This is a genomic window from Streptomyces sp. M92, assembly GCF_028473745.1.
Taxonomy (GTDB): Bacteria; Actinomycetota; Actinomycetes; order Streptomycetales; family Streptomycetaceae; genus Streptomyces.
In genome coordinates this window covers 6827501-7288873 of the sequence record NZ_CP101137.1, presented here as the reverse complement: position 1 = coordinate 7288873, position 461373 = coordinate 6827501, and the positions used below count along the sequence as shown (strand labels likewise).

The following is a 461373-nucleotide window of genomic DNA, read 5'->3' as shown; positions in this document are numbered from 1 at the left end:
GAGGTCGCTGTCGCTGTTCATGGGTGGGTGGGTCCTCGGCGGGAGAGTCAGGAGGAGAACAGGGGAGAGGGGCGTCGCGGGACGGCTCGGTGCGCCCTGGTGGGGCGCGGAGAGACGGGCACGGGTCGCGTGGACCCGCGCGACGGCCGGAGCGCGGTGGGGCTCAACAGCCGGAACAGCAACAACAGCTGCGGCGAGCGTGGGCAGCACCGTGGGACCCGGCGGTGCGGGTCGAGGTGGTTGCCAAGTTCGCGAGCATGCCCACAAGGACAGCGGCTCACACCGGCACTGTCAACTCGATGCCCGTTACGTGGGACATGTTTCACCTCATCCGGTTCATCTGGCCGGTGAAAGGTTTGCTCAGGCGGCTTCCAGGACACATGGCGCACAAGCCGGGCGCACAACCCCCGTTGCGATCCCGTGATCCGAATGTGATCAGCTTCGCTTCGGCGCGTGTATCGGAACGGGATCGAACGCCCGGGCGTCCTCCCTGGTGCGGACTCCGCTCGGGGCGGGTGCCCCGGTGGGCCTCGTCGGTATGTCGAGGTTTATGGCGATTTGAACACTTTCCGCATGGCCTTGGTTCCGCAGAGTGAATAAGGGGCCCAATAGCAGATCCCGGCTTGACTCGCCCGGAGCAGCACACTTGTAATTTCACTCGTGTCGTTCAGCCGGAATCGATAACGGCTGGATCACGGGGACGCGAAAGACAGACGAGGGGCGCACATGACCGAGCTGGTGCAGCAACTGCTGGTCGACGACGCGGACGAGGAGCTCGGCTGGCAGGAGCGCGCACTGTGCGCCCAGACCGACCCCGAGTCCTTCTTCCCCGAGAAGGGCGGCTCCACCAGAGAGGCCAAGAAGGTCTGCCTCGCCTGCGAGGTCCGCTCCGAGTGCCTCGAGTACGCCCTCGCCAACGACGAGCGTTTCGGTATCTGGGGCGGTCTCAGCGAGCGCGAGCGCCGCCGGCTGAAGAAGGCCGCCGTCTGACGCGACGGCGGGAGGCTGCGGCAACGGCCCCTCGCAGATGGGTTGTCCACAGGCGGCGGGCCGTCGTTCTGCCCAGCCGATAGTGTGGGCGCTCGTCCGAGACGCCCCGCCACCCCCAACAGGCACGGGCGTCCACCGCAGTCCACCGAACCGGGGCCCGTACCTCGATGTCCGTGCACAGCCACACGGCAGCCCAGCAAGACCTCGCTGCCACACCTGAGTTCCCGCGTCACGTCGTGACCGCGGTCCTCGTCGCCCACGACGGAGCCCGCTGGCTGCCCGACGCGCTCGCCGGGCTGCTCGGCCAGGAGCGCCCCGTCCAGTACGCCGTCGCCGCCGACACCGGCAGCGCCGACGACTCCGCCCGGCTGGTCACCGAAGCCCTCGGCGACGACCGCGTGCTCCACCTCGCCCGGCGCACCGGCTTCGGCCAGGCCGTCGAGGAGGCCGCCCGCGTCGCGCCCGTCCTCACCCCGGAGGACCTGCCGTACCTGAGGCGGCCGAGCGGCTGGGACCCGGTCACCCGCACCTGGCGCGACGACGCCTACGACCTGCCGGAGCTTCCCCACGGAGAACCGGTCCAGTGGCTGTGGCTGCTGCACGACGACTGCGCCCCCGAGCCCGACGCCCTGGCCCAGCTGCTGCGCGTCGTGGACAACGAGTACGAACTCGGCCGCGACGACGTGGCCGTGGTCGGCCCCAAACTCCGCGGCTGGTACGACCGCAGGCAGCTGCTGGAGGTCGGCGTCTCCATCGCCAACTCCGGCCGCCGCTGGACCGGCCTGGACCGCCGCGAGCAGGACCAGGGCCAGCACGACCACGTACGGCCCGTCCTGTCGGTGTCCTCCGCGGGCATGCTGATCCGGCGTGACGTCTTCGAACGGCTCGGCGGGTTCGACCGCCGGCTGCCCCTGATGCGCGACGACGTCGACCTGTGCTGGCGCGCCAACGCGGCCGGACTCCGCGTCCTCGTCGCCCCCGAGGCGGTCGTGCGCCACGCTGAGGCGGCCTCCCGCGAGCGCCGCACCGTCGACTGCGCGGGCCGCACCACCGCCTCCCCGCACAAGGTGGACAAGGCGGGCGCCGTCCACACCCTCCTCGTCAACGCCCGCACCGCCGTCCTGCCCTGGGTACTGCTCCGTCTCGTCCTCGGCACCCTGCTGCGCACCCTCGCCTACCTCGTCGGCAAGGTCCCCGGCCAGGCCCTCGACGAGATCCGCGGTCTGCTCGGCGTCCTGCTGCGACCCGAGCGCATCCTCGCCGGACGGCGCGAACGCGGTCGCCCGCAGGTCGAGAAGGACGAGCTGCGCCCGCTCTTCCCGCCGCCCGGCGCGACCATCCGCGTCACCGTCGAACAGGTCGCCGGCAACCTCGTCGGTGCCTCCGACGCCGAGGCGGCCGCGGGCGCCGGACGGCACGGCGGCGCCATCGAGTCCGGACCCGGCGGCGACGACGCCGACTTCCTCGAGGTCGAGCAGTTCTCCCGGCTCAAGCGCATCGCCCGCAAGCCCGGCCCGGTGCTCTTCCTGATCCTGCTGCTCGTCTCCCTGGCCGCCTGCCGGGCCCTGCTCGGCGGCGGCGCACTGGCGGGCGGCGCCCTGCTGCCCGCCCCGGCCGGCGCCGGCGAGCTGTGGTCGCGGTACGCGGACGCCTGGCACACCGTGGGCACCGGCGGCACCGCCTCCGCACCGCCCTACCTCGCGATCGTCGCCACGCTCGCCTCCCTGCTGCTCGGCTCGACCGGGCTCGCGGTCACCCTGCTGCTGGTCTGCTCCGTGCCCCTGGCCGGCGCCACCGCGTACTTCGCCTCCCGCCCGCTGGTCCCCTCCCGGCTGCTGCGCGCGTGGGCGGCCGTCGCCTACGCCTTCCTGCCCGCCGCCACCGGCGCCCTGGCAGGAGGCCGCATCGGCACCGCCGTCCTCGCCGTGCTCCTGCCGCTCATCGCCCGCGCGGGCGCCGCCGCGGCCGGCCTGACGGGCTCCTCCGGCACCCGCGGCAGCTGGCGCGCCACCTGGGCGTACGCCCTGCTGCTGACGGTCACCACCGCCTTCACGCCCGTCGTGTGGCCCATCGCGCTGCTCCTCGGGGCCGGTGTCCTGGTGCTGCGCCGCGGTGACATCACGGCGTACGGCCTGCGCTTCCTCGCCCAGCTCGGCACCCCGCTGCTGCTCCTCGCCCCCTGGTCCCTGTCGCTGCTGCCGTTCGGCTTCTTCGACGAGGCGGGACTCGAGTACGGCGCCTCGGCCGCCTCCGCCCTCGACCTGCTCGGCGCCAGCCCTGGCGGCCCCGGAACGGTCGGCGGACTGGTCCTCATCGGCATCGTGCTGGCCGCGCTCGCCGCCCTGCTGCGCTCGGAGCGGCAGCCGGCCGTCCGCGCGGCCTGGGCCGTCGCCCTGGTCGCCCTGGTCTTCGCGGTCCTGTCCAACCGCTCCGCCTGGGCCGGCCCCGCCACCCTCGTCTACGGCATCGCCCTCCTGGCCGCCGCGACCCTCGGCGCCGACGGAGCCCGCTTCCGCGTGGCCGAGCAGAGCTTCGGCTGGCGCCAGCCGGTCGCCGCCCTGATCGCCCTCGCCTCGGCCGTCGGCCCGCTGATCGCCGCCGCCGGCTGGATGATCGGGGGCGCCGACGGACCTCTGGAGCGACGCGACCCCGTCCAGGTGCCGGCGTTCGTCGCCGAGGAGAGCCGCACCCGCGACCAGGCCCGCACCCTCGTCCTCGACAGCGACTCCGCGGCCCACGTGAGCTACATGCTGGTCCGCGGCTCCGGTGCCCGCCTCGGCGACGGCGAAGTGGCCGCCGGCGACGGCGGCAACAGCCACCTCGACAAGGTCGTCGCCAACCTGGTGGCCGGTTCCGGCGCCGACCAGGCCGACCAGCTCGGCGGCTTCGCCGTCCGCTACGTCCTCGTCCACAAGGGCGCGCCCCGGGAGGTCACCCGCGTCCTGGACGCCACGCCCGGCCTGAGCCGGCTCAGCCAGCAGGACGGCAGCGGACTGTGGCGGGTGGACCAGGAGGTGGCGCGCGCGACCATCGTCTCCGGCGCGGGCGACGAGGACGGCTCCGGCGACGGTGACCGTGCCGGTGAGCCGCAGCCCGTCGCGGCCGGTCCGGTCGAGATCCACACCGAGGTCCCGTCCGGCCCCGAGGGCCGCGTGCTGCGCCTCGCCGACACCGCCGCCGACGGCTGGACGGCCACCCTGGACGGCAAGCCGCTCACCCGCACCACGGTCGACGGCTGGGCGCAGGGCTTCGAACTGCCCGCCTCCGCCGGAAAGCTGGACGTCACCTACGACGGCCCCCTCACCCACACCCTCTGGCTGTGGGCCCAGGGCCTCCTCGCCGTCGTCCTGGTCGTCCTCGCGCTGCCCGGCAGGCGCCGCGACGTCGACGACGACCTGCCCGACGAGCCGCTCGTCCCGGCCCAGGCCGTCGAGGGCGAAGGGCGCCGGGCCCGGCGGCTGCGGGCCCAGGCCGAGGCGGAGGCGGCGGCCGAGCCGGCGGACGGTGACGGAGCCGTGCCGCCCGTCGATGCCCCGGTGCCCGTTCCGCGGCAGCAGAACCACGGCGACTGGGACCAGGCGGCGTACGCCCCCGCCGAGTACGACTCCTACGGCGCGTACGACGGCGAGCAGCACCCGGGTGCCCAGGAGCAGTACGACGCGGGCGTCTACGGACAGCAGCCGTACCAGGGGGACCCCTATCAGGCGGGCGCCTACCAGAGCGGTCAGGGCGGCGAGTACGGGACGGGGCAGTACGACCCGTACGCCTACGGCGACCCCGCCGACCCGTCACAGGCCGGCGCGTACGACCCCGCCCACGGTCAGGCCTACGGGCACAACGGCTACGACACGCCGTACGACCCCACCCGGCCGCACCACCCCACCCGGCCGCACCACCCCCACGGCACCGGCAATGAGCGCCCCGACGGGAGCCAGCAGTGAAGCGCACCACCCTGTCCCTGTTCGCGGGCACCGCGGCGCTCGCCGCCGTCACCGGGTTCGCGGCCGTCTCCGCACCGGGCGACCCCGGCGCGGACACCGCCGAGCCGGCCGCCGTACTGCCGGTGGAGCGCAGCAGCCTGCTGTGCCCGGCGCCCAGCAACTCCGACCTCGCCGAGACGTCGTACACCTCCTTCACGCCCGTCACCAAGGGCGCCGACGAGAAGGGCACGGCCGCGCTCGAGGCGGCGACGGCCGAGTCGGAGGACGCGAAGGACGGCGACAAGGGGGAGCAGAAGGAGGGCCAGGACGAGAAGTCCGGCGACAAGGCGGGCAAGCCCGTCGTGCAGCCCGAGAAGCCCGGCACGCCCGCCACCGGCAAGGCCTCCGGCGCCGACACACCCGCGCTGATCGGCACCGCCGAGGGAAGCCACGCCCCCGGCTGGACCGTTCAGCAGACCACCGAGGTCGCCGTCGGGACGGGCCGCGGACTGCTGGGCCTCGACTGCACGGCGCCGGACACGGAGTTCTGGTTCCCGGGCGCCAGCACGTCGACCGGCCGTACCGACTACGTGCACCTCACGAATCCCGACGACTCCGCGGCCGTCGTCGACATCGAGCTCTACGGCAAGGACGGCGCCCTGAAGTCCACGGTGGGGGAGGGCATCACCGTCCCGCCGAACTCCAGCGAGTCCCTCCTGCTGTCCACGCTCAGCGACGAGAAGCAGACCGACGTGACCGTGCACGTCGGTGTGCGCAGCGGCCGGCTCGGCGCCGCGGTGCAGGCCCTGGACGACAAGACCGGCGGCGACTGGCTGACCGCCGCCGCGGACCCGGCGGGCGAGCTGGTGGTGCCGGGCATCCCCGAGGACGCCGCAGCCGTCCGCCTGGTGCTGTTCACGCCCGGTGGCAGCGACGCGGACCTGAAGGTGCGGCTCGCCTCCCCGTCCGGGACGATCACGCCCGCCGGGCACGAGACCGTGCACGTCAAGGCGGGCATGACGACCGGTGTCGACCTCGGCGAGGTCACGCGCGGCGAGGCCGGTTCGCTGGTGCTGACGCCGACGAGCGGGTCCGTGCCGGTCGTGGCCGCGGTCCGGGTCGTGCGCGGCGAGGGCGGCGAGCAGGAGTCGGCGTTCATCCCGGCCTCCGACCCGGTCGGGGCACGCGCGACGGCCGCGGACAACCGGGCCGAGAGGACGACCCTGTCCATCACCGCGCCGGACCAGGCCGCGAAGGTCAAAGTCACGGCATCGGCGGGCTCCGAGGACGGCACGACGGCGAGCAAGACGTTCACGATCAAGGGCGGCACGACCCAGAAGGTCGAGGCGCCGGTCCCGGCCGGACTCGAGGGCGCCTACGCCCTGACGGTGGAGACGGTCTCGGGCGGCCCGGCGTACGCCTCACGCACCCTGACCGGCGAGGACGACGACGTGGCGTCCTTCACGGTGCAGACGCTCCCGGACGACCGGGGCATGGTCTCGGTACCGAAGGCGGAGGAGGACCTGAGCGTCCTGCAGCAGTGACGCGCCCGTCCCGTTCAGTCCTCTCCGTACCGCGGGTCGACCGTCTCCGGCGTCAGCCCCAGCAGCTCCGCCACCTGCTCCACGACGACCTCGTGCACCAGCGCCGCCCGCTCGTCCCGCCCCTTGGTGCGGATCTCGACCGGCCGCCGGTACACGACCACCCGCCCCCGCCGCCCGTCCCGCGAGGGCACCGTCCCGCCGAGCGGCACGGCCTCGTCGCTCCACGCCTCCCCGGCCCCGCCGCCGTCCAGCCGCGGCACGTCGAGGACGAGGAAGTCGATGTCGGCGAGCTGTGGCCACCGCCGTTCCAGGCGTTCCACGGAGTCCTGCACGAGGTCCGCGAACACCTCGCCGCGGCTCGCGGCGAGCGGTACCTGAGGGGGCGCGATCGGGCCGCGCATGCCCCGGCCGTGGCGATCACGGCTGCGGGGCCCTGGCCGGCCGGCGTCACGGGGCGTCACGGGGTTGTCCATCACTGGTGAAGGGTAGTCCTCGGCGGTTCCGCGCGCCGGACCGCACACGCGGCCCGGGGGCGCGCCGCGGCCTTCCGTACGCATGTCGCCGAATGACCGTTCCAGCCAAGCTCGGGCTCGATTCCGTATCTCTCCGCGACCGCCGATCTCAAGGGAAATGTCACTGTTCGCATCGTTTCGCGACCGCTCACCGACCCGTCCGACATCCCGGACCGGGTCGTCCGCGCAGGTCAACGAGGGGTGTCCGGGAGGCGGTGTGTCCCGTTTCACACCGCGACACGGTGGTGTGACCTGGTGGGGAGTCGTCGCGGCCCGCTCAAGAGTGCGGTACCGTCCAACATCGTGAGCCCTGTACGTCGCTGTTCGCGCACCGCCTGCGGCCGTCCCGCCGTCGCGACGCTGACGTACGTCTACGCCGACTCGACCGCGGTCCTCGGCCCGCTCGCCACCTACGCCGAACCCCACTGCTACGACCTGTGTGCCGAGCACTCCGAGCGCCTCACCGCCCCGCGTGGCTGGGAGGTCGTCCGCCTCCTCGACGGCTCGGCCCCGGCCCGCCCCAGCGGTGACGACCTGGAAGCGCTCGCCAACGCGGTCCGTGAGGCGGCCCGCCCCCAGGAGCGGGCGGCGGAGGCCGGTGGCGGTCCCCGCGCGGCCGACCCGATGGAGGTCGCGCGCCGCGGCCACCTGCGCGTGCTGCGCTCGCCGGACAACTGACGCCACTCCACTCCCTCCCGCGCCGAACCGTTGCTGCAGATCCGTTTACCGCACACCCATTGACGCAGCGTTGTCGCGGACACGACCATTCCGGGAGTCGCGAGAAACCGCTTTCGCATGGCGGAATCCGGGGAGGCGCCCGTGTACGTCCAGGAACTGGAACCCGTCGCCGGCTCGCTCGGCCTGTCCGCGCTGGTGGCGGCCCTGCCCCTGGTGATCGTCCTCGTCCTGCTGGGCGGCGTCCGCATGAAGGCGCACCTGGCGGGCCTCACCGGCCTCCTGGCGGCCGTACTCGTCGCCTGGCTCGCCTACGGCATGCCACTGGACCAGACGGCCTCCAGCGCCGCACAGGGCGCCGTGTTCGGCGTCTTCCCCATCCTGTGGATCGTCGTGAACGCCCTGTGGGTGTACCGCATGACCGTCCGCACCCGGCACTTCGACATCCTCCGCCGCTCCTTCGGGCGGCTGTCCGACGACCCGCGCATCCAGGCCCTGGTCGTCGCCTTCTGCTTCGGCGCGCTGCTGGAGGCGCTCGCCGGGTTCGGGGCGCCCGTCGCGATCTGCTCGGTCATGCTCGTCGCCCTCGGCTTCGACCCGGTGCGCGCCGCCGTCGTCTCGCTCGTCGCCAACACCGCCCCGGTCGCCTTCGGCGCGATGGGCACCCCCGTGGTGACGCTGGCCCAGGTCACCGGGCTGCCGCTGGACGACGTCGCCTCCGTGGTGGGCCGTCAGACGCCCCTGCTGGCCCTCGTCGTGCCGCTGCTGCTGGTCGCCCTGGTGGACGGGCGGCGCGGGCTGCGCGAAACGTGGGTGCCAGCGCTGGCCTGCGGCGTCGCCTTCGCCGTCGCCCAGTTCGTCGCCTCCAACTACGTCTCCGCCCAGCTCGCCGACATCGGCGCCGCCCTCCTCGGCGCCGGCGCCCTGGTCGCCGTGCCGCGGGCCCGCAGGCCCGCCGCCGAGCCCGTACGCACCGCCGTCCTCACCGGCGTACGCAGCGAGGAACTGGACGAGCGGGACCCGCACCGGGAGGTCGTACGGGCCTACGCGCCCTACGCCCTGATCGTCGCCGTCTTCTCCGTCGCGCAGATCCCGGCGGTCAAGGACTGGCTGGCGCGGGCGACCCAGACGTACGACTGGCCGTTCCTGGACGTCGTCGACCCGGAGGGCAACCCCGTCGGCGGCAACGCCTTCTCCCTGCCGATCGTGTCCACCGGCGGCACGCTCGTGCTGCTCGCCGGTCTCGCCACGGCCGCCGTCCTCGGCGTGCACGCGCGCGTGGCGGTCAGGGAATGGCTCGCGACGGTGCGCGAGCTGCGGTTCGCGATCCTCACCGTGACCTCCGTCCTCGCCCTCGCCTATGTCATGAACCTCTCCGGGCAGGCCGCCACCATCGGCCACTTCGTCGCGGCGGCCGGGGCCGGGCTCGCCTTCCTGTCGCCGGTGCTGGGCTGGTTCGGCGTCGCCGTCTCCGGCTCCGACACCTCCGCCAACGCGCTCTTCGGCGCCCTCCAGGTGACCGCCGCGCGGGAGTCGGGTCTGTCGCCGGAGCTGCTCGCCGCCGCGAACAGTTCGGGCGGCGTACTCGGCAAGATGATCTCCCCGCAGAACCTCACCATCGCCTGCGCGGCCGTCGGCCTCGCGGGCCGCGAGGGAGACCTGCTGCGCAAGGTGCTGCCCTGGAGCCTGGGCCTGCTGCTGGTGATGTGCCTGATCGTGGTCGGCCAGTCGACGCCGGTCCTGGGCTGGATGCTGCCCTGACCTTCCACGACCCCGCGACGCCCGGCCGGCGGTTGCGGGTAGTTTGTGGGCTCCGACAGGACTTTCAGGAAGGTTGGCCGTGGCTGCTGATCTGTCGCAGATCGTGAAGGCGTACGACGTACGCGGTGTGGTCCCGGACCAGTGGGACGAGTCGCTGGCCGAGCTGTTCGGCGCGGCCTTCGTCGAGCTGACCGGCGCGAGCGCCGTCGTGGTCGGCCACGACATGCGACCCTCCTCGCCCGGCCTGTCCGGCGCCTTCGCGCGCGGGGCGGCGGCTCGCGGCGCCGACGTCACCGAGATCGGCCTGTGCTCCACGGACCAGCTGTACTACGCCTCCGGTGCCCTGGGTCTGCCGGGCGCCATGTTCACGGCCTCGCACAACCCGGCCCAGTACAACGGCATCAAGCTGTGCCGCGCGGGAGCGGCCCCCGTCGGCCAGGACACGGGCCTCGCGCAGATCCGCGCGCTCGTGGAGCGCTGGAGCGAGACCGGCGCCCCCGAACCGGCCGCACGCCCCGGCACGGTCACCCGCCGCGACACCCTCGCCGACTACGCGGCCCACCTGCGCTCCCTCGTCGACCTCACCACCATCCGCCCCCTGAAGGTGGTCGTCGACGCGGGCAACGGCATGGGCGGCCACACCGTCCCCTCGGTCTTCACCGGCCTGCCCCTCGACCTCGTGCCGATGTACTTCGAACTCGACGGCACCTTCCCCAACCACGAGGCCAACCCCCTCGACCCGGCCAACCTCGTCGACCTCCAGCAGCGCGTCCGCGAGGAGGGCGCCGACCTCGGCCTCGCCTTCGACGGCGACGCCGACCGCTGCTTCGTCGTCGACCAGAACGGCGACCCGGTCTCCCCGTCCGCCGTGACCGCCCTGGTGGCCGCTCGCGAGCTCGCCCGCAACGGCGGCCAGGGCACCGTCATCCACAACCTGATCACCTCCTGGTCCGTCCCGGAGGTGGTGCGGGAGAACGGCGGCACGCCCGAACGCACCCGTGTGGGCCACTCCTTCATCAAGGCCGAGATGGCCAGGACCGGCGCCATCTTCGGCGGCGAGCACTCCGCGCACTACTACTTCCGCGACTTCTGGAACGCCGACACGGGCATGCTGGCCGCCCTCCACGTCCTCGCCGCCCTCGGCGGCCAGCCGGGCACCCTGTCCGCCCTGGTCGCCCAGTACGACCGCTACGCGGGCTCCGGCGAGATCAACTCCACCGTCGCCGACCAGGCCGACCGCCTCGCCGCGATCAGGGCCGCCTACGAGGGCCGCGACGACGTCACCCTGGACGACCTCGACGGCCTCACCGTGTCGTCGGCCGACTGGTGGTTCAACGTCCGCCCCTCCAACACCGAGCCCCTGCTCCGCCTGAACGCGGAGGCCCGCGACGAGGCGACGATGACGAAGATCCGCGACGAGGCCCTGACCATCATCCGCGCCTGACGCCGCCCCCCAGCTGCGGGCAGTCGTGCCGCTGGGGCGGCACGGGTGGGCGCAGCGGCACCCCGCCGCGCCGGGCAGCGCGACCCACCCCCGGCCCGCACCAACGCCGGGCAACCGGCCTGCGTGGGGCCGCGCACCCACCCCCGACGCCCACACCCCCGCCGGGCACCCCCCACCTGCCCCGTACCCACGCACCCGCCCCCACACCGGCGGTACCCTGACCAGCACATCCACACAAACCCAACCGCCCCCGAAGGGAACCCCCATGCCGCTCGAAGCCGGCCTCCTGGAGATCCTCGCCTGCCCGGCCTGCCACGCCCCCCTCAAGGAGCAGGACGCCGAGCTGATCTGCACCGGCCAGGACTGCGGCCTGGCGTACCCGGTGCGCGACGGCATCCCCGTCCTCCTCGTCGACGAGGCCCGCCGCCCCGAGTAACCGACGGCCCGCCGCCACCCGCCGCGCACCCCGACGAACGCTCCCGGCGATCGGAGACAGCCGCCATGCTCGACGAAACGCTCCTCGACTCCCCGGAGCGCCTCACGGACGCCGACCGCCGCGGGCTCCTGCGCGGCGCCGCCGAGGCCGGTGCCCGCGTCCGCACCGCCGCCCGGCACGCCGCCGAGGCCGGCGTCGGCAACCTCAAGCCCGACGGCCGCCCCCGCGCCGTCCTCATCGCCGGCCCCGGCGCCGCCGCCACCCACGCCGCCGACCTCCTCGGCACCCTGGCAGGCGCAGGCAGCCCCGTCACCCGCCTCGCCCCCACCGGCGTCGCCCCCGCCGCCGGCGCCCTGCGCTGGGAACTGCCCGGCTGGGCTGGCTCCGTCGACCTCCTGCTGATCGCCACCCCCGACGGCACCGAGCCGGGCCTCGCCCTGCTCTCCGAACAGGCCTACCGCCGGGGCTGCACGGTCGTCGCCGTCGCCCCCGCCCGCTCCCCGCTCAGCGAGTCGGTGAACGCCTCGCACGGCCTGTTCATCCCCATGGCGACCGCGCCCTACGACCACGACGAACCCCTCGCCGGCGCCGCCCCCGGCGTGCTGTGGGCGCTGCTCACCCCGCTCCTCGCGCTCCTCGACCGCACCGGCCTGCTCGAAGCACCCCCCGAGGCCGTCGAGAAGGTCGCCGACCGCCTCGACCGCATCGCCGAGCGCTGCGGGCCCGCGATCGCGACCTACAGCAACCCCGCCAAGACCCTGGCGGCCGAGCTCGCCGACTCCCTCCCCGCCATCTGGACCGAGGGCACCTCCGCCGGACCGGCGGGCCGCCGCTTCGCCGCCGCCCTCGCCGAACTGTCCGGCACCCCGGCCGTCGTCGCCGAACTCCCCGAGGCCCTGGACGCGCACAACGCCCTGCTCGCCGGCCGGCTCGCCGCCGCAGCCGACCCCGACGACTTCTTCCGCGACCGCGTCGAGGACACACCGACCCTGCACGCGCGCGTGGTGCTCCTGCGCGACCGCCCCATCGGAGGCCTCACCGCCGCCCCCGGCGCCCGTGACCTCGCCCTCGGCCACAACACGCCGATCAGCGAGCTGGAACCCGAAGCGGGCGGCGAGCTGGAGACCCTCGCCGAACTGATCGCCATCACGGATTTCGCCGCCGTTTACCTGGCCCTCGCCTCGGGCGCCTGATCTCGTACGCACCACCGCGTACACCTCCGTACGCCAAGGACACGCACCGGCAGAGAGAGCCCATGGACCGCCTCGACAACACCGTCCGCCCCTACGCCTGGGGTTCCACCACCGCGATCCCGGCCCTGCTCGGGACCGAGCCGACCGGCGAACCGCAGGCGGAGATGTGGATGGGCGCCCACCCCGGCGCCCCCTCCCGCACCGGCCGGGGCACCCTCGCCGACGTCGTCGACGCCGACCCCGAGAAGGAACTGGGCGCCGCCTCCGTGGCCAGGTTCGGCCCCCGGCTGCCCTTCCTCCTCAAGCTCCTCGCCGCCGGCGCCCCGCTCTCCCTCCAGGTCCACCCCGACCTCGCGCAGGCCGGGGCCGGCTACGAGGACGAAGAGCGCCGCGGCGTCCCCCTCGACGCCCCGCACCGCAACTACAAGGACGCCAACCACAAGCCCGAACTGATCTGCGCCCTCACCGAGTTCGACGGCCTGTGCGGCTTCCGCCCGCCCACCGAGACCGCCGACCTCATCGACGGGCTCGGCATCGCCTCCCTCAAGCCCTACGCCGACCTGCTGCGCGCCCAGCCCGAGGACGCCGCCCTGCGCGAGGTCCTCACCGCGATCCTCACCGCCGACCCCGAGGACATGTCCCGCACGGTCACCGAGACCGCGGCCGCCTGCGACCGCCTCGGCGGCCCCTACGCGCCCTACGCCGACATCGCCCACCACTACCCGGGCGACCCCGGCGTGCTCGCCGCCCTGCTCCTCAACCACGTCCGGCTCCAGCCCGGCGAGGCCCTGTACCTCGGCGCCGGCATCCCGCACGCCTACCTCGACGGCCTCGGCGTCGAGATCATGGCCAACTCCGACAACGTCCTGCGGTGCGGCCTCACCCCCAAGCACGTCGACGTCCCCGAACTCCTGCGCGTCGTCCGCTTCGAGGCCGGCGACCCCGGCGTCCTGCGCCCGGAGGCGTCCCCCGACGGCGAGGAGGCCTACGACACCCCGACCGACGAGTTCCGCCTGTCCCGGTACGTCCTGCCCGAGGGCGCCGCCGCCCACGACCTCACCCTGCCCGCCCCGCAGATCCTGCTCTGCACGGCCGGCACCGTACGAACGGGCGAACACGAACTGACCCCCGGCCGCTCCGTCTTCGTCCCGGCCGGCGAGCAGGCCGACGTGTCCGGAAGCGGCACGCTCTTCCGGGCCACCGTGCGCCTCTGACGGCGACCGACGCCGGACTGAGAGGCACCCGACGGGGCATCCGGCGCTTTGGGACCCGCGCGGGCTGCAACAATGGCGCACCGCTAGCAGACCAGGCAGACGAAGGCGAAGGGACAACGCGACACATGAGCGCGTCAGGCGGAACCAAGGCGATCGTGGCGGCACTGCTCGCCAACCTCTCGATCGCGGTAGCGAAATTCGTGGCGTTCCTCTTCAGCGGATCGTCGTCGATGCTCGCCGAGTCCGTGCACTCCCTCGCCGACTCCGGCAACCAGGGACTCCTGCTCCTCGGCGGCAAGCGCGCCCAGCGCGCCGCCACCCCGCAACACCCCTTCGGCTACGGCCGGGAACGCTACATCTACGCATTCCTGGTCTCCATCGTCCTCTTCTCGGTCGGCGGCATGTTCGCCCTCTACGAGGGCTACGAGAAGATCAAGCACCCGCACGAGATCGAGCACTGGTACTGGCCGGTGGGCGTCCTGGTCTTCGCGATCATCGCCGAGGCCTTCTCCTTCCGGACCGCCATCAAGGAGTCCAACGCCCTGCGCGGGAAGAAGTCCTGGAAGGAGTTCGTCCGCCACGCCAAGGCCCCCGAGTTGCCGGTCGTCCTCCTGGAGGACCTCGGGGCCCTGGTCGGCCTGATCCTCGCCCTCGGCGGCGTCGGAATGGCCCTGCTCACCGGTGACGGCGTCTGGGACGGCATCGGCACCCTCTGCATCGGCGTGCTGCTCATCCTCATCGCGCTGGTCCTGGCCGTCGAGACCAAGTCCCTGCTCCTCGGCGAGGCCGCGGGCACCGAGGCCGTCGAGCAGATCGAGGCCGCGATCGTCGCGGGCGACACCGTCACCGGCGTCATCCACATGCGCACGCTCCACCTCGGCCCCGAGGAACTGCTCGTCGCCGCCAAGATCGCCGTCCGCCACGACGGCACGGCCACCGAGATCGCCTCCGCCATCGACGCCGCCGAGACCCGTATCCGCGAGGCCGTCCCGATCGCCCGCGTCATCTACCTGGAACCGGACATCTACAGCGAGACCGAGGCCGCCAAGGGCCCGGACCGCGAGGCCACCCCCGGCGGCCCCAGCACGCCCCCCGCCGCCCACTGACCTCGCTCCTTTCGCACCACCGGGCCCGTCGATCCACTCGGCGGGCCCATCGGCTTCTCCCCCCGGGGCCGCTCGTCACGCTTCGTGAACGTCCGGAAGTCTTCGGAGGCGGACTGGGGACGGCGGGCTCCACCGGTGTAGCTTGGGACGGAGCCAGACGTCGCTGCTGATGGCGGTCGGGCGGTCCAGACGGACCGACCGAGGGAGAGAGGGCCTCCGACGGACTGCGCTGCGCGTACGCGGGCATGCCTGTGTCCTCTTCTGGGCACCCCTGTGTCCGCCGCCGCGCAGGTCAGCCGTACCCACCTCGCCCCAACCCCGAGGAGCAGCTCGCAATGACGACTGTCGACAACCGACAGGACTTCAAGGTCGCCGACCTCTCCCTGGCCGCCTTCGGCCGCAAGGAGATCACCCTCGCCGAGCACGAGATGCCCGGCCTGATGGCGATCCGCAAGGAGTACGCCGAGGCGCGGCCTCTCGCCGGCGCCCGCGTCACCGGCTCCCTGCACATGACCGTGCAGACCGCCGTCCTCATCGAGACCCTGGTCGCCCTCGGCGCCGAGGTCCGCTGGGCGTCCTGCAACATCTTCTCCACCCAGGACCACGCCGCGGCCGCCATCGCCGTCGGCCCGAACGGCACGCCCGACAACCCGCAGGGCGTCCCGGTCTTCGCCTGGAAGGGCGAGACCCTTCAGGAGTACTGGTGGTGCACGGAGCAGGCCCTCACCTGGCCGAACACCCCCACCGGCGGCCCGAACATGATCCTGGACGACGGTGGTGACGCCACCCTCCTCGTCCACAAGGGCGTCGAGTACGAGAAGGACGGAAAGGTCCCCTCGCCCGACACCGCCGAGTCCGACGAGCACCGCGTCATCCTCGAACTCCTCACCCGCACGGTGAGCGAGAGCCCGCAGAAGTGGACCCAGCTGGCGTCCGAGATCCGCGGTGTGACCGAGGAGACGACGACGGGCGTCCACCGCCTGTACGAGATGCACCGCGACGGCACCCTGCTGTTCCCGGCGATCAACGTGAACGACGCGGTGACGAAGTCGAAGTTCGACAACAAGTACGGCTGCCGCCACTCCCTGGTCGACGGCATCAACCGCGCCACCGACGTCCTGATCGGCGGCAAGACCGCCGTCGTCTGCGGCTACGGCGACGTCGGCAAGGGCTGCGCCGAGTCCCTGCGCGGCCAGGGCGCCCGCGTGATCATCACGGAGATCGACCCGATCTGCGCGCTGCAGGCGGCGATGGACGGCTACCAGGTCACGACGCTGGACGAGGTCGTCGACAAGGCCGACATCTTCGTCACCACGACGGGCAACAAGGACATCATCATGGCCTCGGACATGGCCAAGATGAAGCACCAGGCGATCATCGGCAACATCGGTCACTTCGACAACGAGATCGACATGGCCGGCCTGGCGAAGACCCCCGGCATCGTCAAGGACGAGGTCAAGCCGCAGGTCCACACCTGGACCTACCCCGACGGCAAGGTCCTGATCGTGCTGTCCGAGGGCCGCCTGCTGAACCTGGGCAACGCCACCGGCCACCCGTCGTTCGTGATGTCCAACTCGTTCGCGGACCAGACGCTGGCCCAGATCGAGCTGTTCACCAAGCCCGACGAGTACCCGACCGACGTGTACGTGCTGCCCAAGCACCTGGACGAGAAGGTCGCCCGTCTCCACCTCGACTCCCTCGGCGTCAAGCTGACCACGCTCCGTCCGGAGCAGGCCGAGTACATCGGCGTCAAGGTCGAGGGCCCGTACAAGGCGGACCACTACCGCTACTGAGCCCACCGAGCCCAGCCGGCTCCTTCGAGACAGGCCCCCGCACCCCCGTGTCGGGGGCCTGCCCCGTTGAAGCCTCAGCGGCCGGACCAGCAGCCCGTCACCACCCAGGACCCTCCATGCCCCGCGGCCGGTATTCGCTCCACGATCCGCATGACCACACCCCCCTCGCCGAAGAACACTTCCAGTGCGCCCCCGGCCCCTCCGGCTGGCGCTACGTCTCCCGGCTGACCACACCCGCCGGAGACCAGCACGGCTCCGTCGACCTCGCCCTCGACGAACTCGGCCGTCCCATCCGCCTCGAACTCCACCTCGCGAGCTGGCAGGTCCGCGGCGCGGCCGTCGACGGTGTCACCTGGGTCCGTACCGACCCCACCGGAGTCCACGCCACCGAAGGCAACGCGCGCGCCCACGCCTTCACCGGCACCTCCCCGGCCTTCCTCGTCGCCACCACCCGTCTCCTGCGCCTCACCCCCTCCGCCGCGGCCACCCGCGTACGCCTCGTCGCCCTCACGGATCCGGTCCTCGCCCCCCGCACCCTGGACCAGTCCTGGGCCTTGGTGAACAGAGAAGCACACGCCACTGACAACGGCCCCCTGACCGTGGACGAATACCAGGTCACAGCCCTGGACACGGGCGAGCAGCATCCCGTGCACATCGCAGGGGACGTCGTACTCGCGGCCCCCGGAATCGAGTTGGAGGACCTCGCTTCGCCGCCGTCCGTGTTCGCGTGAGGCCACGGCCGGCGCCGCGGCCGCGCCCCCGCCCGAAGGCGGCCGGCACGTCCTACGCCGGCGGCACGAATCCCGTACCGGGCCGGCCGTCCGAAGACGAGGTCGGCGGCACCGCGGGAGGTGCTGCCGACGGTGGAACCGGCGGCGTCGTCGGATGGACCGGCGTGGGAGGAGCCACGGCCTCCGGCGCCGACGGCACTGCGGCAGAGGGCGCACCTCCGCCGGCGGGCGCACTCCCGAACGCCCGCCGGGCCTCCCGGGCCTGCCGCTCGTGCATCATCGCCGCCAGGTACGCGGCGGGCGGTACCTCCCGGGGCGCCGGAGCCCCCGTCCGGGCAGCCACGTCCGCGGCGAGCCGCTCCGCCATCGCCCAGCCGACCCGGGGATCCAGTTGCCCCATCCGCGTGAGGTACTGGCGTACGGCAAGCCACAGGTCGTCGGGCACCGCTGACAGGTCCAGCTCGGAGAACCGCCCGGCCAGCCAGGGCGGAGGGGGCGGCATGAAGCCCGTCGCCGGAACCGGCACCCGCTCCCGCACGACCAAGGTCCCCGCGAACACGTCACCGAGCCGCCGGCCCCGCGCCGACACCAGCGAGGCGATACAGGCGACGACACCGAACGTCATCAGGATCTCGATCACCCCGATCAGGCCCCGCACCAGCGAGTGCCGGAACCGGATCGGCCCGCCGTCGTCCCGCACCACCCGCAGCCCGCAGGCCATCTTGCCGAGCGACCGCCCGTGGCTGAGCGTCTCCACCGCGATCGGCCCGCCCACCAGGACGAGGACGAAGGCCGCGATCGACAGCGCGGTCTGCGCCGCCACGTCCAGGGAGGCGGTGGAGGCCACCAGCACGATGGTCACCGCCACGTAGACGGCCACCGCCACCGCCAGATCGAGCAGGACGGCCAGCGCCCTGCTGGGCAGCCTGGCGGGGCGCAGCTCCAGCGCCACGGCCTCGCCCGTCACCAGCTCGCTCACGCCTGCCACCCTTCCCCTCACTGCCCCCGCCCCGCCAGTCTGCCAAGCTGAGGACGCACCGCGCCGCAGTACGACAAGCTGATCCACGACGAGCCGCCGACGATAGCCGAGGAGCAGGCACACCGATGGACCTCGACGTCTTCGTCTCCGCCCACCGCGCGGAGTGGGACCGCCTCGACGCCCTGCTCCGGCGCCGGAGCCGACTGACCGGCGCCGAGACCGACGAACTCGTCACCCTCTACCAGCGCACGGCCACCCACCTCTCCCTGATCCAGTCCAGCGCACCCGACCCGCAGCTGTCCGGACGGCTCAGCCAACTGGTGGCACGCGCGCGCAGTGCCGTGACAGGCACCCGCCGGGCCTCCTGGCGCGACGTCACCCGCTTCCTGACCCAGCAGTTTCCCGCCGCCGTCTACCGGGCCCGCCACTGGTGGGTCCCCACAGCCCTTCTGTCGACCGCCGTCGCGGCACTCCTGGGCTGGTGGATCGGCACGCACCCGGAAGTCCAGGCCACCATCGCGGCCCCCAGCGAACTGCGCGAGCTCACCCGTCCCGGCGGCCAGTACGAGACGTACTACTCGAGCCACCCCGCGGCGTCCTTCGCCGCGCAGGTATGGACGAACAACGCCTGGGCTGCCGCGCTCTGCTTGATCCTGGGTGTCTTCCTGGGCCTGCCGGTCATCTGGATCCTGTTCCAGAACATGCTCAACCTCGGCGTCGGCTTCGGCCTGATGTCGTCGGCCGGCCGCCTCGACACCTTCCTGGGTCTCGTACTGCCGCACGGTCTGCTCGAACTGACCGCGGTCTTCGTGGCCGCCGGCACCGGCCTCCGTCTCGGCTGGACACTCATCGACCCCGGCCCGCGCACCCGTCGCGCAGCCCTCGCGGAAGAAGGCCGGGCCGCCATCGGCATGGCGATCGGCCTCGCCCTGGTCCTGTTCGTCTCCGGAGCGATCGAAGGCTTCGTCACTCCCTCCGGCCTGCCCACCTGGGCCCGCATCGCCATCGGAGTCGTCGCCGAGCTGGCCTTCCTCGCCTACGTCTACGTCGTGGGCGGGCGTGCCGCGCGGGCCGGCGACACGGGCGACGTCGAGGCGTCCGAACGCAGCGCCACGGTGCCCACGGCCGCCTGATGTGCGTCAGCCCCCGTCGAGCTGCTACTGTCCTCTTCGTTCCCGCAAGAGCCGTTGACACGGACCGAGCGGGGAGGTAGATTCGAACAGTTGCCTGGAGAGGGGTTCACCCCCGGAGGGCGACGGTGAGAAACTATCGGCTTCCACCGGATCACAGAATTCGGCGAAGCACCTCCCGATGAATCGGAAATGAGCGGCCGGTCAGACCGGCTCAGAACTTCTGATAAAGTCGGAACCGCCGGAAAGGGAAACGCGAAAGCGGGAACCTGGAAAGCACCGAGGAAATCGGATCGGAAAGATCTGATAGAGTCGGAAACGCAAGACCGAAGGGAAGCGCCCGGAGGAAAGCCCGAGAGGGTGAGTACAAAGGAAGCGACCGTTCCTTGAGAACTCAACAGCGTGCCAAAAGTCAACGCCAGATATGTTGATACCCCGACCTGATCGGTTCGATCGGGTTGAGGTTCCTTTGAAATAACACAGCGAGGACGCTGTGAACGGTCGGACTATTCCTCCGACTGTTCCGCTCTCGTGGTGTCACCCGATTACGGGTAAACATTCACGGAGAGTTTGATCCTGGCTCAGGACGAACGCTGGCGGCGTGCTTAACACATGCAAGTCGAACGATGAACCACCTTCGGGTGGGGATTAGTGGCGAACGGGTGAGTAACACGTGGGCAATCTGCCCTGCACTCTGGGACAAGCCCTGGAAACGGGGTCTAATACCGGATACTGATCCTCGCGGGCATCCGTGAGGTTCGAAAGCTCCGGCGGTGCAGGATGAGCCCGCGGCCTATCAGCTTGTTGGTGAGGTAATGGCTCACCAAGGCGACGACGGGTAGCCGGCCTGAGAGGGCGACCGGCCACACTGGGACTGAGACACGGCCCAGACTCCTACGGGAGGCAGCAGTGGGGAATATTGCACAATGGGCGAAAGCCTGATGCAGCGACGCCGCGTGAGGGATGACGGCCTTCGGGTTGTAAACCTCTTTCAGCAGGGAAGAAGCGAAAGTGACGGTACCTGCAGAAGAAGCGCCGGCTAACTACGTGCCAGCAGCCGCGGTAATACGTAGGGCGCAAGCGTTGTCCGGAATTATTGGGCGTAAAGAGCTCGTAGGCGGCTTGTCACGTCGGTTGTGAAAGCCCGGGGCTTAACCCCGGGTCTGCAGTCGATACGGGCAGGCTAGAGTTCGGTAGGGGAGATCGGAATTCCTGGTGTAGCGGTGAAATGCGCAGATATCAGGAGGAACACCGGTGGCGAAGGCGGATCTCTGGGCCGATACTGACGCTGAGGAGCGAAAGCGTGGGGAGCGAACAGGATTAGATACCCTGGTAGTCCACGCCGTAAACGGTGGGCACTAGGTGTGGGCAACATTCCACGTTGTCCGTGCCGCAGCTAACGCATTAAGTGCCCCGCCTGGGGAGTACGGCCGCAAGGCTAAAACTCAAAGGAATTGACGGGGGCCCGCACAAGCGGCGGAGCATGTGGCTTAATTCGACGCAACGCGAAGAACCTTACCAAGGCTTGACATACACCGGAAAACCCTGGAGACAGGGTCCCCCTTGTGGTCGGTGTACAGGTGGTGCATGGCTGTCGTCAGCTCGTGTCGTGAGATGTTGGGTTAAGTCCCGCAACGAGCGCAACCCTTGTCCCGTGTTGCCAGCAAGCCCCTTCGGGGGTGTTGGGGACTCACGGGAGACCGCCGGGGTCAACTCGGAGGAAGGTGGGGACGACGTCAAGTCATCATGCCCCTTATGTCTTGGGCTGCACACGTGCTACAATGGCCGGTACAATGAGCTGCGATACCGCGAGGTGGAGCGAATCTCAAAAAGCCGGTCTCAGTTCGGATTGGGGTCTGCAACTCGACCCCATGAAGTCGGAGTCGCTAGTAATCGCAGATCAGCATTGCTGCGGTGAATACGTTCCCGGGCCTTGTACACACCGCCCGTCACGTCACGAAAGTCGGTAACACCCGAAGCCGGTGGCCCAACCCCTTGTGGGAGGGAGCTGTCGAAGGTGGGACTGGCGATTGGGACGAAGTCGTAACAAGGTAGCCGTACCGGAAGGTGCGGCTGGATCACCTCCTTTCTAAGGAGCACTTCTTATCCAGGCTTTGCTTGGTTCAGAGGCCAGCATGCGAGCGAACGTCTCGCACTGGTTGCTCATGGGTGGAACGTTGACTACTCGGTTCAGACCACGGGTCGGTGGCTGCTAGTACTGCTCTTCGGAGCGTGGAACGCATGATCACCGGGCGGGACTGGGCCGGGCACGCTGTTGGGTGTCTGAGGGAATGATCTTCCTTCAGTGCCGGCCCCAGTGCACTCGGGATGTGGTCCCGGGGTGATGGGTGGTTGGTCGTTGTTTGAGAACTGCACAGTGGACGCGAGCATCTGTGGCCAAGTTTTTAAGGGCGCACGGTGGATGCCTTGGCACCAGGAACCGATGAAGGACGTGGGAGGCCACGATAGGCCCCGGGGAGTCGTCAACCAGGCTTTGATCCGGGGGTGTCCGAATGGGGAAACCCGGCAGTCGTCATGGGCTGTCACCCGCTGCTGAACACATAGGCAGTGTGGAGGGAACGCGGGGAAGTGAAACATCTCAGTACCCGCAGGAAGAGAAAACAACCGTGATTCCGGGAGTAGTGGCGAGCGAAACTGGATGAGGCCAAACCGTATACGTGTGAGACCCGGCAGGGGTTGCGTGTGCGGGGTTGTGGGATCTCTCTTCTACGGTCTGCCGGCCGTAGGGCGAGTCAGAAACCGTTGATGTAGGCGAAGGACATGCGAAAGGTCCGGCGTAGAGGGTAAGACCCCCGTAGTCGAAACGTCAGCGGCTTGCTTGAGAGACACCCAAGTAGCACGGGGCCCGAGAAATCCCGTGTGAATCTGGCGGGACCACCCGCTAAGCCTAAATATTCCCTGGTGACCGATAGCGGATAGTACCGTGAGGGAATGGTGAAAAGTACCGCGGGAGCGGAGTGAAATAGTACCTGAAACCGTGTGCCTACAAGCCGTGGGAGCGTCGCGCAGGGACTTGTCCTTGCGTCGTGACTGCGTGCCTTTTGAAGAATGAGCCTGCGAGTTTGCGGTGTGTTGCGAGGTTAACCCGTTGTGGGGTAGCCGTAGCGAAAGCGAGTCCGAACAGGGCGGTTGAGTAGCACGCTCAAGACCCGAAGCGGAGTGATCTAGCCATGGGCAGGTTGAAGCGGAGGTAAGACTTCGTGGAGGACCGAACCCACCAGGGTTGAAAACCTGGGGGATGACCTGTGGTTAGGGGTGAAAGGCCAATCAAACTCCGTGATAGCTGGTTCTCCCCGAAATGCATTTAGGTGCAGCGTCGTGTGTTTCTTGCCGGAGGTAGAGCACTGGATAGGCGATGGGCCCTACCGGGTTACTGACCTTAGCCAAACTCCGAATGCCGGTAAGTGAGAGCGCGGCAGTGAGACTGTGGGGGATAAGCTCCATGGTCGAGAGGGAAACAGCCCAGAGCATCGACTAAGGCCCCTAAGCGTACGCTAAGTGGGAAAGGATGTGGAGTCGCACAGACAACCAGGAGGTTGGCTTAGAAGCAGCCACCCTTGAAAGAGTGCGTAATAGCTCACTGGTCTAGTGATTCCGCGCCGACAATGTAGCGGGGCTCAAGCGTACCGCCGAAGTCGTGTCATTGCAGCATGACGGCTAACGCCGGCTGTGATGGGTAGGGGAGCGTCGTGTGCCGGGTGAAGCAGCCGCGTAAGCGAGTTGTGGACGGTTCACGAGTGAGAATGCAGGCATGAGTAGCGATACAAACGTGAGAAACGTTTGCGCCGATTGACTAAGGGTTCCTGGGTCAAGCTGATCTGCCCAGGGTAAGTCGGGACCTAAGGCGAGGCCGACAGGCGTAGTCGATGGATAACCGGTTGATATTCCGGTACCCGCTGTGAAGCGTCAAACATCGAGCATCGTGATGCTAAGGCCGTGAAGCCGCCCTGGATCCTTCGGGTGAAGGGGAGTGGTGGAGCCGCTGAACCAAGCGGTTAGTAGGTGAGTGATGGGGTGACGCAGGAAGGTAGTCCATCCCGGGCGGTGGTTGTCCCGGGGTAAGGGTGTAGGCCGTGCGGTAGGTAAATCCGTCGCACACAAGGCTGAGACCTGATGCCGAGCCGATTGTGGTGAAGTGGATGATCCTATGCTGTCGAGAAAAGCCTCTAGCGAGTTTCATGGCGGCCCGTACCCTAAACCGACTCAGGTGGTCAGGTAGAGAATACCGAGGCGTTCGGGTGAACTATGGTTAAGGAACTCGGCAAAATGCCCCCGTAACTTCGGGAGAAGGGGGGCCACACCTGGTGATGATCTTTACGGTCTGAGCTGGGGGTGGCCGCAGAGACCAGCGAGAAGCGACTGTTTACTAAAAACACAGGTCCGTGCGAAGCCGTAAGGCGATGTATACGGACTGACGCCTGCCCGGTGCTGGAACGTTAAGGGGACCGGTTAGCTTGGATTCGTCCAGGCGAAGCTGAGAACTTAAGCGCCAGTAAACGGCGGTGGTAACTATAACCATCCTAAGGTAGCGAAATTCCTTGTCGGGTAAGTTCCGACCTGCACGAATGGCGTAACGACTTCTCGACTGTCTCAACCATAGGCCCGGTGAAATTGCACTACGAGTAAAGATGCTCGTTTCGCGCAGCAGGACGGAAAGACCCCGGGACCTTTACTACAGTTTGATATTGGTGTTCGGTTCGGCTTGTGTAGGATAGCTGGGAGACTTTGAAGCTCGCACGCCAGTGTGGGTGGAGTCGTCGTTGAAATACCAGTCTGGTCGTGCTGGATGTCTAACCTGGGTCCGTGATCCGGATCAGGGACAGTGTCTGATGGGTAGTTTAACTGGGGCGGTTGCCTCCTAAAGAGTAACGGAGGCGCCCAAAGGTTCCCTCAGCCTGGTTGGCAATCAGGTGTTGAGTGTAAGTGCACAAGGGAGCTTGACTGTGAGACCGACGGGTCGAGCAGGGACGAAAGTCGGGACTAGTGATCCGGCGGTGGCTTGTGGAAGCGCCGTCGCTCAACGGATAAAAGGTACCCCGGGGATAACAGGCTGATCTTCCCCAAGAGTCCATATCGACGGGATGGTTTGGCACCTCGATGTCGGCTCGTCGCATCCTGGGGCTGGAGTCGGTCCCAAGGGTTGGGCTGTTCGCCCATTAAAGCGGTACGCGAGCTGGGTTTAGAACGTCGTGAGACAGTTCGGTCCCTATCCGCTGTGCGCGTAGGAGTCTTGAGAAGGGCTGTCCCTAGTACGAGAGGACCGGGACGGACGAACCTCTGGTGTGCCAGTTGTTCTGCCAAGGGCATGGCTGGTTGGCTACGTTCGGGAGGGATAACCGCTGAAAGCATCTAAGCGGGAAGCCTGCTTCGAGATGAGGACTCCCACCCACTTGATGGGGTAAGGCTCCCAGTAGACGACTGGGTTGATAGGCCAGATATGGAAGCGCCGTAAGGTGTGGAGTTGACTGGTACTAATAGGCCGAGGGCTTGTCCTCAGTTGCTCGCGTCCACTGTGTTAGTTCTGAGGCAACGAACAGTTGCCGGCTTTCGAGCTGAACAGAACAATTGAAGAGTGTGCTTGTTCGCTCGAAACCATTAGGGTTTCGGTGGTCATAGCGTAGGGGAAACGCCCGGTTACATTCCGAACCCGGAAGCTAAGCCTTACAGCGCCGATGGTACTGCAGGGGGGACCCTGTGGGAGAGTAGGACGCCGCCGAACAATCTTTGGAAAGGACCCTTGGTCCCCAGCGTTCAGCTGGGGACCAAGGGTCCTTTCGTTTTTCCAGGGCGCGCCGGGTACCCGGCTGCGCGAGAATGACCTGCGGTACCGAAGACAGGAGTCACCCATGTCCACCAACTCTCCCGACGACCGACCGGAGCGCGATCAGCGGCGACGGGACAGTGGTGGCCGTGGTGACCGTTCCGGTCAGCGCGGGGACCGCGGCGGTTTCCGTCGCGACAACGACCGTGGTCGCGGTCCTGATCGCGGTGGGTTCCGACGGGACGACCGTCGAGGCGATGACCGTCGAGGTGACGACCGAGGGGGCCAGCGCGGCTTCCGTCGTGACGACCGTCGTGATGACCGGCGTGACGACAACCGTGGTGGCGGGTACGGGCGTCGCGATGACCGGGACCGTGGGCCGCGACGTGATGACCGGGACCGTGGCGGGGACCGTGGGTTCCGTCGTGACGACCGTGGTGGTGACCGCCCCTCCTTCCGCCGTGACGACCGTGGTGGTGACCGCCCATCCTTCCGCCGTGACGACCGTGGTGGTGACCGCCCCTCCTTCCGCCGCGATGACCGTGGTGATGACCGCCCCTCGTACCGCCGCGACGACCGTGGTGGCTTCGGCCGGCGCGACGACAGCCGTGGGGGCGACCGTGGCGGGTTCCGCGGCAGGGACGACCGCGGGGGGTTCCGAGGCCGCGACGACCGCGGCGGACGTGGTCCCCGGCGTGACGACCGAGGCGGGCGACCCGGTGGCTTCCGTGGGCGGGACGACCGGCAGGGCGGCGGTGGCCGCTTCCGCGAGGAGCGGGACCGGGACCGGGATCGCGAGCCCATCAAGCGTCTGCCGATCCCCGAGGAGGTCACGGGCGACGAGATCGACAAGGACGTACGGCAGGAGCTGCAGAGCCTGCCCAAGACGCTCGCGGAGGACGTCGCCAGGAACCTCGTGATGGTCGCCCGGCTCCTCGACGAGGACCCGGAGGCGGCGTACGGCTACTCGAGGGTGGCCCTGCGTCTGGCGTCCCGTGTCGCCGCCGTACGCGAGGCGGCCGGGTTCGCGGCGTACGCCAACCAGAAGTACAGCGAGGCCCTGGCGGAGTTCCGGGCCGCGCGCCGGATGACCGGCTCCGTGGAGCTGTGGCCGGTGATGGCGGACTGCGAGCGTGGACTCGGTCGGCCGGAGAAGGCGCTGGACATGGCCGGTGCCTCCGAGGTGCACAAGCTCGACAAGGCCGGTCAGGTCGAGATGCGCCTCGTGGCGGCCGGCGCCCGGCGCGACATGGGCCAGCTGGACGCGGCCATCGTGACGTTGCAGAGCCCGGAGCTGGCCTCCAACTCCGTACAGCCCTGGACGGCGCGGCTGCGGTACGCCTACGCCGACGCGCTGCTGGCCGCCGGCCGGGAGCGGGAGGCGCGGGAGTGGTTCGCGAAGGCCGTCGAGTCCGACCGGGACGGCAGCACGGACGCCTCCGACCGGCTGGCCGAGCTGGACGGAGTGGAGTTCATGGACGCCCTCGACGAGGGCGAGAGCGACGCGGGGAGCCAGTCCGTGGAAGACGCGGACGGCGACAAGGACTGACGTCCGCCAAGTGACGACGAAGGGGCGGGACCGGTACCGGTCCCGCCCCTTCGTCGTCACGGCTCGCGGCCCGTCACAGGTCCAGCGCGCGCAGCACCAGGCCCGAGGCAGGCTTGGGGCCGAAGGACGTCGACTTCCGGGGCATCGTCACGCCCTGCTGGGCCAGCTCGCGTACGACCTCCTCGCGGACGGGGTGCATCAGTACCGCCGTACCGCCGTCGCGTTCCGCCTTCTCCGCGGTGGCCGCCGTGTCGTGGATGTAGGAGACGTGGGCGGCGGAGTCGTCCGGGATGCGCCAGACGTGGGCCAGGAGCGTGGCGTGCAGGACGGTGGCGTCCAGGGTGCGCCACGCCTGAGGGCGGTCGGTGGGGACCGTGCGGTCCAGCAGGGCGGGGTCCGGCCGGTCGACGAGGTGGAAGGAGCCGTCACCGGCGAGCAGGAAGGCGTTGCCCGACTCGGCCGTCTTCGCCAGGTCCTCCATGGCCCGGGTCAGGGGGCCGTCGAGGCGGCGGACGCGGAAGTGGCCGTCCAGGGCGGCGACGGCGTCGTCCACCGGAAAGCCGTGCAGCAGGCGGTGGATGGCGCGGACCCGCAGCGGGTAGCGGGCCGTGTCGACCAGGAGGACGAGGCCGTGGTCCCAGGGGCTCGGGGAGGGGTGATCCGCGCGGAGCGTGCGGTAGGTGGCCCAGCGGTGGTGGCCGTCGGCGATGAGGGCCTGGTGCCGCGCCAGCTCCGAGCGGACACGGGCCAGGTCCTCGGCGTCGGTGAGCGACCACAGGCGGTGGCAGTAGCCGTCCTCCGTGGTCGTCGACAGCAGCGGCGGCCGTTCGGCGGTGCGTTCCACGACGGTCGTCGTGGCTGCCGTGGCGCCGTCGCCGCGGTAGGTGAGGAGCAGGGGTTCGAGGTTCGCCGAGGTGGCCCGCATGAGGGCCGCGCGGTCGGCGACGACGTGCGGCATGACGTCCTCGTGCGGGAGCACGACCTGCTCGGCGGGGTCGGACACGCGCAGAGCACCGATGATGCCGCGTTGCAGCATGCCTTCGCCGTCGCGCTGCTCGTAGACGTACAGGCCGGGCTCGGGGTCGGCGGTCAGTACGCCCTCCGACCTCCAGCGCCGCAGGGTCTCGGCGGCCTGTTCGTTGCGGGCCTCGGGCGTGGCGGCCTGGGGGAGGATCAGGCGGACGATGTTGTGCGGGTCGGCGGACTCGAGGTGGAGCAGGCCGTCGGGACGGACCACGACGTCGTAGGGCGGGGACGTCACGGCGGCCAGGCTGCCGACCCGGTCTGGGTCGTATCGGAGGCCTCGGAACGGGGTGAGTTCCAGGCCCCGGCGCGCCGTTGCTTCCGGGTGACCTGCTGTGTTCATCCCGGCATCGTACGTGTGTCAGTGGCATGGGGGATGATCGGGGGAAAGGCGTCGAACGAGGAGCGATGTGCAATGAGCCGGAGCGTCAGGACGAGGCCCGAGGGCTGTGGGCGGAGCCTGGGCGAGGCGTACGACACGGCGCTGCTCGACCTGGACGGGGTGGTGTACGCGGGGGGTGAGGCCATCGCCCACGCGGTCGAGTCGCTGTCCACGGCCCGCGCGGGCGGCATGCGCCTGGCGTACGTCACGAACAACGCGCTCCGGACTCCCGACGCGGTGGCCGCGCACCTGACCGAGCTGGGCATACCGACGGGCGCCGCCGACGTCATCACGTCGGCGCAGGCGGTGGCCCGGCTGATCGCCGAGCAGGTGCCGTCGGGCTCACGGGTGCTGGTGATCGGCGGTGAGGGGCTGCGGGTCGCCCTGCGGGAGCGGGGCCTGGAGCCGGTGGATTCGGCGGAGGACGATCCGGCGGCCGTCGTGCAGGGCTTCGGCGGGCCCGAGCTGCCGTGGGGGCGGTTCGCGGAGGCCTGCTACGCGATCGCGCGGGGGGTGCCCTGGTACGCCTCCAACACGGACCTGACGATCCCGGGCGCCCGGGGCATCGCACCGGGCAACGGCGCGGCGGTGGAGGTCGTCCGGATCGCCACCGGCGCCGAGCCGCGGGTCGCGGGCAAGCCGTTGCCGCCCATGCACCGGGAGACGATCCTGCGCACCGGCGCGCAGCGGCCGTTGGTGGTGGGGGACCGGCTGGACACGGACATCGAGGGCGCGTTCAACGGCGAGGTCGACTCGCTGCTCGTCCTGACCGGGGTGACCGACGGGGCGCGGCTGCTGGCGGCGCCGCCGCACCACCGGCCGACGTACGTCGACGCCGATCTGCGCGGGCTGCTCGGCGGGCAGCCGGAGGTCACGGAGGACGGGAGTGAGGGCTTCCGGTGCGGCGGCTGGACGGCGACGGCCGGCGCCGAGCGACTGGAGCTCGAGGGCGACGGCGCGGTGCTGGACGGGCTGCGTGCGCTGTGCGCGGCGGCCTGGACGGCGGGCGGGGAGGAGGGGTGTGCGCTGGATTCCGGGAAGCCGCTGGCGCGACTGGGGTTGTGAGCCGCCGTACGGGGCAGGAGCCCGGCTGCGAACGGAGACGTTCCGGGCGGCATCGGCGTCCTCGGGATCGTGATCGATTGGCAGGGTAGGCTAACCTAACCGCGTGTTGGTCGACAGTCCCCCCGAACAGCGCGCGGAGACCGCCCCCGCGCCGCCCCCGAAGCGCCGTGTCGTACGTGCCGTCGGGCTGCCCGTCTCGGCAGCGGTCCTGGTGTTCATCGCGTTGGCGAGCCTCGCGGTCGGCGCGAAGGACCTGTCCCTGGCGCAGGTCTGGCACGGCCTGTTCCACGACACGGGCACCTACAGCGACGTGGTCGTCGGCGAACGGCAGTCGCGGACCGTGCTCGGTCTGCTCGCGGGGGCCGCGCTCGGGCTCGCCGGAGCCGTCCTCCAGGCGCTCACCCGCAACCCGCTGGCCGACCCCGGCCTGCTCGGCATCAACGCGGGCGCCTCCGCGGCGGTCGTCACGGCCATCACCTTCTTCGGCGTCACCTCCCTGACCGGGTACGTGTGGTTCGCGTTCGCCGGGGCGGCGGGTGTGGGCGCGCTGGTCTGGTTCCTCGGCGGCAGCAGGGGGGCCACGCCGGTGCGGCTCGTCCTGGCCGGCACCGCGATCAGCGCCGCGCTCTTCGGCTACCTCCAAGCCGTGATGATCATGGACGACGCTGCGCTGGGCCGGATGCGTTTCTGGACGGTCGGGTCGCTGTCCTCGGCGACCGACGACACCATCATGGAAGTGCTGCCGTTCTTCGTGGTGGGCACGATCCTCGCCCTCGCCCTCTCCCGGCCCCTCAACGCCATGGAGATGGGCGACGACACCGCCAAGGCGCTCGGCGCCAACCTCAACCGCACCCGGGCGCTGTCCATGCTGGCCGCGACCGTGCTGTGCGGGGCGGCGACCGCCGCCTGCGGGCCGATCGTGTTCGTCGGTCTGATGGTCCCGCACATCGTCCGTTCCTTCACCGGGCCCGACATGCGCTGGATCCTGCCGTACGCCGCGATCCTGTCGCCCGTGCTGCTGCTGGGCGCCGACGTCCTCGGCCGGATCGTCGCCCGGCCCTCCGAGCTTCAGGTCGGCATCGTCACCGCCGTCCTGGGCGGCCCGGTCTTCATCTATCTCGTACGACGGCGGAGGACGGCCCAGCTGTGACCACGAAAGCCGTGAGGAAGAACCGTGCCGTGCGCAGTCCCGGCGGGCTGTCCTTCCGCCTCGACGTGCGGGCCACCGTCGTCGTCGCCCTGCTGCTGCTTCTCGCGCTGGCCGCGAGCGTCCTGCTGATCGGCACCGGCGACTTCGAGATACCGGCCGCCGATGTGCTCAGGACCCTGGTCGGCGGCGGCAACGCGAGCCAGGAGTTCATCGTCAACGAACTGCGGCTGCCGCGGGTCCTGGTCGGGCTTCTGGTCGGCGCCGCGCTGGGGATGGGCGGCGCGCTGTTCCAGGCCATCTCCCGCAACCCGCTCGGCAGCCCGGACGTGCTCGGCCTCGGGCAGGGCGCGACGGCCGGCGCCCTGACCATGATCGTGCTGTTCTCCGGGACCTCGGCGCAGGTGACCGGCGGCGCGCTCGTCGGCGGCCTGGTGACCGGCCTCGCCATCTATCTGCTCGCCTGGAAGCGGGGCGTGCACGGCTACCGGCTGGTTCTGGTCGGCATCGGCGTCTCCGCGATCGTCACGGCCGTCAACGGCTACCTGCTCACCCGGGCCGACATCGTCGACGCCTCCCGCGCGGTGGTCTGGATGACCGGCTCCCTCAACGGCCGCGACTGGGACCAGGTCTGGCCCCTGCTCGTGCTGTGCGCCGTGCTCGTCCCGCTGGTCCTCACCAACGGTCGCGCGCTGCGGATGATGGAGATGGGCGACGACGTCTCGTACGCCCTCGGAGTGCGCGTCGAGCGCGTGCGGGCCCTGCTGATGGTGGCGGCCGTGCTGCTCACCGCCGCCGCCACCGCCGCGGCGGGACCGGTCAGCTTCGTGGCGCTCACCGCGCCGCAGCTCGCCCGGCGCCTGACCCGCTCGCCCGGCCCCAACCTGCTGCCGTCCGTGTGCATGGGCGCCGCCCTGCTGGTCTCGGCCGACTTCGTCTCGCAGCGGGCCTTCGGCGCCGACCAGCTGCCCGTGGGCGTCGTCACCGGCGTGCTCGGCGGCGTCTACCTGCTGTGGCTGCTGGTCACCGAGCGCAAGGCGGGCCGGATATGAGCGCCGGCACCGGCGACCGCAGCGGGCTGAACAACCAAAGGAGCAACGTGAACCGCCTGACCGCCGAGAACGTCACCCTCGCCTACGACCAGCGGGTCATCGCGGAGAAGCTGTCGGTGGAGATACCCGACAACTCCTTCACGGTGATCGTCGGCCCGAACGCCTGCGGCAAGTCGACCCTGCTGCGCGCCCTGTCGCGGATGCTGAAGCCCACCCAGGGCCGGGTGCTGCTCGACGGTTCCGTCATCCAGTCGATGCCCGCCAAGCAGGTCGCCCGCACCCTCGGTCTGCTGCCCCAGTCGTCCATCGCCCCCGACGGCATCACCGTCGGCGACCTCGTCGGCCGCGGCCGCTACCCGCACCAGGGCATCCTGCGCCAGTGGTCGACCGAGGACGAGCGCGTCGTCCAGGAGTCGATGGCCCAGACCGGCATCGCGGAGCTGGCCGACCGCTACGTCGACGAACTCTCCGGCGGACAGCGCCAGCGCGTGTGGATCGCCATGGCCCTCGCCCAGCAGACCCCGCTGCTCCTGCTCGACGAGCCGACGACGTACCTCGACATCCAGCACCAGATCGACGTCCTCGACCTGTGCGCGGAGCTCCACGAGGAGCAGGGCCGCACCCTCGTCGCCGTGCTGCACGACCTCAACCACGCCGCCCGGTACGCCACCCACCTCATCGCCCTGCGCGGCGGGGAGATCATCGCCGAGGGCGCGCCGAAGGACATCGTCACCGCCGACCTGGTGGAGCGGGTCTTCGGGCTGCGCTGCCAGGTCATCGACGACCCCGAGACGGGTACGCCGCTGGTGGTGCCGGCCGCGCGCAAGGCACGGGGCGGCGGTCGAGCGGAGCTGGAGAAGGTGGCGGCTACAGAAGCTTCCTGAGGCGGAACAGGTCGCGCAGGCCCGCCTCCAGCTTCACCCGGCCCGAACCCCAGGCCCTGGCGAAGTTCAGCTCGCCGGCGACCAGGGCGACCAGGTCGTCCCCGGTCATCGCCAGCCTGATCTCGGCCTTCTCGCGCGGCGGGCCCTCCAGGGTCTCGCGCACGTCGATCCGGCCGTCCGCCATGCGTCCCGCGAAGGTGACGTCCAGGTCGGTGATGTGGCAGCTCACCGTGCGGTCCAGCTCGGCGGCGGACCGCACGTCCCCTTCGGCGTCGCCCATGTTGTCCGAGAGCTTCTCGAGTGCGGCGCGGCACTCCTCAGTCGTCGCCATCGGGACCGACGGTACCCCAGCGGTACGCGGTAGCGTCGGGGCATGAACGACGCAGTACCGGAACCGGAGGCACAGGAGGCCGGCGGGGCGGCGGCCGAGGCGCACGCGCCGGAGCATGCCCCCGCCGCCCCCGCCCCCCTGGACGTCCCGTGCACTCCCACCGGGAACGCCGAGGTGGACGCCCGGCTGTCCCGGCTGGCCGACGCCGACCACCTGACCACGGACGGACATGTCGAGGTGTACGAGGATGTACACCGGGGGCTGCGTGACGCGCTGACCGCGCTCGACGCCCGCCCGGGACCTGCGGTCCCGCCATCGCCGTACGAAAACAGGAGCTGAACCGAACGTGGCAGGAGTCGCACGCCGCCGTCTCGACGCGGAGCTGGTCCGCCGCAAGCTGGCGCGCTCGCGCGAGCACGCGAGCCAGCTGATCGCCGCCGGCCGGGTCTCCGTCGGCAAGACCGTCGCGACCAAGCCGGCCACGCAGGTGGAGACCGCCGCCGCGATCGTGGTGAGCGCCGACGACAGCGATCCCGACTACGTCTCGCGCGGCGGCCACAAGCTGGCCGGCGCCCTCGCGGCCTTCGTGCCGCAGGGGCTCGTCGTCGAGGGCCGGCGGGCGCTGGACGCCGGCGCGTCCACCGGCGGCTTCACCGACGTACTGCTGCGTGCGGGCGCCGCGCACGTCGTCGCCGTCGACGTCGGCTACGGGCAACTCGCCTGGTCCCTCCGGCAGGATGAACGCGTCACCGTCAAGGACCGTACGAACGTACGCGAGTTGACGCCGGAAGCGATCGATGGGGAGCCCGTGGACCTTGTCGTGGGGGATCTGTCCTTCATCCCGCTCGGACTGGTACTGCCCGCCCTGGTGCGGTGCACCCGGCCGGACGCCGACCTGGTGATGATGGTGAAGCCTCAGTTCGAGGTGGGCAAGGAGCGCCTCGGCAGCGGGGGAGTGGTGCGCAGTGCGCAGCTGCGCGCCGAGGCCGTGACGGGGGTCGCCCGCAGGGCCTGGGAGCTGGGGCTCGGTGTGAAGGGGGTCACCGCCAGTCCGCTGCCCGGACCCTCCGGGAACGTCGAGTACTTTCTGTGGCTCCGGGCCGGTGCCGGTGAACTGGACCCGGCCGACGTTGACCGTGCAGTGGCGGAGGGGCCGAGTTGACACAGAACCGAGCGCGTACTGTTTTCCTGCTCGCCCACACCGGGCGTCCCGCGGCCATCCGCAGCGCGGAGCTCGTGGTCAAGGGGCTGCTGCACGCCGGGCTCGGTGTGCGCGTCCTGGAGGCCGAGGCGTGCGACCTGCCGCTGCCGGAGGAGGTGGAGCTGGTCGGGGAGGCCACCCCGCAGTGCCTCGACGGGTGCGAGCTGCTCATCGTGCTCGGCGGTGACGGGACGCTGCTGCGCGGCGCCGAGTTCGCCCGTGCCTCCGGGGTGCCGATGCTCGGCGTCAACCTGGGCCGGGTCGGGTTCCTCGCGGAGGCCGAGCGCGACGATCTCGACAAGGTCGTCGACCGGGTGGTGAACCGGGCGTACGAGGTCGAGGAGCGGATGACCGTCGACGTCGTCGTGCACCGCAACGGCGACATCGTGCACACGGACTGGGCGCTGAACGAGGCGGCCGTGCAGAAGGCCGGTGCCGAGAAGCTGCTGGAAGTCGTGCTGGAGATCGACGGACGGCCGGTGACCGGGTTCGGCTGCGACGGCATCGTGCTGTCGACGCCGACCGGGTCTACGGCGTACGCCTTCTCGGCCGGGGGGCCGGTGGTCTGGCCCGAGGTGGAGGCGCTGCTGATGGTGCCGATCAGCGCGCACGCGCTGTTCGCGAAGCCGTTGGTGACGTCGCCGGATTCCGTGCTGGCGGTGGAGGTGCTGCCCCATATCCCGCCGGGTGTGCTGTGGTGTGACGGGCGGCGGACGGTGGAGTTGCCGCCGGGGGCGCGGGTGGAGGTCCGGCGGGGGGCGGTGCCGGTGCGGTTGGCCCGGTTGCACCATGCGTCTTTCACCGACCGGTTGGTGGCGAAGTTCGCTTTGCCGGTTTCCGGATGGCGTGGCGCTCCGCACTAGCGGACTCGATGGGGTGGTTCGGCACGTCGCGGAGGGCGGGCGCGTCGCGGCCGGTCGCGCAGTTCCCCGCGCCCTTGGGGCGGCATGCACTCGCGGGGGTGACATGAGTGGCCTGTGTGCGCTTCCTGCCCTGGACCTCGTATGGTCGTGTCCGTGCTTGAGGAGATGCGGATACGGTCGCTGGGAGTCATCGACGACGCCGTGGTCGAGCTGTCGCCCGGGTTCACCGCTGTCACCGGTGAGACGGGTGCGGGCAAGACCATGGTGGTCACCAGCCTCGGGCTGCTCCTGGGCGGCCGCGCGGACGCGGCGCTGGTACGGATCGGGGCCAAGAACGCGGTCGTCGAGGGGCGCATCGCCGTGCCCGACGACGCGGCGGCGGCGGTGCGGGCCGAGGAGGCCGGGGCCGAGCTGGACGACGGGGCGCTGCTGATCAGCCGTACCGTTTCCGCCGAGGGCCGCTCGCGCGCGCACCTGGGCGGACGGTCGGTGCCGGTGGGGATGCTCGCCGAGCTGGCCGACGAACTGGTGGCGGTGCACGGGCAGACCGACCAGCAGGGGCTGCTCAAGCTGACCCGGCAGCGGCAGGCGCTGGACCGGTACGCGGGTGACGCGGTCGCCGGGCCGCTCGCCAAGTACGCCGAGGCCTACCGGCGGCTGCGGGCCGTCGCCCGTGAGCTGGAGGAGATCACCACGCGCGCGCGTGAGCGCGCCCAGGAGGCCGATCTCCTGCGCTACGGCCTCGACGAGGTCGCTGCGGTCGAGCCGCGCGCCGGCGAGGACGCGGAGCTGGCGGAGGAGGCGGAGCGGCTCGGCCATGCCGAGGCGCTCGCGTCGGCCGCCACCGCCGCGCACGCCGCGCTGGCCGGCAATCCGGAGGACCCCGAGGGCGTCGACGCCTCCACGCTGGTCGCGGGCGCGCAGCGGGCCCTGGACGCCGTACGGGCGCACGACCCGGCGCTGGCCGCGCTCGCCGAGCGGATCGGCGAGGTGGGCATCCTGCTGCGGGACGTGGCCGGGGAGCTCGCCGGGTACGCCGACGACCTGGACGCCGACCCGCTGCGGCTGGCGGCGGTCGAGGAGCGGCGGGCCGCGCTCACCGCGCTGACCCGGAAGTACGGCGAGGACGTGGCCGCCGTGCTGACCTGGGCCGAGCAGGGCGCCGCGCGGCTGACCGAGCTGGACGGCGACGACGAGCGGATCGGTGAGCTGACCGCCGAACGGGACGCGCTCAGAACGGAGCTGGGCGGGCTGGCGCAGGCACTGACGGACGCGCGGACGGAGGCCGCCGAACGGTTCGCCGCCGCGGTCACCGCCGAGCTGGCCTCGCTCGCCATGCCGCACGCGCGCGTGTCCTTCGCGATCCGGCAGACGGAGGACCCGGAGGGCGTCGAGGTCGGTGGGCGCACGGTCGCCTACGGGCCCTCGGGCGCCGACGAGGTCGAGCTGCTGCTCGCCCCGCACCCGGGCGCGCCGCCCCGGCCGATCGCCAAGGGGGCGTCCGGCGGTGAGCTGTCGCGCGTGATGCTGGCGGTGGAGGTCGTGTTCGCGGGCACGGACCCGGTGCCGACGTACCTCTTCGACGAGGTGGACGCCGGTGTCGGCGGCAAGGCGGCGGTCGAGATCGGGCGGCGCCTGGCACGGCTCGCGAAGAACGCGCAGGTCGTGGTCGTCACGCACCTGCCGCAGGTGGCGGCGTTCGCCGACCGGCAGCTGCTGGTGGAGAAGACGAACGACGGGTCGGTGACCCGCTCGGGCGTCAAGGTCCTGGAGGGCGAGGAGCGGATCCGCGAGCTGTCCCGCATGCTGGCGGGCCAGGAGGACTCGGAGACGGCCCGCGCGCACGCGGAGGAACTGCTGGAGACGGCGCGGTCGGACGCGTAGGCGGGTCCGGGCGGCCGTGCGGTCGCGGCCGCGGTCGTGGCGGTGAGGGGCCGGCAGACCGTCGGCCACCGGGCGGGCGCCCGAAACGCCGCGTCCGGCGTCGGGACGCATGTCCCGGCGGGGCCCGGCGGCGCGTGCGCACGGCGCGGCCGGACGCACAGGTGGTCCGGGCGGGCTTCCGCGGCGGTAGGTCCCGGTCTCCGGCCGCGCGGGCGGGGCGACCTGCCCGGCGGGTTCGGCGGCACCGCTGCCGTCCTGGAGCGGGCTGACGTCCGGCGGAGGGGCGGAGGACGGGTCCCGTAGGGTGGCCCGATGATCGACCGTGTCCCCCAAAACGGCTCCTCCCTCGTCCTCGCCGCCGCCCTCGCGCGGACCGGCCTGACCGCGCTGCGTGCCGTGGCGCCGGGCGGCCGGGCGCGGTGGGAGCGGAGGAACCACGCCGGGCGGACCGTGGACCTGTACGCCGGGCCCGCGTGCGCGCTGGCGGCTGCCGTGGGGACGGCGCGGGTGCGGTCCGGTGTCGGACTCGCGGTACTCGCCGCGGGGGCCTGCGGGGCCTACGACGATGTGGCGGGCGCCGGTGACTCCCGGCGGGGTTTGCGGGCGCATCTGGCGGCGCTGCGGGACGGTGAGGTCACCAGTGGGACGGTGAAGCTCTTCGGGATCTCCGCGGCCGGGCTCGCCACCGGCGCGGTGCTGAAGGAACGGCCGCTGGACAAGGTGCTCGCGGGCGTCGTCGTGGCGGGGGCCGCGCACTTCGTCAACCTCGTGGACGTACGCCCGGGACGGGCCGCGGCGGCGGTGCTCGCGCTCGGGGCGCCGGGGCTGCTGCGGGAGGGGCCCGGGGCGGAGACGGCCGCCGTCGCCATGGGCGCCGCCGCGGCCGTACTGCCCGACGACCTCGCCGAGCGCACCATGCTCGGTGACACGGGGGCACACGCGCTGGGCGCGGCCCTGGGCGCCGCGGTGGTGGCCGGCAACGGCCGCGCGGGGCTCGCCGCGCACGCCGTCGCGCTCGTGGCCGCGGCCGCGTGCGGGGAGCGGGTGAGCGAGGCGGCACGTTCACTCGGGTGAGTGAACCGGCCCCGTCCCGTTGCCCGGACGGTCGCCCACGCGCGGCGGCCGTCGTTCCCGGAACACCCGTACGGCCTGGCATCCTTGACGGAGTGACGCCCGGGCCAGCACGCGGCGCACCCTCCCCGACCCATCGTTCTGTACGTTCTTCGTGACCGTCCCCGCCGAACCAGGAGCCCCGGCCAGGTGACCCCCGTGAGCAGCCTCGCACCGCACGGCCAGTCGCAGTTGCGCACCGTGCAGGTGCTGGGCGGCGGCAACGCCGGCAGCAGCGCGCACGTGCGCTCCCTGGCCGCGGGGCTCGTCGCACGGGGCGTGAACGTGACGGTGTGCGCCCCCGACGATGCGGAACGCACCTACGACTTCACCGGCACCGGAGCCGACCACGTGCACGTCCCGCGCAGCAGCGACCCGGTCTCCGTCGCCGCGCTGCGGGCGGTGTGCGCGGACGCCGACCTGGTGCACGCGCACGGGCTGCACGCCTCCTTCCGTGCCGCGCTCGCCCTCGGCGGGCGGCGGGTCCGCACGCCGTTCGTCGTGACCTGGCACGACCGCGTCCGTGCCGAAGGAGCCCGCGCCCACCTGCTGCGCGTACTGGAACGGCGGGTGATGAAGTCCGCCACCGTGGTGCTCGGCGCCACCTCGGAACTGGTCGACGGCGCCCGCCGGACGGGCGCGCGGGACGCCCGGCTCGCCCCCGTCGCGCTCCCCGCCCGGCCCTGCGGCACCGGCGAGTCCGACGACCCGGACGGGAGACGTCCGAAGATCCGTGCCGAACTCGGCGCTGTCGACCGTCCGTTGCTCATCGCCGTCGGCTCCCTGGAGCCGCACCGGGGCTACGACGTCCTGCTCGACGCCGCGCGTGCGTGGCGCGGCCTCGACCCGGCCCCGCTGGTCGTCGTCGCCGGGGAGGGCCCGCTGCGCGCCGAGTTGCAGCGCAGGATCGAGACCGAGAGGCTGCCGGTGCTGCTCATCGGCAGCCGCGACGACGTCACCGACCTGCTGGCCGCGGCCGACCTCGCGCTGCTGCCGAGCCGCCGCGAGGCACGCTCCGTCCTCGCCCAGGAGGCCCTGCACGCGCGCGTGCCGCTGGTCGCCGGCGCCGTGGGCGGCGTCCCCGAACTCGTCGGCGAGGCCGCCGAACTCGTCCCGGACGGGGACGCGGAAGCGCTGGCCGAAGCCGTCGTGCGCCTGCTCGGCGATCCCGGGCGGTGCGAGGAACTGCGCGACGAGGGAGTGCGGCAGGCGGCCACCTGGCCGACGGAGGACGAGACCGTCGCCCAGGTGCTCAGTGTCTACGACGAGTTGACCCGGCCCACGCCGCTGCTGTGAGGAGTCCGAGGCTCCCGGTCACGGCACGTGCCGGCGGGCGCGCAGGGCCAGGCTCAGCGCCAGGACGGTCTGCGGGTCGTCGAGGTCCGTGCCGAGCAACTCCCCGATCCGCGCCAGCCGGTTGTAGAGCGTCTGCCGGTTGAGGTGCAGCTCGCGCGCCGTCTCCGCCTTGCGGCCCGCGTGCGCCAGGTACGTCTGGAGCGTGGGCAGCAGGGGCGGCTTGGAACGGTCGTCGTGGTCGCGCAGCGGACCGATCGCCCGGTCCACGAACGCCGCGAGGTCCGGATGGTCGCGCAGCCGCCACAGCAGCAGGTCGATGTCGAGGCGCCGGGCGTCGTACCAGGGCCGGTCGGTGAGCCCTTGCGCGGCGGTCGCCGTCTCCGCCGCGTGCCTGAGCCCCGCCGACGCCGCCGCCCAGCCGCCGGCCACACCGACGACCACGACGGGCGGCTGCGCTCCCGGCCGCTGCATCCCGGCCCGCTCCGCGCCCGCCCGCAGCGCCGCCGCGACCCGGTCCGCGACCGCCGCCCGCTCCGACTCCGAGCGCAGGCCCAGCAGCAGTGGGACCCGGCCCTCCACCGGACGCACGCCCAGCAGCACCGGCACCCCGACCGACGCCAGTTCCTCGGCGACCGCCCGCGCCAGCACCGCCCAGCCGCCGCCGGCGGGGGACAGGGCGTCGCCGAGCCGCATCACCACGGGGAGCAGCGGGCCGGCCCCGGGCTTGAAGCCGAGGACGCGGGCCTGCGCCGGGGCGTCCTCAGCGGTGATCCGGCCCTCGGCGAGGTCGGTGAGGAAGTCGCCTCGCCCGCGCGCCGCCAGCTCCTCCTCCTGCCGTGCCTGCATCAGCACCACGGCGAGGATGCCGGCCGCCCGCTCCGCCGCCATCCGGTGCACCTGCGCCAGCGGGGACCGTACGGGGAGCATCACGAGCCGGGCGCGCACCGAACCGGGGCCGGGGCCCGCGCCGGTGCCCGGGCCGGGCGCGGTGCCCGCACCGGGGCCGCCGCCGGGCACGTCGACCAGGACCGAGCCCGCCGGGGGAGGGGCGTCCTTGTGCGGGCCGCGCAGGCCCTCCCACACCTGGAGCGGGTCGGCGCCCTCCGGGCCGGAGCCGGCGGCGTACAGCAGGCGGCCGTCGGTGGTCTCCAGGAAGACCGGGTTGTCGCCGAAGCCGGCGAGGATGCCGAGCACCTGGGGGACTCCGCCGCCGCCCAGCAGGGCGTCCGTGCAGCGGCGGTGGACCTCCTCGGCGCGCTGGAGGAGTGCGTAGTGGCCGTTGACGATCTCGGTGTGGATCTCCTCGGTGACCGTCACGAACGGCACCTCCCGGTGCAGCTGCACCAGCGGCAGGCCCGCCGTGCGGGCGGTGTCCACGAGAGCGGCGGGGAGGCGGGCGAAGCGCGGGCCGAGTTCCACGACGAGGGCGGCGATGCCGCGTTCCGCGAGGGTGCGGACGAAGGCGCGCTGCTCGGCGGGGCGGGTGCCGAGGCCGTAGCCGGTGGTGAGGAGGAGCTCGCCGCCCTTGAGGAGGGAGGCGATGTTGGGCACCTCGCCGGCGTGCACCCAGCGGACGGTGCGGTGCAGGCGGTCGGCGCCGGCGAGGATCTCCGGGAGGCCGCTGCGGAGGCCGGGGAGTTCCAGGGCGCGCTGCACGGTGATGCCCGTGGGCGGGGGTGCGGCGGCGGTGTTCATGGAGCGGACGGTACCCGGGGGTGTGCGCCGGGCACACCTCGCGTAAGCGATGGCTGAGGGCGGGACGGTGCCGACGGGGCGCGCAGGTCAGCCGGGCGGGACGGCGGCTGCCCGCGGCCAGGGCGGCGCGGGCAGCCGTTCGTCGGCCTCTGTGCGGCCCGCTAGCCCCCGTACGCCCCGCTCGCCGTCAGCCTCAGGGCCGTGTCGATCAAGGGGACGTGGCTGAAGGCCTGGGGGAAGTTGCCGACCTGGCGCTGGAGGCGGGGGTCCCACTCCTCGGCCAGGAGGCCCAGGTCGTTGCGGAGCGAGAGGAGCTTCTCGAAGAGCTTGCGCGCCTCGTCCACGCGGCCGATCATCGCCAGGTCGTCGGCCATCCAGAACGAGCAGGCCAGGAAGGCCCCCTCGTCGCCGGGCAGACCGTCCACGCCCTCGTCGCCGCCCTCCGTGGGGTAGCGCAGGATGAAGCCGTCCGAGGTGGACAGCTCCCGCTGGATGGCCTCGATGGTGCCGATGACCCGCTTGTCGTCCGGTGGCAGGAAGCCCATCTGCGGGATCAGCAGCAGCGAGGCGTCCAGCTCCTGGGAGCCGTAGGACTGCGTGAAGGTGTTGCGTTCCTTGTCGTAGCCCTTCTCGCAGACGTCCCGGTGGATGTCGTCGCGCAGCTGCTTCCAGCGCTCCAGCGGACCGTCGGCGTCGCCGGACTCGATCAGCTTGATGGTGCGGTCGACGGCGACCCAGGCCATCACCTTGGAGTGCACGAAGTGGCGGCGCGGGCCGCGCACCTCCCAGATGCCCTCGTCCGGCTCCTGCCAGTGGTCCTCCAGGTAGCGGATCAGCTTGAGCTGGAGCACCGAGGCGTAGTCGTTGCGGGCCAGGCCCGTCATGTGGCCCAGGTGCAGGGCCTCGGTGACCTCGCCGTAGACGTCGAGCTGGAGCTGGTGCGCGGCGCCGTTGCCGACCCGGACCGGGGTGGAGTCCTCGTAGCCCGGCAGCCAGTCCAGCTCCGCCTCGCCGAGTTCGCGCTCGCCGGCGATGCCGTACATGATCTGCAGGTTCTCCGGGTCGCCGGCGACCGCGCGCAGCAGCCACTCGCGCCAGGCGCGGGCCTCCTCGCGGTAGCCGGTGCGCAGCAGCGAGGACAGGGTGATCGCCGCGTCGCGCAGCCAGGTGTAGCGGTAGTCCCAGTTGCGGACGCCGCCGATGTCCTCCGGCAGGGAGGTGGTGGGCGCGGCGACGATGCCGCCGGTGGGGGCGTACGTCAGGGCCTTCAGCGTGATCAGGGAGCGGACCACGGCCTCCCGGTAGGGCCCGTGGTACGTGCAGTGCTCGACCCAGTCGCGCCAGAAGTCCTCGGTGGCCTCCAGGGACTGCTCCGGCTCCGGCAGCGGCGGGGGCTCCTTGTGCGAGGGCTCCCACGAGATGGTGAACGCGATCCGCTCACCCGGAGCGACCGTGAAGTCCGCGTACGTGGTGAGCGCCTTGCCGTAGGTCTCGGCCTCCGTGTCGAACCACACGGAGTCCGGGCCCGCGACGGCCACCGTGCGGCCCTCGTGCTTGCGCACCCACGGGACCACCCGGCCGTAGCTGAACCGCATCCTGAGCTCCGAGCGCATCGGCACCCGGCCGGAGACGCCCTCCACGATCCGGATCAGCTGCGGCGCGCCGTCGCGCGGCGGCATGAAATCGGTCACCCGGACCGTGCCGCGCGGGGTGTCCCACTCGGACTCCAGGATCAGGGAGTCGCCCCGGTAGGTCCGCCGGGCCGCGGTGGGCGGCTCGGCGCCGGGCGCGTAGGCGGGGCCCATCCGCCAGAAGCCGTGTTCCCCGGTTCCCAGCAGGCCCGCGAAGATGGCATGCGAGTCGAAGCGGGGCAGGCACAGCCAGTCGACTGTGCCGTCCCGGCAGACCAGCGCGGCGGTCTGCATGTCTCCGATGAGTGCGTAGTCTTCGATGCGCCCGGCCACGTGCAACTCCAGTCGAACGGCCACGTCACCCCCGCATGGGGGCGGTCGCTAGTGCGGTCAAGGGGGGTCAGGGGTGAGTCATGTGTCGTTGAGCCATGAAGCAAAGCAGCCGTCCGGCCGTGAAGCCAAACGCTGTGCCGCAAAAGACAATTGTTGCTCAACGGACTGACGAGCTCTCGTTGTTCCGGTGCTGACGGGCGGGGGGTGGTGCCGTGTCGCCGGGCGGGCTCGGCAGCGAACGTCCGAGCAGGATACGACGCACGTAGATGATCTGTGTGCCGCTCCGGACAACGCGCATCCGCCGAACGGGTGACCGCCGGGTGAGGAAACGGTGAGCCGCGTGCCAGGGTGACGGCATGTGCGCGGAGGGTGGCCGGAAGCCGTCGCCCCGCGGCGCTGATACGCTGGTAGCCCGTGGACCGGTGGGAGAAAAACCCCGGAACCGCAGCGACGGCGCCGCCGACGGCAACCCGGCTCGACCGGGTCGGACGACGGACGCACCGCACCCCAGACCGCGACCACGGGAGCCCCCTCTTGGCCATGCCGCCCAAATCTTCGACGACCAAGCACATCTTCGTCACCGGGGGTGTCGCCTCCTCGCTCGGCAAGGGGCTGACCGCCTCCAGCCTCGGCATGCTGCTCAAGGCGCGGGGTCTTCGCGTGGTGATGCAGAAGCTCGACCCTTACCTCAATGTCGACCCTGGCACGATGAACCCGTTCCAGCACGGTGAGGTCTTCGTCACCAACGACGGAGCCGAGACCGACCTGGACATCGGCCACTACGAGCGCTTCCTCGACCGCGACCTCGACGGCTCGGCGAACGTCACCACCGGCCAGGTGTACTCCACGGTGATCGCCAAGGAACGGCGCGGCGAGTACCTGGGCGACACGGTCCAGGTCATCCCGCACATCACCAACGAGATCAAGCACCGCATCCGTCGCATGGCGACCGACGAGGTCGACGTCGTGATCACCGAGGTCGGCGGCACGGTCGGCGACATCGAGTCGCTGCCGTTCCTGGAGACCGTCCGCCAGGTCCGGCACGAGGTCGGCCGCGACAACGTGTTCGTGGTGCACATCTCCCTCCTGCCCTACATCGGTCCCTCGGGCGAGCTGAAGACCAAGCCCACCCAGCACAGCGTCGCCGCGCTGCGCAACATCGGCATCCAGCCGGACGCCATCGTCCTGCGCTGCGACCGTGAGGTACCCACGGCGATCAAGCGCAAGATCTCCCTGATGTGCGACGTCGACGAGGCCGCCGTGGTGGCCTGCCCCGACGCCCGCTCGATCTACGACATCCCGAAGGTCGTGCACGCCGAGGGCCTGGACGCCTACGTGGTCCGCAAGATGGACCTGCCGTTCCGCGACGTGGACTGGACGACCTGGGACGACCTGCTCGACCGCGTCCACAAGCCCGAGCACGAGATCACCATGGCGCTGGTCGGCAAGTACATCGACCTGCCCGACGCCTACCTCTCGGTCACCGAGGCCCTGCGCGCCGGCGGCTTCGCCAACCGGGCCCGCGTGAAGATCAAGTGGGTCACGTCCGACGACTGCAAGACCCCGGCCGGTGCCAAGGCCCAGCTCGGCGACGTCGACGCGATCTGCATCCCGGGCGGCTTCGGCGAGCGCGGAGTGACCGGCAAGGTCGGCGCGATCAAGTACGCCCGTGAGAACAAGATCCCGCTGCTGGGGCTCTGCCTGGGCCTGCAGTGCATCGTGGTCGAGGCCGCGCGCAACCTGGCCGGTGTCGAGGACGCGAACTCCACCGAGTTCGACCCCGCCACCGCCCACCCGGTCGTCTCGACCATGGCCGAGCAGCTGGACATCGTGGCCGGTGAGGGCGACATGGGCGGCACCATGCGGCTCGGCATGTACCCGGCCAAGCTGGCCGAGGGCTCGATCGTCCGCGAGGTGTACGACGGCAAGGAGTACGTCGAGGAGCGGCACCGCCACCGCTACGAGGTGAACAACGCCTACCGCGCGGAGCTGGAGAAGAAGGCCGGCATCCTCTTCTCGGGCACCTCCCCGGACGGCAAGCTCGTCGAGTACGTCGAGTACCCGCGTGACGTCCACCCCTACCTGGTCGCCACGCAGGCGCACCCGGAACTGCGCTCGCGCCCGACCCGCCCGCACCCGCTCTTCGCCGGGCTGGTCAAGGCCGCGGTCGAGCGGAAGACGTCGAAGTAACACACCAGTTGTACGGTGGCCGGGGAACGCGCATTCAAACGCGCGGGCCCCGGCTTTTCGCGTACGTCTGGAAGGGCAGGTCAGGCATGACGGGCAGCACGATCAAGGATGTCCCCGAGGAGTGGGAGGTCCGGGGCAGCGAGACCCCCTTCCGGGGCAAGAAGACCTCCGTGCGCACGGACGAGGTCGTCATGCCCGACGGCTCCGTCGCCTCCCGCGACTACCAGGTCCACCCCGGCTCCGTCGCCGTCCTCGCCCTGGACGACGAGGGACGGGTCATCGTCATCCGGCAGTACCGGCACCCCGTGCGCGAGAAACTGTGGGAGATCCCGGCCGGCCTGCTCGACGTCCCCGGCGAGAACCCGCTGCACGCCGCCCAGCGCGAGCTGTACGAGGAGGCGCACGTCAAGGCCGAGGACTGGCGGGTGCTGACCGACGTCTACACCACCCCCGGCGGCTGCGACGAGGCCGTACGGATCTTCCTCGCCCGCGACCTCTCCGAGGCGGAGGGCGAGCGTTTCGAGGTCGAGGACGAAGAGGCCGACATGGAGCTGGCCCGGGTGCCCGTCGCGGACCTGGTCCGGGGCGTGCTCGCGGGCGACCTGCACAACAACTGCCTGGTCGTGGGCGTGCTCTCGTTGGTCGCCGCGGAGCAGGGCGACGGCCTCGACGTGCTCCGTCCCGCCGAGGCGCCGTGGCCGGCGCGTCCGTTCGAGGCCTGAGCGCTCCTCGGGAGCCGCGTCGGTGTGACCATAGGCTGATCCGATCGGGGGATGTGCCCGCGCTGCTCCACCGGGAACGTCGCAGACCGTGAACTAGGCTCGGGAAACGCCCGAACCGGGGTTCCGGCGGGCGCCGGTGCGCGGTGGGATCGGGAGTGTGGCCCGTGACGGATCAGGCGGTGGACACGGACGGCGTACGGCTGTCGCAGGACCCTGCTGAGCAGAATCGGTTCCTGGGCCGCACCCGGGAGTTGAAGGAGCTGCGCGCCGACATCGAGCGCGCGGGCCTGGACACCCTCTCCGGCCGCAAGGCCCCCCGCGCGCGCGTGCTGCTCATCGCGGGCCGCCCCGGCTCCGGCCGCACCGCGCTCGCCGAGGAACTGGCCGCCAAGGTCGCCGACTCCTACCCCGACGGTGTGCTGCGCGCCCGGCTGAGCGAGCCGGACGGCACCCGCGTGCCGGTGGGACGCCTGGCCAGGGAACTGCTCACCGAGCTGGAGTGCGCCGCCCCGCCCGGGGCCGACGAGGACGACCTCACCGAGGCCCTGCGCACCGCCCTCGCCGACCGCAAGGTGCTGCTCCTGCTCGACGACGCCGCCGACGCCGAGCAGGTCGACGCCCTGCTGCCGGACACCCCGGACTGCCTGGCCGTCGCCGTCGCCCAGGGCCCGCTCACCGGCATCGCGGACGTCCGCCCGTGCACGCTGGGCGGCCTGGACACCAAGTCGGCGGTGGAGCTGCTGTCCCGGCACACCGGGTCGGTGCGCATCACCGTCGATCCCCGGGCCGCCGAGCAGCTGGTCGAGGCGTGCCAGGCGCAGCCCGCCGCGCTCACCCTGGCCGGCGGCTGGCTCGCCGCCCGGCCTCAGGCGGCCGTCGCCGACCTCGCCAAGCACGTGCGCGCGGAGGACGGCGAGGGCACACCGCTCAGCCGCGTGTTCCGCGTCGCCTACACGTCGCTGCCGGCCCCGGCCGCCCGGATACTGCGCCTGCTCTCCCTCGCCCCCGCCGGGATGGTCGACCCGCACACCGCCTCCGCGCTCGCCGGCTGCTCGGTGAACGGCGCCCGCACCACCCTCGACGACTTCGTGGCCCTCGGCCTGCTGACCGCGGTCGACTCGCCGCTGCCCGAGTACGAGGTGCCCGGGTGCCTGCACGACCGGCTGCGGGCCCTCGCCGAGAGCCACGACCGGCCCGCCGAGCTCCAGCTCGCCCGCGCCCGCATGCTGGAGCGGACGGTGCGGCTGCTCCAGTCCTGCCGGGCGGTCACCGAGACCGACAGCCCGCAGGCCCGCGAGAAGCTCGTCGGCATGCCCCGGGCCCTGCGCTTCCCCACCCCCAGGGCCGCCGCCGACTGGCTGCGCGCCCGCCGCCCCGCCCTGCTGGCCGCGGCCCGGCTCGCGGTCGCCGACGGGGAGCTGGACACCCTCGCCCGGCGGCTGATGTCCCAGCTGGTGCGCGCCATGGTCGCCCACTTCGGCACCCAGGCCGCAGCCCCCGACCTGTACGGCATCCACCGCCTCGTCCTCGACGTGGCCGAGCGCCGGGAGCTGCCCCGTGAGAAGGCCGCGGCCCTGCTCAACCTGGCCGACCTGGACGCCCGCACCGGCCGCACCGCCGAGGCCCTGGTCCGCTACCGGGCCGCGCTGGACGCCGGACGTGAGGCGAACGACCCGTACGCGACCGCCCGCGCGATGGAATCCGTAGGCGGCGCCCACCTGGAACTGGGTGACTACGACCGGGCCGCCGACTGGTTCGGCCGGGCCCTCGCCCAGCGGCTCGCCCGGGACGAGCGCGCCGACGCCGCCCGCGTCTACGGCCGCCTCGCCACCGCCCACACCTACGCGGGCCGCTACGGCGAGGCACTGCGCGGCTGGCGCGCCGCGGTCGCGGGGTACCGCCGGACCGGCGATGTGGCCGCACAGGCGCGGGCCTTGAGCGAACTGGCCCGCGTCCAGGAGTACGCCGGACGCCCGGAGGAGTCGCTGCGCACCTGTCAGGAGGCCGTCGAGTTGGCCCGCCGGGCCGACGACGTCCGGCTCCAGGCGGCGCTGCACCTGCGGCTGGCCGACACCCTCGACCGGCTCGGCGACCCGGCGGCGGCCGGGCTGCAGCGGGGCGCAGCAGACCGGATGCTGAGGGAAGATCTCGAAGAAGCCTGCGAAATCCGCAGCGCTTCGACTGAAGATTGATGCTTTGAAAGGCTAGACAGCGGGAACACCTTCATTAGACTGGCTCTGCCGCACGTTCTTGCGGTCTCTCCCGTTGTGCCCACGTGTGCGCGGGTATGTGTAGTAATAGCCCCATCCTCTGAGCCAAGGACCGTGATCGACGTGAAGGTCGGTATCCCCCGCGAGGTCAAGAACAACGAGTTCCGGGTGGCCATCACCCCCGCCGGCGTGCACGAGCTGGTGCGCCACGGTCACCAGGTCGTCATCGAGCGTGACGCCGGTGTGGGCTCCTCGATCCCCAACGACGAGTACGTCGCCGCCGGCGCGCGGATACTCGACACCGCCGACGAGGTCTGGGCCACCGCCGACCTGGTGCTCAAGGTCAAGGAGCCCATCGCGGAGGAGTACCACCGCCTCCGCAAGGACCAGACGCTCTTCACCTACCTGCACCTGGCCGCCTCCAAGGAGTGCACGGACGCCCTCGTCGAGTCCGGCACCACCGCCATCGCCTACGAGACGGTCGAGCTGGCGAACCGCGCGCTGCCGCTGCTCGCCCCGATGTCCGAGGTCGCGGGCCGGATCGCCCCGCAGGTCGGCGCCTACCACCTGATGGCCCCCAACGGCGGGCGCGGCGTGCTGCCCGGCGGCGTGCCCGGCGTGACCCCCGCCAAGGCCGTCGTCATCGGCGGCGGCGTCTCCGGCTGGAACGCCACCCAGATCGCCGTCGGCATGGGCTTCGACGTGACCCTGCTCGACCGCGACATCAGCAAGCTGCGCGAGGCCGACAAGATCTTCGGCACCAAGGTCAAGGCCGTCATGTCCAACTCCTTCGAGCTGGAGAAGGCCGTCCTCGAAGCCGACCTGGTCATCGGCGCGGTGCTCATCCCGGGTGCCAAGGCCCCGAAGCTGGTCACCAACGAGCTGGTCTCCCGGATGAAGCCGGGAAGTGTTCTTGTCGACATCGCGATCGACCAGGGCGGCTGCTTCGAGGACTCCCACCCGACCACGCACGCCGAGCCGACCTTCAAGGTCCACAACTCGGTCTTCTACTGCGTCGCCAACATGCCGGGCGCGGTGCCCAACACCTCCACCAACGCCCTCACCAACGCCACGCTGCCGTACATCGTGGAGCTGGCGAACCGCGGCTGGGCCGAGGCGCTGCGCCGCGACCCCGCACTGGCCAAGGGCCTCAACACGCACGACGGAAAGGTGACTTACCGCGAGGTCGCCGAGGCGCACGGCCTGGAGTACGTCGACCCGGCCACCCTGCTCGCCTGAGGCCTGTCCTAAGTCACCAAACGGCAAAGGCGATACGTCAACAGTCGCCGTCAACCGCGCACACCCGGCCGGACCTTGCCCGACAAGGTCCGGCCAGGTGTGTGTATGGTCACTTTGCGATTCTCGGTCAACTCGCCTCGAACGTAACGCTTCAACCGATTCGCGCACCGGTGAAACCTGCTGTGCGACGGCCGTACGCCCTTGACAGGGGGTTGTTTCATTGCCGACACATCGGGCCGGGTCCGGCGGATTGTGTTGCTGCGGACGCCCGACACGCCATAGAGTCGCCGAACGTCGGCATGGTGCCACGCTGACCTGTCTAGAAGTTCCCTGGTCACCAAGGAGGTAAGACGACTTGTGAATGAGTCGACATTTACTCCCGGGGGTGGTCAACCAGGAATGCCTGCACGGGCCGAGAGCCCCGGGCGTCTCGAGGCTGTCGGCTCCGTCGCTGTACGCACCTTCGCAGCCGCCCACCAGAGTCCGCAGGCAACTCAGACAGCACACATGAGTATGGATGGCCAACACGTGAACGCCATGGCCGGCGACGGAAGTGGCGCGCCCCGCAACCACTTCGCCGACTACGACGAACTGCCCGAGGGGCACTTCTACGATCCGGACGCGGAGTACGAGCCCGATCCCGAGTACGCGGCGACGCTCGCGCCCGACGCGGCCCGCCAGCGCCGGGAGCGCATCGGCCCGACGGGCCGCCCGCTGCCGTACTTCCCGATCCCGGGCCCGCTGACCGATCACGGCCCCGCGAAGATCATCGCGATGTGCAACCAGAAGGGCGGCGTGGGCAAGACCACGTCGACCATCAACCTGGGTGCCGCGCTCGCCGAGTACGGGCGCCGGGTGCTGCTCGTCGACTTCGACCCGCAGGGCGCGCTGTCGGTCGGTCTCGGCGTCAACCCGATGGAGCTCGACCTCACCGTCTACAACCTGCTCATGGAGCGGGGCATGGCGGCCGACGAGGTGCTGCTGAAGACGGCGGTCCCCAACATGGACCTGCTGCCCAGCAACATCGACCTGTCGGCGGCCGAGGTGCAGCTCGTCAGCGAGGTCGCGCGCGAGTCGACGCTCCAGCGCGCCCTGAAGCCGCTGATGGACGACTACGACTTCATCGTCATCGACTGCCAGCCCTCGCTCGGCCTGCTCACGGTCAACGCGCTGACCGCCGCGCACAAGGTGATCGTGCCGCTGGAGTGCGAGTTCTTCGCGCTGCGCGGTGTGGCGCTGCTGACCGAGACGATCGAGAAGGTCCAGGAGCGGCTCAACCCCGACCTGGAGCTCGACGGCATCCTCGCCACCATGTACGACTCACGCACGGTGCACAGCCGTGAGGTGCTCGCGCGCGTGGTCGAGGCGTTCGACGATCACGTCTACCACACGGTCATCGGGCGCACGGTCCGCTTCCCGGAGACCACGGTCGCCGGTGAGCCGATCACCACCTACGCCTCCAACTCCGTCGGTGCCGCCGCCTACCGCCAGCTCGCCAGGGAGGTGCTCGCCCGGTGTCACGCCGAGTGAGTCTGCCGGGGGCCGACGAACTCTTCCGTACGACAGGGGGAACGGCGCTGCAGGCGTCCTCCCCGCGGCGACCGGCCAACGGGGAAGCCCGGGTGCCGGCGCCGGCGGGGGAGAGCGACCAGGCCGCGGCCGAGGACGCACCGCAGTCGGTGCCCGCGCAGGGCGGTGACGGCGCGGGCGCGGAGCACGCCGCGGCGGACGCGGAACAGGGCTCGGCGGGCGAGTCCCGCAGCCGCGGCGCGGAGCGGCCGCGCGGGGGCGCGGCGCCGGGCGCGGCCACGCAGGAAGGTTCTGCCGCCCAGGCCCAGCCCCAGTCCCGCAAGCGCGGCCGGGCCGCCGCACGCCGGCCCAGCGGCCGCGAGCGCCACGACGAGAAGATCACCGTGTACGTCTCCGCCGAGGAGCTGATGGACCTCGAGCACGCCCGTCTGGTGCTCCGGGGCGAGCACGGACTGGCCGTCGACCGCGGCCGCATCGTCCGCGAGGCCGTCGCGGTCGTCCTCGCCGACCTGGAGACCCGCGGGGACGCCAGCATCCTCGTACGACGGCTGCGCGGGCGGTAGCGGTAGCCTGCGGGGGCCATGACCTCGTACGACGCCTCCCGCCCCGGCCCTCGCGCCGGCCGTCGGCGCGCACTGGGCCCGGGGCCCGGCGAACGGGCGGCTCCGCCGGTGGCGCGGGAGCCGGACGCTTCCGGTGCCTCTGGTGCCTCCGGTGCGTCTGAGACGGCCGAGGCCGCCGACGCGCCCGAGGCACCCGCCGGGCCCGGGTCGTCCGGGCTCACCGTCCCGGAGGCGGGTTCCGGCGCGGCCGGCCCCGAGAGCGGTCACCCGTCGTCCGGTCCGCCGGGGCCCCGGACCGGTCCCGGCCTGTCCGGGGCCGCCGGTCGCGAAGCCGGTCCTGCCGGTCCTGCCGGTCCTGCCGGTCCGGAGGATGGTCCGCGATCGTCCCGGCCGGCGTGGGCCGAGAGCGGTCCCGAGTGGTTCGGGTCCGTCGCTTCGGGCCCCGTCCCCGCTGCTGACTCCGGCCGGTCCGGGGCCGAGGGCTCCGAGGGCCGTCCCGCACCGTCCTCGGCGGTCGGTGCCGGAACGGACACCGAAGCGTCCGGCCATGCCGATGCCGATGCCGATGCCGATGCCGATGCCGATGCCGGTCACCGGTCCGTCGGCGCCGAGTCGGAGGAGGCCGCCGCATCCGGCGCCGCAGAGGCGTCGCCGCGCGGCACGGTGACGCCCCCATGGGCTCCTCTCCCGGCGTCCGAGCCCCGGCCAGAGGGTGCCGAACGCCGCCAGAGGCCGCCGCGGGACGCTGCGGCGCCCGGGGGCGCGGAGACGCCGGAACGGCCGCCTCCGGGGCCGGTGGACGTCCCCGGCACGCCACCGGCCGACGCCGACGCGCCGGCCGCCCTCCCGCAGGGCGTGCCCGGCGAGGGCGAAGGCGTCTTCAAGGTGCGGCTCGCCAACTTCGAGGGGCCCTTCGACCTGCTCCTCCAGTTGATCTCCCGGCACAAGATGGACGTCACGGAGGTCGCGCTGTCCAAGGTGACCGACGAGTTCATGGCGCACATCCGCGCGATGGGCCCGGACTGGGACCTGGACGAGACGACCGAGTTCCTGGTGGTCGCGGCCACCCTGCTCGACCTGAAGGCGGCCCGGCTGCTGCCCGCCGCCGAGGTCGAGGACGAGGGCGACCTCGCCCTGCTGGAGGCCCGCGACCTGCTCTTCGCCCGGCTGCTCCAGTACCGCGCGTACAAGCAGATCGCGGAGATCTTCAACGACCGGCTGGAGGCCGAGGCCCGCCGCCACCCCCGCACCGTCGGCCTGGAACCCCACCACGCCGAGCTGCTGCCCGAGGTCGTCATCAGCATCGGCCCCGAGGGCTTCGCCCAGCTCGCCGTGAAGGCGATGCAGCCCAAGCCCAAACCGCAGGTGTACGTCGAGCACATCCACGCCCCGCTGGTGAGCGTGCGGGAGCAGGCGGGGATCGTCGTCGCCCGGCTCAAGGAGCTGGGGGAGACCAGTTTCGGAGTCCTGGTCGAGGACACCGACGACACTCTGACCGTCGTGGCCCGCTTCCTCGCGCTGCTGGAGCTGTACCGGGAGAAGGCCGTCGCCCTGGACCAGGAGACCGCCCTCGGCGACCTGCTGGTGCGCTGGACCGGCGGGGACGGGGACACCGAACCGGTGGTGACCGACGAGTTCGACCGGCCGCCCGAGGCGCCGAAGGAGGAGCAGAAGGCGTGAGTGAAGAGACCACCGAGGCCGGCGAGGTTCCGGCCGGGCCCGCCGCCGTCGCCGACCTCGCCCTCAAGCCCGCCCTCGAAGCCGTCCTCATGGTCGTCGACGAGCCCGCCACCGAGGAGCACCTCGCGAAGATCCTCCAGCGGCCCCGGCGGCAGGTCGCGGACGCCCTGCGCGAGCTGGCCGACGAGTACACCGTGCAGCGGCGCGGCTTCGAGCTGCGCCTGATCGCGGGCGGCTGGCGCTTCTACAGCCGCCCCGAGTACGCGGCGGCCGTCGAGGGCTTCGTCCTGGACGGCCAGCACGCCCGCCTCACCCAGGCCGCCCTGGAGACCCTGGCCGTCGTCGCCTACCGCCAGCCGGTCAGCCGCAGCCGCGTCTCCGCCGTGCGCGGTGTGAACTGCGACGGTGTGATGCGCACCCTCCTCCAGCGGGGCCTGGTGGAGGAGGCGGGCACGGAACCCGAAACAGGTGCGATCCTGTACGTGACGACGAACTACTTCCTGGAGCGGATGGGCCTGCGCGGCCTGGACGAGCTCCCGGAGCTCGCGCCCTTCCTCCCGGAGGCGGCGGCGATCGAGGCCGAGACACTGGAAGCGGTCCCGTCGTTCGATCCGGACGCCCCGGATTCCGAGGACGCAGACGACAAGACGGAACTTTGATGCGAAGCAGCAGCGGCAGGAACAGCAGCGGAAACAACGGCGGGAGCCGTGGTGGCAACAGCGGCGGCCGCGGCGGGAGCAGCGGGGGCCGCGGCAACTACCGCGGCGCCGGCAACAACCGCGACGACAGGCAGGGCGGTCGTCCGAAGAAGCCGCGCCCGGAGGAGCGGCGTTACGACGTGGGCCCCGGTGCCACCAAGGACGGCCCGAAGTCGGGCCGCGGCCCCTCGGCCCGGGGCGGCGCCAAGGGCGGCCCGAAGCGGCCCCAGCAGCGCGGGCGCAGCGCCCCGGCCACGTCCCGCGAGTACGAGACGCGGGCCGAGGAGCGCAACCGCGAGCGGTACGCGGGCAAGAAGGACGTCAAGCTGCCCAAGACCTTCCCGGGCGCCGAGCAGGAGGGCGAGCGGCTGCAGAAGGTCCTCGCCCGCGCGGGCTACGGCTCCCGGCGCGCCTGCGAGGAGCTGATCGAGCAGGCGCGCGTCGAGATCAACGGCGAGATCGTGCTGGAGCAGGGCCGCCGAGTCGACCCCGAGAAGGACGAGGTCAAGGTCGACGGCCTGACCGTCGCCACGCAGTCGTACCAGTTCTTCTCGCTGAACAAGCCCGCCGGTGTCGTCTCCACCATGGAGGACCCGGAGGGCCGCCAGTGCCTCGGTGACTACGTCACCAACCGCGAGACCCGTCTCTTCCACGTCGGCCGGCTCGACACCGAGACAGAGGGCGTCATCCTGCTCACCAACCACGGTGAGCTGGCGCACCGCCTGACCCACCCCCGGTACGGCGTGAAGAAGACCTACCTCGCGCACATCGTGGGTCCCATCCCGCGCGACCTGGGCAAGCGCCTGAAGGACGGCATCCAGCTGGAGGACGGTTACGCGCGCGCGGACCACTTCCGGGTCGTCGAGCAGACCGGCAAGAACTACCTGGTCGAGGTCACCCTCCACGAGGGCCGCAAGCACATCGTCCGCCGGATGCTGGCCGAGGCCGGCTTTCCGGTCGACAAGCTGGTGCGCACCGCCTTCGGCCCGATCACCCTGGGCGACCAGAAGTCGGGCTGGCTGCGCCGGCTGTCCAACACGGAGGTCGGGATGCTGATGCAGGAGGTCGACCTGTAGGCCTCCTTCCTGGTTCTCCCAGGTCTCCAAGGGTTGTTCCGAGCACCCGCCTTCTTTATAGTCCTAGTGACTATTAAGGGGGTGGGTGCTCGTGCACGGCTACGACAAGCACGCCTACGAGCCGTTCGCCGTCACCGTCGACCTCGCCGTCCTCACGCTCCGCGCGGGCGCGCTGCACGTGCTGCTGGTGGAACGGGGGCAGGAGCCGTACGCCGGCCGCTGGGCGCTGCCCGGCGGCTTCCTGCTGCCCGAGGAGTCGGCGGAGGAGGCGGCCCGGCGCGAGCTGGCCGAGGAGACCGGCCTCGCCGACGTGACCGGGCCGCACCTGGAGCAGTTGCGCACCTACAGCGACCCCGGCCGCGACCCCCGCATGCGGGTCGTTTCCGTGGCCTTCGCCGCGCTGCTGCCGGATCCTCCCCCAGACTCGGGGGACCCCCACCTCGCTTCGCTCGAACCGCACGGCGGCGGTGACGCCGCCGAGGCCCGCTGGATGCCGTACGACACGGCCCGCGACCTCGCCTTCGACCACGACCGGATCCTGGCCGACGCCCGGGACCGCGTCGGCGCCAAGCTGGAGTACACCTGCCTGGCCACTGCCTTCTGCCCGGCCGAGTTCACCCTCGGCGAGCTGCAACAGGTCTACGAGACGGTGTGGGGCACGGCCCTGGACCGGCCCAACTTCCGCCGCAAGGTGCTAGCCACCCCGGGCTTCGTGGAGGCCGTCCCCGGCGCCGCCCGCCTCACCGGCGGCCGCGGCAAACCGGCCGCGCTCTACCGCGCGGGCCCCGCCACCACCCTGCACCCGCCCCTGCTCCGCGCCCCTCGGGAAGGACGCCCCGCATGACCACGACCACCGTCACCAAGCGCGCCGCCACCGGGGCGCTCACCGGACTCGCCCTCGGCGACGCGCTGGGCTTCCCGACCGAGTTCAACGACGTCCCGTCGATCCTCGCCAAGTGCGGCCCGTGGCGGGAGATGGACCTGCCCCGGCCCGCGATCGTCACCGACGACACGCAGATGACGCTGGCGCTGGGGAAGGGGCTGCGGACGGCGATGGAGCGGGGGCTTCTCGGCCCGAAGCGCATGGAACGGCCGGTGCGCGAGGAGTTCGTCGACTGGTACCAGTCGCCGGAGAACAACCGGGCGCCGGGCAACACCTGCCTCCGCGCCTGCGACCTGCTGAAGACGCCCGACCGCCCCTGGCAGGACGCCTCCCAGATCCACTCCAAGGGCTGCGGCGCCAACATGCGCGTCGCGCCGGTCGGTCTGGCGCCCGGTCTCAGCGACGAGCAGCGCGCGGGCGCCGCCCAGCTGCAGTCCGCGCTCACCCACGGTCACCCCACCGCCCTCGCCGCCTCCGACCTGACCGCGCACGCCGTACGGCTGCTCGCCGAGGGAGCCGAGCCGACCGGGCTGGTCGGGCTGCTGCGCTCGTACGCCTACGACAACCGCACCCGCTACCACGAGCGCTGGCTCGGCGACCTGTGGACCCGAGCCCAGGACCCGACGCCCGAGCACTTCATCGCCCGCGGCTGGGACGACTGCCTGGCGATACTCGACCGGCTCCAGCACGCCGTGCGCACCGTGTCGCCGGAGACCGACCCGTGCCTGGCGGTGGGGGAGGGCTGGATCGCCGAGGAGGCCATGGCGGCCGGGCTGCTCTGCTTCCTGCTCTTCGTCGACGAGCCGCTGACCGTTCTGCGCCGCGGCGCCTGCACCTCCGGTGACTCCGACTCCATCGCCTGCCTCGCGGGCGCCTTCGCCGGCGCGTACCTGGGCGCCGACGCGTGGCCGGCCGAGTGGGCCGACCGCATCGAGTACCGGGCCGACCTGCTGGCCCTCGGAGCGCTCTGGGACGCTTGAGCGCGTGATCGACGCCCTCGACATCGACCTGGCCCTGCCTGGTCGGGCTGCGCGAGCCGGAGGAGACCCTTGCCCATAGCCTGAACGACACGGGGACCCATGCGGAAATGGGACCGGGACGGCGTCGAGATGGATCTCGTCACGCACGATCTGCGCAAGTTCCTATGGCTGATGCTCCGGCGCAACGGTTACGTGCTGGAGCAGCTGCTGTCCCCGCTGGTCGTGCACACCACCGAGGCGCACCGCGAGCTGGCCGCCCTCGCGCCGGGTGTCCTCACCGGTCACCACGCCCACCACTACCGCGGCTTCCCCTCCCGCGACTCCGACGTGGGCCTGCGCGGCGTGCACCTGATGCGCGCGGCCGAGGCGCAGCCCCATCTGCCCACACTCCTCGGAGAGGTCGACGCGGCACCTGACCACCTTCCCGAGCTGATCGCCGCCAAGGCCGAGCGTGAGCACGGGGAGGCGGGCGTCGACCACGCGCGCGTGCGTGCCGACGTGGAGCGGCTGCACGGTGTACTGGACGAGGCGCGGGCGGCGTCAGCGCTGCCCGACGCCCCCACCGCGTACGACGCCCTGCACGACCTCGTCGTACGGATACGGCTGGAACGCTGAGGCCCGGCGGACGCGGACGAGGAAGTCCTCGACGCGGCGACGGTCCGGTCCGGCGGGCAGCGGGCTGCGCGCGGCGGCCTCCTCGCCCTCCGCCACCAGGCGGTTCATCCGTGACTCCACCTCCGGCCAGGGCACCTCGCCGCGCTTCACGGCGAGCAGCGGCTCGCGGCGGTCGCCGACGTCGATGGTCAGGACACCTGTGCGCAGCAGGTCGCGGGCGGACGTCAGCAGCCGGAGCAAGTGCATCGCGTGCTTCCAGCGCGGGGCGCCGTGGGTGCGCACGTCGGCGTCCAGTTTGCGGCGCTGGCCGTGGGCGTAGCGGGTGAAGGTCTCGTGGACGCGGCGGGAGAGGAACGCCTCGCGCAGGGAGAGCAGTTCGCGGCCGGTGTCGTCCACGGACTCCACGAGGGGGGAGTGCAGGCACTCCAGGATGTTCGGGTTGGCACGCAGGGCAAGCTCGCAGAAGCGCTCCAGCTCCCAGCTGAACTGCTCCGGAGCCGGGCCCTCCACGTGCGTCGGCGGCTTCTCGAAGCGCCAGAACAAGGGCGTCGGGGCGAGGAAGACGCCCCGGCGGTCCGTGTCGCTGTCCTCGGTCGCCAGGCCGAAGGCGCGTGAACCCATGACACAGGCGTAGATCGTGTGGTCGCGCACCAGGGTCCCGGGTTCCATGCCCGGAGCGTACGCGGGCGGCTCACGCCAGGCGGACCGAATTTCCGTCCACGGCGATCCGCTCCGCGGGCAGCGGCCTGGTCGCCGGGCCCTGTTCCACCGAGCCGTCGGCGACGCTGAACCTGCTGCCGTGGCAGGCGCAGTCGATGGTGCCGTCCCGCACGTCCGACACCAGGCAGTTCTGGTGGGTGCAGACCGCCGAGAACGCCTTGAACGTGCCTTGTTGCGGCTGGGTCACGACGATCTTCCGGTCGGCGAGGATCTTGCCGCCGCCGACCGGGACGTCACTCGTGCGCACCAGCTCCTGTCCCGGCGAGGCGGCCGAGGAGTCGCCGTCGCCCCCGCCGCCGCAGCCGACGGACAGCGCCGCCGCGCCCGTGCAGAGGAGGACCGTACGGCGGGTCGGAATGTGGGTCATGTCGCAGCTCCGGGGGAGGGGAGGTTCCGGCCGGGGCCAGCGTCTCAGGAGACGGGCGCCCCGGGCCGGTACGCGGCGGGCTGACTAGGCTGGACGGACCAACAACCGATACGCACGTCAGCAAGGAGCATCGCCGTGGCGGTACGAGCGGTCCGGGGCGCCGTCCAACTGGAGCGGGACGAGGCCGGGCACATGGACGAGCAGGTCGCGGCCCTGCTGACGGCGGTCCTGGAACGCAACGGGCTGACCGGTGACGACCTGATCAGCATCTGGTTCACCGCCACCCCCGACCTGCGCAGCGACTTCCCGGCGGCCGCCGCCCGCAAGCTCGGCATCACCGACGTCCCGCTGATCTGCGCACAGGAGCTGGACATCGAGGGCGCCATGCCGCGCGTCGTCCGCGTCCTCGCCCACATCGAGTCCGACCGGCCCCGCGCCGAGATCTCCCACGTCTACCTCGGCGCCGCCGCGGCCCTGCGCAAGGACATCGCCCAGTGAGAACCGCACTCGTCATCGGCACCGGCCTCATCGGCACCTCCGCCGCCCTCGCGCTGACCCAGCGCGGCGTCACCGTCCACCTCGTCGACCACGACCCCGAGCAGGCCCGTACGGCCGCCGCGCTGGGCGCCGGCACCGACGAGGCGCCGGACGGGCCCGTCGACCTCGCGATCGTCGCCGCCCCGCCCGCCCTGGTCGCCGACGTGCTCGCCGACGCCATGGGGCGCGGTGCCGCCCGCGGCTACATCGACGTCGCCAGCGTCAAGGGCGGCCCCCGGCGCGAGCTGGAGGCGCGGGGCCTGGACCTCTGCGCCTACATCGGCACGCACCCCATGTCCGGCCGCGAGAAGTCCGGGCCGCTGGCCGCAACCAGCGACCTCTTCGAAGGCCGCCCGTGGGTGCTGACCCCGACCCGGGACACCGACACCGAGGTGCTGAACCTCGCGCTGGAGCTGGTCTCGCACTGCCGCGCGGTGCCGGTGGTGATGGACGCGGACGCCCACGACCGTGCCGTGGCCCTCGTCTCCCACATGCCCCACCTGGTCTCCAGCATGGTCGCCGCCCGCCTGGAGCACGCCGAGGAGGCCGCCGTACGGCTGTGCGGGCAGGGCATCCGCGACGTGACGCGGATCGCGGCCTCCGACCCGCGGATGTGGATCGACATCCTCTCCGCCAACCCCGGCCCGGTCGCCGACCTGCTCGGGGACGTCGCCGCCGACCTCGACGAGACCGTGCGGGCCCTGCGCGCCCTGCAGTCCGCCGACGACGTCGAGCGCCGCGAGGGCGGCGCCGGCATCGAGGCGGTGCTGCGGCGCGGCAACGCGGGGCAGGTGCGCGTGCCCGGCAAGCACGGCAGCGCGCCCCGCGTCTACGAGACCGTGGCCGTCCTCATCGACGACCAGCCCGGCCAGCTGGCCCGCATCTTCGCCGACGCGGGACGGGTGGGGGTCAACATCGAGGACGTGCGGATCGAGCACGCGACCGGGCAGCAGGCCGGTCTGGTGCAGCTCATGGTCGAGCCGAGGGCCGCCGCCGTGCTGACGGCGGCACTCAAGGAGCGGGGCTGGGCGATCCGGCAGTGACCGCGGGCTCCGGACGGCTGCAAGAGGGGTCCTGCGCGCCCGGTAACCTAGGGAGTGTCTGATGATTCCCGCCTGCCCGGCGACGCCTGGCACGCACGCTCGTCGCGTTGCCGAAACGCCCGCGTGGCTCCTCCCCCACTGCCTGAACGGCGTGGGAGGGACCCCCACCGAGGGCGCTCCGGCGCCTTGCGATCGCACGCACCGGACGCCGCCGGGCCCGCCCTCCGGGCGGACGACGGGAATCATCAGACACGCCCTGTGCGGGACGCCTTCGCGTCCCGCACACCACCCACCGCACCGCACCAGGAAGGTGTCCCCCCGTGGAAAACGGCGCCGCCCCGACCGCCCCGGCCGTGATTGTCGCCATCGACGGCCCCTCCGGCACGGGCAAGTCGAGCACGTCGAAGGCCGTCGCCGCCCAGCTCGGCCTGAGCTACCTGGACACCGGCGCCCAGTACCGGGCGATCACCTGGTGGATGGTGACCAACGGCATCGACACCGACGACCCGCACGCGATCGCCGCAGCGGCCGGCAAGCCCGAGATCGTCTCCGGCACCGACCCGGCCGCCCCGACCATCACCGTCGACGGCACGGACGTGGCCGGCCCGATCCGCACCCAGGAGGTCACCTCCAAGGTCAGCGCGGTCAGTGCCGTACCCGAGGTGCGGACCCGGATCACCGAGCTGCAGCGCACCATCGCCGCCGCCGCTCCGCTCGGCATCGTCGTCGAGGGCCGGGACATCGGTACGACCGTGCTGCCGGACGCCGACCTGAAGATCTTCCTCACCGCCTCCGCCGAGGCCCGCGCCGCCCGGCGCAGCGGCGAGCTCAAGGGCGCCGACGTCAACGTCACCCGCGAGGCCCTGATCAAGCGGGACGCGGCCGACTCCAGCCGCAAGACCTCCCCGCTGGCCAAGGCCGCCGACGCGGTCGAGGTGGACACCACCGAGCTCACCCTCCAGCAGGTCATCGAGTGCGTCGTCACCCTCGTCGAGGAGAAGCGGGCGGGGAAGTGACCGAGGTTCCGTCGGCGCGGGGCGCCGAGGTCGGCCGGCGCATCGGCGTCGGCCTGATGTACGGGCTGTGGAAGCCCCGCGTGCTCGGTGCCTGGCGGGTGCCCGCCACCGGCCCGGTGATCTACGCCGTCAACCACGCGCACAACATCGACGGCCCGATGGTCATGGGGGTGGCACCCCGGCCGACGCACTTCCTGATCAAGAAGGAGGCGTTCGTCGGCCCGCTCGGACGTTTCCTGACCGGCATCGGCCAGGTCGAGGTGGACCGCCACTCCACCGACCGTACGGCCATCGCCCGCGCGCTCGGCGTGCTGGACGACGGCGGCGTGCTGGGCATCTTCCCGGAGGGCACCCGGGGCGAGGGCGACTTCGCCTCGCTGCGTGCCGGGCTCGCCTACTTCGCGGTGCGCAGCGGCGCGCCGATCGTCCCGGTCGCGGTGCTGGGAAGCACGGACCGCCCCGGACGGTTGATAAAGGCGCTGCCTCCCCTGCGCTCCCGGGTCGACGTCGTCTTCGGTGACCCCTTCGACGCGGGGGACGGCAGCGGACGGCGCACCCGAAAGGTCCTGGACGAGGCCACCGAACGCATTCAGAAACAGCTCACCGCCCACCTGGAAAACGCCAGGCGCCTCACCGGGCGCTGAGTGACACTTGAGTAGTGGATCACCCGTGAACAGGGGTTTCCACCGATCACCACGATGAACGAGGTACGGACTTCATGAACGACCACATCCACCCCGAGGGCTCGGGCGAGGAGCACGACCACGGGGCGCTCGGTGACGCCGAGTACGCGCAGTTCATGGAGCTGGCCGCCGAAGAGGGCTTCGACATCGAGGAGGTCGAGGGCGCGATCGAGGAGGCCGGACACGGCCCGCTGCCCGTCCTCGCCGTCGTCGGCCGTCCCAATGTCGGCAAGTCGACCCTGGTGAACCGGATCATCGGCCGCCGCGAGGCCGTCGTCGAGGACAAGCCCGGCGTCACCCGCGACCGCGTCACCTACGAGGCCGAGTGGGCCGGCCGCCGCTTCAAGGTCGTCGACACCGGCGGCTGGGAGCAGGACGTCCTCGGCATCGACGCCTCCGTCGCCGCGCAGGCCGAGTACGCCATCGAGGCCGCCGACGCGGTCGTCTTCGTCGTGGACGCCAAGGTCGGCGCCACCGACACCGACGAGGCCGTCGTACGGCTGCTGCGCAAGGCCGGCAAGCCCGTCGTGCTGTGCGCCAACAAGGTCGACGGCCCCAGCGGCGAGGCCGACGCGGCCTACCTGTGGTCGCTGGGCCTCGGCGAGCCGCACCCGGTCTCCGCGCTGCACGGCCGCGGCACCGGCGACATGCTGGACCAGGTGCTGGAGGCGCTGCCCGAGGCCCCGGCGCAGACCTTCGGCGCCGGTGTCGGCGGCCCGCGCCGCATCGCCCTGATCGGCCGCCCCAACGTCGGCAAGTCCTCGCTGCTCAACAAGGTGGCCGGCGAGGAGCGCGTCGTCGTCAACGAGCTGGCCGGCACCACCCGCGACCCGGTCGACGAGCTGATCGAACTGGGCGGCGTCACCTGGAAGTTCGTCGACACGGCGGGCATCCGCAAGCGCGTCCACCTCCAGCAGGGCGCCGACTACTACGCCTCGCTGCGCACCGCCGCAGCCGTCGAGAAGGCGGAGGTCGCCGTCGTCCTCATCGACGCCTCCGAGTCGATCTCGGTGCAGGACCAGCGGATCGTCACCATGGCCGTCGAGGCGGGACGCGCGATCGTCGTCGCCTACAACAAGTGGGACACCCTCGACGAGGAGCGCCGCTACTACCTGGAGCGGGAGATCGAGACCGAGCTCGGCCAGGTGGCCTGGGCCCCGCGGGTCAACGTCTCCGCGCAGACCGGCCGGCACATGGAGAAGCTGGTCCCGGCGATCGAGACGGCCCTGGCCGGCTGGGAGACCCGGGTCCCGACGGGCCGGCTCAACGCCTTCCTCGGCGAACTGGTCGCCGCCCACCCGCACCCCGTGCGGGGCGGCAAGCAGCCGCGCATCCTCTTCGGCACCCAGGCGGGCACCAAGCCGCCGCGGTTCGTGCTCTTCGCCTCCGGCTTCATCGAGGCGGGCTACCGGCGCTTCATCGAGCGCCGGCTGCGCGAGGAGTTCGGCTTCGAGGGGACGCCGATCCACATCTCCGTGCGGGTGCGCGAGAAGCGCGGCGCCAAGAAGAAGTAGCCGCGTCGTCACCGACGAGGACGACAGCGACGAGAGAGGGCGCCCCCGGCCGGGGGCGCCCTCTCTCGTCGCTGCGGCGACGGCCGTCAGGCACCCGCGCGCGGGGCCGGCGGCAGCGCGGCCGGGACGTGGTGCGTGCCGACCCGCTGCCACACCGACTGCTGGCCGACGCGGGCGCTCTGCGCCCCCGCGCTGTAGGCGCTGTAGGAGCTCCTGCCGCGCGGGATGCTTCTGAAGGACGTGAACCCCAGTTCCTCCTCGCCGCTGCGGTCACCCGGGAGCGAGCGGAAGGACCTGACGTACTCGGCGTACAGCGCGTCGTAGATCGGCGTGGCCGAGGGGCCGCCCTGGCGGTGGAAGGCGTCGTATGCGTACACGTATGTCCAAACGACACCGGGCTGGAAGGGATGCGGCCGGACGGTGACCGCCTGGCGCCACCCTCGCGGACGGGGGTCAGGTCCCCGCCAGCGGCAGGGCCGCCGCGACCAGCTGGCCGTTCGCCGCCGCCTTGTCCAGCGCGTCCCGCAGCAGGTCCTCGCGCGGCTGCCGTCCGATCGCACCGACGGGCGCCGCGAACATCAGCACCTGCTGGTGCTTGTTGGCCGCCGTGCGCCAGCCCTCGGTGACCTGGAGGGGCTGGTGCGCCTGCCACCAGGCCACCGGCCGGCCGCCGTTCGTGTCCGGCTGGAGCACCGCGTGCAGCTGGCCCATCGCGAGCAGCACCGACCAGCCGTGCAGCACGGTCGGCGTGGTGGACAGCTCGGTGACCGGCAGGAAGCCCTGCTCGATGAGGAGCGGCAGGAAGTCGTCGCCGGCGCCGGCCGTGCCGGGGCGGGCGATGGGGGCGGTCGGTTCCACCACGAGGGCCGGGTGCAGCTCCCCGGCGATCAGGATCAGCCCGCTGGTCACGCCGAGCACCGCCTGCTCGGGGGCGACCTTGTCGGGGGCCGCCTGCTCGGGCCGGTGACCGCCCTGCTCCGGCTGGGGGCGTGCCTGGTCGGCGTTGATGGACCGTACGGCCCCCTGGAGCTGCTCCTCGGTGACCTTGACGACCTGCGAGGGCAGGCAGCCGGCGTGGGCGAAGGCGAGGACGGCCGTCTCCTCGCCGATGAAGAGAACGGTGCTGGTGCGCTCCTGTTCGCAGTCGCCCGGGGTGCGGCAGGACGTGCAGTCGTAGCTGCCCGGGGCCGACTCCCCGGCGAGCAGGCGGTCGGCTTCTTCGTCGCCGATCTCGGCGCGTACGTCGTCGCTGACGTCGAGCATGCGCGGCACGGGTGGCTCCCTCGGGATGCGGTGCGTGGCCGGTCCGGGTGGCTCCCGGGCCGTGGTCCGGGCGGTCCCCGGCTCATGCAGAAGACAACGGGCGACCTGTGGCGGGAGTCACGCCCCGTGGCCAACGGAATCGGAGCGAGTGACACGCGTGTCCGTCCGCCGGCCCGAGACGCCGGGCAGCGCCCAAGTCGCCTGGCCCGTATCGGTGTTGGGGCGGCCGCAAGGGGCCCGGTTGCCGTGTTCGACAGTCGACAAATCGGGAAATCAGCGAATGAACCGGGTGACTGAAAAGCGCGTCGGTCGTGACCACATCGCAATCGGACACGGACAACCAGAAGGCGGGGTTCCGGGTCTAACCGGACGACGGGACGCCAGGGAGGAAGCTCACCGCATGACGCCGCAGACCCCACCGGCCGCCCCGCTGCGCGCCGACTGCGTCGGCGACTCCGCGGGCGGTCTGACCTTCGACGTCGCCGCGCACGGGGACGTCGGGACGCCTCTTCTGATCCTGCGCCGCCGCGACGCCGAGGCCGAGGACACGGTGAGCCTTCCGCTCGCCCCGGCCGCCGAGGGCCGGCTGCGCGCCGCGCTGCCCAGCAGCGTCGCCCTGCCCGAGGGCCGCTGGGACGCCTACGCGCGGGTCTTCGGCCACGAGGAGCCGCGTCGCCTGGTGCCCGGCGTCACCGACCTGCGCTCCCTGGCCGACCGCACCCCCAGCGGACTGCTCGGCCACGTCGCCGTCCGCATCCCGTACGCCACCCGGCAGGGCAACCTCACCGTCCGCAGCTGGCTGCGCGCCCCGCACGCCGAGTCCGGGGAACTGCGCCTCGCGGACGACGGGCTGACCGTGCGCGGGCGGCTCTACGGCACTCAGCTCGCCCACGGAGCCCACGCCGAGGCACGGGCCCGGCCCGGCACCGGTAAGGGCGGCGTACGCCGGCTGGAGCTCACGGCCGACCGGACGGAGTTCGGCTTCACCGTCCCCTACGGCGCGCTCGTACCGGGCGAGTGGGACCTGTGGCTGCGGCCCGCCGGCGCCCTCGGCCCCGCCGTCCGGGTCGCGCGGCTGCTGGACGACGTCGCCGACAAGCACCCCGTCCTCACCTATCCACGCACGCGCGTGCGGACGCGGTGCGGTCCCGCGGAAGCGGGGCCGTACTACACCCGGGACAACGACCTCTCGGTGTCCGTCACCGCGCTGGGGTCCTGAACCTGTGAGCGGGCGATGTGTCCGCTGTACGGATGCCTGATATCCGCAAGCCAGTTCGGCGAGGCTGAACGCGGTTTACGCAGAGTCCTCCGGGGGGTCTCGCGTACCTTTTCCGACCCTCCATTCGAAGGGGCGACGCGTGCGCGACAATTCATCTGGCATGCCCACGGAAATCACAGAAATCCGCCCGTCCGTGTGACTGAGTCCAACCAAAACGCGGCCCGTGATCCTGTGACAGAAATGTGACCGGACGGCATCCGTGAGTCCGGTTACCGGCCTGGGCTTCCCCGCTCGGGGAGCAGGGCATAGCGTGACGGCATGGCACCGATTCCGACACCCCCGGCCGAACCCCAGGACAGCCCGGACACCTACGTGGGCCTCGAATCAGGGGCGGCCGAACGGCTCGCCCGGGAGCGCGGCTGGTCGACGGTGCGGTCACTGGCGCCGGGAACGGTCATCACCATGGAGTACCGCGTGGGACGTCTCAACTTCGAGGTGAAGGACGGCCGCGTCGCCCGCGCCTGGAAGGGCTGAACCCGGTCAGCTCCCCGACAGGGGCCGCGCGGCCGGGGCGGTGCTGCGCGGGTGGCGGTCGGCGTGCGGTGGCCGGCGGCTGCCGGCCGGCGTCACCGGCGTACGGTCCGAGCGGGCGGTGTGCGGGCCCGGGGCCAGGTGCACGGGCGTCCGGGGCCGGTGGACGGCGACCGGCTCGCGCACCGGGACCTCCTCCGCCGCGGAGGCGGCCGGCGTGGGGGTCACGGGCACACTGACCGGCTTCTTCGCCGGTACCGGGCGGCGGAGGCGGGCGTACCAGCGGTCGCGCAGGCCGAGGATCCAGGCCTCGGCACGGGTGATCAGCGGCTCGAACCACGGCAGCGCCAGCAGGATCAGCAGCCCCGCCGCCCAGCCGAGGAGCACGTCGCTGAGCCAGTGCGTGCCGAGGTAGACGGTGGACATGCCCACCCCGAGGGAGACGACCGCCGACAGGGCCGACAGCCATCGCCGTGCCCTCGGCGTCGAGGCCAGGTAGGCCAGGATGCCCCAGGTCACGACGGCGTTCGCGGTGTGACCGCTCGGAAATATATCGCCGCCGAGCCACATCTCGTTCGAGCCGATCGTGGTCGCGTAGTGCGGCCCGAGCCGGCCCATGCCGATCTTCGCGGCACCGACCGTGACGTTCAGCAGGAGCAGGGACACCCCGAGCGCCAGCAGGGGACGCAGGGTGTGCTGCCGCCAGGAGCGCCAGCCGAGCCAGGCCGTCACCATCACCGCGGTGGGGCCGCGCTGGCCCAGGACCACGTAGTAGTCGACGAACGCGTGGATCTCCGGCCACTGCTGGTAGGGCCGGAAGAACATGACCTGCCAGTCGAGCCGGACCAGCCACGAGGTGATGAGCACCGCCCACACGATCGCGAGGTAGAACGCGAGGGTTCCGGCGAACAGCGCAATCCGGTGCCGGCTCATCTCGGGCGCGGCAAGGAGGACCGGCCGTTCCTGCTCCCGGTCCAGTCTCGCGAACACCCGGTCCAGACGGGTGTGGCTCCGTTCGATACGCACCCAATCGACGTTACAGCGAGTGAGGAGTGATCCCCGCCGAATCAACGGCTTTGTGATGACGATGTGATGTGGGATTCCTCTCAGGCGGCGGTTTATTTCCGAGGAATCCGTAATGCGGCCCGACTCCGGACTTCAATTCCTTTGATCGGCCCGACCGACGGTTTTATCGTGCTTATGAATTCGTTCACCGAATGCTGGTGCGGAATTGTCCTGCTGGTCACCGCACGTTTCAGCAGGTCAGGGCGGTCCGGAGCCGTTCAGCCAGAATGCCCCGTACACCGCGGACGCCACCGCCGCACCGCCCACGACCAGCGCCGACCTGGAGGTTCGCAGCCGGGCCAGGGCCAGGGCGGGCGGCAGCAGCAGCGGGAAGGCGGGCAGCAGCAGCCGCGGCTTCGAGCCGAAGTAGCTCGACGCGCACAGGGCGAGGGCGACGACGATCCCCGCGTACACCAGCAGCGGGAGCGGCTGGCGCTGCCGTACGCAGACGACGTACAGCCAGATCAGGAGCGCGACCCCGGCCACCAGGGCGACGCCCGCCAGGGCCGCCGGGAACGAGGCGAACCGGCCGGCGACGAAGCGGGCGAAGGCCACGCCTCCGTCGAAGCCGTTGCGCCAGCCGGCCTGGACGTCGAGATAGCCGAGGGGGCCCTGGCCGGTGCGGTGGCCGACCCACAGCACGTAACCGGCGGCGCCCAGGGGCGCGAGGATCATGCCGAGCACGCGCCGCGCGCCGTCGCCCAGGGCGCGTCCCGTACCGCGTGCGCCGCCCGGGACGCCGTCGCTCCGGCTCCGTGCGAACGCCACGACCGCGGCCGCCCACACCGCCGCCGCCACCGCGAGCCCCACCGGCCGGGTCAGCCCGGCCAGCGAGGCCAGCAGCCCCGCCGTCACCCAGCGCCCGGTCAGCACCGCGTACAGCGACCAGGCGGCCAGCGCCGTGAACAGCGACTCGCTGTACGCCATCGACTGCACGACCCCGACCGGCAGCACGGCCCACAGCAGCGCCGCGCACACCCCGGCCCGGGGGCCGTACACGTGCTCCGCGACCGCGAATATCCCCCAGGCCGCCGCCAGCGAGGCGAGCAGGCTCACCACGAAGCCGGCGTCCGCGTACGACAGCGGCGAGACCGCCGCGCCGAGCCGCTCCAGCCAGGGCAGGAGCGGGAAGAACGCCAGGTTGGAGTGCACGTCGCCGTTGGGCAGGCGTACCTCGTACCCGTAGCCGAGCTCGGCGACCCTGGTGTACCAGAGGGAGTCCCAGCGGGCGGTCAGCAGCGTGTACGCGCTCTTGTCGCGCGCGGCGCTCCACAGGGCCAGGACGAGCAGGCCCAGGGCGCGTACGGCCGCGTAGCCGAGGAGCGCCGGGGCGGCCCGGCGCAGGGCACCCGGGCGGCCCGTCGTGCGCGTTTCAAGATCGATCACGGGCTCGATTATCCGCCGGGCGGAGGTGCGGCCGGACGACCGGGGCGGACGGGGCCGTGGACGCAGTGGCGCATGCCACACGGGTCGCGCGGGATGTGTGAGGCCCACCACGTGTGCGGCGCTCGCTCTCGCGTACCCTGACGAGTCACTCGCGTTCCGTCGCGCGGCCCGGAGACCCCGCTCCTCTCCGGGCGAGCCGCCGGGGAGTCCCCACCCCGCAGCCCGCCGGACGCGAGGGAACATCTTGGAGGTACGTACATGTCCGGGACGACCACGGCTGCCGCCGAGCTGCGCCGTCGGGCGGCCGGGGCCGGTGCCAACCGCTGGGTGGTCCTGGTCGTCCTCTGCGTCAGCCTGCTGCTCGTCGCCGTCGACGCCACCGTGCTCCACGTGGCGGTCCCCGCCGTCACCGAGGACCTCAGGCCCGGCGCGATCGAACTGCTCTGGATCGTCGACGTCTACCCGCTCGTCTGCGCCGCGCTGCTGATCCTCTTCGGCACGCTGGGCGACCGGGTGGGCCGCAGACGGGTCCTGCTCCTCGGCTACGCGCTCTTCGGCGTCGCCTCCGCGCTCGCCGCCCTCGCGGACAACGCCCAGGTCCTCATCCTGGCCCGTGCGCTGCTCGGCGTCGGCGGCGCGATGATCATGCCGGCGACGCTGTCGATCCTGCGGCAGGTCTTCCCCGACCGGCGGGAGCGGGCGCTGGCCATCGGCGTCTGGAGCGCCGTGGCCGCGGTCGGCGCGGCGGTCGGACCGCTGCTCGGCGGCTTCCTGCTGGAGCACTTCTGGTGGGGCTCGGTCTTCCTCGTCAACATCCCGCTGATGCTGGTCAGCCTTCCGGTGGGGCGGCTGCTGCTGCCCGAGTCGATGGGCGACGGCGCCGGCCCCTGGGACGTGGTCGGCGCGCTGATGGCGGCGGCCGGGCTCTTCGGGCTGGTCCTGGGCGTGAAACGGCTGGGCGGCGGCGAGCCGGTGGCCAGCGCGTTCACCGTGCTGCCGCTGGTGGCGGGCGTGGGCCTGCTGGCCGCGTTCGTACGGCGGCAGCGGCGGCGTGCGCATCCGCTGGTGGACCTCGCGATGTTCCGGCGGCCGGCGTTCAGCACGTCGGTGGGGTGCATCGTGCTGGCGATGCTGGCGCTGGTGGGTCTGGAACTGATCGCGGCGCAGTACCTGCAACTGGTGCTCGGGCTGTCCCCGCTCCAGACGGGGCTGCGGCTGCTGCCGCTGACCTTCGCGGCGATGGCGGCGGGGCTGGCGGGCGCGCGGATGCTGCGGCGGTTCGGGCCCCGGCGGATGGTGTGCGCGGGGTTCTGCCTGACGGCCTTCGCGGTGCTGCTGCTGACCGCGATGGGCCGGGCCGACAACTGCGCGCTGCTGGTCTTGGGGTTCGTGCTGCTGGGTTTCGGGCTGGAGACCACTCTCTTCGGGGCGTACGAGTCGATGCTGAGCGAGTCGCCGCCGGAGCAGGCCGGCGGGGCGGCGGCGATCGGCGAGACGTCGTACCAGCTGGGCGCCGGGATCGGGATCGCGCTGCTGGGCAGCGTGATGAACGCGGCGTACGCGCCCGGGCTGACCGGGGGTGTGCCCGGGGTGCCGGCGTCGGCGTCGGTGTCCGCGGGGCATTCGCTGGGGGAGGCGTACGAGGTTGCCGCGCAGCTCGGCGGGCCTGCGGGGGTTGCGCTGCGGCGGGCCGCGGGGGACGCGTTCGTGCACGGGCTGCATGTGACGTTGGTGGTGAGTGCGGGGTTGTTGTTGCTGGGGGCGGTGATGGCGTTGCGGTTGCCGCGGGTGATGCAGTGCGAGGCGGTTGCCGTGCCGGCGCCGCGGGACGCGGTGGAGTCACGCGTGTCGGTGTGACCGCGGGGGGTCTCCCACCCACGCACCACCCGTTCACCGCCGACCGGGAGGTGGACGTCGCTCGTGGGCGGCCGGGCGCCGTCGGTGGCTGCGGGTGGTGTGCCGTTGTTTTGGGTGCGGTCGGTTGTTCGTCGCCGGCGGGTGGTGGGCGTTGCCCGTGGGCGGTGGGGCGCCGTCGGTGGCTGCGGGTGGTGTGCCGTTGTTCTGGGTGCGGTCGGTGTGTTCATCGCCGGCGGGTGGTGGGCGATGACCGTGGGCGGTGGGGCGCCGTCGGTGGCTGCGGGTGGTGTGCCGTTGTTCTGGGTGCGGTCGGTGTGTTCATCGCCGGCGGGTGGTGGGCGATGACCGTGGGTGGTCGGGCGTTGCCAGCGGCTGTGGCGCCGGGCCGGGTGCGGTCGGTGTGTTCATCGCCGGCCGGGAGGTGGCGTCGCCCCTGGGCGGTCGGCCATCGGCTCGGGCCGAGGCATCCTCGGCCCGCCACTCACCGCACGCCGCCGGCGGTGGATCATCCCCACTGGCGACGTCCACCTCGCTCCTGACGGTGAACGGGTGGTGCGTGGGCGGGAGACGGGCATGGTGGACGTGCGGCACCGCGCATCGTAACGTCGGCACCAGAACCTGCGACTAGCACCGCTAGTTTTCACAGCCAGCCCCGGAGGGTGTTCCATGGCCGCGTCCCCCAAGTTGCCCGCCTTCGACCCCGCCGACCCCCTCGGCGTCGACGACCTCCTGGAGCCGGAGGACCTGGCCGTCCGGGACACCGTGCGGGACTGGGCCGCCGACCGCGTGCTGCCGCACATCGCGGACTGGTACGAGAAGGGCGAGCTGCCCGGGATCAGGGAGCTCGCCCGCGAACTCGGCTCCATCGGCGCGCTCGGCATGTCGCTCGACGGCTACGGCTGCGCCGGCGCGAGTGCCGTGCAGTACGGACTGGCCTGCCTGGAACTGGAGGCGGCCGACTCCGGCATCCGCTCCCTCGTCTCCGTGCAGGGCTCCCTCGCCATGTACGCCGTCCACCGCTTCGGCAGCGAGGAGCAGAAGCAGACGTGGCTGCCGCGCATGGCCGCCGGCGAGGTCATCGGCTGCTTCGGGCTCACCGAGCCCGACCACGGCTCCGACCCCGCCAACATGCGCACCCGCGCCAAGCGCGACGCCGGCGGGGACTGGGTGCTCAACGGGCGCAAGATGTGGATCACCAACGGGTCGGTCGCCGGGGTCGCCGTCGTCTGGGCGCAGACGGACGAAGGGGTCCGCGGCTTCGTCGTGCCCACCGACCGCCCCGGTTTCTCCGCCCCCGAGATCAAGCACAAGTGGTCGCTGAGGGCCAGCGTCACCAGCGAGCTGGTCCTGGACGACGTACGGCTGCCCGCCGACGCCGTACTGCCGGAGGTCACCGGACTGCGCGGACCGCTCAGCTGCCTCACCCACGCCCGCTACGGCATCGTGTGGGGGTCCATGGGCGCGGCCCGCAGCTCCTTCGAGGCGGCCGTCGAGTACGCGAAGTCGCGGGAGCAGTTCGGGCGGCCCATCGGCGGCTTCCAGCTCACCCAGGCCAAGCTCGCCGACATGGCGGTCGAACTGCACAAGGGGATTCTGCTCGCCCACCACCTGGGGCGGCGCATGGACGCCGGCCGCCTGCGTCCCGAGCAGGTCAGCTTCGGCAAGCTCAACAACGTGCGCGAGGCCATCGACATCTGCCGGACGGCGCGGACGATCCTCGGCGCCAACGGGATCTCCCTGGAGTACCCGGTGATGCGGCACGCGACGAACCTGGAGTCGGTGCTCACCTACGAGGGCACCGTCGAGATGCACCAGCTGGTGCTGGGCAAGGCGCTCACCGGACTCGACGCCTTCCGCTGAGAGTCCGGCCGGGAGGGCGGGGCCGTGGTGTGCGGCCCCGCCTCAGCTCTGGTTGAAGAAACCGTCGGAACGGTGCGCGGCGGGCTCGCCGCTGATGACCTGCGTGTCGGCCGGGCTCAGCAGGAACACCCGGGTGGAGACCCGCTCGATCGAACCGCGCAGGCCGAAGATCAGCCCGGCCGCGAAGTCGACCACGCGCTTGGCGTCGGTCCCCTCCATGGCCGTCAGGTTCATGATGACCGGGACCCCGTCCCGGAACAGCTCGCCGATCGACCGCGCGTCCCGGAAGCTGTCCGGGGTGACGGTCGCGATGCGGCGGCCCCTCTCCTCGGCCACGTCCGAGGCCACCTTGACGCGCGGGTCGGTGACCCAGGCGTCGCCGGGCTCGTTGCCCTCGGAGTAGTCGTCGTCGTAGTAGCGCTCGTCATCGTTGTCGTCGACGAGGCCGAGCCACGCACTCGCCTTGCGTACCGATCCCATGGACGCCTCCTCTCACAGCGGTCTTTCGTGCTTCCGCATCCCTATGGTCATCCATGATGCGGACGTCGCGCCAAGTGGATAGACGCCGCGCGGGGGGTTTGTGACGGTACTGGTGCACAGCGATTCCGTCGAGAGTCCTTGTGTCCCAAGGGTCGTTTCCCAAACGGATGCTGACTGTGAGTGAAATATGATTCTTCTCGGCGGACGGGTGAGAGGGGGTGCGTACGGGTGAACGCGGCAGTCGGTACGATGCCGCAGCTCAGCGTCGTACGCACCACGGGGGAATGTCGTGTTCGGAATCGTCAGGCCGTGCAGGCACCGGCTCGGAGAGCGCCTCACGAGTCAGTGGATGGCGCATTTGTGCGGGTTGTGTCTCGCTCTGCGCAAGGACCACGGACAGTTCGCGCGGATAGTGACGAACTATGACGGGCTGCTCATATCGGTTTTGACGGAGGCTCAGGCCGGACGGGGCGGCGCGGGCACCGGGCGGCGTACGGCGGGCCCCTGCCCGTTGCGCGGGATGCGGACCGCTTCCGTCGCGCACGGCGAGGGCGCCCGGCTCGCGGCGGCCGTCTCGCTGGTGCTGGCCTCCGCCAAGGTCCGCGACCACGTCGCCGACCGGGACGGCCTGCTGGCGCGGCGGCCGGTGGCCCTCGCCGCCCGCCGGATCGCCACCGGCTGGGACGCGGCCGGAGCACGCGGCGGCAGCGCCGTCGGGTTCGACACCGCCGTACTGGTCGACGCCGTGGACCGGCAGGGCGGCATCGAGGCGCTCGCCGGGCCCGGCACACCGCTGCTCACCGTCACCGAGCCGACCGAGACCGCGACCGCCGCCGCCTTCGCGCACACCGCGCACCTCGCCGGACGCCCGTACAACGCCGAACCGCTCGCCGAGGCCGGGCGCCTCTTCGGCCGGCTAGCCCACCTCCTGGACGCCGTGGAGGACGAGGAGGCCGACGCCGCGTCGGGTGCCTGGAACCCGCTCACCGCCACCGGCACCCCGCTCACCGAGGCCCGGCGGCTCGCGGACGACGCCGTGCACGGCGTGCGGCTCGCGCTGCGCGAGGCCGAGTTCACCGACGGGCGGCTGGTGCACCGGCTGCTCGTGCACGAGCTGGGCAACTCCGTCGACCGCGCCTTCGGCACCGCCTCCTGCGCGCACGGCGGTCACCCGTACGCCCCTCCCGGGACTCCGGGCGCCCCCCAGGGCCCCGGTGCGCCGCCGCCACCGGAGCCGCCGCGCGGCAACCGGCGCGGGCTGCTCGCCGGGTGCGCGGTGTGGGCGGGGCTGGCCTGTACGTGCCAGCTGTGCTGCGGCACGTACCACGACCCCTGGAGCGGGGAGCGCAAGGAAGGCACGTGCGCCAACTGCGACTGCGGCGGGTGCGGCGACTGCTGCAGTTGCTGCGAGTGCTGCGGCAACTGCTGCGGAGACGACGGGTGCGGCTGCGACGGCTGCGACTGCGGGTGCAGTTGCTGAGGCGGCCGGGAGACCGAGGTTCGTTCAAAGATTGACGGCCGAAAGTGCACTCTTGCGCCGACCGGTCGTTCGGCCGAATACTCCAACCTCAGCGCTTGTCAGGAGCACGACGCGTTCGGAACCCGGACGTCCGTCCCTGACTGCGCCTCACGGGCCCCAACCCCACAAGAGGGCCCCCGACTTCCTTTGTGGAGGAACGAAAAGTGAGGATCAAGCGCACCACCCCCCGCAGCGGCATCACGAGACGGACTCGGCTGATCGCCGTATCCACCGGCATCGTGGCCGCAGCCGCGATCGCGATCCCCAGCGCGAACGCGTCCGAGGCTCCCGTCGCCTTCAGTGCCGCCGAGCTGAGCAGCGCCAGCGCCGCGGTGCTCGAGGCCGACGTCCCGGGCACCGCCTGGGCCGTCGACAGCAAGACCGGCCAGGTGCTGCTCACGATCGACAGCACGGTCTCCCAGGCCGAGCTCGCGAAGATCAAGAAGGAGGCCGGCGACAAGGCCGGCGCCCTCAAGGTCGAGCGCACCCCCGGCACGTTCAACAAGCTCATCCAGGGCGGCGACGCCATCTACGCGAGCAGCTGGCGCTGTTCCCTCGGCTTCAACGTCCGCAGCAGCAGCGGCGCCGAGTACTTCCTGACCGCCGGTCACTGCACCGACGGTGCCGGCACCTGGTACGCCAACTCCGGGCGCTCCACGGTCCTCGGCTCGACGGCCGGGTCCAGCTTCCCGGGCAACGACTACGGCATCGTCCGGTACACCAACAGCTCCGTCAGCAAGCCCGGTACCGCGAACGGCGTGGACATCACCCGCGCGGCCACCCCGAGCGTGGGTACCACCGTCATCCGCGACGGTTCCACCACCGGCACCCACAGCGGCCGGGTCACCGCCCTGAACGCCACCGTCAACTACGGCGGCGGCGACATCGTCCGCGGGCTGATCCAGACCACGGTCTGCGCCGAGCCCGGCGACTCCGGCGGCCCGCTCTACGGCAGCAACGGCACCGCGTACGGTCTGACGTCCGGCGGCAGCGGCAACTGCCGCACCGGCGGAACGACGTTCTTCCAGCCGGTCACGGAGGCCCTGAACGCCTACGGCGTCAGCGTCTACTAGGCCGTCGGTCCAGACCGTCGGTCCGTCCGCAGAAACGCAGCCAGCAGCACGACGAGTCCCCGCACACCGGCCGGTGTGCGGGGACTCGGCCTGTACGCAAGAGGTGAATTCCGGCCAGGCGTCCGCCGGTTCGGCCGGCCTCCGGTTATTGGCTCGTAGCGTTTGCTGGAGCGTTCGCCGCGCGAATCCTGCTGGGAAGGACATGAATGGTGAAGGACGTGTGTGCGCGCTGAACTTGTCGTGCGCACGTCCTGAAGTCGACCTTGTGTGCCCCCTGCGGGGTTGGAAGAGTTGGCGCTCGTCAACCAGCCTTCCGGCCCGTGAGGTCCCCACAACCTCCCGGGCCGACCCCCCACAGGAGGACGTGAGTTGAAGCACCGACGCATACCCAGGCGGCGGGCCGCCGTGGTTGGTGCGGGTATCACCGCACTGGTCGCCGCGGGAGTCACCTTCCAGAGTGCGAACGCCAGCGAGGCCCCGAAGGCTTCCGCGCCCGAGACCCTGTCGGTCACGGCGGCCGGAAAGCTCGCCTCCACGCTGCTCGGCGACCTCGGCACCGACGCGGCGGGCACGTACTACGACGCGCAGGCCAGGAGTCTCGTCGTCAACGTGCTCGACGAGGGCGCCGCGCAGACCGTCGAGGAGGCCGGCGCCGAGGCGAGAATCGTCGAGAACTCGCTCGCCGAACTGAAGAGCGCGCGCACCACCCTTGCCGAGGACGCCGCCATCCCGGGCACCTCCTGGGCGACCGACCCGACCACCAACAAGGTCGTCGTCACCGCCGACCGCACGGTCTCGAAGGCCGAGTGGGCCAAGCTGGCCAAGGTGGTCGAGGGGCTGGGCGCCAAGGCGGAGCTCAAGCGGACGAAGGGCGAGTACAAGCCCTTCGTCGCGGGCGGCGACGCCATCACCGGCAACGGCGGGCGCTGCTCCCTCGGCTTCAACGTGACCAAGGGCGGGGAGCCGTACTTCCTCACCGCGGGTCACTGCACCGAGTCCATCACCACCTGGTCGGACTCCTCCGGGAACGTCATCGGCGAGAACGCGGCCTCCAGCTTCCCGGACGACGACTACGGCCTGGTCAAGTACACCGCCGAGGTGGACCACCCGAGCGAGGTGAACCTCTACGACGGCTCCTCCCAGGTCATCTCCGGCGCCGCCGAGGCCACCGTCGGCATGGAGGTGACCCGCAGCGGCTCCACCACCCAGGTGCACTCCGGCACGGTCACCGGCCTGGACGCCACCGTGAACTACGGCAACGGCGACATCGTCAACGGCCTGATCCAGACCGACGTCTGCGCCGAGCCCGGCGACAGCGGCGGCTCGCTCTTCTCGGGCGACCAGGCCATCGGCCTCACCTCCGGCGGCAGCGGCGACTGCGCCTCGGGCGGCGAGACCTTCTTCCAGCCGGTGACGGAGGCCCTGTCGGCCACCGGCACGCAGATCGGCTGAGCACCACCCGCACCTGAGAAGTACCTCCGAGGTACCGCCGAAGTCCCGTCCCGCGCGCGAGGGGCGGGACTTCCGCGTGCGTACGTGCGGTCAGCCGGCCTGCGTGGGCAGCTCCGGCTCCTGTCGCCGGACGCGCAGCACGGCGGCCAGCAGCGTGATCAGCGTCCCCGCGACCGCCCACGCCCACAGCACCAGCAGGGGGACGGTCTCGGCGTTGCCCTTGAAGTAGGCGATCGAGCGGGCCGTCCAGGTGCCCGCGCCCGGCGGCAGCCAGGGGCCGATCTCCTTCCAGAACGGCGGCAGCATCGGCAGCGGGAAGGCGCCGCCCGCGCTCGGGTTGCCCGCGATCACCACCAGCAGGATCGCCAGCCCGATGCCGACGATCCCGAAGACGCCCTGGAGGGCGAGGGTGGCGGCGCCCACCGCGAAGGTGATCAGCGCGCCGAGCCCCCACAGGTCCACCACGCTGCCGGGCAGCGCGCCCAGGATCGGCCCCACGATCACCGCGCCGCCCAGCCCGCCGACGATCGCGACCAGCGCCATCACGATCAGCCGGATCGCCGCGCGGAGCGGGTTGGCCGGCCGGGCCCCGGTGCTGATCGCCAGGATCGAGGCGCACAGGTAGCCGCCGACGCACCAGCCCACGACCAGGTAGAAGGACGACAGTCCGTCGAAGTCCCGGGGCGAGGCCGGGGCCACGTCGACGGTCCGCACCGTGCGGCCCTGTGCCCGCTCCACCTCGGAGACCAGTCCCTCCAGGGCGGAGGCGAGGACGGTGCCCCCGCCGGAGGCGACCAGCAGGGTGTCCCTGGTGCCGTCCGGGTTCACGATCAGGGCGCCGTCGATCTCCCGCTCCGTGATCTGCCGCCGGGCGCTCTCCTCGCCGGCCACCGTGCGCGGGTCCAGCGGCGATCCGGGCAGTCGTTCCAGCCTGTCCACCGTCCGCTCGGCCACCGTCGGCGGCGCGACCACCCCGAAGGGCACGTCCTTCGGCTTCGGGTCGTGCAGCGCCCCCACGTAGGAGGCGATGAACAGCAGCTGGAGCGCGAGCACGCCGAGCACGAGCAGGGTGGCCCGCGGGGTGACGGCGTCCTTCACCTCGCCCAGGAAGGAGCCTTTGCGGCGGTCGGTGACCGGGGTGTGCGACATGTCCCCACGGTCCGGGCGGACGGACGTTTGCGCAGGTGGGGCGGGGCCGAACGGATGTCGCACACGTATTCGAAATTTGGTCTATGGTGGGGGTGAGGTAGTTGGGAACAGATGTTCGACATGTTCGGCAGGGCATCGGTTCATGAGTTCGGGAGGTGCGTGTGCCGGGTTTCACGCATCTGCACACCGTCTCCGGATTCTCCGCCCGCTACGGCGCCTCCCACCCGGAGCGGCTGGCCGAGCGCGCCTTCGAACGGGGCATGGACGCCCTCGCCCTCACCGATCGCGACACCCTCGCGGGCACCGTCCGCTTCGCCAAGGCCTGCGCGAAGGCGGGCGTCCGTCCGCTGTTCGGCGCGGAGCTGGCGGTGGCCGCCCCCGAGTCCGGGACCGCCGACCGCACGGAGACCTCCGTACGCCGGGACCGGCGCCGCGCCCCCGTGCGCGGAGGTGCCTTCGTCGACGAGTCGGCCCCGCGGGTGACCTTCCTCGCCCGCGACGGCGCCCGCGGCTGGGCCGGCCTGTGCCGCCTGGTCTCCGCCGCCCACACGGCCGAGGACATCCCCCTGCTCTCCTGGCCCGACAACCACGCCGACGGACTGACCGTGCTGCTCGGTCCCGACTCCGACGTCGGCCGCGCCCTCGCCGCCGGCCGCCCCGACCGCGCGGCGAGGCTCCTCGCCCCCTGGCGGGAGGTGTACGGCGACGCCCTGCGTCTGGAGGCCGTCTGGCACGGCCGCGAAGGGACCGGCCCCGGCTCCCTGCGCCTGGCCGCCCGCACCGTCGGCTTCGCCGCCGAACAGGGCGTCCGCCCGGTGCTCTCCAACGCCGTCCGCTACGCCGACCCCGGCCAGGGCCAGGTCGCCGACGTCCTGGACGCCGCCCGCCGCCTGGTCCCCATCGACGCCACCGGGGAACTGGACTCCGGCGAGGCCTGGCTCAAGGACGCCGGCGCCATGCGGCACGCCGCCGAGCGGATCGTCGAGGCGGCCGGCTTCCGGCGCGAGGCCGCCCACCGCCTGCTGGAGCAGACGCAGGCCACGGCCGCCGAGTGCCTGGTCGACCCCGAGGACGACCTCGGCATGGGCGCCGTCCACTTCCCCGAACCGCACCTCGTGGGCGCCGGCCGCCGCACCGCCCAGCGGGCGCTCGCCTCCCGGGCGGCGGCGGGCATGGTGCTGCGCGGCTACGACCGGCGGCGCGATCACCGGACCTACTGGGAGCGGATGCACCACGAGCTGGACATCATCGCCCACCACGGCTTCGCCTCGTACTTCCTCACCGTCGCCCAGGTCGTGGACGACGTGCGGGACATGGGCATCCGGGTCGCCGCGCGCGGCTCCGGCGCGGGCTCGCTCGTCAACCACCTCCTCGGCATCGCGCACGCCGACCCGGTCGAGCACGGGCTGCTGATGGAGCGCTTCCTGTCCAGGGAGCGGGTGGTGCTGCCCGACATCGACATCGACGTGGAGTCCGCCCGCCGCCTGGAGGTCTACCGCGCGATCATCGGCCGGTTCGGCACCGAGCGGGTCGCCACGGTCGCCATGCCGGAGACGTACCGGGTGCGCCACGCCATCCGCGACGTGGGCGCCGCGCTGTCCATGGACCCGGCCGAGATCGACCGCGTCGCCAAGTCCTTCCCGCACATCCGCGCCCGCGACGCCCGCGCGGCGCTGGAGGAACTGCCCGAGCTGAAGGAGCTGGCGGGGGAGCGGGAGCGCTACGGCAGGCTCTGGGAGCTGGTCGAGGGGCTGGACGCCCTCCCGCGCGGTGTCGCCATGCACCCCTGCGGTGTCCTCCTGTCCGACGCCTCCCTGCTCTCCCGTACGCCGGTCATGCCGACCAGCGGCGAGGGCTTCCCCATGGCGCAGTTCGACAAGGACGACGTGGAGGACCTCGGGCTGCTCAAGCTGGACGTGCTCGGCGTGCGGATGCAGTCGGCGATGGCGCACGCGGTCGCCGAGGTGAAGCGGGCGACCGGCACCGAGGTCGACCTGGACGCCGTACCCGAGGGCGATCCGGCGACGTACCGGATGATCCGGTCCGCCGAGACGCTGGGCTGCTTCCAGATCGAGTCGCCGGGCCAGCGGGACCTGGTCGGACGGCTCCAGCCGTCGACCTTCCACGACCTCGTGGTCGACATCTCGCTCTTCCGGCCGGGGCCGGTCGCCGCCGACATGGTGCGGCCGTTCATCGAGGCCCGGCACGGGCGGGCGCCGGTGCGCTACCCGCACGAGGATCTGGCGGAGCCGCTGGAGGGCACCTACGGGGTCGTCGTCTTCCACGAGCAGATCATCGACATCGTCGACATCATGACCGGCTGCGGACGCGGCGAGGCGGACCGGGTGCGGCGCGGGCTGTCCGACCCGGAGTCGCAGGGGCGGATCAAGGTGTGGTTCGCCCAGCACGCGGCGGCGAACGGCTACGACGCGGAAACGATCCAGCGGACCTGGGAGATCGTCGAGGCCTTCGGGTCGTACGGCTTCTGCAAGGCGCACGCGGTCGCGTTCGCCGTGCCGACGTACCAGTCGGCGTGGCTGAAGGCGCATCACCCGGCCGCTTTTTACGCCGGGTTGCTCACGCACGACCCCGGCATGTACCCGAAGCGGCTGCTGCTGGCGGACGCGCGGCGGCGCGGGGTGCCGATCCTGCCGTTGGACGTGAACAAGTCGGGGGTCGCACACAGGATCGAACTGGTGTCTGAATCCCGGTGTTCCGAGGGGACCGTCTGGGGTCTGCGTCTCGCCCTCTCCGACGTGCACGGCATCAGCGAGGCCGAGGCGGAGCGGATCGCCGAGGGGCAGCCCTACGCCTCCCTGCTCGACTTCTGGGAACGGGCCCGCCCCAGCAGGCCGCTGGCCGGACGGCTCGCCCAGGTCGGCGCGCTGGACGCGTTCGGCGCCAACCGCCGCGACCTGCAACTGCACCTGACCGAACTGCACCGCGGCGCCCGCGCCGGACGCGGCGACCAGCTCCCCCTGTCCGGCGGCCGGAAGACCGCCTCCGCCGGACTGCCCGACCTCACCTCCGCGGAGAAGCTCAGCGCCGAACTGGGTGTGCTCTCCATGGACGCCTCGCGCAACCTGATGGACGACCACCGCACCTTCCTGCGCGAGCTGGGCGTGGTGTCGGCCAAGCGGCTGCGCGAGGCCCGGCACGGGGAGACGGTGCTGGTCGCGGGCGCCAAGGCGGCCACCCAGACCCCGCCGGTCCGCTCCGGCCGCCGGGTCATCTTCTCCACTCTCGACGACGGCTCCGGCCTGGTCGACCTCGCCTTCTTCGACGACTCGCACGACGCCTGCGCGCACACCGTCTTCCACTCCTGGCTGCTGCTGGTGCGCGGGGTGGTGCAGCGGCGCGGCCCGCGCAGCCTCAGCGTGGTCGGCTCCGCCGCCTGGAACCTCGCCGACCTGCTGGAGATCCGCCGGGAGGAGGGCCTGGAGGGCGTCGCGGCCCGGCTGGCCGGAGCGGGCGGAAGCCAGGAGGGCGACGACCTCGGGGGCGGCCCGGCGCGCCGTCGTCTCGCCGGTTCGGACGGACGGCCCGCGCCGGCCGGCTCCGCGGCCCAGGACCCGATGGAGCGGCGGAGGATCCGCATGTCCACCGGGTACGAGATGCACCCCTGGGCCGATCTGCGCCCCGCGGGCGAAGGGCCCGCGGTCGGAAGGAAGTTGTGGCACCAGAGTCCGGGGAGTGCGGGATGACCATCCTCTGCGTACGTTTCCAGCTGCCGCCCATGTACGAGGCGGCCCTGCCCCAGCTGCTCGGGTTGCTGGAGGAGTTCACGCCGGTCGTCGAGGCGCTGCCCCCCGACGGCGCGCTGGCCGACCTGCGGGGCGCCGAGCGGTACTTCGGGCGGGACGCCGTGGAACTGGCCTCGGTGATCCGCGTCCGCGCCCTCGCGCTGTACGGCGTCGACTGCGTGACCGGCGCCGGTCCGGGCCCGATGCTGGCCCGGATGGCCCTGCGGGACGCCCGGCCGGGGCTGACCCGCGCGGTGGCCGAGGGCGAGGAGCGGGAGTTCCTCGCCGGGAAGCCGGTCGCCGCACTGCCCGGCGTCGGCACCGCGACCGCCCGCACCCTGTGCGAGTACGGCCTCGACACCCTCGGCCGGGTCGCCGCCGCACCCCTGTCCACGCTCCAGCGGCTGGTCGGCGCGAGGGCCGGCCGCGAGCTGCACGAGAAGGCGCAGGGCGTCGACCGCGGCCGGGTCGTCCCCAACGGCGTCTCCCGGTCGCTGGCCGCGGACCGCCCCTTCGACCGCGACGAACTCGACCCCGGCCGCCACCGCCGCGCCCTGCTGTCGGCCGCCGAGGAACTGGGCACCAGGCTGCGCGCCGTGGGCAAGGTCTGCCGCACCCTGACCCTCACCGTGCGCTACGCCGACAGGTCGGCCACCACCCGCAGCCGCACCCTGTCCGAACCGACCGCGCACTCGGCGGCCCTGACCCGGACCGCGTACGACATGTACGAGGCGCTCGGCCTCCAGCGGGCCCGGGTCCGCTCGATCGCCCTGCGCGCCGAGGGGCTGGCCCCCGCCGAACAGGCCTCCCACCAGCTCACCTTCGACCCCGTGGACGAGAAGGTCCGCCGGATCGAGGAGGTCGCGGACCGCGCGCGGGCCAAGTTCGGGCCGCGGGCGGTGATGCCGGGGTCGCTGGCGGCATGAGGCGGCCGGTGCGGGTCAGTTGGCCCACGGGGGAGTGAGCACCGTGCCGTCGGCCAGCTCCGCCGTCAGGCCGACGGAGGTGGTGACCCAGGAGGTCGCGGTCCGGTCGGTGGGGTTCTCGACGGCGAATTCGGTACCGGCGTTGACGATCACCGTGTCCCCCGCGGTGACGCGCTCGGTGCGGCCGTCGAGGGTGACCAGCAGCTCGCCGGTGAGCAGGTGGAAGACCTCCTCCCGGCTGACGGTGTGCGCGGGGGCCTTCGTCCCCGCCGGGATCTCACCCCGCCAGGCGCAGAGCTCCTCGCCGCCGGTGCGGGGAGCGGCGTACGAGACGAAACGGGTGCCGTGGATCTCGTGGGTGGCGCCTTCGGACGAGCGGACTACGGGCATGACTGTCCCCCAATACCTATGGTCAAGCAGCTTGACTAAGTTCCGGAACCAATGGTCAAGCTGCTTGACCAAAACGTCAAGGGTGTTTCAATGCCACCGTGCAGAACTCCGACGCCATGGCCCTGACCGCCGGCCTGCTCGCCGCGGCCGGCGGTCTCACGCAGCGCATCCACGAGGGTGTCGTCGCCCGCGGCTTCGAGGGGGTGCGCCCCGCGCACGGTTTCGCCTTCGCCCGGCTCGCCCCGGACGGTGCGACGGTCACCGACCTCGCCGCGCACCTGGGGATGACCAAGCAGGCCGCGAGCCAGCTGATCGAGGAGCTGGACCGCAGGGGGTTCGTCGAGCGCCGGCCGCACCCCGCCGACGCGCGCGCCCGGCTGGTCGTGCTGACCGAGGCGGGGTGGGCCTGTACGCGGGCCGCGGAGGAGGCGGCGGCGGAGGCCGTGGGTGCCTGGGTTGACGTGCTCGGTGAGGACGGGGTGCGTGCGCTGGCCGACGGTCTGCTGCGGGTGGCGCCGGGCGGACCGGTCCGGCCCGCCTGGTGACGCCGGCCGGACCGGTTAGCGCTGCAAGTTTTTACCGACGCGTAACTTCACACTTGTGCTACTCGCCCGTAACTTGACGAGTGAACAGCATCCCGTGATCCGGATCACAGGGCGTCCTGCCATCGAAACTCCCCTGCCCCGCAAGGAGATCACCCGATGCTGCCCTGGAGACGCGCGCTACGACCCCTGACCGCCCTGCTGCTGACCGCCGCGGTGGCCCTGGTCCCCGCCACCACCGCCCACGCCGCCGACGCACGCCCCAGCTCCGGCTGGAACGACTACTCCTGCAAGCCCTCCGCCGCGCACCCCCGCCCCGTCGTCCTGGTCCACGGCACCTTCGGGAACTCCGTCGACAACTGGCTGGGTCTCGCCCCCTACCTGAAGAACCGCGGCTACTGCGTCTTCTCCCTCGACTACGGCCAACTGCCCGGCGTCCCGTTCTTCCACGGGCTCGGCCCGGTCGACGAGTCGGCGCAGCAGCTCGCCGCCCACGTCGACGAGGTGCTCGCCGCCACCGGCGCGGCCGAGACCGACATCGTCGGCCACTCGCAGGGCGGCATGATGCCCCGGTACTACCTCAAGTTCCTCGGCGGCGCCGCCGAGGTGAACGCCCTGGTGGGGATCGCGCCCAGCAACCACGGCACCACACTGTCCGGCCTCACCAACCTGCTGCCGTACTTCCCCGGCGTCGGGGACCTGCTGAACGAGCACACCCCGGCCCTCGCCGACCAGGTCGCCGGCTCCGACCTCCTCGCCAAGCTCAACGAGGGCGGCGACACCGTCCCCGGCGTCCTCTACACCGTTCTCGCCACCCGGTACGACCAGGTGGTCACGCCGTACCGCAGCCAGTTCCTGGAGGGGCCCGGGGTGCGCAACGTCCTGCTGCAGGACCTGTGCCCCGTCGACCTGTCCGAGCACCTGGCGATCGGACTCTTCGACCGGATCGCCTTCCACGAAGTGGCGAACGCCCTGGACCCTGCGCACGCCACGCCCACCACCTGTGCCTCGGTCTTCGACTGACGGCTCACCCGGCCCACGCCGAACACCACGCGGGGCTCGTCCGGCCTGAGCCGCCGGACGAGCCCCGCGTCCCCCGTCGACCGGGGTCAGCCGCTGTGCCTGCCGCCGGCGGCCCGCCGGCGCACGGACGCGAACATCACGGCCGCGCCGACGGCCAGGGCGGCGGCGCCACCGACCGCGATGTAGGGGGTGGTGCTGTCCCCACCGGTCTCGGCGAGGTTCTCGGTGCCCGCGCCGGCGGCCTTGACCTCGTTGGGCCCACCGGCCGCGGCGGACTCGGAAGCCGCGTCCGAGGCCTCGTCCCCGGGGGCCGGGGAGGCAGGGTCGGTCGGGTCCGCCGTCGTCTCGGCGTCCTGGTCGCCGTGGCCGTGGTGCTCGATCGTCGACTTGTCGGCGGCGGCCGCGATCTGCTCCTCGGACGGAGCGGACGCCTCGGGGGCCGGAGCGGCGGCGTCCGCGGAGTCACCGGCCGCCGTGCCGTTGCCGCCGCTCCCGCCCGCTCCGCCGAAGGAGATGTCGGAGCAGGAGTAGAACGCCTCCGGGCTGTCCGAGCGCTGCCACACCGCGTACAGCAGGTGCTTGCCGGAACGCTCGGGCAGCTTGCCGGCGAAGGTGTAGAAACCGCCCGAGGCCGCCGGGTCGGTGGCCGTCGCCACCGGGGCGGACAGGTCCAGGTCGCCCCAGCCCAGCGGCTTGGACGGGTCGTAGCCGGGCTTGGTGACGTACACCTTGAAGGTGCCCTTGTGGGGGGCCGTCACGCGGTACTTGAAGGTGTACGAGCCGCTGCTCACGCTGGTCGCGGGCCAGTCGGCGCGGGCCAGGTCCATGCCCTTGAACGCCGGGTCGTTGGCGCTGCACAGCTTGCCGTCCGGGATCAGTTCCCGGTGCTTGCCGGCGGCGTTGCCGATGCGGATGCCGTTCCAGTCGTACAGCGCCTGGGTGCCGCCGGCCGCGACGGCAGCCTTGCACGCGGCCGACTTCGGGTTCTCGGGCCCCTCGGCGTGGCACTGCGACACCCGGCTGACCGGGTCGCCCATCGAACCGTGCGCCGACGCGGGAGCGGCGGCCAGGGTGGTCAGGGCGAGCGGGGCGAGGCCGGCGACGGCGACGGCGGCGACCCTGCGGGGCGCGGACGGTGCGGGCATGGGGAACTCCTCGAAACGGTCACTGGGGATGTGGAACTCGGGCCGGAACCCGTGGGGTTGATCAGCAAGCTAGCCCCAAGAAACCGTGAAATCGCCTGCTGGAGGCGGGTGATGGAGATCCTTATGGTCGCGTTAAGGGAGTGCTCAGGCTGGGCTGAGGTAGCTACCGTTCGCGGCATGGGAGAAGAGCGGATCCGGCAGGCGGTCACCGCGGACGTACCGGTGGTGAAGGCCGTCACCGACGCCGCCTACCGCCCCTACATCGAGCGCATCGGCGTGGTGCCGCAGCCCATGGAGGCGGACCACGCGGCGAACGTGGCCGCGGGCAAGGTGTTCGTCACCGGCGGACCCGGCACGGGCGTCGCGGGCCTCGTCGTCGTGGAGACGTACGCGGACCACCTGTTCCTCGACAGCATCGCCGTCCACCCCGACGCGCACGGCACGGGCGTGGGGCGGCGGCTGCTGCGGTTCGTGGACGCGCACGCGCGTGCGCTGGGCCTGCCCGAGGTCAGGCTCTACACCAACGCCATGATGTGGGAGAACCAGCGGATCTACCCGAAGTACGGGTACGAGGCCGTGGAGCGCCGGGTGGACGGGCCCTACGACCGCGTCCACTACCGCAAGCGGCTGCTCTGACGCGTCTCATCGCGACCGGTCCGGTCAGCTGTCCGGCCACCAGGTGCGCGCGATGTCCTCGCGGACCTCCGGGCGTCCCGAGGGACGCGTGTCCGCCTCCTCGCGGACACGGCGGGCGTCGGTCTTCTTCAGGGGCTTCTGCACGGTCAGACGGCGCATGGCTGCCTCCTTACGGATCCACCGGGTTCCGCGTTCTCACGGAGGTAGACCCTTTCCCCGAGACTTGCCCATCGATGCGTCCCTGTCAGTGGCGGTTGTCACGTTCCCGCGCCCCGACCGCGTTGTCAGTGCCGGGTGTCACCCTGGGCACATGGACAACGACGGTGACGGAGCGAGCGCGTTGAGTAGCACATGGGGCATCGACTGGGACGCACGGGCCGCCGACTTCGACGACGAGCCGGACCACGGCCTGCGGGACCCCGGCGTGCGCCGGGCCTGGGCCGCGCGGTTGAGATCCTGGCTGCCCGAGCGGCCCGGCGAACTCCTCGACCTGGGCTGCGGGACCGGCAGCCTGTCGCTCCTCGCGGCCGAGCAGGGACACCGCGTCACCGGTGTCGACCTGTCACCGGCCATGGTGGAGCGGGCCAGGACCAAACTCGCCGGTCGTGACGCGGTGTTTCTGACCGGTGACGCCGAGGCGCCCCCGGTGGGCGAGCAGCGCTTCGACGCCGTGCTCGTCCGGCACGTGCTGTGGACGCTGCCCGACCCCGGCCGGGCCCTGCGGCACTGGCGGGAGTTGCTGCGTCCGGGAGGCCGGCTGGTCCTCGTGGAGGGAGTGTGGGGGGCCGTCACCCCGGTCGGCATACCCGCCGACCGGCTCACCGCCCTCCTGGCCCCGCTCGCCGGGCGGATCCGCCTGGAGCGGCTGTCGGACGCCCCGGCACTGTGGGGCAGGGCGGTGGCGGACGAGCGGTACGCGGTGGTGGTGACACCCGGGTGAGCCGACAGAGGTCACGCCAGCAGGTCGGTGAAGTCCTCCCCGCGGGCCAGCCGCTCCAGTTCGTCCAGTGCGGCCACGGCGGCGGCGGCGGACTCGGGGTCGCGCTCCAGCAGGCCGCTCCGGGCGAACTCGTCCTCGTCGAGGCGCCGTACGTCCGTGCCGTCCGCGGAGCGCCACAGGTCGAGGTCGAGGTCCTCGACGACCAGCTCGATGCCGTCGAACACGGCGGGGCGGGCGATGTCGCAGTACCAGCCCTTCAGCGCCCCGGCCGCCGTCCGGACCTCCTTCACCGAGTACCACCGGTCACGCCAGTAGTGTTCGGTGAAGACGTCGCCGGCCTCGAAGCGCACGAAGCCGAAGTCGCGGACGCCCGCACCGGCCCAGGGGCAGCGGACGGCGAGACGGGTGCCGTCGTCGTGCAGCAGCACGCCCGTGTACCGGATCTTCGTACGGCCCGCCTTGACCAGGACGACGTCCACCTCCGCCACTGCCTCAGCCGAGTTCGCGGACATGGCGCACCTCCGTCCCGCAGACCTCGTACCCGAGCCACTTGTTGACGGCGAGCATCGGGCCGTTGTCCGTGTCGTTGCCGGTGAACGCCTCCGTGTACCCGGCGGCGCGGGCGCGGCGCAGCGAGTCGGTCTTGGTGAGCTTGGCCAGGCCCCGGCCGCGGTGCGCCCGGACCGTGCCGGTCATGGCGGTCGAATAGCGGGTGCCGCCGTCCGTGTGGGCCACGCTGAAGGCGGCGGGGCGGCCGTCGACGACCGCGACCGTGGTCAGCTCGCGGTTCAGCAGCGGGTGCCGCCAGGTCTCCGCGAGCCACGCTTCGTAGTCCGTGAACTCGACGGCGACGTCGCTCGGTTCGTCCGCCACCAGCTCCGCGTCCAGTTCGAACAAGGGGCGGGGATCGTCGGCGAAGTCGGCGGCGGTGCCGAGTTCGACGCCGGGTGGTGCGGCCGGTGGGTCCGGCAGGGCGGCGTTGGCCAGGTCCAGCCGGAGGAAGTGGGCGGCGCGTCGCCCCTGGTAGCCGTGCCGTTGGGCGAAGGCGAGGTTCGCGGGCTCGTCCAGCACCCACGCGAACAGCTTCGTCGCCCCCTCCGTGCCGAGGTACTCCTCGGACGTGCGCACCAGCAGCCCGCCGGCACCGCGGCGGACCCTGTCCGGACGGACGTAGACGTTGAGGTACGCCTGACCCGGCTCCGGACTGTCGTGGACCAGCCCGAGCTGCGCCGTGCCGATCGTCTCCCCGTCCTCCTCCACGACGAGGGACCGGCTCCGGGTCTGCGGGCGGGCGCGGACGAGATGGTGGACGACGGCCTCGGGCGTCCACAGGAGGTACGGCAGGGCGAGGTGCCGGACATGCGCGAAGGCGGCGACGTCGGCCGGATCGTCGGGACGCAGGTCGCGTACGAGTACGGTCATGTGGGCGCACGCTACGGCGGGAGGGCCGCCGGGTGCCTCCCATTTTCCGGGCCCCCGGGGGTACGGGACAATCGCCGGGTGACCTTGCAGATCCACATCGATGACGGCACCCCGCCCTACGAGCAGGTGCGGGCGCAGATCTCCGAACAGGCGCGGTCGGGGGCGCTGCCGGTCGGCTACCGGCTGCCGACCGTGCGCGGCCTGGCCGAGTCCCTCGGGCTCGCCGCGAACACGGTCGCCAAGGCGTACCGGGCGCTGGAAGGGGACGGGGTGATCGAGACGCGGGGGCGCAACGGGACGTTCGTCGCTGCCGCGGGGGCGGCGGCGGAGCGGGAGCTGGCCTCCGCGGCCCAGGGGTATGCCGAGCGGGCTCGGCGGCTCGGGGCGGGGGAGGAGGACGCGGTGGCCGCGGTGCGGGACGCGGTGCGGGCGGTCTATCGGGGGTGAGCGCCGTTGTGGTTTCGGCCGGTCGCCGGCTGTGGGTGCGTTGGGGCTGGTCGCGCGCACGCGGCGGAGCCGCACATGTCTCAGCCCCGTGCCCCTCAGGGCGTTCGGGTGACCGTCAGGTTTGACGCGCGGGCCAGTCTCGCGAAGAGCTGTGCGTCCCGGATCGCCGCACCGTTCGGGTCGTTGTTGAAGTACGCGTAGACGTCCTGCCGGGGCCAGGTGTCCCCGATACGCCGTACCCAGGTCGCCAGTGACCGGCGGCCGTAGCGCGGCCAGGCCGCCGCCCGGCCCTGGTGGAAGCGGACGTAGCCCCAGTCGGTGGTGCGCCACAGCGGGGTCACCGGGCGGGACAGGACGTCCGCCCAGCACAGGGCCGCGCCCCGGGAGAGCAGGACCTCCCGGACCTCGGGCGTCCACCAGGACTCGTGCCGGGGTTCCACCGCGACCCGCGTGCCGGGCGGGAAGCAGGCCAGGCAGGTGTCCAGGAGGGCCGGGTCGGCCCGCAGGGTCGGGGGCAGTTGCAGCAGGACCGGACCGAGGCGGTCGCCGAGGCCCGCCGCGTGGGTCATCAGGCGGTCGACGGGCTCCTCGGGTTCCCGCAGGCGCTTGATGTGGGTGAGGTAGCGGCTGGCCTTGACCGCGACCGTGAAGTCCGCCGGCAGCCGGTCCCGCCACGCCTCGAACGTCTCCCGGGACGGCAGCCGGTAGAAGGCGTTGTTGATCTCGACCGTGGCGAAGGCCGCCGCGTACCGCTCCAGCCACAGCCGTACGGGCAGACCGGGCGGGTAGAGCACGTCCCGCCAGTCCCGGTACTGCCAGCCCGACGTGCCGACGAACAGGGGCATATCCCCATCAAAGCAGCTACCGGATCGAGGCAGCTACAGGTAGAGCCCGGCCTCCGCGCCGTCCCGCGGTTCCGGCAGCGTCGTCGGTGAGGTGCCCCGGCGCAGCGCGTACAGCTCCGCCAGCGTGGCGCCCTCGCGGCCGATCCCCTCCTCGGTGCCGAGCCAGTTCACCGCCTCCCGTCGGGTCAGCGGTCCGACCTCGATGCGGGCCAGGCAGCGGCCGGGACGGACGACGGCGGGGTGCAGGCGTTCCAGGTCCTCGTTGGTCGTGACGCCGACCAGGACGTTGCGGCCCTGGCCCAGGAGTCCGTCCGTCAGGTTCAGCAGCCGGGAGAGGGCCTGCCCGGCGGTGTGCCTGGCCTCGCCGCGGATCAGCTCGTCGCAGTCCTCCAGCAGCAGCAGCCGCCAGCGGCCCTTGCCGGACGAGTCGTCCTCGCCGATCGCGATGTCCATCAGGTAGCCGACGTCGGAGAAGAGCCGCTCCGGGTCCAGGACGCAGTCGACCTGGCACCAGTCCCGCCAGGAGCGGGCGAGGGTGCGCAGCGCCGAGGTCTTGCCGGTGCCCGGCGGCCCGTGCAGGAGCAGCAGGCGGCCCGCGATGTCCTCGGGCGTCGTCTTCATCAGGCCGTCCATCGCGTCCGCGACCGGCGCCGTGTAGTTGGCCCGGACCTCCTCCCAGGTGCCCGCGGAGATCTGCCGGGTGGTGCGGTGCGGGCCGCGGCGCGGGGAGACGTACCAGAAGCCCATCGTCACGTTCTCCGGCTGGGGCTCGGGTTCGTCCGCCGCGCCGTCGGTCGCGTCGGCGAGTACCTGCTCGGCCAGGCCGGCGGAGGTCGCCGTCACCGTGACGTCGGCGCCCCGGTTCCAGCGCGAGACCAGCAGCGTCCAGCCGTCGCCCTCGGCCAGGATCGCGCTGCGGTCGTCGTCGCGGGCGGTCCGCAGCACGCGCGCGCCGGGCGGCAGCAGGGTCGCCCCGGACCGCACGCGGTCGATGTTCGCCGCGTGCGCGAAGGGCTGCTCGCCCGTCGCGAAACGGCCGAGGAACAGCGCGTCGACGACATCGGACGGGGAGTCGCTGTCGTCGACGTTGAGCCGGATCGGCAGGGCGTCGTGCGGGTTCACGGACATGCCGCCATGATCCGGCACCCGGCCGCCGCGTGCACCCGGTTTCCCGGGCGCACCCGGCCGCCGCGTGCACCCGGTTTCCCGGGCGCACCCGGCACGGGTGCGGTGCGCGAGGGCCGGTCGGCCGGCGGTTCAGGCGCCGGCCCCCGGCATCCGCTCGCGCAGCCGCCCCTGCACCCGCCGCGCCCGGCGGAGTACGGCGTACCCCTTGGTCAGGGCCCGGTCCCGCGCGAACGTGCGGGCGATCGCGCGGCCGTCGAGCAGCCGGGCGAACTCCTCCGTCCCCGTCGAGCGGCGCACGGTGACCCGGCGCAGGGCGTACGGCCCCTGCGCCCGGCGCGCCAGGCCGTTGCCGACGGCGAGCGCCTGCGCGTACCCCGTCTCGCGCACCGCCCGCCGCACCCGGCGGTCGGAGTAGCCGTACGGGTAGGCGAAGGAGGCGGGCACGGTGCCCAGCTGGTCGGCGACGATCTCCTTGCAGTGGATCAGCTCGAAGCGCAGCCGTTCCTCGTCGAGCTGGTCGAGCTGCGGGTGGGTGTGGCTGTGCCCGCCGATCTCCACGCCGGCGGCGGCCAGTTCACGTACCTGGCCCCAGTCGAGCATGGTGTCCAGGGCGCCCCCGGTGTCGTACGGACCGCGCAGCCAGCCGGTGGAGACGAACAGCGTGGCCGGGAAGCCGTGCTCGGCGAGGGCGGGCAGGGCGTGCCGGTGCACGCCCTCGTAGCCGTCGTCGAAGGTGATGAGGACCGGCCGCTTCGGCAGCGGACCTCCCAGGCGCCAGGCGGCGGCCAGCTCCGCCGTGCCGACCGGGGTGAGGCCCCGGTCGGCGATCGCCGCCATCTGCTCGGCGAACGCCCGCGGGGTCACCGACAGGGCGCGGGTCGCCTCGTCCGGGTCGTCCGCGACCGCGTGGTACATCAGGACCGGCACCCGCGCGTCCGTCCCGTACGTCTCAGCCACGCGCGGCCCCCTCGGCCGGCCCGACCGGCGCCACGGAGAAGGCGACCCCGCCCCGCCGCGCCCGTACGCTCCCCACCGCGTAGCCGCCCGCCGCGGTGAGCACCCCGGCGACGATCGCGCCCGCCCGGCCCGCGCCGCCCGGCCGGGCCAGCACGGCGTCGCGCAGCCCGCGCACCACACCGGCGGGCAGCACCCGGGTGGCGTACCGGCGTTCGGACTCCAGGCCCTTGTCCGCGCCGACACTGCGGGCCACCAGGGCCTTGGACAGACCCTCGGCGTAGGCGCGGGTGCGGAAGTAGGCGAAGTGCTCGCGGACCTCGGGCACCCGGTGGTGGATCACCGCGCGGTCGTCGATCAGCAGCACGGCGTCGGGACGGGCGCGGGTGAGCCGGATGCACAGCTCGGTCTCCTCGCAGCCCAGCGGGCGTTTGTCGCCGTCGCGTCCGATGCCGGTGGCGAAGCCGCCCGCCGCGTCGAACGCCTCCCGTCGGAAGGAGGCGTTGCCGCCGAGCACGTTGCGCACCCGGACCCGGCCGGGCGGCAGCCCCCGGTACGTGCAGCCCACCACCCAGTCGAACTCCTCCGGGAACCAGACCGGCCGGCGCCCCGACGCCCAGACCGGCACCGTGCGCCCGCCGACGGCGACCACCGCCGGATCGGCGTATCCCTCGGCGAAATGCCGCAGCCAGTCCCGTTCGGCCACGGCGTCGTCGTCGAGGAAGGCGATCACCTCGCCGCGCGAGGCGGCGATCCCGGTGTTGCGGCCGGCGGACAGCCCGCGGGGGCCCGCGTTGGCGAGCACCCGCACGTCCTGCCCGTCCGGGCTCTCCCCGTACTCCTTCAGCAGCCGTTCCCGCAGCGTCTCGTTGTGGTCGACGACCAGCAGCGTCTCGAGCGCCGGGTGGGACTGCGCCCGCACCGAGGAGACCGCCGCGAGGATGTCCTCCCAGCGGTCCTCGGTGTAGACGCAGATCACGACGGAGATCGTGAGAGGGGCGTCGGTACCACTCAAGACGCCTTCCTCCGGACCGGGACGACCGGGGCGACGGGGGCCGCGGGGGTGGCGGGACCGGCCGAGGCGAGCGTCGGCGCGTGCGTACGGCCGCGCAGCGCACGCCGGTTGGACCGCTCGTCGAGGATCACCCTGAGCACCCGCAGCCCGTCCCGCACGGCGCGCAGGTTGCTGACGCCGTGGATGCGCAGGTACTCGTGGCTGGGTATCTCCTGCACCTTGAGCCCCGCCTTGACGACCCGGATGTTCATCAGGGTCTCCACCTCGAAGCCGGTGCAGTCGAGGTCGATCTTGTCCAGGCAGTGCCGCCAGAACGCGTTGTAGCCGTAGCAGAGGTCGGTGTAGCGGGCGCCGAACTTCCGGTTGACGACCGCGCACAGGGCGCGGTTGCCGAGCTTGCGGATGAAGGTCATGTCGTCGGTGCCGCCACCGTTGGCGAAGCGGGAGCCCTTGGCGAAGTCGGCGCCGGAGACCAGCGCGGAGACGTACGACACGATCTCCTGGCCGTCGGCCGAGCCGTCGGCGTCGACCATCACGATGATGTCGCCGGTGCACGCCTCGAAGCCGGTGATCAGCGCGTCCCCCTTGCCCTTGCCGCGCTGCTCGACCACCTTGACGTCCGGCCACAGCTCCCGGGCGACCCGCACGGTGTCGTCGGTGGAGTTGCCGTCCACGAGGACCACCTCGTGGATCCAGTCGGGCAGCGTCTTGAAGACGTAGGGAAGGTTCTCCGCCTCGTTCATCGCGGGTATCACGACGCTCACCGGCGGCGCTATCGCCAGGTGCGAGGAGACGGGCCGGTACTTCTCGGCGGGAGACGGGTCGGACGACGGGTCGTTGCCCGTCGACGCCGGCTGCAGAACTGAGCTCATGAGTCTGGTCCCTCTCGTCCGGCGGACCGCCCGCCCCAGGGGCGGTCCGGCTCTGTATCCGGTTCGAAAGGGGGGTTCTCACCCACGGCGCGACGGGACGGATCTCCGTGCGTGCCAGGTGAGCTGGCAAAGCCTGTCGGCGCCGCGAGAAAAACGACGGCCGACCGCGCGGCACGGCCCGGTCACCGGTGCGGTCACCGAGCACGGCACCCCCCTACCGCGCGTCCCGCCCCGGTCCGCCGCGGCCTCGAGCCCTCCCCTGAGCCGCTTGCCGACGTACCGACGCGGGAGATGTATGACGGTATTGACGATTGAACCCGTATGGCAAGACCTGGAACCAGGTCTCACGTTTTTGTTGGTTTGCCGTCATCCGTTCTTCTTGCGGGGCGTTTTCCCGCGGCCCGGGTCTCCCTGACCGTTCCGCTTTGCCCCCCGAAGCCCAAGATGCCGGGCCTCAATGTGACCCAGCTCTCGGGAGGCCGTCAAGACGGCACTGGTGTTCCCGCCGGTTCTCGTCCGATTTTGAACGACCGTCAGCCATTTTTTGGCATGGACACTTCCTGTCAACACGCGTAGCTGCTACCACGGTTGACGGCAGAGACCCTGCTAAAGGAGGTTCCATGAGACGTTCCCGACTTGTCGGCATCCTGAGTTCACTCCTCCTCGCCGCCGGTACCGCCCTCACCGGGGCCGCGACCGCCGAGGCCGCCCAACACGCCGCCGCCGAGGGCTATGTGGCGCTCGGCGACTCCTACGCCTCCGGTGTGGGAGCGGGCAGCTACATCGGCTCCAGCGGCGACTGCAAGCGCAGCACCAAGGCCCACCCCTACCTCTGGGCGGCCGCCAACACACCCTCCAGCTTCGACTTCACCGCCTGCTCCGGCGCCCGAACGGGTGATGTCCTCGCCGGACAGCTCGGCCCGCTCAGCACCACCACCGGCCTGGTCTCGATCAGCGTCGGCGGCAACGACGCCGGCTTCGGTGACGTCATGACGGCCTGCGTCCTCCAGTCCGACAGCTCCTGCCTGTCCCGGATCGCCACCGCGAAGGCGTACGTCGACTCGACGCTCCCCGGCAACCTCGACAACGTCTACTCCGCGATCCGCGACCGGGCCCCCAACGCCCACGTGGTCGTCATCGGCTACCCGCGCTTCTACCGGCTCGGCACCTCCTGCATCGGCCTCTCCGAGACCAAGCGGAAGGCGATCAACGACGCCGCGGACCACCTCAACACCGCGATCGCCAAGCGTGCCGCCGACCACGGCTTCACCTTCGGCGACGTACGGCCCACCTTCACCGGCCACGAGATCTGCTCCGGCAGCTCCTGGCTGCACAGCGTGAACTGGCTCAACATCGGCGAGTCCTACCACCCGACCGCGGCCGGTCAGTCCGGCGGCTACCTGCCGGTCCTCAACGGCGCCGCCTGATCCGGCGGCCCCTCACGGGCCGCCCCGAGCGGAAGCAGACGGAGAAGAGGAGGAAGAGGAAGAGGGGGAGGCCCCGCCCGTCGGGGTCTCCGTCCCGGGCTCCGTCTCCGCCGCGCACGTCACGGAGAACGCCACCGCGTTCGACGTCGCCTCCACCGGTTCCCGCACCTCCACCCGGACCGCGCCCTCGAACGCGCCGCTCGCCCCGTCCGTCGTCACGACGACCGTGTCCTGCCGCGAGCGTTCACCGCCCGCCGGGAACGACAGCGTCCGCCAGCCGGGATCGGAGACCGACCCGTCCTCGGTCACCCAGCGGTAGCCCACCTGTGCGGGCAGCCGCTCCACCGTGAACGTCGCCGTGAAGGCGGGCGCCCGGTCGTGCGGCGGCGGACAGCTCCCCTCGTACTCGGTGTGCGCGCCGGCCACGGACACCCGCACCGACTGGGGCGGCGGACTGCTGCGCCGGCTGTGACTCGCGGAGGAGGCCGGCGCAGTCGGCTCCGTACCGCTCTCGGCCGGGCTCGGCGCGAGCGTGCTCGCCCCCGGTCCCGGGCTCCCGCCCGACCCCTCGGTTCCGCCACCGCCGCCGGACCGGTCGAGCAGCGCGTACGTCAGTCCGGCCAGTGCCAGCACCAGCACGGCCAGCCCCAGGACCAGCACGGCCCGCGCCCGCCGGTCCCGGCCGCCCGGCCCGGCGGGCGCGGTCCCCGCCGTGTCCGGCGTCGTCGAAGGCAGGGGCGCCCGGGGGGTCGACGCCGCCCCCGGTTCCGGGAAGGCCGCGACCGTCGGGGCGTACGCGCCGGCCGGCACCGCGCCCGTCCGGGTGTCGCCCGCCCCGCCGACGGCGCCTCCGGCGGCCACCGTCCGCAGGTCCCGTTCGGCCCGTTCGGCGGGGAGCCGCTCGGCCGGGTCCTTGCGCAGCAGGCCCTCGATGACGGGCGTGAGCGGACCGGCCCGGTGCGGCGGCGGCAACTCCTCGTCGACGACGGCCCGCAGGGTGCTCAGCGGGGTGTCCTGGCGGAACGGCGAGGCGCCCTCGACCGCCGCGTACAGCAGCACGCCCAGTGACCAGAGGTCGGACTCCGGGCCGGGCGTGCGCCCCAGGGCCCGTTCGGGTGCCAGGAACTCGGGCGAGCCGACGACCTCGCCGGTCATGGTCAGCGCGGAGCTGCCCTCGACCATGGCGATCCCGAAGTCGGTGAGCACCACCCGGCCGTCGTTCGCCAGCAGCACGTTGGCCGGCTTCACGTCCCGGTGCAGCACCCCCGCCGCGTGCGCGGTCCGCAGCGCGGCCAGCACCTCGGCCCCGACGGCCGCCGCGCGGTGCGGCTCCAGCGGGCCCTGGGCCTCCAGCCGGTCGGCCAGGGACAGCCCGCGCACCAGCTCCATCACGATCCAGGGACGGCCGCCGTCGGTGGCCACGTCGTACACCGTGACCACGTTGTGGTGGGCCACCCGGGCGGCGGCCCACGCCTCCCGCTCCAGCCGGGCGTACATCCGCCGCACGTCGGACTCCGGCAGCCCGGCCGGGGCCCGCACCTCCTTGACGGCGACCTCGCGGTGCAGCACCTCGTCGCGGGCGCGCCACACCGTGCCCATCCCGCCCTCGCCGAGGGGGGACAGGAGGCGGTAGCGACCGGCGATCACGCGCTCACTGCCGGGTTCCTGGGACACCGGCGCCCCCTCGAAGTCTCGCGCGGACATTCCGGGAACGGGCCCGTCGTTCTCCCGTATTCACCCCAAAAGTAGCTCAGTCGAGGGTCGATGCGGTCCCCTGAACACCGATCCGGTCCCGAGGACGAGGACGTACCGCTCCGAGTGCGCGGCCGACCCGCGTTTTCGGCCCGCCGATCCGTAACTCCAGCCGGAGGGCGCGCCGTCGCGCGCCCGGCGGTGACGTCGACGGGCCGGTGCGGCCCGCGGAGAGGGGGACGCCGGTGGAGGCGGACGAGCTGCTGACGCTCGTGGCGGACGGCGACCAGAAGGCCTTCGAGGACCTGTACGGGCTGGTCTCCGGCCCGGTGTTCGGACTCGTACGGCGCGTGGTGCGCGACCCCGCCCAGTCCGAGGAGGTGGCGCAGGAGGTGCTGCTGGAACTGTGGCGGTCCGCCGCGCGGTTCGACCCGCGCCGGGGGAGCGCCCTGTCCTGGATCCTCACCGTCGCCCACCGCCGCGCCGTCGACCGGGTGCGCAGCGCCCGCGCGGCCGGCGAACGCGAGCGGCGCGAGGCCCGGCGCGCCCACCACCCCGCCTTCGACCAGGTCGCGGAGGAGGTCGAGGCGGGCCTCGAACGCGAGTGGGTACGCCGCTGCCTGGACCGCCTGACCGCCCTCCAGCGCCAGTCCGTCACCCTCGCCTACTACGACGGCTACACCTACCGGGAGGTCGCCGAGCGCCTCTCCCTGCCCCTGGGCACGGTGAAGACCCGGATGAGAGACGGACTGGGCCGCCTGCGCGACTGCCTGGGGGGTGCCGCATGAACCGCTTCGGCCGGCGGCCGCGCCGCGGCGGCCTCCACTCGCTCGCCGCCCCCTACGCCCTGGACGCCCTGGAAGGCGCCGAACGGGTCCGGTTCGAGAGGCACCTGGAGGCCTGCGACCGCTGCGCCGCCGAGGTCAGGGCGTTGTCCGAGGACGCCGTCCGGCTGGCCTGGTCCACGGCCGTACCGGCCCCGGCCGCCCTGCGCGACCGCGTCCTGGCCGCCGTACGCACCACCGCGCAGGAGCCCGCGCCCGGACGCGGGCCCGTCCGCCGGCCGCCGTCCCACGTCCGGGGAGGCGGGTCGGCGCCGGAGCGTTCCCGTCCGCCCCGGCCGCGTCCCCTGTCGGTGCCCTTCGCCACGGTGACGGCCGCCGCGGCGCTCGTGGTCGCCGCGCTCTTCGCCGTGCAGGCGGACCGGACGCGGGGCGAACTGGACACCGCGCGGGACCGGGCACGTGAGATCGCCCACGTTCTCGCCGCTCCGGACGCCCGCGCGACCGGCGGGGAGGACGACCGCGGGCGCAGTGTCGGAGTGGTGGCTTCCGCATCCGAGGGGCGCGCGGTCGTCACCCTGAGCGGATACGGCGAGCCGTCCGGTGGCCGCGTGCACCAGCTCTGGCTCGTGCGCCCCGGCGCACAGCCGCGCTCCCTGGGGCTCCCCGACGACGACACGCCCCTGGTCGCCTCCGGCCTGGACCGGTCGGCCACATCACTCGCGGTGACCGTCGAACCCGGCGGGGGCTCGGACCGGCCGACGAGCAGGCCGGTCGCCCAACTCACCCTGGAATCTGTCGGATTCGGAGAGTAATCGTCAACCCCCTTACGGGGAAGGTGAATCCTGTGACCGCGATACACGCATGCCGTACCGGGGCGATAGGGTTACCCTGCCCGGGCCGGGTGGACTCGTACGGGTGGGGAGTGACATGGATCAGATAACAGTGCGCAGCAGGGCCAGGGTCCCTGCGATCACCTGCGGCAGCAGCGCGACCAGCTCGCGCCTCGACCGCCATCTCGCGGTGCTCGGAGGGCCTGCCCTCCCGCAGCGGGAGACGGTGGAGGCGACGTCGCTGATGCGTGAGCTGACCGCGCGTGAGCCCGCGCACAAGCGCAGCAACCGCGGCGCCAGGGTGCGCCGGGTCTCGCTGTTCGCGCCACTGCGCCGACTGCGCCGTTCGCTGTTCGGCGGCAGCTGAGGCCCCGCGCTCCGGCGGTCACACCGTCCCGGCGCGGCGCCGCGCACACGCCCGTCATCCCCACGGCACGCAGCGGCCCCTCGGTGTGACCCCGGCGCGGGTGCCACCCGTACGTCCGGCTCCTCTTCGTCACGCCCGTCCGTACGTTCGTCTCCTCCGTACGTCAGCGTTTCCGCGGCGTCCCCACGCCGGCCGCTCCCGCACGCCCGTCCCGCCGTGTCCCCGCCCGGCGGTGACGACGCCCACCGGCCCGCTCAGCCCTCCCCGCGCGCGTAGCGGCGTACGGCGAGCGGGACGAACACCGCCAGCAGGACCGCGCACCAGGCCAGCGACCCGGCGACGGGATGGGCCACCGGCCAGGCGGCCCCCTCCGGCACCGGCGCGTTGCCGAACAGGTCCCGCAACGCCGTGGTCACGGCGCTGATCGGATTCCACTCGGCGACCGTGCGCAGCCAGCCCGGCAGGCCCTCGGCCGGAATGTACGCGTTGGACAGCAGCGGCAGGATGAAGGTCGCGCCGCCCAGTTGGCCGGCGGCCTCCTCGTCGCGGGTGAGCAGGCCCAGGAAGACGCCGATCCACGTCGTCGCGAACCGGAACAGCAGCAACAGCCCCACGGCGCCCGCCGCGCCGAGCGCGCTGCCCTCCATCCGCCAGCCCACGGCCAGCCCGGCCAGCAGGAAGGGCACCATGCCGGCGGCGGTGACGAGCAGATCGGCGACCGCCTGTCCCAGCGGCACCGCCGCCCGGCTCACGGGGAGCGTCCGCAGCCGGTCCGTCACGCCCCGGTGGGTGTCCTGGGCGGCCTGGAACATGCCCGTCATCAGGCCGTTCGCGGCCGTCGCGACCAGCAGGCCGGGCACCAGGAAGGCCCGGTACTCCTCGCCCGGCATCGCCAGCGCGCTGCCGAAGACGTAGCCGAAGAACAGCAGCATCGTCACCGGCATGGTCTGGGTGAGGATCAGCAGGCCCGGGTTGTTCCGCAGCCGCCTCAGCTGCCGGCCCAGCATCGCGGTGCCGTCGTGGGCCAGGTCGTACGCCACGGTGCTCATGCCGCAAGCTCCTCGTTCTGGCCGGTCAGGCGGAGGAAGACGTCGTCGAGGGTCGGCGGGCGCAGACTCGCGTCCAGCAGGGGGACGCCCGCCGCGTCCAGCTCGCGCACCAGACGCGGCAGGGTCAGCGTCGGGTCGGTGCTGACCGCGCCCACCGTGCGCCGGTCGGGGTCGAGCGCCGGCTCCGCTCCCGTGAGCCAGTCGAGGACCGCCGCCGCCCGCGCCATGGAGGCCGCGTCCGCGACGACGGCCTCCGCGTACGCCCCCACCAGCGCCTTGAGCTCGGCCGGGGAGCCGGTGTGGGCGACCCGGCCCCGGTCCACCAGGGCGATGTCGTCGGCGAGACGGTCGGCCTCCTCCAGGTACTGCGTGGTGAGCAGCACGGTCGTGCCCTCCTCCTTCAGGGCGCGCACGGCGTCCCAGATCTGATTGCGGCTGGCCGGATCGAGCCCCGTCGTCGGCTCGTCCAGGAACAGCACCTCAGGGCGGCGCACCAGGCTCGCGGCCAGGTCGAGACGGCGTCGCATGCCGCCGGAGAGGGTGGCGGCGGGACGGTCGGCGGCCTGTGCCAGCCCGAAGCGGCCGAGCAGCTCCTCCACCCGCGCCGACGCGTCCCGCAACCGGTGCAGCCGGGCGAACAGCCGCAGGTTCTGGCGGCCGGTGAGGTCCCCGTCGACCGACGCGTACTGCCCGGTGACGCCGATCCGGCGCCGGACGGCGGCGGCCTCGCGCACCAGGTCCTGGCCGGCGATCCGCGCACTGCCCGCGTCCGGCCGCAGCAGCGTGGTCAGCAGGCGCACCGCCGTCGTCTTGCCCGCCCCGTTCGGCCCGAGCAGCCCGCACACGGTCCCCTCGGCCACCGCCAGATCCAGGCCCCGCAACGCGCGCACTTCACCGAAGCGCTTCTCCAGACCCTCACTAAGTACAGCGTACGTAGTAGTCATGAGGTGACCATAACGCACTACGTACGCCGTACGTAACTAGGATGGTGGCCGAGGTGATGATCCATGGCGGGCCGAGCGGCCGTACCCGAAGTGATCTGGGCGCGCCCCGAGCGCACCGGCCGGGGGCCGAGACCGGCGTACACCCGCGCCGACATCGCCGCCGCCGCGGTGCGGATCGCCGACGCGGAGGGGCTCGACGCGGTCTCGATGCGCCGCGTCGCCGCCGAGCTGGGCTGCGGCACCATGTCGCTCTACAACTACGTCCCCCGCAAGGAGGACCTGTACGAGCTGATGATGGACGCCGCCAGCGCCGAGCACGAGCTGTGGGAGCCGAGCGGCGACTGGCGCGCCGACATGCTGCGGATGGCCCACCAGACCCGGGCTCTGATGCACCGCCACACCTGGCTGACCCGCCTGATGTCGCCCGTCTACGGCTTCAGCCCCCACGCCCTGCGCTACCTGGAGCACTGCCTCGCCTGCCTCGACCCCTTCGACGCGCCCTACGGGACGAAGATGGAGCTGGTCGCGATGGTGAACGGCGTCGTGACGACATACGTCACCAACGAGCTCGCCACCGCCGAGCGCACCCGCTCGCTGCCGTGGTCCGAGGAGCAGGAGAACGCGGTGCGCATCGCCTACCTGGGCGCCCAGCTGGCCGGCGGCGCCTACCCGCGGCTGGCGGCGTCCTTCGCCGAGGACGCCGGGCCCATCGACCTGGAGGCGGTCTTCGAGCGGGCGCTGACGCGGGTGCTGGACGGGTTCGCCTGAGCGGGGCGGCCCGTGGGCCACGGCGGGCCTGAGCGACCGGGGGCCGGGGGCGTCCGAGCGCCGGGGCCGGGGTCGCCCAGGCGTCGGAGCACCGGGGGCCGCCCGGGTGTCGGCGCGCCTGCGTGTCCGGTGAGCGCCGGGGGCGGGGCGTTCGGCCGCCGGAGGGCCGGGGCGTCCGAGCGTCAGGGGTGCCGCGGGGTGTTGGGCGGTCTACAGCAGCGCCAACTGGCCCTCCGGCCCCTCCTCCTGCCCGTCCAGCACGGACGCGGGCCGGCGGGCCGCCGCGGGGACCGGCAGGACGCCCGCCTCACGCAGCTCGGACGCGGTGATGCGGGCCGTAACCTCCAGCTCTCCGCAGCGCGGGCGCACCTCGGCGAGCAGCGCGAGGACCGTGACCAGCTCCAGCAGCTCCGACGTCCAGGTCTGCGGCCAGGCCGCCGGGCGGACCGCCTCCAGCGTGCCCGGCTCGCCCTCCGCGGTGCGGGCCGCGAACCACTGCTCCAGCACCCGGACCCCGCCCGCCTCGAAGTCCCAGGCGCCGGGCGGCACGGGGGAGACGCGGCCCTCGTCCAGGTACAGGGCCTCCGCGTCCCGGTCGTAGCGCAGCGTCCGCGGGCGCGCGGGCAGCGGGGCGCGGACGTAGGGGCGGCGGCCGCCGGGCAGCTTGGGGCGTTCGCCGTCGCGGCGCATCAGCCACAGGACGCGCCGGCCCAGCTCCACCCCGCGCTCCCACAGCGCCGGGTCCGCGGTGAGCGGAACGCGGGAGTCCGCCCGTACCGTCGCCACCGCCCACGCCAGGACGTCCGGCGGCTCGGGACGCCGGCCGAGGCGGGCGCCCAGGTGGTCGAGGAGGCCGGGCGCCAGGTTCGGCTCCGTCCCGCCGGGGCGGCGGAACAGCGGGCGGACGCGGGCGGGGCCGAACAGCGGCAGCCGGGAGGTCGCGAGGAGCGGCGGGGGGCCCGGGGTGCCGGGGGTGCCGGAGGGGTCTGGGGCGCCGGGGGTCGCCACGACGAACACCTGCCGCTCGTCCGCCACCCGCCACAGCTCCGGGCGGGCCGCGTCGATCAGCCGCTGGTCCGGGATCAGCCACTGCTCGTCGAAGGGCGCGCGCAGCACCCGGACCGGTTCCGGACACGGTCCCGAGGCGCGCAGCAGCTTCTCCGTGCCGCCGGACGTGCCCGGCAGCCGCCCGACCGCCGTGTGCAGCGTGCGGGAGCGCGTCGGTTCGAACAGGGCCTCGCGGCCGGGGCCCCGGGCCTTCACCAGGGCCTCCCAGCGGGCCTTCAGGGATGCCGCGTCGGGGGCCGCCGGCCACCCCCGGCCGAGTCGCGGCGGTGCGACGGACCACGGCATGAGGTCCGCCAGCGGCGGGGCGTCGTCGTGCGTCACGCCGGGCATCGTACGACGGGGCGCCACACCCTCACGTGGCGTCCAGGGTGACCGTGAAGGAGAAGCGGTCGCCCCGGTAGTGGATGACCGCCACGTCCAGCACCCGGCCCGCCGTGTCGTACGTGATGCCGGTGTAGTGCAGGATCGGGCTGAGCAGCGGCACTTCGAGCAGCCGGGCCGTCTCCGGGTCGGCGAGCCGGGCCTGGACGGTGTCCGTGATCCGGCTGATGTCCACGCCCAGCACGTCCCGCAGCACCTTGGTCATCGGCCGGCGGACGAGGTCGTCGGGGTCGATGCGGGCGGCCAGTTCGGGCCGGACGTAGTTGCGGGCGTGGTTGGTGGGCTCGCCGGTCTGCTCGTCGCAGCGCAGCCGGTGGTACGTCCCCACCCGGGGCGACTCCGGGAAGTACTCGGCGACTTCGGGCGGCACGGGACCGGTGCCGTGGTCCAGCAGCTCGGCCTTCATGCCGGACTGCTGGGCCACGATCGCGTCCACCGATCCCAGCAGCCGCACCGGCGCGCCCCGCCTGACGTCCGGCTCGATGAACGTGCCGCGCCGCCGGTGGCGGGTGATCAGTCCCTCGTCCTCCAGCTCCTTCAGCGCCTGCCGCATGGTCAGCACGCTCACCCCGTAGTGTCCGGCCAGCTGCTCCTCCGTGGGCAGGCGCAGCGGGTCCCGGGGCGAGCGGCCCAGTATCGAGGCGCGCAGCGACTGCGACACCTGATACCAGAGCGGCAGCTTGCGGTTCAGGACGATGGAGTCCGGGGCGAAGGAGGTCACGGGCCATCCGTACCGGTAGTGAATCCTCAGTGCAAGGGGCGGAAGTGACGCTCCAGGCCCTGCCAGACGTCGTCGTAGCGCCGCTGCAGGTGCTCGGCGCGGGCCGCCTGGGGCGTGAGCGTCACCGGCCAGCGCGTCTCGAACATGAACGCCAGCCCGTCGTCGATCCGCTGCGGCTTCAGCTCGGCGGCGCTCGCCCGGTCGAAGGTCTCCCGGTCCGGGCCGTGCGCCGACATCATGTTGTGCAGCGAGCCGCCGCCCGGCACAAAGCCACCTGAACCGGCAGCCTTCGCGTCGTAGGCGCCCTCGATCAGGCCCATGTACTCGCTCATCACGTTCCGGTGGAAGTACGGCGGCCGGAAGGTGTCCTCGCCCACCAGCCAGCGCGGCGCGAACACCACGAAGTCGACGCCCGCGAGGCCCGGGGTGTCCGAGGGGGAGGTGAGCACCGTGAAGATCGACGGGTCCGGGTGGTCGTACGAGATGGTGCCGATGACGTTGAAACGGCGCAGGTCGTAGACGTACGGCACGTGGTTGCCGTGCCAGGCGACCACGTCGAGCGGGGAGTGGCCGTAGGTGGCGGTCCAGAGGTTGCCGCAGAACTTGTTGACCACCTCCACCGGCCCCTCGACGTCCTCGTAGGCGGCGACCGGCGCCATGAAGTCCCGGGCGTTGGCGAGCCCGTTGGCGCCGATCGGGCCGAGGTCGGGGAGCTGGAAGGGGGCGCCGTAGTTCTCGCAGACGTAGCCGCGGGCGTCGGCGTCGAGCAGCTCCACGCGGAAACGGACCCCGCGCGGGACCAGCGCCACATGACCGGGCTCGGCGTGCAGCAGCCCGAACTCGGTGCGCAGCAGCAGGCCGCCGCGCTCCGGGACGATCAGCAGCTCGCCGTCGGCGTCGCTGAAGACCCGCTCCATGGACGACGTGGCGTGGTAGAGGTGCACGGCCATGCCGGTGCGCTGCGTCGCGTCGCCGTTGCCGCCCAGCGTCCACAGGCCCGCGAGGAAGTCGGTGCCGGCCTCGGGCTCGGGCAGCGGGTCCCACCGCAGCCGGTTCGGGTCCGGCACCGCCTGGTTGAAGGGGGCGGTGCGGACCGCGCCGTTGCCCGCGCGGGTGAACGCCGGGTGGGCGGCCGACGGGCGGATCCGGTACAGCCACGAGCGGCGGTTGTGCGCCCTCGGCTCGGTGAACGCCGTGCCGCTCAGCTGCTCCGCGTACAGCCCGAGCGGGGCCCGCTGCGGCGAGTTCCGGCCTTCGGGCAGCGCGCCCGGAACCGCCTCCGAGCTGTGCTCGTTGCCGAAGCCGGACAGGTAGGCCAGCCCCTCCGCGGTCTTCCGCGCGTCCCCACTCATCGATCGCTCCCTCGCAACCCGTGTCCCACCCGATTCCTATGGGACACCGTAGGATTGCGGTTTCCCGGGCGCAAGAGGTCGTACGGGCTTCCCGGCGCACACCCGTCCCCGTGCCCGTCATACCTGTCCCTCCGCGGGATGATGACCTGAACCAGACCTCCGGGCGATCCGCGCGGTCGGACCGGTGTTCTAGTCTCTCGTTATGTCGTGGACGCGGAGAGTGCTCGCCGTGCTCGCGGTCTGTGTCCTGCTTCTGACCGGATCCGTGGGCTGCGGCTCCAGTGACGTGGGTGAACCGGAGGGCGGTGATGCGGCCACGCCGGTGGGCAGGCTGCTCGACGCCACCGACGAGGAGGGCCGGCGCTACCGCGAGGTGGACGCCGAGCACGCGCCCGAGGTCGGTATCGAGGTGCAGCCGGCCGGCGACGACAGCTGGGACGTACGCCTGACCGTGCGCGACTTCAGATTCTCGCCGGCGGGCACGGAGAGCGGGGCGGTACCCGGCCGCGGCATCGCCCACCTCTTCCTCGACGGTGACCTCGTCGCCCGCCTGCGCGGCCCGGACCACCGGCTCGACGCGGCCCTCGTCCCGCGCGGCACGCACCAGCTCACGGTCCGTCTCTACGCCGACGACGGCACCGTCTGGGCCGTCGACGGCAAGCCCGTCGAGAGCACGGCGGACATCACGGCGTCGGACGCGCAGCCGACCGAGGCGACGCGGCCGGAGGAGATACCGGAGGGCGCGGCGGGCCGGACGCCGGCCGACCCCGTGGCGGCCCGATGAGTACGGACACCGCTCCCTTCCGTACCGGAGGTCGCAGTTCACCCGAACGCGGCGGGAGGGCATCATGAAGACCGTGTCCCAAGCGACCCCGCTCCGCCGTGCCCCCGTGCAGCGGCGCAGCGCCGAACGGCTGACCAGGATCCTCGACGCCTGCGCCGACCTCCTCGACGAGGTCGGCTACGACGCGCTGAGCACCCGGGCCGTGGCACTGCGCGCGGACGTGCCCATCGGCTCGGTGTACCGCTTCTTCGGCAACAAGCGGCAGATGGCCGACGCGCTGGCCCAGCGCAACCTGGAGCGCTACGCGGAGCGCGTGACCGAACGGCTGACGGAGTCGGCCGACGACGGCTGGCGCGGGGCGCTCGACGCGGTGCTCGACGAGTACCTGGCGATGAAGCGGACCGCGCCCGGCTTCTCCCTGGTCGACTTCGGCAACCAGATCCCGGTCGGCGACCGCCACACCGTCCCCAACCACCGCGTCGCCGACCGGCTCACCGAGCTGCTCTCCGGCTACGTCGGCCGCAGCCCCGACGAGGATCTGCGGCGGGTCTTCCTCGTCGCCGTGGAGACCGCCGACACCCTCGTGCAGCTCGCCTTCCGGGTCGCGCCGGACGGGGACGAGAAGATCATCGAGGAGGCCAGGGAACTGCTCCGGGCGTATCTCGGGCGGGTTCTGGACTGACGGTCCGGCGTCCGCGGACTCGCGGCTGTTCACTCGGTGGTCGGTTGAAGACCTCCCCAACATGCCTACCGGTCGGTATGCTCACGCCGAGAGGTCAACGCCGCCGCCCTCCCGGGAGGACCCGTGTCCCGCACCGCCCTGCGTATCTGCCCCCTGTGCGAGGCCACCTGCGGCCTGGCCCTCACCGTCGACGGCACCACCGTCACCGCCGCCCGCGGCGACCGCGACGACGTCTTCAGCCGCGGTTTCATCTGCCCCAAGGGAGCCTCCTTCGGGGCCGTCGACTCCGATCCCGACCGGCTGCGCGCGCCCCTGGTGCGCCGGGACGGCGAACTGCGCGAGGCCACCTGGGAGGAGGCGTTCGACGCGGTCGCCGCCGGTGTCCGGCCCGTCGTCGAGCGGTACGGACCGCACTCCGTCGGCGTGGTCCTCGGCAACCCCAACGTGCACACCATGGCCGGAGCCCTCTACCCGAACCTCCTGCTCGGCGCCCTCGGCACCCGCAGCCTGTTCACCGCCTCCACGCTGGACCAGATGCCCAAGCACGTCTCCAGCGGACTGCTCTTCGGTGACGCGAACGCCATCCCGGTCCCCGACCTCGACCGCACCGACCACCTGCTCCTCATCGGCGCCAACCCGCTGGAGTCCAACGGCAGTCTGTGCACCGCGCCCGACTTCCCCGGCCGGCTCAAGGCGCTCAGGGCCCGCGGCGGCACCCTCACCGTCATCGACCCGCGCCGCACCCGCACCGCCAAGCTCGCCGACCGTCACGTGGCGATCCGCCCCGGCACCGACGCGCTGCTCCTCGCGGCCATGGCGCACGTGCTCTTCGAGGAGGGTCTGGTCGACCTCGGCGCCCTTGGCCCGCACGTCGAGGGGGCCGACGAAGTCGGGGCCGCCGTGAGCGAGTTCACCCCGGAGTCCGTCGCCGCCGCCTGCGACGTGGACGCCGGCGTGACCCGCGCCCTCGCCCGCGAACTCGCCGCCGCCCCCACCGCCGCCGTCTACGGCCGCATCGGCAGCTGCACCGTCCCGCACGGCACGCTCGCCAGCTGGCTCGTGGACGTCCTCAACACCCTCACCGGGAACCTCGACCGCCCCGGCGGCGCGCTCTTCCCGCAGGCGGCCACCGACCGGACACCCCGCCCCGCCGGGCCCGGCCGCGGTTTCGCGCTCGGCCGCTGGCACTCCCGGGTGAGCGCTCACCCCGAGGCCAAGGGCGAGCTTCCGCTGTCCGCCCTCGCCGAGGAGATCGACACCGCCACCGACGAGGGCGAGCCGGTCCGCGCGCTGCTGACCGTCGCCGCCAACCCCGTCCTGTCCGCACCCGACGGCGACCGCCTCGACAAGGCGCTGGCCTCGCTCGACTTCATGGTGAGCGTCGACCCGTACCTGAACGAGACCTCGCGCCACGCCCACGTCGTCCTGCCGCCGCCCCCGCCGGCCCAGAGCCCGCACCACGACTTCGCCCTCAACACCCTCGCCGTGCGCAACCAGGTCCGCTACACCCGCCCCGCCGTCCCGCTGGAGCCGGGCCGGATGGCCGAGACCGAGATCCTGGCCCGCCTCACCCTGGCCGTCACCGGCGGGCACGGCACCGACCCGGCCGCCGTCGACGCCATGGTCGTCCGGCAGACCCTCGACAAGGCCGTACGCGACCCGCACTCACCCGTCCACGGCCGCGACCCCGGCGAGCTGGCCGGCCGGCTCACCGGTGAGAACGGCCCCGAGCGGCGCCTCGACCTGATGCTGCGCCTCGGCCCGTACGGCGACGGTTTCGGCGCCCGCCCGGACGGGCTGACCCTGGACCGGCTGCTCGCCCACCCCCACGGCATCGACCTCGGTCCGCTGCGCCCGCGCCTCCCGCAGCCGCTGAAGACCCGCAGCGGCAAGGTGGAACTGCTGCCGGAACCGATCGCCGCCGACCTGCCGCGCCTCGGGCGGGCCCTGGCCGAGCGCCCCGCCGGGCTCGTCCTCGTCGGCCGCCGCCACCTGAGGTCCAACAACAGCTGGATGCACAACGTCCCCGCCCTCACCGGCGGCTCCAACCGCTGCACGCTGCACCTGCACCCCGACGACGCCGAACGCCTCGGGGTGCGCGACGGTCATCCCGTCCGCGTCAAGAGCGCCGGCGGAGAGGTGACCGCGCCCGCCGAGGTCACCGACACCGTCCGGCCCGGCGTGGTCAGCCTTCCGCACGGCTGGGGCCACGACCGCCCCGGCACCCGCCTCACCCACGCGGCCACCGTCCCCGGCGTCAACGTCAACCAGCTCCTCGACGGCAGCCTGCTCGACCCGCTCTCCGGCAACGCGGTCCTCAACGGCGTCCCCGTAACGCTCACACCGCTGACCGGCGCAAAGCTGTGACCTGGAGTTTTGCGCTTATTGCTCGCGTGTCAACGTCTTGTTAACGCGGCTTCACGGCACCTAACGTCGCTCGCACCGCCTGCCCCGGTGGGATGTTCAAGGGCGAACGTTAGGTACTCACTCATGCTGACCATCCTCGGCTTCGCCATGATCGCGACCTTCCTGGTCCTGATCATGATGAAGAAGATGTCGCCGATCGCGGCGCTCGTGCTGATCCCCGCGCTGTTCTGCGTGTTCGTCGGCAAGGGCGCCCACCTCGGTGACTACGTCATCGACGGCGTGTCCAGCCTCGCCCCCACCGCGGCGATGCTCATGTTCGCGATCGTCTACTTCGGGGTGATGATCGACGTCGGGCTCTTCGATCCGATCGTCCGGGCCATCCTGAGGTTCTGCAAGGCCGACCCGATGCGGATCGTCGTCGGGACCGCCCTGCTCGCCGCCATCGTCTCGCTGGACGGCGACGGCTCCACCACCTTCATGATCACGGTCTCGGCGATGTACCCGCTGTACAAGCGGCTGAAGATGAGCCTGGTCGTGATGACCGGTGTCGCCGCGATGGCCAACGGCGTGATGAACACCCTGCCGTGGGGCGGCCCCACCGCCCGCGCCGCCACCGCGCTGAAGGTCGACGCCACCGACATCTTCGTCCCGATGATCCCGGCCCTCGCCGTCGGTCTGCTCGCGGTGGTCGTCCTGGCGTACGTGCTCGGTCTGCGTGAACGCAGGCGGCTGGGCACGCTGACGCTGGACGAGGCGCTGGTGCGGGAGCCGGAGAGCGAGACGGTGCTGGTCGCGGCGGGCTCGGGCACGAAGTCCGGGGCCGGTGCGGGTACGGGCGCGGGTGCCGCGGCCGCCGGCCACGACGGTTGCGAAGGCGCCGCCGCCCCGGACGCCGAGCCGGACGACGACTTCCAGGGCCTCGACCCCAACCGCGCCACCCTGCGCCCCAAGCTGTACTGGTTCAACGCGCTGCTCACGGTCGCGCTGCTCACCGCCATGATCATGGAGCTGCTGCCGATCCCGGTGCTGTTCCTCATCGGCGCCGCGCTCGCGCTCACCGTCAACTTCCCGCACATCCCGGACCAGAAGGCCCGGATCGCGGCCCACGCCGACAACGTCCTCAACGTCTCCGGCATGGTCTTCGCCGCCGCCGTCTTCACCGGCGTCCTCACCGGCACCGGCATGGTCGACCACATGGCCAACTGGCTCGTGGACACCATCCCCGACGGCATGGGCCCGCACATGGGCCTGGTCACCGGCCTGCTCAGCCTGCCGCTGACGTACTTCATGTCGAACGACGGCTTCTACTTCGGCATCCTCCCGGTGCTCGCCGAGGCCGGTCAGGCGCACGGCGTGTCGACGATCGAGATCGCCCGCGCCTCGATCGTCGGCCAGCCGCTGCACATGTCCAGCCCGCTCGTCCCGGCCGTCTACGTCCTGGTCGGCATGGCCAAGGTCGAGTTCGGCGACCACACCAGGTTCGTCGTGAAGTGGGCGGTCCTGACGAGCCTGATCATTCTCGCGGCGGGCATCCTGTTCGGCATCATCTGATCAATCGCCTCATCCGGTGATCTGATCGCCGTCAACCGGTGACCTGTCCTGTTCCCCGGCCCGCTCCTCGACGGAGCCGTCCGGGGAACCGGCGGTTCGGAAAGGAATCAATCATGGTGCCCGGTGGGAACCGAGGCTGGCTGCTCCGCCTCGTCATCGCCTTCGGCTTCGCCCAGGGTGCGGTGTCGATGGCCCGGCCCGCCGTCTCCTACCGGGCCCTCGCGCTGGGCGCCGACGAGCGGGCGGTCGGCGTCATCGCCGGTGTCTACGCGCTGCTGCCCCTGTTCGCCGCCGTCCCGCTCGGCCGCCGCACCGACCACGGCCGCTGCGCGCCGCTGCTGCCCGTCGGCGTGGTCCTCATCGCCGGCGGCTGCGCGCTGAGCGGTGTCGCCGGCTCCCTGTGGGCGATGGCCCTGTGGAGCGGCGTGATGGGCCTAGGCCACTTGTGCTTCGTCATCGGCGCCCAGTCACTGGTCGCCCGCCAGTCCGCGCCGCACGAACAGGACCGCAACTTCGGCCACTTCACCATCGGCGCCTCGCTCGGCCAGCTGGCCGGCCCCATCGCCGCGGGCGCGCTGATCGGCGGCCCCGACATGGCCGGCGGCAGCGCGCTGGCCCTGGTGGTGGCGGGCGCGGGCGCGGCGGTCGCGTTCACGTCGCTGTGGCGCATTGAGCACCCCGGGGCCGCCAAGTCCCGTACGGAAGCGGGCGCGCGCGTGCCCGTGGGGAGCATCCTGCGCGCCCGGGGCGTACCCGCGGGCATCCTGATCAGCCTGTCCGTGCTGTCCGCCACCGACATCCTCACCGCCTACCTGCCGGTGGTAGGCGAGCACCGGGGCATCTCCCCGGCCGTGATCGGCGTCCTGCTCAGCCTCCGCGCGGCCGCCACCATCGCCTGCCGGCTGGTGCTGACGCCCCTGCTGCGGCTGCTCGGCCGCACGGCGCTGCTCACCGTCACCTGTCTGCTGGCCGCCCTGCTGTGCGCGGGCGTCGCCCTGCCGGTGCCGGTGTGGGCACTCGCGCTGCTGCTGGTCGTCCTCGGCTTCTGCCTCGGCGTCGGTCAGCCGCTGTCCATGACGACCGTCGTCCAGGCGGCCCCCGACGGCGCCCGCTCCACCGCCCTCGCCCTGCGTCTGACCGGCAACCGCCTCGGCCAGGTCGCCGCGCCCGCCGCGGCCGGCCTCGTCGCGGGCGTCGCGGGCGTCGCCGCGCCGTTCGTGATGCTGGGCGCCCTGCTGCTGCTGTCCTCGGGCGTCGCCCTGCGCTCCCCGTCCGGCGAGCCGGCCGCCGACGCCGACGTCCGGCGGCGGACTGGCAGGATGAAGCGGACCGCGTCGGAGAGCAGGGAGCGAGCATGATCCTGGTCCTCTTGTCCGCAGTACTCCTCCTGGCCGTGGGCGGCTGCGTCTGCGTGGTGTGGGCGGCCCGGGGCGGCCCCCGCTGGACGCGGGTGGTGGCCAGGGGGACGCTCCTGGCGGGCGAACTGGTACGCACGCCGGGCCGCGGCGGCAACAGCCGGAGCAACGGCGGCCGCTCGGACGACTGAGGCGCTGCCGCCCGCCGCGTGCTGAATCCCGGAGTCCGCTTTCTCACCAGATGGACACCCCCACCGAGATTGGGTCCGGTGTCTTCCCCCGGCCGCGCACATTCCGTTAACTTCCGTGACTCACACGCCCCGTACGACCCGCACGAGGGCGTCCGACCGCGGAGCACCAGCGCTCAGTGAGCCCCCGGGGGACCTCTCATGACACGCGCCATCTCCCTGCACGACGTGAGCAAGACCTACGCGCGAGGCGTCCGCGTGGTGGACCGGCTGTCGCTGGACATCGCGCCCGGCGAGTTCCTCGTCCTGCTCGGCCCCTCCGGCTGCGGCAAGTCCACCGTGCTGCGCATGATCGCGGGTCTGGAGGAGATCACCGAGGGCAGGCTGATGCTGGACGGGGCGTACGCCAACGACCTGCTCCCCTCCGAGCGGAGCATGGCGATGGTCTTCCAGAACTTCGCCCTCTACCCCAACATGACGACCCGCGGGAACATCGGCTTCCCGCTGCGCGTCGAGGACCCGCAGGCCGACCACGGCCCGCGCGTGGACGCCACCGCCCGGATGCTGGGCATCGAGGACCTCCTCGACCGCTTCCCCGCCGAACTCTCCGGCGGGGAGCGCCAACGCGTCGCCATGGGCCGCGCCATCTCCCGCCACCCCACCGCCTTCCTGATGGACGAGCCCCTGTCCAACCTCGACGCCAAGCTCCGCAACCACCTGCGCGCCGAGATCACCAAGCTGACCCGCGAGCTGGGCGTCACCACCGTCTACGTCACCCACGACCAGTCCGAGGCGATGTCCCTCGGCGACCGCGTCGCCGTCCTGCGCGGGGGCGTGCTGCAACAGGTGGACAGTCCCCGCGCCGTGTACGCGCTGCCGCGCAACGTCTTCGTCGCCGCCTTCATCGGTACCCCGCGCATCAACCTGCTGCGCGGCCTGGTCCGGGCCCCGCTGGACGGCGCGATGACCATCAGCCTCGGCAAGCAGTACCTGCGCCTGCCCGAACCGCTCTCCCTGGACCACCAGTTGCTCCGGGTGCAGCAGGGCCGCGAGGTCATCGTCGGCCTGCGCTCGGAGGCCGTGCGGATAGCCAAGCCCTCCTCCGCCCGCCCCGGCGAGGTGCTGCTCACCGGCCTCGTGGAGCACGTCGAGTTCCAGGGCCACGAGGTCCTCGTCCACTTCGACACCGGTTCGCACCCGGCCGTCGTCCCCGACCTGGAGGCCCCCCGCCCCGCCACCCGTCCGGCCCGGCGCCGCCGCGGCGACGGCACGGTCCTGGACCGGCTGCGGGAACGGGCCGGTGCCCTGCGCGCCGGACCGGTCGTCGTCATGGACGAGCCCCTGCCGGACCCCGGCTCCGAACCCACGGTCGCCGCCCCGGACGGCCGCCTCCCCGGCGACCTGATCGTCCGCACCACCCCCGACATCGACCTGCGCCACGGCATGCAGGTCCCCCTCCTGGTCGACCTCGCCCACCTGTTCGTCTTCGACCAGCACGGCGACCGGATCTGCCCCGCCCCGGCCCGGCTGCCCGACCTGGAGGAGTGACACCGCCGGGATACCGGCTCTCCGGGAGGGTGACCCGCGCCACCATGGTGGCCGCCCCTGGTGCCGTAAAACTATCGGCGCTAGTTTGGAGCGCGGACGACGACGCCCGCCCGGAAGGAACCCGATGAAGGCACACGACGGCATGTACATCGACGGCGCCTGGCGAGACGCCGACGGACGGGACGCGATCGACGTCGTGAACCCGGCCGACGGGCAGGTCATCGGCCGGGTCCCGGCCGGCACCGCCCTGGACGTCGACACCGCCGTACGGGCCGCCCGCGCCGCCCTGCCGGCCTGGTCCGCCACCCCGCCCGCCGAGCGCGCCGCACGCCTGGCCGCGCTGCGGGACGTGCTGGTGGCCCGCAAGGACGAGATCGCCGGGACCGTCACCGCCGAGCTGGGCTCGCCGCTGAAGTTCTCGCAGGCCGTGCACGCCGCCGCCCCCATCGCGGTGGCCGGTTCCTACGCCGAGCTGGCGGCGACGTACGCCTTCGAGGAGAAGGTCGGCAACTCCGTCGTCCACCACGAGCCGATCGGCGTCGTCGGCGCCATCACGCCCTGGAACTACCCCCTCCACCAGATCGTCGCCAAGGTCGCCCCGGCGCTCGCGGCCGGCTGCACGATCGTGCTCAAGCCCGCCGAGGACACCCCGCTCACCGCCCAGCTCTTCGCCGAGGCGGTGCACGAGGCCGGCGTCCCCGCCGGCGTCTTCAACCTGGTCACCGGCCTCGGCCCGGTCGCCGGACAGGCCCTCGCCGAACACCCCGGCGTCGACCTGGTCTCCTTCACCGGCTCCACCGCCGTGGGCCGCCGGATCGGCGCCACCGCGGGCGCCGCGGTCAAGCGGGTCGCCCTGGAACTCGGCGGCAAGTCCGCCAACGTCATCCTCCCCAGCGCCGACCTCGCCAAGGCCGTGAACGTCGGCGTCGCCAACGTCATGTCCAACTCCGGACAGACGTGCAGCGCCTGGACCCGGATGCTGGTCCACCGCGACCAGTACGACCAGGCCGTGGAGCTGGCCGCCGAGGCCGCCGCCAAGTACGCCGACCGGATCGGCCCCCTGGTCAACGCCAAGCAGCGGGAACGCGTGCTCGGCTACATCGAGAAGGGCATCGCCGAGGGCGCGCGCCTGGTCGCCGGCGGCCCCCAAGCACCGGTCCAGGAGGGCTGCTTCGTCAGCCCGACGGTCTTCGCCGACGTGACCGAGGACATGACCATCGCCCAGGAGGAGATCTTCGGGCCGGTCCTGTCCGTCCTCCGCTACGACGACGAGGACGACGCCCTGCGCATCGCCAACGGCACGGTCTACGGACTCGCCGGCGCCGTCTGGGCCGGCGACGAGGCCGAGGCGGTGGCCTTCGCCCGCCGCATGGACACCGGCCAGGTCGACATCAACGGCGGCCGCTTCAACCCGCTGGCCCCCTTCGGCGGCTACAAGCAGTCCGGCGTCGGCCGCGAGCTGGGCCTGCACGGCCTGACCGAGTACCTCCAGACCAAGTCCCTCCAGTTCTAGCCACGGGAGCACTCCACGTCATGGCCGTCCGTACCGCTGTCCGTGCCGCCGTCGTCCCCGCCGTGGGCGCCCCGCTGGAGGTCACCGGGATAGAGCTGCCCGACCCCGGCCCGGGGCAGATCCGGGTGAAGCTCGCCGCCGCCGGCGTCTGCCACTCCGACCTGTCCCTGTCCGACGGCACCATGCGCGTGCCGCTGCCCGCCGTCCTCGGCCACGAGGGCGCCGGCACGGTCCTTACCGTCGGCGAGGGCGTCACCCACGTCGCCCCCGGCGACGACGTGGTCCTCAACTGGGCCCCGTCCTGCGGCGCCTGCCACGCCTGCTCCCTCGGCGAGGTCTGGCTCTGCGCCAACGCCCTGACCGGCGCCGCGAACACGCACGCCCGCCGCGCCGACGACGGCACCGGCCTCCACCCCGGCCTCAACGTCGCCGCGTTCGCCGAGGAGACCGTGGTGGACGCCGGGTGCGTGCTGCCCTGCCCCGACGGCATCCCGCTCACCGACGCCGCGCTGCTCGGCTGCGCCGTCCTCACCGGCTACGGCGCCGTCCACCACTCGGCGAAGGTCCGCGAGGGCGAGACGGTCGCCGTGTTCGGCGTCGGGGGAGTGGGCCTCGCCACCCTTCAGGCGGCCCGGATCGCGGGCGCGTCGAAGATCGTCGCGGTCGACGTCTCCCCCGAGAAGGAGGAACTGGCCCGCGCCGCCGGAGCCACCGACTACCTCCTCGCCTGTGACACCACCGCCCGCGAGATCCGCGCCCTCACCGGCAAGCAGGGCGTGGACGTCGCCGTCGAGTGCGTCGGCCGCGCGGTCACCATCCGCACCGCCTGGGAGTCCACCCGGCGCGGCGGCCGCACCACGGTCGTCGGCATCGGCGGCAAGGACCAGCAGGTCGCCTTCAACGCCCTGGAGATCTTCCACTGGGGCCGCACCCTCTCCGGCTGCGTCTACGGCAACGCCGACCCCGCCCGCGACCTCCCGGTACTGGCCGAACACGTCCGCGCCGGCCGCCTGGACCTCGGCGCCCTGGTGACCGAGCGCATCGCCCTGGACGACATCCCGGCCGCCTTCGAGAACATGCTGGCGGGCAAGGGCGGGCGGGCGCTGGTGGTGTTCTAGCCGCCCGAGTCGAGAGCACGCGGGCACGAGAGGGCGCCGACCCCGCCCGGCGCCCCGTCCCCGCGAGCCTCCGCCCCCGCCCCTCACACCGCCACGGCCAGCCTCCGGCAGAAGCATGCGGCACGACCGTTGACCACACACCGTCCGGTCAGTGCGTTCCCGTCATCGCCCTTCGGTGATCGCCCTGGCGTCCGTCAGGGTGCCGGCCGACCGGCCGACCGGGCGCGTTCACGCCGACCGCGAGGCGCTCTCGGGCCGCGACTTAGGGGCTTCGGCCGAAGTCGCGGCCCGCGCCCGCGCCCGCTTCCGGGACCGCGACACCGCCACGCCCGCCAGGCACAGCGCGCCGCCGGCCAGGGTGAGCAGCCCCGGCACCTCGCCGAGGGCCAGCCAAGACATCAGGACGACGAGGGCGGGCACGGCGTACGTGGTCGCGCCCATGCGGCCGGCGGTCGTACGGGCCAGGGCGTACGCCCACGTCGTGAACGCCAGCGCGGTCGGGAACACGCCCAGGTAGACCATGTTCAGCGTCGCGGAGAGCGGCGCGTCGGCCGCCTCCGACACCAGCTGCCCGGCGAACGGCAGGCAGAGCACCGCGCCGACCAGGCATCCGTACGTCGTCACCTGGAGCGCGCTCGCGTGGCCCAGCGCGGGCTTCTGGGCCACCACCCCGCCCGCGTACGCCACGGCGGCCAGCAGGCACAGCACCACCCCGAACAGCGAGGAACCGCCCTCGCCGGACATCGACAGCCCCACGGTCACCGCACCGGCGAACGACACCGCCATCCCCGCCAGCAGCCTCGGCGGCAGCGCGTCCCCGAGCAGCCGGGCGCCGAGCAGGGCGATGAGGATCGGTCCGACGTTCACCACCAGGGCGGCCGTACCGGCGTCCACCTGCTGCTCGCCCCAGTTGAGGACGACCATGTAGAAGCCGAACCAGAGCAGGCCCGATATCGCGATCCCGCGCCAGGCGGGGCGCGGCGGCAGCCCTTCCCGGCGCAGCAGGCAGATCACGCCGAGCGTCAGGGCACCCGACAGCAGTCGGCCGAGCGCCAGCGCGCCCGGCGAGTACGCCCCGCCCGCGCTGCGGATCGAGACGAAGGCCGAGGCCCACAGGACGACGGTGACCGCGGCCGCGCAGGCGGCGAGCAGGTCCGGACGGCGGGGCGGGGTGGTGCTCATCATGCTCCCGAGGCTAGGTGGGAAGGGAGGGGGCGACCGGCGGACTTCGGACGGGGCACGCGTGGCTCAGCGCAGCGAGACCGGGTCGATGCCCAGCAACCCGGACAGCGCCTCCTCGCCCGCCGGCGTCACCTTCACCGCCCGCTCGGAGCCGATGCGCACGCACCAGCCCGACTCCAGGGCGTGCCGGCACAGGGCCGCGCCCGCGACGCCCGCGAGGTGGGGGCGGCGTTCGGTCCAGTCGAGGCAGGCCCGGGCCAGCGGCCGGCGACCGGTGCGCTTCAGGACGATCCCGGCGGTCCCGAACCAGCCGAGCCCCGCGTCCGTGAGCGCGAAGCCGGTGTCCTGGCGCAGCAGTCCGCGCCCGGTCAGCGCGTCGGTGACCGCGATCCCGAGCCGCCCGGCGAGATGGTCGTAGCAGGTGCGGCCCCGGGCCATCGCCGACCCGGCGCTCGCCGCCCGCAGGGTGCGCGGACGCCGAGCCCCGGGCGCCACCTGCGCGGCCAGGTCCTCCACCAGTTGGGCGACCCGCTCGTCGGCCAGCCGCACGTACCGGTGCCGCCCCTGCCGCTCCTCGGCCAGCAGCCCGCCCGCGACGAGCTTGCCCAGGTGCTCGCTGAGCGTGGAGGCGGCCACTCCGGCGTGCCGGGCCAGCTCACCGGCGGTCCACGCCCGCCCGTCGAGCAGGGCCAGCAGGCAGGCGGCCCTGGTCTCGTCGGCGATCAGAGCGGCCAGCCGCGCGAGTCCGGGGGCCCCGGCGTCCTTCACGGTCATGCGTCCAAGGATGCGGTAGGCACGGTTCGGCGGTCGCCGAAGTGTCCTCAGATACCCCGAGCCACCTGCGCGTACTGCTGCGCCAGCCCGTCCAGCAGCGCCGTCAGCCCGGTCTCGAAGGCCCGCTCGTCGATCTTCTCCTGCTGCTCGGCCAGGAGGTGGGCCTTTCCCAGGTGCGGATAGTCGGCCGGATCGTAGGCGCTCGCGTCGTCGGGGAAGCCCCGGGCGAAGGAGCCGAGCGCGGACCCCATGACGAAGTACCGCATCAGCGCGCCGATGGAGGTGGCCTGGGCCGGCGGCCAGCCCGCACGGACCATCGCGCCGTAGACGGCGTCCGCGAGGTGCAGCGCGGCCGGCCGGCGGCCGGGGCCGTGGGCCAGGACCGGGACGACGTTCGGGTGGTCGCGCAGGGCCGCCCGGTAGGAGACGGCCCAGTCGTGCAGCGCGGTCCGCCAGTCCCGGCCGTCCTCGAACATCGACAGGTCGACCTGGGCGCTCACCGAGTCGGCGACGGCCTCCAGGATCTCGTCCTTGGTGCGGAAATGGTTGTAGAGCGAGGGGCCGCTGACCCCCAGCTCCGCCGCGAGCCGGCGGGTGGAGACGGCCGCGAGGCCCTCCGCGTCCACCAGCGCGCGGGCCGTCTCGACGATCCGGTCGGTGCTGAGCAGGGGCTTGCGCGGTCGGGCCATGGCGCACATAGTAGGGCTGCGACTGGAAACTAGCAGTGCTAATTTAAATGTACGGCTTTCAAGTGGAGGGGTGGATGCGGTGAACCTGGAGCTCAGCGAGGAGCAGACCGCCGTACGGCAGCTCGCCCGGGACTTCGTGGAGCGCGAGATCGCCCCCCACGTGGTCGCCTGGGACCGGGCCGAGGAGGTCGACCGGGCGATCGTGAAGAAGCTCGGCGAGGTCGGCTTCCTCGGGCTGACCGTCGACGAGGAGTACGGCGGCTCCGGCGGCGACCACCTCGCCTACTGCCTGGTGACGGAGGAGCTGGGCCGGGGCGACAGTTCCGTGCGCGGCATCGTCTCCGTCTCCCTCGGCCTGGTCGCCAAGACCGTCGCCGCCTGGGGCGACGAGGAGCAGAAGCGGCGCTGGCTGCCGGGGCTCACCAGCGGCGAGTACGTCGGCTGCTTCGGGCTGACCGAGCCCGGCACGGGGTCGGACGCCGGGAACCTGGCCACCCGCGCGGTGCGCGACGGCGACGACTACGTCATCAACGGCACCAAGATGTTCATCACCAACGGCACCTGGGCCGACGTGGTGCTGCTCTTCGCCCGGTCCACCGACGCCCCCGGCCACAAGGGTGTCTCCGCCTTCCTGGTGCCCACCGACACGCCCGGCCTGACCCGCCGCACCGTCCACGGCAAACTCGGGCTGCGCGGCCAGGCCACCGCCGAACTCGTCCTGGAGGACGTCCGCGTCCCCGCCTCCGCGATGCTCGCCCCCGAGGGCAAGGGCTTCTCGGTCGCCATGTCGGCCCTCGCCAAGGGGCGGATGTCGGTCGCGGCGGGCTGCGTCGGCATAGCCCAGGCCGCGCTGGACGCGGCCGTGAAGTACGCGGGGGAGCGCGAGCAGTTCGGGAAGACCATCGCCCACCACCAGCTCGTCCAGGAACTGATCAGCGACATCGCCCTCGACGTGGACGCGGCCCGGCTGCTGACCTGGCGCGTCGCCGACCTGATCGACCGGGGCCGGCCCTTCACCGTCGAGTCCTCCAAGGCCAAGCTCTTCGCCTCGGAGGCCGCCGTCCGCGCCGCCAACAACGCCCTCCAGGTCTTCGGCGGGTACGGCTACATCGACGAGTACCCGGCCGGCAAGCTGCTGCGCGACGCGCGCGTGATGACCCTCTACGAGGGCACCAGCCAGATCCAGAAACTCGTCATCGGGCGGGCGCTGACCGGGGTTTCGGCCTTCTGAGCGCCCGGTAGGGGACTCCTGAGTACGAGAACTGAGTACGTCGGCGGATGTGGCCCGGACCACATCCGCCGATCCTTTTCCCATGAGTGACACACCGGTCAAGCAGCAGAGCACGGCGGCCTTCTACGGGCAGGCCGTCGCGTCGTTCGCGGTCGCCATGGCCGCCACCGCCATCGGCATCTACCAGCTCGAGGCGGACCCGTGGGTGCGCGCGTTCCTCGCCATCGCCGTCCTGTACCTGGTCACCTCGGCCTTCACCCTCGCCAAGATCATCCGGGACCGCCAGGAGGTCGGCCAGATCGTCAGCCGGGTGGACCAGGCGCGACTGGACAAGATCCTCGTCGAGCACGACCCCTTCCACAAGCCGGGCGGTGCCCCGGCGCAGCAGCGCCCCTAAGCGACCGCTCATACTCGACGGTATGGTGGTGCTCCTGTCACCGAGAGGGGCGAACAAGCGATGAGTACGGCGGCCGAGACGACGGGCGGCGACATCGAGCCGTGGGAAGAGGTCACCCCGGACGCGGCCCGGCGGCTCCTGGTCGCCGCGGTGGAGGCCTTCGCCGAGCGCGGGTACCACGCGACCACGACCCGCGACATCGCCGGGCGGGCCGGCATGAGCCCGGCCGCGCTCTACATCCACTACAAGACCAAGGAAGAGCTGCTCCACCGCATCAGCAGGATCGGTCACGACCGGGCGGTCGCCATCCTGCGGACCGCGGCCCAGGGCGAGGGCGGCGCCACCGAGCGGCTCGCCGACGCCGTGAGCTCCTTCGTGCGCTGGCACGCCGGGCGGCGCACGACCGCGCGGGTGGTGCAGTACGAGCTGGACGCGCTCGGCCCCGAGGCCCGCGACGAGATCCTCGCCCTGCGCCGGCAGTGCGACGCCGCCGTGCGCGGCATCATCGAGGACGGCGTGGCGACGGGCGAGTTCGACGTGCCGGACGTCAAGGGCACGACGCTGGCCGTGCTGTCGCTCTGCATCGACGTCGCCCGCTGGTTCAACGTGAACGGTCCGCGCACGCCCGACGAGGTCGGCGCCCTCTACGCCGACCTCGTACTGCGCATGGTGGGCGCCGAACCGTCCGGCGCCGCTCAGGGGCGGTAGCTCAGAGGTAGTACCGGGAGACGGACTCGGCGACGCACACCGGCTTGTCGCCGCCCTCGCGCTCCACGGTGAAGGCGACGGCCACCTGGATGCCGCCCTTGACGTCCTCGACCCCGGTGATCGTCGCCGTGGCGCGCAGGCGCGAGCCGACGGGGACGGGGGAGGGGAAGCGGACCTTGTTGGTGCCGTAGTTGACGCCCATCTTCACGCCCTCGACGCTGATCAGCTGCGGCCCGAAGAGCGGGAGCAGGGACAGCGTCAGGTAGCCGTGGGCGATGGTGGTGCCGAACGGTCCGGCGGCGGCCTTCTCCGGGTCCACGTGGATCCACTGGTGGTCGCCGGTCGCCTCGGCGAACAGGTCGATCCGCTTCTGGTCGACGTCCAGCCAGTCGGTGTACCCCAGCTGCTCGCCCACCGCCGCCTTCACCTCGTCGGCGGATGTGAAGATCCTCGGCTCTGCCATGTCCCGGCCTCTCTGCTCGCTCGACCTCTGTGCCCGACTCTAAGCAACTGCTTAGCATGGTCGCCTGCGAGGTCCCTGTCAACGGACCGGAGGTGTCCGGGCGGGTGAGCGGGTCGGTAGGGTCTGAGGAGTGCCTCAGATTCCCGAGAAGATCCACGAGCTCACGGTCGGCCAGCTCGCCGCGCGCAGCGGCGCCGCCGTCTCGGCCCTGCACTTCTACGAGTCCAAGGGCCTGATCACCAGTCGCCGCACCTCCGGCAACCAGCGCCGCTTCAGCCGGGACGCGCTGCGCCGGGTCGCCTTCGTGCGCGCGGCCCAGCGCGTGGGCATCCCGCTCGCCACGATCCGCGAGGCGCTCGCCGAACTGCCGGAGGAGCGCACGCCCACCGAGGAGGACTGGGCCCGGCTCTCCGCGTCCTGGCGCTCCGAACTGGACGAACGCATCAAGCAGCTGAACCGTCTGCGCGACCACCTCACCGACTGCATCGGCTGCGGCTGCCTGTCCCTCGACACCTGCGTCCTGTCCAACCCCGACGACGTCTTCGGCGAACGCCTCACCGGTTCCCGTCTGCTGGTGGAGCGCCGCGACACCGCGGCCCCCAAGTCCGCGAGCCGCGCCCGGGAGCCGGAGACGGAGTGCTGCGACTGACCGCGCGGTGACATCCGTACGGCCACGACGCGTGCCGTCGGGGGTGCGGCATCCCCAGCGCACCCCCGGGCCGGCTACGCCGACATCAGCAACCGTCCCCGCCGGGCGTCCGCCAGCGCGTCGGGGGTGAGGACGGGCCGCGGAACGAGGATTCCGCAGTCCGTGCAGACGGGGCCCGTGGAGGGCTCGTGGTCGAGGTCGTACTTCCAGACGAGGCGCTCCCCGTCGCAGACCGGGCACACCGAGCCCGGCTCACGCTCCAGCGCGGAGATGAGCCCGCGCAGCACCTCCGCCAGCGGCCCGTCGGGGTGGACCCGGGGGTCGTCGCACCAGGCGACCCCGAAACCGCCCCAGGTCAGCCGGTGCCAGTCGTCCACGCTGCCCGGCCTGCGCAGCCCGTGGTGCTTCTCCTTCCTGCGCCGCTCGGCGAACTCGACCTCGTAGGCCAGCCACACCGACCGCGCCTCCTCCAGTTCCTCCAGTGCGGCCACGAGCCGCGCCGGGTCCGGGGAGCGGTCCTCCGGGCCGAACCCGGCCCGCGAGCACAGATGGTCCCAGGTCGCCCTGTGCCCGTAAGGGGCGAACCGTTCAAGGCACTTGCGCAGCGAGTAGCGCCGCAGCGCCAGGTCGCACCGTGGATCTCGGACCTGTCTCGCGAGACTCCGGAAACCGGCCATCGCCCTGCACCTCCGTCACACCTGCACCTGTACTTCGGTCACTTCGGCGTCGTCCAGCGGACGTCGCCGAATAGACGTATCGACAGGCGATTCGGCTCCATCCGTTTTCCGATGCCCCTCATAAGCCGATCCACCCGCTCCGAAAAGTGACGCATGTTCATCTTCCAACTCGGGGATACCGGCGGTAACGTCCGGCCAACCCCCAGTCGGGAGGAGCTGCCATGCCACGGCGCACCCCACGCAACGCCCTCGACAGACTGAGAACTCCCCGCGGCTTCCACGGGTTCCTGAAGGGCGCGTCCATATGCGCCCTCGTCGCCGGCCTTTTGTCACCGCTTTCCCCGGCGATGGCCGCCGACACGGAAACCCCGGCCGCACCCGCCGCACCCGCGGCGGTGAACGACCACTGCGGCGGCCAGTGTTCGGACATCCTGCCGCCCGGCCAGAACGGCAACGCCACCCTCGCCCAGATCCTCCTCAACCAGGCGTTCGGCACCCAGCCCGCGCACGCCGAGGACCAGCTCGGGCCCTACGCGAACCTCGCCACCGGCTACCCCGGCCTGACCAACGACAAGATCAACACCTTCTTCAACGACGCCTCCTTCGGCGTCCCCGAGGGCCAGGTCGCCTCCACCGTCCGCCCCGCCGGACGCGACGACGTGACCATCGTCCGCGACAAGAAGACCGGTGTGCCGCACATCACCGGCACCACCCGCTACGGCACCGAGTTCGGCGCCGGCTACGCCGCCGCCCAGGACCGGCTGTGGCTGATGGACCTCTTCCGGCACGTCGGACGCGGCCAGTTGACCCCCTTCGCCGGCGGCGCCCCCGCCAACCAGGGCCTGGAGCAGCAGTTCTGGCGCAACGCCCCGTACACCGAGGCCGACCTGGAGGCGCAGATCGAGAGCGCCGCCGACAAGGCCGGGGAACGCGGCAAGCTGGCCCTCGCGGACGTGGACGCCTACATCGACGGCATCAACGCCTACATCGACGCCTCCGACAAGGGCCGCTACTTCCCCGGCGAGTACGTCCTGACCGGCCACAAGAACGCCATCACCAACGCCGGCACCATCGAGCACTTCGAGCGCGCCGACCTGATCGCGCTCGCGTCCGTCATCGGCTCCCTCTTCGGCTCCGGAGGCGGCGGCGAGGTCACCAACGCGCTCTCCCTGCTCGCCGCCCAGGAGAAGTACGGCGTCGAAGAGGGCACCGAGGTCTGGGAGTCCTTCCGCCAGCGCAACGACCCCGAGGCGGTCCTCACCCAGCAGGACGGCAGCTTCCCGTACCTGACCCCGCCCGAGAACCCGCGGGGCCGCGCCCTGCCCGATCCCGGTTCGGTCGAGGCGGAACCCCTGGTGCACGACCGCACCGGCAGCGCCGCCGCGTCGAGCGCGGCCGGCGCCTCCGCCACCGCCGCGGACGCCGCCCTCTCCTCGGCCCGGCGCGGCATGTCCAACGCCCTGGTCGTCAGCGGCGAGCACACCGCGAGCGGCCACCCGGTCGCCGTCTTCGGCCCGCAGACCGGATACTTCGCGCCCCAGCTCCTCATGCTCCAGGAGATCCAGGGCCCCGGCATCAGCGCCCGCGGCGCCTCCTTCGCGGGCCTGAGCATGTACGTCGAACTCGGCCGCGGCCAGGACTACGCGTGGAGCGCGACCACCTCCGGCCAGGACATCATCGACACCTACGCGGTCGAGCTGTGCCAGGACGACCACCACTACCTCTACCGCGGCACCTGCACGCCGATGGAGAAGGTCGAGCGCAAGAACGCCTGGAAGCCCACCGTCGCCGACGGCACCGAGGCCGGCTCCTACACGATGCGGGTGTGGCGCACCAAGTACGGCCCCGTCCAGTACCGCGCCACCGTCGACGGCAAGAAGGTCGCCTACACCTCCCTGCGCTCGTCGTACCTGCACGAGGCCGACTCGATCATCGGCTTCCAGATGCTCAACGACCCGGAGTACCTGAACAGCCCCGAGCGCTTCCAGAGCGCGGTGCGGCACATCAACTACACCTTCAACTGGTTCTACGCCGACTCCGAGCACACCGCGTACTACAACAGCGGCGACAACCCGGTACGGGCGGACGGCGTCGACGCCGACTTCCCGGTCCTGGCCGAGCCGGCGTACGAGTGGCGGGACTGGGACCCGGCCGCCAACACGGCCCGCTACACCCCGTCCTCCGCCCACCCGCAGTCCCTGGACCAGGACTACTACGTCTCCTGGAACAACAAGCAGGCCAGGGACTACACCACCGCCCCCTGGGGCAACGGCTCCGTGCACCGGGGCAACCTGCTCGACGACCGGGTGAAGAAGCTGGTCGCCGAGGGCGGCGTCACCCGGGCCGCGCTGGTGAAGGCGATGGCCGAGGCGGGCCTCGCCGACCTGCGGGCCGAGGACGTGGTGCCCGACCTGCTGAGGGTGATCGAGTCGGCGCCGGTCACCGACCCCGCGGCGAAGACGGCCGTGGACCGGCTCAAGGCGTGGCTCGCGGCGGGTTCGCTGCGCACGGAGACGTCGGCCGGCTCGAAGAAGTACGCGCACACCGACGCCATCCGCACCCTGGACGCCTGGTGGCCGCTGCTGGTGAAGGCCGAGTTCGAGCCGGGCCTCGGCACCGACCTGTACACGGCTTTCACCCGCAACCTGCCCGTCGACGAGTCCCCGTCCGCCGCCCACGGCCCGACCGGCGCCCACGCCGGCAGCGCCTTCCAGTACGGCTGGTGGAGCTATGTCGACAAGGACATCCGGTCCGTGCTCGGCGAACCCGTCAAGGGTCCCCTGGCGCGCGAGTACTGCGGCGGCGGCGACCTGGCCGCCTGCCGGGACACCCTGGTCGCCACCCTGAAGGAGGCGGCCGGCCGGACGCCCGCCCAGGTCTATCCCGGCGACGAGAACTGTTCGGCGGGCGACCAGTGGTGCGCCGACTCGGTGATCCACCGCACCCTCGGCGGCATCAAGCACGGCGGCATCAGCTGGCAGAACCGGCCGACTTACCAGCAGGTCGTGGAGTTCACGTCCCACCGGTAGGGGCGGTACGCCTACTTGTAGAGCAGGTACTGGCGGCGCGTCCTGCGGAACGCCGCCAGTTCCCGCTCCCAGCCGCCCACCACCTCGTCGGTGTCCGCCCCCGCGTCGATCATCGTGCGCACCTGGGTGGAGCCGGTGAGCTTGTCGATCCAGTTGTCCGGCCGCCAGGCGAAGCCGTCCCAGCTCCGCCTGGCGGTCACCAGGAGTGCGATCCCGGTGCGCACCGGGTCGAAGGCGGCCCGGTCGTGCACGTGCAGCTGCACGCCGCCGACGGTCTTCCCCTGGAACTTGGAGAAGGTGGGCGCGAAGTACGCCTCCCGGAGGCGCACACCGGGCAGGCCGAGCTCGTTCGCGGCGGCGGCCCAGCTCCCGTCGAGCCCCTCCGCGCCGAGCAGTTCGAAGGGGCGGGTGGTGCCGCGCCCCTCCGACAGGTTCGTGCCCTCGAACAGGCAGGTCCCCGAGTACACCAGCGCGCACTCCGGCGTCGGCATGTTCGGGCTCGGCGGCACCCAGGGCAGCCCGGAGGCGTCGTAGAACTCCGAGCGCTTCCAGCCGGACATCGTCACCGTCTCCAGCGGCACCGGCGACCGGAGGAACTCGCCGTTGAAGAGCCGGGCCAGCTCGGCGACCGTCATGCCGTGCGCCTGCGCGATGGGCTTGCGGCCGACGAAGGTGGCGAACTCCTCGTGCAGGACGGGTCCGAGGGCCGCCCGCCCGGTCACCGGGTTCGGCCGGTCCAGGACCACGAACCGCTTGCCCGCGAGCCGGGCCGCCTCCATGCAGTCGAACAGCGTCCAGATGTACGTGTAGAAGCGCGCGCCCACGTCCTGGATGTCGAAGACGACGGTGTCCACGCCGGACGCCGTGAAGATGTCCGCGAGCGGCTGTCCGCTCTTCAGGTACGTGTCGTAGACCGGCAGCCCGGTCGCCGGGTCGTCGTACCGCCCTTCGGACCCGCCCGCCTGTGCGGTGCCCCGGAAACCGTGCTCGGGGCCGAAGACGGCGATCAGGTCCACGCGGTCGTCGGCGTGCATGACGTCGACGATGTGGCGTACGTCCCTGGTGATGCCGGTGGGGTTGGTCACGACGCCGACCCGCTGCCCGTCGAGCGGGGCGTAGCCGTCGTCGGCGAGGCGCTCGAAGCCGGTGCGCAGCCGGCGGCCGCCGTGGCCCTCCGGCGCCGCCTGTGCCGTGCCGGTCGCGGCGGCCGTGGTGGCCGCGGTGCCGGCCGCGACCGCGGCCGTGGTGGCGAGCAGGGACCGTCTGGACAGCGTCATGCGGTGACCTCCGTGATCGCGGCGGGTGTCATGCGGACGCACGCTAACCCGCACTCCCGGCCGTACGGAATGGAGTAGACCGCGTTTCGCCCCTTCCGTCGTACATACCGACTGGTTAGTCTGACGCTGCACCGGGCCCACGCAGGTGGCGCCGCAGCCGTGTCGAAGGAGACCGATGGTGGAAGCCGTGCAGGATGCCTCAGTCGTGGTCACCGGAGCGGGAGGCGGCATAGGCGCCGCCCTGGCCCGCCGCTTCGCCGCCGAGGGGGCGCGCGTCGTCGTCAACGACCTGGACGCGGGCCGGGCGAAGGCCGTCGCCGACGAGATCGGCGGCATCGCGGTCCCGGGCGACGCCTCCGCGGTCATCGGTGAGGCCCGCGAGGCGCTGGGCGGCACCGTCGACGTGTACTGCGCCAACGCGGGCGTCGGCTCCGGGGGGTCACAGGCGGCGGACGAGGCGGTCTGGGCGCTCGCCTGGGACGTCAACGTCATGGCCCACGTCCGCGCGGCCCACGAACTGATCCCCGACTGGCTGGAGCGCGGCAGCGGCCGCTTCGTCTCCACCGTCTCCGCCGCCGGCCTGCTCACCATGATCGGCGCCGCCCCCTACAGCGTCACCAAGCACGGCGCCTACGCCTTCGCCGAGTGGCTGTCCCTGACGTACCGCCACCGCGGGGTCAAGGTGCACGCCATCTGCCCGCAGGGCGTGCGCACCGACATGCTCACCGCGAGCGGCAGCGCGGGCGAACTGGTCCTGAAGCCCACCGCGATCGAACCCCGGGACGTCGCGGACGCCCTCTTCAAGGGCATCGAGGAGGACCGCTTCCTGATCCTTCCGCACCCCGAGGTCGCCGAGTACTACCGGGCCCGCGCCGCCGAGCCCGACCGCTGGCTGCACGGCATGAACCGGCTCCAGCGGCAGTGGGAGGAGGCGACGGCCCGATGACCGGCTCCCCCTACGCGGCCAAGCCCTGGCTGGAGCTGCTGACCGACGCCCAGAAGGCGCCCCTCGACCCCGACGCCTCCCTGGTGCACGCCCTGCGCCGGGCCGCCGCCGAGGCACCCGACCGCGCCTTCCTCGCCTACTTCGACGGCCGCCTCACCTACCGCGAGGTGGACGGACTGAGCGACTCCGTCGCCGGGCACCTCGCCGCGCGGGGACTGGAGCGCGGGGACCGGGTGGCGGTCCTGCTGCAGAACTCGCCGCACTTCGTGCTCGCGGTGCTGGGGGCCTGGAAGGCGGGCGCGGTGGTCGTGCCGGTCAACCCGATGTACAAGGCGGGGGAGGTCGGCCACGTCCTGCGGGACGGCGAGGTCGCCGCGCTCATCTGCTCCGACCGGGCCTGGGAGTCGTACCTGCGCGACACGGCGGCCGAGTCGCCGGTGCGGATCGTGCTCACCGGGTGCGAGCTGGACTTCCAGAGCCGCCGGGACGCGCGCGTGCTCACCTTCGAGCGGCTGCCGGCCGCCCCCGACGCCGACGACCTCACCGAGGCGGCCCGTGCCGGGCACGAGGCCCCGGCCGGACGCGACCCGGAGCCGGGCGACACCGCCCTCATCAGCTACACCTCCGGCACCAGCGGCACCCCCAAGGGCGCCACCAACACGCACCGCAACATCATGTACAACGCCGAACGCCAGCGCACCGGCCTCGGCCTGCCCGAGGCACCGGTCTACTTCGCGCTGGCGCCGCTCTTCCACATCACCGGCATGGTCTGCGAGCTGGGCGCCTGCCTGAACAGCGCGGGCACGCTCGTCCTGGCGTACCGCTTCGAGGCCGGCGTGGTGCTGGACGCGTTCGCCGAGCACCGGCCGCACTACACGGTCGGCCCGTCCACCGCCTTCATGGCGCTGGCCGCCCACCCGTCCGTCACCCGCGAGCACTTCGCCTCCTTCGCGAACATCTCCTCGGGCGGTGCCCCGCTGCCGCCCGCCCTGGTGGAGAAGTTCCGCGCGGGTTTCGGGCCGTACATCCGCAACGGCTACGGACTCACCGAGTGCACGGCGCCCTGCGCCTCGGTCCCGCCGCACCTGGAGGCGCCCGTCGACCCGGTCTCCGGGACCCTCGCCGTCGGCGTGCCCGGCCCCGACACGGTCGTCCGCGTCGTCGACGACCAGGGCGCGGAGGTGCCCTTCGGGGAGCAGGGCGAGATCGTCGTCGGCGGCCCGCAGGTCGTCCCCGGCTACTGGCGCCGCCCCGGCGCCACCGCCGAGACCTTCCCCGGCGGCGAGCTGCGCACCGGGGACATCGGCTTCATGGACGACCGGGGGTGGCTCTACGTCGTCGACCGCAAGAAGGACATGATCAACGCCTCCGGCTTCAAGGTCTGGCCCCGCGAGGTCGAGGACGTCCTCTACACCCACCCGGCCGTGCGCGAGGCGGCGGTCGTCGGGGTGCCCGACGGGTACCGCGGGGAGACCGTCAAGGCGTACATCAGCCTCCGTCCGGGCGCCGACACGGACCCGGACGCCCTCACCGCGTACTGCGAGGAGAGACTGGCCGCCTACAAATACCCGCGTCAGGTGGAGATCCTGCCCGAACTGCCGAAGACGGCGAGTGGGAAGATCCTCCGTCGGGAACTGCGTTCCCGTACCCGACAGGACGAACAGGAACGGCCGCTGAACGGCCGCTGAACAGGAAAGGCAGGTGACGGCAGTGCCCAGGACCACGGACGGGGACGGCACTCCGGTGCCGCAGCGGCTCCTGGCCGCCGCCACCCGGCTCTTCGCGGAGCAGGGCTACGACCGCACCTCGGTCCAGGAGATCGTGGAGGCGGCCGGTGTCACCAAGGGCGCCCTCTACCACTACTTCGGCTCCAAGGACGACCTCCTGCACGAGGTCTACGCGCGCGTGCTGCGCCTCCAGCAGGAACGCCTGGACGCCTACGCGGACTCCGACGAGCCGGTCGAGAAGCGGGTGCGCGAGGCGGCGGCCGACGTCGTCGTCACCACCATCGACAACCTAGACGACGCGTCGATCTTCTTCCGCTCCATGCACCAGCTGAGCCCGGAGAAGAACAAGCAGGTGCGCGCCGAGCGCCGGCGCTACCACGAACGCTTCCGCGCGCTCATCGAGGAGGGCCAGCGGGCCGGTGTCTTCACCAAGGAGACCCCGGCCGACCTGGTGGTGGACTACCACTTCGGCTCCGTGCACCACCTGTCCACCTGGTACCGCCCCGACGGCCCGCTCAGCCCGCAGGAGGTCGCCGACCACCTGGCCGACCTGCTGCTGCGGGCGCTGCGCCCGTGAGGGACCCGTGGGGCGTCCCGTGAGGTGATCGGCGAGGGCCGCCGCCGCGGGGTTGCGCGGCCGCGGCCCGCGCCCGGCCAGGACGACGGTCCGGCCCGGCTCCGGCTGCCGGATCTCCACGCACGGCACCCCGGCCCGCTCACCGATCCGGCGCGGCACGAACGCCACACCGATCCCGGCCCGCACCAGGTCGACCAGCAGCCCGATCTGGGCCTCCTGCGCGCCGGCCCGCGGTAGCAGGGCCCGGCCGGCCTCGGTGAGGACGCCTCGGCGGCCCGTACGGGTCGAACAGGTCGGCGCCCAGCTCTCGTTCCAGGTTGCGGACGGAGGTGCTGAGCGCCGACTGCACGATCAGCTCGCGGCGGACCGCGGCGGTACCGCATCCCCCGGGGGACCACCCCCGGGACCCCGGCCGGAGGTGCCAGGCCGGCACACGGACGGGGAACACAGGCTTCAGTGTCCCCCGCACGGCGCCCCTGCTGTGGGGAGTGCAGCTCAGAGGTACTTCTTGATCTCCCGGCGCGCCAGCGAGCGCTGGTGGACCTCGTCCGGCCCGTCGGCGATCATCAGCGTCCGCGCGCCCGCGTACAGCTCGGCCAGCGGGAAGTCCTGGCTCACGCCGCCCGCGCCGTGCAGCTGGATCGCCCGGTCGATGATGTCGACCACCGCGCGGGGCGTGGCGATCTTGATGGCCTGGATCTCGGTGTGGGCGCCCTTGTTGCCGACGGTGTCCATCAGCCAGGCGGTCTTCAGCACGAGGAGCCGCAGCTGCTCGACGGTGACCCGCGCGTCCGCGATCCAGTTGTGCACCACGCCCTGCTGGGCCAGCGTCTTGCCGAAGGCCTCGCGGGACACCGCGCGGCGGCACATCAGCTCGATCGCGCGCTCGGCCATGCCGATCAGCCGCATGCAGTGGTGGATGCGGCCCGGACCGAGACGCGCCTGGGCGATGGCGAAACCGCCGCCCTCCTCGCCGATCAGGTTCGACACCGGCACGCGCGCGTGGTCGAAGGTGACCTCGGCGTGGCCGCCGTGGTAGTGGTCCTCGTAGCCGAAGACCTGCATCGCCCGGTCGACGGTCACGCCGGGCGTGTCGCGCGGAACGAGCACCATGGACTGCTGGCGGCGGATGTCCGCGCCGTCCGGGTCGGTCTTGCCCATCACGATGAAGATCTTGCAGTCCGGGTTCATCGCCCCGGAGATGTACCACTTGCGGCCGGTGACGACGTACTCGTCGCCGTCGCGTTCGATGTGCGTGGTGATGTTCGTGGCGTCGGAGGAGGCCACCTCCGGCTCGGTCATCGCGAACGCCGAGCGGATCTCGCCGGCGAGCAGCGGCTCCAGCCACTGCTTCCGCTGTGCCTCGTCGGCGAACTGGGCCAGCACCTCCATGTTCCCGGTGTCCGGGGCGGCGCAGTTCGTCGCCGTCGGCGCCAGCTGCGGGCTGCGGCCGGTGATCTCGGCGAGCGGGGCGTACTGGAGGTTGGTGAGGCCGGCGCCGTGCTCGGCGTCGGGGAGGAAGAGGTTCCACAGGCCCTGGCGGCGGGCCTCGGCCTTGAGGTCCTCGACGACCTGCGGGGTGTCCCAGGGGGAGGCGAGCCGGGCGCGCTGCTCGTGGGCGACCCGCTCGGCCGGGTAGACGTACTCGTCCATGAAGGCGAGCAGCCTGGCGCGGAGTTCCTCGGTGCGTGCGTCGTACGCGAAGTCCATGGCGGGTCAGCCCTCCTGAAGGGTGGTCAGGCCGTGCTCGATGAAGACGGGGACGAGGTCGCCGATGCGGTCGAAGCCGCGGCCGACCGTCTGGCCCAGCGTGTAGCGGTAGTGGATGCCCTCCAGGATCACGGCGAGCTTGAACCAGGCGAACGCCGTGTACCAGGCGACGGCGGACACGTCGCGCCCCGAGCGCGCGGCGTACCGCTCGATCAGCTCGGCGGGGGCGGGGTGGCCGGGGGCCTGCGCCGTGGTGGAGACGGGGGAGTCGGGCATGCCGAGCGGGCTGCTGTACATCGCCAGCAGGCCGAGGTCGGTGAGCGGGTCGCCGAGGGTGGACATCTCCCAGTCGAGGATCGCCCGGATCTCGTCGTTCTCCCCGCCGATCAGAACGTTGTCGAGGCGGTAGTCGCCGTGCACGACGGTGGGGGCGGGGGAGCGGGGGAGTTCCCGGCCGAGGGTGGCGTGCAGTTCGTCGATGCCGGCCAGGTCGCGGTTGCGGGAGGCGTCCAGCTGCTTGGCCCAGCGGCGCAACTGGCGGTCCAGGAAGCCGTCGGGGCGGCCGAAGTCGGCGAGGCCCGCCCCGGCTGGGTCCACCGCGTGCAGGCCGACGAGCGTGTCGACGAGGTTCAGCACGGCGGCCCGGGTGCGCTCGGGGCCGAGCGGGGCGATCTGTTCCGCGGTGCGGTACGGGGTGCCGTCCACGAACTCCATGACGTAGAACGGCGCTCCGAGGACCTCATCGTCCTCGCAGAGCAGGACCGGGCGGGGCACCGGTACGTCGGTGGGGTGCAGGGCGCTGATCACGCGGTGCTCGCGCTTCATGTCGTGGGCGGTGGCCAGGACATGACCCAGTGGGGGTCGTCTCACGACCCAGCGCGCGGTACCGTCCGTGACCGCGTACGTGAGGTTCGACCGTCCGCCCTCGATCAGCCGGCCGGACAGCGGGCCGGTCACCAGCCCGGGGCGCTCGCGATCGAGCAGGCCGCGCAACCGGTCGAGATCGAGTCCGGGCGGGTGGTCGGGGCTCATGCGTCGCTCCTACGGGCAGGTGACAGTACCCGACTCATGATGCCGACCGGTCGGTATGGCGTCCAGAGGGGGAGCGGAACGTGATCGGGGCCACGGGGCCCCGATGCGCGAGCGCCGGTGCCGCTAGTGGTCGTCCCAGTGGCCCTCGTGGGCGGCGTGACGGTGGCCGTCGTGGAGGTAGTCGACGTGATCGCCGTGGGTCACGCGCGCGTGCCCGCAGTTCTCACCGTGCCGGTGCTCGTGGCTCCCGTGCGCGGTGTGGCCGGCGGGCTCGCACTCGTCCCAGTGGCCGCCGTGTGCGCGGTGCAGGTGCCCGTCGTGGGCGTAGTCGACGTGGTCGCCGTGCGGGACCTCGGTGTGCCCGCAGTCCGGGCCGTGGGCGTGGTCGTGTGCGGTGTGTTCCTGGTGGAGAGTGGTCATGGACTCACCTTAAGGGTTGATATCCGGACATTCTGCTCGTGGTCGGTGTCCAGGTACCCCGGGCCGGAGGAACTAGAGGAACTAGAGGAACTAGAGGAACTAGAGGAGCTGGAGGAACTAGAGGACGAGGAGTGCGCCGCACAGTGCGAGCGCCAGCGTGCACAGGGCTGCCGCCGTGGCGTGCGGCGGGGGCAGGGGGCGCGGTCTGGGCGATGCGGTGAGGGTGCGGATGCGGGCGTGGGCGATGCGCAGGAAGGCCAGCCAGAGGGCGGCGCACAGGGCGGTGGCTACGACCGAGACGGGGGTCACGCCGCCGTGCAGCGCGGTCTTCGCGGCGAGTACGGCGACGACGGTGCCGGAGAGGGTGGTGCGGCGCCAGGCGAGGCGGGTGCGTTCGGGCTGGAGACCGGGGTCGCGGTCCACGCTCACGGTCAGCCTTCCCAGCCGAAGAGGACCACGACGACCATCGCGACCGCGACGACGGCGACGGCCAGGCTGAGGAGGGCCGGGAAGCGGGAGACGGGGAGGTCCTCGCCGCGGCGCATGGCGCGTTCGCAGCGCACCCAGTGGTTCACGGCGCGCAGCGAGCACAGGACGCCGGCGGCGAGCAGGGCGAGGGCGAGACCCACGCGCCAGCCCCAGCGCAGGTCGGGCAGGAACTGGTCGACGGCGAACCCGCCGCCGATGAGGGCGAGGGCGGTGCGCAACCAGGCCAGGAAAGTGCGTTCGTTGGCGAGCGAGAACCGGTAGTCGGGGGTGCCGCCGTCCTGCCGGACCTCCTCGGGCGCGAACCAGAGCCGGATGTTCCGCACGAAATCGATCACGCGGGGACCCTATCGGGAGGGTGGCCTCCGGCGGTGGGTTGGGTGGGGTGCCTGCGGCGGCCTGTGCGGGTTCGGTGGGGGTGCGGGTGCCTGCGGCGCTGCTGCGGGTTCGGTGGGGGTGCGGGTTGTGCGGTGGGTTCGGTGGGTGCGGTGGTGGGTCGGGGACGCGCCGGGGGGGTCCGTCCTCGGAACGGCGCGGAATCGGTCGGCTACGGGGGTGGGCGGCGCGGACGCGCCAACCGCTGCGGGCGGACCCCCCGGCACGTCCCCTTCCCGCCGTACGCGGCCTAACCGCCCGCGCGGGGCGCCCAGCCACCGGGCGGGCGCCACGCCGGGCGTGCGCGGCTGCGGGCGGTGGGGCCACGCCGCCGGGCTGCGGGCCGCCGTCCCGCCCAGCTGTCCCAGCTGCGGGCAGTCGTGCCTCCCCCCCCCCCCCGCTCGAGCGAAGCCGAGAGTGGGGGGAGGGCGGGCGGTGGGGGCACCTGCCGCTCATGGGGCCTCTCCCGCGCGAGCGAAGCCGAGCGTGGGGGAGAAGCCGAGAGCGGGGGAGGCACCCCAGCAGCGCCGGGCCGCGACACCCCACCCCCGACGCCCACACCCACGCCGGGTGACGAGGAAACGCCGGGCCGCGTCCCCCCGGCTCACCTCGCCCGCAGCCGCGAATACGCCGCCAACCCGTCCGGCACCCACTCCCACTCCCCGAGCCGCTCCTCCACCTCCGCCTCCGTGAGGAACCCGTGCCACGCCACCTCCTCCACCTGCGGAGCGACCGGCCCCTCGCAGCGCACCTCGTACACCGCCGACCACCAGGTCCGCCCGGCGCCGTCGTCGTACAGGAACTTGAAGAGGAACGTCGGACGCGGCAGCCCGGCCACCCCCAGTTCCTCCTGCGCCTCCCGCAGCGCCGCGTCGTCGTAGGACTCGCCGGCGCCGACCACCCCGCCGACGAACATGTCGTACAGCGAGGGGAAGACCAGCTTCGTCGCCGTGCGGCGGTGGACGAAGACGCGGCCCTCGGGGTCGCGGGCCAGTACGAAGGCGCAGCGGTGGCGCAGTCCCCGTGCGTACACGTCGCCCCGGCGGGCCTGTCCCACGATCCGGTCGTTCTCGTCGACGACGTCCAGGATCTCGTCAGCAGCGCTCATGGCGCCCATCCAAGCAGGACCGGCCGTCAGCGCCGCTGGAGAGCCCGTTCACGGCCGCTCTCGCCCGTGCCCTGCGGCATCGCGGGGTGGAGGCCGAGCAGGACGATGCCCGTCACCACCGCCGTGAGGCCGCCCGCCTCCCAGGCCAGCGCCGCGGTGTCGGTGCGCAGCCGGTCGCCGAGGAAACCGACGCCGCAGACGATGCCCGCGAGTGGCTGGGACGCCGTCAGGGCCGGCAGCGACCTGCGCAGCGGTGCCGTCTCGAAGGCGCTCTGGACCAGGACCAGGCCGGTGATGCCGAGCACCACGACCGCGTACGGCTGCCAGCCGGTCAGCAGTTCCGCCGGGCCGCCCGAGGTGAAGCGCCGGCCGCTGACCCGGGTCAGCGCGTCCTGCACCCCGTAGACCAGGCCGGCGGCCAGTGCGAGCAGGGTCGGGCCCCAGGTCAGGCGGGCGCGTCCGGCGCATGCCGTCAGGAGGACCGCCAGGCCCAGCATCACGCCGATGAGCAGCCAGTGCCGCAGGGGCGAGACCACCGCGCCGCCGCCCCGCGGCTCGCCCGCGACGAGGAACGCCGTGACCCCGCCGGCCAGCAGAATGAGGCCGGCCCAGCCCTGGCGGCCCAGCGGCCGGCGGGTCTGGGCGCGGGAGAGGGCGAGCGCGAAGAGCAGGTTCGTCGCCAGCAGGGGTTCGACGAGGGTCAGCTCGCCGCCGCCGAGCGCGACCGCGCCCAGCGCCATACCGGCCACCATCAGGCCCATGCCGGCCAGCCAGCGGGGAACGCGCACCAGGTCCAGCAGGAGGCGGGGGGAGAGGAAGTCGCCCAGTGGGGCGCGCTGGGCCGCGTTCTGCTGGAGGACGAAACCGAATCCCAGGCAGCAGGCGGCGCTCACGGCGAGGACGAGAACCAGAACCGACACGCTGCGTACCTCGGTCGTCGTCGGGTCACGGGTGCGTCGGGGCCGACTCTAATGCCGGGGACCGGGGTGCGCCGCGTGGGTGCCGCATACGGGGGGCGCGTCGATCAAGTTGCGTATTCTACAAGTGAGTTGACGCGTGTAACGCGGAATCCGGCCTTGACGTCAACCCTTGGCTGCCGGTTTGCTGTGCGTGATCAGTTCATGGCAATCCGGCTACGACGACCCAGCGCGTCGCGTGAGGAAGAACCCGCGGTGTCCCCACCTCCGCCTCCCCTCGGCCGCGGCCGCAGACGCGCCGCCCAGGCCTTCGACGAGGCCCTCGACGACGCCGAACTCGTCGCCGCCCGCGCGGCCCTGGCCCAGGGCCGGTGGCAGTCCGCCCGGTCCCTCCTGGTCCACACCGGCGACGACTGGGACCGGCGGGGGCACCGGGCGACGGTCCTCGCCAAGGAGCCCTACTGCGCCGCCTGGGCCCGCGAGTGGCTGCTCGCCGAACCCGACTCCGCCGACGCCTCGGTACTGCTCGCCCTGGCCCTCGTCCACCGCGTCCTGCGCGGCAAGGAGAAGCCGGCCCGGGGGCGGGAGGCCTGCCAGGACGCCGCACGGCTGCTGCCGGACGATCCCACGCCCTGGCTCGGGCTCCTCATGCTGGAGCGGTCGCTCGGCGCCGACGACGACGTCGTCCGGGTGTTCGACGCGGTGCGCGGGCGGTATGCGGACCACCACCACGCCCACCACCTGGTCGTGGCCCGGCTCGCCGAGCGGGACGGTGGCCGGGGGGCCGATCCGCTGCACGAGGTGTACGACTTCGCCGCCTGGGCGGCGGAACAGGCGCCCGCCGACTCCCCGCTCGCCATCCTCCCGGTGGTCGCGCACGCCGAGCGCTACCGCGTGCTGGCCGCGACCGGGCACGAGTCCGCCGATCCGAACGCCTCCGGGCACTGGGTCGGCCGCCGGGCCCGGCTGGTGATGAAGGCCGCCTTCGACTGGTGGCTGGAGTGGGAGCAGGACGGCCATCCGCGGCGGCTGATCGACCTCAACTTCCTCGCCCACGCCAAGTCCTGCGAGGGCCGCGGAGCCGAGGCCGCCGCCCTGTTCCACCGCATCGGCGAGCACGCCACGCCCGCCCCCTGGTCCTACCCGGACCGCGATCCGCACTCCGCCTTCCGTGCCGCCCGCGCGCACGCGCTCGGCACGGTCTGACCATCCGCCACGAAGACGAGAGAAGGTCGGCCCCGATGACCACGGGCAGTTCGAGGACCACGGGCAGTTCGAGCACGAGCGGCGCCGGCGCCATCAGCACCTTCAAGGGGCAGGAGCGGGCGCTGCGCGCCGACCGGCTGGGCACGGGCGGCCTGCTGCTCTCCGTACTGGCCTCCACCGCGCCGCTGATGGTGGTCGCCGGGGTGATGCCCACGACGTTCGCCGTGATGGGCATCGTCGGGCAGCCGCTGCTCTTCGTGGTGCTGGGCGTGGTGCTCGTCCTCTTCAGCGTCGGGTACGCCGAGATGAGCCGGCACGTGCACAACGCCGGTGCCTTCTACGCGTACATCTCCCGCGGGCTCGGCGGCACCGCGGGCGCGGGTGCCGCCCTGGTCGCGCTGGTCGCCTACAACGCGCTCCAGGTCGGCATCTACGGCATCTTCGGCTTCGAGGTCTCCACGCTCCTCGCCACCTACGCCGACCTGGACGTCGCCTGGTGGACACCGGCGCTGCTGGCCCTGCTCGCGGTGGGCACGCTGGGCTGGCTGAAGATCGACGTCAACGCGCGCGTGCTGGGCGTGCTGCTGCTCATCGAGGTCGTACTGGTCGTCGTCTTCGACATCGCCGCCGTCGCCGACCCCGGCGCCCAGGGGCTGTCGTTGCACGCCTTCGACCCGGCCACCCTGACGGGGGCGGGCGTGGGGACCGCGCTGTGCTTCTGCATCGCCGCCTTCCTCGGCTTCGAGCAGGCGCCCGTGTACGCCGAGGAGACCAGCCGGCCCCACGTGCTCGTTCCGCGTGTCATGTTCCTGGCGGTTGGCGGGGTCGCGGTCTTCTTCGCGCTCAGCAGCTGGGCGCTGACCGTCGCCACCGGTCCGGACAAGATCGTCGGAACCGCTCAGGAGCAGAGCGCCGGGCTGCTGTTCTTCCTCACCGAGTCGCGGCTCGGCGGTGCCTTCACCGACGTACTGCACGTGCTGTTCGTGACCGGCATGTTCGCCGCGCTGCTCAGCTTCCACAACGTCGTCGCCCGGTACGCCTTCGCCATGGGGCGCGAAGGGCTGCTGCCCGCCGCCTTCGGGCGGACCAGCGGCTCCAGCGGCGCCCCGGGCACCGGGTCGCTGCTCCAGACCGCCGTGTCCGTCGTCGTCGTCATCGGCTTCGCCGTCGCCGACGACAAGCCGAACGGCGACCCGACCCAGCCCGTGCTGCGCCTGTTCACCTGGGGCGGCAACATCGGGGCCCTCGGCGTGATCGTGCTCATGGCCGCCGCCTCGTTCTCCGTCGTCGCCTTCTTCGTCCGGCGCGGCGCCGCCGGCGCGCAGGGCGTGCGGATCGCGACCTCCGCCGTCGCGGGCGTCGCCCTGCTGGTCATCGCCGGCTACACGGTCAAGGACTTCGACGTCCTCGTCGGCGCCGGCCCCGGCTCCGCGCTGAGCTGGGCGCTGCCCGGCGTCATCGCGCTCGCCGCGGCCGGCGGGCTGGTGCAAGGCCTGCTGCTGCGCGCGCGGGCGCCCGAGCGGCACGCCCGCATCGGCCAGGGCAACGAGGCGTTCCAGCTGGACAAGGCGGCTTCCTCCTGAGCCTCACCTCCGGTCTTCGCCAGGCCCCGGGGCCGGCGCCGGCCCCGGGGCCCCGGCTGGAACCGGTCGCCAGGGCGGTGCGCCCGCCGATGCCGAAGAGAGGGTGAGCCGTCGTCGTCGTACCCCTAAATGACCAGTGAGAGGAGCAGGACCAGGGCGCCGGCGACCACCGAGATGATCGTCTCCATGACGGACCAGGTCTTGATGGTCTGGCCGACGTTCAGGCCGAAGTACTCCTTCACCAGCCAGAAGCCGGCGTCGTTGACGTGACTGAAGAAGAGCGAACCGGCGCCGATCGCCAGGACCAGCAGGGCCGCGTGGGTCGTCGACATGTCGGCCGCCAGCGGCGCCACCAGACCGGCCGCCGAGACGGTCGCCACGGTCGCCGAACCGGTCGCCAGCCGGATCGCCACCGCGATCAGCCAGGCCAGCAACAGCGCCGGGATCGACCAGTCCTCGGAGATCTCCAGGATCATCCGGCCGACGCCCGAGTCGATCAGCGTCTGCTTGAAGCCGCCGCCCGCGCCGACGATCAGCAGGATGCCCGCGATGGGCGCCAGGCCCTTCTCGACCAGGCCCGAGAGGCGGTCCTTGCCGAAGCCGGCCGGACGCAGCAGCGTGAAGATGCCGACGATCACGGCGGCGAGCAGGGCGATCAGCGGGTTGCCGATGACGTCGAAGGTGCGCTGCACCACGTTGTCCGGGTCGTCGACGACGATGTCGACGAGCGCCTTGGCCAGCATCAGCACGACCGGCAGCAGGATCGTCGCCAGGGTGGCCCCGAAACCGGGACGCTTCTCCAGCTCCTCGGAGGCGCGCTGCGGGATCATGCGGTCGGGGGCGGGGACGTCCACCCAGCGGGCCGCGTACTTCGAGAACAGCGGACCGGCGATGATCACCGTCGGGATGGCGATCAGGACGCCCAGCGCGAGCGTCACACCGAGGTTGGCGCCGACCGCGTCGATCGCGACCAGCGGACCGGGGTGCGGCGGGACCAGACCGTGCATCACGGACAGACCCGCGAGGGCCGGGATGCCGATGCGCATCAGGGAGTAGTTGCCGCGCTTGGCGACCATCAGGACGACCGGGATCAGCAGCACGATGCCGACCTCGAAGAAGAGCGGCAGACCGATCACGGAGGCGATCAGCACCATCGTCCACGGCATCGACCGGGGGGTCGCCTTTGCGAGAAGGGTGTCCACGATCTGGTCGGCGCCGCCGGAGTCGGCGAGCATCTTGCCGAGGATCGCACCGAGGGCGATCAGGACGCCGACGCCGGCGACGGTGGAGCCGAGCCCGGCGGTGAAGCTGGTGATGACCTTGTCCAGCGGCGCCCCGGCGAACGCGCCGAGCGCCAGTGACCCGATGGTCAGCGACAGGAAGGCATGCAGCTTGAACTTGGTGATGAGCAGAACGATGACGGCGATGCCCAGGAGGACGGCGATGCCCAGCTGGGCGTGGCCGGCCGAGGTGATGGGCTCGACGGTGTCCGCTGCCAGCATCTCGACGCTGAGTCTGGTCACGGTGGTTCCCTTGCGGTGATGGGGATTCGGGGGAAGGCACCGGGGCCGTGACCGCGGGTGGCGGCACGACCCCGGGGGGGGGTTACGGACTAACGGAGCACGGGGGTGCCGGACTACGGGAGTACGGGACTTCGGAAGTACCGGATCACCGGGGCGGCTCGGGGAGGTCCTTCAGGGCGGCGGCCGCTCGTTCGGCGATCTCCTCCGGGGTGCCGGCGACGTCCACGGCGACTCCCGCCTCGTCCGGCTCCAGGGGCTGGAGCGTGGCGAACTGGGAGTCGAGCAGCGCCGTCGGCATGAAGTGCCCCTGCCGGTGCGACATCCGGTCCTCGATCAGCTCGCGGCTGCCCGTGAGGTGCACGAAGACGACACCGGGAGCGGCCGCACGCAGCCGGTCGCGGTACGACCGCTTCAGCGCCGAGCTGCTCACCACCCCGCCGAGGCCCGCCCGCCCGTGCGCCCAGCCGCCGATGGCGTCCAGCCATGGCCACCGGTCCTCGTCGGCGAGCGGGGTGCCGGCCGTCATCTTGGCGATGTTGGCCGGCGGGTGGAAGTCGTCGCCCTCGGCGTAGGGAACGCCGAGCCGGGCCGCGAGCAGGGGACCGATGGTGGTCTTCCCGGTGCCCGCCACGCCCATGACCACGACTACGTGGGGGGTGTGCAGTTGCTGCATCGCACTCTCGCTGTCTGCTGTCTTCGTCGACACGTGATGTCGACGTAACTGAAACCCATTACGTACGACGAATTCAAGAGTCTGTGACATATAAGTCTGACTTTTTGTTCCCGTGACCTGCCCCGTACTCTGAGTGCATGAGCACACCGGGCCGGGGGCTGCACGGCCGCGTACTGGACACCCTCGGCCCCGCGATCACAGCGGGCGAGTACCCTGCGGGCAGCGTTCTGCGCACCGACGAACTCGCACAGCGTTTCGAGGTGTCGCGCTCGGTGATGCGCGAGGCCGTGCGGGTGCTGGAGTCCATGCACCTGGTCGAGTCCCGCCGCCGGGTGGGTGTGACCGTCCTGCCCGAGTGCGAGTGGAACGTCTACGACCCGCAGGTCATCCGCTGGCGCCTGGCCGGCTCCGAGCGCCCTCGGCAGCTGCGCTCCCTGACCGTGCTGCGGTCGGCGGTCGAACCGGTGGCCGCGGGCCTCGCGGCACGGCTCGCCACACCTGAGCAGTGCGCCGAGCTGACCGAGTGCGCGCTGGGCATGGTGGCCAACTCACGAGGTCACCGACTGGAGGGGTACCTCTTCCACGACGTGGCCTTCCACCGCGTCATCCTGACCGCCTCCGGCAACGAGATGTTCGCCCGCCTCGGCGGCGTCGTCGCCGAGGTGCTGGCCGGCCGCACGCACCACGACGTGATGTTCGAGGACCCCGACCCGGCCGCCGTCACCCTGCACGTCCAGGTCGCCGAGGCGGTCCGCGCCCGGGACGCCGAGCGCGCCGAGCGGCTGACCCGGGAGATCACGGTGGGGGCGCTGCACGAGCTGGACATCCTGGCGCCCTGACCCGCGAGCCGGTCAGTCGAGGAACTCCCCGTCGACGTACACCCACGCTCCGTCGACGCGCTCGAAGCGGCTCCGCTCGTGCAGCGAGCCGCCGCGGTAGGAGGCGCGGAAGGTGACCGTCCCGGTGGCGTGGAAGGCGGATCCGCCGGTCGCCTCCCGGATCTCCAGCCCGGTCCAGCGCATCCCCGGGTCCAGGTCCAGGCGGGCCGGTCGGGTCCTCGGGTGCCAGGTCCGCAGGAGGTAGCCCGCGTCGCCCTTCACGAAGGCGCTGTAGCGGGAGCGCATCAGGGCCTCGGCGGTCGGCGCGGACGCCGTCCCCGCGTGGAAGCGGCCGCAGCACTTCGCGTAGGGCTCGGACAGGCCGCACGGGCAGGAAGGCGTGGTCATGGCGGCCATTGTGCCCGCTGCGCGCACCGCTCGGAAAAAGCAGAAGACCCCTGCTCGGCAGGGGTCTCAACTGGTGTCCGAGGGGGGACTTGAACCCCCACGCCCGATAAAGGGCACTAGCACCTCAAGCTAGCGCGTCTGCCATTCCGCCACCCGGACAAGGTGTCTGTCGTGCGGTTCGTTTCCCGCGGCGACGACGTAAACATTACCAGGCTTTCCGGGGTGGCCGATCACCCCCTCCTTGGGCGCGGACGGCGGGAGGGGGAGGATGAGGGGGACCGACCAGCACTGACACCAGCAGTGACTTCAGCAGCGACCGCGGGAGGAAGCACGTGAGCGACTCGGGCACGGCCAGGAGCGTCACCGGCGAGGACGAGGTCGTCGACCTCTGCCGCGAGCTGATCCGGATCGACACCAGCAACTACGGCGACCACTCGGGTCCCGGCGAGCGCAAGGCGGCCGAGTACGTCGCCGAGAAGCTCGCCGAGGTGGGGCTCGAACCGCAGATCTTCGAATCGCACCCCGGACGCGCCTCCACGGTGGCCCGCATCGAGGGCGAGGACCCCTCCCGGCCCGCGCTGCTCATCCACGGCCACACCGACGTCGTGCCGGCCAACGCGGACGACTGGACCCACCACCCCTTCTCCGGCGAGATCGCCGACGGGTGCGTGTGGGGGCGCGGGGCCGTCGACATGAAGGACATGGACGCGATGACCCTCGCGGTCGTCCGCGACCGGCTGCGCACCGGACGCAAGCCCCCGCGCGACATCGTGCTCGCCTTCCTCGCCGACGAGGAGGCGGGCGGGACCTACGGCGCCAAGCACCTGGTGCGCAAGCACCCGGAGCTGTTCGAGGGCGTCAGCGAGGCGATCGGCGAGGTCGGCGGCTTCTCGTTCACCGTCAACGAGAAGCTGCGGCTGTACCTCGTCGAGACCGCCGAGAAGGGCATGCACTGGATGCGGCTCACCGTCGACGGCACGGCCGGCCACGGCTCGATGACCAACGACGACAACGCGATCACCGAGCTGTGCGAGGCCGTGGCGCGGCTCGGCCGGCACAAGTGGCCGGTCCGGGTCACCAAGACCGTCCGGGCCTTCCTCGACGAACTGTCCGACGCGCTCGGCACCGAGCTCGACCCCGAGAACATGGAGGAGACCCTCGCCAAGCTCGGCGGCATCGCCCGGATGATCGGCACGACCCTGCGCAACTCGGCGGCGCCCACCCAGCTCGGCGCCGGCTACAAGGTCAACGTCATCCCCGGCCAGGCCACCGCGCACGTCGACGGCCGCTTCCTGCCCGGCTACGAGGAGGAGTTCCTCGCCGACCTCGACCGCATCCTCGGCCCGCGCGTGCGGCGCGAGGACGTGCACGCCGACAAGGCGCTGGAGACCGACTTCGACGGCCGGCTCGTCGACGCCATGCAGACCGCCCTGCGCGCCGAGGACCCGATCGCGCGCGCGGTGCCCTACATGCTCTCCGGCGGCACCGACGCCAAGTCCTTCGACGACCTCGGCATCCGCTGCTTCGGCTTCGCGCCGCTCAAGCTGCCGCCCGAGCTGGACTTCGCCGGCATGTTCCACGGGGTGGACGAGCGGGTGCCGGTGGAGGGACTGCAGTTCGGCGTGCGGGTGCTCGACCGTTTCATCGACGCGTCCTGATCGATGGGCGCGAATGTTCGGGGGCTATTCGGTCGCGCGTGCGGGGTGGGACCGGGAAGGGTGAATACGCTCATAGGCTCGTAGCCTCATTACTCCCTCCTCGTTACAGGTGATGCGATCAGCAACCTGGATCGCTTTTGCCAACTAGGAGGAATAATGCTCAAGAAGGTCGTCGCCGCCGCTGCCGCCACCGGTGGTCTGGTTCTCGCGGGTGCCGGCATGGCCGTCGCCGACTCCGGTGCCCAGGGTGCCGCCGTGCACTCGCCCGGCGTCCTCTCCGGCAACGTCGTTCAGGTGCCCGTTCACGTCCCGGTGAACGTCTGCGGCAACACGGTCTCCGTGATCGGCCTGCTGAACCCCGCCTTCGGCAACGTCTGCATCAACAAGTGACGTCGCGCCTCGCCCCGTGAGGGTCTGAGTCCGTCGGCCCCGGAACGCGCGCCATGCGCTCCGGGGCCGACGGTCTTTCAGAGAATCTCGGGGACGGGAGCACGGCAACGGCGGAATTCTCGGCATTCTCGGTGCCGCGGGACTAGGGCAAGGCAGGGATTCAGGAAATGCGACAGGTCACCCGCAAGGGTCTGATGACGATGGCGGCGGCCACCGGTGTGATCGCCGCCGCGGGCGGCGCCGCCCACGCGGACTCGGGGGCGCACGGCTCCAGTTCGGGTTCGCCCGGCGTGCTGTCCGGCAACACGGTGCAGGCTCCGGTGCACGTGCCGGTGAACGTCTGCGGCAACACGGTCGACGTCGTCGGCATCCTCAACCCGGCGATGGGCAACTCGTGCGCCAACCAGGGCGGCGGGGCGGCCTCCGGCGGATACGGGGACTCCAAGGGCCAGTCGGGCACACACGGGGGCTCGCACGCCGACGGGCACGCCAGTGACTCGCCGGGCGTCGGCTCCGGCAACACCGTGCAGGTGCCGGTCCACGTGCCGGTGAACGTGTGCGGCAACAGCGTCGACGTCGTCGGTGCCCTCAACCCGACCACCGGCAACGACTGCGGCAACGGGGGTGGCGGAGATCACTCCACGCCGCCTGGGGAGGGCGATGAGACACCGCCCGGGGAGCCGGGTGACCCCGGCGATCCGGGTAACCCTGGAGACCCGGGTGATCCCGGTGACCCCGGGGACCCGAGTGCCCCCGAGGACCCGAGCAACCCCGGGGACCCGAGCAACCCCGGGGACCCGAGCAACCCCGGTGACCCGGGCGAAGACACTCCCGGCGGTTCCTCGGACGGAAACCAGCCGGACACCCAGACCGTCACCCAGCCGCAGGGTGACGCGCAGCTCGCCGAGACCGGCAGTGACCTGCCGTTGGGTCTCGCCCTCCCGGTGGGCGCGGGCGCGCTGCTCGCGGGCACGGTGCTGTACCGCAAGGCGCGCGCCTCGGCGTGACGCTGACCGTGGCCGCGGGGCCGGGTGGCCCGCACGCGCGGCGGGCCCCGCACGGCGGGGCCCGCTCCGTCTCCGTCACCCGTGCCCGGCCGAGCCCGGTCACCGGGCTCACCAGGTGGCGCGTACCTGGCGGATGATCCGGCGCCGCAGCCGCACCCTGCGGCTGCCGTCGCGCAGCAGGCTCAGGCGGTACAACTCCCAGTGTCCGTACTCGGCGTGGTCGGTCAGCAGACGCGCTGTCTCCTTGCGGGAAACCCCGCGCGGCACGTACACGTCGACAAATTCGTATTCCGGCATCGAATCTATTGTGCGGGCTGGGGCCCGGTACGGATAGCGTCTGCACTATGTCTGATGCTGCGCAGCCCACCGCTGCCGAGGTACGCGCCGCCGCCGAGGCGGTCAAGACCGCGCTCGACCGCCACCTGGCCGCGGTCGAACGCCGGTCGGGGGAGGACGACCCGGCCGTCTACGACGCGTTCAACCAACTGGCCGCGGCCGCGGAGGCGTACGACGAACTGCTCTACGACCGTTACGACGAGGTCACCCCCTTCGAGATTCCCGGCGCCGACGACTCCCTGCCGCCGTACGACGGACCCGAGGAACCGAGCGCGCTGAGCGTCCTGATCCGCCGGGACTACGCCGTGGCCGAGCCGCAGCGGCTGATGGCCCAGGCACGCCGGGTCGAGGCGGCGGACGATGAGGGCGAGGCATTGGCGGCCTCCGGCACGGTGCACGGGGCGCTGGGTCTCCTGTTCGGCGAGTTCGAGCCGGACGAGATCGCCTCCCGGCACAAGGAGTTCGGCCTGGAGGAAGGCGACTCCACGCTCTGGGTGACGGCCTCGGACGAGCCGGCGGAGCCGGGGGAGTGGCTGGAAGCCCCCTTCGAACAGGTCGATCCGCAACGCGTGGTGTGCCGGTTCGACGTCAGCGCGGTCTTCGACGACGAGTTCGACGACGACCTCGGGGACGAAGAGGAAGAAGACGAAGAGGAAGAACTCGACGCCGATCTGGACGGGGACGTCGACGGCGACCTCGACACGGAGGAGGACGACGAGAGCGGGCGGCTGGGGGCGGATCGCCGAAGGTCGTGAGCCGCGAGCAGGCGGCCCGGGACGGCGGCGGCGGTCGGACGGGGATGCCCGTCGACCGTCGCCGCCGCCCTGCTCGACCGGTCAGCCGGTCACCGGGACCTGCGGCGCGAGGAGCACCGGCAGCCGGGTCGTGCGCGGCTTGGCCGGAATCTCGGCCACGGCGCGGGGCAACGCCTGCTCCACGCCCTGCACCACGGACAGATGACGGGCGGCCCGGCCGAACGCCGTGTAGATCCAGGGGCGGCTGAGCGCCCGCACGGCGTCGCCCGGCAGGACCACGACCACCGCTGGCCACCGCCCGCCGACCGCCTGGTGCGCGGTCAGCGCCCATCCGTGCCGCACGGACCGCTCCACCCGCTCCTGCGGTACGACCACGGACTCACCCGCGCACGACAGGTGCAGCCCGTCGGCGTCGGCCTTCACGACCCGGCCCGGCAGCGTACGGCCCGGCACGGGGGAGTAGACGACGCGGTCGCCGGGATCGAAGCCGCCGAAGCGGCCGGGGCCGGGATTCAGCCGTTGCTTCAGTGCCGCGTTGAGCGCCCGGGTGCCCGCAGCCCCGCCGTGGCCCGGGGTGATCACCTGCGTGTCCTCGGCGGGCACGCCGATCGCACGCGGTACGGAGTCCGCGACGAGCTGAACGGTGCGGTGCACGGCCTCGCCCGCGTCCCGCACCGGCACGATCACGACCTCCTTGCCGGGCGCTTCCACCTGGCCGAGTTCACCGATGCCGATGCCGGAGACCAGTTCGCCGAGCGGGCCGGGGTCCGGGCGCCGGGAGGCGATCTGCGGGCAGGCCCGCGCCGCCAGCAGGTCCGCGAAGATCCGTCCCGGTCCCACGGAACACAGCACCGCCGGATCGCCGGCCAGTACCAGCCGCGCCCCGTCCGGCAGGGACTCCACCAGCAGGGCGCCGGCCTCGACGTCCAGCTGCGGTGCGTCCAGCACGACGAGCAGATCGAGGTCCAGCGCGCCGTCGGCGTCCCGCCCCGGCCCCTCGGTGCCGGCCAGCAGCCCGGCCACCGTGACGGCGGGGGCGGGGCCGGTGGGGCCGGAGCCCTCCGGGGCGGGCGCGGCCGGTTCCGGGCCGTGGGGTGCGGACGGGGTGCCGTCGCCCAGGTGAGCGGCGAAGCGGTCGCGGCCCAGCGGACCGGGCGCGGCGGCCCAGGCCCGCAGGCCGAGCGCGTGGGCGGCGCGCAGGAGGGCGGCCGGCTCGGCCATGGACGCCTCGCCGCCGGTGTGCAGGACCAGTCCGTGCCCCGCGACGGCGCGGATCAGGTCGGCGGCGGCACCCGGCGCCGAGTCGGCGGCCCGCTCCCAGTCCGCGGCGGAGCCGTCCTCCTTGGGTGCGGAATTGACCAGCCGCGCCAGGCCGTCCGCGAGGCTCTCCTCTGCGAGCGCGAACCGTTCGAGACCGATCAGCACCCTGACCGGCCTCTCCTCGTCCTCGTCCGGCGCGTCCGCCCCACCGGGCCCGTCGGCCTCGGCCCCGCCCGGTGCGGTCCCCGGGCGGGCGCCGGGCTCGTCCAGCGGGTCCTGGAAGGCCAGCGCCTCGCCCTCGGCGAGCGTGCTCTGTACGGCGGCGTCCGGGTCCGGCACGCCGCGCTGGGCCAGCGTGGCCGTCAGTCGCGGCAACTCCAGGGCCGTGTGCCCGGCCAGGGCCGCCTGCTCCAGCAGCCACACGGTGACCGCACGGCCGCGGCGCTCGTCGTCCGGGCCGCACGCCGCGCCGAGCAGCGACCGGGCGAAACCGTCGGCCTGCTCCGGCCGCACCCCGCCGACCCGCAGCAACAGCCAGGGGTCCGCGCGCAGCGCGTCCCCCGCGCCCTCGCCGAGCAGTGCCGCGGTCTGCGGTGCGAGCGCCTCGGGGGCGCCGCCCTCCGCCAGTACCCGCCGCACGGCCTGGACGGCCTCCGGCGCGGGGGCAGCGGGCCCGGTAACCTGCTCGGCCCGTACCGGTCGGGGCCGTGGCGCCGGCTCGGGGGCGGACCGGCGCGGCGCGGGAGCGGGCTCGCCGAAGACCGTGGCCGCGGGCTTCTCGCCGCTCTCCACGGCCCGTACGGCGGCGAGCAGGTCGGCCGCCGTGCCGCTGAGCTTGGCCCCGGCGTCGATCGGAGCCTGCTTCTCGGCCCTCCGCCGCGCGATCCGTTCCCGCTCGATCCGCTGGGCCGCCAGCTCGGCCTCGGCCTCGGAGGGCCGAGCGGCCTCTCCGTCGACGGCCACCGCTCCGTCCACGGCTCCGTCCGGCGCCCCGGAGGCGTCCGCGCCACCGGCGTCGTCGCCGGCGGCCTCGTCCGGGTCACCCGAACCGGCGTCGCCCGCGCTCTCGCCGCCGGGCCGCCCCGCCCGGTCCGTCGTGCCCGGCGTCTCCGGCCCGGCGTCCACGGTGGCCGTGGGATCCTCGGAGGTGGGCTCGGGCTCCGTGCTCACAGCGTGCTCCAGTCGTGATCGGGATAGCGGTGCACGGGCGCCGACACGTCGTCGAGCGCCCGGCAGATCTCGTCAGGAAGACTAAGGGCCTCCACTGACAACGCCGCCGTGAGTTGCTGCGCGTTGCGCGCGCCGACGATCGGGGCGACCACGCCGGGCCGGTCCCGCACCCACGCCAGCGCCACCTGGAGCGGCGTCACCGCGAGCCCGTCCGCCGCCGTCGCCACCGCGTCCACGATGTGGCCGGCCGTGTCGTCGAGGTAGGGGGCGACGAAGGGGGCCAGGTGCTCCGAGGCGCCCCGCGAGTCGGTCGGCGTCGCGTCCTTGCGGTACTTGCCCGTGAGGACCCCGCGGCCCAGCGGCGAGGAGGGGAGCAGCCCGATGCCCAGGTCCAGGGCGGCCGGCAGCACCTCGCGCTCGATGCCGCGCTGGAGCAGCGAGTACTCCATCTGCGTGCTCGCCAACCGGTTCCGCACGCCCGGCGCCGCCACCTGCCAGGTCGCCGCCTTGGCCAGCTGCCAGCCGCAGAAGTTCGAAACGCCCGCGTACCGGGCGCGGCCGCTGCTCACCGCCACGTCGAGGGCGTGCAGCGTCTCCTCCAGCGGAGTGTCCGGGTCGAAGGCGTGCAGGTGCCACACGTCGACGTGGTCCGTGCCCAGGCGGGCCAGCGAGGCGTCCAGTGCCGAGAGGAGGTGGGCGCGCGAACCGTCGAAGCGGCGGTCGGGGTCCGGCACGCTGCCCGCCTTGGTCGAGATGACCAGGTCCCGGCGCGGCACCAGGCCCTCCATGAGCCGGCCGAGCAGGTACTCGGCCTCGCCGTCCCCGTACACGTCCGCCGTGTCGACGAGGGTCCCGCCCGCTTCCCAGAAGGTCTTCAAGAGGTCCGCGGCGTCGTGCTCGTCCGTGTCCCGGCCCCAGGTCAGGGTGCCGAGACCGATGCGGGACACGCGCAGGCCGGTGCGGCCGAGATGCCTCTGCTCCATGAACGCCGACATTACTGGCCACGGCTTGCGCTGTGGGGGCCTGTGGACAACCGAATTCCCGCGCTAAGGTCGGGGCACAGAACACGTTACTGATCGGTAAGGGGAATCGGCCATGCAGCTCGGGATCAACCTCGGCTACTGGGGTGCCGGAATGGACGCGGACAACCTGGCCGTCGCCCAGGAGGCCGACCGGCTCGGGTACGCCGTCTGCTGGGCCGCCGAGGCCTACGGCTCCGACGCCGCCACCGTGCTCACCTGGGTCGCCGCCCAGACCGAGCGCATCGACGTGGGCTCGGCCATCTTCCAGATCCCGGCCCGCCAGCCCGCGATGACCGCGATGACGGCCGCCACCCTGGACTCCCTCTCCAAGGGCCGCTTCCGGCTCGGCCTCGGCGTCTCCGGCCCGCAGGTCTCCGAGGGCTGGTACGGCGTCAAGTTCGACAAGCCGCTCGCCCGCACCCGCGAGTACGTCGAGATCGTGCGCAAGGCGATGACCAGGGAACGGCTCTCCTACGAGGGACAGCACTGGACGCTGCCGCTGCCCGGCGGTCCCGGCAAGCCGATCAAGCTCACCGTGCACCCGCAGCGCGAGCACATCCCCCTGTACATCGCCGCGATCGGCCCGAAGAACCTGGAGCAGACCGGCGAGATCGCCGACGGCGCCCTGCTGATCTTCCCCTCCGCCGACCACCTCGAGGAGACCGCGGTCAAGCACCTGCGCGCCGGACGCGGGAAGGCCGGCAAGACCCTCGACGGCTTCGACATCTGCCCGACGCTGCCGCTCGCCCTGGGCGACGACAAGGACGTCACCACGCTCGCCGACACCTTCCGGCCCTACACCGCGCTCTACGTCGGCGGCATGGGCAGCCGCAAGCAGAACTTCTACAACCAGCTCGCCCAGCGCATGGGCTACGAGGCCGAGGCCGCCGAGATCCAGGACAAGTACCTGTCCGGCGACAAGGAGGGCGCCGCCGCGGCCGTACCGCACGAGCTGATCGACCAGACCACCCTGCTCGGCTCCGTCGACCGCATCGCGGACCGGATGAAGGCCTACGCCGCCGCCGGTGTCACCACCCTGACGCTCGCCCCCGCGGGCTTCACCCTGGACGAGCGGATCGCCGCGCTCCGCGCCGGCACGGAGGCCCTGGAGCGGGCCGGACTGGCGTAGGTCCGCCGGTAGGTTCTGCGGCCGTGGTGGGGGCTCGGGGGTCTTCCCCGCCACGGCCGTCACGGAGCACAACGCGCCCGTGCGCGTGTGGTTACGCCTCCTCGCGTTCCTGGCCGTCCTTCTTTTGGCTGAGTTGCCCGCCGCACCTGTTGCCGCGCCTCACCTCCCGCACTTGACTCGGTCTTTGCGGAGTCTGCGGAATCTGCGCCACCTTGCAGAGGCAGAGAGGTGCCATCGATGCTTTCGGCCAAGAGCCTGTTCCAGGAGATCCTCGACAACGACGAGTCGTTCCGTCTCTTCTGCTCCATCGCGGCCAGCGGTGAGTCGCAGGGCGGCTGGGAGAACGCGCGCATCGCGGCGCTCGTGCCGGAGAGCGAGCGCGCCCTCGCACCCAAGATCACCCGGCACGGCGCGGACGAGGACAAGCACGGGCGGATCTTCAACGCCCTGCTGAAGAAGCGCGGCCTCGAGCCCGTCGAGGTGCCGCCCGAGACCGACTACACCATGCTCCTGGAACGGCACGGCATCGGCCTCGCCCACGAGAAGCTCAAGGCCGACCAGCCGCTGACCGTCCGCGACATCATCACCTACCTGGCGCACAGCAGGGTCACCGAACAGCGCGCGGCCGAGCAGATGGCGATGCTCCTCAAGCACTTCGGGGACCACCCGGACCTGGGCCGGGCCGTCCGGATGATCTCCGCCGACGAGGACAACCACCTCGCCTACTCCCACGAGGAACTGCTGCGCTACGCCGCCGCCGGACACGGCCGCCACATCCACGCGACGCTGCGCGAGTGCGCACTCGCCGAGATCCGCGTCCACCGGGACGTCAGCCTCGGCGTCATGGCCCGCATGGGGCGCCTCCTCGGCTGGTCCCGCGCCAGGTCCGCGCTGCTCGCGGCGGGCATCCACGCGGTGTACGCCTTCGAGCGGCTGGCCGGCTGGCGCCGCATGGTGACCCTGCGGGCGCCCGAGCGGCGCGACGCGCTCGGCGGACCGGCCACCGCCGCCCCCGAGGTCGCCTGAGCGGCACGGCTCCCTCAGAGCCAGCCCCGCCGCTTGAACAGCCGGAAGAGCAGCACCTCCAGCCCGGCCATCAGCACGATCACCGCCGGATATCCCCACTCCCAGCGCAGCTCCGGCATGTGCTCGAAGTTCATGCCGTAGACCCCCGCGACCATCGTGGGGACCGCCGCCATGGCCGCCCACGCGGAGATCTTCCGCATGTCGTCGTTCTGCCGGACGCTCGTCTGCGCCAGGTGCGCCGACAGGATGTCGGAGACCAGCCGGTCCAGGCCCTCCACCGACTCGTTGACGCGCGAGAGGTGGTCGCTGACGTCCCGGAAGAAGGGCCGCGCCTTCTCGTTCACGTACGGCACCCCGGCGCCGAACGCCCCCGTCCCGGCCAGCCGGGCCAGCGGCGGAGCCAGCGGACCCGTCGCCCGGCGGAACTCCAGGATCTGCCGCTTGAAGGTGTAGATCCGCGACGCGGTGTGCCGCGAGCCGCCGCCGTCCGGCGAGAACACCTCCGCCTCCAGCTCCTCCAGGTCGTTCTGCAGTTCCACCGCCACGTCCAGGTAGTGGTCGACGGCGGCGTCCGCTATCGCGTACAGCACCGAGGTGGGGCCCTTGCCGAGCAGCTCGGGCTCGTGCTCCAGGCGCTGCCGCACGTCCTTCAGCGGGGAGCCCTCGCCGTGCCGGACGACGACCACGAACGCGTCGCCCAGGAAGATCATGAGCTCGCCGGTGGACACCGCGTCGCTCTCCGGCTCGTACACCACCGGCTTCAGGACCGCGAAGAGCGAGTCCTCGTAGACCTCCAGCTTCGGCCGCTGGTGCGCCTTGAGGGCGTCCTCCACCGCCAGCGGATGCAGCGCGAACTCCTCGGTGACCAGGTCGAACTCCTCCTCGGACGGCTCGTGCAGCCCGATCCAGACGAAGCCGCCCCCGGAGCGCGCCTCACCGAGCGCGTCGGAGAAGTCCTCGGGCCCGTCCGTTCGGTGCCCGTCCCGGTAGATGGCGCAGTCGACGATCACCGAACGCATTCTCCCTCCGCCCCGGCGCCCGCGCACCGGGTCGTATGCCTACCCTGTCCGCATGCCCACGCTGATCCTGGTCAGGCACGGACGTTCCACCGCCAACACCGAGGGGCTGCTCGCCGGCTGGACGCCCGGCGTCGCCCTCGACGAACGCGGGGCCGCGCAGGCCGCCGCGCTGCCCGGCCGCCTCGCCGGCCTGCCCCTGTCCGAGATCGTCTCCAGCCCCCTGCAGCGCTGCCAGGAGACGATCCGGCCGCTCCTCGACGCCCGGCCCGGGCTGCGGGCGCACACCGACGAGCGGATCGGGGAGTGCCACTACGGCGACTGGTCCGGCCGCAAGCTCGCCGAGCTCAAGGACGAGCCGCTGATGGAGGTGGTCCAGGCGCACCCCTCCGCCGCCGCGTTCCCCGGCGGCGAGTCGATGCGCGCCATGCAGACCCGCGCCGCCGAGGCGGTCCGCGAGTGGAACGCGCGCGTGGAACGCGACCACGGCGCCGACGCCGTCTACCTCATGTGCTCCCACGGCGACATCATCAAGTCCCTCGTCGCGGAGGCGCTGGGCCTGCACCTCGACCTCTTCCAGCGGATCTCCGTCGAGCCCTGCTCCGTCACCGCGATCCGCTACACCAGGCTGCGCCCGTTCCTCGTCCGCCTCGGCGACACCGGCGACTTCGCCTCGCTGGCCCCGCGCGAGGAGCCGCCCGGCGACGAGGCCACCGTCGGTGGCGGTGCGGGCGCACCGTGATCGTCGGCCGCAGTAGGGTGAAGCGACCGCAGCAGTGACCCACCCCGCCCTTCCCGCTCTTACGACTTCTCATGGAGACAGGACGTGTCCCGTCAGGTGTTCCTCTACGACCAACCGGAACGTTTCGTGGCCGGCACGGTCGGACTGCCCGGGCGCCGTACCTTCTTCCTCCAGGCTTCCGCCGGCTCCCGGGTGACCAGCGTGGCCCTGGAGAAGACCCAGGTGGCCGCTCTCGCCGAGCGCATGGACGAACTCCTCGACGAGGTCGTACGGCGCAGCGGCGGCAGCACCGAGGTCCCCGCCATGGCCCCCACCGGCCCCGCCGACACGGCGCCGCTGGACACCCCCGTCGAGGAGGAGTTCCGGGTCGGCACCATGGCGCTCGCCTGGGACGGCGAGGACCAGCGCATGATCGTCGAGGCCCAGGCACTCGTGGAGCTGGACGCCGAGTCCGAGGAGGACCTGGCGGAGGCCGAGGAGCGGCTCCTCCAGGACGAGGAGAACGGCCCCCCGATGCTGAGGGTCCGCCTCACCGGCGCGCAGGCCAGGGCCTTCGCCAAGCGCGCCCTCGACGTCGTCAACGCCGGGCGGCCGCCGTGCCCGCTGTGCAGCCTCCCGCTCGACCCGGAAGGACACGTATGTCCGCGCCAGAACGGATACCGCCGCGGAGCGTGACCACCGACACGGCGGCCGCCGAGCTGCTCGCCCTGGGCGAGCTGACCGTGCGCGGACGCATCCGTGACGCCTCCAACGCGGCGCTGTACTGCACGGTCACGCACGAGGGACGCGAGGCGGCCTGCGTCTACAAGCCGGTCGCCGGGGAGCGGCCCCTGTGGGACTTCCCCGACGGCACCCTCGCCCAGCGCGAGGTCGCCGCGTACGAGGTCTCCGAGGCGACCGGCTGGGGCCTGGTCCCGCCGACCGTGCTGCGCGACGGGCCCTACGGCGAGGGCATGGTCCAGCTGTGGATCGAGTCGGTTCCGGAGACGGAACTGCTCGCCCTGGTGGACACCGAGCAGCCCGGCCCCGGCTGGAAGGCGGTCGCCCTGGCCGAGGTGGGGGAGGGGCGCACCGCCCTCCTCGTGCACGCCGACGACGAGCGGCTGCGCCGGCTCGCCGTCCTGGACGCCGTGATCAACAACGCCGACCGCAAGGGCGGCCACCTGCTGCCCGCCGCCGGGGAGCGGCTGTACGGCATCGACCACGGCGTCACCTTCCACGCCGAGGACAAGCTGCGCACCCTGCTGTGGGGCTGGGCGGGCGAGACCCTCACCGGGGAGGCCCTGGCCGCCCTCGACGGTCTCAGGGAGGCCCTCGGGGACGGCGGAACGCTGGCGACCCGTCTCGGCGCCCTCATCACCCCCGCCGAACTCACCGCCACCCGCGCGCGGGTCGACGCCCTGCTGACGTCCGGCAAGCACCCGGAACCGGGCGGTGAGTGGCCGGCCATCCCGTGGCCACCCGTGTAGGACCGACACCGACACCCGTCGGCCACCGCCGCCCCGGCACCGTGGCCACCGCGCCTCGGCACCGCGGCCACCGCGCCTCGGCACCGCGGTCGGCACGGCTCCGGCACTGCGGCCACTGCGCCTCGGCACCGTGGTCGGCACGGCTCCGGCACTGCGGCCACTGCGCCTCGGCACCGTGGTCGGCACGGCTCCGGCACTGCGGCCACCGCGCCTCGGCACCGTGGTCGGCACGGCTCCGGCACCGTGGCCACCGCGTCTCGGCACCGTGGTCGGCACGGCTCCGGCACCGTGGCCACCGCGCCTCGGCACCGTGGTCGGCACGGCTCCGGCACCGTGGCCACCGCGTCTCGGCACCGTGGTCGGCACGGCTCCGGCACCGTGGCCACCGCGTCTCGGCACCGTGGTCGGCACGGCTCCGGCACTGCGGCCACCGCGTCTCGGCACCGTGGTCGGCACGGCTCCGGCACCGTGGCCACCGCGCCTCGGCACCGCGGCCGGCACGGCCCCGGCGTCTCGGCCGGTGCGGTCCCCCGCAGGTCCGTCGGTGCGGGGCGTCGTACGTCGGCTGTCACGCTCCCGCGCGAGTGCCGGTCGCGCCGCGGCGCGTCGGCCGGTGTGCCCCGGTGCTTCGTCGGTGCGGTTCTCCGCGCGGCGCCCGGTGCGGGTCTGCGTGCGGCGCCCGGTGCGGGCGCCTGTGCGCCTGTGGTCGAAGTCGTGCTTCCACCGGTGCGGGCCCCGGACGTCCGCCGGTGAGGCCGTGGCACACCGGCCGGTGTCGCGCAAGAGTGCCCTACCGGCCATCCGGCCGGTCCGGTTCGTGTACGGAACATCCGTCCGGTTAGGCTCATGACATGCATGCCTGGCCCGCTTCCGAGGTCCCCGCCCTGCCTGGTCAGGGCCGCGACCTGAGGATCCACGACACCGCGACCGGAGGCCTGGTCACCCTCGACCCCGGTCCCGTCGCCCGCATCTACGTCTGCGGCATCACACCGTACGACGCCACCCACATGGGGCACGCGGCGACCTACAACGCGTTCGACCTCGTGCAGCGCGTGTGGCTCGACACCAAGCGGCAGGTCCACTACGTCCAGAACGTCACCGACGTCGACGATCCGCTGCTGGAGCGGGCCGTGCGCGACGGCGTCGACTGGACCGCCCTCGCCGAGAAGGAGACCGCCCTCTTCCGCGAGGACATGACGGCGCTGCGGATGCTGCCGCCCCGGCACTACATAGGCGCCGTCGAGGCCATACCCGGGATCGTGCCGCTCGTCGAGCGGCTGCGGGAGTCGGGCGCGGCCTACGAGCTCGAGGGCGACACCTACTTCTCGGTCGAGGCCGACCCGCACTTCGGCCAGGTCTCCCACCTGGACGCCGCCGCCATGCGGCTGCTCTCCGCCGAGCGGGGCGGCGACCCGGACCGGCCGGGCAAGAAGAACCCGCTCGACCCGATGCTGTGGATGGCGGCCCGCGAGGGCGAGCCCAGCTGGGACGGCGGCTCGCTCGGCCGCGGGCGCCCCGGCTGGCACATCGAGTGCGTGGCCATCGCACTCGACCACCTCGGCATGGGCTTCGACGTCCAGGGCGGCGGCTCCGACCTCGCCTTCCCGCACCACGAGATGGGCGCCTCGCACGCCCAGGCGCTCACCGGCGAGTTCCCCATGGCCAAGGCGTACGTCCACGCCGGCATGGTCGGGCTGGACGGCGAGAAGATGTCCAAGTCCAGGGGCAACCTGGTCTTCGTGTCGCAGCTGCGCCGCGAGGGCGTCGACCCCGCCGCCATCCGGCTCACGCTGCTCGCCCACCACTACCGCTCCGACTGGGAGTGGACCGATCAGGTCCTCCAGGACGCCCTGGCCCGGCTGGACCGCTGGCGCGCCGCCGTCTCCCGGCCCGACGGTCCGCCCGCCGAGGCGCTGGTCGAGGAGATCCGCGCGGCTCTCGCGAACGACCTGGACTCCCCGGCGGCGCTCGACGCCGTCGACCGCTGGGCCGCCCGCCAGCAGGAGAGCGGCGGCACGGACACCGGCGCACCCGGCGTGGTGTCCCGCGCCGTCGACGCGCTGCTCGGCGTCGCCCTGTAGGCACCGGCCGTACACGCGAAGGGGGCGCTTCCCACCGGGAGGCGCCCCCTGTCACGTCGGTTCAGTCCTCCGACGACTCCTCGTCGTCCCCGCTCGCCTTCGGCGGCCGCGGCGGGCGGGTCCGCCCGCTCGGGTTGTCCCGCAGATACGGCGCCCCGGGGGACGGATCCCCGTCCGCCGTGGCGTGCCCGCCCGGCTGGCCCGGTCCCGAGCCGTCCCGGCGGCGCAGATAACGCTCGAACTCGCGGGCGATCGCCTCGCCCGACGCCTCCGGCAGCTCCGCGGTGTCCCGGGCCTCCTCCAGCGACTGGACGTACTCGGCGACCTCGCTGTCCTCGGCGGCCAGCTGGTCCACACCCACCTGCCAGGCACGCGCGTCCTCGGGCAGCTCGCCCAGCGGGATGCGTACGTCGATCAGGTCCTCCAGCCGGTTCAGCAGGGCCAGCGTGGCCTTCGGGTTGGGCGGCTGCGACACGTAGTGCGGCACCGCCGCCCACAGCGACACGGCCGGTACGCCCGCGTGCGTGCACGCCTCCTGGAGGATGCCGACGATGCCCGTGGGCCCCTCGTACTTGGTCTCCTCCAGGTCCATGCGCCGCGCCAGATCGGCGTCGGACGTGGTCCCGCTGACCGGCACCGGACGGGTGTGCGGGGTGTCGCCCAGCAGCGCGCCCAGGACGACCACCAGCTCGACGCCCAGCTCGTGGGCGAAGCCCAGCAGTTCGTTGCAGAACGAGCGCCAGCGCATGGACGGTTCGATGCCGCGGACCAGGACCAGGTCGCGCGGTTTGTCGCCGCCGACCCGGACCACCGACAGCCTGGTCGTCGGCCAGGTGACCTTGCGGACGCCGTCCTCGATGAACACCGTGGGCCGGTTGACCTGGAAGTCGTAGTAGTCCTCCGCGTCCAGTGCCGCGAACACCTCGCCCTTCCACTCCCGGTCGAGATGCGCGACCGCGGTGGAGGCGGCGTCGCCGGCGTCGTTCCAGCCCTCGAACGCGGCCACCATGACCGGGTCGACCAGCTCGGGAACCCCCTCGAGCTCGATCACCCAGCGCCTCCTTCCGACGTGCCCTCGCGTACCCCCCAACCTTACGGCGTGCCGAGGGGCCGCCCGCAGCCCCCGTGCACGGGGGAGTGAACGGATCACTGCCCCGTTCCGGCGGCTCGGAACCCCCGGCCGACCGCGCCCCCGCCATGTCCCGTTCGCGGCCGTCCGGACACCTCACCGGCGTCACGCAACGGCCGCGCCCGGCCCCGGGACGGCCGGGACCGGGCGCGAACGGCGCGACGGGGCCTACTTCTTGTCGAGCAGGTCCTGCACCTTCGCCCGCACGTCGTCCGTGGCGAGGCCGCGGATCGTCAGCGTGGTGCGGCGGCGCAGCACGTCGTCGGGCGTCTCGGCCCACTCGTGGTCCCGCGCCCACACGACCTGCGCCCAGATCTCCGGGGCGTCCGGGTGGACGCGCTCCGCCAGCTCCGGGGACTCGTTGGCGAGCCGGGCGATGTCGAAGGCCAGCGAACCGTAGTGGGTGGCCAGGTGCCGCGCGGTGTCCGCCGCCATCCGCGGGCCGGGTGCCGGGCCGTCCACCAGCAGCCGGTGGGCGACCGCGCGCGGGTTGGCGACGCCGGGCAGCGGCAGCTTCTTCGGCAGCGTGGAGACCGGCTCGAAGTCGTCGCCGAGGGGGTGGCCCGGCAGCGCCTCCAGCTTCTTCATCACCGTACGGCCGATGTGGCGGAAGGTGGTCCACTTGCCGCCCGCGACGGACAGCATGCCGCCCCGGCCCTCGCTGACGACCGTCTCGCGCTTGGCCTTCGCGGTGTCACCGGGGCCGCCCGGCAGCACCCGCAGACCCGCGAAGGAGTACGTGATCAGGTCCCGGTCGAGCTGCTGGTCGCGGATGGAGAACGCGGCCTCGTCGAGGATCTGCGCGGTGTCCTTCTCGTTGACCGCGACGTCCGCCGGGTCGCCCTCGAACTCCTCGTCGGTCGTGCCGAGCAGCAGCATGTCCTCCCAGGGGAGGGCGAAGGTGATGCGGTACTTGTCGATGGGGGTCGCCAGCGCCGCCCTCCAGGGCGCCGTGCGCTTGAGCACCAGGTGCGCGCCCTTGGACAGGCGGATGGACGGCGCCGCGTTCGGGTCCTCCATGCGGCGCAGGTGGTCGACCCAGGGGCCGGTGGCGTTGAGCACCAGGCGCGCGTTCACGCCGAACTCGTCGCCGGTCAGCCGGTCCTTCAGCTCGGCGCCGGTCACCCGGCCCTTGGTGAAGCGCAGACCGGTGACCTCGGCGTGGTTGAGGACGACCGCGCCCGAGTCGACCGCCGCGCGGACGGTCATCAGCGCCATGCGGGCGTCGTTCATCTGGTCGTCGCCGTACACGGCCACGGCCTTCAGGTTGTCGGTGCGCAGCTCCGGCACGTCCTGCGCGGCCTTGGCCGGGGAGAGCAGGTGGCCGACGCCGTCGCCGAAGGCGGACAGCGCCGAGTACGCGAAGACACCCGCGCCCAGCTTCGCCGCGCCGTGCGGCCCGCCCTTGTACACGGGGAGGTAGAAGGTGAGCGGGTTCGCCAGGTGGGGGGCCACCTGGCGGGAGACCGCACGGCGCTCGAAGTGGTTCTCCGCCACCAGCTTCACCGCGCCGGTCTGCAGGTAGCGCAGACCGCCGTGGAGCAGCTTGGAGGAGGCGGAGGAGGTGGCGCCGGCGAAGTCGCCGGCGTCGACCACGGCCACCCTGAGGCCGGACTGCGCGGCGTGCCAGGCGGTGGAGATGCCCAGGATGCCGCCGCCGATCACGAGGAGGTCGTACGACGCCTTGGAGAGCTGTTCCCGGGTCTCGGCCCGGCCCGGGTTCGAGCCGGAGGCCGGGTGCGTCCCCAGGGCAGGCACGGACTGCAGGGTGGACTGCGTGGTCATGGTGGTTCTTACTCCTCGTCCTCGAGCCAGCCCATGGTCCGCTCGACGGCCTTGAGCCAGCTCTTGTACTCACGGTCGCGGGTCTCCGCGTCCATGCGGGGGGTCCACTCGGCGGCCCGGCGCCAGTTGGCGCGCAGGTCGTCGGTGCTGTTCCAGAAGCCGACGGCGAGGCCGGCGGCGTAGGCGGCGCCGAGGCAGGTGGTCTCGGCGACCATCGGGCGCACCACGGGGGCGTCCACGAAGTCGGCGAGGGTCTGCATCAGCAGGTTGTTGGAGGTCATGCCGCCGTCGACCTTGAGGGCGGTCAGCTCCACGCCGGAGTCTTTCGTCATGGCGTCCGCGATCTCCCGCGTCTGCCAGGCGGTGGCCTCCAGGACGGCGCGCGCGAGGTGCGCCTTGGTGACGTACCGGGTCAGGCCGGCGATCACGCCGCGGGCGTCGGAGCGCCAGTACGGGGCGAACAGACCGGAGAAGGCCGGCACGAAGTAGGCGCCGCCGTTGTCCTCGACCTGCATCGCCAGGGTCTCGATCTCGGCGGCGGTGGAGATCAGGCCCATCTGGTCGCGCATCCACTGCACCAGCGAACCGGTGACGGCGATCGAGCCCTCCAGGGCGTAGACCGTGTCCTGGTCGCCGATCTTGTAGCCGACCGTGGTCAGCAGGCCCGAGTAGGAGTTGATGAGCTTGTCACCGGTGTTCATCACCATGAAGGTGCCGGTGCCGTACGTCGACTTCGTCTCGCCCTCGGAGAAACAGGTCTGGCCGAACAGGGCCGCCTGCTGGTCGCCGAGCGCGGAGGCGACGGGGATGCCGCCGAGCAGCTCGCCGAGCCTGCCGCCCGTGATCTCGCCGTAGACCTCGGCGGAGGAGCGGATCTCGGGCAGCATCCGCGTCGGCACGCCGATGGACTCGGCGATCCTCTCGTCCCACTGCATGGTGTGCAGGTTCATCAGCATGGTGCGGGAGGCGTTGGTGACGTCGGTGACGTGCTTGCCGCCGTTCACCCCGCCGGTCAGGTTCCAGATGACCCAGGTGTCCATGGTGCCGAAGAGCAGGTCGCCCGCCTCGGCGCGCTCGCGCAGACCGTCGACGTTGTCGAGCAGCCAGCGGGCCTTGGGGCCGGCGAAGTAGGAGGCGAGGGGCAGGCCGGTCTCGCGGCGGAAGCGGTCCTGGCCGACGTTGCGGCCGAGTTCCCTGCACAGGGCGTCGGTGCGGGTGTCCTGCCAGACGATGGCGTTGTGGACGGGCTCACCGGTGTTCTTGTCCCACACGAGGGTCGTCTCGCGCTGGTTGGTGATGCCGATGGCCTTGATGTCGTCACGGGTGATGCCGGCCTTCTCGACCGCTGAGGCGACGACCTCCTGGACGTTGGTCCAGATCTCGGTCGCGTCGTGCTCGACCCAGCCCGGCTTCGGGAAGATCTGCTCGTGCTCCTTCTGGTCGACGGAGACGATCCGCCCGTCGCGGTCGAAGACGATGCAGCGGGAGGAGGTCGTGCCCTGGTCGATGGCGGCGATGAAGGGGCCTGCGGTGTGGGCGTCGGTCACTGTGTGCTCCTGGGTTTCCGTGGTGTGGCGGCCGGTGCGTACGGCGCGTGTGCTGCGGCTCGATGATGGCCGAGCGGAGGCCCGCTCAGGCGAACGCGACGTTGTAGACACCTCCGGCGAGCGCACCGCCGATCAGCGGACCGGCGACCGGGATCCAGGCGTAGGCCCAGTCGGAGCCGCCCTTGTTGGGCAGCGGCAGCAGCGCGTGCACGATGCGCGGGCCGAGGTCGCGGACCGGGTTGATCGCGTAGCCCGTCGGGCCACCGAGCGACAGACCGATCGACACCACGACGAGCGCGGTGATCAGGGCGCCCAGGACGCCGAGGCCGTTGCCCGCGTCGTTCAGGCCCTGGGTCAGGATGGCGAGCAGCAGGACGAAGGTGCCGATGATCTCGGTGGCGAGGTTCTGGACCGTGTGCCGGATCTCCGGGCCGGTGGAGAAGACGCCCAGGACCGGGCCGGCGCCCTTCTCCTGCGCCTCGACGGCCTTGGCCGCCGTGTCCTGCGCGCCGGGGCCGCCGACGATCTCGCGGTCGGTGAGGTGGACCTGGAACTGGCCGTAGTAGGCGATCCAGACCAGGACCGCGCCGATCATGGCGCCGAGGAGCTGACCCGCGAAATAGGTCGGCGTGTTGCTCCAGTCGCCGTCCTTGACCGCGATGCCGACCGTCACGGCGGGGTTGAGGTGGGCGCCGGAGAGCGGACCCGATATGTACGCCGCCGTCATGACCGCGAAGCCCCACCCGAAGGCGATGGCGAGCCAGCCGGCGTTGCGGGCCTTGGAGGCCTTGAGCGTCACGGCGGCACAGACGCCGCCGCCGAGCAGGATGAGTATGGCGGTACCGATGGTCTCGCCGATGAAGATGTCGGAGCTGGACACCCGCGACTCCTTTGTCCTTCGTCCAGGGGAAGCCGAACCCCGGGTCCCTCCGGGTGTTCCGGCGCCCTCGGTGTGAGAGCGATGGCGGCCCTTGGCGTTGTCACACTCTAACGCGTATTGCCGGTAGGTGTTCGACAATGCCGACCGATGGACGCGAGTCTCGCCGTGGCGTCACGGATGCGTCAAGAGCTGTGTTATCGAAAGCACGATCGTTATTGATCGTCGCGGGCTATCGATCGCGCCGCGGGACGGTCACCCGGGAAACGCCAGGGGCCGGAACGCCCTCTGGCGTCCCGGCCCCTGCCAGTACCCTCCTAGAACCGCCCGGCACCCAGGTCCCGCGACACCGCGCGGGCACAGTCCCGTACCGCCGCGACCAGCTCGGGACGCAGCTCGCCCTCCCGGCACAGCCGTTCCACGGCACCCGTGATGCCGACCGCGCCGACCGGCATGCGCCTGCGGTCGTGGATGGGGGCGGCGATGGACGCGACGCCCTCCCAGGTCTCCTCCACGTCCGCCGCGTAGCCCCGCGCGCGCGTGATGTCGAGGATGTGCTCGAACCCGTCCGGCTCGCACACGGTCCGGTCGGTGTACGCCTTGCGGTCGGCCTCCAGCGCCTCGCTGTGCGCGACCGGGTCGTACGCCGAGAGCACCTTGCCCAGCGCCGTGGAGTGCAGCGGCTGCATGGCGCCGATCTCCAGCACCTGCCGGCTGTCGTCGGGACGGAAGACGTGGTGCACGATCAGTACGCCCTGCTGGTGCAGGACCCCCAGGTGGACGCTCTCCCCGCTGGAGCGCGCCAGGTCGTCCGTCCACACCAGGGCGCGGGCCCGCAGTTCGTGCACGTCGAGGTAGGTCGTCCCCAGGCGCAGCAGCTCGGCGCCCAGCTGATAGCGCCCGGAAGCCCCGTCCTGCTCCACGAAACCCTCCTGCTGGAGGGTGCGCAGGATGCCGTGCGCGGTGCCCTTGGCCAGACCCAGCGACGAGGCGATGTCCGACAGGCCGAGCCTTCGCTCACCGCCCGCGAGCAGGCGCAGCATCGCGGCCGCCCGTTCGAGCGACTGGATGTTCCGTGCCATCGACGTACTGCCTCCGTCCCCTTCGACTGCCGACCTCGGCGTCGCTGACGTCGTTCGGCAATGCCGAACACTACCGGTCCATGCCGACCTCCCGCTAATGGTCGGCGGGCAACTGTTGCACTCCGGCCGGATTCGATCGCCCGGGACCACCAGCCCGACGGCCGTTCCGGGACGGCCGCCGGCCGTTCACCGGCACATCCCCCGGGACCGGGAAGTCACCCCTTCGGCGGGCCCCCGACCCGCCATCCTCGTCCGTCACGTGGACTCCTCGACCACCGGCCTCGGGTCCCGGCTACCCTGGCGGCGTGCGTTCTCTCCCGGGGGCGTCCCCCATGGACGGAACCGGGCAGCGCAAAGCCGACAGCCGTCGCATCCTAGGGAGCCCTTTCATGGCCTCGTCGCCATCCACCCCGCCCGCCGACACCCGGACCCGCGTGTCCGCCCTCCGAGAGGCCCTCGCCACCCGCGTGGTGGTCGCCGACGGCGCGATGGGCACCATGCTCCAGGCGCAGAACCCGACGCTGGACGACTTCCAGCAGCTGGAGGGCTGCAACGAGGTCCTCAACGTCACCCGCCCGGACATCGTGCGCTCGGTGCACGAGGAGTACTTCGCCGCCGGCGTGGACTGCGTGGGCACCAACACCTTCGGCGCGAACCACTCCGCCCTCGGCGAGTACGACATCCCCGAGCGCGTCCACGAGCTGTCCGAGGCCGGTGCCCGGGTGGCCCGCGAGACCGCCGACGCGTTCGCCGCCCGCGACGGACGGCAGCGCTGGGTCCTCGGCTCGATCGGCCCAGGCACCAAGCTGCCCACCCTCGGCCACGCCCCGTACACCGTCCTGCGCGACGCCTACCAGCGCAACGCCGAGGGCCTGGTCGCGGGCGGCGCCGACGCGCTGCTGGTGGAGACCACGCAGGACCTCCTGCAGACCAAGGCCTCCGTGCTCGGCGCCCGGCGCGCCCTGGACGCCCTCGGTCTCGACCTGCCCGTCATCGTGTCCGTGACCGTCGAGACCACCGGCACCATGCTGCTGGGCTCGGAGATCGGCGCCGCGCTCACCGCGCTGGAGCCGCTCGGCATCGACATGATCGGCATGAACTGCGCGACCGGCCCGGCCGAGATGAGCGAGCACCTGCGCTACCTCGCCCGCCACTCCCGCATCCCGCTGTCCTGCATGCCCAACGCCGGTCTGCCCGTCCTCGGCAAGGACGGCGCGCACTACCCGCTGACCGCGCCGGAGCTGGCGGACGCGCAGGAGACGTTCGTGCGGGAGTACGGGCTGTCCCTGGTGGGCGGCTGCTGCGGCACCACCCCCGAGCACCTGCGCCAGGTCGTGGAGCGGGTCCGGGGCACCGCCCCCACCGACCGGCACCCGCGTCCCGAGCCCGGCGCCGCCTCGCTGTACCAGACCGTGCCGTTCCGGCAGGACACGTCCTACCTCGCGATCGGTGAGCGGACGAACGCGAACGGGTCGAAGAAGTTCCGTGAGGCGATGCTGGAGGGCCGCTGGGACGACTGTGTGGAGATGGCCCGGGACCAGATCCGCGAGGGCGCGCACATGCTGGACCTGTGCGTGGACTACGTGGGCCGGGACGGCGTGGCCGACATGGAGGAGCTGGCGGGGCGTTTCGCCACCGCGTCCACGCTGCCGATCGTGCTGGACTCCACCGAGGTCGACGTCATCCAGGCCGGCCTGGAGAAGCTCGGCGGCCGTGCGGTGATCAACTCGGTGAACTACGAGGACGGTGCGGGTCCGGAGTCCCGGTTCGCCCGTGTCACCACGCTGGCCCGGGAGCACGGGGCGGCGCTGATCGCGCTGACCATCGACGAGGAGGGCCAGGCCCGTACGGCGGAGAAGAAGGTCGAGATCGCCGAGCGGCTGATCGACGACCTGACCGGGAACTGGGGCATCCACGAGTCGGACATCCTGGTCGACTGCCTGACCTTCACGATCTGCACCGGGCAGGAGGAGTCCCGCAAGGACGGTGTGGCCACGATCGAGGGCATCCGGGAGCTGAAGAAGCGGCACCCGGACGTGCAGACCACGCTGGGTCTGTCGAACATCTCCTTCGGCCTGAACCCGGCCGCCCGCATCCTGCTCAACAGTGTGTTCCTGGACGAGTGCGTGAAGGCCGGCCTGGACTCGGCGATCGTGCACGCGAGCAAGATCCTGCCGATCGCCCGGTTCGACGAGGAGCAGGTGACCACGGCCCTGGACCTGATCTACGACCGCCGCCGCGAGGGCTACGACCCCCTCCAGAAGCTGATGCAGCTCTTCGAGGGCGCCACCGCCAAGTCGCTGAAGGCGTCCAAGGCCGAGGAACTGGCCGCCCTCCCGCTGGAGGAGCGTCTCAAGCGCCGCATCATCGACGGCGAGAAGAACGGCCTGGAGGCCGACCTGGACGAAGCCCTCACCGGGCGTCCGGCCCTGGACATCGTCAACGACACGCTGCTGGAAGGCATGAAGGTCGTCGGTGAGCTGTTCGGCTCGGGGCAGATGCAGCTGCCGTTCGTGCTCCAGTCCGCCGAGGTGATGAAGAGCGCGGTGGCCCATCTGGAGCCGCACATGGAGAAGACCGACGACGACGGCAAGGGCACGATCGTGCTGGCCACCGTCCGCGGCGACGTCCACGACATCGGCAAGAACCTCGTCGACATCATCCTGTCCAACAACGGCTACAACGTCGTCAACCTCGGCATCAAGCAGCCGGTCTCCGCGATCCTGGAGGCGGCCGGCGAGCACAAGGCCGACGTCATCGGCATGTCCGGGCTCCTGGTCAAGTCCACGGTGATCATGAAGGAGAACCTGGAGGAGCTCAACCAGCGCGGCCTGGCCGCCGACTACCCGGTCATCCTCGGCGGCGCCGCCCTCACCCGCGCCTACGTCGAACAGGACCTCCACGAGGTCTACGACGGCGAGGTCCGCTACGCCCGCGACGCCTTCGAGGGCCTGCGCCTGATGGACGCCCTGATCGGCATCAAGCGCGGCGTGCCCGGCGCCAAGCTGCCCGAGCTGAAGCAGCGCCGGGTCAAGGCGGCCACCGTCGAGATCGAGGAGCGGCCCGAGGAAGGACACGTCCGCTCGGACGTCGCCACCGACAACCCCGTCCCCGCCCCGCCCTTCTGGGGCACGCGCGTGATCAAGGGCATCCAGCTCAAGGAGTACGCCTCCTGGCTCGACGAAGGCGCCCTCTTCAAGGGCCAGTGGGGCCTCAAGCAGGCCCGCACCGGCGAGGGCCCCACCTACGAGGAACTGGTCGAGACCGAGGGACGGCCGCGGCTGCGCGGACTCCTGGACCGCCTCCAGACGGAGAACCTCCTGGAGGCGGCCGTGGTCCACGGCTACTTCCCCTGCGTCTCCAAGGACGACGACCTCATCGTCCTCGACGACGACGGCAACGAGCGCACCCGGTTCACCTTCCCGCGCCAGCGCCGAGGCCGGCGCCTGTGCCTGGCCGACTTCTTCCGCCCGGAGGAGTCCGGCGAGAGGGACGTCGTCGGCTTCCAGGTCGTCACCGTCGGCTCCCGCATCGGCGAGGAGACCGCCCGCATGTTCGAGGCCAACGCCTACCGCGACTACCTCGAACTGCACGGCCTGTCCGTCCAGCTCGCCGAAGCCCTCGCCGAGTACTGGCACGCCCGCGTCCGCGCCGAACTCGGCTTCGGGGGTGAGGACCCGGCCCAGATGGAGGACATGTTCGCCCTGAAGTACCGGGGCGCCCGCTTCTCCCTCGGCTACGGTGCCTGCCCGGACCTGGAGGACCGCGCCAAGATCGCCGACCTGCTCCAGCCGGAGCGCATCGGCGTCCACCTGTCCGAGGAGTTCCAGCTCCACCCCGAGCAGTCCACCGACGCCATCGTGATCCACCACCCGGAGGCCAAGTACTTCAACGCCCGCTAGCGTCCGCGGCCTGATCCGGCGACAGGCCCTGGGAGCCCGGCGCAGTCTCAGTTCAGCTCCACGGGCCACACCAGGCGTTCCCGTCCCGCACGACGTATACTGGTCGGTCCACTGCAGGCCGGTTCCCCTTGTGGGAACCGGCCTGATCGTCCCTTCAAGGAGGTACGTGGATGACCAGTACGGTCCCCGCGCTCGGAACCCGTACGGCCGAAGGCTCCGCCCTGCAGGCCGTGCTCCTCGACATGGACGGCACCCTGGTGGACACCGAGGGCTTCTGGTGGGACGTCGAGGTCGAGGTCTTCGCCGCCCTCGGCCACACCCTCGACGACTCCTGGCGCCACGTGGTCGTCGGCGGCCCCATGAGCCGCAGCGCCGGATTCCTGATCGAGGCCACCGGGGCCGACATCACACTCGCCGAACTCAGCGTGCTGCTCAACGACGGCTTCGAGGAACGCATCGGCCGCACCCTGCCGCTCATGCCGGGAGCCGCCCGGCTGCTCGGGGAGCTGTCCGCGCACGAGATTCCCACGGCCCTGGTCTCCGCCTCCCACCGGCGCATCATCGACCGTGTGCTGGCCTCGCTGGGCCCCCAGCACTTCGGCCTGACCGTGGCCGGCGACGAGGTACCGCGGACCAAGCCCCACCCGGACCCCTACCTGGCCGCCGCGGTCGGCCTCGGCGTGGACCCGGCGCGGTGCGCCGTCGTCGAGGACACCACGACGGGCGTCGCCGCCGCGGAGGCCGCGGGCTGCCACGTCGTGGCCGTGCCCTCGGTGGCCCCCATTACCCCGGGCGCCCGGCGCACGGTGGTCGGCTCGTTGGAAGAGGTCGACCTGACATTTCTGCGCGGTCTGATGACGCAAATGCGCTAGGCGTTCACGGGGAAATGCCATCGCTCCGAATGGCCGAATCACGGCCCCGTCAGTCAACCCGCTTCTGTGACGTTCGCCACGCTGTCAAGGGTCGACAGAAGGGGTTGACTGTGCTGTCCGACGCTTGGCGAACGTTGTCGAGGCGCCCTTGTGTCCCGATTGATGAAACCCTGCACTAATCCTTCCACTGTCGGGTTTTCGGTGCGTCCACACCCGGTTTCGCTCCGTGATGAGCCCTCAACTCCGGTGGCTGCGAACCCCCCTGCGGGCGCGGACTAACCTCGTCGCGAGAACATCGGCCACTACCCCCGTGATCCGCCGCGACACCCCTGCATGCCGGATACACGGACCGACAGCTCTGGAGAAACTCGAGCATGAACCGCAAGACTTTGGTGCTGCCGGCCGCCGTCGGCCTGCTCGCGCCGGTACTCGCCGCCTGTGGCGGGTCCGACAGCGGCAGCGGCGGCGGGGACGCGATCGTCGTCGGCACCACGGACCGGTTCACCGCCTCGAAGGACGCGCCCGCGCCCCTCGACCCGGCGTTCGCCTACGATGTCGGCACCTGGAACATCCTGCGTCAGACCACGCAGACCCTGATGATCCAGCCCCGGGGCGACGGCGAACCCGTGCCCGAGGCCGCCGAGAAGTGCGGATTCACCGACACCGGCAACGAGCGCTACGCCTGCACCCTGCGTGACGGCCTGAAGTTCGCCAACGGCGACGCCATCACCGCTCAGGACGTGAAGTACTCCATCGAGCGCGCCCTGTCCATCAAGGCCGACAGCCAGGTGTACGGCCTGCTGTCGACCGTCGACACCGTCGAGACACAGGGCGACCGCGAGGTCATCTTCCACCTCAACACCGCGGACGCCACCTTCCCGTACAAGCTGTCGACCCCGGTCGCCGGCATCGTCAACAAGGACGTCTACGAGAAGGACAAGCTGCGCGAGGGCTTCGAACTGGACGGCTCCGGGCCGTACACGATGAAGGCCGAGGTCGACGGCGACGTGATGACGAAGGCCGTGTTCACCAAGAACCCCAATTACAAGGGGAGCCTCGAGGTGAACAACGAGAAGGTCGAGATCGCCTCCTTCGAGGACGCCGAGACCATGAGCACCGCGATCGACAAGGGCGACATCGACGTGATGGCCCGCACGATGACGCCGGACCAGATCCGGAAGCTCTCCGCCTCCACGGACAGCAAGGTCGACCTGATCGAGGTCGCCGGTCTGGAGATCCGCTACCTGGGCTTCAACACCGACGCGCCGACGGTCAAGGACAAGGCCGTCCGCCAGGCGATGGCCCAGCTCGTCGACCGCAGCGCCCTCGTCTCGCAGGTCTACGGCTCGCAGGCCGAACCGCTGTACTCGATGGTCCCGGCCACCATCACCGGCCACTCCAACTCGTTCTTCAACAAGTACGGCGACCCCAGCGTGCCCAAGGCGAAGGCGATACTCGAGGACGCGGGCATCGAGACGCCGGTGAAGCTGACGATGCACTACACGACGGACCACTACGGAGCCGCGACCAAGCAGGAGTTCGAGGTCCTGCAGAAGCAGTTCAACGACAGCGGTCTCTTCGACGTCGACATCAAGGGCACGGCCTGGGACAAGTTCCGCCCGGCCGAGCTGAAGGGCGAGTACGACGTCTTCGGCATGGGTTGGTTCCCCGACTTCCCGGACGCCGACAACTTCATCGCGCCGTTCCTCGACAAGGACAACATCCTCAACTCGCCGTACACGAACCCGGAGATCCGCAACACGCTGATCCCGGAGACCCGTCGTGAGGCCGACCGGCTCTCCGCCGCGGACAGCCTCAACGAGATCCAGGAGATCACCGCGATCGACGCCCCTGTGATCCCCCTGTGGCAGGGCAAGCAGTACGTTGCCGCCCGGGACGACATCACGGGCACGGCCTACCTCCTCAACTCCTCCTCCACGCTGCAGGTGTGGGAGCTGGGCCGGGGTGTGAGCGGCTGACCCCGCCGGACCGAACACGAAGGGCGCCCCTCCGGCGAGGAGGGGCGCCCTTCGTGGATCCCGCGGTTCTCGTGGTTCTCGTCGTGAGCGCGGGCCCGTGACCCCGCGCCGCGAGCGCGCGGCGGGCTACTGCGCGCCGGGGCGCACCAGGCCGCTCTCGTAGGCGTACACGGCGGCCTGCACCCGGTCGCGCAGGCCCAGCTTGGTCAGCACATGACCCACGTGCGTCTTGACGGTGGTCTCGCTGACGAAGAGGTCGGCGGCGATCTCCGCGTTGGACAGGCCGCGGGCCACCAGCTTCAGCACCTCCACCTCACGCTCGGTCAGCGTGTGCAGGGTGTTCGGAACCGGCTCCTCCCCGGAGGGCAGATGCGTGGCGTACTTGTCGAGCAGCCGCCTGGTGATGCTCGGCGCGAGCATCGCCTCGCCGTTCGCCACCACACGGATCGCCTGCACCAGTTCGCCCGCCGGGGCGTCCTTCAACAGGAACCCGCTGGCGCCCGCCTTCAACGCCTCCACCACATACTCGTCGAGGTCGAAGGTGGTCAGCACCAGCACCTTCGCCGGACCGTCCCGCTCGGGGCCGGTGATCTGCCGGGTCGCCTCCACACCGTCCATCCGCGGCATGCGGATGTCCATCAGCACGACATCGGGCTGCAGCGCCCGCACCTGGTCGAGTGCCTGGAGGCCGTCTCCGGCCTCGCCGACGACCGCGAGGTCCTGCTCCGCCTCCAGAATCATGCGGAAGCCCGTGCGCAGCAGCGGCTGGTCGTCGACCAGTAGGACGCGGATGGCCACGTAAGTCTCCTTCGCTAGTCCGGCCCCATTCTGCCCTGCTCGGTGCCGCCGGACTCGGCCGCCCTCACCGGCAGCGGGTAGGGCGGGGGAGTGCCGCCGAACTCCGGGCAGTGGGCCTGGTGGTCGCACCAGCCGCACAGCTTGGTCGGACGCGGACGCCAGTCGCCGGTCTCGGTCGCCAGCCGGATGGCCTCCCACAGCGCCAGCAGCTTGCGCTCGACCCGCTCCAGGTCGGCCGGGACCGGGTCGTAGGTGAGCACGTCACCGCTGCCGAGGTAGACGAGCTGCAACCGCCGCGGGACGACCTTCTTCAACCGCCAGACGACCAGCGCGTAGAACTTCATCTGGAACAGGGCGCCCTCGGCGTACTGGGGGCGGGGCGCCTTGCCCGTCTTGTAGTCGACGATGCGCACCTCGCCGGTGGGGGCGACGTCGACCCGGTCGATGATGCCGCGCAGCCGCAGCCCGGAGTCCAGCTCGGTCTCGACGAACAGCTCCCGCTCCGCGGGCTCCAGCCGGCTCGGGTCCTCAAGGGTGAACCAGCGCTCGACGAGCCGCTCCGCCTCGCTCAGCCACTGCGCCAGCCGCTCGCCCTCCGGGTCGTCCGCGAACAGCTCACCGAGCTCCGGCCTGCTCTCCCGCAGCCGGTCCCACTGGCCCGGGACCAGCGACTTCGCCCGCGGCGCGGTCCGCTCGAGAGCCGGGGCGTCGAAGAGCCGCTCCAGTACGGCGTGCACCAGCGTGCCCCGCGTCGCCGCCTCGCTCGGCTTCTCCGGGAGCCGGTCGATGACCCGGAACCGGTACAGCAGCGGGCACTGCATGAAGTCGCCGGCCCGGGAAGGGGAGAGCGAGGCGGGCGCCGTGGGCACGCGCGCAGGGGCAGTGGCCGGCGCCGCCGTGTCCGTCACCGCGTCCACGTGTGCCGCCACTGCCGCCGTCACCGCCGGTCGGGCGGGCGCGCCGGTGTCCTCGGCGACATCCTCGATGCTCGTCTCCATGCCCACAGACCTTACGGCCCGCCACCGACAGTGACCCACCCCGCGGTCGTGACCCGTGTGACGGAAGGGAACCAGAGGGGTGCCGGGGCGGAACGGGCCGCGGCGGACGCATACCATCGACACGAGTACCCTCCCGCCCGGCAGGCGCGGGAGACGCTTCGAACGAGGGGACACCGTGGACGTGAGCGGCGGGAGCGGGCAGCCGCGCCCCGGCAACGACGAGTCGGCCGAGCCCCAGGCAGGTCCCACTGCCCCGGCCACCGGCTCCGCCCGGCCGGAGTCCGCGGATTCCGGCCCGCCCGGGGACCGGCCCGCGGACGGACCCCGGACGGCTGGGGAGGCCCACGGCGACCCCGCCCGAACGCCCGCCGACCGCTCACCGACGGCGGGCACGGACGACACCCCCGCTACGCCGACTGCGAACACACCGGGCTCCAGCACCCCGGGCCCCGAGACGCCTGCCTCCGAGAGGCACGACCAGGGCGCCGACACCGAGACGTCAGGGCCCGAGCTGTCCTCTGCGAAGGCGCCGAGCCCGGAGTCGTCACGCGGTGCCACCGGTCCGGCTCCGGAGCCCGCGGGCACCGGAACGCCGGCTCGCGGAGCCACAACTCCCGATACGCCTGCTCGCGGAACGCCTCCTCACGAAACGCCGCTCCGGAAGGCGCCGAGCCCGGGGGCCCAGGGGGAGACCTCCGAAGGTTCCGCCCCCGCAGCCCACGGCGAGCCCGGGCGAGAGACCTCTGACGGCATCACCCCGGAACAGACGCCGGAACCGAACCCGGCCCCTGCCCCCGACCCGAGCCCGGCCCCGGGCCCCCGGACCCCGCAGCCTCCCGCCGACGACCGCCCCGCCCACGAGCCTGCGCCCGCGCACCACGGTCACGGTGACCGCGACACCCATCCCGGCCATCCCCGCGCCCATTCCCACCCCGGCCACGGCCACACCACCGCCCAGCCACCCGCCCAGCCACCCCGTCCCGACGGCGGCACCGGCCCGGCCAAGCCCCCGCAGCGCAAGCCCGAACCCGGCGGCGGCCTGCTCATGGGCCGACCCTTCGGCGTACCCGTGTACGTCGCGCCCAGCTGGTTCCTGGTCGCCGCCCTGATCACCTGGGTCTTCGGCGGACAGCTCGACCGCGTACTGCCCGAACTCGGCGCCGCCCGCTACCTGGTCTCCCTCTTCTTCGCCGTCGCGTTCTACGCCTCCGTCCTCGTCCACGAGCTCGCCCACACCGTCGCCGCCCTCCGCTTCAAGCTCCCGGTGCGCCGCATCCAGCTCCAGTTCTTCGGCGGCGTCTCCGAGATCGAGAAGGAGGCCGAGACCCCCGGCCGCGAGTTCGTGCTGGCCTTCGTCGGCCCCCTGCTCTCCCTCGTCCTCGCCGGCGTCTTCTACGCCGCCCTCCTGCCCGTCGAGCCCGACTCGGTCCCCGGCGTCCTCCTGGCCGGCCTGATGATCTCCAACCTCCTCGTGGCCGCCTTCAACCTGCTGCCCGGCCTCCCGCTCGACGGCGGCCGGATGCTCCGCGCGGTCGTCTGGAAGATCACCGGCAAGCCCATGAACGGCACCATCGCCGCCGCCTGGGTCGGCCGGGCGCTCGCCATCGCCGTCCTGATCGGCCTGCCCCTGCTCACCCAGTCCCTCGGCTCCGACGCCGCCGACGACATCGGCATGGACACCGTCATGGACGCCCTACTCGCTGCGATCCTCGCCGCGATCATCTGGACCGGCGCCGGAAACAGCCTCCGCATGGCCCGCCTGCGCGAGCACCTGCCCGAACTGCGCGCCCGCGCCCTCACCCGGCGCGCCGTCCCCGTCCCCGGCGACACCCCGCTCTCCGAGGCGCTGCGCCGCGCCAACGCCTCCGGAGCCCGCGCCCTGGTCGTCGTCGACACCGACGGCGCCCCCGTCTCATTGGTCCGCGAGGCCGCCATCGTCGGCGTACCCGAGCACCGCCGGCCCTGGGTCCCGGTGAGCACCCTCGCCCAGGACCTCACCGACGGCATGCGCGTCTCGGCCGAGCTGTCCGGCGAAGAGCTCCTGGACGCCCTGCGCGCCAACCCGGCGACCGAGTACCTGGTGGTCGAGGAGACCGGCGAGATCTACGGTGTCCTCTCCGCCGCCGACGTCGAGCGCGCCTTCGTCAAGGCGATGGCCCGCCCGTCCTGAGAACCGCTCTCCCCAAGCAGTGGTCGGCGGCCCCGCCGGGGACCGGTAGGCTGGTCACATGTCCGAACCGACCGGTGCCGCCCGCAGGCGCGGGCCCTTCAAGGTCGGGGACCAGGTTCAGCTGACCGACCCCAAGGGCCGCCACTACACGTTCACGCTCGAGGCAGGGAAGAACTTCCACACCCACAAGGGTTCCTTCCCCCACGACGAACTGATCGGTGCTCCCGAGGGCAGCGTTGTCCGCACCACCGGGAACGTCGCCTACCTCGCGCTGCGCCCCCTGCTCCCCGACTACGTCCTGTCCATGCCCCGCGGGGCAGCCGTCGTCTACCCGAAGGACGCGGGGCAGATCCTCGCCTTCGCCGACATCTTCCCCGGCGCACGCGTCGTGGAGGCCGGCGTCGGCTCCGGCTCCCTCAGCAGCTTCCTGCTGCGCGCCATCGGCGACCAGGGCATGCTGCACTCCTACGAGCGCCGCGAGGACTTCGCCGACATCGCGAAGCAGAACGTCGAACGCTACTTCGGCGGCCCGCACCCCGCCTGGCAGCTCACCGTCGGCGACCTCCAGGACAACCTGTCCGACACCGACGTCGACCGCGTCATCCTCGACATGCTCGCCCCCTGGGAGTGCCTGGACGTCGTCAAGAAGGCGCTCGTGCCCGGCGGCATCCTGTGCTGCTACGTGGCCACCACCACCCAGCTCGCCCGGACCGTCGAGTCCATCCGCGAGATCGGCTGCTTCAACGAGCCGACCTCCTGGGAGACCATGATCCGCAACTGGCACGTGGAAGGCCTCGCCGTCCGCCCCGACCACCGCATGATCGGCCACACCGGCTTCCTGCTCACCGCCCGCCGCCTCGCCGACGGCGTCGAGCCGCCCATGCGCCGCCGCCGGCCCGCCAAGGGCGCCTACGGCGAGGACTACGACGGCCCCAACGCCGGCGGAGGCTCCGGCCGCTGACACGGCCCGCGCCCCGTACAACGCACCGACGCCGTATTGACCCACACGGCGGCAGCAGCCCAAGGCACGGGGCCACGGAAAACACCCCGGTACCCACCCCGCCGTTCCCCCGCACTGTGACGTGTGGCACGATGCTGGCCACCCCCCGCCGGCACAGCCCTCACAGGAGACACTCCTCGTGCAGCACCCCGCCGTTCCGGACCTGTCCCACACGCACACCCGCCCGATCCACTGGGTCGCCACCGCCACGGCCCTCGCCGCGGTCGTCGCCCTCTCCTCGGTCCTGCAGCCCGACGCCGCGACCGCGGCGCAGACCCCCGGCACCGAACCGAGGAACGCCCCCGCCCACGTCGCGCCGCCCGACCCGGCCGCCGTGGCCTTCCCCCTGGAATGCGGCCCGGTCAAGGCCGTGGTGCAGAAGAAGGCGACCGGCGACCTCGACGGCGACGGCCGTCCCGAGACGGTGGCGGTGGTGCACTGCGACGCCCCCATGGGCACCCCGCCCGACGGCGTCTACGTCCTCACCCGCGGCACCGACACCAAGCCCCGCGTCGTGGCCACCCTCGTGGACCCGGCGGACCGCCGCACGGCCTCCGACCTCGCCGTACGCGGCGGCGAGGTCCACGCCACGCTGCTCGGCTACTCGTCGGCCGACGTGCCCAGTTGCTGCCCCGACGTCACCGACGACGTGAAGTGGCAGTGGAAGAACGGCGCGTTCGTCCGCGACACGCCGTCCCAGGCGCGCACCGTATGACCGACGGCCCCGGCAGTCCCGGGGCAGATGAGGTGACCCGACACGCAACGGTCACTCAGCGTACGGATTGAGTTACATTTTGGTCACTCTGCGTCCGGGCCGTAGACCTCGGCCCTGTCCGAAACGCGACGCACATGGATGCACTCACCCGGACACTCCTTCGCGGAGTCGACCACGTCCGTGAGGAGCGGCAACGGCACGGGCGTTGCCGCCCCCGGAGTCTGCAGCAGCTCGTCGCCGACACCCTTCACATAGGCCAGACCATCGATGTCCAGCTCGAACACCTCGGGCGCGTACTGCGCGCAGATGCCGTCACCGGTACACAGGTCCTGGTCGATCCAGACCTCCAAGGCCTCGCCGTCGACTCCGGCCTCCTGCTGCACGCTCATCTCTCCTGCCGTTTCCTGCGCCCGAGTCGACCGGGAATCCGGCCAGCTCTGACGGGTGTTGAACGCTTCGAGCCTACCTCCGCCTGGGTTCCATCCACGTTCCGTGGGTATTCCCCTGGCGTGAGGGAGAGCGCAAGGGTGAAGATCGGACACACCCCTACAGTCTTTGTGATCTAGGGGTTTCAATCGACACCCACCCAGGTAGGGTCTGGAAGCGTCCAGCTCCCCTTGGAGGAGGTGAGGACCGTGGCAGCCCACGACGACGACATGAACCGCGGCATCCGCCCGGGACGCGGGTCCGAGGACCCGGCCGGGCAGGTGGCCTACCTTGAGCAGGAGATCGCCGTCCTGCGACGCAAGCTCGCCGAATCTCCGCGACACACGAGAATTCTCGAAGAGCGGATCGTCGAACTGCAGACCAACCTGGCCGGCGTGTCCGCCCAGAACGAGCGACTCGCCAGCACCCTCCGTGAGGCCCGCGACCAGATCGTGGCCCTCAAGGAGGAGGTCGACCGGCTGGCCCAGCCACCGGCAGGCTTCGGCGTCTTCCTGCAAGCCAACGACGACGACACCGCCGACATCTTCACCGGCGGCCGCAAACTCCGGGTGAACGTCAGCCCGAGCGTCGAGCTCGACGAGCTACGGCGCGGCCAGGAAGTGATGCTCAACGAAGCACTCAACGTGGTCGAGGCCATGGAGTACGAGAGCGTCGGTGACATCGTCACCCTCAAGGAGATCCTCGAGGACGGCGAGCGGGCCCTCGTGCTCGGACACACCGACGAGGAGCGCGTGGTGCGGCTCGCCGAGCCGCTGCGGGGCGTCACCATCCGCCCCGGCGACGCCCTCCTGCTCGAACCCCGCTCCGGCTACGTCTACGAGGTCGTCCCCAAGAGCGAGGTCGAAGAACTCGTCCTCGAAGAGGTCCCCGACATCGGCTACGAGCAGATCGGCGGCCTCGGCGGACAGATCGAGATGATCCGCGACGCGGTCGAGCTCCCCTATCTCTACCCCGACCTCTTCAAGGAGCACGAGCTCCGTCCCCCCAAGGGCGTCCTGCTCTACGGGCCCCCCGGATGCGGCAAGACACTCATCGCCAAGGCGGTCGCCAACTCACTGGCCAAGAAGGTCGCCGAAGTGACCGGCCAGGCCGCCGGCAAGAGTTTCTTCCTCAACATCAAGGGCCCCGAGCTCCTCAACAAGTACGTCGGCGAAACCGAGCGGCAGATCCGCCTCGTCTTCCAGCGAGCCCGTGAGAAGGCCAGCGAGGGCACCCCAGTCATCGTCTTCTTCGACGAGATGGAATCCCTTTTCCGCACCCGCGGCTCCGGCGTCAGCTCGGACGTGGAGAACACCATCGTCCCGCAGCTGCTCGCCGAGATCGACGGCGTGGAAGGCTTGCAGAACGTGGTCGTCATCGGCGCCTCCAACCGCGAGGACATGATCGACCCCGCCATCCTGCGGCCCGGCCGGCTCGACGTGAAGATCAAGATCGAGCGTCCGGACGCCGAAGCGGCCAAGGACATCTTCGGCAAGTACCTCACCGAACGCCTCCCGCTCCACGTCGACGACCTCGCCGAACACGAGAAGGACAAGGCGGCCACCGTCCAGAGCATGATCCAGACGGCGGTGGAACAGATGTACGCCGAATCCGAGGAGAACCGCTTCCTCGAGGTCACCTACGCCAACGGCGACAAGGAAGTCCTCTACTTCAAGGACTTCAACTCCGGCGCCATGATCGAGAACATCGTGGGCCGCGCCAAGAAAATGGCGATCAAGGACTTCCTGGAAAAGAACCAGAAGGGTCTCCGCGTCTCCCACCTCCTCCAGGCCTGCGTGGACGAGTTCAAGGAGAACGAGGACCTGCCCAACACCACCAACCCGGACGACTGGGCCCGCATCTCCGGAAAGAAGGGCGAACGGATCGTGTACATCCGTACGCTCGTCACCGGAAAGCAGGGCGCCGACACCGGACGCTCCATCGACACGGTGGCAAACACCGGTCAGTACCTGTAAAAGGCGGGGCGGCTGCGGGTCCCCACAGCGGGTACCCGCAGCCGACTGTTTTCCAGAGCCCCGACTGGAGCAAGGCAATGCCGCAAATGATCTCCCCACCAGCGCAAAGGCGTTCTAGGCTCTTCCATACCGCCGAGTCGCGCAGTGCGGGGACGGGCACCGCACACGCATCGGAGCGCCAGCGGTACTTGAGCGGCGCCCACCACGGGCACCGCCGGGCAAGGAGGGCCGCATGACCGTACGGCGAGTAATGGGCATCGAGACGGAGTACGGAATCTCCGTCCCCGGCCACCCCAACGCCAATGCCATGCTCACCTCGTCCCAGATCGTCAACGCCTACGCGGCGGCGATGCACCGGGCCCGCCGGGCCCGCTGGGACTTCGAGGAGGAGAACCCGCTGCGGGACGCGCGAGGCTTCGACCTCGCCCGGGAGGCCGCCGACTCCAGCCAGCTCACCGACGAGGACATCGGCCTCGCCAACGTGATCCTCACCAACGGAGCACGGCTCTACGTCGACCACGCCCACCCCGAGTACAGCGCCCCGGAGGTCACCAACCCCCGCGACGCGGTCCTGTGGGACAAGGCCGGCGAACGGATCATGGCCGAGGCCGCCGAGCGGGCCGCCCAGCTGCCCGGCGCCCAGCCCATCCACCTCTACAAGAACAACACCGACAACAAGGGCGCCTCCTACGGCACGCACGAGAACTACCTGATGAAGCGGGAGACCGCCTTCTCCGACATCGTGCGCCACCTGACGCCCTTCTTCGTCTCCCGCCAGGTCTTCACCGGCGCCGGCCGCGTCGGCATCGGCCAGGACGGCCACGAACACGGTTTCCAGATCAGCCAGCGCGCCGACTACTTCGAGGTCGAGGTCGGCCTGGAGACGACGCTCAAGCGGCCCATCATCAACACCCGCGACGAACCGCACGCGGACGCCGAGAAGTACCGGCGCCTCCACGTGATCATCGGCGACGCGAACCTCTCCGAGATCTCGACCTACCTGAAACTGGGCACGACCGCCCTGGTCCTGTCCATGATCGAGGACGGCTTCATCGCCGTCGACCTGGCCGTGGACCAGCCCGTCCGCACCCTGCACCAGGTCTCGCACGACCCGTCCCTGAAGCGCCTGGTCACCCTCCGCAGCGGCCGCACACTCACCGCGGTCCAGCTCCAGATGGAGTACTACGAGCTGGCCCGCAAGTACGTGGAGGAACGCTACGGCGCGGACGCCGACGACCAGACCAAGGACGTCCTCGGCCGCTGGGAGGACACCCTCAACCGGCTCGAGAACGACCCGATGAGCCTGGCCGGCGAACTGGACTGGGTCGCCAAGCGGGAACTCATGGAGGGCTACCGGCGCCGCGACGACCTCGACTGGGACGCCGCCCGGCTCCACCTCGTCGACCTCCAGTACGCCGACGTACGGCCCGACAAGGGCCTCTACAACCGCCTGGTCGACCGCGGCCGCATCAAGCGGCTCCTGGACGAGAACGAGATCGAGCGGGCCCGCACGAAGCCGCCGGAGGACACCCGCGCCTACTTCCGCGGACGCTGCCTGGAGCAGTACGCGGACGACGTCGCGGCGGCCTCCTGGGACTCCGTGATCTTCGATCTGCCGGGACGCGACTCCCTCCAGCGGGTGCCAACCCTGGAACCGCTTCGCGGAACGCGTAATCACGTCAAGGAGCTCCTGGACCGCTGCCGTACCGCGGAGGACCTGGTCAGGGTCCTCACCGGCGGGTGAGCGGACGGAACGGGTACACGAACGAGACCGCCGGACGGGGTGGAAACCCACCCCGGCCGGGAACCATCGAGATGGCCCCCGTTCGTTGGAGAAACGCGGGGCCGATGTCGGACCCGGCTTGTAGGGTCTGATCTTGACCGAGCAACTGTGTCGGGCGAACCGAGCGGGGTGAGGGTTATGGCGACCAAGGACACCGGCGGCGGACAGCAGAAGGCCACCCGGTCCAACGAGGAGGTCGAGGAGCAGGCGCAGGACGCGCAGGCCTCCGAGGACCTCAAGGAACGCCAGGAGAAGCTGAACGACGACGTGGACTCCGTCCTGGACGAGATCGACGATGTGCTCGAGGAGAACGCAGAGGATTTCGTACGCTCGTTCGTTCAGAAGGGCGGCGAGTAGCCTTCGGAATGAAGGCTACAACGGGGGTTCACTTGTCGATCGAAGAATCTGGTAGGCGTTGCTCGCGGTGCAAGGACCATAAGCCGCGGGCAGCGTTCGCACGGAACAAGGCGATGCGTGACGGGCTGCAGGCCTACTGCCGGGAATGTGCTGCGGCCTGTCACCAAGAACGCCAGGTGACCAAAGGGCGCAACGTCCGCCCGCGAGTGGAGGTGCCCGAGGGGCATAAGCTCTGCCGGACGTGCGGGGACATCAAACCCCACAGCGAGTGGACCCGGAACCGCACAGCTTCAGACGGTCTGGCGACGCTCTGCAAGTCCTGCAAAGCGGCGCAGGGGCGAGCAGGCCATCTGAAGCGTCAGTACGGCATCACCGAAGCAGAACGCGATGCCCTGATCGCAAGTCAAGGCGGCGTCTGCTGCATATGTCTTGCCGCTCCCGCCGCACATGTGGATCACTGCCACGAGACGGGTAGGGTCCGTGGCGTACTGTGCTTCAGCTGTAACGCAGCCCTGGGGCAGTTCAAGGATCGGCCCGATGCCATAAGGCGGGCTGCAGCTTACGTGGAAGGAAACGCGTGGAAGCCAACACTCGTAGCACCGGGCGTCTACCAGCTGCCTTCCTGACGCCTGGGTCCTCCTCCTTCATGGACTTCCTCGGCGAGCACCAGCCGGAGATGCTCCCGGGCAACCGGCAGCTGCCCCCGGTGCAGGGTGTCGTCGAGGCGCCGCACGGCACGACGATCGTGGCGGTGACGTTCCCCGGCGGCGTGGTCCTCGCCGGTGACCGGCGGGCCACGATGGGCAACATGATCGCCCAGCGGGACATCGAGAAGGTCTTCCCGGCCGACGAGTACTCGGCGGTGGGCATCGCCGGTACGGCGGGTCTGGCCGTGGAGATGGTGAAGCTGTTCCAGCTGGAGCTGGAGCACTTCGAGAAGGTCGAGGGCGCGCAGCTGTCCCTGGAGGGCAAGGCGAACCGCCTGTCGACGATGATCCGGTCCAACCTGGGCATGGCGATGCAGGGCCTGGCCGTGGTGCCGCTCTTCGCCGGGTACGACGTGGATCGCGGCCGTGGGCGGATCTTCTCGTACGACGTGACGGGCGGGCGGTCGGAGGAGCAGAGCTACGCGACCACGGGGTCGGGGTCGATCTTCGCCCGTGGTGCGATGAAGAAGCTCTTCCGTGAGGACCTGACCGAGGAGCAGGCCACGACGCTCGTGGTGCAGGCGCTCTACGACGCGGCGGACGACGACTCGGCGACCGGTGGTCCCGATGTCGCGCGCCGGATCTACCCGATCATCACTGTGATCACCGAGGACGGCTTCCGCCGGCTGGGTGAGGACGAGGCTTCGGCGCTCGCCCGCTCGGTGCTGGAGCGGCGGCTGGAGCAGCCCGACGGTCCGCGGGCCGCGTTGCTGTAGCGGGCGCGGTCGGTCGTGTTGTCAGGTGGTTCAGTGACTTCTCCAGAAAGGGACGGATAACCGGTGTCGACGCCGTTCTATGTCTCACCCCAGCAGGCGATGGCGGACCGGGCGGAGTACGCCCGCAAGGGCATCGCGCGTGGCCGCAGCCTGGTCGTGCTGCAGTATGCCGACGGCATCGTGTTCGTCGGTGAGAACCCGTCCCGTGCGCTGCACAAGTTCAGCGAGATCTACGACCGGATCGGCTTCGCGGCCGCCGGCAAGTACAACGAGTACGAGAATCTGCGGATCGGCGGGGTGCGCTACGCCGACCTGCGTGGTTACACCTATGACCGGGACGACGTGACGGCTCGCGGTCTGGCCAACGTCTACGCGCAGACGCTGGGCACGATCTTCTCCAGTCAGGCGGAGAAGCCGTACGAGGTGGAGCTGGTCGTCGCCGAGGTCGGTGAGAGTGCCGACGGGGACCAGATCTACCGGTTGCCGCACGACGGCTCGATCGTGGACGAGCACGGTTCGGTCGCGGTCGGGGGCAACGCCGAGCAGATCAGCGGGTTCCTGGATCAGCGGCACCGTGACGACATGACGCTGGCCGAGGCGCTGAAGCTGGCGGTGCAGGCCCTGTCCCGGGACACCAACGGCAGTGAACGGGAGATTCCGGCGGAGCGGCTGGAGGTCGCGGTGCTGGACCGTACGCGGCCGCAGAAGCGGAAGTTCAAGCGGATCGTGGGGGCTCAGCTGTCGCGCCTGCTGGACTCGGGCGCGGGAGCCGGGGCCGGGGCCGGCGGCGATGCTGAAGACCTGGCCCTGCCGGACGAGGACGAGGGCGACAAGTAGCGGGGAGCCGCTGCGCGAGAGCCTTCGAGCGGCGCCGGGTGCCATGTGCCCCGGCGCCGCTCAGGTTTGTGCAGGCGGTGCCGTGGAGCCACGTACGACCAGGTGCACCGGGATGTCGCCCTCCTCGGGGATCTGTCCCTCCATGACGGCGAGCAGGGCCCGCATCCCGCGTTCGCCGAAGAGTTCGGCGTCGAGACGTACGGTCGTCAGCTCGGGGTCGATGGCGGTGGCGAGGCCGAGGTCGTCGAGGCCGGTGACGGACAGGTCGTCCGGGACGCGCAGCCCTGCCCGCCTCGCCGCCTTGTATGCGCCGGCCGCGAGTTTGTCGTCGTCGCAGACGAGTGCGGTGGGCCGGGGTCCGGGAGCGGCGAGGGCGGCCTCGGTGGCGGTCAGGGCGCCTTCGATGGAGATGGGGGCGCGGGCGGTGCGCAGGTCGGTGCCGGGCGTGTTCGCCAGGCGTGCGGCCAGTTCGCGGGCGCGGATCTCGAAGGTCCACGACGGTACGTCGGCGGCGAGGTGCAGGAAGCGGCGGTGGCCGAGGTCCAGGAGGTGTTCGGCGACCTGGCGGATGCCGTCGGTGATGTCGAGGTTGACGGTGGCGGCGCCGAGGCTGCCTTCGGGGTCGCTGTCGAGCATGACGAGGGGGAGCTGGTCGCCCCGGATGGCGGTGAGTGCGTCGGCGGCCATGGAGGAGGCGATGACGCCGTCGAGGGCGGCCTGGGCGGAGGCGAAGGGGTCTCTGGCGGGGCCGACGCCTTCGGGGGAGGGGTAGAGGACGACTCCGAAGCCGTGTTCGGCGGCGACTCGTGCGGCGCCGGTGTAGACCTCCGCGAAGAATTCCGTGGTGAGTGCGGGGACGACCAGCAGGACCGTGCGGGTGCGGCCGAGGCGGAGGTTGCGGGCGGCTAGGTTGGGGCGGTAGCCGAGCCGGTGTGCGGCGTCGCGGACGCGCTGTGCGGTGGGTTCCGAGACCCGGCCGCGCCATTTGCCGCCGAGGACGAGGGAGACGGCGGCCTGGGAGACGCCCGCGGCCTGGGCGACGTCGCGGCTGGTGGGACGGGTGCTGCCTGGTGCCACCGTTCGGCCTGCGCTTTCGTCTGGTCGTCTGGACTCGCGAACAGCCGCCATGGTACGTATGACCGGACACGTTATACGTAAAACCTCGTGGGGCTCGTTCGGAAGGGGCTGTCGTGGTCGCCGGGTACCTGGACATTCTTCGGGCGCGGCACGCCGTCCGGCTGCTCGTCGGCACGCTCGTGGGGCGGCTGCCCAACGCGACGGCGGCGATCGCGGTCGTGCTCTTCGTGCGCGCGGAGGGCGGTTCTTACAGCCTCGCGGGCGCGCTGGCCGCGGTGTACGGCGTCGCCAACGCGGTGGGCCAGCCCGTGCTGGGGCGGCTGGTGGACCTGCACGGGCAGCCGCGGGTGCAGTTGCCGGCCGCGCTGCTGTCGGCGCTGGCCATGGGCGTCTTCGCCTTCGCCGGTACCGGGCAGGTCGCCGTCGCGTACCTCGCCGTGGGGGCGGCCGGGCTGTTCACGCCGCCGCTGGAGGGCGGTCTGCGGGCGTTGTGGCCCAGCGTGCTGCGCAAGGAGGACCAGGTGCACACGGCGTACGCGATGGACGCCGTGGCCCAGGAGGTCATGTTCACGGTCGGGCCGTTGCTGGTGACGGTGTGCGTGTCGCTGTGGTCGCCGCAGGTGGCGCTGCTCGTGCTGAACGCGGTGGGTGTGCTCGGGGCGCTGTCCGTGGTGGTGTCGCCGCCTTCGCGGGCGTGGCGGTCGGCGCCGCGCGAGGCGCACTGGCTGGGTGCCCTGCGTTCGTCGGGGCTGCTGGCGCTGCTGGGTGCCTTCCTGTTCATCGGGATGGCGCTCGGGTCGATCACGGTGGCGTCCGTGCCGTACGCGGATGAGCACGGGGGTGACGCCGTCTACGGCTGGCTGATGGCCGCGCTGGGGTTCGGCGCGCTGGTGGGCGGGGCCGTGTACGGGGCGCGGCGGTGGAGCGGTGATCCGGCGCTGCGGCTGCGGCTGCTGGTGGCTCTGCTGGCGGTGTGTTACCTGCCGTTGACGCTGATGCCGGGTGTGGTGGCCATGGTGCTGCTCACGGTGGTCGCGGGTGTGTTCCTGGCGCCGTGCATCGCCTGTGCGTTCGTCCTCGTCGACGTGCACGCGCCGCGGGGCACGGTGACGGAGGCGTTCTCGTGGCTGGTGACGACCTTCACGGTGGGTGCCTCGGTGGGGACGGGCCTGGCGGGACCGGTGGTGGAGCACGGCGGGGCGCTTTGGGGGTTCGCGGTGCCCGCGGCGGCCGGCGGTGTGTCGCTGCTCGTGCTCCTGTGCACCGGGCGGGTCCTCGCAGCTCCCGTGCGGGCGGCGGTGGTTGCGGCTTCATCGGAAAATGATCCAAACCGTGCCGTCGAACCCCGTTTCAGTTCGGGTCATCAGGCGTAATGTTCAGTCATGGACCGCCGCATTTTCGGGCTGGAGAACGAGTACGGCGTCACGTGCACGTTCAGGGGACAGCGCCGCCTGTCGCCTGACGAGGTGGCGCGGTACCTCTTCCGCCGTGTCGTGTCATGGGGCCGCAGCAGCAATGTCTTTCTGCGCAACGGGGCCCGCCTCTATCTCGACGTGGGATCGCATCCGGAATACGCCACACCCGAATGCGACAACGTGATCGAGCTCGTCACCCACGACAAGGCGGGCGAGCGCATTCTCGAGGGACTCCTGGTGGACGCCGAACGACGCCTGCACGAGGAGGGAATCGCGGGCGACGTCTACCTCTTCAAGAACAACACCGACTCCGCGGGCAACTCCTACGGCTGTCACGAGAATTACCTCGTGGCCCGGCACGGGGAGTTCTCGCGGCTCGCGGACATCCTCATCCCGTTCCTGGTGACGAGGCAGTTGCTGTGCGGCGCGGGCAAGGTGCTGCAGACGCCGCGTGGTGCCGTGTACTGCGTCAGCCAGCGGGCCGAGCACATCTGGGAGGGCGTCTCCTCGGCGACGACGCGGTCCCGGCCCATCATCAACACCCGCGACGAGCCGCACGCCGACGCCGAGCGCTACCGGCGCCTGCACGTCATCGTCGGCGACTCCAACATGTCCGAGACGACGATGCTGCTGAAGGTCGGCGCCACCGACCTGGTGCTGCGCATGATCGAGGCGGGCACCGTGATGCGCGACCTCACCCTGGAGAACCCGATCCGGGCGATCCGCGAGGTCAGCCACGACATCACCGGACGCCGCAAGGTGCGCCTGGCCAGCGGCCGGGAGGCGTCCGCCCTGGAGGTGCAGCGGGAGTACTACGAGAAGGCCGTGGACTTCTGCGAGCGCCGAGGCATCCGCACGGGCACGGTGGAGCGGGTGCTGGAGCTGTGGGGCCGCACCCTGGAGGCGATCGAGACCGAGGACCTCGACCGCATCGACACCGAGATCGACTGGGTCATGAAGTACAAGCTGCTGGAGCGGTACCGGGCCAAGCACAACATGACCATGTCGCATCCGCGGGTCGCGCAGATAGACCTCGCCTACCACGACATCCACCGCCGTCGTGGTCTCTACTACCTGCTGGAGAAGAAGGGCCAGGCCGCCCGGGTCGCCAACGACCTGAAGATCTTCGAGGGCAAGTCGGTGCCGCCGCAGACCACTCGGGCGCGGCTGCGCGGTGACTTCATCCGGCGTGCTCAGGAGCAGCGCCGGGACTTCACCGTCGACTGGGTCCACCTGAAGCTCAACGACCAGGCGCAGCGCACGGTGTTGTGCAAGGACCCGTTCCGTTCGGTGGACGACCGGGTGGAGAAGCTGATCGCCGGGATGTGAGCCCGGCGGAAGGGTGAGACGGATGTTTCCCCCGTGAAAGGGCGGAACGTCACAGGGGCACCGTACGTTAGCCGTACGGTGCCCTTCTCACGCCGTAGAGTTGCGCGCACGCCATTCATGACATGAACACCGACCGACACCGATACGAGGCCCCCACCGTGCGCCGACGCTCACTCCTCATCGCCGTCCCCGCAGGACTGGTCACGCTCGCCGCCTGCGGCGACGAAGACTCCGGATCGAGCAGCGCGGGCGACAGCGCGACGCCGGAGGCGTCGGGCACGTCGGCGCCGCCGGCCCCGAAGATCGTCGACGGCCCGCTGCCGCCGATCACCGCGGGGACGAAGTTCGACGAGAAGCCGACCGTCGCCAAGGGCAGCGGGGATCCCTCCAAGGACCTCGCGGTGAAGACGGTCATCGCCGGCGGCGGCAAGGCCGTCGCGGAGAACGACTTCGTGTCGGCGAACTACCTGGGCCAGGTGTGGACGAGCGCCAAGGTCTTCGACAACTCCTACGACCGCAAGACCCCCCTGATCATCCAGCTCTCCCAGGGCAGCATCATCGACGGCTGGCGGTACGCGCTGGCCGGCAAGAAGACCGGCAGCCGCGTCCAGTTCTCCGTGCCCCCGGCCTACGGGTACGGCGAGCAGGGCAACGAGCAGGCGGGCATCAAGGGCGACGACACGCTGGTCTTCGTCGTGGACGTGCAGGACACGTTCAACGCCAAGAGCTCCGCAAAGGGCAAGGAGGCCGCCCAGGACGACGCCGCACTGCCCAAGGTCGGCACCAACACCGACGGCAAGGCGCCCTCCATCGAGGTGCCGAAGGCCGACGCGCCGAAGAAGCTCGTCGCCGAGTACGTCCTGGAGGGCGACGGCGCGGAGGTGGGCGCCCAGGACAGCGTGCTCGTGCAGTACAAGGGCGTGGTCTGGGACGGCGGCAAGGAGTTCGACTCGACGTACGGCCGGAAGGAGCTGACGTCGTTCTCGCTCCAGCAGGTCGTCAAGGGCTGGGCGCAGGGCCTGACCGGCAAGAAGGTCGGCAGCCGCGTCCTCGTCGTCATCCCGCCGGACCTGGGCTACGGCGACAACCCGCCGCAGGGCAGCGGCATCGAGAAGGACTCCACGCTGGTGTTCTCCGTGGACATCCTCGCGAAGATGTGACGCCCGGGGATGTAAGACTTGGGGACGTTGCCTTTCCGCAGACAAGCAGGAGCTGAACACGTGAGCATCGACAAGCCCGAGGTCGACTTCCCGGGCGGCGAGCCCCCGGCGGACCTCGAGATCAAGGACATCTGGGAGGGCGACGGCCCGGTTGCCGAGGCCGGTCAGACCGTGACCGTCCACTACGTGGGCGTGACCTTCAGCACGGGCGAGGAGTTCGACGCCAGCTGGAACCGCGGTGCGCCGTTCCGCTTCCCGCTCGGTGGCGGCCGTGTCATCAAGGGCTGGGACCAGGGTGTGCAGGGCATGAAGGTCGGCGGCCGTCGCCAGCTGACCATCCCGGCCCACCTCGCCTACGGGAACCAGAGCCCGACCCCGGCGATCCCGCCCGGCTCCACGCTGATCTTCGTGGTCGATCTGCTCGGAGTCTGACCGAAGTCCGAGCGGACAACGATCAGAGCCGGTCACCTGGGGTCCATGCCTGTCCGGGCATGGGCCCTCGGCTTTTGCGGGGCCGCCGCGGGGCGGTACGGTCATCCGTCGTAAGCACCATAGGGAGAAGGGCGTCGATGGCCATTGCCAAGGCCGAGCGGCTGATGAACCTGGCGCTGTGTCTGCTGGGGACGCGGCGGCCACTCAGCAAGCGTGAGCTGCGCCAGTCCATCGAGGCCTACCTGGAGGCGGGCTCCGACGACTCCTTCAACCGCATGTTCGAGCGGGACAAGGACGATCTCAGGGAGCTCGGCCTGGTCATCGAGACCGTGGAGAGCCTCGACGGAGAGGTCGGCTACCTGGCCCGCCGCGACAGCAACCGTCTGCCGCCCATCACCCTGGACGCCGAGGAGGCCGCCGCGCTGGGACTCGCCGCCAAGGTGTGGCAGCAGGCCCGGCTCGCCGGTGCCGCCAGCGGCGCCCTGCAGAAGCTGCGCGCGGCCGGACTGCCCGAGGACGTCGACCCGTACGAGGCGCACAGCGCGCTGGAGCCCCGTATCCCGGTGCACGAGGCGGCCTTCGAGCCGCTGATGCTGGCCTGCCGCGACCGCCGGCCGGTCGTCTTCGACTACCGCAAGGCCAACGCCGCCCAGCCCGAGGCCCGGCACGTGGAGCCGTGGGCGCTGGAGTGCTGGCGCGGCCACTGGTACCTGGCCGGCTTCGACCGGGACCGCGGGGCGGAGCGGGTCTTCAGGCTGTCCCGGATCACGGGCAAGGTGCGCTCGCGCGGGGCGCGGTTCACCGCGCCCGTGCCCGACGTCGTCACCGTCCGCGAGACGGTCGCGAGCTGGGCGGGGGAGACCGCGGACCGTTCCGCGCTGATCCGGCTGCGCACGGGCGCCGGCTACCCCCTTCGGGCGAAGGCGACCGTGGTGCGGGAACTCGGTGACGGCTGGGACGAGTTGCAGATTCCGTACGGGCACGGTCTGGACGCCTGGCTGGTGGAGTTCGGGCCGGACGTGGTGGTGCTGGAGCCGGCGGAGCTGCGCGCGGACGTGGTGGACCGGCTGCGTGCCGTGGCCAAGGGCTGAGGGGGAGCGGACAACACAGTGGCAGGCAAACCGGTCAGGCCCGTGAACGCCATCGACCAGACCCGGCGGATGCTGTCCTTGGTGACGTATCTGCGCGAGCGCCCCGGCGCCAGGGTCGAGGACGTGGCGCGCGCCTTCGGCATCACCGAGGACGAGCTGGTCTCCGACCTCGACGTGCTGCCGATGTGCGGCACCAGCTTCCGGGGCGGCGACCTCCTCGACATCGACACCGACGGCGAGCGCATCTGGTGGCACAATCCGGCCGCCCTGGGCGCGGACGCCGCCGAGCCGCTGCGGCTGGCCGCCGACGAGGCGACCGCGCTGCTGGTGGCCGCCCGGGCCGTGGCGACCCTGCCGGGGCTGCGGGAGAGCGACCGGCAGGCGCTGCTGCGGGCCACCGCCAAGGTGGAGACCTCGGCCGGCGAGGCCGCGGGCGCCAGCTCGCGGCTGTCCGTCACCTTCGAGTCCGAGGGCGGTGTCTTCGCCGACGTCGACCGGGCGATCTCCGAGCGCCGCCGCCTGTGGATCCGCTACTACTCGCCGGCCCGCGACGAGGTCACCGAACGCGAGATCGACCCCATCCGCCTGGTCAGCGTCGGCCACACCTACGTGGAGGCCTGGTGCCGCCGCTCCGAGGCGCGGCGCACCTTCCGGCTCGACCGGGTCGCCGAGATCCGCATCCTGGACGAGCCGTCCGCGCCGCCCGAGGTGGAGCTGCGGGACCTGTCGGAGGGGCTGGTGCAGCCCGCCGCCGAGGACCCCGAGGTCGTGATCGAGGTCGGCCCCGGCGGACGCTGGGTCGCCGAGTACTACCCGCACGACAGCGCCGATGAACTCCCCGACGGCGGACTGCGTATCACCCTGCGCACGCCCGACCCGGCCTCGCTGCGGCGGCTGGCACTGCGGCTGGGACGCGACGGCCGGATCGTCTCGCCGCCGGAGCTCGCCGGCAGCGCCCGGCAGGCGGCCCGCGAGGCGCTGGCGGCGTACGACGGGATCGAGGCGGCCGGGATGCCCGGCGGCACGGGCGAGGGACGGCACGAGCGCGAGGGGCGGGAGCGAGAACTGTGAGCGACTCCGTGGGGCCGGGTGCGGCGGGCATGACGGCGGCGACCGCGTTCGCCGGCATGAGACGCGTCCCGCCGGTCGTGTTCAAGGCCGGCTGCCCGGACTGCCGCGGCCGGTTCGAACTCGCCGCGAGCGCCCTGCGCCTGGCGATCGGCGCCACGAGCCGCACCACGTTCTACTCGTTCACGTGCCCCGAGTGCGGCTCCGCCGTTCGCAAGCCGGCGGGGGAGCGGGTCGTGGAGCTGCTCACGGGCGGCGGGGTCAGGACCCTCCGGCTGCACTCCACGGTCTAGGCTCGACGTCATGTTCTGGCCGATGTTCGCGGTTGCCGTGGGTTTTGTGTCTCTCGCCGTCCTCGCGGTGCTCGCCGTGAAGGTGTTCGTGGAGGCCCAGCGCCTGGGGCGGCAGGTGACGGACTCGGCCCACCGCATCAGCCGGGCCGCGGAGGACCTGGAACGCGCGACCGAGAGCGCCACCCGCGCCGTGGACGCGCTGTGACCCGCGTCCCGGGGCACTTCGCCCTGTCACGTCACAGGTCGCTGAAGGTACGCTGCTCGTCGCGGACCGGAAAACGAGGCCCGGCCGCGGACGGGAGTACGCACGGGGATTGCCTCACGTTCACCCCTGAGCGTTACGATCGCTGCACAAGACGATCGATCGGACGTGTGTCCGACCGGTCGGACAGCACCCCCACCCAGCCGCCTCGGTGAGAAGGTAAAGACTTATGTTCGGAAGGCTCGGCGCCCCCGAGATCATTCTCATCCTCGTCGTCATCATCCTGCTGTTCGGCGCGAAGAAGCTTCCGGACATGGCGCGCTCGCTGGGCAAGTCCGCCCGCATCCTCAAGAGCGAGGCCAAGGCGATGAAGAGCGAGAGCAAGTCCGACGACTCCGCTCCGGCCGATCCGCCGGGCCCCGAGCAGTCCGCGGCGAAGCGCACCATCCAGGCCGCCCCCGGCGACGTGACCAGCTCCCGGCCGGTCACCGAGCCGACGGACACGACCAAGCGCTGACGCAGGGCCGGTGACCTCCGGCCCGCCGCACGAGATGGGAACGTGGGTTGCTGAAGTCTGCCCGCAACAAGGAGAGGGACCCCGAGGGGCGGATGCCTCTCGCGGAGCACCTTCGTGAGCTCCGCAACCGGCTCGCGAAGTCCCTGCTGGCCATCGTCGCCGTCACGATCGTCGCCGCCTTCTTCTACGAGGAGATCATCAACGTCCTCACGGAGCCGATCCTCGAGTCGATCGGCTGCGAGAAGTCGTTCGCGGAGCTGGCCCGGTCGGAGGCCGGCTCGGAGCCGTGCGCGCAGATCACCCTCAACGGTCTGCTCGGTCCCTTCACCCTGGCCCTGAAGGTGTCCCTGACGGCCGGCATCGTGCTGGCCTCCCCGGTCTGGCTCTACCAGCTGTGGGCGTTCGTCGCCCCGGGCCTGCACAAGAGCGAGAAGAAGTACGCCTACGCGTTCGTCGCCACCGGCGCGCCGCTCTTCCTCATCGGTGCCTACTTCGCCTACGCGGTGCTGCCCACCTCGGCGAAGGTGCTGATCGAGTTCACGCCGAGCAACGTCGACAACCTGCTGCCGCTGGACGAGCTGCTCGACCTCGTCACCCGCATGGTGATCGTCTTCGGCCTCTCCTTCGAACTGCCCCTGCTGCTGGTCATGCTCAACCTCACCGGAGTGCTGACCGGCAAGCGGATGCTCGGCTGGTGGCGTGCCATGATCATGGGCATCACGCTGTTCGCGGCGATCGCCACGCCGAGCACCGACCCCTTGACGATGGTCATGCTGGCCGGGCCGATCTGGGTGCTGTACTTCGCCGCGGTCTCCATCTCCCTGCTGAACGACCGCCGCAGGAGCCGTCGCGAGGCCCTCGAGCCCGACGACGACGAGGCGTCCGAGCTGGACCTCACGCCCGAGGACATCGGCGAGATCGAGCCCGTGACCACCGCCCGCGCCCTGCCCGAGCAGGCCACGAAGGACCGGGTCAACGGCTACGACGACGTGACCTGAGGCACACCGGGGCGGTGACGGCACACGCGTCGCCGCCCCCGGGAGGGGCCGCACGGAGCCGATCCCGATAATGATCGTCCTGTTGTCAGTGCGGCCCGGTACGCTCGAAAGCACGATGACAGAGGATCTCTCCCCGGCCGAGCGGTATGCGGCAGCGCGGCGACGCGCTGTCGAGCAGGCCACCGCGCTCGCCTCGTTCCGCGAGATGTACGACTTCGGCCTCGACCCCTTCCAGATCGAGGCCTGCCAGGCACTCGAGACCGGCAAGGGCGTGCTGGTGGCCGCGCCCACCGGTTCGGGCAAGACGATCGTCGGCGAGTTCGCCGTCCACCTCGCCCTCCAGCAGGGCAAGAAGTGCTTCTACACGACGCCCATCAAGGCGCTGTCGAACCAGAAGTACGCCGACCTGTGCCGCCGCTACGGCGCGGACAAGGTGGGCCTGCTCACCGGCGACAACAGCGTGAACTCCGACGCCCCGGTGGTCGTGATGACCACCGAGGTGCTGCGGAACATGCTGTACGCGGGCTCGCAGACCCTCCTGGGCCTCGGGTACGTGGTCATGGACGAGGTGCACTACCTCTCCGACCGCTTCCGCGGCGCCGTCTGGGAGGAAGTGATCATCCACCTCCCCGAGTCCGTGACCCTGGTGTCACTCTCGGCCACCGTGTCCAACGCGGAGGAGTTCGGCGACTGGCTCGACACCGTGCGCGGCGACACCCAGGTGATCGTCTCCGAGCACCGGCCCGTGCCGCTGTTCCAGCACGTGCTGGCCGGGCGCCGGATGTACGACCTGTTCGAGGAGGGCGAGGGTCACAAGAGGGCCGTCAACCCGGACCTGACGCGCATGGCCCGCCTGGAGGCCAGCCGCCCCTCGTACCAGGACCGGCGGCGCGGCCGGCACATGCGGGAGGCCGACCGCGAGCGGGAGCGCAGACAGCGCTCGCGCATGTGGACGCCCGGCCGGCCCGAGGTCATAGAGCGGCTCGACGCCGAGGGACTGCTGCCCGCGATCACCTTCATCTTCAGCCGGGCCGCCTGCGAGGCCGCCGTGCAGCAGTGCCTGTACGCCGGGCTGCGGCTCAACGACGAGGAGGCGCGGCACAAGGTCCGCGCCCTGGTCGAGGAGCGCACCGCCTCCATCCCCACCGAGGACCTGCACGTCCTCGGGTACTACGAGTGGCTGGAGGGCCTGGAGCGGGGCATCGCCGCCCACCACGCGGGCATGCTGCCGACCTTCAAGGAGGTCGTCGAGGAGCTCTTCGTCCGCGGGCTGGTCAAGGCCGTCTTCGCCACCGAGACCCTCGCCCTCGGCATCAACATGCCCGCCCGCTCGGTGGTGCTGGAGAAGCTCGTCAAGTGGAACGGCGAGCAGCACGCCGACATCACCCCCGGCGAGTACACCCAGCTCACCGGCCGGGCCGGCCGGCGCGGCATCGACGTCGAGGGCCACGCGGTGGTGCTGTGGCAGCGCGGCATGAACCCCGAACACCTCGCGGGGCTCGCCGGCACCCGGACGTACCCGCTGCGCTCCAGCTTCCGGCCGTCGTACAACATGGCGGTCAACCTGGTCGAGCAGTTCGGCCGGCACCGCTCGCGGGAGCTGCTGGAGACCTCCTTCGCGCAGTTCCAGGCGGACAAGTCGGTCGTCGGCATCTCCCGGCAGGTGCAGCGCAACGAGGAGGGGCTGGAGGGCTACAAGGCCTCCATGACCTGCCACCTCGGGGACTTCGAGGAGTACGCGCGGCTGCGCCGCGAGCTGAAGGACCGGGAGAACGAACTGGCCCGGCAGGGCGCCAACCAGCGGCGCGCCGAGGCCGCCGTGGCGCTGGAGAAGCTGAAGCCGGGCGACGTCATCCACGTGCCGACCGGCAAGTACGCGGGCCTCGCCCTGGTGCTGGACCCGGGCCTGCCCGCCGGGCGGTCCAACGGCCACCGCGGCTTCGAGCACCACGACGGGCCCCGCCCGCTGGTGCTCACCGCCGAGCGGCAGGTCAAGCGGCTCGCGTCGATGGACTTCCCGGTGCCGGTCGAGGCCCTGGAGCGGATGCGCATCCCGAAGTCCTTCAACCCGCGCTCGCCCCAGTCCCGCCGCGACCTCGCCTCCGCGCTGCGGACCAAGGCCGGGCACATCCCGCCGGAGCGGGCCCGCAAGAAGCGCGCCCAGGCCGCCGACGACCGGGAGATCGCCCGGCTGCGCAAGGCGCTGCGCGCGCACCCCTGCCACGGCTGCGAGGACCGCGAGGACCACGCCCGCTGGGCCGAGCGCTACCACCGGCTGCTGCGCGACACCTCGCAGCTGGAGCGGCGCATCGAGGGCCGGACGAACACCATCGCCCGCACCTTCGACCGGATCGTGGCGCTGCTGACGGAGATGGACTACCTGCGCGGCGACGAGGTCACCGAGCACGGCAAGCGCCTCGCGCGGCTCTACGGCGAGCTGGACCTGCTGGCCAGCGAGTGCCTGCGCGAGGGCGTCTGGGAGGGCCTGTCCCCGGCCGAGCTCGCCGCCTGCGTCTCGGCGCTGGTCTACGAGTCCCGGGTCGCCGACGACGCGATGGCCCCCAAGGTGCCCTCGGGCAAGGCCAAGGCCGCGCTCGGCGAGACCGTCCGCATCTGGGGCCGGCTCGACGCCCTGGAGGAGGAGTTCCGGATCCGCCAGACCGAGGGCGTCGGCCAGCGCGAGCCCGACCTCGGCTTCGCCTGGGCCGCGTACATGTGGGCCTCCGGCAAGGGCCTCGACGAGGTGCTGCGCGAGGCGGAGATGCCGGCCGGCGACTTCGTGCGCTGGTGCAAGCAGGTCATCGACGTCCTCGGCCAGGTCGCGGCCGCCGCGCCGGGGGAGGGGTCGACGGTCCCGAAGAACGCGCGCAAGGCGGTCGACGGGCTGCTGCGCGGAGTGGTCGCCTACTCGTCGGTGGGCTAGCCCACGCGGTCAGGAAGGCCCGGCGGTTCCACCGCCGGGCCTTCCTGCTGCGTGGGTTTCGAACGCCCGCATGCAATTACCGCTTGTGTTCGAACGATTCCACTGCGTGCAAATGTGTCCGAGGTTACTCCAGCCCCCGCGCCCGTTTCAGGCGCTTGCTGAATATGACACGGCGATGATCCGCTCGGACTAAGCTCGCCCGCAGCGCACCGAGTTGAGGTGAAATCGCGCGTTTGTTCCTAACGCGCCGAAGATCCCGACAACTCCCAGAGATACCCCACCGCAAGCTCCCCCATCCCCGCCGATTCGTTTTCAGAGGGCCTACATGGTGAGTGTTGATTCCCCTCCAGGGCGCCGCGAACTTCCCTACGCGCGCACGCTGTTGCTGCCGGCCATACTGATGGCCGCGGCCACCGGGGCCGCCGTCGCCCTCGTGACGGAACCGGCCCGGCTCGCCGTCGGCCTGTGCGGCGCCCTCGCCACCCTGCTGGTGAGCCTCGCGGGCGCCGAAGTGGTGCGCCGCGGCCGTGAGATGCGGGTGATGCGCGAAGAGCACGCCCGCAGCAGCGCGTATCTGGAACGCCGGGCCGCGAGCCACTACGACGAGATGGTCCGGCTCGGCGGCGAAGTCATCCCCAACGCGCTGGACTTCATGCGCCGGGGCCACACGCCCGCCGAGGTGATGCGCCGCATCGGTGAGCTGGACCCCTCCTACGCCGAACTCGGCGAGCCCCAGCGCAAGCTGATCCGCATGGTCTGCCAGATGGTCGACCACGAGGACTCCATGCGGGAGTCCGCCGAGCGCTCCTTCGTCGACATCGCCCGCCGCGTCCAGGCCATCGTCCACCAGCAGAACAAGGAACTCCGCGAGATGGAGGAGGACCACGGGCGCAACCCCGAGGTCTTCGACGACCTGCTGCGCATCGACCACGGCACCGCGCTGATCGGCCGCCTCGCCGACTCGATCTCCGTCATCGGTGGCGGCCGCCCCGGACGGCAGTGGCCCGAACCGGTCGCCCTCTACAGCGTGCTGCGCGGCGCGATGTCCCGCATCCTGCAGTACGGCCGGATCAACCTGGCCTCCATCGCCAAGGTCAACATCAAGGGAACCGCCGTCGAGCCGGTCATCCACGCCGCGGCGGAACTCCTCGACAACGCCACCCGCTACTCGCCGCCCGGCGCCAAGGTGCACGTCACCGCGACCGAGGTGCAGAGCGGCGTCTGCATCGAGATCGAGGACGCCGGCGTCAGCCTCAGCGAGGAGTCCCGCGCCCGCATCGAGGGCCTGCTGGAGGACGCCAAGCGCGGCACCGACGTGCAGGACCTCGCCCAGCACCCGCGCCTGGGCCTGTCCGTGGTCGGCCGGCTGTGCACCCAGTTCGGCATGGACGTCGCGCTGCGCGCCTCGGCGTACGGCGGGGTCCGGGCCATCCTCATCGTGCCCAGCAAGATGATGACCACCGAGCCCGGCGTCGGCCTCGCCCACGGCATCGGCGCCACCTCCATCCCCACCCCGGGCCCGGACGCCCTCCCCGGCCCCGAGCGCAAGCCCAAGAAGCGCCGCCCCACCAGCCCCCGCATCCCGGCGGGCGTCTCCTTCGAGGACGACGTGCCGGAGGTCACCGAGTGGACGGCGGGCGGCCTCCCGCAGCGCCGCAGCCGGGTCAAGATGCCGCTCAGCCAGCGCCTGGCCGAACAGGCGAAGTGGGAGCGGGAGGACGCCGAGCGCGAGGCCCGCCTCGCCGCCGAGCGGGCCCGCAACGGCGTCCCGGCGCCCGCCCCGGAACCCGAACCGGAGAAGACCGAGGAACTCCCGCCGGGCCACTGGATCGGCGCCTTCTGGGAGGGCCTCAAGCAGTACCCGGGCATCACCCAGGCCCACCAGCAGACCAGCAGCAGTGAGCCGGCCCACGCCCCGGCCGACGACGAGGGGAACCTCAAGTGATCGAGCAGCAAGGCAAGTTCGACTGGATGCTCAAGGATCTCTACGACGGTGTTCCGGGCATCGAGATGATCGTGGTGCTGTCCGCCGACGGCCTGCGCATCGCCCGCTACTCCGGTGACCCGGACGCCGCCGACCGGGTCGCCGCCGCCTGCGCGGGCCTGCAGAGCCTGGCGGGCGCGGTCGCCCAGGAGATCCCGACCAGCGACGGCGACATGAAGATGGTCCTGATCGAGATGAACGGCGGCTACTTCTACCTGATGGCCGCCGGCCCCAACGCCTACCTCGCCGTCCTCTCCGACGTCCGCTGCGAGCCCGGCCGGATGGGCCTGAGCATGGCCGACCTGGTCGCCCGGATCGGACCCCACCTGACGAGTCCCGCCAGGCGCAACGGGCAGACCGTATGACTCCTCCCCAGCGCCAGCGGCGATCCCCCGGGCAGCGGCCCCCCGCCCCGTTACCCGCCTTGGGCCCGGCCAAGGAGGGCGAGAGCCACAACCCCGAGCGGCTGTTCGTCATCGGCGGCGACGACGCCGGTGAGCGGGCCGACATCGACCTGGTGACGCTGATCGTGGCCCGCGCCGAGCCGCCGGTGTCCGCCACCCCGGAACAGGCGGCCGTGCTGCGGCTGTGCGTCGCGCCCCTGTCCGCGGCCGAGCTGTCGGCCTACCTGAGCCTGCCGTTCAGCGTGCTGACCGTGCTGCTCACCGACCTGCTGGCGAAGGAACTGGTGCAGGCCCGCGCCCCGATCGTCCGCCAGAAGGTCGCCGACCGAAACCTCCTCGAAGCGGTGATGCATGGACTTCAACGACTCTGACACGATCCCGGGCCCACGGACGGAGGACCGGCTGCCGCACACGGCCGAGGCCGCCGTGAAGATCGTCATCGTGGGCGGCTTCGGGGTGGGCAAGACCACCATGGTCGGCTCGGTCAGCGAGATCAGACCGCTGACCACCGAGGAGACGATGACCCAGGCCGGCATCGGCGTCGACGACAACTACGGCTCCGCCTCCAAGACCGCCACCACGGTGGCCATGGACTTCGGCCGCATCAGCATCACCGACGAACTGGTGCTGTACCTCTTCGGCACGCCCGGACAGGAGCGCTTCTGGTTCCTGTGGAACGGGCTGTTCGAGGGGGCCCTCGGCGCGGTCGTCCTCGTCGACACCCGGCGCCTGGAGGTCAGCTTCGACGTCATGGGCCGGCTGGAGGAGCGCGGCGTGCCCTTCGTGGTCGCCGTCAACTCCTTCCCGGACGCGCCCCGCTACCCCATGGCGGAGCTGCGGACCGCGCTCGACCTGTCCGAGGAGATCCCCATCCTCGACTGCGACGTACGGCGCCGCGCCTCCAGCCGGGACGTCCTGCTGACCCTGATGCGCTTCCTGCACTCCCTCGCCATGAAGGGCGCGCTCACCTGACCCGTCGAGGCCGGACGACCCCCGGCCCGCACCCCCCTTTCTTGCGGAGCGACACTGTGACGCCTGAACGCCACGCCCCCACCTCCACGGGCGACCCCCTGCTCGAACCACCGCCCGGCTGCCCCGCGCACGGCCTCGTACCGGGCAGCCCCGGGCCGGGCAGCCTCGGACCGGGCGGACTGCACCGGCTGCACGAGGCGGAGGACCTGGAGGAGCTGTACGAGAGGCTGCGCGAGCAGCACGGGCCGGTGGCCCCGGCGCTGCTCCACGACGACGTACCGGTGTGGGTGGTCCTCGGGCACGCCGAGAACCTGCACATGGTGAGCACGCCCGCCCAGTTCTGCCGTGACAGCCGCATCTGGACCCCGCTCAACGAGGGCATGGTCAAGCCCGACCACCCGCTCATGCCGCACATCGCCTGGCAGCCCATCTGCTCGCACGCCGAGGGCGAGGAGCACAAGCGGCTGCGCGGCGCGGTCACCAGCGCCATGTCCGACATCAACTACCGGGAGCTGCGCCGCCACATCAAGCGGTACACCCAGCGCCTCGTCAACAGGTTCTGCGAGGAGGGCCGCGCCGACCTGGTCGGCCAGTTCGCCGAGCACCTGCCGATGGGTGTGATGTGCCACCTCCTCGGCATGCCGGAGGCGTACAACGACCGGATGGTCGAGGCGGCGCGGGACGCCCTCAAGGGCACCGAGACCGCGCTCGCCAGCCACGCCCACCTCATGGACGTCCTGGGCCGGCTCGCCGCCGAGCGCCGGGCCCGCCCCGGGGACGACATCGCCGGCCGGCTCGTCAGCCACCCGGCGGGGCTCACCGACGACGAGGTGAGGGAGCACCTGCGGCTGGTGCTCCTCGCGGCGTACGAGGCGACCGTCAACCTCATCAGCAACGTACTGCGCGTGGTTCTCACCCACCCGGGCTTCCGCGCCCAGCTCAGCGGTGGGCAGATGCCGGTGTTCGAGGCGGTCGAGCAGTCCCTGTGGGACGAGCCGCCGTTCAGCACCGTCTTCGCCTACTTCGCCAAGCAGGACACCGAGCTGGGCGGGCAGCGCATCCGCGCGGGCGACGGACTGCTGCTGGGCATCGCGCCCGGCAACGTCGACCCGCGCATCCGCCCCGACCTGGAGGCGAGCATGCAGGGCAACCGCGCCCACCTCGCCTTCGGCGGCGGACCGCACGAATGCCCCGGCCAGGACATCGGGCGGGCCATCGCCGACGCCGGCATCGACGCGCTGCTCATGCGGCTGCCCGACGTCCAGCTCGCCTGCGACGAGGACGACCTGACATGGCGGTCGTCCATCGCGTCACGGCACCTGGTGGAGCTGCCGGTGCGGTTCGAGCCCAAGGCACAGCAGGACATCAGGTCGCAGCCGAGTCACGCCCCGGGCGCCGGGGAGCGGACCGACTGGCACATCGGCATGCCCCGCCGGGAGGAGCGCCCCGAACCCGAGGCCCCCGCGCGGCCGCCGGAGCCCGTCTCGTTCACGGCCGCGCAGCCCCAGCCGGGACCGGCGCCACAACCGCCCCGTCCGCGCGGTGCCTGGCAGCGCTTCCTGCTCTGGTGGCGCGGCTACTGACGCCCTGGCCCGGCGTCGTACGCCGCCCAGTCGTCGTACGCCGTCCAGGCGCCCAGGGACCGGGCGCTGCGGAACACGTGCTCCCGCCCGGTGACCGGATCGGTGAACGCCAGCTCCCGTGCCAGCAGTTGCAGCGGGCGCCGGAAGTCGCCGGCCGGCACGGGCGGCGCGACCTCGGGGTAGAGGGGGTCGCCGAGGATCGGCAGGCCGAGCGCGTTCATGTGGACGCGCAGCTGGTGGGTCTGACCGGTGCGGGGCACCAGCCGGTACCGGCCCAGCCCGGGGCCGCCGGCCGGGCGGTGGTCGATCAGCTCCACGCGGCTCACCGCGTTCGGCTCGCCCTCGACCTCCCGGGCGGCCAGGACACCGCGTTCCTTCACGATCCGGCTGCGTACGGTCCGGGGCAGGGCGAGCGCGGGGTCGTACGGGGCGACGGCCTCGTACGCCTTGCGCACCAGCCGGTCGCGGAACAGGCCCTGGTACGCGCCGCGCTCCTCGGGGCGCACCGTGAACAGGACCAGTCCCGCGGTGAGCCGGTCCAGGCGGTGCGCGGCGCCGAGGGACGGGACCTCCAGCTCGCGGCGGAGCCGGGCGAGCGCGGTCTCGGCGACGTGGCCGCCGCGCGGGGTGGTGGCCAGGAAGTGCGGCTTGTCGACGACGACGATGTGCTCGTCGCGGTACACGGTCTCCAGCGGGAACGGCACCGGCACCTCGGCGGGCAGCTCCCGGTGGAACCACACGTACATCCCGCCCTCGTAGGGGGCGTCGCCCGGCACCGGCCGCCCGTCCGCGCCCACGATCAGCCCGCTCTCGAACATGCCGTCGACCATCCCCGGCCCGGCGCCGGACAGCCGCTCCGTCAGGTGTTCCCGCACCGTGGCCCACGCCCCGCCCGCGGGCAGCCGCACCCGCACCGCGTCGACCCCGTCGCGCTGGGCAAGGGGTGAGGGCGGGGGAGCGGTGCGGCGTCTCATCGCCTGCCAGCCTACGAAATCCGCTGGGCCGCCGGCCGCACCCGTTGGCAGGATGCGGGCATGCCCTACCTGACGAGCCCGGTCCTGCCCCCGGGCACCCTCTCCCGCACCCCGCAGCCCACGCTCCCCACCGGCGACGGGCTGCTGCTGCGCCCGTGGCGCACGGCGGACGCACCCGCCGTCCACGCCGCCTTCCAGGACCCGGTGATGCACCGGTGGCACATCCGCGCCGCCGACTCCGAGGAGGAGGTGCGCGGCTGGATCGCCGAGTGGCAGCGGGGCTGGGAGCAGGAGCGGAACGTCCAGTGGGCCGTCGTCGACGCGGCCGGCGACCGCCTCCTCGGCCGGGTGGCGCTGCGGCAGGTGGAGCTGGGCGACGGGGTCGCCGAGGTCGCCTACTGGACCACGGCGGCGGCCCGCGGCCGGGGCGTCGCCGCCCGTGCCACGCGGACGCTGGCCCGCTGGGCCCTGGACGACATCGGCTTCCAGCGTCTGGAACTGTCCCACGCGGTCGCCAACGAGGCCTCCTGCCGGGTCGCCGCCAAGGCGGGCTTCGCCCTGGAGGGCACCAAGCGCAGCGCCCTGCTGCACGCCGACGGCTGGCACGACATGCACCTGCACGCGCGGATACGCGGCGACTGAGCGGGGCCCCGGAGCCCCGCGGACTCCAGGCCCGTAGTCGTAGCCGTAGCCCTGGTCTGGAGTGCTACGCCGCCGACGCGGTGCCCTCCTGCTCGGCCTCGATGCGGGCGTTCCACTCCGGCTTCGACGCCTGCCAGCCGTCCTCGTTGTGGCCGAGGCGCCAGTATCCGGAGATGGAGAGGTCCTCGCGGGGAATCCCGCGCTCCACCCGCAGCAGCTTGCGCAGTTCCTTCACGCAGGCCGCCTCGCCGTGCACGAAGGCGTGCACCCGGCCCTCGGGGAAGTCCAGGCCGCGCACGGCCTCGACCAGGGCCCGGCCCACCGGGCGGCCGTCGCGGTGCAGCCAGACCACCTCCACGTCGGAGTCGATCTTCTGCTCCTCCTGGGGGCCGTCGACCTCGACGAAGGCGAAGGCGCGGGCACCGTCGGGCAGCGCCTCCAGCGACCGGGCGATCGCGGGCAGGGCGCTCTCGTCACCGGCGAGCAGGTGCCAGTCGGCGGCGGGATCGGGGGCGTAGGCACCGCCGGGACCCAGGAACCGCACGGTCTCGCCCGGCTGGACGCGCCGGGCCCAGGGCCCGGCCAGTCCCTCGTCGCCGTGGACCACGAAGTCCAGCGTCAGCTCGCGGTGCTCGGCGTCCCAATGGCGCACCGTGTAGGTCCGGGTCACCGGCCAGTGCTCGCGCGGGAACTCCTCGCGGATGCGTTCCATGTCGAAGGGCTCGGGGTAGGTCACGCCCTCGGCCGGGAACAGCAGCTTCACGTAGTGGTCGGTGCAGGTGTCCGCCGAGAAGGCGGACAGTTCCCCGACGCCGAGCACCACGCGCTGCATGTGCGGGGTGAGCCGCTCGGTGCGCACCACCTGCGCGGTGTGCGGCTTGCGCGGCTTGCGTCCCGGACGGTCTGCCATGACGGCCTCCCTGCTCCCTGCGTGGGGGTTCCCTGAGTTAGGTTTACCTAAGTTAGCATCCCCGCCTCGCTTGCCGCGTCATGGACGAAGAACTCCACGACGCCCCCTCCGGCGCGCAGGTTACGGCTTCCCCTCCGTGGCACTCCGATTCACCGGGCGAGCCCTGCCCGCCCGGTGGGCACGGCTCAGGCGGAGAGCGTCGCCAGCAACCGCTGCAGCGAGCCGCCCAGCCCCCAGCGCGCCGCCAGTCCGTCCAGTGCCGCGGCGTCCCGGGGCGTGCGCGGCAGCGCGGTGCCGACGTCCGGCAGCGGCACGTCGTCGGCGACCCGGACGACCTTCGGGGCGACGGCGAGATACGGCTTCGCCTCGGTCAGGCGCTTGCGCTGCGAGGGCGTGAGCTTGGCCCGGGGGTCGTCGACCGCCGCCTGGATCCCGGCCAGGTCCCCGAACTCGGCGAGCAGCTTGGCCGCCGTCTTCTCGCCGATGCCCGCCACGCCCGGCAGGCCGTCGCTCGGGTCGCCCCGCAGCAGCGCCAGATCGGCGTAGCCGCGCCCGTCTACGCCGTACTTCTCCCGCAGCGCGGCCTCGTCGGTGAGCGCGAGGGTGCCGACGCCCTTGAGGGGGTACAGCACGCGCACGCCCCGCGCGTCGTCCACGAGCTGGTAGAGGTCCCGGTCGCCGGTGACGATGTCGACCGGTCCCGTCGCCCGCGCGGTGTAGGTGCCGATGACGTCGTCCGCCTCGTACTCCGCCACGCCGACGCGGGCGATGCCGAGCGCGTCGAGGACGGCCTCGATGACCGGGACCTGCGGCGAGAGGGTGTCGGGGACCTCCTCGATGTCGGGGCCCGATGCCTGCTCCCCGGCGACGCGGTGCGCCTTGTAGGTGGGGATCAGATCCACCCGCCACGCCGGTCGCCAGTCGGCGTCCATGCAGGCGACCAGGTGGTCGGGCCGGTGGTCCTTCACCAGGCGGTCGATGAAGTCGAGGAGTCCGCGCACGGCGTTCACGGGGGTGCCGTCGGGTGCCTTCACGGAGTCCGGCACGCCGAAGTAGGCGCGGAAGTAGAGGGAGGCGGTGTCGAGGAGCATCAGTCGTCCGGTCACGCCTCGCATCATGCCGCAGGTCATGCGGACGGGCGGTGGAGGGTCTGTGAACTGAGTCACTCGCATGTTTGGCCGATAAAGATCGGGGCAGGCGCGCAGCCGGGCCAAATCTGGTTGATGCATTCAACTGTTTGCGGCCCGTGCCCCCGCCCCCGATCCAAGAGGTAAGCGTGTCAGCCAGGCTAGAGGCCGAGAACCTGTACAAGGTCTTCGGCAGAAAACCGGACCAGGCAGTCGAGCGACTGCGCAAGGGGGCAGCAGACCGGGAGGAACTGCGCGCCGACGGAACCACGGCCGCCGTCATCGACGCGTCCTTCACCGTGGAACCCGGCGAGATCTTCGTGGTCATGGGCCTGTCCGGGTCCGGCAAGTCCACGCTGCTGCGCATGCTCAACGGTCTGTCGGAGCCGACCGCCGGTCATGTCCGCTACGGCGGCCAGGACCTCACCGAGCTCAGCGACCGCGAGCTGCGCGAGGTCCGCTCCAAGAAGATCAGCATGGTCTTCCAGCACTTCGCGCTCTTCCCGCACCGCAGCGTCCGTGACAACGCTGCCTACGGTCTTGAAGTGCAGGGCGTGCCCCGCGCCGAGCGCGAACGCCGCGCCGACGAGGCGCTCGCCCTGTGCGGCCTGGCCGGCTGGGAGAAGTCCTGGCCGGACGAGCTGTCCGGCGGCATGCAGCAGCGTGTGGGTCTGGCCCGCGCGCTCGCCACCGACGCCGACCTGCTGCTGATGGACGAGTCCTTCAGCGCCCTCGACCCGCTGATCCGCCGCGACATGCAGGACCAGCTGCTCGACCTGCAGAAGACCCTGAAGAAGACCATCGTCTTCATCACCCACGACCTCAACGAGGCCATGCGCCTGGGCGACCGCATCGCCGTCATGCGCGACGGCGAGATCGTGCAGATAGGCACCGCGCAGGACATCCTGATACGTCCCGCCAGCGACTACGTCGCCTCCTTCACCCAGGACGTCGACCGCTCCCGCGTGCTCACCGCGGGCGCCGTCATGGAGACGGAACTGCGCGGCGACGAGGCAGACTGCGGCTGCGAGACCGCCACGCCCGACACCTCGTTCGCGGACCTGTGCGCGATCAGCGCCCGCGTGCCCCACTCGGTGGCCGTACTCGACGGTGACCGCCGGCTGGTGGGCGTCGTCCCGGCCCGGCGTCTCGTCGGCTTCCTCGGTGACGAGGACACGGCTCCCGGCGTCTGCGACACCCCGCGCGACAAGGGCGGCGAGAAGGTGATGACCCGTGCCTAGGATTGCTCTCGGTGACTGGGTCAACAGCACCGTCGACTGGCTCCTCGACAACGTCTCCTGGCTCTTCAACTTCCTCAAGAGCATCTTCACCGGCGCCTACGACGGCATCAACGCCGTCCTCCAGGCCCCCGAGCCGCTGCTGCTCGCCGGTATCTTCGCCGTGATCGCCTTCTGGCTGCGCGGCACCTTCGCCGGTGTCCTCTCCTTCGTCGGATTCGCCTTCATCGACTCCCTCGAACTGTGGGAGCACGCGATGATGACCCTGGCGCTCCTGCTGGTCGCCACGATCATCGCCCTGGTCGTGGCGGTGCCGGTGGGTATCTGGGCCGCCCGCTCGGACCGGGTGAGCGCGGTCGTGCGGCCGGTCCTGGACTTCATGCAGACGCTGCCCGCGATGGTCTACCTGATCCCGGCGATCCTGTTCTTCGGGACCGGCTCCGCCCCGGGCATCGTGGCCACCTTGATCTTCGCGCTCGCCCCTGGTGTCCGCATGACCGAGCTGGGCATCCGTCAGGTCGACAAGGACCTGGTCGAGGCGGCCGAGGCGTTCGGCACCACGCCCCGCAACACCCTGCTGCGCGTCCAGCTCCCGCTGGCGCTGCCCACGGTGATGGCGGGCGTCAACCAGGTCATCATGCTCGGCCTGTCCATGGCCGCGATCGCCGGCATGGTCGGCACCGGCGGTCTCGGCGGCGACGTCATGGCGGGCATTGGTCAGCTCGACGTCGGCCTCGGCGCCGAGGCCGGTATCGCCATCGTGATCCTCGCGATCTACCTGGACCGCATGACCAGCGCGCTGGGCACGCACGTCTCGCCGCTGGGCCGCCGCGCCGCCGCCAAGGCCCGCGCCGCCAACGGCCTGAAGATCTGGTCCTACCGCCCCCAGCCGCAGGTCGCCGTGATCGGCATCGTCATCCTCGGCCTGGTGGCCGGCGGCATGGGTGTCTTCGGCGGCAGCGGCGAGAAGTCCGAGACGGTGGCCGGCGGCAAGAACGTCGGCGAGGGCAAGAAGATCTCCATCGGCTACATCCCCTGGGACGAGGGCGTCGCCTCCACCTACCTGTGGAAGGAGATCCTGGAACAGCGCGGCTTCGAGGTCGAGGCCAAGCAGTTCGAGGCCGGCCCGCTCTACACCGCGCTCGCGCAGGGCAACATCGACTTCCAGACCGACTCCTGGCTGCCGACGACCCACGAGCAGTACTGGAAGAAGTACGGCAAGCAGCTCGAGGACCTCGGCTCCTGGTACGACGAGACGTCGCTGGAGCTGACCGTCCCGGCGTACATGAAGGACATCAACTCCCTCGAGGACCTCAAGGGCAAGGCCGACCTCTTCGGCGGGAAGATCACCGGCATCGAGCCCAGCGCCGGTGAGATGAACCTGCTCAAGAGCAAGGTGCTCAAGGAGTACGGCCTCGACCAGGAGTACAAGGTCGTCGACAGCTCCACGCCGGCGATGCTGGCCGAGCTGAAGCGGGCCTACAGCAAGAAGGAACCGATCGTCGTCACGCTCTGGTCGCCGCACTGGGCGTACAACGACTACGACCTGAAGAAGCTCAAGGACCCGAAGGGCTCCTGGGGCAAGGGCGACGGCGTGCACACGCTGTCCCGCAAGGGCTTCTCGGACGACAACCCGGTCGTCACCGAGTGGCTCAAGAACTTCTCCATGACGGAGAAGGAACTCACCAGCCTCGAGGCCGAGATCAACAAGGCCGGCAAGGGCAACCAGCAGGACGCCGTCCGCACCTGGCTGAAGTCCAACCCGGGCGTCGTCGACAAGCTCGCCCCGGTCCAGGGCGGCTCAGGCGCCACCCCGGCCGAGGCCAAGCGTCCGCTGGACGTCGCCTGGTTCCCGTGGGAAGAGGACGTCGCCGTCACCTACCTGTGGAAGAACGTCCTGGAGCGGCGCGGATACAAGCTGAACCTGAAGCAGATGGACGTCGGCCCGGTCTACAGCGGCCTGGCCACCGGCGACCTGGACCTCAACTTCGACGCCTGGCTGCCCTATGCCCAGAAGAACTACTGGGACAAGCACAAGGACAACCTCAACGACCTGGGCACCTGGTACGAGCCGACCTCACTGGAGATCGCCGTCCCTTCGTACGTGAAGGACGTCAAGTCCCTCGCGGACCTCAAGGGCAAGGCCGACCTCTTCGACGGGCGGATCATCGGCATCGAGCCGGGCACCGGTGAGATGCAGCTGCTCAAGAACGAGGTCCTGCCGGGCTACGGTCTGGAGGACGAGTACAAGGTCGTCGACGGCTCCACCCCGGCGATGCTGGCCGAGCTCAAGCGCGCGTACGCCAAGAAGGAGCCGGTCGCGGTCACGCTCTGGTCCCCGCACTGGGCGTACAGCGACTACGAGCTGACCAAGCTGAAGGACCCGAAGAAGGCCTTCGGCGAGGGCAACACGATCCGCACCATCTCCAGCAAGGCGTTCCCCGAGCAGTACCCGCAGCTCACCGAGTGGATCAAGAACTTCCACATGAGCGAGGACGAGCTCGGCACCCTGGAGGCGGAGATCAAGAACCGTGGCCAGGGGCAGGAGGAGGAAGCCGTGGCCGCGTGGCTCGAGGAGCACCCGGACATGGTCGGCCGGATGACCCCGCAGTAGGACGACCGGCGCCCCGAGGGGTGGGTCCGGGACGCGCTTCGCCTCGAAGCAGCGTCCCGGACCCACCCCTTTGACGTGTGCGGTCGGCACACGGTAAGGATTCGGTCAACCACGGAGCGCCAACCCACCGCCCGAGCCTCGCTCGACCGGGACGGTGAGGGACTGGCGGGAACACGCGGGACCGTCCGGACCTTGAACCGGTAAGGCGTCCGGCACCGCGGACGGGAGACCCTGGGATGGCGAGAAACGTGAGGTCGCGGTCACCGCACCGTGACGTCGATATGACGGCCGCGTGAAACGGTTTGCCGAACATGCGTAGGGTGCAGAGAACTCATCAGGGACACGGCGACGAGTGAAGGAGGGAGCCGGAGCGATGGGCGACCACAAAGAGCAGCAGCTCCGGGTGGGCGCGGCCGTACGGCGGCGGCGCCGGAGCCTCGAACTCACCCTCGCCGTCGTCTCCGAGCGCAGCGGCCTGTCCGTTCCCTTCCTGAGCCAGATCGAGAACGACCGGGCCCGGCCGTCCCAGAGCTCCCTGGAGAAGGTGGCCGACGCCCTGCGCACCACCGCCGTCGAACTGCTCGCCGCCGCCGACCCGGCGTGCAGCGTGGACGTGGTCCGCGCCGAGGACCCCGACCCCGAGCTGGCACCCAGGGTGCGCTCCCTGGTGCGCGGGCACCACCAGATGCACGCCTCGGAGTTCACCGGCGACCATGACGCGGGCCGGGAACTGCAGTACCGCAACGACCAGTTGATGTTCGTCGCCGAGGGCGCCGTGGAGATCGAGGCCGAGGGCCGCGCCTACCGGCTCGGGCGCGGCGACACGCTGTACCTGACCGGCGGGGTGCGGCACCGCTGGCGGGCCACGGTGCCCGACACCCGGCTGATCGTGGTCGCCGTCGCCGAGCACATCGAGGCGGTGCGGGAAGGGCCCCGCCGGTGAGGGTGGTCTCGCTGGTGCCGTCGCTGACCGAGGCGGTGGCCCGTACGGTGCCGGGCGCCCTGGCCGGAGCCACCGACTGGTGCACCCACCCGGCCGGTCTCGACGTCGTCCGCGTCGGCGGCACCAAGAACCCGCAGACGGACCGCGTCCTCTCCCTCGCCCCCGACCTGGTGATCGCCAACGAGGAGGAGAACCGCGCCCCCGACCTGGACGCCCTGCGCGCGGCGGGCGTAGAGGTGCTGGTGACCGAGGTGCGCACGCTGCCGCAGGCCTTCACCGAACTGGCCCGGGTGCTGACCGCCTGCGGGGCGCCGTCCCGCCCCCGGTGGCTGGACGAGGCGGAGGCCGCCTGGACCGCCCCGCCCCGCCCCGAGCGGCGCACCACGGCCGTCGTGCCGATCTGGCGCAGGCCCTGGATGGTGCTGGGCAGCGACACCTTCGCGGGCGACGTACTGGCCCGCCTCGGCGTCGACCACCTCTACGCCTGCCACCCCGAGCGCTACCCGAAGGTCCCGGTCGAGGAACTGCGGGCGGCCCGCCCGGACCTGGTGGTCCTGCCGGACGAGCCCTACCGCTTCACCGCCGACGACGGCCCGGAGGCCTTCCCCGGGCTGCCCTGCGCCCTCGTCGACGGGCGGTACCTCACGTGGTACGGGCCGTCGCTGGCGAAGGCGCCCCGGGTGCTGGACGCGGCCCTGCGAGCAGCACGCCGCTGAACAGGCCCCGCGCGGTGTGCACGGCCGCGACGGCCCAGGCGGTGACGAGGACGCCGTACAGGAGGACGGCGAGCACGTCGTAGGCGGCGAGCCCCGTGTGCCGGGCCAGCGCCTCGGCGCCGGTGACGCAGGTGCCCACCGGGAAGGTGAAGGACCACCAGGTCATCGAGAACCCCATGCCCTCCCGCCGGGCCCGCACGACGTGGGCGACGGCGAGACACAGCCACATCAGCGCGAAGCCCATCACCGGCACGCCGTACAGGACGGCGAGCACCCCGAACCCCTCGGCGTACGGTGCCGGCAGGACCCCGGGGGCCACGTCCGCGAACTTCCCGGCGGCGGTGGTCGACTGCCCGAGCGGGCCGAGCACCAGGAACAGCGACGGGGTGAGGGCGAGCGGCAGCGGGCCGCCGGTGAGCAGCCGGCCGAAGATCACCGGCAGGGTCACCAGGGTCGCGAGCAGACTCACCCCGAACATCGCCACGCAGGCGAGCAGCAGCGTCTCGCGGGGCTGTCCCGGCGGGAGGTGCGGCACCAGCAGCGGTCCCATGGCCGCGGACACCATCGGCGCGACCAGCGGCAGCAGCCACACCGGGCTGGCCTGCCCCGGTTCTGTCCGGTGCCGTACGGCCATCAGGTAGGGCACGGCGACCGCCGCCGTCAGCCCGACGACCGTACCGGCGGTGAACAGCACGGTGTCCAGCGCCACCGCGGCCGGGGTTCCGATCCAGTCCCGGCCGACGGTCACGGCGCCGCCGCCGACGGCCAGCAGGGCCATCGACAGACAGCCGTAGAAGGGGGCGGCCGCCGGGTCGAGCAGATGGGCGCGGGCCTGGTCGCGGTGGTGCAGCCAGTGCAGGGACCGGGCCACCAGCAGGACCGCCAGCAGCGCGAGCGACAGGGCCCACACGGCGGTGCATGTCGCCCGCAGCCCGGGCACCTGCCAGGGGAGCGCGGCCCCCGCGGTACCGACGACGGCGGTGCCCATGACGCAGGCGTACCAGTTGGGCCCGAGATGACGGACGGCCGGGACCCGCCGGGGCGGGGCGGGGGCGGGTGACAAGGGCTGGGCTGCGGTGACCATGCGTCCACGGTCCCGGCCGCAGAGGTCGCCGACCAGGGACCATGTCCCTATGAGGACATAAGCTGGGGTTATGGGCAGCGCTACGGACGGTACGAACGGTACGGGCGACGCGGAGGGCGGGCACGACGTACGGGGGCGGCACGGGACGGGCTCACTGGCGCACCGGGTGCCGGACCTCGGGGCGCTGGAGCTGCTCCTGGCCGTGGCGCGGCTCGGCAGTCTCGGTGGGGCGGCGCGCGAGCTGGGCATCACCCAGCCGGCCGCCAGCAGCCGTGTCCGCTCGATGGAACGGCAGCTGGGCGTCGCCCTGGTGGACCGCTCGCCCCGCGGCTCCCGGCTCACCGACGCCGGCGCGCTGGTCACGGACTGGGCGCGCCGGATCGTGGAGGCGGCCGAGGCGTTCGACGCGGGCGCGCAGGCCCTGCGGGACCGGCGGGACTCGCGGCTGCGGGTGGCGGCGAGCATGACGATCGCCGAGTACCTGCTGCCGGGCTGGCTGGTCGCGCTGCGCACCCAGCTGCCGGACACCGCGGTGTCGCTGCTCGCCGGCAACTCGACGGCGGTGGCGGAGCGGCTGCTGGCCGGCGAGGCCGACCTGGGCTTCGTGGAGGGGGTGAGCGTCCCGGCGGGCCTCGACTCCGCGGTCATCGCCCACGACCGGCTGATCGTCGTGGCGGCACCGGGCCACCCGTGGACCCGGCGCAGGCGTCCGCTCCAGGCGGCGGAACTGGCGGCGGCCCCGCTGATCCTGCGGGAGAAGGGGTCGGGTACCCGGCAGGTCCTGGACGCGGCTCTGGGCGGCCTGGCCCGTCCCCTGATCGAACTCTCGTCGACCACCGCGGTGAAGGCCGCCGCCGTGAGCGGCGCCGGCCCCTCCGTCCTGAGCGAACTCGCCGTCGGCGAGGAGCTGTCCAACCGGCGCCTGGTGAGCGTCCCGGTCGCGGATGTCGCCCTGGCCCGCGACCTGCGCGCGGTATGGCCCACGGGCCACCGCCCGACCGGCCCGGCCCGACAGCTCCTGTCCCTGACGCGGGGGTAGGGGGCGCGGGGCTGCGGGCGGTGACGGGCCGGGGGCTGAGCGGGGGCCCTCACGCCGTCGTGCCTGCCGCGCCTGCCGTGCCGTCGTGTCCGTTGTGCCTGCCGTGCCGTCGTGTCCGTTGTGCCTGCCGTGCCCGTCGTGCCGTCGTGTCCGTTGTGCCTGCCGTGCCGTCGTGTCCGTTGTGCCTGCCGTGCCCGTCGTGCCGTCGTGCCTGCCGTGCCGTCGTGCCCGTCGTGCCCGTCGTGACGCCGTGCCCGTCGTGTCCACCGGGCGGCCGCGCCGCCGCGCCGTCGTGCCGTCGTGCCGTCGTGCCGTCGTGCCCGCCGGGCCGACTGGCGTGGGACGGGGCGGCGGACGGGTTGCGTGCGCTGGGCCGGGGGCCGGCCGGCCCGGTACGCCAGGTACGTGGTCGTATCGCTCGGTCTTCGCCCGGCCGGCCTGACGGCTCTTGTCACGGGCGTGCGAACTCGGCCTGCGGGCGGTGATGGATCGAGACTCCCCTTTCGTGCCGCCTCGTCGGCTGGCGGGGGAGGGGGGACGGGGCGCGTGCGCTGCGTCGGGGGTCGGCCGGCCCGGTATGCCCGGCGTCGGCCGACGCGACGGGTCCGGAGTCGCGGCCGCCGAGAGGGGGCGGCCGGCCGCGCGTGCGGGGGCACGGGGCAGGGTCGGCCGGCTTGCTCGGCGTGCGTGTGGCGTGCGTGCCGGCGTGTGTCAGGCACGAGTGCCGGGGGCTGTCGGCGTACGGATGCCTGCCGCCCGGAGGTGGCGGCGCGTCGCCCGTCCGGGCGGTCCGGCTCACCCACGGGCCGAGTGGGGCACCGACGCGAGTGCCCGGACGGCGCGAGCCCGGCGCCTCAGGGCCCGCGCCGGTCAGTCCGCCCCCGCCGCCTCCACCAGGGCCCGCATCACCCGTACGTCCCCGCCCATCTCCGGATGCCACTGCACCCCGAGGACCCAGCCGGGGGCCGACGGCAGCTCCAGGGCCTCCACCGTGCCGTCCGCCGCGTGGGCCGAGGGGACCAGGCCCGCGCCCAGGCGGTCCACCGCCTGGTGGTGGTAGGTCGGGACGAACGTCTCCTCGGGCACCACATCCGCGTACAGCGTCCCCGGCACCGGCTTGACCGGGTGGCCGCCGAAGACGCCCACCACCTCCGCGTGGCCCTCGATGTGCTGGACGAGGGTGCCGCCGAGCGCGACGTTGAGCAGCTGCATGCCCCGGCAGACGCCCAGCAGCGGGACGCGCGCGGCCAGAGCCGCCTCGATGAGCGCCAGTTCCCAGGTGTCCCGGGCCCGGGCGGGAGGGCCGGTGCGCGGGCCGGGCTCGGCGCCGTAGCGGGCCGGCTCCACGTCCGGGCCGCCCGCGATCACCAGTCCGTCCAGGCGGGCGACGGCTGCGGCGGCGTGCTCCGGCGCGTCCGGCGGGAGCATCGCGGCCAGTGCGCCCGCCCGCTGCACGAGCCGCGGATACCCGGCCGGCAGCAGCGCCGCCTCCAGCTCCCACACGCCCCAGCGCGCCGCGTGCTCCAGATACGTGCTGACGCCGATCAGCGGCCTGCCCGCCATCGTCCGACCTCCCGCGGCCTACCCGCAATGGACCGTACGCACACCTTTGCCGGGACGGGCTTCCAAGGCAAGACGCCCGCCCGCGCTCACGCCAGGAACCCCCGTAGCAGCGCCGCCGTCCCCGCGCAGTGCTCCCGCGCGATCTCCCGCGCCCCCTCCGCGTCCCCGTCGAGCACCGCCTCCACCAGCGCGGTGTGCTGGCGCTGGGAGTGCTCCAGGTTGCGCACCAGCAGCGGGATGCAGTCCAGCAGGTCGTTGAGGGTGGCCCGGACGGCCGCGTGCTGGGCGGCGACGGAGGGCGAGCCGCACAGTTCCGCCACGGTGAGGTGGAGCATCGTGTCCAGCCGCCGGTACTCCGCGAGCGGCGCCTCCCGCGTGCCTGCCAGCGCCGCCCGAAGCCGCGCCGCCCGCGCGTCGGTCAATCCGTGCGCCGCACACAGCCCGGCCGCGCCCACCTCCAGCACCTCCCGGAAGCGCAGCACGTCCTCGAGGTCGACCCCGGCGACCCGGCGCCGCAGTTCGTCCTCGCCGCCCGCGTCCACCCGCGCCAGCACGAACGTTCCGCCGTACCGCCCCCGCCGCGCCTCCACCAGCCCTTGGTCCTGGAGCACCCGCAGCACCTCGCGCAGCGTCACCCGGCTGATTCCCAGCCGCTCCGCCAGCTCCCGCTCGGCCGGCAGCCGCTCACCACCGGACACCAGGCCCAGCCTGACGACCTGGAGGATCTGCTCCAGCGCCTCCTCGAACCCGTTGCCGGCCCGCACCGGCCGCAGCACCGGCGCGAGCCGGTCCGTCACGCTCCCCGGGGTTGCCTCGGACATGCGGCCGCGCCCCCTTTCCAAGCAATGGTCCCCGGCAATACCTTATGGCTCCCGGCCGAAGGAGGCTCCCCTCGTGGCAGCGGACCGCACACCCCCGCTCGGGGTCGAGGAACTGCGCGCCCTCGTCGCCGCCGGCGACCTCGACACCGTCGTCCTGGCCTTCCCCGACATGCAGGGACGCCTCCAGGGCAAGCGTTTCGCCGCCCGCTTCTTCCTCGACGAGGTCCTGCGGCACGGCACCGAGGGCTGCAACTATCTCCTCGCCGTCGACGCCGACATGAACACCGTCGACGGCTACGCGATGTCCTCCTGGGACCGCGGCTACGGCGACTTCGCCATGCACGCCGACCTGGCCACCCTGCGCCGCCTGCCATGGCACGAGGGCACCGCGCTGGCCGTCGCCGACCTGGCCTGGGAGGACGGCTCCCCGGTGCTCGCCGCGCCCCGCCAGATCCTGCGCCGCCAGCTCGAACGCCTCGCCGGGCAAGGTCTCACCGCGCAGGCCGGCACCGAGCTGGAGTTCATCGTCTTCCGCGACACCTACGAACAGGCCTGGGACGCCGGCTACCGCGGCCTGACCCCGGCCAACCAGTACAACGTCGACTACTCGGTCCTCGGCACCGGCCGCGTGGAACCCCTGCTGCGCCGCATCCGCAACGAGATGGCCGGCGCCGGCCTGACCGTCGAGTCCGCCAAGGGCGAGTGCAATCCCGGCCAGCACGAGATCGCCTTCCGCTACGACGAGGCCCTGGTCACCTGCGACCAGCACGCGGTCTACAAGACCGGCGCCAAGGAGATCGCCGCCCAGGAGGGCATGTCCCTCACCTTCATGGCCAAGTACAACGAACGCGAGGGCAACTCCTGCCACATCCACCTCTCACTCGCCGACGCCGACGGCCGCAGCGTCATGGCCGGTGGCCACAAGGGCGGCATGTCGAAGCTCATGCGGCACTTCCTCGCCGGACAGCTCGTGGCGCTGCGCGAGTTCTCCCTCCTGTACGCCCCGCACATCAACTCCTACAAACGCTTCCAGCCCGGCTCCTTCGCCCCCACCACCGTCGCCTGGGGCCACGACAACCGCACCTGCGCCCTGCGCGTCGTCGGTCACGGTCGCTCCCTGCGCTTCGAGAACCGGCTCCCCGGCGGCGACGTCAACCCGTACCTCGCGGTGGCGGGCATGGTGGCGGCCGGCCTGCACGGTGTCGAACAGCGGCTGGAGCTGCCCGAACCCTGCCTGGGCAACGCCTACGCCGCCGACTTCGAACACGTCCCGACGACCCTGCGCGAGGCCGCCGAGCTGTGGGAGAACAGCACCCTCGCCAAGGCCGCCTTCGGTGACGAGGTCGTCGCCCACTACCGCAACATGGCGCGCGTCGAACTCGACGCCTACGACGCCGCCGTCACGGACTGGGAACTGCGCCGCTCCTTCGAACGCATGTGAGGCACCGATTGTCCGAGGCACAGCCGCTCTCCGACGAGCTACGCGTCCTGAACCCGGCGACCGAAGAGGTCGTCGCCACCGTCCCCGCCGCATCGGCGTCCGACGTCGACGCCGCCGTCGTACGGGCCGCCCGGGCGCAGACCGGCTGGGCCGCCCTCGCCCCCGGCGACCGTGCCCGGCTGCTGCGCCGCTTCGCCGCCGTCGTCGACGGCCACCTGGAGGAACTGGCCCGGCTGGAGGTCATGGAGGCCGGGCACACCGTCGGCAACGCCCGCTGGGAGGCCGGCAACGTCCGCGACCTGCTCGACTACGCCGCAGGGGGAGTGGAGCGGCTCACCGGACGGCAGATCCCGGTCGCCGGCGGACTCGACGTGACGATCCTCGAACCGCTGGGCGTGGTCGGCGTCATCGCCCCCTGGAACTTCCCGATGCCCATCGCCGCCTGGGGGACCGCACCGGCGCTGGCCGCGGGCAACGCGGTGCTCCTCAAGCCCGCCGAGACCACCCCGCTGACCGCGCTCCGCCTGGCCGAACTCGCCCTGGAGGCGGGCCTTCCCGAGGGACTCTTCCAGGTCCTGCCGGGGCACGGGCCGGTCGCGGGCGACGCCCTTGTCCGTCACCCGGGCGTCGCGAAGATCGTCTTCACCGGCTCGACGGCCGTGGGCCGGCGGGTGGCCGCCGAGGGCGCCGCCCGCCTCAAGCCCGTCACCCTCGAACTCGGCGGCAAGAGCCCCAACATCGTCTTCGCCGACGCCGACCTGGAGGCCGCCGCGGCCGCCACCCCCATGTCCTTCCTGGACAACTCCGGCCAGGACTGCTGCGCCCGCACCCGCATCCTCGTGCAGCGCACCGTGTACGACCGCTTCCTCGCCCTCCTGGCCCCCGCGATCGAGTCCGTCCGCGTCGGCGACCCGGCCGACGAGGGCACCGACATGGGCCCGCTGATCTCCCGCGCCCAACTGGACCGCGTCCGCTCCTACGTCCCCGACGACGCCGACGCCATCCGCGGCAAGACCCCCGGGGACGGGCCCGGCTTCTGGTTCCCGCCCACCGTCCTCACCGGCGTGGACGCGCACGCGCGCGTGGCCGTCGAGGAGGTCTTCGGCCCCGTCGCCGTGGTCCTGCCCTTCGAGGACGAGGCCGACGCGGTCCGCCTGGCCAACGCCACCGACTACGGCCTCTCCGGCTCGCTGTGGACCCGGGACGTCGGGCGCGCCCTGCGGGTGTCGAGCGCGGTGCGGGCCGGGAACCTGTCGGTCAACTCCCACTCCAGCGTGCGCTACTGGACCCCGTTCGGCGGCTTCAAGCAGTCCGGTCTCGGCCGCGAACTCGGCCCCGACGCGCTCACCGCCTTCACCGAGACCAAGAACGTCTTCATCAGCACGGAGGCATAGCCACTCATGACCGAGGACATCATCTGCCGCCGCCTGGCCGGCCGCACCGCCGTCGTCACCGGGGCCGGCAGCGGCATCGGCCTCGCGTCCGCCCGCCGGCTCGCCTCCGAGGGCGCCCACGTCGTCTGCGCCGACGTGGACGAGACCCGGGGCGAGGCGGCGGCCGAGGAGACCGGCGGCACCTTCGTCAGGGCCGACGTGACCGACCCGGAGCAGGTGGAGGCGCTGTTCGCGACGGCGTACGACACCTACGGCAGCGTCGACGTCGCGTTCAACAACGCCGGCATCTCGCCGCCCGACGACGACTCCATCCTGGAGACGGGACTGGAGGCCTGGAAGCGCGTCCAGGACGTCAACCTCACCTCCGTCTACCTGTGCTGCAAGGCCGCCATCCCCTACATGCGGCGCCAGGGCAGGGGCTCCGTCATCAACACCGCGTCGTTCGTCGCGCGGATGGGCGCCGCCACCAGCCAGATCTCGTACACCGCGTCCAAGGGCGGCGTCCTCGCCATGTCCCGGGAGCTGGGCGTGCAGTTCGCCCGCGAGGGCATCCGGGTCAACGCCCTGTGCCCCGGCCCGGTCAACACCCCGCTGCTGCGGGAGCTGTTCGCCAAGGACCCGGAGCGGGCCGCGCGCCGCCTCGTCCACATCCCGCTCGGGCGGTTCGCCGAGGCCGAGGAGATCGCCGCCGCCGTCGCCTTCCTGGCCAGCGACGACTCCTCCTTCGTCAACGCCACCGACTTCCTGGTGGACGGCGGGATCTCCGGGGCGTACGTCACACCGCTGTAGACCGGGGCGGGCGGCGTCCTACAGTGCCGGAATGAGCATGACGCCGCCGCCCGGCTGGTACCCCGATCCGTCGGCCCCGCACCAGGAACGCTGGTGGGACGGCACGGCCTGGACGGAGCACCGTCGCGTGCCCGGGGGCCCCGCCGGGTACGGGCCCCCCACCGGGTACGGGCCCCCAGAGCCGCCGCCCTCGCAGACCGTGCCGCTGTTCACCGGTGGCGGCCCCGGACAGCGCGGGCCGGCGGGCGGCGGCGGGCGGGCCAGGGCGATCGCCCTCACCACCGCCGCGGCGGTCCTGGTCGCGGCGGTCGTGACCGGTGTGTTCCTCCTCGGTGAGGACGACGGTGGCGCACCCGAGGCGCGGACCCCGCAGGTCACGGCCACCACCGACGTCCCGGCGCCGACGAGTACGCCACCGTCCCCCGCACCGGCCGCTTCCGAATCCGCCGCCGACGACCCGGCCGTGGTCGAGGACCCGCTCAACGGCATCACCTTCCCGCTGCCGGACGGCTGGGTGCGTCCCCGGTACATCGCCGAGGACGACGTCATGATGACCACGGACGGCACCTACGACTGCCCCGGCGACGGCGGCGTCTGCCGGCACGGCCTGGTCATCTCGCGCACCGTCACCGGCAGCACCGAGTCCTCCCCGAAGGCCCTCGCCGAACAGGACATCGAGGACGCGGCCGAGGACGCCTACGACCGCGATCCGGTCGGCGGCAAACCCTTCGGCGGCATCGAGTCCCACGAGCAGGTCGGGGCCGGGCCGGTCGCGGTCGCCGGACGCGCCGGGTACTACGTGCGCTGGCGGGTGACGACGGCCAAGGGCCCCGGCGGCCACGTGCAGTCGCTGGTCTTCCCCTCCACCGTCGGCACCGAGTCCCCGATCCTCGTCCGCTACGTCTTCGACGCGGGCGAGGAGGGACCGCCGCTCGACCTGATGGACGAGATCACCGACGGCATCCGACCCGTCGGCGACGCGGACACGGGCGGCGGCGTGGGCAGCGGCATCGGCCCGTCCGACTGAACCGCTGAACCGCCGAGCGGCTGTTCAGAGGAAGGTGTGCCCCTCGCCCCGGTACGTCGGCACCGTCGCCGTCACCGCGTCCCCCTCCACCAGGTGCAGGGTGTCGAACCGTTCGCACAGCTCGCCGGCCTTGGCATGCCGGAACCACACCTTGTCGCCGATGAGCAGATCGTCGGCGGGCGTGCCGAGCAGTGGCGTCTGCACCTCGCCGGCGCCCTCCTGGGGGTCGTAGCGCAGCCCCTCGGGGAGGTACGGCACCGGCAGCCGGTCCTTCCCGGCCGCACCGGAGGCGGGGTAGCCCCCGCCGAGCACGGTAACGACCCCGACCCCCGGGCGCCGCACGACGGGCTGGGCGAACAGGGCCGCCGGGCGGCCCCGGAACGACGTGTAGTTGTCGAACAGCCGCGGCACGTACAGCCCCGACCCGGCGGCGATCTCGGTGACCGCGTCCTCCGCGGCGGTGTGCTGCACGCTGCCCGTGCCGCCGCCGTTGACGAACTCCAGGCCGGGCACCACGGCCCGGACCGCGCGCACCACCGCCGCGCGCCGCTCGGCCAGTTCCCGGCGGGCGGCGGCCTGCATCAGCCGCACGGCACGCGACCGCAGCGGCCGCCCCGCCACCGCGTCCCCGACACCGGCCACATGCCCCTCGTACGCCATGACGCCGACGACCTCGAAGCCGGGCCGGCGAGTCACCGAACGGGCCACGTCGGCGACCTCGGCGGGGGAGTGCAGCGGGGAGCGCCGGGCCCCGACCCGCACCCGCCCGCCGAACAGCTTCAGCGAGGTGTCCAACTCCAGGCAGACCCGGACGACTTCCCGGCCACCGCCGCGCGCCGCATCGATCAGGTCGAGCTGCGCCGGGTCGTCGATCATCACGGTCACGGCTGCGGCGAGCTTGGGATCGGCGGTCAGCTCGGCGTACCGGGCGCGGTCCGCCGACGGGTAGGCGAGCAGCACGTCCTCGAAACCGGAGCGCGCCAGCCACAGGGACTCGGCCAGCGTGAACGACATGACGCCCGCGAAGCCGTCCCGGACCAGGACCCGTTCCAGCAGCGCACGGCAGCGTACGGACTTGCTGGCGACCCGGACCGGCTTCCCGCCGGCCCGGCGCAGCAGGTCGTCGGCGTTCGCGTCGAAGGCCTCCAGGTCCACGATCGCCACGGGGGCGTCCAGATGGGCGGTGGCCCGGTCGTAGCGGGCCCGGTCGGCGGCGCGTGCGGTCATGACCGCAGCCTGCCAGACAGGATTACCGCAGGGTAGGGGGACGTTCCGGGCCAATGCCACGGGCGCGCGGACTGGTTCCCCGCCGGACGGGGTCACGCCGTAGAGTGACGCGCACGCACGGCGGGGCGGCCCCGGCGGCCGGGCCCGCGGGACTCCGGCCGGGATGGCGGTCCTCCCGTGCGGGTATGCGTGCCCGGGACGGAACGCTCCGCACCGGGCCGGGGCAGGAGACGACATCACCGGCCCGCGCCGGAGAAACGGCTCGGGCCCGAGGAACGGGGGGTGCATGAGCACGGAAGCGCGCCGCGCCTCCCTCCCCCCGCGCCCCGACGACCCACCCGGCCCGACGACTCCACCAGCCCTTACGGCTCCACCCGGTCCTGCGGCTCCGTCAGGCCCTACGACTCCGCCCCGCCCGGCCGCTCCGCCCTGCCCCGGGACGCCGTCTTCGGCGAGGGCGGTCGCGCCCTCCGGGGACGAACGCCTGCGTTCCGGCGGTGAGCTGGGTGCGGAGGCCTTGCCCCGCCTGGACGCTTCGCCGCGTCCCGGGGCGCCGTCTTCGGCGAGGGCGGTCGCGCCCTCCGGGGACGAACGCCTGCGTTCCGGCGGTGAGCTGGGTGCGGAGGCCTTGCCCCGCCTGGACGCTTCGCCGCGTCCCGGGGTGCCGTCTTCGGCGAGGGCGGTCGCGCCCTCCGGGGACGAACGCCTGCGTTCCGGCGGTGAGCTGGGTGCGGAGGCCTCGCCCCGCCTGGACGCTTCCCCGCGTCCCGGGGTGCCGTCTTCGGCGAGGGCGGTCGCGCCCTCCGGGGACGAACGCCTGCGTTCCGGCGGTGAGCTGGGGGCGGACGCCTCGCCCCGGCCGGGCACGCCGTCTTCGCCGGGCGGTCTGTCCGCTACGGGTGAGCGCTGCGGGGACGTAAGCCGCCCGGACGCTCCGCCGCGCCCCGCGGCGCCGCCGTCCACGGGAGTCCCGCCCCGCCCGGCGACTCCGCGCCGGACGGACGAATCGACCCCACGCCGTGAGGCCGGCCCGATCGTGCCGCGCGGGGAGGGAGAGCGCGCACAGACGCGTCGGGACGGTGCCCCCGACACCCCGGGCAGCGCCCGGCACCACTTCCCGCGCCTTCGGCCAGGCGGCTCCCGGGACACCGATCCCGCGCCACCGCCCCGGGCGTCCGCCCGCTTCCCGGACACCCCGCCGACCGTCCGCCGGGAGATGGCGGAGGCAAGCGGCACGCCGCAGGCACAGCACCCGACGACACCCGCGTCCCCGTCCGTCGGCCCCGGCGTTCCTGCCGAGGCCCCCCGGGCGGGCGCCGCGCCCGACTCGTCGCCCCACCGGCCCGCCACCGCGCCTGCGGCGAGCACCTCCGCACCGCCGCCCCGCAGCCCTGCCGTGCCCGCGGAGCACCCGTCCGAGACGACCAGGCGTCTCTGCCCCGTCCCGGCGGAACCGGAGCCGGACCGGGGGCCCGCACCGGAGCCCGCAGCCGCGTCACGCCCCGCCGCCCGCCCGGCGGACGCGCCCACCGCCCCCGACCCCGCGCTGTCCTGGAGCGCCCCGGCGGCCCCGGGCGACGGGCGGCCCTGGGTGTCGTTCGGGGAGCCCGAGGGGTACGACGGACTCGCCCGGCCGCGTTCGCTCGGCGGGCGCGGCAGGCCCCAGGCCGTCGCCGCGGCCGTCTGCCTCGTACTCGGGCTGGGACTGGTCACCGGCGCCGTCACCGGCAGCTGGCTCGCCGGTGACTCCGGGAACGGCGGCGCGCGCGACGCGTTCACCGCGGCCGGGGACCTGTGGCACAGCGTGCCGGTCGACCAGCTCTTCCCGCCCACCGTCCAGGGGCGGGGCGCCGGCCCCGGCGGCGCCGACCGCACCTGGACCCGGGTCGCAGTCGCCCCGGACGGCGACTGCGCCGGCGCCTTCGACCCGCTGCTGGCCAGGGTGCTCGACCCGGTCGGCTGTACGCGCCTGCTGCGCGCCACCTACACCGACGCCACCCAGAGCCACGTCACCACCGTCGGCCTGCTCTTCACCGAGGCCGACGCCGCCGCCATGACCGCGCTGGCCGGCCGGTTCGAGAAGGAGGGCCTGGGCCGCCGCACCGACCTCATGCCGCTGCCGTACGCCGCCGAGGGCACCGTCGCCGCCGGGTTCGGCGCGCCGCAACGGGCCTCGTGGACCGTCTCCGTCCTCACCGACGCCCCCGTGGTCGTCTACGCAGTCTCCGGCTGGGCCGACGACCGCACCGTCGACGAGCCCGAGCCCGCCGAACAGGCCATGGAGTCCGGCGCCACCTCCGCCCCCGCCCAGGCCGGCCTCGGTCATGAGGCGCAGGGCCTCGCCGACCGCGTCGAACGCGCCCTGCGGGGGAACGTCGGCGCGCCCACGGAGCGCCCCTCGTGAACACGAACGGAACCCGTACGACGGGAGCCCTCAGCCTCCTCCTCGCCGCCGCCCTCGTCCTGGTCCCGGCACCGGCCGCGCACGCCGACGGCATCCGCGCCCAGCAGTGGTCCCTGGACGCCATGCACACCGCGAAGGCGTGGCAGACCACCAAGGGCGCCGGCGTCACCGTCGCCGTCCTGGACACCGGCGTCGAGGCCGACCACCCGGACCTGGCCGGCAACGTTCTCACCGGCAAGGATCTGGTCGGCTTCGGCGCGAGCGAGGGCGACCGCGCCTGGGCCCGGCACGGCACCGCCATGGCCGGGATCATCGCCGGTCACGGCCACGGGCCCGGCAACTCCGAGGGCGTCATGGGCATCGCCCCGGAGGCGAAGATCCTGCCCCTGCGGGTGATCCTGGAGGACGGCGACCCCTCCCGCGCCAAGGCACGCAAGACCCGCGGCAACGCCCTCGCCGAAGGCATCCGCTGGGCCGCCGACCACGGCGCCGACATCATCAACCTCTCCCTGGGCGACGACTCGGCCTCCGCCCACCCCGAGCCCGCCGAGGACGAGGCCATCCAGTACGCCCTGAAGAAGGGCGTGGTCGTCGTCGCCTCGGCCGGCAACGGCGGCGAGAAGGGCGACCACATCTCCTACCCGGCGGCCTACCCGGGCGTCATCGCCGCCACCGCCGTCGACCGCTACGGCACCCGCGCCTCCTTCTCCACCCGCCGCTGGTACGCCACGGTCAGCGCCCCCGGCGTCGACGTGATCATCGCCGACCCCGACCACCGCTACTACGAGGGCTGGGGAACCAGTGCCGCCTCCGCCTTCGTCTCCGGCGCCGCCGCCCTGGTGAAGTCGGCCCACCCGGACCTCACCCCGGCCCAGGTCAAGAGCCTCCTGGAGGACACGGCCCGCAACGCCCCGGCCGGGGGCCGCGACGACTCCCGCGGCTACGGCTTCGTCGACCCCGCCGCCGCCATCGAGGCGGCCGGACGGCTGAAACCGCAGGGCCTGAGGTCGGCGGCGTACGGCGACAAGTACTTCGGCGCGGGGCCGGACGCCCCCGCCTCCGACGACGACACCTCGGCCTGGGCGGCCCCGCTGGCGGGCGGCGCGGGCGGCGTCATGATCGTCGCGGCCGTCGTCCTGTGGCGCGGCCGCCGCGAACGCTACGACGACTTCTGACCCTGGTCGGCGCTGCCCGCCGAGGCGAACACGGACACCGCCGCCTTCGCCGCCTCCTCGGTGAGCGAGACCCCCTCCGCCATGGTCGCGCTGCCCCGCGACACCACCGCGACCAGGAGGTCATGGCCACCGGACGTGACCCGGCCGATGCTGTTGACCACCCACAGCCCGCTGGTGGTGCGCCGCAGCCAGCCGTTCTTCAGCGCCCACCCCGAACCGTCGGCCGCCGCCGACACCCCCCAGCGCTGCCCAGGGGCTATCCGCTCCATCAGCCCCCGCACATACGCCCGCGACGCCTCGCTCAGCTGCGAACCGTCCGCCACGAACACCTGCCGCAGCAGGGCGACCTGGTCGGCGGGCGTCGTCTGCGTCATCCCCCACACCGGGCCCTCCCCGCCCTCGGTCGCGGTGAGCCCGAAGCGCTCGTTGGCCGCGTCGAGCCCGTCCGCCTTCCCGATCGACTCCCAGAGCGCGGACGTCGACTCGTTGTCGCTCTTCTCGATCATCGCGACGGCGTACGCCTTCTCCGCGGCGGTCAGCGTCCGCCCCGCGTCCTGTGCCTGGAGAAGCAGCGTGGCCAAGATGTCGACCTTGACGATGCTCGCCGTGGTGAAGGGACCCGTGCCGTACGAGGCACCATGACCGGTCTCCGGGTCGAGCACCGCCACCGCCACCTCGACGCCGTCCGCCACGGCCACCGACGACATGGCCGAGGCCAACCGCGGGTCTCGGTCCCGGACCGGTTCGAGCGCCTCCACGGACGCCTCCGGCGATGCCTTCACCGATGCCTTCACCGATGCCTCCCCTCCTGCGGGCACCGAGGCCGACGACGGCGCGGCGCCGCCCGCACCGGAGCGCGCGTGCCCCGGCCAGTACACCGTCCAGGCTGCCGTGCCGCCTGCGACACCGAACGTGACCAGGGCACACCACATCAGGGCGCGTCGCCGCCGTGCTCGTCGGGCTCTCCGGGCTCGCCGTCTTCGCTGGACTCTGGAAGGCTCCATGGCTGCGATCTTAGGCAGTGGCTTCACGCTCGGTGACGCGGAGGGCGGAGTGGCCCAGCAGCCCGTGAGAGGCCGGTGAGGGTGGCCGTCCGCTCCCCGATAGGCTCAGGGACCGTGGCGAACAAGAACATCCCCGACTCCGCCTTCTCCGACGACGACGGCTCCGCCGACCCCCGGCTGAGCGCGGCGCTCGCCGCCTGGGCCGAGGACCGCACCGCCCTGGCGCCCGTGCTGGAGGCGCTGAAGAGCGCCCGGCTGCTCGTGCCCGTGGTGGCCGTCCTGGGTGAGGTGGAGGAGGACGATCAAGAGGGGCGCGAAGCTCCTCGGAAGGGCGGTGGTGGGCGACGGGAGGGCGGGCTGCGCCGCGAGAAGACCAGCGACATGGCCGTACCGACGCTGAAGGCCGGCGGCCGGACCGCCCTGCCCGCCTTCACGTCCACCGAGTCGCTCGCCCGCTGGGACCCGAAGGCCCGCCCCGTCGCCGTGCCGGTGCCCCAGGCGCTCCAGGCCGCCGCGCACGAGAAGGCGGACACCGTCGTACTGGACCTGGCCGGACCGGTGCCGTTCGAGCTGACCGGACGGGTGCTGCTCGCGCTGGCCGAGGGACGTACGACGATCGACCCGCTCGCCGACCCGGCCGTCGCCGACGCCGTGCGCGCCGCCCTGGCGGCCGAGCCCGCCGTGCTGCGGGCACACCTCGGGCCGGGGCAGGCCGACGGCACCCTCGCGCTGCTCCTGGACCCCGGGGCCGAACCGGCGCGGGCCGCCCGCGCCGTCGCCGAGCGGCTGGCCGCCGACGAGACGCTGAGGGCCCGCCTGGTGCGCGGCCTCGACCTGGCACTGCTGCCGGCCGGGGCGACGCCGCCCGGCGAGCCCTTGTACGTGCGCGGGTAGCTCGGCTCGGGGCCGGCCGGAGCCGTTTCAGCTGTAGACCGGGCCCGTGTACTTCTCGCCCGGACCCTGGCCCGGCTCGTCCGGGACCAGCGACGCCTCGCGGAAGGCCAGCTGGAGCGACTTCAGACCGTCGCGCAGCGGCGCCGCGTGGAACGAGCTGATCTCGGTCGCCGTCGCGTCCAGCAGACCGGCCAGCGCGTGCACCAGCTTGCGGGCCTCGTCCAGGTCCTTGTGCGCCTCGCCCTCCTCGGTCAGTCCGAGCTTCACGGCGGCGGCGCTCATCAGGTTGACGGCGACCGTCACGATCACCTCGACCGCCGGTACCTCGGCGATGTCGCGGGCCATGGCGTCGAAGTCGGGGTTCGCCGAGGATTCGGCAGGGGTCTCACTCATGCCGCTCACGATAGGCGCAGGGCGGCCCGCCGCCCCACTCGGTCTCGGTTAGCCGTTCCCCCGCCGAGCTGCTAACCTTGTGTAACGACCGGTCGGACACGCGCGCCCCACGGCAGCGAGCCCGGCCCACAAGTGGAGGCTCCGATCTCCCACCTGGCCGTCCTCAGGGCGGCGGGTCACCGGTCAGGCGGTCCCGTCCCAGCGGCGGCGACCAGCCCGAAATCGCGCCCCGCGATCACATCGCGGCGGTGCTCCGGTAGTAATGAGGAGCCCCGCCTGTGATCGTCCGGGGCATTTTTGTTGCGCCGGCGCGGTTAGGTCTATCGAACACAGACGTTACGCGGCTGTCCGCCAGACCGTCGCGTGGTGCTACCGAGGAGGATCCATCAGCGCCGAGCCCCGCATCAACGACCGGATTCGCGTTCCCGAGGTGCGACTTGTCGGTCCCAGCGGCGAGCAGGTCGGGATTGTCCCGCTTGCCAAGGCCCTGGAGCTTGCGCAGGAGTACGACCTCGACCTCGTCGAGGTCGCGGCGAACGCCCGTCCGCCCGTGTGCAAGCTCATGGACTACGGGAAGTTCAAGTACGAGTCGGCCATGAAGGCCCGTGAGGCGCGCAAGAACCAGGCGCACACGGTCATCAAGGAGATGAAGCTCCGGCCGAAGATCGACCCGCACGACTATGACACCAAGAAGGGTCACGTCGTCCGGTTCCTCAAGCAGGGCGACAAGGTCAAGATCACGATCATGTTCCGTGGTCGCGAGCAGTCCCGGCCGGAGCTCGGCTACCGGCTGCTGCAGCGTCTCGCGGAGGACGTGGCCGACCTCGGGTTCGTGGAGTCGAACCCGAAGCAGGACGGCCGCAACATGATCATGGTCCTCGGTCCGCACAAGAAGAAGACCGAGGCGATGGCCGAGGCTCGCCAGGCGCAGGAAGCCCGCAAGGCGGAGGCGAAGGCCAACCCCGGCAAGTCGCAGAACGCCGCGGACACCGACGCCGTGGACGCCGAGGCCCCGGCCGAGGCTCCCGCCGAGGCGTGACCCCGGGGGGCTCCGGCCCCCAGGACGTAACCGATACAAGAGCGACGCTCCACCGTGCCCGGTTTCACGACCGGGCATCGGAGCGCCACCGACGAGGAGAGAACGGCGCTATGCCGAAGAACAAGTCGCACAGCGGTGCCAGCAAGCGCTTCAAGATCACCGGCTCCGGCAAGGTGCTCCGTGAGCGCGCCGGCAAGCGCCACCTGCTCGAGCACAAGTCGTCCCGCGTGACGCGTCGCCTCACCGGCAACGCCGAGATGGCCCCGGGCGACGCCGCGAAGATCAAGAAGCTTCTCGGCAAGTGACGTACGGGCGCCACTGAGCGCCGTACGGCAGGACCGGGACCCATTCGACACCGGGCCGCGTGAGCACCACCGCGGCCCCGCTACAAGGAGTTAAAAAGTGGCACGCGTCAAGCGGGCAGTCAACGCCCACAAGAAGCGCCGGGCGATCCTCGAGCAGGCCTCCGGCTACCGCGGTCAGCGTTCGCGCCTGTACCGCAAGGCCAAGGAGCAGGTCACCCACTCGCTGGTCTACAACTACAACGACCGCAAGAAGCGCAAGGGTGACTTCCGCCAGCTGTGGATCCAGCGCATCAACGCCGCTGCCCGCGCCAACGGCATCACCTACAACCGCTTCATCCAGGGTCTGAAGGCCGCCAACATCGAGGTGGACCGCAAGATCCTGGCCGAGCTGGCCGTCAACGACGCCAACGCGTTCGCCGCGCTGGTCGAGGTCGCGCAGAAGGCGCTGCCGAGCGACGTGAACGCGCCGAAGGCGGCGTGACGCTGCGCCGGCTTGAGCCGTAGTCGAAGGGACCCGCAGGCTTGAAGCCTGCGGGTCCCTTCGATTGCCGTTGTTCGGTTCGTTGTCTGCCGCGGGTCCGTTGGGGCTGGTCGCGCAGTTCCCCGCGCCCCCTGAAGGGGCGCGCCTCAGCCCGTCGATTTACTTGTGAAGGTGAGTAGAGTGCGCCCCGCCGCCCCCGAGCTGATCTCCCCCCGTTCCCCCCGGGTCCTCGCCGCGCGGCGGCTGGCCAAGCGGAACTTCCGGGGGAAGGAGCGGCTGTTCCTGGCCGAGGGGCCGCAGGCCGTGCGGGAGGCCGCCGGGTACGCGGAGACGCTGGTCGAACTGTTCGCCACCGTCGAGGCGGCCGATCGGTACGCCGACATCGTCGGTGCCGCACGGGACGCCGGGGCCCGGGTCCACCTCGCCGCCGAGGCGGTGATCGAGGACATCTCCACCACCGTCACCCCGCAGGGGCTGGTCGGGGTCTGCCGGTTCCTGGACACACCGTTCGAGGAGATCCTCGCCGCCCGGCCCAAGCTGGTCGCCGTCCTCGCCCACGTCCGCGACCCCGGCAACGCCGGCACCGTGCTGCGCTGTGCCGACGCCGCGGGCGCCGAGGCCGTCGTGCTCACCGACGCCTCCGTCGACCTGTACAACCCGAAGGCCGTACGCGCCTCCGTCGGCTCCCTGTTCCACCTGCCCGTCGCCGTCGGCGTCCCCGTCGAGCAGGCCGTGGCCGGGCTCAGGGACGCCGGGGTGCGTGTCCTGGCCGCCGACGGGGCTGGCGAGGACGACATCGACGCCGAGCTGGACGCGGGCACCATGGGCGGCCCCACCGCCTGGGTCTTCGGCAACGAGGCCTGGGGCCTGCCGGAGGAGACCCGCGCCCTCACCGACGCCGTCCTGCGCGTCCCGATCCACGGCAAGGCCGAGAGTCTGAACCTCGCCACCGCCGCCGCCGTATGTCTCTACGCGTCGGCGCGTGCACAGCGCGCCGCCGGAGGGTGCCGCTCCGTCACCGAGGCCTAGTAGGGTGACCAGCTCAGGGCCCCCGCACGGCTGAGAGGTGGGGTACGGGGATGAGCGTCGGCACGAGCAGCGCACCGGGAGCACGTCAGGCGCCGCGTCCGCCCGCGCCGCGCACCCCCGGTGGTCCCGCCGGCCTCGGCGTCGACCCGGACCAGCTGCCCGACGGGCTCGTCGTCGCGGACGAGCACGGCCGCGTCATCTGCTTCAACTCCGCCGCCGCGCGCATCACCGCCACCCCCGCCGCCCAGGCCCTCGGACAGCGGCTGGAGACGGCGCTGCCCCTGGAGGACCTGGAGGGCGGGCGCTGGTGGCGGCTGACCGACCCCTACGGCGGCCTCGCCATCCGCGTCCGCCAGCCCGAGCGCAACCTCCTGCTGCCCGGCGGCCGGGAGGTCCTCGTCTCCGCCCGCTACGTCCGCGCCCAGCGCCTCGGCCCCGTCCACCGCGTCGTCGTCACCCTCCGCGACACCGAGGCCCGGCGCCGCACCGAACGCAGCCACGCCGAGCTGATCGCCACCGTCGCCCACGAGCTGCGCTCCCCGCTGACCTCCGTCAAGGGCTTCACGGCCACCCTGCTGGCCAAGTGGGAGCGGTTCACCGACGACCAGAAGCGGCTGATGCTGGAGACCGTCGACGCCGACGCCGACCGCGTCACCCGCCTCATCGCCGAGCTGCTCGACATCTCCCGGATCGACTCGGGCCGCCTCGAGGTGCGCCGCCAGCCCGTCGACATCGGCGCCGCCGTCGGCCGCCACATCCAGGCGTACGTCGCCGCCGGCCAGGAGGCCGACCGGTTCCTGCTCCGCCTCGCGCAGCCGCTGCCCGACCTGTGGGCCGACCCGGACAAGATCGACCAGGTGCTCAGCAACCTGCTGGAAAATGCCGTGCGGCACGGCGAGGGAACCGTCACCATTGACGTCACGCCCACGGCGTCACCCCGCGAGGGGGAGGACACCGGCACGTCGGTCACGGTGAGCGACGAGGGGGCGGGCATCCCGGAGGAGTCCATGAACCGCGTCTTCACCCGCTTCTGGCGGGGCAGCAAGCGCGGCGGCACCGGCCTCGGGCTGTACATCGTCAAGGGCATCGTCGAGGCCCACGGCGGCACCATCACGGTCGGACGAGCCGCCGGCGGCGGCGCGGAGTTCCGATTTACGTTGCCCGTGGCGGCACCGGCGTACCTCACCTGAGCAGCACCAGAGGCGGCCCACGACCCCCGCGGGCGTAATCAGCGTTCCACAGCCCCGTTAGACTCGGTCTTTGGCACCTTTGCGTCCAGATCCGCAGACGAAGCGTCGACGAGCGTCTCCGCCGCGTCCGTGGACCGTAGACGGGGCGTCCCAGCCAGCCAATCGGAAGCACGGGAAGAGATGTCGGCACCGAATAAGTCGTACGACCCTGTCGAGGTCGAGGCGTTGAAACCGGAAGAGATCGAGCGCATGCGGGACGAGGCGCTCGCCGCCTTCGCCGCCGCGGACTCCCTCGACGCGCTCCAGGAGGCCAAGGTCGCCCACACCGGCGGCACCTCCCCGCTGTCGCTGGCCAACCGCGAGATCGGCGCCCTGCCGCCGCACGCCAAGGCCGAGGCCGGCAAGCGCGTCGGCCAGGCCCGCGGCGCCGTGAACAAGGGTCTCGCCGCCCGCCAGGCCGAGCTGGAGGCCGAGCGCGACGCGCGGGTCCTGGTCGAGGAGGCCGTGGACGTCACGCTGCCGCACGACCGGGTCCCGGCCGGCGCCCGCCACCCGCTCACCACGCTCTCCGAGCGCATCGAGGACGTCTTCGTGGCCATGGGCTACGAGGTCGCCGAGGGCCCCGAGGCCGAGGCCGAGTGGTTCAACTTCGACGCCCTCAACATCGGCCCGGACCACCCGGCCCGCGGCGAGGCCGACACGTTCTTCGTGCGGGGCGAGCAGGGCGTCTCCGAGTCCGGCGTCGTGCTGCGCACCCACACCTCGCCCGTGCAGATCCGCTCCGCGCTCTCCCGCGAGCTGCCGGTCTACGTGATCTGCCCCGGCCGCGTGTACCGCACCGACGAGCTGGACGCCACGCACACCCCCGTCTTCCACCAGGTCGAGCTGCTCGCCATCGACGAGGGCCTGACCATGGCGGACCTCAAGGGCACCCTGGACCACATGGTCCAGTCGCTGTTCGGCGCGGAGATGAAGACCAGGCTGCGGCCGAACTTCTTCCCCTTCACCGAGCCGTCCGCCGAGATGGACATGCTCTGCTACGTCTGCAAGGGCGCGTCCGTCGGCAACCCCGACCGGCCCTGCCGCACCTGCTCCAGCGAGGGCTGGATCGAGCTGGGCGGCTGCGGCATGGTCAACCCGCGGGTGCTCACCGCCTGCGGCGTCGACCCCGAGAAGTACAGCGGCTTCGCCTTCGGGTTCGGCATCGAGCGGATGCTGATGTTCCGCCACAACGTCGAGGACATGCGAGACATGGTCGAGGGTGACGTCCGGTTCACCCGGCCGTTCGGGATGGAGATCTGATGCGGATCCCGCTTTCTTGGCTGCGGGAGTACGTCGACCTGCCGGCGACGGAGACCGGCCGTGACGTACAGGCCAAGCTCATTTCGGCCGGGCTGGAGGTCGAGACCGTCGAGCACCTCGGCGCCGACCTCAAGGGCCCCCTCGTCGTCGGCCAGGTGCTGACCATCGAGGAGCTGGAGGGCTTCAAGAAGCCGATCCGCTTCTGCACGGTCGACGTCGGCCAGGCCAACGGCACCGGTGAGCCCCAGGAGATCGTCTGCGGCGCCCGCAACTTCGCCGTCGGCGACAAGGTCGTCGTGGTCCTGCCCGGCGCCACCCTGCCCGGCGGCTTCTCCATCAGCGCCCGCAAGACCTATGGCAAGACGTCCCACGGCATGATCTGCTCCAGCGACGAGCTGGGCATGGGCGACGACGGCACCCACGGCATCATCGTGCTGCCGCCGGAGACCGAGGTCGGCAGGGACGCCATCGAGCTGCTGGAACTGGTCGACGAGGTCCTGGACATCGCCGTCACCGCCAACCGCGGCGACTGCCTGTCCATCCGCGGCGTCGCCCGTGAGGCGGCCATCGCCTACGGCCTGCCGCTGCGCGACCCGGCCCTGCTGGATGTGCCCGCGCCGAACGCCTACGGCTACCCGGTGAAGATCGCCGACCCGAGCGGCTGCGACCGCTTCACCGCCCGCACGGTGACCGGCCTCAGCGCCGAGGCGCGCTCCCCGATCTGGCTCCAGCGCCGGCTGCAGAAGGTCGGCATGCGCCCGATCTCGCTCGCCGTCGACGTCACGAACTACGTGATGATGGAGCTGGGCCAGCCCCTGCACGCCTACGACCGTTCCCTGGTCCAGGGCACGATCGGCGTGCGCCGCGCCGAGGAGGGCGAGACGATCGTCACCCTCGACGGCGTCGAGCGGAAGCTGCACGCCGAGGACCTGGTCATCACCGACGACCGCGGCCCGATCGGGCTCGCCGGTGTCATGGGCGGCGCCAACACGGAGATCGCCGACCACGACGCCGCCGGGAACGGCGGGAACGCGACGAGCGACGTGGTCATCGAGGCCGCCCACTTCGACCAGGTGGCCATCGCGCGCACCGCCCGCCGGCACAAGCTGTCCTCCGAGGCGTCCCGCCGCTTCGAGCGCGGCGTCGACCCGCAGGCCGCGGCCGCCGCCGCGCAGCGCACCGTCGACCTGCTGGTGCTGCTCGCGGGCGGCACCGCCGAGGCCGGCGTCACCGAGATCAGCGCCCCGCCCGTGCCGCACACCATCACCGTGGCGGCCGACCACCCGGACAAGGTCGCGGGCGTGGCGTACGGCCGCGAGACCGTCGTACGCCGCCTCCAGCAGGTGGGCTGCGACGTGTACGGGCAGGACGAGCTGATCGTCACCGTCCCGTCCTGGCGGCCCGACCTCGACGACATCAACGACCTGGCCGAAGAGGTCATCCGGCTGGAGGGCTACGAGAACCTGCCCTCCACGCTGCCCCGGCCCCCGGCGGGCCGCGGCCTGACCGCCCGCCAGCGGCTGCACCGCCGGGTCGGGCGTGCCCTGGCCGGTGCCGGTTACGTCGAGGCGCCGAACTACCCGTTCGTGAGCGAGCAGGTCTTCGACCAGCTCGGCCTGGACGCCGACGACCCGGCCCGCCGCGTCGTCAAGCTGGTCAACCCGCTCAGCGACGAGGAGCCCGCGCTGCGGACCTCGCTGCTGCCGGGCCTGCTCGGCGCCCTGCGCCGCAACGACGGCCGCGGCTCGCACGACCTGGCCCTCTTCGAGACCGGCCTGGTCTTCCACCCGCGCGACGAGCAGCGCGTCGCGGCCAACCTGCCCGTCGACCGGCGCCCCAGCGGAGAGGACCTCGCCGCGCTGGACGCCGCGCTGCCCGACCAGCCGCGGCACGTCGCGGTCGTCCTGGCCGGCGCCCGCGAGCAGGCCGGCTGGTGGGGCAAGGGCCGCCCGGCCGACTGGGCCGACGCGGTCGAGTCCGCCCGGGCCGTCGCCCGCGAGGCCGGTGCCGAACTGGGCATCCGCAAGGGCCAGTACGGGCCGTGGCACCCGGGCCGCTGCGCCGAGCTGTTCATCACGGTGGACGGCGAGGACCGCGTCGTCGGACACGCCGGTGAGCTGCACCCGCGCGTCCTGAAGACGCTGGGCCTGCCCGCGCGCACCTGTGCGATGGAGCTGGACCTCGACGCGGTGGCGGGCGTCGGCCACGACACCCCGCAGGCGCCGGGCATCTCCACCTTCCCGGTAGCGACGCAGGACGTCGCCCTGGTCGTCGAGGAGTTCGTCCCGGCGTCGGAGGTCGAGGCCGCGCTGCGCGAGGGCGCGGGTGAACTGCTGGAGTCCATCCGGCTGTTCGACGTCTACACCAACGCGGAGCAGCTGGGTGAGGGGCGCAAGTCCCTCGCGTACGCGCTGCGCTTCCGGGCGGGGGACCGGACGCTGACGGTCGACGAGGCGTCGGCCGCGCGGGACGCGGCGGTCGCCCTCGCGGGCGAGCGGGTCGGAGCGGTGCTGCGTAGTTAGCGGTTCGCACGAGGGGTGTGGGGTTCTGCCGGTTCGGCGGCCGCGGGTGCGTCGTGGTCGCTCGCGCAGTTCCCCGCGCCCCCGAGCGGCGTACGGGTGACGTCCCTCAGGGGCGCGGGGCTGTGACATTCGCGGCTCCGCCGCGTGGGCGCGACCAGCCACAGTGCGCCCGCAGCCGACAACGCACCGCACACCGAACGGAGTTCACTCGCCCCGCACGACCGGCGGAGCCGTCCGCCCCGCCACGGAGTGTCGGGCAGGCAGCTGGGCGGACGGCGTGCACTCGGGCCGCCGCACTGTACGAGGGGGAGCCGGCGGCCCGGCCGGCCTCTTTCGAGGCCCTTCAGTCAACCGGCCCGGAACTCTCCGCGACAGCGCACACACGCTGCGGATGCGCGTACTCCGTTCACACCCCGTGTGAAGCCCGACGCACTACGCTGTCGGGCACCGAGTCACCGGGGGGCACCCATGCAGCCCAACACCCTGCTCGACGCGATCCTCGACGAGGCCGGGATCTCGCACGCGGGACTGGCCGCGCACGTCAACCAGGCGGGCCGGTCCCGGGGGCTCGCACTGAGATACGAACACACCGCCGTCGCGCGGTGGTTGAAGGGGCAGCGGCCGCGCGGCCAGGTGCCCGACCTGATCTGCGAGGTCCTCGCGGCCCGGCTGCACCGGCCCGTCACCCTCGACGACATCGGCCTCGGTGTCCCCGGCGAACCGGCCGCACCGCACACCGGTTCACTGTCCGGGTTCGTGGAGCGGGCCACCGCCCTGTGGCGCTCCGACCAGCAGCGGCGCCCGCACATCCTCGGCGCCCCCGCGCTCACCGGCACGCCCGCCGTGATGCCGGTGTGGGAGTGGGAGAACCCGCCCGAGGACGTCGACGTCTCACGCGGCGGACGGCACCGGGTCACCCCGGCCGACCTGGAGCTGCTGCGCTGCGCCCGCGCCCACTACGAGCAGATGTACCGCAAGGCCGGCGGCATGGCGACCCGCTCCCGCATCGTCGGGTTCCTCAACTCCGAGGCCGCCCCGCTGCTGCGCGGCGGCTACACCGACGCCACCGGCCGCCAGCTCCACCGCGCCACCGGGGGCCTGGTCGCGGTCGCCGGCATCTGCGCGTACGACTCCGACGCGCACGGCCTCGCGCAGCGCTACTTCCACCAGGCCCTGCGGCTGGCGAAGGCCAGCGGCGACCGGGGCCTCGGCGCCTACGTCATCGCGCTGCTGGTCAACCAGGCGCTGTTCCTGCGGGAGCACCGGCAGGCCGTCGCCTTCGCCGAGGCCGCGCTGCGGACCGCCGGCCGGCACATCACCCCGGCGCTCGCCTCCGACCTGTACGCGATGCAGGCGAAGGCGTACGCGCACCTCGGCGACGGCGCGAGCGCGCTGTCCTGCATCCGGCGGGCCGAGCGGGCCGCCGAACGCATCCGGCGCGGCTACGAACCCGACGAGACCGGCTATGTCCAGCCCGGACTGGTCAACGTACAGGTGGCGGAGGCGCTGCTGAGCCTCGGCGAGCTGACGGCGGCGGCCGAGCACGCCGCCGCGGCCGTCGACAACCCGGCGCACGACCGCGGCCGGGTGCACCGCCTCGCCATGCTCAGCACCATCGAACTGCGCCAGGGCAACGCCGACAAGGCGGTGGCCACCGCGGTGGAGATGACCGAACAGGCCCGGGGAATGGAGTCCCAGCGCCTGCGCGACCGGCTCCGCGCGGTGCGCGAGCACCTGGTGCGCAGCGGCTGCGCCGGTACGGCCGAGGCCGCCGAACTCATCGACGGGGCGCTGCGCGTGCCGCTCTGACGTCCCGGCCCGTGTCCCCCTGCGCCAACGCTGCGTCCTGAGCGGTCACCGTGCGCCTGCTGCGGGGCCGCTCCGGCTGCGATATTGCCACCTACCTCAGGAAAGGTGGCAGAACCGTGCAGTGGACGAAGCAGAACGAACAAACTGTGTACTCAAACCGCTGGTTCAGCGTCAATCTGGCCGATGTGGGGCTGCCGGACGGCCGGCACCTCGACCACTTCCTCATACGCATGCGCCCCGTGGCCGTGGCCACGGTCGTGAACGAGGCCGACGAGGTCCTCCTGCTGTGGCGGCACCGCTTCATCACCGACAGCTGGGGCTGGGAACTCGCGGCCGGCGTCGTCGAGGACGACGAGGACGTCGCGGCGGCGGCGGCCAGGGAGCTGGAGGAGGAGACCGGCTGGCGGCCGGGACCGCTGCACCACCTGATGAGCGTGGAGCCGTCCAACGGGCTCACCGACGCCCGGCACCACGTCTACTGGGCCGAGGAGGGTACGTACGTCGGACACCCCGTGGACGACTTCGAGTCGGACCGCCGGGAATGGGTCCCCCTCAAGGTCGTTCCCGACCTGGTCGCCCGCGGGGAGGTCCCGGCCGCCAACATGGCGGCCGCGTTACTCCTGCTGCACCACCTCAGGGCGCAGGACGGGGCCTAGTGCCCGAGGGCCTGCCACACGGCCACGGCCAGCGCGCCCAGTGCCGTGACGACCGCGACCGAGGGCAGTGGCCAGCGGGCGTGTTCCAGGGCGGTCAGCCGGGTGCTCAGGTCCTCCAGCTCCTTGGCGCCCTCCTCGGTACGGTGCGAGAGCAGGGCCAGTCCGCCCTCGACACGGGCGTGGGCCACATCGAGCCGGCGCCGTAACTCTGCGAGTTCTCCCAGGTGGGCGGAACGCTCGGGATCGGCGGTCACGAAACCGCTCCTTTCCGTTGTCGTCTCACGTCCCTTGCATGCGCATGGTGAGTCAACCCGCCTGGTCGGCGCGTGGGGAGAGTGTGCGGTCGGCATATGCGGGCCCGGAGTTCACACGCCGTGCGAATGCCGCGGGCCCGGCACCTCGAAAGGCGCCGGGCCCGCAGGACGGTCACTGTGCGTGTCAGCCGTGCTGGTCAGCCGTAGGTGTAGAACCCCGAGCCGCTCTTGCGGCCCAGCCGGCCCGCGTCGACCATGCGCTGGAGCAGCGGGGGAGCGGCGTACAGCGGCTCCTTGTACTCCTCGTACATCGAGTACGCGACCGAGGCGACCGTGTCCAGGCCGATCAGGTCGGACAGCTTCAGCGGGCCCATCGGGTGGGCGCAGCCCATCTCCATGCCGTTGTCGATGTCCTCGCGGCTGGCGATCCCCGACTCGAACATCCGGATCGCCGAGAGGAGGTAGGGGATCAGCAGCGCGTTGACCACGAAGCCGGAGCGGTCCTGGGCGCGGATGGCGTGCTTGCCGAGCACCTTCTCGGTGAACAGCTGAGCCCGGCTGAGCGTGCCCTCGGAGGTGGTGAGCGCCGGGATCAGCTCGACCAGCTGCTGCACGGGCGCCGGGTTGAAGAAGTGGATGCCGATGACGTGGTCGGGCCGCGAGGTGGCGACGGCCAGCTTCACCAGCGGGATCGAGGAGGTGTTGGAGGCCAGGATGGCGTCCGGCCGGGTCACGACCTGGTCCAGCACCTGAAAGATCTCGGTCTTGACCTGCTCGTTCTCGACGACGGCCTCGATCACCAGATCACGGTCGGCGAACTCGCCGAGGTCGGTGGTGAAGCTCAGCCGCGCCTGCGTCGCGTCCCGCTCCTCCTCGGTGATCTTCCCGCGCTCGGCGGCCTTGGTGAGCGAGTTGTACAGCCGCGTCCGGCCGATCTCCAGCGCCTCGCCGGTGGTCTCGGCGACCATCACGTCCAGACCGGAGCGGGCGCACACCTCGGCGATGCCCGCTCCCATCTGACCGCAGCCCACCACGCCGACGCGTGCGATATCTCCCGAGATGCCGGTCACATCGTCCCTTTCGCTGACTTCACGGCTGTGGCAGCACGCACGCCGGGGTCCCCGGTGCCTGCTCCGATCGAGCACGTTACCCCCGAATGGTCACGGATCCGTCTCCCGGGTCGGGCATGCTGAGTGCCCGTACACGATCCGTGACCGTGCGGATCCACAGCGTTCAGGAGGTCTCCCCATGGGCGGTGTCTCGCGTCGTGCCTTCGCGGTGGCGGCGTTGTCGGCGTTCACGATGGCGCCCCGGGCGTCCGCGGCGCCGGTCCCCTCGGCCCCGGCGGGCCCCGCCAGGGGGTCCCGCGCGGGCGGCGCGGCCACCGCCGGGATGCGAGGCATGTGGCTGGCCACGGTGGCAGGCCGCGACTGGCCCAGCCGCGCGGGGCTGCGCGCGGCCGAGCAGCGCGCGGAGCTGGTCGAACACCTCGACACGGCGGTCCGGCACGGCCTCAACACGGTGATCTTCCAGGTGCGGCCCACGGCCGACGCGCTGTGGCCCTCGGCGTACGAGCCCTGGTCGGAGTACCTGTCCGGCAGCCAGGGCCGGGACCCGGGCTGGGACCCGCTGGGCACGGCCGTCGCGGAGGCGCACGCCCGTGGCCTGGAACTGCACGCCTGGTTCAACCCGTACCGCGTCGCCACGCACGACGTCCCCAGCCGCCTGGTGCCGTCCCACCCGGCACGCAAGCACCCCGAGTGGGTGGTGCCGTACGGCGGGAAGCTCTACTACGACCCGGGGCTGCCCGAGGTCCGGGCCTTCGTCCAGGACGCGATGATGGACGCCGTCGAGAAGTACGCCGTGGACGGCGTCCACTTCGACGACTACTTCTACCCGTATCCGGTGGCGGGCCAGAGCTTCGACGACGCCGGGACGTTCGGCACGTACGGCGGCGGCTTCGCGGCCAGGGCCGCCTGGCGGCGGAACAACATCGACCTGCTGGTGCGCGAGACCGCGGAGCGGGTGAAGAAGATCCGGCCCGCCGCCCGCTTCGGCGTCAGCCCCTTCGGGGTGTGGCGCAACGCCGCCACCGACGCCGCGGGCTCGGACACCAAGGCCGGCGTGCAGACCTACGACGACCTGCACGCGGACACCCGCAAGTGGGTGCGCGAGGGCTGGATCGACTACATCGTGCCGCAGCTGTACTGGCACATCGGCCTGGAGGCCGCCGACTACGCCAAGCTCGTGCCGTGGTGGGCCCAGGTGGCCAAGGGGAGCCGGACCGAGCTGTACGTCGGCGAGGCGCTGTACAAGGCCGGTGACCCGGCGCAGGGCGCGGCCTGGCAGGACCCGGCGGAACTCTCCCGGCACCTCACCCTCGCCCAGCGGCACCCCGAGGTGCGCGGGCACGTCTACTTCTCGGCGAAGGACGTGGCCGACGACCGGATCGGCGCGATGGCACGGGTGAACGCCGACCACTACGCGCGGCCGGCCCGCGCCCCGCGCCCGTGACGAGTACGGCTACAGCCGGATCTCCCGGTGCCGGATCTCCGAGTCGGGGCCGGGTGAGCACACCGCCTCGTGCCCGTCCTCGAACCGGACCCGGTACGGGGGTTCGCCCTTCTCGCCCATCACTTCGACGATCTCCGCGACCTTGTCGTGCTCACCCACCACCCGGCCGTGCTGGATCAGCTGGTCGCCCTTGGTTGCGTGCATCTGTGAGGCCTCCTCACGTGTGTGCCGCTCAGCCCCGGGCCCGCTGGGTGACCGCGATGCACACCAGTACCGCCGCGGCCGTCAGCGGAGCGGCCACCGTCAGGTGCTCGCCCAGGAGAAGTACCGACCACACCAGTGTGAGCAGCGGCTGGGCCAGCTGCAACTGGCTGGCCTTCGGTATCCCGATCGCGGCCATGCCCCGGTACCAGACGACCAGCCCGAGGAACTGCGAGCCCACCGCCACCCACAGCAGCCCGGCCACCCCGTGCCCCGTCAGGTGCACCGGCTCGAACGACAGGGCCACGGCCGCCATCGGCACCGTCACCGGCAGGCACAGCACCAGCGCCCAGCCGATGACCTGCCAGCCCGGCATCACCCGGGCCAGTCGCCCGCCCTCGGTGTAACCGGCCGCGCACACCAGCAGCGCCCCGAAGAGGTAGGCGTCGGCCGTCGTCAGGGCGCCGCCGCTCTGCTGCACCGTGAAGGCGATGACCGCCGCCGCGCCCGCCAGCGCCGCGATCCAGAAGGTGCGCGAGGGGCGGGTGCCGATGCGCAGCGCGGACAGCAGCGCGGTGGTCAGCGGAAGCAGCCCGACCACGACGGCGGCGTGCGCGGTCGTCGAGGTCTGCAGGGCGAGCGTGGTCAGCAGGGGGAAGCCGAGGACGACGCCCGCGCCCACCACGGCCAGCCCGAACCAGTGCCGCCGCTCGGGAAGGGGCACGCGCAGTGCCAGCAGACAGCCCCCGGCGATCACCGCGGCGAGGATCGAGCGCACGGCGATCAGGGACCAGGGGCCGAAGCCCTCCAGCCCCCAGGCGGTGGCGGGGAAGGTGAGCGAGAAGGCGACGACGCCCAGGGCCGCCTGGAGGGTGCCGAGGGGGCGGACGCCGGACGCGGTGTCCGGGCCGTCCACTGCTATCGCCGAAGGGCTGGTAGCGCTACTCTGTGCTCTCATGCAAGAGCGTAGCAGCGTCGCTGACCTGGCGAACCGGCTGCGAAGTGAGCTCGACCGCTACTCACCCGGCGGAAAGCTCCCCTCCAGTCGAGCCCTCGTCGACCGGTTCCGGGTGAGCCCCGTGACCGTCTCCCGCGCCCTGGCGCAGCTGGCCGCCGAGGGACTGGTGGTCACCCGGCCCGGCGCCGGTGCCTTCCGCGCCCGGCCGCGCTCGTCCGCGACGTCCGGTGGCGACACCTCCTGGCAGGAGGTCGCGCTCAGCGCCGACGGCGCCGCCGACCTCGTACCGCGCTCGGTGGACGCCTCCGGGGTCCTGGTCTCGCTGGCCGCCCCGCCGCCCGGCGTCGTGGAGTTCAACGGCGGCTACCTGCACCCCTCGCTGCAGCCGGAGCGGGCGATGGCGGCGGCCCTGTCCCGGGCCGGGCGGCGGCCCGGTGCGTGGGGCCGGCCGCCGATGGAGGGACTGCCGGAGCTGCGGGAGTGGTTCGCGCGCGGCATCGGCGGGGCCATCACGGCGGCCGAGGTGCTGATCACCTCGGGCGGCCAGTCCGCGCTGACCACCGCCCTGCGCGCCCTCGCCCCGCCCGGCACCGCCGTCCTCGTCGAGTCCCCGACGTACCCCGGCATGCTGGCCATCGCCCGGGCGGCCGGCCTGCGCCCCGTGCCGGTTCCCGTGGACGCGGACGGTGTGCGCCCGGCGCTGCTCGCCGACGCCTTCCGGGCGACCGGTGCCCGCGTCTTCGTCTGCCAGCCCCTGTTCCAGAACCCGACCGGCGCCGTGCTCGCCCCCGAGCGGCGCGGTGAGGTGCTGCGCATCGCCCGCGCGGCCGGCGCCTTCGTCGTCGAGGACGACTTCGTGCGGCGGCTGGTGCACGAGGACGCGGGCCCGCTGCCCGCCCCGCTCGCCGCCGACGACCCGGACGGCGTCGTCGTGCACGTCTGCTCGCTCACCAAGGCGACCTCACCGAGTTTCCGGGTGAGCGCCCTGGCCGCGCGTGGACCGGTGCTGGAGCGACTGCGGGCCATCCAGGTCGTCGACACCTTCTTCGTGCCCCGGCCCCTCCAGGAGGCGGCGCTGGAGCTGGTCGGCTCGCCCGCCTGGCCCCGCCACCTGCGCGCGGTCTCGGCGGAGCTGAAGGCCCGCCGGGACGCTATGACGTCCGCCCTGCGCCTGCACCTCCCCGAGGTCTTGCTGGCGCACATCCCCTCCGGGGGCTACCACCTGTGGCCCCGGCTGCCCGAGGGCACGGACGAGACCGCCCTCACCACGGCCGCTCTGCGCACGGGCGTCGCGGTCACCCCGGGCCGCCCGTACTTCAGCGCCGAGCCCCCGGCCCCCCACCTGAGGCTGAGCTTCGCGGCGGTGGCGGGCGCCGGCGAGATCGCGGAGGGCGTACGGCGCCTGCGCACGGCCTGCGCGGAGGTGTGGGGACGGCGTCCGTGAACCCGGGGCTCGACGCGGCCCCGCCACCCTGCGAGCATCGCGGCATGATCCCCACGCCGAGCCTGCCCGAGGGCTACGAGATCTCCACCGACCCGCACCGCATCGACGCCGTGCGCGTGCACCGATGGCTGTCCACCGACGCCTACTGGGCGCTCGGTCGCTCCCGGGAGAAGCAGGACCGCGCCATCGAGGGATCGCTCAACTTCGGCGTCCACGAGGAGCTGACCGCACAGCAGGTGGCGTACGCGCGGGTGATCACCGACCGGGCCACCTTCGCCTGGCTGTGCGACGTGTACGTCGACCCCTCGGTGCGCGGCAAGGGCATCGGCACGGCCCTGGTCGCGGCGGTGCGCGAACACCTGCGGCCCTACGGGCTGCGGCGGATCCTGCTGGCCACGCACGACGCGCACGGCGTCTACGAGAAGCTCGGCTTCACGGCGCTGGACCGGCCGGACCAGTGGATGGCGCACACCTTCGGCCCGTGAACCCGGGCGCACCCTCGGTAACCCACAAGTAACGCCCCTTGACCTGCGGACCCCCGCGCAGCACCATCACCGCATGGCGCTTCGGGTCACGTTCGTCGCGGCCGCACGCAGCTCCCCGCTGCTCGCGGAGCGCTTCGACGACGACCGGCCGCTGGACCAGGCCGGCTGGGACGAGGTACTGCGTGTGGCGGGCGACCTGCTGCCGCTCGCGGCGGCCGAGCTGCGCTACTGCTCGCCGACGCCCCGCAGCCGCGCCACCGGTGACGCGATCGGCTGCTGTCCCTTGGTGCAACTCGCGCTCAGGGACTGCGACATGGGCCGCTGGCGCGGACTGACCCTCGGCGAGGCGATGGCCCGGGAGCCCGGGGCCGTCGACGCCTGGCTCGCCGACCCGCGGACCGCACCGCACGGCGGGGAGTCGCTGCTGGGCTTCATCACCCGCGTCGGCGGGTGGCTCGACACGCGCCCCGGCGAGGACGGCGACCGCATCGTCGCCGTGGCCGAGCCGTCCGTGATCCGGGCCGCTCTCGTCTACGTGCTCAAGGCGCCGCCCGCGACGTACTGGAACCTGGACGTGCGCCCTCTGTCGACCACGACCGTCACGGGCCGCGCGGGCCGCTGGAACCTCCGTTTCGAGGGTGCGCCCGCTCAGGGGCCTTCGCGGGTGTAGTCCGTGACGAGCAGCAGGTCCTTGGCCGGGCCGCCGACCCGCCACACGGTCCGCCAGTGGTCCGCGTCCCGGACGGTGAACTCGCCGCGGTAGAGGTCGGCGGCGCAGGGATGGTCGGCCACGTGCCGCCCCGACGTCAGGTCCAGGCCGTGGAAGGGCCGCCCGTCCGCGAAACGCACGTCGGCGGTGCCGGGCCGGGTGCCCGGTGCGTAGCGCAGCGTCCGTTCGGCGGGGCGGGACACGCCCTGCCAGGTGAAGGCCCCGGACTCCCGGCTCAGCAGCCCGCCGTCCGCGAGCGCGTCGAACGCCGTCGCGCCCTCGAAGCGGCCCTCCGCCCCGCTCGCCAGGTCCCGCACCGTCCGCTCGGTGCGCCACCGGCCCGCGAGAAACGCCAGCACGTCCGGCACCGGCCACAACTCGCCCATTTCCACCCGCTTTCCGCCTCCGGCCCCCTGGTTGCCGCGCGACCCATTGACGCGCCTCCACCCCCTCCCTATCTTGCCGTTCGAAGTGCTGACCAATGTCCGATATTTCGAACGACAGAGAGCCGCGGAGTATCCATGTCATCCCTGTCACGCACCCGCTGGAGAGCCGGTCTCGGCGCGACCGCCCTCCTGACGGCGTCCGCCCTGCTGCCGTCCCCCGCGCACGCGGAGGCCGCCGCCCCCGACTACACGATCACCGTCGATCCGTCCGCCGAGGGCGCCGCGATCGACGACACGATGTACGGCGTCTTCTACGAGGACATCAACCGGGCCGCCGACGGCGGCCTGTACGCCGAGCTGGTGCAGAACCGGTCCTTCGAGTACTCGACCGCCGACAACGCCTCGTACACGCCGCTCACCTCCTGGACGGCCGACGGCACCGCCGAGGTCCGCGACGACGCCGGCCGCCTCAACGAGCGCAACCGCAACTACCTCTCCCTGGGAGCCGGCTCCTCCGTCGCCAACAGCGGCTACAACACCGGAATCCACGTGGAGAAGGGCAAGAAGTACGACTTCTCCGTGTGGGTGCGCGCCGAGAGCGGCACGACCCTCACCGTCACCCTCCAGGACGCGGCGGGCACCCTCGCGAAGCCGCGCACGGTGGCGGCCGAGGGGGAGTGGCGCAAGTACACCGCCACCTTCACCGCGACCCGCACCAGCAACCGCGGCCGCCTCGCCGTCACCACCACCGCCCCCGCGGCCCTCGACATGGTGTCCCTCTTCCCCCGCGACACCTACAAGGGACAGTCCAACGGCCTGCGCAAGGACCTCGCCGAGAAGATCGAGGCACTGAACCCCGGCTTCCTGCGCTTCCCGGGCGGTTGCCTGGTCAACACCGGCTCCATGGAGGACTACAGCGCCGCCTCCGGCTGGGAGCGTGAACGGTCCTACCAGTGGAAGGACACCATCGGACCCGTCGAGGAGCGCGCCACCAACGCCAACTTCTGGGGCTACAACCAGAGCTACGGCCTCGGCTACTACGAGTACTTCCGCTTCGCCGAGGACATCGGCGCCATGCCGCTGCCCGTCGTACCCGCCCTGGTCACCGGCTGCGGCCAGAACAAGGCCACCGACGACGACGCGCTGCTGAAGCGGCACATCCAGGACACCCTGGACCTGATCGAGTTCGCCAACGGCCCCCGTACCAGCCGATGGGGCGCCAAGCGCGCCGAGATGGGCCACCCGAAGCCCTTCGGCCTCACCCACATCGGCGTCGGCAACGAGGAGAACCTCCCCCGGGAGTTCATGGCCCGCTTCAAGGAGTTCCGCGCCGCGATACAGGCGAAGTACCCGGACATCACCGTCGTCTCCAACTCCGGCCCGGACGACTCCGGCACCACCTTCGACACCGCCTGGCAGCTGAACCGCGAGGCCGGCGTCGACATGGTCGACGAGCACTACTACAACAGCCCGCAGTGGTTCCTCCAGAACAACGACCGCTACGACTCCTACGACAGGAACGGCCCCGAGGTCTTCCTCGGCGAGTACGCCTCCCAGGGCAACGCCTGGAAGAACGCGCTGTCCGAGGCAGCCTTCATGACCGGCCTGGAGCGCAACGCGGACATCGTCAAGCTCGCCTCCTACGCCCCGCTGCTCGCCAACGAGGACTACGTGCAGTGGAGCCCGGACATGATCTGGTTCAACAACCACGCGTCCTGGGGCTCGGCCAACTACGAGGTCCAGAAGCTCTTCATGAACAACACCGGTGACCGGGTCGTCCCCTCCACGGCGACCGGCACACCGGACGTCAGCGGCCCCATCACCGGCGCGGTCGGCCTGTCGACCTGGGCGACCAGCGCGGCCTACGACGACGTGCGGGTGACGTCGGCGGACGGGGAGACCCTGCTCTCCGACGACTTCTCCGGCGACGCGTCGCAGTGGACCCACGCGGGTGCCGGTTCCTGGACCGTCCAGGACGGCGCGTACGTCCAGACCGACACCGCGGCCGAGAACACCATGGTCACGGCCGGTGACCCGGCCTGGCAGAACTACGACCTGCACGTGCGGGCCACCAAGAAGTCCGGCAACGAGGGCTTCCTGATCGCCTTCGGCGTCAAGGACACCGGCAACTACTACTGGTGGAACCTGGGCGGCTGGAACAACACCCAGTCCGCCGTCGAACAGGCCTCGGACGGCGGCAAGTCGACGCTCCTGTCCAAGGCGGGCTCGATCGAGACGGGCCGCGCCTACGACATCGACGTCAAGGTGCGGGGCCGCCAGGTGACCCTCTACCTCGACGGCGAGGAGTGGGGCAGCTTCACCGACGACAAGCCCGCCGAGCCGTTCCGCCAGATCGTCACCGAGGACGACCGGACCGGCGAGCTGATCGTCAAGGTCGTCAACGCCCAGGACACGGCGGCCCGCACCGCCGTCGACCTCGGCGGCGCGAAGGTCGCCCGCAAGGCCCGCGTCACCACGCTGGCCGCCGACCAGGATGCCGTGAACACCGAGACGGACACCCCCGTCACTCCGGTACGGTCCACCTTCTCCGGGGTGGCGAGCGAGTTCACCTACACCTTCCCGGCGAACTCGGTGACCTTCCTGCGGATCAGGCAGCGGTAGCCGTTCGTACGGTCCTGGGGCGGCCTCACCAGTACGCGCGGCCGTCCCAGGCCTCGGACCGGGCGAACTCCAGCGGATCGTCCTCCGTGTCCAGGCCGGCCAGGGGTGAAGCCGGCCGGATCGACTGCCGCACGGTCCTCCGGCGCGCTGCGGTGATCGGCTGCGAAGCCCGCCGATCCTCCCCCACGGTCACCGGTGGCAGAAGACGCACCCCTCCCAGTACGGCAGTCCGCTCAGTACCCGGTGCCGTACGCAGCAGGCGACGAGGGGGGCGTCCGGAAACCCGGCGCCGTCGCCGGGGTCGGCGTCGGCGGGATCGAACGACGCGACGATCTCCCGGAACCGCCGCACGTACCGCTCGGCGAACCGCGGCTCGTAATCCAGCTCCTCCCACCGGTGGTGCCGCGCGGCCAGGTCCAGCACGTTCAGCACGAACGCCTTCGCCGACGCCCGTTCCCCGCCCGTGGTGCCCCAGTCGAGGTCGGCCAGGTCGAACCCGACGGCCCCGCGTCCCATCAGCCCCTGGTCCTGCAGCGCCACCAGCGCCGCGAAACGGCGCTCCCAGTGCCCCGCGGCCAGTGACGACACGGCGAGGGCCAGCACGTCGACGAAGACCGCGGTACCGCCGTTGGACAGGTACAGGTCGTCGTCGCCGGCGCCGAACACATTGCCCATGACTGGCGGGCTACCGTCCGTGAGTGCCGGGAAGAGGCGGTCCGGCATCCGCGGCCGGTCCCGGGCCGGTGCGCCGGCCGGCGTTGAAGCGTGCCTTCTTCTGGCGGTTCCCGCACGTGTTCATGTCGCACCACCTGCGGGTGCGGCTGCGGCTGGTGTCGAAGAAGGCGGCCCGGCAGGTCGGTGACGCGCACAGGGCCAGCCTTCCGTCCCGCTCGCCCGAGATGACGCCGATCGCGTCGGCGGCGATCACGCCGAGGGCGTCTTCCACGCGGGAAGCCGGCCCGAGCCGCCAGTGCCGCTTGCCCTCGGGCGTCAGTACGGCCGCGGCCCGCCCCTGGGTGCTGCGGTCGTTGATCACGCGGACGGCGGCCGCGGGGAGGGTGTCCTGGAGCGCGGCCGCCGTCGCGACGGCGTGGATCGACTCCCTCAGTTCCCGGGCGAGGTCGAGCTGGGCGGTGGTGCAGGAGTCCACGGCGAGGCCGTACACGGCCAGCCAGTCGACGAGCCGGTGCGGCACGGGAATCCGCTCCACGGCGTCGCCGTGACGCTCCGACAGGGTCCCCGTGAAGCTGGTCGCCAGCACCGAACCGAGGCGGAAATCAGGGAAGTCGGCACGCATGGAACCACCATAGCCGGTTGCGGCCTGACTCGGGCGACTGCTAGAACCGTCTTAGCCGGTTCCGCGAACCAGGAGGTCTCATGTCCGCTCCAGTCAGTGACGTGCAAGCATTCGAAGCCCGTGCAACCGACGCCGACCTCGACGATCTGCGTGCGCGGCTGGCCGCGGCGCGGCTGCCGGAGGCCGAGACGGTCCTGGGTGCCGGGCCCGGCACCCGCCGATGGGAGCAGGGGGTTCCGCTCGCCGACCTCGTCGACGTCGTGAACTACTGGCGCACCGGGTACGACTGGCGTTCGTTCGAAGCGCGCCTCGACCGGATCGGTCAGTTCCGCACGACCGTCGACGGCCTGGGTATCCACTTCCTGCACCGCCGGTCCGCGCGCGCGGACGCCACTCCCCTGATCATGACGCACGGCTGGCCGGGCAGTGTCGCCGAGTTCACCGACGTGGTGGAGGAACTGGCGGATCCGAAGGAGGCGGACGCGCCGGCGTTCCACGTCGTGGCGCCGTCGCTGCCGGGCTTCGGGTACAGCGACAAGCCCGCCGTCACCGGCTGGGGGACCGAGAAGATCGCGGCCGCGTGGGTCGAATTGATGGGAAGGCTCGGCTACGGCAGGTTCCTGGCCCACGGCGGCGACTGGGGAGGCAACATCACCACGGTCCTCGGCGGCAGGTTCCCGGCGCACGTGCTCGGCATCCATACGACGTTCGCCGAGGCGCCGCCCGGGCTGACGACGGACGGGCTGACGGCGGTCGAGCGCCGGTGGGCCGAGGAGACCCGTCACTTCTGGCAGCACCGCGCGGCGTACGCCAAGCAGCAGGCGACCCGTCCGCAGACCATCGGCTACTCACTCGTCGACTCACCGGTCGGGCTTCTCGCCTGGATCCTCGACAAGTTCGCCGACTGGTCGGACACGGGGGACAGTCCGTTCGAGAGGATCTCCAGGGACCGTGTTCTGGACGACGTCACCCTGTACTGGCTGACGCGGACCGGTGCGTCGGCGGCCCGCATCTACTACGAGAGCCACAACTCGCTCGACCCCGGTCTCCGGGTGGACGTCCCCTCGGCCGTCACGATGTACCCGCGCGACATCGAGAAGAGTCCCCGTCCCTGGGCGCAGGAGAGGTACCGCCGGATCGTCCGCTGGAGGTCACCGGAGGCCGGGGGACACTTCCCGTCGCTGGAGGTCCCGCGGTACTTCGTCGAAGACCTGCGAGAGGGCCTCGCGGCGGTGCTGGCCGCTCAGGCAATTGCATAAACGTGCATGGCTACGTATAGTCATGCCATCACGGATGGAGGATGTCATGGCGGTACGTGCGGCGGTGGCCGGAGCGAGTGGGTACGCGGGCGGTGAGCTGCTGCGTCTGCTGCTCGCGCACCCGGAGGTCGAGATCGGCGCGCTGACCGGCAACTCCAACGCGGGACAGAGGCTCGGCGCCCTGCAGCCGCACCTGCCGCCGCTGGCCGGCCGGGTGCTGGAGCCGACGACGCCCGAGGTGCTCGCCGGGCACGACGTGGTGTTCCTCGCGCTGCCGCACGGGCAGTCGGCCGCCGTCGCCGAGCAGCTCGGGCCGGACGTGCTGGTGATCGACATGGGCGCCGACTTCCGGCTGAAGGACGCCGTCGACTGGGAGAGGTTCTACGGCTCCCCGCACGCCGGCACCTGGCCCTACGGCCTCCCCGAACTGCCGGGTGCCCGCGCCGCGCTGGAGGGGTCCAAGCGTGTCGCGGTGCCCGGTTGCTACCCGACCGCCGTGTCCCTGGCGCTCTTCCCGGCCTACGCCGCCGCGCTCGCCGAGCCCGAGGCGGTGATCGTCGCCGCCTCCGGCACCTCCGGCGCGGGCAAGGCGGCCAAGCCGCACCTGCTGGGCAGCGAGGTCATGGGCTCCATGTCGCCCTACGGCGTCGGGGGCCTGCACCGGCACACCCCCGAGATGATCCAGAACCTCGGCGCGGTGGCGGGAGAGCCGGTCACCGTCTCCTTCACCCCGACCCTCGCGCCGATGCCCCGCGGCATCCTCGCCACCTGCACCGCCAAGGCCAAGCCCGGCGTCACCGCCGAGTCCGTCCGCGCCGCCTACGAGAAGGCCTTCGCCGACGAACCCTTCGTGCACCTGCTGCCCGAGGGCCAGTGGCCCGCGACCGCGTCCGTCTACGGTTCCAACGCCGTTCAGATCCAGGTCGCGTACGACGCCGCCGCGGGCCGCATCATCGCGATCAGCGCCATCGACAACCTGGCCAAGGGCACCGCGGGCGGTGCCGTCCAGAGCATGAACCTCGCCCTCGGTCTCGACGAGACCACCGGACTGACGACGATCGGAGTCGCGCCGTGAGTGTGACGGCAGCAAAGGGATTCACGGCGGCGGGCATCGCCGCCGGGATCAAGGACAGCGGGAACCCCGACCTGGCCCTCGTGGTCAACAACGGCCCCCGACGCGCCGCCGCCGGTGTCTTCACCTCCAACCGCGTCAAGGCCGCGCCGGTGCTGTGGTCCGAGCAGGTGCTCAAGAGCGGGCAGCTGTCCGCGGTCGTCCTCAACTCCGGTGGCGCCAACGCCTGCACCGGCCCCAAGGGCTTCCAGGACACCCACGCCACCGCCGAGAAGGCCGCCGAGGTGCTCGGGACGGGAGCGGGCGAGGTCGCCGTCTGCTCGACGGGACTCATCGGCGTACTGCTGCCCATGGACAAGCTGCTCCCCGGCGTCGAGACCGCCGCCGGCCAGCTCTCCGAGCACGGCGGCGAGAAGGCCGCCATCGCCATCAAGACCACCGACACCGTGCACAAGACGTCCGTCGTGACCAAGGACGGCTGGACCGTCGGCGGCATGGCCAAGGGCGCCGGCATGCTCGCCCCCGGCCTGGCCACCATGCTCGTCGTGATCACCACCGACGCCGACCTGGAGACCGAGGTGCTCGACCGCGCCCTGCGCGACGCCACCCGGGTCACCTTCGACCGCGTCGACTCCGACGGCTGCATGTCCACCAACGACACGGTGCTGCTCCTCGCCTCCGGCGCCTCCGGCCGCACCCCGGAGCACGCCGAGTTCGCCGAGGCCGTCCGCACCGTCTGCGACGACCTCGGGCAGCAGCTCATCCGGGACGCCGAGGGCGCCAGCAAGGACATCAAGGTCGAGGTCGTGAACGCCGCGACCGAGGACGACGCCGTCCAGGTGGGCCGCACCATCGCCCGCAACAACCTGCTCAAGTGCGCCATCCACGGCGAGGACCCCAACTGGGGCCGGGTGCTCTCCGCGATCGGCACCACCTCCGCCGCCTTCGAGCCCGACCGCCTCAACGTCGCCATCAACGGCGTGTGGGTCTGCAAGAACGGCGGCGTCGGCGAGGACCGCGAGCTGGTCGACATGCGCTACCGCGAGGTCCACATCGTCGCCGACCTCGCCGCCGGCGACGCCACGGCCACGATCTGGACCAACGACCTCACCGCCGACTACGTCCACGAGAACAGCGCGTACAGCTCATGAGCACGACCAGGAAGCACACCGCGCTCCCCAAGGCCCAGATCCTCATCGAGGCGCTGCCCTGGCTGACCCGGCACCACGGCAAGACCGTCGTCATCAAGTTCGGCGGCAACGCCATGGTGGACGAGGACCTCAAGGCCGCCTTCGCCCAGGACGTCGTCTTCCTGCGCCACGCCGGCCTCAAGCCCGTCGTCGTGCACGGCGGCGGCCCGCAGATCAGCGCCGCCCTGGACAAGGCCGGCATCGTCAGCGAGTTCAAGGCCGGCCTGCGGGTCACCACCGAGGACGCCATGGACGTCGTACGGATGGTGCTGGCCGGGCAGGTGCAGCGCGAGCTGGTCGGACTGCTCAACCAGCACGGACCGCTCGCCGTCGGTCTCACCGGCGAGGACGCGCACACCATCACCGCCACCAAGCACCGGCCCGAGATCGACGGCGAGTCCGTCGACATCGGACGGGTCGGCGAGATCACCGAGATCGACACCGGCGCCATCGAGGCGCTGCTGGCCGACGGCCGCATCCCGGTGGTCTCCTCGATCGCCCGCTCCCAGGACGACGGACATGTCTACAACGTCAATGCTGATACGGCGGCTGCGGCACTCGCTGCGGCGCTCGGTGCCGAGACGCTCATGGTCCTCACCGACGTCGAGGGCCTGTACGAGGACTGGCCGGACTCCGACGAGGTGATCAGCCGCCTCACCGCCGCCCAGCTCGAGAAGCTGTTGCCCGAGCTGTCCAGCGGCATGGTGCCGAAGATGGAGGGCTGCCTGCACGCCGTACGCAACGGCGTCACCACCGCCCGCGTCATCGACGGCCGGGTCCAGCACTCGATCCTGCTGGAGATCTTCACCGACGAGGGGATCGGCACGATGGTCGTGCCGGACGGACAGGGGGAATCATGAGCAACGCGGAGCTGACCGAGCGGTGGCAGGGCACGCTCATGAACAACTACGGCACGCCGCGCCTGCCGCTCGTGCGCGGCGACGGCGCCCGGCTCTGGGACGCCGACGGCAAGGAGTACCTGGACTTCGTCGGCGGCATCGCGGTCAACGCGCTCGGCCACGCCCACCCGGCGGTGGTCGACGCGGTGAGCCGGCAGATCGCCTCCCTCGGCCACGTCTCCAACCTCTTCATCGCCGAGCCGCCCGTCGCGCTCGCCGAACGGCTGCTCCAGCGCTTCGGCCGCGACGGCAAGGTCTACTTCTGCAACTCCGGCGCCGAGGCCAACGAGGGCGCCTTCAAGATCGGCCGGCTGACCGGGCGGCCGCACATGGTCGCCACCGACGGCGGCTTCCACGGCCGCACGATGGGCGCCCTCGCCCTCACCGGCCAGCCCGGCAAGCAGGCGCCCTTCCGGCCGCTGCCCGGCGACGTCACGCATGTGCCCTACGGCGACGCGCAGGCGCTGGCCGCCGCGGTCACCGAGGAGACGGCCCTGGTGATCATCGAGCCGATCCAGGGCGAGAACGGCGTCGTGGTCCCGCCTCCGGGCTACCTCAAGGCGGCCCGGGCCATCACCGCCGCCACCGGCGCGCTGCTCGTCCTGGACGAGGTGCAGACCGGCGTCGGCCGGACCGGGCACTGGTTCGAGTACCAGGCCCACGAAGGCGTCCTGCCGGACGTCGTCACCCTCGCCAAGGGCCTTGGCGGCGGACTCCCGCTCGGCGCGACGGTCGCCTTCGGCCGCGCCGCCGAACTCCTCCAGCCCGGCCAGCACGGCACCACCTTCGGCGGCAACCCCGTCGCCTGCGCCGCCGGACTCGCCGTCCTCGACACCATCGCGGACGAGGGGCTGCTGGAGAACGTCAAGCGGCAGGGGGAGAAGATCCGCGGCGGCGTCGAAGGGCTGGGCCACCCGCTCGCAGCCCATGTCCGGGGGGCCGGCCTCCTCCTGGGTATCGTGCTCACCGGGCCGCTCGCACCCCAGGTGCAGCAGGCGGCTCAGGACGCCGGAATCCTGGTGAACGCGCCCGCACCCGATGTCGTACGGCTGATGCCGCCGCTGAACCTCGGCGACGACGCGGTGGACGCGTTCCTCGGGGCCCTGCCCGGCATCCTTGACCAGGCCGCCGACGCGGCCCACGGGGACGGACGATCCGGAGAATGAGACGACGATGAGCCAGGCGCAGGAGCACGAGCAGACCGGTGGGCCTGCCGTACCGCAGACCCGCACCGCACGCCACCGCCGGATCGTGGACATCCTCAACCGGCAGGCGGTGCGCTCGCAGAGCCAGCTCGCGAAGCTGCTCGCCGACGACGGGCTGACCGTCACGCAGGCGACGCTCTCCCGGGACCTGGACGAGCTGAACGCGGTCAAGATCCGCAACAACGACGGCGACCTCATCTACGCGGTGCCCAGCGAGGGCGGTTTCCGCACCCCGCGGGCGCCGCTCGGGGAGTCGGCGAAGGAGGAGCGGATGCGGCGGCTCTCCGCGGAGCTGCTGATCTCCGCGGAGGCTTCGGCCAACCTCGTGGTCCTTCGGACCCCGCCGGGGGCCGCGCAGTTCCTCGCGTCGGCGATCGACCAGGCGGAACTGCACGACATCCTGGGCACGATCGCGGGTGACGACACGCTGCTGCTGATCAGCAGGGAGCCGACGGGTGGGCAGGCGTTGGCGGACCATTTGCTGCGGTTGGCCCAGAACGGGGGGTGAGCGCGGCGGGGGCCGGGTGCGGGTGGTCGGTGGCTGGTCGCGCAGTTCGCCGCGCCCCTGGGGGTGCAGTCACCCCAACCACCCCGCCAGACCCCCCGTGCACCGCACCCCGCCCCCCGCCGCCACCAACAGCCCCTCCACCCCGTCCAGCGACTCCAGCCACCGGAACCCCTCCCGCGCCCCCATCGCGAACGCCGCCGTCGCCCAGCAGTCCGCCCACGTCAGCCGTGCCGCCACCACCGTCACCGACACCAGGTCGGTCACCGCGGGGCGCCCCGTGCGCGGGTCGACGATGTGCGCGCCCCGCTCCGCCGTGCCGGACGTCGCCACGGCCAGCTCGGCCGCCCCGGCCGCCGACACGACCGCCGCCAGCCCGCCCGTGCGCAACGGGTCCGACACGCCCACCCGCCACGGCCGTCCCGCCCCCGGCGTCCCGAGCAACTGCACGTCCCCGCCGCCGTTGACGCTCACCCCGACCGCGCCGGCCGCCGCGACCCCACGGGCGGCGCGCTCCACGGCCCAGCCCTTGACGATCCCCGTCGGATCGAGCCGCCCCCGGTACACGGAGCTGAACCAGCCGTCGCTCACCCGCTCGGCCTCCGCGGCCAGCTCCAGCACCTCGGCGACCTCGGGCACGCACGCGTCGACGGTCAGCTCGCCGCGCGCCAGCCGGGAGACCTCGCTCTCCTCCCGGTAGGTGCTGAACACCTCGTCGGCCCGGCGCAGTTCCGCCACCGCCTCGTCCAGCGCCGCCCGTACCGCCGTGGGTTCCCCGCCGCGGACGTCGAAGGAGAAGACGGTCCCCATCGTCTCCTCCACCCGGCGTACCGCGGCGGGAGCCTGTGCGGCCCCGGCCACCTGATCAACCACCGGCCTGGTCCAGGGCCGACTGGAGCGACTGCTTGTATCCGGCGCTGGTGTAGGTGGCGCCGGAGACGGTGTCGATGTCGGCGTTGCCGGTGGTGATGGCGGCTTGGTTGAGTCTGGGTACGGCGTCGGCGGTGATCTGGTCGCTCCGTCCGCCCTTGGGCGCCTGTACCGCCTCGGCGCCGGTGATCTTCCCGCCGCTGACGGTGACCCGGACCTGCACGGGCCCGTACTGGGTCCGGGCGACGGCACCGGTGAGCGTCCGGGTGTCCGGGCCGCCGTCCGCCCCGGCCTTCACCTTGTCCAGCGCGGATTGCAGCGACTGCTTGTATCCGGCGCTGGTGTAGGTGGCGCCGGAGACGGTGTCGATGTCGGCGTTGCCGGTGGTGATGGCGGCTTGGTTGAGTCTGGGTACGGCGTCGGCGGTGATCTGGTCGCTCCGTCCGCCCTTGGGCGCCTGTACCGCCTCGGCGCCGGTGATCTTCCCGCCGCTGACGGTGACCCGGACCTGCACGGGCCCGTACTGGGTACTGGCCGCGTCACCCGTCACCGTGCCGGCACCGGCACCGCGCCCGCCCTGCGGCGACTGCGCCGCCACCGGCGGGGCCGCGCCGCCCGCCGCGGAAGCGGAGCCCGGGTCGGACGCCGGTTTCAGCGACAGCAGCAGCACGATCCCGGACACGGTGGCGGCACCGGCGAGCACGGCACGCCGGACGGGGTGGCTTTTCCTCATCTGTCCTGGACTCCTGATGTCCGTCGCTCACATCTCGAACGACTCGTGATGGATACGGCGGGCGGGGACCCCCGCGCCGCGCAGTGCCTCGTACACCGACTGGGCGAAGCCGGGCGGCCCGCACAGGAAGACGTCGTGACGCTCGACGTCCGGGATCTTGCGGCTCAGGGTCTCCGCGGAGATGTCCGGGCGCTCCCCGTCCGGGCTGTTCACCGCGTACATCAGCCGGGCCCCGCGCTCGTCGGCGATCCCGGCGAGCTCGTCCCACAGGGCCAGGTCCTGGGTGCTGTTGGCCCGGTAGAGCAGCGTGATGTCGCCGGACGCGCCGGGCAGCGTCTCGAAGAGCGCCCGCATCGGCGTGATGCCGACCCCGCCCGCCACCAGCAGTACCTTGCCGCGGCTGCGGCGCTGGGCGGTCAGCGCGCCGTACGGCCCCTCCGCCCACACCCGGGTGCCGGGCTCCAGCTCGCGCAGCCGGGCGCTGTGGTCGCCGATCGCCTTCACGGTGATCCGCAGCATGTCCGGGCGCGGCGCCGCCGACAGCGAGTACGGGTGGGAGCTGAACCGCATCCCGGGCGCCAGGAACCGCCAGCGGAAGAACTGCCCGGCCTCCGCGCCCATCCGGTGCAGCCGGCGCCCGCCGATCAGCACCGACACGATGCCGGGCGTCTCCTCGATCACCGCCTCGACCCGCAGCCGGTGCCGCAGGTTGAGGCGCAGGGGGGTCAGGATCCGGTACCAGAGGACGAGCGCGGTCACCGTCCCGTACAGCGCGTACCAGACGGTCCTGGCGAACGGCTCGACGGCGAAGTCGTTGCCGGTGGTCAGCTGGTGCCAGAAGGTCAGGAACACCGCCGCGTAGGTGAGCAGGTGCACGTGGTACCAGGCGTCGTACGGGATGCGGCGGCGCACCGGGCCGGCGGACAGCAGGCCGATGAGGACCAGCAGGCCGGTGCCGACGGCGGCCTTGCCCATGTCCGGCAGCTGGTTCACCGAGTCGACCGTCTGCTGGACGACGCCGCCCAGGCCCTTGCCCGCCTGGGCGGCGTAGCCCCACATGATCAGGAAGACGTGGGCGAGGACCAGACAGAGGGTGTAGCGGCCGGTCATGGCGTGCCAGCGGGCGACCCGGTCCGAGCCCACCCGCCGTTCCAGGGCGGGCACGCGCGCCATCTGGAGCACGACCAGCGCCATCAGGTACCCGGCGAGCAGTCCGGTGATCCGGCCCGCGTTCAGGATCATGTCGGTCCGGTCGGAGATGGCGGGCGTGTTGCGCCACCACAGCCACAACACGCCCGCCGCGCCCGCCCATACGGCGAGCAGCAGGGGGACGGCGGGGGAGCGGCGCGGGCGGATGCGCCGCATCGTCTGACGGCGGGCGGCACGGCCGCCGGCGAGCGTGGTGGTCACGGTTCCTCCGTGGGACTCGGCCCTTGGCCCACAGATACGCGCCGGGCCGGCCGAGCGTTCAGCGTCCGCCGGTCCCGTCGCCGCCGTTCGGCACCGCTCAGTACCGCGTGATCGCCGTGGCCCCGTCCCGGGTGCCGATGGCGATGTGCGGCCGCTGGTCCGGCTCGGCCCACCGCAGGATCCGCCGCATCGCCTCGCGCGGCACCGACACGCAGCCCGCCGTCGCCCCGCGCCCGTCGACGTGCAGGAAGATGCCCGCGCCGCGGCCGCGCACCGGGCGGTGGTAGTTGAAGCCGACGACCAGGGCGTGCGCGTACTGCGCCGTGTAGGTGATCAGGTGCTCGGCCTCGGTGGCGCGGCAGTCGGCGGGGCGGGGCTCGGTCCAGCGGTTGTAGGCGCGGGAGGCGTTGTCCTGGCACCACCAGGAGTCCTGGCGCACCGGGCGGTACCGGTACTCCGTCCCGCGCGGCGCGGGCTCGATGCCGAAGGCGTACGGGAGGTCGTACAGACCGGTCGGGGTGGTGCTCGTGCCCTGCTCGCGCGTCGCCCCGTCGGTGAGACCGCCCGCACCGAAGCGGGCGGGTGCCGAACCGGCCGCCACCCACCGGCCGTCCGTGCCGCCCCTGCGGTCCCACCAGGTGACCCGGCCCTCGGTCGAACCGGTGCCGGGCGCCACGGCGGTGATCAGCTGGGTACCGCCGCCGGTGTCCGCCATGCGCGCCGGCAGGGGCCGTGGACCGGACCCGTCGGGGGGCGCGGCACCGAGCACGAGGAGGGTGGCGGACAGGAGGACGGCGACGACACCGGGGCGCATGGCTCAGACGCTAGACGGGGGCAGCGGCAACGGCAGCCCGGGAAGGCCGTCCATGCTCGTCGCGATGTGCTCCTTCTTGGTGAAGTACGCGCTGAGCGAGGCGTCGTCCTCGCGTGCGAAACGCTTGCCGTGCAGATCCCGGTCCGACTCGTACGCCATGAAGGGGACGCCGTAGCCGCAGGTGTCCCGGACCAGTTCGGCGGTCACGACGATGACGGCGCGCAGCCCGTGCTCACTCGGGTCGATGTCCGGGAAGTGGGTGAGCAGTTCCGGGAAGCGGGGGTCGTCGCGGAAGACCGGTTCGCCGCGGCCGTGCACCCGGACGATGTTCGGCGGCCCCTGGAAGGCGCACCACATCAGGGTGATCCGTCCGTTCTCGCGCAGGTGGGCGATGGTCTCGGCGTTGGAGCCGGCGAAGTCGAGGTAGGCCACGGTGAGTTCGTCGAGCACGGCGAAGCTGCCCGTGAGGCCCTTGGGGGAGAGGTTGACCGTGCCGTCGCCGGCCAGCGGCGCGGTGGCGGTGAAGAAGACGGGCTGTGCCTCTATGAAGGTGCGGAGTCTGCCGTCGATGCGTTCGTAAGTCTTTCCCATGTCTAACGATTATGAGGGCGCGGGACGCGGTCCGTGTCACCTACCTGCGAAATTGACGAACCATGCAGAGTTCTGCATACTCATGCATGACACTGACCGTACGGTGAGGAGCGACCCAAGTGAGCAGCAACAGCGGTGACGTCCGGCTCTGGGGCGGCCGTTTCGCCGACGGTCCCGCCGAGGCGCTGGCGAAGCTGTCCGCGTCCGTCCACTTCGACTGGCGGCTCGCGCCCTACGACATCGCCGGCTCGCGTGCCCACGCGCGCGTGCTGCACAAGGCGGGGCTGCTCACCGAGGACGAGCTGACCCGGATGATCGCCGGGCTCGACCGGCTGGAGTCCGACGTCGCCGACGGGTCCTTCACCGGGACCATCGCCGACGAGGACGTCCACACCGCCCTGGAGCGCGGGCTGCTGGAGCGGCTCGGCCCCGACCTCGGCGGCAAGCTGCGTGCCGGCCGGTCCCGCAACGACCAGGTGGCCACCCTCTTCCGCATGTACCTGCGGGACCACGCCCGCACCGTCGGCGGCCTGATCGCGGACCTCCAGGACGCCCTGATCGGCCTCGCCGAGGCCCACCCGGACGTGGCGATGCCCGGCCGCACCCACCTCCAGCACGCCCAGCCGGTGCTCTTCGCCCACCACGTCCTCGCCCACGCCCAGGCGCTCGGCCGGGACGCGGAGCGGCTGCGGCAGTGGGACGAGCGCACGGCCGTGTCGCCGTACGGCTCGGGGGCGCTCGCGGGCAGCAGCCTCGGCCTGGACCCGCAGGCCGTCGCCCAGGACCTGGGCTTCGAGCACGGCAGCGCGGGCAACTCCATCGACGGCACGGCCTCCCGCGACTTCGTCGCCGAGTTCGCCTTCATCACCGCGATGATCGGCGTCAACGTCTCCCGGATCGCCGAGGAGATCATCATCTGGAACACGAAGGAGTTCTCCTTCGTCACGCTGCACGACGCGTTCTCCACCGGCTCGTCGATCATGCCGCAGAAGAAGAACCCGGACATCGCCGAGCTGGCCCGCGGCAAGTCCGGCCGCCTCATCGGCAACCTCACCGGCCTGATGGCCACCCTCAAGGCCCTCCCCCTCGCGTACAACCGCGACCTCCAGGAGGACAAGGAGCCGGTCTTCGACTCCATCGACCAGCTGGAGATCCTGCTCCCGGCCTTCACCGGCATGATGGCCACCCTCACCGTGCACCGCGAACGGATGGCGGAGCTGGCCCCGGCCGGCTTCTCGCTCGCCACCGACATCGCCGAGTGGCTGGTGCGGCAGGGCGTGCCGTTCCGCGTCGCGCACGAGGTGGCCGGCGAGTGCGTGAAGGTCGCCGAGGCCGAGGACAAGGAGCTGGACGAGCTCACCGACGAGCAGTTCGCCAAGATCTCCGAACACCTCACCCCGGAGGTCCGGGGCGTCCTCAACGTGCCCGGCGCCCTCGCCTCCCGCGACGGACGCGGCGGTACGGCGCCCAGCGCGGTCGCCGTCCAGCTCGCCGAGGTGAAGGCGGACGTGGCGGCCCAGCACGCGTGGGCGGACGCCAAGAAGTAGCAGCCGGTGTGCGCGAAGGGCATCGCGGTTACGTTGGTCAACAGCTCAGCAGCTTCCACAGCCTCAGCAGCCGACCGAACGGAGCCCGCGATGCCCTTCGCCCGCCTGGCCGCGGCGACCACCCCCACCTGCCACATCGGACTGGGTCTCGCCGCCGTCGGCCGCCCCGGCTACATCAACCTCGGCCGCGACCGGGACCTGCCGGCCGACCGCACCGTCGAGGCGATGCGCGAGCGCACCCACGACCTCCTCGACGCCGCCTACGCCCAGGGTGTCCGCTACTTCGACGCCGCCCGCTCCTACGGCCGCTCGGAGGAGTTCCTGGCCGGCTGGCTGAGGGACCGCCCCGACATCGACGACGTCGTCGTCGGCAGCAAGTGGGGCTACACCTACACGGCCGACTGGTCCGCCGACGCCGACCGGCACGAGGTCAAGGACCACGGCGCCGCCACGTACGAGCGTCAGCGCGCCGAGACCGACGCCCTGCTCGGGGACCGGCTCGACCTCTACCAGATCCACTCGCTCACCCCCGACAGCCCGGCCCTCACCGACAAGGACCTGCACGCGAAGCTGGCCGAGGCCGCCGCGCGGGGCGTCACCGTCGGGTTCTCCACCAGCGGTCCCGCCCAGGCCGACGCCATCCGCTCGGCGCTCGCCGTGACCGTCGACGGCGAACCCCTCTTCCGCACCGTGCAGTCGACGTACAACATCCTCGAGACCTCCGCCGGGCCCGCGCTCGCCGAGGCGCACGACGCGGGGCTCACCGTGATCGTCAAGGAGGGCATGGCCAACGGCCGTCTCGCGGAGCCGCACGCGCCCCACGCACTGAAGGCCGTGGCCGAGGAGACGACCCTGGGCTGCGACGCGGTCGCCCTCGCGCTGGTCCTGCGCCGGCCCTGGGCCGGCGTCGTCCTCTCCGGTGCCGCGACGGTCAACCAGCTCGGCTCCAACCTGCACGCCGCCGTGGTCGACCTCGACGACGACCAGGTGGCCCGACTCGACGCGCTCGTCGAGGACCCGCGAGCCTACTGGGAGCGGCGCGGGCAGCTGCCCTGGCACTGAGCCCTCTCCGACCGTGTGACTGACCCTGAGAGGTGAGTCACGCATGCCTAACATGAGACATGAATGTCTCATGTGGGTTATCGTTGTCTCATGGCCGTCGATCGTGAACAGGTACTGCGCAGCGCCGCGGCCCTGCTGACCCGGAAATCCACCGCGACCATGGACGAGGTCGCGCGGGCCGCCGGGCTCAGCCGGGCCACGCTGCACCGGCACTTCGCCGGACGCGACGCCCTCGTCCGGGCGCTGGAGGAACTCGGCATCGCCGAGTGCGAGGCGGCCCTGGAAGCGGCCCGTCCGGCCGACGGGCCGGCGGCCGACGCGGTGCGCCGGCTCGTGCGCGGGATCGAGCCCTCCGCCGCTCTGCTCGCCTTCCTCTACACCGAGAACCAGCTGTTCGAGGGCGAGGAGCAGAACGAGGGCTGGGCGCGCATCGACGCCCGGCTCACCGACCTGTTCCGCCGGGGCCAGGAGAGCGGTGAGTTCCGCATCGACCTCACCCCGGCCTGGCTCACCGAGGCCCTGTACGGCCTGCTGGGCGCCGCCGCCTGGGCGGTGGCCGAGGGCCGCGTGGCCCGCAACGACTTCAACCACATGATCGTCGAGCTGCTGCTCGGCGGCGCACTTCGGAGAGAGTGAACCATGACCCGCACCTCGCAGTCGGCGCGGACGACCGAGGCGGTGAAGCGCCCCGGCCGCTGGCTGGCGCTGTCCGTCCTCGTGCTGGCCGTACTGCTGGTGGCCGTCGACGCGACCGTACTCGGTCTCGCGACCCCCTACATCAGTGAGGACCTCGCCCCCTCCAGCACCCAGCTGCTGTGGATCGGCGACGTCTACTCCTTCGTCATCGCCGGTCTGCTGGTCTCCATGGGCAGCCTCGGCGACCGGATCGGCCGCAAGCGGATCCTGCTCATCGGCGCCACGGCGTTCGGCCTGATCTCCGTCCTCAACGCCTACGCGCACACCCCCGAGCTGATGATCGTCGCCCGGGCCCTGCTCGGCGTCGCGGGCGCCACCCTGATGCCCGCCACCCTCGCGCTGATCCGCAACCTCTTCCACGACCCGCGCGAGCGCTCTCTCGCCGTCGGCATCTGGGGCGCCGCGGCCTCGGCGGGCGCGGCGGTCGGTCCGGTCGTCGGAGGCTTCCTGCTGGAGCACTTCTGGTGGGGCTCGGTCTTCCTGATCAACCTGCCCGTCATGGCCGTCCTCGTCCTCGTCGGCGTCAAGCTGCTGCCGGAGTCGCGCAATCCGAACCCCGGCCCGTGGGACCTGCTCAGCGTCGTCCTCTCCCTCGTCGGCATGGTCGGTGTCGTGTACGCCGTCAAGGAGTCCGCCGCGCACGGGTTCGCGTGGGCCACGCTCACCGCGGGCCTGCTGGGCGCCGCCGCGCTCTACGGCTTCGTCCGCCGTCAGCTGACCATGCCGACCCCGCTGCTCGACATGCGGCTGTTCCGCAGCCGCGGCTTCAGCGGCGCGGTCCTGGCCGACCTGCTGACCATCCTCGGCCTGTCCGGGCTGGTGTTCTTCCTCTCCCAGTACCTGCAACTCGTCCAGGGCAGGCGCCCCTTCGAGGCGGGCCTGGCCGAACTGCCCGCCGCGATCGGCGCGGTGGTGGCGGGTCTGCTCGCCGGTCGCGCGGCCCGCCGCTTCTCGGTCCGCGCGGTCGTCTCCGGCGGACTGGCCGCCGTCGGCCTGGCGCTGGCCGCGCTGACCGTCATCGGCCAGCACACCGGGTACCCGCTGCTCGGTGCCGCCCTGCTGGTGGTCGGCGTCGGCGCCGGACTCTCCTTCACCGTCACCGCCGACGTGATCCTCTCCAGCGTGCCCAAGGAGCAGGCGGGCGCGGCCTCCGCGGTCTCCGAGACGGCCTACGAACTCGGCGCCGCTCTCGGCATCGCCGTGCTCGGCTCCATCGTGACCGGCGTCTACCGCGACTTCACCGGCCCGGCCGGCACCCCGGCCGCGGCCCACGAGTCACTGGGCGGCGCGGTGGAGGTCGCCGCCCATCTGCCGGCCCCGTCGGCCGGGGCGCTGCTGGACGCCGCCCGTCAGGCCTTCGTCGACGGCCTGACGCTCGCGGCGGGCGTCGGCGCGGCGGTGCTGCTGGCCGCCGCGGGAGCCGCCTGGTTCCTGCTGCGGGGCCAGCGCCTGGAGGACGGGGTGGAACACCCGTAACCGTACGGCGGGCCTCAGGGCCGCACACACGACGGCGGGCCGCTCACCGAGCGACCCGCCGTCCACGTGTCTGTGCGTCCCTCGTGCGTCGGAGGCCCTACGCCGCCTTCGCCTTGCTCGCGTACATGTCCACGTACTCCTGGCCGGACAGCCGCATGACCTCGGTCATCACGGAGTCCGTCACGGCCCGCAGGACGTAGCGGTCGCGGTCCATGCCCTCGTAGCGGGAGAACTCCATCGCCTCGCCGAAGCGGACGGTCACCTTGCCCGGCCGGGGCAGGCCGGCGCCGCCCGGCTGGAGCTTGTCGGTGCCGATCATGGCGAACGGGACGACGGGGGCCCCGGTCATCAGGGTCAGCCGCGCGATGCCGGTGCGGCCCCGGTAGAGGCGGCCGTCGGGGGAGCGGGTGCCCTCCGGGTAGATGCCGAAGATCCTGCCCTCCTCCAGCACCCGGCGGCCGGTCATCAGCGCCGCGACCCCGCCCCGGCCGCCGTCCCGGTCGACCGGGATCATGCCGACGCCGGTGAAGAACCAGGCCATCAGCCGGCCCTTGAGGCCCTTGCCGGTGACGTACTCGTCCTTGCCGATGAAGACGACCTGCCGGTCGCAGACCAGCGGCAGGATCATCGAGTCGATGAAGGTGAGGTGGTTGCCGGCCAGGATCACCGGGCCGTCGCCCGGGATGTTCTCCACGCCTTCCACCCGTGGGCGGAACATCAGGCGCATGATCGGACCGAGCACTGCCTTGATGAGCGCGAAGCGGGACAACGGGTCCTCCGGTGTCGGGGATGCGGTATGAGTCTGTGCAGGTGAGGACATTACTCGCGGCGCGGGGGGTCGCGCACGTCGGGTCACCCGGACCTTACGCGGTGTTGACATGCGTTCACCTGCGGTGCAGGCGTGTTTCGCGGAGGTGACGGCGGCCCGGGACGTGAGCCGGCTCGCGTCCACGGGACCGGTGAGGCACCGCCACGGCGAGACCCGTGCCACCGACCGCGTACCCCGGCCCGTCGCTCCGAAGCCGACGGCCCGTCACCCCTCGCGCCCCACCGGCCACTCCACGCCCGTACGACATCCCGACGCACCCGCGTGTTTCCACCGCGGTCTCCCACTCGTCATGTACGCGCCCCTACGATCGGCCCGCACCGACGGTCAACGACAGGAGGCCCTGATGGGAACGCAGGAGTCGGACGAGCAGACGGGCGGCACCGGACGGCGGGCGCTCCTCGGGGCGGCGGTGCTCGGCGCGGGCGGAGCCGTACTCGGCCTGTCCGGCACGGCGAGAGCCGCCGACGCCCGGCACGGCGGCGGACGCGGCGGGGGCGTGAAGAGCCTGCCCGTCCCGACGGTCATCGGCCACCGCGGCGCCAGCGGCTACCGCCCCGAGCACACCTTCGGCGCCTACGAACTCGCCCTCGACATGGGCGCCGACATCGTCGAGGCCGGCGACCTGGTCCCCACCAGGGACGGTCATCTGGTCTGCCGGCACGAGCCGGAGATCGGCGGCACCACGGACGTCGCCGACCACCCCGAGTTCGCCGACCGCAAGCGCACCAAGTCGCTCGACGGCGTCTCCGTCACCGGCTGGTTCACCGAGGACTTCACACTCGCCGAGCTGAAGACCCTCCGCGCCACCGAGCGCATCCCGGCCAACCGCCCGCACAACACCCTCTACGACGGCCGCTGGGAGATCCCCACCTTCGAAGAGGTACTGCGCTGGCAGAACGAGCAGACCCGCAAGCGCGGCAAGCAGGTCTGGATCTACCCCGAACTCAAGCACCCCACCTACTTCCGCAAGCTGGGTCTCGGTACGGAGGAGCGCCTGGCGCGGCTGCTGCGCAAGTACGGCAAGGACCGGAAGAACTCGCCCGTCATCATCCAGTCCTTCGAACCCACCAGCATCCAGCGGATGAACAGGCTCGTCGGCAACCCGCTGGCCGTCCTGCTCTCCGGTGCCAGGAGCCGCCCCTGGGACTTCGTGGAGAGCGGCGACCCGCGCACCACCGCCGACCTCATCACGCCCGAGGGCCTGAGGGAGATCGCCTCCTACGCCCAGGGCATCGGCCCGACCCTGGACCTGATCATCCCCAAGGACTCCGCCGGGCGGCTCACCGAGCCGACCACCCTGGTCCGCGACGCGCACCGCGCGGGCCTGATCCTGCACCCGTACACGATGCGCAACGAGAACCCCTTCCTGCCCGCCGACTTCCGCAGGGGCAGCGACCCCGACGCCTACGGCGACGTGTTCGGCGCGTTCCGCGCCTACTTCGCCACCGGCATCGACGGAGTCTTCACCGACCACCCCGACACCGGCGTACTGGCCCGCGAGGACTTCCTCGACGACTGACCGGTCGACGGCGGGCCCGTCGACCGCGGGCCCGTCAACAACTGAGGGTCCGACCCCGGTCCGGGTGACCTTCGGCCGCCCGGGCAACCCACCGCCCGGGCGGCCGCGTCGATCCGCATATGACACCCGACCTGGTCGCCGCCCTGCACCCTCTGCTCACCGCCGAGGCCGCGGCCGAGGCATATGCGTCCGGAGCCGAGCCCGGCGACCTGGAACAGGCCGTCTGGCTGCGCCTCCTCGAGCGGCTGGCGGCCGAGGGGCCGCCCCGCGACCCCCACGAGTGGCTGCGCGGCGCCGTCCGCACCGAGGCCCGCCGCACCCGCCGGACCGGTCGCGACGAGCGGCCGTACGACACCGAACCCGCCGACGCCGCCGAGGACGAGCCGGAACAGCTCGTCCTCGCCGCCGACCGCCGCCGGGCCTTGCGCGACGCCGTGCGCCGGCTGCCCGGCCGCTGCCCCCGGCTGATCGAGGCCCTGCTGTCGCCGAAAGACCTCACATACCGGGAGATCGCGGGGGAGTTGGGTATCTCACAGGGCAGTCTAGGCCCGGAACGTTCCCGATGTCTGGGATGTCTGCGGCGACTGCTGGCGCCGGAGGTTGCGGTCCGCCGACGACGGGGATAGGAGTGGGGGACCACAGCGGATCAGGTGAGCGGGAGGCATGCACACATGGGCATGAGCGTGACCATCTCGGCGGCGACCGAGCAGGATGCCGAGCAGATCTTCCGGCTGCAGTACCTCTGCTTCCAGAGCGAGGCGGCGCTGTACGGCAACTACCGCATCGACCCGCTCGTCCAGACCCTCGACTCGGTGCGCGAGGAGGTCGCCGGTGACTGCGTCTTCGTCGCGCGGCTCGGCGACGAGGTCGTCGGTTCGGTGCGCGGGCGGGTGGCCGGGGACGGGGCCGCGTCCATCGGCAAGCTCTGCGTCCACCCCCGCCTCCAGGGGCACGGCATCGGCGCCCGGCTGCTGCGCGCGGCGGAGTCGGCGCTCGCCGGGGAGCGCGGCGCCAAGCGCTTCCGCCTGCACACCGGCCACCGCAGCGACAGCAACCTGCGGCTCTACCGGCGAGTCGGCTACGAGACGGTCGGGACGGCACAGGGCGCCGACGGCGTGCCCATGATCGTCCTGGAGAAGGCCGCCGGGGAGTACGCCGCCACGGCCTGAGCGCACCCCTACTCGGTGCGGGCCCGGCGCAGCCAGTACAGGGCCGACAGCGGCAGCAGGACCGGGATGAAGAGGTAGCCCATCCCGAAGTCCGACCACACGGTCGCGTCGGGGAAGGCGGACGGTTCCGCCAGGGTCCAGGTGCCGACCGCGAGGACGCCCACCAGCTCGGCGGCGCAGCACACCAGCGCCGCCTTGCGGGCCGTCTCGCCGCCGCGCACCAGGGTGTAGGTGATGAAGCCGTAGACGATGCCCGCGAGCGCCGAGAGCGTGTAGGCGAGCGGCGCCCGGTCGAACTCGGTCGCGATCTGGTACGCCGAGCGCGACACCGCGCCGACGACCATCACCCCGTACAGCCACACCAGCAGGATGCCCGGGCCGCTGATCAGTCGCTCGCGGTCCGGCCGCTGCTCCGTCGCCGCCATCTCAGCCTCCCCAGATGTCGAAGAGCCGCACTTCGAGGACGGCGAGGACGACGCCGCCGGCGGCGACCGTCACCGAACCCCAGCGGGTGCGCTCGGCCAGCGACATGAAGCCCGCCGCCGGTACACAGGCGAAGGCGCCCAGCAGGTACGCCACGAAGATCGTGGTGCCCTGCTCCGGCTTCTCGCCCCGCGCCAGCAGCACGATCCCCGCGATCAGCTGGATCAGTGCCAGCGCCGAGACCACGGCCATGCCGATGAAGTGCCAGTCCTTCGTCGGCTGGTCACGGTAGGCCGCCCAGCCGCACCAGGCGGCGAGCAGCAGCGCGGCGACCCCGGTCACCAGCGTCAGGACGTCAAGCATGGCAGCGACCCTATTACGCCCCAAAAGCCCCGCCGTCCCCGGCCCCGCCCCCACCGGGCCACCGTGGCGTTGACCACAGCCCGCACGTCCGCCGGACGCGCCCGCGGGCTGTGGCCGGGACGGGGTGACGGCCTCGTCGGCACTGGTCACCGGAGCCCGGGCCGGGGCCTCCGCCCCTGGCCGCCGTCGCGCCGGTGTCCGGTCACCGCCCACGGCTGTCCAGCATCCGGACAGTCGTGGCCGGTCAGGACCGTATGTCTGCTTTACTGATCGCATGAGCACGACGAGCGACCGCACCCCTGCGACCGAGGCGACGATGACGCCCGGTGCTCGTTGTATGTGCCGAATGTGCGCCTTCTAGAGGGCCCCTGCACCACCTGAGCCTCGCGCCCCGAAGCGAGCGCCCGCCCGAGTCCGCCCATGCGCCCCGCGCCCGCGACCGGGCCACGCCCCGCGCACACGTTTCTCCCCGGTTCACCGCCACCGCGCATCGCCACCGCGAGAACCGTGCCGCGTTCCGAAGGTCCCCAGTACCCCGAAGAACAACGCCCCCGTGCCCGGCGCACACCAGAGCGCCGCGCACTCGACAGTGACGGAAACCCACGTGATCACCACATCGGGCCTGACCAAGGTCTACCGCTCCCGCGGCCGCGAGGTCACCGCCCTGGACGGCGTCGACCTGCACGTCCGCGAGGGCGAGGTGTACGGCGTCATCGGCCAGTCCGGCGCCGGCAAGTCCTCGCTCATCCGCTGCGTCAACCTCCTGGAGCGCCCCACCGCGGGCACGGTCACCGTCGCCGGCCAGGACCTCACCGCGCTGGCGGGCCGCGGTCCCCGCGCCGGCAGGGAGCTGCGTCAGGCGCGCAGCCGTATCGGCATGGTCTTCCAGCACTTCAACCTGCTCTCCTCCCGGACCGTGCAGGACAACGTCGAACTGCCGCTGGAGATCCTCGGCAAGACCGGGAAGGAACGTTCCCGCAAGGCGCTAGAACTGCTCGACCTGGTCGGTCTCGCCGACAAGGCGAGGGCGTACCCCGCCCAGCTCTCCGGCGGCCAGAAGCAGCGCGTCGGCATCGCCCGCGCCCTGGCCGGCGACCCCAAGGTGCTGCTCTCCGACGAGGCCACCAGCGCCCTCGACCCGGAGACCACCCGCTCCATCCTCCAGCTGCTGCGCGACCTCAACCGGCAGCTCGGACTGACCGTCCTGCTCATCACCCACGAGATGGACGTCGTCAAGAGCGTCTGCGACTCGGCCGCCCTCATGGAGAAGGGGCGCGTCGTCGAGTCCGGCACCGTGAGCGACCTGCTCGCGACGCCCGGCTCCGAACTGGCCGCCGCCCTCTTCCCGGTCGGCGGCGAGGCGTCCGGGGACGACCGCACCGTCCTCGACGTCACCTTCCACGGCGAGGCCGCCACCCAGCCGGTCATCTCCCAGCTGTCCCGCACCTACAACATCGACATATCGATCCTGGGTGCCGCCATCGACACCGTCGGCGGGCTCCAGGTCGGCCGCATGCGCATCGAACTGCCCGGCCGCTACGAGGACAACGTCGTGCCCGTCGGCTTCCTGCGCGAGCAGGGCCTCCAGATCGACGTGATCGACCAAGGCCCCGCCGAGGGCCCCGCCCAGGAACCCGCGCAGGGCTCCGTGCTGGTGAAGGAAGGTGCCAAGTGACCTGGTCCGAGATGCAGCCCCTGCTGGAGCAGGCCTGTCAGGAGACCCTGATCATGGTCGGCTGGTCGACCCTGATCGCGATCGTGGGCGGACTCCCGCTCGGCATCCTGCTCGTCCTCACCGACAAGGGCGGGCTGCTCCAGAACACCGTGGTGAACAAGGTCATCGGCCAGATCGTGAACATCGGCCGCTCACTGCCGTTCATCATCCTCATGGTCGCCCTCATGAGCTTCACCCGCTGGGTCACCGGCACCACCATCGGCAGCGAGGCCGCGATCGTGCCGCTCGCCATCGGCGGCATCCCGTTCTTCGCGCGGCTGGTCGAGACGGCCGTCCGCGAGGTCGACGGAGGTCTGGTCGAGGCCGTCCAGGCCATGGGCGGCAACACCTGGACCGTGGTCCGCAAGGTCCTGGTGCCCGAGGCGCTGCCCTCGCTGATCGCCTCCACCACGACCACGGTCATCGCCCTCATCGGCTACTCCGCCATGGCCGGCACCGTCGGCGGCGGCGGCCTCGGCGACCTCGCCGTCCGCTACGGCTACAACCGTTTCGAGTCCGGCCTGATGTGGGTGACCGTCGCGGTCCTCGCCGTCGCCATCTCGCTCATCCAGTTCGCCGGCGACGCCGCCGCCCGCGCCCTGCACCGCCGCGGCGGACGTTCCGCAGCCGCACCCCGGCTGCGGCTGCTCAGGGCCAAGGAGCCCGCCGCGGCCGACGTCGGCAAGGTCGCGTAGCGCACCCGGCCCCCAAGACTCCCCGCCGCACACAGGGCGGGGTCGCACCACCCGAAGGAAAGGCACTTTTCGTGCGTAACACCGCCAAGATCACCACCGCCGTCCTCGCCACCGGAGCCCTCACCCTCGGGCTGGCCGCCTGCGGCTCCGACAAGGACACCGCGACCGACACCTCCGGACCGCTGGTCGTCGCCGCCAGCCCCGTGCCGCACGCCGAGATCCTCGACTACGTCAAGGACAACCTGGCGCAGAAGGCGGGCCTCGAACTGGAGGTCAAGGAGGTCACCGACTACGTCACCCCGAACACCTCCACGGAGGACGGCTCGGTGGACGCCAACTTCTTCCAGACCACCCCGTACCTCGACGACTTCAACAAGAAGCGCGGCACCCACATCGTGTCCGTCGTCGACGTGCACCTGGAGCCCCTCGGCCTGTACTCCAACAAGGTCGACAAGGCCGCGGACCTGAAGAGCGGTGCGACCGTCGCCGTCCCCAACGACACCGTCAACGAAGGCCGCGCCCTGCAGCTGCTGGCCGCGAACGGGCTCATCACCCTCAAGGACGGCGTCGGCACCACGGCGACCCCGGCGGACATCACCGACAACCCGAAGAACCTCAAGTTCAAGGAGCTGGAGGCGGCCACCACGCCCCGCTCCCTGAACGACGTCGACGCCGCGGTGGTCAACGGCAACTACGCCATCGAGGCCGACCTCAAGCCGGCGGAGGACGCCCTCGTCCTGGAGTCCGCCAAGGACAACCCGAACAACAACCTCCTCGCCGTCAAGGAGGGCAACGAGAACGACCCGCGGGTGAAGAAGCTCGCGAAGCTCCTCACCTCGCCCGAGGTGAAGAAGTTCATCGAGGACAGGTACGACGGCGCCGTGCTGCCCTCGTTCTGATCCCCCTCCGCACCCGCCACGGGGTCCGCTCCGCCGGAGCGGACCCCGTGGTGCGGTCGCGTGCTCACATGCTGCATGCTGGGCAGCTCGAGCAGGCCCTGACGGTTACACAGGTTACGGAGCGGCGCATGACGAGCACCTTCCCCAACATCTCCATCAGCACGGAGCGGTTGGTGCTGCGTCCCCTCGACGAGGACGACGTCCCCGCCCTCACCGCCATGATGAACGACGAGCAGGTCGGCGCCTGGACCCACGTCCCGCAGCCCTTCACCGAGCGGCACGCCGGTACCTGGATCGGCGAGCACGCCCCCGCCGAACGCACGGCGGGCCGGGGACTCGACCTGGCCGTCACCGAGTTCCTCACCCAGCGGCTGGTCGGCGTCATCCAGCTCACCAGGACCAACTGGCACGTACGGTCCACCGAGCTGTCGTACATCGTCGCCCCCTGGGCCCGCGGCGAGGGTTACGCGTCCGAGGCGGCGCTCGCCACCGCCCAGTGGCTCTTCGGCGACCAGAAGTTCGAGCGCCTGGAACTGCGCACGGCCGCCGACAACACCGCCTCCCAGCAGGTCGCCCAGAAGATCGGCTGCATCAGCGAGGGCGTCCTGCGCAACGCCTGCATAGCCCGCGTCCGCACCGACGACGAGGTGTGGACGGACGTACGCACCGACTTCATCGTGTGGAGCCTGCTGCCGGAGGACCTCGAGGGCGCGTCCGGGCCGCTGACCGACGACGGCGGTTTCGGCACCTTCACCGACTGGAACTGATCCCCGGACCGGCGCAGCGGCGCACCGGCGCCGCCGACACCCCGCCCGGGGGCCGCACCGGGGTACCCTCACGGGGCACACCCGCGAACGGTTCCGCGACACGACCTGCAACACCCCTGGAGACTGACGACGATGGCCGACCGGGTCACGGTGATCGGCTGGGACGGTTCGCCGCTGACCGCCGCGGCACGCTCCGCTCTGGGCGCGGCCACCCTCGTGGCCGGTGCCGCACACCACCTGGCACTTCCCGAGGTACCCGCCGCCGCCGAACGCGTCCGCCTCGGCAGCGTCGCCCTCGCCGCCCGCCGCATCGCCGCCCACCGGGGCACCGCGGTCGTACTCGCCGACGGCGACCCCGGCTTCTTCGGCGTCGTACGCACCCTGCGGGCCCCCGAGTTCGGCCTCGAGGTCGAAGTCGTCCCGGCCGTCTCCTCCGTCGCCGCCGCCTTCGCCCGCGCCGGCATGCCCTGGGACGACGCCCATGTGGTCGTCGCCCACCCCCGCACCCTGCGACGCGCGGTGAACGTATGCCGGGCCCACACCAAGGTCGCCGTCCTCACCTCCCCCGGCGCCGGTCCCGCCGAACTCGGCCTGCTCATGGAGGGCGTCCACCGCACCTTCGTCATCTGCGAGGAGCTCGGCACGGCGCGCGAACAGGTCACCGTCGTCACCTCTGAGAAGGCCGCCGACCACACCTGGCGCGACCCGAACGTCGTCATCGTCGTCGGCGGGAGCACCGGCCCGGGGGCGACGGGCGACGGCGCCGGATGGATCGCCGGCCGCGGCCCCGCCGCCGGACCGCGCGGTTGGTCGCTGCCCGCCGAGGCGTACGGCGGTGACCTCGGCGAGGGCGAGACCGAACTGCTGCGCACGGCCCAACTCGCCCGGCTCGGACCCCGCCCCGGTGACCTCGTGTGGGACATCGGCTGCGGCGGCGGAGCCTTCGCCACCGAGGCCGCCCGCGCCGGCGCCGCCGTCATCGCCGTCGACCGGGATCCGGACGCCTGCGCCCGCACCGAGGCCACGGCCCGCCACTTCGGCGTCCAGCTCCAGATCGCGCACGGCACCGCCCCGCACGTCCTGGAAGACCTTCCCGAACCCGACGTCGTGCGCGTCGGCGGCGGGGGAGCGGCCGTGGTCTCAGCGGTCGCCGACCGCCGTCCGCAGCGCATCGTCGCGCACGCCGCGACCCGCGACGCGGCCGAACTCGTGGGCAGGGACCTGACGGAGCACGGCTACCGGGTCGAGTGCGCCCTGCTGCAGTCCGTGGGGCTCGACACCCGGGCCTGGACGGAGACGGAGCGGAGCGTTGCGTTCCTGCTCAGCGGGGTACTTCCGGACCGCGCCCCGTGATCGGCTAGTCGTACCGCGCGGGGTAGGCTGGCGGATTGTTGTACCGCGCTCGGACACCTGGCACTTCGCCGGTCAATGTCCGCAAAAACCGCCCTCTTACGGGCTGGGTGTGGTACGGCAAGAACCGGAGGACGCGCAACGTGGCGCAGTCCACAGCGGGCCGTCGCGGATCAAGCTGTCGTGACGGGGGAACGACCGCGACAATGCCACTCAATGGCTTTGTCGTCATTCTCGACGGGTCGTTCGTGCCGCTGGGCACGCACGCTCGTTCTCACTACGGGGCGGTCGGTGCGCCGTCCCGGGCGAGCTGGTCGTAGAAGCACTAACCGATGGGCGAGGGGTTACGCATGACCGACACCGGCCAGATCCCGGGCGAGGGGCTGCCGGAGAACGCAGGCATGGTGGAGCAGCCGGGCGTCCCCGCTCCCGGCGCGTACACCTACCTCTCCGAGACCACCGCCGAGGACGAGGACCTGCTGTTGCTGCCGGGAGCCCAGAGTGCCTGGGGCAACGAGGTCGCGCCGCCCGCGCCGGAGCCGGTCGTCGAGACCGTGCACCAGCCGGGTCCGCACGAGATGTCCGGCCGTGACAGCGGTTCGGTCGATCTCAGCGGCGTCCGTCCGTCCGAGCCGTCGCCGCAGCCCGCCTCCGTCCCCGCTCCGCCGCGCAGGCCCCTGCACCTCGGTCCGCCGATCCCCGACACCTCCGCCAGCCCGGTCCGCTCGCTCGCCGACCGCGGCCCGGCCGACGCGCCGGTGCGTCACGCCGGTCCGCCGGCCGCCGGTCCGGAGTACCTCGACGCCGCGCAGACCGCCGCGACGCCTCCGCAGGGGGCGGCGCCCTGGGGTCCCGCGCAGGCGGCTCCGCAGGCCCAGCAGCCGGCGGAGGTGCCGGTGGGCGCCGGGGCAGTGCGTGCGGAAACGGTTATTCCGGTAGCGGACCAGGCCGCCCAGCCGGTGGGCGCCGCGGAGGCACTGGTGACCCGCGTGGCCACGGAGGCCGTGGCGGCGACGGGCGGGGAGCCCGGGGAGAGCGGGCAGAGCGGCGGACCGGGCGAGCCCGAGGTCCCGGCCGCGGACACCCACGCCGGCGTCCCGGACCCGGCATTGAGCGCGCCGGGCGACGCGGACGGCGCCGGTTCCGCACCGGGCGCCGAGGCGGCGCACGTCCAGGGAACGCCCGAGGGCGGCGACGGGACGCGGAAGGCCGTGGCCGAGCCGGCGGCGGAGGAAGAGACCGCTCCCGAGGCCGTGGCAGCGCCCCGGGCCGAGGAGGCGCCCGAACCCGATGCGGTGACCGAGCGGCCGGCGGACGAAGCGCCCGCACCCGGCGCCGTTCCGGGGCACGAGGCCGAGCAGATGACCCAGGCGGCACTCCCGGAGACGGGCGCGGGGGAGGCCGTTGAGCCGGCCCCTACCCCGCAGGCGGGCCCCGAGGAGCCCGTGGCCGTGCCCGCCCAGCCCGTGGCGGAGGCCGCCGGGCAGCCGGTGGCGGCGGTGGCCCAGGACGTCAGCACCCCGGAGGGAGTCGCGCCCGAGGCCGTGCCGGTGGCGGAGCCGGCCGTCGATCCCGAGGCTGTGCAGGACGATGAGCCGGGGGAGGCTGCCGACGCCGCGCAGACGGTCGAGTCGGCTGACGCCCAGGAGCCCGCGCAGACGGTCGAGCCAGCGGACGGTCAGGGGCCCGCGCAGACGGTCGAGTCGGCCGACGCCCAGGACCCGGCGCAGGCGGTGGAGCCGACCGGGGCCCCCGAAGCCGCGCAGGAAGGCGAGCCGACACGGGTACCGGGCGCCGAGCAGGCGGCCGGTGCGGATCAGGCTCCCGAGCCCGTGCAGACGGTCACCGAGCCGTCGGAGGCTGTTCAGCTCGTGCCGTCGGCCGAGCCGTCGGAGGCTGTTCAGCCCGTGCCTTTGGCCGAGCCGTCGGAGGCTGTTCAGCCCGTGCCGTCGGCCGAGCCGTCGGAGGCTGCCCAGCCCGTGCCGTCGGCCGAGCCCACCGAGGCCGCCCAGCCCGCGCCGCCGACCCGGCCCAGCGAGGTTGCCGAGCCCGCAGCGCAGCCGGCCGAACCCGTCGAGGTGCCCGAACCGCAGGACGTCCCGCCCGCCGAGGCGCGAGTGACCGGGGCCGCCCGCACCGGCGCCCTCACCGAGGCCGACCTGGCGCCCGGCGAACCCGCCGGACACGAGCCGTCCCCGGAGACCGCGGCGGCCGACGGGCAGCCCGCACCGGCGCCGGAGGCGACCGCACCGTCGGAGAGCTCGCCGCAGCCCGTTCCGGTGGCCGGAGACCGTCCGCACGCGGACGTGCGGGCCGCCGCAGCCCAGGACGGCGCCGTCGCGCAACCCGCCGCGCGGGAACCGGACCACCCTGCCGCCGACGCGCAGCCCGCTCAGGGCCCCCAGTCCGTCGCCGGCACCTACGCAGCACCGGGAACCGACGTAGCGCTGGAAGCGGAAGCTCCGCAGACCGCGCCCGAACCCGCAGTGGCCGCCGCGGCGTCGGCGGGTGGCGTCCAGCCGCACCCCGACCAGCCCGTGGGCCAGTTCGTGCCGGTCGACGGCGGCCAGGTCCCGACCACCCCGCACCTCGCACCGACGCCCCCCGAGGCACTCGTCGTACCGCCGGAGACGTGGGACACTCCAGCGACTCAGGAGGCCCCGGAGCCCGTCGCCCCGGTTCCCGCCCCTCGTGAGGCGGACCCCGAGGTCGCCCAGAACGCCGAGGACCTGGACACCCGGGCCGACCAGGAAGGTCCGGAAGACCCGGAGGACGTGAGCACGGCCGCGGAGGCGGACGCACGGCGCTCCACCGGTCCGGCGGCCCCCGCCTACGCCGACGCCGAACGCGAGGCCGTACTCAAGGTCATGCGCGAACGCCGTGACATCCGCAACGGCTTCCGCAGCGACCCCATCCCGCACGAGGTGCTGCTCCGCGTCCTGGAGGCCGCGCACACGGCGCCCTCCGTCGGCCACTCGCAGCCGTGGGACTTCGTCGTCATCCGCTCCGCCGACACCCGCCGCGCGATGCACGAGCTGGCGACGCGTCAGCGCGACGCTTACGCGAAGTCGCTGCCCAAGGGCCGGGCCAAGCAGTTCAAGGAACTGAAGATCGAGGCCATCCTCGACACCCCGGTCAACATCGTCGTCACCGCCGACCCGACGCGTGGCGGCCGGCACACCCTCGGCCGCCACACGCAGCCGCAGATGGCGCCGTACTCCTCCGCGCTCGCCGTCGAGAACCTCTGGCTCGCCGCCCGCGCCGAGGGCCTCGGCGTCGGCTGGGTCAGCTTCTTCGACGAGCGCGAGATGGTCCGTGCCCTCGGCCTGCCCGAGCACCTGGACGTCGTCGCCTACCTGTGCGTCGGGTACGTCGACGAGTTCCCGGACGAGCCCGAGCTGATGCAGGCCGGCTGGTCCAAGCGCCGCCCGCTGTCCTGGGTGGTCCACGAAGAAACCTACGGCCGCCGCGCCCTGCCCGGAGAGGAACCGCACGACCTGCTCGCCGAGACCGTCGCACAGATCCGCCCGCTCGACGCCAAGGCGCTCGGCGAGGCGTGGGAGCGCCAGAAGCGTATGACCAAGCCGGCCGGCGCGCTCGGCATGCTGGAGATCATCTCCGCGCAGCTGTCCGGGCTGTCCCGGCAGTGCCCGCCGCCGATCCCCGAGCCCGCGGCCGTCGCCGTCTTCGCCGGCGACCACGGAGTGCACGCCCAGGGCGTCACCCCCTGGCCCCAGGAGGTCACCGCCCAGATGGTGGCCAACTTCCTGGGCGGGGGAGCGGTCTGCAACGCCTTCGCCACCCAGGTCGGCGCCGAGGTGTGCGTCGTGGACGTCGGTGTCGCCACCGACCTGCCCGCCACACCCGGCCTGCTGCCCCGCAAGGTCCGCGCCGGCACGTCCGACATGACGGCCGGTCCCGCGATGACCCGCGAGGAGGCCAAGCAGGCCATCGAGGTCGGCATCGAGACCGCCCGCGACCTGGTCGCGGCCGGCAACAAGGCGCTGCTCACCGGCGAGATGGGCATCGCGAACACCACCGCGTCCGCCGCGCTCATCTCCGTCTTCACCGGCGCCGACCCGGCCGAGGTCACCGGCCGCGGCACCGGCATCAACGACGAGACGCTCGCCCGCAAGACCGAGGTCGTCCGCCGCGCGCTGGAAGTCCACCAGCCCGACCCGGCCGACCCCATCGGCGTCCTCGCCGCGGTCGGCGGCTTCGAGCACGCGGCCATGGTCGGCCTGCTGCTCGGCGGTGCCTCCCTGCGCACGCCGGTCATCCTCGACGGCGTCAGCGCCGGCGCCGCCGCACTGGTGGCCCGTGCGATCGCCCCCGAGGTCCTGGCGGCCTGCATCGCGGGGCACCGTAGCGCCGAGCCCGGCCACGTCGCCGCGCTCAACAAGCTCGGCCTGCGCCCCCTGGTCGACCTCGACCTCCGCCTCGGCGAGGGGACGGGCGCGCTGCTCGCCCTCCCCATGGTGCAGAGCACGGCCCGAGCGATGCACGAGGTGGCGACGTTCGACTCGGCGGGTGTGACGGAGAAGTAGCCCCACGGCGGGGATGGGCGCGCCACCGGCGAACCGGTGGCGCGCCCGTCGCACAGCCCCCGCACCGGCGGCCCGTCCGGCCGCCCGCCGAACCGACCTCGTGCCTCTTGCGCACGTCTCCTAGAATCCACGTATCCCCACGTCAGGGCCGCTCCACTGCCGCAGCGCCGCCCTCCGCACCGCCAGGACGAGGAGCGCTCCCTCATGGCCGAACACCCCGCCTACCCCGTAGGTCTCCGCCTCGCCGGCCGCCGCGTGGTCGTCCTCGGCGGCGGCCAGGTGGCCCAGCGCCGCCTCCCTGCCCTCATCGCGGCGGGCGCCGACATCCGTCTCGTGTCCCCGGCGGCGACCCCCTCGGTCGAGGCCATGGCGGACGCCGGGGAGATCACCTGGGAGCGGCGCCCGTATGCCGAAGGCGACCTCGCGGACGCCTGGTACGCACTGATCGCCACCAGCGACGCCGAGGCCAGCGCCGCCGCCTCCGCCGAGGCCGAGCGGCACCGTGTGTGGTGCGTCCGCTCCGACGACGCCGACCGGGCCACCGCCTGGACCCCGGCGACCGGCCACAGCGAGGGCGTCACCGTCGCCGTGCTCACCACCGACGCCCGCGGCCGGGACCCCCGGCACACCGCCGCCATCCGCGACGCGGTCGTGGAGGGCCTGCGTGACGGCACCCTCGTCGCCCCGCACCACCGCACCCGCACCGCCGGCGTCGCCCTGGTCGGCGGTGGACCAGGCGACCCGGACCTGATCACCGTCCGGGGCCGCAGGCTGCTCGCCGAGGCCGACGTCGTCATCGCCGACCGGCTCGGCCCCCGCGACCTGCTCGCCGAGCTGCCGCCGCACGTGGAGGTCATCGACGCGGCGAAGATCCCCTACGGGCGCTTCATGGCCCAGGAGGCCATCAACAACGCGCTGATCGAGCACGCCGAGCAGGGCAAGGCGGTCGTACGGCTGAAGGGCGGCGACCCGTTCGTCTTCGGCCGGGGCATGGAGGAGGCGCAGGCGCTCGCCCAGGCGGGCATCCCGTGCACCGTCGTCCCCGGCATCTCCAGCTCCATCTCGGTCCCCGGCGCGGCCGGCATCCCGGTCACCCACCGGGGTGTCGCCCACGAGTTCACCGTGGTCAGCGGACATGTCGCCCCCGACGACGAGCGGTCCCTGGTCGACTGGCCGTCCCTGGCCAAGCTCACCGGCACCCTGGTGATCCTCATGGGCGTCGACAAGATCGGCAAGATCGCCGAGACCCTCGTCGCGCACGGCAGACCCCCCGGGACGCCGGTCGCCCTCGTCCAGGAGGGCACGACGGCCGCCCAGCGCCGGGTCGACGCGACCCTCGCCACGGTCGCCGAGACGGTCGTCGCCCAGGAGGTCAAGCCGCCCGCCGTCATCGTCGTCGGCGAGGTCGTCGGCGTAGGCCCGCACGGGGCCGGTGCGTGACATGACGGACCTCGTCACCATCCACGACCCCGACGACCCTCGGCTGCACGACTACACCGGCCTGACCGACGTCGAACTGCGCCGCCGGCGCGAACCCGCCGAGGGCCTGTTCATCGCCGAGGGCGAGAAGGTCATCCGGCGGGCCGGCGAGGCGGGCTACGCGATGCGCTCGATGCTGCTCTCCGCGAAGTGGGTCGACACCATGCGCGACGTCATCGACGAGGCCCCCGCCCCGGTGTACGTCGTCGACCCGGCGCTCGCCGAACGGGTCACCGGCTACCACGTGCACCGCGGCGCGCTCGCCTCGATGGCGCGCAAACCGCTGCCCGCGGCGGCCGGCCTGCTGACCACCGCCCGGCGCGTCGTCGTCATGGAGTCGGTCAACGACCACACCAACATCGGCGCCATCTTCCGCTCGGCCGCCGCCCTCGGGATCGACGCGGTACTCCTCTCCCCGGACTGCGCCGACCCGCTGTACCGGCGCAGCGTGAAGGTCTCGATGGGCGCCGTCTTCTCCGTGCCGTACGCCCGCCTCGACACCTGGCCGGCCGGCCTCGCCACGGTCCGCGAGTCGGGCTTCACGCTGCTCGCCCTCACCCCCGACGAGCGGGCCAAGTCCCTCGACGAGGTCGCCCCGCACCGCATGGACCGGGTGGCCCTGATGCTGGGCGCCGAGGGCGAGGGCCTGTCCCGGCGGGCCCTGGCGGCGTCCGACGAGTGGGTCCGCATCCCGATGTCCCACGGCGTCGACTCCCTGAACGTGGGCGCGGCGGCGGCGGTTTCCTTCTACGCGGTGACGACGGGCCGGCCCTCGGCGTAGCGGGTCCCCGGCCCCGAGGCGACCGCCGAGCCGGGTCTCCGGCTCATGGGCGCCCCCGACGCACGGCTCCTGGCCGTTCCCTCACAGCCCGGGCACCTGACGCTGCCCGGGCGTGTCGCCCCGTACGTCCACCTGCTCCTGCTGGTTCCGGACCCCGTCGCGCTCGTCGCCGAGCCCGCGGGACGGCCCCTGGCAGCCCTGCGCGGCGGCGATGCCCAGCGCGACCAGCAGTGTCACGACCACGAACACGAACAGGCGCTGCCGCAGCAGCCGCGGGTTCGCTGGCCGCCGCCAGCCGGTCCCGGTGGTCCTCGGCGCCGTACGGCCGGCCCCGCTGCGTGGCGAGGACCGGCCGCCGCTGTCGTGGCGGGACCCGTTCCGTCCCGGGTTGCCGCGGGAGGGGGTCGTGGACCGTGAACCGCCCCGCGAGCCCGCACCGCCACCGCGTGACGCGCTGCCACCCCGCGCCCCGGCCCCGCCCCGCGACGGTGCGCCACCGCGCGAGGGTGTGCCGCCGCGCGACCCGTCGGAACCACGGGCGGGCACGGGGCCGCGGGAACCGGACCCGCTCCGCGGAGCGGGGGTGCCGGGCGCGCCCGGCCGCCCCTGCGGGCGTCGCTGTGCCCGCTCCGGATAGGTGTCGGCGAGCCGCCCCGTCGGCGTGTCCGCCTCGGCGCTGCGCGGCGCCGGAGGCCGTACGTCGGCCAGGCCCTGGGCCTCCCGGGCGGCGATCTCCTTGAGCCGCAAGGACAGTTGCAGTGTGCTCGGGCGCTCCTCGGGATCCTTGGCCAGGCAGGCCCGCACCAGCGGAGCGATGGCGTCCGGGACGCCGTGCAGCTGGGCCTCCTCGTGCACCACGCGGTACAGCATCACCTCGGAACTGCCGTGCCCGAAGGGCGAGTCGCCCATCGACGCGTACGCCAGTGTGGCGCCGAGCGAGAACACGTCCGTGGCCGGTGTGACCGCCGCTCCCCGCACCTGCTCCGGCGCGAGGAACCCGGGGGAGCCGACCGCTGTGCCGACGTGGGTGAGAGTGGAGGCGCCGGTGGCCCAGGCGATGCCGAAGTCGATGATCCGCGGCCCCTTCGGGGACAGCAGGATGTTGGAGGGCTTCAGGTCCCGGTGGACCACCCCCGCCTCGTGCACGGCGACCAGTCCCTCGGACAGGGCGGCACCCACCGCGGCGACGTCGGCCGCGCCGAGCGGGCCTCCGTCGACGACCTTGTCGTGGAGGGAGGGGCCGGGCACGTACTGCGTGGCGAACCAGGGACGGTCCGCCTCCAGGTCCGCGGCGACCAGACGTGCGGTGCAGCCGCCCCGGATGCGCCGGGCGGCGGAGACCTCGCGTGCGAACCGCGAGCGGAACTCCTGGTCCTCGGCCAGGTCGGGCCGGATGACCTTCAGCGCGACCCGCTGCCCCTTCTTGTCGGAGCCCAGGTAGACCACGCCCATTCCACCCGCGCCGAGCCGCCTGTGAAGCCTGAACGAGCCGACGACGCGCGGGTCCTCGCGCCTCAGGCGCATCATCGCCATGTTCATCCCCGCTGCCCGGTCCCTGTGACGAGCCACAGCTTACGTTTCCACGGCCGCCCGCGCGCAGAGGCCGCGCCCTCTCGGGGCGAGGGATTGTCAGTGCCGGGTGGGAGAGTTGAGGGGCGGTCAGGGAACGCGGGCGCCGTCCGGCCCGGGCGCACGGGTGTTCCCAACCGGCCGCCGTGGCGCGGGGATTGGGACGGGTGCGAGTGAGCGGACGGAAGCGGTGCGGGGTGCCGTGGAGCCGTCGGGCCGTCGAGCCTCCGCGGTGTGGCGGCGGGTGGTGACCTGCGGTGGGAGGAGGCGGAGGTGGGCTGGGACGATGGTGAAGTGAGGGATGTCACCGGACAGTACGGAGAAACCGGGACGCAGTGGACACCCCTTCCGGGAAGACCCCGAGGTCCGGGGCCCGGTCTCCACCCAGGGGAGTACGCCCCGGGGCATGGCTCATCCTCCGGGAGGCCCGGCATTCGGTACGAGGGCATGACGTCCGGAGACCGCCGGACGCCTAGATTTGAGGTCAAGCGGCGGGTGCAGCACTCGTCCCCCGAGGTCAGACGCCCGCCGCTGCCAGAACAACGGAAACGGTCAGGAGAGGGACCATGGCCCAGACGGTACCGCGGACGCTGGTCCGCACACGCGACAGCCGCCGTCAGGGACGCCGTCACCCCTTGGTGGCGACGGTCATGGCCCTGCCCCTGGCGGTCCTGCTCCTCCTCGTCTTCGACGGGTGGGAGACAGTGGCCACACAAGCGTCGTCCGTGGGTGTGATGCTGGGGCGCTGAGCGGCGACCCCAGGCCCGGAAGAGCGGTCCGGGCGGGGACATCCATCCATGAAACCCCGTGGGGACGGGGGTGCGGCGGACGGCAAAATGCCGGCGCAGCTGGGGAGCTGCGCCGGCATTGCTCTTCCCACAAGGCCCCGCCCGCGAGTCCCCTTCCGCGTCCGCCCCCTCCCTCCAATGACACGTCGCCTCTGAAGCTCCCCGACCGTAGGCCCGTCCTCCGGCGGGAACACCCCGGCCCGTGGGCCCGTCCTCCGGCGGGAGCGTCCCGGATGGCAGGCTCGCCCTCCGGCAGGAAGGTCCCGCGCCCCAAGCCAACCCTGGGAACACCCCGACCGCGGGCCGATCCTCTGGCGGAAGGGTCTTGCACGGCAGGTTCGCCCTTCCGCGAGGATGCCCCGATCCGCAGGCCCGTCCTCCGACGGCAGCACCCCGATGCCCGTGGGCCCGTCCCCCGGCGGGAGCGTCCCGGATGGCAGGCTCGCCCTCCGGCAGGCAGGTCCCGCGCCCCAAGCCAACCCTGGGAACACCCCGACCGCGGGCCGCCCCTCGGCGGAAGCGCACCCCGCCCGGCAAGGGCCCCGCACCACGAGCCCCCTGCGGGGGAACACCTGCGTACGCTCACCCCGTGACGACGGACGCCCTCCTCCCCGCACTGACGCTCCGCGTCAGAGAAGCAGCCCACGCCCGCGCCCCGGTCTGCCCCTGCCAAGCGGCGGCCGCCCCGGGCGACACCACTCTCGCCGACCGCCCCGACGGCACCGTCGTCCGGCATGCCGGGACCGTCGCCAAGGCCCACGCGGCGGATGCCGACGCCGCCGAGCTGGCCGGCCGTGTCACCGTCGCCGCCCGGCTCCCCGGCGTCCTGCTGCCCCCGTTGCGCCCGTCGCCCGTCGCCCTGCACGGGAGACTCGTCACGTACTGGCCCTACGGCACTCCCGTCGACCCCGAGGACCCGGACGCCGCGCCATGGGAGGCCGCCGCCGCCCTCCTCGCGCGCCTGCACCGGACCGCCGCCCCCACCGCCGTACCGCCCATGCGCGGCCCCGCGAAGGCAGCCCACGCGGTCGCCCGCCTCCGGACGACCGCCCCGCACCATCCCGCCACCGCCCCCGTCCTGCGGGCCTGGACCGCCCTCCCGGCCTGGGCCCGCGGCGAGGCCGCCGTGCCGGACGCGGCCGGCCTCTGCCACGGCGACTTCCACCTCGGCCAACTCGTGCGCCACCCCTCGCCCGACGGCTCCTGGCTGCTGATAGACGTGGACGACCTCGGGACCGGTGCCCCGGCCTGGGACCTGGCCCGCCCGGCCGCCTGGTACGCGTGCGGACTGCTCCCGCCCGAGGACTGGCACCGCTTCCTGACCGCCTACCGCGCGGCCGGCGGCCCCGCCGTCCCGTCCAACGAGGACCCCTGGCCCGCGCTGGACGTTCCGGCCCGCGCCCTCACCGCGCAGACCGCCGCCCGTGCCGTCACCAAGGCCGTCGAGGCGGGCCGCCTCCTCGACGAGGTGGAGCAGTCCCTGGTCGACGCCTGCTCCCGAATGAGCTCCGTCAGCCCCTCCGCCCCGCACGGTTGAACCGAGTTTCCACGACGTAGGGTGCAACCGACCCGTAGCCGGACAGAGTCTGTCCTGGCGATACGCGAAGCAGGACCGACCGGCGAGGAGTTGAGCCGACGATGCAGTGCCCCAAGTGCCGTGCGCCGATGCACACCTACAACCGCAACGGCGTTCAGATAGAGCAGTGCAGCGGCTGCCGAGGGATCTTCCTGGACTACGGCGAGCTGGAGTCGCTGACCCGCCTGGAGGCCCAGTGGTCCCAGCCCGCCCCGCCCGCCGTCCCACCGGCCCCGCCCGCCGCCCCGCAGGCCTACCCGGCCGCTCCCGCGCCCGCCTGGGGCGCCCCGCACGGCGGTCACGGCCACCACGGTCACCACCGTCACAAGAGCTTCGGCCACATGCTCTTCTCCAGCTGACCTCACTCGCTGATCCGAGCCACGACGAAGCCCCCGGCCGTACGAGACGGCCGGGGGCTTCGGTCGGTGTGGACGATACTGGGATTGAACCAGTGACCTCTTCCGTGTCAGGGAAGCGCTCTCCCGCTGAGCTAATCGTCCTGGGAGCACCAGGTGCGGTACTGCGTGCGCGATACTGGGATTGAACCAGTGACCTCTTCCGTGTCAGGGAAGCGCTCTCCCGCTGAGCTAATCGCGCGGGGATCCATACGGATCGGTGATCCTTGCGGACCAGTGGACGATACTGGGATTGAACCAGTGACCTCTTCCGTGTCAGGGAAGCGCTCTCCCGCTGAGCTAATCGTCCTTGGAGGTGGAGACGGGATTTGAACCCGTGTAGACGGCTTTGCAGGCCGTTGCCTCGCCTCTCGGCCACTCCACCAGGAGTGTAGAGGGCCCGGGAGGCCCTCTGTTCCTGCGAGCGGACGACGAGGCTCGAACTCGCGACCTCAACCTTGGCAAGGTTGCGCTCTACCAACTGAGCTACGTCCGCCTGTCGGTTCGGTCCGCTTCCGCGTCCCGGCGACGTGTTGAACTCTAGCGGATTCCTGGGCCAGTACAAAAACGCGTTTGTGCAGCGTGCTGCGGTGCGTCCGGCCGAGGGCCTGGTCAGGGCACCCGGAGGGACACGTACGGGTCACCTCCGGGCCACCGTCCTAGACTCGGACACGTGCTCGACCTCCCTCCCCTCGCCCGCTTCGGCGAGCGTCTCGCCACCGGCCTCCTCGACGTCACCAGCGATCCCGCCGCCCTCGAATCCGAGGGCTTCTGGGCCGTCTGCGCGGACTTCGAAGGCCGTCTGACCTGCGCGCGCTTCGCGGACGTACGGACGCGGCCGGTGCCGGCTCCCGCACCCGGCCGGTGGCGGGGACCGGCCGTCGGCGACTGGACGTCCTCCCTCGACCACGCCGCGTACACGGCGGCCGTGCGGCGCATACGCGAGCACATCGCCGCCGGCGAGGTCTACCAGGCCAACCTCTGCCGGGTGCTCTCGGCGCCCGTCGCCCCCGGCGCGGACGTGGACGCCCTCACCGCCCTGCTGGCCCGCGGCAACCCGGCGCCGTACGCCGGGACGATCCGGCTGCCCGGCCACGGCGTCGAGATCGCCACCGCCTCGCCCGAGCTGTTCCTGCGCCGCGACGGCCGGACCGTCGAGTCCGGGCCGATCAAGGGGACCGGACGGACCGAGGCCGACCTGCTGGAGAAGGACTACGCCGAGAACGTCATGATCGTGGACCTCGTCCGCAACGACATCGGGCGGGTCTGCGCCACCGGCAGCGTGACCGTTCCCGACCTCTGCGCCGTCGAGAAGCACCCGGGGCTCGTGCACCTGGTGTCGTCGGTCCGCGGCGAGCTGCGCGCCGACGCCGACTGGCCGGAGCTGCTCGCCGCGGCCTTCCCGCCCGGGTCCGTCACGGGCGCCCCCAAGTCCAGCGCCCTGCGGATCATCGACGCCCTGGAGACCGCCCCCCGGGGCCCGTACTGCGGCGGCATCGGCTGGGTCGACGCCGACCGGGGCGCCGCCGAGCTCGCCGTCGGCATCCGCACCTTCTGGATCGACCGTGCCGAGGGGGTGCTGCGCTTCGGGACCGGCGCCGGCATCACCTGGGGGTCCGACCCGGAGGGGGAGTGGAGGGAGACGGAACTGAAGGCGTCCCGGCTGCTCGCGGTAGCGTCGGGGACGTACGAGGTGAGTGGAGAGGGAACACAGGCGTGAAGATCTGGCTCGACGGCGGGCTCCAGGACATCGAGTCCGCCCGCGTCTCCGTCCTCGACCACGGGCTGACCGTGGGCGACGGCATTTTCGAGACCGTGAAGGCGGTGGACGGCAGGCCGTTCGCCCTGACCCGGCACCTCGACCGGCTGACCCGCTCGGCCCGCGGCCTCGGCCTGCCGGACCCCGACCTCGACGAGGTGCGCCGCGCCTGCGCCGCCGTCATCGAGGCCAATCCCATGCCGCTGGGCAGGCTGCGCATCACGTACACCGGCGGTCACGGCCCGCTCGGCTCCGACCGGGGCGAGCACGGCACGACCCTCGTCGTCGCCCTCGGCGAGACCGGCCGGCACCCCGACTCGACGGCCGTGATCACGGTGCCGTGGACCCGCAACGAGCGCGGCGCGCTCACCGGCCTGAAGACCACCTCCTACGCGGAGAACGTCGTCGCCCTGGCCCGCGCCCGCGAACGGGGCGCCACCGAGGCGCTGTTCGGCAACACGGTGGGACAGCTGTGCGAGGGCACCGGCTCCAACGTCTTCGTCGTCCTCGACGGCGAGATCCACACCCCGCCGGTCGCCTCCGGCTGCCTCGCCGGGATCACCCGCGCCCTGGCCGTCGAGTGGACCGGCGCCCGCGAGACCGACCTCCCGATGGACGTCCTGGACCGCGCCGACGAGGTCTTCCTGACCTCGACCCTCCGGGACGTGCAGGCCGTGCACCGCGTCGACGGCCGCGAACTGCCGGGCGCCCCGGGGCCGGTGACCGCCAAGGCCATGCGGATCTTCGAGGAGCGCTCCGGGAACGACCTGGACCCGTAAGCGCGCCCGCGGACCCGGCAAGGCCCCGAAAATGAGGCTGACTCGGGCCCCGTCGCCGGGTAGAACTCCGGTGATGACCACCACCCTGCGGCCGACCGAGCCGCTCCAGCGCGCCGCCGACGGGACGCGTTCGCGCCACTACCAGGTGTGCGTGAACAGCCGGCCCGTCGGCGCGATACACCTCGGCACCTCACAGGCCTTCGGCGATTCGGTGGCCGTGATCCACCACCTGAGCATCGACGAACCGGACCGGCGGCGCGGCCGCGGCACGGTGGCGGCTCTCGCGGCCGAGGAGGTCGTGCGGGGCTGGGGCTGCCGGCGGATCGAGACGAACCTGGCTCCCGACGCCCACGCGGGCCTGCGCCTGACCAAGGCGCTCGGCTACGTCGTGCGCAACCGCGCCATGGCCAAACCGCTCGACGGCACCGCGCCCGCCCTGCCCGCGGGCAGCCGGGCACGGCCGATGACGGCCGACGAGTTCGCCACCTGGCATGCCCACCAGTCGCAGCAGTACGCCCGTACCTGGATCGAGCGGGGCGTCCCCGAGGACGAGGCGTACGCGAAGGCGCGCAGAGATCACGAGTTGCTGCTGCCGCAGGGGCAGGACACCGAGAACATGCTGTTCAGCGTGGTCGAGCACGAGGGGACGCGGGTCGGTGTCCTGTGGCTGGCGCTGCGCGAGGACCACGCCTTCGTCTTCGACGTCGAGACCGACGCGGCGCACCGGGGCCGGGGGCACGGACGGACGCTGATGGCGCTGGCCGAGGCCCAGGCCGTCGACGCCGGCCGACGACTGATCGGCCTCAACGTCTTCGCGGGCAACACCGCGGCCGAACGGCTCTACGAGTCGCTCGGCTACGAGACCACGCGCTTCTACTGCAGCAAACCGCTGCTGTAGGCGTACGCTCCGGCGGCGCCGGTCCGTCAGTCCTGCCGCTCGGCCAGCAGCCGGTCCGCGATCCGCTCGACGCGCTCGCGCAGCCCTTCCTGGCTCTTGCCGCCGTCGAGGCGCTCGCCGCCGATCACGTACGTGGGGGTGCCGGTCACGCCGATCGCCTTGCCCTCGGCCTGGTCGGCGTCGACGATCAGGATGTGCCGGCCGTCGATCAGGGCCGTGTCGAACTCCTCGGCGTCCAGTCCCAGTTCCCGGGCGACCTCGACCAGGAAGGGTTCGCCCTCGCGGTCCAGTTCGGCGACCCGGTTCAGCACGGCCTCCGCGTACGGCCACCCCTGTCCCTGTGCCGCGGCCTCCTCGGCGGCCTGCGCGGCGGCGAAGGAGTGCTTGTGCTTCTCCAGCGGGAAGTGCCGCAGCCGCAGCTCCAGACGGTCGCCGTAGCGGGCGCGCAGGGCGCGGAGGTCGTCCAGGGCGGTGTGGCAGTCCGTGCACTGGAGCTCGCACCAGACGTCGAGGACGGGGATGGCGGGCCGGGCGGTGGAGGAGTCGCTCATGGCTCCATTCTCCCAGCCCGGAGGGTGTCGTCCCGACCAGGCCGTACGGCGGCCACCGGCACCTGGGGAGGAGCGGACCCCGAGATCTCCCTGATCTCGGGGACGCGGCATGGCCCGAGCGGGTCCCGACGGTGCAGGATGGAAGGGACGAAGTACTCATGCCCGACCGACCCGCCCTGGAGGACCGGATGATTGCCGAGACCGTCTGTTCCGCGGTGTCCGCGGCCGGCCTGGGCATCGCGGCGGTCACCGCGTACCGCAGGCGTTTCCTCACCGCGGCCCGTATCGCCGCCTACTCGCTGGTCCCGGTCGGCCTGGTCATGACCGGAGTGGTCGAGTGGCTGGCGGACACGGCGTTCAGCCCCGTGGCCTGGGCCGGCTTCGCGGTGCTGGGCGTGTCGTGGGCGTTGTTCATGACCACGCGTGCCGTGGAGCGCCGCCGCGGCGGCACCCGCAAGGAGCGCAAGGAGGCCCGCGCCGCGGCACAGCGCGACGCGGTGGCCCCGGCGGCCTCGGAGCCCTCCCTCGGCCCCGGTGCCGGTGCCCGCCCGGCCTCCCGGCCCGCCTCCCGTCCGGCCAAGCCGACCGGCGGCGAGGACGACTTCAGCGACATCGAGGCCATTCTCAAGAAGCACGGCATATGACCGTCGGTGCCGGTGCCGGTGCCGGTGCCGGTGTCCGCTGTCGGCGCCGATGCCCGGGCTGAAACGACACAGCGGTCCGAGGCCGTCAGAGCACGCTCCGTAGTGATCAAGATCCGAACGGATATTGCGGATTTCAACGAACTCCCGGTCTTCGCGGGCGTGTTGATCGCGTAGGCCCTGGTCACTGCGTCATCATCACGGCGAGATGCCGGACACCACTCAGCTGGATACCCAGCTGGACACGAGACAGAGCGAAACCACGCGGGCGCAGGACGAACCGCGCGGCTGCCTCTTCGCCCTTTCCCAGCCACCGCTCATGATCTTCCTTGCGGTGATCGGGTGTCTGCTGCTCATGGCCTCGTTGCACGATCTGCTGTTGCTGTGAGCCGTACCCGCGCTCCCCGGCGCCACCCGCCGGGGGCCGCGTCGCCACCGGGGTGTGCCCGGTGCCGCAGGGCGGACGTCAGCCGGCCGCCTCCTTGCGCCGTGCCCGGTACGCGGCCACGTGCAGGCGGTTCCCGCACGTGCGGCTGTCGCAGTACCGCCGCGAGCGGTTTCGCGAGAGGTCGACGAAGGCGCGCCGGCAGTCGGGAGCCTCGCACCGCCGCAGCCGCTCCTGCTCCCCGGCGACCACGAAGAAGGCCAGCGCCATCCCGCAGTCCGCGGCGAGGTGGTCGGCGACGGAGGCGCCCGGCGCGAAGTAGTGGATGTGCCAGTCGTACCCGTCGTGGTCGGTGAGCCGCGGTGTGGTGCCGGCGGCGGCGACCAGGTCGTTGATCAGGCCGGCGGCCGCCAGGGCGTCGGGTGCCGCGAAAACGGCGGCGAACTGGCCGCGGATCTTGCGCACCGCCGACAGGTCGAGCCCGGAGAGTACGCCGACGTCGCTGATTTCGTGCGTTCCCACGAATTCCTGGAGGGCCGTGACATCCGGCAGCCCGTCCGGCGCCGAATCGTCCTCCGGCACGGTGTTCACCAGATCCACCACGGTGTCGAGGGCACACCGGGCGTCGTGGGTGATCAGCACATCTCACTCCCTGGCCTGGGGTCGGGCGGGCGCCCGCCGATGCTGGCCGATGGTAGTGGCTTCCTCGACGGGGGGAACCGGCTCCGATGCGCCGGTCCCGGCCGCGGAACGCCCTTACCGCCGTCGGTGCCCGTACAACGGCTGCAGGCCGCCCCCCGTTCCCGCAGGGACCGAGAGGCGGCCCCCGCGCCCGCACACGCACCGGCGCCGCCCCCGCGGAGGACCGCGGCGACGACGCCGGTGTGTGCCGTTATGCGGTTGTCCGGGCCCGTGCCGTCACCCCGAGTCGACGGCGACGGGCGGCTTCACGGAGCATCGCTCTAGCTTTCCGCCAGGATGTGCGACAGCTCCTGATCGAGATCGAAATGCCGGTGTTCCGTGCCGGGCGGCACGGCGGCGTCTGTGCGCTTCAGGAAGGACTCCAGGGCCCGCGCCGGGGCCTCGAGCAGTGCCTCGCCCTCCGGGGAGCTCAGGGCGATGCACACGACCCCCTGGCCATGACTCCGGGACGGCCAGACGCGGACGTCGCCGGTGCCGGTGGGGCGGTGGAGGCCTTCGGCGAGGAGGTCGCGGGCGAACACCCACTCGACGGTCTCCTCGGCTCCGGTGTGGAAGGTGGCGTGCACGGCGTAGGGGTCGGCCGTGTCGTACCGCAGGCCTGCGGGGACAGGCAGGGAGGACTCGCTCGACACAACGAGGCGCAGGTGCAGCTCGCAGCTGACCGTGGTGTTCATAAGCGCCAGGGCCTTTCGCTCAGTGTGCGCTCGGGGATTCGCACGTCGGCGAAATCGACATGCCACCTACGGTGCCGTTGTAAACCCCTCTGAGTGTTTTGCGTGTGTTTAGGTAACTCTTCCGGCCGAGCGGTCGTTCGGGTCCTGCGCCCATTCCGGTGACAGGTTTCGCTCCGGTAGTGTTTGGCCGTATGAACACGGGGAGTAACAAGCCCGGCGAGGCTGCCGTGGCGGAAGACCGTACGGGGACGGACGACGAGGCGGCGCCCGCGCAGGCGCTCGGTTCGCGTGCTCCGGACTTCATCAAGGCGCGCCGCGCCCTGCATCTGAGCTGGCAGGTCGGCGTCTTCATCGTCGGGCTGGCGGTCGTCGCGGCCGGCGCCGCCATGTTGGTGCTGCCCGGTCCGGGCTGGGTCGTGATCTTCGGCGGCATGGCGATCTGGGCGACCGAGTTCGTCTGGGCGCAGCTCGTCCTGCGCTGGACCAAGCGCAAGGTCACCGAGGCGGCCCAACGGGCCCTCGACCCCAAGGTGCGGCGCCGGAACATCATCCTGACCTCCGTCGGCCTGGTGATCGTGGCCGCGGTGGCGGGGATCTACCTGTGGAAGTTCGGCCTCCAGTTGCCCTGGAACATCGAGGACCAGTGATCCGCGGCGGCGGTGCGGCGACCCGGCCCCCCGCTGGTCACGGGCACCCCCTGACATGGGGTAATGTTCTTCCTGCGTCCGGGCGATTAGCTCAGTGGGAGAGCGCTTCGTTCACACCGAAGAGGTCACTGGTTCGAACCCAGTATCGCCCACCGGATCATCAGGCGGCCCGGCTCACGATCGTGAGCCGGGCCGCCTTCGTGTGTGGGCCGTCCGGGCGCCCGGGCATTCCGCTTCCGTCCGCCGTCATCCAACCGTGACCTGCCGCGCCGCCTCTCGGCGACGGGTCCGCCCGCGTTCGGCTCCTCGGTCGCGCGGCGTCGACCAGGGAGTTCTTCCCGGCTGTCGGCGGGTGGCCGTTCAGGGGGCGGTCCCGTCGCCGAGAGGCGGCGCCCGTCAATTCCTGTCCGAATCATTGACGCGCCCCGGGGCCCTCCGTACCTTGTGCCAGCAAGCGCTTACTTGAAACGATTCATGAGGCGGACGCGACGTCGCGGGGAGGCTCGTATGCAGCAGGGCGGGAATGTGGAGAGGCGGACGATCCTCAAGGCGGCGGGGGCCTCGCTGGCCGTCGCGGGGCTGGGGGCGACGGCCACCGCGTGCGGCGGCGGCAGCGGATCCGGGGACGGGACGGTGACGATTCGTTACTCCTGGTGGGGTGCCGAGGACCGGGCGGAACGCATCAACAAGACCATCGCGCTCTTCGAGAAGAAGTACCCGAAGATCAAGGTGAAGACCGACTTCCAGCCGTACACCGACTTCTGGAAGAAGTTCAACACGCAGGCCTCAGGGGGGAATCCGCCGGACGTCTTCCAGAATGCCATCGGATTTCTCCGGAAATACGATGCCAAGAATGTACTGCTCGACCTGAGCGAACAGGTCGAGGCGGGCAATCTCACCATGGACGGCTTCCGGGCGGGCCTGGAGACGTTCGGCGAGATCGACGGCAAGCTCCTCGGCGTGCCCGTCGGTTCGAACTCGATGGCGCTCGTCATCGACAAGCCCGTCTACACCCGGGCCGGCGCCAAGCCCGAACAGGGCTGGACGTGGGACGACTTCGACAAGGCGATGGCGAGCGTCCGGGACCGGACCGGCCGGGCCGGCGACAGCGGCATGTACGGCGTCATGTACCTCTACGACCTGTATCTGCGTCAGAACGGCAAGGCGTTCTTCACCGAGGACGGACTCGGCTTCACCGAGGCCGACCTGACCGCCTGGTGGACGAAGGCGGAGAAGGGCGTGAAATCCGGCCTGTTCGCCGACCCGAAGAAGGTCGCCCAGATCAAGCCCAAGTCGGCGCTCTCCGCCGAACTCGCCGGCAGCGAGTTCACCTGGGACAACTTCACCGTCCGCTACACCTCCGAGGGCAAGAGCGAGTACGGCCTCGCGCCGATCCCCACCACCGACGGCAAGCGCACCGGCCAGTACCTCGGCTCGCTGATGCTCAGCGGCTACCGGCGCACCGAGCACCCGAAGGAAGTCGCCCAGTTCATCGACTTCATGGTCCACGACCCCGAGGTCGCCAAGATCATGGGCTACGACCGCGGGGTGCCGGCGACGCAGGCCCAGTACGACGCGTATCGGCCCACCGACCCGGTCAACAAGGCGATCGCCGCCTACGAGCAGTCCCTCGTCGACGCGGGCGTCCTGGAGACCATCACCCCGCACCCCAACGGCGCCGACATCTGCGAGGCCGCCTTCCTGCGCATCGCCGAGGAGATGGCACTCGGCGAGCGCTCGGTCGAGGACGCGGTCAAGCAGTTCTTCTCCGAGTCGAAGACGGCTCTCGCCGGCTGATGGGAAGCGCCGTGACACACGCCCCCGCCGTGGAGGACCCGCTCGAGGAGTCCCAGCCGCGACACGGTCCGGCGAAGTCCCCGCGCCCCGCCGAACACAAGCGGCGGCGCCGCCGGGAGAACCTCGCCGGCTACCTCTTCATGTCCCCCTGGATCGCCGGCTTCCTGCTGCTGACGGCCGGACCGATGGCCGCCTCGCTCTACTTCGCGTTCACCGACTACAACCTGTTCGACGCGCCCCGGTGGATCGGCCTGGACAACTTCTCCGAGATGTTCGGCGACCCGCGCTGGCGCCACTCGGTCCAGGTCACGCTCTGGTACGTGGTCGTCGGCACGCCGATCAAGCTGATCGCCGCGCTCGGCGTGGCCCTGCTGCTGGCCCAGAAGCGGCGCGGGCAGGCCTTCTACCGGGCCGCCTTCTACGCCCCGTCGCTGATCGGCGCGAGCGTGTCCGTCGCCATCGTGTGGAAGGCGATCTTCTCGGACGACGCGGTCGTCGACCGGACGCAGCAGCTCTTCGGGATCGACGCCGGCGGCTGGACCGGCGACCCGGACCTGATCATCTACAGCCTGGTGGCGCTCACCGTCTGGCAGTTCGGCGCCCCGATGGTCATCTTCCTGGCCGGCCTCAAGCAGGTGCCGCGCGAGCTGTACGAGGCCGCCGACGTGGACGGCGCGAGCAAGCTGCGGCAGTTCTGGAACATCACGCTGCCGATGATCTCCCCGGTCCTCTTCTTCAACGTCCTGCTGGAGACCATCCACTCCTTCCAGATCTTCAGCTCCGCCTACATCGTCGGCGGCGGCGCGGGCGGCAGTTCCTGCGGACCGGCCGACGGGACCATGGTCTACACCTGTTACCTGTACATCCAGGGCTTCGAGAACAGCCGCATGGGCCTGGCCTCCGCCATGGCGTGGATGCTGCTGGTCGCGGTCGCCCTGGTCACCGCGGTGCTGTTCTGGTCGCAGAAGCGCTGGGTGCACTACGAGGAGGGCGGCCGATGAGCGCACAGGCCACCGACGTCACGCCGGCCCCGACCGCGAAGGGCGCCCTGCGGCGCGGGCTGCCGGGCTCGCTCGCCTGGCACATCGGGTCGCTGGCGATCCTGGCGGTGATCCTCTACCCGGTGCTCTGGGTCATCGGCGGCTCCCTCAAGGAGAGCGGGGACATCGTCGGCAGCCTGGACCTGTTCCCGGCCGACCCGATCATCTCGAACTACACGGGTCTCGCCGACGGCATCGCCGACATCTCGATCTCCACCTTCTTCGTCAACTCGCTCGTCCTCGCGGTGGGTTCGGTGATCGGGATCGTGGCGTCCTGCTCGCTGACCGCGTACGCCTTCGCGAAGATCCGGTTCGCCGGCCGCAACCTGCTCTTCACACTGATGATCGGCACGCTCCTGCTGCCGTACCACGTTCTGCTCATCCCGCAGTACGTGCTCTTCCGCAACATGGACATGATCAACACGTACACCCCGCTGCTGCTGGGGAAGTACCTGGCCACGGAGGCGTTCTTCGTCTTTCTGATGGTGCAGTTCATGCGGAACCTCCCCAAGGAGCTGGACGAGGCGGCGCGCCTGGACGGCTGCGGACACTTCCGCATCTACTGGTCGATCGTGCTGCCGCTGTGCCGCCCGGCCCTGATCACCAGCGCGATCTTCACCTTCATCAACTCGTGGAACGACTTCATGGGCCCGCTGATCTACCTCAACGAGCCCGGCAAGTACACCGTCTCCCTCGGCCTGAAGATGTTCGTGGACCAGGAAGGGCTGGCGAACTACGGCGGCATGATCGCCATGTCGCTCGTCGCCCTGCTGCCCGTCCTCGCCTTCTTCCTGGCCTTCCAGCGCTATCTGATCGACGGCATGGCCACGTCCGGCCTGAAGGGCTGAGGTGAACCGATCATGACCGAGGTGCGTGCGAAGGCCCGTGCGGAGCGGGCGGGGGAGCGGCGCGAGTCGCGGTTCGGCGAGGGGTTCGCGCTGTTCGCCGAGTGCCTGCTCACCGGCGTGTGGATCGCCGTGGCCTCGCTGCCGCTGGTCACCTACCCGGCCGCGTTCGCGGCGGGGGCGCGGCACCTCGGGCGCCGGCTCGCCCATGAGCGCGGTGGCTGGCGGGAGTTCACCGCCGACTTCCGGTCGGCGGCGCGCCGCGGGTGGCTCGTCGGAGTCGCCGGGTGGGCCGCCCTGGCCGCCGTGTGGGTGGACGTCCAGGCCGTACGCAGCGGGCTGCCGGGCGGTCCGTTCGTGGGCGCCGTCGGGGTGCTCGCCCTGATCGCCGCCACCGTGGCCGGGCTGCGCGCGGCGGCGACCTGGCATCCCGGGGCCTCCTGGCGTGCGCTGCTCGCGCGGGCCGGCCGGCGCACCGTGCTCGACCCGGCCGGTTCCTTCCTGATCGTCGGCGGGCTGGCCGTGGTGGTCTGCTCCGCCTGGTTCAGCGCGCCGCTGGCGGTCGCCGTCCTGGGCGCCGTCGCCGCGGCCGCCGTCGCCGTGGAGGAGCGTTACCGGCGCCGCTGACGGCCCTGCCTCCCGAAGGCCGGCGCCCCGGCGCCGCGCCTCCGCCTGTCATGCCCTTGACATCTTGACCACCCCTCCGCATCCGCACGGAACGGAAAGGAAAGGCCATGTCCCCCATCCCCCGCAGGTCCCTCCTCAAGGCGGCGGCCGTCGCCGGAGCCGCCGCCCAGTTCAGCTGGGCTCTCGGCGCCAAGAACGCCCAGGCCGCCCCCGCCGCCGAGACCGCCGACGACAGCCCCGTCACCCTGACCTGGCTGGAGGACGGCGGCCTCGGCGCCGCCCCCGGCTCCACCGTCGGCGTCCCCTGGCCCAAGGGCACCTACCGGGAGGGCCAGACCTTCGCCGTCACGGACGCGGACGGCAAGGCCGTACCCACCCAGTCCTGGCCCCTCGCCTACTGGCCCGACGGCTCCCTGAAGTGGACCGCCCACGCCGTCGGCTCCGGCAACGGCGAGCTCACCCTGACCGCCGGCACCTCGGCGGCCCCCGCCAAGAAGGTCGCCGTCGATCAGCGGGGCGGCACCATCGACATATCGACCGGCGTCATCACCGCCAGAATCGGCAAGTCGGGATCGACACTGATCAAGTCGGTCACCAGAGGCACCACCGAGATCGCGAAGAACGGCCGCCTCGTCCTCCTGCGCCAGCCCGAGATCGAGGACGGCGACCAGGGCACGGTGAAGTACGAGCGCTTCGACGGCGCCATCGACGAGGTGAAGGTCGAGCAGGAGGGCCCGGTCCGCGCCGTCGTCCGCATCGACGGCAGACACCGCAAGGGCCACCGAGGCTGGCTCCCCTTCTCCGTCCGCCTGTACTTCTACGCGGGCGCCGACTCCTTCCGCATGGTGCACACCATCACCTTCGACGGGAAGCAGGAGCCCGGGAAGGCGAGCGGCGACTTCATCCGGGGCCTCGGCGTCCGCTTCACCGTCCCGATGCGCGACGAGTCCTACGACCGCCACATCCGCGTCGGCGGCGAGGGCACCGGCCTGCTGCGCGAGGCCGTCAAGGGCATCACCGGCCTGCGCCGCGACCCGGGCGCCGCCGTGCAGGCGGCTCAGTACGCGGGGCAGAAGCTGCCCGACCCGTCCACCTGGGACCAACGCGTCACCACCCGGCTCCAGTACATCCCGGAGTGGGGCGACTACACCCTCTCCCAGCTCTCCGCCGACGGCTTCACCCTGCGCAAGCGCACCAAGAAGGGCCACGGCTGGATCGGCGCCGGCGGCGGACGGCGCGCCTCCGGCTTCGGCTACGTCGGCGGTGTGAGCGGCGGCCTCTCCTTCGGCCTGCGCGACTTCTGGGAGAAGTACCCCGCCCAGCTCGACATCCGCGACGCGCAGACCGACGAGGCCGAGGTCACCCTCTGGCTCTGGTCGCCCGAGGCCCAGCCCATGGACCTGCGCTTCTACCACGACGGCCTGGGCCAGGACACGTACGAGGAACAGCTGGAAGGCCTCAACATCACCTACGAGGACTACGAACCCGGCTTCGGCACCCCCTACGGCATCGCCCGCACCTCCGAGCTGCTCTTCTGGGCCAACGCCGCCACTCCGAGCGCCGAGCAGCTCGCCGAACAGGTCGAGGCCGTACGCGTCCTGCCGCAGCTGGCCGCCCCGCCCGAGCAGCTCATCAAGGCCGGCGTCTTCGGCCCCGGCCTCTACTCGAAGCCCGACCGCTCCACCCCCGCCAAGGCGAAGATCGAGGACCACCTCGACTTCCTCTTCACCTACTACAAGGACCAGGTGGAGCAGCGCCGCTGGTACGGCTTCTGGGACTACGGCGACATCATGCACACCTACGACGCCGCCCGGCACCAGTGGCGCTACGACATCGGCGGCTACGCCTGGGACAACTCCGAACTCTCCCCGGACCTCTGGCTCTGGTACGCCTACCTGCGCTCCGGCCGCGCCGACATCTTCCGCTTCGCCGAGGCCATGACCCGGCACACCGGCGAGGTCGACGTCTACCACCTCGGCGAATGGGCCGGCCTCGGCACCCGCCACGGCGTCCAGCACTACGCCGACAGCGCCAAGCAGCAGCGGATCGCCAACACCACCTACCGGCGCTTCTACTACTTCCTCACCGCCGACGAACGCGTCGGCGACCTCATGCACGCCAACGTCGACTCCGACGAGACGTTCCTCGCCCTCGACCCGCTCCGCAAGATCCGCACCGAGCCCTACACCCCCGACCGCAACGCCCTGTCGGTCGGCTTCGGCACCGACTGGAGCGGCCTGGTCTCGGCGTGGCTGACCGAGTGGGAACGCAAGGGCCCCAAGTGGGAGAAGGCCAAGGCGCGCGTCCTGTCCACGATGGAGACCATCGCCGCCCAGCCCAACGGCTTCGTCCAGGGCAGCGGCCTCTACGATCTCGACACCGGCCGGTTCGCGATCGCCGACACCCCGAAGGTCGAGGTCTCCCACCTGTCGGCCGTCTTCGGCCTGAACGAACTGTGCGCCGAACTCATCGACCTCGTCGACATGCCGGAGTTCAACGAGGCCTACTACGACTACTGCCGCTACTTCAACGCCTCCAAGACCGAACAGGCGGCCCGCTACGGCAGCAACTTCGGCAGCCTCATCCTCTTCCAGGGCCACTCGCGCCTCGACGCCTACGCCGCCGTACAGACCGGGGACGCCAAGCTCGCCGCCCGCGCCTGGCAGAAGTTCTACGACTCCGACGGCTACAAGGAGTCGGCTCCCTGGACGACCGAGAAGGTGAGCGGCCCGACCGCCCTGGTGCCCGGCAGCGAGGCGACCTGGGTCGCCACCAACGACACCGCGCTCTACGGCCTCGCCGCCATCGAGAACCTGGCACTTCTGGGGGACCGGATGCCGTAGCCGGCCCCTGACGGGCGCGGGTGCGGGCACACTTCCCGGGTGGACTGGAACCATTACCGATTCCGCAGCCTGTGGACCCTGCCCGCGCCCGCCTTGGCGGTCTACCGGGAACTGGAACGGCTCGAGGACTACCCCCGCTGGTGGCCCCAGACCCGTGAGGTCACCCGCCTCGACGACAGCACCGCCGTCCTGAGGGTCCGCTCACTGCTCCCGTACGACCTGACCACGACCCTGCGCGAGGGCAGGCGCGACCCGGCGGCGGGCGTGCTGGAGGTCGTGATGAGCGGGGACCTGGAGGGCTGGGCACGCTGGACGGTCACCGAGCACGGCACCGGCACGCTCGCCCGATACGACCAGGAGGTCGTCGTACGCAAGCCGCTCCTGCGCCGCCTCGCGGTGCCGGGGCGGCCCCTGTTCCGGGCCAACCACCGGCTGATGATGCGGGCGGGACGGCGCGGACTTGCCGCCCACCTGGAAGCGGTTTGAAGGAAGCCCGCCGGGACCTGTATTGTTCAGTGCGTTCCCGGGCGATTAGCTCAGTGGGAGAGCGCTTCGTTCACACCGAAGAGGTCACTGGTTCGAACCCAGTATCGCCCACGCTCGCGAGAGCGACGTGTGTCCGCAGACAACGCGGACCACGTCGCTCTCTTCGTGATTTGCGCGGCTTCGCCGCGCGCAGTGGGGGCTCCGCCACCCACACCCCCGGCCCCTGGCGTCGCCGTGGGCCGGAAGAGTACCGTCACGCCGCCGCCCGCAGGTCCGGCCGCAGCGGCCACGCCGGGTCGACCGCCTCCTCGGTCCCGTTGAGCGCGAACCACGCCTGCAGACCCCGCGCCTGCCCCGCGTGCCACACCGCCTGCAGCGTGTGCAGCTCCGCGGCGGACAGACGCTCCAGCCGCGACGGGAAGCGGCGGCCCACCGCCCGTACGACCTCCAGCGCCGCCTGCGCGTCGGCCGCCGCGTCGTGCGCGCCGGCCAGCTCGACGCCGTAGTGCGCGCACAGGTCGGTCAGGGTGCGGCGGCCCTTGCGGTACCGGTCGAAGTGCTTGTCGAGCACCCTCGGGTCCAGCACGTGCAGCGACCTCTGCTCCAGCCAGCGCCCCAGCGACGAGGCACGGTGCCGGCGCAACTCCCGGTCCAGCAGCGTCAGGTCGAACGGCGCGTTCATCACCACCAGCGGGCGTCCGGCGCGTGCCTGATCGCTCAGCGCCTCGGCTATCTCCCACATCACCGGCGCGGGCCACCGGCCGTGCCGGTGCAGATGCTCCTCGGTCAGCCCGTGCACCGCCGTCGCCGCCTCGGGCACCGGCACACCCGGGTTCACCAGCCACCGGGTGACCCGCGGCCTGAGCCCGGGGGCGTCCTGGACGACGAGGGCCGCCGACACGATCCGGTCGGTCTCGACGTCCACACCCGTCGTCTCCGTGTCGAAGGCGGCCAGCGGCCCCTCGAACCAGCACGTCATAGGGCACTCAACTCCTCGTCCCGGCACGGCGGCTGACGCGCCGTCCTCTGTCCCGGTTCGGTGATACCCGGGCTGTTTGCGCCGTACGCCGGAAGGACACAACAGGAGTGAGGGTCTTTGCAGTTCACAGGCCCGCAGCGGGGATACACCAGTTCTGGAAGGCTGTTGGTCATGGCCATAGCGCAGCCCGAACGGGGCGGGCTGCTGCCCGAGCGCACCGCGCCCATACGCGGCTCCCTCGCCACCACCGCCTGCATGGAGACCTTGCAGGTCGGCTACCTCCACGCGGTCGCCGCCGCGGCGGGCTGCTCGCTTTCCCAGCCCTTCCCGGACAACGGCATCGACTGGCACGTCAGCCACAGCGCCCCAGGGCACACGGTCGACGACGAGGTCACCATCAAGGTGCAGCTGAAGGCGACGTACCAGATACCGCCGGGCCCACCCGGCCGCTTCTTCTCCTTCACCCTCGACAACGACCACCTGGCGAAGCTCGCCCGCACCCCGGTCTCCGTGCACAAGATCCTCGTCGTGATGATCGTCCCCCGGTCCCGGGACCAGTGGCTGTGCGCCGGCCACGACCGGCTCGACCTCAGGCACTGCTGCTACTGGACCAACCTCGCCGGACACCCGGTCACCGGCCGGCGACGCACCACCGTGCGGATACCGACCGCGCGGATCTTCGACGACCGGGCGCTGTGCGAGATCATGACGCGGGTCGGGACGGGAGGGAAACCATGACGCACCGCCCGACCGGAGAGCCCCTGCGCGCCGTGCGGCCCCACCCGGCCGACGCCAGTGCCTGGTACGACGGCCGGCCGCCCGAGCCCGGCACCGTCGACCCGGCCGTGCTGTCCGCCCTGCTCGACCGGCACGGCTGGCGGCGGCGCGGCGGCGCACCCGGCCGCTACGGCCGCTGGACCCCGCCGGGGCCGGGCGCCGGCCCCACCAGCCTGCTGGTTCCCGTCAGCCGTGCCTTCCCCGACAGCGACGACCTGCTCGCCGAAGCCCTGCTCGCCCTCTCCCGCAGCGGCACCCCCGCCGCCCGCGAGATCCTGGTCTCCCTCGCCGTGCCCAGCGACGAGATCCGCTGGGGCCGCGACGTACCGGCGTCCGGGCCCGGTGACGCCGCGTCCTGGCCCGCCGAGGAGCAGTTGCGCTCCGCCGCCCGCCGGATGCTGCTCGCCGGAGCACTCGCCACGCGCGCGCGTGCGGGCTACTACGGTGCCCGGCACCGGCGCTCCGCCGCCGAGGTCCTGGAGAACGTCCTGGTCGGTACCGCCCCCGGCGGCCGCCGGCTCACGGCGTTCGTGCCCGTCACCACCGGCCGCCCGCTCGCCGTACGCCTCCACCAGGCCCTGTACGCGGCTCGCGAGGCCGTCGACTACCGGCGGGCCACCGGCGGCATGGAGGCCTTCGACGCGGCCGTGGCGGCCGGCGTCAGCCACGAACTCACCGACGCGCTCGTCGCCCTGGTCCGCGGCACCCAGGGCGCCCGCGTCGGCATCGACTGGGCACCGGCCGCGGGCGTCCCCGAGGGCTGCGCCGCCCTCTCCGAACCCGTCGAGTTCTCGCCCGGCGACCTGCCCGCCCTGCGCGAGGCCGCCGCCCGCTACCTGCGCGCCGAACCCTCCGTGCCGGTGCGCCTCACCGGCACCGTCGTCCGCATGCGCCGACCGGGGCCGCGCGGCGCGGGCACCGTACGGCTGCGGGTGCTGGCCGGGGCGGAGGTGCCGCACGTGCGGATCACCCTGGACGAGGAGGCCTACCGGATCGCCGGGCACGCCCACCTCCTCGGGCTGCCGGTGCGGGTACTGGGCCGCCTGGAGAGCCGGGGCGGCTTCCGGCGGCTCACCGGGGCCTGTGAGATCGCCCCCCTTCCGGTCGACGACGCGGAACGGGACCGGCTGCTGAAGGCGGTGCAGGAGCACGTGGAGGTGGCCGCCTTCTTCGAGGAGACCTGCGGCGGGGACGGCGAGGAGGGAGCGGACGGTGGGGACCGCGGGTATTGATTTCGCGGTGCACGGGTCCCGGTCGGTACGATCGCCCTCATGCGTGCGCTCCGGTATGGCGCCGCGGCCCCACCTTCAGTCAGGAGAGACCGGTGTCAGACGTCCGTGTGATCATCCAACGCGATTCGGAGCAGGAAGAACGCGTGGTGACGACGGGCACTACGGCCGCCGAGCTCTTCGCCGGCCAGCGCTCGATCATCGCGGCGCGGGTGGCCGGTGAGCTCAAGGACCTCGCCTACGAGGTCAAGGACGGCGAGACCGTCGAGGGCGTCGAGATCTCCTCCGAGGACGGCCTGAACATCCTGCGCCACTCGACCGCGCACGTCATGGCCCAGGCGGTGCAGGAGCTGTTCCCCGAGGCCAAGCTGGGCATCGGCCCGCCCATCCGGGACGGCTTCTACTACGACTTCGACGTCAAGGAGCCCTTCACTCCCGAGGATCTCAAGCGCGTCGAGAAGCGGATGCAGGAGATCCAGAAGCGCGGCCAGCGCTTCTCGCGCCGCGTCACCAGTGACGACGCCGCCCGCGAGGAGCTCGCCGACGAGCCGTACAAGCTCGAGTTGATCGGCCTCAAGGGCAACGCCGCGCAGGCCGCCGACGGCGCTGACGCGGAGGTGGGCAGCGGCGAGCTGACCATCTACGACAACCTGGACGCCAAGACCGGCGAGCTGTGCTGGAAGGACTTGTGCCGTGGTCCGCACCTGCCCACCACGCGCAACATCCCGGCCTTCAAGCTGATGCGCTCGGCCGCCGCCTACTGGCGCGGCAGCGAGAAGAACCCGCAGCTCCAGCGGATCTACGGCACCGCCTGGCCCTCCAAGGACGAGCTGAAGGCCCACCTGGACTTCCTCGCCGAGGCGGAGAAGCGGGACCACCGCAAGCTCGGAGCCGAGCTGGACCTGTTCTCCTTCCCCGACGAGTTGGGCCCCGGCCTCGCGGTGTTCCATCCCAAGGGCGGCGTGATCCGCAAGGTCATGGAGGACTACTCGCGCAGGCAGCACGAGGTCTCCGGCTACGAGTTCGTCAACACCCCGCACATCTCGAAGGAGCACCTCTTCGAGATCTCCGGGCACCTGCCGCACTACGCGGAGGGCATGTTCCCGCCCATCCAGTTCGACGAGCAGAACTACCGCCTCAAGGCGATGAACTGCCCGATGCACAACCTGATCTTCAAGTCGCGGGGCCGTTCCTACCGGGAGCTGCCGCTCAGGTTGTTCGAGTTCGGCACGGTGTACCGGTACGAGAAGTCGGGCGTCGTGCACGGCCTCACCCGCTCACGCGGCTTCACTCAGGACGACTCGCACATCTACTGCACCAAGGAGCAGATGCCCCAGGAGCTGGACACCCTCCTGACCTTCGTCCTCGACCTGCTGCGCGACTACGGCCTGAACGAGTTCGAGCTGGAGTTGTCCACCCGCGACGACTCCGACAAGTTCATCGGCACGGACGAGGACTGGGCGGAGGCCACGGAGGCGCTGCGCCAGGCCGCGGAGAAGCAGAACCTGCCGCTGGTCCCGGACCCGGGGGGCGCCGCCTACTACGGTCCGAAGATCTCTGTGCAGGCGCGCGACGCCATCGGCCGGTCCTGGCAGATGTCGACCATCCAGGTCGACTTCAACCAGCCCAAGCGCTTCAACCTGGAGTACACGGCGGCCGACGGCTCGCGCCAGCAGCCCGTCATGATCCACCGGGCTCTGTTCGGCTCCATCGAGCGGTTCTTCGGCGTGCTCCTGGAGCACTACGCGGGCGCCTTCCCGGCCTGGCTGGCGCCGGTGCAGGCGGTGGGCATCCCGGTCGGGGACGCTCACGTGCAGTACCTGGAGGAGTTCGCGGCGGAGGCGCGGCGCAAGGGGCTGCGTGTCGACGTGGATTCCTCCTCGGACCGGATGCAGAAGAAGATCCGCACGCAGCAGAAGCAGAAGGTCCCGTTCATGATCATCGTGGGTGACGAGGACATGCACGGGGGCACGGTGTCGTTCCGCTACCGCGACGGTTCGCAGGAGAACGGCATTCCGCGTGACCAGGCACTGGCGAAGCTCGTTGACGTGGTGGAGCGCCGGGTTCAGGTGTGATGTGTTCCCCGCCGCCGCGGGGATGGTCCGTTCATACCGGTTGTCGGACACACGAAGGTGCGTTGCTCCCCGCACACGCGGGGATCGGCCCCCGGGAGAGGCTCCCGGGGGCCCTTTCGGTTTCCCAGCGCCGACGCCATATGCTGCACGCATGACGAGTGAGCCGGAGCAGCAGCTGGGGGTGGGGACACCGGACGCGTTCCAGCGTCTGTGGACGCCCCACCGGATGGCCTACATCCAGGGCGAGAACAAGCCGAGCGGCCCCGGCGCCGACGACGGCTGCCCCTTCTGCTCGATCCCGGCCAAGTCCGACGAGGACGGTCTGATCGTCCGGCGCGGCGAGCACGTGTACGCGGTGCTGAATCTGTACCCCTACAACGGCGGTCACCTGATGACCGTGCCCTATCGCCACGTCGCCGACTACACCGAGCTGAACACCGTGGAGACCGCCGAGCTGGCCGAGCTGACCAAGCAGGCGATGACGGCCCTGCGCACGGCCTCCGGGGCCCAGGGGTTCAACCTGGGCATGAACCAGGGGGCGGTGGCGGGCGCCGGTATCGCCGCCCACCTGCACCAGCATGTGGTGCCACGCTGGGGCGGCGACACCAATTTCCTTCCCGTGATCGGCCACACGCGGGTGCTGCCCCAGCTGCTGGGCGACACCCGCAAGATGCTGGCGGAAGCCTGGCCCTCCAGCCCGTCCGGCGTTTGAGGACGAGGCCGTCCAGGCCGAAGCGGGGGTCCGGGGGCGGCGGCCCCCAGAGACGTCCGCCCCGGAAACCCCCGCCCGACCGCCGGAGGCCTACGCGTCGTAGACGTCCGCCTTCTTCGGCACCGCCTCCTGCACCGCCCCGCTCAGACCGCCCGCGCGGGCACCGAACTTCTCCGTGTCCACGCCGTTCTCCTTCAGCACCTTGATCGCCGCCGTGTGCACCGCGCGGAGGACCGGCGTGGCCGCGCGCAGCGCGTCGTCGGCCATGAAGCGGTGCCGCCACGGCCGGTCCGCCCAGGCGTGCCGCACGCCGAAGGGCTCGGGCAGCGTGAGCTTGCCGCCCAGCCAGTACAGCAGCGGGGGATACCAGGTCAGCGGCGCCCGTGCGGCCAGCCGCACCACCTCGTCGGTGTCCACCAGCGGGAGCTTCACCGTGCGGGTCTCCCAGAACTTGACCGACTTCTGGACCGTCTTCTCCTTGGCCGCGGGCTTGCTGGTGAACAGGGAGTGCACCGGCCCGAGGGCGTGCCCGGTGACCTCGATGCGCAGCGTCTCGTGCAGCACCGTGACCGTGATCAGCATGGAGATGACCAACTGGCCGTCCCACAGGGTCCACTGGACGCCCAGGTAGTGCCGGTCGCCGGCGCCGAACTGCTGCTTGTCGCAGATCTCCTGTATCGCGTGCGGCTTGACCTGGTACGCCTCGACGTCGGTGCCCTCGGGACGGGACACCGAGTCGGCGTTCTCCCCGATCGGGGTCACGATCCAGTGCCGTACCGTCGGCTTGGGGAAGCCGCCGGTGTGCAGCGGGCCCCGTTCCAGCATGCGCAGCCGGTCGTGGATGGCCTTGATGACGTCCCAGCTGCGGAACGGGTTGATCTCCCGGTCCGGGTCGACGGGGACCAGCTCCTCGGCGAGCTGCCAGCTGCCCCAGCGGGTCCCCATGCCGAGGATCCCCTTGGGGCCGGCGTAGAAGACGGAGTTCGACTGCTGCTCGGCGCTGAGGCGGGCCAGCGACTGCCGCAGCTCCTCGGCGGCCGTCTCACCAGGGCTGCTCGGCACCGCCTCGGGCACCTTGGCACCCACGCCCGCGCCGGACAGCAGGCCGCTCCAGCGCTCCCGGAGGTCCCGTGCCGTGCGCTCACAGATCCGCTTGGCCCAGAACCAGCCGATCACCGGGGCGACGACGCAGGCACGCGCGTACCAGGCCCAGAAGCCGTCGAAGGGCATTCTGAGCAGGAACAGCACGGCGAGCACCGCCACCGCGACGAGCAGCGCGGTGGCGAGCGTGCCGGCCCGCTTGTCCTCGCGCCGGGCGACGGTGGTGCGGATCTGGAAGACCAGGAGCCAGATCAGCAGCCCGGGCAGGAACAGCAGTCCGCACAGCACCATGACGGCGCTGAGCCAGTTGTCCCGTTCCCTGCGGATGCGGTGGGCCGCGAGGCTGTGCTCCACGACCACCTGCGGCTGGGTGCCGAAGGACTGGATGAGCGGGGCCCGCTTGGGGCCCAGCATCCGGTCGATGATCGCCCGTGAGTACGCCTCGCCCAGGTTGGGCCGGAACAGCTTGATCCGGGGCTTGCTCACGGTCGACTTGTGCCACTCGCTGTCGGCCTTGAGTATCTCCTCGGCCTCGCTGTCCCGGTAGGCGGCCGAGGCCAGCGCGAACGTGGCCGTCTGCCCGCCGTCGTCCGTACGCGGTACCTGCGGTCCGAAGAAGTCCGCGTAACCGCCGTCAACGGTCATTCCCGCCCCCGATCGCCACCACTGTCGCTCCTGCGGCCTTCCCGACTTCCCTGCCCCGCACACCTGTTGATCAGGTCATCAGCGTATCCGCAGGCACCGACGTGCGTCACCGGACGGCCAAAGGCGCCCCCGCACGCGCGGGTCGGCGCAGGGGTGCGCCCCCGTGCGCCGGGGGAGCGCGCCGGGCGCGGGGGAGGGGACGGGGAGCCCCGCGCCGGTCCGACAGCGTCAGGACGCGGCTCGCAGTTCCTCCCGCAGGCGCTCCGCGACCTGCTGCGGCATCGGTTCGTGCCGTGCGTAGCGGCGGTCGAAGCGCGCGGTGCCGTGCGAGAGGGAGCGCAGGTCCACCGCGTACCGGCCGATCTCCATCTCGGGCACCTCGGCCCGGACCACGGTCCGCCCGCCGCTGGTCTGCTCGGTGCCGAGCACCTTGCCGCGCCGCCCCGACAGGTCGCTCATCACGGCGCCCACGTAGTCGTCGCCGACCAGCACGCTCACCTCGGCGACCGGCTCCAGCAGGTGGATCTTCGCCTCGGCGGCGGCCTCCCGCAGCGCCAGCGCGCCCGCCGTCTGGAAGGCGGCGTCGGAGGAGTCCACGGAGTGCGCCTTGCCGTCCAGCAGCGTCACCCGCACGTCGATCAGCGGGTGGCCCGCGGCGACGCCCTTGGCGGCCTGTGCGCGCACGCCCTTCTCGACGGACGGGATGAACTGCCGGGGCACGGCGCCGCCGACCACCTTGTCCACGAACTCGATGCCCGAGCCGCCCGGCAGCGGCTCCACCTCGATCTCGCAGATGGCGTACTGTCCGTGCCCGCCGGACTGCTTGACATGCCGTCCCCGCCCGGCCGCCCTGCCGCCGAACGTCTCCCGCAGGCAGACCCGGTGGGGTACGACGTCGACCTGGACGCCGTAGCGGCTGCGCAGCCGTTCCAGGGCGACGTCGGCGTGCGCCTCGCCCAGGCACCACAGGACCACCTGGTGGGTGTCCTGGTTCTGCTCCAGGCGCATCGTCGGGTCCTCGGCGACCAGCCGTGCCAGGCCCTGGGAGAGCTTGTCCTCGTCGGGTTTGCTGTGCGCCTGGATGGCGAGCGGCAGCAGTGGGTCGGGCATCTCCCACGGGGCCATCAGCAGCGGGTCGTCCTTGGCCGAGATCGTGTCCCCGGTCTCCGCGCGGCTCAGCTTGGCCACGCACGCCAGGTCGCCCGCGATCACGTGCGGGACCGGCCGTTGCTGCTTGCCGAACGGCGTGGACAGGGCGCCGATCCGCTCGTCGACGTCATGGTCCTCGTGGCCCCGGTCGGCCAGTCCGTGCCCGGAGACGTGCACCGTCTGGTCGGCGCGCAGGGTGCCGGAGAACACCCGGACCAGCGAGATCCGCCCCACGTACGGGTCGGAGGACGTCTTGACGACCTCCGCGACCAGCGACTCCTCGGGGTCGCACAGCCGCAGCTCGCGCGGCACACCGTCGGGCGTGGTGACCCGGGGCGCCGCGCGCTCCAGGGGCGTGGGGAAGCCCCGGGTGACCAGCTCCAGCAGCTCGACCGTGCCGAGCCCCTGCCGGGCGCCCTCGGCGGCGGGGGCGGCGGCCAGGACGGGGAAGAACACGCCGCGCGCCACGGCCCGCTCCAGGTCCTCGACGAGCGTCTTGACGTCGACCTGTTCGCCGCCGAGGTAGCGCTCCATGAGGGTCTCGTCCTCGCTCTCCGAGATGATCCCCTCGATCAGCAGGGAACGGGCCTCGTCGATCCGCGGCAGCTGCTCCTCGCCCGGCTCGGACTCCACGCGCTCGCCCGAGGCGTAGTCGAACAGCTTCCGCGTCAGCAGTCCGGTGAGCCCCGTCACGGGCGCGTGCCCGTCGGGCGCCGGCGGGCCGTGCAGCGGCAGGTACAGCGGCAGCACGGCGTCGGGGTCGTCCCCGCCGAAGGCCTCCGCGCAGATCCGGGTCATCTCCTCGAAGTCCGCGCGGGCGGCCTCCAGGTGCGTGACCACGATGGCGCGGGGCATGCCGACGGCGGCGCACTCCTCCCAGACCATGCGCGTCGAGCCGTCCACCCCGTCGGAGGCCGAGACGACGAAGAGGGCCGCGTCCGCCGCGCGCAGACCGGCCCTCAGCTCACCGACGAAGTCGGCGTACCCGGGGGTGTCCAGGAGGTTGACCTTGATGCCGTCCCATTCGACGGGCACCAGGGAGAGCTGTACGGAGCGCTGCTGCCGGTGCTCCATCTCGTCGTAGTCCGAGACGCAGCCGCCGTCCTCCACGCGGCCCGCCCGGTTCACCGCCCCCGCCGTCAGCGCGAGGGCTTCCACCAGAGTCGTCTTGCCCGCTCCGGAGTGGCCGACCAGCACCACGTTCCGTACGGACGCGGGACGGTCGGCCGCCGTTGCCCTGCCGGCGGCTCCGGGGTGGGTGTGTGCCTTGTCGCCCATGTCCTTGCCTCCCGTGCACGGTGAGGTCACTGTGGGCGCGGACACGCGGCACCGCGTGCACTGGCGGCTCCGGCGACGCCCGCGGTTCTTCGAGCTTTCCACTCCCGTCACGCGGCGTCCATACGAAGGACCCGATCCCGCCGCCCGCCGGCCGCCCACCAGCGGGTCCGGGTGCCCGTCCGTCGCCCGCGCGCGTGCGTGACTACGATGGGCCAGCCGGTGGCCAGCAGGGGCCGCGGCCACACCGACCGTCGGGAAGGCCATGCTGAACAAGTACGCGCGTGCATTTTTTACGCGTGTCCTCACACCGTTCGCCGCGTTTCTCATCCGCCGGGGCGTGAGCCCGGACACGGTCACGCTGCTCGGCACCGCGGGTGTGGTCGCGGGAGCGCTGGTCTTCTACCCCATGGGCGAGTTCTTCTGGGGCACGGTCGTGATCACGCTCTTCGTCTTCTCCGACCTGGTCGACGGCAACATGGCCCGCCAGCTCGGCCGCTCCAGCCGCTGGGGCGCGTTCCTGGACTCCACGCTGGACCGGGTCGCCGACGGCGCGATCTTCGGCGGCTTCGCCCTCTGGTACGCGGGCGCGGGCGACAACATCGCGCTGTGCGCCGTGTCCATCTTCTGCCTGGCGAGCGGCCAGGTGGTGTCGTACACCAAGGCGCGCGGCGAGTCGATCGGGCTGCCGGTCGCGGTCAACGGCCTGGTCGAGCGGGCCGAGCGCCTGGTCGTCTCGCTGGTCGCCGCCGGGTTCGCGGGCCTGCACGCGTTCGGCGTGCCCGGCATCCAGTACCTGCTGCCCGTCGCCCTGTGGATCGTCGCCGTCGGCAGCCTGGTCACGTTGGTCCAGCGCGTCGTCACGGTCCGCCGCGAGGCCGCCGAGGCCGACGCCGCCGCGCAGAACAGCCAGGGCACCGAGGCGGCGAAGTGAGCACTCGGGACCGGCTGGCCGACGCCCTGTACGGCGCCGGCTGGAGCACCGTCAAGAAGCTGCCCGAGCCGGTCGCCGTGCGCCTGGGCCGCACCATCGCGGACGTCGCCTGGAAGCAGCGCGGCACGGGTGTGCGGCGGCTGGAGGGCAACTACGCGCGCGTGGTGCCCGAGGCGGGCCCCGAGCGGCTCGCCGCGCTCTCCCGCGCGGGCATGCGGTCCTACCTGCGCTACTGGATGGAGTCCTTCCGTCTCCCGGCGTGGAGCACCGAGCGCGTCGAGGCGGGCTTCGCCCCCAAGGACCTGCACCACCTCACCGACGGCATGGACGCGGGCAAGGGCGTGATCCTCGCCCTGCCGCACCTGGCCAACTGGGACCTGGCCGGCGCCTGGGTCACCACCAAACTCGGCATCCCCTTCACGACGGTCGCCGAGCGCCTCAAGCCGGAGACCCTGTACGACCGCTTCGTCGCCTACCGCGAAGGGCTCGGCATGGAGGTCCTGCCGCACAGCGGCGGCACCGCCTTCGGCACGCTGGCCCGGCGACTGCGCGACGGCGGCCTGGTCTGCCTGGTCGCCGACCGCGACCTTTCCGCATCCGGCGTGGAGGTCGACTTCTTCGGCGAGACGGCCCGCATGCCCGCCGGCCCCGCCCTGCTCGCCCAGCAGACCGGCGCACGGCTCCTGCCCGTGACGCTCTGGTACGACGACTCGCCCGTGATGCAGGGCCGGGTGCATCCGCCGGTCGAGGCCCCCGAGTCAGGTACCCGGGCCGAGAAGACGTCTGTCATGACACAGGCGCTGGCCGACGCCTTCGCCACGGGAATCGCCGAGCACCCGGAGGACTGGCACATGCTGCAGCGCTTGTGGCTGAAGGATCTCGACCCGGCCAAGGCACCCGGGGCGCGCGAGCGGGGCGACCGGTGAGGATCGGCATCGTCTGCCCGTACTCCTGGGACGTGCCGGGCGGCGTCCAGTTCCACATCCGGGACCTGGCCGAGTACTTCATCCGCCTCGGCCACGAGGTGTCCGTCCTCGCCCCGGCCGACGACGACACCCCGCTGCCCCCGTACGTCGTCTCGGCCGGCCGCGCGGTGCCGGTGCCGTACAACGGCTCGGTGGCCCGCCTCAACTTCGGCTTCCTGTCGGCGGCCCGGGTACGGCGCTGGCTGCACGACGGCGGCTTCGACGTGATCCACATCCACGAGCCGACCTCGCCCTCGCTCGGCCTGCTCACCTGCTGGGCCGCGCAGGGCCCGATCGTGGCCACCTTCCACACGTCCAACCCGCGCTCCCGCGCGATGATCGCCGCGTACTCGATCCTCCAGGCCGCCCTGGAGAAGATCAGCGCCCGGATCGCGGTGAGCGAGTACGCCCGTCGCACCCTCGTCGAGCACCTCGGCGGGGACGCGGTCGTCATCCCCAACGGCGTCGACGTCGACTTCTTCGCCGACGCCGAGCCCAAGCCCGAGTGGCAGGGGGACACCATCGGCTTCGTCGGCCGTATCGACGAGCCCCGCAAGGGGCTGCCGGTGCTCATGCGGGCCCTGCCGAAGATCCTCGCCGCCCGCCCGCAGGCCCGGCTGCTGGTCGCCGGACGCGGCGACGAGAAGGAGGCGGTGGCCTCCCTGCCCGCCGAGCTGCGCTCACGCGTGGAGTTCCTCGGCATGGTCAGCGACGAGGACAAGGCCCGCTTCCTGCGCAGCGTCGACCTGTACGTCGCCCCCAACACCGGCGGCGAGAGCTTCGGCATCATCCTCGTCGAGGCCATGTCGGCCGGCGCCCCCGTGCTCGCTTCGGACCTCGACGCCTTCGCCCAGGTCCTCGACCAGGGGGCGGCCGGCGAACTGTTCCCCAACGAGGACGCCGACGCGCTGGCCGAGGCGGCCGTGCGGCTGCTGGCGGACCCACAACGCCGGGCGGCGCTGCGCGAGCGCGGCAGTGCCCACGTACGGCGCTTCGACTGGTCCACGGTCGGCGCGGACATCCTGTCCGTCTACGAGACGGTGACGGCGGGCGCGGCGGCCGTGGCGACGGACGACCGGGCGACGGGCCTGCGCGCCCGCTTCGGGCTGGCGAGGGACTGAGCGCGGGGCCCCGGAGGCAGGCTTCCGAAGGGACGTCGGAATTCCCGGCCCGCCCGGGGTTGACTAGGGTTGCGGCCCGTGACCGCAACTCTCATCTGGATCCTGGTCGTCCTCGTGGCCGTCGGCCTCTACCTCAGCTGGACGGCCGGCCGCCTGGACCGCCTGCACGCCCGGATCGACGCGGCGCGTGCCGCCCTCGACGCGCAGCTGCTGCGCAGGGCGTCCGTGGCCCAGGAACTGGCCACCTCCGGCGTCCTCGACCCGGCCGCCTCCATCGTCCTGTACGAGGCGGCGCACGCCGCCCGGCAGGCGGAGGAGGAGCAGCGGGAGGTCGCCGAGAGCGAGCTGAGCCAGGCGCTGCGCGCGGTGTTCGCCGAGCCGCAGCAGGTGGACGCCCTGCGCGAGGCGCCCGGGGGAGTGGAGGCGGCCCACGAGCTGGCCGAGGCCGTGCGACGGGTCCCGATGGCCCGGCGCTTCCACAACGACGCGGTGGGAGCCGCGCGCCGGCTGCGCGAGCACCGCAAGGTCCGCTGGTTCCGCCTCGCCGGGCACGCGCCGTTCCCGCTGGCGTTCGAGATGGACGACGAGTCCCCGACCGCGCTGGTCGAGCGGGCCGCGTAGCGGCCCCGACACCGAAAACGATCCACCGCCTTCTCATTGGCCCTTGCTGTGGCCTGGTCCCCTCACGTTTCCTCGTTGCTGCAGAAACCCCCTTCTCCCAGCGAGGTACCCGTGTCCAGCACGCTCTTTGAAGACCAGGCCCCCGAGACCGGCACCGCCCGCGTGAAGCGCGGCATGGCCGAGCAGCTCAAGGGCGGCGTGATCATGGACGTCGTCACGCCCGAGCAGGCGAAGATCGCCGAGGACGCGGGCGCCGTCGCCGTCATGGCCCTGGAGCGCGTCCCCGCCGACATCCGCAAGGACGGCGGCGTGGCCCGGATGTCCGACCCGGACATGATCGAGGGCATCATCGAGGCGGTCTCCATCCCGGTGATGGCCAAGTCCCGCATCGGCCACTTCGTCGAGGCCCAGGTCCTGCAGTCCCTCGGCGTGGACTACATCGACGAGTCCGAGGTCCTCACCCCGGCCGACGAGGTCAACCACAGCGACAAGTTCGCCTTCACGACGCCCTTCGTCTGCGGCGCCACCAACCTCGGCGAGGCCCTGCGCCGCATCGCCGAGGGTGCCGCGATGATCCGCTCCAAGGGCGAGGCCGGCACCGGCAACGTCGTCGAGGCCGTCCGCCACCTGCGCCAGATCAAGAACGAGATCGCCCGCCTGCGCGGCTACGACAACAACGAGCTGTACGCCGCCGCCAAGGAACTGCGCGCCCCGTACGAGCTGGTCAAGGAGGTCTCCGAGCTGGGCAAGCTGCCGGTGGTCCTCTTCTCCGCCGGCGGTGTCGCCACTCCCGCCGACGCCGCGCTCATGCGCCAGCTCGGCGCCGAGGGCGTCTTCGTCGGCTCCGGCATCTTCAAGTCCGGCGACCCCGCCAAGCGCGCCGCCGCCATCGTGAAGGCGACCACCTTCTACGACGACCCGAAGATCGTCGCGGACGCCTCCCGCAACCTCGGCGAGGCCATGGTCGGCATCAACTGCGACACCCTGCCCGAGACCGAGCGCTACGCCAACCGCGGCTGGTAAGGCACCGATCCCATGAGTGACACCCCCGTGATCGGCGTCCTGGCCCTCCAGGGCGATGTACGGGAACACCTCGTCGCCCTGGCCGCGGCCGACGCCGTGGCCAGGCCGGTGAGGCGCCCCGAAGAACTCGCCGAGGTCGACGGCCTGGTCGTCCCCGGCGGCGAGTCCACCACCATCTCCAAACTGGCCGTCCTCTTCAAAGTGATGGAGCCCCTGCGCGCGCGCGTGCGGAACGGCATGCCGGTCTACGGCACCTGCGCCGGCATGATCATGCTGGCCGACAAGATCCTCGACCCGCGCTCCGGGCAGGAGACGGTCGGCGGCATCGACATGATCGTGCGCCGCAACGCCTTCGGGCGGCAGAACGAGTCCTTCGAGGCGGCCGTCGACGTCAGGGGCGTCGGTGGCGATCCGGTGGAGGGCGTCTTCATCCGCGCCCCCTGGGTCGAGTCCGTGGGCGCCTCGGTCGAGGTGCTCGCCGAGCACGACGGCCACATCGTCGCCGTCCGCCAGGGCAACGCGCTGGCCACGTCGTTCCACCCGGAGCTGACCGGCGACCACCGCGTGCACCGCCTCTTCGCAGACATGGTGCGCGCGAACGGGGCCCCGGAGTCCTTGTAGGATTCCCCCGTTCGTACAAAGACGGGTTACGCGAAGGAGACAGGCAGATGTCCGGCCACTCTAAATGGGCCACGACGAAGCACAAGAAGGCCGTCATCGATGCCAAGCGCGGCAAGCTCTTCGCGAAGCTGATCAAGAACATCGAAGTCGCGGCCCGCATGGGCGGTGCCGACATCGACGGCAACCCGACGCTGTACGACGCCATCCAGAAGGCGAAGAAGCAGTCGGTCCCGAACAAGAACATCGACTCCGCGGTCAAGCGCGGCGCCGGCCTCGAGGCCGGTGGCGCCGACTACGAGACGATCATGTACGAGGGCTACGGTCCGAACGGTGTCGCGGTGCTCATCGAGTGCCTCACCGACAACCGCAACCGCGCCGCCTCCGACGTCCGCGTCGCCATGACCCGCAACGGCGGCTCCATGGCCGACCCCGGCTCGGTGTCGTACCTGTTCAACCGCAAGGGCGTCGTGATCGTCCCCAAGGGCGACCTCGGCGAGGACGACGTCCTCGGTGCCGTCCTCGACGCGGGCGCCGAGGAGGTCAACGACCTCGGCGAGTCCTTCGAGGTGCTCAGCGAGGCCACCGACCTGGTCGCCGTCCGCACGGCCCTCCAGGACGCCGGCATCGACTACGAGTCCGCCGACGCCAACTTCGTCCCGACCATGCAGGTCGAGCTGGACGAGGACGGCGCCCGGAAGATCTTCAAGCTGATCGACGCCCTGGAGGACAGCGACGACGTGCAGAACGTCTTCGCCAACTTCGACGTGAGCGACGAGGTCATGGAGAAGGTCGACGCGTAACGCGTCCACTGGCTCAGCGGGCCGACGGGACACACCCCGTCGGCCCGCCGCTTTGTCAGTGCCACCCGATAGCCTGCACAAACAGGTGATCGATGGGAGGGGCGGCCGTGCGCGTACTGGGGGTGGACCCCGGCCTGACCCGGTGCGGGGTCGGGGTCGTCGAGGGGGTGGCGGGCAGACCGCTCACCATGGTCGGCGTGGGCGTCGTCCGCACGCCGGCGGACGCGGACCTCGGCCACCGCCTCGTCGCCGTCGAGCAGGGCATCGACCAGTGGCTCGACGAGCACCGGCCGGAGTTCGTCGCCGTGGAGCGCGTCTTCAGCCAGCACAACGTCCGCACGGTCATGGGCACCGCCCAGGCCAGCGCCGTGGCGATCCTGTGCGCCTCCCGCCGCGGCATCCCCGTCGCCCTGCACACCCCGAGCGAGGTCAAGGCCGCCGTCACCGGCAGCGGCCGCGCGGACAAGGCGCAGGTCGGCGCCATGGTCACCCGTCTGCTGCGGCTCGCCGCGCCCCCGAAGCCGGCCGACGCCGCGGACGCCCTCGCCCTCGCCATCTGCCACATCTGGCGCGCCCCCGCGCAGAACCGGCTCCAGCAGGCCGTGGCCCTGCACGCGTCCCGTGCCCCCCGCACCCCGCACGTCCCGAAAGGCCGTACGACATGATCGCCTTCGTCAGCGGCACCGTCGCCGCCCTCGCCCCCGACGCCGCGGTGGTCGAGGTCGGCGGCGTCGGCATGGCCGTCCAGTGCACGCCGAACACGCTCTCCACGCTCCGGCTCGGCAAGCCCGCCAAACTCGCCACCTCACTCGTCGTGCGCGAGGACTCGCTCACCCTGTACGGCTTCGCCGACGACGACGAGCGCCAGGTCTTCGAGCTCCTCCAGACCGCCAGCGGCGTGGGCCCCCGCCTCGCGCAGGCGATGCTGGCCGTGCACAGTCCCGACGCCCTGCGCAGGGCGGTGTCCACCGGCGACGAGAAGGCGCTCACCGCCGTCCCCGGCATCGGCAAGAAGGGCGCCCAGAAACTGCTGCTGGAGCTGAAGGACCGCCTCGGCGAACCGGTCGGCGCCCCCGCCGTCGGCGCCCCGGTCAGCGCCGGCTGGCGCGACCAGCTGCACGCCGCCCTGATCGGCCTCGGGTACGCCACCCGCGAGGCCGACGAGGCCGTCACCGCCGTGACGCCCCAGGCGGAGGCCGCCGAGGGCACGCCCCAGGTGGGACAGCTGCTGAAGGCGGCCCTCCAGACGCTCAACCGCGCCCGATAGCCGGCTAGGAGACTCACACCGTGAACTGGGACGACGACACGACCGGCACCGAAGCCGCCGACCGGCTGGTGGGTCCGGCCGCCGACGGCGAGGACCAGGCCGTCGAGGCCGCCCTGCGCCCCAAGGACCTGGGCGAGTTTATCGGCCAGGAAAAGGTCCGTGAGCAGCTCGACCTCGTCCTGCGCGCCGCCCGCGCGCGAGGGGCGACCGCCGACCACGTCCTGCTCTCGGGCGCCCCCGGCCTCGGCAAGACCACCCTCTCGATGATCATCGCTGCCGAGATGGGCGCCCCCATCCGCATCACCTCCGGCCCCGCCATCCAGCACGCCGGCGACCTCGCGGCGATCCTCTCCTCCCTCCAGGAGGGCGAGGTCCTCTTCCTCGACGAGATCCACCGCATGTCGCGGCCCGCCGAGGAGATGCTCTACATGGCGATGGAGGACTTCCGCGTCGACGTCATCGTCGGCAAGGGACCGGGCGCCACCGCCATCCCCCTGGAGCTGCCCCCCTTCACCCTCGTCGGCGCCACGACGCGCGCGGGCCTGCTGCCGCCCCCGCTGCGTGACCGCTTCGGCTTCACCGCCCACATGGAGTTCTACGGACCGGCCGAACTGGAACGGGTCGTCCACCGCTCCGCCGGCCTGCTCGACGTCGAGATCGACCCGGCCGGTGCCGCCGAGATCGCCGGCCGCTCCCGCGGCACCCCCCGCATCGCCAACCGCCTGCTGCGCCGGGTCCGCGACTACGCCCAGGTCAAGGCCGACGGCCTGATCACCCAGGAGATCGCCGCCGCCGCCCTCGCGGTCTACGAGGTCGACGCCCGGGGCCTGGACCGGCTGGACCGGGGCGTGCTGGAAGCCCTGCTCAAGCTGTTCGGCGGCGGCCCGGTCGGCCTGTCCACGCTCGCCGTCGCCGTGGGGGAGGAGCGTGAGACAGTGGAAGAGGTCGCCGAACCGTTCCTCGTACGGGAGGGCCTGCTGGCCCGCACCCCGCGCGGACGGGTGGCGACCCCGGCGGCATGGGCGCATCTCGGCCTCACCCCGCCGCGCGCGCAGAGTTCCGGAAACGGACAACAGGACTTGTTCGGGACGTGACGGCACCGTCACGAAGAGGACATTCGCCGGAGCAGGAACCCCGGTGCCATGCTGAGCGTTGTTCCATGCGCGCGGACTCGCTTAGACTCCGCCGATGCCGCCCTTGTCGGCGGCGTACACACCCCCAACCATCAGGCCGCTCACCAATTGCGGTCGTGTGAAGGAAGTACCGACCCGTGAGTCTCGTGACCCTCCTCCCGTTCATCGTGCTCATCGGGGCCATGTTCCTGATGACCCGGTCGGCGAAGAAGAAGCAGCAGCAGGCCGTCGACATGCGGAACCAGATGCAGCCCGGTTCCGGCGTCCGCACCATCGGGGGCATGTACGCCACGGTCAAGGAGGTCAACGACGACACGGTCCTCCTTGACGCCGGCCCGGGTGTGGAACTCCTCTTCGCCAAGAACTCCATCGGTGCCGTCCTCACGGACGAGGAGTACAACCGCATCGTCCACGGCATCGAGCACGACCTGAAGTCCGACTCCGACATCGTCCCGGACGATGCCTCCTCCCTCACCGGGACCGACGCCTCCGCCGACGCCGCTGACGCCTCCGGCGACAAGTCCGTCGACCTCGGCAAGAAGGACGCCGACGACACGTCGGCCGACGAGCCGACGGCCGGCGCCACGTCCGCCGAGGCCAAGGCGGACGAGCAGGCGAAGAAGTCCGACGGCGGTTCCGAGGCGAAGTAAGCCGTGCTCCGGGGTGCGCGGACCGTTCCCGCGCACCCCGTGCGACGCGCGGCTCGCACGGATTCCGACACCATGTGATGGCCGCCGGTGACGCCTACCCGGCGCGACGCGGCCCGAGAGGGAGTACGCAAAGGTGGTAGCACCTAAAAAGGGAAAGAACGCGAGCGCTCAGAGTAGGCCCGGGCGCTCGCTGGCCCTGATCCTGATCGCCATCGTGGCGCTCACCGGGGGCATGTTCGCCTCCGGACACACGACTCCGCGTCTCGGTATCGACCTCGCCGGCGGCACGAGCATCACGCTCCGTGCGGTTCCGGAAGAGGGCCAGGAATCGGCGATCAACAAGACCAACATGAACACCGCGGTCGGCATCATGGAGCGCCGTGTCAATGGTCTGGGTGTGTCCGAAGCCGAGGTTCAGACCCAAGGCGACCGGAACATCATCGTCAACATTCCCAAGGGCACGAATTCCGAGAAGGCCCGGGAGCAGGTCGGCACCACCGCCAAGCTCTACTTCCGCCCGGTCGTAGCCACGGAGCTGTCCGGCCCCGGCGCGACCGGCAGCCCCTCGCCGAGCGCCACCGGGAACGCCTCCGGCGAGCCGACGGACAAGGCGACGGACGGCGCGGACGAGGACAAGGCCACCGACGGCGGCAAGGCGAGCGACGCGCCGTCCGACGCCGCGTCGGCGAGCGCCAGTCCCCAGGGCCGCGCCGCGAGCGACGCCCTCAAGGCCGACCCCAGCCCCTCCGCCTCCGCCAAGGAGTCCGACGGCGCATCCCCGTCCCCGAGCGCCAGCGCCTCCGGCGACGACGCGGCCGCCAAGCTGCAGGAGCAGTACGCGAAGCTGGACTGCACCGACGCGGGCGCCCGCGCCAAGGCCGGTGACGGTGCCAAGCCCGGCGAGTCGATGGTCGCCTGCGGTCAGAACGCGCAGGGCCAGTGGCAGAAGTACATCCTCGGCCCCGCCGCGGTCGACGGCACGGACGTCGACGAGTCCGAAGCCGTACTGAACACCCAGACCGGTGCCGGCTGGACCGTGACCATGAAGTTCACGGACGAGGGCGCCAAGAAGTTCGCCGACATCACCGGCAAGCTCGCCCAGAACCAGTCCCCGCAGAACCAGTTCGCCATCGTCCTGGACAACGAGGTCGTCTCCGATCCCTACGTCAGTCAGGCGCTCACCGGCGGCAGCGCGGAGATCTCCGGCAACTTCGACCAGGAGGAGGCCGAGGGCCTCGCCAACATGCTCTCCTACGGTGCCCTGCCGCTGACCTTCAAGGAGGACAGCGTCACCACCGTCACCGCCGCGCTCGGCGGTGACCAGCTCAAGGCCGGTCTGATCGCCGGTGCGATCGGCCTCGCCCTGGTCATCATGTACCTGCTGGTGTACTACCGCGGCCTGTCGTTCATCGCCGTCGCCTCGCTCTTCGTCTCCGCGGGGCTCACGTACGTGATCATGTCGCTGCTCGGCCCGGCCATCGGCTTCGCGCTCAACCTGCCGGCCGTGTGCGGTGCCATCGTCGCGATCGGCATCACGGCGGACTCGTTCATCGTGTACTTCGAACGCGTCCGCGACGAGATCCGGGAGGGCCGCTCGTTGCGACCCGCCGTCGAGCGGGCCTGGCCGCGCGCCCGGCGCACCATCCTGGTCTCCGACTTCGTCTCCTTCCTCGCCGCCGCGGTCCTGTTCGTCGTCACCGTCGGCAAGGTCCAGGGTTTCGCGTTCACGCTCGGCCTGACCACCCTGCTCGACGTGGTGGTGGTGTTCCTCTTCACCAAGCCGCTGCTGACGCTGATGGCCCGCCGCAAGTTCTTCGCGAGCGGCCACAAGTGGTCCGGCCTCGACCCGAAGAGCCTGGGCGCCAAGCCGCCGCTGCGCCGTACCCGCCGTCCCGCGCGCCCCGTCGCCGGCCCCGTCGACCCGAAGGAGGCGTGAGATGGGAAAGCTCGGCAACCTCGGCGCCCGACTGCACCACGGTGAGGTCGGCTACGACTTCGTCAAGAACCGCAAGCTCTGGTACGGCATCTCCATCCTGATCACCATCACGGCGATCGTCGGTCTGGCGGTGCGCGGCCTGCACATGGGCATCGAGTTCCAGGGCGGCGCGGTCTTCACCACCCCGAAGAACGTGAGCGCCTCGGTCTCCCAGGCCGAGACCTACGCGGAAGAGGCCTCGGGCCACGACGCGATCGTCCAGAAGCTCGGTGACGGCAGCCTCCGCATCCAGATCTCGGGCACCGACACAGCGGCCTCGGACCAGATCAAGGAAGAGCTCTCCAAGGACCTCGACGTCCCGGCGTCGAAGATCGCCGCCGACCTGGTCGGCCCGAGTTGGGGCGACCAGATCGCGAACAAGGCGTGGCAGGGCCTCGGGATCTTCATGGTCCTCGTGGTCATCTACCTGGCCATCGCCTTCGAGTGGCGCATGGCACTGGCCGCGTTCGTCGCGCTGGTCCACGACATCACCATCACCGTCGGCATCTACGCCCTCGTCGGCTTCGAGGTCACGCCCGGCACGGTGATCGGTCTGCTCACGATCCTCGGCTACTCGCTCTACGACACGGTCGTCGTCTTCGACAGCCTCAAGGAACAGACGAGAGACATCACCAAACAGACCCGCTGGACGTACGGCGAGATCGCCAACCGCTCGATCAACAGCACCCTGGTCCGTTCCGTCAACACCACGGTGGTCGCGCTGCTGCCGGTGGCGGGCCTGCTGTTCATCGGTGGCGGTGTCCTCGGGGCCGGCATGCTCAACGACATCTCGCTGTCGCTGTTCGTGGGTCTCGCGGCCGGCGCCTACTCGTCGATCTTCATCGCCACGCCGCTCGTCGCCGACCTCAAGGAGGCCGAGCCGCAGATGAAGTCCCTCAAGAAGCGTGTCCTCGCCAAGCGCGCCCAGGCAGGAGCCAAGGGCGAGCCGGTGGAGTCGCACGACGACGAGCGCTACGACGACGAGACCGACGAGCCCGGCGACGTGGCCCCCGCCGTCGTCGGCCCGCGCACCCAGCCCGCCGCCCGCGCCCGGGGCCGCGGCCGACCCTCGGGGAAGCGCCGATGACCGAGACGACCGACCTCACGGAGCTGCTGCTCAGCCGCATCCGGGACGTGGTGGACCACCCGGAGCCGGGCGTGGTGTTCAAGGACATCACCCCGCTCCTGGCGGACCCGGCCGCCTTCGCCGCGCTCACCGGCGCGCTCGCCGAGGTGGCCCGGGACACCGGCGCCACCAAGGTCGTCGGCCTGGAGGCCCGGGGCTTCATCCTGGGCGCCCCCGTGGCGCTGCGGGCCGACCTCGGTTTCATCCCCGTACGCAAGGCGGGCAAGCTCCCCGGAGCCACCCTGAGCCAGGCCTACGACCTGGAGTACGGCTCCGCCGAGATCGAGGTGCACGCCGAGGACCTGAGCGCGGGCGACCGCGTGCTGGTCGTCGACGACGTCCTCGCCACCGGTGGCACCGCCGAGGCCTCGGTGGAGCTCATCCGCCGGGCCGGTGCCGAGGTCTGCGGCCTCGCCGTCCTGATGGAGCTGGGGTTTTTGAACGGCCGGACCCGTCTGGAGCCGGCCCTGGCCGGAGCGCCGCTGAAGGCGCTGCTCACCGTCTGAGCGCACCTGCCGCACGCCTGGGGCGGGCCCGGAGGAATCCGGCGCCCGCCCCAGGCGTTTCACGGGTTGACGGCCCTCACATCGGCCTGAAGGCGATCCCGGGGTGCGGGATCGCTACCATGGGGACTCCGGAGCCTGACCGGGGGACCCGGATCGCGCACGAGGAGTCCTCTTGCCAGACGAGGCCCAGCCACTGACCGCCGCAAAGCCCGAGTCCTCCTCGGCGTCCGCGGCGAAGCCCGCGCCGAGCGCGCCCCAGGCCAAGAACGACACCCGCGGGCCGATCCGGCACGCCCCGTCCGCCCCGGTCGACAAGCCGGCCGAGCAGCAGCCGCGTCCCAAGCCCATGCCGCCCGAGCGCGAACGCAACGCGCCCGTGGTCCGCACCCCCGCCGGGCAGCCCGCCCGCTCCGGCTCCTCCAACCGCGTTCGCGCCCGCCTCGCCCGCCTCGGCGTGCAGCGCGCCAACCCGTACAACCCGGTCCTGGAGCCCCTGCTGCGGATAGTGCGCAGCAACGACCCCAAGATCGAGACGGCGACCCTGCGCCAGATCGAGCGCGCCTACCAGGTCGCCGAACGCTGGCACCGCGGTCAGAAGCGCAAGAGCGGCGACCCGTACATCACCCACCCGCTCGCCGTCACCACCATCCTCGCCGAGCTGGGCATGGACCCGGCCACGCTCATGGCGGGCCTGCTGCACGACACCGTGGAGGACACCGAGTACGGCCTGGAGGACCTGCGCCGCGACTTCGGCGATGTCGTCACCCTCCTCGTCGACGGCGTCACCAAGCTCGACAAGGTCAAGTTCGGCGAGGCCGCGCAGGCCGAGACCGTCCGCAAGATGGTCGTCGCCATGGCGAAGGACCCGCGCGTCCTGGTCATCAAGCTCGCCGACCGCCTGCACAACATGCGCACCATGCGCTACCTCAAGCGGGAGAAGCAGGAGAAGAAGGCGCGCGAGACCCTGGAGATCTACGCGCCGCTCGCCCACCGCCTGGGCATGAACACCATCAAGTGGGAGCTGGAGGACCTCGCCTTCGCGATCCTCTACCCCAAGATGTACGACGAGATCGTCCGCCTGGTCGCCGAGCGCGCCCCCAAGCGCGACGAGTACCTGGCGATCGTCACCGACGAGGTACAGCAGGACCTGCGCGCGGCCCGCATCAAGGCGACCGTCACCGGCCGCCCCAAGCACTACTACAGCGTCTACCAGAAGATGATCGTCCGCGGCCGTGACTTCGCGGAGATCTACGACCTGGTGGGCATCCGAGTCCTGGTGGACACCGTCCGCGACTGCTACGCGGCGCTCGGCACGGTCCACGCCCGCTGGAACCCGGTTCCGGGGCGGTTCAAGGACTACATCGCGATGCCCAAGTTCAACATGTACCAGTCGCTGCACACGACGGTCATCGGGCCCAACGGCAAGCCGGTCGAGCTGCAGATCCGCACCTTCGACATGCACCGCCGCGCGGAGTACGGCATCGCCGCGCACTGGAAGTACAAGCAGGAGGCCGTCGCCGGCGCCTCCAAGGTCCGCTCCGACGCGCCCAAGTCCTCCGGCAAGGGCAAGGACGACCACCTCAACGACATGGCGTGGCTGCGCCAGCTCCTCGACTGGCAGAAGGAGACCGAGGACCCCGGCGAGTTCCTGGAGTCCCTGCGCTTCGACCTCTCCCGCAACGAGGTCTTCGTCTTCACCCCCAAGGGCGACGTCATAGCGCTCCCGGCCGGGGCCACCCCCGTGGACTTCGCCTACGCGGTCCACACCGAGGTCGGCCACCGGACCATAGGGGCACGGGTCAACGGCCGCCTGGTTCCGCTGGAGTCCACCCTCGACAACGGCGACCTGGTGGAGGTCTTCACCTCCAAGGCGGCCGGCGCGGGCCCCTCCCGCGACTGGCTCGGCTTCGTCAAGTCGCCGCGCGCCCGCAACAAGATCCGCGCCTGGTTCTCCAAGGAGCGCCGCGACGAGGCGATCGAGCAGGGCAAGGACTCCATCGTCCGCGCGATGCGCAAGCAGAACCTGCCGATCCAGCGCATCCTGACCGGCGACTCCCTGGTCACCCTCGCGCACGAGATGCGCTACTCCGACATCTCCGCGCTGTACGCGGCGATCGGCGAGGGCCATGTCTCCGCGCAGAACATCGTGCAGAAGCTGGTCCAGGCGCTCGGCGGCGAGGAGGCGGCCACCGAGGAGATCGACGAGTCGGTCCCGCCGGCCCGCGGTCGCGGCCGCAAACGCCGGACCAGCGCCGACCCGGGTGTCGTCGTCAAGGGCGTAGAGGACGTGTGGGTCAAGCTGGCCCGCTGCTGCACACCGGTCCCCGGCGACCCCATCATCGGCTTCGTCACCCGCGGCAGCGGCGTCTCCGTCCACCGCAGCGACTGCGTGAACGTGGACTCGCTCTCCCGCGAGCCCGAGCGCATCCTCGAGGTCGAGTGGGCGCCCACCCAGTCGTCCGTCTTCCTGGTCGCCATCCAGGTCGAGGCACTGGACCGCTCCCGGCTCCTCTCGGACGTCACCCGCGTGCTGTCCGACCAGCACGTCAACATCCTCTCCGCGGCCGTCCAGACCTCCCGCGACCGCGTGGCCACCTCCCGCTTCACCTTCGAGATGGGCGACCCGAAGCACCTGGGCCACGTCCTGAAGGCCGTACGCGGCGTGGAGGGCGTCTACGACGTCTACCGGGTGACATCGGCGCGCAGGCCGTCGTAGGCCGCGACAGACACGGCAGAGGGGCTTCCGTACGCGTCGTACGGAAGCCCCTCGCTCGTGAACCCGTCAGCCGCCGAACTCGTGCAGCCCCTTCAGCGCCTGGTCCAGCAGTGCCTGCCGACCCTCCAGCTCACGCTCCAGCTTGTCGGCCTTCGCGTTGTTGCCCTGGGAGCGGGCCTGCTCGATCTGGCCCCGGAGCTTGTCGACGGCGGCCTGCAGCTGACCGGTCAGACCCTCGGCACGCGCGCGTGCCTCCGGGTTCGTCCGGCGCCACTCGGTCTCCTCGGCCTCCTGGAGCGCCCGCTCCACGGCGTGCATCCGGCCCTCGACCTTGGGCCGGGCGTCGCGCGGCACGTGGCCGATGGCCTCCCAGCGCTCGTTCACCGAGCGGAACGCGGCGCGGGCCGCCTTCAGGTCGGTGACCGGCAGGAGCTTCTCGGCCTCCTCGGCCAGCTCCTCCTTCAGCTTGAGGTTCTCCGCCTGCTCGGCGTCGCGCTCGGCGAAGACCGAGCTGCGGGCGGCGAAGAACACGTCCTGGGCGCCGCGGAAGCGGTTCCACAGGTCGTCCTCGTGCTCGCGCTGCGCGCGGCCCGCGGCCTTCCACTCGGACATCAGGTCGCGGTAGCGCGCGGCCGTCGGTCCCCAGTCCGTCGAGTTCGACAGCGCCTCCGCCTCGGAGACCAGCCGTTCCTTGGTCCGGCGGGCCTCCTCGCGCTGGGCGTCCAGCTGGGCGAAGTGCTGCTTGCGCCGCTTGGAGAACGCCGACCGCGCGTGCGAGAAGCGGTGCCACAGCTCGTCGTCGGACTTGCGGTCCAGCCGCGGCAGACCCTTCCAGGTGTCCACCAGGGACCGCAGCCGCTCACCGGCCGACCGCCACTGGTCGGACCGGGCCAGCTCCTCGGCCTCGGCGACCAGCGCCTCCTTGGCGGCACGCGCCTCGTCGGACTGCTTCGCCCGCTGGACCTTCCGCTCCTCGCGGCGCTTCTCCACCAGCTCGACGAGCTTGTCCAGCCGGGTCCGCAGGGCGTCCAGGTCGCCCACCGCGTGGTGCGCGTCGACCTGCTCGCGCAGGTGGTCGATGGCGGTCTGGGCGTCCTTCGCCGACAGGTCGGTGGTCTTCACGCGCTTCTCGAGGAGGCCGATCTCGACAACCAGGCCTTCGTACTTGCGCTCGAAATAGGCCAGCGCCTCCTCGGGGGAGCCCGCCTGCCAGGAACCGACGACCTTCTCGCCGTCGGCCGTACGCACGTACACGGTCCCCGTCTCGTCGACGCGGCCCCACGGGTCGCTGCTCACAGCGCCTCCTCCACATGATGCCTGCGGGGGGCTTCGCTACCCCCGGGCATCGTCCACAGTTTCGTCACGGCCAACATAGGCGACCGGCGGGGGGCCTGTCCGCATCCCGCGCGACCGAACTTTCGCTGATGAGGGTCAGGATTTCGTGACGGTGGCCTTGTCGATGACGACCGTCGCGTTGGGTGCCCCGTCGCCCGCGCCGGTGCTCTCGCCCGCGGAGGCGATCTTCTTCAGCACCGTCATGCCCTCGTCCGAGATGGTGCCGAACGGCGTGTAGCTGGGCGGCAGCGGGCTGTTCTGGTACACGAGGAAGAACTGGCTGCCGCCGGAGTCCGGCTGGCTGGTGTTGGCCATCGCCACTGTGCCCGCCGGGTACATGTTGTCCTTGAGGCTCTTGTCCTTCAGGTTCTCGTCCGGGATGTTGTAGCCGGGGCCGCCGTTGCCCTGGGCGGTGGGGTCGCCGCACTGGAGCACGTAGATGCCCTGGGTGGTGAGCCGGTGGCACTTGGTGTGGTCGAAGTAGCCCTTGCCCGCCAGGAAGTTGAACGAGTTGACGGTGTGCGGCGCCGCCTTCGCCTTCAGCGCGATGTCGATGTCGCCGCAGGTCGTCGCCAGCTTCATCGTGTACTTCGCCGACTTGTCGATGGTCATCGCAGGTTCCTTCTCCCAGGTCTGCGTCTTGACCTTGCCCTCGGCCGGCTTGTCGCACGGGTCCGGCGCCTTGCTGGGCGCGGAGGCGCTCGGCGTGACCTCCGAGCTCGCGTTCGTCTTGCTGTCGTCGTCCCCCAGGACCACGCCCGTCGTGTACAGCGCGAGGCTGCCGATCAGAATCACGCCGAGCACCGACGCGATCGCAGCGTTGCGCATGCGCGCCTTGCGTCGCGCGGACGTGCGTCGCTGCTGCTGCCGCAAGAACTTCTCCCGGGCGAGCTGACGCCGCCGCTGCTCCTGGCTGACCACCGGGTTCTCTCCTCATGCGTCTTCGAGTGCCGACCGGTACGCGTGGGTGCGATGAGCCGACCGTGGGCGTGTAGCCCCGTACCGTATATGGGTTCGCTGAGGAATCGGCACCGCCGGTAGGCTCTGACCATGGGCGCGGTCGTTCCGCAAGCCCACCCGAACCGACACAAACGAAGGACGATCGTGCTCATTGCCGGGTTCCCCGCCGGAGCCTGGGGGACGAACTGTTATCTCGTCGCCCCGGCCGCCGGTGAGGAGTGCGTGATCATCGACCCGGGCCACCAGGCGGCCCCCGGAGTCGAGGAAGCGATCCAGAAGCATCGGCTCAAGCCCGTCGCCGTCGTCCTCACCCACGGCCACATCGACCACGTGGCCTCGGTCGTCCCGGTGTGCGGCGCGCACGACGTGCCCGCCTGGATCCACCCTCGGGACCGCTACATGATGAGCGATCCCGAGAAGGGGATCGGCCGTACCATCGGGATGCCGCTCATGGGCGAGCTGACCGTCGGGGAGCCGGACGACGTCAGGGAGCTGACCGACGGAGCGCGGCTGGAGCTGGCCGGTCTGAACCTGTCGGTCGCGCACGCGCCGGGCCATACCAAGGGGTCGGTGACCTTCGGCCTGCCCGAGGCGGCGGACATCCCGCCGGTCATGTTCTCGGGCGACCTGCTGTTCGCCGGCTCCATCGGACGCACCGACTTCCCCGGTGGCTCCATGGACGACATGCTCGAGTCCCTGGCACGTGTGTGCCTGCCGCTCGACGACTCGACCGTGGTGCTGTCCGGGCACGGCCCCCAGACGACCATCGGCCAGGAACGCGCCACCAACCCCTACCTGCGGCAGGTGGCGGCCGGCCAGGGAGCCCCCGGGGCTCCCCGACGAGGAATGTGACGAGACCTCCCGTGAGCACCTTCAAGGCCCCCAAGGGCACGTACGACCTGCTGCCGCCCGACTCCGCCAAGTTCCTGGCGGTCCGCGAGGCGATCGCCGCCCCGCTGCGCAACTCCGGCTACGGCTACATCGAGACGCCCGGCTTCGAGAACGTCGAGCTCTTCGCGCGCGGTGTCGGCGAGTCGACCGACATCGTGACCAAGGAGATGTACGTCTTCGAGACCAAGGGCGGTGACCGCCTCGCCCTGCGCCCGGAGACCACCGCTCCCGTGCTGCGCGCGGTCCTGGAGGCCAACCTGCACAAGGCGGGCAACCTGCCGGTCAAGGTCTGGTACTCCGGCTCGCAGTACCGCTACGAGCGCCCCCAGAAGGGCCGTTACCGCCACTTCTCCCAGGTCGGCGCCGAGGCGATCGGCGCGGAGGACCCGGCGCTGGACGCCGAACTGATCATCCTCGCCGACCAGTCGTACCGCGCCCTGGGCCTGCGGAACTTCCGCATCCTCCTCAACTCCCTGGGCGACAAGGAGTGCCGCCCGGTCTACCGCGCCGCGCTCCAGGACTTCCTGCGCGGCCTGGACCTGGACGAGGACACGCTGCGCCGCGCGGAGATCAACCCGCTGCGCGTCCTGGACGACAAGCGCCCGGAGGTCCAGAAGCAGCTCACCGACGCCCCGCTGCTGCGCGACTACCTGTGCGACGCCTGCAAGGCGTACCACGAGGAGGTCCGCGAACTGATCACGGCGGCCGGCGTCGTCTTCGAGGACGACCCGAAGCTGGTGCGCGGCCTGGACTACTACACCCGCACGACGTTCGAGTTCGTCCACGACGGCCTCGGCTCGCAGTCCGCGGTGGGCGGCGGCGGCCGCTACGACGGCCTGTCCGAGATGATCGGCGGCCCGTCCCTCCCGTCCGTGGGCTGGGCCCTCGGCGTCGACCGCACCGTCCTCGCCCTGGAGGCGGAGGGGATCGAACTGGACATCCCGTCCGCGACCTCCGTCTTCGCGGTCCCGCTGGGCGAGGAGGCCCGCCGGATCCTGTTCGCCAAGGTCACCGAGCTGCGCAAGAACGGCGTCGCCGCCGACTTCTCCTACGGCGGCAAGGGCCTGAAGGCCGCGATGAAGGCCGCCAACCGCTCCGGCGCCCGCTACACCCTGGTCCTGGGCGAGCGCGACCTGGCCGAGGGCGTCGTCCAGCTCAAGGACATGGAGTCCGGCGAGCAGACCGCGATCGGTGTCAACGAGATCGTCGCGGAGCTGGAGTCGCGGCTCGGCTAGCGTAGCGACACCCTCCAGGGGCACGTGCATTCGCTCGCGCGTGCCCCTGGGGAACGGGTGGTGGCCGGAACGCACCGCTCCCGGGTGAGCGCCGACCCGTTCATAGGTTCATCGAACGGTGGTCATACAGGTCCGTGCGGCACAATGGCCCCTGCCCGAAGCAGGTCCGACCCTCCAGTGACGGAATCGGCGTGATGAGCAAGACGACAGTGAAGGACGTCTCCACCGTGGCAGAGTCCGCGCCGGACCCCGGCACCCGCACCCCGCGTACCGAGGGCGGCAGCCGCGCCCTCGCACTGCTGCTGGTGATCACGGGGGCGGCCGGAGTGCTCGCCGCGTGGGTCATCACGCTCGACAAGTTCAAGCTGCTCGAGGCGAAGGTGGCGGGCGAGACCTTCACGCCCGGGTGCAGCCTCAACCCCGTCGTCGCATGCGGACCGATCATGGAGAGCGACCAGGCCTCCGTATTCGGCTTCCCCAACCCGATGCTCGGCCTGGTGACCTACGGCATCGTCGTCTGCGTCGGCATGAGCCTGCTCGCCGGGGCCCGGTTCCCGCGCTGGTACTGGCTGACCTTCAACGTCGGCTGCTTGTTCGGTGTCGGGTTCGTCACCTGGCTGCAGTTTCAGTCGCTGTACCGGATCAATGCCCTGTGCCTGTGGTGCTGCCTGGCCTGGGCCGCGACGATCATCATGTTCTGGTACGTGACCTCCTTCAACGTCCGCAAGGGCTTCCTGCCCGCGCCGGGCTGGCTCAAGAGCTTCTTCGGCGAGTTCACCTGGGTCCTGCCGGTGCTGCACATCGGGATCATCGGCATGATGATCCTGACCCGCTGGTGGGACTTCTGGACCAGCTGACGGGCGGCTCGCTTGTCAGTGCGGTGATTTAGGGTTCAGTCCGTGGAGCCCGACCTGTTCACCGCCGCAGCAGAAGAACGCCAGGAGAAGGACCCGACCGGCAGCCCTCTCGCCGTGCGGATGCGTCCGCGCACCCTCGACGAGGTCGTCGGCCAGCAGCACCTGCTCAAGCCCGGTTCCCCCCTGCGCCGACTGGTCGGAGAGGGCGGCTCCGGCCCCGCGGGCCCCTCCTCGGTCATCCTCTGGGGACCGCCCGGCACCGGCAAGACCACGCTGGCGTACGTCGTCTCAAAGGCCACCAACAAGCGCTTCGTGGAGCTGTCGGCGATCACCGCGGGCGTCAAGGAGGTCCGGGCGGTCATCGACGGCGCCCGCCGCGCGGTCGGCGGGTACGGCAAGGAGACCGTCCTCTTCCTCGACGAGATCCACCGCTTCAGCAAGGCCCAGCAGGACTCCCTCCTCCCGGCGGTGGAGAACCGCTGGGTCACCCTCATCGCCGCCACCACGGAGAACCCGTACTTCTCGGTGATCTCCCCCCTGCTGTCCCGCTCCCTCCTCCTCACCCTCGAACCGCTCACCGACGACGACGTCCGGGGCCTGCTGCGCCGCGCCCTGACCGACGCACGCGGCCTGGGGGAGGCCGTCACGCTCCCCGAGGACACCGAGGACCACCTGCTGCGCATCGCCGGCGGCGACGCCCGTCGCGCGCTGACGGCGCTGGAGGCCGCCGCCGGGGCCGCGCTCGACCAGGACGAGGCCGAGGTCACCCTGGCGACGCTGGAGGCGACCGTCGACCGGGCCGCGGTGAAGTACGACCGCGACGGCGACCAGCACTACGACGTAGCCAGCGCCCTGATCAAGTCCATCCGCGGCTCCGACGTGGACGCCGCCCTGCACTACCTGGCCCGCATGATCGAGGCCGGTGAGGACCCCCGCTTCATCGCCCGCCGCCTGATGATCTCCGCCAGCGAGGACATCGGCCTCGCGGACCCGAACGCCCTGCCGATCGCCGTGGCCGCCGCCCAGGCCGTCGCCATGATCGGATTTCCCGAGGCCGCCCTCACCCTCAGCCACGCCACCATCGCCCTGGCCCTCGCCCCCAAGTCCAACGCCGCCACCACCGCCATCGGCGCCGCCCTGGACGACGTGCGCAAGGGACACGCCGGGCCGGTCCCGGCCCACCTGCGCGACAGCCACTACAAGGGCGCCGGAAAGCTCGGGCACGGGCAGGGGTACGTGTACCCGCACGACCTGCCGGAGGGCATCGCCGCCCAGCAGTACGCCCCGGACGAGCTGAAGGACCGCAGCTACTACACCCCGACCCGGCACGGCGCCGAGGCCCGGTACGCGGACGCGGTGGAGTGGACCCGCGGGCACCTCGGTCGCAAGCGGTCCTGAGCAGCCTGTAGAATCGCCCGGAGTGCCGAGTCCCGTGCAGTCAGAACGGGACAACCGGCCGGAACCCTTCGGGGTTCCAGGAGCGTCGCGCACCGTCGATGGTGTCGCGGGCAGCCCACCACCACCCGGGGCTCCGGGAGAGGTCGGTGGGCCACTCGCGTGCTGCACGTATGTGCCCAGACCAGGGGAGCGGCTGCCCGGCAGGTCCCAACACGGGCCCGGCGGGTTTCCCCGGCTGCGGATTGCGACCTCCCTCAACCCTGACAAGCCGGAGAACTAGGAAAGAGACACAGTGGCGAACCAGTCCCGCCCCAAGGTCAAGAAGTCGCGTGCCCTCGGCATCGCGCTGACGCCGAAGGCCGTCAAGTACTTCGAGGCCCGCCCCTACCCGCCGGGTGAGCACGGCCGCGGCCGCAAGCAGAACTCGGACTACAAGGTCCGTCTGCTCGAGAAGCAGCGTCTGCGCGCGCAGTACGACCTCAGCGAGCGCCAGCTCGTCCGCGCCTACGAGCGTGCCTCCAAGACCAACATGAAGACCGGCGAGGCCCTGGTCATCGAGCTCGAGCGCCGTCTCGACGCGCTGGTCCTGCGTTCGGGCATCGCCCGCACGATCTACCAGGCCCGCCAGATGGTCGTCCACGGCCACATCCAGGTCAACGGCCAGAAGGTCGACAAGCCGTCCTTCCGCGTCCGTCCGGACGACGTCGTGCAGGTGCGCGAGCGCTCCAAGGAGAAGACCCTCTTCACGATCGCTCGTGAGGGCGGCTTCGCCCCCGACGGCGAGACCCCGCGCTACCTCCAGGTGAACCTCAAGGCCCTGGCGTTCCGCCTGGACCGTGAGCCGAACCGCAAGGAGATCCCGGTGATCTGCGACGAGCAGCTCGTCGTCGAGTACTACGCCCGCTGATCCCAGCCCCGGCGCAGTACACCCGCGGTACCTCAGCCCGCCGTCTCCCCGCCCTTCCGGGTGGGCGAGGCGGCGGGCTTCGCCGTCCCCGCGCCCGCGGCGGCCCGGCGCGCGCTCCCGCGCGGCACGGGCAGCGGGACCGGTGCCGTCCCCGGCCGCCTGAGCGCCCGCGTCACCACCTCCCGACGGCCGAGCCGGGCCCCGTGCCGTACGCACTCCTCGTAGCGCTCGTCGCCCAGCTGCTCCCGCGCCGCCGCCTCGCACAGCTCGTGCGGCGCGTTGTAGTGCGCCGAGCCGAACAGCGGCAGCCCCACCGACGGCCACATCAGCGCCGCCCCGCCCTGCAGCACCGCCGCCTCCGCGGCGTCGCCCTCCGCCACGGTGACCAGGGCCAGCAGCTCCACCGCCAGCACCGATCCCAGCTGGTCCCGAAAGCGGTGCGCGCCGCGCAGACAGTCGACCAGCAACTCGCGGGCCCGTGCCGGCTCGCCGTCGTTCCAGGCCGCGTAGGCCAGCACGTACAGGGCGTAGCCCCGGGCCCAGCGCTCCCCGTGGTCCTCGCACACCCGGCGCACGTCCTCGCACAGGCGCACCGCGTCCGGCAGGTCGCCCTGGAACGCCAGGGTCATCGCCAGCTCAACCTGCCCCATCAGGACGTTGCTGTTGAGCTCGCCGATCTCCCGGTAGCGGTGCAGCGCCGAGCGCAACAGCGTCTCCGCACGCGGCATGTCGTCCGTGACCAGCGCCAGACAACCGGTGCGATGCTCCGCGTACGCCACCGCCGTCGGGTTGGCCGACCGTTCGGCCTCCTCCCGGCACTCCTGGAGCGCCGCGAACGCGTGCGCGGTGTCGCCCTGGAGGACCGCCACGTAGCCGAGCACCCACAGCGCCTTGAGCCGGGACTGCTCGCCCGCGGTGCCCTCCGCCTCCAGCCGCACCGCCTGCTCCAGCCACCGCCGCCCCTCCGACAGCCGTCCGCAGCCGACCCAGTGGAACCACAGGGCGCCCGCGAGGTACTGGCCCAGGTGCGCCTCGTCCGGCTCGGTCAAGGAGTGCTCCAGGGCCCCGCGCAGATTCGGCAGCTCCGCCTCCACCCGCGCGGCGACCTCCAGCTGGCGCGGCGAGAACCACTCCAGCTCGCACCAGGTCGCCAGGCCCACGAACCAGTCCCGGTGCCGGCGCCGCAGCCGCGCCGCGTCCCCCGTCGCCTCCAGCCAGTCGGCGCCGTAGGCCCGCACCGTGTCGAGCATCCGGTAGCGCACCCCGGCCGGGGTCTCCTCGCGGGCCAGCAGGGACTGGGCGAGCAGCGCGGACAGGACGTCCAGCACCTCGTCGGCGGGCAGCCCGTCACCGCTGCACACGTACTCGGCCGCCTCCAGGTCGAACGAGCCCGTGAACACCGACAGCCGCGCCCACAGCAGCCGCTCCCCGGGCGTGCACAGCTCGTGACTCCAGCCGATCGCCGTGCGCAGCGTCCGGTGGCGGGGGAGCGCGGTGCGGTCACCGCCGGTGAGCAGGCGGAACCGGTCGTCCAGCCGTTGCAGCATCTGCCGCGGGGACAGCGCGCTCAGCCGGCCCGCCGCCAGTTCGATGGCCAGCGGAATGCCGTCCAGGCGCCGGCACAGCTCGCGCACCTCCTCCCGGTCCTCGTCCAGGGCGTCGCGGCCGGCGCCCGCGTGCCGCTGCCCCGCCCGGACCGCCAGCAGCTCCACCGCCTCCTCCGGCCGCAGCGGAGCCAGCGGCAGCACCCGCTCCCCGGCCACCGCCAGCGGCCTGCGGCCCACGGCCAGCACCCGCAGCCCGGGGGCACGGCCCAGCAGCTCGGCCACCAGCGAGGCGCAGGCGTCCACCAGGTGCTCGACCCCGTCCAGGACCAGCAGCAGCTCCCGGTCGGCGAGGTGCGCCAGCAGCGTCTCGCGCGGCAGCCGGGTGGTGTGGTCGACCAGGCCCAGCGCCTCCACCACCGCGTAGTCGACGAACTCCTCGTCGCGCACCGGAGCCAGCTCCACCCGCCACACGCCGTCCCGGGGCGCGCACCGCGCGGCCGTCCGCACCGCCAGCCGGGACTTCCCGACCCCGCCCGCCCCGGTCAACGTCACCAGCCGCCCCGAGCCCAGCGCCCGGACCAGCTCCGCGAGTTCCGCGGCTCTTCCCACGAAGGCGTCCAGTTCCAGCGGGAGGTTGCCGTGGGGGATGCGGTCGCGCCGAAGGTCTCGCATGAGACACGGAGCGTACTGAACCGTATTCACTCCGTACAATCGCTTCGCCCGACTCGCACGTTCTCCCCAGGACGCGGACGGTAATCCGGTACGGAGCCCCGTGCCCGGCGCGATAGGCTCGGTGCACGACTTTTTGATGTTCAGGCACGTCTTTCAGGGAGCGGGTGCGACAGTGTCCGGTGGCGAGGTGGCCGGAATCCTGGTGGCCGTCTTCTGGGCGATCCTGGTCTCCTTCCTCGCCGTGGCACTGGCGAGGCTGGCCCAGACGCTCAGGGCGACCACCAAGCTGGTGGCGGACGTGACCGACCAGGCCGTCCCGTTGCTGGCCGACGCCTCGTCGGCGGTGCGTTCCGCGCAGACCCAGATCGACCGTGTCGACGCGATCGCCTCGGACGTCCAGGAGGTCACGTCGAACGCCTCGGCGCTGTCCACCACCGTGGCCTCCACCTTCGGCGGCCCCCTGGTCAAGGTCGCCGCGTTCGGGTACGGCGTGCGCCGGGCACTCGGCGGCCGCAAGGAGGACGTGCCCGCGGGCCCGGCCAAGCAGCCGCGGCGCACCGTGATCGTCGGCCGTACGATCCCGGCCGCGCGGCGGACGAAGCGGAAGAAGGACTGATCCAGCGATGTTCCGCCGTACGTTCTGGTTCGGCACCGGTGTCGCCGCCGGTGTGTGGGCCACCACAAAGGTCAACCGGAAGCTCAAGCAGCTGACCCCGGACAGCCTCGCCGCGACCGCGGCGAACAAGGCGCTGGACGCGGGCACCCGGCTCAAGGACCGCGCGGTGGGCTTCGCCCTCGACGTCCGCGAGAACATGGCCCAGCGGGAGGCCGAACTGGACGACGTGCTCGGGCTGAACACCCCCGTCGACCGTGAACTGCCCGCACTGCGGCACCACGCCGCCATCGAGAACCGCAACGACCCGAAGTCCGTCGTCGACGTGCAGACGACGTACTCGTACAACCGGAATGAGGACCACTGATGGAGTCGGCCGAGATTCGTCGCCGCTGGTTGAGCTTCTTCGAGGAGCGCGGTCACACCGTCGTCCCTTCGGCGTCGCTCATCGCGGACGACCCGACTCTGCTCCTCGTCCCGGCCGGCATGGTGCCGTTCAAGCCCTACTTCCTGGGTGAGGTCAAGCCGCCCTTCGACCGCGCCACCAGTGTGCAGAAGTGCGTGCGCACGCCGGACATCGAAGAGGTCGGCAAGACCACGCGCCACGGCACGTTCTTCCAGATGTGCGGCAACTTCTCCTTCGGCGACTACTTCAAGGAAGGCGCCATCAAACTCGCCTGGGAGCTGCTCACCGGCGCCCAGGACAAGGGCGGTTACGGCCTCGACCCCGAGCGCCTGTGGATCACCGTCTACCAGGACGACGACGAGGCCGAACGCATCTGGCACGACGTCGTGGGCGTCCCCTCCGAGCGCATCCAGCGCCTCGGCAAGAAGGACAACTACTGGTCCATGGGCGTCCCCGGCCCCTGCGGCCCCTGCTCCGAGATCAACTACGACCGCGGCCCCGAGTTCGGCGCCGAGGGCGGCCCCGCCGTCAACGACGAGCGGTACGTGGAGATCTGGAACCTCGTCTTCATGCAGTACGAGCGGGGCGAGGGCATCGGCAAGGAGGACTTCGAGATCCTCGGGGAGCTGCCGAGCAAGAACATCGACACGGGCCTCGGCCTGGAACGCCTCGCCATGATTCTGCAGGGCGTGCAGAACATGTACGAGATCGACACCTCCATGGCCGTCATCAAGAAGGCCACCGAGCTGACCGGCGTGGCCTACGGCGACGCCCAGGCCTCGGACGTCTCCCTGCGCGTGGTCACCGACCACATGCGCACCTCCGTGATGCTCATCGGCGACGGCGTCACCCCGGGCAACGAGGGCCGCGGCTACGTGCTGCGCCGCATCATGCGCCGCGCCATCCGCAACATGCGCCTGCTCGGCGCCACCGGCCCGGTCGTCAAGGACCTGATCGACGTCGTCATCGGCATGATGGGGCAGCAGTACCCCGAGCTGATCACCGACCGCGAGCGGATCGAGAAGGTCGCCCTCGCCGAGGAGAACGCCTTCCTCAAGACGCTGAAGGCCGGTACCAACATCCTCGACACCGCCGTCAGCGACACCAAGGCCTCCGGCGGCACCGTCCTCGCCGGCGACAAGGCCTTCCTGCTCCACGACACCTGGGGCTTCCCGATCGACCTCACCCTGGAGATGGCCGCCGAGCAGGGGCTGTCCGTGGACGAGGACGGTTTCCGGCGCCTGATGAAGGAGCAGCGGGAGCGCGCCAAGGCCGACGCCCAGGCCAAGAAGACCGGCCACGCCGGTGCCGGCGCCTACCGCGAGATCGCCGACCAGGCCGGTGCCACCGACTTCGTCGGCTACACGGACACCGAGAGCGAGTCCACGATCGTCGGCATCCTCGTCGACGGCGCCTCCTCGCCGGCCGCCACCGAGGGCGACGAGGTCGAGATCGTCCTCGACCGCACCCCGTTCTACGCCGAGGGCGGCGGCCAGATCGGCGACACCGGCCGGATCAAGGTCGACTCCGGTGCCGTCATCGAGGTGCGCGACTGCCAGAAGCCGGTCCCGGGCGTCTACGTCCACAAGGGTGTCGTCCAGGTCGGCGAGATCACCGTCGGCGCCAAGGCCCACGCCTCCATCGACGACCGGCGCCGCAAGGCCATCGCCCGCGCCCACTCGGCCACCCACCTCACCCACCAGGCGCTGCGCGACGCCCTCGGCCCGACGGCCGCCCAGGCCGGTTCCGAGAACCAGCCCGGCCGTTTCCGCTTCGACTTCGGCTCACCGTCCGCCGTACCCACGGCCGTGATGACCGACGTCGAGCAGAAGATCAACGCGGTGCTCGCCCGCGACCTGGACGTGCAGGCCGAGGTCATGGGCATCGACGAGGCCAAGAAGCAGGGCGCCATCGCCGAGTTCGGCGAGAAGTACGGCGAGCGCGTGCGCGTCGTCACCATCGGCGACTTCTCCAAGGAGCTGTGCGGCGGCACCCACGTGCACAACACCGCCCAGCTCGGCCTGGTCAAGCTGCTCGGCGAGTCCTCCATCGGCTCCGGTGTGCGCCGTATCGAGGCCCTGGTCGGCGTGGACGCCTACAACTTCCTGGCCCGCGAGCACACGGTCGTCGCCCAGCTCCAGGAGCTGATCAAGGGCCGCCCGGAGGAGCTTCCCGAGAAGGTCTCCGCCATGCTCGGCAAGCTCAAGGACGCCGAGAAGGAGATCGAGAAGTTCCGCGCCGAGAAGGTCCTCCAGGCCGCCGCCGGTCTCGCCGAGTCCGCCAAGGACGTACGCGGCGTGGCCGTCGTCACCGGCCAGGTCCCGGACGGCACCACCGCCGACGACCTGCGCAAGCTCGTCCTCGACGTGCGCGGCCGTATCCAGGGCGGCCGGGCCGCGGTCGTCGCCCTGTTCACCACGGTGAACGGCAAGCCCCTCACCGTCATCGCCACCAACGACGCCGCCCGCGACCGCGGGCTCAAGGCCGGCGACCTGGTGCGCACCGCCGCCAAGACGCTCGGCGGTGGCGGTGGCGGCAAGCCGGACGTCGCCCAGGGCGGTGGCCAGAACCCGGCCGCCATCGGCGAGGCCGTCGACGCCGTCGAGCGCCTCGTGGCGGACACCGCCAAGTGAGCGGCGCGGCGAACGGCCGGAGGGACGACGGCCGGATGGATGACCGTACGAACGGCCGGACGGACGAGCCTACGGGCGGCCGGACGGATGATCGGACGGACGGCGGTCCGGCCGTGCGCCGCGGCCGCCGCCTGGCCGTCGACGTCGGGGACGCCCGCATCGGGGTCGCCTCCTGCGACCCCGACGGGATTCTCGCCACCCCGGTGGAGACCGTCCCCGGCCGCGACGTCCAGGCGGCGCAGCGCCGGCTGCGCGCACTGGTCGAGGAGTACGAGCCGATCGAGGTCGTCGTCGGTCTCCCCCGCTCCCTCAAGGGAGGCGAGGGCCCGGCCGCGGCCAAGGTCAGGCGCTTCGCGCAGGAGCTGGCCCGGGGCATCGCACCGGTCCCGGTCCGGCTCGTCGACGAGCGGATGACGACGGTGACGGCGAGTCAGGGACTGCGCGCCTCGGGCGTGAAGTCGAAGAAGGGCCGGTCCGTCATCGACCAGGCCGCAGCTGTGATCATCCTCCAGCAGGCCCTGGAATCCGAACGGGTGTCAGGCAGGCCACCCGGCGAGGGCGTCGAAGTGGTCATCTGATCGCGATACGGTAACGTTCCGCGCGATGCGGAGGCATTCGAACAGCCACCGCACAGCAAGAGGCGGAACGGAAGCCGGCCCCCATGACAGGCCGGGCACCCCCGCCTCGCGGCTCTAGGGGATCGATGACTGAGTATGGCCGGGGCCAAGGCCCCGAACCGTGGCATCCGGAGGACCCGTTGTACGGGGACGGCGGATGGGGCGGGCAGCAGACCCACACGGGTCAGCAGCCCCCCTACGGCGGCCAGCCGCAGCAGTATCCGGAGCAGCCGCAGTCGCAGCAGCAGTACGGCGACTGGGGCGACGGCGGCCAGCCCGCATACGGTCACCAGCCGCAGTACGACCAGTACGGGCAGCAGCAGCCCGAGCCGCAGTACGACCAGTACGGCCGGCCGCAGTACGACCAACAGCAGTACGACCAGCAGTACGGCGACCAGCAGTACCGTGATCAGCAGTACGGCGACCAAGCGCACCCCCAGCACCAGCAGGGCTATGGCGACGGCGCGTGGGGCTCCGGCGCCCAGCCCCAGGCGCAGTACCCGGCCGACCCGTCGGACCCCTACGGCCAGCAGGCCGCCTACGGCCCGGACCAGCCTGACTACTACAGCACCCCGGAGGCCTATCCGCCGCCGGAACCGCCCACGCGCCGGCGCGCCGAGCCCGAACCGCAGCGGACCGACTGGGACCCGGGCCCCGACGAGGGCGAGCACACCTTCTTCGCGGGCGGGGACCCGGAGGAGGGCGACGACGAGACCGCCGGTGACGGCCGCGGCGAGCGCAGGACCCGGGGCGGCGGGAAGCCCAAGAAGCGCCGCAACGGATGCGCGTGCCTGGTGGTCTGCCTGGTACTCGGCGGCGGCGTCGCGGGTATCGGGTACTTCGGCTACCAGTTCTACCAGGAACGTTTCGGCGCGGCTCCCGACTACGCGGGCGACGGCAACGGTGAGCAGGTCACCGTCACCATCCCCAAGGGTGCCGGCGGCTCGACGATCGGCCAGGAGCTCAAACGCAAGGGCGTGGTGAAGAGCGTCGACGCCTTCATCGCCGCCCAGCAGAGCAACCCGCGCGGCAAGAGCATCCAGGACGGCGTCTACACGCTGCAGAAGGAGATGTCGGCCGCGAGCGCGGTCGAACTCCTGCTCAACCCCAAGAGCCGCAGCAACCTGATCATCGCCGAGGGCAAACGCAACGTCGACGTCTACAAGATGATCGACAAGCAGCTCGGCGTGGACGAAGGCACCACGGCCAAGGTCGCCAAGACCGAGTGGAAGAGTCTCGGCCTGCCCGAATGGGCGATGAACCACAAGGACGTGAAGGACCCGCTGGAAGGGTTCCTCTACCCGTCCAGCTACTCGGCGGCCAAGGGGCAGAAGCCCGAGGAAGTGCTGAAGCAGATGGTGGCGCGGGCCAACGAGCAGTACGAGAAGATCGGGCTCGAGGAGAAGGCGGAGGGCCTGGGCCTCAAGGGCCCCTGGCAGTTGCTCACCGTGGCGAGCCTCGTGCAGGCCGAGGGCAAGACCCACGAGGACTTCCGCAAGATGTCCGAGGTCATCTACAACCGGCTCAAACCCACCAACACCGAGACGAACCAGGAGCTTCAGTTCGACTCGACCTTCAACTACCTGATGGGCCAGAGCAAGATCCGCATCAGCGAGTCCGAGATCAACAGCAACCCGGACCCGTACAACACATACACCAACAAGGGACTGCCGCCCGGCCCCATCGGCAACCCCGGCGAAGAGGCGCTGAAGGCGGCACTCGACCCGACGAGCGACGGCTGGATGTACTTCGTCGCCACCGACGGCGTGAGCAAGACCGAGTTCGCCAGGACACACGACGAGTTCCTGAAACTGAAGGACAAATACAATGCCAGCTCCGGCAACTGACCGTCGCCGGGCCGCCGTCCTCGGCTCTCCGATCGCGCACTCGCTCTCCCCGGTGCTGCACCGCGCCGCCTACGCCGAGCTGGGCCTGGACGACTGGACGTACGACCGGTTCGACGTCGACGAGGCGGCCCTGCCGGGCTTCTTCGAGACGCTCGGCCCCGAGTGGGCGGGACTGTCGCTGACCATGCCGCTGAAGCGGGCTGTCATCCCGCTGCTCGACTCGGTCAGCGAGACCGCCGCCTCCGTGGACGCGGTCAACACCGTCGTCTTCACCGAGGACGGCCGCAAAACCGGCGACAACACGGATATCCCGGGCATGGTCGCTGCCCTGCGCGAGCACGGCATCGAGAAGACCGAGACCGCCGCGATCCTCGGCGCCGGCGCCACCGCCTCCTCCGCGCTGGCCGCCCTGGCCCGGATCTGCACCGGCGAGATCGCCGTCTACGTCCGCAGCGAGGCGCGCGCCGCCGAGATGCGGAGCTGGGCCGAGCGGCTGGAGGCCGACGTGCGCATCGCCGACTGGGTGGACGCCGAGGAGGCGCTGCGCGCCCCGCTGGTCGTGGCCACCACCCCGGCCGGCACCACCGACGCCCTCGCCGCCGCCGTCCCGGAGATGCCCGCGACCCTCTTCGACGTGCTCTACGACCCGTGGCCCACCACACTCGCCGCCCGCTGGTCCGCGTACGGCGGCGCCGTCGTCGGCGGCCTCGACCTGCTGCTGCACCAGGCGGTGCTCCAGGTGGAGCGGATGACCGGCCGGTCGCCGGCCCCGCTCGCGGCGATGCGCGCGGCCGGGGAGCGCGCGCTCGCCGGCTGACCCTCCTCGCGGAGCCGGGGCCCGCTCGCGCCCTGTCCGTCCAGCGGACCGATTCCGGACCGTACCCGCGGACGTGGGAGGATCGGAGGTGGCGGGCCGGGGCCGCGCACCCGGTCGGGCCGTTGCCGTACGTGGTCAGGACGCGTACGCAAGGCATAACCGGGGCGCGAGCACTGAGGAGCACCGTTGAGCAGGTTGCGCTGGCTGACCGCGGGGGAGTCCCACGGTCCCGCACTCGTCGCGACGCTGGAGGGTCTGCCCGCCGGCGTGCCGATCACCACGGACATGGTGGCGGACCATCTGGCGAGGCGGCGGCTCGGCTACGGCCGCGGTGCGCGGATGAAGTTCGAGCGTGATGAGGTCACCTTCCTCGGCGGTGTCCGGCACGGACTCACCCTCGGTTCCCCGGTCGCGGTCATGGTGGGCAACACCGAGTGGCCCAAGTGGGAGCAGGTCATGGCGGCCGACCCGGTCGACCCGGAGGTGCTGGCCGGTCTGGCCCGCAACGCGCCGCTGACCCGCCCGCGCCCCGGGCACGCCGACCTCGCCGGCATGCAGAAGTACGGCTTCGACGAGGCCCGCCCGATCCTGGAGCGCGCCTCCGCCCGGGAGACGGCGGCCCGGGTGGCGCTGGGCGCGGTGGCCCGGTCGTACCTGAAGGAGACGACCGGCGTCGAGATCGTCAGCCATGTCGTCGAGCTGTGCTCCGTGAAGGCCCCCCAGGGCGTGTACCCGACGCCGGCCGACGTCGAGAAGCTGGACGCCGACCCCGTGCGCTGCCTGGACGCCGACGCCTCGAAGGCGATGGTCGCCGAGATCGACCAGGCCCACAAGGACGGCGACACCCTCGGCGGCGTCGTGGAGATCCTCGCCTACGACGTGCCGGTGGGCCTCGGCTCCCACGTCCACTGGGACCGCAAGCTCGACGCACGGCTCGCGGGCGCGCTGATGGGCATCCAGGCGATCAAGGGCGTCGAGATCGGCGACGGCTTCGAGCTGGCCCGGGTGCCCGGCTCCCAGGCCCACGACGAGATCGTGCAGACGGACGAGGGCATCCGCCGCGTCTCCGGCCGCTCCGGCGGCACCGAGGGCGGCCTCACCACCGGTGAGCTGCTGCGGGTGCGCGCCGCGATGAAGCCGATCGCCACCGTGCCGCGCGCCCTGAAGACCGTGGACGTCACCACCGGCGAGGCCACGCAGGCCCACCACCAGCGCTCCGACGTGTCCGCCGTGCCGGCCGCCGGTATCGTCGCCGAGGCGATGGTCGCCCTGGTCCTGGCGGACGCGGTGGCGGAGAAGTTCGGCGGCGACAGCGTGCGTGAGACCCGCCGCAACGTGCGGTCCTACCTCGACAACCTGGCGATCCGGTGAGCGCCCCGCTGATCGTCCTGGTCGGCCCGATGGGGGTCGGCAAGTCCACCGTCGGGCAGCTGCTGGCCGAGCGCCTGGGCACCGGCTACCGGGACACGGACGCGGACATCGTCGCCGCGCAGGGCCGGGCCATCGCCGAGATCTTCGTCGACGAGGGCGAGGCCGCCTTCCGGGCCCTGGAGAAGGAGGCCGTGCGGACCGGGCTCGCCGAGCACGAGGGTGTCCTCGCCCTCGGCGGCGGCGCGATCCTGGACGCCGGCACCCGGGCGCTGCTCGCCGGGCAGCGCGTCGTCTACCTCTCGATGGAAGTCGAGGAGGCCGTCAAGCGCACCGGCCTGAACGCCGCGCGCCCGCTGCTCGCCGTCAATCCGCGCAAACAGTGGCGCGAACTGATGGAGGCCCGCCGCCACCTCTACGAGGAGGTGGCCACGGTCGTCGTGGCCACCGACGGCCGTACGCCCGAAGAAGTCGCCGAAGCCGCCCTGGACGCACTGGAGTTGAAAGAAGCATGAGCGAAGCAGTCACCCGGATCCAGGTCGGCGGCACCGCGGGATCCGACCCCTACGAGGTCCTGGTGGGCCGTCAGCTCCTCGGCGAGCTGGGCGGTCTGATCGGCGAGAGGGCCAAGCGGGTCGCGGTCATCCACCCCGAGGCCCTCGCCGAGACCGGTGACGCGCTGCGCGCCGACCTCGCCGAGCAGGGCTACGAGGCGATCGCCATCCAGGTGCCCAACGCCGAGGAGGCCAAGACCGCCGAGGTCGCCGCCTACTGCTGGAAGGCGCTCGGCCAGTCCGGCTTCACCCGCACCGACGTCGTCGTCGGCGTCGGCGGCGGCGCCAGCACCGACCTGGCCGGCTTCGTGGCCGCGACCTGGCTGCGCGGCGTGCGCTGGATCGCCGTGCCCACCACCGTGCTGGCCATGGTGGACGCGGCCGTCGGCGGCAAGACCGGCATCAACACCGCCGAGGGCAAGAACCTCGTCGGCTCCTTCCACCCGCCGGCCGGTGTCCTGTGCGACCTGGCCGCGCTGGACTCGCTGCCGGTCAACGACTACGTCTCCGGACTCGCCGAGGTCATCAAGGCCGGCTTCATCGCCGACCCGGCGATCCTGGACCTGATCGAGGCCGACCCGCAGGCCGCGCGCACCCCGGCCGGACCGCACACCACCGAGCTGATCGTGCGCTCCATCAAGGTCAAGGCGGAAGTCGTCTCCTCCGACCTGAAGGAAGCCGGTCTCAGGGAGATCCTCAACTACGGCCACACCCTGGGCCACGCCATCGAGAAGAACGAGCGCTACAAGTGGCGCCACGGCGCCGCCGTCTCCGTCGGCATGCACTTCGCCGCCGAACTGGGCCGCCTCGCGGGCCGCCTGGACGACGCCACCGCCGACCGGCACCGCACCATCCTCGAGGCGGTCGGCCTGCCGCTGCACTACCGCTACGACCAGTGGCCCAAGCTCGTCGAGAACATGAAGGTCGACAAGAAGTCCCGCGGCGACCTGCTGCGCTTCATCGTCCTGGACGGCCTCGCCAAGCCCACGGTGCTGGAGGGCCCCGACCCGGCCGTCCTCCTCGCCGCCTACGGCGAGGTGGGCGAGTAGTACCCCGGCGTACCTTCCGTCCGATTCGCCTTGCGAGACGGGCACTTCACACCGCCCCCGGCCGTTCACCAAACGACGGCCGGGGGCGGTACCGTTCGGTAGCAGCGGGCGGGCCACCTCCCTCCCGCCGTCAGCGCCCATCGCCTGTACGAGACGGAGTGGCACCGGATGCAGCACGCAGTGGGTTCTCCGCTGCCGCCGCCCCCTCAGCCGGGGCACGGACCGGCCGTCGGCTGGTCCCCGGCCGCACACCACCCGGGCCCGCACCAGCCGGCCGCCCCGGTACCGCCCCCCGCGGCGCCGGGATATCCCGCGCAGGCCCCGCCTCCGCACCCCGTGGCTCCCCAGCAGGCCCCGGCCTCCCAGCGGGCCCAGGGCCCGCATGGCACCCACCGGGCCGCCCCCGTCCCATCCACGCCGGACACCGCCGGCACCACCGGCCACGTTCCGCTGCCGCCCGGCGCTCCCGTGGCCGTGCCCAGCGTCCCGCCGGCCGCGACGGCCCTGCCCGACCCCGCCTCGGCCACGCTCGCGGTACTGCTCATCGGCCCCGCGGGCGCGGGCAAGACCAGCGTCGCCAAGTACTGGGCGGACCACCGCCGGGTGCCCACCGCGCACATCAGCCTCGACGACGTCCGCGAGTGGGTCCGCTCCGGCTTCGCCGACCCCCAGACCGGGTGGAACGAGAACAGCGAGGCGCAGTACCGCCTCGCCCGCCGCACCTGCGGTTTCTCCGCCCGGAACTTCCTCGCCAACGGCATCTCCTGCATCCTCGACGACGCGGTCTTCCCGGACCGCCCGGTCGTCGGCCTCGGCGGCTGGAAGCGGCACGTCGGACCCGGCCTGCTCCCGGTCGTCCTCCTGCCGGGCCTGGACATCGTCCTGGAACGCAACGCCGAACGCAGCGGCAACCGCCGCCTCACCGACGAGGAAGTCGCCCGCATCCACGGCCGCATGGCCGGCTGGTACGGCTCCGGCCTCCCGATCATCGACAACTCCCAGCTCGACGTACCGGAAACGGCGAGAGTCCTGGACGAGGTCCTGTCCCGCTCGATAGCAAGCCCGCCGAACTGGTAAGCGCCGGGTGCGGAGGCGCCGGAAGGGGCGGGGGGAACTGCGCGAGAAAGCCCCACCGGCCTTCGGACGCCACTCGACAACAGCCCCCACCCCGGTTGGCGCACCCGGCATGCCCACTCGGCCCTCCCGAGCGGCGCCCTCCGGGCGGAGCTCATACGCTCGGCTCATGTCACAGGTGTACGCGGCCCGCCGGACCCGCCTACGAGAACGCTGCAACGCGGGCGGCAGCGCGGCGGCGCTCGTCTCCCGGCCCGCGAACGTGCGCTACCTCGCGGGCACCGCCCCGCACGGTGCCGTGCTGCTCCTGGGCAAGAGCGAGGACCTCCTGGTCTGCTCCGCCCCTCCGGACGACCGGCCGGCCGACGGAAGGCCCGACGACTCACTTGCGGTGCGCGCGCTGCCCGGCCCCGGCGGCGACGCGGCCGTCGCCGCCACCGGCCTCGCGGCGGCCCAGGGCGCCGAGTCCCTCGCCACCGAGGACCACCACCTCACCGTGGTCCGGCACCGCGCCATGCGCTCGGTCGCACCGCGCCTGCGCCTGACCGACCTCGGCCAGGCGGTCGAGCAGCTGAGGGTGGTCAAGGACGAGGAGGAGATCTCCTGCCTGCGCATCGGCGCCGAGATCGCCGACCAGGCCCTCGGCGAGCTGCTGGAGTCGATCCTGGTGGGCCGTACCGAGCGGCACCTCGCCCTGGAGCTGGAACGCCGTCTGGTGGACCACGGCGCCGACGGCCCCGCCTTCCCGACGTCCGTCGGCACCGGCCCGAACTCGGGACGCCGCGGCCACCGCCCCACCGACCGGCGGGTGGAGGAGGGCGACTTCCTCTCCGTCTGCCTGGGCGCCACCTACCGCGGATACCGCTGCGAGATCGGCCGTACGTTCGTCATCGGGACCTCTCCGGCCGACTGGCAGATCGAACTGTACGACCTCGTCTTCTCCGCCCAGCGCGCCGGCCGGGAGGCCCTGGCACCCGGCGCGGCCTGCCGGGACGTGGACCGGGCCGCCCGCCAGGCACTGGATTCCGCCGGGTACGCTGAGCACCTTCCCGCCCTCACCGGTCACGGGGTCGGACTCGAAATCGACGAGGACCCGCAGTTGGCCCCCGCGGCCATGGGTAAACTGGACGCTTGTGTGCCGGTCACCGTCGAACCGGGGGTTCACCTCCCGGGCCGGGGCGGGGTCCGGATCGATGACACGCTCGTCGTGCGCCCCGAGGCGGACGGCGGACCCGAGCTACTCACCATCACGACCAAGGAGCTGCTCGCGCTCTAGCCTTCGCGCTGTGCGCGTGCCTGCACCGGGGTCGTCCACGTCAGTCCAGTCCAGGAGATTCCGCAACCGTGGCTTCCACGAACGACCTCAAGAACGGCATGGTGCTCAAGCTCGAAGGCGGCCAGCTCTGGTCCGTCGTCGAGTTCCAGCACGTCAAGCCCGGCAAGGGCCCGGCCTTCGTGCGCACCAAGCTCAAGAACGTGCTTTCCGGCAAGGTCGTCGACAAGACCTTCAACGCCGGCGTCAAGGTCGAGACGGCCACTGTCGACAAGCGTGACATGCAGTTCTCGTACATGGACGGCGACTACTTCGTCTTCATGGACATGGAGACCTACGACCAGCTGCACATCGACCGCAAGGTCGTCGGCGACGCCGCCAACTTCCTGATCGAGGGCTTCGAGGCCACCGTCGCGCAGCACGAGGGCGAGGTGCTCTTCGTCGAGCTGCCGGCCGCCGTCGAGCTGGTCATCCAGGAGACCGAGCCGGGCGTCCAGGGCGACCGCTCCACCGGCGGCACCAAGCCCGCCACCCTGGAGACCGGTCACCAGATCAACGTCCCGCTCTTCATCACCACCGGTGAGAAGATCAAGGTCGACACCCGCGACAGCAGCTACCTCGGCCGGGTGAACAGCTAACCGTGGCTGCCCGCAACACGGCCCGCAAGCGCGCCTTCCAGATCCTCTTCGAGGGCGATCAGCGCGGCGCCGACGTCCTGACGGTCCTCGCCGACTGGGTCCGGCACTCCCGGTCCGACACCCGGCAGCCGCCGGTGAGCGAGTACACGATGGAGCTGGTCGAGGGCTACGCCGCGCGCGCCGAGCGCGTCGACGAGCTCATCGCCCAGTACTCGGTCGGCTGGACGCTCGACCGGATGCCGGTCGTCGACCGCAACATCCTGCGCCTGGGCGCGTACGAGCTGATCTGGGTCGACGAGACCCCGGACGCCGTCGTCCTGGACGAGATGGTGCAGCTGGCGAAGGAGTTCTCCACGGACGAGTCGCCAGCGTTCGTCAACGGCCTGCTCGGCCGGCTGAAGGACCTCAAGCCTTCGCTGCGTCGCGACGAATAGCTCCGCAGGTTTCGCGGGGCGCCGCGCCGTAGGGGTGCGGGGGAGAACGGCCGCGGATCGGTCCGTGGCTGGTCGCGCAGTTCCCCCCGCCCCTCGGGGGCGCTGAGCCCCAAGGCGTGACAAAGCCGCCGGGGTGGCGAGGACCGAACGCTTGGTCCTCGCCACCCCGGCGGCACGTTTCTGCTGAGGCTGCTGCGGCTCAGATGTCCTCGTGGGACGCCACCGCGCGGCGCGCGTCCGCGTCCAGGACGCCCCAGCTGATCAGCTGCTCGGTCAGGACCGAGGGCGACTGGTCGTAGATGACGGCGAGCGTGCGCAGGTCGTCCTGGCGGATCGAGAGCACCTTGCCGTTGTAGTCACCGCGCTGCGACTGGATCGTGGCCGCGTAGCGCTGGAGCGGGCCCGCCTTCTCGGCCGGCACCGTGGCCAGCCGCTCCAGGTCCAGGACCAGCTTCGGCGGGGGCTCGGCGGCACCGCCCGGAGTGGTGCCCGGGAGCAGCTCCTGCACGGGAACGCCGTAGAAATCCGCCAGCTCGGCGAGGCGCTGCACGGTCACGGCGCGGTCGCCGCGCTCGTACGAACCGACCACCACGGCCTTCCAGCGGCCCTGGGACTTCTCCTCGACACCGTGGAGGGAAAGGCCCTGCTGGGTGCGGATGGCCCGGAGCTTGGCCCCGAGCTGTTTGGCGTATTCGCTGGACATATGGCTCCCCGGACAAGGTGTCGACGCGGTCCGCACTGGTGCGCGCCCGCGCGGCTGGTAACTCACTGTGAGGTTACGCAGCGTTACTCTTCTGCGTCAAGCCGAATGGTCCGCACCGACTCTTCCGTGGTATTCGCCGCCCGTTGCTCCGAACGGGTGGTGCCGGGGTGTCGTAGGGGTGACGCGCGAGTGTCCTGGGGGTCGCAGGGGCGGGTCTGTGAGCCTGGTACCGTAGACGGCGCACATCCCGACGTCCTTTAAGGTCCGTCCCGTGAGGCGGAGAAGGAGGTCCGTTTCGTATGGACAAGCAGCAGGACGCGCCTTCGGGCGCGCAATCCGATGCGCGGCCCGTTCTCGAAGGCCCCGACATCGCCCGGGTCCTGACCCGCATCGCCCACGAGATCGTCGAACGCGCCAAGGGCGCCGACGACGTGGTCCTCCTCGGCATCCCGACCCGCGGCGTCTTCCTCGCCCGGCGGCTCGCCGACAAGCTGGAGCAGATCACCGAGCGCAAGGTGCCGGTCGGCTCGCTCGACATCACCATGTACCGCGACGACCTGCGCATGCACCCGCCCCGCGCCCTGGCCCGCACCGAGATCCCCGGTGACGGCATCGACGGCCGCCTGGTCGTCCTCGTCGACGACGTGCTCTTCTCCGGCCGCACCATCCGCGCCGCCCTCGACGCGCTGAACGACATCGGCCGCCCGCGCGCTGTGCAGCTCGCCGTCCTCGTCGACCGCGGCCACCGCGAACTGCCCATCCGCGCCGACTACGTCGGCAAGAACCTCCCGACGTCGCTGCGGGAGACGGTCAAGGTCCAGCTCGCCGAGGAGGACGGTCGCGACACCGTGCTGCTCGGTGCCAAGCCGGCCGCCCCGGGCGCCCACCCGTAGCACCCGCGCGTACGCGCCCACCCGCGCCGTACGCCCGCTCGGTGTGCCCGCACGCACGCCCGGCCGCCCGAATTATCCCGCTCTTGAGCATGAATCGCCCTACGGAGCCTGACAGATGCAGCGTCATCTCATCTCGGCCGCCGACCTCACCCGCGACGACGCCGTCCTGATCCTCGACACCGCCGAGGAGATGGCCCGGGTCGCCGACCGGCCGATCAAGAAACTGCCGACCCTGCGCGGCCGGACCGTCGTCAACCTCTTCTTCGAGGACTCGACCAGGACCCGGATCTCCTTCGAGGCCGCCGAGAAGCGCCTGTCGGCGGACGTCATCAACTTCACCGCCAAGGGTTCCAGCGTCTCCAAGGGCGAGTCCCTCAAGGACACCGCCCAGACCCTGGAGGCCATGGGCGTCGACGCCGTCGTCATCCGGCACGGCGCCTCCGGCGCCCCCTACCGCCTGGCCACCTCCGGCTGGATCGACGCCCACGTCATCAACGCCGGCGACGGCACCCACCAGCACCCCACCCAGGCCCTGCTGGACGCCTTCACCATGCGCCGCCGCCTGGTCGGCCCCGACGCCGGCCTCGGCAAGGACCTCGACGGCCGCCGCGTCACCCTGGTCGGCGACATCCTGCACAGCCGCGTCGCCCGCTCCAACGTCGACCTGCTGCACACCCTCGGCGCCGAGGTCACCCTCGTCGCCCCGCCCACCCTGCTGCCCGTCGGCGTCGAGACCTGGCCCTGCGAGGTCTCCTACGACCTCGACTCCACCCTGACCAAGTCCGACGCGGTGATGCTGCTGCGCGTGCAGCGCGAGCGCATGAACGCCGCCTTCTTCCCCACCGAGCGCGAGTACTCGCGCCGCTACGGCCTCGACGGCGAGCGCATGGCGAAGATGCCCGACCACGCCATCGTGATGCACCCCGGCCCGATGGTCCGCGGCATGGAGATCACCGCCGAGGTCGCCGACTCCGACCGCTGCACCGTCGTCGAGCAGGTCACCAACGGCGTCTCCGTCCGGATGGCCGTCCTCTACCTGCTGCTCGGCGGAGCCGAGCCCGCCGTCACCCACGCCCGTCCCACCGAGGAGAAGTAAGAACATGAGCAAGATCCTGATCCGCGGTGCGAAGGTGCTCGGCGGCGAGCCGCAGGACGTGCTGATCGACGGCACCGTCATCGAGGCGGTCGGCCAGAACCTGTCCGCCGAGGGCGCCGAGGTGATCGAGGCCGGCGGCAAGGTGCTGCTGCCGGGCCTGGTCGACCTCCACACCCACCTGCGCGAACCCGGCCGCGAGGACTCCGAGACCGTCCTGACCGGCACCCGCGCGGCGGCGACCGGCGGCTACACCAACGTGTTCGCCATGGCCAACACCTTCCCGGTCGCCGACACCGCCGGCGTCGTCGAGCAGGTCTGGCGGCTCGGCAAGGAGTCCGGCTACTGCGACGTGCAGCCCATCGGCGCCGTCACCGTCGGCCTGGAGGGCGCCAAGCTCGCCGAACTGGGCGCCATGCACGAGTCCGCGGCCGGCGTCACCGTCTTCTCCGACGACGGCAAGTGCGTCCACGACGCCGTGATCATGCGCCGCGCCCTGGAGTACGTGAAGGCCTTCGGCGGCGTCGTCGCCCAGCACGCCCAGGAGCCCCGGCTGACCGAGGGCGCCCAGATGAACGAGGGCGTCGTCTCCGCCGAGCTGGGCCTCGGCGGCTGGCCCGCCGTCGCCGAGGAGTCGGTCATCGCGCGGGACGTGCTGCTCGCCGAGCACGTCGGCTCCCGCGTCCACATCTGCCACCTGTCGACCGCGGGCAGCGTCGAGATCGTCCGCTGGGCCAAGTCCCGGGGCATCGACGTCACCGCCGAGGTCACCCCGCACCACCTGCTCCTCACCGACGAGCTGGTCCGGTCGTACAACCCGGTCTACAAGGTCAACCCACCGCTGCGCACCGAGCGTGACGTCCTGGCCCTGCGCGAGGCGCTCGCCGACGGCACGATCGACATCGTCGCCACCGACCACGCCCCGCACCCGCACGAGGACAAGGACTGCGAGTGGGCCGCCGCCGCCATGGGCATGGTGGGCCTGGAGACCGCGCTGTCGGTGGTGCAGGAGACCATGGTGGACACGGGCCTGCTGGACTGGGCCGGCGTCGCCGACCGCATGTCCTTCAAGCCCGCGCAGATCGGACAGGCCACGGGCCACGGCCGTCCCGTCTCGGCTGGTGAGCCCGCCAACCTCACCCTCGTCGACACGGAATACCGTGGCCGGGTGGACCCCGCGGGCTTCGCCTCGCGCAGCCGCAACACCCCGTACGAGGGGCGTGAGCTGCCGGGCCGTGTGACGCACACGTGGCTGCGGGGCAAGGCCACGCTCGTCGACGGGAAGCTCACGTGACATCTGTAGCACCGGTAATCCTGCTGGCCGCCGAGAAGGAATCGGCGGAAGTGACCGACTGGGCCGCCCGGATCGGCTGGGTGGTCGGCCTCGGCCTGTTCGTCGCGCTCGTCTACTGGCTGATGCGCGAGGGCTGGAAGTGGCGCGGCACCCTCCAGGGCGACCTCCCGGAGCTGCCCAGCGCGCCGGACGCCCCCGGCCCGGCGAGACTGACCCTGAGCGGCCGCTACCACGGCTCCACCACCGCCGGGCAGTGGCTGGACCGCATCGTGGCGCACGGCCTGGGCACCCGCAGCCGGGTCGAGCTCACCCTGACGGACGCGGGCCTGGACGTCGTACGCCCCGGCGCGGACGACTTCTTCGTCCCCGTCGCCGCGCTGCGCGAGGCCCGGCTCGACAAGGGCATCGCCGGCAAGGTGCTCACCGAGGGCGGCCTGCTGGTCGTCACCTGGGAGCACGGCGACAAGCTGATCGACTCCGGCTTCCGCTCCGACCACGCGGCCGAGCACAACGAGTGGGTCGAAACCCTGAACGACATGATCAACAAGACGGAAACGGAAGGCGCACGATGACGACCTCCACCCGGGGAGCCGGCAAGGCTCCCGCCGTACTCGTCCTGGAGGACGGCCGGATCTTCCGCGGCCGCGCCTACGGGGCCGTGGGGGCCACGTTCGGTGAGGCCGTGTTCTCCACCGGCATGACCGGCTACCAGGAGACCCTCACCGACCCGTCGTACCACCGCCAGGTCGTCGTGATGACCGCCCCGCACATCGGGAACACCGGCGTCAACGACGAGGACATGGAGTCCAAGAGGATCTGGGTCTCCGGCTACGTCGTCCGCGACCCCGCGCGCGTGCCCTCCAGCTGGCGCTCCCGCCGCACGCTGGACGACGAACTGGCCGCCCAGGGCGTCGTCGGCATCTCCGGCATCGACACCCGGGCGCTGACCCGCCACCTGCGCGAGCGCGGCGCCATGCGCGTCGGCATCTTCAGCGGCGACGCCGTCCAGGACGACGCCGCGCTGCTGGCCCGCGTCCAGGAAGCCCCCGAGATGACCGGCGCCGACCTCTCCGCCGAGGTCGCCACCACCGAGGCGTACGTCGTCCCGGCGATCGGCGAGAAGAAGTTCACCGTCGCCGCCGTCGACCTCGGCATCAAGGGCATGACCCCGCACCGGATGGCCGAGCGCGGCATCGAGGTGCACGTCCTGCCGGCCACCGCGACCGTCGAGGACGTCTACGCCGTCGACCCGGACGGTGTCTTCTTCTCCAACGGCCCGGGCGACCCGTCCACCGCCGACCACCCGGTCTCCGTGATGCAGGGCGTCCTGGAGCGCGGTACCCCGCTCTTCGGCATCTGCTTCGGCAACCAGATCCTGGGCCGCGCCCTCGGCTTCGGCACCTTCAAGCTGAAGTACGGCCACCGCGGCATCAACCAGCCCGTGCAGGACCGTACGACCGGCAAGGTCGAGGTCACCGCGCACAACCACGGATTCGCCGTCGACGCCCCGCTCGACAAGGTCTCCGACACCCCCTACGGCCGCGCCGAGGTCTCCCACGTCTGCCTCAACGACAACGTGGTGGAGGGCCTCCAGCTCCTCGACAAGCCGGCCTTCAGCGTCCAGTACCACCCCGAAGCGGCAGCGGGCCCGCACGACGCCGCCTACCTGTTCGACCGCTTCGTTTCCCTGATGGAGGGCCAGCGTGCCTAAGCGCACCGATATCCAGTCCGTCCTGGTCATCGGCTCCGGCCCGATCGTCATCGGCCAGGCCGCCGAGTTCGACTACTCCGGCACCCAGGCGTGCCGGGTCCTGAAGTCCGAGGGCCTTCGGGTCATCCTCGTGAACTCCAACCCGGCGACGATCATGACCGACCCGGAGATCGCCGACGCCACCTACGTCGAGCCGATCACCCCCGAGTTCGTCGAGAAGATCATCGCCAAGGAGCGCCCCGACGCCCTGCTGCCCACCCTGGGCGGCCAGACGGCGCTCAACACCGCGATCTCGCTGCACGGCAACGGCGTCCTGGAGAGGTACGGCGTCGAGCTGATCGGCGCCAATGTGGAGGCCATCAACAAGGGCGAGGACCGCGACCTGTTCAAGGAGGTCGTCGAGGAGGTCCGCAAGAAGATCGGCCACGGCGAGTCCGCCCGGTCCTACATCTGCCACTCCATGGACGACGTCCTCAAGGGCGTCGAGGAGCTCGGCGGCTACCCGGTCGTCGTCCGCCCCTCCTTCACCATGGGCGGCGCCGGCTCCGGCTTCGCGCACGACGAGGAGGAGCTGCGCCGCATCGCCGGGCAGGGCCTCACCCTCTCGCCGACCACCGAGGTGCTCCTGGAGGAGTCCATCCTCGGCTGGAAGGAGTACGAGCTGGAGCTGATGCGCGACAAGAACGACAACGTCGTGGTCGTCTGCTCCATCGAGAACTTCGACCCCATGGGCGTCCACACCGGCGACTCGATCACCGTGGCGCCCGCGATGACGCTGACCGACCGCGAGTACCAGGTGCTGCGCGACGTCGGCATCGCGATCATCCGCGAGGTGGGCGTCGACACCGGCGGCTGCAACATCCAGTTCGCGGTGAACCCCGTCGACGGCCGGGTCATCGTCATCGAGATGAACCCGCGCGTGTCGCGCTCCTCGGCGCTCGCCTCCAAGGCGACCGGCTTCCCGATCGCCAAGATCGCCGCGAAGCTCGCCGTCGGCTACACGCTGGACGAGATCCCCAACGACATCACGCAGGAGACCCCGGCCTCCTTCGAGCCCACGCTCGACTACGTGGTCGTCAAGGCCCCGCGGTTCGCCTTCGAGAAGTTCCCCAGCGCCGACTCCACCCTCACGACCACCATGAAGTCGGTCGGCGAGGCCATGGCCATCGGCCGCAACTTCACCGAGGCCTTCCAGAAGGCGCTGCGCTCGCTGGAGAAGAAGGGCAGCCAGTTCACCTTCGTCGGCGAGACGGGCGACAAGAAGGCGCTGCTGGAGGAGGCCGTCCGGCCCACCGACGGCCGCATCAACGCCGTCATGCAGGCCATCCGCGCGGGCGCCACGCCGGAGGAGGTCTTCGAGTACACGAAGATCGACCCCTGGTTCGTCGACCAGCTCTTCCTGATCAAGGAGACGGCCGACGAGCTGGCCGCCGCCCCGGAGCTGACCGCCGACCTGCTCGCCGAGGCCAAGCGGCACGGCTTCTCCGACCACCAGATCGGCGAGATCCGCGGCCTGCGCGAGGACGTCGTCCGCGAGGTGCGGCACGCCCTCGGCATCCGCCCGGTCTACAAGACGGTCGACACCTGCGCCGCCGAGTTCGCCGCGAAGACGCCGTACTTCTACTCCTCCTACGACGAGGAGACCGAGGTGGCGCGCCGCGAGAAGCCGGCCGTCATCATCCTGGGCTCCGGCCCGAACCGCATCGGCCAGGGCATCGAGTTCGACTACTCCTGCGTCCACGCCTCCTTCGCGCTCAGCGACGCCGGGTACGAGACCGTGATGGTCAACTGCAACCCGGAGACCGTCTCCACCGACTACGACACCTCCGACCGGCTGTACTTCGAGCCGCTCACCCTGGAGGACGTCCTGGAGATCGTCCACGCGGAGCAGCAGGCCGGCCCGGTCGCCGGCGTCGTCGTCCAGCTCGGCGGCCAGACCCCGCTGGGCCTGTCCCAGGCGCTCAAGGACAACGGCGTGCCGATCGTGGGCACCTCGCCCGAGGCCATCCACGCCGCCGAGGACCGCGGCGCCTTCGGCCAGGTCCTGGCGCAGGCCGGGCTGCCGGCCCCCAAGCACGGCACCGCCACCACCTTCGCCGAGGCCAAGGCCATCGCCGACGAGATCGGCTACCCGGTCCTGGTGCGGCCCTCCTACGTCCTCGGCGGACGCGGCATGGAGATCGTCTACGACGAGACCCGGCTGGAGGCGTACATCGCCGAGTCGACCGAGATCAGCCCCTCCCGGCCGGTCCTGGTCGACCGCTTCCTCGACGACGCGATCGAGATCGACGTCGACGCCCTGTACGACGGCGAGGAGCTGTACCTCGGCGGCGTCATGGAGCACATCGAGGAGGCCGGCATCCACTCCGGCGACTCGGCGTGCGCCCTGCCCCCGATCACGCTCGGCGGCTTCGACATCAAGCGGCTGCGCGCCTCCACCGAGGGCATCGCCGCGGGCGTCGGCGTGCGCGGCCTGATCAACATCCAGTTCGCGCTGGCCGGGGACATCCTGTACGTCCTGGAGGCCAACCCGCGCGCCTCGCGCACCGTGCCCTTCACCTCGAAGGCGACCGCGGTGCCGCTGGCCAAGGCCGCCGCGCGCATCTCGCTGGGCGCGACCATCGCCGAACTGCGCGCCGAGGGCCTGCTCCCGGCGGGCGGCGACGGCGGTACGCTCCCCATGGACGCGCCGATCTCCGTCAAGGAGGCCGTGATGCCGTGGTCCCGCTTCCGGGACATCCACGGCCGCGGCGTCGACACGGTGCTCGGCCCGGAGATGCGCTCCACCGGCGAGGTCATGGGCATCGACTCCGTCTTCGGCACGGCGTACGCCAAGTCGCAGGCCGGTGCCTACGGCCCGCTGCCCACCAAGGGACGGGCGTTCATCTCGGTCGCCAACCGCGACAAGCGCTCGATGATCTTCCCGGCCCGTGAGCTGGTCGCCCACGGCTTCGAGCTGCTCGCCACCTCCGGCACCGCCGAGGTCCTCAAGCGCAACGGCATCAACGCCACGGTCGTGCGCAAGCAGTCCGAGGGCACCGGGCCGAACGGCGAGAAGACCATCGTCCAGCTCATCCACGACGGCGAGGTCGACCTCATCGTCAACACCCCGTACGGCACCGGCGGCCGCCTCGACGGCTACGACATCCGTACGGCGGCCGTGGCCCGCTCCGTGCCGTGTCTGACGACGGTCCAGGCGCTGGCGGCGGCGGTCCAGGGCATCGACGCCCTCAACCACGGTGACGTCGAAGTGCGCTCACTTCAGGAACACGCGGAATTCCTGACCGCGGCCCGCGACTAGCAGCAGGCCCCGAGGGGGACACCGGAAACGGTGTCCCCCTCTTCATGGGGCTCCATGAGGACACCATGTACAAAATCTTCTTCTCCCTCGTCTTCAAGCGGATGGACCCGGAGCGGGCGCACCACCTCGCCTTCCGCTGGATCCGCCTCGCCGTCCGCGTGCCGGTCCTGCGCACCTTCGTCGCGGCCGTGCTGGCGCCCCGCCACAAGGAGCTGCGCACCGAGGCCCTCGGCCTGCGCATGCACGGCCCCTTCGGGCTGGCCGCCGGCTTCGACAAGAACGCCGTCGCCGTCGACGGCATGGCCATGCTCGGCTTCGACCACGTCGAGATCGGCACCGTGACGGGGGAGCCGCAGCCCGGCAACCCCAAGAAGCGGCTGTTCCGCCTGGTGAGCGACCGCGCGCTGATCAACCGCATGGGCTTCAACAACGACGGCTCCCTGACCGTCGCCGCCCGCCTGGCCTCCCGCACGCCGGTCTTCAGGACGGTCGTCGGCGTCAACATCGGCAAGACCAAGGTCGTCCCGGAGGAGGAGGCCGTCGGCGACTACGTGAAGTCCGCCGAACGCCTCGCCCCGCACGCCGACTACCTGGTCGTCAACGTCTCCTCCCCGAACACGCCCGGCCTGCGCAACCTCCAGGCCACCGAGGCGCTGCGCCCGCTGCTGACCGCCGTGCGCGAGGCGGCCGACCGCGTGGTCACCACCCGGCGCGTCCCCCTCCTGGTGAAGATCGCGCCGGACCTCGCCGACGAGGACGTCGACGCGGTCGCCGACCTGGCGGTGGAGCTGGGGCTGGACGGCATCATCGCCACCAACACCACCATCGCCCGCGAGGGACTCGGCCTGACCTCCTCCCGGGCCCTCGTCCAGGAGACCGGCGGCCTGTCCGGCGCCCCGCTCAAGGAGCGCTCCCTGGCGGTCCTGCGCCGCCTCTACGCGCGCGTGGGCGACCGGATCACCCTGGTGGGCGTAGGCGGCGTGGAGACCGCCGAGGACGCCTGGCAGCGCATCCTGGCCGGGGCCACGCTGGTCCAGGGCTACAGCGCGTTCATCTACGAGGGCCCCTTCTGGGGCCGGGCCATCCACAAGGGACTCGCCGCGCGTCTGCGGCAGAGCCCGTACGCCACCCTCGCCGACGCGGTCGGCGCCGACGTGAGGAAGCCCCGATGACCGGTACGAACGAGCCGTTCGGTGCGCGCCTGCGCCGTGCCATGGACGAACGCGGGCCGCTGTGCGTGGGCATCGACCCGCACGCCTCCCTGCTCGCCGAGTGGGGCCTGAACGACGACGTGGCGGGGCTGGAGCGCTTCAGCCGCACCGTCGTGGAGGCCGTGGCCGACCGGGTGGCCGTCCTCAAGCCGCAGAGCGCCTTCTTCGAGCGCTTCGGCTCGCGGGGTGTCGCGGTCCTGGAGAAGTCGGTCGAGGAGGCACGGGCGGCCGGCGCGCTGGTCGTCATGGACGCCAAGCGCGGTGACATCGGCTCCACCATGGCCGCGTACGCCGAGTCCTTCCTGCGCGAGGACGCGCCGCTGTTCTCGGACGCGCTGACCGTCTCGCCGTACCTCGGCTACGGCTCCCTGAAGCCCGCCGTCGACCTGGCGCGCGAGAGCGGCGCGGGGCTGTTCGTGCTGGCACTCACCTCCAACCCCGAGGGTGGCGAGGTCCAGCACGCGGTGCGGGCCGACGGGCGGAGCGTCGGGGCGACGATGCTGGCGCACCTGGCCGCCGAGAACGCGGGTGAGGCGCCCCTGGGCTCCTTCGGTGCGGTGGTCGGCGCCACACTCGGCGACCTGTCGTCGTACGACCTGGACGTCAACGGCCCGCTCCTCGCGCCGGGCATCGGTGCCCAGGGCGCGACGCCGGCCGACCTGCCGGAGGTGTTCGGAGCGGCGGTGCGCAATGTCGTGCCGAACGTCAGCCGGGGTGTCCTTCGTCACGGTCCCGACGCGACCGCGCTGCGGAACGCGGCGGACCGCTTCGCCGACGAGGTCAGGACCGCGGTGGCGGCCGCCTAGGCTTCCAGACCTTGGATGCATCCTCAAATCAGAGGCGATATGTCTGAAATGTCTGGCCTGACAGAGGCTGACCAGGACTTTTCCGCCGTTCTCGCTGACTCTGGCGGACTTGACCGCTAGTCTCCGTCGAGAGTCAACGGGCAAGCGTGTTGCTCGCGACTCCCCAGGTGTGGGGCGACTAGGTTCCTCACCGGTCCGTATCCGACAGTTCGACATCCGAGGTGACGTAGGCGTGGCTCTTCCGCCCCTTACCCCTGAACAGCGCGCAGCCGCGCTCGAAAAGGCCGCCGCGGCTCGCCGGGAGCGGGCCGAGGTCAAGAATCGACTCAAGCACTCCGGCGCCTCCCTCCACGAGGTCATCAAGCAGGGCCAGGAGAACGACGTCATCGGCAAGATGAAGGTCTCCGCCCTGCTCGAGTCCCTGCCGGGCGTGGGCAAGGTCCGCGCCAAGCAGATCATGGAGCGGCTCGGCATCTCCGAGAGCCGTCGCGTGCGCGGCCTCGGTTCCAACCAGATCGCCTCCCTGGAGCGCGAGTTCGGCAGCACCGGCAGCTGAGTCAGAAGCTGAGTCCGGACCACTGCGGAACAACTGGAATAATCGCCGCATGGCTGCAACATCCCGGGGGACGACCCCCGTACCCCCGGAATCACGTCCGCGGCTGACCGTGCTCTCCGGCCCCTCGGGGGTCGGCAAGAGCACGGTCGTCGCCCATATGCGCAAGGAACACCCCGAGCTCTGGCTCTCGGTGTCGGCGACGACCCGCAAGCCCCGCCCCGGCGAGCAGCACGGAGTCCACTACTTCTTCGTCACCGACGAGGAGATGGACAAGCTGATCGCCAACGGCGAGCTGCTGGAGTGGGCCGAGTTCGCCGGCAACCGCTACGGCACGCCGCGAGCTGCCGTGCTGGAGCGCCTGGAGGCGGGTGAGCCGGTGCTGCTGGAGATCGACCTCCAGGGTGCGCGGCAGGTCAGGGAGTCCATGCCGGAGGCCCAGCTGGTGTTCCTGGCCCCGCCCTCCTGGGAGGAGCTGGTGCGCAGGCTCACCGGCCGGGGGACCGAGCCCCCGGAGGTCATCGAGCGCCGCCTCGCCGCCGCCCGGATCGAGCTGGCGGCCGAGCCGGAGTTCGACCAGACGCTGGTGAACACCTCCGTCGAGGACGTGGCGCGCGAGCTGCTAGCCTTGACGAACGTCGTGTGATCGTTACTGGTCACCCAGCGGTCGTCCCGACTGAATCTTTCCCATCCATCGGAAGGTAGAGCGTGTCCTCTTCCATCTCCGCGCCCGAGGGCATCATCAACCCGCCGATCGACGAGCTCCTCGAGGCCACGGACTCGAAGTACAGCCTCGTGATCTACGCGGCCAAGCGGGCCCGCCAGATCAACGCGTACTACTCGCAGCTCGGCGAGGGTCTCCTCGAGTACGTCGGTCCGCTCGTCGACACCCACGTCCACGAGAAGCCGCTCTCGATCGCCCTGCGCGAGATCAACGCGGGTCTGCTGACCTCCGAGGCCATCGAAGGCCCGGCGCAGTAATCCAGTGCCACCGTCGCATCGGCGGTAGTATTTTCAGCCTGAAGCTGACTTATCCACAGGCCCGGCAGCCCGACTGTCGGGCCTGTGGTGTGTGATGGGTCGTACGCGCTGCCCGAGCGCGTCATCCGAGCCGGGGAGAGACGGTGGACAAGCCCAAGGTCGTTCTGGGGGTCAGCGGCGGAATCGCCGCGTACAAGGCCTGTGAGCTGCTGCGCAGACTCACGGAGTCGGGGCACGAGGTCCGCGTCGTCCCCACCGCCTCCGCGCTGCACTTCGTCGGCGCCGCCACCTGGTCGGCCCTGTCCGGCAACCCGGTGTCGACCGAGGTGTGGGACGACGTCCACCAGGTCCCGCACGTCCGCATCGGCCAGCACGCCGACCTCGTCGTCGTCGCCCCGGCCACCGCCGACATGCTCGCCAGGGCCGCCCACGGTCTCGCCGACGACCTCCTCACCAACACCCTGCTCACCGCCCGCTGCCCCGTCGTGTTCGCCCCCGCCATGCACACCGAGATGTGGGAGCACCCGGCCACCCAGGAGAACGTGGCGACGCTCCGCCGCCGGGGCGCCGTCGTCATCGAGCCGGCCGTCGGCCGGCTCACCGGCGTCGACACCGGCAAGGGACGGCTGCCCGACCCGGGCGAGATCTTCGAGGTCTGCCGCCGGGTCCTCGCCCGCGGCGTGCGCGCACCGGACCTCGCCGGACGGCGCGTCGTGGTCAGCGCCGGCGGCACCCGCGAGCCCCTCGACCCGGTCCGCTTCCTCGGCAACCGCTCCTCCGGCAAGCAGGGGTACGCCCTGGCCCGCAGCGCCGCCGCGCGAGGCGCCCGCGTCACGCTCGTCGCGGCGAACGCGTCGCTGCCGGACCCGGCCGGTGTGGACGTCGTCCCGGTGGGCACTGCCGTGGAGCTACGCGAGGCCGTGCTGCATGCCGCGGCCGACGCCGACGCCGTCGTCATGGCCGCGGCGGTCGCGGACTTCCGCCCGGCCGCGTACGCCCCCGGGAAGATCAAGAAGAAGGACGACCAGGAGCCCGCACCGATCGCCCTGGTGCGCAATCCGGACATCCTCGCCGAGATCGCGGGCGACCGGGCGCGCCCCGGCCAGGTGATCGTCGGCTTCGCCGCCGAGACCGACGACGTCCTCGCCAACGGACGGGCCAAGCTGAAGCGCAAGGGCTGCGATCTGCTCGTGGTGAACGAGGTGGGGGAGCACAAGACCTTCGGTTCGGAGGAGAACGAGGCGGTCGTCCTCGGTGCCGACGGCAGCGAGACCCCGGTGACACACGGACCGAAGGAAACACTGGCCGAAACCGTATGGGACCTCGTGGCGAAACGGCTCGGCTGAATGACTCATTCACTCCACGGACCCCGCCAACCCCGCGTATTCGAGCGTGGCGCCCCTGGCCAAGGGCGCTCCGTTCTGGGCAGAATGCCCGTGCCGCAGGTCACAGCCCTTCCGACAGCCGAGACGGGTGGGCCCGCGGCGGAGCGCGACCGATAAACTGTTCTCGGACGTCGCCGGGTGCAGCTCCCCGTGCCGTCCACCAATGATCAGCCAGCAGCCGCTGCAACCCCAGGGAGCGTTGTGTCCCGTCGCCTGTTCACCTCGGAGTCCGTGACCGAAGGTCATCCCGACAAGATCGCTGACCAGATCAGCGACACCATTCTCGACGCGCTTCTGCGTGAGGACCCGACCTCCCGGGTCGCCGTCGAAACCCTGATCACCACCGGACTGGTGCACGTGGCCGGCGAGGTCACCACCAAGGCCTACGCGGACATCGCCAACCTGGTCCGCGGCAAGATCCTGGAGATCGGCTACGACTCCTCGAAGAAGGGCTTCGACGGCGCCTCCTGCGGCGTCTCGGTCTCCATCGGCGCCCAGTCCCCGGACATCGCGCAGGGTGTCGACACCGCGTACGAGAACCGGGTCGAGGGCGACGAGGACGAGCTGGACCGCCAGGGCGCCGGCGACCAGGGCCTGATGTTCGGCTACGCGTCCGACGAGACGCCCACGCTGATGCCGCTCCCGGTCTTCCTGGCGCACCGCCTGTCCAAGCGCCTGTCCGAGGTCCGCAAGAACGGGACCATCCCCTACCTGCGCCCGGACGGCAAGACGCAGGTCACCATCGAGTACGACGGCGACAAGGCCGTCCGCCTCGACACCGTCGTCGTCTCCTCCCAGCACGCCAGTGACATCGACCTGGAGTCGCTGCTCGCGCCCGACATCAAGGAATTCGTCGTCGAGCCCGAGCTCAAGGCGCTGCTGGACGACGGCATCAAGCTCGACACGGAGGACTACCGGCTGCTGGTCAACCCGACCGGCCGCTTCGAGATCGGCGGCCCGATGGGCGACGCCGGCCTCACCGGTCGCAAGATCATCATCGACACCTACGGCGGCATGGCCCGCCACGGCGGCGGTGCCTTCTCCGGCAAGGACCCGTCCAAGGTCGACCGCTCCGCCGCTTACGCGATGCGCTGGGTCGCCAAGAACGTCGTCGCCGCCGGCCTCGCCTCCCGCTGCGAGGTCCAGGTCGCCTACGCGATCGGCAAGGCCGAGCCCGTCGGCCTCTTCGTCGAGACCTTCGGCACCGCCAAGATCGACGCCGAGAAGATCGAGAAGGCGATCGACGAGGTCTTCGACCTCCGCCCGGCCGCCATCATCCGTGACCTCGACCTGCTCCGCCCGATCTACGCCCAGACCGCCGCGTACGGCCACTTCGGCCGTGAGCTGCCCGACTTCACCTGGGAGCGCACGGACCGCGTGGAGGCGCTGCGGCAGGCGGCAGGGCTGTAACCGCACGAGACGCCACCGCCGTCCCCGCCGGACGGCACGTGCCGAGGCCCGGTGTCCCGACGGGGGCGCCGGGCCTCGGCACGTCCGGCGTCCTGCCGCGCCGAGAATGCGTTCGCGTGCCCCCGGCGCGCTCGCCTACGCTGATCACCCTCCCGGTGCGCAGGCCGCGGGTACATCCAATGGAGCGCGCCCCGTCGCGTGCGGTGAAGTGGGAACACGTGACCGCTGCCGTCTGGATCTCGGGAGGACGGCACGTCACGTCACGTCACGTCAGGTGCGACGTGGCCGGGTGGTCCACGGCCCATTCGGACCGTCGCCGATGAGACGCGGTGTGTACTCGGGCGCCGTCGGTTGTCAGTGGTCTTTGGTAAGAATGCAGGCGTGAGCAGCGAGAACGAAGCGACGGACGCCGGCGCGGGAGACGCGCCGCCCGAGCAGCTCGCGCTCATCCGGGAGAGTGTGCGCCGGGCGAAGGCACCGCGGGCCAAGCCGAGAACCTGGCGCGGAGCGGCCCTCGCCAAGGAGCTGCCCGTCGCCCGGGTCCTCGTCGACAAGGGCGTGCTCCATCTCGACCGCTACTTCGACTACGCGGTGCCCGAGGAGCTCGACGCCGACGCCCAGCCGGGAGTGCGGGTGCGGGTGCGCTTCGGGGCCGGGCGGCACCGGGTGCGGGAGGGGCGGCGCGAGGGGGGCGGACTCGTCGACGGGTTCCTGGTGGAGCGGCTCGCCGAGTCCGACTACTCGGGCCCCCTCGCCGCGCTGGCCCAGGTCGTCTCGCCCGAGCGGGTGCTCGACGGGGAGCTGCTGGGACTCGCGCGGGCGGTCGCGGACCGGTACGCGGGCAGTCTCGCCGACGTCCTGCAGCTTGCCGTGCCGCCCCGCAGCGCGCGCGCCGAGAAGCGGACGTCGCCGGACCCGCTGCCCCCGCCGCCGGTGCCGGAGCCGGGGCCGTGGGCGCGGTACGAGCAGGGGGAGGCGTTCGTGGCGGCCCTCGCCTCGGGGGGCGCGCCGCGCGCAGTGTGGAACGCGTTGCCCGGTCCGCAGTGGGCGGGGGAACTGGCGACGGCCGTCACGGCGACGCTGGCCTCGGGGCGGGGCGCGCTCGTCGTCCTGCCCGACGGACGGGCGGTCGCCCGTGCCGACGCCGCGCTGACCGCCCTGCTGGGCGAGGGACGGCACGCGGTGCTCACCGCCGACGCCGGGCCCGAGAAGCGGTACGCGCAGTGGCTCGCGGTACGCCGGGGGGCGGTGCGGGCCGTGATCGGGACCCGGGCCGCCATGTTCGCGCCGGTGCGGGACCTAGGCCTGGTCGCCCTCTGGGACGACGGCGACGACAGCCACAGTGAGCCGCACGCACCGCAGCCGCACGCGCGCGAGGTGCTGCTGCTGCGCGCCGCCCAGGACCGGTGCGCCTTCCTGCTGGGCGGCTGGGGCTGCACCGTCGAGGCCGCCCAGCTCGTGGAGACCGGCTGGGCCCGGCCCTTGATCGCCGCACGCGAGCAGGTCCGGGTCGCCGCCCCGCTGGTGCGGACTGTGGGGGACCAGGACCTGGCCAGGGACGAGGCCGCCCGCGCCGCCCGGCTGCCGACCCTCGCCTGGCAGGCCGTCAGGGACGGGCTGCGGCGCGGTCCGGTGCTCGTGCAGGTGCCCCGCCGGGGCTACGTCCCCCGGATGGCATGCGCCTCGTGCCGGACACCCGCGCGGTGCCGGCACTGCGCGGGGCCGCTGGAGGGCCAGGAGTCCGGATCCGCGCTGCGGTGCGGCTGGTGCGGGCGCGAGGAGGGGGCCTGGCACTGCCCGGAGTGCGGGGCGTTCCGGCTGCGCGCCCAGGTCGTGGGTGCGCGTCGTACCGCCGAGGAACTGGGGCGCGCCTTCCCGGCCGTGCCCGTGCGCACCTCAGGGCGCGAGCATGTGCTCGACACCGTGTCCGAGGCACCCGCACTGGTGGTGAGCACCCCGGGCGCCGAACCCGTCGCGGAGGGCGGCTACGCGGCGGCGCTGCTGCTCGACGGCTGGGCGATGCTCGGGCGGCCCGATCTGCGCGCCGGTGAGGACGCGCTGCGGCGCTGGCTGGCCGCCGCCGCGCTGGTGCGCCCGCAGGGCGCCGGGGGCACCGTCGTCGCCGTCGCCGAGCCGACCCTGCGGCCGGTGCAGGCGCTGGTGCGCTGGGATCCCGTCGGTCACGCGCTGCGGGAGCTGGCCGAGCGGGCCGAGCTGGGCTTCCCGCCGGTTTCGCGGATGGCGTCCGTGGCCGGGCCCGCGGAGGCGGTGGCCGATTTCCTCGGGGCGGCCGCACTGCCGGGCGAGGCCGAGGTGCTCGGTCCCGTGCCGCTGCCGGTCACGGCCGTGGGGCGTCCGCGCCGCGTGGGCGCGCCGCCACCGGGCGAACACTGGGAGCGCGCGCTGATCCGGGTACCGCCGGGGCGCGGAGCGGCGCTGGCCGGCGCGCTGAAGGCCGCGCAGGCGGCGCGGATGGCGCGGGGGAGTGACACGGCGGTGTGGGTGCGGATCGATCCGCTCGACATCGGCTGAGACCGCCCGCACACGGCCCGGCCCTCCGCCTGCCCGGGGGAGCGGGGAGGCGGAGGGCCGGTGTGAGCCCCGGTGCGTGCGGCTCAGCCGTTGCGCGGGCCGGGGAAGGCCGTGGGCCGGACGTCCTCGCGCAGGGCCGGACTGCCCGCCGTCGGCTGGGTCGGCATCGAACGGGCCGCCGGGACGGTGGGCACGGCGGGCAGACCGGAGCCCACGTTGACCGGGCGGCTGCCGGCCGGCTCCGGTGCGTGCTCGGTGGTCTCGGCGGCGGGTGCCGTCTGGGCGGCGGCACGGCGGGAGCCGTACCGGCGGTGCACCGCCTGCTTGGTGACGCCGAGCGCTGAGCCCACCGCGTCCCACGAGAAGCCGAGCGAGCGGTCGAAGTCCACGGCGGCGGTGACCAGGGTCTCGACACTGTCCCGGAGTTCCTGGGCGAGACGGACCGTCGGGGCGGGGGCGCGTCCGTAGACGACGAAGCCCGTGGAAGGGCCGGAGCGGCGCGGGCGGTAGACGTTGCCCAGCTGGGCGGTGAGGGTGCGCAGTGCGTCCACCTGCCGGCGGACCCGCTCGATGTCCCGCACCAGCAAGTGCAGGCTGGCCCGAGCCTGGGCGTCGTGGGTTGCGTGGTCGGCCATGAACAAGCCTCTCGAACCGGCGTTGAAAGGAATCGGGCCGCGCGGGCGGCCCGGTGGTCAACTCTTCCTTGACCAACGCGTGGGCGCTCCGCTGGTCACGGGGTGGGGGCGTGGAGGCATATGCGTGCGCCTGGTTGTGCGGGATGCGCGCCTCGGCCTTCGGCCATCGGCGTGTTTCTCTCCCGCCCGCGCACCACCCGTTTCCAGTCGGTCGAGAGGCTGAGGTCTGCCGTGGGGGTGCGCCGCCGTCGGCGGCTACCCGTGTTCTTCGGGCTCGTAGACTGGTGCGCTGCCCGCTGTCCGCCCCTGCCCGAGAGGCCCGTCCCACCCATGAAGCTCGTCTTCGCCGGTACCCCCGAGGTCGCCGTTCCCGCCCTGGACGCCCTGATCGCCTCCGGGCGCCACGAGGTGGCCGCCGTCGTCACGCGGCCCGACGCTCCGGCCGGGCGCGGTCGCAGACTGGTCGCCTCTCCCGTGGCCGAGCGGGCCGAGGAGGCCGGGATCGAGGTGCTCAAGCCCGCCAAGCCGCGCGAGCCGGAGTTCCTGGAGCGGCTGCGCGAGATCGCGCCCGACTGCTGCCCCGTCGTGGCCTACGGGGCGCTGCTGCCCCGCGTCGCCCTCGACGTGCCCGCCCGCGGCTGGGTCAACCTGCACTTCTCGCTGCTGCCCGCCTGGCGCGGGGCCGCGCCCGTGCAGCACGCGCTGATGGCGGGCGACGAGATCACCGGCGCGTCCACCTTCCTGATCGAGGAGGGCCTGGACTCCGGCCCGGTCTACGGCACGGTCACCGAGACCGTCCGCCCCACCGACACCAGCGGCGACCTGCTGACCCGGCTCGCCTTCGCCGGTGCCGGGCTGCTGGCGGCCACCATGGACGGCATCGAGGACGGGAGCCTGAAGGCGGTGCCGCAGCCGTCGGAGGGCGTCACCCTGGCCCCGAAGATCACCGTCGAGGACGCCCGGGTCGACTGGTCCGCTCCGGCGCTGCGCGTGGACCGGGTGGTGCGCGGCTGCACCCCCGCCCCCGGCGCCTGGACCACCTTCCGCGGCGAGCGGCTGAAGCTCGTGCAGGCGGTCCCGGCCCCGGACCGGACCGACCTCGCCCCCGGGCGGCTCGCCGCGGGCAAGAACAACGTGTACGTCGGCACCGGCTCGCACGCCGTCGAGCTGCTGTGGGTACAGGCCCAGGGCAAGAAGCCGATGCGGGCCGCCGACTGGGCGCGCGGCGTGCGGATCGCCGAGGGCGAGCTGCTGGGCGGCTGACCTGCGCCTGCGCACCACCGTTCACCGGCCCGGCGTACGCTGGTGAGCGCACTTCACCCCACACCCGGAGCACCTTTTTCGTGAGCGAGCAGCCCCGTCGTCCCCGCAAGCCCGGCAAGCCGTACCGCAGGCCCCAGAAGGACCCCGTCCGCATCCTCGCCTTCGAGGCGCTCAGGGCCGTGGACGAGCGGGACGCGTACGCGAACCTGGTCCTGCCGCCGCTGCTGCGCAAGGCCCGCGAGCAGGGGGACTTCGACGCGCGGGACGCGGCGCTGGCGACCGAGCTGGTGTACGGGACGCTGCGCAGGCAGGGCACGTACGACGCGATCATCGCCGACTGCGTCGACCGGCCGCTGCGGGAGGTCGACCCGCCGGTGCTGGACGTCCTCAGCCTGGGCGTCCACCAGCTGCTCGGCACGCGCATCCCGACTCACGCGGCCGTGTCCGCCTCCGTGGAGCTGGCGCGGGTCGTGCTCGGCGACGGACGGGCCAAGTTCGTCAACGCCGTGCTGCGCAAGGTCGCGCGGGAGGATCTCGACGGGTGGCTGGAGCGGGTCGCCCCGTCCTACGACGAGGACCCCGAGGACCACCTCGCCGTCGTGCACTCGCACCCCCGCTGGGTCGTCTCGGCGCTGTGGGACTCGCTCGGCGGTGGCCGGGCCGGCATGGAGGAGCTGCTGGCCGCGGACAACGAGCGCCCCGAGGTCACCCTGGTCGCCCGCCCCGGCCGGGCCACGCGCGAGGAGCTGCTCGCCGAGGAGGCCGCCGTTCCGGGCCGCTGGTCCCCGTACGCCGTGCGCCTGAGCGAGGGCGGTGAGCCCGGTGCGGTCGAGGCCGTGCGGGAGAACCGGGCCGGCGTCCAGGACGAGGGCAGCCAGCTCGTCGCCCTGGCCCTGGCCAACGCGCCCCTGGACGGTCCGGACCGGCGCTGGCTGGACGGGTGCGCGGGCCCCGGTGGCAAGGCCGCGCTGCTCGGCGCCCTGGCCGCCGAACGCGGTGCCTTCCTCCTCGCCTCCGAGAAGCAGCCGCACCGGGCCGGGCTGGTCGCCAAGGCGTTGGACGGCAACCCGGGTCCGTACCAGGTGATCACCGCCGACGGCACCCGTCCGGCGTGGCGCCCGGGCAGTTTCGACCGGGTCCTGGTCGACGTGCCGTGCACCGGCCTCGGCGCGCTGCGCCGCCGCCCGGAGGCCCGCTGGCGCCGCCGTCCCGAGGACCTGGACGGATTCGCCCCGCTCCAGCGGGCCCTGCTGGGCAGCGCAATCGACGCCGTCCGCGTCGGCGGCGTCGTCGCCTACGCGACCTGCTCGCCCCACCTCGCCGAGACCCGCGCGGTGGTCGCGGACGTCCGCAAACAGCACCCCGACACCGAACTCATCGACGCCCGCCCCCTCCTCCCGGACGTCCCCCACCTCGGCGAGGGCCCCGACATCCAGCTCTGGCCCCACCTCCACGGCACCGACGCGATGTACCTCACCTTGCTCCGCCGCACCGCCTGACCCGCCCCTCCCTCATCCCTCACGCCCACACGGGCACCCCCAGGGGCGCGGGGAACTGCGCGACCAGCCCCCACCCACCCGCACCGGACGAGCATCCCCACCCCGGGGGCCGGGCAGAGCCGGTTCACTCGTCCCTCACGCCCACAAGGACGCTCCCCAGGGGCGCGGGGAACTGCGCGACCAGCCCCCACCCACCCGCACCCGACAACCAAGCCCCCACCCCCCCCGGGACCGATGCCGCTCACCCCCGGAGGGCATGGCAGGCTTGGGGGCATGGCCGCGCAGATCAACCCCAGCATCCTGTCCGCCGACTTCGCCCGCCTCGCGGACGAGGCCAAGGCGGTCGAGGGAGCCGACTGGCTCCACGTCGACGTCATGGACAACCACTTCGTCCCGAACCTCACCCTCGGCGTCCCGATCGTGGAGTCCCTGGCCCGGGCGACGGACACCCCGCTGGACTGCCACCTCATGATCGAGGCCCCCGACCGCTGGGCCCCCCAGTACGTGGAGGCCGGCGCCGGTTCCGTCACCTTCCACGTCGAGGCGGCCACCGCCCCCGTGCGCCTCGCCCGCGAGATCCGGGCCAAGGGCGCCCGCGCCTCCATGGCGCTGCGGCCCGCCACGCCGATCGAGCCGTACGAGGACCTGCTCCCCGAGCTCGACATGCTGCTGATCATGACGGTTGAACCCGGCTTCGGTGGGCAGGCGTTCCTCGACATCATGCTGCCGAAGATCCGCCGCACCCGTGAGCTGATCAAGAAGCATGGTCTGGAGCTGTGGCTCCAGGTCGACGGAGGCGTCTCGGCGTCGACGATCGAGCAGTGCGCCGACGCCGGAGCGGACGTCTTCGTCGCGGGTTCCGCCGTGTACGGGGCGTCCGACCCGGCCGAGGCGGTACGTGCACTGCGCAACCAGGCCGACGCGGCCACCGCCAAGGCGTCCTGGGCGTGCGACCACTGAGGAACAGAACGTGAACGGCTCCCATCAGGGCTGATCAAGCGCGCCGAATCTGCAAGGATGAACGGCGAATCCAGAGTGTGAACAGCAGTGAGGAGAACGCCGTGTCGGGTATGTCGGCGGGCCGTTCAGCCATGCGGATGGGACCCGCTGAGCTGGTCCAGGCGGCGGCCATGGCCCGCCGCTTCTACCTCGAGGGCAAGTCCAAGATCCAGATCGCGGAGGAGTTCGGCGTCAGCCGCTTCAAGGTGGCCCGGGTTCTCGAGACCGCCCTCGAGAGAGACCTAGTACGAATCGAGATCCGGGTGCCGGCCGAGCTGGACGCCGAGCGCTCGGACGCCCTGCGGGCCCGCTACGGCCTCAGGCACGCCGTGGTCGTGGAGTCCCCGGCCGACGCCGAGGAGACGCCCGACCCGGAGAACCTGGGCGAGGTGGCCGCCGACCTGCTCGGCGAGCTGGTCAACGAGGGCGATGTGCTCGGCCTGGCCTGGGGTCGGTCCACCATCCACATGGCGGCGGCGCTGGACCGGCTGCCGCCGTGCACCGTGGTGCAGCTGACGGGCGTGTACGACGCCGGGACCGCCGAGCGCGGCTCCGTCGAGGCCGTCCGCCGCGCCGCCCAGGTGTCGGGCGGCGACGCCCACCCCATCTACGCGCCGATGCTGCTCCCGGACGCGGCGACCGCGCAGGCGCTGCGGCACCAGACCGGGATCGCCCGGGCCTTCGAGTACTTCGACAAGGTCACGGTCGCCTGCGTCTCCATCGGTTCCTGGGAGCCGGGCATCTCGACGGTGCACGACATGCTCAGCGACGAGGAGCGCGCGCACTACGCCTCGCTCGGTGTCGCCGCCGAGATGTCCGCGCACCTCTTCGACGCGGAGGGGCGCCGGGTCGGGCGCGACCTGGGGGAGCGGTGCATCACGGTCAAGGCCGACCAGCTCCGCCGTATCCCCGAGGTCGTGGCGATCGCGGGCGGGCAGCGCAAGGCGGCGGCCATCGACGCGGTGCTGCGCTCCGGGCTGGTCACCAGCCTGGTGACGGACACGTCGGCCGCGGACTACCTGATGACGGCCGGTCCGACGCCCAAGTCGACCCTCAACAGGGCCGACCCGGACGGCATCTGACGGCCGGTCGGGACGAGCACGGAGGCGGGGGAGAGGGAGAGGCAGGGACGATGACCGAGGACCCCGCGGGGCGGCTCGTGGTCACGCTGGATCTCGACGGCGTCACGGACAAGGCGGGCCTGATGGACCGCTGCGCCCGCGACCTGGCGCTGCCCGACTGGTTCGGGCGGAACTGGGACGCGCTCGCCGACTCCCTCGCCGACCCCGCCGTCTGGCCCGAGGGAGCACGGGAGCAGGGGCTGGTGCTGGTCGTCCGGGGCTGGCGGGCGTACGCCGAGGAGCGGCCGGACGAGTGGGCGGTCGCCGAGGAGGTCTTCGCCGAGGCGACGGACCGGGGCCCCGGGCTCTTCGTCACCCTCGGACCTGGAGGTTCCTCCAAGGAGGCCGCTGACCAGCCTGGATGATCTGCCCGGGGATTACCGGCCACCCGGCATGGGAGAATGAAGTACGTGCTCTTTCCCCCTGGCTGACCTGTCCGGGGGCCACCTCTGATCGACTGGGATGTGCAGCACGTGCGTTTCCTCAATGACATCCAGCCCTCGTACGACCTGACGTACGACGACGTCTTCATGGTGCCGAGCCGCAGCGCCGTCGGCTCCCGGCAGGGCGTGGACCTCGGCTCCCCGGACGGCACGGGCACCACCATCCCGCTGGTCGTCGCCAACATGACCGCCATCGCGGGGCGCCGCATGGCCGAGACGGTGGCCCGGCGCGGCGGCCTCGTGGTCATCCCGCAGGACATCCCGATCGAGGTCGTCACCGACGTCGTCTCCTGGGTGAAGAGCCGCCACCTGGTCCTGGACACCCCCATCGTGCTGGCCCCGCACCAGACCGTCGCCGACGCGCTGTCCCTGCTGCCCAAGCGGGCGCACAACGCCGGTGTCGTCGTCGACGAGGACCACAAGCCGGTCGGCGTGGTCACCGACACCGACCTGACCGGCGTGGACCGCTTCACCCAGCTCGAAGAGGTCATGTCCAAGGACCTGCTCCTCATCGAGGCCGACATGGACCCGCGCGAGGCCTTCAACACCCTCGACGCCGCCAACCGCCGCTACGCGCCCGCCGTGGACGCGGACGGCCGCCTGGCCGGCATCCTCACCCGCAAGGGCGCCCTGCGCGCCACCCTCTACACCCCGGCCACCGACGCGAACGGCAGGCTGCGCATCGCCGCCGCCGTAGGCATCAACGGCGACGTGGCCGGCAAGGCCAAGCAGCTGCTCGACGCCGGCGTGGACACCCTCGTCATCGACACCGCGCACGGCCACCAGGAGTCGATGATCAGCGCGGTCAAGGTGGTGCGCGGCCTCGACCCGCGGGTCCCGATCGTCGCGGGCAACATCGTCTCCGCCCAGGGTGTGCGCGACCTGATCGAGGCGGGCGCCGACATCATCAAGGTCGGCGTCGGCCCCGGCGCCATGTGCACCACCCGCATGATGACCGGCGTCGGCCGGCCGCAGTTCTCCGCCGTGCTGGAGTGCGCCGCCGAGGCGAAGAAGTACGGCAAGCACGTGTGGGCCGACGGCGGCGTCCGCCACCCGCGCGACGTGGCCATGGCCCTCGCGGCCGGCGCGTCCAACGTGATGGTCGGCTCCTGGTTCGCCGGGACCTACGAGTCCCCGGGCGACCTCCAGCACGACGCCAACGGCCGCGCCTACAAGGAGTCCTTCGGCATGGCCTCCGCCCGCGCGGTGCGCAACCGCACCTCCGAGGAGTCGGCCTACGACCGGGCCCGCAAGGCGCTGTTCGAGGAGGGCATCTCCACCTCCCGCATGTTCCTCGACCCGACCCGCCCCGGCGTCGAGGACCTGATCGACTCGATCATCGCGGGCGTCCGCTCCTCCTGCACCTACGCCGGTGCCGGCTCCCTGGAGGAGTTCGCCGAGAAGGCCGTCGTCGGCGTCCAGAGCGCCGCCGGCTACGCCGAGGGCAAGCCGCTGCACGCCAGCTGGAGCTGACGCCGCGCACCCGCGCCGCACGGCCCCCGTTCCTCCCGCCGCCCGGGAAGGAACGGGGGCCGTTCCCTTTCCGGACGAGGCCGAGTCGCTGGCCGGGAGCGGCAGTCACGAGGAGGAGCTCGACCGCTCCCAGCGGCTCGGACTGCTCGCACCGAGCGACGTGGCGGCCCGCGAGGCCGCACACGGGCGCCGGCTCACCGTCCGGGCCGCCGGGGAAGGCGCACATGTGCGGGACCGAGGGGCAGGGAGGACCCCCGCGGACGGCGACTGCTCCCGGCCCGGCGGACGGCTGTGACCAGGCTCGATCCGTCTGCAGCCGGCTCGTGCGCAACGCTGCGTACCCTCCGCGCAACGAACACACGCACCGCCCCGGGCAACGCAACGATCGTGCGGAGATGCGCAAGGTTGCTGCATTACCGCCGCGGCGCACCCCTCGTAGTGTTCTGCGCTGTACGTGGCGTGGCGGGGACCCCGCTCGGTGGGTCTCCGTGCTTGTGCACGTGTGCCCGCCGCGTCCCCGCCGCTCCAGAGCCCGCCGCGAGCCCGTCCGCTCACACCGACGGGCCCGACCGGCAGCGACAAAGGAGTCAACGCGTGCTCGACCAAGGCGCACCCCCGCACCACGACACACCGGCCGGCCCCGCGTCCCCGGGCCTGGCCGCGCGCCTCATGCGCCGCAAGCCCGTGGAACGGCTGGTCGCCGAGGGCGGCCAGGGCGAGGGCGGCACGCTGCGCCGCTCCCTGGGCCTGTGGCAGCTCACGATGATCAGCATCGGCGCCACCCTCGGCACCGGCATCTTCGTCGTCCTCGGCGAGGCCGTCCCCAAGGCCGGCCCGGCGGTCACGCTGTCCTTCGTCATCGCCGGACTCACGGCGCTCTTCTCGGCCCTGTCCTACGCCGAACTGGCCGGCACCATCCCGGTCTCCGGCTCCTCCTACTCGTACGCGTACGCCACGATGGGCGAGCTGGTCGCCTGGGTCTGCGGCTGGTGCCTGGTCCTGGAGTACGGCGTGTCCGTCGCCGCCGTCGCCGTCGGCTGGGGCGAGTACCTCAACGAACTCCTCGACGGCACCATCGGCGTCACCATCCCGGCCGCCCTGTCCGCCCCGCCCGGCGACGGCGGCGTCTTCAACCTGCCCGCGCTGATCGTCGTGCTGCTCGCCATGACCTTCCTGCTGGGCGGCGCCCGCGAGTCCGCCCGCGCCAACACGATCATGGTCGTCGTGAAGATCGCCGCGCTGGTGCTGTTCTGCGCGATCGGCGTCCAGGGCTTCCGCTCCGGCAACTACGAGAACTTCATGCCGCTCGGCATGGCCGGCGTCAGCGCGGCCGGCGCCACGCTCTTCTTCTCGTACATCGGCTTCGACGCCGCCTCCACCGCCGGTGAGGAGGCCAAGAACGCCCAGCGCGACCTGCCCCGCGCGATCATGCTGTCCCTGGTCATCGTGACGGTGCTGTACGTCCTCGTCGCCGCCGTCGCCGTCGGCGCCCGCCCGTGGCGCACCTTCACCGACTCCGAGGCCTCCCTCGCCCAGATCATGACCGACGTCACCGGGCAGGAATTCTGGGGGACCCTGCTGGCCTTCTGCGCGGTGGTCGCCATCGCCAGCGTCGTCCTGACCGTGCTCTACGGCCAGACCCGCGTCCTGTTCGCCATGTCCCGCGACGGGCTGGTGCCCAAGGTGTTCTCCCGTGTCCACCCGAAGACCGGCGCGCCCCGCGCCAACACGCTGATCGTCTCCCTGTTCTGCGGCGTCCTGGCCGCCGCCATCCCGCTCGGGCAGCTCGCCGACGCCACCAGCATCGGCACCCTCTTCGCCTTCGCCCTGGTCAACGTGGCCGTCGTGGTGCTGCGCCGGACCCGCCCCGACATGCGCCGCACCTTCCGGGTGCCGCTGTCGCCGGTCCTGCCGGCCCTGGGCTTCGCCTTCTGCGTCTGGATGATGGGCAGCCTGTCCACCGTGACCTGGGTCGTGTTCGGTGTCTGGATGGCGGTCGGGCTCGTGATCTACTTCGGTTACGGCCACCGCCGCTCCCGGCTGGCCGCACCGGACACCGTGACACCAGAAGCGAAGTGAACCACCCGCAGTGCTGAACGATCTCGACGAACGCATCGTGCACGCCCTCGCCGAGGACGCCCGCCGCTCCTACGCGGACATCGGGCAGTCGGTCGGCCTGTCCGCGCCCGCCGTGAAACGGCGCGTGGACCGGTTGCGCGCCACCGGAGCCATCACCGGCTTCACCGTACGGGTCGACCCCGCCGCGCTCGGCTGGGAGACCGAGGGGTTCGTCGAGATCTTCTGCCGCCGCAACACCTCGCCGGAGACCATCCAGCGGGGTCTGGAGCGCTACCAGGAGGTCGTGGCCGCGTCCACCGTCACCGGGGACGCGGACGCGGTCGCCCAGGTCTTCGCCTCCGACATGCGCCACTTCGAACGGGTCCTGGAGCGGATCGCCGGGGAGCCGTTCGTGGAGCGGACCAAGTCGGTGCTGGTCCTGTCGCCGCTGCTGCGGCGCTACTCGTCGGGATCGCCCACGTAATCCCGAGACCGAGGCCGGGTCACCCGACTACCATCGGTGCCATGACCTGGCGACATTGATCCACCAGCCGCGCCTCCTCCCGAGGGCCGCCGCGGACGCCGTACCTCCGGTGTCCGATCCGCCCCCTCGGGAAGGCCTCATGACTCTCTCACCCGAGCGTGCCCCCACGACCGCCGGTGTCCGGCGGCTGACGCGCACGCTGTACGCATCCGCGTTCTGCGACGAGTTCGTCCTGCTCTACCCGGTGTACGCGCTGCTGTTCAGCGACACCGGTCTGTCCGTCTGGCAGATGTCGTCCCTGTTCGCCCTGTGGTCGCTGACCGGTGTCCTGCTGGAGGTGCCCTCCGGCGCCTGGGCCGACGCGGTCTCCCGGCGTCTGCTGCTCGTACTGGGCCCGCTGCTCACCGCCGCCGGCTTCGCCCTGTGGGTCCTCGTGCCCTCCTACGGCGCCTTCGCGCTCGGCTTCGTGCTGTGGGGCGCCGGGGGAGCGCTCGGCTCCGGGGCGCTGGAGGCACTGGTCTACGACGAGCTGGACCGGGCCGGCGCCGCCGACCGGTACGCCCGGGTCATGGGCCGGGCGCGGGCGATCGGCATCGCCGCGACGATGGCCGCGATGGGCCTGGCCGGCCCGGTCTTCGCCTGGGGCGGCTACGACGCGGTGGGCGCGGCGAGCGTGCTGGTCTGCCTGGCCGGGGCGGCCGTGGCGAGCCGGTTCCCCGAGCACCGCACACCCTCCGCCGACGGCGACCGCTGGACCGCGGCCCTGCGGGCCGGGCTCGCCGAGGTCCGCACCGACCGCTCCGTGCGCGGGGCGCTCCTGCTCGTCCCGGCCGTGACCGCGGTGTGGGGCGCGCTCGATGAGTACACGCCGCTGCTGGCCCACGACACCGGAGTGGCGCAGGAGACCGTTCCCTGGCTGCTACTGGTGATCTGGGCCGGCGCCACGGCCGGGAGCCTGCTGGCCGGCCCCGTCGAACGCCTGACCACCACCGGGTTCGCCGTCCTGTTGACCGGTTCCGCGCTGGCCCTGGCGGTCGGCGCCGCGGCGGGCACCCCGCCCGCCCTCGTCCTCGTCGCCCTGGCCTTCGGCGGCTTCCAGCTGGCGACCGTGCTGGCCGACGCCCGCCTCCAGCGGCGTATCGACGACACCGGACGGGCCACGCTGACCTCGGTCGCGGGCCTGGGCACCGAGCTGGGCACCCTCGCCACGTACGGCGCCTACGCGGCGGCCGCCTCGGTGACGGGGCACGGCACCGCGTTCGCCTGGGCCGCGGTGCCGTACCTGCTGACGGCGCTGCTGCTGGCCGCCGCCGCCCGGACTACAGCCGCGGCTGCCAGGGCACGACCGTGAAGTCGCCGGTCCCCTTCGCGACCTTCTCGAAGGGCGCCGACGACACGCACCGGGGCAGCTCCCCGCCCTCCGCGGGACTGCCCGTCGCGGCCCAGCTGTAGCCGAGCCGGTCGTGGTGCCCGCGGTCGTGGACGGTGACGCCGACCCGCTTGCCCTCGGCGCCGGGCAGGTCGGATTCGGTGATGACGCCGGAGACGACGGCCACGTCACCGCCGGTGATCAGACAGTCGACCTCGGCCTTGGCCCGGGCACCCCAGCCGTTCAGGTAGTGGCTGAACTCGAAGGTCCCGGTGGCCTTGAGCGGATCGTCGTTGTCCTTGGCCGCCAGGTGGGCGTCGAAGGTGAAGGTGATGTCGTCACCGGCCGACCGGTACAGCTTCGCGGTGCCGGTCAGCGCGGCGGCCTCCCGCGGGGGCTGCCCCTCGTGGGGTCCGGAGGCGACGGCCGCCCCCGAGGTGACGGCGGTCAGCAGCAGGGCGGCACAGAGCACGGCGGTCGTCGTACGGCGTTTCATGGCGGGTCCTCTCCCAAGGATCGAAGCCGGGCAACCGAACGGTCACCACTGTCCCGGCGCCGCGCCCGCACCACATCGCGCTCAGGGCGGGAGCGGCCTCCGCCGCGCGGCGGGGGAGGGGCGGACGGGGCCCCTTCTCGGGGATGACGGGAGGGGGGACGGGGGTGGCACGGGGGTGGCACGGGGGTGGCGCAACGAATCGCCGGGGGATGCCGGGCGCACGCAACGATCCGCTCACCGGCGCGCAACGTGTCCTTCTTGTCCGGCCGAGCGCGCCGACCGTACCGTCTATCTGGCCCCCGACCCCCTTCCCTCCGGTGAGGAACACGCATGCGCACCGCCCTGCTCCAGAGCTCCGGCCGGCCCGGCTCCGTCGCCGAGAACCTCAAGGTCCTCGACGAGGCCGCCGCCCGCGCCGCGGCCTCGGGTGCCGGGCTGCTGGTCACCTCGGAGCTGTTCCTGACCGGGTACGCGATCGGCGACGGCATCGCCGCCCTCGCCGAGCCCGCCGACGGGGACTCGGCCGACGCCGTCGCGGAGACCGCCGGGCGCCACGGCCTGGCCGTCGCCTACGGCTACCCCGAGCGGGACGGCGAGCGCGTCTTCAACTCCGTGCAGCTGATCGCCGCCGACGGTACCCGCCTGGCGAACTACCGCAAGACCCATCTCTTCGGCTGCTTCGAGCGCGACCACTTCACCCCCGGCGGACAGCCCGTCGTCCAGGCCGAGCTGAACGGTCTCACCGTCGGCCTGATGATCTGCTACGACGTGGAGTTCCCGGAGAACGTCCGCGCCCACGCCCTGGCCGGCACCGACCTGCTGCTGGTCCCGACCGCGCAGATGCACCCGTTCCAGTTCGTCGCCGAGTCGGTCGTGCCGGTGCGGGCCTTCGAGAACCAGATGTACGTCGCGTACGTCAACCGGACCGGGCCGGAGGGCGACTTCGAGTTCGTCGGGCTGTCCGTGCTCGCCGGCCCCGACGGGACGTCCCGGGCCCGCGCCGGACGCGGTGAGGAACTGCTCCTCGCCGACGCCGACCCTGCCTTCCTCGCCGCCTCCCGCGAGGCCAACCCGTACCTGAAGGACCGCCTTCCCGGTCTCTACGGGCCCCTCGTCCGCAACCGCTGAACCACCAGAAGCCCAGCCCCCCGCTCCACCCCGCAAGGAGTCCGTACCCCATGACGTCCACCGTGCCCAACGCGATCGAGCACGCAGACGAGCAGCAGCCGCCGATCACCATGTTCGGGCCGGACTTCCCGTACGCGTACGACGACTTCCTCGCCCACCCCGCCGGCCTCGGCCAGATACCCGCCGCCGAGCACGGCACCGAGGTCGCCGTGATCGGCGGCGGCCTGTCCGGCATCGTCGCCGCCTACGAACTGATGAAGATGGGCCTCAAGCCCGTCGTCTACGAGGCCGACAGGATCGGCGGCCGGCTGCGGACCGTCGGCTTCGACGGCTGCGACGAGTCGCTGACCGCCGAGATGGGCGCGATGCGCTTCCCGCCCTCCTCCACCGCGCTCCAGCACTACATCGACCTGGTCGGCCTGAAGACCAGCCCCTTCCCCAACCCGCTCGCCGAGGCCACGCCCTCCACGGTCGTCGACCTCAAGGGCGAGTCGCACTACGCCGAGACCCTCGACGATCTGCCGCAGGTCTACCGGGACGTCGCCGACGCCTGGGCGAAGTGCCTGGAGGAGGGTGCCGACTTCTCCGACATGAACCGCGCCCTGCGCGAGCGCGACGTGCCGCGCATCCGCGAGATCTGGGCCAGGCTCGTCGAGAAGCTCGACAACCAGACCTTCTACGGCTTCCTCTGCGACTCCGAGGCCTTCAAGTCCTTCCGGCACCGCGAGATCTTCGGCCAGGTCGGCTTCGGCACCGGCGGGTGGGACACCGACTTCCCCAACTCCATCCTGGAGATCCTCCGCGTCGTCTACACCGAGGCGGACGACCACCACCGCGGCATCGTCGGCGGCTCCCAGCAGCTCCCGCTGAGGATGTGGGAGCGGGAGCCGGAGAAGATCGTCCACTGGCCGTACGGCACCTCGCTGAAGTCCCTGCACACGGACGGCGAGCCGCGCCCGGCGGTGACCCGGCTGAACCGTACCGCCGGCAACCGGATCACCGTGACCGACGCCGACGGCGACATCCGCACGTACCAGGCGGCGATCTTCACCGCCCAGTCCTGGATGCTGCTCTCGAAGATCGCGTGCGACGACTCGCTCTTCCCGATCGACCACTGGACCGCGATCGAGCGCACCCACTACATGGAGAGCTCCAAGCTGTTCGTGCCCGTCGACCGGCCCTTCTGGCTGGACAAGGACGAGGAGACGGGCCGGGACGCCATGTCGATGACGCTCACCGACCGCATGACCCGCGGCACCTACCTCCTGGACGACGGCCCGGACAAGCCCGCCGTCATCTGCCTCTCCTACACCTGGTGCGACGACAGCCTGAAGTGGCTGCCGCTGTCCGCGAACGAGCGGATGGAGGTCATGCTGAAGTCGCTCGGCGAGATCTACCCGAAGGTCGACATCAGGAAGCACATCATCGGCAACCCGGTGACCGTCTCCTGGGAGAACGAGCCCTACTTCATGGGTGCGTTCAAGGCCAACCTCCCCGGCCACTACCGCTACCAGCGGCGCCTGTTCACGCACTTCATGCAGGAGGAGCTGCCCGAGGACAAGCGGGGCATCTTCCTCGCCGGCGACGACATCTCCTGGACGGCCGGCTGGGCCGAGGGAGCCGTCCAGACCGCGCTCAACGCGGTCTGGGGCGTCATGCACCACTTCGGCGGGCAGACCGACCCGACCAACCCCGGGCCGGGTGACGTGTACGACGAGATCGCGCCGGTCGAGCTGCCCGAGGACTAGCCGGCCGTTCTAGACCCCGGCCGCGCGGGCCTTCTCGTACACCTGGGCGGCCAGGTCCTTGAGCTCCTCGGCGTCCCGCGCCGAGCCCTGAAGGTCGATCAGGATCTCGTCGAGGCCGATCTCGGCGTGGGCGGCGAGGTCCTCGACGATCTGGTCGACGCTGCCGTGGAAGGGGCGGCGGCCGGTGCCCTCCTGGGCCGACGCCCGATACCGGGCGTTGACCCGCAGCACCGTGCGGATCGGTTCCGTACGGCCGCGTTCGTCGGCCAGGTCCCGCAGCCGCCGCCACTGCTCGGCCACGACCTCGACGCCGAGGCCGTTCGGCAGCCAGCCGTCGGCGTGGTCCACGAGCCGGCGCCGGGCCTTCCCGCTGCCCGCCGCCAGCAGCACCGGGATCGGCCGGGCGGGCTTGGGGCCGACCACGGCGGACGCGATCTTCGTGACGTGCCCGTCGTACACCACCGGGTCCGGGCCCCAGACCGCGCGGCACACCTCGATCAGCTCGTCCAGGGCCTGCCCGCGCTCGGCGAACGGCCGCACCGACGTCGCCGCGTACTCGTCGTGCGACCAGCCCGTGCCGAAACCGGCGATCACCCGGCCGCCGCTCGCCGCGTCCAGCGAGGCCAGCGCCTTGGCCAGCTGGAACGGCACGTGCAGCGGGGCGACCAGTACGCTGCTGCCCAGCTCCGCCCGTTCGGTGGCCGCGGCGGCGAGGGCCAGGGTGATCAGCGGGTCGGCCACGTTCCGGTAGGAGTCCGGCCAGGGCAGGCCCTCGATGCCGTACAGGCCCTGGGTGGCGGGCTCGGGGAACAGGGCGCGCTCGAAGACCCACAGGCTCTCGTAGCCCATCCCTTCCGCCGCGCGGGCCACGTCGGGGACGTCCTCGCCGAGGTCGTACTGCCGCATCTGGGGGAGGCCGAGTCCGAGCCGGGTCGCCATGTCCGATTGCTCCTTCGCCGTCGGGACGAGCTGCCAAAGGTGCAACGTACAACGACGGCACGGGTGTTCCTCAGGTGCGCGCCGGGAACGGGCCGGATCAGTCCGGCAGCGGGGTGAGCAGCATGCGGCCCGCGAAGCCGACCGCCGAGTCCAGGCGCTCGGTGAACTCCGCGGCGACGTCCGGCAGTCGGCGCAGCGCCCACAGCGCGCGGGCCGCCGCCCAGGTGGCGTCGCGGGCGCGCTCCAGGCTCCAGGAGCCGAACAGATGGGTCAGCGGGTCGGCGATCTGGAGGAGGTCGGGGCCCGGCATCAACTCCTCGCGGACGCGTTCCTCCAGCGACACGAGGAGATCGCCCACCCCGTCGAACTCGTCCTCCAGGTCGACGGGTTCGCAGCCGAGCGTACGACAGGTGTCCACCACGGCCAGTGCGAGGTCGTGCCCGATGTGGGCATTGATGCCCGACAGCGCGAACTGCAGCGGCCGTACGCCGGGATGGCGGCGGAACTGGAACAGGGGACGCCAGCAGGCGGGCGGACGGCGGCCGTCCTCCATCGCGTCGACGGCCGCCAGATAACGCTCCGCGAACCGCACGTCCAGCGCGATCGCCGACCGGGCGTCCGGGAAACGGCCTCCGTCGATGTGCCGGTCGACCGCCTCGGTGACGGTCAGGTAGACGCGGTTGAAGACCGCCACCCCGTCCCGCGGAGGCAGCGTCGTGTCGAGGATGCGCATCCGGGTCAGGACCGTGTCCACCGTCGAGGCCGCCATCGGGAGTTGCTCGCAGTGCGCCATGGCGGCAGGGTCGCAGCTTTAGGCTGACGGAAGTGCCGGCGGGCCCGACGCTTCCCCAGAACGGGGGAACGCGCCCGCCGTGCGGGGGAGGGGGAACCGTAGTGTCAGGCCTTCGTGCCCGGCGCCTGGCCGCTCGCAGGGCCGAGCGCAGGCGTGCCGCCCGCCGCAGCGCGATGGTCGCGGCGGCGTCCGTCGTCGTCGTGGTCGGCACCGCGACCGGCATGCTCTCCGCGCTCGGCGACGACGACGGCGGCGGCACCGACGAGGCCCGGCCGACGGTCACGCGGTCGCCGCGGCTGCACTCGCTGCCCCTGTCGCCGTCCCCGTCCCCGTCGGCGATGCCGTCGGTCTCCGCCTCGCCCTCCGCCTCCGCCCCGGCGAAGAGGGCGAGTCCCGAGCCGTCACCGAGGAAGACCTCCGAGAAGAAGCCCCGGGCGACCCCGGCCGCCACCCGGCTCTACCGGCACCCGGAGTCGCAGATCCTCTCCTGGGTCCGGGCCAACCCCGACGACCCGCGCCAGGACGTGATCCGGTCGCGGATCGCCGACCACCCGGCCGCCGTGTGGTTCGCCGACTACACGCCCTCGAACATCACCTCCCGGGTCCGGGCCGTGACGTCGGGCGCCGCCGCCGAGGGCCGGGTGCCCGTGGTCGTGCCGTACGCGATACCCGGCCGTGACTGCGGCGGCCACTCCCAGGGCGGCGCGCCCGGCCTCGACGCCTACGACGACTGGATCGACCTCTTCGCCGCCGGGCTCGGCTCCGGCGAGGTCGTCGTCGTCCTGGAGCCCGACTCGGTGGCCCAGGCCGATTGCCTGACCGCCGGGGAGCGTGCCGACCGCTTCGCCTCCCTGGCCCGCGCCGGCCGGGTACTCAAGGACGCGAACCCCAACGCCCGCGTGTACTACGACGCGGGTCACTCCGGCTGGCACGCGCCCGCCAAGCAGGCGGGCTGGCTGAAGGAGGCCGGCGCCGCCTCGGCAGCCTCGTCCGACGGCATCTTCAGCAACGTCTCCAACTTCCACACCACCGCCGACGAGGTAGCCCACAACCGCGCGGTCCTCGACGCCCTCGGCGGCCCGGCGAGCCTCGGCGCCGTCATCGACACCAGCCGCAACGGCAACGGCGCCCCGCCCGACGGTGAGTGGTGCGACCCGGCCGGCCGCAGGATCGGCCGCACACCGACCCTGAGCACCGGCATGGGACGCATCGACGCCTACCTGTGGGTGAAGCTGCCGGGGGAGTCGGACGGCTGCAAGGGCAGGCCGGGCACCTTCACGCCGTCCTACGCCTACGACTTGGCGCGCTGAGTCCCGCCGCCCGGCCCCTCGCCGGGCCCGCCGCCGTCCGTGGCCTGCTCGTCGTACGACGACGTGCCCTCGTCGAGCAGCGGTTGCTGCGTCTTGAGGTGGGCCGGGGCGAAGGCGCGCAGCGCGTGGTAGCCGGTGATGACGACGAGGGTGCCGAGCGCGATGCCGCTGAGCGAGAAGTTGTCGGTGAACTCCATGCTGACGTTGCCGACGCCGATGATGATGCCCGCGGCGGCCGGCACCAGGTTCAGCGGGTTGCGCAGGTCCACGTTCGCGTTGATCCAGATCTGCGCGCCGAGCAGGCCGATCATGCCGTACAGGATGACGGTGATGCCGCCCAGCACGCCGCCGGGGATCGCGGCGACGACCGCGCCGAACTTCGGGCAGATGCCGAAGAGGAGGGCGAAGCAGGCGGCGGCCCAGTAGGCGGCCGTCGAGTAGACCCGGGTCGCGGCCATCACGCCGATGTTCTCGGAGTACGTGGTGTTGGGCGGGCCGCCGACCGCGGTGGACAGCATCGAGCCGACGCCGTCCGCGGAGATCGCGGTGCCCAGCTTGTCGTCGAGCGGGTCCCCGGTCATCTCGCCGACCGCCTTGACGTGACCGGCGTTCTCCGCGACCAGTGCGATGACGACCGGCAGGGCGACCAGGATCGCCGACCACTCGAAGCTCGGCCCGTGGAACGACGGCAGGCCGATCCAGTCGGCCTGCCCCACGGCGGAGAAGTCGAGGCGCCAGTGGTCGGTGACCTTGCCGCTGCCGTCCACCGAGTGGATCCTGCCGAAGATTTGGTCCAGGGCCCAGGAGAGCACGTAGCCGAAGACCAGCCCCAGGAAGATCGCGATCCGGGACCAGAAACCGCGCAGGCAGACCACGGCCAGACCGGTGAACAGCATCACCAGCAGCGCCGTCCACTGGTCCTGCGGCCAGTAGGTGGACGCGGTGACCGGCGCCAGGTTGAAACCGATCAGCATCACCACCGCGCCGGTGACGATCGGCGGCATCGCGGCGTGGATGATCCGCGCCCCGAAGCGCTGCACTGCGAGCCCCACCAGGAACAGCGCCGCACCGACTACCAGCACGGCGCCGGTCACCGTGGCGCTCGTGCCGCCCTGGGCCCGGATGACCGCGGCGACACCGACGAAGGAGAGCGAGCAGCCGAGGTAGCTGGGGACCCGGCCGCGGGTGGCGAGCAGGAAGATGGCGGTCGCCACGCCCGACATCATGATCGCGAGGTTGGGGTCCAGGCCCATCAGGACCGGGGCCACGAAGGACGCCCCGAACATGGCCACCACGTGCTGGGCGCCGAGCCCGAACGTGCGAGGCCACGAGAGCCGTTCGTCGGGGCGGACCACCGCTCCGGGGGCGGGGACCTTCCCGTCCCCGTGCAGCTTCCAGCGCACGCCGAGGTCCATGGTGAGGTTTCGCTTTCTCTGTACGTGATGACTGTCCGGACCATTGTCGGGGGTGCCCGGCCGTGCGGTTGACCTGCACCCTTCCCGACGGGTGTACTGAGCGTCCGCTTAGGATGGCGGTGTTCGCCCGTACGCCGGCACCACCGCGTACGCCACGCACCACCCAGGAGCCCGTCGTGACCGCCGAAGCGCCCGCCGCACCCGCCCTGCCCGCCGTGCCGTACGGCCGCCTCCTCCCCGTCACCGTCCACTTCGACGACCTCGACGCGCTCGGTCTGCTGCACAATGCCCGCTACCCCGTGATGGTCGAGCGTGCCTGGGCCGAGCTGTGGACGGAGCACGGCTTCCGCTTCGAGGGCGACTGGGCGGCGGCCGGCGACGCCTGCAACGCGGTCAAGGAACTGACGATCACCTACGAGGCGCCGGTCACCCGGCCGGGTGCCTACGCCGTCCACCTCTGGCTGGACCGGCTCGGCACGACCGGGCTGACCTACGGCTTCCGCTTCTGCTCGCCGGACGGCGCCACCACGTACGCCCGCGGCACCCGGGTGCTGGTCCGGCTGGATTCCGAAACCCTGCGCCCGGCGCCGTGGAGCGACACCTTCAGGAGTGCCGGTCGGGCACTGCTGCGCTCGACGGACTGATCTTCGGCCGGTCCCGGTCCCCGGCGCGCAGCACCTTCGCGAACGCCACCAGGCAGCAGGCCAGCGCGGTCACCAGGCCGAACGACACCACCAGGCTGGTCGCCTGCGCGAGGCCGCCGATCGCGCTCGGGGCGACCAGGCCCGAGGTGTACGTGATGGTGGCGACGCCCGCGATGGCCAGGCTCGGGTTGGAGCCGGCCCGGCCGGCCGCCGCGAAGCACAGCGGGACGACCACGGCGATGCCGAGCCCCATCAGCGCGAAGCCGGTCATCGCCACCGCCGGATGGCCGCCGACGACGACGAGCAGGCCGCCGAGAGAGGCCAGCACCCCGCTCACGCGCACCGTGCGCACCGCGCCGAAACGGTCCACCACCTTGTCGCCGGCGAATCGGGCCACGGCCATCGTGAGCGTGAAGCCCGTCGTGCACGCCGCCGCCAGTCCGGCCGACGTCTCCAGCTCGTCCCGCAGGTAGACCGCCGACCAGTCCAGGCTGGCGCCCTCCGCGAACACCGCGCAGAACCCGACCGCGCCGATCAGCACGGCCGACCGGGGCGGCAGCGCGAACCGCGGCGGCGGGGCCTCGTCCTCGGCGGGCTGGAGGTCCAGCACCCAGGTGCAGGCGACCAGACCCGCCACGGTCAGCACGGCGGCGGCCAGGACGTGGTGCAGTCGGGCGTCCGCGCCCAGGTGGGCGGCGAGGGTGCCGGCCGCCGAGCCGATCAGGGCGCCGGCGCTCCACATGCCGTGCAGGCCGGACATGATCGACTTGTCCAGCCGGTTCTCGATCTCGACGCCGAGCGCGTTCATCGCCACGTCCGACATGCCCGCCGTGGCCCCGTAGACGAACAGGGCGAGGCACAGGGTGAGCAGGTTCGGGGCCAGGGAGGGCAGCACCAGCGCCAGCGTCCACAGGGCCAGCAGGCCGCGCAGGGCGGTGCGGGCGCCGAAGCGGTGACTGACGCTGCCGGCCAGTGGCATGGCGACCGACGCGCCGAGCGCCGGGAAGGCGAGCGCCAGACCCAACTGGCCCGCGCTCACGCCGGCGTGGTCCTGGATCCACGGCACCCGGGTGGCGAACGAACCGGTGACCGCGCCGTGCACGGCGAACACGGCCGCCACGGCGTACCGTGCGCGCCTCACCTGGCCTTGCTCGTAGACCACTGCGCTCATTCTCGGCCCCTCCGTCCGGTCCGCACCGGCTCGCCTCCCTGCCGCACCGCTCGCTGCCGCATGCGCCGGGTAAACTATCAGGAACCCTTCCTGATGGATAGGGGGTTAATGGATAGGGGATCATCGGCGTGGGCCGCCGCGCCGCCGATCTGGAAGGATCCCGGCATGCCCGCATCACCGAGCACCGCCCGGGCCATCAACGACCGGTTCGCCCTGCGCCTGCTGCAGCGGGAGGGCCCGTTGACGGCAGGGCAGTTGAAGCAGCTGACCGGCCTGTCCCGGCCCACCGTGGCCGACCTCGTCGAACGCCTCATCGCCTCCGGCCTCATCGAGGTGGCCGGGGAGTCGGGGGAGCAGCGCCGCGGCCCCAACGCCAAGCTGTACGGCATCGTGGCCGGCCGCGCGTACCTCGCCGCCCTCGACGTGCGCACCGAGGGCGTCGCCGTACTGGTGTCGGACCTGCTCGGCCGGGTGCTCGCCGAGGCGTCCGTGCCGATCGGCGACGGCACCGGGACGGGCCCCGCCGTGGAGCAGGCGGTGAGCCTGGTCGAGCGGGCGGCGAAGGAGGCCGGCGCCGACCGGCTGCACACCGTAGGCATCGGAGCTCCCGGTCTGATCGACCCGGTCGGCGGCGAACTCCGGGACTCCACGGGATTGCCCGAGTGGCACCGTCGGCTGACGGCGGCCTTGCAGGAGAAGTTCCCCGAGGCGCGGGTCGGTGTCGAGAACGAGACCAACCTCGCCGCCCTGGCCGAACAGCGCGACGGCGCCGCCCGGGACCGCGACACCTTCGTCCTGCTCTGGCTCGGCCTCGGCATCGGCGCGGCCGTCGTCCTCGACGGCACCCTGCGCCGGGGCGTCTCCGGGGGCGCGGGCGAGATCGGCTTCATGCCGGTGCCGGGCACCGCCGGCCTGCCGTCGGCCACCGACTGCGACGGCGGCTTCCACTCCGTGGCGGGAGCGGCGGCGGTCTCCGCCCTCGCGGCGGAGCACGGCATGACGGCACGGCCCGCCGGGCCCGAGCCGCACGCCGCCGCGCTGGTCCGGGAGGCGGTGCACCGGTCGGCGTCCGGGGACGCCCCCGCCGCCGGGCGCTTCCTCGACGCGCTCGCGGACCGCATCGCCCTGGGCGCCGCCGCCGTGGTCTCCGTCCTCGACCCCGGCTGCCTGGTCCTTGCCGGGGAGATCGGCCGGGCGGGCGCCGACGCCCTCGCCGACCGCGTCCAGCACCGCCTCGCCCGGATGTCCCCGCTGGCCACGGAGGTGCGGCCCAGTGCCCTGGGCGGTGGCGCGGTACTGCGGGGCGCCCTGCTCACCGCTCGCGACCGTGCCCAGGACGACCTCTTCGGCCCATCGGACCGGTAGCCTGCGGCGCTTCGTGCGGGGACATCCTGCGGTCGGCCCTCCGCAGGGTGGGCAGGGGCAGCTCAGGGGGTGGTGCGGCGTCGGGCGGGCCGTCGTTGCGCGGGCTCCGGCTCCCGGAACGCCGTGCCGTTCGCCGCCAGCCACACCAGAACCGCCGGGAGCAGCACGGCCGCTCCCAGCAGGACCATGAAGCCCGCGGCGCTCGCCGCCGACAGGGGCTCCAGGTGCCGGGCGTGGTAGAGCAGGTGGGCCACGGCGGAGACCAGGTACGCCACCAGGGCCGTCAGCACCAGGCGGCGTTCCATCGCCGCCACAGCCGCGCAGAGCACCACGGCGAGCGCGAGGCTCGCCCCGCCGAAGTCCCGGAGCAGATGCTCGTTGTAGGGCGGCAGGTGCGACACCCACGGCCACTTCCAGAACAGCTCGGGCAGCAGCACGATCCACAGCCCCAGCACCACCTGGCCGCCCGCGAGCAGCCCAAGTCCCGCCCGCAGCCACGCCCGTCCGCTCATCCGCGCCGCCCGCCCTCCCCGCCGCCGAACCGCCCCGCCAGGTACTCCTCGAACGTGCCCCTGCCGACCGCGTGTCCGGGCGCGAGGTGCCCGCCCGCGCGGAACGCTCGGTAAGTCTTCCCCGCGAGCGGCACGTTCACCACGGCCCGTCGGCGTCCCGTCGCGCCCAGATAGGCACGGGCCAGCGACTCGAAGGTGCGCACCTCGGGACCGCCCACGTCCGGCACCCTCCCGGCGGGCGCGCCCACGGCCAGTGCGGCGAGCCGGTCCGCGACCTCCGCCACCTCCACCGGCTGGTCGCAGGCATGAGCCGGCAGCACCACGACCGGCAGCCTGGCCAGCGCCTGGAGCACCTGTACCACCAGGTCGTGGAACTGTGTCGCCCGCAGCACCGTCCACCCGAGACCCGACTCCGCCACCAGCTTCTCGACGGCGAGCTTCGACCGGTAGTAGCCGAGTGGCACCCGATCGACGCCGACGATCGAGATGTAGACCAGGTGGGCCACCCCGGCCCGCCGCGCCGCCGCGATCAGGTTCGCCGCCGACCGCTCGTCCCCGCCGCGCTGCGTGGTAGCACAGTGCACGACCGTGTCGGCACCGGCGAGCGCCGCGTCCAGACCGCTGCCGCCCTCGCGCAGGTCGACGGCGTACGGCCGGCTGTGCCTGCTGAGCACCCGCACCTCGTGCCCGCCGGCCCGCAGCCGTTCGACGACGAGCCGGCCGAGCGTGCCGGTGCCGCCGGTCACCAGGATCGTGGTCATGCTGATCAGCCCCTGTCGGAAGTGGCGTGCGGTGCGCGGATCACACCGTCGCGCAACTCCACGCAGAACGCACCCCGCCAGGGCTCGGCAGGGCGCGTTGGGGGGACCCGGCGGCGGGCAAGGGCCTTCGTCACCGCCGCCGGGCCCGTTCGGGCGGGGTCAGCAGGCGCCGAGGTCCTGCCAGACCCCCCATTCACCGGTGGTTCCGGGCTCCTCGCCCTTCGTCCACCACTTGGACTTCCAGGTGTGCCCCTGGTGGGAGACGGTGGTGCCACCGCCGTACGACGCGGCCGCGTCCCAGGCCGGGGCGGCGCACTGCCCGGTGCCGCCCGTCGGGCTCGGGCTCGGGCCCGGGGACTCGGATCCCGTGGGCGTCGGCGTGGGGGTCGGCGTCTGCGTCCCCGGGTCAACCACGGTCGTGCCCCGTGCCAGGTCGCCGGCCAGGGCGTACGCCTTGCCGCCGATCGTCACGGTCCAGTTCGACGGGGTCGACACGGGCAGGTAGTAGTTGAACGACAGGTCGACGGTCGCGCCCGGCGCCAGCGACTGCCACGCCGGCAGCTTCAGCGACACCCGGTGGAAGTCGCCCTTCAGGCCGCCCACGTTGTCGCCCGTGTGGTCGCTGCTGACGACCTTGGTGCCGAACCCGGACTGGTCGGAGGCGTTCCCGGGGGCCGAGGTCGCATAGTCGAACCGGAACTCGGTGCCGCCCGGCAGCGCGGTCTTCGTGTGGTTCGTGATCCGCAGCTTGGGCGTGATCGGGTAGTTGGAGTCGCCCAGCTTGAAGTCCGTGAACTCCACCTCCACGTTCACGGCCTCGGTCGGCAGGTCCGCGTTCGACTTCTTCGCACCGTACGGCGCGGCCGACCTGAACGTGTCGTACATCAGCGAGGTGAGGGTGTCGCCCATCCCGTACTGGCCCTTGGCGGCGTTCCAGTCGTAGTCGCCGGCCAGTTCCCAGATCATCGCGCCGCCGATGCCGCGGTCCACCACGTAGTCGGCCTTGGCCCCGACCGACTGCTCGTCCTCGGTGGAGAGGAAGACCTTCTTCTCGGCGTTCCACAGCCAGGGCGCGACCAGCGTCGAGTCGTACTTGCGGGCGTAGGTGCCCGTCAGCTTCGTGTCCGCCGGGAAGCCGTAGTCGGTGACGTAGTCGCCGACGATGCCCTTCTCCAGGTTCTTGGCGTGCCACATCGGGTTGGAGCCCGCCGGGGACTCCTTGCCGTTGGTGTCGAGGTCGTGCCAGAGGTTGTCGATGCCGACGGCGCCGTCACCGCACTTGGTCAGGCCGGAGCCCGCCGGACAGGAGGAGGCGGACGCCTTGCCCCACAGACCGTCGGTCCCGCCCTGGACGTTCTTGTGACCGCGGGTGTAGTAGGGCAGGCCGATGTTGATGCGGCCGGCCGGCATGGAGCCGCGGAAGTAGTGGTAGGCCCAGTCGGTGTTGAGGTAGCCGACGCCGCCGTACTGGGCGCTGCCGTAGACGCCCGCGGCGGCCAGCTCGGAGTCCTTGCCGTCGTCGAAGAGGGAGGCGTTCGGGCCGACGTGCTCGTTCCAGGCGCCGTGCAGGTCGTAGGACATGATGTTGACGTAGTCCAGGTACTTCTGGACCTGGAAGGTCTCCATGCCGCGCAGCAGGTAACCGGAGGACGGCGCGGCGACGGAGAGGAGGTAGTGCCTGCCGTCCGCGGCGCCCGCGCGGTCGAGCTTCTCGCGCAGTGTCTTCATCAGGGCCGCGTAGCCCTTGACCAGCCCGGCACGGCGGCCGTTGGCGAAGGACCAGTCGAGCGGGTTGCCCGCGTCCTTCATCGTCGTCGGGTATTCGTAGTCGATGTCGACGCCGTTGAAGCCGTACTCGCGCACGAAGTCGACCGCGGAGTCCGCGAAGGTGTCGATGCCGGCCTGGTTGACCGAGCCGTCGGCGTTGGTGGCCATCGAGTAGAAGCCGCCCGAGTCCACGCGTGTGCCGTCGTCCGCGAAGTAGCCGCCCGTCTCCGCCCAGCCGCCCACCGAGATCATCGTCTTGACGTCCGGGTGCTGCTTCTTGAACTTGTTCAGCAGGTTGAAGTGGCCCTTGTAGGGGAGGTCCGGGTCCATCTCGGCGCCCGCGACGCCGGGCCACGTCAGCCCTGTAGCGGGGTTGGTCGCGCCGGCCGAGCCCACGGAGAGCTTGTTGCCGCCGTCCACGTGCGCGAAGGCGTAGTTGATGTGGGTGACCTTGTCCCAGGGGATGTCCGAGGCCAGGTAGGCCGGCTTGCCGTCCTTGCCGGTGCGCCAGCTCGTGAAGTAGCCGATCACCCGGCGCGGGTGGTCGGCGCCCATCTTCTCCCGGCCCGCGGTGTCGTAGACCGAGCAGTAGGGGACGTCGACGCCCGGGGTCTGGTAGAGCCCGTCGGGACGACAGGATTCCTGGTCGGCGGCTTGCGACGCGGTCGCCGGGAGGCCGGCGAGCACCAGGCCCGCGACGGCGGCGGCCGCCGCGAACAGGGCCGGTCTCGCTCCGCGGCCGGTTCTGGAGCGTGAGGGGGAAGGCACAGTCGGTTCCTCTCCACGGAAGTTGCGCAGACCCTAGAGAGGACTAGACCAGTGAGTCAATAGGTATGGACCAATTCCAAGTCGGAGTGACGACGGCCCGGTTGGCGTGGCGCGTCGGGGACGGGTTCCGGTGGAGGGGTGCTCTGTGAGCCACTCCACACACTCCGTCCGCATGGACGGTCACCGGGCGTGGCACACTGGCCCTGTACCAGAAGCAGCGCACTCCGGGGTCGGTGAAAGTCCGAACCGGCGGTTACAGTCCGCGACCCGGTCGCCTCCAGCGACCGGTTGACCAGGTGAAATTCCTGGACCGACGGTTAAAGTCCGGATGGGAGGCAGTGCGCGGCGGGCGAGCATGCGTGCGCGCCGCCGATCTCTGGGCACGCCTGTCACGGGCGGGCCCTGTCCGGCGTCGTCGTCACCGGTGTCCTCGCTCGCGGTCTCTGTCGCTCTCGACAGCCCCGGAGTCCGTGCCCGAAGAGGCAGGAGGACCCGGGAAGTGTTCACCGGAATCGTCGAAGAGCTGGGCGAGGTCACCGCCGTCGAGACCCTCGACGACGCCTGCCGCTTCCGCCTGCGCGGCCCCGCGGTCACCGAAGGGGCACGGCACGGCGACTCCATCGCCGTCAACGGCGTCTGCCTCACCGTCGTCGACCACGAGGGCGACGAGTTCACCGCCGACGTGATGGCGGAAACCCTCAACCGCTCCAGCCTGGGCGTCCTCACCACCGGCTCCCGCGTCAACCTGGAGCGTCCCACCGCCGTCGGCGCCCGCCTCGGCGGGCACATCGTGCAGGGCCACGTGGACGGCACCGGCGAGATCCTGGAGCGCAAGCCGTCCGAGCACTGGGAGCTCGTCAGGATCTCCCTCCCGGCCGACCTCGCCCGCTACGTCGTCGAGAAGGGCTCCATCACCGTCGACGGCATCAGCCTCACCGTCGTCGACGCCGGCCCCGACTTCTTCACCGTCAGCCTCATCCCCACCACCCTCGCCCTGACCACGCTCGGCATCAAGCAGCCCGGCGACCCGGTCAACCTCGAGGTGGACGTCATCGCCAAGTACGTGGAGCGGCTGCTCGGCACCCAGGGGGGCACCCGGTGAACTGGCTCAACTCCGAGGCGTTCACCCTCTTCGACCAGCACATCAAGTGGTCGGACATGATCGGCAACGTGATCGGTCTGCTCGGCCTCGCGCTCGGCTGGCGGCGCTCGATATGGACCTGGCCCGTGCAGTTCGTCTCCGGGCTCATCCTCTTCACGGCCTTCGCCACCGCCCACCTCTCCGGCAGCGCCGGCAAGCAGGTCGTCGTCATGCTCGTCGCCGCCTGGGGCTTCTGGCAGTGGAACCGCGGCCGGCGGCAGACGCAGGACGGCTCCATCGCCGTCCGCTTCGCCACCTGGCGCGAGCGCGGCACCCTCGTCGCGGCCGCCGCCGTCGGCACCCTCGCCGTCGGCGGCCTGTTCACCGCTTTCCCCACCCTGTCCTGGGATCCCTGGCCGGACGCGTACATCTTCGTCGGCACCGTCGTCGCCATGTACGCCCAGGCGCGCGGCATGGTCGAGTTCTGGTTCGCCTGGCTGCTGGTCGACCTGGTCGGCGTACCGCTGAACTTCGCCAACGGCTTCGCCTTCTCCGGCTTCGTCTACGTCATCTACGGCGCGCTCGTCCTGTGGGGCCTGCGCGACTGGTGGCTGCGCTCCCGCACCGCGGCGCGGCCCGTCCCGGAAGGAGCGCCCGCATGAGCGCCCGCCCGTCTCCCACCACCGCCCTGACCGAGGCGCTTCGCGCCGCCCCTCTCGCCTCACCCATCCTCTACAGCACCGACGGCATCGACGACCTCGCTCTCGACCCCGTCGAGCAGGCGATCGCGGACATCGCCGCCGGCCGGCCCGTCGTGGTCGTCGACGACGAGAACCGCGAGAACGAGGGCGACCTCGTCATCGCCGCCGAGAAGGCGACCGAGGAGATCGTCGCCTTCATGATGAGCGAGTGCCGCGGCCTGATCTGCGCCCCCATGGAGGGCGACGAACTGGACCGGCTGCGCCTGCCGCAGATGGTCGACGACAACACCGAGTCGATGAAGACCGCCTTCACCGTCTCCGTGGACGCCACCGCCGTGCACGGCGTCAGCACCGGCATCTCCGCCTCCGACCGCGCCACCACCCTCCAGCTCCTGGCGAGCGGCACCGCCGAGCCGGCCGACCTGGTCCGCCCCGGGCACGTCTTCCCGCTCCGCGCCCGCTCCGGCGGCGTACTCGTCCGCAACGGCCACACCGAGGCCGCCGTCGACCTCGCCCGCCTCGCGGGCCTGCGCCCCGCGGGCGCCATCGTCGAGATCGCCGGCGAGGACGGGCGCATGCTGCGGCTGCCCGAGCTGATCCCGTTCGCCCGCAAGCACGGCCTGACGATCATCTCCATCGAGGACCTGATCGCCTACCGCCGCAGCGCCGAGCCCACCGTCCGCCGCGAGGCCGAGGTCCACCTGCCCACCCGGCACGGCGAGTCCACGGCGTACGGCTACCGCTCCACCGTCGACGGCGTCGAGCACGTCGCCCTCGTCCACGGTGAGATCGGCGACGGCGAGGGCGTCCTCGTCCGCATCCACTCCGAATGCCTCACCGGCGACGTCTTCGGCTCCCAGCGCTGCGACTGCGGCCCTCAGCTGGACGCCTCCCTGGACCGCATCCAGGCCGAGGGCAGGGGAGTGGTCGTCTACCTGCGCGGCCACGAGGGACGCGGCATCGGCCTGATGTCCAAGCTGCGCGCCTACGAACTCCAGGAGCGCGGCCGCGACACCCTCGACGCCAACCTGGAGCTCGGCCTGCCCGCCGACGCCCGCGACTACGGAGCCGGCGCCCAGATCCTCGACGACCTCGGCGTCCGCTCCGTCCGCCTGATGACCAACAACCCGGACAAGAGCGACGCCCTGGAACGGCACGGCATCCAGGTCACCGGCCGTGAGCCGATGCCCGTCCAGGCGGGCGAACACAACCTCCGCTACCTGCGCACCAAGCGGGACCGGATGGGACACGACCTGCCCTGGCTGGACACGACGCCCGTGTCCACCTGCGGCAACCAGTAAGCAAGCAACGCGAGGAGACACGTGAGCGGCAAGGGTGCACCGGAATTGTCCGTACGCGACGTCGGGGACCTCAGGGTCGCCGTCATCGCGTCGCTGTGGCACGACAAGGTGATGGACGGACTGGTCGACGGCGCCCTGCGCGCCCTGCACGAGCTCGGCATCGACGAGCCGACCCTGCTCAGGGTCCCCGGCAGCTTCGAGCTGCCGGTCGTCGCCAAGGTCCTCGCCGGCCGCGGCTACGACGCGATCGTCGCCCTCGGCGTCGTCATCCGCGGCGGCACCCCGCACTTCGACTACGTGTGCCAGGGCGTCACCCAGGGCCTGGTCCAGGTCTCCGTGGAGACCGGCGTCCCCGTCGGCTTCGGCGTCCTCACCTGCGACACCGAGGAGCAGGCCCTCGACCGGGCCGGCATCGAGGGCTCCAGCGAGGACAAGGGCCACGAGGCGGTGACCGCGGCCGTCGCCACGGCGGCCACCCTCCGCTCAGTATCCGAACCGTGGCGTCAGGCCGGCCGGCACTACGCGTAAAGTGGGCGCCACCATGTCCAAGAAGACTTTCGAGGAGCTCTTCACCGAGCTCCAGCACAAGGCCGCGAACGGCGACCCCGCCACCTCCCGCACCGCCGAACTGGTGGACAAGGGGGTCCACGCCATCGGCAAGAAGGTCGTCGAGGAGGCCGCCGAGGTCTGGATGGCCGCCGAGTACGAGGGCAAGGACGCGGCGGCCGAGGAGATCTCCCAGCTGCTGTACCACGTCCAGGTGATGATGGTCGCCCGCGGCATCTCCCTGGACGACGTCTACGCCCACCTGTAAAGCCGGACCCCCTTCTTCTCCACCCCTCCACACAAAGGAAGCCGACCTCATGCTGCGCATCGCCGTCCCCAACAAGGGTTCCCTGTCAGGCCCCGCGGGGGAGATGCTGCATGAGGCCGGCTACCAGCAGCGCCGCGAGTCCAAGGAACTGCGCATCGTCGACCCGACCAACGAGGTCGAGTTCTTCTACCTGCGCCCCCGGGACATCGCGATCTACGTCTCCTCCGGCAAGCTCGACATCGGCATCACCGGCCGCGACCTGCTGATCGACTCCGGCGCCGACGCCGAGGAGATCCTCCCGCTCGGCTTCGCCCGCTCCACCTTCCGCTTCGCCGGCAAGCCGGGCACCGCGAACGGCGTCACCGACCTCAAGGGCCGCACCGTCGCCACCTCCTACGAGGGCATCGTCGCCGCCCACCTGGCCGAACAGGGCGTCGACGCCTCCGTCGTCCACCTCGACGGCGCCGTCGAGACCGCCATCGAGCTGGGCGTCGCCGAGGTCATCGCGGACGTCGTCGAGACCGGGACGTCGCTGCGCAACGCGGGCCTGGAGGTCTTCGGCGAGCCCATCATGAAGTCCGAGGCCGTCGTGATCCGCCGCTCCGGCGCGGAGCCCGACGAGACGACCGAGCCCAAGGTCCAGCAGTTCCTGCGCCGCCTCCAGGGCGTCCTGGTGGCCCGGACGTACGTGATGATGGACTACGACTGCCGCGTGGAGCAGCTGGAGAAGGCCGTCGCCCTCACCCCCGGCCTGGAGTCCCCGACCGTCTCCCCGCTGCACAACGAGGGCTGGGTCGCCGTCCGCGCCATGGTCCCCGCCAAGGACGCCCAGCGGATCATGGACGACCTGTACGAGATCGGCGCCCGGGCCATCCTGACCACGGCCATCCACGCCTGCCGCCTCTGAGCGGGACACCGGAGCAACGCCATGCCCGACACCACGCCGGACCTGCCGGTCCTGCCCGTCACCTTCCGGCCGGGCCGCACCCGCGCCATCCTGACCGTCCTCGCCGTCGCCACCTTCGCCTCCATCACGACGGTCGGCATCCTGCTGGACAGCCTCAGCGCGGGAGAGCGGATCAGCTTCGCGCTGACCGCCCTCCTCCTCGCGGGCGTCCTGGTCGTGCTGGCCCGGCCCCACGTCACCGCCGACGAGACGGGCGTCACCGTCGTCAACCTCACCAACAAGCGGCGCCTGGCCTGGGCCGAGATCCTCCGGGTCAACCTCCGGCAGGGCGACCCCTGGGCCTTCCTCGACCTCAGCGACGGCACCAGCCTGCCCGCGCTCGGCATCCAGCCGGGCATCGCCCGGCAGCGCGCCATCCAGGACGCGCGCGCCCTGCGCGCCCTCGTCGAGGCCCGTTCCGGCGCCACCCCCGAGGCACCACGCGGCTGACGCGGGGGCGCCGCCCCTGCCGCGGGCGCCCTTTTCGTGATTAATCTGGGAACGAGGACGCGGCCGTCGCGTCCTCGCCCCGTCGCTCCGCCCGGTGCGCGGGGGTCCCCGCTACCCGAGGAGTGACTCCCTCCGGCGATGGACGGACCGTCCTGCAGTACCTGCGCCGCCCCCTGCTGTGAGCCAGCACAGGCGGCGGCATCATGACCAGCCCCCTGCTGCTCCTGGCAGCCGCCTTCGTGCTCATCCTCGCCAACGGCTTCTTCGTCGCCGCCGAGTTCGGCCTGGTGACCGTCGAACGCCCCGACGCCGAACAGGCCGCCGCCGACGGCGACCGGCGCGCCCGCCGGGTCGTCGAGTCCCTGAAGGAGCTGTCCTTCCAGCTCTCCGGCACCCAGCTCGGCATCACCATCACCTCCCTCGTCGTCGGCATGCTCGCCGAACCGGCGCTCGCCCGACTCCTGGACGCTCCCTTCACGGCGATCGGCGTCCCCGACGGTGCCGTCCCCGGCGTCGCGGTCGTCGTCGGCATGCTGCTGGCGTCGGCGGTCCAGATGGTGGTCGGCGAGCTGGTGCCCAAGAACTGGGCGGTGTCCAGGCCCCTCCAGGTCGCCCGCTTCGTCGCCGGCCCCCAGCACGCCTTCGCCCGCCTGTTCCACCCGGTGATCGCCTCCCTGAACGCCGTGGCCAACCGCCTGGTCCGCACGCTCGGCGTCGAACCTGCCGAAGAGCTGGCCTCCGCCCGCACCCCCGACGAACTGGTGTCCCTGGCCCGGCACTCCGCCCGGGCCGGCGCGCTGGAACAGGACACCGCCGACCTGTTCGTCCGTACCCTGTCGCTCGGCGAACTGACCGCGCAGCACGTCATGACCCCACGCGTGAAGGTCAGCGCCCTGCACTCCTCGGCCACCGCCGAGGACGTGGTCAACCTGACCCGCGCCACCGGCCTGTCCCGCTTCCCCGTCTACCGGGAGAAGATCGACGAGATCGTCGGCATGGTCCACCTCAAGGACGCGCTCGCCGTTCCCGCGCACGACCGGCTGCGCACCCCCGCCGGCCGCATCGCCCAGCCGGCGCTGCTGGTCCCCGAGACCCTGCCCGTCCGGCCCCTCCTCACCCGCCTGCGCAGCGAACAGCCCATCGCGGTCGTCGTCGACGAGTACGGCGGCACGGCCGGCGTCGTCACCCTGGAGGACATCGTCGAGGAACTGGTCGGCGAGGTCCGAGACGAGCACGACGGACTGGACGCCCCCGAACTCGCCGCCGCCCCGCCCGAGGACGGCCGGCCCGCCTGGGACGTGGACGGCAGCTGCCGCGTCGACGCCCTGCGCCGCATCGGCCTGGACGCCCCCGAGGGCCCGTACGAGACCGCGGCCGGCCTCGTCGCCGACCTGCTCGGCCGCATCCCGGCCGTCGGCGACCGCGCGGAACTGCCCGGCTGGCGCCTCTGCGTCCGCCGGGTCGGCCACTACCGAGCCGAGCGCATACGACTGGTGCGGACGGCGCCGGTCTCCGTGCCGGAGGCCGCCCGATGAGCGTCCTGCAACTCCTCTTCGCCGCGCTGCTCGTGCTCGCCAACGGCTTCTTCGTCGGCGCCGAGTTCGCCCTGGTCTCGGTCCGCCGCAGCCAGATCGAACCGCTCGGCACCGCCCGCGCCCGCCAGGTGCTGTACGGTCTGGAGCGGCTGCCGCAGATGATGGCCGCCGCCCAGTTCGGCATCACGGTCTGCTCACTCACCCTCGGCGCGGTCGCCGAACCGACCGTCGCGCGCCTGCTGGAACCGGTCTTCGAGTGGATGCACCTGCCGCACGGCGTCATCCACCCGCTCGGCTACGTCATCGCGCTGGCCGCCGTGGTCTTCTGCCACCTCGTCATCGGCGAGATGCTTCCGAAGAACCTCGCGATGGCCGCCCCCGAGAGGACCGCGCTGTGGCTGAGCCCCGGCCTCGTCGCCTTCGCCCGTCTCTGCAAGCCGGTCACCTTCGCCCTGGGCGCCTGCTCCCGGGGCATCCTGCGGCTGTTCCGCGTCGAGCCCAAGGACGAGGTCGAGGCCGTCTTCACCAGTGAACAGCTCAACCGGCTGGTGGAGGACGCCGGTCAGGCGGGCCTGCTCGACCCCGAGGCGCAGGAACGCCTGGAGGACGCCCTGGAACTGGGCTCCCGCCCCGTGACGGACGTACTGCTCGGCCGCGAGTCCCTGGTGACGGTCGGCCCGTCGGCCACCCCGGGCCAGATCATCGGGCTCACCGCCCGCACCGGGTACTCACGCTTCCCGGTCGCGGCCGGGCCGGGCCCCTTCATGGGCTACCTCCACGTCAAGGACGTCCTCGACGCCGAGGACCCCGACCGGGCCGTACCGCAGCACCTCTGGCGCCCGATGACGACCCTCCGCCCCGACCTCCCCCTCGACGACGCCCTCACCGTGATGCGCCGCGCCGCCACCCACCTGGCCCAGGTCACGGACGCGTCGGGCAGGGTCCTGGGCCTGGTCGCCCTGGAGGACGTACTGGAACTCCTGGTCGGCGAGGTCCGCGACCCGGCCCACCGGGAGGTGACCCTGGCGACGTGACCGCCCCGGCTGCGGGCCTCACAGGGCCGACGGATCCCCCGGCCCCCTCCCCGACAGCACCTCCCCGTACGCCTGCATCAGATCCGGCAACCGCAGCGTCGCCAGATCGTCCCGGCTCAACACCCCCGGGTACACCGACAACCGCAGATCCCGGTACGCACAGCTCTTCTCGTACAGCGTCCGCAGGAACCGCCCGTTCCCCAACTCGTCGATCCACCCCTGGTCCACCACGTGCCCGGCGATCGACCGCAGCTCGTCCAGCGCCTCCTCGTCCCACACGTCCCCGTTCTCCGCCGCGAGCACCTCCCCGATCGAGGTGAGCTCCAGCGGCCGGTACGAGGGGAAGTCGACCCGCGTCGTGAAGCGCGAGGACAGCCCGGGGTTGGCGCCCAGCAGCCGGTCCATGCCCTCCGGATAGCCGGCCAGGATCACCACCAGGTGGTCCCGGTTGTCCTCGGCCCGCTTCAGCAGCACCTGCAGCGCCTCGTCGCCGTACGCGTCCCCCTTGCCGTACCCGGAGTTGGACAGGGAGTACGCCTCGTCCACGAAGAGGACACCGCCGAGTGCGGAGTCGATCAGCTCGTTGGCCTTCACGGCGGTCTGGCCCAGGTACTCGCCGACGAGGTCGGCCCGCTGCGCCTCCACGAGGTGGTCGCCGCCGAGCAGGCCGAGGGCGTAGAAGACGCGGCCCAGGATGCGGGCGACGGTGGTCTTGCCGGTGCCCGAGGGGCCGGAGAAGACGAAGTGGCGCTTGGGCGGCTGGACCGGCAGCCCCTGACCGGCCCGCAGCCGCGCCATGTTGAGTTGGGCGGACAGGGCCTTGACCTGTCGCTTCACCGGTTCGAGCCCCACCATGCGCTCCAGTTCGGCGAGCGCCTCCTCCAGCAACGCCGGGTCGGTGGGACCGGTGGGCAGGGAAGGGTCCGTCCCGTCGGTCCTCTCGCGCACCGGCGGTCCGGACAGCGAGGGCGGCGGAGCGGCCGGGCCGGGCTCGGGGGCGGACAGCTTGACGTCGCGTTCGTCGGCGCCGGAGAGGGGGTCGAGCCCGTCCGGGCCGTCCAGGCAGTCCGGTCCCAGGCCGGCCTGCGCCAGTCCCGCGAGGTCGGCGGCGTCGTCGTAGCCGTCGCCCTCGGCGATGGCGGCCAGCCGTGCGGAGGTGTCCATGAAGGCGGGGTCGACGCGGTGCACGGCCCGGTACAGCGGCAGCGCCGCCGCGCTGCGGCCCGTGCCCTCGTGCGCCCGCGCCAGCCAGTACCGCAGCTCCTTGCGCTGCGGCTGTTCGCTGCGGCACCGCATCAGGGCCGCCGACAGCAGCGGCTCGGCCTGCCCGTACATCTCCAGCCGCACCCGGGCCATGCCGCTGAACAGACCGGCCTCGATGCCCAGCAGGGGATCGCCGAGCAGCGGGTCGGTGTGCCGGACGAGCTGCTCCCAGTCCTTGACCAGGTAGGCACGGCAGGCGTGCAGGAACCGGACCTGGGCGTCGGTGTCCACGGGCGGCAGCCCGGCCAGGGCCCGGTCCAGCTCCGGGACATGCCGGCCGTCCAGCCAGTGGGAGGCGTGCGCGAGCAGCAGGTCGCGGGGGCTCTCCAGCACGGGCTGCACCCACCAGCCCAGCCAGTACCAGGAGTTGAGGGTACGGCGGTGGCGGGCGCGCTGCTCGCCGAAGCGCTCGCGGTGCCGGAACATCCTGAGCAGGGCGTTGGTGGTGTCGACGCGCAGCGCGTGCAGTCCCAGCCAGCCGTCGGCCATCGCGGGATCGATGCGTACCGCGGCCCGGAACTCCTCCTCGGCCTGCGGATAGGCACCCATGGTGTAGGCGTCCACGCCGCGCAGCCAGGCGAGGTCGGCCGGGGCCTGTGGGCCCCGCGTGCCGAAGTCCATCCCGTCCCCCACGTACCGTGCCCCCGTCGGTATGCCGCCGGGCCGTCGCCCGCCGGCCGCCTCGGCCAACGGCTCTGCCGCGGGCCGGAGTTGCAAGGTGCGCGCGGCAACTGCGCTCCGGGTCGCACCGAGGGCATCGTACCCGCGGCGGTCTTCCCTCCGAAGGGCGCCGGGGAGGCCCGTTCCACGAGGTGGGAGCGGACGGGGCGCATGCGGGAACGTCACCGAGGGTGAGCGGACAGCGTCGCGGAGCAGCCGCAGAACGCGCTCAGGGCAGAACGAAGCCCCCGGTCACGGGGGAACAACCGGGGGCTTCGCGTCTGCGGGCGGCCTCGAACGACCGCACAACCAGAACGTAAGACCTGTACGGGCCCTGGGTCAAGCGAAGTTGAGGCGCTCCGGCCCGGTGTCGCCCGGCGATCTTCACAAGTTCAGCACATTGCGGACGGCCCGTCACTCTGGGTGAGGAATCAGGGTGGGCAGGCGCCTCCCGCGGGCCCCGGCAGCATCTCGTACCCCTCCTCGCTCCGCACCACCAGAAGGTGTGCGAAGGGGCGTGACGGGTCGGTGGCGAAGTGCCGGCGCTCCGCCGGGATCCACCCGTCCCAGAACGCCCGCTGCTCCGCTCCGTCGCGCGCCCGTCCGCGCCTCCACGCCTCCTGGCGCGGCAACTCCATCCAGAGCAGCCGGGCCAGGTGCGGGCGCAGCGCCTCGCGCCCCGCGCCCACACCCTCCACCAGCACCACCGGGGCCGGCGGCAGGGGCCGGGGCGCGTCGAAGCGCCGGGCCCGCCAGTCGTAGGGGGTGTAGCGCGCGGTGTCGCCCCGCCGCAGGGGCTCGATCACCTGGCTCAGCAGCCGTCCGGTCCAGTCGAAGAGCTCGTCGTGGCTGGCGATGTCGTCGAGGTGCAGCACCGGCGCGCCTCCCAGCTCCGCGGCCAGCAGTCCGGCGAACGTGGACTTCCCCGAACCGGCGTGCCCGTCGACGCCGATGAGGCGTACGGGGCCGCAGGACGGGGGAAGCCGGCGGAGCTGCGCTGCGAGGTCGTGGATGGCGGGTCCCGGGCGGTGCGAAGGGGCGGACGGCGTGTCGCAGGCACACTAACCCCGCCACTGGTAGACACCAATGTTCATGGCGTGGCGCACGCAGAAGTGCTGGCAGGAGCGGGCGCCTGCGGCCATAGTTGGCGCACGACCGTGCAACGGACCCGCCCGACTCGGACACCTGGGGGTTCTCCACCCATGAGCAGAGCCGAACAGCCGTCCCGCAGAACCGTCCTGGCCGCCGCGGTCGCCGCCGCGGTGGCCGGCGGCGCGATCCCGGCCACCGCCGCCGAAGCCGCAGCGGGCGAGGGCGGCGGCCCCGCGGGCGCCGACCGTACCCCCGGCCGACAGGCCGACTACCGCGCCTGGACCACGTTCCGGGACTGGCGGTGCGGGACGGTGCGGGGCGCCCGCCCCGTCGCCGGTGCCCGGCCCGGCGTCGTGATCGGGACGCCGGCGGGCACCACCGAGCACACCGACCCGCACACCGGCAGGACCGCGGCCTGGGAGTACGCGACCTGGACCTCGCCGGTCCACCGGCTCACCGTGCCCGCGACCGAGGCCATCGCCTCCTGGAACGCGCACACCCCGTCCGGCACCTGGATCCAGGTCGAGCTGAAGGGGACCTACTCCGACGGCACGGACACGCCCTGGTACGTGATGGGCCGCTGGACTGCGGGCGACGGCGACCAGGACATCCGGCGCACCTCGGTCGACGGCCAGGGCGACGGCCGCAGCAGCGTCTGGACGGACACCTTCTCGGTCGACGACGCCTCCACCGGTCTGCGCCTGGCCTCGTACCGGCTCCGCCTCACCCTGTACCGCCGCCCCGGCGCCAAGGCCACGCCCACCGTCTGGCGGCTCGGTGCGATGGGCTCCGACGTGCCCGACCGCTTCACGGTGCCCGCCTCCACGCCGGGTCTCGCCCGGGAACTGCGCGTCCCGCGCTACTCCCAGGAGATCCACAAGGGCCAGTACCCCGAGTACGACAACGGCGGCGAGGCCTGGTGCAGCCCCACCTCCTCGCAGATGATCATCGAGTACTGGGGCGGCCGGCTCACCGAGGAGCAGCTCGCCTGGGTCGACCCCTCCTACGCCGACCCGCAGGTCTGCCACGCGGCCCGGTACACGTACGACTACCAGTACGCCGGCTGCGGCAACTGGCCCTTCAACGCGGCCTACGCGGCCACCTTCGAGGACCTCCAGGGCGTGGTCACCCGCCTCGGCTCCCTCACCGACCTGGAGACACTGATCGCGGCCGGTATCCCGGCCATCACGTCCCAGTCCTTCCTGGCGGAGGAGTTGACCGGGGCCGGCTACGGCACCTCGGGCCACCTGATGACCGTGGTCGGCTTCACCGCCGACGGCGACGTGATCGCCAACGACCCGGCCTCGGACGACAACGAGGCCGTGCGCCGCGTCTACAAGCGGCGCGAGTGGGAGAACATCTGGCTGCGGACCAAGCGGTACAACGCCGACGGCAGGGTCGTCTCCGGGACCGGCGGCGTCTGCTACCTGTACTTCCCGGCGCATCCCAGCCCGCGTCAGCGCAAGGCCCTCGCGGCGGTGGGCGTGCGCTGACCGGCCCGCTGTGACCAAGCTCTCGGCCGCAAAAGCCGCTCACGGTGGCAAGGTGGACACCGTGAGCGGGGGGACCTCACCGAAGCCGAAGCCCGAGAGCAGCGAGAAGCCATGACCGCACACACCGCCACCGCCCCCCGTGTCCGTACCGGCGGCCCCAAGGAAGACGGCCCGAAGATCCTCGAGCACGTCCTGGGCTGGACCCTCGTCGTGGTGCTGGCGATGCTCGTGGTGCAGCTGGGCCTGCTGTGACGTGACCCTCATGTGACCTGCCCCACGTCCCGACCTGCCATACTGCGGATGTCCCGCCCCCCGTAGGAGACCAGGGTCGAAATTGAATATCAGTCAACAGCGTGCCGACGTCCGTCCACAGGCGCGCGGCACCGAGCGTTCGCTCGCACGCCGCGCCGAACTCATCGCCATCGGGCGGAAGTTGTTCGCCGACACGTCGTACGACGCGCTGTCGATGGACGACATCGCGCGTCAGGCGCATGTCGCCAAGGGACTGATCTACTACTACTTCCGTTCCAAGCGGGGCTACTACCTGGCGATCATCCAGGACTCCGTCGCCGACCTGGTCACCACCGCCGCGGGCGGCACCGAACTGCCGCAGGTGGACCGCGTCCACCGCACCATCGACGGCTACCTGCGCTACGCCGAGCACCACCAGGCCGCCTACCGCACCATCGTCAGCGGCGGGGTCGGCTTCGACACCGAGGTGCACGCCATCCGGGACGGGGTGCGCGAGGCGATCGTCGTCACCATCGCCGAGGGGGCGTACGGCCGCTCGGACGTCGGGCCGCTGGCCCGCATGGGCCTGCTCGCCTGGGTGTGCGGCGTCGAGGGTGCCACCCTGGACTGGATCGGCCGCCCCGGGCTGCCCCGCGACACCATGCGCGACCTGCTCGTGAAGTCGCTCGGCGGCACCCTGCGCGCCATCGAGGAGCTGGATCCCGCCTACCCGGCCCCGCCCGCCGCCCGCCGGGACTGACCGGAGGCCGAGCGGGCCCGCCGAAGCCCTTCCGGACCTTTCTCGAAGTAAGCGGTCGTTAACTGGTGACGCCGTACCTCCGATCGGGCATACTCACAGGCCACAGCCGCTGGTCAGCCGCTTCCGCGACCCGGGAGTGCGAGCATCGGCCCAGCCGAACAGAGCCGGCGGAACCGCGTCCACCCACGGCGCCTTTCCGCTGATGCGCCCGACAGGGAGGAGAGCGTCGCCATGCCCGACCGCGCCCCGCAGCCGGTGGACCGGCAACTGCCCACGGACGAGGCACGGGACCTGATCTCACTCGTCCGCGAGATCGCGCTCCGTGAGATCGCCCCGAGCGCGGCCGAGGAGGAGGACGCCGGACGCTTCCCGCGCGAGGTCTTCGCCCTGCTCTCCGAGTCCGGCCTGCTCGGCCTGCCCTACGACACCGAGCACGGCGGCGGTGATCAGCCGTACGAGGTGTACCTCCAGGTCCTGGAAGAGCTCGCCGCGGCCCGCCTCACCGTCGGCCTCGGCGTCAGCGTGCACACCCTCGCCTCCTACGCGCTCGCCGCCCACGGCACCAAGGAGCAGCAGGCCGAGCACCTGCCCGCCATGCTCGGCGGCGGGCTGCTGGGCGCCTACTGCCTCTCCGAGCCCGCCTCCGGCTCGGACGCCGCCTCCCTGCGCACCAAGGCGGTGCGGGAGGGCGACGACTGGATCATCACCGGCACCAAGGCGTGGATCACGCACGGTGGCATCGCCGACTTCTACACGGTCATGGCGCGCACGGGGGAGCACGGCCCGCGCGGCATCACCGCCTTCCTGGTCCCCGGCGACGCCGAGGGGCTGAGCGCCGCGGTGCCGGAGAAGAAGATGGGGCTCAAGGGATCGCCCACCGCGCAGGTCCACCTGGACGGCGTGCGGGTCCCCGAGGCCCGGCGGATCGGGGACGAGGGCCAGGGTTTCGCGATCGCCCTGTCCGCGCTCGACTCCGGCCGGCTCGGCATCGCCGCCTGCGCGATCGGCGTGGCGCAGGCGGCGCTCGACGAGGCGGTGGCCTACGCGGCCGAGCGGCGCCAGTTCGGCAAGCCGATCGCCGACTTCCAGGGGTTGCGCTTCATGCTCGCCGACATGGCGACCCAGATCGAGGCCGGCCGCGCGCTGTACCTGACGGCGGCGCGGCTGCGCGACGCCGGACTGCCGTTCGCCAAGCAGGCGGCCATGGCCAAGCTGCACTGCACCGACACGGCGATGCGGGTCACCACCGACGCCGTGCAGATCCTCGGCGGCTACGGCTACACCGCCGACTTCCCGGCCGAGCGCTACATGCGCGAGGCCAAGGTGCTGCAGATCGTCGAGGGCACCAACCAGATCCAGCGGATGGTCATCGCCCGTCATCTCGCGGGTCCCGAGGGACGCTGAAGTCACCGGTGACCCGGAAGTCACCGGTGGTGAAGAAGTCCCCGAGGCCGCGCGGGGGCGCCGCGAGCCTCACCCACTCGGGGTCGTCGCGCCCTGGCAGGGTGCGGCCCCGGTCGGCCCAGGTGCGCATCAGCTCACGGTAGATCGGCGGGTCCGGGAGCTGCGGGGCCGGCGGGACCGGACCGGCGGGCACCGGGACGAACACGCGGCGCCGAGGCCCGGTCGCCGAGTACGTGGGGGTCATACCAGGGCAACGCGGCACTGTGCGGACAGGTCACCGGCCCGCGGAATCGAGAGTGAGTTCGCGGGCGTCCGACACCCGTCCGGCCTTGCCGCACCCTGTCCGGCCCGCGTCGGCGCGCCGCCCACCCGTAGTTGCGGGGCAGGCGCGCCGAACCGCGTCCTAGGCCGCCTCGCGCCGCATCGTCGGCACCCGGATCGGGCGTGAGCCCGGGCCGCCGACGTGGGAGAAGGGCTGGGTCCGCCAGTCCAGGCCCCGCGGGAGCGTCAGGAGCAGCGCGGTGTCCTGCTCGTGGGGCCGGAAGGACTCGTCGGCCGGGCGGGCCTCGCAGGCCCGGCGGCCGGTGCCGGCGCAGACCGTGAGCCCGAACGGGTTCCACGGCGAGGCGCACAGCGCGTGCTCGGGCAGTACTTTCTCGTCCGCCAGCAGCGCGATGGGCTGCGCGCAGTCCGGGCAGATCACCCGGTACATCTCGAAGGTGTCGTAGGCGTCGAGTTCCTCGTCGTCGAAGGCGTCGGGTTCGACGCCCTCCGGTACGGGCTCGACGACCGGCTGCTGCCGCTTGGGCGCGGTACGACCTGGGCGCTTAAGACTCTGCATGGGATTCTCCCCCTCGGGCTGGGCCGTGACGGCACTGCGGCCTCGACCACAGCAAGCACTTCCCGTCCCCAATACGGGGTAATCACGAGAACATCACGGAGACCGCACGGAAGGTGTGGCCTTCGTCACATGCCACTCGCAGGTGCCCGGCGCCGGCTCGCCCCGCCCGGCCGTCGGCCGGATGCCCGTCACATCACGAAGTGGGCATGACCTGGACCGCTCGGTATCCGAGGAGATCAACCGCACTGTAGGTTCTTGCGCCATGGAGGAGCTGGATCGACAGATCGTGCAGCTGCTCGTCAAGGACGGGCGGATGAGCTACACGGACCTGGGCAAGGCCACGGGCCTGTCCACGTCAGCCGTGCACCAGCGGGTGCGGCGGCTGGAGCAGCGCGGCGTCATCCGCGGCTACGCCGCGGTCGTCGACCCGGAGGCCGTCGGGCTGCCGATGACCGCGTTCATCTCCGTGAAACCGTTCGACCCCAGCGCACCCGACGACATCGCGGACCGCCTGGCCGGCGTGCCGGAGATCGAGGCCTGCCACAGCGTGGCGGGCGACGAGAACTACATCCTCAAGGTGCGTGTGTCGACCCCGCACGAGCTGGAGGAACTCCTCGCCCGGGTGCGCTCCCTGGCCGGCGTCTCGACCCGGACCACCGTCGTGCTCTCCACTCCGTACGAGGCCCGGCCGCCCCGGATCTGACGGCGACCGGGTCCGACGGGTGGCCTACGGGTGACCTGCGTGCCGTGCGTCTTCCGGGAGGCGCGAGACTGGTGTCCATGAGTGAGCCCACCGCCTCGTCCACCACCGCGTCCACGACCGTCCTGCTGCGCCGCGGCGAGGTCCACAGTCCCGCCGACCCCTTCGCGACGGCGATGGTCGTCGAACGCGGCCAGGTCGCCTGGGTCGGCTCCGAGGGCGCCGCGGACGCCTTCGCCGACGGCGTGGACGAGGTGATCGACCTGGACGGCGCCCTGGTCGCCCCGGCGTTCACCGACGCACACGTGCACACGACGTCCACCGGCCTCGCCCTCACCGGCCTGGACCTCTCCGGTGCCCCCACCCGAGAGGCCGCCCTCGCCCTCGTACGGGACTTCGCAGCGGCCCGCCCGGCCGACCGGGTGCTCCTCGGCCACGGCTGGGACGCCTCCCGGTGGCCCGACGGGCAGCCCCCGGCCCGCGCCGAACTGGACGCGGCCACCGGCGGGCGTCCCCTCTACCTCAGCCGTATCGACGTCCACTCGGCCGTCGTCACCACCGCCCTGCTCGACCTCGTCCCCGGCGACGTCACCCGCGCGGACGGCCCGCTCACCGCCGAGGCCCACCACGCCGTGCGCGCCGCCGCCCTCGGGGCCCTCGCCCCCGCCCAGCGCACCGAGGCCCAGCGCGCCGCCCTCGCGCACGCCGCCTCCCTCGGCATCGGAACCGTTCACGAGTGCGCGGGCCCGGAGATCTCCTCCGAGGACGACCTCACCGGCCTGCTGCGGCTGGCGGCCGAGGAGGCCGGCCCGCGCGTCATGGGCTACTGGGCCGAACAGGACGTCGACAAGGCGCGGGAGTTGGGCGCGATCGGCGCGGCCGGGGACCTCTTCGTCGACGGCGCCCTCGGCTCGCACACCGCGTGCCTGCACCAGCCGTACGCCGACGCCGGCCACACCGGCACCGCCTACCTCGACGCCGGCGCCGTCGCCGCCCACGTCGTCGCCTGCATCGAGGCCGGCCTCCAGGCGGGCTTCCACGCCATCGGCGACGCAGCCGTCGGAGCCGTGGTCCAGGGCGTGCGCGCGGCCGCCGAGAAGCTCGGCCTCGCCCGCGTCCGCGCCGCCCGCCACCGCGTGGAACACGCCGAGATGCTGACCCCCGAGGACATCGCGGCCTTCGCCGAACTGGGCCTGACCGCGTCCGTCCAGCCCGCCTTCGACGCCCTGTGGGGCGGCGAGGACGGCATGTACGCGCAGCGGCTGGGCGCCGAACGGGCCCGCACCCTCAACCCCTACGCGGCCCTGCTGCGCGCCGGTGTTCCGCTCGCCTTCGGCTCCGACAGCCCGGTCACGCCCCTCGACCCGTGGGGCACCGTCCGGGCCGCCGCCTTCCACCGCGCGCCCGAGCACCGCGTCTCCGTCCGCGCGGCCTTCACCGCCCACACACGCGGCGGCTGGCGGGCGATCGGACGCGACGACGCGGGCGCCCTGGTGCCGGGCGCACCCGCCGACTACGCCGTGTGGCGCACCGGCGAGCTCGTCGTCCAGACCCCCGACGACCGGGTGGCCCGCTGGTCGACCGACCCCCGCTCGGGTACTCCGGGCCTGCCCGACCTGTCTCCGGGCGGTGACCTGCCCGTCTGCCTGCGCACCGTGGTGGGAGGCCGGACGGTGTTCGTACGGCCGGGCGAGTGATCCACACGGCCGACGGGGCGATGATCTTCTCCCGTCCGCGACCTGCGCATCCTCCGCGCTGACCTGGGAATTGGCGGAGAAGCCGCAGGTCGAGTGACTGTTGACAGGCGACGGCTGGGGGCCGGTAGGTTCGGCGGAGTCCACCACCGGACGCCCGACCGGGGAAGCCTCCGCGCGCGCGTCGCGGCGCCGCTGGGTCAGGGACGGTGTGCCGCACCGGGGCACCGTCACTGGGAGCCAGGCTCAGCGCTCGCGCCGTGACGACGGAACGTTCCGGCCGGTCGGGAGGTGTGACCCGGGTGGGGCCCGGGCGCTCAGTAGACAACGGCCCAGGTCGATCCGCAGCCGGCGGGTCCCGGGCCGGCCCGAAGGGCGCCGGGCCCCCATCCGCCGCGCAAACGGTCCCGAATCACCTATCCCTACCCCGGCCCCGGGAAAACGACACCCTTTGCGGACGTCCTGTCACGTCCTCGCAGGCCGCGGCCATTATGGTGGTCCTCTGCGTACGGAGATGAAGGGGCAGCGGTGAACGACGGCGACGGGACGCCCGCAGCGGCGGGGCAGGGGAGGCGGTTCGGTCCCCTGGGCACGGCTTTGGTGATCATTCCGACCTACAACGAGGCGGAGAACATCAAGGCGATCGTCGCGCGCGTGCGTGAAGCGGTCCCCGAGGCGCACGTACTGGTGGCCGACGACAACAGCCCCGACGGCACCGGCAAGCTCGCCGACGAGCTGGCCGCCGGGGACGACCACGTCCAGGTCCTGCACCGCAAGGGCAAGGAAGGCCTGGGCGCCGCCTACCTCGCGGGCTTCCACTGGGGTCTGGAGCACGGCTACGGCGTGCTGATCGAGATGGACGCCGACGGCTCCCACCAGCCCGAGGAACTGCCCCGGCTGCTGACCGCGCTCAAGGGCGCGGACCTGGTCCTCGGCTCCCGCTGGGTGCCCGGCGGCCGGGTGGTGAACTGGCCCAGGTCCCGCGAGTTCATCTCCCGCGGCGGCAGCATGTACTCGCGCCTCGCACTCGACCTGCCGCTGCGCGACATCACCGGCGGCTACCGTGCCTTCCGCCGCGAGACGCTCGAAGGGCTCGGCCTGGACGAGGTGGCCTCCCAGGGCTACTGCTTCCAGGTCGATCTCGCCCGCAGGGCGATCAAGGCCGGCTACCACGTCGTCGAGGTGCCGATCACCTTCGTCGAGCGCGAGCACGGCGACTCCAAGATGAGCCGTGACATCCTCGTGGAGGCGCTCTGGCGGGTCACCACGTGGGGCGTGGGGGAGCGGGTCGGCAAGGTCCTGGGCCGCGACCGCCGGCCCGACCCGGCGGCGGACGCGCCGGCGGCCGACACATCGGCACAGGCGACGGACAACAACGCCTGATCGCCCCCTTATGCCGCGCTGAGCCGGGGCCAGGCACACTGGGAGTATGACGACTGGCGCTCAGACCCCCAGTTCCCCCGCCCGGCCCCCGCGTTCCAAGCTGCGCACCTTCGTGCCGCTGGGCATCGCCGCGTGGCTCGTCCTGGAGATCTGGCTGCTGACCGTGGTCGCGGGTGCCTCCAGTGGGTTCGTGGTCTTCCTGCTGCTGGTCGCGGGCGTCGTCCTCGGTTCCGTGGTGATCAAGGCGGCGGGCCGCCGGGCGTTCCGCAGTCTCCAGGAGACCGTGCGACAGCAGCAGTCCGGCGTCCTGCCCGGGGCCCGGCCGAACAGCGAGGGCAACGGGCTGATGATGCTGGGCGGACTGCTCCTGATCATCCCGGGCCTGATCTCCGACGCGCTGGGCCTGCTGATACTGCTGCCCCCGGTCCAGAAGGCCGTGAGCCGCCACGCGGAGCGGACGGTGGAGCGCAAGCTCCGCGAGGCGGGCCCGGGCACCCTGGGCGACGCCTTCCGCCAGGCCCGCATGCACCAGCCGGACGGCAAGGTCGTCCAGGGCGAGGTCATACGGGACGAGCCGGGCGACGCCCCGCAGGACCCCCGCCCTCCGCTGACCCACTGAGCGCTCGGCGCGACGGCCGCCGCGGACACACCGAAACCGCGGGTGCCGTACATGAGATCCATGTACGGCACCCGCGGTGTTCGATATGTGTCCCCTACGGTTTCCCGTCAGGAACGGTTGTCACGCACTCTTGCGGCTGTCTCGCGGGTGCACCGCGATGTTCATCGCGCCGGAGCGCAGAACGGCCAGCCGCTCCTCGAGGACCTCTTCGAGTTCCTCGCGGGTGCGCCGCTCCATCAGCATGTCCCAGTGCGTACGCGCGGGCTTGGCCTTCTTCTCCTCAGGGCCGTCGCCGTCCACCAGGAGTGCCTGGGCCCCGCAGACCTTGCACTCCCACTCCGGCGGGATCTCCGCCTCGACCGAGAAGGGCATCTCGAATCGATGCCCCTTCTCGCATGCGTACTCCACGGCCTGGCGCGGGGCCAGGTCGATGCCGCGGTCCGTCTCGTAGCTGGTCACCACGAGGCGCGTGCCGCGAAGAGCTCGCTCACTCATGAATCGTGCCTCCCGGGCTTGTCGCCCACAGGACAGGTGTCGCTGTCGTCGTCATCCGGTCAACGTCCGGGCGGCGGTAAAGATTCCCGTCCCGACTCCCGATCCGGGCCCTGCGTCGCCGTCGCAGCCGCAGCCTTGCAACCAGTGCAGTACCCGCCGACGTCCGGTTTGTCACCTCTGCTGGCAGATGTGACATAGCGATTCGGCACCTTTGACGCGCAGTAACGGTACGCCTGGCAGGCCAAACGCGTACACTACAGCCCTTTCGCGCCGAGTGCTAAATCCTTTCGGGTACCGGATTGCCCGCGTCGCCGATCGCCCGCCGCACCGGCACCCGCGCGAGGAGCACGAAACCGAGGGCGAAGAAGGCGACCAGTGAGATGATCGCGTCGCGGTAGCTCCCGGTCAGCTGGTAGGTGAGCCCGAACAGCAGCGGCCCCAACCAGCTCGTCCCGCGGTCGCTCAGCTCGTACGCCGCGAAGTACTCGGCCTCCTTGCCGGGCGGGACCAGGTGGGAGAAAAGGGAGCGGGACAGCGCCTGACTGCCGCCCAGGACCAGTCCGATGCCCGCGGCCAGCACGAAGAACCAGGCCGGCGCCCCGGCCGGCAGGAAGTACCCGGCCGCCAGCGTGACCGTCCAGGCGACCAGCGACCCCAGGATCGTCCGCTTGGCCCCGTACCTCCGTGCCAGCCGCCCGAGCGCCAGCGCGCCCGCCACCGCGAGCACCTGGACCAGCAGCACCGCCACGATGAGCGTGGACTGGCCGAGGCCCAGTTCCTCGGAGCCGTACACGGACGCCTGGGAGATCACCGTCTGGATCCCGTCGTTGTAGACCAGGTACGCCAGCAGGAAGGCCAGTGTCAGCGGGTGGCGCCGCATGTCGCGGACGGTCGCGGCGAGCTGCCGGAACCCGGGCAGGGCGGAGCCCTCCCGCGCGGGAGCGCGGCGGTCGCGCAGCCGCCGCAGCGGAATGAGTGCGAACGCGCCCCACCACAGCCCGGCGGAGGCCAGGCAGACGCGGACCGCCTCGCTCTCGGTCAGCCCGAAGGAGTCATGACCGGTGTAGAGGACCAGGTTGGCGACCAGGACCAGGGCCCCGGCCGCGTAGCCGAAGGCCCACCCCCGCGAGGAGACCGCGTCGCGCTCCTCGGGCGGGGCGATCTGGGGCAGGTAGGAGTTGTAGAGCATCATCGCCACGGACTGCGCGGCGTTGGCGACGATCAGGAGCAGGCCGCCCAGCAGGTAGCGGTCGCCGTCCAGGAAGAACATCGCGGTGGTGGCCGCGGCGCCGGTGTACGCGGCCGCGGCCAGCAGCGGCTTCCTGCGGCCAGAGCGGTCGGCGGCGGCGCCCACCAGGGGCATCACGAGCACCGCCACGATCACCGACAGGGACACCGAGTAGGCGAAGAACGATCCGGCGCGCACGGGTATGCCGAGCGGGTGCACGTACCCGTCCGCGTCCGCCGCCGCCTGAGCGACGGAGGTCAGATAGGGCCCCAGGAACACGGTGACCACGCTCGTCGAGTAGACCGAGCACGCCCAGTCGTAGAAGTACCAGCCGCGCTGTTCGCGCCGCCGGTCCCCGGCGCCGTCGGCCGCGTCCGTCCGCAGGGTGTCGGTGCCCACCCGTGCCCTCGCTTCCCCGTGCCCGCGCCGCCCCCGGGCCGGGCGGGGCCCTCAGACCCAGACGCCGCGGTCCTCCATGACCTCGCGCAGTGTGTCGATGTGATCGGTCATGATGCCATCCACTCCCAGGTCCAGGAGCCGGTGCATGCGGTCGGGCTCGTTCACCGTCCAGACGTGCACCTGGAGTCCGCGCGCGTGGGCGGCGCGCACGAAGCGGTGGTCCACCACCTGGATGCCCGACTGGACCTCGGGCACCTGAGCGGCCACCGCCGAACTCCGCAGCGCCGCCGGGACGCCCCAGGAGCGCAGCCGCAGGTTGAGGACGCCCCGGGTGCCGTACGAGGTGGCCAGGCGCGGCCCGGCCAGCCGCTGGGCGCGCACGACGCGCGCCTCGGAGAAGGAGCCGACGCAGATCCGGTCCCAGGCGTTCGTCCGCTCGATCAGCTCCAGCAGGGGCAGCAGTGCGGGCTCCGCCTTCACGTCGATGTTCCAGCGCACGTCGGGGAAGGTCTCCAGGAGTTCCTCGAACAGCGGCACCGGCTCCTCGCCCGCCACGCGCGCGTGACGCACCCTTTCCCACGGCAGGTCGGCGATCCGCCCGGCCCCGTCCGTCACCCGGTCCAGGGTCGCGTCGTGGAAGGCGACGAGTTTTCCGTCCCGTGTGGCGTGGACGTCGGTCTCGATGTACCGGTAGCCCGCCTCGACCGCGCGCCGGAACTGCCGCAGCGTGTTCTCCAGACCGTCCGCCGTCCCGCCCCGGTGGGCGAAGGCGAGCGGACCGGGGTGGTCCAGGTAGGGGTGGCGCGGACGGCGTATCGGGGTGGTCACCGACGCAGTATCGCGCGCCGGGGTTGACCGGCGGCAACCACCGTGCTGCCGTCGGATGCCGCCGGGACGGCGAACACGCGCAGGAACACCTGGGCGAGCGGGCCGATCGACAGGGCGTACAGGAGGGTGCCGACGCCGACCGTGCCGCCGAGGGCGAAGCCCGTCACCACCACGGTGATCTCGACGGCCGTGCGCACCAGGCGCACCGAGAGCCCCGTACGCCGGTTCAGCCCCGTCATCAGTCCGTCGCGCGGGCCCGGACCGAAGCGCGCGGCGATGTACAGCCCGGTGGCCGCGCCGTTCAGGACGATCCCGGCCACCATCGCGGCGATCCGCAGCGTCCAGCCGTGGGCGTCGGGCACGACGGCCAGCGTCGCGTCCATCGCGACGCCGATCACCAGCACGTTCGAGACCGTGCCGAGGCCCGGCCGCTGGCGCAGCGGAATCCACAGCAGCAGCACCAACGCGCCCAGGATGGTCAGCACCACGCCCATCGACAGGCCCGTGCGCTCGGCGAGGCCCTGGTGCAGCACGTTCCACGGTTCCAGCCCGAGCCCGGACCTGACGAGCAGCGCCGAACTGGCGCCGTACAGCACCAGACCGCCGTAGAGCTGGGTGAGGCGGCGGACGAGGTGACGGGACTGGCTGGGTCGGCTGGGTCGGCTGGACAAGACGTGCCCCCTGGGTGGTGGTAGTGGCCTGCTGCATGTCACCCTGTGGCTTGAGAGGCAGGGCCAACCATGGCCAATTCGGGGAAGGTGGACTGATTTCCATGGCGCAGTGGACCTCGGCCGTGGGGGCGGGGCAGCTCGCCCGGCTGCTCGGCTCCCAGCAGGACCGCCCCGCCGGGCCCGGCACCCGCCGACCGCCCGCCTACCGGGCGCTCGCCGACGGCATCCGCCTGCTGGTGCTCGAAGGACGCGTACCGGTCGCCGCCCGGCTGCCCGCCGAGCGCGAGCTGGCCCTGGCCCTGACCGTCAGCCGCACCACCGTCGCCGCCGCCTACGAGGCCCTGCGCGCGGAGGGCTTCCTCGAGTCCCGCCGCGGTGCCGGCAGCTGGACGGCGGTACCGGCGGGGAACCCCCTGCCCGCGCGCGGCCTGGAGCCGCTGCCGCCCGAGGCCCTCGGGTCGATGATCGACCTCGGCTGCGCGGCGCTGCCCGCCCCCGAGCCCTGGCTCACCCGCGCCGTGCAGGGAGCCCTGGAGGAACTTCCCCCCTACGCGCACACCCACGGCGACTATCCCGCCGGGCTGCCTGCCCTGCGCGCGATGATCGCGGAGCGCTACACGGCGCGCGGCATCCCGACCATGCCCGAGCAGATCATGGTGACCACGGGGGCGATGGGCGCGATCGATGCCATCTGCCACCTCTTCGGGGGCCGGGGCGAGCGCATCGCCGTGGAGTCGCCGTCGTACGCGAACATCCTCCAGCTGATGCGCGAGGCGGGGGCCCGGCTGGTGCCCGTCGCGATGGCCGAGGGGCTCACTGGGTGGGACGTGGACCGCTGGCGCCAGGTGCTGCGCGACGCCGCGCCCCGCATCGCCTACGTCGTCGCCGACTTCCACAACCCCACCGGCGCGCTCGCCGACGACGACCAGCGGCGCCGGCTGGTGGACGCGGCCCGCTCGGCGGGGACGGTACTCGTGGCCGACGAGACGATGAGCGAGCTGTGGCTGGACGACGACGTCGAGATGCCGCGCCCGGTGTGCGCCTTCGACCCGGCCGGCTCCACGGTCGTCACCGTCGGCTCCGCCAGCAAGGCCTTCTGGGCCGGCATGCGCATCGGCTGGGTCCGCGCCGCGCCCGACGTGATCCGCAGTCTGGTCGCCGCGCGGGCGTACGCCGACCTGGGCACGCCCGTGCTGGAGCAGCTGGGCGTGAACTGGCTTTTCAGCACCGGCGGCTGGGAGCAGGCCGTCCGGGTGCGGCGCGAGCAGGCCCGGCAGAACCGGGACGAGCTGGTGGCCGCCGTACGCCGTGAGCTGCCCGGCTGGGAATTCGAGGTACCGCGCGGGGGCCTCACCCTGTGGGTGCGGACCGGTGGCCTGTCGGGTTCGCGTCTCGCCGAGGCGGGGGAACGGGTCGGGGTGCGGGTCCCGTCCGGGCCGCGGTTCGGGGTCGACGGGGCCTTCGAGGGGTACGTCCGGCTGCCGTTCACCGTCGGCGGCGCGGTTGCCGAGGAGGCGGCGGTACGGCTGGCCGCCGCGGCCCGGCTGGTGGAGAACGGAGGCGTCGGGGGCGGCGAGCCGCCGCGGACGTTCGTGGCGTAGCGGGCGCGGCGCGCGGGGCCGGGTGGACGGCGAGTGAGGGGGAGTCCTCCGGTCGGTTCCCGTTCCCGCTTCCGTCTTCAGCTGCGCCCGCGCGGAGAACGCCCGCGCCGAAGACGTCGGAGGTGAGGGAGCCGGCGAGGGGGGACGCCGACGGCGGCTGCTCGGCACGGCGGGGGTCGGCCGTCCGGCCTGTCCTGGCGGTCCGGTGCGCCGGGGGTCGGCTGTCCAGTACGGCGAGGAGCCCTGCCCCGACGTACCGGGCAGGGCTCCTCGCCGGCGGAGCGTCAGGTGGTCTCCGCCGCGACCGCCTTGGCGGCGACCGTCTCCTTGGGGGCCGGTTCCACCGCCGCGGCCACCTCCTGCGGCGCCGCCTCCACGGCCACCGGTGCCGGCTCGGCGTCCGCCTCGCGTGTCTCCGTCTCCGGCTCGTCCGTCTTCTCGGTGGAGATCTTCTTCTCCAGCTCCAACTCCGCCTCCGCCTCCACCGGCACCGGGGCCCGTTCCCCGTCCGCCGGTGTCGTGCGCGGCGGCAGCAGGTCCAGAACCGCCCGGCGGTGGGCTTCGCTCGTCGCGTCGTCGTAGGGGTCCGGGGTGGCCGGGACCTGGAGGCGGTGCACCGGGCCCGCGCCCAGGCGGGCGTACCCACGGCCCGGCGGGACCTGTTCGACGGGTGTGGTGTGCGGGGGAGCCCCGAGCACGGCCGTCAGCTCCTCGGCCGTGGCCGGGCCGAGGACGACACGCGCGCGCGTGTGCTGCCGCACGGCGTCGCTGAGGCCGTCCAGGGCGTCCAGCTGGTCGGCGACGACCACCGTCACGTTCGCGGCACGGCCGTGCCGCAGCGGAACCTGAAGCAGGGACTGCGGGTCCCTGCGGCCTTCCGCGGCGGCCAGGTGGGAGAAGGCGCCGGGCCGGTCCAGGAAGACCCACAGGGGCCGCCTGGTGTCGTCGGGCGGGACCTCGCCCTCCTGCCGGGCACGGTTGACGGCGATCAGCCGGCGCTCCGTCTCGGCGGCGGCCCACTCCAGGCTGGTCAGCGCCCCGGTGAGCCCGCACTCGACGGCCAGCACGCCGTCCCGGCCGACCAGGCAGGCGTACTCGCCGGTGCCGCCGCCGTCGACGATCAGCAGGTCGCCGTGGTGCAGGGCCTGCAGGGCGACCGAGCGCAGCAGGGTGGACGTGCCGGTGCCCGGCTGCCCGAGGACCAGCAGGTGCGGCTCGGTGGAGCGGATGCCGGTGCGCCAGACGACCGGCGGGACGTCCCGCCGCTCCTCGCCGTGGGTGAGCGGGAGGGTGCGCTGGACCCGGGTCGGGTCGGTGAAGCCGAGGACGGTCTCACCGGGCGCCGTCACGAAGCGCTGGGCGGCGAGGTCGGTGGGCAGCGCCGCGAGCACGTCGACGGTGAGGTGGTTGGCCTCCTCGTTCCAGGTGAAGTGGTACTCCCGGCCCCGGCCCGCCTTGGCAGTGAGCAGGTGCTCGATGCGGGCCCGGGCGTCCGCCTCCCCGTCGGTGAAGTACGCGGGGTAGCGGATCACCAGGTGGGCGAAACGGCCGGCGTCGTCGAAGTCGTACGCCGGGAAGGCCTTCTCCCACGCGCCGCCGTGGGTGTACAGGGGGTCGGGGTCCTCGGCGAGGGAGAAGTACGGGACAAGCGCCTCGTACAGCGACCGCAGGCGCTGGGACTGGGAGTCGTCCGGGCCCTGTGGTGCCGGCGGGGTGCGGTCCCTGCCCTGCCAGGCTGCCGCCGCCATCAGGACGATGACGGCGAGCAGCGGACCGTACGGCACGAGCGCCACGACCAGGACCACCGAGGCCGCCAGGAACAGCAGCGCGCCGCGCCGGTCCTTCGGGGTCTCGGTCCACCTGCGCCGCGCGGCCGCGGCCAGCCGGCGCAGACCGCGGCCGATCGTGATCAGTGGCTGGAGGACGTCGGTGGCGCTGTCGGCCGCCGTCCGGGCCAGCTCCCGGCTCCGGGCGAGCTGTGCGCCGCCGTTGCTCAGAATGCGGGGGAGGGGCCGCCGGGCCACTGCTGCCTCCTGGGAGTGCGTACGTGCGGATGTCGGTCGGGTAGGGGCGGACGTCAGAACTTGATGCCGCCGAGGAGGCCCGCCAGGCTCTCGCCGCCCGCCTTGATGCTCGGGGCGATCGCCGTGGACGCGAGGTAGAACCCGAACAGGACCGCTACCAGCGCGTGCGAGGCCTTGAGGCCGTCCTTGCGGAAGAAGATGAAGACGACGATGCCGAGCAGGACCACGCCTGAGATCGAGAGGATCATGTGAGTTCTCCTGGTTCGCGGGGACAGTCACCATGAGTACTTCCAGGCTCACAGGATGTATCCGTACGATAAAAGGTGCAAATGGGGGAAATTCGGCGAAGTTGCCCCGGGTGGGGTAGGCGCGGGTGGGCCGGATGAGCAGTGCTGTTGCGCGCGGCCGGGTCCTTGCCGATCTTTACCCCCGGCACTTCGGCTCACGTGCCGTGCCAGCCAGTACCCTGGCGATTCACTCGCACGGCCGCACCGCTCGCGGCCGTGCGCACCCGTAGTCCCCGACGTCCGCACCGTGCGGCGTACGTAGTGAGAGGTGGTCCGGCCGATGAGTGAAGCCCCCGACCCCGAGGTCGTGGAGCTGGCGACCAAGATCTTCGACCTGGCCCGGCAGGGCCGCACCGAGGAGCTGGTCGCTTACGTGGACGCCGGTGTCCCCGCCAATCTGACCAACGACCGCGGCGACTCCCTCGTCATGCTCGCCGCGTACCACGGCCACGCCGAGGCGGTGCGCGCCCTGCTGGCGCGTGGCGCCGAGGCCGACCGCGTCAACGACCGGGGCCAGACACCGCTCGCCGGGGCCGCCTTCAAGGGTGAGACGGAAGTGACCAAGGCGCTTCTGGAGGCCGGCGCGGACCCGTCCGCCGGTACCCCGTCGGCCGTTGACACGGCGCGGATGTTCGCCCGGACGGAGCTCCTGGAGCTGTTCGGCGCCCAGTGACCGGACGCGGGACCGGACCCGATCCGGACTCGCTCCGCCCATTCTGACCAGGCGAAACACGGAAAACGGGGGAGGCGGTACCGGGCCGCCGAAATTTCGGTCGCGGCAGATGTGACCGCCGGGCCATCATGACGACGTGGTTCACGGACGTGATGGCTGGGCAGATGTTGCCGCACCGCGCGGGCCGTGACACGGCCCGCAAGGGCCACCGACGAGAGGCAGAGGAACATGGTCTTCAGCAAGCAAGAGACGGCGGGCGTTTCGACGTGTTGGCGCACGGCCAGGTAACGCGTGCTCCCCGGTTGCGTCGACGCTTGATGTGAGGCTGTTTCCCATGTTCGATCCGGTCATAGCGCCCAGCGGTACGCTGCTCGGCCTGCTTCAGCGGGGTCGCGGCGACGGCACGCTGCATGCGCTCACCGCTCCGCGCGCCGAAGCGCTCGCGGCACTGAACCACTGCGTGCTCCGCGACCCGCGCCACGACTGGCAGGTCGAGAACCGCTCCCTCTACTACGCCCGCCTGTACCTCGACCTCGGCGGCGAGCTGGACGCCATCGAGGGCCACCTCTTCGATCCCGAGGACGTCCTGGACTCCGATGAGTCACGCACCGGGCTGGCCCTCGCGGTCCTCGGCCACCTCGCCTCGTACGGCAGGCTGGACGCGCTCCAGTTGCTGCGCAGGTACGCCGCACACGGCGTGAACTGGGCGTGGGCCCTGGACGAGCTGGCGCTGCGCGACGACGACGCCGGCCTGCGGTCCCTCGCCGCGCCCGTCCTCGCCCGCTTCCCCCGTGACGCGGAGGGCGACGCCGAGCTGGCGGTCGCCGTCCGTGACGCCTTCGAACCCCGGCCCTGGCGCCTGTGGGCCGACGATCCGCGCGAATCGATCGCCGCGCGGGTGCGCGCCGCCCAGGAACGCGGCTGTTTCGACCGATGGCAGCGGCAGCTGAACTCCACCGGGCCGCGCCCGGGGTGGAGCGTGCGGGCCGTGTTCGACTGGGCCGACCAGGGTGTGGAGCGCGGCGCCGCGCTCCACGTGCCGGCCGCCCGGTGCCTCGCGGCCGTCGCCGGTCCCGAGGACCGGTACGAGATCCTCGAGGCTGCCCGGTCCGGCGGGGAGGGCGCCCGTTGCACGGCCCTGCGCTATCTGGCCGACGGCGACGACCCGGCCGCCCTCGACCTGATCGAGGGCGCCGTGGCCAACGGTTCGACACCGGTCGTGGAGGCGGCGGTCGCCGCCTTCGAGCGCATGCGCGGCCTCGCCGCCGTCGACCGCGCCCGCAGCTGGGTCCACCGGCCCGACGCCCTCGGCGCCGCCGCCGGGCGCGTACTGGCCTGCCGGGGCGGAGCGCAGGACCGCGACCTCGTCCTCGCCGCCCTGCGGGAGGCGGTCCGCGGCGAAGGCCCCGACGCGCCGACCCTGTTGACCCTCGTCGACGGCACCGGTCGGCTCGGCATCGCCTGTGCTGCCCCCGTCCTGCGCCACGTCTACCGCGAGACCGCCTCCTCCCACCTGCGCGGCCGTGCCGCCCGGGCGCTGGCGGCCACCGATCCCTCCTTCGCCGCCGGCTTCGCCATCGAATGCCTGTGGGACTGCGAGGAGACCACCCGCGAACTCGCCGCCCGCCACGCCGAGACCGGCGACAACCGCGTCGTCGAACGCCTGCGCAGGCTGGCCGCCGACCCGGCCGAGGAGGACGAGGTCCAGACGGCCGTACGCAGCCGCTTCGGCCCGGACGCGCCCGCGATGTGAGCGGGCCGGCGCGGGCTGAGCAGGCCCGGAGGCCTGGGCGGTTCGGGACGGCTGAGCGGGTCTGGGGGCTGGGCGGTTCGGGAAGGCTGGGCGGTTCGGGAAGGCTGAGCGGGTTCGGAGGTCTGGCGGGCCGGCGCGGGCTGAGCAGGCCCGGAGGCCTGGGCGGTCCGGGAGGGCTGAGCGGGTCTGGGGGCTGGGCGGTTCGGGAAGGCTGGGCGGGTCCGGAGGGCTGGCGGTTCGGGACGGCTCGGCAGGTCCGGGCAGTTGGTCGGCCCGGTTCCGGCCGCGCTGGGGAGCCCCCCGGGTCGGTACCGCTCGCAGAAACGCGCTCCGGTCCGGCCGCGCGGTGAGCGTACGGCCGGGTCGTCGCGGGCGGACCCCGAGGGCCGGCTGCCGCGTCGAGCACGCGGACTGGCGTTGCGCCCGTCCGGCTGAGAGGGCACCGGCGGGCTACGGGCACGTGCGCCGACCGAGGGGGTGGCGTTCGGGCCGGGGGACCGGCCTGTGGGACGGTGCCCGCGGCCGTCCGGTCGTGGGAGTGCCCGTACGTCCGTGCCGCCGCCGAGGGATGGCGGTGCCTCCCCGCCGCCGGGGCGGGCGTGGACCGGACCGCCGCCGGCGCCGGTGTGGACGGGTCTGTCGCCGGGGCGGGCCACGTAGGCGAGGCAGGGCCCCGAATCGCTGGGCGGCAGCCCCGCCGCGTGAACGCCGGATGGCCCGCGGGTACGCCGGGCGTGGCCGCGGACCGACCCGCCCGGGTGGGCGGGCAACGCTCATGGGACGTTCCTCGCCCGGAAAGATCGACGTTGACGCGAGCACGTCCAGCCCGGCGACAACACGGGTATGCGTGTCGTCATCGTGACCGAATCCTTTCCCCCCGATGTGAACGGCGTGGCCCACTGCACGCTCCAGACCGCCCGGCACCTCGTCGACCGCGGTCACGACTGCGTGGTCGTCGCTCCGGCCACCGCCCCCGGCAGTGACGCGGACACATCCGCGCCGTGCCCCCTGGTCCGGATCCCCTCCCTCCCGCTCCCCGGTTACCCCCAGGTCCGCGTCGCCCTCCCCAGCCGACGCGTGGCCGCGGCGATCGCCGATCACCGTGCCGACCTCGTCCACCTGGCCAGCCCGTTCGTCCTCGGCGCACGGGGCATGGCCGCCGCCGCCCGCCTCGGCGTCCCCGCGGTGGCCGTCTACCAGACCGACCTCGGCGGCTACGCCCGTACGTACATGGGAGCGGGCGAGGCGGCGGCCTGGCGGCGCATCCGCTCCGTGCACTCCGCCGCCGACCTCACCCTCGCCCCGTCCGGCGCGGCCCTGCGCGACCTCACGGCGCACGGCGTGCCCCGGGTCAGCCTGTGGCCGCGCGGTGTGGACACCGTCCGCTTCCGGCCCGACCGGCGCGACGAGGCGCTGCGCCGCGAACTCGCCCCGAACGGCGAGCTGCTCGTCGGCTACGTCGGGCGGCTCGCGCCGGAGAAGCAGGTGGAGCTGCTGTCCGGGGTCTGCGCGCTGGACGGCGTGCGGGTGGTCGTCGTCGGGGACGGGCCCAGCCGCCCCGGCCTGGAGCAGGTGCTGTCGGGCGCGGTCTTCCTGGGCCGCCGCACCGGCGACGAACTCGCCCGGGTCTTCGCCTCCCTGGAAGTCTTCACGCACACCGGTCCCTTCGAGACGTTCTGCCAGACGGTGCAGGAGGCCATGGCGAGCGGCGTTCCCGTCGTCGCGCCCGCCGCGGGCGGCCCCCTGGACCTCGTCGCCCACGGGCGCACCGGTCTGCTGGTGCCGCCGCGCGACGCCGCCGCCGTACGGGACGCCGTATGGTCCCTGTCCGCCGACCCCGCGCTGCGGGCCGCGTACGGCGCCGCCGGGCGGGCGGCCGTCGAGGGCCGCACCTGGGCGGCCGTCGGCGACCGGCTGATCGGGCACTACACGGACGTCCTCGCCACCCGGAAGGCGGTGCTGGCGGCATGAGCGGCGCACTGCGGATCGTCCGGCTCGCGAACTTCGTCGCCCCGGCGTCCGGCGGCCTGCGCACCGCGCTGCGCGAGCTCGGCAAGGGCTTCCGGGCCGCCGGACACGACCCCGTCCTCATCGTCCCAGGCGAGCACTCCGACGACCGGGAGACCGGACAGGGCCGCGTCATCACCCTCCCCGGGCACCTGCTGCCCGGCACCGGCGGCTACCGCGTCCTCACCGACAGGCGGCGCGTGGCCGCGCTGCTGGAGGAACTGGCCCCCGACCGTCTCGAGGTCTCCGACCGCACCACGCTGCGCTGGACCGGCAAGTGGGCCCGGCGGGCCCGGGTCCCCGCCGTGATGGTCTCCCACGAGAGCGCCGACGGTGTGCTGCGCACCTGGGGCGTGCCCGAGCGGACGGCCCGGCGCACCGCCGACGCCCTCAATCTCCGTACGGCGCACACCTACGCGCGCGTGGTGTGCACGACGGAGTTCGCCGAGCGGGAGTTCGTCCGCATCGGGGCCCGCAACGTCGTACGCGCTCCGCTCGGCGTCGACCTGACCGGACGGCACCCCGGGCTGCGCGATGCGGCGCTGCGCGCCCGGCACGCGCGCGTGGACGAGACCCTGCTGGTGATGTGCTCACGGCTCTCCGTGGAGAAGCGGCCCGGCACGGCGCTCGACGCGCTGGCGGCGCTGCGGCGGCGGGGCGAGCGGGCGGTGCTGGTGGTGGCCGGGGACGGCCCGTTGCGTCCGCGGCTGGAACAGCGGGCGCGGGAGCGCGGGCTGCCCGTGACCTTCCTCGGGCACGTCACCGACCGCGGGCTGCTCGGTGCCCTCCAGGCGTCCGCCGACGTGTGCCTGGCGCCCGGACCGGCCGAGACCTTCGGGCTGGCCGCGCTGGAGGCGATGGCCTGCGGCACGCCCGTGGTGGCCGGCGCGTCGTCGGCGCTGCCGGAGATCATCGGCTCTGCCGGCGCCGTCGCCGCCGGCCACGGGGAGGGCTTCGCCGACGCCGTGGCCCTGCTCCTGGGCCGCCGGGAGGCGGAGCGGCGGGAGGCGGCACGCGCGCGTGCGGAGTGTTTCGGCTGGGACGCGGCGGTCCGGGCGTTCCTGGCCGCGCACGACGCGGCGCTGCCCGCGCACCCCGCGCTGCCGGAGACCGTGTCATGAGACGCGTCCGGTTCGTGGCCCTCGGCGACTCGCTGACCGAGGGCGTCGGCGACCCGGTCGGGGACGGGTGGCGCGGATGGGCAGCGCTGCTCGCCGCCGGACTGGCCGAGGAGCCCGCGGAGTTCACCAACCTTGCCGTCAGCGGGGCGCAGACCCTCGACGTGGCCGGGCGGCAGCTGCCCGCCGGCCTCGCGCTGCGGCCCGATGTCGTGTCCGTCGTCGTCGGTGTGAACGACACCTTGCGCCGCACCTTCGACGTCGGCGCGGTCGCGGCCCGGCTGGACACGGTGTACGCCGCGTTCACCGCTCAGGGCGCGCTGCTGATCACCGCGTGCCTGCCGGACCCCGGCACGATGCTCGGGCTGCCGGGGGCGCTGGCCCGCCCGCTGGGCCGGCGGCAACGGGCGGTCAACGCCGTGGTGCACGCGCTGTCGGACCGGTACGGGGCCGTGCACCTGCACGCGTGCGAGGGCGACTGGACCACGGACCGTGCGATGTGGAGCGCGGACCGGCTGCACCCCGGCGAGCGGGGTCACCGGCAGCTCGCCCGGCGCTTCCACGCCCTGCTCGCCGAGCGCGGTGCCGCGACCGGTCCCGCGCCCTCGCCCGACGCCGGGTCCCCCGCCCCCACCAGGTCGGCGAGCCTGTGGTGGCTGGCCACCGCCGGTACCGGCTGGGTGGCCCGGCGCTGCGCCGACCTCCTGCCCCAACTGCTGACCCTGGCCGCCGACGAACTGCGCCACCGCGCGCGCGGCACCAGCGCCCGACTCGACCTGCGCACGTCCGCCGCGGTCTCCGCCGCTCTCACGGCCCTGTCGGCGACCGAACCGGGCGCTGGGCACTTCACGGCACCGTAGGGGATCGTTCAACGATCCCTCAATACCCCTGTTGTTTCGTTCTGACATCTGCGATTGAATTCCGGGCATGGCAGAGCAGTTGACGGGACTGGCGGACGACCGCGCCCTCCTCGGGCGGACCAGTACCGCGGAGCGGGTCTCGGACATCCTCAGGAGCCGGATCGCCGACGGCTACTTCCCGCCCGGCACCCGCTTGTCGGAGGACAGCATCGGTGGTGCGCTCGGGGTCTCCCGCAACACCCTGCGTGAGTCGTTCCGGCTGCTCACGCACGAACGCCTGCTCGTCCACGAGCTGAACCGGGGCGTCTTCGTCCGGGTCCTGACCGTCGAGGACGTCGAGGACATCTACCGCACCCGGACCCTCGTCGAGTGCGCCGTCGTCCGCGGCCTGGGAGACCCGCCGTACGCCCTGGACGGGCTCGCCGAGGCGGTCGAGGACGGGCGCCGCTCTGCCCGCGAAGGTGACTGGAAAGGGGTGGGTACGGCCAACATCCACTTCCACCGGGAACTGGTGGCCCTCGCCGGCAGCGAACGCACCGACGAGCTGATGCGCAGCGTCTTCGCCGAACTGCGCCTCGCCTTCCACGTCGTGGACGACCCGCGGCGCCTGCACGAGCCCTACATCGCGCGCAACGCGGAGCTCCTCGACACCCTGCGGACCGGCGAACGCGAGCAGGCCGCGCGACTGCTCGCCGTCTACCTCGAGAACTCGCTGGAGCGGGTCGTGGAGGTCTACCTGCGGCGGGTCGGGGACGAGGGCTAGCCGCCCGGGGCGGGGCTCGCGGCCCGGCGGTTCCGGGCCGCCCGCGGCCGGGTCCGGGCCGCCCGCGCCGTTCTGGCGCGTCGGGGCGCATCTGTGCCGTTTGGGTCGTTGTCAGACCGAGGACCTAGTCTGTGCACCGTGACTTCGCCTGCATCGACGGACAGCGTTCCGCCCCAGCTCAGCGCGGGGCCGCGCCCCGCACCGGGCCCGGCCGCCGACGAGGGACTGGCGCGGCGGCTGCGCGCGCTCGCCTGCACGGCCCCGCTGCACGACCTCGACGCGCGCAAGGCCAACCTCGCGGGTGAGTACTCGGTGTACGGCATGGCGGAGGTCGCCCTGGCCGCCATCGACCTGGTCACGCTCAACATGGACTTCGACACGGGCGCCGACCACGACCAGATCGTGGCCCGGCTGATCCCGCGCGTCGCCGCCCAGGCACCGGCGCGGCCCGCCGCCGAGCACGAGCGGGTGGCCCGCTGGGTCCTGGAGAACCTGATCAACGTCGGCAGCGTCGACCGCGGCTTCCGCGCGGTGTACGGCACCTTCGGCCCGGACGGCACCTATGTCCGCCGCGACTACGACTTCAAGCTCCTGGAGGAGGTCCCCGGCCCCGGCGGCACCGTCTATCTGCGCACCACCGACGAGGCGGTCAACGTCCTCGTCGGCGCCCTGGACACCGACGTCACCAGCGCCCAGATCGCCGCCGAGGTCAAGCTGGAGGTGCTGATCAGCCGCGGCCGGCTCGCCGACGCCCAGCTCGCCGCCGAACAGGCCCGGTACCGGACCGTGCAGTACTCGGAAACCCTGCGCAAGGCCCTGGACGCCACCCGGCGCAACGTCCGCGCGGTGGACTGGCTCACCGCCGTCCCCGACATGATCGCCGAGGCCCTGGACCACGTCGCCGACCGGTACCGCCACGAGAACGCGATCCTCACCAACATCCGCAAGGCCCGCGACGAGTCCGAGGACCCCGAGCACAAGCGCCGCGCCGCCGAGCTCGTCGACATCGTCAAGGACTGCATCCGCCGCCACACCCAGCTCCAGTCGCGCCTCCTGGAGGCGGGCCCGCTCTTCCGCGCCGAGCAGGACCGGCAGGCCTTCGGCACCCACCCGACGACCTCGGGCCTGGACCTGTACGGCCACCTCGTCGCCCCCGTGCTGCCGCTGCCCCTGGAGCAGGCACTCCGCGCCACGGACGCCTTCTTCGCCCGCGGCACCGGTCTGCGCACCCCGGTCTCCGTCCGGGTCGGCGACCTCGTCGACATACTGCTGACCCCGCCCGTGGAGCGGGAGCACCTGGGCGCCGAGATGCCGGAACCCGACCTGATCGCCACCCCGGACGACAGCCGCTTCAGCGAGGAGCAGCTCGCCGCCGCCATGGAGCTCCTCGACCTGCCGCACGACGCACCCCGCCGGCTGTCCGGACTGCTGGCCGACGCCCGTGCCCAGGATCCCGAACTGCCCTACCTCGTCGCCCTGCTGGCCGTCCACGCGGCCAGCCCGCCGGTCGGCACCGCCTACCGGCAGGGCGAGCCCAAGCTGCTGTTCGCCGTGGACGACGGCACCGAGCTGGACGACCCCGAGTTCGGCGGCGCCGACCTCGTCGTCGGCACGGCGCTGCTGGACGCGGCCGGAATGGCCGCCGACCGCACGGAGGCGGCATGAGAACACGTCGCCGGTCCCGCCCCCGGCCCCCGGAACACCACCACCAGCACAGCCGGCACCAGCACAACGAGGAGAACCGACCGTGACCGAGCACGTCGACCGGAGCGAACCGGAAGCGGGCCCCGCGCAGGCCACCGCGGCCGTCACGCCCGCCGACGCCGCCGACGCGGCGCGGCTCGTCGCCTTCGGCCTCCAGCCCAAGCTGCTCCCCGCCCGCGACCAGGAGTACGCCGACCTGCTGCGCCGCTACCGCGAGGACCCGCCCTTCGCCCGCCTCGCCGACGCCGTGGCCGCCGGCCTCGGGCTCGTCGTCCTGGAGGTGTCCCCGCGCGCGGGGATGGCCGTCACCGCCGCCGAGGACTCGGTGTTCGCCGTCCGCATGGGCGACTACGCGCGTCGCGCCGCCACCGACTCCGGCGACCGCTTCCTGCACGGCCTCGCCCACCTCGCCGTCGCCGCCATGGCCTTCCCGCGCCCCGAGGACCTCGCCGACGACGGCTACATCGGCCGCGTCACGGTCAACGGAGTGGACGCCTTCGTCCGCCAGGCCTGCCGCCGCCTGGAGGAACGCGCGGAGGAACAGGGCGAGAACACCGACCCGGCCACCGACGCGCCCGGTCTGGAGGCCGCCTGGCGGATCTGGGCCCGACGCAGCTCGACCGGTGCCACCAAGGACGCCCGCAGACTCCCCGGCTCCACCACCGGCATCGTCGGCAAGGCCGCCGCCTTCCTCACCGAGTCCGGCTTCCTCCAGCGCACCGGCGACGACAACGGCGGCACGTACCGCACCACCGCCCGCTACCAACTCCAGGTACGGGACATGGCGGGCAGCGCCGCCATGGCCGAACTGCTGGAACTGGGCATCGTCCCGGTCACCGACGGCACGGCGACACTGCTGCCCGCCGACGAGACGGACGACCTGGAGCTCGTGGCCGACGCCGGGCTGCCCTTCCACGGCTCCTGACCACCCATCCCGCTCACCGCCCGCGTCCTCACTTTCCCGACTACCCGAAGACTTACGAGAGTCCGCCATGTACGAGCTGTCCCGGGTCCGCCTCTACTCGATCGGACCCGCCGGTGCGCGCTACGCCGACACCGTGCTTGACCTGCGCGGTGTGGGCGAGCCCGTGCCCGACCCCGCCCCCACGCAGGCGGAGTTCTTCGAGGAGGAGCCGGTCGGCCCGCCGCGCCGGCCCGCGCCCGCCGGCGTGCTGTTCCTGGAGAACGGCGGCGGCAAGTCCGTGCTGCTCAAGCTGATCTTCTCGGTGATGCTGCCGGGCCACCGCAACACCCTGGGCGGCGCCAGCTCCGGCGTGCTGCGCAAGTTCCTCCTCGCCGACGACTGCGGACACGTGGCCCTGGAGTGGCAGCACGTGCAGACCGGCGAGTGCGTCGTCGTCGGCAAGGTCAGCGAGTGGCGCGGGCGCCAGGTCTCCAACGACCCGAGGAAGTTCGCCGAGGCCTGGTACTCCTTCCGGCCCGGCCCCGGACTGACCCTGGACAACCTGCCCGTCGCCGAGGCCACCGCCGTCCGCCCGCCCGTGGAGGGCGTCTCCGGCGCCCAGGGACGCCGGCGCACCATGAAGGGTTTCCGGGACGCCATCACGGAGGCCTCGAAGGCATACCCGCACCTGGAGGTGCACTGGGAGGAGATCCACGACCGCTGGATCGATCACCTCGGCGACCTCGGCCTCGACCCCGAACTCTTCCGCTACCAGCGCGAGATGAACGCCGACGAGGGCGAGGCCGCAGGCCTCTTCGCGGTCAAGAAGGACTCCGACTTCACCGACCTCCTGCTGCGCGCCGTCACCGACACCCGCGACACCGACGGACTCGCCGACCTGGTCGGAGGCTTCGGCAACAAGCTGGGCCGCCGCGCCGAACTGATCGCCGAACGCGACTTCACCGCCGGTTCCGTCGACCTCCTCGGACGGATCGTCGAGGCCACCGACGCCCGCGCCCGCGCCCGCGACATCCACACCGCCGCCGAACGCCGGACCAGGACCCTCGCGCGCCGGCTCGCCGCGCGCGGCGCCCGGGAGCGCGTCCGGGCCGGCGACCTCGCCCAGCGGGTCACCGCCGCCGCTTACTCCGTCACGCACGCCGAATCCGCCCGGGACCGCAGCGCCCTCGTCGCCGCCGAACTCGCCTACCGGCACGCCTCGCTGGCCCTGACCGCCGCCGAGAAGTCCGCCGCCGCGCAGAAGCGCGAACTCGCCGACGCCCGCACCCTGCACTCCGCCTGGCAGGCCGCCGAAGCCGTCCTGCGCCACCGCGCGGCAGCCGACCGCGTCGCCCGCGTGTCCGCCGCCATCCAGGAGGCAGAGCGGGACGCGGCCCCCGCGCTCGCCGCCCGCTCCAAGGCCGCCGTCGACCTCGTCCGCGCCTTGCACGCGGCGGCCGGCAAGGCCGAGCACCACGCCAACGAGGAAGAGGAGCGCTCCGCCGCCCTCCAGGAAGTCAGCGACGCCGCCCACCGGGACTCCACCACCGCCGCCACCGAGGCCCAGCGGGCCCGCAGCGAGGCCGGGCACCTGCGCCAGCGTCTCACCGAGGTCGAGCAGGAGACCGCCGAGGCGGTCCGCGCCGGCTGGCTCGACGACAGCGCACCCGACGCCGACCCCGCGCGGGCCGCCCTCGCGGCCAGTGACGCCGAGAAGACGACCGTCGAGGCGTGGGACGCCGCCCGGGAGGCGGCACGCCGGGCCACCGAGCACGCGCGCGAAGCCGCCGCCGCGGAGAGCCGCGCCGAACTGACGGCCGCCCGCGCGGCCGACGCGGCCACCGCGGCCGGGCACGCCCACGAGACCGAGCGCCGCACCGCCGAGTCGCTGGCGGCCGAGGAACGCCTCGCCGACCTGCTGGGCCTGGCCGCCGGTTCCCGCCCCGGCATCCCGCAGCCCCGGCAGGACACGGACGGCGGCGATCCGGCCACCGCACACCGCACGGCCGACGGGGCGCTGACCGCCGAAGAGCTCGACCGCTTCGCCGACGAACTGCGCGAGCTGCTCGACGACACCGTCTCCGCCGCCGAACGCCAGCTGTTCGACCTGCGCACCGCCGCCGCCGACGACTCCCGCATCCTCGGAGCCCTCGGTGACGGCGGACTGCTGCCGCCCGGCCCCGACGTGCTGGCCACCGTGGAGTTCCTGGGCGAGCACGGGATCCCCGCCCTGCCCGGCTGGCGCTACCTCGCCCAGGCCGTCGACCCCGCCGACCACGCGCGCGTGCTGGCCGCCCGGCCCGAGCTGGTCGACGGCGTGATCATCACCGACCCCGACTCGCACACCCGCGCCCGCGAGGTCCTCGGCGACGCGGCCCTGCTGCCGCGCTCCGCCGTCGCCGTCGGCACGGCAGCCGCCCTGCTCGCGCCCACCCCGGCCCCCGACTCCGGCACCGGCACCGGCGATGTGTTCCTCGTACCGCCGAACCCCGCCATGCACGACGAGCACGCCGCCGACGAGGAGCGGCAGGCGCTGCGCGCGCGGGCGACGGAGCGGGACGACGAGATCCGCACCCTCGCCGCCCGGCTCGGCAAGGACCGGGAGCTGGCGGCCCGGCTCGCCTCCTGGCGCACCGGCTGCCCCGCCGGACGCCTCGCCGAACTGGCCCGCACCGCCGAGGAGGCGCAGGCCTTCGCCGAGGAGACCGAGGCCGAGCTGACCGAGGCCCGCACCGCGCGGGCAGAGGCGGAGGAGAGCGCCGCCGAGGCCGTACGGGTGCGCGACGAACGGCAGGAGGCCGCGCAGAGGGCCCGCCGTGCCGCGGACGCCCTCGCCGGGCTCGCCTTCCGGCTGCGTGAGCGCGCCGGCTGGCAGGCCAGGCTCCGCGAACTGGCCGACGAGGGCACCGAGGCCGAGGCCCGCGCGCAGGCCTGCCTGGACCGGGCCCGCGCCGCCGACGAGGACCGCCGCGCCGCCCAGCGGGCCGCCGACGACGCCCGCCGCACCGCCCGCGCGCTGCGCGCCGAGCGGGCCGAGATCGCCGGCGCCCCCGACGACGTACCGGAAGAGGCGCCCGAGGACGGCTCGGGCGCGCCGAGGGCGAAGGCGAGCCTGCCCGACCTCCGCGAGGCCTACCGGGCCGCCTCCCAGGTGTACGAGAAGGTCGGTGTCGGCGCCGACCTGCGTGCCGAGCAGGCCCGCGCGGAGAGCGACGAGAGCGCCGCCCGTGCCGAACTGGACCGGCTCAGCAACAAGGTCCGCACCCGGGCCGCCCAGCTGCTGGAGTCGCCCGACGGCTCCGACGGACCCTCCCGGCAGGCCGCCGCCGCCCGCGCCGAGGAGCTGGTCCAGCTCCTGGAGACGCGGATGTCGCACGCGAGCGAGCAGCTCGGCCGACTGCGCGGCGAGGCCGAACGCCACGCACCCGAGGACGGCGACGCCCACACCGAACTCCCCGAGGAACTCCTGCCGCGCGACGCCGAACACGCCCAGACCCTGCTGCGCACCGCGACCGCCGAACTCGCCTCCCGCACCGAGGCGCTGTCCCAGGCGCGCGAGGCCCACGCCGAGCTGCTCGACGCCCACCGGGCCGCCGAGGACGCGGCCGGCGGCTTCGACGAGGTCGCCGCCCTGCTCCGCGACCTGCTGCGCGAGCACCCCGAGGAGGAGCAGGAGGAGCCGGAGCCCTACCCGGAGACCATGGAGCAGGCCCGCCGCGCCGCCGCCGAGGCCCGCCGCTCCCTGCGCGGCTGCGCCGCCGACCTGTCCGCCGCCGAGGCCGCCGTGCGCGAAGCGAGCGACGTCCTCGTCCGGCACGCCAACTCCACCCGGTACGAGCAGGTCCGCACCCCCGCCCGCCAGCAGATCCGCGAACTGCCCGCCTCCGCGCTGCCCGAGCACGCGGCCAAGTGGGCCGAGGCCTTCGCACCCCGCCTCCGCGTCCTCACCGACGAGCTGGCGCAGCTCGAACGCAACCGCGACTCGATCGTGGACCGGCTGCGCGGCCTGGTCGAGTCGGCCCTCGCCACCCTCCGTTCCGCCCAGCGGCTGTCCCGGCTGCCCGAAGGCCTCGGCGAGTGGTCCGGGCAGGAGTTCCTGCGCATCCGCTTCGAGGAACCCGACCAGGCCACCCTCACCGAGCGGCTCGGCGAGGTCGTCGACGACGCCACCCGCGCCGCCGTCAAGAAGAACTCCGACCTGCGCCGCGACGGCATGTCCCTGCTGCTGCGCGGTGTCGCCGCCGCTCTCCAGCCCAAGGGCGTCGCCGTCGAGATCCTCAAGCCCGACGCCGTACTGCGCGCCGAGCGCGTCCCCGTCGGGCAGATGGGAGACGTCTTCTCCGGCGGCCAACTGCTCACCGCGGCCATCGCCCTCTACTGCACGATGGCCGCGCTCCGCAGCAACGACCGGGGCCGTGACCGGCACCGGCACGCCGGCACCCTCTTCCTCGACAACCCCATCGGCCGCGCCAACGCCACCTACCTGCTGGAGCTCCAGCGGGCCGTCTCCGACGCGCTCGGCGTCCAGCTCCTGTACACCACCGGCCTCTTCGACACGACCGCGCTGGCCGAGTTCCCGCTCGTCATCCGGCTGCGCAACGACGCCGATCTCAGGGCGGGCCTGAAGTACATCAGCGTGGAGGAGCACCTGAGGCCGGGCCTGCCCCAGCCGGCCCCGTCCGGTGACGGCGAGGCCGAGACGGTGCACAGCGAGATCACGGCGACCCGTATGTACAAGCGTCCCGCCCAGTCGCCGGCCTAGGCCGGCGACTGCCCGCCGAGCCGTCCGAGCAGCCACGCGTGGAAGACCCCGATGTGGTGCTCGGTCGGCACCAGCACCCCGCCCGCGCGGTAGGCCCGGGACGACATCGCCGGCTGGGTCCGCTCGCAGGCCGCGAAGTCCTGGACGTTGACCCGGTGGAACAGCTCGACCGACTTCGACAGGTCGGCCCCGCGCGCCACGACCTCCGGCGCGTACAGCCAGTCGCACTCGACCACCGTGCGGTCCTCGGCCATCGGGAACATGCGGTGCAGGATCACGTGGTCCGGCACGAGGTTCACGAAGACCGTCGGCCGCACGGTGACGGCGTAGTAGCGCCGGTCCTGGCCGTCCGACACCTCGGGCAGCCTGCCGAAGCCCTCGCTGCCGTCGACCGTGAAGCCCCGCACCCCCTCGCCGAACTCGGCACCGTGGCCCACGTAGTACTGGGCCGCGTAACCGTCGGCGAACTCGGGCAGCACGTCGGTGAGTTCCGGGTGGATGGTCGCGCAGTGGTAGCACTCCATGAAGTTCTCGACGATCAGCTTCCAGTTGGCCCGCACGTCGTACGTCACCCGCCGGCCCAGTGCCAGTCGCTCCGTCCCGTACCGCTCGATCGCGGCCGGGTCCCCGAGCCGCTCGACGACCGCGCCCCGCACCGTCGCCTCGAAGGAGGGCGGCTCGTCGGCCAGGCACACCCAGGCGTAGCCCAGCCATTCGCGCAGCGCGACCTCGACCAGGCCGTACGCGGAACGGTCGACGTCCGGCATCTTCGTCAGGTTGGGCGCGGCCACCAGCCGGCCGTCGAGGTCGTAGGTCCAGGCGTGATAGGGGCACTGGAGGGTGCGCCGCACCTCGCCTGACTCCTCCAGGCACAGCCGGGCGCCACGGTGGCGGCAGATGTTGAGGAAGGCGCGCAGCCCACCGGTGCGGGTACGGGTGATGAGCACGCTCTCACCGCCGACCTGCACGGTGCGGAAGGCGCCGGGCCGTTCGAGGTCGGCGCCGCGCACCGCGCAGAACCACATCGCCTCGAAGACGTGCCGCTGCTCCCGGCGGAAGACCTCCGGGTCGGTGTAGTAGCGGCCCGGAAGCGTCGAGACGAGGCTGGGGGACTGGGGAGTCGTCGTCACGTGCGTGCTCCTCCGGTCGGCGCGGCGGTGAGGCGCGCGGGGTCGAAGAGGCCGATGGGGTGCGCGGTGGTGCCGGTCAGGGCCAGGTCGGCCAGGATCTCGCCGACCACGGGCACGAACTTGAAGCCGTGTCCGGAGAAACCGCAGGCGACGGTGACCGACTCGGGGTGCGCAGGGTGCCGGGCGATGACGAAGTGCTCGTCGGCGGTGGTGGTGTACATGCAGGTCGCGGCCTTGAGGAGGGTCCCGGGCAGGTCCGGGACGCGGGTGGACATGTGGTTGGCCATCTCCTCGACCTCGTGGTCGTGCACGGTGCGGTCGATGGTCTCCGGGGTGGTGGGCCGTCCCTTGCGGAAGAAGGCGACCTTCGCCCCGTGCCCGGGACCGTCGATGGCCGGAAATCCGTAGACCTGGACGCCGGCCGCGTCCTCCCAGACGTAGATGGGCTGGCGCCCGGGGCGGAAGGGGCGGACTCCGTTCTTCGGCTGGAACCAGTACATGACTTGGCGTTCGACCGTGAAGGGAACCTCCAGGTCGGTCAGCAGCCGGGGCGCCCAGGCGCCCGGGCACATCACCAGCTGCGCGGCGGTGTAGGTGTTGTCGGCGGTGTGCACCCGGACGCCGTCCCGGTACGGCTCCCAGCGCGTCATCGGTTCGTCGAAGTGCAGGTCGGCGCCCTGCCGGGTGGCGAGCTGGAGGTGGGCGGCGACCGTGTTCTCCGGGCGCAGCAGTCCCGCCTTGGCCTCGTACAGGGCGACCTCGTCGGCCGCGGGCGTGAGCGTGGGGAAGCGGCGGCGGATCTCCCGGGCGTCCAGCATCTCGTGCGGCAGGTCCCACTCGCGGGCCGAGCGCAGCGCGCCGGAGACGGTCCACGAGTCGGGCCGCCCGACCATCACGCCGCCGCACAGCAGGGCGATGTCCCGGCCGGTGTCCCGCTCCAGCTCCTCGTACAGCTCGTAGGCGCGCAGGAGCAGCGGCACGTAGGCCGGGTCCTCGAAGTACGACTGCCGGGTGATCCGGGAACCGCCGTGGCTGGAGCCGCGGTTGTGCACCGGGCCGAACTTCTCCAGTCCCAGCACGCGGGCGCCCCGCGCGGACAGGTGGTGCGCCGCGGCGCTGCCCATGCCGCCGAGGCCGATGACGATCACGTCGTAGGTGGGGGACAACGGGGGCCCTCCTAGCGATTCTGGTGTCCGGGGCTTGGCTTCCCGGTGTCCTGGCGGGCTAGCGGCGGATGCGGGTCATCCGCGGGTCGAACAGCGGCTCGTCGGCGACCGTGGCGGGCACCTTCTCGCCGAAGTACTCCACGTGCACGCCGGTTCCGGTGGCCAGGCCGGCCGGCAGCCAGGCGTAGGCGACGCAGCGGCCGAGGGTGTAGCCGTACGCGGCGCTGGTCACGTGGCCGACGGGCACGCCGTCGACGTGCACGGGCTCCTTGCCGAGTACCACGGCCGCCGGGTCGTCGAGGAGGAGGGGCGTGAGACGCCGGACGGGCTTCCCCTTGAGCTCCAGCGCCGCCTTGCCGGTGAAGTCGGGCTTGTCGCGGCGGACCGCGAAACCGACGCCCGCCTCGTACGGAGTGTGCTCGTCGGTCATGTCGGTGCCCCAGGCCCGGTACCCCTTCTCCAGACGCAGGGAGTTGAAGGCGGACCGCCCGGCCGCGATCACTCCGAGGTCCCGGCCGGCCTCCCACAGCGTGTCCCAGAGCCGGAGCCCGAGGTCGGCCGTGGTGTACAGCTCCCAGCCCAGTTCGCCGACGTAGCTCAGGCGCAGGGCCGTGACCGGGACGTGGCCGACGTACGTCTGCTTCGCTCGGAAGTAGCCGAACGCCTCGTGCGAGAAGTCGTCCGGGGTGAGCGGCTGGACGAGGTCGCGGGCGAGCGGCCCCCAGACGCCGACGCAGCAGGTGCCGGAGGTGACGTCCCTGATGTGGACGTCGGCGGGCGCGTGCCGGAGCAGGTGGTCGAGGTCGGCGGGGGAGTTGGCGCCGACCTGGAAGTGGTCGGGCGCGAGGCGGGCCACGGTGAGGTCGGAGCGGATGCCTCCGGTCTCGTCCAGCAGGAGGGTGTAGGTGACCGCTCCCGGCTTCTTGCGGAGGTTGTTGGTGGTCATGCCGTCGAGGAAGTCCAGGGCTCCGGGGCCGGTCACCTCCAGGCGGCGCAGCGGGGTCATGTCGTACAGCGCGACCTTCTCGCGGGTGGCCAGCGCCTCGGCCGCCGCGACGGGGGACCAGTGCCGGGCCGACCAGGCGTCGCGGGCGGGGAGCCGCAGGCCCTCGGCGAGGCCGGCGTTGGCCTCGTACCAGTGCGGGCGCTCCCAGCCGCCGCCCTCCAGGAAGTGGGCGCCGAGCTGCTGCTGCCGGGCGTGGAAGGGGCTCACTCGCAGCGGCCGCGGTCGGTCCATCGGCTGCAGCGGGTGCACGATGTCGTACACCTCGACGAACTGCTGTGAGCCGCGTTCACGGACGTATGCCGGTGAACGCTGTGCTTCCTCGAAGCGGGTGAGGTCGCACTCGTGCACGTCGATCTCGGGCCGTCCGTTCACCATCCACTCGGCGACGGCCTTGGCGACACCGGCCGAGTGGGTCACCCAGACGGCCTCCGCCAGCCAGAAGCCGCGCAGCGTGCGGGACTCGCCGAGGACGGGCATGCCGTCCGGGGTGAAGGAGAAGACGCCGTTGAAGCCGGACTCGATCCCGGTCCCGCGCAGGGCGGGCATCAGCCTGCGGCAGTCCTCCCAGCTCGGCCCCCAGTCCTCCGGGGTGAAGGGGTAGGAGGAGGGCATGTCCATGTTCCGGGAGCGGGCCTCGTCGTAGCCGGGGACGGCGAACGGGTCGACCGGCAGTGGCCGGTGGGCGTACGAGCCGATGCCGAGCCGGTCGTGGTGCTCGCGGAAGTACAGGTCGCGGTCCTGGAAGCGGAGGATCGGCTTCGAAGCCTCCGCCGTGGCGCCGCTCAGCTCCGGCAGCGGGCCGGTCCTCGCGTACTGGTGGGCGAGGGGTTGCAGGGGGACGTCGACCCCGGCCATGCGGCCGACGACCGGCCCCCAGAAACCGGCCGCGGAGACGACGTGGTCGGCGGGGAAGGTGCCCCGATCGGTGACCACGCCGGTGACCCTGCCGTCCTGCCGTTCGACGCCGGTGACCGTGTGCCGGTCCAGGAAGCGGGCGCCGCGCGCGGTGGCGCGGTCCAGTTGGGCGCGGGACGCGTGCAGGGCGTGGGCCAGGCCGTCGCCGGGGGTGTGGAAGCCGCCGAGGACCACCGACTCGTCGAGGAGGGGCCAGAGTTCCTTGCAGCGGGCGGGGCCGACCACCTCGCCGGCCACGCCCCAGGCGGCGGCGTGGCCGGCCCGGCGGTGCAGGTCGGCCAGGCGCTGCGGGGTGGTGGCCAGTTCCAGGCCGCCGATCTGCCGGAAGCACGGCTCGCCGTCCGCTTCGAGGGACGTGAACTTCTCGACGGTGTACTGGGCGAACGCGGTGAGGGTCTTGGAGGGGCTGGTCCGGAAGACCAGGCCGGGGGCATGGGACGTCGAGCCGCCGGGGGCGGGCAGGGGCCCCTGTTCGAGGACGGTGACGTCGGTCCAGCCGCGGGCGGTCAGCTCGTCGGCGAGTGAGCAGCCGACGATGCCGGCGCCGATGACCACCACGCGGGGAACGGGCCGGGGGCCGCGGGAGCTCCCCCGGGGGCCGCGGGCGCTCACAGGACCACCACCGAACGCAGCACCTCGCCGCGGTGCATCTTGGCGAACGCCTCCTCCACCCCGTCCAGCGAGGTGGTCTCCGAGACGAAGGCGCCGAGGTCCAGCTGCCCGTGCAGGTACTGGTCGACGAGGAACGGGAAGTCGCGGCTCGGCAGGCAGTCGCCGTACCAGGACGACTTGACGGCGCCGCCGCGGGAGAACACGTCGATGAGCGGCAGCTCGACCGTGGTGTCCGGTGCGGGCACGCCGACCTGGACCAGCACGCCCGCGTGGTCGCGCATGTAGAAGGCCTGACGGAACGTCTCCGGGTGCCCCACGGCGTCGATCGCGAGGTCCACGCCGTGGCCGTCGGTGAGGGCGCGGACCGCCTCGACGGGGTCGGTGCCGCGGGAGTTGACGGTATGGGTGGCGCCGAACCGTTCGGCCCGGTCCAGTTTCCCGCCGTCGACGTCGATGGCGATGATCTTCATGGCGCCGTTCAGGGCGGCGCCCGCGATGGCCGCGTTCCCGACGCCGCCGCAGCCGATGACGGCGACCGAGTCGCCCCGGCCCACGCCGCCGGTGTTGACCGCGGCCCCGTAACCCGCCATCACACCGCAGCCGATCAGGCCGGCCGCCTCGGGCCGGGCCGCCGGGTCCACCTTCACTGCCTGCCCCGCCGCGACCAGACTCTTCTCGGCGAAGGCGCCGATGCCGAGGGCGGCGGTCAGCGGGGTGCCGTCGAGGAGCGTCATCGGCCGGGCGGCGTTGCGGGAGTCGAAGCAGTACCAGGGGCGGCCGCGGCGGCAGGAGCGGCACGCGCCGCAGGGGGCGCGCCAGGCGAGCACGACGTAGTCGCCCGGTTTCAGGTCGGTGACGCCCTCTCCGACCGCCTCGACCGTGCCGGCCGCCTCATGGCCCAGCAGGAACGGGAAGCCGTCCGTGATCGCGCCCTCCCGGTAGTGCAGGTCCGTGTGGCAGACCCCGCAGGCCTGCACGGCGACGAGGACCTCGCCGGGGCCCGGGTCCGGGACGACGATCGTCCGCACCTCGACCGGTGCGCCCTTCTCGACAGCGACTACGGCACGGACCTCGTGTGTCACGACAAGCTCCTCAGCTGTTGCGCAGTGCACGATGGGTTGCGCTATGAGGAACATAGTGGGAAGGCCGGAGAGCGGCCGTCAAGAGGTGCGGGACAACGTCCGGGAGAACCCCCTCGGCGCCGCGCCGCGCCACGCGGGCGCGTGCCCGGTCAGCCGCCGTAGCCCATACGGCGGGACAGCTCCACCCCCGCCGCCAGGGTCCGCTCGGCCAGGTCCGTGAGTCGCTCCGGGGTCAGCCGGTACACCGGGCCCGAGACGCTGATCGAGGCGATCACCTTGCCGTCGTGGGAGCGCACGGGAGCCGCCACGGCGGCGAGCCCGATCTCCAGCTCCTCCTGCGTGATCGCGTAGCCCTGGTCCGTCACGGTCGCCAGCTCGCCGCGCAGCACCGCCGCGCCGGTAACGGTGTGCTCGGTGAACCGGTGCAGGGGGCGGGCCAGCAGGCCTTCGCGCAGGGTGGTCGGCAGGTGGGCCAGCAGTACCTTGCCGCTGGCGGTGGCGTGCAGCGGGGTGCGCCGGCCGAGCCAGTTCTGCGCCGTCACCGAGGCGGTGCCGCGGGCCTGCATGATGTTGACCGCCGCGTCGTCGTCGAGCACCGCGATGTTCGACGTCTCGCCCAGTTCGTCGGCGAGTTCGCGGCAGACCGGAACGCCCTCCTGCGAGATGTCCAGCCGCACCGCCGCCGCGCCCGCGAGCCGCAGCACTCCCGCCCCCAGGTAGTACTTGCCGCGCTCCTTCTCCTGGGCGACCAGGCCGCGGTTCTCCAGGACGCCGAGCAGGCGGAACGCGGTGGACTTGTGCACGTCCAGTTCGTCGGCGATCTCGGTGACGCCGGCCTCGCCGTGCCGGGCGAGGATCTCCAGGACGCTCACGGCGCGGTCCACCGACTGCACACCGCTCGCCGCGCCTCTGCCGGCCTGCTTGTTCTCCACGCGGTCCTCACCATGGTCGGGCTGCTTGTGCGTGCGGGGCATGGCTCGACTCCCACCACCTGACGGCCCTTTCGGGCCGCGTCCGCGGGAAGCCCTTGACGCCAAGGGCACCCGCCCGGATTCTGTTGCGTATAGCGCTCTCCAGTGCGCCATGTGAAACATCATGTTACCGAAGCGTCCGGATCGCGGAAGGGTACGCGTGCCGCCCCCTTCCCACCACGCGGTCCGTACCGAGAGGGGAGCCCATGATTCCCGTCTGCCGTCTCGAAGACCTCCCCAAGGGTGAGTCCGTCCGCGTCGCCACCAGTCCGCCGATCGCCGTCTTCCACACCGACGACGGCGACCTCTACGCCATCGACGACACATGCAGCCACCAGGACGCCTCCCTCTCCGAGGGCTGGCTGGAAGGCTGCCTGGTCGAGTGCCCGCTGCACGCGGCCTCCTTCGATCTCCGCACCGGCCTGCCGACCTGTCTTCCGGCCCGCCGGCCCGTCCGCACCCACGGCGTCGTCGTCGAGGGCGGTGTGGTCCACGTCCGTCTCGCCGCGCAGGAGGGCAGTGCCGCATGAGGACCGTAGCCGTCGTCGGCGCCTCCCTGTCCGGCCTGTACGCCGCCCGTGAACTGCGGGCCCAGGGCTTCGACGGCCGCCTGGTGATCGTCGGCGACGAACCCCACCGCCCCTACGACCGGCCTCCCCTCTCCAAGGACTTCCTCACCGGCCGCACCGGCGAGGAGCAACTGGCGCTCACCGACAGTGAGGAGACCGCCGCTCTGGACGCGGAGTGGCTGCTCGGCGTACGCGCCCGCGGCCTGGACGCCCGCGGCCGTACGGTGCTCCTCGACGACGGCCGCACCGTGTCCGCCGACGGTGTCGTCGTCGCCACCGGCGCGTCGGCCCGGCGCCCCCCGGTCCGCGACCTCGCCGGTCTCCACACCCTGCGGACCCTGGACGACGCCCGCGCCCTGCGCGCGGAACTCACCCGCGGCCCCCGCCGGGTCGTCGTCGTGGGCGGCGGCTTCATCGGAGCGGAGACCGCCTCCTCGTGCGCCGCCCTCGGGCACACCGTCACCGTCGTGGAAGCCGCCCCGCTGCCACTCGTGCCCCAACTCGGCGCCGGCATGGCCGCCGTGTGCGCCGGGCTGCACCGCCGTGCCGGAACGGAACTGGTGACCGGCGCGACCGTCACCGCGCTGCGCGGTACGGCCGCCGTCACCGCCGTGTCGCTCTCCGACGGCCGGACCCTCCCGGCGGACGTGGTGGTCTTCGGTATCGGCGCCGCGCCCAACACCGCCTGGCTGGCCGGTTCGCCGCTGGTGCTGAACGAGGGAGTCCTGTGCGACGACGGCTGCGTCACGTCCCTGGCGCAGGTGGTCGCCGTCGGCGACGTGGCCCGCGTCGGCGGCACACGGGCGGAGCACTGGACCTCCGCCACCGGGCAGCCCCGCGTCGCCGTGACCAACCTGCTCGCCGGGCGAACCGTGCGCAGCGCCGGAGAGGAGTCGTACTTCTGGTCGGACCAGTACGGCGCCCGCATCCAGTTCACCGGCCGACGCCTGCCCGGGGACAGTGTCCGCATCACCGAGGGCGGAATCGCCGGCGGCGCTCCGGGTCCGGACGGATTCCTCGCCCGCTACGAACGGGACGGACGGACGACCGCGGTGCTCGCTGTGGACCGCCCGCGCGCCTTCACGCGGGCCCGACGCGAACTCGCCCGAGAGGCCGGACTGGTCCGGTCCGCTCAGTCGTGAACGGAGCCCTCCCCGGGCCCGGCCGGCTCAGGGGTGCGACAACTGCCCCGCGCCGCCCCGCCCGCGTATCCGCTCCTGTGCCCGCTCCGCGGACCGGGCCTGGCGCCTCGCCCGTCGCCGCTCGCGCCGCATCGCGCGCGCGGTGCTGCTCGGCACGGACACCACGCCGTGCCGCTGGTTCCATACCTGCCGGGTCACCCACACGTCCAGCACGCCCCACGTGGCCACCACCGTGCCCGCCACGCTGCCGAGCACCATGGGGAACGCCAGCCAGGACCCGGCCAGCGTGCACAGGAAAGCCACCATCGCCATGATCAGCGTCACGGCCACGACCAGCACCGCCCGCACGGCCGCCGTACGCACCGGATCCGGCAGCCGGCGCCGCCGGGCGGGCTCCTCCGTCCACAACGGCCGGTAGGCCGGTCGCTCTTCAGGCTCTCCGTACCCGTCCGCCCGAATCCGCCGCTCCTGTCCCGGCCCGTCCTGCCCCGGCCCGTCCTGCCCCGGACCAGCTTGCTTTGGCCCGTCCGGTCCCGCCGCCGGAATACCGCGATCCGGCGCCTCGCGCGCCGAGCGGGCCGTCGCCCCGGCCGCACCACCGGCCTCGGGCGCCTTGCGCCGTTCCGCCGTGCCCATCACCATGTCACTCCCCACCGCCTGCAAACCGCTCGCCCGTGTCCTGGGACACGGCTCCCCTCTGGCTGCCCGGCTTGCGCTGCTTTACGCCGCCCGGAGACGGGATGCGGCTCCTGTGGCCGATTCCGCCTCCATTTCCCGTAGTGAAGGACGAACGACGGCCGCTCAAGATTCCCGGGAAGCCCACCCGGCCGAAAGAATCCGGCCAACCCACCCGCTCTCCCGGCGGGGCGCTCCACCCCGCCCGCCGTCGGATCCCGGTGGGCAATCTCCCGCAATGGCCGGACAACCGACCATCGCCCCACGGCGGTGCGGAAGTTCGGGTTCCGGACAGGTCTTCGAGTTACCCGTGTGTCAGTAGTAGGCTCGCGCCGTTTGTTGACGCACATGTGTACCCCCTGCCGGTGGGGGACGAGCTGGGGGAGGCCATGCGCTTTCGCGGGAAGTCGATCCGCCGGAAGATCGTGGCGCTGCTTCTCGTGCCGCTGGTCTCCCTGACCGCGATCTGGGGCTTCGCCACGGTGCTCACGGGACGCGAGGCGAGCCGCCTGTTCGACGTCACCACCGTCGTCGAGGAGATCGGCTACCCGGTCGAGGACACCATCCGCGTCCTCCAGCAGGAACGCCGCCAGACCCTCGTCCACCTCGCCGACCCGCGCGCCTCCGACGGGCTGGCCGCCCTGGAGCGCAGCCGCACCGCCACCGACGAGGCCGTCGCCGAGATCCGCCGGGGCGCCGCGGACGCCGACGTGCGTGACGCGATGGGCCGGGCCGAACAGGAGCGGCTGACCGCCGTGCTGGACGCCTTCGACGGCATAGGCTCGCTGCGCCGGAGCGTCGAGGACGGCACCGTCGACCGCGCTCAGGCGCTCGGCCTCTACAACCGGCTCGTCGACCCCTGCCACGAGCTGCTCGCCAACCTCCACGTCGTCGACGACGTGAACCTGGACAAGCAGTACCGCGCACTCGTCAACGTCTCCCGCGCGCGCGAGCTGCTCTCCCGCGAGGACGCCCTCCTCGGCTCCGCCCTGGTCACCGGCCGGCTCACCCGCGCCGAGACCCGTGACGTCTCCGACCTCGTCGCCCAGCGGACCATGATGTACGACATCAACCTCCCGCTGCTGCCCGCCGCCGAACGCGGCCGTTACCAGCGTTTCTGGAGGAACGCCGCCTCCGCCCCCCTGCGGACCGCCGAGCAGGCGGCCGTCTCCACCGAGGCCGGAATGCCCCGCGGCGTCACCGCCCAGAGCTGGGACACCGCCGCGGGCAGCGTCCTCGACGAACTGGGCGACCTCGACGACCACGCCGCCGACCGCTACCAGGACCGCGTCGACCCGGTCGCGACGAACACCATCGCCAAGGTGGTCGTCGCCGGTGCCCTCGGCCTGATCGCCCTGCTGTTCTCCCTCTTCCTGTCCGTGCGCGTCGGCCGTTCCCTCATCCGCGACCTCAGGCAGCTGCGCCTCGAGGCCCACGAGGCGTCCGGCGTCCGCCTGCCCAGCGTGATGCGCCGCCTCTCGGCGGGCGAGGAGGTGGACGTCGAGACAGAGGTGCCGCGCCTGGAGTACGACAGGAACGAGATCGGCGAGGTCGGCCAGGCCCTCAACACCCTCCAGCGCGCCGCCGTGGAGGCCGCCGTGAAGCAGGCCGAACTCCGGGCCGGCGTCTCCGAGGTCTTCGTCAACCTCGCCCGGCGCAGCCAGGTCCTGCTGCACAAGCAGCTCACCCTGCTGGACACCATGGAGCGCCGCACCGAGGACACCGAGGAACTCGCCGACCTCTTCCGCCTGGACCACCTGACCACCCGCATGCGCCGGCACGCCGAGGGCCTGGTCATCCTCTCCGGCGCCGCCCCCTCCCGGCAGTGGCGCAAGCCGGTCCAGCTGATGGACGTGGTGCGGGCCGCCGTCGCCGAGGTCGAGGACTACGAGCGCATCGAGGTCCGCCGGCTGCCCCGCGTCGCCGTCACCGGCCCGGCCGTCGCCGACCTCACCCACCTGGTGGCAGAACTCCTGGAGAACGCCACGGTGTTCTCCCCACCGCACACCGCCGTACAGGTCCTGGGCGAGCGCGTCGCCAACGGCTTCACCCTGGAGATCCACGACCGGGGCCTCGGTATGGCGGCCGACGCCCTCCTCGACGCCAACCTCCGGCTCGCCGAGACACCGGAGTTCGAGCTGTCCGACACCGACCGGCTCGGCCTCTTCGTCGTCAGCCGGCTCGCCCAGCGGCAGAACGTCCGGGTGTCCCTGCAGCCCTCCCCGTACGGCGGCACCACGGCCGTCGTCTTCGTCCCCGACGCGCTCCTGACCGACGACGCCCCGGACACCAACGGCGTCGGCTTCCGTCTCGACCGCCCCCAGCACGCGACGGAGAAGAAGCGGGAGGAGAGCCGCCGTTCCGCCCTGGCCCACGTCCCCGCACGACTGCCGGGACGGTCGTCCCCGTTGCTGGACGGGCCGGTGGAACTCGAGGCACCCGTCGACCTGGACGCCCTCGACGACCTGGCGGGCGGGCTCGGCGACCAGGACAGCGAACGCGGCGGCCTGTTCCGCCCGCGCCGCTCCCTCGTCACGGCGGACGACGCCCCGCCGGTCGCCCGCCGCTCGGACGGGGGACGCCAGGACCGGGACGACGACGCCGCGTCAGCGGGGGGTGAGGAGGCGGCGAGCGGGCCGGTCGCGCTGCCGCGCCGCCGGACCCCGAAACTGGTCAGCTCGCACGGGCGGCCGGTCCCCGAACGGCCCGACCGGGACGACGTGGCAGGGACGCCCGCGAAGGACTCGGCCCGGACAGAAGCCCGGACGACGCCGGGGGGACGACCGGACGAGCCCCCCGCGCTCCCGGCCCGCCGCCGGCGCGAGAACCGCGCCGAGAACCGCGCCGAGGACCGAGCAGGCAGCCGTACCGCCGGTCGTGACGGCGGCCGGGGCAGCACCGGCACCGACCGCGCGGAGACCGACGCGCTGCCGTCCCTGCCGGCCCGCCGCCGCGGCGCGTCTCCCACGCCCGGGGGCTCTTCGGCCCACGACGGCGAGCGCCGCGCCCGGGGCACCGACCCCGCACCCGACGCCCCGGGCACACCGCCCGCCGCCGAACCCGGGACGGGTGCCCTGCCCCGGCGGGTACGGCAGGCCAATCTCGCCCCCCAGCTGAGGCAGAGCACCGAAAGACCGGCCGAGAACCGCCCCGACCCCGCCGACCGGGACGCCGAGGAGGTACGCAGCCGTATGGCCTCGCTCCAGCGCGGCTGGCAGCGCGGCCGCCGGGAGAACGCCGAGGGGGACGACGTCCCCGGCGGCACAGCACCACAAGCACCACAAGCACCACGAGGAACGACTAAGGGGGACGGTCGATGACCGCACCGAAGGCGACCGGCCAGACCACCACCAAGTCCGTCGAGCTCAACTGGCTCCTCGACGACCTGGTGGACCGTGTCGCGAGCATCCGCAAAGCCGTCGTCCTGTCCGGCGACGGACTGGCGACCGGGGCGTCCAAGGACCTGACCAGGGAGGACAGTGAGCACCTGGCGGCCGTGGCGTCCGGCTTCCACAGCCTCGCCAAGGGAGTGGGCCGCCACTTCGAGGCGGGCAGCGTCCGGCAGACGGTCGTCGAACTGGACGACGCCTTCCTGTTCGTCACCGCGGCCGGCGACGGCAGCTGCCTCGCCGTCCTCTCGGACGCCGACTCCGACGTCGGCCAGGTCGCCTACGAGATGACCCTCCTCGTGAAGCGGGTCGGCGCGCACCTGGGCACCGCCCCGCGCACCGATCTCCCCTCGGGTGGGTAAGCAGGGTGACATGAGCGCAGACGGTCAGGGAAGCAACCACTGGTTCGACGACGAGGCCGGCCCCGTCGTCCGTCCGTACGCCATGACGCGCGGCCGCACCTCCAGTGCGGGCCAGCACCGCCTCGACCTGATCGCGGTGGTCGTCACGGAACCCCACGCGGACGATCCCGAAGCGGACGTCACGCTCGCCCCGGAGCACGTGGACATAGTCGGACTGTGCCGGCACACGCCCCTGTCGGTCGCCGAACTCGCCGCCGAACTGGACCTGCCCGTCGGGGTCGTACGGGTCCTGGTCGGTGATCTCGTGGACAGCGAACTGGTCCACGTGAACCGGCCCGTGCCCCCGGCCGAACTGCCGGACGAGGGCATCCTGCGCGACGTGATCAACGGCCTGAGGGCACTGTGAAGGGGCACGGGAGCGCCGCGAACCGGCTCGGGGACACGGCAAGCGGCACGTTAAGGAGAAGAGATCGATGATCTTCGGGCGTTCTCAGCGCGGCAAGCCGCCGGTCGAGCCCGTCACGCTCAAGATCCTGGTGGCCGGCGGCTTCGGCGTCGGCAAGACCACCCTCGTCGGCGCGGTCAGCGAGATACGGCCGCTGCGCACCGAGGAGCTGCTCACCGAGGCCGGACGGCCCGTCGACGACGTCAGCGGGGTGGAGGCCAAGCACACGACCACCGTAGCCATGGACTTCGGCCGGATCACCCTGCGCGAGGACCTGGTCCTGTACCTCTTCGGCACGCCCGGCCAGGAGCGGTTCTGGTTCATGTGGGACGAGCTCTCCGAGGGCGCGCTCGGCGCGGTCGTCCTGGCCGACACCCGCCGCCTGGAGGACTGCTTCGCCGCCGTCGACTACTTCGAGCGCCGCTCCATCCCGTTCCTGGTCGGCGTCAACTGCTTCGAGGGATCGGCCCGCTACCCGGCCGAGACCGTCCGCCAGGCCCTGGACCTCGACGCGGACGTGCCACTGGTGATGTGCGACGCACGCGACCGGGAGTCGGTCAAGGAGGTCCTCGTCGGAGTGGTCCAGCACGCCATGGCCCAGGCCGCGGACCGACGGCGGGCCGTCACGACCTGACGGCTCCCGGGGGGAGGGGCGGACGACGTGCCCGAGGCACGGGAACGTGCCGCACGCGCGCGTGCCCCCCGAGTCCACCCGCGACCGGTCGCCGCCCACCGCCGGTCGCCGACCGCCCGCCGTCGCCCGCGCGCTAGCCGTCGCCGTCCTCCAGCCACCCGAAGCTCTTTTCCACCGCCTTGCGCCAGTTCCGGTACTCCCGGTCCCGCACCGACGCCTCCATGGCGGGCGCCCACTCGGCGTCCGGACGCCAGTGGGCCTTGAGCTCGTCGAGGCCGTTCCACACACCGGTGGCCAGCCCGGCCGCGTACGCGGCGCCCAGGCAGGTCGTCTCGGAGACCCGGGGCCGGATCACCGGCACGCCCAGGACGTCCGCCTGGTGCTGCATCAGCAGACCGTTCCCCGTCATGCCGCCGTCGACCTTCAGGGTCGTGATGCGCACCCCGGAGTCCTGGTACATGGCGTCCACGACCTCGCGCGTCTGCCAGCTCGTGGCCTCCAGCACCGCCCGCGCGAGGTGCCCCTTGGTGACGTACCGGGTGAGCCCGGTGACGACCCCGCGCGCGTCCGAACGCCAGTAGGGGGCGAACAGTCCGGAGAAGGCGGGCACGATGTACGCGCCGCCGTTGTCCGCCACGCTCGCCGCCAGCGGTTCGATCTCGTCGGCGCTGCGGATGATGCCCAGCTGGTCGCGGAACCACTGCACCAGGGCTCCCGTGACGGCGATCGACCCCTCCAGGCAGTACACGGGCGGCTCGTCGCCGATCTTGTAGCCCATCGTGGTCAGCAGCCCGCTCTTCGACGGCACCGGCCGCTCACCGGTGTTGAGCAGCAGGAAGCTGCCCGTGCCGTAGGTGTTCTTCGCCGTGCCCACGTCGTAGCAGGCCTGGCCGAACACGGCCGCCTGCTGGTCACCCAGGGCGGAAGCCACGGGTACGCCGGCGAGCTGCCCGACGGCGGTGCCGTAGACCTCGGCGGAAGACCTGATCTCCGGGAGGACGGCCTCGGGGATGTTCATGGCCGACAGGATGGACGGGTCCCACTTCAGGGTCCGGAGGTTCATCAGCATGGTGCGCCCGGCGTTGGTCACGTCCGTGACGTGCCGGCCGCCGTCGGTGCCGCCGGTGAGGTTCCAGATCAGCCAGGAGTCGATGGTGCCGAAGGCGATCTCGCCCCGCTCGGCGCGGGCCCTGAGCCCGGGCACGTTGTCGAGCAGCCAGGCCGCCTTCGGCCCGGAGAAGTAACTGGCCAGCGGCAGCCCGGTCTGCTCGCGGAAACGGTCCTGCCCGTCCGTGCCGCCCAACTGACGGCACAGCCCGGAGGTGCGCGTGTCCTGCCATACGATGGCGTTGTGGACGGGCTTGCCGGTCGCGCGGTCCCACAGCACCGTGGTCTCGCGCTGGTTGGTGATGCCCAGCGCGCTGAGCTGACCGGCGCGCAGTCCGGCCTTGGCGAGCGCTCCCGCGACCACGGCCTGCACCTTGGACCAGATCTCTGTGGCGTCGTGTTCCACCCAGCCGGGCCTGGGGAAGATCTGACGGTGCTCGCGCTGGTCCACGGCGACGATCGTGCCGTCCCGGTCGAAGACGATGCAGCGGCTCGAGGTTGTGCCCTGGTCGATTGCGGCGACGTACTGGGCGGAGTGGTCCGTCATGGCTACCCCTTGGGCTGGGCCGGTTGTCGGGGAGTGCTGCGTCGGCCGGTCAGAAGGCCGCGTTGTAGATCAGCCCGGCGAGCGCCCCGCCGATCAGCGGGCCTGCCACCGGGATCCACGCGTAACTCCAGTCGGAAGTTCCCTTGTTCGGGATCGGCAGGAACGTGTGCACGATGCGCGGGCCGAGGTCGCGCGTCGGGTTGATGGCGTAGCCGGTCGGCCCGCCGAGGGAGAGACCGATGCCGACGACGAGCAGGGCGACGATCAGCACCAGCGTCCCGGACTCGCCGAGCCCTTCCGTCAGCCCGAAGGCGAGGATCGGCAGGACGAGCCCCACGGTCGCGATGATCTCCGTCACCAGGTTGGCGACCGGGTTCCGGATCTCCGGAACGGTCGAGAAGATGCCGAGCGTCGGCACCGGTTCGTCCGCCGTGCCCTCGGTGGTGCCGGTCCTGCGCACGTTGGCCTGGAACTGCGCGAAGTACGTGAGGTAGCACAGCACGGCGCCCAGCATCGCGCCGACGAACTGCCCCAGCACGTACACCCAGACCTTGCCCCACTCACCGGTGTCGACGGCGATCCCGAGCGTGACGGCCGGGTTGAGGTGTCCGCCCGAGAGCGGGGCCGCGGTGTACGCGCCGGCCAGCACGCCGAACCCCCAGCCGAACGCGATCACCACCCACCCCGCCGCCCGGGCCTTGCTGTACCTGAGGGTCACGGCGGCGCAGACGCCCGCGCCGAAGAGGATGAGGATCGCCGTGCCGATGATCTCGCCGACGAAGATGTCTCCGTTGCTCATGACGGCTCCTAGGCCCCGGACCGGGACGACCGGTCCCGGTCCGCACGTGCGGGTGCGCTTCCCATGGCGTCCTGCCCCGAGGGGGCGTGAGTGACGAGCGTGCCGTAGCAGCCGAACCGGCCGTGGGGGAGTGGACCTCGAAGCACAGGAGGACCCGCGCGACGCGGTGCCGGAATACGCCGAGATGTACGGCGATGTCGACTGACACCGGAAGTGTTCACCGGCACCCGCGGAGCGTCAAGGTGGCCGACCGCAACGGTTCGCGAGCCGCGCCGCGGCCGTCACGGGCCGGCTCCGGTCGGAGGGCGCGGCGCCGCTCGGTTGGTCTGTGTCGCTGTCTCCTTGGGGGTTGTGAGCGGGTTGCTTGGTGTGGGGAGGTTGTCGGTGCGCGGGTCCGGGTTGGTGTCCTGGGGGGTGTTTCGGGGTCGGTTCCGGTCGGGGGGCGCGATGCTGCTCGGCCGGTCTGTGTCGCTGCCTCCCCGGGGGCGTTGGGGGCGGGATTCCGGTGGCGCGGATGTCCGCGAGCGGGTTCGCGTCGCCGGCCCGGGGGCGCTCCGCGCCGCCTCCGGTCGACGGGGGAGCGGCACCTCAGTCGTTCTGCCCGCTGCCCAGGCCGGCCCGCGTGGATTCCCGTCGTCGGGAGCTCGTCCGTGAGCGGGGCCGCGTCGCGGCTCGGGGGCCGGCCCCGGGCCGGACCCCGCCGACGGGGAGGCCGCCGTCAGCCCGCCTGCGCCGCCGCCCGGTTCGAGCCGCGCCGGACCTCGTGCCCCGGCGTCCCCGCCCGGCCCAGCACCCAACTCGTCCCGCCCAACGCCTTCGCGGCCTCCTTCAGCGGGGCCAGACAGGCCGCCGCCCGCCGATGATCCGGCACGCTCCCGGGCAGACACAGGACCGTCGCCAGGGACAGTGTCACGGGCCGCCCGCATGCCGACCAGGGGACGTCCAGCACGGAGGCGGCCAGCGGATCCAGTTCTTCCGGATCGGTGAGCACCAGGAAGTCGTCGCCCCCGATGTGCCCCACATGGGTGGACTCCGACGCCGACCGCAGCAGAGTCCGGCCGACGGCCCGGATCAGCTCGTCGCCCGCCGCGAACCCGGCCCGGTCGTTCACCTGCTTGAAGTGGTCCACGTCGAGCCAGCTCAGCGTGAAAGCCCGCCCGTCCGCGATCCGCCGGTCCACCTCGTCCGTGATCGCGTCCGAGCCCGGCAGCCGGGTCAGCGGATTCAGCCCGGCCGCCTCCTCCACCCGGCTCTCGGCCAGCGCCCGTACGAGATCCGCGAGCCGTACGACGCCCACGCACCGTCCGTTCGCGTCGACCACGGCGACGTCGTCCGAGGTACGGCCCCGGCCGCCGACCGCCACGACGTCCAGCACCTCCCAGGCCGTCGCGTCGACGCCCACCGTCCGCGGCACGTCGCCGAGCTTGGCCGCGGGCCGGTCGGCGTACAGGGCGTGCCCGTAGCGCCCCGACATCGACAGCAGGAAGCGGGAACGGTGCACCGACCGCACCGGGACTCCGTTCCGGTCCACGAGCAGCACCCCGGACACGTCCGGCGACCCGGTCAGCAGCGCCCGTACCTGGCCCGCCGAAGCCGTCGCGGGCAGCAGCGCGGCCGGCCGCACGAACTGCCGCACCGACGGACCCGAACGCCGTGCCGGCGGGGCGCCGGGGGAGCCGGGCGGGACGTACACGTCCGCCGCCGGCAGCCGGGCGGGCGGCGCGAACAGTTCCCCCTGCGCCCACTGCGCGCCGGCCGACCGCGCGGCGGCGTACTGCGCCTCCGTCTCCACGCCCTCGACGGACAGCAGCGCCCCCAGTCCGTCGCAGAGCACCCGCATCGCCCGCACCGCCGCGGGCCGCGCGAGCAAGGAGGCGTCGAGCTTCACCAGCTCCGGCGCCAGGTCCGCCAGCAGCCGCAGCGGCGCGTCGCCGTCACCGACTCCGTCCGCACAGATCCGGAATCCCTGGCCCCGCACCGTGGACACCGCCTCCAGCAGCGCCCGCCGCGGCACGTGCGCGTACGGTGGGCAGACGTCCAGCGTGACCTCCCAGGGCATCCGCCCCGCCTCGCGCACGGCGTCGTACAGCGGCTGGAGGCCACCGAAGTCGGCCAGTGTGCCCGCGAACACGTTGACGTGCAGGGGCAGCAGGGTCTCCTTGCGCACCGCCGCGCGGAACGCGGACACCGCCAGCCGTCCGTCGAGTTCGGAGTCGCGGCGGGCCTCGGCAAGGATATCGCCGCTCTCCGGGCGGGCGAGTATCTCCAGCGCCGCGACCCCGCCGGTCATCAGGTTGACCACCGGTTGGAAGGCGAAGCGGAGACTGTCCGTCCAGGAGCGCACGGAAGCAGGATGGCGTCCCCGGCACCCGGCCGGGCCCAGTTCATGAGACGTTCACGCATGATTCCGAATGGCTCACAGAGCGTACGCGGCGGGGCGCCGCCGGCCCGCCCACTTCCCCCGTGCCGCTCTCGCCTGATAGATGCAGGGAGCATGACACGTATCCCCACCGCCTTCCGCGGACTGGTCACCGCCCTCGCCGCCCTGGTAGCCGTGACCGCCGCCCCCGCCACCGCCGAGGCGAAGCCCGAACCCAGGGCGCCCGAGGACTTCGTGTCCCTGAGGAGCGTCGATCCCACGATCATCCAGGAGATGCGCTACGTCACCCGGCACAACTTCGTCGGCGAGCCGATCGATGGCTACCGGCAGCGCCTGTGCATCCTCACCCGCCCCGCCGCCGAAGCCCTGCACCGGGCCCAGACCCGCCTGCTGCGCCAGGGCTACTCCCTCAAGGTGTACGACTGCTACCGGCCGCAGCGAGCCGTCGACCACTTCGTGCGCTGGGCCGAGGACCTCGACGACCAGCGGATGAAGGCCGAGTTCTACCCGGAGGTCGACAAGACCCGCCTGTTCGCCGACGGCTACATCGCCGAGAAGTCCGGTCACAGCCGCGGCTCGACCGTCGACCTCACCCTCGTCAAGCTCCCGGCCAGGCCGACCCGCCCCTACCACCCCGGACAGCCCCTGGTGCCCTGCTTCGCACCCCAGGCGGAGCGCTTCCCCGACAACTCCGTCGACATGGGCACCGGTTACGACTGCTTCGACACCCGTTCCCACACCCTCGACCCCCGCGTCCAGGGCGCCCAGCGAGCCAACCGGCTGCTGCTGAAGAACACCCTGGAGGACGCCGGCCTGGTGAACCTCCCCGAGGAGTGGTGGCACTTCACGTACAAGCCCGAGCCGTACACGGACACCTACTTCGACTTCCCGGTCTCCGCCAAGTCCCTCGCCGGCCGCCGCTGAGCCGCCTGCCGGAGCCGCCCGCCGAGCCGTCGGATACCGTCCGCCGCATGCCCGAACCTCAGTCCTCCGTCCCCGACTCCGCGCCCGGCTCCCACTGTTCGAGCTGCGGATCGCCCTACGGAGAGGGCGTCTCCGGCTGGCCCCGCACCTGCCCGGCGTGCGGCACCGCGGCCTACCGCAACCCGCTGCCGGTCGCGGTCGCCCTCCAGCCCGTCCACGACACACAGGGAACCGCCCTGGTCGTCATCACCCGAACCGTGTCCCCCGCGCGCGGGGGCGTCGCACTGCCCGGCGGCTACATCGACGACCGGGAGGACTGGCGGCAGGCCGTCGTCCGCGAACTCAGGGAGGAGACGGGCATCGACGCCGCGAGTCGCGACGTACGCCTGATCGACGCCATGAGCTCGCCCGACGGCCATCTGCTGCTCTTCGGACTCCTCCCGGAACGGCCGGCCGACAGCCTCCCGCCCTACGTCGCCACGAGCGAGACCGCCGGCCGGCACCTGCTGCGCAGGCCGGAAGAACTGGCCTTCCCGCTGCACACCCGGGCCGTACGGGCCTGGTTCGAGGGCCGCTATGTCTGAGGCGCCGCCGCGTCCGACCCGCCGCTACCTCGGGCCCGAACTCTCCGCCGGCCCGCGGACGCGGACCGGGCGGAACGGCTCGCACACGCCGTCCTCGCCCTGCCGCTCCACCACCACCCGCCGACCCTCCCAGCGCGAGCCGTACCGCTCGATCTCCGGTTCCTCCCAGCCGTCCCCCGCGTCCGGCACTACCAGTCCGCCGCCGGTCCGCCCCCGCGCGGGCGCCCACACCTCCAGCACCGTCCCACCGTCCTCCCCGCGCACCGGAATCACGGCACCCGCGCGGGCGAACACCGGAATCCGAGCCACGGGGGCGTCCACCAGAACCTGCGCGGGCCCCTCGTACGCCCGCCCCGTCGCCGTGTCGTACCAGCGCCCCCGGGGCAGCCGCACCGCACGGCGCTCCGCCCCCGGGTCCAGCACCGGCGCGACCAGCAGACAGTCGCCCAGCAGGAAGGCGTCCTCGCAGTCCCGCAGGGCCCGCTCCTCCGGAGCCGACCACCACAGGGGACGCACATAGGGAGCGCCCGTACGCCGGGCCAGGTGCGCCAGCGTCACGAAGTACGGCAGCAGCCGCCGCCGTCCGTCGAGCACCACGCGCGCGTGCTCCAGCACCTCGGCACCGAAGCCCCACGGCTCCCCCCGCGTGCGGAACAACGGCAGATGAGCAGCCAGCTGCAGCCACCGCAGATACAACTCCGGTGACTCACTCCCGCCGCCACCGCCCGCGTCCGGACCCGCGTACGGCACCCCGCACAGCCCGAGCCCCGTCACCACCGCCAGCGAGGCCCGCAGCCCGGGCCAGCCCGCACCCGCGCCCCCGGTCCACACACCGCCGTACCGCTGCATGCCCGCCCACCCGGAACGGGAGAGGACGAACGGCCGCTGCCCGGGCGTCAGCGCCCGCAACCCCTCGGCCCCCGCGCGGGCCATGCACAGCGCGTACACGTTGTGGGCCTCGCGGTGGTCGCCGTCCCGGCCCTCCAGCGAGTGCCGCGCCGAAAGCGGCAACGTCGGCTCTCCGAACGCGGCGAACGACGCGGGCTCGTCCAGGTCGTGCCAGAACCCGGCGAAACCCCGCCCGAGCCGCTCCTCGTACCAGCCGCCCCACCACTCGCGCACCCGCGCGCGCGTGAAGTCGGGAAAGACGACCTCCCCGGGCCGCGCCACCCCGCGCACGGGAGACCCGGAGGCGTCCCGCACGAACACGTCCTGCTCCGTCCCGCCCTCGTACACGGCGTTGCCGGGCACGGCCGGGACCGCGGGATCGACGACCGACACCAGCCGGACACCGTCCCGGCGCAGCTCCTCCGCGAGAACGGGCAGCTTGGGGAACCGCGTGTCGTCCACGGTGAACACCTGCCGGCCGTCGAGATGCCCGGCGCCCAGGTGCACCGCGTCCAGCGGCAGATCACGCTCCTGGAAACCGGCGACGACCTGCCGCACCTCCTGCTCGTCACCGGCACCCGACCGCGCGTGCTGGTGACCGAGCGCCCACGCGGGCGGCAGCGCGGGCGCCCCGGTGAGCGAGGCCCAGGCGAGCAGCACCCGCGCGGGCGTGCCCACCGCCACCCAGCACCGCAACGGACCCCCCTCCATCCGCAGCACGCTCCGCCCCGGCCGGTCGTGCCCCGACCCCGCCCCCTCCTCACCCTCCCGCAACGCCACCGTGCCGTCCCACGAACTGTCGTGGAACACCAGGTGCGTCCCCGCGTCCGCCACCACCAGCTGCACCGGCATCGTGACCGACGACCGGCCCCCGCCCGGCGCGAAGCCCGACTCCCGGCCGCCGTTCCACAACCGGTACGTACCTTCCCGCAGCCGGGGACCCGCGGACCGCCCGCCCAGCCCGAAGAACCGGGCGTCCGCCGCCACCTCCGACCGCAGCGTCCAGCGCGCCGGACCGCCGCCGGCCGGCTCCCACCAGCGCGGCGGCGCCTCCCGGCGCAACACCACGCCCCCGGGCGTACGCACCTCGATCGCCCCGTGCCGGGAGACCGCCACCGTCGCCCGCTCGGCCACCACCCGCCAGCCGCCGCCCTTGTCCGGCTCCAGCACCGCCCGCGGGTCCGGCTCCGGGCAACGGCCCGCCAACGCGTAAGACGGCTCCGGCCCGGCCCCGTCCCACCCCCAGAACACCGCCCCGTTCACGGCGACGAGGACGCGCAGCTGCGAGCGCGCGAACCGGACCGTCCCACCCCCGGGCCCGGGCTCGACCTCCCGCATCGCCCCCGGCACCCGGGCACGCTCCGCAATCCGCGGCGGCAGCCCCGCGGCGTCCGCCCGCCGCCTGCGCCACGCCGCCCGCACGGTACGCAAACCCTGCGCAGCCCCCGCGGAACCGACCGCTTTCATCGAACGCACCAGGTCACGACCGTCCATGCTGCTCACCCTGCCACCGACCGGCTCCCGCGCGGGACGCGTTCAACTGCCGTTCACCCGTGACGCCACCACATCTTCATGACGCCGACCATGTGGGGCGCGCCCTGGTGCGGAAGTCGATCACATGGCATCGTCCCTGTCAGCCGCGTCACGCGCACACCCCAGCCCGTGCGCGGAGGACGCACACGACGCGCACAGTCCGGGAGCCGCCCATGTCGACCGTGAACCCCCAGCCGCTCTGGCAGCCGGATCCGCAACGCATCGCGCGGGCCCGGATCACCGCGTTCCAGGCCTGGGCAGCCGAACACCACGGCGCGCCCGCCGAAGGCGGTTACGCGACCCTGCACCGCTGGTCCGTCGACGAACCCGACACGTTCTGGAAAGCGGTCACGGACTGGTTCGACGTACGCTTCACGGCCCCCTACGCGCGCGTACTGGGCGACCGCTCCATGCCCGGCGCCCAGTGGTTTTCCGGCGCCACGCTCAACTACGCCGAGCACGCCCTGCGCGCGGCGGCCACCCGCGCGGACGAACCGGCCCTCCTGTACGTCGACGAGACCCACGAACCCAGTCCCGTCACCTGGGCCGAACTGCGCCGCCAGGTCGGCTCGCTCGCCGCCGAACTGCGCGCCCTGGGCGTACGCCCCGGCGACCGTGTCAGCGGATACCTCCCCAACATCCCCCAGGCCGTGGTCGCCCTCCTCGCCACCGCCGCCGTGGGCGGAGTCTGGACCTCCTGCGCCCCCGACTTCGGCGCCCGCAGCGTCCTGGACCGCTTCCAGCAGGTCGAGCCCGTCGTCCTGTTCACCGTCGACGGCTACCGCTACGGCGGCAAGGAACACGACCGCCGAGAAACGGTCGCCGAACTCCGCCGCGAACTGCCCACCCTCCGCGCGGTGGTCCACATCCCGCTCCTCGGCAGCGAGGCCCCCGAAGGCGCGCTGGAGTGGGAGACGCTGACGGCCGCGGACACGGAACCCGTCTTCGAGCAACTGCCCTTCGACCACCCCCTGTGGGTGCTCTACTCGTCCGGCACCACCGGTCTGCCCAAGGCCATCGTGCAGTCCCAGGGCGGCATCCTCGTCGAGCACCTCAAACAGCTCGGCCTGCACTGCGACCTCGGCCCCGAGGACCGCTTCTTCTGGTACACCTCGACCGGCTGGATGATGTGGAACTTCCTCGTCTCCGGCCTCCTCACCGGCACCACGATCGTCCTCTACGACGGCAGCCCCGGCTTCCCGGACACCGGCGCCCAGTGGCGCATCGCCGAACGCACCGGCGCCACCCTCTTCGGCACCTCCGCCGCCTACGTCATGGCCTGTCGCAAGGCCGGTGTCCACCCCGCCCGCGACCACGACCTCTCCAAGGTCCAGTGCGTCGCCACCACCGGCTCCCCGCTCCCGCCCGACGGCTTCCGCTGGCTGCACGACGAGTTCGCCGCGAGCGGCGCCGACCTGTGGATCGCCTCCGTCAGCGGTGGCACCGACGTCTGCTCCTGCTTCGCGGGCGCCGTCCCCACGCTCCCGGTGTACATCGGCGAACTCCAGGCTCCCGGCCTCGGCACCGACCTGCAGTCCTGGGACCCCAGCGGCAAACCCCTGACCGACGAGGTCGGCGAGCTCGTCGTCACCAACCCCATGCCCTCGATGCCGATCCGCTTCTGGAACGACCCCGACGGCAGCCGCTACCGCGACAGCTACTTCGACACCTACCCCGGCGTGTGGCGGCACGGCGACTGGATCACCGTCACCTCACGGGGATCGGTCGTCATCCACGGCCGCTCCGACTCCACCCTGAACCGGCAGGGCGTCCGCATGGGCTCGGCCGACATCTACGAAGCCGTCGAGCGGCTGCCCGAGATCAGGGAATCCCTCGTGATCGGCGTCGAACAGTCCGACGGCGGCTACTGGATGCCCCTGTTCGTGCACCTCGCCCCCGGCGCCGCCCTCGACGAGGCCCTGCTGGCCCGCATCAAACAGACCATCCGCGAACAGCTCTCCCCGCGCCACGTCCCCGACGAAGTCATCGAGGTGCCCGGCATCCCGCACACCCTCACCGGCAAGCGCATCGAGGTCCCGGTCAAGCGCCTCCTCCAGGGCACCCCGCTGGACAAGGCGGTCAACCCCGGCTCCATCGACAACCTCGACCTGCTCCACTTCTACGAGGAACTCGCCCGTAAACGCACCTGACCAGGCGCTTCGCGAGCCGACCACGCATCCGACGGCCGGCTCGCGACGCCTGCCCCGACGCCGTTGTCAGTGCCGCCGGTTACTGTGAGTGAGCATTGATCGACTGTGCACAGGGGGAAAGATGGCGCGCACCGACCAGACCACACGACGCGTCCTGCGCCGGGAAATCGCCGGCACCATCGGACTGCTCACCGACGAGCACGACTTCCGCGCCATGCGGCGCTACCGAAGTTTCACCTTCGACGACCACGCCGCATATCTCCAGCAGGTGGAAGCCCTGCTCAAAACACGCGCAGCACAAGGCACCCACACCACGATCGCCCTCTTCGACCCCGAGGAGTACGCCGAATTCTGCACGGCGGCGGGCCTCGACCCCGACGCCCCGGCCAGCCGCAGCCGGTTCACCGCCGAACTCGCGGTCGGCGGCCCCACCGTGCCCTACGACGGCCGGCCACTCGCCGACCTCCTCCCCGCCCTGGTCGACGAAGCGGTCCGCCAGGCCACCCGGGAGTACGCCGCCACCCTCCTCGCTCGCCTCGGCAGCTGCGCGACCTGCGGCGAGCACTTGGGCCGAGCCGCCTACACCCGCGCATCGCGGCTCCTCCTACGGGTCCTCGAAACCGCCCCGCCAGGCAACCGCCACCTGGTCTGCAGCGTCTCGGGCTCCCCGGAAACCCTCGTCTCCGTACTCCACGCCGACGACGACCTCGACGGCACCCCGCACATCGACGAGGCCGAGGCCGTGGAATTCACCAGCGTCCTCGCCCTCGGCCTGGCCACCCACAGCCCGGGCGGCCTCGTCATGCGCGTCAGCACCCCGGGCGGCCCCGACCGCATCCACGGCTGGCGCCTGCGCGGATACGGCCTCGAACCCCTCACCGCCGGAGAGGTCTTCGACGCCTACTGCACCGACATCGAGTCCGGCGACCTCATCTCCCCGGAATCCAACGTCGACTACTGCGCGCCACCGGACCTCGGAGACGACCACATGCCACCGGGACACCACCACTGAACGCGCGCGGGGCGCCCCACCCGAAGGTGGAGCGCCCCGCACCCGGCCCCGCAGACGGCCTCGCCCGGCCCTACTCGCCGGACAGCACCGCGTGAGCGGCGCTGCGCGCCTCCTCGGCGCTCTCCGCCGCCCGGGCGGCCGCCGCCGCACGCTCACACTGAGCCAGCGTGAACTTCGCCAGCGTCGCCCGCACATAAGGCAGCGACGCGGCACCCATGGAAAGAGAGGTGACGCCCAGACCGGTCAGCACACACGCCAGCAGCGGGTCCGACGCCGCCTCACCGCAGACACCGCAGCTCTTGCCCTCGGCCTTCGCCGCCTCCGCCGACAGCGCGACCAGGTCGAGGAGGGCCGGCTGCCACGGGTCCTGGAGCCGGGACACCGCGCCCACCTGGCGGTCGGCCGCGAAGGTGTACTGCGCGAGGTCGTTCGTCCCCAGCGACAGGAACTCGACCTCCTGCAGCACCGAGCGCGCCCGCAGCGCGGCCGACGGGATCTCCACCATCGCGCCGAACTTCGCCCGCAGCCCGGCCTCGCGGCAGGCGTCCGCGAACGCCTTGGCGTCGGCGCGGTCCGCCACCATCGGGGCCATGACCTCGAGGTAGACCGGCAGGCCTTCAGCCGCCTTCGCCAGCGCGGTGAGCTGCGTGCGCAGCACCTCGGGGTGGTCCAGCAGCGTCCGCAGCCCGCGCACACCCAGCGCGGGGTTCGGCTCGTCGCCCGGCGTCAGGAAGTCCAGCGGCTTGTCCGCTCCGGCGTCCAGCACCCGCACGACCACCCGGCCCTCCGGGAAGGCCTCCAGCACCTGGCGGTACGCGGCGACCTGCTTCTCCTCGGACGGCGCGTTCTCGCTGTCGTCGAGGAAGAGGAACTCGGTACGGAAGAGACCCACACCCTCCGCACCGGCCTCGACCGCGGCGGGCACGTCGGCGGGGCCGCCGATGTTCGCGAGCAGCGGCACCTTGTGCCCGTCCGAGGTCGCGCCCGGCCCCGTCGATGCGGCCAGCGCGGCCTTGCGCTCGGCCGCCTCAGCCTCCATCCGAGCCTTCTTCTCCGCGCTGGGGTTCACGAAGATCTCGCCGGTGCTGCCGTCCACGGCGACGACCGTGCCCTCGGGAAGCTCCCCGGCACCGGGCAGCGCCACCACGGCGGGCACCCCGAGCGCCCGCGCGAGAATCGCGCTGTGGCTGGTCGGTCCACCCTCCTCGGTGACGAAACCGAGCACCAGCGTCGGGTCGAGCAGGGCCGTGTCCGCCGGCGCGAGGTCGCGCGCGATGAGGACGTAGGGCTCGTCGCTGTCCGGCACGCCCGGCATCGGCACCCCGAGCAGACGCGCGACGATACGGTTCCGCACGTCGTCGAGGTCCGCCACACGACCCGCCAGATACTCACCGGCACCGGCCAGAAGGGCGCGATAAGCCGCGAAGGCGTCGTACGCCGCCCGCTCGGCCGTGCTGCCAACGGCGATCCGCCGCTCCACGTCCGCCATCAACTCGGGGTCCTGGGCCATCATGGCCTGTGCCTCGAGCACCGCCTGGGCTTCGCCCCCCGCCAGATTGCCGCGCGCCATCAGATCGGCGGCCACAGCTTCCACGGCCTTGCGGGCGCGCCCCTGCTCACGCTCGGCGTCCTCGGCCGGAATCTGCTTCGCCGGCGGCTCGAGCACCGCCGTCCCCATGTGCCGAACCTCGCCGATCGCCACGCCGTGGCTGACACCGACGCCTCGCAGCGTTGTCTCCATCTCACCCGTCCCGATAGTGCGGCGGGTCCCGCCGCCGCGGTGGTTGTCCTGCCAGCCGTCCTTCGACGGCGCCGGCGTCACTTCCAGAGGAAGAGACTCTCGCCGGCCTTCACCTCTCCGTCCTCACGGAGTTCGGTGAGGGCCTCGGCGGTCGCTTCGAGGGCCACGATCGGGCAGACCGGCGACTTGCCCGCGGCCTCGACGGCGGCCGGGTCCCAGCGCACCACCCCCTGCCCGCGCACGACGGTGTCCCCCTTGTTCACCAGCAGCTCGAAGCCCTCCCCGTTGAGCTGCACGGTGTCGATACCGAGGTGGGTGAGAACACCGTGCCCGCTCTCATCGACCACGACGAAGGCGTGCGGGTGCAGGGAGACGATGACCCCGTCCACGGGGGCCACTGCCTCGCCGGGCTCCCGGACGGGGTCGATGGCGGTACCCGG

At 72.3% G+C, this 461373-nt stretch carries 409 protein-coding genes, 8 tRNA genes, 3 rRNA genes, 2 pseudogenes and 1 riboswitch (2 of these 423 only partly in view); of the genes and pseudogenes, 289 read left to right on the top strand and 133 right to left on the bottom strand.

What is annotated here, in order from left to right; all coding sequences use genetic code 11:
* On the bottom strand, positions 1-21 hold the 5' portion of the coding sequence (locus tag M6G08_RS33630) for a cysteine dioxygenase (RefSeq protein ID WP_272590903.1). Its footprint begins 495 nt before the window's first position; 21 of the gene's 516 nt are visible here — the first part of the coding sequence; it begins with the start codon at positions 19-21; its stop codon lies off the left edge, out of view.
* Positions 22-726: 705 nt separating this feature from the next.
* On the opposite strand from M6G08_RS33630, the gene M6G08_RS33625 reads away from it, so the two are divergent.
* The 3 genes from M6G08_RS33625 to M6G08_RS33615 all read left to right on the top strand — a co-directional run bounded on the left by M6G08_RS33625 (position 727) and on the right by M6G08_RS33615 (position 6454).
* A complete protein-coding gene (locus M6G08_RS33625) occupies positions 727-990 on the top strand; it encodes a WhiB family transcriptional regulator (RefSeq protein WP_003975777.1) in 264 nt (87 codons plus the stop codon).
* A gap of 167 nt (positions 991-1157) precedes the next feature.
* Positions 1158-4931, top strand: a complete 3774-nt coding sequence (locus tag M6G08_RS33620) for a glycosyltransferase family 2 protein (RefSeq protein WP_272590902.1) — start codon at positions 1158-1160, stop codon at positions 4929-4931.
* A complete protein-coding gene (locus M6G08_RS33615; protein WP_272590901.1) occupies positions 4928-6454 on the top strand; it encodes a DUF5719 family protein in 1527 nt (508 codons plus the stop codon). Before M6G08_RS33620 ends, M6G08_RS33615 begins: the two co-directional genes overlap by 4 nt.
* Before the next feature lie 14 nt (positions 6455-6468).
* Here M6G08_RS33615 and M6G08_RS33610 read toward each other — a convergent pair whose 3' ends face one another.
* Positions 6469-6927, bottom strand: coding sequence for a metallopeptidase family protein (locus M6G08_RS33610; RefSeq protein ID WP_073729116.1), 459 nt, complete (start codon positions 6925-6927; stop codon positions 6469-6471).
* Between the two features lie 294 nt (positions 6928-7221).
* Here M6G08_RS33610 and M6G08_RS33605 point away from each other — a divergent pair, with 294 nt between their 5' ends.
* The 9 genes from M6G08_RS33605 to M6G08_RS33565 all read left to right on the top strand — a co-directional run bounded on the left by M6G08_RS33605 (position 7222) and on the right by M6G08_RS33565 (position 17319).
* Entirely contained in the window at positions 7222-7644 is a 423-nt protein-coding gene (locus M6G08_RS33605; protein WP_272590900.1) for a DUF3499 domain-containing protein, read from the top strand.
* 141 nt (positions 7645-7785) lie between these two features.
* Positions 7786-9402: an L-lactate permease gene (locus tag M6G08_RS33600; protein ID WP_272591504.1), complete on the top strand. Its 1617-nt coding sequence runs from the start codon at positions 7786-7788 to the stop codon at positions 9400-9402.
* A 79-nt stretch (positions 9403-9481) separates the two neighbouring features.
* Positions 9482-10846: a phosphomannomutase/phosphoglucomutase gene (locus tag M6G08_RS33595; RefSeq protein ID WP_272590899.1), complete on the top strand. Its 1365-nt coding sequence runs from the start codon at positions 9482-9484 to the stop codon at positions 10844-10846.
* 265 nt (positions 10847-11111) lie between these two features.
* On the top strand, positions 11112-11282 hold the full coding sequence (locus M6G08_RS33590) for a Trm112 family protein (RefSeq protein ID WP_007450268.1): 171 nt from the start codon (positions 11112-11114) through the stop codon (positions 11280-11282).
* Between the two features lie 65 nt (positions 11283-11347).
* Positions 11348-12475 (top strand): SIS domain-containing protein, encoded by a 1128-nt coding sequence (locus M6G08_RS33585; RefSeq protein WP_272590898.1) that lies wholly within the window; start codon positions 11348-11350, stop codon positions 12473-12475.
* A gap of 62 nt (positions 12476-12537) precedes the next feature.
* Positions 12538-13689, top strand: a complete 1152-nt coding sequence (gene manA / locus M6G08_RS33580; protein WP_272590897.1) for a mannose-6-phosphate isomerase, class I — start codon at positions 12538-12540, stop codon at positions 13687-13689.
* A 125-nt stretch (positions 13690-13814) separates the two neighbouring features.
* Positions 13815-14795, top strand: a complete 981-nt coding sequence (locus M6G08_RS33575; RefSeq protein ID WP_272590896.1) for a cation diffusion facilitator family transporter — start codon at positions 13815-13817, stop codon at positions 14793-14795.
* Positions 14796-15130: 335 nt separating this feature from the next.
* Entirely contained in the window at positions 15131-16588 is a 1458-nt protein-coding gene (gene ahcY / locus M6G08_RS33570) for an adenosylhomocysteinase (RefSeq protein WP_272590895.1), read from the top strand.
* Positions 16589-16704: 116 nt separating this feature from the next.
* Entirely contained in the window at positions 16705-17319 is a 615-nt protein-coding gene (locus tag M6G08_RS33565) for a hypothetical protein (RefSeq protein WP_272590894.1), read from the top strand.
* Between the two features lie 52 nt (positions 17320-17371).
* Here M6G08_RS33565 and M6G08_RS33560 read toward each other — a convergent pair whose 3' ends face one another.
* Positions 17372-18298, bottom strand: a complete 927-nt coding sequence (locus M6G08_RS33560) for an RDD family protein (protein WP_272590893.1) — start codon at positions 18296-18298, stop codon at positions 17372-17374.
* Positions 18299-18423: 125 nt separating this feature from the next.
* Between M6G08_RS33560 and M6G08_RS33555 the strand changes: the two genes are divergently transcribed.
* From M6G08_RS33555 to M6G08_RS33530, 6 genes are all read left to right on the top strand, one after another.
* Entirely contained in the window at positions 18424-19431 is a 1008-nt protein-coding gene (locus tag M6G08_RS33555) for a stage II sporulation protein M (protein WP_272590892.1), read from the top strand.
* 555 nt (positions 19432-19986) lie between these two features.
* Positions 19987-21517: ribosomal RNA gene (locus M6G08_RS33550) — 16S ribosomal RNA — on the top strand.
* Positions 21518-21823: 306 nt separating this feature from the next.
* Positions 21824-24944, top strand: a 23S ribosomal RNA gene (locus M6G08_RS33545).
* 107 nt (positions 24945-25051) lie between these two features.
* A 5S ribosomal RNA gene (gene rrf / locus M6G08_RS33540) occupies positions 25052-25168 on the top strand.
* The 16S, 23S and 5S rRNA genes sit together here, the layout of an rRNA operon.
* A gap of 191 nt (positions 25169-25359) precedes the next feature.
* Positions 25360-26130: a hypothetical protein gene (locus tag M6G08_RS33535; RefSeq protein ID WP_272591503.1), complete on the top strand. Its 771-nt coding sequence runs from the start codon at positions 25360-25362 to the stop codon at positions 26128-26130.
* The gene (locus M6G08_RS33530; protein ID WP_272591502.1) at positions 26022-26759 is read left to right on the top strand and encodes a tetratricopeptide repeat protein; all 738 of its coding nucleotides are present in this window, start codon (positions 26022-26024) and stop codon (positions 26757-26759) included. The genes M6G08_RS33535 and M6G08_RS33530 overlap by 109 nt, the downstream gene beginning before the upstream one ends.
* A 73-nt stretch (positions 26760-26832) precedes the next feature.
* Here M6G08_RS33530 and M6G08_RS33525 read toward each other — a convergent pair whose 3' ends face one another.
* Positions 26833-28125, bottom strand: coding sequence for a DUF1015 domain-containing protein (locus tag M6G08_RS33525; protein WP_272590891.1), 1293 nt, complete (start codon positions 28123-28125; stop codon positions 26833-26835).
* 72 nt (positions 28126-28197) lie between these two features.
* Here M6G08_RS33525 and M6G08_RS33520 point away from each other — a divergent pair, with 72 nt between their 5' ends.
* From M6G08_RS33520 to M6G08_RS33505, 4 genes are all read left to right on the top strand, one after another.
* A complete protein-coding gene (locus tag M6G08_RS33520; protein ID WP_272590890.1) occupies positions 28198-29229 on the top strand; it encodes an HAD hydrolase-like protein in 1032 nt (343 codons plus the stop codon).
* A gap of 103 nt (positions 29230-29332) precedes the next feature.
* Complete coding sequence (locus M6G08_RS33515) at positions 29333-30379, top strand: FecCD family ABC transporter permease (RefSeq protein ID WP_272590889.1); 1047 nt, start codon at positions 29333-29335, stop codon at positions 30377-30379.
* 11 nt (positions 30380-30390) lie between these two features.
* A complete protein-coding gene (locus M6G08_RS33510) occupies positions 30391-31428 on the top strand; it encodes a FecCD family ABC transporter permease (RefSeq protein WP_272591501.1) in 1038 nt (345 codons plus the stop codon).
* On the top strand, positions 31425-32312 hold the full coding sequence (locus tag M6G08_RS33505) for an ABC transporter ATP-binding protein (protein ID WP_272590888.1): 888 nt from the start codon (positions 31425-31427) through the stop codon (positions 32310-32312). Before M6G08_RS33510 ends, M6G08_RS33505 begins: the two co-directional genes overlap by 4 nt.
* Here the strand turns inward: M6G08_RS33505 and M6G08_RS33500 are convergent.
* Entirely contained in the window at positions 32296-32643 is a 348-nt protein-coding gene (locus M6G08_RS33500) for an SCP2 sterol-binding domain-containing protein (RefSeq protein ID WP_272590887.1), read from the bottom strand. The two genes, M6G08_RS33505 and M6G08_RS33500, sit on opposite strands and share 17 nt — an antisense overlap.
* A 42-nt stretch (positions 32644-32685) precedes the next feature.
* Here M6G08_RS33500 and M6G08_RS33495 point away from each other — a divergent pair, with 42 nt between their 5' ends.
* The 6 genes from M6G08_RS33495 to M6G08_RS33470 all read left to right on the top strand — a co-directional run bounded on the left by M6G08_RS33495 (position 32686) and on the right by M6G08_RS33470 (position 38997).
* On the top strand, positions 32686-32982 hold the full coding sequence (locus tag M6G08_RS33495; RefSeq protein WP_272590886.1) for a hypothetical protein: 297 nt from the start codon (positions 32686-32688) through the stop codon (positions 32980-32982).
* A 7-nt stretch (positions 32983-32989) separates the two neighbouring features.
* Entirely contained in the window at positions 32990-33805 is an 816-nt protein-coding gene (locus M6G08_RS33490) for a hemolysin (protein ID WP_272590885.1), read from the top strand.
* A complete protein-coding gene (locus tag M6G08_RS33485) occupies positions 33802-34707 on the top strand; it encodes an NAD kinase (RefSeq protein ID WP_272590884.1) in 906 nt (301 codons plus the stop codon). Before M6G08_RS33490 ends, M6G08_RS33485 begins: the two co-directional genes overlap by 4 nt.
* Before the next feature lie 141 nt (positions 34708-34848).
* Positions 34849-36591, top strand: coding sequence for a DNA repair protein RecN (recN, locus tag M6G08_RS33480; RefSeq protein ID WP_272590883.1), 1743 nt, complete (start codon positions 34849-34851; stop codon positions 36589-36591).
* 312 nt (positions 36592-36903) lie between these two features.
* Complete coding sequence (locus M6G08_RS33475) at positions 36904-37665, top strand: hypothetical protein (protein WP_272590882.1); 762 nt, start codon at positions 36904-36906, stop codon at positions 37663-37665.
* A 186-nt stretch (positions 37666-37851) separates the two neighbouring features.
* Positions 37852-38997, top strand: a complete 1146-nt coding sequence (locus M6G08_RS33470; RefSeq protein ID WP_272590881.1) for a glycosyltransferase family 4 protein — start codon at positions 37852-37854, stop codon at positions 38995-38997.
* An 18-nt stretch (positions 38998-39015) separates the two neighbouring features.
* Here M6G08_RS33470 and M6G08_RS33465 read toward each other — a convergent pair whose 3' ends face one another.
* Positions 39016-40692 (bottom strand): PucR family transcriptional regulator, encoded by a 1677-nt coding sequence (locus M6G08_RS33465; protein ID WP_272590880.1) that lies wholly within the window; start codon positions 40690-40692, stop codon positions 39016-39018.
* 161 nt (positions 40693-40853) lie between these two features.
* Positions 40854-42656, bottom strand: a complete 1803-nt coding sequence (locus tag M6G08_RS33460) for a glycoside hydrolase family 15 protein (protein WP_272591500.1) — start codon at positions 42654-42656, stop codon at positions 40854-40856.
* 540 nt (positions 42657-43196) lie between these two features.
* Here M6G08_RS33460 and pyrG point away from each other — a divergent pair.
* The 12 genes and pseudogenes from pyrG to M6G08_RS33400 form a co-directional block, all read left to right on the top strand.
* Positions 43197-44846: a CTP synthase gene (gene pyrG / locus M6G08_RS33455; protein WP_272590879.1), complete on the top strand. Its 1650-nt coding sequence runs from the start codon at positions 43197-43199 to the stop codon at positions 44844-44846.
* Positions 44847-44932: 86 nt separating this feature from the next.
* Positions 44933-45568: an NUDIX domain-containing protein gene (locus tag M6G08_RS33450; RefSeq protein ID WP_272590878.1), complete on the top strand. Its 636-nt coding sequence runs from the start codon at positions 44933-44935 to the stop codon at positions 45566-45568.
* Between the two features lie 164 nt (positions 45569-45732).
* A complete protein-coding gene (locus M6G08_RS33445) occupies positions 45733-47760 on the top strand; it encodes a tetratricopeptide repeat protein (protein ID WP_272590877.1) in 2028 nt (675 codons plus the stop codon).
* A gap of 141 nt (positions 47761-47901) precedes the next feature.
* On the top strand, positions 47902-49017 hold the full coding sequence (gene ald / locus M6G08_RS33440) for an alanine dehydrogenase (RefSeq protein WP_272590876.1): 1116 nt from the start codon (positions 47902-47904) through the stop codon (positions 49015-49017).
* Between the two features lie 399 nt (positions 49018-49416).
* A complete protein-coding gene (locus M6G08_RS33435; protein WP_198941482.1) occupies positions 49417-50547 on the top strand; it encodes a ParA family protein in 1131 nt (376 codons plus the stop codon).
* Positions 50532-51110: a hypothetical protein gene (locus M6G08_RS33430; RefSeq protein ID WP_272590875.1), complete on the top strand. Its 579-nt coding sequence runs from the start codon at positions 50532-50534 to the stop codon at positions 51108-51110. The genes M6G08_RS33435 and M6G08_RS33430 overlap by 16 nt, the downstream gene beginning before the upstream one ends.
* A 795-nt stretch (positions 51111-51905) precedes the next feature.
* Positions 51906-52790, top strand: coding sequence for a segregation and condensation protein A (locus M6G08_RS33425; RefSeq protein ID WP_383146728.1), 885 nt, complete (start codon positions 51906-51908; stop codon positions 52788-52790).
* Positions 52787-53449, top strand: coding sequence for an SMC-Scp complex subunit ScpB (scpB, locus tag M6G08_RS33420; RefSeq protein WP_272590873.1), 663 nt, complete (start codon positions 52787-52789; stop codon positions 53447-53449). Before M6G08_RS33425 ends, scpB begins: the two co-directional genes overlap by 4 nt.
* Positions 53449-54564, top strand: coding sequence for a pseudouridine synthase (locus tag M6G08_RS33415; protein ID WP_272590872.1), 1116 nt, complete (start codon positions 53449-53451; stop codon positions 54562-54564). Before scpB ends, M6G08_RS33415 begins: the two co-directional genes overlap by 1 nt.
* A gap of 91 nt (positions 54565-54655) precedes the next feature.
* A complete protein-coding gene (locus M6G08_RS33410; RefSeq protein WP_272590871.1) occupies positions 54656-55408 on the top strand; it encodes an NUDIX hydrolase in 753 nt (250 codons plus the stop codon).
* Entirely contained in the window at positions 55405-56427 is a 1023-nt protein-coding gene (locus tag M6G08_RS33405; RefSeq protein WP_272590870.1) for an ADP-ribosylglycohydrolase family protein, read from the top strand. Before M6G08_RS33410 ends, M6G08_RS33405 begins: the two co-directional genes overlap by 4 nt.
* A gap of 38 nt (positions 56428-56465) precedes the next feature.
* Positions 56466-57042 (top strand): annotated as a pseudogene (locus M6G08_RS33400) (nucleotidyltransferase domain-containing protein); the annotation flags it as partial.
* On the opposite strand, the gene M6G08_RS33395 reads toward M6G08_RS33400, so the two are convergent.
* Together M6G08_RS33395 and M6G08_RS33390 are read right to left on the bottom strand one after the other, a co-directional pair.
* A complete protein-coding gene (locus M6G08_RS33395) occupies positions 56968-57711 on the bottom strand; it encodes a nucleotidyltransferase domain-containing protein (protein WP_272590869.1) in 744 nt (247 codons plus the stop codon). The pseudogene M6G08_RS33400 and the gene M6G08_RS33395 overlap by 75 nt on opposite strands.
* Positions 57712-57733: 22 nt before the next feature.
* On the bottom strand, positions 57734-58129 hold the full coding sequence (locus M6G08_RS33390; protein WP_272590868.1) for a Rieske (2Fe-2S) protein: 396 nt from the start codon (positions 58127-58129) through the stop codon (positions 57734-57736).
* A 135-nt stretch (positions 58130-58264) separates the two neighbouring features.
* On the opposite strand from M6G08_RS33390, the gene aroH reads away from it, so the two are divergent.
* From aroH to der, 5 genes are all read left to right on the top strand, one after another.
* Positions 58265-58627 carry a chorismate mutase gene (gene aroH, locus M6G08_RS33385; protein ID WP_272590867.1) on the top strand — a complete coding sequence of 121 codons (363 nt, stop codon included), beginning with the start codon at positions 58265-58267 and terminating at the stop codon, positions 58625-58627.
* Entirely contained in the window at positions 58624-59709 is a 1086-nt protein-coding gene (locus M6G08_RS33380; RefSeq protein ID WP_272590866.1) for a prephenate dehydrogenase, read from the top strand. Before aroH ends, M6G08_RS33380 begins: the two co-directional genes overlap by 4 nt.
* A gap of 320 nt (positions 59710-60029) precedes the next feature.
* A complete protein-coding gene (cmk, locus tag M6G08_RS33375; protein WP_272590865.1) occupies positions 60030-60725 on the top strand; it encodes a (d)CMP kinase in 696 nt (231 codons plus the stop codon).
* The gene (locus M6G08_RS33370) at positions 60722-61369 is read left to right on the top strand and encodes a lysophospholipid acyltransferase family protein (RefSeq protein WP_272590864.1); all 648 of its coding nucleotides are present in this window, start codon (positions 60722-60724) and stop codon (positions 61367-61369) included. Before cmk ends, M6G08_RS33370 begins: the two co-directional genes overlap by 4 nt.
* Before the next feature lie 74 nt (positions 61370-61443).
* Positions 61444-62922: a ribosome biogenesis GTPase Der gene (der, locus tag M6G08_RS33365; RefSeq protein ID WP_073731039.1), complete on the top strand. Its 1479-nt coding sequence runs from the start codon at positions 61444-61446 to the stop codon at positions 62920-62922.
* 86 nt (positions 62923-63008) lie between these two features.
* Here der and M6G08_RS33360 read toward each other — a convergent pair whose 3' ends face one another.
* Both M6G08_RS33360 and M6G08_RS33355 read right to left on the bottom strand, forming a co-directional pair.
* Complete coding sequence (locus tag M6G08_RS33360) at positions 63009-63299, bottom strand: hypothetical protein (RefSeq protein ID WP_272590863.1); 291 nt, start codon at positions 63297-63299, stop codon at positions 63009-63011.
* Positions 63300-63375: 76 nt separating this feature from the next.
* A complete protein-coding gene (locus tag M6G08_RS33355; protein ID WP_272590862.1) occupies positions 63376-64194 on the bottom strand; it encodes a DUF8842 C-terminal domain-containing protein in 819 nt (272 codons plus the stop codon).
* Positions 64195-64585: 391 nt separating this feature from the next.
* On the opposite strand from M6G08_RS33355, the gene M6G08_RS33350 reads away from it, so the two are divergent.
* Positions 64586-65404, top strand: coding sequence for a hypothetical protein (locus tag M6G08_RS33350; RefSeq protein ID WP_272590861.1), 819 nt, complete (start codon positions 64586-64588; stop codon positions 65402-65404).
* Positions 65405-65722: 318 nt separating this feature from the next.
* Positions 65723-65938, top strand: coding sequence for an I78 family peptidase inhibitor (locus M6G08_RS33345; protein ID WP_030402832.1), 216 nt, complete (start codon positions 65723-65725; stop codon positions 65936-65938).
* Between the two features lie 6 nt (positions 65939-65944).
* Here M6G08_RS33345 and M6G08_RS33340 read toward each other — a convergent pair whose 3' ends face one another.
* Entirely contained in the window at positions 65945-66961 is a 1017-nt protein-coding gene (locus M6G08_RS33340) for a phosphatase PAP2 family protein (RefSeq protein ID WP_272590860.1), read from the bottom strand.
* Positions 66962-67198: 237 nt separating this feature from the next.
* The gene (locus tag M6G08_RS33335) at positions 67199-68386 is read right to left on the bottom strand and encodes a glycosyltransferase family 39 protein (protein ID WP_272590859.1); all 1188 of its coding nucleotides are present in this window, start codon (positions 68384-68386) and stop codon (positions 67199-67201) included.
* A 258-nt stretch (positions 68387-68644) separates the two neighbouring features.
* Here M6G08_RS33335 and M6G08_RS33330 point away from each other — a divergent pair, with 258 nt between their 5' ends.
* Positions 68645-70243, top strand: a complete 1599-nt coding sequence (locus M6G08_RS33330; protein WP_272590858.1) for an MFS transporter — start codon at positions 68645-68647, stop codon at positions 70241-70243.
* Positions 70244-70909: 666 nt separating this feature from the next.
* Complete coding sequence (locus tag M6G08_RS33325) at positions 70910-72103, top strand: acyl-CoA dehydrogenase family protein (protein ID WP_272590857.1); 1194 nt, start codon at positions 70910-70912, stop codon at positions 72101-72103.
* A gap of 42 nt (positions 72104-72145) precedes the next feature.
* Here M6G08_RS33325 and M6G08_RS33320 read toward each other — a convergent pair whose 3' ends face one another.
* Positions 72146-72583 carry a cell division protein SepF gene (locus M6G08_RS33320; RefSeq protein ID WP_272590856.1) on the bottom strand — a complete coding sequence of 146 codons (438 nt, stop codon included), beginning with the start codon at positions 72581-72583 and terminating at the stop codon, positions 72146-72148.
* 289 nt (positions 72584-72872) lie between these two features.
* On the opposite strand from M6G08_RS33320, the gene M6G08_RS33315 reads away from it, so the two are divergent.
* The 3 genes from M6G08_RS33315 (at position 72873) to M6G08_RS33305 (ending at position 76627) form a co-directional block, all read left to right on the top strand.
* Positions 72873-74063 (top strand): DUF5685 family protein, encoded by a 1191-nt coding sequence (locus M6G08_RS33315; protein WP_272590855.1) that lies wholly within the window; start codon positions 72873-72875, stop codon positions 74061-74063.
* 203 nt (positions 74064-74266) lie between these two features.
* Entirely contained in the window at positions 74267-75175 is a 909-nt protein-coding gene (locus M6G08_RS33310) for a S1 family peptidase (protein ID WP_272590854.1), read from the top strand.
* A gap of 369 nt (positions 75176-75544) precedes the next feature.
* The gene (locus tag M6G08_RS33305) at positions 75545-76627 is read left to right on the top strand and encodes a S1 family peptidase (RefSeq protein WP_272590853.1); all 1083 of its coding nucleotides are present in this window, start codon (positions 75545-75547) and stop codon (positions 76625-76627) included.
* Positions 76628-76717: 90 nt separating this feature from the next.
* On the opposite strand, the gene M6G08_RS33300 is transcribed toward M6G08_RS33305, so the two are convergent.
* Positions 76718-77776, bottom strand: a complete 1059-nt coding sequence (locus tag M6G08_RS33300) for a DUF3533 domain-containing protein (protein WP_272590852.1) — start codon at positions 77774-77776, stop codon at positions 76718-76720.
* Between the two features lie 161 nt (positions 77777-77937).
* Here M6G08_RS33300 and M6G08_RS33295 point away from each other — a divergent pair, with 161 nt between their 5' ends.
* Both M6G08_RS33295 and M6G08_RS33290 read left to right on the top strand, forming a co-directional pair.
* Positions 77938-81480, top strand: coding sequence for a DNA polymerase III subunit alpha (locus M6G08_RS33295; RefSeq protein ID WP_272590851.1), 3543 nt, complete (start codon positions 77938-77940; stop codon positions 81478-81480).
* Entirely contained in the window at positions 81477-82445 is a 969-nt protein-coding gene (locus tag M6G08_RS33290; protein WP_272590850.1) for a DNA polymerase Y family protein, read from the top strand. Before M6G08_RS33295 ends, M6G08_RS33290 begins: the two co-directional genes overlap by 4 nt.
* Positions 82446-82460: 15 nt before the next feature.
* Here M6G08_RS33290 and M6G08_RS33285 read toward each other — a convergent pair whose 3' ends face one another.
* The gene (locus M6G08_RS33285) at positions 82461-82835 is read right to left on the bottom strand and encodes a cupin domain-containing protein (protein ID WP_272590849.1); all 375 of its coding nucleotides are present in this window, start codon (positions 82833-82835) and stop codon (positions 82461-82463) included.
* A gap of 98 nt (positions 82836-82933) precedes the next feature.
* Between M6G08_RS33285 and M6G08_RS33280 the strand changes: the two genes are divergently transcribed.
* Entirely contained in the window at positions 82934-83380 is a 447-nt protein-coding gene (locus M6G08_RS33280; protein ID WP_272590848.1) for a MarR family winged helix-turn-helix transcriptional regulator, read from the top strand.
* A gap of 156 nt (positions 83381-83536) precedes the next feature.
* Positions 83537-84400 carry an esterase/lipase family protein gene (locus tag M6G08_RS33275; RefSeq protein ID WP_272590847.1) on the top strand — a complete coding sequence of 288 codons (864 nt, stop codon included), beginning with the start codon at positions 83537-83539 and terminating at the stop codon, positions 84398-84400.
* 86 nt (positions 84401-84486) lie between these two features.
* Here M6G08_RS33275 and M6G08_RS33270 read toward each other — a convergent pair whose 3' ends face one another.
* Positions 84487-85545: a lytic polysaccharide monooxygenase auxiliary activity family 9 protein gene (locus tag M6G08_RS33270; protein WP_272590846.1), complete on the bottom strand. Its 1059-nt coding sequence runs from the start codon at positions 85543-85545 to the stop codon at positions 84487-84489.
* 177 nt (positions 85546-85722) lie between these two features.
* Here M6G08_RS33270 and M6G08_RS33265 point away from each other — a divergent pair, with 177 nt between their 5' ends.
* Positions 85723-86181, top strand: a complete 459-nt coding sequence (locus tag M6G08_RS33265; protein WP_272590845.1) for a GNAT family N-acetyltransferase — start codon at positions 85723-85725, stop codon at positions 86179-86181.
* A 24-nt stretch (positions 86182-86205) separates the two neighbouring features.
* Here the strand turns inward: M6G08_RS33265 and M6G08_RS33260 are convergent, their stop codons facing one another.
* Positions 86206-86340, bottom strand: a complete 135-nt coding sequence (locus M6G08_RS33260) for a hypothetical protein (RefSeq protein ID WP_272590844.1) — start codon at positions 86338-86340, stop codon at positions 86206-86208.
* A gap of 151 nt (positions 86341-86491) precedes the next feature.
* Here M6G08_RS33260 and M6G08_RS33255 point away from each other — a divergent pair, with 151 nt between their 5' ends.
* Complete coding sequence (locus M6G08_RS33255; protein WP_272590843.1) at positions 86492-87121, top strand: class I SAM-dependent methyltransferase; 630 nt, start codon at positions 86492-86494, stop codon at positions 87119-87121.
* A gap of 11 nt (positions 87122-87132) precedes the next feature.
* Here M6G08_RS33255 and M6G08_RS33250 read toward each other — a convergent pair whose 3' ends face one another.
* Positions 87133-87633 (bottom strand): ribonuclease FAU-1 family protein, encoded by a 501-nt coding sequence (locus M6G08_RS33250; protein ID WP_272590842.1) that lies wholly within the window; start codon positions 87631-87633, stop codon positions 87133-87135.
* A complete protein-coding gene (locus M6G08_RS33245; protein WP_272590841.1) occupies positions 87614-88543 on the bottom strand; it encodes a GNAT family N-acetyltransferase in 930 nt (309 codons plus the stop codon). The genes M6G08_RS33250 and M6G08_RS33245 overlap by 20 nt, the downstream gene beginning before the upstream one ends.
* Before the next feature lie 78 nt (positions 88544-88621).
* Between M6G08_RS33245 and M6G08_RS33240 the strand changes: the two genes are divergently transcribed.
* Entirely contained in the window at positions 88622-88990 is a 369-nt protein-coding gene (locus M6G08_RS33240; RefSeq protein ID WP_272590840.1) for a GntR family transcriptional regulator, read from the top strand.
* A gap of 95 nt (positions 88991-89085) precedes the next feature.
* Here M6G08_RS33240 and M6G08_RS33235 read toward each other — a convergent pair whose 3' ends face one another.
* From M6G08_RS33235 to M6G08_RS33215, 5 genes are all read right to left on the bottom strand, one after another.
* Positions 89086-89835, bottom strand: a complete 750-nt coding sequence (locus tag M6G08_RS33235) for a DUF72 domain-containing protein (RefSeq protein WP_272590839.1) — start codon at positions 89833-89835, stop codon at positions 89086-89088.
* Between the two features lie 33 nt (positions 89836-89868).
* The gene (locus M6G08_RS33230) at positions 89869-90963 is read right to left on the bottom strand and encodes a DUF5925 domain-containing protein (RefSeq protein ID WP_272590838.1); all 1095 of its coding nucleotides are present in this window, start codon (positions 90961-90963) and stop codon (positions 89869-89871) included.
* Between the two features lie 129 nt (positions 90964-91092).
* Positions 91093-91878, bottom strand: coding sequence for a polysaccharide deacetylase family protein (locus M6G08_RS33225; RefSeq protein WP_272591499.1), 786 nt, complete (start codon positions 91876-91878; stop codon positions 91093-91095).
* Between the two features lie 34 nt (positions 91879-91912).
* A complete protein-coding gene (locus M6G08_RS33220; RefSeq protein WP_272590837.1) occupies positions 91913-92932 on the bottom strand; it encodes a glycosyltransferase family 2 protein in 1020 nt (339 codons plus the stop codon).
* A complete protein-coding gene (locus M6G08_RS33215) occupies positions 92929-93804 on the bottom strand; it encodes a glycosyltransferase family 2 protein (protein ID WP_272590836.1) in 876 nt (291 codons plus the stop codon). The genes M6G08_RS33220 and M6G08_RS33215 overlap by 4 nt, the downstream gene beginning before the upstream one ends.
* Before the next feature lie 620 nt (positions 93805-94424).
* Here M6G08_RS33215 and M6G08_RS33210 point away from each other — a divergent pair.
* Positions 94425-95231, top strand: a complete 807-nt coding sequence (locus M6G08_RS33210) for an SGNH/GDSL hydrolase family protein (protein ID WP_272590835.1) — start codon at positions 94425-94427, stop codon at positions 95229-95231.
* A 12-nt stretch (positions 95232-95243) separates the two neighbouring features.
* Here M6G08_RS33210 and M6G08_RS33205 read toward each other — a convergent pair whose 3' ends face one another.
* Positions 95244-96935, bottom strand: coding sequence for a serine/threonine-protein kinase (locus M6G08_RS33205; RefSeq protein ID WP_272590834.1), 1692 nt, complete (start codon positions 96933-96935; stop codon positions 95244-95246).
* A gap of 233 nt (positions 96936-97168) precedes the next feature.
* Here M6G08_RS33205 and M6G08_RS33200 point away from each other — a divergent pair, with 233 nt between their 5' ends.
* From M6G08_RS33200 to M6G08_RS33190, 3 genes are all read left to right on the top strand, one after another.
* Positions 97169-97711 (top strand): sigma-70 family RNA polymerase sigma factor, encoded by a 543-nt coding sequence (locus tag M6G08_RS33200; RefSeq protein WP_272590833.1) that lies wholly within the window; start codon positions 97169-97171, stop codon positions 97709-97711.
* Complete coding sequence (locus M6G08_RS33195) at positions 97708-98520, top strand: anti-sigma factor (RefSeq protein ID WP_272590832.1); 813 nt, start codon at positions 97708-97710, stop codon at positions 98518-98520. The genes M6G08_RS33200 and M6G08_RS33195 overlap by 4 nt, the downstream gene beginning before the upstream one ends.
* A 115-nt stretch (positions 98521-98635) precedes the next feature.
* Complete coding sequence (locus tag M6G08_RS33190; protein WP_272590831.1) at positions 98636-98905, top strand: hypothetical protein; 270 nt, start codon at positions 98636-98638, stop codon at positions 98903-98905.
* 254 nt (positions 98906-99159) lie between these two features.
* On the opposite strand, the gene M6G08_RS33185 is transcribed toward M6G08_RS33190, so the two are convergent.
* Positions 99160-99954 (bottom strand): ABC transporter permease, encoded by a 795-nt coding sequence (locus M6G08_RS33185; RefSeq protein WP_272590830.1) that lies wholly within the window; start codon positions 99952-99954, stop codon positions 99160-99162.
* Positions 99951-100898 carry an efflux ABC transporter ATPase subunit, DrrA-related gene (locus M6G08_RS33180; protein ID WP_272590829.1) on the bottom strand — a complete coding sequence of 316 codons (948 nt, stop codon included), beginning with the start codon at positions 100896-100898 and terminating at the stop codon, positions 99951-99953. Before M6G08_RS33180 ends, M6G08_RS33185 begins: the two co-directional genes overlap by 4 nt.
* Positions 100899-100961: 63 nt before the next feature.
* Here M6G08_RS33180 and M6G08_RS33175 point away from each other — a divergent pair, with 63 nt between their 5' ends.
* Positions 100962-101666 carry a TetR/AcrR family transcriptional regulator C-terminal domain-containing protein gene (locus M6G08_RS33175; RefSeq protein WP_272590828.1) on the top strand — a complete coding sequence of 235 codons (705 nt, stop codon included), beginning with the start codon at positions 100962-100964 and terminating at the stop codon, positions 101664-101666.
* Positions 101667-101876: 210 nt separating this feature from the next.
* Here M6G08_RS33175 and M6G08_RS33170 read toward each other — a convergent pair whose 3' ends face one another.
* Genes M6G08_RS33170 through hmgA form a run of 3 tightly spaced genes read right to left on the bottom strand, consistent with a single transcriptional unit; the run spans position 101877 to position 105188 of the window.
* On the bottom strand, positions 101877-103064 hold the full coding sequence (locus tag M6G08_RS33170; protein WP_272590827.1) for a type ISP restriction/modification enzyme: 1188 nt from the start codon (positions 103062-103064) through the stop codon (positions 101877-101879).
* 22 nt (positions 103065-103086) lie between these two features.
* Positions 103087-103836 carry a GntR family transcriptional regulator gene (locus M6G08_RS33165; protein WP_272590826.1) on the bottom strand — a complete coding sequence of 250 codons (750 nt, stop codon included), beginning with the start codon at positions 103834-103836 and terminating at the stop codon, positions 103087-103089.
* A 26-nt stretch (positions 103837-103862) separates the two neighbouring features.
* The gene (hmgA, locus tag M6G08_RS33160; protein ID WP_272590825.1) at positions 103863-105188 is read right to left on the bottom strand and encodes a homogentisate 1,2-dioxygenase; all 1326 of its coding nucleotides are present in this window, start codon (positions 105186-105188) and stop codon (positions 103863-103865) included.
* 202 nt (positions 105189-105390) lie between these two features.
* Here hmgA and M6G08_RS33155 point away from each other — a divergent pair, with 202 nt between their 5' ends.
* The 9 genes from M6G08_RS33155 to M6G08_RS33115 all read left to right on the top strand — a co-directional run bounded on the left by M6G08_RS33155 (position 105391) and on the right by M6G08_RS33115 (position 116294).
* Complete coding sequence (locus M6G08_RS33155) at positions 105391-105972, top strand: hypothetical protein (protein WP_272590824.1); 582 nt, start codon at positions 105391-105393, stop codon at positions 105970-105972.
* A gap of 64 nt (positions 105973-106036) precedes the next feature.
* Positions 106037-106654 (top strand): TetR/AcrR family transcriptional regulator, encoded by a 618-nt coding sequence (locus M6G08_RS33150; RefSeq protein ID WP_272590823.1) that lies wholly within the window; start codon positions 106037-106039, stop codon positions 106652-106654.
* A 123-nt stretch (positions 106655-106777) separates the two neighbouring features.
* On the top strand, positions 106778-109021 hold the full coding sequence (locus tag M6G08_RS33145) for a molybdopterin oxidoreductase family protein (RefSeq protein WP_272590822.1): 2244 nt from the start codon (positions 106778-106780) through the stop codon (positions 109019-109021).
* Positions 109022-109144: 123 nt separating this feature from the next.
* Positions 109145-110572 carry a CitMHS family transporter gene (locus tag M6G08_RS33140; RefSeq protein ID WP_272590821.1) on the top strand — a complete coding sequence of 476 codons (1428 nt, stop codon included), beginning with the start codon at positions 109145-109147 and terminating at the stop codon, positions 110570-110572.
* Positions 110573-110685: 113 nt separating this feature from the next.
* Entirely contained in the window at positions 110686-111930 is a 1245-nt protein-coding gene (locus tag M6G08_RS33135; RefSeq protein ID WP_272590820.1) for an MFS transporter, read from the top strand.
* Positions 111927-112118, top strand: a complete 192-nt coding sequence (locus M6G08_RS33130; RefSeq protein WP_272590819.1) for a hypothetical protein — start codon at positions 111927-111929, stop codon at positions 112116-112118. The genes M6G08_RS33135 and M6G08_RS33130 overlap by 4 nt, the downstream gene beginning before the upstream one ends.
* 198 nt (positions 112119-112316) lie before the next feature.
* The gene (locus M6G08_RS33125) at positions 112317-113663 is read left to right on the top strand and encodes an ABC transporter ATP-binding protein (protein ID WP_272590818.1); all 1347 of its coding nucleotides are present in this window, start codon (positions 112317-112319) and stop codon (positions 113661-113663) included.
* Between the two features lie 124 nt (positions 113664-113787).
* A complete protein-coding gene (locus M6G08_RS33120) occupies positions 113788-115176 on the top strand; it encodes an aldehyde dehydrogenase family protein (RefSeq protein ID WP_272590817.1) in 1389 nt (462 codons plus the stop codon).
* Positions 115177-115196: 20 nt separating this feature from the next.
* Complete coding sequence (locus tag M6G08_RS33115; RefSeq protein WP_272590816.1) at positions 115197-116294, top strand: zinc-binding dehydrogenase; 1098 nt, start codon at positions 115197-115199, stop codon at positions 116292-116294.
* Positions 116295-116522: 228 nt separating this feature from the next.
* Here the strand turns inward: M6G08_RS33115 and M6G08_RS33110 are convergent, their stop codons facing one another.
* The 3 genes from M6G08_RS33110 to M6G08_RS33100 all read right to left on the bottom strand — a co-directional run bounded on the left by M6G08_RS33110 (position 116523) and on the right by M6G08_RS33100 (position 118939).
* Complete coding sequence (locus M6G08_RS33110; protein WP_443049028.1) at positions 116523-117476, bottom strand: DMT family transporter; 954 nt, start codon at positions 117474-117476, stop codon at positions 116523-116525.
* A 66-nt stretch (positions 117477-117542) separates the two neighbouring features.
* On the bottom strand, positions 117543-118250 hold the full coding sequence (locus tag M6G08_RS33105; RefSeq protein WP_272590814.1) for an ArsR/SmtB family transcription factor: 708 nt from the start codon (positions 118248-118250) through the stop codon (positions 117543-117545).
* 47 nt (positions 118251-118297) lie between these two features.
* Positions 118298-118939 carry a TetR/AcrR family transcriptional regulator gene (locus tag M6G08_RS33100; protein ID WP_272590813.1) on the bottom strand — a complete coding sequence of 214 codons (642 nt, stop codon included), beginning with the start codon at positions 118937-118939 and terminating at the stop codon, positions 118298-118300.
* A gap of 79 nt (positions 118940-119018) precedes the next feature.
* Between M6G08_RS33100 and M6G08_RS33095 the strand changes: the two genes are divergently transcribed.
* The 3 genes from M6G08_RS33095 to M6G08_RS33085 all read left to right on the top strand — a co-directional run bounded on the left by M6G08_RS33095 (position 119019) and on the right by M6G08_RS33085 (position 121275).
* On the top strand, positions 119019-120170 hold the full coding sequence (locus M6G08_RS33095) for an acyl-CoA dehydrogenase family protein (protein ID WP_272590812.1): 1152 nt from the start codon (positions 119019-119021) through the stop codon (positions 120168-120170).
* Between the two features lie 82 nt (positions 120171-120252).
* Positions 120253-120567: a YiaA/YiaB family inner membrane protein gene (locus M6G08_RS33090; RefSeq protein ID WP_272590811.1), complete on the top strand. Its 315-nt coding sequence runs from the start codon at positions 120253-120255 to the stop codon at positions 120565-120567.
* Between the two features lie 60 nt (positions 120568-120627).
* Positions 120628-121275 carry a TetR/AcrR family transcriptional regulator gene (locus tag M6G08_RS33085; protein WP_217248149.1) on the top strand — a complete coding sequence of 216 codons (648 nt, stop codon included), beginning with the start codon at positions 120628-120630 and terminating at the stop codon, positions 121273-121275.
* 1 nt (position 121276) lies between these two features.
* On the opposite strand, the gene M6G08_RS33080 is transcribed toward M6G08_RS33085, so the two are convergent.
* Positions 121277-121738, bottom strand: a complete 462-nt coding sequence (locus M6G08_RS33080) for a MaoC family dehydratase (RefSeq protein WP_272590810.1) — start codon at positions 121736-121738, stop codon at positions 121277-121279.
* A 130-nt stretch (positions 121739-121868) separates the two neighbouring features.
* Between M6G08_RS33080 and soxR the strand changes: the two genes are divergently transcribed.
* The gene (gene soxR, locus M6G08_RS33075; protein WP_272590809.1) at positions 121869-122387 is read left to right on the top strand and encodes a redox-sensitive transcriptional activator SoxR; all 519 of its coding nucleotides are present in this window, start codon (positions 121869-121871) and stop codon (positions 122385-122387) included.
* A 74-nt stretch (positions 122388-122461) separates the two neighbouring features.
* On the opposite strand, the gene M6G08_RS33070 is transcribed toward soxR, so the two are convergent.
* Positions 122462-123064: a hypothetical protein gene (locus tag M6G08_RS33070; protein ID WP_272590808.1), complete on the bottom strand. Its 603-nt coding sequence runs from the start codon at positions 123062-123064 to the stop codon at positions 122462-122464.
* Positions 123065-123285: 221 nt separating this feature from the next.
* On the opposite strand from M6G08_RS33070, the gene M6G08_RS33065 reads away from it, so the two are divergent.
* A complete protein-coding gene (locus M6G08_RS33065; RefSeq protein ID WP_272590807.1) occupies positions 123286-126093 on the top strand; it encodes a penicillin acylase family protein in 2808 nt (935 codons plus the stop codon).
* A gap of 11 nt (positions 126094-126104) precedes the next feature.
* Here M6G08_RS33065 and M6G08_RS33060 read toward each other — a convergent pair whose 3' ends face one another.
* Positions 126105-127370, bottom strand: coding sequence for an exo-beta-N-acetylmuramidase NamZ family protein (locus M6G08_RS33060; RefSeq protein WP_272590806.1), 1266 nt, complete (start codon positions 127368-127370; stop codon positions 126105-126107).
* Between the two features lie 175 nt (positions 127371-127545).
* Here M6G08_RS33060 and M6G08_RS33055 point away from each other — a divergent pair, with 175 nt between their 5' ends.
* From M6G08_RS33055 to M6G08_RS33045, 3 genes are read left to right on the top strand one after another with little or no spacing between them, the layout of a single operon-like run.
* Positions 127546-128316, top strand: coding sequence for an SDR family oxidoreductase (locus M6G08_RS33055; protein ID WP_272590805.1), 771 nt, complete (start codon positions 127546-127548; stop codon positions 128314-128316).
* Positions 128313-130004: a class I adenylate-forming enzyme family protein gene (locus M6G08_RS33050; RefSeq protein ID WP_272590804.1), complete on the top strand. Its 1692-nt coding sequence runs from the start codon at positions 128313-128315 to the stop codon at positions 130002-130004. The genes M6G08_RS33055 and M6G08_RS33050 overlap by 4 nt, the downstream gene beginning before the upstream one ends.
* A gap of 22 nt (positions 130005-130026) precedes the next feature.
* Complete coding sequence (locus M6G08_RS33045) at positions 130027-130620, top strand: TetR/AcrR family transcriptional regulator (RefSeq protein WP_100046341.1); 594 nt, start codon at positions 130027-130029, stop codon at positions 130618-130620.
* Between the two features lie 78 nt (positions 130621-130698).
* Here the strand turns inward: M6G08_RS33045 and M6G08_RS36175 are convergent.
* From M6G08_RS36175 to M6G08_RS33005, 8 genes and pseudogenes are all read right to left on the bottom strand, one after another.
* A pseudogene (locus tag M6G08_RS36175) lies at positions 130699-130860 on the bottom strand (hypothetical protein); the annotation flags it as partial.
* Between the two features lie 255 nt (positions 130861-131115).
* The gene (locus M6G08_RS33035; protein WP_272590803.1) at positions 131116-132330 is read right to left on the bottom strand and encodes an acyl-CoA dehydrogenase; all 1215 of its coding nucleotides are present in this window, start codon (positions 132328-132330) and stop codon (positions 131116-131118) included.
* 6 nt (positions 132331-132336) lie between these two features.
* Entirely contained in the window at positions 132337-133362 is a 1026-nt protein-coding gene (locus M6G08_RS33030; RefSeq protein ID WP_272590802.1) for a phosphotransferase family protein, read from the bottom strand.
* 123 nt (positions 133363-133485) lie between these two features.
* Positions 133486-133782 carry a hypothetical protein gene (locus tag M6G08_RS33025; RefSeq protein WP_272590801.1) on the bottom strand — a complete coding sequence of 99 codons (297 nt, stop codon included), beginning with the start codon at positions 133780-133782 and terminating at the stop codon, positions 133486-133488.
* 117 nt (positions 133783-133899) lie between these two features.
* Positions 133900-134211, bottom strand: coding sequence for a DUF202 domain-containing protein (locus M6G08_RS33020; protein ID WP_272590800.1), 312 nt, complete (start codon positions 134209-134211; stop codon positions 133900-133902).
* A 2-nt stretch (positions 134212-134213) separates the two neighbouring features.
* A complete protein-coding gene (locus tag M6G08_RS33015; RefSeq protein WP_073730975.1) occupies positions 134214-134606 on the bottom strand; it encodes a YidH family protein in 393 nt (130 codons plus the stop codon).
* A gap of 641 nt (positions 134607-135247) precedes the next feature.
* Positions 135248-135751 carry an NUDIX hydrolase gene (locus tag M6G08_RS33010; protein WP_272590799.1) on the bottom strand — a complete coding sequence of 168 codons (504 nt, stop codon included), beginning with the start codon at positions 135749-135751 and terminating at the stop codon, positions 135248-135250.
* Positions 135752-135777: 26 nt separating this feature from the next.
* A complete protein-coding gene (locus M6G08_RS33005; protein ID WP_272590798.1) occupies positions 135778-136671 on the bottom strand; it encodes a DMT family transporter in 894 nt (297 codons plus the stop codon).
* Between the two features lie 252 nt (positions 136672-136923).
* On the opposite strand from M6G08_RS33005, the gene M6G08_RS33000 reads away from it, so the two are divergent.
* The gene (locus tag M6G08_RS33000) at positions 136924-137874 is read left to right on the top strand and encodes a hypothetical protein (protein ID WP_272590797.1); all 951 of its coding nucleotides are present in this window, start codon (positions 136924-136926) and stop codon (positions 137872-137874) included.
* 35 nt (positions 137875-137909) lie between these two features.
* Complete coding sequence (locus tag M6G08_RS32995; protein WP_272590796.1) at positions 137910-139457, top strand: APC family permease; 1548 nt, start codon at positions 137910-137912, stop codon at positions 139455-139457.
* Positions 139458-139582: 125 nt separating this feature from the next.
* Here the strand turns inward: M6G08_RS32995 and M6G08_RS32990 are convergent, their stop codons facing one another.
* Positions 139583-140980, bottom strand: a complete 1398-nt coding sequence (locus tag M6G08_RS32990; protein ID WP_272590795.1) for a GntT/GntP/DsdX family permease — start codon at positions 140978-140980, stop codon at positions 139583-139585.
* A gap of 145 nt (positions 140981-141125) precedes the next feature.
* Complete coding sequence (locus M6G08_RS32985) at positions 141126-141653, bottom strand: gluconokinase (protein ID WP_272590794.1); 528 nt, start codon at positions 141651-141653, stop codon at positions 141126-141128.
* 137 nt (positions 141654-141790) lie between these two features.
* Here M6G08_RS32985 and M6G08_RS32980 point away from each other — a divergent pair, with 137 nt between their 5' ends.
* Entirely contained in the window at positions 141791-142492 is a 702-nt protein-coding gene (locus M6G08_RS32980; protein ID WP_272590793.1) for a FadR/GntR family transcriptional regulator, read from the top strand.
* 12 nt (positions 142493-142504) lie between these two features.
* Here M6G08_RS32980 and M6G08_RS32975 read toward each other — a convergent pair whose 3' ends face one another.
* Entirely contained in the window at positions 142505-142879 is a 375-nt protein-coding gene (locus M6G08_RS32975; RefSeq protein ID WP_272590792.1) for a YchJ family protein, read from the bottom strand.
* A 71-nt stretch (positions 142880-142950) separates the two neighbouring features.
* A tRNA-Leu gene (locus M6G08_RS32970) sits at positions 142951-143038 on the bottom strand.
* Positions 143039-143211: 173 nt separating this feature from the next.
* On the opposite strand from M6G08_RS32970, the gene M6G08_RS32965 reads away from it, so the two are divergent.
* From M6G08_RS32965 to M6G08_RS32955, 3 genes are all read left to right on the top strand, one after another.
* Positions 143212-144537, top strand: a complete 1326-nt coding sequence (locus tag M6G08_RS32965; RefSeq protein WP_272590791.1) for a M20/M25/M40 family metallo-hydrolase — start codon at positions 143212-143214, stop codon at positions 144535-144537.
* Between the two features lie 156 nt (positions 144538-144693).
* Complete coding sequence (chpH, locus tag M6G08_RS32960; protein ID WP_055416097.1) at positions 144694-144927, top strand: chaplin ChpH; 234 nt, start codon at positions 144694-144696, stop codon at positions 144925-144927.
* Between the two features lie 167 nt (positions 144928-145094).
* Entirely contained in the window at positions 145095-145934 is an 840-nt protein-coding gene (locus M6G08_RS32955) for a chaplin (protein ID WP_272590790.1), read from the top strand.
* 108 nt (positions 145935-146042) lie between these two features.
* On the opposite strand, the gene M6G08_RS32950 is transcribed toward M6G08_RS32955, so the two are convergent.
* A complete protein-coding gene (locus M6G08_RS32950) occupies positions 146043-146231 on the bottom strand; it encodes a DUF5703 family protein (protein WP_030244084.1) in 189 nt (62 codons plus the stop codon).
* 47 nt (positions 146232-146278) lie between these two features.
* Here M6G08_RS32950 and M6G08_RS32945 point away from each other — a divergent pair, with 47 nt between their 5' ends.
* Positions 146279-147025: a hypothetical protein gene (locus tag M6G08_RS32945; protein ID WP_272590789.1), complete on the top strand. Its 747-nt coding sequence runs from the start codon at positions 146279-146281 to the stop codon at positions 147023-147025.
* Between the two features lie 81 nt (positions 147026-147106).
* Here the strand turns inward: M6G08_RS32945 and M6G08_RS32940 are convergent, their stop codons facing one another.
* Together M6G08_RS32940 and M6G08_RS32935 are read right to left on the bottom strand one after the other, a co-directional pair.
* A complete protein-coding gene (locus M6G08_RS32940; protein ID WP_272590788.1) occupies positions 147107-149455 on the bottom strand; it encodes a helix-hairpin-helix domain-containing protein in 2349 nt (782 codons plus the stop codon).
* Positions 149452-150438 carry an aldo/keto reductase gene (locus M6G08_RS32935; RefSeq protein ID WP_272590787.1) on the bottom strand — a complete coding sequence of 329 codons (987 nt, stop codon included), beginning with the start codon at positions 150436-150438 and terminating at the stop codon, positions 149452-149454. The genes M6G08_RS32940 and M6G08_RS32935 overlap by 4 nt, the downstream gene beginning before the upstream one ends.
* A gap of 112 nt (positions 150439-150550) precedes the next feature.
* On the opposite strand from M6G08_RS32935, the gene M6G08_RS32930 reads away from it, so the two are divergent.
* Both M6G08_RS32930 and M6G08_RS32925 read left to right on the top strand, forming a co-directional pair.
* On the top strand, positions 150551-151606 hold the full coding sequence (locus M6G08_RS32930) for an LLM class F420-dependent oxidoreductase (protein WP_272590786.1): 1056 nt from the start codon (positions 150551-150553) through the stop codon (positions 151604-151606).
* A gap of 237 nt (positions 151607-151843) precedes the next feature.
* Entirely contained in the window at positions 151844-152632 is a 789-nt protein-coding gene (locus M6G08_RS32925) for a ferritin-like domain-containing protein (RefSeq protein ID WP_272590785.1), read from the top strand.
* Between the two features lie 14 nt (positions 152633-152646).
* On the opposite strand, the gene corA is transcribed toward M6G08_RS32925, so the two are convergent.
* Positions 152647-153642 carry a magnesium/cobalt transporter CorA gene (corA, locus tag M6G08_RS32920; RefSeq protein WP_272591498.1) on the bottom strand — a complete coding sequence of 332 codons (996 nt, stop codon included), beginning with the start codon at positions 153640-153642 and terminating at the stop codon, positions 152647-152649.
* Positions 153643-153703: 61 nt separating this feature from the next.
* On the opposite strand from corA, the gene M6G08_RS32915 reads away from it, so the two are divergent.
* The 4 genes from M6G08_RS32915 to mshC all read left to right on the top strand — a co-directional run bounded on the left by M6G08_RS32915 (position 153704) and on the right by mshC (position 157940).
* Complete coding sequence (locus tag M6G08_RS32915) at positions 153704-154390, top strand: histidine phosphatase family protein (RefSeq protein ID WP_272590784.1); 687 nt, start codon at positions 153704-153706, stop codon at positions 154388-154390.
* A gap of 84 nt (positions 154391-154474) precedes the next feature.
* Complete coding sequence (locus M6G08_RS32910; RefSeq protein WP_272590783.1) at positions 154475-155065, top strand: Rv2134c family protein; 591 nt, start codon at positions 154475-154477, stop codon at positions 155063-155065.
* Positions 155029-155859: an Rv2133c family protein gene (locus M6G08_RS32905; RefSeq protein WP_272590782.1), complete on the top strand. Its 831-nt coding sequence runs from the start codon at positions 155029-155031 to the stop codon at positions 155857-155859. Before M6G08_RS32910 ends, M6G08_RS32905 begins: the two co-directional genes overlap by 37 nt.
* An 851-nt stretch (positions 155860-156710) precedes the next feature.
* Positions 156711-157940 (top strand): cysteine--1-D-myo-inosityl 2-amino-2-deoxy-alpha-D-glucopyranoside ligase, encoded by a 1230-nt coding sequence (mshC, locus tag M6G08_RS32900; RefSeq protein WP_272590781.1) that lies wholly within the window; start codon positions 156711-156713, stop codon positions 157938-157940.
* Positions 157941-158001: 61 nt separating this feature from the next.
* On the opposite strand, the gene M6G08_RS32895 is transcribed toward mshC, so the two are convergent.
* From M6G08_RS32895 to M6G08_RS32875, 5 genes are all read right to left on the bottom strand, one after another.
* Positions 158002-158991, bottom strand: coding sequence for a PAC2 family protein (locus M6G08_RS32895; RefSeq protein ID WP_272590780.1), 990 nt, complete (start codon positions 158989-158991; stop codon positions 158002-158004).
* Positions 158992-159237: 246 nt separating this feature from the next.
* Positions 159238-160854, bottom strand: a complete 1617-nt coding sequence (locus tag M6G08_RS32890) for a glycerol-3-phosphate dehydrogenase/oxidase (protein ID WP_272590779.1) — start codon at positions 160852-160854, stop codon at positions 159238-159240.
* 8 nt (positions 160855-160862) lie between these two features.
* Positions 160863-162401 (bottom strand): glycerol kinase GlpK, encoded by a 1539-nt coding sequence (glpK, locus tag M6G08_RS32885; protein ID WP_272590778.1) that lies wholly within the window; start codon positions 162399-162401, stop codon positions 160863-160865.
* Between the two features lie 85 nt (positions 162402-162486).
* Entirely contained in the window at positions 162487-163281 is a 795-nt protein-coding gene (locus M6G08_RS32880; RefSeq protein ID WP_272590777.1) for an MIP/aquaporin family protein, read from the bottom strand.
* A gap of 314 nt (positions 163282-163595) precedes the next feature.
* On the bottom strand, positions 163596-164360 hold the full coding sequence (locus M6G08_RS32875) for an IclR family transcriptional regulator (protein ID WP_073730955.1): 765 nt from the start codon (positions 164358-164360) through the stop codon (positions 163596-163598).
* Positions 164361-164749: 389 nt separating this feature from the next.
* Here M6G08_RS32875 and metH point away from each other — a divergent pair, with 389 nt between their 5' ends.
* From metH to M6G08_RS32860, 3 genes are all read left to right on the top strand, one after another.
* Positions 164750-168262 carry a methionine synthase gene (metH, locus tag M6G08_RS32870; protein WP_272590776.1) on the top strand — a complete coding sequence of 1171 codons (3513 nt, stop codon included), beginning with the start codon at positions 164750-164752 and terminating at the stop codon, positions 168260-168262.
* A gap of 170 nt (positions 168263-168432) precedes the next feature.
* Positions 168433-169134 (top strand): HAD family hydrolase, encoded by a 702-nt coding sequence (locus M6G08_RS32865; RefSeq protein WP_272590775.1) that lies wholly within the window; start codon positions 168433-168435, stop codon positions 169132-169134.
* A 374-nt stretch (positions 169135-169508) separates the two neighbouring features.
* Positions 169509-171113 carry an ABC transporter substrate-binding protein gene (locus tag M6G08_RS32860; RefSeq protein ID WP_272590774.1) on the top strand — a complete coding sequence of 535 codons (1605 nt, stop codon included), beginning with the start codon at positions 169509-169511 and terminating at the stop codon, positions 171111-171113.
* Positions 171114-171239: 126 nt separating this feature from the next.
* Here M6G08_RS32860 and M6G08_RS32855 read toward each other — a convergent pair whose 3' ends face one another.
* Positions 171240-171911 carry a response regulator gene (locus M6G08_RS32855; RefSeq protein WP_272590773.1) on the bottom strand — a complete coding sequence of 224 codons (672 nt, stop codon included), beginning with the start codon at positions 171909-171911 and terminating at the stop codon, positions 171240-171242.
* 14 nt (positions 171912-171925) lie between these two features.
* Positions 171926-172909 (bottom strand): RecB family exonuclease, encoded by a 984-nt coding sequence (locus M6G08_RS32850; protein ID WP_272590772.1) that lies wholly within the window; start codon positions 172907-172909, stop codon positions 171926-171928.
* 511 nt (positions 172910-173420) lie between these two features.
* Between M6G08_RS32850 and M6G08_RS32845 the strand changes: the two genes are divergently transcribed.
* From M6G08_RS32845 to M6G08_RS32835, 3 genes are all read left to right on the top strand, one after another.
* Entirely contained in the window at positions 173421-175079 is a 1659-nt protein-coding gene (locus M6G08_RS32845) for a site-2 protease family protein (protein WP_443049027.1), read from the top strand.
* 58 nt (positions 175080-175137) lie between these two features.
* Positions 175138-176040, top strand: coding sequence for a tRNA (adenine-N1)-methyltransferase (locus M6G08_RS32840; protein ID WP_043374834.1), 903 nt, complete (start codon positions 175138-175140; stop codon positions 176038-176040).
* Between the two features lie 178 nt (positions 176041-176218).
* Positions 176219-176794 carry a hypothetical protein gene (locus M6G08_RS32835; protein WP_272590770.1) on the top strand — a complete coding sequence of 192 codons (576 nt, stop codon included), beginning with the start codon at positions 176219-176221 and terminating at the stop codon, positions 176792-176794.
* Between the two features lie 83 nt (positions 176795-176877).
* On the opposite strand, the gene M6G08_RS32830 is transcribed toward M6G08_RS32835, so the two are convergent.
* On the bottom strand, positions 176878-177183 hold the full coding sequence (locus M6G08_RS32830; RefSeq protein WP_272590769.1) for a ferredoxin: 306 nt from the start codon (positions 177181-177183) through the stop codon (positions 176878-176880).
* Between the two features lie 246 nt (positions 177184-177429).
* Here M6G08_RS32830 and arc point away from each other — a divergent pair, with 246 nt between their 5' ends.
* From arc to prcA, 6 genes are all read left to right on the top strand, one after another.
* Positions 177430-179196, top strand: coding sequence for a proteasome ATPase (arc, locus tag M6G08_RS32825; protein WP_272590768.1), 1767 nt, complete (start codon positions 177430-177432; stop codon positions 179194-179196).
* 232 nt (positions 179197-179428) lie between these two features.
* Positions 179429-180940 carry a depupylase/deamidase Dop gene (gene dop / locus M6G08_RS32820; RefSeq protein WP_338012661.1) on the top strand — a complete coding sequence of 504 codons (1512 nt, stop codon included), beginning with the start codon at positions 179429-179431 and terminating at the stop codon, positions 180938-180940.
* A 177-nt stretch (positions 180941-181117) separates the two neighbouring features.
* Positions 181118-181336 (top strand): ubiquitin-like protein Pup, encoded by a 219-nt coding sequence (locus tag M6G08_RS32815; RefSeq protein WP_073730944.1) that lies wholly within the window; start codon positions 181118-181120, stop codon positions 181334-181336.
* An 8-nt stretch (positions 181337-181344) separates the two neighbouring features.
* Positions 181345-181962: an endonuclease VII domain-containing protein gene (locus tag M6G08_RS32810; protein WP_272590767.1), complete on the top strand. Its 618-nt coding sequence runs from the start codon at positions 181345-181347 to the stop codon at positions 181960-181962.
* On the top strand, positions 181914-182759 hold the full coding sequence (gene prcB, locus M6G08_RS32805; protein WP_272590766.1) for a proteasome subunit beta: 846 nt from the start codon (positions 181914-181916) through the stop codon (positions 182757-182759). Before M6G08_RS32810 ends, prcB begins: the two co-directional genes overlap by 49 nt.
* Positions 182760-182822: 63 nt before the next feature.
* Positions 182823-183596 carry a proteasome subunit alpha gene (gene prcA, locus M6G08_RS32800; RefSeq protein WP_272590765.1) on the top strand — a complete coding sequence of 258 codons (774 nt, stop codon included), beginning with the start codon at positions 182823-182825 and terminating at the stop codon, positions 183594-183596.
* Positions 183597-183656: 60 nt separating this feature from the next.
* On the opposite strand, the gene M6G08_RS32795 is transcribed toward prcA, so the two are convergent.
* On the bottom strand, positions 183657-184673 hold the full coding sequence (locus M6G08_RS32795) for a LacI family DNA-binding transcriptional regulator (protein WP_272590764.1): 1017 nt from the start codon (positions 184671-184673) through the stop codon (positions 183657-183659).
* 113 nt (positions 184674-184786) lie between these two features.
* Here M6G08_RS32795 and M6G08_RS32790 point away from each other — a divergent pair, with 113 nt between their 5' ends.
* From M6G08_RS32790 to M6G08_RS32715, 16 genes are all read left to right on the top strand, one after another.
* On the top strand, positions 184787-186046 hold the full coding sequence (locus M6G08_RS32790) for an MFS transporter (RefSeq protein ID WP_272590763.1): 1260 nt from the start codon (positions 184787-184789) through the stop codon (positions 186044-186046).
* Positions 186047-186055: 9 nt separating this feature from the next.
* Positions 186056-187417, top strand: a complete 1362-nt coding sequence (gene pafA, locus M6G08_RS32785) for a Pup--protein ligase (protein ID WP_217254760.1) — start codon at positions 186056-186058, stop codon at positions 187415-187417.
* 158 nt (positions 187418-187575) lie between these two features.
* A complete protein-coding gene (locus M6G08_RS32780) occupies positions 187576-188577 on the top strand; it encodes an FKBP-type peptidyl-prolyl cis-trans isomerase (RefSeq protein ID WP_272591497.1) in 1002 nt (333 codons plus the stop codon).
* Positions 188578-188637: 60 nt separating this feature from the next.
* Positions 188638-189009 carry an FKBP-type peptidyl-prolyl cis-trans isomerase gene (locus tag M6G08_RS32775; RefSeq protein WP_059299658.1) on the top strand — a complete coding sequence of 124 codons (372 nt, stop codon included), beginning with the start codon at positions 188638-188640 and terminating at the stop codon, positions 189007-189009.
* Positions 189010-189146: 137 nt separating this feature from the next.
* Positions 189147-190100: a helix-turn-helix transcriptional regulator gene (locus M6G08_RS32770; RefSeq protein WP_073730937.1), complete on the top strand. Its 954-nt coding sequence runs from the start codon at positions 189147-189149 to the stop codon at positions 190098-190100.
* An 18-nt stretch (positions 190101-190118) separates the two neighbouring features.
* A complete protein-coding gene (locus tag M6G08_RS32765; RefSeq protein ID WP_272590762.1) occupies positions 190119-191171 on the top strand; it encodes a helix-turn-helix transcriptional regulator in 1053 nt (350 codons plus the stop codon).
* Positions 191172-191200: 29 nt separating this feature from the next.
* Complete coding sequence (locus M6G08_RS32760; protein WP_073731081.1) at positions 191201-191461, top strand: hypothetical protein; 261 nt, start codon at positions 191201-191203, stop codon at positions 191459-191461.
* Between the two features lie 10 nt (positions 191462-191471).
* Positions 191472-191666 (top strand): G protein-coupled receptor family protein, encoded by a 195-nt coding sequence (locus M6G08_RS32755; RefSeq protein ID WP_073730935.1) that lies wholly within the window; start codon positions 191472-191474, stop codon positions 191664-191666.
* Between the two features lie 226 nt (positions 191667-191892).
* Positions 191893-192180 carry a Sec-independent protein translocase subunit TatA gene (tatA, locus tag M6G08_RS32750; RefSeq protein ID WP_272590761.1) on the top strand — a complete coding sequence of 96 codons (288 nt, stop codon included), beginning with the start codon at positions 191893-191895 and terminating at the stop codon, positions 192178-192180.
* A 47-nt stretch (positions 192181-192227) separates the two neighbouring features.
* Positions 192228-193178: a twin-arginine translocase subunit TatC gene (gene tatC / locus M6G08_RS32745; protein ID WP_272590760.1), complete on the top strand. Its 951-nt coding sequence runs from the start codon at positions 192228-192230 to the stop codon at positions 193176-193178.
* A 70-nt stretch (positions 193179-193248) separates the two neighbouring features.
* On the top strand, positions 193249-196101 hold the full coding sequence (locus tag M6G08_RS32740; protein ID WP_272590759.1) for a DEAD/DEAH box helicase: 2853 nt from the start codon (positions 193249-193251) through the stop codon (positions 196099-196101).
* A gap of 325 nt (positions 196102-196426) precedes the next feature.
* Positions 196427-198046 (top strand): sensor histidine kinase, encoded by a 1620-nt coding sequence (locus M6G08_RS32735; RefSeq protein WP_272590758.1) that lies wholly within the window; start codon positions 196427-196429, stop codon positions 198044-198046.
* A 26-nt stretch (positions 198047-198072) separates the two neighbouring features.
* A complete protein-coding gene (locus tag M6G08_RS32730; protein WP_370466402.1) occupies positions 198073-198450 on the top strand; it encodes a roadblock/LC7 domain-containing protein in 378 nt (125 codons plus the stop codon).
* Positions 198447-198860, top strand: coding sequence for a DUF742 domain-containing protein (locus M6G08_RS32725; protein ID WP_272590757.1), 414 nt, complete (start codon positions 198447-198449; stop codon positions 198858-198860). The genes M6G08_RS32730 and M6G08_RS32725 overlap by 4 nt, the downstream gene beginning before the upstream one ends.
* Positions 198841-199461, top strand: a complete 621-nt coding sequence (locus M6G08_RS32720) for a GTP-binding protein (protein WP_272590756.1) — start codon at positions 198841-198843, stop codon at positions 199459-199461. Before M6G08_RS32725 ends, M6G08_RS32720 begins: the two co-directional genes overlap by 20 nt.
* 56 nt (positions 199462-199517) lie before the next feature.
* Positions 199518-201044 (top strand): cytochrome P450, encoded by a 1527-nt coding sequence (locus M6G08_RS32715; protein ID WP_272590755.1) that lies wholly within the window; start codon positions 199518-199520, stop codon positions 201042-201044.
* Here M6G08_RS32715 and M6G08_RS32710 read toward each other — a convergent pair.
* A complete protein-coding gene (locus tag M6G08_RS32710; RefSeq protein ID WP_272590754.1) occupies positions 201038-202018 on the bottom strand; it encodes an RluA family pseudouridine synthase in 981 nt (326 codons plus the stop codon). The two genes, M6G08_RS32715 and M6G08_RS32710, sit on opposite strands and share 7 nt — an antisense overlap.
* Positions 202019-202078: 60 nt before the next feature.
* On the opposite strand from M6G08_RS32710, the gene M6G08_RS32705 reads away from it, so the two are divergent.
* Complete coding sequence (locus M6G08_RS32705; RefSeq protein WP_272590753.1) at positions 202079-202660, top strand: GNAT family N-acetyltransferase; 582 nt, start codon at positions 202079-202081, stop codon at positions 202658-202660.
* Between the two features lie 64 nt (positions 202661-202724).
* Here M6G08_RS32705 and M6G08_RS32700 read toward each other — a convergent pair whose 3' ends face one another.
* On the bottom strand, positions 202725-203570 hold the full coding sequence (locus tag M6G08_RS32700; protein ID WP_272590752.1) for a siderophore-interacting protein: 846 nt from the start codon (positions 203568-203570) through the stop codon (positions 202725-202727).
* A 185-nt stretch (positions 203571-203755) separates the two neighbouring features.
* Positions 203756-204661 (bottom strand): 5'-3' exonuclease, encoded by a 906-nt coding sequence (locus M6G08_RS32695; protein ID WP_272591496.1) that lies wholly within the window; start codon positions 204659-204661, stop codon positions 203756-203758.
* A 185-nt stretch (positions 204662-204846) separates the two neighbouring features.
* Between M6G08_RS32695 and M6G08_RS32690 the strand changes: the two genes are divergently transcribed.
* The 4 genes from M6G08_RS32690 (at position 204847) to M6G08_RS32675 (ending at position 210208) form a co-directional block, all read left to right on the top strand.
* On the top strand, positions 204847-205938 hold the full coding sequence (locus M6G08_RS32690) for a quaternary amine ABC transporter ATP-binding protein (RefSeq protein ID WP_272590751.1): 1092 nt from the start codon (positions 204847-204849) through the stop codon (positions 205936-205938).
* Positions 205931-208549, top strand: coding sequence for an ABC transporter permease/substrate binding protein (locus M6G08_RS32685; protein ID WP_272590750.1), 2619 nt, complete (start codon positions 205931-205933; stop codon positions 208547-208549). The genes M6G08_RS32690 and M6G08_RS32685 overlap by 8 nt, the downstream gene beginning before the upstream one ends.
* A gap of 373 nt (positions 208550-208922) precedes the next feature.
* Entirely contained in the window at positions 208923-209492 is a 570-nt protein-coding gene (locus tag M6G08_RS32680) for a helix-turn-helix domain-containing protein (RefSeq protein ID WP_272590749.1), read from the top strand.
* Positions 209489-210208: a helical backbone metal receptor gene (locus tag M6G08_RS32675; RefSeq protein WP_272590748.1), complete on the top strand. Its 720-nt coding sequence runs from the start codon at positions 209489-209491 to the stop codon at positions 210206-210208. The genes M6G08_RS32680 and M6G08_RS32675 overlap by 4 nt, the downstream gene beginning before the upstream one ends.
* Here M6G08_RS32675 and M6G08_RS32670 read toward each other — a convergent pair.
* On the bottom strand, positions 210135-211292 hold the full coding sequence (locus tag M6G08_RS32670; protein ID WP_272590747.1) for a TDT family transporter: 1158 nt from the start codon (positions 211290-211292) through the stop codon (positions 210135-210137). The genes M6G08_RS32675 and M6G08_RS32670 overlap by 74 nt on opposite strands.
* A 70-nt stretch (positions 211293-211362) precedes the next feature.
* On the opposite strand from M6G08_RS32670, the gene M6G08_RS32665 reads away from it, so the two are divergent.
* Positions 211363-212331 carry a LysR family transcriptional regulator gene (locus M6G08_RS32665; RefSeq protein WP_272590745.1) on the top strand — a complete coding sequence of 323 codons (969 nt, stop codon included), beginning with the start codon at positions 211363-211365 and terminating at the stop codon, positions 212329-212331.
* Positions 212332-213201: 870 nt separating this feature from the next.
* Here M6G08_RS32665 and M6G08_RS32660 read toward each other — a convergent pair.
* Positions 213202-213894, bottom strand: a complete 693-nt coding sequence (locus M6G08_RS32660) for a gamma-glutamyl-gamma-aminobutyrate hydrolase family protein (protein WP_272590743.1) — start codon at positions 213892-213894, stop codon at positions 213202-213204.
* A gap of 86 nt (positions 213895-213980) precedes the next feature.
* Positions 213981-214715, bottom strand: a complete 735-nt coding sequence (locus M6G08_RS32655) for a FadR/GntR family transcriptional regulator (protein WP_272590742.1) — start codon at positions 214713-214715, stop codon at positions 213981-213983.
* Positions 214716-214788: 73 nt separating this feature from the next.
* Here M6G08_RS32655 and M6G08_RS32650 point away from each other — a divergent pair, with 73 nt between their 5' ends.
* The 4 genes from M6G08_RS32650 to M6G08_RS32635 are packed head-to-tail and all read left to right on the top strand — an operon-like array spanning position 214789 to position 219366.
* On the top strand, positions 214789-216156 hold the full coding sequence (locus M6G08_RS32650; RefSeq protein ID WP_272590741.1) for a glutamine synthetase family protein: 1368 nt from the start codon (positions 214789-214791) through the stop codon (positions 216154-216156).
* Between the two features lie 8 nt (positions 216157-216164).
* A complete protein-coding gene (locus M6G08_RS32645) occupies positions 216165-217550 on the top strand; it encodes an aldehyde dehydrogenase family protein (RefSeq protein ID WP_272590740.1) in 1386 nt (461 codons plus the stop codon).
* Positions 217551-217556: 6 nt separating this feature from the next.
* Positions 217557-218339 (top strand): 3-oxoacyl-ACP reductase, encoded by a 783-nt coding sequence (locus M6G08_RS32640; RefSeq protein WP_272590739.1) that lies wholly within the window; start codon positions 217557-217559, stop codon positions 218337-218339.
* 37 nt (positions 218340-218376) lie between these two features.
* Positions 218377-219366: a DUF2510 domain-containing protein gene (locus M6G08_RS32635; protein WP_272591495.1), complete on the top strand. Its 990-nt coding sequence runs from the start codon at positions 218377-218379 to the stop codon at positions 219364-219366.
* Positions 219367-219390: 24 nt separating this feature from the next.
* Here the strand turns inward: M6G08_RS32635 and M6G08_RS32630 are convergent, their stop codons facing one another.
* Positions 219391-220593, bottom strand: coding sequence for an amino acid deaminase/aldolase (locus tag M6G08_RS32630; RefSeq protein WP_272590738.1), 1203 nt, complete (start codon positions 220591-220593; stop codon positions 219391-219393).
* A 1216-nt stretch (positions 220594-221809) separates the two neighbouring features.
* Between M6G08_RS32630 and M6G08_RS32625 the strand changes: the two genes are divergently transcribed.
* The gene (locus M6G08_RS32625; protein ID WP_272590737.1) at positions 221810-222997 is read left to right on the top strand and encodes a hypothetical protein; all 1188 of its coding nucleotides are present in this window, start codon (positions 221810-221812) and stop codon (positions 222995-222997) included.
* Positions 222994-224172 (top strand): type VII secretion-associated serine protease mycosin, encoded by a 1179-nt coding sequence (gene mycP, locus M6G08_RS32620; protein ID WP_272590736.1) that lies wholly within the window; start codon positions 222994-222996, stop codon positions 224170-224172. Before M6G08_RS32625 ends, mycP begins: the two co-directional genes overlap by 4 nt.
* Here the strand turns inward: mycP and M6G08_RS32615 are convergent.
* Entirely contained in the window at positions 224157-225104 is a 948-nt protein-coding gene (locus M6G08_RS32615) for a serine hydrolase (RefSeq protein WP_383141442.1), read from the bottom strand. The genes mycP and M6G08_RS32615 overlap by 16 nt on opposite strands.
* A gap of 186 nt (positions 225105-225290) precedes the next feature.
* Between M6G08_RS32615 and M6G08_RS32610 the strand changes: the two genes are divergently transcribed.
* Positions 225291-226070: an SseB family protein gene (locus M6G08_RS32610; RefSeq protein ID WP_272590733.1), complete on the top strand. Its 780-nt coding sequence runs from the start codon at positions 225291-225293 to the stop codon at positions 226068-226070.
* Positions 226071-226097: 27 nt separating this feature from the next.
* On the opposite strand, the gene M6G08_RS32605 is transcribed toward M6G08_RS32610, so the two are convergent.
* A complete protein-coding gene (locus M6G08_RS32605; protein ID WP_272590732.1) occupies positions 226098-226463 on the bottom strand; it encodes a DUF1844 domain-containing protein in 366 nt (121 codons plus the stop codon).
* A gap of 385 nt (positions 226464-226848) precedes the next feature.
* On the opposite strand from M6G08_RS32605, the gene infC reads away from it, so the two are divergent.
* From infC to M6G08_RS32560, 9 genes are all read left to right on the top strand, one after another.
* Entirely contained in the window at positions 226849-227502 is a 654-nt protein-coding gene (gene infC, locus M6G08_RS32600; RefSeq protein WP_272591494.1) for a translation initiation factor IF-3, read from the top strand.
* Between the two features lie 110 nt (positions 227503-227612).
* Complete coding sequence (gene rpmI, locus M6G08_RS32595) at positions 227613-227807, top strand: 50S ribosomal protein L35 (protein ID WP_003977225.1); 195 nt, start codon at positions 227613-227615, stop codon at positions 227805-227807.
* Positions 227808-227904: 97 nt separating this feature from the next.
* Positions 227905-228288, top strand: coding sequence for a 50S ribosomal protein L20 (rplT, locus tag M6G08_RS32590; RefSeq protein WP_016642495.1), 384 nt, complete (start codon positions 227905-227907; stop codon positions 228286-228288).
* A gap of 180 nt (positions 228289-228468) precedes the next feature.
* Positions 228469-229317 (top strand): TrmH family RNA methyltransferase, encoded by an 849-nt coding sequence (locus M6G08_RS32585; RefSeq protein ID WP_272591493.1) that lies wholly within the window; start codon positions 228469-228471, stop codon positions 229315-229317.
* A 50-nt stretch (positions 229318-229367) separates the two neighbouring features.
* The gene (locus M6G08_RS32580) at positions 229368-230507 is read left to right on the top strand and encodes a sensor histidine kinase (RefSeq protein ID WP_272590728.1); all 1140 of its coding nucleotides are present in this window, start codon (positions 229368-229370) and stop codon (positions 230505-230507) included.
* A gap of 180 nt (positions 230508-230687) precedes the next feature.
* On the top strand, positions 230688-231809 hold the full coding sequence (gene pheS / locus M6G08_RS32575; protein ID WP_272590727.1) for a phenylalanine--tRNA ligase subunit alpha: 1122 nt from the start codon (positions 230688-230690) through the stop codon (positions 231807-231809).
* The gene (gene pheT, locus M6G08_RS32570; RefSeq protein WP_272590726.1) at positions 231809-234331 is read left to right on the top strand and encodes a phenylalanine--tRNA ligase subunit beta; all 2523 of its coding nucleotides are present in this window, start codon (positions 231809-231811) and stop codon (positions 234329-234331) included. Before pheS ends, pheT begins: the two co-directional genes overlap by 1 nt.
* Before the next feature lie 468 nt (positions 234332-234799).
* Positions 234800-236140, top strand: a complete 1341-nt coding sequence (locus M6G08_RS32565) for an NsdA family TPR-like regulatory protein (protein ID WP_272590725.1) — start codon at positions 234800-234802, stop codon at positions 236138-236140.
* A 116-nt stretch (positions 236141-236256) separates the two neighbouring features.
* A complete protein-coding gene (locus M6G08_RS32560; RefSeq protein WP_272590724.1) occupies positions 236257-236796 on the top strand; it encodes an NUDIX domain-containing protein in 540 nt (179 codons plus the stop codon).
* On the opposite strand, the gene M6G08_RS32555 is transcribed toward M6G08_RS32560, so the two are convergent.
* Positions 236793-237050, bottom strand: a complete 258-nt coding sequence (locus M6G08_RS32555) for a hypothetical protein (protein ID WP_272590722.1) — start codon at positions 237048-237050, stop codon at positions 236793-236795. The two genes, M6G08_RS32560 and M6G08_RS32555, sit on opposite strands and share 4 nt — an antisense overlap.
* A gap of 197 nt (positions 237051-237247) precedes the next feature.
* Positions 237248-238120 (bottom strand): 3-hydroxybutyryl-CoA dehydrogenase, encoded by an 873-nt coding sequence (locus M6G08_RS32550; protein ID WP_073730898.1) that lies wholly within the window; start codon positions 238118-238120, stop codon positions 237248-237250.
* A 178-nt stretch (positions 238121-238298) separates the two neighbouring features.
* Here M6G08_RS32550 and M6G08_RS32545 point away from each other — a divergent pair, with 178 nt between their 5' ends.
* Positions 238299-239564: a glycoside hydrolase family 10-like protein gene (locus M6G08_RS32545; protein ID WP_272590721.1), complete on the top strand. Its 1266-nt coding sequence runs from the start codon at positions 238299-238301 to the stop codon at positions 239562-239564.
* Between the two features lie 9 nt (positions 239565-239573).
* Here the strand turns inward: M6G08_RS32545 and M6G08_RS32540 are convergent, their stop codons facing one another.
* Together M6G08_RS32540 and M6G08_RS32535 are read right to left on the bottom strand one after the other, a co-directional pair.
* Positions 239574-239768 carry a DUF1918 domain-containing protein gene (locus M6G08_RS32540; RefSeq protein WP_272590720.1) on the bottom strand — a complete coding sequence of 65 codons (195 nt, stop codon included), beginning with the start codon at positions 239766-239768 and terminating at the stop codon, positions 239574-239576.
* A 28-nt stretch (positions 239769-239796) separates the two neighbouring features.
* Positions 239797-240723, bottom strand: coding sequence for a DMT family transporter (locus tag M6G08_RS32535; protein ID WP_272590719.1), 927 nt, complete (start codon positions 240721-240723; stop codon positions 239797-239799).
* On the opposite strand from M6G08_RS32535, the gene M6G08_RS32530 reads away from it, so the two are divergent.
* From M6G08_RS32530 to M6G08_RS32520, 3 genes are all read left to right on the top strand, one after another.
* Positions 240722-242167: an aminotransferase-like domain-containing protein gene (locus tag M6G08_RS32530; protein ID WP_272590718.1), complete on the top strand. Its 1446-nt coding sequence runs from the start codon at positions 240722-240724 to the stop codon at positions 242165-242167. The two genes, M6G08_RS32535 and M6G08_RS32530, sit on opposite strands and share 2 nt — an antisense overlap.
* Positions 242168-242211: 44 nt before the next feature.
* Positions 242212-242652, top strand: a complete 441-nt coding sequence (locus M6G08_RS32525; protein WP_272590717.1) for a GNAT family N-acetyltransferase — start codon at positions 242212-242214, stop codon at positions 242650-242652.
* A 73-nt stretch (positions 242653-242725) separates the two neighbouring features.
* Positions 242726-243322, top strand: coding sequence for a histidine phosphatase family protein (locus tag M6G08_RS32520; RefSeq protein WP_272590716.1), 597 nt, complete (start codon positions 242726-242728; stop codon positions 243320-243322).
* Here M6G08_RS32520 and M6G08_RS32515 read toward each other — a convergent pair.
* On the bottom strand, positions 243301-243747 hold the full coding sequence (locus M6G08_RS32515; protein ID WP_272590714.1) for a DUF6314 family protein: 447 nt from the start codon (positions 243745-243747) through the stop codon (positions 243301-243303). The genes M6G08_RS32520 and M6G08_RS32515 overlap by 22 nt on opposite strands.
* Before the next feature lie 135 nt (positions 243748-243882).
* Here M6G08_RS32515 and M6G08_RS32510 point away from each other — a divergent pair, with 135 nt between their 5' ends.
* Positions 243883-246369 carry an alpha-L-arabinofuranosidase family protein gene (locus tag M6G08_RS32510; protein WP_272590713.1) on the top strand — a complete coding sequence of 829 codons (2487 nt, stop codon included), beginning with the start codon at positions 243883-243885 and terminating at the stop codon, positions 246367-246369.
* Positions 246370-246558: 189 nt separating this feature from the next.
* Here M6G08_RS32510 and M6G08_RS32505 read toward each other — a convergent pair whose 3' ends face one another.
* Positions 246559-247044 (bottom strand): hypothetical protein, encoded by a 486-nt coding sequence (locus tag M6G08_RS32505; protein WP_272590712.1) that lies wholly within the window; start codon positions 247042-247044, stop codon positions 246559-246561.
* Positions 247045-247054: 10 nt separating this feature from the next.
* The gene (locus tag M6G08_RS32500; protein ID WP_272590711.1) at positions 247055-247666 is read right to left on the bottom strand and encodes a CGNR zinc finger domain-containing protein; all 612 of its coding nucleotides are present in this window, start codon (positions 247664-247666) and stop codon (positions 247055-247057) included.
* 80 nt (positions 247667-247746) lie between these two features.
* On the opposite strand from M6G08_RS32500, the gene M6G08_RS32495 reads away from it, so the two are divergent.
* From M6G08_RS32495 to M6G08_RS32470, 6 genes are read left to right on the top strand one after another with little or no spacing between them, the layout of a single operon-like run.
* Entirely contained in the window at positions 247747-248925 is a 1179-nt protein-coding gene (locus M6G08_RS32495; RefSeq protein WP_272590710.1) for an epoxide hydrolase family protein, read from the top strand.
* Between the two features lie 46 nt (positions 248926-248971).
* Entirely contained in the window at positions 248972-250000 is a 1029-nt protein-coding gene (argC, locus tag M6G08_RS32490; protein WP_272590709.1) for an N-acetyl-gamma-glutamyl-phosphate reductase, read from the top strand.
* Positions 249997-251148, top strand: coding sequence for a bifunctional glutamate N-acetyltransferase/amino-acid acetyltransferase ArgJ (argJ, locus tag M6G08_RS32485; protein ID WP_272590708.1), 1152 nt, complete (start codon positions 249997-249999; stop codon positions 251146-251148). The genes argC and argJ overlap by 4 nt, the downstream gene beginning before the upstream one ends.
* A complete protein-coding gene (gene argB / locus M6G08_RS32480; protein WP_272590707.1) occupies positions 251145-252047 on the top strand; it encodes an acetylglutamate kinase in 903 nt (300 codons plus the stop codon). Before argJ ends, argB begins: the two co-directional genes overlap by 4 nt.
* A complete protein-coding gene (locus M6G08_RS32475; protein ID WP_272590706.1) occupies positions 252044-253252 on the top strand; it encodes an acetylornithine transaminase in 1209 nt (402 codons plus the stop codon). The genes argB and M6G08_RS32475 overlap by 4 nt, the downstream gene beginning before the upstream one ends.
* 7 nt (positions 253253-253259) lie before the next feature.
* On the top strand, positions 253260-253799 hold the full coding sequence (locus M6G08_RS32470) for an arginine repressor (protein WP_073730882.1): 540 nt from the start codon (positions 253260-253262) through the stop codon (positions 253797-253799).
* Between the two features lie 69 nt (positions 253800-253868).
* On the opposite strand, the gene M6G08_RS32465 is transcribed toward M6G08_RS32470, so the two are convergent.
* The 5 genes from M6G08_RS32465 to M6G08_RS32445 form a co-directional block, all read right to left on the bottom strand.
* Complete coding sequence (locus M6G08_RS32465) at positions 253869-254606, bottom strand: FAD:protein FMN transferase (RefSeq protein ID WP_272591492.1); 738 nt, start codon at positions 254604-254606, stop codon at positions 253869-253871.
* A 55-nt stretch (positions 254607-254661) separates the two neighbouring features.
* Positions 254662-255399: an FMN-binding protein gene (locus M6G08_RS32460; RefSeq protein WP_272590705.1), complete on the bottom strand. Its 738-nt coding sequence runs from the start codon at positions 255397-255399 to the stop codon at positions 254662-254664.
* A gap of 27 nt (positions 255400-255426) precedes the next feature.
* Complete coding sequence (locus M6G08_RS32455; RefSeq protein ID WP_272590704.1) at positions 255427-256809, bottom strand: ferredoxin reductase family protein; 1383 nt, start codon at positions 256807-256809, stop codon at positions 255427-255429.
* 97 nt (positions 256810-256906) lie between these two features.
* Entirely contained in the window at positions 256907-257623 is a 717-nt protein-coding gene (locus tag M6G08_RS32450) for a L,D-transpeptidase family protein (RefSeq protein ID WP_272590703.1), read from the bottom strand.
* Positions 257624-257626: 3 nt separating this feature from the next.
* The gene (locus M6G08_RS32445; RefSeq protein WP_272590702.1) at positions 257627-258214 is read right to left on the bottom strand and encodes a pyridoxamine 5'-phosphate oxidase family protein; all 588 of its coding nucleotides are present in this window, start codon (positions 258212-258214) and stop codon (positions 257627-257629) included.
* Between the two features lie 119 nt (positions 258215-258333).
* Between M6G08_RS32445 and argH the strand changes: the two genes are divergently transcribed.
* The 4 genes from argH to M6G08_RS32425 all read left to right on the top strand — a co-directional run bounded on the left by argH (position 258334) and on the right by M6G08_RS32425 (position 262995).
* Positions 258334-259761, top strand: coding sequence for an argininosuccinate lyase (gene argH, locus M6G08_RS32440; RefSeq protein ID WP_272590701.1), 1428 nt, complete (start codon positions 258334-258336; stop codon positions 259759-259761).
* A 90-nt stretch (positions 259762-259851) separates the two neighbouring features.
* Entirely contained in the window at positions 259852-260823 is a 972-nt protein-coding gene (locus tag M6G08_RS32435) for an aldo/keto reductase (RefSeq protein WP_272590700.1), read from the top strand.
* A 90-nt stretch (positions 260824-260913) separates the two neighbouring features.
* A complete protein-coding gene (locus tag M6G08_RS32430) occupies positions 260914-261459 on the top strand; it encodes a TetR/AcrR family transcriptional regulator (protein ID WP_272590699.1) in 546 nt (181 codons plus the stop codon).
* A gap of 3 nt (positions 261460-261462) precedes the next feature.
* Entirely contained in the window at positions 261463-262995 is a 1533-nt protein-coding gene (locus M6G08_RS32425; protein ID WP_272590698.1) for an MFS transporter, read from the top strand.
* Positions 262996-263092: 97 nt separating this feature from the next.
* On the opposite strand, the gene M6G08_RS32420 is transcribed toward M6G08_RS32425, so the two are convergent.
* Positions 263093-263764, bottom strand: coding sequence for a lysophospholipid acyltransferase family protein (locus tag M6G08_RS32420; RefSeq protein WP_019325153.1), 672 nt, complete (start codon positions 263762-263764; stop codon positions 263093-263095).
* A 403-nt stretch (positions 263765-264167) separates the two neighbouring features.
* Between M6G08_RS32420 and M6G08_RS32415 the strand changes: the two genes are divergently transcribed.
* The 3 genes from M6G08_RS32415 (at position 264168) to M6G08_RS32405 (ending at position 266512) form a co-directional block, all read left to right on the top strand.
* Positions 264168-265343 (top strand): glycerophosphodiester phosphodiesterase, encoded by a 1176-nt coding sequence (locus M6G08_RS32415; RefSeq protein WP_272590697.1) that lies wholly within the window; start codon positions 264168-264170, stop codon positions 265341-265343.
* A gap of 119 nt (positions 265344-265462) precedes the next feature.
* Positions 265463-265969 (top strand): sigma-70 family RNA polymerase sigma factor, encoded by a 507-nt coding sequence (locus tag M6G08_RS32410; protein ID WP_272590696.1) that lies wholly within the window; start codon positions 265463-265465, stop codon positions 265967-265969.
* A gap of 45 nt (positions 265970-266014) precedes the next feature.
* Entirely contained in the window at positions 266015-266512 is a 498-nt protein-coding gene (locus tag M6G08_RS32405) for a GNAT family N-acetyltransferase (RefSeq protein WP_272590695.1), read from the top strand.
* Between the two features lie 8 nt (positions 266513-266520).
* On the opposite strand, the gene M6G08_RS32400 is transcribed toward M6G08_RS32405, so the two are convergent.
* Together M6G08_RS32400 and M6G08_RS32395 are read right to left on the bottom strand one after the other, a co-directional pair.
* The gene (locus tag M6G08_RS32400; protein ID WP_272590694.1) at positions 266521-266937 is read right to left on the bottom strand and encodes a hypothetical protein; all 417 of its coding nucleotides are present in this window, start codon (positions 266935-266937) and stop codon (positions 266521-266523) included.
* A 1-nt stretch (position 266938) separates the two neighbouring features.
* Complete coding sequence (locus tag M6G08_RS32395) at positions 266939-267298, bottom strand: hypothetical protein (RefSeq protein WP_272590692.1); 360 nt, start codon at positions 267296-267298, stop codon at positions 266939-266941.
* A gap of 604 nt (positions 267299-267902) precedes the next feature.
* On the opposite strand from M6G08_RS32395, the gene M6G08_RS32390 reads away from it, so the two are divergent.
* The 8 genes from M6G08_RS32390 (at position 267903) to M6G08_RS32355 (ending at position 279530) form a co-directional block, all read left to right on the top strand.
* Positions 267903-268973, top strand: a complete 1071-nt coding sequence (locus M6G08_RS32390; protein ID WP_272590691.1) for a methionine ABC transporter ATP-binding protein — start codon at positions 267903-267905, stop codon at positions 268971-268973.
* Positions 268970-269707 carry a methionine ABC transporter permease gene (locus M6G08_RS32385; protein WP_272590690.1) on the top strand — a complete coding sequence of 246 codons (738 nt, stop codon included), beginning with the start codon at positions 268970-268972 and terminating at the stop codon, positions 269705-269707. The genes M6G08_RS32390 and M6G08_RS32385 overlap by 4 nt, the downstream gene beginning before the upstream one ends.
* A 71-nt stretch (positions 269708-269778) precedes the next feature.
* Positions 269779-270606 (top strand): MetQ/NlpA family ABC transporter substrate-binding protein, encoded by an 828-nt coding sequence (locus M6G08_RS32380; RefSeq protein WP_272590689.1) that lies wholly within the window; start codon positions 269779-269781, stop codon positions 270604-270606.
* A 128-nt stretch (positions 270607-270734) separates the two neighbouring features.
* Complete coding sequence (locus M6G08_RS32375; RefSeq protein WP_272590688.1) at positions 270735-271373, top strand: GNAT family N-acetyltransferase; 639 nt, start codon at positions 270735-270737, stop codon at positions 271371-271373.
* A 132-nt stretch (positions 271374-271505) separates the two neighbouring features.
* A complete protein-coding gene (cbiE, locus tag M6G08_RS32370; protein WP_272590687.1) occupies positions 271506-272726 on the top strand; it encodes a precorrin-6y C5,15-methyltransferase (decarboxylating) subunit CbiE in 1221 nt (406 codons plus the stop codon).
* A gap of 347 nt (positions 272727-273073) precedes the next feature.
* Positions 273074-277270, top strand: a complete 4197-nt coding sequence (cobT, locus tag M6G08_RS32365; RefSeq protein ID WP_272590686.1) for a nicotinate-nucleotide--dimethylbenzimidazole phosphoribosyltransferase — start codon at positions 273074-273076, stop codon at positions 277268-277270.
* 204 nt (positions 277271-277474) lie between these two features.
* A complete protein-coding gene (cobA, locus tag M6G08_RS32360; RefSeq protein ID WP_272590685.1) occupies positions 277475-278710 on the top strand; it encodes a uroporphyrinogen-III C-methyltransferase in 1236 nt (411 codons plus the stop codon).
* A 1-nt stretch (position 278711) separates the two neighbouring features.
* Positions 278712-279530 carry a TrmH family RNA methyltransferase gene (locus M6G08_RS32355; RefSeq protein ID WP_272590684.1) on the top strand — a complete coding sequence of 273 codons (819 nt, stop codon included), beginning with the start codon at positions 278712-278714 and terminating at the stop codon, positions 279528-279530.
* An 81-nt stretch (positions 279531-279611) separates the two neighbouring features.
* Here M6G08_RS32355 and M6G08_RS32350 read toward each other — a convergent pair whose 3' ends face one another.
* Entirely contained in the window at positions 279612-281069 is a 1458-nt protein-coding gene (locus M6G08_RS32350; RefSeq protein WP_272590683.1) for a serine/threonine-protein kinase, read from the bottom strand.
* Between the two features lie 596 nt (positions 281070-281665).
* Between M6G08_RS32350 and M6G08_RS32345 the strand changes: the two genes are divergently transcribed.
* From M6G08_RS32345 to M6G08_RS32335, 3 genes are all read left to right on the top strand, one after another.
* Positions 281666-281848, top strand: a complete 183-nt coding sequence (locus M6G08_RS32345) for a hypothetical protein (protein WP_073730856.1) — start codon at positions 281666-281668, stop codon at positions 281846-281848.
* Between the two features lie 628 nt (positions 281849-282476).
* The gene (locus tag M6G08_RS32340; protein WP_272590682.1) at positions 282477-283424 is read left to right on the top strand and encodes a phosphotransferase family protein; all 948 of its coding nucleotides are present in this window, start codon (positions 282477-282479) and stop codon (positions 283422-283424) included.
* Positions 283425-283525: 101 nt separating this feature from the next.
* Positions 283526-283822 carry a TFIIB-type zinc ribbon-containing protein gene (locus M6G08_RS32335; RefSeq protein WP_272590681.1) on the top strand — a complete coding sequence of 99 codons (297 nt, stop codon included), beginning with the start codon at positions 283526-283528 and terminating at the stop codon, positions 283820-283822.
* Positions 283823-283891: 69 nt separating this feature from the next.
* On the opposite strand, the gene M6G08_RS32330 is transcribed toward M6G08_RS32335, so the two are convergent.
* The 5 genes from M6G08_RS32330 to M6G08_RS32310 form a co-directional block, all read right to left on the bottom strand.
* Positions 283892-283963 (bottom strand) — tRNA-Val (locus M6G08_RS32330).
* Between the two features lie 25 nt (positions 283964-283988).
* Positions 283989-284060: transfer RNA gene (locus M6G08_RS32325), tRNA-Val, on the bottom strand.
* A gap of 36 nt (positions 284061-284096) precedes the next feature.
* Positions 284097-284168, bottom strand: a tRNA-Val gene (locus M6G08_RS32320).
* Position 284169: 1 nt separating this feature from the next.
* A tRNA-Cys gene (locus M6G08_RS32315) sits at positions 284170-284243 on the bottom strand.
* Between the two features lie 38 nt (positions 284244-284281).
* Positions 284282-284354: transfer RNA gene (locus tag M6G08_RS32310), tRNA-Gly, on the bottom strand.
* A gap of 177 nt (positions 284355-284531) precedes the next feature.
* Here M6G08_RS32310 and M6G08_RS32305 point away from each other — a divergent pair.
* From M6G08_RS32305 to M6G08_RS32295, 3 genes are all read left to right on the top strand, one after another.
* Positions 284532-285578: a chorismate-binding protein gene (locus M6G08_RS32305; protein ID WP_272590680.1), complete on the top strand. Its 1047-nt coding sequence runs from the start codon at positions 284532-284534 to the stop codon at positions 285576-285578.
* Positions 285575-286396 (top strand): aminotransferase class IV, encoded by an 822-nt coding sequence (locus tag M6G08_RS32300; RefSeq protein WP_272590679.1) that lies wholly within the window; start codon positions 285575-285577, stop codon positions 286394-286396. Before M6G08_RS32305 ends, M6G08_RS32300 begins: the two co-directional genes overlap by 4 nt.
* A 73-nt stretch (positions 286397-286469) precedes the next feature.
* On the top strand, positions 286470-287294 hold the full coding sequence (locus M6G08_RS32295) for a GNAT family N-acetyltransferase (RefSeq protein ID WP_272590678.1): 825 nt from the start codon (positions 286470-286472) through the stop codon (positions 287292-287294).
* A gap of 26 nt (positions 287295-287320) precedes the next feature.
* Here the strand turns inward: M6G08_RS32295 and M6G08_RS32290 are convergent, their stop codons facing one another.
* Positions 287321-287845, bottom strand: a complete 525-nt coding sequence (locus M6G08_RS32290) for a DsbA family protein (RefSeq protein ID WP_272590677.1) — start codon at positions 287843-287845, stop codon at positions 287321-287323.
* A gap of 188 nt (positions 287846-288033) precedes the next feature.
* On the opposite strand from M6G08_RS32290, the gene M6G08_RS32285 reads away from it, so the two are divergent.
* Both M6G08_RS32285 and M6G08_RS32280 read left to right on the top strand, forming a co-directional pair.
* Positions 288034-288489, top strand: coding sequence for a hypothetical protein (locus tag M6G08_RS32285; protein ID WP_272591491.1), 456 nt, complete (start codon positions 288034-288036; stop codon positions 288487-288489).
* Positions 288490-288694: 205 nt separating this feature from the next.
* The gene (locus tag M6G08_RS32280; RefSeq protein ID WP_217254691.1) at positions 288695-288874 is read left to right on the top strand and encodes a hypothetical protein; all 180 of its coding nucleotides are present in this window, start codon (positions 288695-288697) and stop codon (positions 288872-288874) included.
* Positions 288875-288952: 78 nt separating this feature from the next.
* Here the strand turns inward: M6G08_RS32280 and M6G08_RS32275 are convergent, their stop codons facing one another.
* Both M6G08_RS32275 and M6G08_RS32270 read right to left on the bottom strand, forming a co-directional pair.
* Positions 288953-289513, bottom strand: a complete 561-nt coding sequence (locus M6G08_RS32275; RefSeq protein WP_272590676.1) for a CGNR zinc finger domain-containing protein — start codon at positions 289511-289513, stop codon at positions 288953-288955.
* 320 nt (positions 289514-289833) lie between these two features.
* Complete coding sequence (locus tag M6G08_RS32270) at positions 289834-290247, bottom strand: SsgA family sporulation/cell division regulator (protein WP_004002642.1); 414 nt, start codon at positions 290245-290247, stop codon at positions 289834-289836.
* A 191-nt stretch (positions 290248-290438) separates the two neighbouring features.
* On the opposite strand from M6G08_RS32270, the gene M6G08_RS32265 reads away from it, so the two are divergent.
* From M6G08_RS32265 to M6G08_RS32225, 9 genes are all read left to right on the top strand, one after another.
* Positions 290439-290894 (top strand): TIGR02611 family protein, encoded by a 456-nt coding sequence (locus M6G08_RS32265; RefSeq protein WP_272590675.1) that lies wholly within the window; start codon positions 290439-290441, stop codon positions 290892-290894.
* An 80-nt stretch (positions 290895-290974) separates the two neighbouring features.
* Positions 290975-291046, top strand: a tRNA-Val gene (locus M6G08_RS32260).
* A 355-nt stretch (positions 291047-291401) separates the two neighbouring features.
* Positions 291402-292691 carry an ABC transporter substrate-binding protein gene (locus M6G08_RS32255; RefSeq protein ID WP_272590674.1) on the top strand — a complete coding sequence of 430 codons (1290 nt, stop codon included), beginning with the start codon at positions 291402-291404 and terminating at the stop codon, positions 292689-292691.
* On the top strand, positions 292691-293692 hold the full coding sequence (locus M6G08_RS32250) for a carbohydrate ABC transporter permease (RefSeq protein ID WP_272590673.1): 1002 nt from the start codon (positions 292691-292693) through the stop codon (positions 293690-293692). Before M6G08_RS32255 ends, M6G08_RS32250 begins: the two co-directional genes overlap by 1 nt.
* Positions 293689-294579 carry a carbohydrate ABC transporter permease gene (locus tag M6G08_RS32245; RefSeq protein ID WP_272590672.1) on the top strand — a complete coding sequence of 297 codons (891 nt, stop codon included), beginning with the start codon at positions 293689-293691 and terminating at the stop codon, positions 294577-294579. The genes M6G08_RS32250 and M6G08_RS32245 overlap by 4 nt, the downstream gene beginning before the upstream one ends.
* Positions 294580-294591: 12 nt before the next feature.
* Positions 294592-295203: a hypothetical protein gene (locus M6G08_RS32240; RefSeq protein ID WP_272590670.1), complete on the top strand. Its 612-nt coding sequence runs from the start codon at positions 294592-294594 to the stop codon at positions 295201-295203.
* Positions 295204-295310: 107 nt separating this feature from the next.
* Positions 295311-298046 (top strand): exo-rhamnogalacturonan lyase family protein, encoded by a 2736-nt coding sequence (locus M6G08_RS32235; RefSeq protein ID WP_272590669.1) that lies wholly within the window; start codon positions 295311-295313, stop codon positions 298044-298046.
* Between the two features lie 39 nt (positions 298047-298085).
* Positions 298086-298532, top strand: coding sequence for an SRPBCC family protein (locus tag M6G08_RS32230; RefSeq protein WP_272590668.1), 447 nt, complete (start codon positions 298086-298088; stop codon positions 298530-298532).
* Positions 298533-298571: 39 nt separating this feature from the next.
* Positions 298572-298643: transfer RNA gene (locus tag M6G08_RS32225), tRNA-Val, on the top strand.
* Positions 298644-298785: 142 nt separating this feature from the next.
* On the opposite strand, the gene M6G08_RS32220 is transcribed toward M6G08_RS32225, so the two are convergent.
* Complete coding sequence (locus tag M6G08_RS32220) at positions 298786-299511, bottom strand: 3'-5' exonuclease (RefSeq protein WP_272590667.1); 726 nt, start codon at positions 299509-299511, stop codon at positions 298786-298788.
* Between the two features lie 171 nt (positions 299512-299682).
* On the opposite strand from M6G08_RS32220, the gene M6G08_RS32215 reads away from it, so the two are divergent.
* The 4 genes from M6G08_RS32215 to M6G08_RS32200 all read left to right on the top strand — a co-directional run bounded on the left by M6G08_RS32215 (position 299683) and on the right by M6G08_RS32200 (position 304304).
* Positions 299683-300249, top strand: a complete 567-nt coding sequence (locus M6G08_RS32215; RefSeq protein WP_272590666.1) for a DUF4365 domain-containing protein — start codon at positions 299683-299685, stop codon at positions 300247-300249.
* Positions 300246-301520: a hypothetical protein gene (locus M6G08_RS32210; protein ID WP_272590665.1), complete on the top strand. Its 1275-nt coding sequence runs from the start codon at positions 300246-300248 to the stop codon at positions 301518-301520. Before M6G08_RS32215 ends, M6G08_RS32210 begins: the two co-directional genes overlap by 4 nt.
* Positions 301521-301612: 92 nt before the next feature.
* On the top strand, positions 301613-303592 hold the full coding sequence (gene thrS / locus M6G08_RS32205) for a threonine--tRNA ligase (RefSeq protein ID WP_272590664.1): 1980 nt from the start codon (positions 301613-301615) through the stop codon (positions 303590-303592).
* Between the two features lie 151 nt (positions 303593-303743).
* Positions 303744-304304 (top strand): HIT family protein, encoded by a 561-nt coding sequence (locus M6G08_RS32200; RefSeq protein WP_272590663.1) that lies wholly within the window; start codon positions 303744-303746, stop codon positions 304302-304304.
* 90 nt (positions 304305-304394) lie between these two features.
* Here the strand turns inward: M6G08_RS32200 and M6G08_RS32195 are convergent, their stop codons facing one another.
* The gene (locus tag M6G08_RS32195) at positions 304395-306050 is read right to left on the bottom strand and encodes an AbeC-like domain-containing protein (protein WP_272590662.1); all 1656 of its coding nucleotides are present in this window, start codon (positions 306048-306050) and stop codon (positions 304395-304397) included.
* A gap of 228 nt (positions 306051-306278) precedes the next feature.
* Positions 306279-308477, bottom strand: a complete 2199-nt coding sequence (locus M6G08_RS32190; protein WP_272590661.1) for an elongation factor G-like protein EF-G2 — start codon at positions 308475-308477, stop codon at positions 306279-306281.
* A 262-nt stretch (positions 308478-308739) separates the two neighbouring features.
* On the opposite strand from M6G08_RS32190, the gene pgsA reads away from it, so the two are divergent.
* The 15 genes from pgsA to relA all read left to right on the top strand — a co-directional run bounded on the left by pgsA (position 308740) and on the right by relA (position 323932).
* Positions 308740-309408: a phosphatidylinositol phosphate synthase gene (pgsA, locus tag M6G08_RS32185; protein WP_443048992.1), complete on the top strand. Its 669-nt coding sequence runs from the start codon at positions 308740-308742 to the stop codon at positions 309406-309408.
* A complete protein-coding gene (locus M6G08_RS32180; protein WP_272590659.1) occupies positions 309405-310334 on the top strand; it encodes a phosphatidylinositol mannoside acyltransferase in 930 nt (309 codons plus the stop codon). Before pgsA ends, M6G08_RS32180 begins: the two co-directional genes overlap by 4 nt.
* A complete protein-coding gene (locus tag M6G08_RS32175; protein ID WP_272590658.1) occupies positions 310331-311494 on the top strand; it encodes a glycosyltransferase family 4 protein in 1164 nt (387 codons plus the stop codon). The genes M6G08_RS32180 and M6G08_RS32175 overlap by 4 nt, the downstream gene beginning before the upstream one ends.
* A 78-nt stretch (positions 311495-311572) precedes the next feature.
* The gene (locus M6G08_RS32170; RefSeq protein WP_272590657.1) at positions 311573-312115 is read left to right on the top strand and encodes a LemA family protein; all 543 of its coding nucleotides are present in this window, start codon (positions 311573-311575) and stop codon (positions 312113-312115) included.
* A 111-nt stretch (positions 312116-312226) separates the two neighbouring features.
* On the top strand, positions 312227-313138 hold the full coding sequence (gene pdxS / locus M6G08_RS32165; RefSeq protein WP_272590656.1) for a pyridoxal 5'-phosphate synthase lyase subunit PdxS: 912 nt from the start codon (positions 312227-312229) through the stop codon (positions 313136-313138).
* A gap of 12 nt (positions 313139-313150) precedes the next feature.
* On the top strand, positions 313151-313759 hold the full coding sequence (gene pdxT, locus M6G08_RS32160) for a pyridoxal 5'-phosphate synthase glutaminase subunit PdxT (RefSeq protein WP_272590655.1): 609 nt from the start codon (positions 313151-313153) through the stop codon (positions 313757-313759).
* Between the two features lie 47 nt (positions 313760-313806).
* The gene (locus M6G08_RS32155; RefSeq protein WP_272590654.1) at positions 313807-314559 is read left to right on the top strand and encodes a YebC/PmpR family DNA-binding transcriptional regulator; all 753 of its coding nucleotides are present in this window, start codon (positions 313807-313809) and stop codon (positions 314557-314559) included.
* 107 nt (positions 314560-314666) lie between these two features.
* The gene (gene ruvC, locus M6G08_RS32150) at positions 314667-315224 is read left to right on the top strand and encodes a crossover junction endodeoxyribonuclease RuvC (RefSeq protein WP_272590653.1); all 558 of its coding nucleotides are present in this window, start codon (positions 314667-314669) and stop codon (positions 315222-315224) included.
* Positions 315221-315826, top strand: coding sequence for a Holliday junction branch migration protein RuvA (gene ruvA / locus M6G08_RS32145; RefSeq protein ID WP_272590652.1), 606 nt, complete (start codon positions 315221-315223; stop codon positions 315824-315826). Before ruvC ends, ruvA begins: the two co-directional genes overlap by 4 nt.
* A 20-nt stretch (positions 315827-315846) precedes the next feature.
* Entirely contained in the window at positions 315847-316920 is a 1074-nt protein-coding gene (gene ruvB, locus M6G08_RS32140) for a Holliday junction branch migration DNA helicase RuvB (protein WP_073730826.1), read from the top strand.
* A 176-nt stretch (positions 316921-317096) separates the two neighbouring features.
* Complete coding sequence (gene yajC / locus M6G08_RS32135) at positions 317097-317609, top strand: preprotein translocase subunit YajC (RefSeq protein WP_272590651.1); 513 nt, start codon at positions 317097-317099, stop codon at positions 317607-317609.
* 133 nt (positions 317610-317742) lie between these two features.
* Complete coding sequence (gene secD, locus M6G08_RS32130; RefSeq protein ID WP_272590650.1) at positions 317743-319545, top strand: protein translocase subunit SecD; 1803 nt, start codon at positions 317743-317745, stop codon at positions 319543-319545.
* Between the two features lies 1 nt (position 319546).
* Positions 319547-320671, top strand: coding sequence for a protein translocase subunit SecF (gene secF, locus M6G08_RS32125; RefSeq protein WP_272590649.1), 1125 nt, complete (start codon positions 319547-319549; stop codon positions 320669-320671).
* A complete protein-coding gene (locus M6G08_RS32120; protein WP_272590648.1) occupies positions 320668-321216 on the top strand; it encodes an adenine phosphoribosyltransferase in 549 nt (182 codons plus the stop codon). The genes secF and M6G08_RS32120 overlap by 4 nt, the downstream gene beginning before the upstream one ends.
* A gap of 172 nt (positions 321217-321388) precedes the next feature.
* Positions 321389-323932 (top strand): GTP pyrophosphokinase, encoded by a 2544-nt coding sequence (relA, locus tag M6G08_RS32115; protein ID WP_272590647.1) that lies wholly within the window; start codon positions 321389-321391, stop codon positions 323930-323932.
* Between the two features lie 66 nt (positions 323933-323998).
* Here relA and M6G08_RS32110 read toward each other — a convergent pair whose 3' ends face one another.
* Both M6G08_RS32110 and M6G08_RS32105 read right to left on the bottom strand, forming a co-directional pair.
* Entirely contained in the window at positions 323999-325228 is a 1230-nt protein-coding gene (locus M6G08_RS32110) for a DUF349 domain-containing protein (protein WP_272590646.1), read from the bottom strand.
* 135 nt (positions 325229-325363) lie between these two features.
* Positions 325364-326188, bottom strand: a complete 825-nt coding sequence (locus tag M6G08_RS32105; protein WP_272590645.1) for a peptidylprolyl isomerase — start codon at positions 326186-326188, stop codon at positions 325364-325366.
* 183 nt (positions 326189-326371) lie between these two features.
* Here M6G08_RS32105 and M6G08_RS32100 point away from each other — a divergent pair, with 183 nt between their 5' ends.
* The 5 genes from M6G08_RS32100 (at position 326372) to rpsD (ending at position 331515) form a co-directional block, all read left to right on the top strand.
* On the top strand, positions 326372-327079 hold the full coding sequence (locus tag M6G08_RS32100) for an MBL fold metallo-hydrolase (protein ID WP_272590644.1): 708 nt from the start codon (positions 326372-326374) through the stop codon (positions 327077-327079).
* Between the two features lie 11 nt (positions 327080-327090).
* Positions 327091-328353, top strand: coding sequence for a histidine--tRNA ligase (gene hisS, locus M6G08_RS32095; protein WP_073730817.1), 1263 nt, complete (start codon positions 327091-327093; stop codon positions 328351-328353).
* Positions 328354-328547: 194 nt separating this feature from the next.
* Positions 328548-329210: a vitamin K epoxide reductase family protein gene (locus M6G08_RS32090; protein ID WP_272590643.1), complete on the top strand. Its 663-nt coding sequence runs from the start codon at positions 328548-328550 to the stop codon at positions 329208-329210.
* Between the two features lie 42 nt (positions 329211-329252).
* Entirely contained in the window at positions 329253-330608 is a 1356-nt protein-coding gene (locus M6G08_RS32085; RefSeq protein WP_272590642.1) for a replication-associated recombination protein A, read from the top strand.
* Positions 330609-330900: 292 nt separating this feature from the next.
* Positions 330901-331515, top strand: a complete 615-nt coding sequence (rpsD, locus tag M6G08_RS32080; protein WP_030185023.1) for a 30S ribosomal protein S4 — start codon at positions 330901-330903, stop codon at positions 331513-331515.
* Between the two features lie 32 nt (positions 331516-331547).
* On the opposite strand, the gene M6G08_RS32075 is transcribed toward rpsD, so the two are convergent.
* The gene (locus M6G08_RS32075) at positions 331548-333734 is read right to left on the bottom strand and encodes an ATP-binding protein (protein WP_272590641.1); all 2187 of its coding nucleotides are present in this window, start codon (positions 333732-333734) and stop codon (positions 331548-331550) included.
* 172 nt (positions 333735-333906) lie between these two features.
* Between M6G08_RS32075 and M6G08_RS32070 the strand changes: the two genes are divergently transcribed.
* The 13 genes from M6G08_RS32070 to nusB all read left to right on the top strand — a co-directional run bounded on the left by M6G08_RS32070 (position 333907) and on the right by nusB (position 347057).
* The gene (locus M6G08_RS32070; RefSeq protein ID WP_019325088.1) at positions 333907-334350 is read left to right on the top strand and encodes a DUF948 domain-containing protein; all 444 of its coding nucleotides are present in this window, start codon (positions 333907-333909) and stop codon (positions 334348-334350) included.
* Positions 334351-334357: 7 nt separating this feature from the next.
* Positions 334358-334714, top strand: a complete 357-nt coding sequence (locus M6G08_RS32065; protein ID WP_272590640.1) for a hypothetical protein — start codon at positions 334358-334360, stop codon at positions 334712-334714.
* Positions 334714-337386, top strand: a complete 2673-nt coding sequence (gene alaS / locus M6G08_RS32060) for an alanine--tRNA ligase (protein ID WP_272590639.1) — start codon at positions 334714-334716, stop codon at positions 337384-337386. Before M6G08_RS32065 ends, alaS begins: the two co-directional genes overlap by 1 nt.
* Positions 337387-337421: 35 nt before the next feature.
* Complete coding sequence (gene ruvX / locus M6G08_RS32055) at positions 337422-337964, top strand: Holliday junction resolvase RuvX (RefSeq protein WP_272590638.1); 543 nt, start codon at positions 337422-337424, stop codon at positions 337962-337964.
* Between the two features lie 125 nt (positions 337965-338089).
* Positions 338090-339850, top strand: coding sequence for an endolytic transglycosylase MltG (gene mltG, locus M6G08_RS32050; protein ID WP_272590637.1), 1761 nt, complete (start codon positions 338090-338092; stop codon positions 339848-339850).
* Positions 339831-340667 carry a shikimate dehydrogenase gene (locus M6G08_RS32045; protein WP_272590636.1) on the top strand — a complete coding sequence of 279 codons (837 nt, stop codon included), beginning with the start codon at positions 339831-339833 and terminating at the stop codon, positions 340665-340667. Before mltG ends, M6G08_RS32045 begins: the two co-directional genes overlap by 20 nt.
* Positions 340668-340853: 186 nt before the next feature.
* Positions 340854-342038: a chorismate synthase gene (gene aroC, locus M6G08_RS32040; RefSeq protein ID WP_272590635.1), complete on the top strand. Its 1185-nt coding sequence runs from the start codon at positions 340854-340856 to the stop codon at positions 342036-342038.
* Positions 342035-342550, top strand: coding sequence for a shikimate kinase (locus tag M6G08_RS32035; protein WP_272590634.1), 516 nt, complete (start codon positions 342035-342037; stop codon positions 342548-342550). The genes aroC and M6G08_RS32035 overlap by 4 nt, the downstream gene beginning before the upstream one ends.
* Positions 342547-343638 (top strand): 3-dehydroquinate synthase, encoded by a 1092-nt coding sequence (aroB, locus tag M6G08_RS32030; protein WP_272590633.1) that lies wholly within the window; start codon positions 342547-342549, stop codon positions 343636-343638. The genes M6G08_RS32035 and aroB overlap by 4 nt, the downstream gene beginning before the upstream one ends.
* Positions 343639-343806: 168 nt before the next feature.
* Complete coding sequence (locus tag M6G08_RS32025) at positions 343807-344715, top strand: Pro-rich N-terminal domain-containing protein (RefSeq protein WP_272590632.1); 909 nt, start codon at positions 343807-343809, stop codon at positions 344713-344715.
* A 166-nt stretch (positions 344716-344881) separates the two neighbouring features.
* Positions 344882-345988, top strand: a complete 1107-nt coding sequence (locus tag M6G08_RS32020) for an aminopeptidase P family protein (protein WP_272590631.1) — start codon at positions 344882-344884, stop codon at positions 345986-345988.
* Between the two features lie 68 nt (positions 345989-346056).
* Positions 346057-346623 (top strand): elongation factor P, encoded by a 567-nt coding sequence (gene efp, locus M6G08_RS32015; RefSeq protein WP_073730805.1) that lies wholly within the window; start codon positions 346057-346059, stop codon positions 346621-346623.
* 2 nt (positions 346624-346625) lie between these two features.
* Positions 346626-347057: a transcription antitermination factor NusB gene (gene nusB / locus M6G08_RS32010; RefSeq protein ID WP_272590630.1), complete on the top strand. Its 432-nt coding sequence runs from the start codon at positions 346626-346628 to the stop codon at positions 347055-347057.
* 199 nt (positions 347058-347256) lie between these two features.
* Here nusB and bldD read toward each other — a convergent pair whose 3' ends face one another.
* The gene (gene bldD, locus M6G08_RS32005) at positions 347257-347760 is read right to left on the bottom strand and encodes a transcriptional regulator BldD (RefSeq protein ID WP_019325075.1); all 504 of its coding nucleotides are present in this window, start codon (positions 347758-347760) and stop codon (positions 347257-347259) included.
* Between the two features lie 299 nt (positions 347761-348059).
* Here bldD and pyrR point away from each other — a divergent pair, with 299 nt between their 5' ends.
* The 14 genes from pyrR to M6G08_RS31935 all read left to right on the top strand — a co-directional run bounded on the left by pyrR (position 348060) and on the right by M6G08_RS31935 (position 364930).
* A complete protein-coding gene (gene pyrR, locus M6G08_RS32000; protein ID WP_272590629.1) occupies positions 348060-348653 on the top strand; it encodes a bifunctional pyr operon transcriptional regulator/uracil phosphoribosyltransferase PyrR in 594 nt (197 codons plus the stop codon).
* A gap of 115 nt (positions 348654-348768) precedes the next feature.
* A complete protein-coding gene (locus M6G08_RS31995; RefSeq protein ID WP_272590628.1) occupies positions 348769-349749 on the top strand; it encodes an aspartate carbamoyltransferase catalytic subunit in 981 nt (326 codons plus the stop codon).
* Positions 349750-349753: 4 nt separating this feature from the next.
* Positions 349754-351040 carry a dihydroorotase gene (locus M6G08_RS31990; protein WP_272590627.1) on the top strand — a complete coding sequence of 429 codons (1287 nt, stop codon included), beginning with the start codon at positions 349754-349756 and terminating at the stop codon, positions 351038-351040.
* Positions 351037-351612 carry a PH-like domain-containing protein gene (locus tag M6G08_RS31985; protein ID WP_272590626.1) on the top strand — a complete coding sequence of 192 codons (576 nt, stop codon included), beginning with the start codon at positions 351037-351039 and terminating at the stop codon, positions 351610-351612. The genes M6G08_RS31990 and M6G08_RS31985 overlap by 4 nt, the downstream gene beginning before the upstream one ends.
* Positions 351609-352751 carry a glutamine-hydrolyzing carbamoyl-phosphate synthase small subunit gene (gene carA / locus M6G08_RS31980; protein ID WP_272590625.1) on the top strand — a complete coding sequence of 381 codons (1143 nt, stop codon included), beginning with the start codon at positions 351609-351611 and terminating at the stop codon, positions 352749-352751. Before M6G08_RS31985 ends, carA begins: the two co-directional genes overlap by 4 nt.
* Positions 352744-356052, top strand: a complete 3309-nt coding sequence (gene carB / locus M6G08_RS31975) for a carbamoyl-phosphate synthase large subunit (RefSeq protein ID WP_272590624.1) — start codon at positions 352744-352746, stop codon at positions 356050-356052. Before carA ends, carB begins: the two co-directional genes overlap by 8 nt.
* A gap of 65 nt (positions 356053-356117) precedes the next feature.
* A complete protein-coding gene (locus tag M6G08_RS31970) occupies positions 356118-357224 on the top strand; it encodes a quinone-dependent dihydroorotate dehydrogenase (protein WP_272591490.1) in 1107 nt (368 codons plus the stop codon).
* The gene (gene pyrF, locus M6G08_RS31965; RefSeq protein ID WP_272590623.1) at positions 357221-358069 is read left to right on the top strand and encodes an orotidine-5'-phosphate decarboxylase; all 849 of its coding nucleotides are present in this window, start codon (positions 357221-357223) and stop codon (positions 358067-358069) included. Before M6G08_RS31970 ends, pyrF begins: the two co-directional genes overlap by 4 nt.
* 232 nt (positions 358070-358301) lie before the next feature.
* Positions 358302-358625 carry an integration host factor gene (locus M6G08_RS31960; RefSeq protein ID WP_003977346.1) on the top strand — a complete coding sequence of 108 codons (324 nt, stop codon included), beginning with the start codon at positions 358302-358304 and terminating at the stop codon, positions 358623-358625.
* 49 nt (positions 358626-358674) lie between these two features.
* Positions 358675-359268 (top strand): guanylate kinase, encoded by a 594-nt coding sequence (gene gmk, locus M6G08_RS31955; RefSeq protein WP_272590622.1) that lies wholly within the window; start codon positions 358675-358677, stop codon positions 359266-359268.
* Between the two features lie 62 nt (positions 359269-359330).
* On the top strand, positions 359331-359603 hold the full coding sequence (rpoZ, locus tag M6G08_RS31950) for a DNA-directed RNA polymerase subunit omega (RefSeq protein ID WP_003977348.1): 273 nt from the start codon (positions 359331-359333) through the stop codon (positions 359601-359603).
* 143 nt (positions 359604-359746) lie between these two features.
* A complete protein-coding gene (gene coaBC / locus M6G08_RS31945) occupies positions 359747-360949 on the top strand; it encodes a bifunctional phosphopantothenoylcysteine decarboxylase/phosphopantothenate--cysteine ligase CoaBC (protein WP_272590621.1) in 1203 nt (400 codons plus the stop codon).
* A gap of 240 nt (positions 360950-361189) precedes the next feature.
* Positions 361190-362398: a methionine adenosyltransferase gene (metK, locus tag M6G08_RS31940; protein WP_272590620.1), complete on the top strand. Its 1209-nt coding sequence runs from the start codon at positions 361190-361192 to the stop codon at positions 362396-362398.
* A gap of 381 nt (positions 362399-362779) precedes the next feature.
* Complete coding sequence (locus tag M6G08_RS31935; protein WP_272590619.1) at positions 362780-364930, top strand: primosomal protein N'; 2151 nt, start codon at positions 362780-362782, stop codon at positions 364928-364930.
* 83 nt (positions 364931-365013) lie between these two features.
* Here the strand turns inward: M6G08_RS31935 and M6G08_RS31930 are convergent, their stop codons facing one another.
* Positions 365014-365565 carry a hypothetical protein gene (locus M6G08_RS31930; protein WP_272590618.1) on the bottom strand — a complete coding sequence of 184 codons (552 nt, stop codon included), beginning with the start codon at positions 365563-365565 and terminating at the stop codon, positions 365014-365016.
* Positions 365566-365895: 330 nt separating this feature from the next.
* On the opposite strand from M6G08_RS31930, the gene fmt reads away from it, so the two are divergent.
* The 9 genes from fmt (at position 365896) to M6G08_RS31885 (ending at position 376256) form a co-directional block, all read left to right on the top strand.
* Positions 365896-366828 (top strand): methionyl-tRNA formyltransferase, encoded by a 933-nt coding sequence (gene fmt / locus M6G08_RS31925; protein ID WP_272590617.1) that lies wholly within the window; start codon positions 365896-365898, stop codon positions 366826-366828.
* A gap of 80 nt (positions 366829-366908) precedes the next feature.
* Entirely contained in the window at positions 366909-368327 is a 1419-nt protein-coding gene (locus M6G08_RS31920) for an RsmB/NOP family class I SAM-dependent RNA methyltransferase (RefSeq protein ID WP_272590615.1), read from the top strand.
* 273 nt (positions 368328-368600) lie between these two features.
* Positions 368601-369287: a ribulose-phosphate 3-epimerase gene (rpe, locus tag M6G08_RS31915; RefSeq protein ID WP_073730787.1), complete on the top strand. Its 687-nt coding sequence runs from the start codon at positions 368601-368603 to the stop codon at positions 369285-369287.
* Between the two features lie 77 nt (positions 369288-369364).
* A complete protein-coding gene (locus M6G08_RS31910) occupies positions 369365-370408 on the top strand; it encodes a sugar-binding transcriptional regulator (protein ID WP_272590613.1) in 1044 nt (347 codons plus the stop codon).
* A 50-nt stretch (positions 370409-370458) separates the two neighbouring features.
* On the top strand, positions 370459-370812 hold the full coding sequence (locus M6G08_RS31905; protein WP_272590611.1) for a barstar family protein: 354 nt from the start codon (positions 370459-370461) through the stop codon (positions 370810-370812).
* A 108-nt stretch (positions 370813-370920) separates the two neighbouring features.
* Positions 370921-372363 carry a GuaB1 family IMP dehydrogenase-related protein gene (locus M6G08_RS31900; protein ID WP_272590610.1) on the top strand — a complete coding sequence of 481 codons (1443 nt, stop codon included), beginning with the start codon at positions 370921-370923 and terminating at the stop codon, positions 372361-372363.
* 594 nt (positions 372364-372957) lie between these two features.
* Positions 372958-374442, top strand: coding sequence for an amino acid permease (locus M6G08_RS31895; protein ID WP_272590608.1), 1485 nt, complete (start codon positions 372958-372960; stop codon positions 374440-374442).
* A 10-nt stretch (positions 374443-374452) separates the two neighbouring features.
* Complete coding sequence (locus M6G08_RS31890; protein WP_043375183.1) at positions 374453-374905, top strand: Lrp/AsnC family transcriptional regulator; 453 nt, start codon at positions 374453-374455, stop codon at positions 374903-374905.
* A 139-nt stretch (positions 374906-375044) separates the two neighbouring features.
* Positions 375045-376256 carry an MFS transporter gene (locus M6G08_RS31885; RefSeq protein WP_272590607.1) on the top strand — a complete coding sequence of 404 codons (1212 nt, stop codon included), beginning with the start codon at positions 375045-375047 and terminating at the stop codon, positions 376254-376256.
* On the opposite strand, the gene M6G08_RS31880 is transcribed toward M6G08_RS31885, so the two are convergent.
* Positions 376225-376770: a Repetin gene (locus M6G08_RS31880; RefSeq protein WP_272590606.1), complete on the bottom strand. Its 546-nt coding sequence runs from the start codon at positions 376768-376770 to the stop codon at positions 376225-376227. The two genes, M6G08_RS31885 and M6G08_RS31880, sit on opposite strands and share 32 nt — an antisense overlap.
* Positions 376771-377100: 330 nt before the next feature.
* Here M6G08_RS31880 and M6G08_RS31875 point away from each other — a divergent pair, with 330 nt between their 5' ends.
* Both M6G08_RS31875 and M6G08_RS31870 read left to right on the top strand, forming a co-directional pair.
* Positions 377101-377898, top strand: a complete 798-nt coding sequence (locus tag M6G08_RS31875) for a carbon-nitrogen hydrolase family protein (protein ID WP_272590605.1) — start codon at positions 377101-377103, stop codon at positions 377896-377898.
* A 50-nt stretch (positions 377899-377948) separates the two neighbouring features.
* A complete protein-coding gene (locus M6G08_RS31870; protein ID WP_272590604.1) occupies positions 377949-379646 on the top strand; it encodes a flavin monoamine oxidase family protein in 1698 nt (565 codons plus the stop codon).
* 9 nt (positions 379647-379655) lie between these two features.
* Here M6G08_RS31870 and M6G08_RS31865 read toward each other — a convergent pair whose 3' ends face one another.
* The gene (locus M6G08_RS31865) at positions 379656-380585 is read right to left on the bottom strand and encodes an LLM class F420-dependent oxidoreductase (protein WP_272590603.1); all 930 of its coding nucleotides are present in this window, start codon (positions 380583-380585) and stop codon (positions 379656-379658) included.
* 97 nt (positions 380586-380682) lie between these two features.
* On the bottom strand, positions 380683-381378 hold the full coding sequence (locus tag M6G08_RS31860; protein ID WP_272590602.1) for a DUF5995 family protein: 696 nt from the start codon (positions 381376-381378) through the stop codon (positions 380683-380685).
* A gap of 173 nt (positions 381379-381551) precedes the next feature.
* Here M6G08_RS31860 and M6G08_RS31855 point away from each other — a divergent pair, with 173 nt between their 5' ends.
* On the top strand, positions 381552-382688 hold the full coding sequence (locus M6G08_RS31855; RefSeq protein WP_272591489.1) for a glycoside hydrolase family 6 protein: 1137 nt from the start codon (positions 381552-381554) through the stop codon (positions 382686-382688).
* Here M6G08_RS31855 and M6G08_RS31850 read toward each other — a convergent pair.
* Entirely contained in the window at positions 382670-384103 is a 1434-nt protein-coding gene (locus M6G08_RS31850; RefSeq protein ID WP_272590601.1) for a uracil-xanthine permease family protein, read from the bottom strand. The genes M6G08_RS31855 and M6G08_RS31850 overlap by 19 nt on opposite strands.
* A gap of 176 nt (positions 384104-384279) precedes the next feature.
* Here M6G08_RS31850 and M6G08_RS31845 point away from each other — a divergent pair, with 176 nt between their 5' ends.
* Entirely contained in the window at positions 384280-384747 is a 468-nt protein-coding gene (locus tag M6G08_RS31845) for an acyl-CoA thioesterase (RefSeq protein WP_272590600.1), read from the top strand.
* Here M6G08_RS31845 and M6G08_RS31840 read toward each other — a convergent pair.
* Positions 384707-385918, bottom strand: a complete 1212-nt coding sequence (locus tag M6G08_RS31840) for an MFS transporter (RefSeq protein WP_272590599.1) — start codon at positions 385916-385918, stop codon at positions 384707-384709. The genes M6G08_RS31845 and M6G08_RS31840 overlap by 41 nt on opposite strands.
* A gap of 165 nt (positions 385919-386083) precedes the next feature.
* On the opposite strand from M6G08_RS31840, the gene M6G08_RS31835 reads away from it, so the two are divergent.
* Complete coding sequence (locus M6G08_RS31835) at positions 386084-387283, top strand: ROK family transcriptional regulator (protein WP_272590598.1); 1200 nt, start codon at positions 386084-386086, stop codon at positions 387281-387283.
* A 62-nt stretch (positions 387284-387345) separates the two neighbouring features.
* Here M6G08_RS31835 and M6G08_RS31830 read toward each other — a convergent pair whose 3' ends face one another.
* The 3 genes from M6G08_RS31830 to M6G08_RS31820 all read right to left on the bottom strand — a co-directional run bounded on the left by M6G08_RS31830 (position 387346) and on the right by M6G08_RS31820 (position 391091).
* Positions 387346-387795, bottom strand: coding sequence for a hypothetical protein (locus M6G08_RS31830; protein WP_272590597.1), 450 nt, complete (start codon positions 387793-387795; stop codon positions 387346-387348).
* Positions 387792-388556 carry an SDR family oxidoreductase gene (locus M6G08_RS31825; RefSeq protein ID WP_272590596.1) on the bottom strand — a complete coding sequence of 255 codons (765 nt, stop codon included), beginning with the start codon at positions 388554-388556 and terminating at the stop codon, positions 387792-387794. The genes M6G08_RS31830 and M6G08_RS31825 overlap by 4 nt, the downstream gene beginning before the upstream one ends.
* A 159-nt stretch (positions 388557-388715) precedes the next feature.
* Positions 388716-391091 (bottom strand): chitinase C-terminal domain-containing protein, encoded by a 2376-nt coding sequence (locus tag M6G08_RS31820; protein ID WP_272590595.1) that lies wholly within the window; start codon positions 391089-391091, stop codon positions 388716-388718.
* Between the two features lie 215 nt (positions 391092-391306).
* A riboswitch (FMN riboswitch) is annotated at positions 391307-391437 on the top strand.
* Positions 391438-391590: 153 nt separating this feature from the next.
* Between M6G08_RS31820 and M6G08_RS31815 the strand changes: the two genes are divergently transcribed.
* The 9 genes from M6G08_RS31815 to M6G08_RS31775 all read left to right on the top strand — a co-directional run bounded on the left by M6G08_RS31815 (position 391591) and on the right by M6G08_RS31775 (position 398953).
* A complete protein-coding gene (locus M6G08_RS31815) occupies positions 391591-392193 on the top strand; it encodes a riboflavin synthase (protein WP_272590594.1) in 603 nt (200 codons plus the stop codon).
* A complete protein-coding gene (locus M6G08_RS31810; RefSeq protein ID WP_272590593.1) occupies positions 392190-392834 on the top strand; it encodes a nicotinamide mononucleotide transporter family protein in 645 nt (214 codons plus the stop codon). Before M6G08_RS31815 ends, M6G08_RS31810 begins: the two co-directional genes overlap by 4 nt.
* Positions 392831-394174, top strand: coding sequence for a bifunctional 3,4-dihydroxy-2-butanone-4-phosphate synthase/GTP cyclohydrolase II (locus tag M6G08_RS31805; RefSeq protein WP_272590592.1), 1344 nt, complete (start codon positions 392831-392833; stop codon positions 394172-394174). The genes M6G08_RS31810 and M6G08_RS31805 overlap by 4 nt, the downstream gene beginning before the upstream one ends.
* A 21-nt stretch (positions 394175-394195) precedes the next feature.
* Positions 394196-394702, top strand: coding sequence for a 6,7-dimethyl-8-ribityllumazine synthase (gene ribH, locus M6G08_RS31800; protein ID WP_272590590.1), 507 nt, complete (start codon positions 394196-394198; stop codon positions 394700-394702).
* 13 nt (positions 394703-394715) lie between these two features.
* Entirely contained in the window at positions 394716-394988 is a 273-nt protein-coding gene (locus M6G08_RS31795; RefSeq protein WP_011027788.1) for a phosphoribosyl-ATP diphosphatase, read from the top strand.
* Positions 394989-395037: 49 nt separating this feature from the next.
* Positions 395038-395895, top strand: a complete 858-nt coding sequence (gene hisG / locus M6G08_RS31790) for an ATP phosphoribosyltransferase (RefSeq protein WP_272590589.1) — start codon at positions 395038-395040, stop codon at positions 395893-395895.
* A gap of 21 nt (positions 395896-395916) precedes the next feature.
* Positions 395917-396384: a PH domain-containing protein gene (locus M6G08_RS31785; RefSeq protein WP_272590588.1), complete on the top strand. Its 468-nt coding sequence runs from the start codon at positions 395917-395919 to the stop codon at positions 396382-396384.
* 203 nt (positions 396385-396587) lie between these two features.
* Positions 396588-397919: a hemolysin family protein gene (locus M6G08_RS31780; RefSeq protein ID WP_272590587.1), complete on the top strand. Its 1332-nt coding sequence runs from the start codon at positions 396588-396590 to the stop codon at positions 397917-397919.
* A complete protein-coding gene (locus M6G08_RS31775) occupies positions 397916-398953 on the top strand; it encodes a hemolysin family protein (protein ID WP_272590586.1) in 1038 nt (345 codons plus the stop codon). The genes M6G08_RS31780 and M6G08_RS31775 overlap by 4 nt, the downstream gene beginning before the upstream one ends.
* Before the next feature lie 18 nt (positions 398954-398971).
* Here M6G08_RS31775 and M6G08_RS31770 read toward each other — a convergent pair whose 3' ends face one another.
* Positions 398972-400837 carry an AAA family ATPase gene (locus tag M6G08_RS31770; RefSeq protein WP_272590585.1) on the bottom strand — a complete coding sequence of 622 codons (1866 nt, stop codon included), beginning with the start codon at positions 400835-400837 and terminating at the stop codon, positions 398972-398974.
* Positions 400838-401307: 470 nt separating this feature from the next.
* On the bottom strand, positions 401308-401889 hold the full coding sequence (locus M6G08_RS31765) for a uridine kinase family protein (RefSeq protein ID WP_272591488.1): 582 nt from the start codon (positions 401887-401889) through the stop codon (positions 401308-401310).
* Between the two features lie 189 nt (positions 401890-402078).
* Here M6G08_RS31765 and M6G08_RS31760 point away from each other — a divergent pair, with 189 nt between their 5' ends.
* From M6G08_RS31760 to M6G08_RS31745, 4 genes are all read left to right on the top strand, one after another.
* Positions 402079-403461, top strand: a complete 1383-nt coding sequence (locus M6G08_RS31760; protein ID WP_272590584.1) for a C39 family peptidase — start codon at positions 402079-402081, stop codon at positions 403459-403461.
* Between the two features lie 111 nt (positions 403462-403572).
* Entirely contained in the window at positions 403573-403713 is a 141-nt protein-coding gene (locus tag M6G08_RS31755) for an SCO1431 family membrane protein (RefSeq protein ID WP_272590583.1), read from the top strand.
* An 82-nt stretch (positions 403714-403795) separates the two neighbouring features.
* On the top strand, positions 403796-404452 hold the full coding sequence (locus M6G08_RS31750; protein ID WP_272590582.1) for a TetR/AcrR family transcriptional regulator: 657 nt from the start codon (positions 403796-403798) through the stop codon (positions 404450-404452).
* A 231-nt stretch (positions 404453-404683) separates the two neighbouring features.
* Positions 404684-405856, top strand: coding sequence for an acyl-CoA dehydrogenase family protein (locus M6G08_RS31745; protein WP_272590581.1), 1173 nt, complete (start codon positions 404684-404686; stop codon positions 405854-405856).
* Here M6G08_RS31745 and M6G08_RS31740 read toward each other — a convergent pair.
* Together M6G08_RS31740 and M6G08_RS31735 are read right to left on the bottom strand one after the other, a co-directional pair.
* A complete protein-coding gene (locus tag M6G08_RS31740; RefSeq protein WP_073730759.1) occupies positions 405819-406100 on the bottom strand; it encodes a hypothetical protein in 282 nt (93 codons plus the stop codon). The two genes, M6G08_RS31745 and M6G08_RS31740, sit on opposite strands and share 38 nt — an antisense overlap.
* Positions 406101-406259: 159 nt before the next feature.
* The gene (locus M6G08_RS31735) at positions 406260-406697 is read right to left on the bottom strand and encodes a hypothetical protein (RefSeq protein WP_272590580.1); all 438 of its coding nucleotides are present in this window, start codon (positions 406695-406697) and stop codon (positions 406260-406262) included.
* Between the two features lie 262 nt (positions 406698-406959).
* On the opposite strand from M6G08_RS31735, the gene M6G08_RS31730 reads away from it, so the two are divergent.
* The 4 genes from M6G08_RS31730 to fxsA all read left to right on the top strand — a co-directional run bounded on the left by M6G08_RS31730 (position 406960) and on the right by fxsA (position 411093).
* Entirely contained in the window at positions 406960-407400 is a 441-nt protein-coding gene (locus tag M6G08_RS31730; protein ID WP_030867874.1) for an Lrp/AsnC family transcriptional regulator, read from the top strand.
* 77 nt (positions 407401-407477) lie between these two features.
* Positions 407478-409094 (top strand): amidohydrolase, encoded by a 1617-nt coding sequence (locus M6G08_RS31725; protein WP_272590579.1) that lies wholly within the window; start codon positions 407478-407480, stop codon positions 409092-409094.
* Positions 409095-409619: 525 nt separating this feature from the next.
* Complete coding sequence (locus M6G08_RS31720; RefSeq protein WP_272590578.1) at positions 409620-410474, top strand: polyprenol monophosphomannose synthase; 855 nt, start codon at positions 409620-409622, stop codon at positions 410472-410474.
* Between the two features lie 46 nt (positions 410475-410520).
* Positions 410521-411093, top strand: coding sequence for an FxsA family membrane protein (gene fxsA, locus M6G08_RS31715; RefSeq protein ID WP_272590577.1), 573 nt, complete (start codon positions 410521-410523; stop codon positions 411091-411093).
* Positions 411094-411213: 120 nt separating this feature from the next.
* Here the strand turns inward: fxsA and M6G08_RS31710 are convergent, their stop codons facing one another.
* The 4 genes from M6G08_RS31710 to yczE form a co-directional block, all read right to left on the bottom strand.
* Positions 411214-411588, bottom strand: coding sequence for an RNA polymerase-binding protein RbpA (locus M6G08_RS31710; protein WP_003977404.1), 375 nt, complete (start codon positions 411586-411588; stop codon positions 411214-411216).
* A gap of 277 nt (positions 411589-411865) precedes the next feature.
* A complete protein-coding gene (locus M6G08_RS31705) occupies positions 411866-413215 on the bottom strand; it encodes an MFS transporter (protein WP_272590576.1) in 1350 nt (449 codons plus the stop codon).
* Between the two features lie 51 nt (positions 413216-413266).
* On the bottom strand, positions 413267-414043 hold the full coding sequence (locus tag M6G08_RS31700) for a glycerophosphodiester phosphodiesterase family protein (protein WP_272590575.1): 777 nt from the start codon (positions 414041-414043) through the stop codon (positions 413267-413269).
* Entirely contained in the window at positions 414040-414714 is a 675-nt protein-coding gene (gene yczE / locus M6G08_RS31695) for a membrane protein YczE (protein WP_272590574.1), read from the bottom strand. Before yczE ends, M6G08_RS31700 begins: the two co-directional genes overlap by 4 nt.
* 101 nt (positions 414715-414815) lie before the next feature.
* On the opposite strand from yczE, the gene M6G08_RS31690 reads away from it, so the two are divergent.
* Positions 414816-416315 carry an SCO1417 family PLP biosynthesis transcription factor gene (locus tag M6G08_RS31690; RefSeq protein ID WP_272590573.1) on the top strand — a complete coding sequence of 500 codons (1500 nt, stop codon included), beginning with the start codon at positions 414816-414818 and terminating at the stop codon, positions 416313-416315.
* 284 nt (positions 416316-416599) lie between these two features.
* On the opposite strand, the gene M6G08_RS31685 is transcribed toward M6G08_RS31690, so the two are convergent.
* Both M6G08_RS31685 and M6G08_RS31680 read right to left on the bottom strand, forming a co-directional pair.
* The gene (locus M6G08_RS31685; RefSeq protein WP_272590572.1) at positions 416600-418339 is read right to left on the bottom strand and encodes a P-loop NTPase family protein; all 1740 of its coding nucleotides are present in this window, start codon (positions 418337-418339) and stop codon (positions 416600-416602) included.
* Positions 418340-418392: 53 nt separating this feature from the next.
* Positions 418393-418587 carry a hypothetical protein gene (locus M6G08_RS31680; RefSeq protein WP_003977410.1) on the bottom strand — a complete coding sequence of 65 codons (195 nt, stop codon included), beginning with the start codon at positions 418585-418587 and terminating at the stop codon, positions 418393-418395.
* A 319-nt stretch (positions 418588-418906) separates the two neighbouring features.
* On the opposite strand from M6G08_RS31680, the gene M6G08_RS31675 reads away from it, so the two are divergent.
* The 9 genes from M6G08_RS31675 (at position 418907) to M6G08_RS31635 (ending at position 433170) form a co-directional block, all read left to right on the top strand.
* The gene (locus tag M6G08_RS31675; protein WP_272590570.1) at positions 418907-419299 is read left to right on the top strand and encodes an ankyrin repeat domain-containing protein; all 393 of its coding nucleotides are present in this window, start codon (positions 418907-418909) and stop codon (positions 419297-419299) included.
* Positions 419300-419633: 334 nt separating this feature from the next.
* Positions 419634-421052 carry a HEAT repeat domain-containing protein gene (locus M6G08_RS31670; RefSeq protein WP_272590568.1) on the top strand — a complete coding sequence of 473 codons (1419 nt, stop codon included), beginning with the start codon at positions 419634-419636 and terminating at the stop codon, positions 421050-421052.
* Positions 421053-421895: 843 nt separating this feature from the next.
* Positions 421896-423023 (top strand): glycosyltransferase family 4 protein, encoded by a 1128-nt coding sequence (locus M6G08_RS31665; protein ID WP_272590566.1) that lies wholly within the window; start codon positions 421896-421898, stop codon positions 423021-423023.
* Entirely contained in the window at positions 423020-424180 is a 1161-nt protein-coding gene (locus tag M6G08_RS31660) for a glycosyltransferase (RefSeq protein WP_272590565.1), read from the top strand. Before M6G08_RS31665 ends, M6G08_RS31660 begins: the two co-directional genes overlap by 4 nt.
* Positions 424177-425037: an SGNH/GDSL hydrolase family protein gene (locus M6G08_RS31655; RefSeq protein WP_272590564.1), complete on the top strand. Its 861-nt coding sequence runs from the start codon at positions 424177-424179 to the stop codon at positions 425035-425037. Before M6G08_RS31660 ends, M6G08_RS31655 begins: the two co-directional genes overlap by 4 nt.
* A 67-nt stretch (positions 425038-425104) precedes the next feature.
* On the top strand, positions 425105-425800 hold the full coding sequence (locus M6G08_RS31650; protein WP_272590563.1) for a GntR family transcriptional regulator: 696 nt from the start codon (positions 425105-425107) through the stop codon (positions 425798-425800).
* A gap of 138 nt (positions 425801-425938) precedes the next feature.
* Entirely contained in the window at positions 425939-427465 is a 1527-nt protein-coding gene (locus tag M6G08_RS31645; RefSeq protein ID WP_272590562.1) for a hypothetical protein, read from the top strand.
* Between the two features lie 82 nt (positions 427466-427547).
* A complete protein-coding gene (locus tag M6G08_RS31640) occupies positions 427548-428429 on the top strand; it encodes a hypothetical protein (RefSeq protein WP_073730741.1) in 882 nt (293 codons plus the stop codon).
* A 67-nt stretch (positions 428430-428496) separates the two neighbouring features.
* Entirely contained in the window at positions 428497-433170 is a 4674-nt protein-coding gene (locus M6G08_RS31635; protein ID WP_272590561.1) for a hypothetical protein, read from the top strand.
* On the opposite strand, the gene M6G08_RS31630 is transcribed toward M6G08_RS31635, so the two are convergent.
* The 5 genes from M6G08_RS31630 to M6G08_RS31610 form a co-directional block, all read right to left on the bottom strand.
* Positions 433167-434300 carry an aromatic ring-hydroxylating oxygenase subunit alpha gene (locus M6G08_RS31630; protein WP_272590560.1) on the bottom strand — a complete coding sequence of 378 codons (1134 nt, stop codon included), beginning with the start codon at positions 434298-434300 and terminating at the stop codon, positions 433167-433169. The two genes, M6G08_RS31635 and M6G08_RS31630, sit on opposite strands and share 4 nt — an antisense overlap.
* On the bottom strand, positions 434297-435466 hold the full coding sequence (gene solA, locus M6G08_RS31625) for an N-methyl-L-tryptophan oxidase (RefSeq protein WP_272590559.1): 1170 nt from the start codon (positions 435464-435466) through the stop codon (positions 434297-434299). The genes M6G08_RS31630 and solA overlap by 4 nt, the downstream gene beginning before the upstream one ends.
* A 58-nt stretch (positions 435467-435524) precedes the next feature.
* Positions 435525-437945, bottom strand: coding sequence for a GcvT family protein (locus M6G08_RS31620; RefSeq protein WP_272590558.1), 2421 nt, complete (start codon positions 437943-437945; stop codon positions 435525-435527).
* A 50-nt stretch (positions 437946-437995) separates the two neighbouring features.
* Positions 437996-439081 (bottom strand): S-(hydroxymethyl)mycothiol dehydrogenase, encoded by a 1086-nt coding sequence (locus M6G08_RS31615; RefSeq protein ID WP_272590557.1) that lies wholly within the window; start codon positions 439079-439081, stop codon positions 437996-437998.
* A gap of 149 nt (positions 439082-439230) precedes the next feature.
* Positions 439231-440055 (bottom strand): IclR family transcriptional regulator, encoded by an 825-nt coding sequence (locus M6G08_RS31610; RefSeq protein WP_272590556.1) that lies wholly within the window; start codon positions 440053-440055, stop codon positions 439231-439233.
* Positions 440056-440258: 203 nt separating this feature from the next.
* Here M6G08_RS31610 and M6G08_RS31605 point away from each other — a divergent pair, with 203 nt between their 5' ends.
* Both M6G08_RS31605 and M6G08_RS31600 read left to right on the top strand, forming a co-directional pair.
* Positions 440259-440582 (top strand): bifunctional 3-phenylpropionate/cinnamic acid dioxygenase ferredoxin subunit, encoded by a 324-nt coding sequence (locus M6G08_RS31605; RefSeq protein WP_272590555.1) that lies wholly within the window; start codon positions 440259-440261, stop codon positions 440580-440582.
* A complete protein-coding gene (locus M6G08_RS31600; protein ID WP_272590554.1) occupies positions 440579-441763 on the top strand; it encodes an NAD(P)/FAD-dependent oxidoreductase in 1185 nt (394 codons plus the stop codon). The genes M6G08_RS31605 and M6G08_RS31600 overlap by 4 nt, the downstream gene beginning before the upstream one ends.
* A 27-nt stretch (positions 441764-441790) precedes the next feature.
* Here M6G08_RS31600 and M6G08_RS31595 read toward each other — a convergent pair whose 3' ends face one another.
* Positions 441791-442405, bottom strand: a complete 615-nt coding sequence (locus tag M6G08_RS31595) for a hypothetical protein (protein WP_272590553.1) — start codon at positions 442403-442405, stop codon at positions 441791-441793.
* Between the two features lie 422 nt (positions 442406-442827).
* Between M6G08_RS31595 and M6G08_RS31590 the strand changes: the two genes are divergently transcribed.
* The 4 genes from M6G08_RS31590 (at position 442828) to M6G08_RS31575 (ending at position 447268) form a co-directional block, all read left to right on the top strand.
* Positions 442828-445758 carry a sensor histidine kinase gene (locus tag M6G08_RS31590; RefSeq protein ID WP_272591487.1) on the top strand — a complete coding sequence of 977 codons (2931 nt, stop codon included), beginning with the start codon at positions 442828-442830 and terminating at the stop codon, positions 445756-445758.
* Entirely contained in the window at positions 445755-446189 is a 435-nt protein-coding gene (locus tag M6G08_RS31585) for a roadblock/LC7 domain-containing protein (protein ID WP_272590552.1), read from the top strand. The genes M6G08_RS31590 and M6G08_RS31585 overlap by 4 nt, the downstream gene beginning before the upstream one ends.
* A gap of 10 nt (positions 446190-446199) precedes the next feature.
* Positions 446200-446595, top strand: a complete 396-nt coding sequence (locus tag M6G08_RS31580; protein ID WP_073730731.1) for a DUF742 domain-containing protein — start codon at positions 446200-446202, stop codon at positions 446593-446595.
* 67 nt (positions 446596-446662) lie between these two features.
* Positions 446663-447268, top strand: coding sequence for a GTP-binding protein (locus M6G08_RS31575; RefSeq protein ID WP_272590551.1), 606 nt, complete (start codon positions 446663-446665; stop codon positions 447266-447268).
* Positions 447269-447401: 133 nt separating this feature from the next.
* Here M6G08_RS31575 and glpK (M6G08_RS31570) read toward each other — a convergent pair whose 3' ends face one another.
* The 3 genes from glpK (M6G08_RS31570) to M6G08_RS31560 form a co-directional block, all read right to left on the bottom strand.
* Positions 447402-448922 carry a glycerol kinase GlpK gene (gene glpK / locus M6G08_RS31570; protein WP_272590550.1) on the bottom strand — a complete coding sequence of 507 codons (1521 nt, stop codon included), beginning with the start codon at positions 448920-448922 and terminating at the stop codon, positions 447402-447404.
* A gap of 49 nt (positions 448923-448971) precedes the next feature.
* The gene (locus tag M6G08_RS31565) at positions 448972-449721 is read right to left on the bottom strand and encodes an MIP/aquaporin family protein (RefSeq protein ID WP_272590549.1); all 750 of its coding nucleotides are present in this window, start codon (positions 449719-449721) and stop codon (positions 448972-448974) included.
* A 718-nt stretch (positions 449722-450439) separates the two neighbouring features.
* A complete protein-coding gene (locus M6G08_RS31560) occupies positions 450440-452065 on the bottom strand; it encodes a GGDEF domain-containing protein (RefSeq protein WP_272590548.1) in 1626 nt (541 codons plus the stop codon).
* 150 nt (positions 452066-452215) lie between these two features.
* On the opposite strand from M6G08_RS31560, the gene M6G08_RS31555 reads away from it, so the two are divergent.
* Together M6G08_RS31555 and M6G08_RS31550 are read left to right on the top strand one after the other, a co-directional pair.
* Positions 452216-453025, top strand: coding sequence for a M15 family metallopeptidase (locus M6G08_RS31555; RefSeq protein WP_272590547.1), 810 nt, complete (start codon positions 452216-452218; stop codon positions 453023-453025).
* A gap of 47 nt (positions 453026-453072) precedes the next feature.
* The gene (locus tag M6G08_RS31550) at positions 453073-453609 is read left to right on the top strand and encodes an NUDIX domain-containing protein (RefSeq protein ID WP_272590546.1); all 537 of its coding nucleotides are present in this window, start codon (positions 453073-453075) and stop codon (positions 453607-453609) included.
* 24 nt (positions 453610-453633) lie between these two features.
* Here M6G08_RS31550 and M6G08_RS31545 read toward each other — a convergent pair whose 3' ends face one another.
* Complete coding sequence (locus M6G08_RS31545) at positions 453634-455991, bottom strand: glycoside hydrolase family 31 protein (RefSeq protein ID WP_272590545.1); 2358 nt, start codon at positions 455989-455991, stop codon at positions 453634-453636.
* Positions 455992-456203: 212 nt separating this feature from the next.
* On the opposite strand from M6G08_RS31545, the gene M6G08_RS31540 reads away from it, so the two are divergent.
* Both M6G08_RS31540 and M6G08_RS31535 read left to right on the top strand, forming a co-directional pair.
* Positions 456204-458180 carry an acetoacetate--CoA ligase gene (locus M6G08_RS31540; RefSeq protein ID WP_272590544.1) on the top strand — a complete coding sequence of 659 codons (1977 nt, stop codon included), beginning with the start codon at positions 456204-456206 and terminating at the stop codon, positions 458178-458180.
* Positions 458181-458301: 121 nt separating this feature from the next.
* Positions 458302-459192: a DUF8829 domain-containing protein gene (locus M6G08_RS31535; RefSeq protein WP_272590543.1), complete on the top strand. Its 891-nt coding sequence runs from the start codon at positions 458302-458304 to the stop codon at positions 459190-459192.
* A gap of 70 nt (positions 459193-459262) precedes the next feature.
* On the opposite strand, the gene ptsP is transcribed toward M6G08_RS31535, so the two are convergent.
* Together ptsP and M6G08_RS31525 are read right to left on the bottom strand one after the other, a co-directional pair.
* A complete protein-coding gene (gene ptsP, locus M6G08_RS31530; RefSeq protein ID WP_272590542.1) occupies positions 459263-460933 on the bottom strand; it encodes a phosphoenolpyruvate--protein phosphotransferase in 1671 nt (556 codons plus the stop codon).
* 77 nt (positions 460934-461010) lie between these two features.
* Positions 461011-461373: the 3' portion of a PTS sugar transporter subunit IIA gene (locus tag M6G08_RS31525; RefSeq protein WP_272590541.1), read on the bottom strand. Its footprint extends 87 nt past the window's final position; only the last 363 of its 450 coding nucleotides appear in the window; its start codon lies beyond the right edge, outside the window; its stop codon occupies positions 461011-461013.

Excerpts from the sequence above, each read along its gene's own strand:
- M6G08_RS33625 (WP_003975777.1), top strand. The coding sequence starts at position 727 with ATGACCGAGCTGGTGCAGCAACTGCTGGTCGACGACGCGGACGAGGAG.
- M6G08_RS33620 (WP_272590902.1), top strand. The coding sequence starts at position 1,158 with ATGTCCGTGCACAGCCACACGGCAGCCCAGCAAGACCTCGCTGCCACA.
- M6G08_RS33610 (WP_073729116.1), bottom strand. The coding sequence starts at position 6,927 with ATGGACAACCCCGTGACGCCCCGTGACGCCGGCCGGCCAGGGCCCCGC.
- M6G08_RS33590 (WP_007450268.1), top strand. The coding sequence starts at position 11,112 with ATGCCGCTCGAAGCCGGCCTCCTGGAGATCCTCGCCTGCCCGGCCTGC.
- M6G08_RS33585 (WP_272590898.1), top strand. The coding sequence starts at position 11,348 with ATGCTCGACGAAACGCTCCTCGACTCCCCGGAGCGCCTCACGGACGCC.
- manA (WP_272590897.1), top strand. The coding sequence starts at position 12,538 with ATGGACCGCCTCGACAACACCGTCCGCCCCTACGCCTGGGGTTCCACC.
- M6G08_RS33575 (WP_272590896.1), top strand. The coding sequence starts at position 13,815 with ATGAGCGCGTCAGGCGGAACCAAGGCGATCGTGGCGGCACTGCTCGCC.
- ahcY (WP_272590895.1), top strand. The coding sequence starts at position 15,131 with ATGACGACTGTCGACAACCGACAGGACTTCAAGGTCGCCGACCTCTCC.
- M6G08_RS33565 (WP_272590894.1), top strand. The coding sequence starts at position 16,705 with ATGCCCCGCGGCCGGTATTCGCTCCACGATCCGCATGACCACACCCCC.
- M6G08_RS33555 (WP_272590892.1), top strand. The coding sequence starts at position 18,424 with ATGGACCTCGACGTCTTCGTCTCCGCCCACCGCGCGGAGTGGGACCGC.
- M6G08_RS33525 (WP_272590891.1), bottom strand. The coding sequence starts at position 28,125 with ATGAACACAGCAGGTCACCCGGAAGCAACGGCGCGCCGGGGCCTGGAA.
- M6G08_RS33520 (WP_272590890.1), top strand. The coding sequence starts at position 28,198 with ATGAGCCGGAGCGTCAGGACGAGGCCCGAGGGCTGTGGGCGGAGCCTG.
- M6G08_RS33505 (WP_272590888.1), top strand. The coding sequence starts at position 31,425 with ATGAGCGCCGGCACCGGCGACCGCAGCGGGCTGAACAACCAAAGGAGC.
- M6G08_RS33500 (WP_272590887.1), bottom strand. The coding sequence starts at position 32,643 with ATGGCGACGACTGAGGAGTGCCGCGCCGCACTCGAGAAGCTCTCGGAC.
- M6G08_RS33495 (WP_272590886.1), top strand. The coding sequence starts at position 32,686 with ATGAACGACGCAGTACCGGAACCGGAGGCACAGGAGGCCGGCGGGGCG.
- recN (WP_272590883.1), top strand. The coding sequence starts at position 34,849 with ATGGTCGTGTCCGTGCTTGAGGAGATGCGGATACGGTCGCTGGGAGTC.
- M6G08_RS33475 (WP_272590882.1), top strand. The coding sequence starts at position 36,904 with ATGATCGACCGTGTCCCCCAAAACGGCTCCTCCCTCGTCCTCGCCGCC.
- M6G08_RS33465 (WP_272590880.1), bottom strand. The coding sequence starts at position 40,692 with ATGAACACCGCCGCCGCACCCCCGCCCACGGGCATCACCGTGCAGCGC.
- pyrG (WP_272590879.1), top strand. The coding sequence starts at position 43,197 with ATGCCGCCCAAATCTTCGACGACCAAGCACATCTTCGTCACCGGGGGT.
- M6G08_RS33450 (WP_272590878.1), top strand. The coding sequence starts at position 44,933 with ATGACGGGCAGCACGATCAAGGATGTCCCCGAGGAGTGGGAGGTCCGG.
- M6G08_RS33435 (WP_198941482.1), top strand. The coding sequence starts at position 49,417 with ATGCCTGCACGGGCCGAGAGCCCCGGGCGTCTCGAGGCTGTCGGCTCC.
- M6G08_RS33415 (WP_272590872.1), top strand. The coding sequence starts at position 53,449 with ATGCGAAGCAGCAGCGGCAGGAACAGCAGCGGAAACAACGGCGGGAGC.
- M6G08_RS33405 (WP_272590870.1), top strand. The coding sequence starts at position 55,405 with ATGACCACGACCACCGTCACCAAGCGCGCCGCCACCGGGGCGCTCACC.
- M6G08_RS33395 (WP_272590869.1), bottom strand. The coding sequence starts at position 57,711 with ATGGAACCCGGGACCCTGGTGCGCGACCACACGATCTACGCCTGTGTC.
- M6G08_RS33390 (WP_272590868.1), bottom strand. The coding sequence starts at position 58,129 with ATGACCCACATTCCGACCCGCCGTACGGTCCTCCTCTGCACGGGCGCG.
- der (WP_073731039.1), top strand. The coding sequence starts at position 61,444 with ATGAACGACCACATCCACCCCGAGGGCTCGGGCGAGGAGCACGACCAC.
- M6G08_RS33350 (WP_272590861.1), top strand. The coding sequence starts at position 64,586 with ATGACGCCGCAGACCCCACCGGCCGCCCCGCTGCGCGCCGACTGCGTC.
- M6G08_RS33345 (WP_030402832.1), top strand. The coding sequence starts at position 65,723 with ATGGCACCGATTCCGACACCCCCGGCCGAACCCCAGGACAGCCCGGAC.
- M6G08_RS33330 (WP_272590858.1), top strand. The coding sequence starts at position 68,645 with ATGTCCGGGACGACCACGGCTGCCGCCGAGCTGCGCCGTCGGGCGGCC.
- M6G08_RS33325 (WP_272590857.1), top strand. The coding sequence starts at position 70,910 with ATGGCCGCGTCCCCCAAGTTGCCCGCCTTCGACCCCGCCGACCCCCTC.
- M6G08_RS33320 (WP_272590856.1), bottom strand. The coding sequence starts at position 72,583 with ATGGGATCGGTACGCAAGGCGAGTGCGTGGCTCGGCCTCGTCGACGAC.
- M6G08_RS33300 (WP_272590852.1), bottom strand. The coding sequence starts at position 77,776 with ATGTCGCACACCCCGGTCACCGACCGCCGCAAAGGCTCCTTCCTGGGC.
- M6G08_RS33290 (WP_272590850.1), top strand. The coding sequence starts at position 81,477 with ATGACCATCCTCTGCGTACGTTTCCAGCTGCCGCCCATGTACGAGGCG.
- M6G08_RS33285 (WP_272590849.1), bottom strand. The coding sequence starts at position 82,835 with ATGCCCGTAGTCCGCTCGTCCGAAGGCGCCACCCACGAGATCCACGGC.
- M6G08_RS33275 (WP_272590847.1), top strand. The coding sequence starts at position 83,537 with ATGCTGCCCTGGAGACGCGCGCTACGACCCCTGACCGCCCTGCTGCTG.
- M6G08_RS33270 (WP_272590846.1), bottom strand. The coding sequence starts at position 85,545 with ATGCCCGCACCGTCCGCGCCCCGCAGGGTCGCCGCCGTCGCCGTCGCC.
- M6G08_RS33265 (WP_272590845.1), top strand. The coding sequence starts at position 85,723 with ATGGGAGAAGAGCGGATCCGGCAGGCGGTCACCGCGGACGTACCGGTG.
- M6G08_RS33260 (WP_272590844.1), bottom strand. The coding sequence starts at position 86,340 with ATGCGCCGTCTGACCGTGCAGAAGCCCCTGAAGAAGACCGACGCCCGC.
- M6G08_RS33255 (WP_272590843.1), top strand. The coding sequence starts at position 86,492 with ATGGACAACGACGGTGACGGAGCGAGCGCGTTGAGTAGCACATGGGGC.
- M6G08_RS33250 (WP_272590842.1), bottom strand. The coding sequence starts at position 87,633 with ATGTCCGCGAACTCGGCTGAGGCAGTGGCGGAGGTGGACGTCGTCCTG.
- M6G08_RS33245 (WP_272590841.1), bottom strand. The coding sequence starts at position 88,543 with ATGACCGTACTCGTACGCGACCTGCGTCCCGACGATCCGGCCGACGTC.
- M6G08_RS33235 (WP_272590839.1), bottom strand. The coding sequence starts at position 89,835 with ATGCCCCTGTTCGTCGGCACGTCGGGCTGGCAGTACCGGGACTGGCGG.
- M6G08_RS33230 (WP_272590838.1), bottom strand. The coding sequence starts at position 90,963 with ATGTCCGTGAACCCGCACGACGCCCTGCCGATCCGGCTCAACGTCGAC.
- M6G08_RS33225 (WP_272591499.1), bottom strand. The coding sequence starts at position 91,878 with ATGTACCACGCGGTCGCGGACGACCCGGACGAGGCGACCCGCGCCCTG.
- M6G08_RS33215 (WP_272590836.1), bottom strand. The coding sequence starts at position 93,804 with ATGAGCTCAGTTCTGCAGCCGGCGTCGACGGGCAACGACCCGTCGTCC.
- M6G08_RS33210 (WP_272590835.1), top strand. The coding sequence starts at position 94,425 with ATGAGACGTTCCCGACTTGTCGGCATCCTGAGTTCACTCCTCCTCGCC.
- M6G08_RS33205 (WP_272590834.1), bottom strand. The coding sequence starts at position 96,935 with ATGTCCGCGCGAGACTTCGAGGGGGCGCCGGTGTCCCAGGAACCCGGC.
- M6G08_RS33195 (WP_272590832.1), top strand. The coding sequence starts at position 97,708 with ATGAACCGCTTCGGCCGGCGGCCGCGCCGCGGCGGCCTCCACTCGCTC.
- M6G08_RS33190 (WP_272590831.1), top strand. The coding sequence starts at position 98,636 with ATGGATCAGATAACAGTGCGCAGCAGGGCCAGGGTCCCTGCGATCACC.
- M6G08_RS33185 (WP_272590830.1), bottom strand. The coding sequence starts at position 99,954 with ATGAGCACCGTGGCGTACGACCTGGCCCACGACGGCACCGCGATGCTG.
- M6G08_RS33180 (WP_272590829.1), bottom strand. The coding sequence starts at position 100,898 with ATGACTACTACGTACGCTGTACTTAGTGAGGGTCTGGAGAAGCGCTTC.
- M6G08_RS33175 (WP_272590828.1), top strand. The coding sequence starts at position 100,962 with ATGGCGGGCCGAGCGGCCGTACCCGAAGTGATCTGGGCGCGCCCCGAG.
- M6G08_RS33170 (WP_272590827.1), bottom strand. The coding sequence starts at position 103,064 with ATGCCCGGCGTGACGCACGACGACGCCCCGCCGCTGGCGGACCTCATG.
- hmgA (WP_272590825.1), bottom strand. The coding sequence starts at position 105,188 with ATGAGTGGGGACGCGCGGAAGACCGCGGAGGGGCTGGCCTACCTGTCC.
- M6G08_RS33155 (WP_272590824.1), top strand. The coding sequence starts at position 105,391 with ATGTCGTGGACGCGGAGAGTGCTCGCCGTGCTCGCGGTCTGTGTCCTG.
- M6G08_RS33150 (WP_272590823.1), top strand. The coding sequence starts at position 106,037 with ATGAAGACCGTGTCCCAAGCGACCCCGCTCCGCCGTGCCCCCGTGCAG.
- M6G08_RS33140 (WP_272590821.1), top strand. The coding sequence starts at position 109,145 with ATGCTGACCATCCTCGGCTTCGCCATGATCGCGACCTTCCTGGTCCTG.
- M6G08_RS33135 (WP_272590820.1), top strand. The coding sequence starts at position 110,686 with ATGGTGCCCGGTGGGAACCGAGGCTGGCTGCTCCGCCTCGTCATCGCC.
- M6G08_RS33130 (WP_272590819.1), top strand. The coding sequence starts at position 111,927 with ATGATCCTGGTCCTCTTGTCCGCAGTACTCCTCCTGGCCGTGGGCGGC.
- M6G08_RS33125 (WP_272590818.1), top strand. The coding sequence starts at position 112,317 with ATGACACGCGCCATCTCCCTGCACGACGTGAGCAAGACCTACGCGCGA.
- M6G08_RS33120 (WP_272590817.1), top strand. The coding sequence starts at position 113,788 with ATGAAGGCACACGACGGCATGTACATCGACGGCGCCTGGCGAGACGCC.
- M6G08_RS33115 (WP_272590816.1), top strand. The coding sequence starts at position 115,197 with ATGGCCGTCCGTACCGCTGTCCGTGCCGCCGTCGTCCCCGCCGTGGGC.
- M6G08_RS33110 (WP_443049028.1), bottom strand. The coding sequence starts at position 117,476 with ATGAGCACCACCCCGCCCCGCCGTCCGGACCTGCTCGCCGCCTGCGCG.
- M6G08_RS33105 (WP_272590814.1), bottom strand. The coding sequence starts at position 118,250 with ATGACCGTGAAGGACGCCGGGGCCCCCGGACTCGCGCGGCTGGCCGCT.
- M6G08_RS33100 (WP_272590813.1), bottom strand. The coding sequence starts at position 118,939 with ATGGCCCGACCGCGCAAGCCCCTGCTCAGCACCGACCGGATCGTCGAG.
- M6G08_RS33090 (WP_272590811.1), top strand. The coding sequence starts at position 120,253 with ATGAGTGACACACCGGTCAAGCAGCAGAGCACGGCGGCCTTCTACGGG.
- M6G08_RS33085 (WP_217248149.1), top strand. The coding sequence starts at position 120,628 with ATGAGTACGGCGGCCGAGACGACGGGCGGCGACATCGAGCCGTGGGAA.
- M6G08_RS33080 (WP_272590810.1), bottom strand. The coding sequence starts at position 121,738 with ATGGCAGAGCCGAGGATCTTCACATCCGCCGACGAGGTGAAGGCGGCG.
- M6G08_RS33070 (WP_272590808.1), bottom strand. The coding sequence starts at position 123,064 with ATGGCCGGTTTCCGGAGTCTCGCGAGACAGGTCCGAGATCCACGGTGC.
- M6G08_RS33065 (WP_272590807.1), top strand. The coding sequence starts at position 123,286 with ATGCCACGGCGCACCCCACGCAACGCCCTCGACAGACTGAGAACTCCC.
- M6G08_RS33060 (WP_272590806.1), bottom strand. The coding sequence starts at position 127,370 with ATGACGCTGTCCAGACGGTCCCTGCTCGCCACCACGGCCGCGGTCGCG.
- M6G08_RS33055 (WP_272590805.1), top strand. The coding sequence starts at position 127,546 with ATGGTGGAAGCCGTGCAGGATGCCTCAGTCGTGGTCACCGGAGCGGGA.
- M6G08_RS33050 (WP_272590804.1), top strand. The coding sequence starts at position 128,313 with ATGACCGGCTCCCCCTACGCGGCCAAGCCCTGGCTGGAGCTGCTGACC.
- M6G08_RS33035 (WP_272590803.1), bottom strand. The coding sequence starts at position 132,330 with ATGGACTTCGCGTACGACGCACGCACCGAGGAACTCCGCGCCAGGCTG.
- M6G08_RS33030 (WP_272590802.1), bottom strand. The coding sequence starts at position 133,362 with ATGAGCCCCGACCACCCGCCCGGACTCGATCTCGACCGGTTGCGCGGC.
- M6G08_RS33025 (WP_272590801.1), bottom strand. The coding sequence starts at position 133,782 with ATGACCACTCTCCACCAGGAACACACCGCACACGACCACGCCCACGGC.
- M6G08_RS33010 (WP_272590799.1), bottom strand. The coding sequence starts at position 135,751 with ATGAGCGCTGCTGACGAGATCCTGGACGTCGTCGACGAGAACGACCGG.
- M6G08_RS32995 (WP_272590796.1), top strand. The coding sequence starts at position 137,910 with ATGACCACGGGCAGTTCGAGGACCACGGGCAGTTCGAGCACGAGCGGC.
- M6G08_RS32985 (WP_272590794.1), bottom strand. The coding sequence starts at position 141,653 with ATGCAGCAACTGCACACCCCCCACGTAGTCGTGGTCATGGGCGTGGCG.
- M6G08_RS32980 (WP_272590793.1), top strand. The coding sequence starts at position 141,791 with ATGAGCACACCGGGCCGGGGGCTGCACGGCCGCGTACTGGACACCCTC.
- M6G08_RS32975 (WP_272590792.1), bottom strand. The coding sequence starts at position 142,879 with ATGACCACGCCTTCCTGCCCGTGCGGCCTGTCCGAGCCCTACGCGAAG.
- chpH (WP_055416097.1), top strand. The coding sequence starts at position 144,694 with ATGCTCAAGAAGGTCGTCGCCGCCGCTGCCGCCACCGGTGGTCTGGTT.
- M6G08_RS32955 (WP_272590790.1), top strand. The coding sequence starts at position 145,095 with ATGCGACAGGTCACCCGCAAGGGTCTGATGACGATGGCGGCGGCCACC.
- M6G08_RS32950 (WP_030244084.1), bottom strand. The coding sequence starts at position 146,231 with ATGCCGGAATACGAATTTGTCGACGTGTACGTGCCGCGCGGGGTTTCC.
- M6G08_RS32945 (WP_272590789.1), top strand. The coding sequence starts at position 146,279 with ATGTCTGATGCTGCGCAGCCCACCGCTGCCGAGGTACGCGCCGCCGCC.
- M6G08_RS32935 (WP_272590787.1), bottom strand. The coding sequence starts at position 150,438 with ATGGAGCAGAGGCATCTCGGCCGCACCGGCCTGCGCGTGTCCCGCATC.
- M6G08_RS32930 (WP_272590786.1), top strand. The coding sequence starts at position 150,551 with ATGCAGCTCGGGATCAACCTCGGCTACTGGGGTGCCGGAATGGACGCG.
- M6G08_RS32925 (WP_272590785.1), top strand. The coding sequence starts at position 151,844 with ATGCTTTCGGCCAAGAGCCTGTTCCAGGAGATCCTCGACAACGACGAG.
- M6G08_RS32915 (WP_272590784.1), top strand. The coding sequence starts at position 153,704 with ATGCCCACGCTGATCCTGGTCAGGCACGGACGTTCCACCGCCAACACC.
- M6G08_RS32905 (WP_272590782.1), top strand. The coding sequence starts at position 155,029 with ATGTCCGCGCCAGAACGGATACCGCCGCGGAGCGTGACCACCGACACG.
- mshC (WP_272590781.1), top strand. The coding sequence starts at position 156,711 with ATGCATGCCTGGCCCGCTTCCGAGGTCCCCGCCCTGCCTGGTCAGGGC.
- M6G08_RS32890 (WP_272590779.1), bottom strand. The coding sequence starts at position 160,854 with ATGACCACGCAGTCCACCCTGCAGTCCGTGCCTGCCCTGGGGACGCAC.
- M6G08_RS32875 (WP_073730955.1), bottom strand. The coding sequence starts at position 164,360 with ATGGCACGGAACATCCAGTCGCTCGAACGGGCGGCCGCGATGCTGCGC.
- metH (WP_272590776.1), top strand. The coding sequence starts at position 164,750 with ATGGCCTCGTCGCCATCCACCCCGCCCGCCGACACCCGGACCCGCGTG.
- M6G08_RS32865 (WP_272590775.1), top strand. The coding sequence starts at position 168,433 with ATGACCAGTACGGTCCCCGCGCTCGGAACCCGTACGGCCGAAGGCTCC.
- M6G08_RS32860 (WP_272590774.1), top strand. The coding sequence starts at position 169,509 with ATGAACCGCAAGACTTTGGTGCTGCCGGCCGCCGTCGGCCTGCTCGCG.
- M6G08_RS32850 (WP_272590772.1), bottom strand. The coding sequence starts at position 172,909 with ATGGAGACGAGCATCGAGGATGTCGCCGAGGACACCGGCGCGCCCGCC.
- M6G08_RS32840 (WP_043374834.1), top strand. The coding sequence starts at position 175,138 with ATGTCCGAACCGACCGGTGCCGCCCGCAGGCGCGGGCCCTTCAAGGTC.
- M6G08_RS32830 (WP_272590769.1), bottom strand. The coding sequence starts at position 177,183 with ATGAGCGTGCAGCAGGAGGCCGGAGTCGACGGCGAGGCCTTGGAGGTC.
- dop (WP_338012661.1), top strand. The coding sequence starts at position 179,429 with ATGACCGTACGGCGAGTAATGGGCATCGAGACGGAGTACGGAATCTCC.
- M6G08_RS32815 (WP_073730944.1), top strand. The coding sequence starts at position 181,118 with ATGGCGACCAAGGACACCGGCGGCGGACAGCAGAAGGCCACCCGGTCC.
- M6G08_RS32810 (WP_272590767.1), top strand. The coding sequence starts at position 181,345 with ATGAAGGCTACAACGGGGGTTCACTTGTCGATCGAAGAATCTGGTAGG.
- pafA (WP_217254760.1), top strand. The coding sequence starts at position 186,056 with ATGGACCGCCGCATTTTCGGGCTGGAGAACGAGTACGGCGTCACGTGC.
- M6G08_RS32770 (WP_073730937.1), top strand. The coding sequence starts at position 189,147 with ATGGCCATTGCCAAGGCCGAGCGGCTGATGAACCTGGCGCTGTGTCTG.
- M6G08_RS32760 (WP_073731081.1), top strand. The coding sequence starts at position 191,201 with ATGACGGCGGCGACCGCGTTCGCCGGCATGAGACGCGTCCCGCCGGTC.
- M6G08_RS32755 (WP_073730935.1), top strand. The coding sequence starts at position 191,472 with ATGTTCTGGCCGATGTTCGCGGTTGCCGTGGGTTTTGTGTCTCTCGCC.
- tatA (WP_272590761.1), top strand. The coding sequence starts at position 191,893 with ATGTTCGGAAGGCTCGGCGCCCCCGAGATCATTCTCATCCTCGTCGTC.
- M6G08_RS32740 (WP_272590759.1), top strand. The coding sequence starts at position 193,249 with ATGATCGTCCTGTTGTCAGTGCGGCCCGGTACGCTCGAAAGCACGATG.
- M6G08_RS32735 (WP_272590758.1), top strand. The coding sequence starts at position 196,427 with ATGGTGAGTGTTGATTCCCCTCCAGGGCGCCGCGAACTTCCCTACGCG.
- M6G08_RS32730 (WP_370466402.1), top strand. The coding sequence starts at position 198,073 with ATGCTCAAGGATCTCTACGACGGTGTTCCGGGCATCGAGATGATCGTG.
- M6G08_RS32725 (WP_272590757.1), top strand. The coding sequence starts at position 198,447 with ATGACTCCTCCCCAGCGCCAGCGGCGATCCCCCGGGCAGCGGCCCCCC.
- M6G08_RS32720 (WP_272590756.1), top strand. The coding sequence starts at position 198,841 with ATGGACTTCAACGACTCTGACACGATCCCGGGCCCACGGACGGAGGAC.
- M6G08_RS32710 (WP_272590754.1), bottom strand. The coding sequence starts at position 202,018 with ATGAGACGCCGCACCGCTCCCCCGCCCTCACCCCTTGCCCAGCGCGAC.
- M6G08_RS32705 (WP_272590753.1), top strand. The coding sequence starts at position 202,079 with ATGCCCTACCTGACGAGCCCGGTCCTGCCCCCGGGCACCCTCTCCCGC.
- M6G08_RS32700 (WP_272590752.1), bottom strand. The coding sequence starts at position 203,570 with ATGGCAGACCGTCCGGGACGCAAGCCGCGCAAGCCGCACACCGCGCAG.
- M6G08_RS32695 (WP_272591496.1), bottom strand. The coding sequence starts at position 204,661 with ATGCTCCTCGACACCGCCTCCCTCTACTTCCGCGCCTACTTCGGCGTG.
- M6G08_RS32680 (WP_272590749.1), top strand. The coding sequence starts at position 208,923 with ATGGGCGACCACAAAGAGCAGCAGCTCCGGGTGGGCGCGGCCGTACGG.
- M6G08_RS32670 (WP_272590747.1), bottom strand. The coding sequence starts at position 211,292 with ATGGTCACCGCAGCCCAGCCCTTGTCACCCGCCCCCGCCCCGCCCCGG.
- M6G08_RS32665 (WP_272590745.1), top strand. The coding sequence starts at position 211,363 with ATGGGCAGCGCTACGGACGGTACGAACGGTACGGGCGACGCGGAGGGC.
- M6G08_RS32660 (WP_272590743.1), bottom strand. The coding sequence starts at position 213,894 with ATGGCGGGCAGGCCGCTGATCGGCGTCAGCACGTATCTGGAGCACGCG.
- M6G08_RS32655 (WP_272590742.1), bottom strand. The coding sequence starts at position 214,715 with ATGTCCGAGGCAACCCCGGGGAGCGTGACGGACCGGCTCGCGCCGGTG.
- M6G08_RS32640 (WP_272590739.1), top strand. The coding sequence starts at position 217,557 with ATGACCGAGGACATCATCTGCCGCCGCCTGGCCGGCCGCACCGCCGTC.
- M6G08_RS32635 (WP_272591495.1), top strand. The coding sequence starts at position 218,377 with ATGACGCCGCCGCCCGGCTGGTACCCCGATCCGTCGGCCCCGCACCAG.
- M6G08_RS32630 (WP_272590738.1), bottom strand. The coding sequence starts at position 220,593 with ATGACCGCACGCGCCGCCGACCGGGCCCGCTACGACCGGGCCACCGCC.
- M6G08_RS32625 (WP_272590737.1), top strand. The coding sequence starts at position 221,810 with ATGGCGGAGGCAAGCGGCACGCCGCAGGCACAGCACCCGACGACACCC.
- M6G08_RS32615 (WP_383141442.1), bottom strand. The coding sequence starts at position 225,104 with ATGTGGTGTGCCCTGGTCACGTTCGGTGTCGCAGGCGGCACGGCAGCC.
- M6G08_RS32605 (WP_272590732.1), bottom strand. The coding sequence starts at position 226,463 with ATGAGTGAGACCCCTGCCGAATCCTCGGCGAACCCCGACTTCGACGCC.
- rpmI (WP_003977225.1), top strand. The coding sequence starts at position 227,613 with ATGCCGAAGAACAAGTCGCACAGCGGTGCCAGCAAGCGCTTCAAGATC.
- M6G08_RS32580 (WP_272590728.1), top strand. The coding sequence starts at position 229,368 with ATGAGCGTCGGCACGAGCAGCGCACCGGGAGCACGTCAGGCGCCGCGT.
- pheS (WP_272590727.1), top strand. The coding sequence starts at position 230,688 with ATGTCGGCACCGAATAAGTCGTACGACCCTGTCGAGGTCGAGGCGTTG.
- pheT (WP_272590726.1), top strand. The coding sequence starts at position 231,809 with ATGCGGATCCCGCTTTCTTGGCTGCGGGAGTACGTCGACCTGCCGGCG.
- M6G08_RS32565 (WP_272590725.1), top strand. The coding sequence starts at position 234,800 with ATGCAGCCCAACACCCTGCTCGACGCGATCCTCGACGAGGCCGGGATC.
- M6G08_RS32545 (WP_272590721.1), top strand. The coding sequence starts at position 238,299 with ATGGGCGGTGTCTCGCGTCGTGCCTTCGCGGTGGCGGCGTTGTCGGCG.
- M6G08_RS32540 (WP_272590720.1), bottom strand. The coding sequence starts at position 239,768 with ATGCACGCAACCAAGGGCGACCAGCTGATCCAGCACGGCCGGGTGGTG.
- M6G08_RS32530 (WP_272590718.1), top strand. The coding sequence starts at position 240,722 with ATGCAAGAGCGTAGCAGCGTCGCTGACCTGGCGAACCGGCTGCGAAGT.
- M6G08_RS32535 (WP_272590719.1), bottom strand. The coding sequence starts at position 240,723 with ATGAGAGCACAGAGTAGCGCTACCAGCCCTTCGGCGATAGCAGTGGAC.
- M6G08_RS32525 (WP_272590717.1), top strand. The coding sequence starts at position 242,212 with ATGATCCCCACGCCGAGCCTGCCCGAGGGCTACGAGATCTCCACCGAC.
- M6G08_RS32520 (WP_272590716.1), top strand. The coding sequence starts at position 242,726 with ATGGCGCTTCGGGTCACGTTCGTCGCGGCCGCACGCAGCTCCCCGCTG.
- M6G08_RS32515 (WP_272590714.1), bottom strand. The coding sequence starts at position 243,747 with ATGGGCGAGTTGTGGCCGGTGCCGGACGTGCTGGCGTTTCTCGCGGGC.
- M6G08_RS32510 (WP_272590713.1), top strand. The coding sequence starts at position 243,883 with ATGTCATCCCTGTCACGCACCCGCTGGAGAGCCGGTCTCGGCGCGACC.
- M6G08_RS32505 (WP_272590712.1), bottom strand. The coding sequence starts at position 247,044 with ATGGGCAATGTGTTCGGCGCCGGCGACGACGACCTGTACCTGTCCAAC.
- M6G08_RS32500 (WP_272590711.1), bottom strand. The coding sequence starts at position 247,666 with ATGCGTGCCGACTTCCCTGATTTCCGCCTCGGTTCGGTGCTGGCGACC.
- M6G08_RS32495 (WP_272590710.1), top strand. The coding sequence starts at position 247,747 with ATGTCCGCTCCAGTCAGTGACGTGCAAGCATTCGAAGCCCGTGCAACC.
- argC (WP_272590709.1), top strand. The coding sequence starts at position 248,972 with ATGGCGGTACGTGCGGCGGTGGCCGGAGCGAGTGGGTACGCGGGCGGT.
- argB (WP_272590707.1), top strand. The coding sequence starts at position 251,145 with ATGAGCACGACCAGGAAGCACACCGCGCTCCCCAAGGCCCAGATCCTC.
- M6G08_RS32475 (WP_272590706.1), top strand. The coding sequence starts at position 252,044 with ATGAGCAACGCGGAGCTGACCGAGCGGTGGCAGGGCACGCTCATGAAC.
- M6G08_RS32470 (WP_073730882.1), top strand. The coding sequence starts at position 253,260 with ATGAGCCAGGCGCAGGAGCACGAGCAGACCGGTGGGCCTGCCGTACCG.
- M6G08_RS32465 (WP_272591492.1), bottom strand. The coding sequence starts at position 254,606 with ATGGGGACCGTCTTCTCCTTCGACGTCCGCGGCGGGGAACCCACGGCG.
- M6G08_RS32460 (WP_272590705.1), bottom strand. The coding sequence starts at position 255,399 with ATGAGGAAAAGCCACCCCGTCCGGCGTGCCGTGCTCGCCGGTGCCGCC.
- M6G08_RS32450 (WP_272590703.1), bottom strand. The coding sequence starts at position 257,623 with ATGCGCCCCGGTGTCGTCGCCGTCCTCCTGTCCGCCACCCTCCTCGTG.
- M6G08_RS32445 (WP_272590702.1), bottom strand. The coding sequence starts at position 258,214 with ATGGGAAAGACTTACGAACGCATCGACGGCAGACTCCGCACCTTCATA.
- M6G08_RS32435 (WP_272590700.1), top strand. The coding sequence starts at position 259,852 with ATGCCCTTCGCCCGCCTGGCCGCGGCGACCACCCCCACCTGCCACATC.
- M6G08_RS32430 (WP_272590699.1), top strand. The coding sequence starts at position 260,914 with ATGGCCGTCGATCGTGAACAGGTACTGCGCAGCGCCGCGGCCCTGCTG.
- M6G08_RS32425 (WP_272590698.1), top strand. The coding sequence starts at position 261,463 with ATGACCCGCACCTCGCAGTCGGCGCGGACGACCGAGGCGGTGAAGCGC.
- M6G08_RS32415 (WP_272590697.1), top strand. The coding sequence starts at position 264,168 with ATGGGAACGCAGGAGTCGGACGAGCAGACGGGCGGCACCGGACGGCGG.
- M6G08_RS32410 (WP_272590696.1), top strand. The coding sequence starts at position 265,463 with ATGACACCCGACCTGGTCGCCGCCCTGCACCCTCTGCTCACCGCCGAG.
- M6G08_RS32405 (WP_272590695.1), top strand. The coding sequence starts at position 266,015 with ATGGGCATGAGCGTGACCATCTCGGCGGCGACCGAGCAGGATGCCGAG.
- M6G08_RS32400 (WP_272590694.1), bottom strand. The coding sequence starts at position 266,937 with ATGGCGGCGACGGAGCAGCGGCCGGACCGCGAGCGACTGATCAGCGGC.
- M6G08_RS32395 (WP_272590692.1), bottom strand. The coding sequence starts at position 267,298 with ATGCTTGACGTCCTGACGCTGGTGACCGGGGTCGCCGCGCTGCTGCTC.
- M6G08_RS32375 (WP_272590688.1), top strand. The coding sequence starts at position 270,735 with ATGACGAGCACCTTCCCCAACATCTCCATCAGCACGGAGCGGTTGGTG.
- cbiE (WP_272590687.1), top strand. The coding sequence starts at position 271,506 with ATGGCCGACCGGGTCACGGTGATCGGCTGGGACGGTTCGCCGCTGACC.
- cobT (WP_272590686.1), top strand. The coding sequence starts at position 273,074 with ATGACCGACACCGGCCAGATCCCGGGCGAGGGGCTGCCGGAGAACGCA.
- cobA (WP_272590685.1), top strand. The coding sequence starts at position 277,475 with ATGGCCGAACACCCCGCCTACCCCGTAGGTCTCCGCCTCGCCGGCCGC.
- M6G08_RS32355 (WP_272590684.1), top strand. The coding sequence starts at position 278,712 with ATGACGGACCTCGTCACCATCCACGACCCCGACGACCCTCGGCTGCAC.
- M6G08_RS32350 (WP_272590683.1), bottom strand. The coding sequence starts at position 281,069 with ATGAACATGGCGATGATGCGCCTGAGGCGCGAGGACCCGCGCGTCGTC.
- M6G08_RS32345 (WP_073730856.1), top strand. The coding sequence starts at position 281,666 with ATGGCCCAGACGGTACCGCGGACGCTGGTCCGCACACGCGACAGCCGC.
- M6G08_RS32335 (WP_272590681.1), top strand. The coding sequence starts at position 283,526 with ATGCAGTGCCCCAAGTGCCGTGCGCCGATGCACACCTACAACCGCAAC.
- M6G08_RS32295 (WP_272590678.1), top strand. The coding sequence starts at position 286,470 with ATGACCACCACCCTGCGGCCGACCGAGCCGCTCCAGCGCGCCGCCGAC.
- M6G08_RS32290 (WP_272590677.1), bottom strand. The coding sequence starts at position 287,845 with ATGAGCGACTCCTCCACCGCCCGGCCCGCCATCCCCGTCCTCGACGTC.
- M6G08_RS32285 (WP_272591491.1), top strand. The coding sequence starts at position 288,034 with ATGATTGCCGAGACCGTCTGTTCCGCGGTGTCCGCGGCCGGCCTGGGC.
- M6G08_RS32280 (WP_217254691.1), top strand. The coding sequence starts at position 288,695 with ATGCCGGACACCACTCAGCTGGATACCCAGCTGGACACGAGACAGAGC.
- M6G08_RS32270 (WP_004002642.1), bottom strand. The coding sequence starts at position 290,247 with ATGAACACCACGGTCAGCTGCGAGCTGCACCTGCGCCTCGTTGTGTCG.
- M6G08_RS32265 (WP_272590675.1), top strand. The coding sequence starts at position 290,439 with ATGAACACGGGGAGTAACAAGCCCGGCGAGGCTGCCGTGGCGGAAGAC.
- M6G08_RS32255 (WP_272590674.1), top strand. The coding sequence starts at position 291,402 with ATGCAGCAGGGCGGGAATGTGGAGAGGCGGACGATCCTCAAGGCGGCG.
- M6G08_RS32250 (WP_272590673.1), top strand. The coding sequence starts at position 292,691 with ATGGGAAGCGCCGTGACACACGCCCCCGCCGTGGAGGACCCGCTCGAG.
- M6G08_RS32245 (WP_272590672.1), top strand. The coding sequence starts at position 293,689 with ATGAGCGCACAGGCCACCGACGTCACGCCGGCCCCGACCGCGAAGGGC.
- M6G08_RS32240 (WP_272590670.1), top strand. The coding sequence starts at position 294,592 with ATGACCGAGGTGCGTGCGAAGGCCCGTGCGGAGCGGGCGGGGGAGCGG.
- M6G08_RS32235 (WP_272590669.1), top strand. The coding sequence starts at position 295,311 with ATGTCCCCCATCCCCCGCAGGTCCCTCCTCAAGGCGGCGGCCGTCGCC.
- M6G08_RS32220 (WP_272590667.1), bottom strand. The coding sequence starts at position 299,511 with ATGACGTGCTGGTTCGAGGGGCCGCTGGCCGCCTTCGACACGGAGACG.
- M6G08_RS32215 (WP_272590666.1), top strand. The coding sequence starts at position 299,683 with ATGGCCATAGCGCAGCCCGAACGGGGCGGGCTGCTGCCCGAGCGCACC.
- M6G08_RS32210 (WP_272590665.1), top strand. The coding sequence starts at position 300,246 with ATGACGCACCGCCCGACCGGAGAGCCCCTGCGCGCCGTGCGGCCCCAC.
- M6G08_RS32200 (WP_272590663.1), top strand. The coding sequence starts at position 303,744 with ATGACGAGTGAGCCGGAGCAGCAGCTGGGGGTGGGGACACCGGACGCG.
- M6G08_RS32195 (WP_272590662.1), bottom strand. The coding sequence starts at position 306,050 with ATGACCGTTGACGGCGGTTACGCGGACTTCTTCGGACCGCAGGTACCG.
- M6G08_RS32190 (WP_272590661.1), bottom strand. The coding sequence starts at position 308,477 with ATGGGCGACAAGGCACACACCCACCCCGGAGCCGCCGGCAGGGCAACG.
- pgsA (WP_443048992.1), top strand. The coding sequence starts at position 308,740 with ATGCTGAACAAGTACGCGCGTGCATTTTTTACGCGTGTCCTCACACCG.
- pdxT (WP_272590655.1), top strand. The coding sequence starts at position 313,151 with ATGAGTGACACCCCCGTGATCGGCGTCCTGGCCCTCCAGGGCGATGTA.
- M6G08_RS32155 (WP_272590654.1), top strand. The coding sequence starts at position 313,807 with ATGTCCGGCCACTCTAAATGGGCCACGACGAAGCACAAGAAGGCCGTC.
- ruvA (WP_272590652.1), top strand. The coding sequence starts at position 315,221 with ATGATCGCCTTCGTCAGCGGCACCGTCGCCGCCCTCGCCCCCGACGCC.
- secF (WP_272590649.1), top strand. The coding sequence starts at position 319,547 with ATGGGAAAGCTCGGCAACCTCGGCGCCCGACTGCACCACGGTGAGGTC.
- M6G08_RS32120 (WP_272590648.1), top strand. The coding sequence starts at position 320,668 with ATGACCGAGACGACCGACCTCACGGAGCTGCTGCTCAGCCGCATCCGG.
- M6G08_RS32090 (WP_272590643.1), top strand. The coding sequence starts at position 328,548 with ATGAGCAAGACGACAGTGAAGGACGTCTCCACCGTGGCAGAGTCCGCG.
- M6G08_RS32075 (WP_272590641.1), bottom strand. The coding sequence starts at position 333,734 with ATGCGAGACCTTCGGCGCGACCGCATCCCCCACGGCAACCTCCCGCTG.
- M6G08_RS32065 (WP_272590640.1), top strand. The coding sequence starts at position 334,358 with ATGTTCCGCCGTACGTTCTGGTTCGGCACCGGTGTCGCCGCCGGTGTG.
- alaS (WP_272590639.1), top strand. The coding sequence starts at position 334,714 with ATGGAGTCGGCCGAGATTCGTCGCCGCTGGTTGAGCTTCTTCGAGGAG.
- ruvX (WP_272590638.1), top strand. The coding sequence starts at position 337,422 with ATGGATGACCGTACGAACGGCCGGACGGACGAGCCTACGGGCGGCCGG.
- mltG (WP_272590637.1), top strand. The coding sequence starts at position 338,090 with ATGACTGAGTATGGCCGGGGCCAAGGCCCCGAACCGTGGCATCCGGAG.
- M6G08_RS32045 (WP_272590636.1), top strand. The coding sequence starts at position 339,831 with ATGCCAGCTCCGGCAACTGACCGTCGCCGGGCCGCCGTCCTCGGCTCT.
- aroB (WP_272590633.1), top strand. The coding sequence starts at position 342,547 with ATGAGCGAAGCAGTCACCCGGATCCAGGTCGGCGGCACCGCGGGATCC.
- M6G08_RS32025 (WP_272590632.1), top strand. The coding sequence starts at position 343,807 with ATGCAGCACGCAGTGGGTTCTCCGCTGCCGCCGCCCCCTCAGCCGGGG.
- M6G08_RS32020 (WP_272590631.1), top strand. The coding sequence starts at position 344,882 with ATGTCACAGGTGTACGCGGCCCGCCGGACCCGCCTACGAGAACGCTGC.
- bldD (WP_019325075.1), bottom strand. The coding sequence starts at position 347,760 with ATGTCCAGCGAATACGCCAAACAGCTCGGGGCCAAGCTCCGGGCCATC.
- pyrR (WP_272590629.1), top strand. The coding sequence starts at position 348,060 with ATGGACAAGCAGCAGGACGCGCCTTCGGGCGCGCAATCCGATGCGCGG.
- M6G08_RS31995 (WP_272590628.1), top strand. The coding sequence starts at position 348,769 with ATGCAGCGTCATCTCATCTCGGCCGCCGACCTCACCCGCGACGACGCC.
- M6G08_RS31990 (WP_272590627.1), top strand. The coding sequence starts at position 349,754 with ATGAGCAAGATCCTGATCCGCGGTGCGAAGGTGCTCGGCGGCGAGCCG.
- carA (WP_272590625.1), top strand. The coding sequence starts at position 351,609 with ATGACGACCTCCACCCGGGGAGCCGGCAAGGCTCCCGCCGTACTCGTC.
- M6G08_RS31970 (WP_272591490.1), top strand. The coding sequence starts at position 356,118 with ATGTACAAAATCTTCTTCTCCCTCGTCTTCAAGCGGATGGACCCGGAG.
- pyrF (WP_272590623.1), top strand. The coding sequence starts at position 357,221 with ATGACCGGTACGAACGAGCCGTTCGGTGCGCGCCTGCGCCGTGCCATG.
- gmk (WP_272590622.1), top strand. The coding sequence starts at position 358,675 with ATGGCTGCAACATCCCGGGGGACGACCCCCGTACCCCCGGAATCACGT.
- M6G08_RS31930 (WP_272590618.1), bottom strand. The coding sequence starts at position 365,565 with ATGGCCGACCACGCAACCCACGACGCCCAGGCTCGGGCCAGCCTGCAC.
- fmt (WP_272590617.1), top strand. The coding sequence starts at position 365,896 with ATGAAGCTCGTCTTCGCCGGTACCCCCGAGGTCGCCGTTCCCGCCCTG.
- rpe (WP_073730787.1), top strand. The coding sequence starts at position 368,601 with ATGGCCGCGCAGATCAACCCCAGCATCCTGTCCGCCGACTTCGCCCGC.
- M6G08_RS31905 (WP_272590611.1), top strand. The coding sequence starts at position 370,459 with ATGACCGAGGACCCCGCGGGGCGGCTCGTGGTCACGCTGGATCTCGAC.
- M6G08_RS31885 (WP_272590607.1), top strand. The coding sequence starts at position 375,045 with ATGACTCTCTCACCCGAGCGTGCCCCCACGACCGCCGGTGTCCGGCGG.
- M6G08_RS31880 (WP_272590606.1), bottom strand. The coding sequence starts at position 376,770 with ATGAAACGCCGTACGACGACCGCCGTGCTCTGTGCCGCCCTGCTGCTG.
- M6G08_RS31875 (WP_272590605.1), top strand. The coding sequence starts at position 377,101 with ATGCGCACCGCCCTGCTCCAGAGCTCCGGCCGGCCCGGCTCCGTCGCC.
- M6G08_RS31870 (WP_272590604.1), top strand. The coding sequence starts at position 377,949 with ATGACGTCCACCGTGCCCAACGCGATCGAGCACGCAGACGAGCAGCAG.
- M6G08_RS31865 (WP_272590603.1), bottom strand. The coding sequence starts at position 380,585 with ATGGCGACCCGGCTCGGACTCGGCCTCCCCCAGATGCGGCAGTACGAC.
- M6G08_RS31860 (WP_272590602.1), bottom strand. The coding sequence starts at position 381,378 with ATGGCGCACTGCGAGCAACTCCCGATGGCGGCCTCGACGGTGGACACG.
- M6G08_RS31855 (WP_272591489.1), top strand. The coding sequence starts at position 381,552 with ATGGTCGCGGCGGCGTCCGTCGTCGTCGTGGTCGGCACCGCGACCGGC.
- M6G08_RS31850 (WP_272590601.1), bottom strand. The coding sequence starts at position 384,103 with ATGGACCTCGGCGTGCGCTGGAAGCTGCACGGGGACGGGAAGGTCCCC.
- M6G08_RS31840 (WP_272590599.1), bottom strand. The coding sequence starts at position 385,918 with ATGAGCGCAGTGGTCTACGAGCAAGGCCAGGTGAGGCGCGCACGGTAC.
- M6G08_RS31835 (WP_272590598.1), top strand. The coding sequence starts at position 386,084 with ATGCCCGCATCACCGAGCACCGCCCGGGCCATCAACGACCGGTTCGCC.
- M6G08_RS31830 (WP_272590597.1), bottom strand. The coding sequence starts at position 387,795 with ATGAGCGGACGGGCGTGGCTGCGGGCGGGACTTGGGCTGCTCGCGGGC.
- M6G08_RS31825 (WP_272590596.1), bottom strand. The coding sequence starts at position 388,556 with ATGACCACGATCCTGGTGACCGGCGGCACCGGCACGCTCGGCCGGCTC.
- M6G08_RS31805 (WP_272590592.1), top strand. The coding sequence starts at position 392,831 with ATGAGCGCCCGCCCGTCTCCCACCACCGCCCTGACCGAGGCGCTTCGC.
- M6G08_RS31795 (WP_011027788.1), top strand. The coding sequence starts at position 394,716 with ATGTCCAAGAAGACTTTCGAGGAGCTCTTCACCGAGCTCCAGCACAAG.
- hisG (WP_272590589.1), top strand. The coding sequence starts at position 395,038 with ATGCTGCGCATCGCCGTCCCCAACAAGGGTTCCCTGTCAGGCCCCGCG.
- M6G08_RS31785 (WP_272590588.1), top strand. The coding sequence starts at position 395,917 with ATGCCCGACACCACGCCGGACCTGCCGGTCCTGCCCGTCACCTTCCGG.
- M6G08_RS31780 (WP_272590587.1), top strand. The coding sequence starts at position 396,588 with ATGACCAGCCCCCTGCTGCTCCTGGCAGCCGCCTTCGTGCTCATCCTC.
- M6G08_RS31775 (WP_272590586.1), top strand. The coding sequence starts at position 397,916 with ATGAGCGTCCTGCAACTCCTCTTCGCCGCGCTGCTCGTGCTCGCCAAC.
- M6G08_RS31770 (WP_272590585.1), bottom strand. The coding sequence starts at position 400,837 with ATGGACTTCGGCACGCGGGGCCCACAGGCCCCGGCCGACCTCGCCTGG.
- M6G08_RS31760 (WP_272590584.1), top strand. The coding sequence starts at position 402,079 with ATGAGCAGAGCCGAACAGCCGTCCCGCAGAACCGTCCTGGCCGCCGCG.
- M6G08_RS31755 (WP_272590583.1), top strand. The coding sequence starts at position 403,573 with ATGACCGCACACACCGCCACCGCCCCCCGTGTCCGTACCGGCGGCCCC.
- M6G08_RS31745 (WP_272590581.1), top strand. The coding sequence starts at position 404,684 with ATGCCCGACCGCGCCCCGCAGCCGGTGGACCGGCAACTGCCCACGGAC.
- M6G08_RS31740 (WP_073730759.1), bottom strand. The coding sequence starts at position 406,100 with ATGACCCCCACGTACTCGGCGACCGGGCCTCGGCGCCGCGTGTTCGTC.
- M6G08_RS31735 (WP_272590580.1), bottom strand. The coding sequence starts at position 406,697 with ATGCAGAGTCTTAAGCGCCCAGGTCGTACCGCGCCCAAGCGGCAGCAG.
- M6G08_RS31730 (WP_030867874.1), top strand. The coding sequence starts at position 406,960 with ATGGAGGAGCTGGATCGACAGATCGTGCAGCTGCTCGTCAAGGACGGG.
- M6G08_RS31725 (WP_272590579.1), top strand. The coding sequence starts at position 407,478 with ATGAGTGAGCCCACCGCCTCGTCCACCACCGCGTCCACGACCGTCCTG.
- fxsA (WP_272590577.1), top strand. The coding sequence starts at position 410,521 with ATGACGACTGGCGCTCAGACCCCCAGTTCCCCCGCCCGGCCCCCGCGT.
- M6G08_RS31710 (WP_003977404.1), bottom strand. The coding sequence starts at position 411,588 with ATGAGTGAGCGAGCTCTTCGCGGCACGCGCCTCGTGGTGACCAGCTAC.
- M6G08_RS31690 (WP_272590573.1), top strand. The coding sequence starts at position 414,816 with ATGGCGCAGTGGACCTCGGCCGTGGGGGCGGGGCAGCTCGCCCGGCTG.
- M6G08_RS31680 (WP_003977410.1), bottom strand. The coding sequence starts at position 418,587 with ATGATCCTCTCGATCTCAGGCGTGGTCCTGCTCGGCATCGTCGTCTTC.
- M6G08_RS31675 (WP_272590570.1), top strand. The coding sequence starts at position 418,907 with ATGAGTGAAGCCCCCGACCCCGAGGTCGTGGAGCTGGCGACCAAGATC.
- M6G08_RS31670 (WP_272590568.1), top strand. The coding sequence starts at position 419,634 with ATGTTCGATCCGGTCATAGCGCCCAGCGGTACGCTGCTCGGCCTGCTT.
- M6G08_RS31665 (WP_272590566.1), top strand. The coding sequence starts at position 421,896 with ATGCGTGTCGTCATCGTGACCGAATCCTTTCCCCCCGATGTGAACGGC.
- M6G08_RS31660 (WP_272590565.1), top strand. The coding sequence starts at position 423,020 with ATGAGCGGCGCACTGCGGATCGTCCGGCTCGCGAACTTCGTCGCCCCG.
- M6G08_RS31655 (WP_272590564.1), top strand. The coding sequence starts at position 424,177 with ATGAGACGCGTCCGGTTCGTGGCCCTCGGCGACTCGCTGACCGAGGGC.
- M6G08_RS31650 (WP_272590563.1), top strand. The coding sequence starts at position 425,105 with ATGGCAGAGCAGTTGACGGGACTGGCGGACGACCGCGCCCTCCTCGGG.
- M6G08_RS31635 (WP_272590561.1), top strand. The coding sequence starts at position 428,497 with ATGTACGAGCTGTCCCGGGTCCGCCTCTACTCGATCGGACCCGCCGGT.
- M6G08_RS31610 (WP_272590556.1), bottom strand. The coding sequence starts at position 440,055 with ATGCCCCGCACGCACAAGCAGCCCGACCATGGTGAGGACCGCGTGGAG.
- M6G08_RS31605 (WP_272590555.1), top strand. The coding sequence starts at position 440,259 with ATGATTCCCGTCTGCCGTCTCGAAGACCTCCCCAAGGGTGAGTCCGTC.
- M6G08_RS31600 (WP_272590554.1), top strand. The coding sequence starts at position 440,579 with ATGAGGACCGTAGCCGTCGTCGGCGCCTCCCTGTCCGGCCTGTACGCC.
- M6G08_RS31595 (WP_272590553.1), bottom strand. The coding sequence starts at position 442,405 with ATGGTGATGGGCACGGCGGAACGGCGCAAGGCGCCCGAGGCCGGTGGT.
- M6G08_RS31590 (WP_272591487.1), top strand. The coding sequence starts at position 442,828 with ATGCGCTTTCGCGGGAAGTCGATCCGCCGGAAGATCGTGGCGCTGCTT.
- M6G08_RS31585 (WP_272590552.1), top strand. The coding sequence starts at position 445,755 with ATGACCGCACCGAAGGCGACCGGCCAGACCACCACCAAGTCCGTCGAG.
- M6G08_RS31580 (WP_073730731.1), top strand. The coding sequence starts at position 446,200 with ATGAGCGCAGACGGTCAGGGAAGCAACCACTGGTTCGACGACGAGGCC.
- M6G08_RS31575 (WP_272590551.1), top strand. The coding sequence starts at position 446,663 with ATGATCTTCGGGCGTTCTCAGCGCGGCAAGCCGCCGGTCGAGCCCGTC.
- glpK (WP_272590550.1), bottom strand. The coding sequence starts at position 448,922 with ATGACGGACCACTCCGCCCAGTACGTCGCCGCAATCGACCAGGGCACA.
- M6G08_RS31565 (WP_272590549.1), bottom strand. The coding sequence starts at position 449,721 with ATGAGCAACGGAGACATCTTCGTCGGCGAGATCATCGGCACGGCGATC.
- M6G08_RS31555 (WP_272590547.1), top strand. The coding sequence starts at position 452,216 with ATGACACGTATCCCCACCGCCTTCCGCGGACTGGTCACCGCCCTCGCC.
- M6G08_RS31550 (WP_272590546.1), top strand. The coding sequence starts at position 453,073 with ATGCCCGAACCTCAGTCCTCCGTCCCCGACTCCGCGCCCGGCTCCCAC.
- M6G08_RS31545 (WP_272590545.1), bottom strand. The coding sequence starts at position 455,991 with ATGGACGGTCGTGACCTGGTGCGTTCGATGAAAGCGGTCGGTTCCGCG.
- M6G08_RS31540 (WP_272590544.1), top strand. The coding sequence starts at position 456,204 with ATGTCGACCGTGAACCCCCAGCCGCTCTGGCAGCCGGATCCGCAACGC.
- M6G08_RS31535 (WP_272590543.1), top strand. The coding sequence starts at position 458,302 with ATGGCGCGCACCGACCAGACCACACGACGCGTCCTGCGCCGGGAAATC.
- ptsP (WP_272590542.1), bottom strand. The coding sequence starts at position 460,933 with ATGGAGACAACGCTGCGAGGCGTCGGTGTCAGCCACGGCGTGGCGATC.